Consider the following 345,293-nt stretch of genomic DNA (forward strand, 5'->3'; position numbering starts at 1 on the left):
TCGCGAGGAACAACGGCGCGAGCGACGACACGCGGCGCGGATGCAGGAACGAGAAGCGGCCTTTGAGCGCGCGGCCTTCGAACGCGGCCATCACGGCCGCCGAGAGAATCAGCGGCAGACCGAAATAAATCGCGCGATAAGCGAGGAGCGCGGCGAGCACGTCCGGCGTCGCGACGTTGCGGCCGAGCGCGAAGACCATCGCCGCTTCGAACACGCCGACACCGCCCGGCGTATGGCCGATCATCCCGAGCAGCATCGCCGTCGAGAACACCGTCATGAATTCGCCGAAGCCGACGTGCGCGCCCGGCAGCATCGCCCAGAGCGCGAGTCCCGCGCCGAGCACGTCGACGACGGCGAGCGCCGTCTGCGCGATGAAGTCGCGGCGCGTCGGCACCGTGAACGCGAGCCACGTCCAGCGCGAACGCAGCGTGCGCTGCTCGCTGCCGCAGAAGACGAGCATCGCGACGAACACCGCGAGCAGCGCCGCGCCGAGCACGCGCAGTATCGCGGGCGAGAGATGCAGCATGCTCGCCACCGTGCCCGCCGAGCACAGCATGCCGAGCGCCGCCATGAACGCGAGCGAAAGCGCGAGCGTCACGCCCGTGAAGATCGACAGCCGGCCGACCTGCGCGGGCGTCACTTCCGCCGCGCCGTAGACGCGGCAGCGCACCGCCCCGCCCGTCAGCGCGCCGAAGCCCGTGACGTTGCCGAGCGCCGAGCCGACCGTCGCGCCGACCCACAGCAGGGAACGCGGCACCGCGACGCCGATGTGCCGCAAGCCGACGGCATCGCGGCCGACGAGCGCGGCGAAACTCAGCGCGGTGGCGAACAGCGCCGCGCCCCACGCTTGCAGCGAGAGCGTCCGCAGCGAGCGCACGACCGACTTGTAATCGACCGTATGCGACAGATGCTGGAACACGACGAGGAGCAGCGCGCACACGAGAACAGTGAGCGCGGGCGCGGCGAACCGTTGGAGATCGAGACGCGCGAAGCAAGAGCGTCCGAACGTGCGAATGGCGCGAAGCGAGGTGAACGACTTTCTGCGAGACATGCGTTTTCTGAACTTGCTCGCGCCGCGATCCGGCGATGACACTGCCGGCTGCGGCGCAAATCGTTGTTATCGGGGGCGGCGCATGATGCACAGTGGGCGCGCCGCGTCGGTATTCGCCTGCGGCTCGCCATACAAAACGGTTTGCGCGTAAGAAACGCCTGTATAACGGCTACGGTTGACCCAACTTGACCGATATTCGGGAAAGCGTCGGGAGCGAAGGCTGCTTCAATACGAGCGCGCCGCGCATCATCGGCGAGAAGACTAAGCGGATAACACCACCAAAGGCATCGGAAATATGAGAAAAAGTGTCACAAGCACGTTGGCAGTCTGTTTCGCGCTGGCGCTCAACGGGTGCGTCAGCACCGACGACGCGCTGCTGAAAACCGTGCCGATCGGCTCGGGCGCGTCGACGCTCGCGACGTTGGATTTCACGAAGTGCGTGAAGGCGCGGTGGACGCCCATGGCGCCGCGCGTGCGGGAATATGGCCTCGGCCCCGATTCGCTGGCGGTATCGGTTCCAGGACAGGGCGGTTCATCGGCGATATTGGTCGTCGCGCAGCCGGCGGCGTACGGCACCGGCTACACGATCTACGGCGACAGCGCGGCGGGCAGCCGCTACGTCACGGCGGCGCACGCCTGCGACTGAAGCACGCGGCGTACTTACGACGGCTTGCCGTTGCGCATGTCGACGCCGGCGAGGTGCGTGCCGACGATCCGCCCGATCAGGTATCCGTCCGACGCGCACGCGTTGGTGCGCTCCTTGCCATCCCACTGGATCTTGTACTGATCGTCTTGCGAGTGGATCGCGGACGGGTCGAACTTGCCGAGTTTGGTCTTGAGCGCCTTGCCGCCGTTCTCACGCACGGCCTCGCCGACGAGCCGGTTCCATGTCAGCGCATAGCCGTAGCGCACGCCGTCCGCGAAGGCGGCGTTGTCGCAGACCTGCGCCGGCGGCGTCGTCTTGACGGTCACGCGATACCCGTTCGCCCCGCCGACCACGATGCGCTGTTCCGTCGGCCCCGAAGGCTGCGCGGCGGCCTTCGCCGCTGCGGCTGCCGAGGCCGCTTGCGCGGCTTGCGCCGCCGATGCAGCCGCGGCCGCATCGGCGCTTTTCTGCTGATCGGGAAGCGGCGCGCATGCAGCGAGCGCGACCGCCGTTGCCAGCGCGAATGCCGCGCTGACGCCTTTCGTTCCGTGAGTCATCGACCTGCTCTTCACCTGCGCGTTTCCCATCTCAAAATAAACCGGGCTCTACCTTACCATTCCGGTGCGAATCCTCGGAGTTTTGAGAAAAGGGGACGCGGTGCGCGCGCGACGGCGCCGAGCCGGGAAGAACGGCTCAGGACGCCGACGACGTGTTGCCCATCGGCATTTCGATGCCTCGCCGCGCCATTTCGACGATCAGGAAGGTTCGCCGCGTGACATGAAAGCGCGCGAGCAGGTCGCTCGAATATTCCTTGGCCGTGTTCTCGCTGATGTTCATCTTGCGCGCGATAGCCTTGTTCGACAGCCCTTGCAGCAGATAGCGCAGCGTTTCGGTCAGGCGCGGCGGAAGATCGAGCGATTCGATGGTGACGCCCGCATGCGTCGATACGGGCTTCGGGCTGTGGCCGCCCTTGCCAAGCACGGTGTTCGGCAGATAGACGCGCCCGTTGAGAATGGTCTTCAAGGCTTCGCGAAACACGCTTGCGCCCTGCTCGCTGCCCTTCGAGATGAAACCGCACGCGCCGTTTCGGATGCACTCCAGCACGGTATCGCGGTCGTCCTGAGCGGACAGCATGATGGTCTGAACCTCGCGCTCCTCCTCGCGTATCCAGTTGAGCAGGTCCATGCCGGTGGCCTGGCCGCGCAAGTGATAGTCGAGAAACATGAGATCGTACGAATTCGCCGAGAGCTTCGCTTTCGCCTGCTCGAATCCATCGGCTTCGTCGATCTCGAGCAAGGGCTCGTTCGCGAGGATCAGCGTTTTCATCGCGCTGCGCGTGAGCCCTTCGTCCTCTACCAGCAATACTGTTTTGAAATAGCCGTTTTCCATTGCGAGTCCCCGAGAACGCTTCCGATATTACGCGCGCCCGTCATGGATCGAACCCCTCCATTCGAAGGGATACGTTCGGCAGTCTCCCAGAATCTTCGCCGTTCCCCGCCGCCGCCGGGTGTCGGGCGGCGCGCGGCCGGCCGACACTCGACGCATCCGTCACGAAGAGGAGAACGCGATGCCACCTCGATCATTCGACAACGAAAGCGAATTCGCCCTGTGGCGCATCAAGCGCGCGCGCCCGGGCGACTCCGCGCGGCGCGTGCTGATCGCGCACAAGGACAAGTCCATCGCGGAGTCGCTCGCGGTGCAGCTTCGGCTGAAAGGCTTGCAGGTCATCCACGCGCAGGATCTGGCGTCGGTGCGCGCGCTGCTGCATAGCTGGCAGCCGCAGGCGCTCGTGCTCGATACGGCCCTGGACAGCGATCCCGGCTATGTCTTCATTCGCACGCTGCGCATGGACGCCGACGTGACGGGGCGTTTGCTCGTCGCGATGAGCAACGTGTGGCCTGCCGATCCGGTGCAGAAGCTGAAGGACGCGGGTTTCGACGCGCATTGCAGGCGTCCGTGCTCGACATGGCGCATCGTCGATCTGGTCGATGCGTTCTTTACCGCGCCGCTCGCGCGGTGAGCGGCGGGCCGGTTCAGCGCCCCGGTCTCATGGCGAGCGACGCGGACACTTCGCTTCCCGGCGCGATAACGACGACGCCCGTTCCGCCGATACCTTGCGCGTCGAGATTGAAGCCGTCGCTCACATGCGAGACCGGCTCGACGCACAGATACCTGCCGCCTGCCGGGCAATGCACGACCGCATGTTCCAGCGCGCCGTCCGCTTCGAGCGCGAGCGCGCGGCCATCGGCATAGGAAAGCGTCGCGCGGCCGTCCCAGCCGCTCAGATACCGCGTATAGCCGTCCGACTCTCTTACATGACGGCGCGGCGGATGCTCGTCCGATGGTCCCAGCGCGATCTCGGCTTCATGACGCCAGAGCGTCGCGGCATCCAGTTCCGCTTCGAGCGCCGCGAAGTACGGATGAAAACCGAAGCCCGCCGGCATCGGACGCGGCGAGCGGTTGACGACGCGCATCGACAAATGTGCGCCGTCGGCGGCCGCTTGAATCGTCTGGATCGCGTCGAACGCCCACGGCCAGCCATGCTCGCCCTCGCGATGCGCGTAGTGCAGTTCGATGCAGTCGGCATCGTGACGCTCGACGCGCCATGCCGCGTACTGGCCGAAGCCATGCAGCGCGTGCGCCATGCCAGGGAACGTCGCAAGCGTCACGCGTTCGCCGCCGGGCGCGGGAAACTGCGCATCCCGCACGCGGTTCGAGAACGGCACGAGCGGATAGCTGCCGCCCTTCGGCCACGCGTCGCACGGCCAACTCGACGCGGTGATCGGCACGAGCCAGTCGTGCGCGCCGGCTTCGTCGTGCGTCGTGAAGCGCGTGATGCGCCCGCCTGCGGACGGCGCCACCTCGATCACATGCGGGCCGTTCGCCACGCGAAGGCGCGGCTCGGCGTGTAACTCGACGACTCGTCGCGTCGGCTGCGTAGACGTCATTGCCGTTGTTCCTTCACGCGCGAGACCAGCTGCGTCGGACTCACGAATTGCAGCGCGATCAACACCCAGACGAGCGTGATGGCCATGTAGATCATCGCCATTGCGTCGATGGATTGCGGCGCGCGCACGCCCGTCGAAAACACCGCGTAGTACAGCGCGACGACGAGCGTCTGGGTCGTCGGCCCGGCGGTGAAGAAGGTCAGCTCGAACATGCCGATGGTCCGCACCAGCACCAGCAGCCCCGCCGCGAGCATGCCCGGCACGAGCAGCGGCAACAGCACATAGCGGAAATAGCGCACGGTGTTCGCGCCGAAAATGCGCGCGGCGGATTCCAGATTCGGATCGATCTGCTCGATGAACGGCGTCATCACCAGAATCACGAACGGCAGCGCAGGCACCAGATTCGCGAGAATCACGCCGGTCAGCGTGCCCGCGAGATGGAACTTGTACATGACCGTCGCCATCGGGATGCCGTAAGTCACGGGCGGGACCATCAGCGGCAGCAGGAACACGAGCATCGCGAAGCGCTTGCCGGGAAACTGCACGCGCGCGAGCGCATACGCTGCGGGCACGCCGAGCACGATGGACAGCAGCACCACCGCGCCCACCACTTCGAGCGTCACGAGCAGCACGCTCGACAACTGGAAGTCGCTCCACGCCTGCGCGTACCAGTGCAGCGTGAAACCCTGCGGCAGCAGCGTGCCGAACCAGCGCGTCGCGACGGAATTCACCGCGACCGTCGCGATGAGAAGCAGCACGTTGAGCAGGAAGAAGCCCATCGTGACCCAGACGAACGCCTTCCACACCCTGTCGCGCAGGCTCGCTTGCTGTTTCATGTTCTTGCCGGAGCGTTGAGTCGGCGCGGGGGCCTGCCAGGCGGGCGCCGCGCGGTTGTCGGTTGCCATTATCCCTTCCCTCCGCTCACCGGGCCGGTGTAGAAGAAGCGGCGCGCGCCGAGCATGCCGCCCACGACCAGCAATTGCACGAAGCCCATCACGATCGCGATCGTCGATGCGAGCGAATAGTCGTAGCTTTCGAACGCAGCTTCGGACGCGGCAATCGAGATCACGCGCGTCGGACCTGCGGGCGCGCCGAGCAGCACCGCCGACGGAAACACCGAAAACGCCTGCACGAACGAAAGACACGCGGTCATCGTGAGACCGGGCAGCAACAGCGGCAGATAGATCTGGCGGAACTGCTGCCACGGACTCGCGCCGAGCGTGGCGGCGGCGCGCGCGAGCGTCGGGTCGATGCCCGTCACGTACGAAAGCGTCAGCAGGAACGCGAACGGAAAGCCCGACACGATCAGCGAGATGAGCACGCCCCAGTAGTTATGCGTGAGCCGCACTTCGTCGCCATAAAGATGAAGCGCCTGAACCGCCTGCGGGAACCAGCCGTTCGGGCTGAAGTACGTGAGCATGCCGTCGGCGATCAGCACGGTGCCGAGCGTCACCGGAATGACGAGCAGCGTGGTCACGAACTTCTGATACGGCGACGAGCGCCGCAACGCGAACGCGACCGGCACCGAGATGCCCACGTTGATGATCGTCGCGGGCACGGCGAGCTTCAGCGTGACGATGATCGTCGGCCACATCGACGTATCGGTGAAGAACGACACGTAGTTCGCCCAGGCGCCCCCGCCGTTCATCGGTTTGAACGACAGCATGAGTCCGTACGCGAACGGATAGATGAAGAGCGCGATGATGAAAACGAGCGCCGGCGCGACGAGCCAGCCCTTCGGGTCGCGCTGCGCGGGCAGCGCGATCATTTTTCTTCTCCGTACACGAGCGCCTTCGCCGGCGACACGCGCAGCACGATGCGCTCGCCTTCCGCGCATTCGCCCGCAATGCGCGCCCACAGCTTGCCGAACGCCGTGTTCACTCGGATGAGCGAATCGCGGCCGCCGTATTCGACGGTCTCGACGTGCGCGTCGAACGCGTTCTGGTCGCCGGGCGCGGCGCGTTCCATGTCTTCCGGACGCAGCGCGACGCTCACGTTCTTGCTGTCGAAGCCTTCCATCGGCGTGCCGAAGAGACGCACGCCGTTCGCGCTCACGGCAACCGTGTCGCCCTGCGTGCCTTCGAGCGTGAACGGCGCGACATTGCGAAAGCCCATGAAACGCGCGACATGCAGGTTCTTCGGCCGCGAATAGACTTCTTTCGGCGGCGCGACTTGCTGCACGACGCCCTCCTTCATCACGACGATGCGATCCGCCATCGAGAGCGCTTCGTCCTGATCGTGCGTCACGTAGATGGTCGCGCGCTCCAGCTTGCCGTGAATGCGGCGGATTTCGGCGCGCATCTCGATGCGCAGCTTGGTGTCGAGATTCGAGAGCGGCTCGTCCATCAACACGAGCGGCGGCTCGATGACGATCGCGCGCGCAATCGCCACGCGCTGCTGCTGGCCGCCCGAGAGCTGGCCGGGGAGCTTCGCGTCGTGGCCCGTGAGCTGCACGAGTTGCAGCGCCGCTTTCGCGCGCTTGACCGCTTCCGCTTTCGACACGCCGCGCATCTTCAGTCCGAAGCCGACGTTATCGAGCACCGACATGTGCGGAAAGAGCGCGTAGTTCTGAAACACCATGCCGAAGCCGCGCTTCTCGGGCGGCAGGACGTCGATACGCTTGTCGTCGAGCCAGATGCCGCCGCCCGTCAGCGGCTGCAATCCGGCGATGCAGTTCAGCGCGGTCGACTTGCCGCAGCCGGACGGCCCGAGCAGCGCGATGAACTCGCCGCGCTGGATGTTGAGATCGAGGCCCTTCAACGCGGCGAGCTGATGTCCCTGCGCGTTGGTGAAGCTGCGCGAGACCGAGTCGAGGCGCAACTGCTCAAAAGTGTGCTTCATGGCGATTTCCCGTTGCGCGAGCGGCGACGCCCCCGAAGGAGCGCCGCCGCCCAAAGCCCTGCGAGTGCGATGTGCTTACTTCGTCTTCTGCGCGCCGATTTCGCGGTCCCACTTCTGGAACGCGGCGACCATGGCCTGCGCATTCAGCGGCACGACGTGCGGCCTGTCAGCCAGCAGCTTCGCGTACTCAGGGCGGCCGAACTTCTGAATCACTTCCTGGCTCTTCGCGGGCGCGGCGGAAAGCGGCACGTCCTTGACTGCCGGGCCGGGATAGAAATAGCCGTCGTCGTACGTCAACGCCTGTTGCGCCGGTTCCAGCATGAAGTTCATCAGCTTGTAGAGCACGTCGAGCTTTTCTTTCGGCACGCCCTTCGGAATGACCATGTAGTGAGCGTCGTTCACCCACGTCATGTTGTCGAACGCCTGTACCTTGAATTCGGCAGGCACGATGCCGAGTGCGCGCGGATTGATGTCCCATCCGGTCACCGTGACGGTCATGTCACGCGTGCCTTCGCCCAGTTCCTTCATCACGGCCGACGTGCCGCCCGGGTAGTAGGGAATGCAGTCGTTCAGCTGCTTGAGGAACGCCCAGGTCTTGTCCCAGCCGTTGACCGGGTCCATCGGATTCTTGTCGCCGAGCACGTACGGCAAGCCCATCAGGAACGTGCGCCCCGGACCGGAATTGGCCGGGCGCGCGTAGATCAGCTTGTTCGGATGTGCCTTGCACCACGCGAGCAATTGATCAGGCGTCTTCGGCGGATCGCTGACCTTGGCCGGGTTGTATTCGAGCAGCGGGCCGGCGGGCATGTACGTCACTTCGAGGCCGTAGCCCTGCGCGATGTCCTGCATCTTGCGCGGACCGGGCGCGTACTTGTCCAGCACGCCGGGAAAGACGGCGGCGTGCTCGGGCAGCAGCTTTTCCCACAGGCCTTGCTGGATGCCGGCGGCAAGCGCATCGGTGCCGGTCACCACGAGGTCGATGTCCGAGCGGCCTGCCGCCTGCATCGCCTTGATCTTGCCCGGCAGTTGCGGCGCGGGCGCGTTGGTGAACGTGATGCTGGACACGAGGTCCGGGTACTTCGCCTTGAACGCTTCGAAGCCCTTCTGCGTCAGTTGAAGATTGCCCGCGACGTCCACGATGTTGATCGCCACCGGGTCCGCCGCCTGCGCCGCGCTTGACGCGAACGCCGCGCTGACGGCGACGAAGAGCGCCGCCAGTTTCACTGACAGTCCTGCCTTGAAAGCCATGTTGTCTCCTCACTTCTCTCGCAACCGCTATTGGGACGAGGTCCGGTCGCTTGTCGATTCTGTCGATGAATTCGATCGCCGGCCTGTTCGTGCTTCGTTCTGATCGTGCTCGGTGCGCTGTCTCTTGGTCTGTCGGTCGGCGCCCTCGCGTCGTTATTAGCTCACGAAGCTGAAAAATAGCCAACCGAATCATCGTATGTCAAGCAAATCGGCGGCGGCTTTCCCTGTTTCCTTGCAGCGTAGAAAGGCAGTTTTATGCGTGGTGGCGCGGCGTTGCGGCCGGCTGTCGGGATATACCCGGAGCGCGCCGTTACCCCGCTTGTTTTACTTCTTTTACCCGGCGTTTCCTGCGAGCGTGCGGTCGAATGCCAGCAGCGCCCGCGCCTCCCGCTCGACGGCGGGCAGCGCATGTTCAGGCGTGGCCGACAGGAGCGGCAGGATCGGACCCATGTCCGCGATGCCCGAACGCGTGACCGCGTCGTGCAGCACGCGTATCAGCGAGATGTCGTCCCGCAGTGTTTCGAGCGGAAGAAAGCGGTCGTAGAGACGCTGCGCTTCGTCCACTTTGCCGGACTTCGCGGCCCGCAGCAGCGCCATCACGGCGTGCGGAGCGATGCAACCCGAGCCGGTCGTCCAGGCGGCGAGGCCGAAGTCGCGCGTGTGGACCAGCGCGGGCCGCTCGCCCATACCGGATATCACTTGCGACGCCGGCACGCTGTCGAGCAGCCGCCGCAGGAACGGATCGTCGGACGGGTCGGCACGCACGATCGCATATTTGACGGCAAGCAGCGTGCCATCGGCGACGAGCGCCGCGAGGGTATCGACATCGATGTAGTCCTCGCTCTTGATGTAAAGCGTGAACGGCATGCCGGCGATATCCGTCAGTCGCCTGAGGCCGGTCGCGACGCCCTGCGGCGTCGTGAAACCCGCGAGCGGCAGGACCATCGCGGTGCGGTAGTCGGTCTGCGCGAGCATGCGCGCCTGATCGAGCATCTTGCCGTAGTCGGGGCCTATCGCTGGGATCACGCGCGTTTGCGGCCCGGTGATTCGCGCCAGCATCTCGAGAAGCTCACGGTATTCGCTGACTGCGACGTGATAGAGGTTGGCGTTGCCGCCATACAGCAATGTTCGCACGCCGCCGGCTTCGATATGGGCCACCAGCGCGCGGTTCTGAGCCTCGTCGAGCGAATAGTCGCCCCGCCGCGCAAGGGGCGGCACGGCCATGACGCTTTGGGAGAACTCACTGACGGTGATCGGTTCGACTTTCATGAATGACGCCTCGCTTGGCATGGGCTGACCGTGCGTGGAAGCTAGCAAAGGCGGTATCAAGTTGTCAAACAACTTCACGGATCAAAGCATTAATCAGCGTTTCCCCGCATGCGCCGACGAGAGTCGTATGACATCTAGTTGCCGAACATGCGCTCCAGGGCGCCAGCAAGATGGGACTTCATCGCCTGACCGGCGCGAACGGAGTCGCGTGCGCGAATGGCTTCGAGGATATCGAGGTGTTCTCGCTGCACGAGCCGTTGGCGTTCGAGCGTCTTCACAAGCGACAGATTGCGCGAGAGATTCATGCTGAACACAACCTGCTCTTCGATGAACGATATCGCGCTGATGAAGAACTGGTTCTTCGATGCGCGGGCCACTGCGAGATGAAACGCGAAGTCATCGCTCGCGCCGATGCCCTGCTGCGCTTCGACCACGCGTTCAAGTCGAATCCACGCTTGCTCGATGGCGTGAAGATCGTCGTCATCGGCTTTCTGCGCCGCGAGTTCCGCCGCGCCCGCCTCGGTGACGATGCGAAATTCGTAGCAGCGGCGAATGTCGGAGAGCGTTTCGAGCGGGGCGAAGCGCCGCACGTCCGGATCGGGGCGGCGGCCGACGGTCGTGCCCGAGCCGCGCCGCGTCACGATGATGCCGTCCGCGCGCAGACGCGCCAGCGCTTCGCGCACGGTCGGCCGCGAAGTCGCGAAGCGGTCCGCGAGCGCGTGCTCGGTCATGAGCCGGTCGCCTTCCTTGAACTCGCCTTCGATGATGCTGTTGAGAATGTCGCTGTAGATGCGGTCGGCCAGGCCGGGCGACTTACGCTCGTTCATGTTCACGCTGGACAGCTTGTCAGGGTACACGACGATTGTAAGGCAGATTTTCCGGCAATTGGCTTCCGCGTCGTTGGCATTGAGTCCGGCGAGGCACCCGACGCTCGCGGGCGCCCGCCGTATCTTCAAGCCGTCTCAGCGCGAACCGTTAGAGCGAAAGCAGCCGGCGCGCCTCCTTTGCGCTCGCCACCGGACGCCCGTACTCCGCGCACAACGACGCCACGCGGCTCACCAGTTGCGCGTTGCTTTTCGCGAGCGTGTCTTTGTCCCAGCGGACGTTGTCTTCGAGACCAGTCCGGCAGTGGCCGCCCATCTGTAGCGTCCAATGATTCACTTCGAGCTGATGCCGCCCGATGCCCGCCGCGACCCACGTTGCGTCGGGCAAATGCTTCTTCAGTTGCTCGACTTCGAATTCGAGAATCTCGCGCCGCGCGGGCAGTGCGTTTTTCACGCCCAGCACGAACTGGACGTGGACCGGCCTCTTGAGCAAGCCTTGATTCACCAGATCGACCGTGCTGTACAGCATCGCCAGATCGAAGACTTCGATCTCCGGCTTCACGTTGTGATCGAGCATGAGTTGCGCCAGCGAGCGCACGAAGTCGGGCGGATTCTCATACACGATCGTCGGAAAGTTCACGGAACCGGTGGCAAGCGACGCCATGTCCGGCTTCAGGTCCAGCATCGCGCCGCGCTGCTCGAACGATCGTCCGCGGCCGCCCGTCGAGAACTGAATGATGATGTCCGGGCAATGCTTGCGGATGCCGTCCTGTAGTTCTTCGAAGCGATGCCGGTCCGAACTCGACCGCTCTTCTTCGTCGCGCACATGCAGGTGCACGAGCGTCGCGCCGGCTTCGTACGCCTCGTGGGTGCTTTCGATCTGCTCGGCAATCGTGATGGGGACCGCCGGGTTGTCCTTCTTGCGCGGCACCGACCCCGTAATGGCGACGGAAATGATGCACGGTTCGTTGGTAGTGGCTTGCGTCACGCTTGTCTCCTGTCCGGGGTAGCCCCGATTTCGCCGCGAAAACGTCTAACGCCGCCCGGCCGCGTCGGCAAGCAGCTTGCCGAGCTGTTCGTCCGTCTGCGCCGGCATGATGTCGAGCGTGAACAGATCGGACCATTCGTACGCCCATCGCGCGACCGGCTCGATGTCGTCGCTCTCCGCCACGCCGAAGCCGCGTATCGACCCGATGCCGTGCCAGCGCCCGAGCAATCGGACACCCTCCGGCGGCGCGCCGGCGTTCTGAAGAAACCGCTCCGCTGCCCGCTCGCGGACTTCGGGCAGCGCGGTCCAACTGACGATGAACAACATGGCTAGGCCCTCCTTCTGACGATTGCCACGCGACGAACATCATGCGCCGACGTGGTTCATTCAGTATAGAGGCCGTGGATGCGTCATCGCAGGCTTGAGCGCAAGCATCGGTCCCGCGTCCGCGCGTTCGCATGGCGCGGGCGAAATGCACTATGCTCATTGCATCGCGGTCAACGCACGACAACCATCGGCGCGGCCACGACCGGCTGCGCATACAAGACGCGCACGGGCGGCGCGTAGACGCGCACCGGCGCGCTCACGACCACGACTGGCGGTTTCGGCGGCGGCGGAGGCGGCGCGATAACCGCAACCGGCGGCGCGACCGGCACGGCGACGACCGTGCGTGCGGGCACGTAGTAGTAAGGCGGGGCGGGCGGCGCGTAGTAGTAGACCGGACGCGGCGGCGGCGAATAGACCACGGCCGGCGCGACGTAGGAGACCTGAACGGCCGTTCCCGCCGACGCGCTCTGCGTGCAGGTCAACGTGAAAGCGGCGGCAGCGGAAAGACTGAGCAGACGGATGTTCATCGTGATGTCCTTTCGTATCGATGGTTTGAATCGCTGAAGGCGCGACCCGAGCAACGATAGCCAAAGGAGAAACGAAAGCGTTAGCGGCAACTTGTGTCGCCGTATGTCGGCGCGGCGCATGACTGCGGACCACGACATATCTCGACATGATTCGTAGCACCGCTGTCATTGCCTTCGATGCACGCCTCAATAAAAATCTCTGTCACCGATTACTTCGCTTGCATCTCGACAAGGAGAACGTCGTGCAGAAGATTGCCGCTTCAATTGCTTCATTGGCCACATGCCTCGCCCTTCTTTCCGCTCCCGCGTTCGCGCAGACCGCGACGCAGCCGATGGGTGTCTCGCCGCGCGTCGAACGCGGCATGCAGATGCTGCAAACGCGCTTCGCGCAAGCGAACGTCACGCATGACGGCAAGCTCACGCGCGATCAGGCATCCACCGGCATGCCGATGGTCGCGAAGCACTTCGACGAGATCGACGCGCAGAAAAACGGCTACGTGACGCTGCCGCAGATCGAAGCCTTCATGCGCGAGCACGCCGCGCAACGCTGACCGGGGCCATGTCATGGAAACCGCGCCGAAGATCATCGTGCTCGATGACGAAGCCGAACTGCGCAACATGCTTCAGCGGTTTCTCACGTCGCAAGGGTTCGAGGTGCGCGTCGTGGAAAACGGCAAGCGCCTCGACCGTTATCTTCAGCGCGAACCGTACGACCTGCTCGTGCTCGACTGGATGATGGAACCAGAAGACGGCCTGTCCGTGTGCCGCCGCTTGCGCGCCGAAGGCCATACGCTGCCCATCCTCATGCTCACGGCAAAGGGCGATCCCGTCGACAAAGTGGTCGGACTCGAAACCGGCGCGGACGACTATCTGGCCAAGCCGTTCCTGCCGCAAGAACTCGTCGCCCGCGTGCGCGCGCTGCTGCGCCGGCAGAAAATCGCAGCAGGCGATCCGACGCTGACCACGCAAGTCATTCGCTTCGGCGACTTCCGGCTGGATCTCGGCAAGCAACGCCTGTTTCGCGGCGGCGAACCGTTCGAGATGCACTCGGCGCAGATGCAGTTGCTCAACGCGCTCGGATCGTCGCCGAATCGCGCGGTGAGCCGCGATAACCTCATCGCCCGAACGCGCGGCCGGGAGCACGACGCGCTCGACCGCAGCATCGACGTGCAGGTGCTGCGCCTGCGCCAACTGATCGAAGACGACCCGGCCAAGCCGCGCTTCATCAAGACCGTGTGGGGCGTCGGCTATATGCTGCTCGCGGATATCGAGCCGTGAGCCTCGCGCCGCGCTCGCTTTTCGCGCGCAACGTGCTGCTGCTCGTCGCGCTCGTCGCGGTGAGTCAGGTCTGCGCGCTCGCCGTGCTCCTGCACTTCATTCAGACGCCGCGCATCGAGCGGGCCGCCGCGACGTTCGCCAGTTACATCGAGACGCTCGATACGGTGCTGCGCGACATGCCGGCCGCCACCTCACGTCTCGACGCCCGCGCGGATTTGCCCGCGAACGCCAACGCGGAGCCGCCGCGCTCGTGGCTGCGCTTTTATCGGACGTATCAGCGCGATACGTTCGTCGCAAGCCTGCGCCGTCATCTGCCCGCCGACATGCCCGTGCGCTGGCAAGGCGCCGAAACATCCGCCGATGCGCAGCAGCGCTTGTGGATTCGCGTGCACATCGCAGGTGAGCCGCGCTGGATCGCGCTTCCCGTGCCGGAAGCCGCGCATGACGACGGGCTGACCACGACGCTTTTGCTGTCGCTCGGGCTCGGCGCCCTCGCCATCGCGACGGCGTACGCGATTCAGCGCCACCTGAACCGCCCGCTTGCCGATCTCGCCGATGCCGCGCGGCGCTTGTCCGCGGGCGGCGAGCCGGGCGTGTTGCCGACCGACGGCCCGACCGAGATCGCGCAAGTGAGCGCCGCGTTCAATCGCATGACAGCGGCGCTCGCCGAAGCCGAAGCCACGCGCGCGCTGATGCTCGCCGGCATCTCGCACGACATCCGCACGCCGATGACCAAGCTGCGCCTCGCCATGGCGATGTCCTCGGTGCCGTCGGTGGACGCATCGTTCGCGGCATCGGCGGAAAGCTATCTAGACCAGATCGACACCATCCTCCAGCAGTTCATGGACTACGCGGGCAGCGGCGCGAAAGAATCGCCCGTCGTCGGCGACATCAATGCGCTGGTCGCGAATCTCGCTGCGGATTTCGCGGGCCTCGGCCACGAGTTCGCGCTGTCGCTCGGGGACATACCGCCGTTCGCGTTCCGTCCCATCGGCATGATGCGCATGCTGATGAATCTGATGCAGAACGCGGTGCTGTACGGCGTCGTCGGGCTCGGCGTGCGCACGTGGATGGACGAAAAGACGCGCAGTGTCTGCATCGTCGTGGAAGATCGCGGCAAGGGACTCGGCACGCAGGATGCCGAGTCGCTCAAGCAGCCTTTCAAGCGCGGCGGCGGCGAAGGCCAGCCGAAGGGCACGGGCCTCGGGCTCGCCATTGTGGAGCGCATCGCGCGGCTGCACGGCGGCACGCTCGAACTACGTCCACGCGAAGGCGGCGGCGCACAAGCGCGGATCGTCTTGCCGCTGGCGAATGCCGTTGCCAATTGATGCATTCCCGTTACGCGTGGCGTAGACCATACTGGATGCGTGGAACTTGCAGGAGAACGGGCATGGTCAGCGCCAACGATTCCGACGACGCGCGTCGGCCCGCCGCCCTGCATGTGCACTTCGCGGACACCGACGGCATTGCGTTTCCGACTCGCTCCGTCGTTCGCGGCGATGCGCTCTACTGCGCCGCCGAGCCGCTTCGGAGCCTCTATACGGTGCAGTCGGGCAGCTTCAAGAGCGTGGCCGTCTACCTCCCCGCCGCCGACGACACCGCCCCGCGCACCCAGGTCACCGCTTTTCATTTGGCAGACGAAACGCTCGGGCTCGACGGCATCTGCACCGGCTGTCATCAGAGCGATGCCGTCGCGCTGGAAGACAGCGTCGTGCGCATCATGCCGGTCGGCATTCTCGAACCGTTGTGCCGCGAATATGCGCGGATGCAGCACGCGCTGCTCGCCATCATGAGCGTGGAAATCGTGCGCGCGGCACGGCTCGCTGTGATGCTCGGCACGTTGCCGGCGCGCGAACGCGTCGGCGCATTCCTGCTCGATTTGTCGTCACGACTCGCGCCGGACGATTGCGCCGACATGTTGTTGCCCATGACACGCGCCGATATCGCGAGCCACCTCGGACTGGAACTGGAAACGGTGAGCCGCGCGTTGTCGAAGCTGCAACGCGAGCACGCCATCGAACTCACCGGGCGGCATTTGCATATTGTCGACCGGGCGCGGCTCGCGCACGTCTGACGATCGTTCGTTATGCCGTCTATCTTTCGCGAAGGCCCGATCCCGGGCGCAAACCGGACGCGGTGGTGCACGGCGCACTCGTCTGGCGCTCGTCTGCCAAGCCATATCCACGCGATGATGACGGTTGTCGTCAAAGCGTCAACGGCTGGGACTATGCTTGAAGCACGCGCGCGAGCGTTTCACGACATCGGCACCGGACTTGCTTTTCATCGCTCGTGAACCCAATGTCTCGCGCATAGTCGAACCCGATTCGAAGCTCCAGCGACGCAACTCACAACACGCCGCTAACGCAGTCAGCGTCCGCCCCGTCGAAACTCGTTTCATGGAGGATGTCATGCGTATTACCGTCAAGCTGGATGGTTTCGAGGGCGCGCCACCCGCCGCCTACGCCATCCTGTGGCTCGACAAGGAAACTCGCCGCTGGTCCCGCGAAGGCCATCAGTCGGTGGATGTGCCGGACTGGGGCGGGCTCGGTTCCGCGGCGGACGGCACGCTGATCTGCCATCCGCATGCGCAGCAGCCCGTTTGCAAGCTGGAAGAACTCGATGTGGAAGCGCCCGGCGGCCCGCCCGAAGGCGTCGCTGGGCGCGTGCTGTGGTATGCGGAGGGCGCGTCGAACCCACGCGTCGGCCGCTGGCATGTGCAGTGCGTCGACCGCGCGCAGATCAAGGCCGAGCACAGCGTATTCGCGGGCGACGAATATTTCTGACGCGGCGCACGCGCTGTCGGCTGAAGCGTCAGGCGTGGTCTTCGGGCATCGGCATCAAGAGGACCGCGAATGACGTGACGCCGATCAGAACGGCGAGCGCGCCGTAATCGAGCGCGGCCTGCCTGTCGAAGACAAGGCCGTGCAACGCGACCATGATGCCCGCGAGCGCCACGAAAACCGCGATCGCCGCCGCGACGATGCGCGCTTCGGCTTTGACCATCGCTTATCTCCACGCCGCCTCGTGCGGCTTCTTCATTCTTATGATGGTCGTTTGCGGCGAGCCGCATTTGACCTGAATCAAGTCGTCCGTTGCGCGATCTGGTGTTTTCCCTTGCCCCATTTCGGACACGTATATTGGTAGTATCAGGAGCCGGCCGCTCGTATTAAAACGGCGGCAAACGGCGCACTGCCGCGTGAAGGCGACGGTCATCGAATCGCGCCCGCGCTTGTCCGAATGAACCTGGGAGGCAAGATGAATCAATCAAAATTCAGCGATCCGTTCAGCCAGTTTGCCGCCATGTTCCAGCAGTATCAGCTACCAGGGTTCGACGTCACCGCCATCATGGAATCGCGGCGCAAGGACGTCGAGGCGCTCGCGGCGACCAATCGCGTCGCGTTCGGCGGCATCGAGGCGTTGCGCGACAAGCAGCTCGAAATCCTGCGCCGCACGCTGGGCGATCTGGAGTCCATCGCGAAGCAGATCGCGTCGTCGTCGGGCAAGCCGCCGTTCAATGCGAACGAGGTCGTGCAGCGCGCGCTGCACAACGCGCTCGCCGACATGCAGGACATCGCGCGCACCACGCAGCAGACGCAGGCCGAAGCCTATGCGCTCGTGAGCAAGCGCATGGAGGAAGCGTTGCAGGAACTCAAGGCCGCGGTCGAGAAGCCGCAAAGCTAACGCTCACTTCTTCGGCTGGGTCGTGATCTGAACGATATCGACGGCCACGCGCTCGCGACCGTAACGGGCCGCGAGCGCCGCAAGCCGCTTGTCGACCGCGCGCAGATACTCGGGCTTCGCCTCGCTGTCGGGGCGCGGGGCGTCGAAGAGCGGCGCGGGCGCGACCGTGAGCACGATCATCTCGGCGCCGAACGGCTTGCCGACCACCCAATCACCCATGCTGCCGAGCGTCGCGGTGTAGCCGGGCGGCGCCTGGTTGTCGCGAGCATGTGCGTTCGGCAGCAGATGCACGACGCTGCCGTCGAGCATGAAGTAATCCACATTCACGTACGAATCGAAGCCGGGAGTCATCAGCTCGACGATCAGCGGATCGCCTTCGGTCAGCCGCGTCTGATTGGACCGCGTATGCACGGACGCGGGCCGGCCAGACTGCCGGTTGGTCGTCCAGTACGGACCGAGGACCTTGAGCAGATCGCACTTGTCGTCGGCGACCGGCTGCACACCGAAGTTCGTCGTCCTGACGCCCGGCACGCGCCCGAGCGCGCCCTTCAACTGCGTCAGGCCGTATTGCTCCGACACGAACCCTTGCACGTCCACGGTCTGGTCGTGAACCGACGCAACGAGCGCCGAGCACGGCACGCTCGCAAGGACCGGCGTGACGGCGGCCATCGTGAGCGTCGGCGTCGTGGCGGCGGGAATAGCGGGCGTGATCGCGGGCTTTTCGGGCGTCGGCATGGGTGTCGGCGGAGCGACCGCGACGGCAGGCGGCGCATTCCCGCCCTTCTTGTGCGCGACGACGTAATACGCTGCTCCTCCGATCAGCGCGAGCGCGACCGCGCCGATCACGGCTTTCGGCAAGTGCGCGGGCTTCGCCTTCGGTGATCGCGACGCGGCCGGCGGCTCCTCGCTGATTTCATCGAGAAACTGCGCGACAGTCGGCGTGCGCGCTTCGCGCTCGAACGCAAGCGCCGCCTTGAGCGCCTTCCATTGCTTGTTGCCGAGTTGCTCGGGACGCTGCGGCTTCATGCCGGCGCTCTTGGCTTGCGTCGCCGGAACACGGTCGAACGGATGCTTGCCGGTCAATAGCTCATAGGTGATGCAGGCGAGCGCGTAGATATCGTCGCGCGGGTCGGGCTCGCGATGTTCAAGCATTTCCGGGCTCGCGTACGCGGGCGTGAGCGCGCCGAGGCTGCCGGGATCGAACACGGTGGCTTCGCTTTCCTCGTCCGGGCGCTGGATCGCCCGAGCGATGCCGAAGTCGATGACCTTCACTTCCGACGCGTCGGTCACGAACACGTTCGCGGGCTTGAAGTCGCAATGCACGAAGCCGCGTTCGTGCGCGTAGGCAAGCGCGGTCGCCATGCCCTTGAAGAGCGGAAAGACCTGCGAGAACGGCATGCCCTTATAGTTCGGCGTCCGAAGCATTCTAGACAGCGGCTGGCCGGAGAGATACTCCATCGTCAGATAGACAATGGCGTTGTCGCGGTCGAAGTCGTAGACCGTGACGATATTGCGGTGCGCGAGCTGCTGCGCCTTGCGGGCTTCGCGTTGCAGCGCGATCAGCGACTTCGGGTTGCCGCGAAACTGCAGATTCAGCACCTTGATGGCGACATACGGCCGCCTGTCCGACGCCTCCAGCTTGCGAAGATCGAGCGCCTTATAGACGGTGCCCATCCCGCCTATGCCGAGACACTCTTCGAGTACGAAGCGATTATTGAGCGTGTCCCCGACGCCCTTCACCTGTTCCGTGTCCGCGAGCACTTGCGTCGCCTGGCCCGATGTCGCGCCGCTCGGGTCGCTGCCCGCGCCCGGGGCGTTGGTCACGCGCGGCGGCAACGGAGGCGGAAAGTCGGGCGGCGCGCGCATGCGCGTTTCGTCACGGCCCGGCTCGAACGCGGTGCCGGGTTCGCCTTCGAAGCGCGTGCGCGCCGTATGCTCGATGCGGCGGCGGATGGCGGCATAGATATCCGGCGGCAGCGGATTGGCCGCGTGGGCTTCGTCGAGGATCTGCATGAGCCGCGCGGGCGGGCTGCGCTCGGCGGCCAGTGCGCCGTCGACCCCCGCAAAGAACGCGTCGCGCGACCCGCCTTCGCCCCGGTATGCGCGAAGCGATTCTTGAAAGCTAGTCATCTGTGCGACGCGTTGCGGCTCCGGATGAACGTGGTCGGCCGGCCATGCACTTGTCGTAACAAACGCCGGTGGATCGTTCGATACTAGCCTTCGTATCCGGCTTAAGCAAATGGCGTTTTATCGGATGCGCGGCATCGCGCACATGTCTTTCGCAGACCGACACAATTCATTCGGCTGTTGGGTTCGGCGCGGCATTGAAGAGCCTTCGCCTCTTCGTCTCATGCCCGGCTCATCGACGCGTGAATCTCGCAAAAGCCCATGAAACAAGGCACTTCCAGCGTTTTCTGCCGCGACACACAGCGCTTGGCACACCCTATGCGTTGAACTGGCCCGAGCAGACATGTTGCTCGAATCCGCAACCGAACGCGCCATGCGCACCCAAGGAGAACCGCTATGAAGACGCTGACCATCAAAGACCTGCCTATCGCCGAACAACTCGATCGCCGCGCGATGTCCGCCGTGCGAGGCGGCATGGGCTACTTCGTGCCGAGCTTCGACTTCTCGAAGACGTCGCTCTCGTTCAACACGCAGCAAATGGTGCAGCAAGAGCAGAATACGTCGAGCCAGAACGGCGTGAACGTCGCGTTCGCAAGCGACATCGATGCCAAGATCAAGCCGGTTCAGACCGCCAGCAACTCGAGCAACATCAACATCGGCGGCGGTCTGGGCATGCTGCGCGCCTGACCTACGAATCTCTTCGCGAGGAGCACCATCATGTCGTCCATCGTCGTACGGGACTTGTCCCACAGCAAGGAGCTGGACTGCCGCGCGATGTCCGCCGTTTCCGGCGGGCAAGCCTACGGTCCGTATGCGAACGTCAACGTGAACGTCGGCATTCTGCAGAACATCTCGCAGTTGCAGAACGTGAACGTCAACACGCTCAATGACGTCGGCGTAATCGGCGCGAACTTCGGCGCGCCGTCCATCAACGTGGATCCGAAGCAGTTCGCGCGTCTGAACGCGGCAGTGTTCTGATGCGCCAAATGCATCGCTAACGGCAAGCGCCCCCAAGAGCGTCGGCGGCGAAAGGCTTCGGCCTTTCGTCGCCCGTTGGCTTTTGTTAGACGCAACCACGCGCCCGGTTGTTTTTATACTCAATGGGACGCGGCACTCATCAAGGAGAAGCAGTCATGGCTGTCATCAAGATCAGGGACCTCGCCGACAGCGTCGAGCTGGACCGGCAAGCGATGGCCAGCATCGCCGGTGGCGCGCGCGAGCGCATGCGTTCGTCGTTTCGCATTCTGCATGCAAACCCGCAGCGCGTGGTCGATTACCCCGGCGTGCCCGTGAAAGACGTGCCCGTGCAGCAGCCGGGGCCGTTCGTTCACAAGCTGGTATCGAAGTGATTCAGAGCGATCAGTCGGGAACCGCCATCTGACGCGCGGAAGACGTGCTCAACGACCGCGCGCTTCGCTTGACGAGGGCAAGACGCACGCGCTCGCGCATGGGCGCGTCGGCGTCGCCGAAAACATGCGTCCTGCCCGCGATCACCGCGCCGACCGGCACACCATCCAGATAGAGCACGCGGTTGCCCGCCAGAGCCGGCACTTTGTCGCCCGGAAGCAGCGTTCCGGCGAAGTTCAGCGGATCCACCGCGCTCAACGCGACGAACGCGCCCTCCTTCGGCCGCCTGCGCATCTCGCGCAAAAGCGGCACGGCCTCGGGCAGCGCGAACTGCTCGCCCGCGAGTCCCGCCACGAAGCGCCCGCCGCGTATCTCGCCGCGCGCCTCGAGCCGGTGATAGACGCGCAGCAGTTCGCGCCACGGCGGCAACCATTGCGCCTCGCGTTCGAGCAGTCGCCAGAACACGACGCCGTAGCGCCGAAGCAAGGTGAGCGCGACGTGCTCGGCATCGCCGCCGTCATGATCGGGGCTTGCGCGATGCAGCAGCGCCCAGCGGCCTGCATCGTCCATTCCGCCGATGAAAAGCCCGCCGCCCGGCCTGCGCGTGCGCCGCGATATCGCGTTGCGCTTGGCGGCGGGCGCGAGCAACGCGCGCAGGCCCGCGAAGCTGTCGGCGTTTACGAGACCGAGCGCGACGAGTTCGCCGAGCGCGTCCTCCAGTTCGGTGCGCAGCATGCGCGTGTCGGCGAGCAGTTCGTCGAAGAACATCGCGCCGTGCGCCGACAGTGCATCGAAGACGCGCTCGGCACGGGACGACAGCGTAGGCGCTTCGTCCGGGCGCATCAGCGCATTCCACGCCGCGAGGGCGCGTCGCGGCAGCAGGACGATCGGCGTGCCGCGCACGGGACCGCCCGCAGCGCGCATGCGTCCCGCCGGACGCGACCACGTGATCTTGCCCGCGCGGCAAATCTCGTCGAGCCACATGCCGGAATAATCCGCGATGCGCGCGGGCAGGATCTCGTCCTCCCACGCGACGGCGGGCGCCTCGAAGCCTTCGAGCTGTTCGAGCACGGCGAGCAACGCGTCGCGACCCTCGCCACGCGCATCGGGCGCGACGCGCTGCCACTCGAACAGGAAGCGCATGAAGTCCTGCCGCTCGACCGGCTCAATCTCGCGACGCAGCCGCCGCACCGTATAGCGATGAATGCGCGCGAGCAGATGGCGCTCGCACCATTGCTCATCGACGCCAGATGTGTCCGATGCGTTCGGCGTGAAATGGCCGCGCATCACATAGCCTTCGGATTCGAGGCGCGTCAACGCGACCGCGACGGACGACGCCGGCAGCGCCAGCGGCCGCGCGATCTCCGCCAAGGTCAGCGGGCCGAAGCCCGACAGCCGCGCGCGCACGATTTCCACGAGCGCGTCGTCGGCGGTCCACACCGCGTCGAAGCCGGGCGGCGGCGTCAGGCGCGGGTGCATCGGCGCGCGTTCGTAGACGGCGCGCAGCAGCGACAGGCGCTCGACGGGCGTCCACAAGCCGTCGTGCTCGGCAATCTGCAAGCGCGTCGCGCGGCCGGCGCGGGCCAGCGCGTCGAGCCATGCGGGCCAGCCGTCGCTCGCGGCGGCTTCGGCGTCCGTCACCGCGGCGAGACTCGTCAGCGCCTCGTGCATTTCGTCGGCGCTCGTGACGGTGGGCCACGCTTCGGCCCGCACGCTCGCGATGGCGTCGGCATCGAGCGCGCCGAGATCGTCCGTCGAGTGCGGATCGGTCCAGCGACGCGCGAGCACGGCCTGCGTGCGGCGTTCTTCGAGCGGGGCGTCGTCGAGGAAGGCATACGGCCGCGCCGACAGAATCTCGGCGGCGAGCGGCGATGGCGCAGGCAAGTCGCGCGTGACGAGCCGCACGTCGCCCGCCTCGATGCGCCGCAGGAGCGCGAGCCACGCGTCGCTGTCCATTGCATCGTGCATGCAATCGTCGATGGTCTGCTGGACGAGCGGATGCGCCGGCACGTCGCGCTCGCCGACGACGTTTTCCGCGCACGCGACCTGGTCCGGAAACACGGCCGCGAGCAGATCCTCGCTCTTCATCCGCTGCAATTGCGGCGCGACCTTGCGCCCGCCCGCGTAACGCGGCAGCGCGAGCGCGTTGGTCGCGTTCCACCGCCAGCGCACGCCGAAAAGCGGCGCGTCGAGCAGCGCCTGAATCAGCACATGCTCGGCGGTGGCCGATTTCAGATAGCGCCACACGTCGTCGAGCATGAAGCTATGGCTACCGGTCAGCGACAGCACGATCGCGTCCTCGGTCGCCGCCGCCTGTAGCTCGAAGTTGAACGTGCGGCAGAACCGCTTGCGCAGGGCGAGTCCCCACGCGCGATTCACGCGGCTGCCGAACGGCGCGTGAATGACGAGTTGCGTGCCACCGGATTCGTCGAAGAACCGCTCCATGACGAGCGTGTCCTGCGTCGGCAGAACCGAGAGCGCCGCGCGCGAGCGGGCCAGATACTCGACGATTTGCCGAGCCGCTTCCGTGCCGATGCCCGTTTCGTCGGCAAGCCAGCGGACCGTGGCATCGACGCGCGTTTCGGCATCTTGCATCTTGCATGCAGCATCCAGCGTGCAAGAGACCGCGGGCGCAATCTCGCCCGATGCGAGGCGCGCATCGACGTCCGCGCGCAATCGCGAGATCGCGAACGAAAGCTCATCGCTGCGGCCCGGCGCTTCACCGAGCCAGAACGGAATGTTCGGCGGCTGGCCGTTGGCATTCTCGACGCGCACGCGCCCGCCTTCCGCGCGCAAGATGCGGTACGACGTATTCCCGAGCTGGAAGATGTCGCCGGCAAGGCTTTCGACGGCAAAGTCCTCGTTGACCGTGCCGACCTGCAAGCCTTGCGGCTCAAGCAACACGGCGAAATCCGCGTTATCGGGAATCGCCCCGCCCGACGTCACGGCGGTCAGCTTGCCGCCGCGCCGGCCGCGCAGCGTGCGGCTGACCGCATCGCGATGCACGTAAGCGGCGCGCACGCCTTGGCGCCCCGTGTAGCCTTCGGCGAGCGTGCGCAGCACGGCGTCGTAGCGCGAGCGGTCCAGCGTCGCGTACGGATACGCGCGGCGGATACGCTCGAAGAGCGCATCCTCGCCCCACTCGCGGCACGCGACCTCGGCGGTGATCTGCTGCGCGAGGACGTCGAGCGGCGCGCGAGGAACCGTGAGGGCGTCGAGCTCGCCGCGCCGCACGCAGTCGACGAGCGCGGCGCATTCGATGAGGTCATCGCGCGAAGTCGGAAAAAGCCGGCCTTTCGGCACGCCGCCGACATGGTGCCCCGAGCGCCCGACGCGCTGCAGAAATGCGCCGATGGACCCGGGTGAACCGATCTGGCATACAAGATCCACGTCGCCGATATCGATGCCCAGTTCCAGCGAAGCGGTGGCGATCAGCACGCGCAGTTCACCGCGCTTCAGACGCTGTTCCGCGTCGAGCCGATGCTCCCGCGCAAGGCTGCCGTGATGCGCCGCGACGGCCTCCTTGCCGAGCCGGTCCGTCAGATGCCGCGCCGCGCGCTCGGCCATGCGCCGCGTATTCACGAAGACGAGCGTCGTGCGATGCTGCGCGGACAACTCCGCGAGCCGGTCGTAGACACGCTCCCACATGTCGTTGGACATGATCGCTTCGAGCGGCATCGGCGGCAGTTCGAGCGCGAGATCGCGTGCGCGCGCGTGCCCCACGTCGACGATGTCGCATGAACGGCCTTCCCCCGCGAGAAACTTCGCGACGAGCTCGATGGGCTTCTGAGTCGCCGAGAGCCCGACGCGAACGGGCGCCGCCGCGCCGCGCTCCTCGCACAGTGCATCGAGCCGCTCAAGACTCAGGCTCAGATGCGATCCGCGCTTGCCGCCCGCCACGGCGTGTATTTCGTCGACAATCACAGTGCGCGTGGTCGACAACATGCCGCGGCCGGAGTCGGACGAAAGCAGCACGTAGAGCGATTCCGGCGTCGTCACGAGGATATGCGGCGGGCGCTTCTTCACCGCGTTGCGCTCCTGCTGGGTGGTGTCGCCCGTGCGCACGGCAGCGCGGATCTCCGGCGCGGCCGCGCCCATCTCCCGCAATTCGCGCGCGATGCCGGCGAGCGGCTCTTCGAGGTTCACCCGGATGTCGTTCGACAGAGCCTTGAGCGGCGAGACATAGACGACGCGCGTCTCGTCGGGCAACACGCCGCCGCCCGCGATGCCGTCGCGCACGAGCTCATCGAGCGCGGCGAGAAAGGCGGTGAGCGTCTTGCCCGAACCAGTGGGCGCTGCGACGAGCGTGGAGCGGCGGGCATGAATGAGCGGCCACGCGCGCGCCTGCGCGGCGGTCGGCGCTGCAAAGTGCGCGCGGAACCAGCTGACGACAGCGGGATGAAAGCCCGCGAGAGCGTCGCCGGGCGATGTGGAGTCGGCGGTCATCGACACATTCTAGGGGTGGTTGCGAAACCGCGTTTTGCATTCTGCATGCCGTTTTCGGACAGATCCCAATCGACCGGGCGTTGATTGCGGCCATCCTACGGCCGTCCCGGCGCGCCTTCCGCCGCTTCCCCTTCTTTTGCATATTGCATTCATGATCGTCATCAGCCTGCTTTCCGACCACGCGCCCGGCGCGCTCGCCAATCATCGCCGGTATGCTCGCGCTCACGGTTACCGCCACGTTGAGATCGACATGTCGGAGCTGTCCGGCAGCAGCGCGCACGTGCTCTGGATGTTCAAGTACGAAACGCTGCTGCAATGGCTGAACCAGGCGGAACCCGGCGCCATCATCATGCTGTTGACGCAGAACGCCGCGATCATCGGCGCCATGCCCTTGCCCGAGTTACTCGAAGGCCGCGACTGGCTTCTTACCTGCGAGGACTCGCCGTATCCGCAGACCGATATTCAGGTGTGGCGTAACACCGAAGACGTTCGCCGTAAGCTGTATAAGCTGGTGACGCATTGCCGGTTCAGCGTCGAGCTTCCCGCGAAAGAAGGCATGCTGCTGTGTGATTTCGATGCGCTTCCTTTTCCCACCATCATCGGCGGGGTTCATGCGTCCCTGCCCGCTGCGGTCGCGCTCGAAAGCGTGTGGGCGAAGTGGCCCGCTTTCTCGGTATGCATCCGCGAAGAGCCGCAGCATCGGCGGTTTCGCACGGCGCTGTTCGCGCATATCAACGCATGCACGGCGCGGGGCTCGCCGTTCCTGTCCTTCTTCGGCGCAGACACGGACCAAACGTGCGCACAAAGCGTTTATCAGCCCGGCCAGCCCATCGCCGTGGTCACGCTCTATACGCCGAACGTCGCTCGCTACGGGCGCATTGCAGAGGCCAATTTCAGGCGCTATTGCGCGCGTCATGGCTATACGCTGTATGTTCATCGCGAGATTCCCGCGCATCTGAACGACGGCAACACAGCGGGCAACTGGCTCAAGCCCGCTCTCTTGCGCGAATATCTGCCGCATCACGAATGGGTCTTCTGGGTCGATGCCGACGTGCTGTTCAACGACATGAATCGCCCCCTCCAATCCATCATGCAGGGACAAGACGCGGTGTTCGCCCGCGACGTCGGCACCTGGACGTTCAACTCCGGCATCATGGGCTTTCGCCGCACGCAAACCAACTACGACGCGTTCCATCACATTCTGCATGCGTGCGCGCAACTTGACGACAAATCGAGTGTCTATGCGAATAAGGGCGATCAGCACTTCTTCATTCGCGAATACGAACGGCATGGGGACTTCGACGCGACGCGCATCGCGTCTTTCATCGAGTGGAATACGCCCTGGATCTACCGGCGTCCCGAGAGCTTCATGGTGCATTACATCGGCGTATGGGAAGACAATAAAGCCTTGCTAATGGATTACGATCTCGCGCAGTCCGCCATGCAATGAACCGCGCCTGCGGTTTGTCAAAACTTCGTCGCGAGAACACAAGTATGATGTTGCGCGACGCTTCCATATTCTTCTCGCTTCTCAGGGGCGCGCTCGATACGCCCCTGAAATTCACTGCGATCCATCACACGACTCCGACCTAGCCGAATCACTCGCATCAAGCCGCAAGCCGACGCTCGACCCGAACTTTCACCGCAAGGAGAAGCAATTGAACGACGACGTCCAAGGCAAGACCGCGACGCACACCCCTCTCGCTCCCGACGTGCTGCGTAATATCGACGCCTATTGGCGCGCCTGCAATTACCTCTCGGTCGGCATGATCTACCTGCGCGCCAATCCGTTGCTGCGCGAACCGCTCAAGCCCGATCACATCAAGCGACGTCTGCTCGGCCACTGGGGCTCCGACCCTGGGCAGTCGTTCGTGTGGGTGCATCTGAACCGCCTCATCAAGCGCGACGATATCAACGTCATGTTCGTCTCCGGACCCGGCCACGGCGCGCCCGCGACGCTCGCGAACTCGTATCTCGAAGGACATTACTCGGAGATCTATCCGGACCGAAGCCCTGACGAGCGCGGCATGTTGCGGCTCTTTCGCGCGTTCTCGTCGCCGGGCGGCATCGGCTCGCATTGCACGCCGGAAACGCCGGGTTCCATTCACGAAGGCGGCGAACTCGGCTACAGCCTGTCGCATTCTTTCGGCGCGGCCTTCGACAATCCCGACCTAATCGTTGCGACGATGGTCGGCGATGGCGAAGCGGAAACCGGTCCTCTCGCGACCTCGTGGCATTCGAACAAGTTTCTCAATCCCGCGACCGACGGCGCGGTGCTGCCGATTCTCCATCTGAACGGCTATAAGATCGCCAATCCGACCATCCTCGCGCGCATACCGCACGACGAACTCGAAGCGTTGTTCACGGGCTATGGCTACGCGCCGTATTTCGTCGAAGGCGATGACCCCGAGACGATGCATCAGTTGATGGCCGCGACGCTGGAACGCTGCATCGGCGACATTCGCGCGATACAGCAGCGCGCCCGCGAAAATCCTGCCGATGTGACGCGTCCCCGCTGGCCGATGATCGTGCTGCGCTCGCCGAAAGGCTGGACAGGTCCGAAGGAAGTGAATGGTCACAAGGTCGAAGGCTTCTGGCGTTCGCATCAGGTGCCCGTGCTCGATCCGGCGACGAACTACAAGAGTCTTGCTGTGCTCGAAGACTGGATGCGAAGCTACAAGCCGGAAGAACTCTTTGATGAAGACGGACGCCTCGTCGAGAGCCTGCGCGAACTGGCGCCGGTGGGCGGCCGGCGTATCAGCGCAAATCCGCACGCAAACGGCGGCTTGCTGCGGCAAGCGCTCGATATGCCGGATATCCGCGATTACGCCTTCGAAGTCGAGAGCGCGGCAAGCGTCTATCATTCGCCGACGATGGTCCTCGCAACCTTTCTGCGCGATGTGATTCGTCGCAACATGCAGAGTTTCCGTCTTTTCGGCCCGGACGAAACGGCAAGCAACAAGCTCGACGGCGTGTATGAAGCATCGGGCAAACGCTGGCTCGCGCAAATAAAGCCCGAAGACGCCGACGGCAGCGCGCTCGCAACGGATGGCCGCGTGATGGAGATGCTTTCCGAGCACACGCTCGAAGGCTGGTTCGAAGGCTACGTATTGACGGGGCGTCACGGCCTCTTCGCGACGTACGAAGCGTTCGTGCATGTTATCGATTCGATGTTCAATCAGCACGCGAAATGGCTGGAAAAAGCGAAGAAGGAGCTCTCGTGGCGCGCGCCTGTGCCGTCCATCAATCTGCTCATCACGTCGCTTGTCTGGCGTCAGGACCATAACGGCTTCACGCATCAAGACCCGGGCTTTCTCGACGTCGTCACCAACAAGAGCCCGGAGGTCGTGCGTATCTATCTGCCGCCGGATGCGAACTGCCTCCTGAGCGTGGCGGATCATTGCCTGCGCTCGCACGACTATGTGAACGTGATCGTCGCGGACAAGCAACCGCACTTGCAGTACCTCAACATGCAGGACGCGATGGTGCATTGCGCGAAAGGCATCGGCATATGGAACTGGGCATCGACCGATCAGAATCACGAACCGGATGTGGTCATTGCATCGGCAGGCGATATCGCGACCATGGAAGCGCTTGCCGCCGTCGAGATTCTCAAGACGCAATGCCCTGACCTGAAGATCCGCTTCGTCAATGTGGTGGATCTGTTCAGACTGATGCCCGACACCGATCATCCGCACGGCTTGTCGAATCGCGATTTCGATTCGCTTTTTACGCGCGACAAGCCCGTGATCTTCAACTTCCATTCGTATGCGTCGCTCGTGCACAAGCTCACGTACAACCGCACGAATCACGACAACATGCACGTGCACGGGTACCGCGAACGCGGCAACATCAATACGCCGTTCGAACTCGCCATCATTAACGGCGTCGATCGCTACAGCCTCGCTATCGATGTGATCGACCGCGTGCCGGGTCTTTCGAGCACGGCGGCGCATACGAAGGAAATGCTCAAGAATCAGATCATCGAGAGCATTCGCTATGCGCACGAGGAAGGCATCGATCGGGACGAGATCCGCGAATGGACGTGGAAGGGTTGATGCGATGACACAGGGCATCGTGGTGTTGAATAGCGGTTCGTCGTCGCTGAAGTTCGGCGTGTTCGTGCCACGCGGTAACGACGAACAGGCATGGCTCACGGGCAGCGCGAAAGGCATCGGGCGCGAGAATGGATCGCTTTCCATGCGCTCGGCGGATGGCAGCATCGATATCTCGCAGGATCATCTGATGGAGTCGCAACACGACGCATTGCAGCGCGTCGCCGATGCCCTTCGCGAGCACTTGCACGAGCCGCTTGCGGCGGTGGGGCATCGCGTCGTGCACGGCGGCCCGCGTGTGCGCGCGCATTGCGAACTGACGCCGGAAGTCAAGCAGCGCCTCAGCGAAGCGGTTGCGTTCGCGCCGCTGCATCTGCCGCAGTCGCTTGCGCTGATCGACGAAGCGCAACGCATCTTTTCCGGCATGCCGCATTTTGCATGCTTCGATACGGTGTTCCATCGCACGATGCCGGAACGTGCGACGCGCTTCGCGTTACCGCGTGACTATGCGGAACGCGGCGTCGTGCGTTATGGATTTCACGGGCTGTCCTATGAGTACATCGTGAGCACGCTGGGCGACGCGGTGCCCTCGCGCGTCGTGATCGCTCATCTGGGGTCCGGCGCGAGTCTTTGCGCGCTGAAAAACGGCCGTTCCGTCGATACGTCGATGGGCATGACGCCGACAGGCGGCATCCCGATGGCGACGCGCAGCGGCGATATCGACCCGGGCGTGATGATTCATCTGCTGCGCAACGAATCGCTCGACGCCGACGCGTTGGAAGCGCTCGTCAATCGTTCGAGCGGCCTCAAGGCGCTGTCGAATTCCGACGACGACATGCAGACCCTCCTCGCCCGCCGCGATAAGGGCGATGCAGACGCGGCGCTCGCGATCGACGTGTTCTGTGACGCGATCCGAAAGACCATCGGCGCGTATGCGGCCGTGCTCGGCGGGCTCGACCTGATCGTGTTCAGCGGCGGCATTGGCGAGCACAGCGAGGCGATTCGCGCGCAGATACTCGAAGGACTGGCGTTCCTGGATGCGCCGCATCGCGTCGTGCCTACCGATGAGGAAACGCAGATCTCGCGTCATTGCCGGCGCTTGCTTGCCGGCTGATTCGATAGTCGTTGCATGCTGCGCGCTGCATCTTGCATGCTGCATGCAAGATGCGAAACGCCCGGCAGCAGCGATGCTCGCCGGGCGCTCGCCGTACCGCTTAAGCCTCAACGCGCACTTGCGGCATGGTCTCGCTGCCGCAACGCCTCCGGCAAGCCGAACAGCAACAACAGCGCACAGACGACGCTCATCGCGCCGATTGCATACAGCGCGGGCGTCGTGCTGCCGGTGACATCGCGAATACGGCCGACCATCACCGGGCTCACGATTCCGCCCAGCTGCCCAAGTGTGTTAATGAGCGCGATGCCGCCCGCCGCGCCGGCGCCCGTCAGCAGCTTCGGCGGCAATGCCCAGAATGCGGGAATCGAAGCGATGACGCCCGCGCCCATCACGCCGAGCGCGACGATCAAGAACGTCGTCTGCTGGTCGAATGCGCCTGCCGCGAAGAAACCCGCCGCCGCCATCAAGAGCAGCGCGCAGACGAACTTGCGGCGCTCGCCGGATGTGTCGGACATGCGCCCCACGACGACCATGCACACCGCTCCGCAGATATAGGGAACCGCCGTCAACAAGCCGATGATCGTCGGATTATGCGTACCCGCCGCGCGGATCAGATGCGGCGCCCAGAAGTTGAGGCCGTACGACGCGATCTGGATCAGAAAGTAGATGAGGCCGAGCATCAGAAAGCCGGGTGTCCGGATTGCGCCGAGGAGCGAATGACCCGTCGTCGTCGCCTGACTTTGCGTCGCGATCTGGCTCTTGAGCGTGCTCTTCTCCGCGCTGGTGAGCCACGCGGCATCGTCGATGCGGTCCTTCAACACCTTGAGCACCAGCACGCCCAGCAGCACGCAAGGCAAGCCGCCGAGCAGAAAGAGCCAATGCCATCCCGCGATGCCGAGCACGCCGTTCATATGCCCGAGCACAAGGCCCGACAATGGCGCGCCGACGAGCCCCGAGAACGCGGATGCGAGAAACAGCAAGGACGTGATACGCCCGCGATAGCTCGCCGGAAACCACAAGGTCAGGTAGTACAGCACGCCGGGCGCGAAGCCGGCTTCCATTGCGCCGATGACGAAGCGCAGCGCATAGAACTGCCATTCGGTCTGCACGAAGACCATGAGCGCGGTCGCGATTCCCCACGAAATCATGATGCGCGCGATCCAGCGCCTCGCCCCGACCTTGTACAGCAGCAAATTGCTCGGCACCTCGAATAGGACGTAACCGATCACAAAGAGGCTTGCGCCCAGACCGTAGGCGGTATCGGAAAAGCCGAGCGTGCTTTGCAGCTGAAACTTCGCGAAGCTGATGTTGATGCGGTCGAAGAACGCGAACAGATAACACAGCATGATGAGCGGCATGAGCCGCCATGCCACTTTGCGAACGATGTCGCTCGTATTCCGCAATGCCTGCGGCTTGTCCGCGGCGGATACGCTTAGGTCGCTCATGATTGTCTCCTTGTTTGTCCGTCCGTGATCGGAATTGTTATCGGACCGGCTGCTTCAAATGGCTCACTGTGATGGGGTACTCAATCGGGCACGGGATGCAGGTCGCTATTGCGCCCCGCCTTCGCCACTTGCCCTGGCACCTCATGGCCGACGAGCGCAGGCAGCGTGCGGGACAGCGCGATCAGTCTCTCCAGATCGATGCCCGTCGGAATGCCCATCTCGTCGCACATGTTCACGAGGTCTTCCGTGCAGATGTTGCCGGACGCACCGGGGGCGAACGGGCAACCGCCCAGCCCGCCTAACGCGGCATCGAAGCGTCGCGCGCCGGCGTCGTATGCGGCCAGCACGTTAGCGAGTCCCAGACCGCGGGTGTTATGGAAGTGCAGCGTCAACGCGGCAGCCGGAACATGTTCGAGCACGCGCGATACGACGCGCTCGACCTGACGAGGATTCGCCATTCCCGTCGTATCCGCCAGCGTGATTCCTTCGACGCCCATCTCGCGATAGCTGCGGACAATTGACACGACGCGGTCTTCATCGATGCGGCCTTCGAAAGGACAGCCGAACGCCGTGGCCACCGTGCCATTCAGACGCACATTCGTTGTCCGAACTATCTCCGCGAAGCCTTCGAGCGATGCTTCGCAGCTCATGCGCATATTGGCGCGATTATGCGTCTGGCTTGCCGACATCACGAGGTTCAGTTCATCGGCTCGTGCCGCGACCGCGCGCTGCGCGCCCTTCACGTTCGGCACCAGCGCGACGTACACCACGCCCGGCGCGCGTCGGATGCCGTGGAAGACCGCATCGCCGTCGCGCAGCGCGGGAATCGCCTTGGGCGAGACGAAGGAGCCTGCCTCGATGCGCGTGAAGCCGCACGCCGACAGCCCGTCGATCAGCGCGATCTTGTCTGCGGTCTCGACCCATTTCGCTTCGATTTGCAAGCCGTCGCGCGGCGCGACTTCCTGCACGATCAACTGTTCGCTGTAATCGCGCGTCATTGGATGGCTCCTTCGGCGCGCAGCCGTTGCACGTCGCTTTCGTCGAAGCCGAGAGAAGCGAGCACGCCTGCCGTGTGCTCGCCGAGAGCCGGGCCCTGCCAGCGCACTTCGCCCGGCGAGTCGGAGAGCTTCGGCACGATGCCCGGCATCTTCACCGATACGCCGCCCGGCAAGCTCGCCTGCAACAGCATGTCGCGCGCCTGATAGTGCGCGTCGCCGATGATGTCAGCGACGGAATAGATGCGGCCGGACGGCACGTCCGCGTCTTCGAGCGCGGCCAGCACGTCGTTCATCGCGTGATGCGATGTCCACGCGCCGATTGCTTCATCGAGCATCGCGCTGTGGCGCACGCGGCCATCGTTATGTGCGAGCGCGAGATCGTCGGCGAGATCCGGGCGGCCGATGACCTGCATCAGGCGCTTGTAGATGGGATCGCTGTTGCCCGCAATCACCACGAAGCCGCCGTCTTCCGTGCGGTACGTGTTCGACGGCGCGATACCCGGCAACGCACCGCCGCTACGCTCGCGCACGTGTCCGAGCAAGTCGTACTCGGGAACCAGGCTTTCCATCAGATTGAACACGCTTTCGACGAGCGATACATCGACGACCTGTCCGTCGCCTTGCCCCGTCTTCACGCGCAGCAGCGACATCAACGCGCCGATCACGCCATGAAGCGACGCGAGCGAATCGCCCAGACTAATGCCGACGCGCGCCGGCGTGCCGTCCGCGTCGCCGGTTGTATACCGAATGCCACCCATCGCCTCGCCGATCGCGCCGAAGCCCGGACGATCGCGGTATGGACCTGTCTGTCCATAGCCGGAGATGCGAACCATCGTGAGTTTCGGGTTTATTGCATGCAAAACGTCCCAGCCGAGCCCGAGTTTTTCGAGCGCGCCGGGCCGCATGTTTTCGATGACGATGTCCGCATCGACGGCCAGACGCTTGATGACGTCCGCCCCGTCGGGCGACTTGAGATTCACGCAAACGGACTTCTTGTTGCGCGACTGGAGATACCACCAGAGCGACGTGCCCTCGTGAAGTTTTCGCCATTTGCGAAGCGGATCCCCGCCATTGGGCGCCTCGATTTTGATGACTTCTGCGCCGAACTCGGCCAGCATGCGCGCGGCAAACGGTGCGGCAATCAGCGTGCCGATCTCGATGACGCGAATGCCCGTAAGCGGTCCGCTCATGTTGCTTGTCTCCGTGAATGTATCGTTGAAGACAAGCTTATGGGCGGCGCATGCGCTACGTCCAACCGCATTTCGGCAAGGACCGTTCGTCAAACGCGAACGCTCCGCGGTCAGCGATCAGCGATCAGCGCTGCGCGGCTTCTATCGAGCGAAGATGGTCGTATAGCAGCCGGCTTACCGGGGACAGCGCCGTCGCATCCCGCACGACGATGATGAGACTGCGCGCGGCCCACGCTTCGTCCAGCGGAACGGCGGCGAGTCCGAGTTGCCGCCCCATCGCCTCGAACACTGCGAGCGGCAGCACGCCGACGCCCATGCCGGCCTGCACCATGCGGCACACGGCATCGAAGCCGGGCACGTGAATGCGCAGCCGCAGCGGCTTGCCCGCCTGTCGCGCGGCGAGGTGCGTGCGCGCATTGATGGAACTGGCCGAATGCAGGCCGATGTGATCGAAGGCGAGCGTATCGGCGAAGGACACGCGTTCGCGCATGGCGAGCGGATGATCGCCGGGCGTGACGATAATCAGCCGGTCATGTCGATAATGCGTGCTTTCGAGGCCGCGCGTATCGGCATCGCCCGAACAGATGCCGAGATCCACGAGGCTGTCCAGCACGCCATCCACAATGCCGCCGCTCGGCCGCTCTTCGAGGTCGATCTTGATCTGTCCGTGCGCGGCGGAGAACGCGCGCAAGTCTTCCGGCAAGAACTCCACGATCGCCGAGAGGTTCGCCATCATGCGCACGTAGCCGCGCACGCCGCTCGCATGCTCGGCCAGTTCGATGCCGATGTTCTCGACATCGCGCAGCACGCGGCGGGCGTGATGCAGCAGCGTCTCGCCGGCGGGCGTCAGCGCCATGCCGCGCGCCTTGCGTTCGAAGAGCGCCGCGCCGACGGCCTGCTCCAGTTCCAGCAGCCGCTTGCTGGCCGCCGACACCGCGATGGCCTCGCGATCCGCCGCACGGGTGAGCGTGCCTTCCTCGAAGACCGCGACGAAGAGTTGAAGTGTCGTGAGGTCGAGACGCCGCAGCAGGTTCTTGAGCGCCATGACCGTTCAGCGCGCGTACTTGAAGGTTCCCTGCGCGCTCGCGATCATCAAGCGATCGTCGACCCACGCCTCGCCGCGCGCAAAGTACACGGAGCGTCCCTTACGTTCGAGAAAGCCTTTGGCCACGACCTTATCGCCGATGCCGCGATCGAGGTAATTGACCGTGAGCGAGAGCGTGAAGCCGTGAATGGGAGCAGATGCCGTCGTGAAGAGACCGGTGTAGCCGCAGGCGGCATCCAGCAGCGTGGCGATTGCGCCGCCCTGCAAGATGCGCTGGCGGTTGAGATGGCCCGCATGTATCGGCATCGTGAATTCCGCGTAGCCGTCGCGCCACGCGGTCAGTGTCGCGCCGAGTGCTTCGAGGAAAGGATTGTCGAGATCCAGATTCGCCAACTGTGCGTCTCCCTGCGTCAGAGCTTCTTCGTCGCGTCGACTTTTGAGCTTGGGAGGATTGTGCCATCGCAGGGCCGCGCCTGCGCGCGCCGGCCCCGGCAAGGACGACGCAGGTTCAGCGCAGACGAGGTTTCAGATGAAGCGCGATGAGCGTCAGCGTGGCGAGCTTCGTCAGGCATTCGACCGTCGAGAGAATGGCGAGCCACGGCGCATGCCCGAACTCGCCGGGCAGTTCAGGCGCGATGGCGAGCACGCTCGTGACGCACACGAACAACAGCAGATAGCGCGCAAAGCGCCGCCCGCGCAGCGCAAGCCCCGCGATCAGCATCAGGAGCGCCTTGGCCGTCAGCACGGCGGCGATCTGTTGACTGCGGCTGTCCGCATCGATTTCCCACGGCACTTCGAAGAGCGACCACGCGACCATCACGCACGTCGACGCCGCCAGCGCCCGCCGCAGGCCGTCCGCGTCGTTGCGCGCGTCGATGAACGAGCGTCCGCGCACAGGCGAGTCGATGCGGTGCGCACGGTCGTCGATTTCCGACGAAACAGTGGACAGGGAAGGCGGCAATCGTGGCTCGACTGCCGCGTGTTCATCGACGTGCATCATACGGCGCTCCAGCGACGCGAACGAGACGCGCAAAAAAAAAGGCGCGGTGAGATATATAGGCAGGCACTTTCTGCATACGCCAGCGTAGGCGTTCAGAAAGAAAACGGATTCGAGCGACGCACTGTTTTCTTCTTGCGTCGGCGCAATGCTTTGTAACGATGGAATGTGGCGAACCGACCGCGACGACTGCGCGTCTCTTACGATACGCAGATCCGCCGTTCGGCGCGAATTGCCTTTGGCTATCGATATTCGCTGCGCGCCCATTCTCGAATGCCGAATTGCCGCGCAACGAATCGCAGTGCAAAACGCTTAGTTATATCCGCGAACCACGCAGGACTTTTGTTCCTCTTCTGTTTTTTCTCCCGCGAAACGGCCGCATACGTCGGCAACATATTCCGGTTCGGCGCACACCTGGCTAGAGCGGTGGGAAGCCGTTGCAGTCGAGTCGCCCGGGGCCTGCTGATCGTCCATCCATTCTGCAAAATGCGCGTGTTGCGTATTGGATCGAGCATCCATCTTTGCCTCCTGTTTACACTCGAATAATCGAGACATATTCAGCATGCGCTTCCTCGGGCCAAGTGGCCCTAGTGGATTTCATCGATAGACGCGAGGAAAGACGGTGTCGATCATTTAAAAAGTGCCCGCATAAAGCGTATTCGCGACGTACGAAACAACATTCCCTAAACGACGTTTTTCTCCACAATCGGCCGGCCTTCCATGACACGCGCCCAACCGAGCGGCGCTAGATCGAGTGTCGTATAGCGGCCATTCAGAATCACTTCGCTGACGCCGCGCCCGGTTGCCGGGCCGTGCTGCAGGCCGTGTCCGCTAAAGCCGCTTGCAAAGATGCAATTGTCGATGGCCGGATGAAAGCCGATTATCGCGTTCTGATCCAGCACGTTGTATTCGTAATAGCCGGACCAGCAGCGCTCGACCCGCAACGCCTCGAACTGCGGCACGCGATGCGCGAGCGTCGGCCAGACCACGTCGTCGAAAAGGGCGTGGTCCACTTCGTCGAGCGGAAGGTCGTCGGGGTCGTTATCCGCCGATGGCGACGTCCCGCAAATATACGTGCGCCCTTCCGGGCGGAAATAGACGCCGGTCGGGTCGATCAGGAGCGGACACGCGTCGAGCTTCGCCGGTGACGACACATTGAAGATGCTGCGTCGCCGCGCGTGTACCGGAAGGTCGATGCCGAGCATCGCCGCAATGGCACGCGACCACGCGCCGGCCGCATTCACGACCATATCGCACGAATATGCTTCGCCGTTCGATGCGCGCACGCGCGTCACGCGCCGCCCTTCACGTTCGATGCCGGTCACGTCTGCCGTCACGTAACGCGCGCCGAGCGACTGCGCCTTGCGTCGCAACGCCTGCACGAGGCCGTAGCCATCGAACCAGCCTTCGCCACGCTCGCCGAATGCGCCCGCCGCCAAGTCGTCCGTATTGAGCCACGGAAAGCGCGCCCGCAACGCGGCGGGATCGAGCAGCGTGATGTCGGCGCCGAGCGCGCGTTGCATCGCATGATTCTCGCGCAACGTGTCTTCGCCGCGCGGCGTCGCGAGAAAGAGATAACCGCCTTCGTGCAAGTCGATGGACGGCCGCTCGCCGTTCACTTCGAGCCGCTCGCCGATGTCGCGCAGGAACTCGATGCCGAACAGCGACATGCGCACGGAGAGCGGCGTCGAGAACTGCTGGCGGACCGATGCCGCCGACAACGCAGACGACGAGCGCGCGTAAGTCGGATCGCGCTCGATCACCGTGACCTGCACGCCCGGGTCCGATGCCCGCAAGAAATACGCGACCGAACTCCCGATCACGCCGCCACCGACGATCACTACCTGTTGAGCCACGCCGCCCCCGTCGCAGTCGTTTGCGCTGAACGCTTCAGCCGAGATTGAAGTCGATGCCCTGCGCGAGCGGCAATTCGGACGAGTAGTTGATCGTGTTGGTCGCGCGGCGCATGTAGGCCTTCCACGCGTCCGAGCCCGATTCGCGTCCGCCGCCCGTTTCCTTTTCGCCGCCGAACGCGCCGCCGATTTCCGCGCCGCTCGGCCCGATGTTCACGTTCGCGATGCCGCAGTCGCTGCCCGACGCGGACAGGAATCGCTCGGCTTCGCGCAGGTCCGTGGTGAACGCGCACGACGACAAGCCATGCACGGCCGCGTTGTTCAGCGCGATGGCTTCGTCGAAATCGCGGTAGCGCATCACATAGAGAATCGGCGCGAACGTTTCCTTTAGGACAACTTCGGTTTGCGCGGGCATCTCGACGAGCGCGGGGCGCACGTAGTAGCCGTTCTCGCAGCCTTCGACCGTCACGCGCTCGCCGCCGAAGACCTTGCCGCCCTCGCCCTTCGCCTGTTCCAGCGCGTCCTGCATGCGCGCGAACGACTGCACGTCGATGAGCGGCCCCATCAACACGCCGTCGTTCAACGGATTGCCGATGGGCACTTTCGCGTACAAGTCCTTGAGACGCGCGACGGTTTCATCGTAGATGCTGTCGTGGACGAAGAGACGCCGCAGCGACGTGCACCGCTGGCCCGCCGTGCCGACCGCCGAAAAGAGGATGCCGCGCAGCGCTAGATCGCGATTGGCCGTCTCTGAAACGATGCCCGCGTTATTGCCACCGAGTTCGAGAATCGAGCGGCCGAAGCGGCGCGCGACCTCAACGCCCACCGCGCGGCCCATTTCCGTGCTGCCCGTCGCACTGACGATATCCGAGCGCTTGTCCGCGACGAGCTGCGTGCCGATGTCGCGGTCGCCGATCACCACTGCCGCGAGTCCCGGTGGCGCGCTGCCGAACTCGTCGAGCGCTTCGCGAAAGATGCGATCCACGGCGAGCGCGGTCAGCGGCGTTTTCTCCGACGGCTTCCAGACGACCGCATTGCCGCACACGAGCGCGAGCGCCGCGTTCCACGACCAGACCGCGACCGGAAAATTGAACGCGGAAATGATGGTGCAGACGCCGAACGGATGCCACGTCTCCGCCATGCGATGCCCCGGTCTTTCCGATGCGATCGTCAGACCGTAAAGCTGCCGCGATAGGCCGACGGCGAAGTCGCAGATGTCGATCATCTCCTGCACTTCGCCGAGTCCTTCCTGCAGGATCTTGCCTGCTTCCAGCGAGACGAGCCGCCCGAGCGCGGTCTTCTTCTCGCGCAAGCGATTGCCGAGCAGCCGCACGAGTTCGCCCCGCCGCGGCGCGGGCACGTTGCGCCAGTGAGCGAACGCGGTGCGCGCCTGAGCGAGCGTGGCGTCGACCTCGGCGGCGGTATGGCGCTTCACGCGCCCGATGACCTGCCCCGTGATCGGCGACGTGACGGCGAGGTCGCCGTCCTCGACGAGCCCTGCAATGCCGAGGTCGGAAAGAATCGATTGAGCGTCCACGGTGGAATCCTCTCGTGCTGCTGCGTTGAACGGTGCGCCGACGTGTTTCTGATCAGAAACTTCGCGCGGTTGCGAGAGACTATACGCGCGGATGCGCCGCGCTACAACGTCGCCAATATACGGGTTCTCACGGGGCGAGGCGGCTGGCAAGCGGGGCCTCGGAAGCTCAGCTCAATGCTATTATCGGAAACAAAATTTCCTCGCATCGTGATGACGAACCTTCCCACTCGCCAGTTGCCCGAGCAGTCCGCCGCCGATCTCGGCCGCCGCGTCAGACAGGCGCGCGTGGCGCAGGACATGACGCTCGACACGGCGAGCCGCTTGTGCGGCGTGTCGCGCTCGGCGCTCTCGAAGATCGAGAACGGGCTGATGTCGCCCACTTTCGATGTGCTTCAAAAAATCGTGCGCGGCTTGCGCATCGATCTGGGCGAACTCTTCGGCAACACGAGCGCGTCGAGCGCGAGCGGACGGCGCGCGCTCACGCGCCGCGATCAGGGCCAGCGCCACGCGTATCGCGGCTATCAGATGGAACTGCTCGCCACCGAACTCGCGCACAAGGCAATGCTGCCGTTTCGCATCCGCATCTCCGCGCACACGCTCGACGCCTTCGACGATTGGGGCCGCCACGAAGGCGAGGAGTTTCTGTATGTGATCAGCGGCAGCGTCTGCCTGTACTCGGAACTCTACGCGCCGACGCATCTGCACGCGGGCGACAGCATCTACTTCGACAGCCGCACCGGGCACGCGGCGATCTCCACGAGCGAAGAGGACGCCGAAGTGCTGTGGATGGCCACCGGAGGCGGCGTGCCTGCCGCGCCAAATGCTCAGTGAGACGCGACGGATCTATCGCGCAATTGAAGCCGCATCGGCATTTCGCTCGGCACCATCGTGAAGGCGCAGACTTCGTGGATGTTCGCCGGATCGGTCGCGAGCCGTGCGACGAAGTTCGCCGTCAGCATCGACACGACGAGCCGCATTTCCACCGACGCCAGATGCCGCCCCGGACACACGCGCGGCCCAGCGCCGAATTGCATCCACGCGCGCGGTTCATGCGTCGGCGCATCCGAGTCTCCATCTCGCCGACGATCGCGCAGCCAGCGCTGCGGGTCGTAGCGCGCGGCATCGGCGAAATGGCGCGCATCGAGCATGGCCGGGCGATTCAGCATGAACATCTTGGTGCCCGCCGGCAAGCGCACGCCGGACAACTGCACGTCTTCCAGCGGTTCGAACGACAAATACGGCGCGACCGGATGCAGGCGGCTCGCCTCGGTGCAGACGGCTTCGCACGAATCGAGCGCGCGCATCGCGTCGTAGGTCGGGCACACGGGCGCGTCGCCGAGCGCGCGGCGAGCATCGGCGGCCACGCGCGCCTGAAGCGCATCGTCGGTTCCGAGAAACAGCAGCGCCCAGGCAATCGACGTCGCCGTCGTGTCTTCGCCCGCCACCAGTAGCGTCATCACGTTGGCTGCAACGTCGTCGTCGGTGATGTCGGCGCCGGGCGCGTCGCGCAGGGCGAGCATCGCTTCGAGCAGATTGCGTGGCTCCTCCTGTGGCTGCATGCGTTCGCGCGCACGGGCCATGAGCGCGCGAATATAGCGATGCACTTCGGCCATCGCGTGTTCGAAGCGGCGGTCGCGCGGCATCTTCAGATAGCGCCAGTAAGCGAACGGCGCATTCACGCGCGACATGAGCATCGGCAGAAGAAGCGCGAGGTGCTGCTGGATGAGGTCGCCTTCCCGTTCCAGCGTGTTCGGATCTTCGCCGAAGGCGAGCGCGCTCGTCGCATCGACGGTGAAGCGCTTCAGGTCCGAAATCATGTCGACGACGCTGCCCGAGCGCGCCGCCGCTTCCCAGCGCCGCCGCAGCCGGTCGGTGATGGCCGCGAGCGTCGGATAGAACGCCTTGATGTGCGGAATGGAGAGCGCCTGCATGACGAGGCGGCGTTGCGGCAGCCACGCCGCGCCTTCCACCGAAAACAGCCCGTTGCAGCCGAACTCCTTGAGCACGGCTTCGATCGGCTCGTAGCGCCGGTAGCGATGTGGCCGCTCGCGCATCACGGCATGGCTCAATTCGATGTCCGACCACACCGTGACCGGCGTGCGGCCGAGCCGGAACACGTACGGCGTGCCGAGCTCGGCGGCCCAGCGTTCGAGCGTCACATGATGCGTCGCGGGCGGCAGCTGATGCAGATTGCCGATGAGCGGCAGACCGCGCGGCGACGGCAGGTCGTGCACTTCACGCGCGGGAGCGATGGCGGTCGCGACTGACATGATCGGCCTCGGAAGGGGCTTGATTGGCAAAGGATAGTGCAGGGTCAGCGGATAGAGGGCGTGTGCTGCTCTGCGTTCGCGCGCGTCGTCATCGATCGCGCACTGCGCAGAGGGCGTCAGCGGCTCGGCCGCCTGCCTGCTTTTGCAGACGCGGTTTTCTGCGTGTGTATTCCTCTTTTAACTAAGCGGAGGCGCAGCGGTTCGACCGTTAGTTGCTTCTCACGATGGACTTCATTGAAGCCCTTTTCAATCTCCACTACAGTTCGCCATCCACGCATTTTCACATCGACGCACGCGCTTCCCCGCGCGTCCAACTGAGAGACCCGACGCATGGCGCACGACACTTCCTTTTCCGCATCGCTCGATGCGGGCCTGAGCGGCGCGACCCGCGTGTATTTCATCGTCGGCGATCCGATTGCGCAGGTGCGCTCGCCCTCCGGCGTCACGGCGGCGATGCGCGCGGCCGGTCGCGACGCGATCGTCGTTCCCGCGCACGTCGCGCCGGGCGATCTCGACGCCTTCTTCGCTGGCGTGACGCCGATGCAGAACGTCGACGGCATCATCATCACGGTGCCGCACAAGTTCAGCGCCGCGCGGTACTGCCGCACGCTCACCGACGAGTCGACGTTCCTGGGCGCGACCAACATGCTCCGACGCAATGCCGACGGTGCGTGGCACGGCGGCATGTCCGACGGCGTCGGCATGGTCGCCGCGCTCGCGGACGCAGGCTGCGAGCCGGCTGGCAAGCGCGCGCTGTTGATCGGCGCGGGCGGCGCGGGCTCGGCCATCGGTCACGCGCTGATCGAGGCCGGCGTGGCGTCGCTCGCCATTCGGGATTTCGATGCCCAGCGCACTGGCGCGCTCGTCTCGCGGCTCGCATCGCTGGGACGCGGCGCGGTGAGCATCGCCGATGACGGCGATGCGCCGACACACGACATCGTGGTAAATGCGTCGCCAGCCGGCATGCGCGCGGGCGATCCGCTGCCTTTCGACGTTTCGCGCCTCCCTGCGACGACATTCATCGGCGACGTCGTGACCAAGCCGCCCATCACGCCGTTCATTGAAGCCGCCCGAGCTCGCGGCTGTCCGACCGTCACGGGCACGCAGATGTTCGGCCGCGTCTGCGACGCCATCGTGGACTTCCTGTTGCGCGATTGAATCGGCGGCTGGCGGAATCGGAGGAGTCTGGTTCAAATAGGCACGGCGCTGCTGCACCATACCGCGGCGCGCGCGCCTCCCTCAGCCGCGCATGCCGGCTGCCGTCGATACATCGGCTCGCCGCCCTTGTCGGGCGGCATTTTTTTGTCCGATGCTTCGCGGCTCTTGCGGCACAGACGCTCGACGTCAGAACGGAGGGTTTCCAGAAGTCAATCAAGGCTGCAATGAAAACGTATCAACGCATGGTCAAATGCCCGGCGCTGACTGGCGTCGCCGTCGTCGCATGCGCGCTGCTCGCGGCGTGCGCAAGCGGTCCGGGCGCATCCGGCGCGCTTCCCGCCGACGCCCGGCTCGCCAACGCGCGCATCGCGGACAAGCAGTATCTGACCACGGTGGCAACCGGCGCGGCGTCGTCGTCGAGGCCGGCGGTGAGCGTCGGCGGCGGCGGCGTGCGCGGAAGCGGCTGGAGCGGTATCGGCGCGGGCGCGGGACTCAGCTTCGATCTGACGAGCCTTTTCGACAAGACGCCGGAGCAAACCGCGAAGGTGTATCGCTACGGCGTACAGACCCGCGACGGCGCGAAGCGGGAAATCGACAGCACGCTCGATGTGCAACCCGGCGCCTGCGTCACGACGATCGATTCGGCGCAGCCCGGCTATCCGCGTCTGATGCCGTCGAACGAGTGCTGATTCGCGTCTAACGCAATCAGCTTCGGCGACGGACACCGATAGAAATGCGCGGATCGCCATAATCCCGCCAACGCGAAACTCAGTGCTACCAAATGCCGGTTGAGTCGGCCATCCGGCCTTGCGATACTCACCTGCATCCAGTTGTCTCCTCACGCGTCCGTTCCCCCCATTCGGGACAGTCTCGCAACGGACGCGCTCTCGCCGCCTACCCCGGGCGGCTTTTTTTTGGCCAGCGCAACGAAAACGGGCGGCGTTCAACAAACGCCGCCCGCCTGTCTCGCCGCCGTTTCCGGCGACGCTTACCGCTTACCGCTCATCGCTTATTGCGGCTCATACCACGAGTACGTGGGGAGGGAGCTGACCGGCGAGCCGATCTGGAAAGTGATATCGCGATGCGAGGTCAGCACGATGTCGCGCGGATCGCCGAGGTATCGCCGGACGTCGCCGTTGTCGTTGATATAGACGACGACGTTGCCCTGGACGCCCGCGACGTTCGTCGTCGTCAGCGGCTGGCCCCAGATGTCGAAGAACTGCCCGAGCGTATAGGTCTTCACGTTCGGCGTCTCGATATGGATGATGCCGGTCTGGTCATGCGTGTGCATCTCATAGTTGCAGCTTCCCGGAATGCCGACCTGCTTCGGGAATTGCAGCCACTGACCGTCCTTGATGATCGCGACGTGCGCGTGGACGTGGAACGTCTCCGCCATGCCCGCGCCGCAGACGATGCCGTCGATGGTCGAGCCCGTCGCCGTGCCGCCCACCGGCCAGGCAGCCGTGTCGCCGACGACGCCGCCATACACTAGCGTGACCGGGTTAGTGTTGAACGCGGGCGGATCGATCCACGTGTAGGTGGGGATCTGCGCGGGCGGCGTGCCGATGGCAAGCGTCACTTCGCCGTGCTGCGGCAGGACGAGACTGGCGAGATCGCCCGTGTACTTCTGAAGCGCGCCGCCCGTGTTCACCCACGCGGTGACCGTCCCGGTGAGCCCCGCCACGTTTGTCGACGAAAGCGGCTGCCCCCACACGGCGAAGAACTGGCCGAGCGTGTACGACGCATTGCTCGTTTCGTCCATGCGAATCTTGCCGGTGTTGTCGTCGGTATGCACCGGATAGACGCAGCCCGTCTGCAACGCCAGGCTCGGCGCGACAGTGCCGATACCCGCGGGCAGCGCCAGCTGTTTGCCGTTCTGATAGATGGACAGATGCGAGTAGCTGTACGTATTGCCCGCGACCGCGCAGTTGAGGCTGCTCACCTGCTGGCCCGTGCCGCCGCTCGCGGTCGAGCCGCTTGCCCATTGCGCCGCGCCGATGGCGGTGCCGTCGACCACTTGCGTCGCTGCCGCGAGCGTCGGCGTCACCGTAGTGGAACCGCTCGGCGTACTTGCGCCCGAGCCGCTGCCTGTCGTCGTGGTCGTGCCCGTTCCGTTCGAACTGGTTCCACCGCCACCGCCGCCGCAACCGGCCAGTAAAACTAACGCGGCTGCCGAAGCGAGCGCGCCAATCCAACGAGTATGTTTTCCTTCCATGTCTCAACTCCGCCTATCGTTAAATAAATTCGTTGCGGCATGCGCTTTCAGGCGCACAACGCTCCGCGATGGCATGCGCATGCATGCCTTCTGCGTGAATCGAGCATCAACAAAACGTCGCGCGCGACATGAGACCGGGCGAAACGTGTGTTTCGCTCGGAGGCGCTGGTCTCATGCGCGCAAGTTTTGCCTATATGGCTTTTGCATGCGGTCGAATAAGCCCGACACATGCACTGGCCACAGAATCACGCCTTGAAGGGCGCTATTTGTAGTGGCTCAAGGAATCTGAGCAATAGAAAAACGTCTACCTGCGAATCGGGTAAATCGCTGGTGAAACGAAGCGTAACGTTCAAGCCTATTTGCCGCAAGTGAATTTGTCGGGCTTTTGAACGAGCGTGGTTATCGCGCGGCTATTAATCATTCAAATGACGAGACAAAAAGATTTGGGAAGACAAAACAAAGTATTAATCCGCAATGTCGCGGCTAACGCCAATTGACACTCACTGGCGCCGCGTGAAAGCATCCACGCGCATTGCCTCGCGCAAACCGCGCCGCTCTCTATCGGAGTGCTCACATGATCTTTCACGCGTCCATTCCCGCCCGCGACCCGAAGCACGTCGCGCACGTGCTCGCCGAACTGTGGGACGGCTTCGCCGCGCCCTTCTCGCCGTTTCCCGATGCCTGGATGGCCGTTGCGGGCGACGAGCGCGGCAGCATCATCGAGGTTTATCCGAGCGATCGCGTGATTACGCCCGGCGGGGGACACGAAACCAGCGTGAGTTACGGCGCGGGCACGGTCGAGCGGCCGCAATACAGCGCGTTCCATATGGCTATCGCGACCCAGCGCAGCGCCGCCGAGGTTCTCGCGATCGGCGAGCGCGAAGGCTGGCGCGCCGTGCGTTGCACGCGCGGCGACCATTTCTTCGACGTGATCGAGTTCTGGATCGAGAACGCCACGATGCTCGAATTCCTCACGCCCGAGATGCAGGCCGAGTATCTGGCATTCGCTACGCCCGAAAACTTCAAGGCGATGGCGGCAGCGGCGGCCGCCTGATCGTCAGCGGGCGGCGGCGGGCGCGTTACCGGTCACACGAATGGCGGGAAAGCGGTCGGTCGGTTTCGCGATCTCGTCTTGCGACGCCACGATCTCCAGCTCGTAGCGGCCCGCCTCGTAGGTGGCCTTCACCACGGCGTTGACGGCCGCGAGCGTATGTTCGAGCGCGTTGCGCAGCGAATCGCCGAGCAGCGTGCGCGCGACGAACACCGCGCTCGTGAGATCGCCCACGCCGACCGGCTGCCGCGCGAACGGATAAAGCGGCCGCTGCGCGAACCATGCCTCGTTCGCGCTGACGGCGAGCATGTTGAACGTATCGGCGCGGCTGTTGCGATCCAGCAGATGCTTCACGAGGACGACGCGCGGCCCACGCGCGATGACTTCGCGGCAGGCATCGACCGCTTCTTCCACGGTCTCGATCGTCCGCCCGGTGAGCTTCTGAAGCTCGTTGTGATTGGGCATGATCGCATCGGCGACTTCGGGCATCGTCGTGACGAGGAAATCTTCGATGCCGGGCGCGACCGTGCAGCCGCCCTCCACACCCATCACCGGGTCGCAGAAGTAGAGCGCGCGCGGATTCACGGCCTTCACCATCTTGACGATCTCGACGACCGCGCGGCCCTGCTCCGTCGCGCCGAGATAGCCGGAGAGCACCGCGTTGCAGCGCGCGAGCACGCCGATCGCGCCGATGCCTTCGATCACGCTTTGCAGTTCCTCGGCATCCACGACGCCGCCGGTCCAGCGGCCGTATTGCGTGTGATTGGAGAACTGCACCGTGTTGAGCGGCCAGACGTTGACGCCGAGCCGCCGCATGGGAAAGACCGCCGCGCTGTTGCCCGCATGCCCGAACACGACGTGCGACTGGATACTCAGGACATTGTTCATGTTGTCATTTCCGGGATTGCGTGAGAGCGGTGAGGGTCGATTCGGCGGGACGTTCTGTATTGTGCCGCCCTAACGCACGGCGCGGCATCGCGTGCTCGTTATAAATTGCGGCGCCGCATTTTGTCCAGTCGCGCGCATGCAACAGCGCCGCCGCGTCACACCCCGCGCTTCGCGACACGCGCTCTGGCATGTGCCTTGCTCAGTGCGCTCGACGACCAATGCCTGCCGGCAACAAAAATTCGAACGCCAGCCCCGCAGGATTCGAACGCGCGCCGATAATGCTACGAACATCAACGCGCGCACCGCCCGACGCAGCGGCCGCCAAACCCTCGAGGATCGAAGCACCGCCTAGCATCCACACGACATCAACAGACGCAGGTCAAAATCAGGAGCCGACATGGAGACGCCGTCAAAGAATCGCACCGACTTGCAGAAGTCCACGCTCGCAATCGTCCTCGCGGGCGGTCGCGGCACGCGTCTCGGGCCGCTCACGGACAAGCGGGTCAAACCCGCCGTCCACTTCGGCGGCAAATACCGCATCATCGACTTCGCGCTGTCCAACTGCCTCAATTCGGGCATTCGCCGCATCGCGGTGGTCACGCAGTACAAGGCGCATTCGCTGTTGCGCCATCTTCAGCGCGGCTGGGGTTTCCTGCGCGGCGAATTCAACGAATTCATCGACATCTGGCCGGCGCAGCAGCGCGTCGATTCGAGCTGGTATCGCGGCACCGCCGACGCCGTGTTCCAGAACCTCGACATCATCCGGTCGATCGCGCCGGAATTCATCATCGTGCTCGCGGGCGATCACGTCTACAAGATGGACTACACGCGCATGGTGCTCGACCACGTCGAGAGCGGCGCGGACTGCACGGTCGGCTGCATCGAAGTGCCGCGCATGGAAGCGACGGCCTTCGGCGTGATGCACGTCGACCAGAACCGCCGCGTCACCGCGTTCCTGGAGAAGCCCGCCGATCCGCCCGCCATGCCCGGCAAGCCCGACATCGCGCTCGCAAGCATGGGCATCTACGTGTTCAGCGCGAAGTATCTGTATCAACTGCTCGAAGAGAACATCGCCGCGTCGAGCACGGACCACGATTTCGGCAAGGACATCATTCCGCGCGTCGTGACGAGCGGCCGGGCGATCGCGCATCCGTTCGGCATGTCCTGCGTCACGTCCGACAACGATCCGAACGCGCCCGCCTACTGGCGCGATGTCGGCACCGTCGATGCCTATTGGGCCGCCAATCTCGATCTCGCGTCGACGATTCCGCAACTCGATCTCTACGACCGCAAATGGCCGATCTGGACCAATCAGGAACAGTTGCCGCCCGGCAAGTTCGTGCGCGACCTAAACGGTCAGCAAGGCGCGATCACGAATCTGCTGGTCTGCGGCGGCTGCGTGATTTCCGGCTCGCAGGTGTCGAAGTCGGTGTTTTCGTCGGCGGTGCGCGTGCACTCGTTCTGTAACATCAACGAGGCAGTCTTGTTGCCTCAAGTGACGGTAGGACCGAGTTGCCGCTTGCAGCGCGTGGTGATCGACCGCGGCTGCACGGTGCCCGAGGGTCTCGTGATCGGCGAGGATCCCGAAGAAGACGCCGCGCGGTTCTTCCGCACCGAGTCGGGCGTCACGCTCGTCACGCGCGATGCCCTCGCGCGGCTCGCCGAGCGCTGATCGCGAGTCCAGGCCGGACCGGGGGCGGGCGCGCCGCTCGCCCGATAACGCAGTCAACCATAATCGACGGGAGCGCCGATGACCGTATGCGTGCTGCATGTCGCAGCAGAGATGTTTCCGCTTCTGAAAACCGGCGGCCTCGCCGATGTGGTCGGCGCGCTGCCGCCCGCGCAATCGCAGCTCGGCGCGGACGTGCGCGTCGTGCTGCCCGGCTTTCCGGCCGTGATCGCCGGGCTCTCCGATATCCAGCCGGTGACGAGCCTCGGCGCGGCGTTCGGCGCCGGCGACGTGCGCCTCGAACGCGGCGTGTTACAGCCGCACGGCGTCGTGGTCTATGTGGTGCGGGCCGATCAGTTCTATGATCGGCCGGGCAATCCGTATCTGGACGCGTCGCACAAGCCGTACGCCGACAGCGACCGCCGCTTCGCGCTGCTCGGCTGGAGCGCCGCGCGCATCGCGACGGGCGCCGATCCCGCGTGGCGGCCGCATATCGTCCATGCGCACGACTGGCACGCGGGCCTCGCGCCCGCGTATCTGCGCGCGTTCGAGCGTGGCGGCTCGCCGCGCGTGCCGACCGTCATGACCGTGCACAACCTGGCGTATCAGGGCGTCTTTCCCGCGTCGCAATTCGGCGCGCTGCAATTGCCGGCCGATTTCTTCGCGGTGGAAGGCGTCGAGTTCTACGGCCAGACTTCGTTTCTCAAAGCCGGCCTGTACTACGCGGACCGCATCACGACTGTCAGCCCGACCTACGCCCGCGAAATCCAGACGCAAGCGCAGGGCGCGGGCCTGCACGGCCTGCTGCAGACGCGCACGCACGACATCAGCGGCATTCTGAACGGCGTCGACTATGCGATCTGGAGCCCCGCTATCGACGACGCGATCGCCACCCGCTATACCGCCGCGAAACCCGCCGGCAAGAGCAAGTGCAAGACGGCGCTACAGGAGCGCATGGGACTCAAACGCGACGACGACGCGCTGCTCTTCGGCGTCGTCAGCCGGCTCACCGAGCAGAAAGGCATCGATCTGCTGCTGTCGGCGGTGCCCGAGATCGTGCAGCGCGGCGGGCAGCTCGTCGTGCTCGGCACCGGCGACCCGGCGCTCGAAACTGGACTCAAGAACGCCGCGGCGGCGCATCCGGGCGCGGTGGCGGTCGAGCTGGGCTTCGACGAAACGCTCTCGCATTCGATCATCGCGGGCAGCGACGTCGTGATGGTGCCGTCGCGCTTCGAACCCTGCGGGCTCACGCAGTTGTACGCGCTCGCCTACGGCTCGTTGCCGCTCGTGCATTGCGTGGGCGGCCTGGCGGATACGGTCGTCGATTGCTCGCTCGAAAATCTCGCCGACGACACGGCCACCGGCTTCGTCTTCGACCGATTCCAGCGCGCGGGCATGGTCGCGTCGATTCGCCGTGCGTTTGCGCTGAAGGCGCGGCGCACCGAGTGGAAGACGGTCGTCAAGCGCGCGATGACGCAGAATTTCGGCTGGGAGACGGCGGCGCAACGTTACGCCGAGGTCTACCGGCAACTCGTCGGCGCATGAGAATGCGTCGCATGTCGGGCGCGCACCTTGCTGCGGCTTCACATCGAATCAACCGACATCAGGAAGGCTCATGCAAAAAGCCCTCGCAGGCCAGATTGCGCTCGTGACCGGCGGCAGCTCCGGCATCGGCGCGGGCGTCGCGAAGGCGCTGGCGGACGCCGGCGCGCACGTCGCCATCAACTATCACTCACACGCGGAGCCGGCTGAAAAGCTGGCCGACGAGATTGCCGCGCTCGGCGGCGAGGCGTTCGCCGTCGGCGCGGACGTCTCCGACGAGAACGCCGTCGACAAGATGTTCGACGCCGTCGTAAAGCGCTACGGCACGGTGGATATCGTCGTCGCGAATTCGGGATTGCAGCAGGACGCGAAGTTCGTCGACATGACGCTCGACGAGTGGCGCAAGGTCATCGACACGAATCTGACCGGGCAGTTTCTTACGGCGCAGCGCGCGGTGCGCGAGTTCGTGCGGCGCGGGCCGCGGCCGGTGTCGAAGGCGCTCGGCAAGATCATCTGCATGAGTTCGGTGCACGAAGTCATTCCGTGGGCGGGGCATGTGAACTACGCTTCGTCCAAGGGCGGCATTCAGATGCTGATGAAGTCGCTCGCGCAGGAAGTCGCGCCACAGCGCATTCGCGTCAATTCGATCGCACCGGGCGCGATCCGCACGCCGATCAACCAGGACGCGTGGGATTCGAAGGAAGCGCTCGACCGCCTGCTGACACTCGTGCCGTACGGACGGATCGGCGAGGTGGACGACATCGGCCGCGCCGCCGTCTGGCTCGCGTCCGATGACAGCGATTACGTCGTCGGCACGACGCTCTTCGTCGATGGGGGCATGACGCTGTATCCGGGCTTCGCCGACAACGGCTGATTCGCCTATGAACACGATCGAAGTGGATGTCGCCGTGATCGGCGCGGGCACGGCGGGCATGGCCGCGTTTCGCGCGGCGCGCGATGCGGGCGTGAAGGCAGTGCTGATCGAAAGCGGCGAACTCGGAACGACGTGCGCGCGCGTCGGCTGCATGCCGTCGAAGTTGCTGCTCGCCGCCGCGAACGGCCTGCACGACGCCCGCTCGCTCGCGGCGCGCGGCATCGAAGGCACGCACGCCCTCGATGCCGACTCGGCGCGCGTCATGGAGTACGTGCGCGGGGAGCGCGATCACTTCGTGCGCGGCATCGTCGAGGAAATCGACGCGTTCCCGGACGGCTCATTGCTGCGCGGACAGGCGCGCTTCGAAGCGCCGGGGCGTCTGCGCGTCGGCGAAAGCACGCGGGTCGAGGCGAAAAGCGTCGTCATCGCGACGGGCGCGGCGGCCAGCGTGCCCGACGAGCTCAAAGTCTTCGGCGACAAGCTCATCACGAGCGACGATCTCTTCGAACTGCGCACGCTGCCCAAGCGCATGGCCGTGTTCGGCACCGGGCCGCTCTCGCTGGAATTGGGGCAGGCGCTCGCGAGACTGTCGGTGGAAGTCTTCATGTTCGGCAAGGGCGGCAGCGTGGCGGCGCTCTCCGACACGCCCGTGCGCGAAGCGCTGACGGCTGCGCTCGCCGACGAGTTCTATCTCGATCCGCACGGCCAAATCGAAGATATGTCGCTGCAAGACGGCCGGCCGACGCTGCGCTTCAAATCGCGCGACGGCGCCACGCGCACCGAACAGTTCGACCTCGTGCTCGCCGCCACGGGCCGCGCGCCGAATCTGAAGCCGCTCGCGCTGGAACACGCGGGCATCGAACTAAACGAAAAAGGCGTGCCGCGCTTCGACGAATCCACGATGCAGTGCGGCGACAGCGCGATCTTCCTTGCCGGCGACTGCGACGGCACGCGTCCGTGGCTGCAGGACGCCGCCGACGAAGGAAAGCTCGCCGGCGAAAACGCCGCGCGTTTCCCGGACGTGCAGCCGGTGAAGCGCAAGATTCCGTTCTCGATCGTGTTCTGCGAGCCGCAAGTGGTCATCGTCGGCGCGTCGTACGAATCGCTCGACAAGCAGATGACGGTCACGGGCGCGGTGTCGTTCGAAACGCAGGGACGCAGCCGCGTCATGCGTCAAAATCGCGGCCTCCTGCACATCTATGCCGACGCCAAAACCGGCCGACTGCGCGGCGCGCAAGGCTGCGGCCCGGCGCTCGAGCACGTCGGCCATTTGCTCGCCTGGGCGATCCAGCTCGAACTGACGCTCGACGACGCGCTGAAGCTGCCGTTCTATCACCCGGTCGTCGAGGAAGGCTTGCGCACTGCGTTGCGCGACGCCAGCAACAAGTGGTACGCCGAACGCGCCGCCAAGCCGCCAAACCTCGCGAGCGCGGCGGGCTGCTAGTATGACGTCACTCGCAAAACGAAAAAGGCCGGCGTCAAAGCCGGCCTTCTTTCTGGCGATAACGACTACGCCGATCAGCTTCCGCTCAGCCCATATTGCAGCGCAAGGTCGAAGCCGAGCACGACCATCGAGCAGAACAGCCCGAGCAGCAGATTCGCCAGCCGGTGGCCGACATCTTTATGGCGCGTCAGCACGGCCCCCGCGAGGAACGCGATTTCCACGATGACCTGCATGGCGAACACGGCGATCATCAACGCGAACTCGTAGCCCATCGCATTGAAGTTCATGAAGTTGAAGCCGTTCACCGCAACCCAGGATCCCACTCGCCAGGCTTCGTATGCCAAAAGCAGCAACGGAAAGAAATAGCTGGCTACGTAAGTCGGCATCGTGGCATGCCGGAGTTCCATATTGAAATGACGTGTAACTTGCATCGCGTGCTCCTCATCTGATCGCCCGAAAGACCGGGCTCGTCGCCTGCATCGGAGGCGCGCGCGACACCGTTTCTCCTGGTGTGGAACTGAACGGCACACGCGCGTCGTGCTTTCAGAATAGGACATTTTTTTGGAAAGCGAATCATCGTAATCCCGATGACTCCGCCCAATAAGCCGCAGCGCGAAGCATTGTGCAGTGCAACTTAATAAAGCAGTTATTCCGGCTCTCAGATTCGGCACGCACGTGCGTGCCGAATCCGCTCACTCATGCTTGCCGTATAGCTTGATGATGCCTGAAAAATCGAGTCCGCCGAGACCTTGCTGACTCATCGATTGATAGAGTTGCTGCGCAATTGCGCCCATGAAAACAGGCTGCTTTGCGCCGCGCGCCGCATCCACGGCGAGGCCGAGATCCTTGAGCATCAGGTCTGCGCCGAAGCCGCCGCTATAACTGCGCGATGCCGGCGCTGTCTCGACAATACCCGGATAGGGATTACACGTATCCGAGCTCCAGCAGCGCCCCGTCGACGTGTTGATGATCGCAGCCAGCTTCGAAGGATCGATGCCGAGCGTTTCGCCGAGCTTCATCGCTTCGGCGACGCCGATCATCGAAATGCCGAGCAAGAGGTTGTTGCAGATCTTCGCGATCTGTCCGGTGCCCGTCTCGCCGCAGCGCACCATGTTCTTGCCCATGCCCGAGAGCACCGGCCGCAGCGTTTCGAAGAGCGCCTCGTCCGCGCCGACCATGAACGTGAGCGTGCCCGCCTGCGCGCCGACGACGCCGCCCGACACCGGCGCATCCGCGAACGGATTGCCGTGCGCCGCCGCGGCCTCTCCGATGAGCTTCGCGGTGGCTGGATCGATCGTGCTGCTGTCGATGAGCGGCACGCCCGCGCTGACGCCTGCGAGCACGCCGTCGTCGTTCAGATAGACGGCTTTGACGTGCGGCGCGGCGGGCAGCATCGTGATGACGACTTCCGCGCCTTCGGACGCCCTGCGCGGCGAATTCGCGAGCGCCGCGCCCGCCGCCTCGGCCGCGTCGAGCGCGGGCGGCGACAGATCGAAAGCCGTCACCGCGTGACCCGCCTTCAGCAGATTCGCGGCCATCGGGCCGCCCATGTGACCGAGTCCGATAAAACCGATTCGCATCGCGTGTCTCCTTGTCGTTGTTATCGGAGCGAGATGGTCGTGTTGACGCCGTCGTTCACGGTGGCGTCGTCGAACCAGCGCGCCGTAACTGTCTTCGTCTGCGTGTAGAACTGCACGACCTGCTTGCCGTACGGCCCCAGATCGCCGAGCTTCGAGCCGCGCGACCCAGTGAAGCTGAACGACGGCACCGGCACCGGAATCGGAATGTTGATGCCCACTTGTCCGATGTCGATCTCGCTCTGGAACTTGCGCGCCGCCGCCCCGCTCTGCGTGAAGAGACCGACGCCGTTGCCCATCGGATTGCGGTTGACGAGCGCGATGGCGTCATCGAGCGTGGCCGCTTCCAGCACGCACAGCACCGGCCCGAAAATCTCCGTCTGGTAGATGGCCATGTCGGTGCTCACGTCCGAGAAAATGGTCGGGCCGATGAAGTTGCCGTTCTCGTAGCCGGTCACGGTGATATCGCGGCCGTCGAGCGCGAGCGTCGCGCCCTCTTCCACGCCTTTCGCGATCATGCCGAGAATCCGCTCCTTCGCCGCGCGCGACACGACCGGCCCGAGGTCCGCGCCCGGCTCCGTGCCCGCGTTCACCTTCAGCGACCGCGCCCGTTCGACGAGATCCGGCAGCCAGTCCTTCGACGCGCCCACCAGCACGACCACCGACGTCGCCATGCAACGCTGCCCCGCCGCGCCGAAGCCCGCGCCGGCCAGCGCGTTGAGCGTCTGCTCCTTGTTCGCGTCCGGGAGCACGACGGCGTGGTTCTTCGCGCCCATCATCGACTGGACGCGCTTGCCGTGCTGGCTTGCGAGGTTGTAGACGTGCGTGCCGACCGCCGTCGAGCCGACGAACGACACCGCCTTGATATCCGGATGCGTGCAGAGCGCATCGACCACCTCTTTGCCGCCATGCACGACGTTGAGCACGCCCGGCGGCACGCCCGCTTCCATCGCCAGTTCGACCAGCTCCATCGTCGAAAGCGGGTCTTGTTCGGACGGCTTCAGCACGAAGGTGTTGCCGCACACGATCGCCATCGGGAACATCCAGAGCGGGATCATCGCGGGGAAATTGAACGGCGTGATGCCGGCGCATACGCCGATCGGCTGGCGCAGCGTGTACGTGTCGACGCCGCCCGCGACGTTCTCCGCGAACTCGCCCATTTGCAGCGTGCCGATGCCGCACGCGTGTTCCACCACTTCGAGGCCGCGGAAGATATCGCCTTCCGCGTCCGCGAGCGTCTTGCCCTGCTCGGCGGTCAGCGTCTGCGCGATGCGCTTCATGTTCTGGCGAATCAGGTCCTGAAAGCGAAGCATGAGCCGCATGCGCGTGCCGAGCGGCGTCGTGCGCCACGTCTCGAACGCCTTCTGCGCGGCGGCGACGGCGGCGTTCACCTCGTCCGCCGTCGCGAACGGCACGCGGCCGACTATTTCCTGCGTCGCCGGATTGACGATGTCCCGCCATTCGCCCGTTGTCGATTCGACGAACGCGCCGTCGATCAGCAGTTTGGCGGTGCGCACGGACGCGCCGGGGCGCGCACCCTGCGCCGGATGTTCAGCAACGATATTCACGGATGACTCCTTCGATTGGAACAGTGCGGAGAAAGGAGCGAAGACGCGCGGGCGTGACGCGGACAAAGCGTCGAGGGGAAAGGCATGTCGTCTCCGTTATAGGTCTCGGCCCGCTATTCAGCACTATCCGGCACTATTCGGCAGGCTCGTGCCTTTGAGTATAGTTATGCAAAAGTCCGCCCTGGCACTAGAAAAACACCCGACCGATATGCAAAAAGGCCCGAAGTTCGACGCCGCGAAACTGAACTGGGACGACCTGCGCTATTTCCTTGAAGTAGCGCGCACGCAGCGCGCGAGCGGCGCGGCCAAGCGCCTGGGCGTCGATTACACGACGGTCGCGCGGCGCGTGCGCGCGCTCGAAGACGCGCTCGGCACGCTGCTCTTCGACAAGTCGCGCAGCGGCGGCTTCGTGCTGACCGCGGAGGGCCAGCGATTGCTCGGCTTCGTCGATGCAATGGAAACCACGGTGCAGTCCGCCGCCGAGCAGATCGCCAACACGGGGCACGCGCTGTCGGGCCACGTGCGGGTCGGGTCAACGGAAGGCTTCGGCTGCTTCTTTCTCGCGCCGCATCTCGCGCGGTTTCAGGACGCGCATCCGAACATCTCCATCGACCTGTTGCCGGTGCCGCATTTCGTGAGCCTCTCGAAGCGGGAGGCGGATATCGCGGTGACGCTCGAACGCCCCGAGCAAGGCCAATACGTCTACACCAAGCTCTGCGACTATCGCCTGAAGCTGTACGCGACGCCCGGCTATCTCGACGCCCACGCACCGATTCGCGCGAAGGACGATCTGCGCGAGCACCGCTTCGCGAGCTATATCGACGACCTCGCGTTCAGTCACGAACTGCTGTATCTGGAGCGCGCGGTACCGGGCGCGGTGTCGCGCTGGCGCAGCACGAGCGCGATCGCGCAGTATCACGCCGCGTTGCAGGGACGCGCGCTCGCCATTCTGCCGTGCTTCATGGCGTCGCCCGACGCGCGGCTCGTGCCCGTGCTGCCGGAAGAGATCGTCGTGACGCGCGCGTTCTTTCTGTCGTGTCGCGAAGACTTGCGCCGGCTGAGGCGCATCACCGCCGTCTGGGACTACCTGCGCGCCGCCGCCGAGCTGAACCACGCGTTCCTCATGGGTGACGCGCCCGAGATCGGCTGGGTCGACATCAAGTCATCCTGAACATACTTTCGAGATAGGTTCAACCTTTTTGACGTTGTTCGCGCGCCCAAGTGGTTTAATGGCCGCTTTCCGCCGATGCGTTCACGCATCGGCAATCGGCATCATCCGCCGGATTCGTATTAATTTGATTCGCCATCCCGACGAACTGTCGGCGCGCCGGGCACCGTGCGGCATAATCGCCGGCCCGCTGCCGGCCCGCTTTATCGCGTCGTCCGTCGCGGCGTTGCTATCTCCGTGAATCGATTGAGCTTTCTCCTAATTCAACCCCGTCCGGACGCGCGCGCCGGCTCACTGCACGCCGTTCGCTGATGTCGTTCGTCATCTGGTCAAGACGCTCCGTGTCGAGCCAGCGCGTGCGCTTCGTCGAAGCGCGCACGGCTCGCACCATCGCCGTTATCGGACTGATCGCGCTTCTGATCGCCGCGCTCGCGCTCGGCATCGCCATCGGCACGACGTTCGCGCGTAGTCATCTCGGCGAAGAGCAGGCGTTCGTGTCGCGCCGTTCCTATGAGATCGAGCAGCTCGGGCGCATCGACGCGGACATCGGCGCGCTCGTGCCGCGCGTCGCGGCGCTCGCGGCTCAGGTCGGCGAGTTGCGCGATTTCGATAACCGGCTGAAGGCCGCGCCCGGCGCAAGGACGGCCGCCGGCGTCCACGACGTGCCGCCGCTGCCCGACAGCGAAGGCGCCGCCAGCGCGCTCGACGGCGCGGGCGGTCCGGAACTGCCGCCGCGTCTTTGCAACGCGGAGCGTGCGCAGGATGGCACGCCTTCGCAGCGACTCAAGAACGCTCAGAAGGTCATCGGCTGCCTGAGCGACACGCTCTCGCAGTTGCAAGGCCAGGCGATTGCGCATTACACCGCGTACATGGCGTTTCCCGGCCGCGATCCCGCGCCCGGCTCGCACTTCGGCTCGCCTTACGGCAACCGCATCGATCCGTTCACCGGACACGTGAGCTTCCATCCGGGGCTCGATCTCGTCGCGCCGACCGGCACGCCGATTCTCGCGAGCGCGGGCGGGCGCGTCATTCAGGCGGGCGAGCGCAACGGCTACGGCAACGCGGTGGATATCCGCCACGGCAACGGCACGGTGACGCGCTACGGCCACGCGTCGCGCATTCTCGTGACCGAAGGCCAGTACGTGATGCCGGGCGACGAGATCGCCGAAGTCGGCTCGACGGGACGCTCGACCGGGCCGCATCTGCACTTCGAAGTGATCGTGGGCGGCGCGCAGCTCAATCCGAAGCCTTATCTCATGCTCTTCAGGCAGAAACCCAATGCGCAAGGCTGATTCGAAGCGGGTCTCGCTGAAGCTGACCCAACATTCCTATGCGCTCACGCCCAAGCGCAGCACCGCGTATATCCCCGGCGTGATCGCGGCCATCTGCGCGATCGGCGCGCTCGTCGCGGCCGGCTACGCGCTCAAGACCTCGCACGAACAGGCGCGCAAGCTCGACGTGCTCTGCGCACCGCCCGTCTCCGAGCAAAAGCTGCGCGAAGAACTGGCTCATGCGCAGTTGGCGCTGGAACAGCAGACGGCAGCGCGCGCCGCGCTCGAACAGCGCGCCATGCAAAGCGCCGCGCAGATCGAGCGGCTGCAAACCGATATCGCCTTTTTGAAGAAGCAACGCTGATTCATCCGACCGACCGAGCACGCAATGGCGCGTGATCGTAGGAAGCCACCCTTTACCGCATCGCAAGGAACCGCCATGTTCTCATCGAAGAAAGATTCGCAAGGCGTCAAGCCGGCCAAGCTCTCCACCCTGATCGCGCAGAATGTCCATATTTCGGGCGACCTCGAATTCAGCGAAGGACTGCGCATGGACGGTCAGGTGACCGGCAACGTCACCGGCCGCGCCGGCGACGAATCGCTGCTCGTCGTGAGCGATCAGGGCGCGATTCACGGCAACGTCAGCGCCTACGACGTCATCATCAACGGCCGCGTGGTCGGCGACGTGACGGTCGCGCATTTCGTCGAGCTGCAGTCGAACGCGCATGTGCACGGCAACATCTACTACCAGAAGCTGCGCATGGACGTCGGCGCGACAGTCGAAGGCAAGCTGACCAAGCTCGACGCGATGCAGTCGAACGTACCTGCGCTGCCCGCCGCGGAAGTCGTGCCGCAGCTCGACTATACGGCAAGCTGAACGCCGCGCGCGCGTGCAAATACAGGGCGCGTGGCGCGTCGCGATCCGCTAAGATTTCAGCGATACGGTCCGCGCGCCCGCGCCTGTCGTGCAATCTTGCAAAATGCGCGTGGATGATTACATCGAGATAACAAGGGCGCCCCATGCTGGTCAATTGCGCGGCTTATCAGAACGGCCGAAAGCTCGCAGACGTACAGATCGACGACATCAATACGTACCGGGACCTGCCCGACTCGTTCATCTGGGTCGCGTTGAAGGAGCCCGGCCCGGGCGAGCTCGCGCACATGGCGCATCAGTTCGGCCTGCATGAACTGGCCGTCGAGGACGCGCAACACGGGCATCAGCGGCCGAAGATCGAGGAGTACGGCGATTCGCTTTTCGCGGTGTTCCATACCGTCGAATTCGACGAGGAAGGCGAACTGCTCGTCGGCGAGATCAACGTGTTCGTCGGGCGCAACTACGTGATCTCCGTGCGCAACCGCACCACGCAAGGGTTCCAGGAAGTGCGCAAACGCTGCGAGCGCGAGCCGCAGCTGCTCAAGCACGGCCCGGCGTTCGTGATGTACGCGCTGCTCGATGCCGTCGTCGATCGCTATTTCCCCGTGCTGGAATCGCTCGGCAACGCGCTCGACGAAGTGGAAGAACGCATCTTCGAGCGCAACGGCTCGGCTGCGTCGCGCGAGATTATCGAAGACTTGTACTCGCTCAAGCGCCGCATGACGCTCATGCAGCATCACACGGCGCCGCTGCTGGAAGCCGTGAGCAAGCTCTACGGCGGGCGGCCGCCCGGCGTGTGCGCGGGCATGCAGGAATATTTTCGGGATGTCTACGACCACCTGCTGCGCATCGTGAAGACGATCGAAGGCCGCCGGGAAATGATCGTGACGGCCATTCAGGTGAACCTCGGCCTGATCGCGTTGGCGGAAAGCGAAGTCACGAAGCGCCTCGGCTCGTTCGCCGCCCTTTTCGCGGTCCCGACGATGATCGCCGGCATCTACGGCATGAACTTCCACCGAATACCGGAACTGGACTGGACGTATGGCTATCCGGCATGCATCGGCGCGATGTTGCTGGTCGATATCGTGCTGTACTGGCGCTTCAAGAAGGCAGGTTGGTTATAATACGGGTTCGATGCGAAGTCATCGCAAGAACACAGCATCACTCGCCGGGCATCGCGCAAGGAACTTTTGCGCGGTTTCCTCTGTCTAAACGGACTCTGTCGCGACGCAGACTCAGTGCTTGGTCAGTAGCTTTTCTCAGTAGCTTGTTTTTCGGCTTTCTGACCGCACTTGGAAGTCACAGCAGACTCATTCACCGCATCACACCGCACGTCGGCACTGGCGGCATCGCCCTGAATCTCGGTCGAAGCCTCGCAGGGAGCCGGCGTCGCCGTCCCGGTCATGCCGGCCAGGGCTTGCCGCTCCAAGGCGAGTTCCGTCGTTCCGGCCTATGCCGTCAAGCTCGCCACGAGCCTGAAAGCAAGACGCGGCGCGTTCGTCGTTCGAGCGCGCCGGATCACGCCCGACTTCGCTTCCGACGCGTTGCAGCGGCGATGCGCTCTGCGCACCGTCGCCCGCCGACACTCGCGAATGCCGTTGCGTGGCGTCGAGCGGCGCGGCACCCACTATTACTTGAACAGGAGCTCAAATGGCGAAAGAAGAACTGATCGAACTCGACGGTATCGTTGACGAAGTGCTTCCCGACAGCCGGTATCGCGTGACGCTGGACAATGGCGTCGTCGTCGGCGCGTATGCCTCGGGCCGCATGCGCAAGAACCACATCCGCATTCTGGCCGGCGACCGCGTGACGCTGGAAATGTCGGTGTATGACATGACGAAGGGCCGCATCAACTTCCGTCACAAAGACGAACGTGCGAGCGGCGGCGGCGCAGCCCGCGCGCCGATGCGCCGCCGTTAAACCAGCCATATCACGCTACACGCTACAACCCACGCGCCGACAAGAGCGCGTTAATTCCCACCGCGAAGCCGTCCTCGTCGTTCGTCGACGAGACGAGGCTCGCGCGTCGTTGCACCGCCTCCGACGCCTGTCCCATCGCAATCGACGTCCCCGCGATCTCGAACATCGCGATATCGTTGCTCATGTCGCCGAGCACGGCCACGCGCTCGAGCGGCACGTTCCGGCGCTTCGCCAGTTCGCGCACCGCGTCGCCCTTGTTGGCGAGCAGATGCGTGATGTCGAGGTAATAGCTCTGCGAGCGCGCCGCGTTCGCACGCCCTTCGAGTTGAGTCTGCAACTGCGCTTCGACGCGTTCGAGCAGCGGCGCGTCCGCTGTCGAACCGACGATCTTGTCGACGGCATCGAGATTCACATCGTCGAAACGCTGCACGAGCACGCCGTCATAGCCGACCGTGCGCCGTTCGCGCGGCACATACGCGCCGTCGGGATTGGTCAGATACCACACGTCGCCGACGAACACCCACGCATCCACGCCCGCCGACGCGAGCGCCTCGAGCGACGTCTGCACGGCATCGCGCGGCAGCTTGTGCGCGGCGAGCACTTCCCACGTGCCCGGCTGAACGAGATTGCCGCCGTTATACGACGCATACGGCATGGCGACGCCGAGCGTCTCTACGATATAGCGCATGCCCGCGCCCGGCCGGCTGCTCGCGACGGTGAACTCGACGCCCGCTTGCCGCAGACGCCGCACCGCGTCCTTCGCGGGCTCGCTGATCGATTTGTCGGTGTGAAGCAGCGTCCCGTCGCAGTCCGATACGACGAGCTGAACCTGCGCGAGCGCCTCGAACGCGGCGGCGGCGTCGCCGCTTATGCTGTGCAAACCGAATTGGCCATTGGCATTCATGAAGGCGCTCCTTCGCGCTGATTGAAGTCGGAGAGTTGGCGAGTCTCGCGAACCGAGCGCGGATGCCACAGCTTCGCGCCGCCCTCGATCCCCGCCGCGTTCGATACGACCGCCACGTTCGGCGGCAATTCGAAGTTCAGATGCGTGGCGTTGCCTCCGCCGATCCAGAGCTTGTCGAAATTGACGAGCGTGTCGAGAATGCCGAGCACCTTCTCGACGCGGCGGTTCCAGCGCTTGTTACCCGCTTTCTCGCGCGCGGCGTTGCCAATGTATTCGTCGTAGGTTCGGCTTTTCGACACCGGATGATGCGCGAGTTCCAGATGCGGCATCAGTTCGCCGTCGCGAAAGAGCGCGGTGCCCGCGCCCGTGCCGAGCGTCAGCACGAACTCCAGACCACGACCTTCGATAGCCGCGAGTCCTTGCATTTCGGCATCGTTGATCATGCGCGCCGGCATGCCGCCCAGACGCTGGGAAATCATGTCCGCAAGCGGCACGCGCTGCCAGTATTCGTTGCCGAGATTCGGCGCGGTCAGCACGACGTTATCGCGCACCACGCCGGGAAAGCCGATCGAAATGTGCGTCGGCGGCTCGGTGAGAATCGGCTGCACGAGCGCGACGAGCGTATCGACGACCACGTCGGGCATCGCGGGCTTGGGCGTCGGCACGCGCACGCGCTCGCTCTTCATCTCGCCGTCTTCGGACAGCACCGCGGCCTTAAGCCCTGTCCCGCCGATGTCGATGGCGAGAATGCGGTCAGCCTTCACCGTCCCCTTCGCGGTGCTCACGCGCTTTCTTTGCTTCGTTCGGGTTTCCGTGCTCACGCTGGTCATCGTTGTTATCCAATATTCAGTTCTTCTTGCGGTTGTCGGTCAGCGGACGCCACGCGCGGCCGTCTTCGGCGAGCAGACGGTCGGCTTCTTCCGGCCCGGCGCTGCCCGCCGCGTAGCCATGCACCGGCAGGTCGCTCTCCGGGTGCAGCACGCGATCCACCGCCGCCCACGCCGTCTCGATGCTGTCGGCGCGCTGAAACAGCGTTTCGTCGCCGAGCATGCAGTCGTAGAGCAGCGTTTCATAGCCGACGTTCGCGCGCTCGGCGAAGAAGTCGCCGTAATCGAACGACGAGCGCACCGCGCCCACCTGCATCACAGGACCGGGCACCTTGACGTTGAAGTCGAAGGTCGTGCCGTGCGCCGGGTCGATACGCAGCGTATAGACGTTCGGCGTCAGCTCGTCGACGGGCGTGTCGCGGAACAGCCGGAACGGAACCGCCTTCAGTTGCACCGATATCTCCGTGCGGCGCTCCGTGAGCCGCTTGCCGGTGCGCAGATAGAACGGCACGCCGGCCCAGCGCCAGTTTTCGATGAAGACGCGCGCCGCCGCATACGTTTCGGTGCGGCTGTCCTTCGCGACGCCCGGCTCTTCGCGATAACCCGGTCCCGCCGCGCCGGCCTCATATTGCCCGAACACCACGTCGCGCGCCGAAAGCGGCTTCATCGCGTCGAAGACCTCGGCCTTCTTGTCGCGCACGGCTTCGGCGTCGAAGGAATTGGGCGGTTCCATCGCCACCATGCCGAGCAGCTGGAAGAGATGGTTCGGCACCATGTCGCGGAACGCGCCGGTCTGCTCGTAAAAGCTGCCGCGCCCTTCCACGCCGATGGTCTCCGACGCCGTGATCTGCACGTGATCGATATATTCGCGCCGCCAGACCGGCTCGAACATGGCGTTCGCGAAGCGCACGGCCAGAATGCTCTGCACGGTGTCCTTGCCGAGAAAATGGTCGATGCGATAAATCTGCGATTCCTTCGCATACGCGAGGATGCAGCTGTTGAGCGCCTGCGCGGAAGCGAGGTCGGTGCCGAACGGCTTTTCGATGACGAGCCGCCTGAAGGCGCCGTCTTGCTCCTCCAGAAGCCCGGCGCGCCCGAGATGTTCTGCGATCGGTGCAAAGAACCGCGCGCTAACCGCGAGATAGAACACGACATTGCGGCTCTTCATCTCGGCGAGACGCGCTTTGAGCCGCTCGAAGGTCCCGTCGTCGTCGAACTCGCCCGCGAAGTATTCGAGCTTGTTCGCGACGCGGTTCCACGCGTCTTCGTTCAACTTCGACGTATGGAAAGTGCTGGCCTTGTCGGCGGCGAACTTGCGCAGCGACTCGGTTAGTTCATCGCGCCACGCAGACGTCTCGCGCTCGCCGTGATTCACGCCGATGATCTGCATGTCGTCGTCGAGCAGACCGTCGGCGGACAGGTTGTAGAGCGCGGGCATCAGAAGCCGCCGCGTGAGATCGCCGCCCGCGCCGAAGATCACGAGCGTGCACGCAGGCGCGCGGCGCTTCGCTGCGGGCGACGCTGAAGACGGCTTCGAAGCACTTGCCTGACTGCTATTGTCTGCATCATTCGGCATGACGTGGGTGTCCTCATCCGTTGAGCGAAAATGGAAAGACCTCCGGCGACGCGGCACAGTTCAATCGCGCATCGCTTCTTACGGCGCCTCGTTACGTTCGTAGGCTATCTGTAATTTTCCGCTTCGCGTGTCGTAGAATGCTTGCGCGACTTCGCAGCACGAGGCCAACACCGACATGACTTCACCCGACACGCTCATCGACCTGCCCGCCTACTTCGCACGCATCGGCTTTAACGGCGGCGACCGCCCCGCGCCCACGCTCGACACGCTGCGCGCGCTGCATCTGCTGCATCCGCAGGCGATACCGTTCGAGAATCTCGACGTGCTGCTCGGCCGGCCGGTACGGATCGATCTCGCCTCGATTCAACGCAAGCTCGTCATGAACCGGCGCGGCGGTTACTGCTACGAACACAATCTGCTTTTCCGCAGCGTACTCGAAGCACTGGGTTTTCGCGTGAAAAGCTACGCGGGCCGCGTGCTGTGGGGCCGCGATGCGTCGGTCATGCCGCCGCGCTCGCACATGCTGCTCGTCGTAGAGCTGGACGAAGGCGCCTTCGTCGCGGATGTCGGCTTCGGCGGCATGACGCTTTCCGCGCCGCTCGCGCTGCAAGGCGGTCTGGAGCAGATCACGCCGCACGGCGCGTTCAGGCTGCAACGCATCGACTGGGATGCGGGCCTGCCGAATTATCGGATGGAAGCGCTGATCGACGGAATGTGGACGGCCATCTACCGCTTCGACTTCGATCCGCAATACGACATCGACTATGAGATGTCGAACTACTTCGTCTCCACGTATCCGCAGTCGATCTTCGTGCATCACCTGCTCGCTGCGCGGCTCGCGCCGGGGCGCCGCTACGGTCTCTTCGACCAGCGTCTGTCGCTGCACGACGAACGCGACGGCACCACGCATCGCGAACTGATCGGCGTAGAAGCGCTTCGGCGCGTGCTGAGCGAGGATCTCGGCATTCGTCTGCCCGATGCGGACGGCTCGATCGCTTCGTCCGATCTCGACGCCGCGCTCGCGCGCCTCGCCCAGTCCGATCCCGCCTGACGCATCGTGCCGATGTTCAAGAGCAATAAAACGCGCGGCCGCGAATTCCGCACGCATCATCGCAGCGCCATGCTCGCGCAACGGCTGCCCGCGTGGCGCTCGACGTTGGTGCTCGCGGGCGTCACCGTCGCGTTCCTCGCGCTCGCCGGGCGCGCGCTGTGGGTGCAGGTGGTCGATCACGCGTTCTATATCGGCGAAGGACAGAAGCGCTATCAGCGAACGCTCGCGCTCGACGCCACGCGCGGGCGCATCGTCGACAGAAACGGCGCGATGCTCGCGGTCAGCCTCGCCACGTACGAAGTCTGGGCGAGCCCGAAGCGTTTCGACGCCGCCCGCGCCGACGACATCGCCAAGCTGCTCGACTTTCCGGCGAGCGAACTCAGCCGCCGCATCGGCACGGATCGCAGCTTCGTGTTGCTCAAGCGCCAGGTGGAGGCAGAGACGGCCGAGCGCATCGCGGAGATCGGTCGCGCGGGCATCACGCTCGTGCCGGACACCAAGCGCTTCTATCCCGAAGGCGAATCGGCGGCGCATGTCGTCGGCTTCACGGACAACGAGGATCGCGGCCAGGAAGGCGTGGAGCTTGCCGCCGACGCGCGCCTCGCCGGTTCGGCCGGGCAGCGCGAAGTCATCCGCGACCGGCTCGGGCGCGTGGTATCGCAGATCGGCGAAACGGAGATGCCGCAGAACGGCGAGACCATCCACTTGACGATCGACCGGCGCATCCAGCAACTCGCGCATTCGCAACTCAAGGCGGCCGTCGCGAAGCATCGGGCGCGCGCGGGCAGCGTCGTCGTGCTGGACGCGAAGAACGGCGAAGTGCTGGCGCTCGCCAATTACCCGAGCTTCGATCCCAACGACCGCCGCCGTCTCACGGGCGAGCAGCTTCGCAACCGCGCCCTCACGGATACCTTCGAGCCGGGGTCGACCATCAAGCCGCTCGTGGCCGCGCTCGCCATCGACCTGGGTCACGTGCGGCCGGACACGCGCATCGACACGAACCCCGGCACGCTGAAGATCGGGCCGAACGTGATTCACGACACGTCGAATCATGGCGTCATCACGGTGTCGGAGGCCGTGCAGATGTCGAGCAACGTCGCGCTGACGCAGCTCGCGCTGAAGATCCCCGCGCGGACCATCTGGGACAAGTACCGCGAATACGGCATCGGACAGGCGCCGGAACTGACGTTCCCCGGCGCGGCCACGGGACGGCTGCGCGCGCCGGAGCGCTGGAAGCCGATCGAACAGGCGACGATGGCCTACGGCTACGGCCTGTCGCTCTCGCTCTTGCAGATCGCGCAGATCTACACGGCGTATGCCGGCGACGGGCGCTTTCATACCGCGACGCTCATCCACGGCGAAACGCGCCGCGCGGGCACGCCGGTCGTTAAGCCCGCGACGGCCGCGGCCGTGCGCGACATGCTCGAAGCGGCCACAGGATCGGACGGCACCGGACGCGCCGCCGCGGTCGAAGGTTATCGCGTGGGCGGCAAGACGGGCACCGCGCGCAAGCAAATCGGGCGGTCGTATGCGGCGAACAAATATCGCGCGTCGTTCGTCGGCATGGCGCCGATGAGCGATCCGCGCCTGATCGTCGCCGTGATGATCGACGAGCCATCGGGCGGCGCGTACTACGGCGGGACCGTCGCGGGGCCGGTGTTCTCGGGCATCGTCGGAGGGACGTTGCCGCTGTTGGGCGTGCCGCCGGACGCGTAAAGCGAGGGGTTACGCTTAGACGTTCGGGCGCGGAGGTTGCTGCCATCGACACTGCGCCGAACTGTAAAGACGCTGTGCTCTAATGGAGCGTTCGAATCCACACCCTCATACCGGGAAGATCATGAAGAAACTCGCCGCGGCCCTCGCGCTGCCCCTTCTCATCGCCGCTTGCGGCCGCTTTCATAACGAAGACGCCGGCCAGCCGGAAGTCGAAGCCGCATCGACGCATAACGAAGTTGCGAGCATCGTCCAGTGCATCACCGACGAAGCGAAGAAACACAACGCCACCTACAAGCAGACGGCGATTCCGCAAGGCACCATGCTCGAATTCGGCGACTCGAACGTCGTCAAGGTCCGCTACGACAACGGCGAGACCACCTACCGCTTCTACCCCGGCGAGCGCCACGTGTCGAACATGTGGATCGAAGGCGCGGGCAAGAAGTGCGCGCCGTGAGCGGACGGGCCTAGCATCATGCGCTCGACACGAGCCATCAGCGCCGTCGAACGGCTCAAGACGCGCAGCGGCAATCCGCATTACGCGGCCGTGAGCATGCCGGGCGGCTACTTCTATCTCGTCGAACGCGCGGCCGAAGGTTCGAAGAAGCTGTGCGAACCATTGCCGATGGACGACTTCATCGCGTTCGTCAACGCACGCGAACCCGCGAAACCGCGCAAGGTCAGCAAGCTCGACGAAGCGCTCGAAGCGCAGATCGGGCGCAGCGGCAAGCGCGCGGAGAAGCCTTCCTCCGACGACGCCGACTAAGCTCGCCGCCCGCCTCTGCATGCTCGGCGTGGCGCGGCGCAGCATCGAAAAACGCGCCAGCCCCTTGATCAATGTGCGATGACAGACGGAGGCAACAGGCCTCCGTTGCGTACATTTTTGTCAACGGTCGTACCGTTGGCAGCCGCCGAGCAAGACTGCGGATCACGCCTGCCGGTCACGCCCGAACAAATTCAGAAAATGAGCAAGGGCCGCCCGCGACGTTTCAATAGAAGGCGCGTGGGTGAACGGGGTGCCCGTGCGATGGGAGACGCGAGACAGCGTCACGCCGCGCGGCTGAGAGGAAGACCAACAATGAAGAAGAAGAGCGAGACCAAGGGCAGCCTGCTGCCCTCGGCGATGGCGGACGTCGAGTTGCAGCATATCGAACGCGCCGTGGCGCAGCTTCGCGCGATGAAGAGCCAGTCGTCCGGAACGCTCAACGTCGAATACTGGCGCGAGCGGCTCACAGCCGTCGTCAGCGGCTATGCGCTCGTGCCCGCGCAGAAGCAGCGCATTCAGGCGCTGCGCGCCGCACTCGATGCCGTCCACATTCATCCGCGCGACGGCGGCAGCCGCAAAAGGTCGACCAATAGGCTTTGGGCGAAAGCGGCCTGACCGCCGCTTTCGCCACTCGCGCCACGTGCGCGACGCTCATCGCCCGCACGGTCCGGCCGGCGGGCGCGCAGGCTCGCAGCGAGAGCTTCGGGCCGGCACGGCGGAGGCGCTTCTCAGGCATCGTTCGTGCTCGGCTCTTGGCTCACGAACTGCATGGAGACCTCATGTCCGCATCACGCAAACGAATCGCCGCCACGCTGCTCGCGTGCTTCGCCGCCGCAACCAGCGTGTGCGCCAGCGCGCAGATCACGAAACCGGAAGGCTCGGATCAGCAGGAGAACCGCACGTCCGATTCGACCGCGCGGGCCAATCCGTCCGGCGTCGCCGTGCATGAGACGCAGAAGCCGCAGTCGAAGGACGCGGCGGGCGCATCGCGTGGGAAGACCGTCGGCAAGGAACACTCGACGAACGGCGCCGGCGGCTTCAACAACGGGCTGTACGGCACCGGCGCGGGCAACAACAAGTAACGCGCCGCGCCGCCCGTCGGCTTAGTCCGCTTAGTCCGCGTTCTGCGCCGTGCCGTTAATCTCCGGCGCGATGGCGGCGTGATTCACAATCGCCACGAGCGACACGCCGCCGAGAATATTCCCGATGAGCGTCGGCAGGAGGAACACGAGGAAGTAGTCGGAAAGGCTGGCCGCGCCCGACATCACCCCATAAGCCGCTTCGACGGAGCCCGCGATCACGTGCGAGAGCTTCGCGACCGCGACCGTGTACGTGACGAGCAGAATCGTGAGCAGACGCGCCGATCTCGCGCTCGGCAGCAGCCAGACCATCAACGCGATCAGCCAGCCCGCGAACAACGCCCGCGCCAACGTCACGCCGAAGCTGCCGGCATACGGCGCCTTCGCGACCTTGGCGAGCGCCTCGGTCACCTCCGGCGAGAACACGCCGGGAAGTTGCAGCAGGCCCGCGAAGATCGCCGTGCCGATCAGATTGAACACCAGCACGATGATCCACAGGCGCAAGGTCTTGGCGACCGTCTTCATGTCGCGGCGCGTGAGGACGGGCAGCACCGCCGTCAGCGTGCTTTCCGTGAAAAGCTGCTGCCGCCCCAGAATGACGAACACGAAGCCGATGGTATAGCCGAGGCTCGTGACGAGGTGGCTCCACTGCGACTCGGGCACCGCGCTTTCAAGTATGGACTGCACGAGAAAGGAGAAGCCCATCGACAGGCCGGCGGCGAGCGCGGACCACATCAACGCGGCGAAGGTGCGCTCCATCGCGGCCTCGCCTTCTTCCCGCACGATTTCGTGAATGACGAGCGCGTGTGGCGTGGAATGCTCGGCCGCTTGTTCGCGTTGTGCATCGTCGAGATTCGGTGATTCCGCGCCTGCGGAACCCTCGCGCGAGCCGTCCTGCGTATCTGCCATGGTCTGTTCTCCCTGAGAGCCGTTCGATGCCGGAACCGATGAACGGCAGGCGCTCATCGACAGCAGAAACGATGCCCGCATCAGGAAAACGAAAGCTGGCGCGAAGGCGAACGGCGAAGTTAGCGCGCGATGCCGGAGTCGAGCGCGTCGTCGGCGGCATCGTAGCCGCGCCACTTGTAGAGCAGCGCGGAGGCCAGCCAGCATGCGGCGAAGAGGCCGATGACCGCATAGCCGAGCGCGCCGAAGTGGTCCGAGAGACGCGCGGCGACGTCCCACAGCCCGCCCTTGAGTTGCAGGCGATCCGCGAGCAGCCCGAGCGCCTCGACGCTGCCGACGAACACCGCGATCACGACCGAGGCCAGCGTCACCGTGAGGTTGTAGTAGAGCTTGCGCACCGGCTTCATGAAGGCCCAGCCGTACGCGCCGACCATCAGCAGGCTGTCGGCGGTATCGATCAGAGACATGCCGGCTGCGAACAGCACCGGGAACACGAGGATCGACCATACCGGCATGCCGCGCGCCGCCTCCGATGCGGCAATGCCCATCAGCCCGATCTCAGTCGCCGTATCGAAGCCGAGGCCGAACAGGACGCCGAGCGGATACATATGCCAGCTCTTGCCGATCAGCGCAAAGAGCGGCCGCGCGATGCGCGCGAGCGGGCCGCCTCCGACGACGAGCAGGTCGGCATCGTCGTCGTTCAGCGCGTCGCCGCGGCGCGCGCGCCGGAAGGCGCGCCACACGCCGCGCAGCACGACCAGATTCATCGCGGCGATGGCGAACAGGAAAAACGCGGACACCGACGTGCCGATGAGCGCGCCGATTTCGCGGAACGCCGCAAAGCGCGCCTGCACGGCGAGCGCGGTGGCGGCGATGAGCGCGGTCGCAATCATCACGACGGTCGAATGTCCGAGCGAGAAGAACACGCCGACCGAAAGCGGGCGCTCGCCGTGCTGCATCAGCTTGCGCGTGACGTTGTCGATGGCGGCGATGTGATCGGCATCGACCGCATGGCGAAGCCCGAGCGAATACGCGAGCAGCGACGTGCCCATGAGCAGCGGATAGTGACGAAACGCGATGAGCGCCCAGAGCCACGCGAGCACGTTGAACGCGATGAGTCCGGCGAAAAGACGCGCGGAGCGGGCGGAATCGGTGGATCGGGTCATAGGGGCGCGTGGCGGCGAAGAACCGGGGACAGCGTCAGAGAATACCTTGGTTCGGCTGGCGGCCAATAATCGCTTGCGGGGCACGCGGCCGTGTCGCAGACGTAAATTGATTCGACATCCTATTCATTTGCCGGGAAAAAGAGCGCGAAAAAACCGCCCCAATTCGCTCTGCGCGAAAAACATAGGCGTATTCGTTCGTTGGGCTTGCGGCGGCTCGCGGCTAACATGGCCCTTCGCCTTTCAGAGCCCGCCATGCCACGCTATCTAGACGACGCCCAACGCGATGCAATCCAGGATCGGCGCGCGTCGTGGCGCTGGCGCACCGAATGGCCGACCTGGCTCGTGATCGTCGCGGTGTACGGCGGCTGGTTCGGCGTCGCGACGAGCGCGCGTACGCTCGGCATGCCGCTCGCGCTCGGCTTGCTCGCGGTGCTGTCGTGCTGGTACATGTCGCTTCAGCACGAGTTGTTGCACGGGCACCCGACGCGCTGGCCGCTCGTCAACATGCTCTTCGGACTGGCGCCGCTCGCCGTGTGGTTTCCGTATGCGGTCTATCGCGCGTCGCATCTGCGTCATCACGACGATGCGCATCTGACCGTGCCCGGGCACGATCCCGAAAGCTACTATGTGACGCCCGAACAGTGGGCGAGCGGGGGGGTCGTATTGCGTGGCGCGATCGCCGCGCGCAACACGTTCGTGGGCCGCGTGCTGATCGGGCCGTGGTTCGCGATCGCCGCATCGTGGCGGGAAGCGGCGCAGGCGATTATCGATCGCGACTGGCGGATCGTCGCGAGCTGGGTCGCGCATCTCGCCGCGCTCGTGGCGCTCGCGTGGTGGCTCGACACTCGATGCGGCGTGCCGTGGCGCGCGTTCGCAGGCGTGGGCTATGCGGCGCTCGCGCTTGCTTCGGTGCGATCGTTCCACGAGCATCGCGCGGCGGGCGCGGAACGTGAGCGAACGGTCATCAACGAGGCCGCGTGGCCGTGGCGGGTGCTTTTCCTGAACAACAACTTCCACGCGGTGCACCACGACCTGCCGGGCGTGCCGTGGTTTGCGCTGGCTGCCATCTATCGCGAGCGGCGGGACGCGTATCGGGCGAGCAATGGCGGCTTCGTCGTGGAAGGATACGGCGAGTGGTTCCGGCGGTATGCGTTCGCGCGCGCGGTCGCGCCGGTGCATCCGTTCGCGGGCGCGGGCGAGGACGCAGCAGTGCGAACGTTCGGGCATGCGGAAAGCGCGGAGGCGGCTTCGGGCGGCTTGTGACGCGGGCGACGGCCGGTCCTTTCGGCGGCCTCGACGCTGCATCGCCTGGAGGTTGGACGATAAGCCGTCTGTCACCGCGACGTTTGCCGCGAGAGGTCGTCGACTCGCGCTGAGACCGCAAGAGACTGCGCCGGCCTGATTCGTCAACTATTCCGGGACGCGCCGCTGCGAATACCGCTACGATGCGACATTCCCCGCCATTTCCCGACGATGCACTGGACCGCCGCCCTGCCGATGTACAACGTCACGCCCGCGCTCGCCGCCGACTGGCGCGCGTTGCTCGATGCCGTGCACACCCGCCTCGCCGACACGCTGAAGGCCCGCGGCGATACGCTCGGCATTGCCGACTCGGTTTCTGACCTGACCGGCTTCTGGCTGCGCGACGACCTGCTGCTGTCGCAGACGTGCGGTTATCCGCTGCTGCATGCGCTCGATGATCGGGTACAACTCGTCGCCACGCCCGATTTCGATGCGCCCGGCTGCGAAAGCGGCTGCGAAAGCGGCTCCGAAAGCGGCGGCTATCGCAGCGTGCTCGTCGCGGGCGCGCATGTGAACGCGGCGTCGCTCGCGGACTGCCGCGGGCTGCGCGCGGTCTACAACGACGACGATTCGAATAGCGGCATGAACCTCTTCCGTCATGCCGTGGCGCCGTTCGCGCAGGGCTCGCGCTTCTTCGCTTCCGTGGCGAAGAGCGGCGGACATCTCGCGTCGCTGCATGCGGTCGCGATCGATAAAAGCGCGGATATCGCCGCCATCGACTGTGTGACGCTCGCATTCGTGCGCACGCACCGGCCGGAACTGGCGGCCGGCGTGCGCGAACTGGGCCTGACGGCGAGCGCGCCCGCGCTGCCGTTCATTGCGTCGAAGCGCGTGCCGCGGGATATCGTCGATGCGCTCGCCGCCGCGCTCAGCGATACCGTCGCGCAGGACCCGGCACTCGCCAGCCGGCTGCGGCTCAAAGGCTTCGTGCGCCTCACGCCAGCGGATTACGCGCCGATCCTTCGCTACGAACGCGAAGCGGCGAAGCACGGATATCCGGTGCTGGCCTAACGTCGGCGCAGACTCCGCTCAGAATCCTCGGCTCGCGACCGCTTCGGCAGACTTCGCCGACTTTCGGCACAATCGAATATCCAACGCGTGGCCGCGTCGAGGCCGCTCTGCCCATGCGCATGTCGCGCCGCCACGCCATCACGCTGTAGCACGCCAAACTCGCAATGATCCCCTTCTCGCTGCTGGACCTCTCGCCCATTCCGCTCGGCTCCACCGCCGCCGACGCCTTCGCCCATTCGCTCGATCTCGCGCAGCACGCCGAACGCTGGGGCTACCGGCGCTACTGGCTCGCCGAGCATCACAACATGACGGGCATCGCGAGCGCGGCCACGTCGGTGGTGATCGCGCACATCGCGGCAGGCACCAAGACCATTCGCGTCGGCTCGGGCGGCATTATGCTGCCGAATCACGCGCCGCTCGTGATCGCCGAGCAGTTCGGCACGCTCGCCTCGCTGTTTCCGGGCCGCATCGACCTCGGGCTCGGGCGCGCGCCCGGCACCGACCAGACGACCGCGCGCGCGCTGCGCCGCGACCTGCAAGGCAGCGCCGATTCGTTCCCCGACGACGTCGTGGAGCTTCAGCGCTATTTCGCCGATCCCGTGGAAGGCCAGCGCGTGCGCGCGGTGCCCGGCGCGGGACTGCATGTGCCGACCTGGCTGCTCGGCTCGTCGCTCTTTTCCGCGCAGCTGGCGGCGGCGCTCGGCCTGCCGTTCGCGTTCGCGTCCCATTTCGCGCCGGATTATCTGATGACCGCGTTGCACGTCTATCGTTCGCAATTCCGGCCGTCCGCCACGCTGGACAAGCCTTACGCGATGGTCGGCGTGAACGTCTTCGCCGCCGACACCGCCGACGAAGCGCGCTTCCTGTTCACATCCCTGCAACAGCAGTTCATCAATCTTCGACGTGGCACGCCGGGACAACTGCCGCCGCCCGTCGAATCCATCGCGTGGACGCCGGCCGAGCGCGCGGGCGTCGAGCACTCGCTGTCGTGCTCGGTGATCGGCGATCGCAGCGACGTAGAAGCCGGGCTGCGCTCGGTCATCGACCAGACGCAGGCGGACGAACTCATCGTCACGGCACAGATTTTCGATCACGCGGCGCGCCTGCGTTCGTTCGAGATCACGGCGCAGGTCCGCGACGCCATCGCCGCCAACGCCTGAGGGCGGGAACGGCGGAAGCGGGCGCAAGCGGGCGCAAGCGGGCGCAAGCGGCTGGAAATCTCGCGCGCTGGACGCCCGCGCATTTGACAGGCAATAATGAGATACCGGAGCGCGCTCGCGCAGGCGCCGCGCTTCGCGTCCGCCGTATCCGCCCTGTTTCGTCTTTGGAGCGCGCACGCCATTCGCTGCGCGCGGCTGGGCGATGCAGCGGAACAACAACAAATGCGTCGCAAGACGGGAGGAAGAATGTCGATGCCGAGAAGCGCAGCCACCGGAGCCATGACGCTCCTGACCGAATTTGACGACACCACCGGCCAGGAAGTGCGCTCGTTGAAGCTCGAACCCGCTGCTGACGGCAAGGCCGTGCTGCTGATCGAGATCGATGAACGCAAACCCGGCATTCATCGCGAAGTCCGTTATGAAATAACGCCGGCGGAACTCATTGCCGCGATTCGCGCGCACGGCGCGGAATTACCGGGAGAACAACATTCGCGTTAAAACTTTTTAAACGCTGCCAAGACCGGCATACAATACAAGTGGAGTGAGCCTTTCGGCCGCCGCCTGGTCGCGGCGGCGCGGCATGCCCCTCAGCGGATCGCGGTTTTCGGCGTGACTTCCCGCGCGCACTCTTGTCGTGCGTCCGTCGCGGTGATCCTCGAGCGAGTGAATGGACCGGACCGGCTCTATTCGGCGAATGCGTCAATGAGTCTGGCGGATTAAAACAGCCTCGCGGTAAATACACCAATTGACGAGCGGCACACACTGCGCCACGCTTGGTAATACATATATTTAAGTCATCGAACCGCCCCGGTCCGCGCGGGGCATGGGTTCGTCTTCTGCAAATCAAAAAGCTGAATCAGGAAAGCCGTGGACGAAAGAAAGCGAGATAGCATCATTGCGTACTTGCGCAGCCGAATGGCCGAATTCGGGATTACGGAAACCGCTTTGGCCGAAGCATTAGCCGAAGCGCAGGCCGCGCCTCCCGTACCGCCCACGTTCACCAGGACCAACGGGAACGCGGCGAATGGCGCGCCGAAACCGCATCGCGCGATGCCGAAATTGCCGTCCGTGCCGGTATCGAACGGCGCGGGTCCGGTTTTCCGAAACGCGAGCGGCGACACGTGGGACGGCGTCGGCGACATGCCCGAATGGTTGAAACGCGCGGTACATGCGGGTCAGGATATCGAGTTCTATCGCGTTTGATGTGTCTGCGAGGCTGGGTCTTTCGCGCACGCACTGACGAAATACCGTCCCGTCACTGAGCATCGGCACCTGTCGATACGCGCGTGCGTGCGCCCATAGGCAATTCACGTCGAATATTCAAGCCAAAATATTTTCGGCGACGCGTGTCCATTGCGCCTTAAAACGTTTATTGGTAGCCCACAAGTAGCCGGCCTGGCTTTCGTGGCCGCGCATCCTTTCGCCATTGACCACGCCCGATCGAGTTCCGCAGTCTCCCGACAAGGAGCCACGCATGAACGCATACGGACGCCGTGACGCCGCGCCCGGTCTGAACGCGCCCCGCCCTTGCCCGGCGCCCTCACCGGCGCGCGGCTGCGCCGCCGTGCTGTGCGGCTGACGCACGGCGCAAAGAGCCGCGGACCGCGACCGAGCGACCAGCGCGATGCCGTCCCGCCCCGCCACCCTTCCGAGCGTCGTCCGGCGCATGACCGCCGGGCGCAGACTACTGGAAGGCGCATCGGTGGAGACGGTCGCGGACGAATTGCATCTCTCGGTGCAGACAGTGCGCCGCTACCGGGCCATCGTGTCGGACGGCGGGCTCGACGCGCTTGCGAAAATGGGCGTCGGCGGTCGCACGTCCGTGCTGGACCGGGCAGCGCTCGACTGGATCGCGGCCGCGTTGCAGAATTCCCCGCGCAAACACGGCTTTCCGAGCGACGCGTGGACCAATGCGCGTCTGCGCGAGCTGATCGAGCGGCGCTTCGGCGTGCGCTTCTCGCGCGTGTATGTCTGGCAAATCGCGACGAATCTGGGCCTCGCGCACCGGCTGTCGAAGTCGCGTCGATAGTTAGGGTTGCTTATCGTATGACAATGGCGGAGCGTAGCCGCTCCGCCGCGTCTTTCAGAAATTGAAACGATCGATATTGCTCGCGTCGAACGTGGTCGGCGGCCCGAGAATCACTTCGCCGCTCTTGCCCACCGTACGCTTGCCGAGCTTGCCGGCATCGAACGAATCGCCTTCCTTGCCTGTGATCGTGCCCGACGCAAGGTTCGCCGCAGCAAACGCCGCGAGATAGCCCAACTGGCCCGGGTCCCACAACTGGAACGCCTGGACGGTGCCGTTCTTGATGAACGCCCGCATCTGGTTCGGCGTGCCGAGGCCCGTCACGACGACCTTGCCCTTGGCCGGCGAACTGGAGATATAGCGCGCCGCCGCGGCAATGCCCACCGATGTCGGCGCGACGATGCCCTTCAGATTCGGATACGCCTGCAACAAGCCCTGCGTTTCGACGAACGATTTCTGGTCATCGTCGTTGCCGTACGCGATCTTCACGAGCTTCATCTTCGAATACTCGGGCTTCTTCAACTCCTCCTGCATCCATTTGATCCACGTGTTCTGATTCGTCGCGTTGGGCGTGGCGGAAAGAATCGCGAATTCGCCTTCGCCGCCGATCAGCTTCGAGAGCAGTTGAATCTGCCCGCGCCCGATGGCCTCGGACTCGGCCTGATTCACGAAGATCTGCCGGCCTTCGGGTGCCGTGTCGGAATCGAATGTCACCACCTTGATGCCCTGCGACATCGCTTTCTTGAGGTACGGCACGAGCGCGTTGGCATCGTTGGCCGCGACTACGATGGCGTTCTGGCGCTGCGTGATGAGCGTGTTGATATAGCTGACTTGCGACGACGCCCCCGCGTCCGACGGCCCGACGACCTTGCCATCGCCCTTCATCTCCTTGATCGCGGCCATGCCGCCATCGTCGGCGATCACCTCATACGGGTTGTTGATCTGCTTCGGCACGAACGCGATCTTGAGGCCGCTTTTCACTTCGGCGGCGCTTGCGGTCAACGCCACGGCGACGGCCAGGAAGGCCGCCGCGAGCATCGGGCCGCGTGCGAATCGATAGGTCTTTTTCATGTCGGGATGTCTCCTGTCATTGCGCGCAGCCCCTGAAAAACAGGCTTCGGCGCGGGTTGTCAACGCGGGGTATAACGGTTCGTCATAGGGTCTGCGTCATGAGGTCTGCGTCATCAGGCGTTTCTCTCGTACTGCCCGCCAGCGCGCGACGAGATTCGGTATCAGCACCGACGAAAGCAGCAACGCGCCGGTCACGATGGTGAGCGTTTCGCTCGATACGTCCGCGAGCGTCAACGCATTGCGCAGCACGCCGATGATGACGAGCGACAGCAGCACGCCGATCATCGAGCCGCGTCCGCCGAAGATGCTCACGCCGCCGAACAGCACCGCCGCGATGACGGACAACTCGAAGCCTTCGCCATTGTCGCCGCGCGCGCTCGTGAAGCGCAGCGTATAAACAATGCCCGCGAGCGCCGACATCCCGCCCGACATCATGAAGAGCTTGAGCTTCGTCTTGCCGACGTCGATGCCGGAAAACTGCGCGGCTGTCGGGTTCGCGCCGATGGCATAGAGGCTGCGTCCGAAGGGCGTCGCCTGCAATAGAACCGTGAAGACGATGGCGCCCGCGATCACGAGCAGGAACGGCATCGGCAGGAACGTATCGCCGACCGTATTGATGCCGAACGCCGTGTACGACGCAGGAAAATCCGCGATGGCCTGATCGCCGAGCAACACGTACGCGAGGCCGCGAAAGAGCGCGAGCGTGCCGATGGTCACGGCAAGCGAAGGCAAGCCGAAGCGCACGATGACGAGCCCGTTCAAGAGCCCCGCGAGCGTGCCCGCGACGAGTACGATGGCGATGACGAGCGGCATCGGCAATCCCATATGCCAGAGCACGCCCATCAGCGCGCTCGATGCGCCGAGCACCGACGCCACCGACAAGTCGATCTCGGCCGCCACGATGACGAGCGTCATCGGCAGCGCGATCAACGCGATCTCGGTGAAATCGGCCAGCATGTTCGAGAGATTGGCCGACGACAGAAACATCGGCGCGAGCACGCGCCCCGCCACGAGCGAGACGACGAGCACGATGACGAGCATCGCTTCCCACTGCAAATGACGGCGTTTGGCGATGGACAAAGCGGAATCCGGTTTAGCCATGATCGCGTTTCCTCATCATGCGGCGCGCGACGGAACGCGCGAGCAAGGTGTCCAGCGTGATCGCCGCGACGATCAGCGCGCCTTGTATCGCCTGCTGCCAGAAGGGCGACACGCGCAGCACCACCAGCGCGATGTTGATGACGCCGAGCACCAGCGCGCCAAGCGTCGCGCCCGCCACCGTGCCCACGCCGCCCGTGATCGCTACGCTGCCGACAACCGCCGCCGCGACCACTTGCAGTTCGATGCCTTTCGCCGTGCTGGCATCCACCGTGCCGAAGCGCGCGAGCCACAGCACGCCCGCAAGCCCCGCAATCGCGCCCGACAGCAAGAAGCCGATCATCACGCGACGGTCCACGCGAATGCCTGCAAGCCTTGCCGCTTCGGGATTCGAGCCGATCGCGTAATGCTCGCGTCCGCCGCGGTACTGCTTCAGATACACGGACAGCGCGATGAGCACGACGAGCGCGATCAACACGAGATTCGGCACGCCGAGCAACGAGCCGGTCGCGATTCTCGCGAACGCATCGGGCAGGCTCGTCGCGTTGATCTGTCCGCCGTGGACCCATGCGTAATCCGCGCCGCGCACGATGTATAGCGTCGAAAGCGTGGCAACGAGCGACGGCACGCGGCCGAACGTGACGAGCGCGCCGTTCAATGCACCGATCAGGAGTCCGATGCATATTCCGGCGAGCATCGCGACGGCCACGGACATATGCGGAAACATGACGAACAGGCTGCCGACCGCATACGCGCTCACGCCGACGATCGACGCCACCGACAGGTCGATGTGCCGCATCAACATCACGATGGTCATGCCCGCCGTCAGCAAGCCGATGATCGACACGTTGAGCAATACGTCGCGCAGGTTCTGCAAGTTGAGGAAGTCGGGCTTCACGGCCGCCGTCGCGCCGACGAGCGCGAGCAGCACGACGAAGAGCGTCAACTCGCGGCTCTTCGCGATGGATGCCGCGAAGCCGTCGCGCTTGTCCTGCGCGGCGGGCATGGCGGGCAAGCTGGGAGAGTGTCGTGTCATCATGCCGCGTGACCCAATGTATGCGCAGGCGCGCCCAATGCCGCACCCAACGCCGCGCTCATCACGCGCTCCTCGTTCGCATCGGCGCGGGCGATGTCCGCGCTGATACGGCCTTCGTGCATCACGAGCACGCGGTCCGCCATGCCCAGCACTTCGGGCAGTTCGCTCGATATCATCAACACAGCCATGCCCTCCTTCACGAGTTCCGCGAGCGTGCGATACACCTCGGCCTTCGCGCCCACGTCGATGCCGCGCGTCGGCTCGTCGATGATGAGCACCTTCGGGTTCGTCGCGAGCCACTTGCCGAGCACGACCTTCTGCTGATTGCCACCCGATAGCGTGCCGACGGGCGCATCCAGATCGCTGGCTTTCAGGCGAAGGCGCTTGCCCCAGTCAGCGGCGAGCGAGGCTTCGCTACGCGACGAGATCAGACCGTGCCGCATCAATCGCCCGAGCACGGTCAATGACGCATTGCGCGCGATGGACAACTCCATCGCGAGTCCTTGCGCGCGCCGGTCCTCGGGCACGAGCGCGAGCCCGGCGCGCACGGCAGCAGCCGGTCTGCCGAGTTCGATCTTGTCGCCGCCGACCCTGACTTCGCCGCCGTCGACCGGATCGATGCCGAAGATCGCCCGCGCGACCTCGCTTCTTCCCGCGCCGACGAGACCTGCGAGCGCGACGATCTCGCCCGCGCGCACATCGAACGACACGTTCTTGAAGATGCCTTCTCGCGTCAGATTGCGCACCGAAAGACGCACATCCCCCGGCCAAACATCGGCCTTCGGGTAGAACGTGTCGAGATCGCGGCCCACCATCTTGCTCACGATCGAATCGATGGTCATGTCCGCGGTCAGCGCATCGTGAACCTTCATGCCGTCGCGCATGATCGTCATGCGTTGCGTCAGCGCGAAGACTTCATCGAGCCGATGCGTGATGAACAGCACCGCCGCGTTGCGCTCGCGCAGCCCGCGCACGATCGCGAAGAGCCGCTCCACTTCGGGCAGCGACAGCGCGGCGGTCGGCTCGTCCATGATGAGCACGTTCGCATCGAGCGACAGCGCCTTGGCGATTTCGACGACCTGCTGATCCGCAATGGACAACCCCCGCACCAGCCGTTGCGCGCGCATGTTGACGCCGAGCGAGGCAAGCAACGCATCCACTTCGCGATGCATTTCGTCGTAGCGGATACGCCCCAGCCGGTCGCGCGGCTGGCGTCCCATATAGATGTTCTCCGCGATGGAGAGATCCGCGAAGAGCGTCGGCTCTTGATAGATGACCGCGATGCCGGCATTGCGTGCTTCGGCGGGATTCGCGAAACGCCGCGCCACGCCGTCGACCAGCAGCTCGCCCGAATCCGGCTGATAAACGCCCGCGAGCAGCTTGACGAGCGTGGACTTTCCCGCGCCGTTTTCGCCGAGCAGCGCGTGCACCTCGCCGGGGAAGAGCTGCAAGCTCGCATCGCTGAGCGCGCGCACGCGACCGAATGACCTGCTCGCATGCCGCATTTCAAGCCTTGGTGTCATCGAAACTCCTGCCTAGATGCGGTAAATACGTTCTGCATTCCGAACGAATAATGCTTCCTTCTCGCTCGCGCTGGCGTCCTCGACGATGCGCGCATACGCGTTCCATATCGCCGTGTAAGAGCCGAACAAGCGGTCTACCGGAAAGTTCGACGCGAACATGGCGCGCTCGCTGCCGAAGGTGTCGATGGTTTCGAGCACATAAGGACGGAAGCTCTCGACGGTCCATCGATGGTCGAACATCGCGAGACCGCTGATTTTCACCGCGACGTTCGGGCATGCCGCGAGCGCGCGCATCCCTTCACGCCACGCGCGGTAACCCGCCGGTGACGCCCGATCCACGAACATGCCCGCGTGATTGACGATGAACTGCGTGTCGACATGTTCCCGCGCAAGCTGCGCGGCATCGAGCATCTGCGATGGATAAAGCTGCAAGTCGAACGACAAACCGAAGCGCCTCAGCAACGCGAAATGCTTGCGCCATTGCGGCTCGTGCATGTAGTGGCGGCCTACGTAGTCGTAGAGCGGGTTGTCATGCACGTTCAGTATCTGGCGAATGCCACGCGTATTCGCGAACGCCGCGTGCGCTTCGAGCACGCGAGGCGCGTCGTCGCGCGACAGATCCGCGCCCGCGACGATGCCGTTCGGCATGCCGCGCCCTTCGCCGTCCGCGATGCCTTGCAACCAGCGCGTTTCTTCCACCGGATCGGCGGGATCGTGATTCGCATCGACATGCACGAGCTTGAGCACGTCGATGCCTTCTGCATCACGCAGCAAGTCGGCGAGCAGATAGTCGTGCTGCAACTCGCGCACATCGCCGACGAATGACGTCTGCGGATTGGCGAGCCACGGGTAATGATGCGTGGATAGGTCCCACAGATGAATATGCGGATCGACAACCTGCATGATGGTGTCCTCGCGGCTCGGGCTGATTCACGCAAGATGAAACACGGGCGCAAGCGCAACAGCGACGGGCGCGTTGTCCGCATGCGTCTCCATCAGTTCCGCCATGAAGTCCCACCATTTACGCATGATGGGCAAGTTCGGCAGCGCGTCGGTCGTATGTGTCTCCGCGCGCTTGTATGTCGCGAAGAGATGACCGGTCGCTTCATCCAGAAAGATCCGGTAATCGCGGATGCCGGCCGCATGCAACGCATCGGCCAGTTCGGGCCATAGCTCGCGATGGCGCCGTTCGTACTCCTCGCGCATGCCCGGCTTCAGGGTCATGCGAAAAGCCACTGTCTCCATGGCGGCCGCCTTCTTATGTTCGATGCGCCCTGTCTTTGCGTAGAGGCGCGTTATGGCTGCGACTATAATGCGCCGACCGATAGCACGACAATCCGAAAGCAGGATTGGCCGATCGCAAAACCGTATCAGCGAACATCGTTGCGTTGCATCATGCGGGGCTCTTCAATGAACCAGAACGTCTCACAGCTCGCGCTCGTCAATCGCCTCAAATTCAAGCATCTCGCGCTGCTCGTCGCGCTCGACGACACGCGCAATCTTCATCAGGCCGCGGACAACATCAACGTCGCGCAGCCGAGCGCGAGCCGCATGCTCGCGGATATCGAAGAAGCATTCGGCTTCCAGCTCTTCGATCGCAATGCGCGCGGCATGCATCCGACGCCGCTCGGCACCGCCGCGCTCGCCTACGCGCGCCGCTCGCTTGCGGACCTCACGCGCTTCGCCGACGATCTCGACAACAAGCGGCGCGGCGGTCACGGACAACTGACAGTCGGCGCGATCATGGGCGCGGCGCCCGACGTCCTCGCGATGGCCGTCACCGAACTGAAGTCCGAACGCCCGCTGCTGAACGTGCGCATACTCGGCGAAACGAGCGATCAGGTCGTGCAACTGCTGCATCGCCGCGAAGTGGATCTCGCGCTCGGCCGCCTGACCACGCCGCTACAGCACAACGATTTCGACTTCGAACCGCTTGCTCGCGAAGCGATGCGCCTCGTCGTGCGCGCGAAGCATCCGCTTGCAAGCAAGGCTTCGCTCGCACTGGACACGCTCGTCGGATGGCCCTGGATTCTTCAGCCGATCACGAGTCCCGCGCGCGGTCTCTTCGAAGAAGAACTCGCGCGCGCCGGATTGACTACGCCTGCCGATATTGTCGAATGCGCGTCCATCTTCGCGACGCTGCAACTGCTGCAAAACAGCGACGCCGTCGCGATGCTGCCCGAGTCCGTCGTGCGCGACTATCTGCGCGCGCAATTGCTCGTGGAATTGCCCGTCGAGATCGGCAAAAGCCTGTCTGGCTTCGGCCTTCTGCGCCGCAAGTTCGAAACGCTGAGCGAGCCGGCCGAGTACTTCATCGCGTTACTGCGCAAATACTCGGCCGTCTCGCTCGCCGTCACTGCAAGTTGACGAAGAGCCCGCCATCGACCAAGAGCGACGCGCCCGTTACATAGCGCGCGCGGTCCGACGCGAGAAACACCACGCATTGCGCGACATCGTCCGGCGCGCCGAGACGGCCGAGCGGAATGCGCTTTTCCATGTACGCGCGCTTGTCGGCATCCGACAAGTCTTCGGCGTTCAGGTCCGTCGCGATGGTGCCGGGCATCACTGAATTACACCGGATGCCGTACGGTCCCAGCGCGATGGCGCACGACTGCATGAGCGAATGCACGCCCGCTTTCGTCGGCGTGTAATGCGTCTGCATGCCGCCGCCGACGAGCGCGCTGATCGAACTCGTCGCGACGATCGCGCCGCCCGTGCCTTGCGTCTTCATCTGATTCGCGGCGGCCTGCGTCACATAGAACGCGCCGTTCAGATTCACGGCGACCGTCGTTTCGTACACCGATGACGGCATGTCGAGGAAGGCATGAAACGGACAGATGCCCGCATTGCTCGACAGCACGTCCACGCGTCCGAACGCTTCCACGGTGCGCCGCACCAGTTCGATGCCCGTCTCGCGTTCCGCGACGTTGCCTTCGACGGCAATCGCGCGGCGGCCGAGCGCCTCGATCTCGCCGACGATCGACTCCACCGCCGATGCCTTGCCGTACGACTGATCGTTGTCGCGCCAGTAATTGATCGCGACGTTCGCGCCTTCGCGCGCGCTCGCCAGCGCAATCGCCCGCCCGATGCCGCGCGAGCCGCCCGTCACGATCACGACTTTGTTCTCAAGCAGCATGGGATGCCTCGTCAGTGGGTATAAGGCCGCGCCAGCGCGCATTCGGGATTGAGCCGCACGCCGAAGCCCGGCGTTTCCGGCACCTTCATGCGGCCGTTGACCGGCACGGGCTCGTCGAGCAGCAAGGGCGTGAACATCGGCACGACCTGATCGGCTTGCGGCGCCATCATCAGAAACTCGGCGAACGGCGAGTTGTGCCGCGTCACGACGAAGTGATAGCTGTACACCGACGACCCGTGCGGCACGACGAGCACGTTATGCGCATCCGCCATCGCCGAAATCTTAATCAACTCCGTGATGCCGCCGCACCAGCCCACGTCCGGCTGCACGAGGTCCGCGCAGCCCATCTCGAACAGCATGCGGAAGCCCCAGCGCGTCGCTTCGTGTTCGCCCGTCGTCACCATCATGCCGCGCGGAACGGAGCGGCGCAGTTCGGCGTAGCCCCAATAGTCGTCGGGCGGAAGCGTTTCTTCCAGCCATTTCAGGCCGTATTCGTGCGCGGCCGTGGCGAGCCGCTTCGCGTAGTTGAGATCGAGCGACATCCAGCAGTCGAACATGAGCCAGAAGTCGTCGCCCACTTTCGAGCGCATGTCGGCGAGTTTCGCGATGTTCGCGGCGAGTCCTTCCTCGCCTTCGGCCGGGCCGTGCTGCAACGGCATCTTCCCGCCGATGAAGCCCATCTGCTTCGCGAGGTCCGGCCGCGCGCCCGTCGCGTAGAACTGCAATTCGTCGCGCACCGGGCCGCCGAGCAGCTGAAACACCGGCTCCTTGCGCACCTTCGCGAGCAAATCCCAGAGCGCGAGATCGACGCCCGAAATCGCGTTCAGCACGATGCCCTTGCGCCCGTAGTAGAGCGTCGCGAAGTACATCTGATCCCACATTTTCTCGATGTCCGTCACGCGCTGGCCTTCGATGAAACGCGCGAGATGCTTCTCGACGATGAACGCGCCGATCTCGCCGCCGGTCGTGACCGCGAAGCCGACGGTGCCGTCGCTTGCTTCGATCTCGACGACGAGCGAGCCGAGCACGTTCAGCCCGAACGACTGCCGGCTCTGTCGATACTCGGGGTAGCGCGCCATCGGCGTGGCGATGTGATCGTCGATCCAGTGATCGGCGCCCTGATCGTGATAATCGGCGCCGCCGCCGCGAACCACGAAAGCGCGAACCTGGCGAATAGTGGGCATGGACATGGTTTCGTCTCCGTATGTTGGAATGGTCAGGACGCGTTCGCGGGCTTGGGGCTATCTACGCGAGACTGGGGAGCCGCGCCGCGCGCCGGCACGCGCACGTACATCAAAGAGAAACGGCAGCAGCCGGCGCATCACGCGGGACGTGACAGCGCCTTCCGCCGCGGCGGAATGGTCCATGTCTCTCTCCAGTGAAGCGCGCGGATCAGTAAGTCGCGCGTCCGCCCGACAGGTCGAACACCGCGCCCGTGCTGAATGCGCAGTCCTCGGACGAGAGCCACAGAATGAGCGACGCCGCTTCTTCCGGCATGAGGAAGCGGTTCATCGGGATCTTGGAGAGCATGTAGTCGATGTGCTGCTGCGACATCGAATCGAAGATTTCGGTTTTCGCGGCGGCGGGCGTGACGGCATTCACAAGAATGTTCTTGCCCGCGAGTTCCTTGCCGAGCGATTTCGTCAGCCCGATCAGTCCGGCCTTCGACGCGCTGTAGTGCGAGGCGTTTGGATTGCCTTCCTTGCCCGCGATCGACGCGACATTGACGATGCGGCCGTAGCCGTTCTTCAGCATGTGCGGCACGACGGCGCGGCAGGTCAGATACGGGCCGATCAGATTCACGTCGATCACGCGGCGCCACACGTCGGGCGCCAGTTCCCACGTCGTCCCGTTGCCGCCGGTGATGCCCGCGTTGTTCACGAGCACGTCGATCTTGCCGTGCGCGGCAAGCGTCGATTGCACGGCGGCATCGACGGACGCTTCATCGGTCAGCTCGACGACCGACTCGCTGACGATGCGCTGCTCGTGCTTCGACGCGAGTTCGGCGCGCGTGCGCTGCAGCCGCTCGGCGTCGACATCCCACAGCGCCACGTTCGCGCCCGAAGCCAGCGCCCGCTCGGCGACCGCGAGGCCGATGCCCCGCGCCCCGCCGGTGATGACCACGGTGCGTTCCGCCAGATCGATCTGGTTCATGCGTTGTCTCCTGTTGTGTTGTCGATAGCACTATAGTCGGCCAGCGATAACGGAACAATCCGAATGGGCGATCGTTCGATAACGAAAGCGGATCGGTGGCTTTATGCGTCAGTGGTCGGAGACGGGCCGCTGCGTGGGCTCGAAGCGTATCGGCGCGGGCTTTTGCCGGCTGCCGCGCCGAAACACCTTATCGGCATACAGGGCGAAGGCGAAAAGCGCGGCGACACCGACCGGACAAAGCAACAAGGCAGTAACGAACATGATGAGACTCCTCGAATAAAGTGCGAGGCAGTTTATCCGCGGAACGTCGGCTAACTAACACAAAACTGAAGCATTCGCCGCTTAACATCTCGAAACGCGTTTTCGAAATTCGACGATGGAGCCGGGCATGCACAGATCACGGCGAACAACAGGCACAGACGTTGCTAAATGCTTTGCACCGTCGACCGACCAGGCGCGCGCCGCGCGCACCGACGACCACTTATCCAACAAAAACAGCATGTTCACACCGAAGCCTTGTACCGCTACTTGCGTTCTCGACGGAATGCCCGTCACCCTCACCTACTACCCCGATACCACGCTCTTGCGCATCACCGACGCGACCGGCCGCTGCGTGCGTGAAACGCGCTGGCCCGCGCCGTGGCGCACGCTGCTCGCGACGCTGCGCGAATTCAGCGGCCGCGAGACGGAGAGCCAACTCTCCACGCTGCTCGACGAAATCCCCGCCGAAGCCGCGTTCGCGTGAAGGCGCCTTCAACGATTACTTACCCAAGCGAGATTCGGTCTCGCTCAACGCTGCAGAAGAAGAGGAAATAATGGCAACTGGCACTGTGAAATGGTTCAACGACACGAAGGGCTTCGGGTTCATCAAGCCGGATGACGGCAGCCCTGACGTGTTCGCGCATTTCTCGGAAATCCGGGCGGACGGCTACAAGTCGCTGCAAGAAAATCAGAAGGTGCTGTTCGAAGTGCGCCAGGGTCCCAAGGGCCTGCAAGCCGCGAACATCCAGCCGCAGTAAGCGCGCGTTCCGACGCCAAAGCCGTGAAGCCGTTGCATCGGCTTGGCGGCTTTTTTCTTGGCCCGTCACACGCGTTCCAACAAAGCCGCCGCCGGGCGCATCGCCAGCCAGTAGACCAGGAAGCGCCCCGCGAAGACTCCCGCGACCACGCCCGAAATCAGCGCGCTGAGCACGGCCCACGTTGACTCGATCCCAGCGCCGGTCGCCAGTTCAAAGCCGATGAAGAATTTCGATGCGAACGTCGCGAGGATAAGCAGCATAGGCACGATGGAACCCGGCACGGTGACGGTGCGCCGCACGCGGTCCACGGCGATAGCGCTGTTCTTCGCCAGCATCGCGCCGATGCCGCTGCCTATTGCGCCGCCGATCAGCCACGTCGCTGCCGGTTCCCAGCCGGCGTCCGGCCCCGTGACGACATGCAGCAAGCCCCACGCGGCGAAGATTGCCGGCACGACCGCGAGCTTCGAGAGCGGCGCCGTGCCGCCTTTCATCGCTTTGAGGCCGCGCGAAATGAGCACCGCCAACAACACCCAGACCCATGCCGGCGTGCCGGCCAAGATTGCTTGAAAGGACATGATCGTTCTCCGTTGAACCGTCAGGAAAGTCACAACACGAATCTTTACGATGGAAACATTGTGCTTTCTGAGCATAGTCGCGTCAACAGATTTTTACATTGTAAAGATTGATCAACCGGCCGGTTTTCATTCCTATGCTGAACATTGGCGGCTGTTTCATCGTTTCGGTTTCGAGCACGCCGAGCGCTGCCCTTTACAATGGGCGGTTCGCTGCGCATTCGCAGCTATTTCCGCCCCGCCTGGCAGCATGGTCTCTGAAACCTCTTCACTGGAATCGCTCGCCGTCGCCGAGCGCGTGCGCGAGCTGATGAGCCGTCACGGCATCGGCAAGCGTCAGCAGACGGCCGAACTGTGCCGCATTCTCGATCTGAGCTTTTCGCAAGGGCACCGCAAGCTGCGCGGCAACAGCCCGTGGACGCTCGCGCAGATTCGCCGCGTCGCCGACGCCTTCGACGAGCCCGCGCTCCAGCTCTTCGACAGCATCGATACGCGCCCCGACGAAACCGAAGGCACCGCCCACGACGCCGTGTTGAAGCTCGGCTCGGTCGAGATTCCATGCACCGCGTGGATCGGCGATGCACTGGACGCGGGCAGCCGGCCCGATTTCATTGCGCAGAAAGTGAACGGCCGCTGGATCGTCACGCGCCACGAGGGCGTGCTGTTGCAGCAAGCGAGCGACGTCCACAAGATCGAGATACAGCCGCGCCGCGCGGATACCGAGAAGCCCGTGATCGCGGTCGTCGATGACGATCACGCGTCGGCCGACAATCTGCACGACTATCTGGAAATGACCGGCTTCACCGCGATGGCCTTTTATGGCCTCGACGCGTTTCTGGAGGCGCTGCAGTCGCAAGTCTTCGACGCCGTGGTGATCGACTGGCTGTTCGGCGCGCACACGTCGGCCGGCGCGATACAGGCGGTGCGCGAGTCCGACAACCCGGATGCGCCGATCTTCGTGCTCACCGGCGAGCTCACGACCGGCAAGGCGAGCGAATCGGAAATCAGCCAGATCATTCGCGATTACAACGTCGCGTGCTTCGAGAAGCCGGCGCGGCTCGGCATTCTGGTGGCCGACTTGTCGAAGCGGCTGTTGCGGAACTAAGCCTCAGGCAGCGCGCCGCCGCGCCGTGGCCGCGCGATGCACGGCCGCCTTCAGCACCTCGAAGCGCACCGGCTTCAGCAGATAGTCGAAGAAGAGCACCGTCGCGGTCGGATCGACGAGTTCGGGCACATACGCGCTCACCGCGATGATCGGCACGCTCGCGCCCGGCGCGATCCGCGAGCGGTATTCATTGGCGAACGAGTAGCCGTCCTTGCCCGGCATGTGCAGGTCGAGCAGGATCACGTCGGCGTCGTTGGCGCGCAGCCACGCGAGCGCGCTGTCGACGTCCGGCATGCCCACGGCCCAGTAACCCAGAAGCGTCAGCATCTCGATCAGCGAGTCGCGGATCGACTCGTGATCGTCTATCACCAGCACGCGCGACTTGCGCAAGCCGGAGGCTTCGGCGTCGTCGTCGCGGCGCTCGGGCATCTCGTCGACGGACACCGCGGGCAGGCTCACGCGAAACGCCGCGCCCTGCCCGACCTCGCTCGACACGTCGATGCTGCCGCCGAGCAGATCGACCAAGCCTCGCACGACTGCGAGACCCATCCCCGCGCCGTCGAAACGCCGCGTGCTCGACGAATCGAGCTGCGTGAACTCCTGGAAGATGAGCGGCAGTTGTTCCCGCGCGATGCCGGGCCCCGTGTCGGTCACCGAGATATCGAGACGCGCCTGGTCGCGCACGAAGCGTACGTCGATGGACCCGGCGTCCGTGTACTTGATCGCGTTGGTGACGAGATTCGTGACGATCTGGCGCACACGATGCGGGTCCGATTGGAGCATCCCACGCTCGCCGCTGTATTCGCCGCGCAACTCCAGGCCCTTCGCGGAAGCGGCGGGCAGGTTCGCATCGACGATGGAATCGAGCAGGTCGGCGGGATCGAACGCGGCGAGGCGCAGTTCGAGCTTGCCGGCGCCGAGGCGCGCGTAATCGGTCAGGTCACGCATTTGCGCTTCCAGATGACGCGCGCCGGTTTCCAGCCGCTGAATGATCTTGCGATCCGCCTCGCCGCGCAGATTCAGCCCGAGCAGTTCGATGGAGGAGACGATTGCGTGCAGCGGCGTGCGCAGTTCGTGGCTGATCATGCCGAGGAACGTGTCTTTCGCGACAGCGGTTTCGCGCGCCGCCCGCGTCGCCTGATGCTCGGCTGAGAGCGCGGCGCGTTGCTGCTCGATCAGGCGCGCGCGCCGATACCCGTTGAGCAGAAGCAGCGATGTCGCCGCCGCCGATAGCAAGCCGAGCAAAATGCCGCCATAAAGCAGATAGCGGCGCTTGGCCTCGAAGTCGCGCACGATGTTCTCGCGCTCGGCGGCGTCCATCAGCCGCCTGCCGGTCGCCAGTTCTGCGACGGCGGGCGCGTTTTGCCGCAGCACGCCGATCACCCGCAGCGCGCGGCTTTGCCTGACCGTCAGCCGGTTCACGTCGCCTTCGATGGAATCGAGCGCCGTATGCAACTGGCGCAAGATTTCCTGCTGACGGTTGTGCATAGCGTCGTGGCCTTCGGGCGTGCGCGTGGCGTCTGACACGATGTCGAGCCGCGCCCGCAGCCGGGCATAGGAATCGCGGACCGCGCCGGCATCCTCGTCGATGCCGCTGCGAAACAGCAGCACCTGGCTTTCGAATCGCTCGTAGGCAATCTGGAACTGCGCGGCGTCCCAGTACAAGCCCTCGTACGGCACGACCATGCCGTGCGGCTGCCGGGCCAGCAGGCCGGAATACAGCATGTAGCCGACCGCGCCGAGCGGCGGCGCGACCGCCAGCGTGATCAGCGCCGCATACCAGAGGCGGCGCAGCCACGGACGCCGGTTCTGCATGAATGGCATGAGACGACTGCGGCGCGGCCTAGCGCAACGCTTCCATCGCGTGCGTCGCGCGTTCGGAGGCGACCACGATGAGCTTCATCGTCGCCCGGGTCGCGCCGACGAACACTTTGCGCGCGGCCTGATCGTCGAGCGTGTCGAAGTCGACTTCGGTGAGGATCACGCACGGCGCGGATTGCCCCTTGAAGCGATAGATCGACTCCAGCAGCACGTCGCCCTCGCGATACTCAGGATTGCCGAAGAGATCGTACGTTCCGGTGAACGCGCGCAGCCGGTGCGGCCCAAGATGATCTACGGCCGTGAGCGCCGAACCCTCGCGCCCGCGAAACGACAGCACCGCGATGTCCTGCTTGCGGAAGCCGAGCGACAGCGCATGCGTGATGGCGCGCTTCGTAGCTTCGATGACTTCGTCCGGATGGCCGTCCTCGTAGGTCGAGACGGTGACGTCCGAGCCGTCGAACGGACTGCCCGCATCGAGCCGCACATCCGGCCCGACGATCTTGCGGATAAAGCCGAGCAAGTCGCGCGGACTGCGGTAATTCGTGGTTTCGCGCAGAATCGTCCAGCCAGGCAGAGGCACCGGCTCGCGCAGATAGAGGTTCTGCATCGGATCTTCGAGCCACCACCACGCCGCATCGGGCTTGAGCAGCCGTTCGAGCGCCTCGACCCACGCGGCCTGAAAATCCTGGCCCTCGTCGACGATCAGCACGTCCGTCTTCCAGTGCTCCGGCACGGGCACGGCCGCGAAGCGCTCTTCGAGCGTCGCGAAGACGTTGGGCTGGCTGAAATCCGGCGGGCTGCCGGCATCGCGCGCAACCGCTGCGCTCAGTTGATGATAGTTCGCGATCTTCGCGTCTTTCGGCGCGATGGCGCGAATATGGTCCGCGAGCGGCCGGTTGAAGCAGACGTAGAGCACGCTCTTGCCGGCGGCCAGCGCGTCGCGCATCACGCGCACGGCGAGCTGCGTCTTGCCCGCGCCCGCCGTCGCGATCACGCGCAGACGGAACGGCTCGAATTCGAGGCGCCTCGCCCACGTCGCGAGTCCGCCCGACAGCCGCGTGACGAGCGTGTTCGCCGCGCCGACGAGCGCGTTCGTGTCCGGCGTGAGCGAGAGTTCATCGGCGAGAAAATGGTGGATGCGCGCGGCCGCTTCAAAGCGCGGCTCGTCGGGCGGCAGGATCTCCAGCACGACGCGCGCAAGCTGCGCCTTACGGCTTGCATCGACGATACGGCCCGGCGGCACGCCCGCGATCGCCGCGTCTTTCACCGTGTAGTCGGGGCAATACAGCAGTTCCTCGATGCGATACGTCCCCGCGCCGAACGCCGCCGTGAAGCGCCGGTGCAGGTTTTCCAGCGTGCGCGCAAGCTGGATGGCGACATTGCGCTCCTTCTGCAGATAGACCTTGACGAGCCCTGCGCCTGTTTCGCGCAGGAAGCCGGCCTTCATCTCGATCATCAGTACGCGGCCCGACGGCGCAACCACGACGAAATCCGCCTCGCCGAAAACCGAGAAGCCTTCGTTGATGCGCGTCCAGTGGACGCCGTGATAGACCGTATAGTCGTCGGGCAGCTTTTCGAGTAGCGCGAGCGTCTCCAGTTCGCGCGCCGCGGCGCCGGTCGCTTCGAGGTTCTTCCAGTCGTCGGGAACGATTCGGGCCATGCGTTGCCTTTGAGCGTGAGGGACTTGCGACGAAACGCGCGGCTAGGGAAGCGGCGCTTGGTGCGCCTCATTGTACGCAACGCGCGGCGCTTTCCTGCGCGGGCGCCTAGCCTGCGTAGTCGTAGCGGCCGCCGCGCTCCAGGGCGCGCCGATAAGCCGGCCGCGCGTGAATGCGTTCGAGAAACGCGCGAATATGCGGCCAATCCTTCGCGCCCGCGCGCTGGCTGCCGGCTTCGAGCGGGAAGCTCATTTGAACGTCGGCGGCGCTGAAGGTATCGCCCGCGAACCACGGCGACTTCGCGAGTTCGCTTTCGATATAGCCGAAATGCAGCTTCAGTTGCGGATCGATAAAACCGCGCTGCAACGTCTCGCCGATGCGCCGGGCAATCGGCCTCGCGAAGAACGGCATCTTCGCCTTTCCGATTCGCGACGCCACAAGCTTGAGCAGGAGCGGCGGCATGGCCGAGCCTTCCGCGTAATGCATCCAGTAGTTGTAGCGCACGCGCTCAGGCGACGCCCCGTGCGGCGGCGCAAAGCGCTCTCCGCCGTAGCGGTCCAGCAGATATTCGATGATCGCGCCCGACTCCGCGATGACGAGCGCGCCATCCGTGACGACCGGCGACTTGCCGAGCGGATGCACGGCGCGCAGTTCGGGCGGCGCGAGCATCGTCTGCGGATCGCGCTCGTAGCGCCTGATTTCGTAGGGGACGCCGAGTTCTTCGAGCATCCATAGCACGCGTTGCGAGCGGGAGTTGTTCAGGTGATGGACGGTGAGCATATCTTCGCGTTGGCCGGACGGTACGACTCTTGCAGGCAAAGGATGGCGCGCGGCAGCGCATTGTGCCTATCCTGACTATTCCGACAAGTAAAAGGAGAACCCGATGACTTTGATCATCTATCTCGTGGGCTGGCTCATTCTGATCGGCGGCGTGTCGTGGGCGCTCGTCGCCATGCACGTGGCGCAACACACCATCGCCATCGTGGCCGTGATTCTGCTGGGAATCGCCGTCATCACGGGCGCCACGCGGGCGCGCAACCGCGACCGTTCGTAGCGTCCTGCAAGGCGAGCGCCGCGCAGCATCGCGCGCGGCGCTTCCTGTCTCAGGTCACGACACGCGCGTTGAGCGCGTCCTGAATCAGCGTGACGAGTTCGTCCGGGTGCGCGGGCTTGGTCATGAAGTGCTGAAAGCCCTCCCCGATGCTACGTAATCGGTACTCGTCGCCGTCGTGCCCGGTGAGCGCGATGGCGACCGAAGGCGGCAGATTCCCGCGTATTTCGTGGTCGCGCAAACGTTGGATAAGGTAGAAACCGTCCATTCCAGGAAGGTCGAGATCGCAGATCACCGCATCGGGCAGCACACGGGTCGCGGTTTCCGCGCCGTCTTCGGCGTCGGCCACGGCGACGACTTGCGCGCCTTCTTCTTCCAGCAACATCTGCAGTGATTCCCTGCTTTCGGGATCGTCTTCGATGAGTACGATCCGCGCATGCCCCAGTCTTGCCACTTCGTTCATCATGTTCTTTTCAACTGCCTAAAACGGAATTCTCGCGCACGGTCTCCACGGCTCGCCGCTTCACTACCTTCTGCCGACCGTCGCGCGCTTGCGTGGCGATTGACAGAAAATCGCGGCGGGAATTCCGGACGCACCGTATTTTTCGCCGCGCGTGCGCCGGTGCTGAACGTCTCGCGGTGTCCGGGCACCCGTCGGCGTGAAATGCTGCCCGGCCGCCGTGTCCCAGCAATTCTTATCGAGCAAAAAACGGACCGACGTACGTTTTAGCCCCGTCAGGCGGCGCATCGCGCGTATTTCGGACGTATTTGCCTGCACCGTTACGGCACATTCGCCGGTAATTCCGGCATGCGCCGCGCCCGTTCTACCGTCAGACGTTTGCATACTGTTCGACGCGCGGCGCGCTTGTCTGCACCAAGGCCCGGTATTCCGTCGGCGTGATGCCGACGGTCGCCTTGAACTGGCGCGTGAAGGCGCTGTGGTCCGTGTAGCCGCAGAGCGCGGCGACATCGGTCACTTTGTCGTGCGTCACCAAGAGCGCGGTGGCGGCATCGAGCCGCGTCTTGAGCAGCACTTGCCGCGGCGTCAGATGGAAGACTTTGTGGAAGTACCGCTCGAGCTGCGCGATGGACATGTCGGCCATTCTGGCGAGGTCTCGCATATTGAGCGGCTGCACGTAGTTTTCCTGAATGTGCTGCACGACGGCCGCCAGCCGGCTATACGCCGGGTGCGTGCTTTCGGCCGCCTGCAAGTCGCGCGAAATGCCGGCCAACCCGACGATACGCCCCTCTGCATCGTGCAGCGGCTGCTTGCAGGTCATGCACCAGCCGGGCTCGCGTCCGGGGTAGAGATGCAGTTCCAGCTGATCGATCAGTTGCACGCCCTGCGCGATGATCGCCTGATCCTGCGCCGTGTAGATCCGCCCGAAGCGGCGCGGAAACACGTCTTCGGCGGTCTTGCCGATGAGCGCGGTTTTGTCGTCCTTGTGACCGCAGCGCCGCGCGAGCGTGCTGTTGACCATGGCGTAACGCGCTTCGCGGTCCTTCACGAAGAACACGATATCGGGCATGGCGTCGAACACCGGCGCGAGCAGCGCGAAATGCGCGAGCATGTTCTGCAAGGCGGAGGTACGGGGCGACGCGATGCCCTCGAACGCGCGAGGCGAGGCGCTGCCGGCAAGGGGTGCGGTCGTGTTCATCGGTGCTTCGGGGCGCGCAAGTCGGAATGGCGCCGATTATAGAGGCGCTAAAACGACGCCAATATTGGCGCTCTCCCCACTATGTTTTCGGTGACGCGGGTCATCGGACGATTGGTCGATGCTTCGGTAGGCGCATCGCGCCGGCTTGCCGTCCGAAGCGGCAGGCGACGTTAGCCCAAGTTGACGCTCCTCGCGTGTGCCGAGGACTGCTGATACGAGGTTCGCTCGCGATGCAGGGTGAACGAATCGGAAGGCGGTATCGCGACGAGTCTTCCGAAAGACTGCATGCCAAGGAGCAAGCAGCTCCGTGCCTTCGGCGTACCTCTAGCCGACCTTGTACGAAAGAATTCGCGGCACGCCGTTATCGACTGCGCCGAGCGGTGCTGCTCGGTGTCCTCTGCTTCGCACAGGCTCGTGAGTCGTGTCGGGCGCTCGCGTGGCAACGAGTGCCTTTGCGCCGAGTGGCAAGCGGTCTCGCGGCCTGCGTCGTCGACTGCGATATCGACGATGCACCCGGCACCGCGCGATGCTTAGGGCTCAGCGGCGGCCACCTCGCGATGCCCGCCGCCTTAAAGAGCCCTTATTCCCTTCTTCCGGTCTCCCGCGCCGGCTCTTGGCCCTCGGCCGTCGCATGCTCCGACGGCAACTCTCATCGCCCTCATGAAGTGCTAAACGGCTGAGCGCATTGGGAAATTCCGCTCGCGCGAAGGCTCGTGGACACCCTCAGGCCCACGCTTTGCGAGAAGTCAAGCGTTCTGGTGACTATGTGCGCTAGCAGCCGGTCAGGATCGCCGCGATCCGGCCTAATGACGAAAGCAGCAGGCGCACGGACGGGTCACCGTTCGGCCAGCCTGCCCTCCGGGGAAGGTCCCAAGGTCCGTTGAGAACCAAGCAAAAAGGGATTGCCATGACCAAGCACATCAACAAACATTCCGTACCGCGCCGCGAGGCCTTTCGTTGCAGCGGCCAGCAACTCGACGCCATTATGCGGTTCGCCGAAGAGCGCAAGCTCGACGAACGCCCGCTGCAATGGGTCGTCGCGCAATACTGCCGGGCGCGCGCAAAAGCCGCTTGACGGCCACCATTACTACTGTCCCGATAGCACGCGCTGTTTGAGCACCCAGATGGCCGTCGGCACCGCGTAGTACGCGCTCACGTTGCCCGTGACCAGCTTGCCCGTAAGCTGAACGCGCGCGTTCTCGCCGGGCTCCGCGTCGATGATCTGCACCGCCGACACATTCGACTGCTGCCGTCCGCCCTGCCCGCTGCCCGCGTTGACGACGCACACCGGACTCGCCAGCGAGAGCACCCACGCAGGCTTTGCCCCCGCGTCGGTCTGATGCGTGGCCTGACGCGTCACCGTGCCTTCGAGCGTGACGATATCGCCGTCGGCGTAGCACTGCGCCGCCCACGCCGGACCCGCGCCCGCTGCCGACAGCACGAAGATCCACGCGCACGCTTTCGCCGTCATTCGGGCCTCGCGAGGGGCGCGCCGCTGGCGGCACGCGGAGTCTGAAAGAAGGTAGACACTTTAGGCGATCCGCGTTGGGGTCGCAACCCGGCAAAATTGCCAGTGCGTCGCCGCTCAAAGGTCCACCCGTGCGGGAACGGCCGTTGCTCCATTTGTCTTACGATCAACACACGCGCACGTATCGCCAGGCGCCGTCGTTCGATCCCGGTCAGCGACGCCCGCCCGCGATAACGGCGCGAACAGGCGGCCTGCGCGTGCGCGGGCCGACGGAGGGCGACGATGCATCAGACGGCAAACCAGACGAATCAGGTAATCGTAGGCGTGTTCGACTCGTATCGCGACGGACACGAGGCGCTGCGCGCGCTGCAAACTGCGGGACTGTCGCGAGACGACGCGCATCTGTATCGCGCGGGCCACGGCGACGCGCAACTCAAAGCGCTCGCGATGCCGTCGCATGAAGAAGACGAGGCCGAGTACGTCGCGCATGGCGAACATCAGGGCGTGGTCGGCGCGCACAACCGCTTCGCTGTGCGCGAGCCGCTCGCGCCGCGGCCGCCCGCACCTGCCGCATCCGACGACAGTTGCCGCGAACGCACGCTGCTCATCATCCGTATGACCGACGACATCAAGCCCGGCGCGATCGGCGACATGCTGCACGAGCACGGCGCAGTTGCCGTGAAGGACCCGGCCGGTCACTGGCGCTTTTCTCCTTACCGAAACCGCGCGCGGGCTTAAAGCGCGGCGTTCGTGGCTCTAATGCATGCGCCGGTGCCTGGTCCCGGCGCCAGCCGTGCCCGCTTCGCCGGATGACGTCGAATCGCGCTCGGCCTGATCGGCTTCTTCCTCTTCCGCTTCCTGCTGCGCAAGACGCACCGCCTCCTGTGCCGCCGCCGCGCGCAGCGCTCGACATTGCGCGGAATGCCGCAACGTGGCGAGCAGACGCACCATCTCTCTTGGTCGGGCTCTCATCGTCATCTCCCCGCCGCAGTGTTGAGAAATTACTTTAAGTGTAGCGGTAGTCTGCGGATGGCAAAGCCGTTCGCGCGAACAATTGCGTGCGGCGTTCAGCTTTTCACGAAGGCGCGGACGAACGCAAACTCATTCAGAATGAACCGTCCAGTACATTTTTAGCAAAGTGACCTCGGCACAACAGCCGCTCGCGGAAGCTGACTGTCGCCTTGCCAGGTTTTGTCGATGTACGCAGAATGGAAGCAACGGCTTAAAAGTGCCGTCCTGATCCACGGATGATCAACCGGCGAACACTCGATGGCGACTTTAGAGGGCAAAGCACGGTACGCGGTGGCTGCGGACAACGCCGGCGCCGGCATCGCGGTCATGATTCTCACCACGGCCGCCTTCGCGGCAAGCGATTCCACTGTCAAGCTGATCGGCGCCGCGGTGCCGGTCGTCGCGCTGCTGTGGGTGCGCTATCTGTTTCAGATGATCGTGCTTGGCGTCTGGCAGGCGCGACGCGGCGCGTTCGGCCTCTTTCGCACCTTCCACACCGGCAGTCTTAAACTGCAAATCGTCCGCGCGCTGCTGCTGCTGACGAACTCGGCATGCACGTTTGCCGCCCTGCGCTACTTGCCGCTTCCCGTCACCACGTCCCTCGCGATGCTCGCGCCGCTGATCTCGACGCTGCTCGCCGCGCTCGTCCTGAAGGACCACGTCTCGCGCGGAAAATGGGCGATGGTCGTGCTCGGTTTCGTCGGCATGTTGTTGATCGTGCGGCCGGGTGGCAGCGATTTCACCTGGTCGGTGATCTTGCCGATCGGTTCGGCGACGAGCTTCGCGTGCTTCCAGGTGGTATCGAGCCACCTGTCGCGCGTAGACGACGCCATCACGACGAATTTCCTGACCGCGCTCGTCGCGACGGTCGTGCTGTGCGCGCTGGTCTGGGCCGATCAGGCGCGGCTGCTGCCTGAACTTGCGCACGTCGGCGCCGGCAGTTGGCTTCTCGTCGCGTTCATGGCGACGATGGCAACCGGCGGCCAATTGCTGATGCTTCAGGCCTTGCGGCGCGCGCCCCTCGCGGTGCTCATGCCCTTTTCGTACGCGCAGCTCGCGTTCGCGTCGTGCTTTAGCTGGCTGCTGTTCGGACAAGTGCCCGACGTGTGGATGACGGCCGGCATGTGCGTGATTGCCGCGAGCGGAATCGGCACGGTGCTCATGCACAACCGCAAATAAGCGGCGGACCGACGCCCGCCGGTTCCTAGAAGCAACGTTTCAGGAGACGTGCGTCTGGCCGGTGCAGAGCCAATGCACGTCGACATCGAGCGCATGAGCGATGCGGTTGAATGCGTGAAGCGGCGGCACCGTAATGCCGCGCCGCCAGAACTGCACGTCGTGTTCGCTCGCATCGACCCATTTGGCCGCTTTGGCGGAGCTTACGTTGGCGCGTTGCATCGCGCGGTCGAGTCGCGCGGCCATTGCGCGCCGCAGGGTGTTGTCTTCGTGACTACGTTCAAGGTGTCCGATGGTTTGGGTATGTCGGCCCATGTTGCTTCAACTCTCTCGTTTTATATTTTCGCCGTTCAGCGCCGGCTGATATTCGCGCAGGTCGGAATCATACGAAGTCACGGTGACGGCTCAGTGACAGTGATTCCGCGCTGCGTGTTGCAAAACGCAGGGCCGAATTCTTTCAAGCGGCAAGGGGAAGCGTCAAGTGGGGAAATAACGCATCGGCGCTTGAGCGCCTCGGTGTTTACCCTTCTCCGACCCTAAACGGTTCTCGTCGTTAATACGGACGATCGTGCAATTAAATTGCCTGCGAATTACATCAGCGTTTAATACCGATTAATGTAAGCCGAGTTCACCCGCGCAATTAGGCGATTATCGCGATACCTGAAGATGGGAATTGACAGGCATTATCTTTTCTCTAGAATGAGTCGTTCGCTGCGCTGCACAATCACGTAATTGAAGCAACTTCTAATGGAGTCCAGCATGAGCAGTCTTGCGCCAGAAACCTTTCTCGCGACCCAGCGGGCCGGCTTGGATGCCACCTTCGGATTCGCCACTCAGGCGGTTCAGGGCTTCGAAAAATTGATCGAACTGAACGTTCGCACATTGCGGACCGCTTTCTCGGAGCAGCAGGAATTCATCGGCAAGAGCTTCTCCGTCCGCGATATTCAGGAGTTTTTCGCCGTTCAGAACGCCCGCATGCAAGCGAACGCGCAGCGCGCGCAAGCCTATTGGCAGGACGTGAACGAAATCGCTACTGGCGTGCGCGGCGCCTACATGCAAGCGACGCAGGACCAGCTGGAGAAGTCGCAGCGCAACGCGCAGGCGATCGTCGAAAGCCTCGTCACGAGCGCGCCGCTCGGCAGCGAGGCGGTCGTGTCGGCGTGGAGATCCGTCGTCGATTCCGCCACGCAATCAGCCAACTCGGCCTACGAAGCGGCGCGCACTTCGACGCGCCAGGTCGTGGAGGCCGCGCAGACCGAGGCGAGCGCAACCGCGACCGCCAGCTTGCCGACGCCGCCCGCCGTGCGCGTCGTCTCGAACAAGCCGGCCGGCACGAAGAAGTAAGCATCAACTAAGCATCGCGCGCGAGGCGGACGCGCTCCGCTTCGCGGGCTAGCGTGAAAAGGCGGTGAGCACGAGTTCGTGCGAATGGCCGATCCAGACCGCCGAATCGCGATGGTCGCGCAGATCGTCGCCCGTGTTCGGATGCATGAACACATCCAGTTCGCCGTGATTCAGCGCGAGCCATTCGAGCATCGCCGTCAGTCGCTCGCTGCCGAATCCGAGCTGAAAAGACCATAGCGGATGAGGTCCGACCGGACGTTCGTGAAAGCGGCCGAGCGTCAGCGCGCCGCTTTCGATGTCGCCGGCGAACCGCTCTGCGATCACCTGCCGAAACTGCCATGCGGCGTCGCGGCTCGGGGCGTCGAAATAGACATGCGCATGCCAGCCTGATACCGCGGGCGCGTTGTCGGGTGCCATCGTTCGATCCATCCGTCGCGAGTCGAGAGACGTCCGATTCTAATACGCGCCGCCGCCGCTGCTGCTCCCGCTGGACGAGCGGTTGTACGATGCGCCGCCGCCGTCCGTCTGACAACCGGCAAGTGCGGCCGTCACCAGCGCCAGAGCGACCACGACGATTCTTGCGAACTTCATAGATGCCTCCGTTCGTTGGACGGCGATCTCGATCGACGCCGCATCCACTGAACGCGCCGCCGGAGCCGGTTATTCCGCATGCTAGACTACTGTACATGCGTACAGTTTCCGAGCCCGCCTACACCGTCGCCGTGCGCGCGCTCTGCGAGTTCACCGCGAAGCAAGGCGATCTCGACCTGCGCTTCACACCGACGCCCACGGCGCAAGAAGGCGTGGCGGGCCACGTCACCGTCACGAGCCGCCGCCCGGCGGGTTATCTGAAGGAAATCGCGCTGTCCGAAGACTACGGCCCGCTGCGCGTGGGCGGCCGGGCGGATGGCTACGATCCCGCGCTGAACCGGCTCGAAGAAATCAAGACGCATCGCGGCAAGCTCGATTCCATGCCGCAGAATCATCGGCATCTGCATTGGGCGCAGGCGCGCGTCTACGGCCATCTCATGTGTCGCAAGCTCGGACTCGATAGCATCGAAATCGCGCTCGTGTATTTCGATATCGTCGATCAGACGGAGACCGCGCTCGCGGAGACTGTGACCGCCGAAGCGCTCAAAGAACATTTCAGCGCCCAATGCCAGCGGTTCATCGCGTGGGCGGAGCAAGAAGTGCGGCATCGCGCGGCGCGAGATGCGGCCCTTTCCGGGCTCGTCTTTCCGCACGGCGAGTTCCGGCCCGGACAGCGGGCGCTCGCCGAAGCGGTGTATCGCGCGGCGGTGTCCGGCCGATGCGTCGTCGCGGAAGCGCCGACGGGCATCGGCAAGACGATCGGCACGCTGTTTCCGCTGCTCAAGGCGTGGCCCGCGCAGCAGCTCGACAAGATTTACTTTCTGACCGCGAAAAGCGCGGGCCGTCAGCTGGCGCTCGACGCCCTCTCGACGCTCGCCGCGTCCGCGCCCAAGTCACTGCGCGTGGTCGAACTCGTCGCGCGCGACAAGGCGTGCGAGCATCCGGACCGCTCGTGTCACGGCGAGTCATGCCCGCTGGCGCGCGGCTTCTACGATCGCCTGCCGGCTGCCCGCGCCGCCGCGCTAGAACGGGCGCATCTGGATCGCGCGTCGGTGGCGGATGCGGCGCGCGAGCACGCCGTCTGTCCGTACTACCTGAGTCAGGAATTGACGCGCTGGGCGGACGTGATCGTCGGCGACTACAACTATTACTTCGATACGAGTGCCATGCTTTTTGCGCTCGCGGAGGCAAATCGCTGGCGCGTGGCCGTGCTCGTCGACGAGGCGCATAACCTCGTCGAACGGGCGCGCGGCATGTATTCGGCGTCGCTCGATCAGGCCGCTTTCAACGCCATGCGCCGCAGCGCGCCGCCCTTCTTCAAGCGGATGCTGGCGCGCGTCGGCCGCAGTTTCAGCGACGCGAGCCGCGATCAACTGGCGGCGGGCATCGACTACGCGGCGCACGACGAGCCGCCCGCGGCGCTTTTGAGCGCGCTCGGACACGCGATCTCGGCGCTCACGGAGACGATGGCCGAGCAGCCGGACACTTTCACGCCCGAAGTGCTGCGCTTTTATTTCGACGCGCTGCACTTCACGCGCATCGCCGAGCGTTTCGGCACGCATTCGATCTTCGACATCACGCTGTCCGGCAAAGGCCGCGCGGTGTTCTGCCTGCGCAACGTGATTCCCGGCCCGCATCTCGCGCCGCGCTTCGCCCGCGCCCATAGCGTCGCGCTCTTTTCGGCGACGCTCACGCCCGCGCACTACTACGCCGATACGCTCGGCCTGCCCGCGACGACCGTGCGCATCGACGTCGAATCGCCGTTCACCGCCGATCAACTCGATGTGCGCGCCGTCGCTGACGTATCGACGCGCTTTCGCGACCGCGAACGATCCGTCGACCGCATCGCGGACCTGATCGCCGCTCAGTACGTCCGCGCGCCGGGCAACTATCTGAGCTTCTTCAGCAGCTTCGACTATCTCGCGCAAGTGGCGTCGGCGCTCGAACGGCGCCATCCGTCGATCGTCTGCTGGCAACAGTCCCGTGGCATGAGCGAGGCCGACCAGCACGCGTTCCTCGCCCGCTTCGAACCGGACGGGCGCGGCATCGGCTTCGCGGTGCTCGGCGGCGCGTTCGGCGAGGCGATCGATCTGCCGGGAACGCGGCTCATCGGCGCATTCGTCGCGACGCTGGGGCTGCCGCAACTGAACGTGGTGAACGAGCAACTAAAGGCGCGCATGCACGCGGCATTCGGCGACGGCTACGCCTACACCTATCTTTTTCCCGGCTTGCAGAAGGTCGTGCAGGCAGCCGGCCGCGTAATTCGCGGCCCGCAAGATCGCGGCGTGCTGTATCTGATCGACGACCGTTTCGCCCGCGCCGACGTGCGGCGCCTCCTGCCGGCGTGGTGGGACGTCAAGCTGCTGCGCGAGCGGGACTCAGCGGGCATCGCTCTTGCTGATTGACGGCACCCCATGAGCTGCGGCTGTCCGAAGCCCGGCCACACATAAGGAGAAGCCCGATGTCCACCGCACAAGAACCGCTCGACGCGCTCAAGATTCTCGAAGAAGACCATCGCGCTGTCGAACAGTTGTTCGAAGCCTTCGACCGCGCGCCGAAAGACGACCTCGAACGCAAGTCGACGCTCGTTCAGCGCGCCTGCGAGCTGCTGACCATTCACGCGATCGTCGAAGAAGAACTGCTCTATCCGGCCGCGCGCGAAGCCTTCGGCAGCGACGACGAGAAGATCGATGTCGAGGAAGCCTACGTCGAGCACTTCCTCGTCAAGACGCTGATCGAGAAGTTCACGCAACTGAAGGCCGGCGACGAAGGCTTCGACGCGACCTTCCGCGTGCTGAAGGAAAACGTGATGCATCACGTCGAGGAAGAGGAGTCGGAGCTCTTCAAGGAAATTCGCAAGACGAAGCTGGACGTCGCGGCGCTCGGCCAGAAGATCGAGGCGCGCAAGACGGAGTTGCAGAACCGCATCACCGAAGTCGCGACGCCGCGCTGAATGGCGCAGCAAGACCCGGAGTGTGCGGGCGGCGCGTGAGGCGCACAGTGGGCCCTGGCACACGCACATCCGGAGTAACTGCATGAAGGCGATGGACAGCGCGCTCGCGACCGATGCGAGCGCGGACATTCCCGGGCGCATCGACGCGCTCGACTGGAACGATCTCGGCACGCAACTCGACTGCCAGGGCTCGGCCGTTGCGCCGGGCCTTTTTTCGCGCGACGAATGCGCGGCGCTCGCCGCGCTGTACGACGACGACGCGCGCTTTCGCAGCCGGGTGGTGATGGAACGGCACAGCTTCGGACGCGGCGAGTACAAGTACTTCGGGTATCCGTTGCCCGACGTGCTCCATGCCGTGCGCGGCGCGGCCTACCGGCATCTGGCGCCAATCGCGAATCGCTGGAACGAGGTCATGCGCATCGAGACGCGCTATCCGGACGAACACGCGGCGTTCATCGAGCGATGCCATCGCGCGGGCCAGACGCGCCCGACGCCGCTGCTCCTTCGCTACGTGCCGGGCGACTACAACTGCCTGCATCAGGACCTATACGGCGAGCATGTCTTCCCGATTCAGATGGCGATTCTGCTCTCCGCGCCGGGACGCGACTTCACCGGCGGCGAGTTCGTGATGACGGAACAGCGGCCGCGCATGCAGTCGCGCGTGGAAGTGGTGCCGCTCGCGCAAGGCGACGCGGTGTTCTTCGCCGTGCATCAACGGCCGGTGAACGGTACGCGCGGCGTGTATCGCGTGAACATGCGGCACGGCGTGAGCCGCCTGCGGTCAGGCAAGCGGCACATGCTGGGCGTGATCTTTCACGACGCGCGTTGAGGCGCGAAGGCGAGCGCGAGCGCTCTATTCGTTCTCGTCGAAGTAATGTCCGAAGCGCGCCTGCTTCGTCTTGATGTAGCGCTCGTTCTCTTCGCGCATTGGAATGGCGAGTGCCACGCGCTCGCTCACGGGGATGTCGTGGCGCAGGAGCGTGTCGAACTTCGACGGGTTATTGCTCATCAGCCGCACCGACTTCACGTTCATCGCGCGCAGGATGGCGGCGGCGGAGTCGTACTCGCGGGCGTCGTCGGGAAGGCCTAAGTGCAGGTTGGCATCGACCGTATCCAGCCCCTGCTCCTGCAACGCATACGCGCGAATCTTGTTCGCGAGGCCGATGCCGCGCCCTTCGTGACCGCGCAGATACAGCAAGATGCCGCGGCTTTCAGCGGCGATATAGCGCAGCGCGAGGTCGAGCTGCTCGCCGCAGTCGCAGCGATACGAGCCGAACACGTCGCCGGTCACGCATTCGGAATGCAGGCGCGTGAGCACCGATTCGCCGTTGCTCACGTCGCCCATCACGAACGCGATGTGCTCGACATCCGTCTCCTTCACGCGATAAACGTACGAACCGAAGGTGCCGTAGCGCGTCGGAATGGTGGCGGTCGCGGCCAGTTCGACGTCCGCGCATTCGGCGCATTCGCCGAAGCGGTGATGAGAGTTCTGTACGTCCAGCGAGGGAGAAGCGGTTTTCATAGTCAATCAGCGAGTCCACGATGCCGGGAACGGCGGCAGATGCGCCGCGCAGGCCCGGCATGTCATGGTAAGGCCCATCGGGAAAGTTTGCAGATTGTCGCACGGCGCGCGCCGGCTTTACTCATTTCCCCTATCGGCAACTCACGCCGGATTCTCGAACGTGCCGGGACTGCGGTCCGTCGCGCGCCATTCGGGCTTGCGCACCGGATCGGCCTTCTTCAGCGCCTCGCGCACGCCCGCTGCGTCGAGGTCCGCCGTGTAGACGGGCGTCGCGGGCTGCTGACGCCACGAGTCGTCGATTTCGCCGTTGTCGACCGCATCGAATCCGATCTCGTCGATCAGCTTCATCACGATGGTCTTCGCGCGATGGTCGTCGCCCGATACCGGCAGCGCGATGCGCCCCGGCGTGCCCGCCGGCTTGCCGTTCTTGCGCAGATGCGCCGCGTAGATGTTGTTGAACGCCTTCACCACCGGCCGGCCGATCTGCTGTTCGACCCAGCGGCTTTCCGGCATGCCCTTCTCGATCTCCTCGATGCGCCCGTCGCGCTGCTGCGGATAGTAGTTGCCGGTATCGACCACGACGACGTTCTCTGGAACGCCCGCGAACAGATTCTTCGGCAGATCCGGCACTTTCGACTCCGGAATCGTCACGACGATGAGTTCCGCGCCCTTCACCGCGTCGCGCACCTCGACGGCGGTCGCGCCGGTGGTCCGCTCGACGTCGCGCAGCGAGTCCGGCCCGCGCGAGTTGGCAATGTTCACGTCGTGGCCGCACTTCGTGAAATGCTCGGCCAGAACCTGTCCGATGTTTCCCGCTCCAATGATTCCGATCTTCATGAACACCCCTTGATGGACGATTGAGACAGAACCGCTTCGCAAGCCAGATGCCGCCGGATGCCGCAGGGTGGCAACGGGTGGATCGACACAATAGCCCAGATCAATTAGAATGATAAAATCAATCCACTTCCAAGGATTGATAGTTTTAGTTCATAATCCATTCACTCCTTCAACAACACAGCTAGAGGAATCTGCTAAATGCCGATCATCAACAGCCAAGTCAAGCCGTTCAAGGCCACCGCTTATCACAACGGCGATTTCGTGACCATCACCGACGAAAACCTGAAGGGCAAGTGGTCCGTGTTCGTGTTCTATCCGGCCGACTTCACCTTCGTCTGCCCGACGGAACTCGGCGATCTGGCTGATCGTTACGAAGAATTCAAGAAGCTGGGCGTCGAAATCTACGGCGTTTCGACCGACACGCACTTCACGCACAAGGCATGGCACGACACGTCGGAAACGATCGCCAAGATCCAGTATCCGATGATCGGCGACCCGACGCTCGCGATCTCGCGCAACTTCGACGTGCTGATCGAGGAAGAAGGCCTGGCGCTGCGCGGCACGTTCGTGATCAACCCGGAAGGCGAGATCAAGCTGTGCGAAATCCACGACAACGGCATCGGCCGTGACGCAGGCGAGCTGCTGCGCAAGGTGCAGGCCGCGCAATACGTCGCAGCGCACCCGGGCGAAGTTTGCCCCGCCAAGTGGACGCCGGGCGCTGAAACGCTGACGCCGTCGCTGGACCTCATCGGCAAGATCTAAGCCTCGTCATTCGACGAGCGCATCACGGACCTTGTCGCTGAATCGGCGGCAAGGTTAAAGCTCCAAACACGCTTTCGATGCGGCGCTTCGCGCCGTGTCGGAGCGTGTCCGCAACATCCCAAGAACAACGCCACGGAACGGACAACGCCATGCTGGACGCCAACCTCAAGAATCAGTTGAAAGCCTATCTGGAAAAGGTCACCCGGCCGATCGAGCTCGTCGCCTTCCTCGACGACAGCGACAAGTCGCGTGAGCTGAAGGGCCTGCTCGACGAAATCGCTTCGCTGTCGACGCAGATCAGCGTCGTCGAGAAAGGGGACGCCTCCGCGCGTCGTCCGTCGTTCACCATCGGCGAGCCGGGCAAGGGCGCGGGCATCCAGTTCGCGGGCATTCCGATGGGTCACGAATTCACGTCGCTCGTGCTGGCGCTGCTGCAAACCGGCGGCCACCCGATCAAGCTGGACGACGCGACCATCGAACAGATTCGCAATCTCGACGGCGACTATCGCTTCGAGACGTATTTCTCGCTGTCGTGCCAGAACTGCCCGGAAGTCGTGCAGGCGCTGAACGTGATGGCGATCATCAATCCGCGCATCAAGCACGTCGCGATCGACGGCGCGCTCTTCCAGAACGAAGTCGAAGAGCGTCAGGTCATGGCTGTGCCGACGATGTTCCTGAACGGCGAGAGCTTCGGCCAGGGCCGCAGCGGCGTGAAGGAAATCCTCGCGAAGCTGGATAGCGGCTCGGCCGCCCGTGCCGCGAAGGAACTGGAGAAGAAGCCGGTGTTCGACGTGCTGATCGTCGGCGGCGGGCCGGCTGGCGCGGCGGCTGCGATCTACGCAGCGCGTAAGGGCATCGCGACGGGCGTCGTCGCCGAGCGCTTCGGCGGTCAGGTGCTCGACACCATGGCGATCGAGAACTTCGTCTCGGTGCAGGAAACGGAAGGACCGAAGTTCGCCACGGCGCTCGAACAGCACGTCAAGAGCTACGAAGTCGACGTGATGGACGTGCAGCGCGCCGAGAAGCTGGTGCCGGGCCGCATCCACGAAGTGCAACTGGCGAGCGGCGCGGTGCTGAAGGCGAAGACGATCGTGCTGGCGACCGGCGCGCGCTGGCGCGAAATCAACGTGCCGGGCGAGCGCGAGTATCGCGGACGCGGCGTAGCGTACTGCCCGCACTGCGACGGCCCGCTTTTCAAGGGCAAGCGCGTTGCGGTGATCGGCGGCGGCAATTCGGGCGTCGAGGCGGCGATCGACCTGGCGGGCGTGGTGGCGGCGGTGACGTTGATCGAATTCGGCGCGGAACTGCGCGCTGACGCGGTGCTGCAAAAGAAGCTGCGCAGCCTGCCGAACGTGACCATCGTCACGAGCGCACAGACGACGGAAATCACCGGCGACGGCAAGAAGGTCAACGGCCTGAATTACACGGACCGCGCGACGGGCGTGAGCCATCGCGTGGAGCTGGAAGGCGTGTTCGTGCAGATCGGTCTCGTGCCGAACACCGAGTGGCTCAAGGGCACGGTGGAACTGTCGAAGCACGGCGAGATCGTCGTCGATGCGAAGGGCGCGACCTCGGTTCCGGGCGTGTTCGCCGCCGGCGACGTGACGACGGTGCCGTTCAAGCAGATCGTGATCGCGGTCGGCGAAGGCGCGAAGGCATCGCTCGGGGCGTTCGATCACCTGATCCGCGCATCGGTGGAAGACGAAGCGCCGGCCGAGGAAGCAGTCGCCGCGTAAGTGACCAACTAGGCCGCACGAAAGGCGAACGGAGCGATCCGTTCGCCTTTTTTCATTTTCGTGCGCTCACTCCGCGCTCGTGCTCCTGGGCGTAAGAACCAGCGGAAACGTCACTTCGAACACGCTTCCGTGCCCTTTCGACGAATGGAAGCGCAATTCACCATCCAGCGTGCGCGTCAGTTCCTTGACGATGGCGAGGCCGAGCCCCGTGCCGGGAATATCGTCCCCGGCGGCGCGCTGGAACTCCTCGAACACGCGCTCCTGATCCGCTTCGCTGATGCCGACGCCGGTATCGGCCACGCGCAGCCGCCAGCGGTCCTCGGGCGCGGCGGTGATCGACAACACGATCTCGCCCGACGACGTGTACTTGACCGCGTTGGACAGCAGATTCAGCGCGACCTGTTTGACCTTCAGCCGGTTCGACACCACGGTGCTCAGCGTGGCATCGACATGTCCGGTCAGCTTGAGCCCTTTCGCCTCCGTGGCGACGCGGCTTGACTGCATCAGTTCGTCGAACAGGCTTGCCAGATCGAAGCTGTCGACGGTCAACATGGAATCGTCGCTTAACAGCTTCGAGTATTCGACCATCTCGTCGACGAGCGTCGCCATGTCCACCACCTGCCTGTTCGCGAGTCCGAGCGCGGTATCGCGTCTGCCGGGCGAACGCGCGGCCAGTTGCAGCGCGGTCGAGAACACATTGAGGAAATTGCGCAGATCATGCGCGACGCGCCGCGTGACCTGCATGCGCGACTCGTAAAGATCGCCGATGAGCTGCTGGCGCAGCGTCAGTTCCTGATTCGCGCGCTCCAGCATGCCGGTGTATTCGTCGATCTTCCGGTCGCGCTCGGTCACCGCTTCGCGAACCGATGCCAGCGTGACGAGGCTCACCACTTCGTCGGTCATGAGGCGCGCGTATTCTTCGTCCGCGCGGCTGAAGTCTTCGTGCGACGCCGCGTAATCGCCGATTGCGGACAACAGAACCTGTCTGAAGAGATCGAGCTCGCGCACCAGTTCGTCGATGCGATAGCCTTGCTGCCAGCGCCATTGACCGTGCTGGCGGGCGTCGTGCTCGAGCGCGCCTTCCTGCCCGCTCAGGTTGCGCGTTTCGAGGACGTTGCAGATTTCTTCGAGGATGCTCGGCAGATGATCCGCTAGCTGGCGATACGTGAGCTGGTCCGAATGCTCGACTTCCTGATCGCCGAAGACGAGCTTCATCCATCTCTCGGTCAGCGCGGCCTGCTGCGTGCGCAGCGCGGCCACGAGTCCGTTCATGCCGTCGGCGGGAATGTCGCGCATTGCGATTCTCCGATTTTTGGTGCGCCGGAGACGGCGCTAAAGGAACGCTCGTTGGACCGGAAGTGCGACAGTGCGACAGGGCGGCACATACCTCGGCAGTATAGGCCGCCAGAAATGCGTTTAGCGCAAATCCGACCGGTCTGTTCAACCACTTACGTCAAGCTTTACCTGCAGCGCTCGCCTTCATGCTCGCGCGCGGCTGCGTGATCGTGCAAGATTGCATGGTCACGCGTGACGCACTCATGGAAGGAGAGAAAATGACCTCATCGGGCGGCTGGGAAGCGAAGCAGTACAGTGTCTTCGAAGCGGAGCGCACGCGGCCGGTCCGCGATCTCCTTCACGCGGCGCAGGGCGCGACGGTTCGCGCGGCGGTGGACCTCGGCTGCGGGCCGGGCAACTCGACCGAGACGCTGCTCGCCTATGCGCCGCAGGCAAGCATCGTGGGCATCGACAGTTCCGCCGACATGATCGAGGCCGCCCGCAAACGCCTGCCGCAGTTGCGCTTCGAGCTGGCGGATATCTCGACCTGGAACGAAGCCGGCCCGTACGATCTGATACTCGCGAACGCGTCCTTGCAGTGGGTTCCCGATCACGAGACGCTGCTGCCGCGACTCGTCAGCCTGCTCGCGCCCGGCGGACGGCTCGCGGTGCAGATGCCGGACAATCTCGACGAGCCCTCTCACAGGCTCATGCGCGAGGTGGCGGCGAACGGGCCGTGGCGCGAGCGGCTCGCAGGCACCGAGCGCACGCTCCGCCACGATGCGCACTGGTACTACGCGCGACTCACGCCGAACTGCGAGCGCGTCGATGTGTGGCGCACCATCTACCATCATCCGCTCGCGGGCGGCATCGACGCCGTCATCGAATGGTTCAAGGGCAGCGCGTTGCGACCCATGCTCGCGAAGCTCTCGGCGGATGAACAGACCGCCTTTCTGGACCAGTACCGCGAAGCGCTCAAATCGGCCTATGAGGTTCTCGCCGACGGCACCGTGCTGCTGCCGTTCCCGCGCCTCTTTTTCGTCGCGACACGCTGATGCCGCGTCACTGCGCCCGCCCGTTATCCCGCAGCATCTGCACGAACTGGCGCGCGGCTGGTGAAAGCGCGCCGCCCTTTCGCGTCACGATGCCATACGTCTGCGATTTGAGCTTCATGCGTATCGGCAGCACGCGCAGCATGCCGTGGCGCTCGAACACGCGCGCGACGCTCGCCGGCAGAATCGATACGAGTTCGGGACTCTCCTGCAGCAGCGTCACCGTGACGAACGGCGATGCCGTCGAAATGGGATTGGCGGGCATCGGCAGGCCGGCGAGATCCAGTTCGCGCTCGAGCAGCGCGCTCATCGGCAGATAGCTCGGATACGTAACCCAGCGGCGGTTCGCCAGATCCGCCAGCGCGGCTTCGCGGACCTGCCCGTCGCCGCGCGCGCGTCCCGCCACGATGCACAGCGGTTCGTCCGTCAACGGCTGATAGTGATACTTCGACGGCTGCTCGGACACGCTCGCGCGGCCGATCACGAGATCGACGCGGCCGTCGTCCAGCATCGCGAGCATGTTGGCGCTCGTGTCCTCGACGATCTCGACGGCGAGATCCGGGTGCTTCGCGTGCATCTCGTTGACCATCGGCGCGACGACGCCCGGCACCGCGCCCATAATCGTGCCGACGGTCAGCCGCCCGCCCGTGCCCGCGCGAATCTGCGCGACTTCCTGACAGAGCGCGGATAAATCGGCGGCGAGCACGCGCGCATAGCGCACCACGCAGCGGCCGAACGGATTCGGGATGAGTCCCGTTTTCGCGCGCTCGAAAAGCGGCGCTTCGAGCATCGACTCCAGTTCGGCGAGCGCCTTGCTCGCGGCGGACTGCGTCATCGCCATCGCGCTCGACGCCTTGTGCAGCGACTTGTGATCGTCCAGCGCGATCAAGAGTTGCAGCTGCTTCATGCGCAGCCGCGACATCAGGACATCGAGAGTCGTCTTCATCGTAAGAAATAAAGCGCCGGTGATTCCAAAAAGCGATCAAGCGATGGAAAGCTTTCACTATACAGGCGCGTTCGCCGGGCCGTATAGTCGGCGCAGCACGACGCTCGCCAAGGAAGCGTCGCGACCCTCTATCACGGAAGGACGAGACACCATGGAACTCACAGGCAACCTGCTCATCGGCCAGCAATCGGTGCGCGGCACGAACGGCACCATCAAGGCCGTCAACGCATCGACGGGCGCAGCCATCGAACCGGGATTCGGCGGCGCAACGCTCGACGATCTCGACCGCGCGTGCGCGCTCGCGTGGGCCGCGTTCGACGTCTATCGCGAAACGGCGCCCGAAGCCCGCGCGAAGTTTCTCGAAGCGATCGCGCAGAACATCCTCGATATCGGCGACGACCTGATCGAACGCTGCATGATCGAAAGCGGCCTGCCGCGCGGGCGTCTGGAAGGCGAGCGCGGCCGCACGGTCGGCCAGTTGCGCATGTTCGCGGATGTCGTGCGCAACGGCGATTACCTCGGCGTGCGCATCGACCCGCCGCAGCCCGACCGTAAGCCCATGCCGCGCGTGGATCTGCGCCTGCGTCATATCGGCGTCGGTCCCGTCGCCGTGTTCGGCGCGAGCAACTTCCCGCTGGCGTTTTCCGTCGCGGGCGGCGATACAGCGTCCGCGCTGGCCGCGGGTTGCCCGGTGATCGCGAAGGCGCACTCGGCGCATCCGGGCACGGCGGAACTCGTCGGCCGCGCGGTGCAAAAGGCCGTGAAGGACTGCGGCATGCCGGAAGGCACGTTCTCGCTGCTTTTCGACAGCGGCCGCGACATTGGTCAGGGTCTGGTGAAGGACAATCGCGTGAAGGCGGCCGGTTTCACGGGTTCGCGTGGCGGCGGCACCGCGCTGATGAAGCTCGCGGCCGAACGCGCCGAGCCGATCCCGGTTTACGCGGAAATGAGCAGCATCAACCCGGTTCTGCTGTTCCCGGCAGCGCTCGCGAACCGCACCGAAGCGATCGCGCGTGGTTTCGTGCAGTCGCTCGTGCTGGGCGCGGGCCAGTTCTGCACGAACCCCGGCCTGGTGCTCGCAGTCGACGGCCCGGACCTCGACAAGTTCATCGAAGCGGCATCGGCGGCGCTCAAGGAAACCGCCGCGCAGACGATGCTCACGCCGGGCATCCACAAGGCATACGAAGGCGCGGTCGAGAAGATTGCTTCGCACGATGGCGTCAAGACCGCCGCTCGCGGCCTGCCGGCGCAGGGCGGCAATCAGGGTCAGGCGGCGCTCTTCGTCACGACCGCCGACGCGTTCCGCGAGAACCACGCGCTGCAGGACGAGATTTTCGGCGCGTCATCGCTCGTCGTGCGTTGTCCGGACCTCGCCACGATGCGCGATCTGATCGAATCGCTCGAAGGCCAACTCACCGCAGCGCTGCAAATCGACGAAGCCGATTACGCCGACGCGCGCAGCTTCGTGGCTCCGCTCGAACGCCGCACGGGCCGTATTCTGGTGAACGGCTTCGGCACGGGCGTCGAAGTAGGCCACGCGATGGTCCACGGCGGCCCGTATCCGTCGACCGCCGATGGCCGCTCGACCTCGGTCGGCAGCCTCGCCATCAACCGCTTCTTGCGGCCCGTCAGCTATCAGGATCTGCCGGAAGCGCTGCTGCCCGATCCGGTCAAGTCGGATAATCCGCTCGGCCTGAACCGCCGTATCGACGGCAAGCTGCAACTGGCCAGCTGATCGTTGCCACGGAGCGCCCCTCGGGGCGCTTCCGCTTCACTGTCGATGTTCGCGCCTACGCGGTCGACGCGCCGCCGTCTTCGCGCTGCGGGGCGAACGGATCGGCGGAACCGGCGCGGTCGTGCAGCGTCATCGTGAACATGCCGGCCGCCGCCTGTCGATTGCCGAGATAAGCGCCCGCCAATATGTCTGTGGTCCGTCAATAGTTCGGAATCCTTGTTATCGACCGCCGTAGCATTCGCCGCGCCCGATGCGATGGAAAAACAACACGGCGCGCGCCCCGGAAGAGCTTTCGCATCAGCGGCTTAGCGAGCGGCCGCCGGGCATTGTCGGTTATCGGCTAAAGAATGGCGTCTCGCCACCGCCGCCCCGCGCCCAGAATATCCCGATGAGAGTAGCGAAGCGTGGCGCCGCGCGCGCACCGGAACGGTGTCGCGGCTGCACCGATTGCGCATTCGCATCCGACGAGGGCCATGCGCCGCCGCTTCATCGGCAAGCGCGGCGACACGCAGCACGGAGCAAGCGCGCAGCCGCCGCCACCGGGCGGCCCGAGGTAGGTGCGAAACGCAATTGACGTGCGTCGAGGGTTGACGCCATATTCGGATTTCGTCTTCCGCCGGCGCTTGGCCGGTGTAGGAAACAATACGAAGGATTGCTGCCGCCCGGACGCCCCGGCGTTCATCGCATGGGCCGGGCGCACGGCGGCCACGTTATCGCACATGTCCTTCGAGGGCTTCAGCATGACCACGCGTTTGACGTTTCCCGCATCCATGTTCTCCGTCGTCTGCCAGCGCTGCGGCAGCACGGTGCGCAAGAACGCCGACAGTTGCCCGAACTGCGGCGCCGATCGCAGCGCGGCTTTCGGCCGCAAACGCGGCGGCGCGGCACGTCCGCGCGCCAACATGTTCGAGCAACAGATGTCGAATCCGCCGTTCGTATCGGCGTCCGCTTCCACGCCCGTCGACGACGGCGAACCCGGCATGCATTCCGGCTGGGCCGGCGGCTGGGATCCGAAGCGCGCGAGCGAACGCATCGCGCAGAAGGCCGCCGAGCACCGGGCAAAGCGCGTCGAGGAATCTGCGCGCAACGCTTACGCCGATCCGAGCAACGATCCGGACGCCCTGCCCGGCCCAAGCCGGTGGAACGGCAGCAAAACGCTCATCGCCGGCGCGTGCGCGCTGGCGCTCGTGGCGGGCGGCGTCGCCTATATACGATACAGCGCAGACGACCGCGCGGCTTCAGGCGACCTGAGCGCATCCGGTGCGATCGACGCGAAACTCGGCCCGTTCGGGCGCGGCGCAACCGATGCATCCAATTCGACCGACACGAGCCCTCCCGCCGACGCGCCCGCGCAACAAGCTCCCGGCGCGGCGAAAGCAGGCGCGTTGACGCTCGCTCCGGGCGACCCGCTGCAAGGCACGCGCGCGGCGCTGGACCAGCACGATCTGACGCTGGCGCGCGCCCGGATGAAGGCGCTGCCGGCTCGCGAGCAGGCGCGCCCCGAATTCGACGCGCTGAAAGACGAGCTCGTCAAACGCGAACAGCAACGCGACGCGGCGCTGCAACTGGCGCGCGCCTGCGAACGCACGTCCGCGTGGGCGTGCGTGCAGCAGAATGCCGCCGAGGCGCTGGCGCTCGATGGCGGCAACGCCGAGTCGCAGGCCATGCTGGAGCGCGTGATCACGCATGCCGGCTGGCTCGTCGCGACGCCGCAAGGCGCAAAGAAAGGCACCACGGCCGGCAGTCCCACTGACGTGCCGAACACCGGCACCGCCGTCGCCGGCAGCGTCACGCCGGCGCCCGCTGCGGCAGCGACGCCGCCCGCTGCCGTTGCTGCGCAGGCAAACGTTGCATCGGCTCCGCAGGCGGACAAGACCGACGCGCTCGCCGCGAAGCCCGCGCCCGATAAGCGCAGCGGACAACGTAGCACGAACGCGAACGCGGCGGCGGCCGCCGCTGCCGCTGCCGCTGCCCGGCAGGCCGCGCTCGACGACGCCCGCGCCGCCGAATACACATCGCGCGCCGAAAAGATCGCCCGTGCGCAAGCCGCGACGAACGCGATGGTCGCGGCCACGATTCTCCCGCCGTCGCCCAATGTCGCGGCTGCCACCAAGCCTGCCACACCCGCAGCGACCGAGCCTGTCGCCGCCGCGCCCGCCGCTCCGGCTGCAGCCAAGCCGTCGACCGCCGCGCCGACGCAGGCTCAGGAGTCCGGCAACGGCATGTACGTCGCGACGAGCCCGCCGAACAGCAACGGCATGTATGTCGCGCCGAGCAGCGTGCAGGGCGACATGTATGTCGCCCCCGCCGCGCCGAACGGCATGTATGTCGCGCCTTCAGCTCGGCCCGCGCCCGCTGCCGCGCCGACCCAGCGCGCGACGCCTTCTGGCCCGCAGTCGTCAGTGCCGCCGCTTCTGCCGCAGGCTGCCGCGATCCAGCCGCAAGCCGCGCACGCATTGCCGTCCGGCTCGCAGGCCGTGCGGCCCGCCAGCATGGAGCGTCCGGCGGTCGCCACGACGACCGCCGCGACCGCCACCGCGAGCACGCTGCCCACGACAACCGTCAGCGGCACCGCGCGCACGGCAACATCCTTCGGGGCGTCGAGCGTGACGGCGCGCATGGACGCCGACAAGACCGACGATGTGGAGCGCGCCATCAAACAGTATGGCTGGAGCAGCGGCAACGAAAGGCCCGCGCCCGCGCGCTGACCGGTTCACGCATCGCCTCGGCGCCATCGCATTACCGGCATTACCGCATCACCCGTTTCACGCGACGCCCGCGCGTCGCGTGACTTTCAAAGAACCCGTCCAACTCGACTCAAGGGTCAATCATGGTCTCCAGCCAATTCATGCGGATTGCCGCGCAGAGGGCGTTCGCCCTCTGCGCTTTCATCGGACTCGCCTGCGCCGCGCAAGCCGGCTACGCGGCCGATCCCGTGCCGTACAAAATCACGACCGGGCAGGAACGCGGCACCTATATTCAAATCGGGCAGGATTTGTCGAAGTACGTGGCCGAGCCCGCCGGCATGGACCTCGAAGTGCTGCCGTCGAAAGGATCGGCGGAAAACGTCCAGCGCATGCGCTACGAGCCCGGCGTGAAGTTCGCGCTGGTGCAGTCGGACGTGTATCAGGCTTACCTCGACATGGCGAATTCCGGCAACGCCGAGGCCGGCCGGATCATTCAGCCGCTGCGGCTCATCATGCCGCTCTACGACGAGGAGATTTATTTCGTCGTGCGTTCGGACTCGCCGCTCAAGAACATCAACGAGATCAAGGGCAAGAACATCAGCGTCGGGCCGATCGGCAGCGGCACGGCGCAGTCCGCCGAAACGCTGTACCGGCTGATGTTCGGCGAGCCGATTCCCGAAGTCAACGAGCAGCACTACAACAACGAAGACGCGCTTGCCAAGCTCATCGTGCGCAAGATCGACGTCGCGGTGATCGTTGCCGGCCAGCCCGCCAAGCTTTTTCAGGACATGAACCCCGAGTTGCTCCAGCAGATCAAGCTGCTGCGCCTCGACCCGTCCGCCCCTGAAACGGCTCGCGCGAAGCAGACGTATTTCCCCGCGACCATCCGCACGACGAGCTACCCGAACTGGATTCAGGAAGACACGCCGACGCTGACCGTGAAGGCGTTCCTCGTCACGTACGACTACGGTCTGCGCGGCACGGTCGGCGCGCTGTCGAAGTTCGCGGATTCGCTCTGCGCCAATTTCGATACGCTGCAGGCGAGCGGGCACCCGAAGTGGAAGCAGGTCCACCTCGAACTGCCGCCGCTCACGCGCGGCTGGAAATACTATCCGCCGATGGAAAAGCACTTGCGCGCGTGCATCGCGAAGCGCGCGGCGCTCGCGCAGTCGCAGGGCTCGGCGCAGACCGTGTCGGCGCGCGGCACGGACGCCGCCGCGCAGAAGAAGAAGTCATCCTGCACCGCGCAGGAAAAGCTGCTGCTGCTCTGCGACCAGTAACGCGCGGCGCTAGCCTCGAAGCGACGGCATGAACGCGGACTCGAACGGCGGATCTCTGCGATAAGCCGAGATCGACGTCCATTCGCGTGTCGTCGCGTCGGAGCGGAACTGGCGTTGCGCCGCGAGGCCGCCCTTGCAGGCCGATTTGTGGAGCGCCCGGTGACGCGCCCGCGAACGCGCTTCGAGGCGGCGTTCCAGCGCCGCCGCGCCCGCGAACCAGTGGTCGATGGCGCCGCCGAGCGCCGCGAGGATGCCGACGCCCGCCATCCAGCCGGCCGCCATGCTGTCGAACGCGCAGGTGACACCTGCGCCGCCGCACATCGCCGCGAAGAAGACCAGCATGATCCACGCGAACGGCGGACTTTCCTCGTGCTCCGTGCGGCAAGCGAGCCGCGGGGCGCGTACGGCTGCAGCCTGTCTCATGTCGTAAGTATTCGCTGATCGGTTCATCTTCGTTCTCCATGCGCCGCGGATTCGCGTCCGCAAAAGTTACGCAGATGCAGAGAACAGCGATATAAGACTTCTCCGAACAAAGCGGGCACGCATGGCTAGCGGCTACTTGGCGCCAGCGAACTCCTGCACGTCGGCATCGGCTTCGCCCGCGAGCGGAACGACGCCCGACGGACCCAATGCGCGCGGCTGCAACAACAACGCGACGAGCCCCGTCCAGCCCGTCTGATGCGACGCGCCGACGCCGCGCCCGTTGTCGCCGTGAAAGTACTCGTGAAAGAGCACGAGATCGCGCGAGCGCGGATCGGCCTGCAACAGCGGATACGCCGCCATCACCGGCCGTTCGCCGTTCTTGTCGAGCAAGAACAGCGTGGACACGCGGCGCGCGAGCTCGTCGGCGATTTCGGCGAGCGAGAACGTCTGTCCCGAGCCCGTCGGATACTCCACGCGAAAATCGTCGCCGTAATAGCGGTGGAATTCGAGAATGGATTCGATCAGCAGATAGTTCACCGGCATCCAGACCGGCCCTCGCCAGTTCGAGTTGCCGCCGAACACGCGCGAGGTCGATTCCGCCGGCTGATACTGCACGCAGAAGCTCTCGCCGTTGTGATAGAAGACGAACGGATTGTCGCGATGCACGCGCGACAGCGCCCGCACGCCGTGATCGGACAGAAACTCCGACTCGTCCAGCATGCGCTTCAAAAGCGCCTTCATGCGATGCCCGCGCAGAAGCGACAGCAGCACGCTATTGCCCTGACCCGCGATATTCCAGCGCGAGACGAGCCGCGACAAGTCCAGCCGATGTTCGAGGAACCAGTGCAGGCGCTCGCGCAGTTCCGGCAACGCGCGATAGACGCTCGGCTCCAGCACATGCACCGCGAAAAGCGGAATCAGCCCGACGATCGACCGCACGCGCATCGGCACGCTGGAGCCGTCCGGCAGGCGCAGCTTGTCGTAGAAGAACTCGTCCTCGCTGTCCCACAGGCCCGTGTCGCAGCCGTCCTCGCAGCTGACTGCCTCGGCGATATACAGGAAGTGCTCGAAGAACTTCACCGCGATATCCACGAACACCGGGTTCGCATACGCGAGTTCCAGCGCGATGCGCATGAGGTCGAGCGCATACGCGGCCATCCACGCGGTGCCGTCGGCCTGATCGATATGACCGCCCGTCGGCAGCGGCGCGGAACGATCGAAGATGCCGACGTTATCCAGCCCGAGAAACCCGCCCTGAAAGATGTTGCGGCCGTCCGCGTCCTTGCGGTTCACCCACCACGAGAAGTTGAGCAGCAGCTTGTGAAACACGAGCTCCAGAAAGTCGCGGTCGCCCTTGCCGGTGATCGCCCGGTCGATCTCGTACACGCGCCACGTCGCCCACGCGTGCACGGGCGGATTGGCGTCGCTGAACGCCCATTCGTACGCCGGCAACTGGCCGTTCGGATGCTGATAGCGGTCCTTCACGAGCAACAGCAACTGCCGCTTCGCAAACGCCGGGTCGATGAGCGCGAACGCCGCCGCATGAAACGCGAGGTCCCACGACGCGTACCACGGGTATTCCCACTTGTCCGGCATCGACACGATGTCCGCGTTGCACAGATGCCGCCAGTCCGCGTTGCGCCCGGTGCGGCGCTGTTTCGGCGGCTTCGGCTGAAGCGGATCGCCGTCGAGCCAGCGCGTGACGTCGAACTGGTAGTACTGCTTCGACCACAGCATGCCCGCGAGCGCCTGCCGCTGCACGAGCCGCTGATCCGCGCCCGCGATGTCATGCTGCAACGCGCCGTAGAACTCGTCGGCTTCCGCGATACGGCGCGCGAACAGCGCATCGGCATCGAGCGGGACCGTGTCGGGCGCGGATTCGGGACGCCAGCGCAGAAACACCGTGGCCCTCGCGTGCGCGTCGAGCGTGAGATGCGCGCGGGCCGCGGCGCGCGTGCCGGCATCGCGGCGAACGGCGTCTTCATCACCCGCGACGATATAGTCGTTGAAGCCGTCCTTGAACGGGCCCGCGCCTTCCATGCCGAACAGACGCCGCACGTTGGTCTCGTTCTCGCAGAAAAGCCATTCGATGCCGTCCGTATCCGGCGACCACGCCGTGACGATCATCGGCTCGTGACCGTGATGATCGGCTGCAACCTGCGTGACGCCGCGCTCCGTTCGCAGCTTCAGCGACGGTTTGGCCGGCGTCGGCTTCCACGACCATGTGTTGCGCGCCCAGATTTGCGGCAGAACGTCGAGCGTGGCGGGATAGGCCGCGCGGTTTTCGATGGTCACGCGCATCACGATATCGTCGGGCGTGTGCTTCGCGTATTCCACCTGCACGTCGAAGTAGCGCTCGTCGTCGAACACGCCGGTATCGAGCACTTCGTACTCGGGCACGTCCGCGCCGCGCCGCGCGTTTTCATCGACGAGATCGGCATACGGAAACGCCGCATGCGGATACTTGTACAGCATGCGCATATAGGAATGCGTCGGCGTGCCGTCGAGATAGAAGTACAGCTCCTTTACGTCTTCGCCGTGATTGCCTTGCTGATTCGTGAGGCCGAAGAGGCGCTCCTTCAGAATCGGATCGCGTCCGTTCCAAAGCGCGAGCGACACGCACCAGTTGAGCTTGTCGTCGCCGAAGCCCGCGATGCCGTCCTCGCCCCAGCGATACGCCCGGCTGCGAGCGTGATCGTGCGGAAAGTACTCCCACGCGGTCCCGAACTCGCTGTAGTCCTCGCGCACGGTGCCCCACTGGCGTTCGCTCAGATACGGCCCCCAACGCTGCCACCGCGGACAGTCGCTCGAATGCAGCCGCGAGCCTTCCACGGTGTCGATCTGATTGACGGTGCGCGTCTTCGCCATGGGCGTCTCCTGTTGCGGCCTTCGGTGCAGCGTGCGGGAAACGGCTAATTTAGCGCGTTTTCACGACACGACGCACATTCGACGGCCTTCACGCCGCGCGGAGCAGCGTCTCGACGCGCAGCAGTTCCGCGAGCGACCACGCCTGGAACGGCGCGCCGCCCGGCGCGTGCGGCGCGTCGCCGTCCGCGACTTCGCTGATGTGATCCAGCCCGTAGCGGTCCAGATGCGCATAGAGCGGCGCGAGGAAGCGCTCGCGCACGCCCGCCGCGCCGCGCACGCGCAGCCACGCCTCGACGAACGGCCCCATGAGCCACGGCCAGACGGTGCCCTGATGATAGGCGCCGTCGCGCTCCAGCACGCCGCCTGCGTAATGCGGACGATACGCCGGGTCGGACGGCGCGAGCGTGCGCAGGCCGAGCGGCGTCAGCAGGTGCGCTTCGACCTGATGGACCACCGCGCGGGCGATATCGCCCTCGACGAGCGGAAACGGCAGCCCGCCGACCGCGAAGATCTGGTTCGGGCGAATGGAGCGGTCGATCTTGCCCGGCTCGTGGTCGGCATCGACGACGTCATAGAGCGCGTGCGTGTCCGGATCGACGAAGCGCGCCGCGAAACTCTGGCGGGCGTGCGCGCACAGCGTCTGCCAGCGCGGGTTCCACGCCGACGCGATGGCGAGCGCATTGATCCACAGCGCCTGAACCTCGACCGGCTTGCCGATGCGCGGCGTCACGACCCAGTCGCCGGCTTTCGCGTCCATCCACGTGAGTTGCACGCCGGGCACGCCCGCGCGCAACAGGCCGTCTTCGTCGGCGGCGATTCCATAGCGCGTGCCGCGCGCATAGCCATCAAGAATCGTATCGACCGCGCGTTGCAGGCGGCTCGCCGTGGCCGCGAGCGCATGGCCGGTCGCCAGATAGTCGCGGACGGCGATCACGAACCACAGCGACGCATCCACCGAGTTGTACTCCGGCTGGCCGCCGCTGTCGGGGAAACGGTTCGGCAGCATGCCTTCGGAGAGCGCGTCGGTCCATTCGAGCAGAATCGATTCGGCGTCCTGGTGGCGGCCGCTCGCGATCAGCAAGCCGCGCATCGAAATGAAGGTATCGCGGCCCCAGTCGGTGAACCACGGAAAGCCCGCGATGATGGTGCGCCCCTGCTTCCGGTTGACGACATACGCATCGGCGGAACGGGCGAGGCGTGAGGGAAACGCCGCGCGGCGCTCCGACTCGCGGGCCGCGAGCCGCGACGCGTGCGCGAGCGCATCCGCTTCGCGCGGCACGTTGCTGCCGGTATCGGCGTGCAGGACCATCACGGCTTCGCGGGCGTTCAGATCGAACGTGAAGACGCCCGGCGTCGCCAGATCTTCGATGAAATCGAGCCCGCGCTCACGCTCGCGCGCATAGCAGAAATTGCGATACCAGTCGGGCGCGTGCCGATACGCGCCGTTCGCCGTCGCGCCGATGGCCGGCAGATCGGCGTACGGCCGCCAGTGAACGCGCTCGCCGTCCGTCGTGGCGTCGAAGCAAAACGCCGGATTCTCGCGATGCAGCGCGTGATAGTCGCGCCCCGACAGCAGCGGGCGCACATGCAGCGTCGCGGACGGCGGGCGCGCATCCGCTTCGAGGCGCCAGCGCAGCACGGTCTCGCCGCTCTCCTTCGCGACGAACAGCGCGGCCACGACCGCTTGCGCATCGCCGACGCGATAGCGCCATGTGGGCCACGGCGATGTATCGAAGGAAACGAGACTCGCGGTGGCGTCCGGGTACAGCACGTCGGGCGCGTAGTGCTGCATGGTCAACGGGAAGCGCTCGCCGCCTATCTCGACCCACGCCTCGATGCCGTTCACGAGCACCACGCGCCCCGCAGGCGGCTGCGTCGCGGCAAGCAACAGCGCCTGATAACGGCGAGTTCGCATGGTTCCCACCGTGCCGGACGCGAGGCCGCCGTGCGCGTCCGCTTCGAGCCATTCGTCTTCCAGCCGCGTCGAGTCGATCGCCGTCATGTCGCCGCCCGTTTGCGGTAGTCGGTGAGCGCGCGTCGCGCCTTCGTGCGGATGGCGCTCTGCATGCGCGGCGTCCAGCCGAACAGCCAGCCCGAGACGCCCAGCGCCTGACGGCTCCAGCGCCAGAGGTCGAACGTATCGGTCTGCTCGGCGATCAGGCCGTCGCGGATGGCGAACTTCGTCGCGATCTCGTTGACCACTGCGCGGCCGGTCGCGGAGTACGTGTAGCGCGCGACGGCGTTCGCGCTCGCGGTCTGTCCGAGCGTGCTGATGCCGTCGAAAGTCAGCGTGAAGTCGGCCGCGCGGCCGAGCAGCATGCGCCACATGTCGCCGACTTCGCGGCCATGCAGTAGCCCGAACGCCGGATCCTGAAAGCGGATATCGGACGCGTAGCAGGCCGCCATGGCGTCGGCGTCGGCGCGCTGAAACGCACGGTAGAAGCGTTCGATGAGTTCGGCGTTCGTGTTCGGCATGGTGGTCCTGGCAGAGAGTCGCGCCGCGCGGAAGTGGGCATTTTCGCGCGACTGCGGCCGGACTGCAGCTTTTCCGCTCGATGTTTTGCTGTCGTGAGAGCGTTTGAGAAATCAGCCGCTTGTTTAGATCATCGCACGTCTATTGGCGTTCGTTTATTAAACAAACCAGTTTTCGATTATCAAGAAACCGGTTTCACCACTTCGACTTTAAGACAGTCTTATTATCTGCAAGAAATGTCTTAATAAACTCGCTTTCAAAAACTTCAGATATTAATTGACGCGGAATTATTCTTAAACTAAATTTCTAGAACGGTCGTTCTAATCCTCATCATTCGACTGTTCGCATATCGTTGCGGCGGCTCTCGTGCGTGCACGCTCCGCCATTTGCCATTACTCTTTTTAGCCCGCGCCCCGCTTAGAGGTCGCACGTTGCGCACATGAAAATCAGGCCTCGAATCAGCACGCTTTCATTGGCGTCTGCGGATTATTTCTTGACGGACTTACGCACCGGCATTATCAGCCGCGCGATTCATCCGCAATCGCCGGATATCATTATTTACGTTTTAAGGACCGAAGACGGTTCGGAGTATTGCGCGCAAGTCGATTATCGGGAGTATCCGGTTCGAAATGCGATTCTCATGGCGGCGCTCGAATTAGGCCTGACGGTCACGGTTCGCGCGGATGCCACGCACCACATCACCGACCTCGCCGCGACGCTGCCGAACGTCGCCCCGCTGCCCGCGCTCGGCTACACGTGGCGCCTGCTGGAAGACGTGCGCACGGGCGCGGTCGTGCAAGTCGAGGACGCCAATCTGCTCGGCAGCATGGCGTACATCATCCGCAGCCCGGACGGCTCGCATCATTGCGTGCAGATGTGCCCGAACGAGCACGGCTACCGGAGCGCCCTGCTGATGGCCGCTTTCAGGGCAAAGCTGCCCGTGACCGTCGCCGGCGACGCCGACTACTATCTCAACGCCATTTCCGTCGGATCGAGAGCGTTCGGGCCGAACTTCAACTGCGCGCCCGGCTATATTTCGACGACGCCGCGTTCCGGTCTCATCGACGAGATCATCGACACTGAGGCGGCCGAGACGTTGAGCGTCATCGTCAAGACGCCGGAGGCCACGCGCTATCACGCCCGAATCGACAGGCAGGAGCACGCGAACCGGCACCACCTCGCCATGCTGGCATTGCGCGCGGGCTTGCCCGTCACGCTGAGCGGTAACGAAGAGCATTACATCACGGGCATTGCGGTCGGCGCGCTGTCGTCGGACGCGGCGCCTTCCATGATCCTCTTCGGCCAGAAGTTGACCGGCATGCAGAGCGGAACGCTGGTGCGCATCATCGATTCCGACGCGCTCGACCAGATCCGCTACGTGCTGCGCGCATCCGACGGCGCGCACTTCTGCGCCCAGATGAACACCGCGAAACATTCGAGCCGGCATCAGATGCTGATGACCGCGCTGGCGCTGCATCTTCCGGTGAGCGTGACGGCCGACGCGAATTCGAACATCACGGGCGTGTCGGTCGGACTGCCGCATCGGGGCAGCCCGACGTTCCATTGCCAGGCGACGCGTTTTCCGAAGACCGAGACCGGCAGCATCGTCCGCATGATCGATTCGGACGCGCTCGGCCCCGACACCCGTTACGTGCTTCAAACGCCGGGCGGCGACGAATGGGCCGTGCCGGCGTTCGGGCGCGGGCAACCGGGGCGCGGCCCGCTGCTCGCGCTCGCGCTGACGGGCGGGCTCACCGTGACCGTCAACGGCATCGAGGGCAGACACGCGCCGCTGGAAGCCGGGGGCGTGACCGTCGCCCGCAGCTAGCGTCAGAGCGTGAACGTTGTGACTGCGTGGATGAGCAGCCCGACCGCGCCGCCCACGAGCGTGCCGTTCACGCGAATGAACTGGAGGTCGCGCCCGATGTTCAGCTCGACGTCGCGCACCAGCGTGGCGTCGTCCCATTGCTTGACGGTCGCGGCGATGTGCTTCGCAATGCCTTCGCGCAACTCGGGCGCGAGGGCCTTCAGCGCATCGCGCATATGCTCGTTGATCGAATCGCGCAGCAGCGGATCGCCGCCGAGCGCCTGCGCGAAACCCGCCGCGACGGCCACCACTTTCGAGTGCAGCGCGGAATCCGGGCGCTTCAGGTCAGCGGCGAGCCACGCGGTGAACTCGTCCCACAGGCCGTCCACGTAGCCGCGCAATTCGGGGCGATCGAGCCATTCGCGCTTGTACTCGTCGATGCGCGCCTTGAACGCGGGATCGGACTTCAGGCGCTCGACGAAGCGTTCCACTGCGGCATCGAAGGCTTTGCGGCGTTCGTGCTCCGGGTCGCTCGTCACGTCGTGCAGCCACTGGTTCGCGCCGCGCACGAGGCCCGCCGCGAACTTGTTGCCGAGATCGCCCGCATCGAGCCCGACGAAGCCGAGCATGCCGATGAGCTTCGGATACTCCTCGCCCGCCACCGCGACGATGCGCGTGGCGAGCATCTCCTGCACCTCGGGCTTGTCGAGCCACGCCGCCATTTGCTTGAGGCCCTCGTCGAGCAGCAGTTGATGGCGCCGGTCGGCGGTGAGCGTCGACAGCAGATTGCCGGCGGCGGCGGAAAGATCGAAGGCCTCGGCGCGGCGGCGAATCGCGTCGTGAAGCATGGACTTGATGCGCGTGTCGTCGATGAAAGCCAGCAACTGGCCGACCGCTCCGACCGCGCGATTGCCGAGCAGCTCGGCGTTTTTCGGCTCCGCGAGCCACACCGACAGGCGGCTTGCCGGATCGAACGCATCGACGCGGGCAACGAGCGCATCCGTGCCGAGAAAGCGGTCGCGCACGAAGACGGCGAGGTTATCGGCCACGCGCGCCTTGTTCGCGGGCAGGATGGCCGTATGCGGCACCGGCACGCCGAGCGGATGGCGAAACAGCGCGACGACGGCGAACCAGTCCGCGAGCGCGCCGACCATGGCCGCTTCCGCGAACGCGGACACCCACGCCCACGCGCCGGCGTCGTGCTGGCTCTTCGCGATGGCGAACAGCACGCCCGCGCCGACGAGCAAAGCGGCGGCGAACCACTTCATCCTTTTCAGAGCTACGGCTTTATCCTGCGTTTCCATCTGCTTGTCGGTATAGAAGTGTGGAAGCGCGCAAGCATATCAACGCCCTTGCTGCAACTTCAAGAGCGCATCCATGGCGCGGCCGGCTGCTTCGACCGGCACGAAGATGTGATCGTGATAGGCCGCTGCCATCACATTGCAGCTGATGCCCGCGTCGCCGAGCGCGCGAGCGAACGCGGCGGTCAGCCCGACCGCGTTCAGATCCGAGTGCACCGTCAGCGTGATCCACGCCGCGCGAAAGAGCGGCGTGACGCCAGCGGCAAGGGCCGCGCCTTCTTCCATGACGACAGTCAACCCATCGCGCTCGCGAAACGTCGCGACGATGCCCGCGCCGCCCGGCGCGGCGTCGTGCGGCAGCGACGCGAACACATAGACGCCGGGCTGAAGCTCCGGCTGCATGGACGCCAGCAGCGTCCGCAGGTCGGAAACCGGCGGCGGCGTCATCAGGCGGCATCCTCGGCAGGCCGCGTTCTGCCGAGCACCGGCCGCAGCGCCGTTCCCGTATGGCTGCGCGGATGACTCGCGAGCGTGTCCGGGTCCGCCGCCGCGACGATGGTCCCGCCGTTCACGCCGCCTTCCGGCCCGAGATCCAGCACCCAGTCGGCTTCCGCGATCACGTCGAGATCGTGCTCGATCACGATCACGCTATGGCCGCCGTCCACCAGCCGGTGCAGCACGCGAATCAGCTTCGCCACGTCCGCCATGTGCAAGCCGACGGTCGGTTCGTCCAGCACATAGAGCGTATGCGGCGGCTTTTGGCCGCGCCGCGTGATGTCGTCGCGCACCTTCGACAACTCGGTGACGAGCTTGATGCGCTGCGCCTCGCCGCCCGAGAGCGTCGGCGACGGCTGGCCGAGCGTCAGATAACCGAGGCCCACGTCTTTCATCAATTGCAGCGGATGCGCGATGCTTGGCATCGACGCGAAAAACTCGACGGCCTCGTCGATTTCCATGGTCAGCACTTCGCCGATGTTCTTGCCGCGCCACGGCACCGCGAGCGTCTCGGGATTGAAGCGCTGGCCGTGACACACGTCGCACGGAACCTTGACGTCCGGCAGGAAGTTCATCGCGATGGTGCGCACGCCTTGCCCTTCGCACGCGGGGCAGCGCCCGTTGCCCGTATTGAACGAGAAGCGCGACGGCGTATAGCCGCGCGCCCGCGCTTCGAGCGTGTCCGCGAAGAGCTTGCGGATGGTGTCCCACATGCCGATGTAGGTCGCCGGGCACGAACGCGGCGTCTTGCCGATCGGCGTCTGATCGACTTCCAGCACGCGGTCGATGGACTCGAAACCGGTGACGCCCGAGCAGCCCTGCCATGCGTGGACCACGTCGAACTTCGGGCGCGGCGTTTCGCGGGCGAGCACGCTGGCGCGCGATTTCGCGGCCGGGGCGTCGGCCTGCGCCGCCTTGCGCGCGCGCCGCACCGCCGGCGACGACAGCACCGAGCGGCCGACGGCATCGAGCAGGTTCGTCATGAGCACGTCGCGGGCGAGCGTCGATTTGCCCGAGCCGGATACGCCCGTGATCGCAACGAGCCGGTTCAGCGGCACGCTCGCGGTCACGTTGCGCAGGTTGTGCAGCGTCGCGTTCTCGACCGTGAGCCATTGCTCCGGCACGGCCGGACGCTTGCCGACGGCCGCGCGCACTTCGCGGCGCGGCTGCAACGGATGAACGATCGGGTTCGCGAGCATCTGCCCGGTCAGCGACGCCTTGTGCGCCGCGAGATCCGTCACGCTGCCCTGCGCGACAACCGTGCCGCCGCGCTTGCCCGCGCCCGGCCCGATATCGATGATGTGATCCGCGCGCCGGATCGTGTCCTCGTCGTGCTCCACGACGACGAGCGTGTTGCCCTTGTCGTTCAGCTTCTTGAGCGCGCTCAAGAGGATCAGGTTGTCGCGCGGATGCAGGCCAATGGTCGGTTCATCCAGCACATAGCAGACGCCTTGCAGGTTGCTGCCGAGTTGCGCGGCGAGACGAATGCGCTGCGCTTCGCCGCCCGAAAGCGTCGGCGCGGCGCGGTCGAGGCTGAGATAACCGAGCCCGACTTCCTCCAGAAACTGAAGGCGCCCCTCGATTTCGCTGACCACGTCGCGCGCGATGTCCGCGTCGCGGCCCGTGAGCTTCAGCGTCGAGACCCACTCACGCGTGTCCGTCACGGTCCAGCGGCCCACTTCCGTGATCGGGTAATTGCCGAACGTCACCGCGCGCGCGACGTCGTTGAGGCGCGTGCCTTCGCAGTCCGCGCACGGCTGATCGACGATATCGTCCGGTTCCTGATCCACCGAGCCGATGCTCTGCTCGCGGCCGCGATCATCCTGCGCGAACACCGTATCGTCGAACGCGGCGCGCTGCTCGCGCGTCAGCTTGACGCCCGTGCCGACGCACGTATTGCACCAGCCATGCTTGCTGTTGTACGAGAACATGCGCGGGTCGAGTTCCGGATAGCTCGTGCCGCAGACCGGACACGCGCGCTTGGTCGAAAACACGATGCTCTCTTCCTTGCCGCGCCGCTTGCCGCTGGAGAGCGCGCCGTGCAGTTCGTCGAGCGGCGCGCACAGATGCATGACGCCCTTGCCGATTTCGAGCGTCTCGTCGAGCAGACGCCGCAGGTCCGCTTCGTTCTCCGCCGACACGACGAGATCCGCGACCGGCAGTTCGATGGTGTGTTCGCGGAAGCGGTCGAGCTTCGGCCACGGATCGACCGGCAAAAAGTCGCCGTCCACGCGCAGATGCGTGTTGCCGCGCGCTTTCGCCCACTTCGCGAGATCGGTATAGACGCCCTTGCGGTTCACCACGAGCGGCGCGAGCAAGCCCACATGCTGCCCCTTGAAGTCGCGCAGAATCTGCGCGGCGATCTGCTCGGAGCTTTGCGCCTGAACCGGCGTGCCGTCGTGAATGCAATGCTGGATGCCGAGCTTCACGTACAGGAGGCGCAGGAAGTGCCAGACTTCCGAAGTCGTCGCGACCGTGCTCTTGCGCCCGCCGCGCGACAGCCGCTGCTCGATGGCAACCGTCGGCGGAATGCCGTAGACCGCATCGACCTCGGGACGGCCCGCCGGCTGCACGATGGAGCGCGCATACGCGTTCAGCGACTCCAGATAACGCCGCTGTCCTTCGTGGAACAAAATATCGAACGCGAGCGTGGACTTGCCCGAGCCGGATACGCCCGTCACGACGTTGAACTTGTTGTGCGGGATGTCGACATCGAGCGACTTCAGATTGTGCTCGCGCGCATTGACGATGCGCACCACATCCTCGCCCTGCAATGCGCGCCGCGCGCTCGCCACTTCCGCCGCGAGTTGCAGCGGCACGCCCGCGCGCTTTTCCGCCGCGCCGGGCGTCATGGCTTCTTCGTAGTCGAGGAGCGCGCGGCCCGTGTGCGACTGCTCGCAAGCCGCGACGTCATCCGGCGTGCCGACGCACACCACTTGACCGCCGCCGTCGCCGCCCTCGGGACCGAGGTCGATGATCCAGTCCGCCGCGCGAATCACGTCCAGATTGTGCTCGATGACGATCAGCGAATGGCCGCGCTCGAGCAGCCTGCGCAACGCCTGCATCAGCTTGGCGATGTCGTCGAAATGCAGGCCCGTGGTCGGCTCGTCGAACATGAAAAGCCGCGCTTTCTGGTTCGGCGACGCCGTTTCCGCGAGAAAGCCGGCGAGCTTCAGGCGCTGGGCTTCGCCGCCCGAGAGCGTCGGCACCGGCTGGCCGAGCTTCACGTATTCGAGACCGACATCGACGATAGGCTGTAGCACGCGCAGCACGTCCGCGTCCCCGGCGAAGCACTCGACGGCTTCGCTCACGGTCAGTTCCAGCACGTCCGCGACGCTCAGTTCGCGCCCGCCACGCTCGATCTTCACATCGAGAATCTCCGCGCGATAACGCCGGCCGTCGCAATCGGGACAGCGCAGGTAGACATCGGAGAGAAACTGCATCTCGACATGCTCGAAGCCCGAGCCGCCGCACGTCGGGCAGCGGCCGTCGCCCGAGTTGAAGCTGAACATGCTCGCGCCGTAGCCGCGCTGCGCCGCGAGCGGCGCTTTCGCGAACAGCTTGCGGATTTCGTCGAACGCGCCGACGTAGCTCGCTGGATTTGAGCGCGCCGTGCGGCCGATCGGCGATTGATCGACGAACACGACGTCGCTCAGTTGATCCGCGCCCCTCAGCGCGCGAAACGCGCCGGGCGCTTCGGTGGCCTTGCCGAAGTGGCGCATGAGCGCGGGCGCGAGCACGTCCTGGATCAGCGTCGATTTGCCCGAGCCCGAAACGCCCGTCACGCAGACGAGGCGTTCCAGCGGAATCTCGACGGTCACGTCCTGCAAGTTGTGATCGCTCGCGCCTTCGAGGACCAGACGCGGCGAGTTCGCATCGACCGCGCGGCGCGTCCAGTTCGACGCATGCGCGACGTGCTTGCGGCCGCCGAGATACGCGCCGGTCAACGTATCGCTTGATTGGATATCGTCGGGCGTGCCGTCGTAGACGATCTGCCCGCCGCGCTCGCCCGGCCCCGGTCCCATGTCGATCAGGCGATCCGCCGCGAGCATCACCGAAGGGTCATGCTCCACGACGACGAGCGTATTGCCCGCATCGCGCAGACGGTGCATGGCTTCCACGATGCGGTTCAGATCGCGCGGATGCAGCCCGATGCTCGGCTCGTCCAGCACGAACAGCGTGTTGACGAGCGACGTGCCGAGCGCGGTCGTCAGGTTGATGCGCTGCACTTCACCGCCCGACAGCGTGCGGCTTTGCCGGTCCAGCGTCAGATAGCCGAGGCCGACGTCGCACAGATATTTGAGGCGCGTGCGCACTTCGGCATGCAGCAGCTTGAGCGCCTCGTCCAGCAGCGTGGACGGCAGCGTGAGCGAATCGAAGAAGCGGCGGATGCGCTCGATCGGCATCAGCATCAGGTCGTGCACGGTCAGGCCCGGCAACGCTTCGAGCTGATCGCGCGTCCAGTCGACGCCGTTCGGCAAGAAGCGGTCCGCGGGCGCGAGCACCGCGTCGGCTTGCTCGTTGGTGCCGAGGCGCCACAAGAGCGATTCCGTCTTGAGCCGCGCGCCCGCGCAGGCGGGACACGTCGTATAGCTGCGGTACTTGGAAAGCAGCACGCGGATGTGCATCTTGTACGCCTTCGACTCCAGATAGTCGAAGAAACGCTGCACGCCGTACCACTGGCTGCCCCACTTGCCGGTCCAGTCCGGCGATCCGTGGATGACCCAGTCGCGCTCCTTCTGCGTCAGTTCGCTCCAGGGCACGCCGAGCCGGATGCCCGCCTTCGCGCCGTAGCGCACGAGATCATCCTGATTCTCTTTCCACGCGGGCGTTTGCAGCGTCTTGATCGCGCCTTCGCGCAGCGTCTTCTTCTCGTCCGGGATGACGAGGCCGTAGTCCACGCCGATCACGCGGCCGAAACCGCGACACGTCTCGCACGCGCCGTAAGCCGAGTTGAACGAGAACAGCGCCGGCTGCGGATCGGCATAACGCAAGTCGCTTTCCGGGCTATGCAAGCCGGTCGAAAAGCGCCAGATATCGGGTTCGGTTTCGTCTTTCAGCACATAGACGTTCACGCGCCCGCTGCCGCGCAGCAGCGCGCCTTCGATGGCTTCGAGCGCGCGCGAGCGCTCCGTGCCTTGCAGGCGAAACCGGTCCGCGACGACATCGAGCACTTGCCGCGCGCCCGCTTCCGTCTGTACATGGCGCTTGGCCTGCACGCGGGTGTAGCCGCTCGCGGAAAGCCACTGCGCGACTTCGTCGTCGCTCGTCGTGTCGGGCAGTTCGACCGGAAACGTCACCGCGAGCCGCGGATCGGCATCGCGCGTGCGCTCCAGCAGTTCCGCGTAGATGGTCTCGGGCGTGTCGTGCCGCACGCGATGGGCGGTCTTCCTGTCGAAGAGTTCGGCGGCGCGCGCGTAGAAGAGCTTCAGGTGATCGTTGAGCTCGGTCATCGTGCCGACCGTCGAGCGCGAACTGCGCACCGGGTTCGTCTGGTCGATGGCGATGGCGGGCGGCACGCCGTCCACGCGATCGACCTGCGGCCGGTCCATGCGGTCGAGGAACTGGCGTGCGTACGCGCTGAACGTCTCGACGTAGCGGCGCTGGCCTTCGGCGTACAGCGTGTCGAAGACGAGGCTCGACTTGCCCGAACCGGACGGGCCGGTCACCACCGTCATCTGGCCGGTGTGCAAGTCGATATCGAGATTCTTGAGGTTATGTTGACGGGCGCCGCGAATGCGGATTGCGTTGTTCGATGCCAATTTTTCAACCGGTTCAATGTGATGGACGGCCTGTCAGGCCGTGGGCGGCGCCGCGCGGTGGTCCGGCGGCAGGCGCCTGCCGCAGCGACCGGTACTGTACACCCATACAGTACCGGTCGCAAAAAGCGGGCGAAGCGTTCGCCCGGCACTTGCAAGTAGCTCGCCCGCTCGCCGTCAGCGCAAGTGAGCGATGAGCGCGTCCGCGACGGCATCGGGCGCTTCGCGTGGCGGAAAGTGCCCCGCGCCGTCGATCACGACGCGCCGATAGCCCGCCGTGAAGCAGCCTTCCTGCCCTTCGGACATCGAGACGTCGTCGCAGAAATCCGAGCCGCCCTGAATCATCAGCGCCGGCACGCCGATGCGCTCGATCGTCGCAAGCCGCTCGTACAACGGTTCGAGCGCCGGGTCCGACGGTTGATCGCTGCGCCAGCGGCGGCGATACGCGTTCAGCGTGATCGACACCCAGTCCGGATTCTCGAAGGCGCGCGCCGTGGCGGCGAACTCGGCTTCGTCGAACCAGCCGGGCGGCGACCATGTGTTCCACTGGATGCGCGCGAAGCCTTTCGGATCGGCGGCGATCACGTCCGGCGCGTCGTCGAGCGACATGAACCACTGGTACCAGAAGCGCCGCGCCTGCGCGAAATCCCGCGGCAACGTGAACTTGCCGCGCGGCTGAAACGCCAGCGCGATGGCCGCCAAGCGCCGCACGCGCTCGGGGAACAGCGCGGCGAGCGTGTAGGCGGCGCGCGCGCCCCAGTCGTGACCGACCACATCGAAACGAGCGATGCCGAGCGCATCCGCCAGATCGATTGCGTCTTGCGCCAGCGCGACGCCCGAGCCATCGCGGATGGTGCCCGCGCGCAGGAAGCGCGTGCCGCCCGCGCCGCGCAGTTCCGGAACGATGGTGCGGTAGCCCGCCGCATTGAGCCGCGCCGCGACGTTCGACCAGGCGCGCGCGGCGTCTGGCCAGCCGTGCAGCAGGATCACGGGCGGTCCGTCGGCGGGGCCGGCGTCGGCGTAGGCGATGTCGAGCGTCGGCGTCTCTGCGTGCAGTTCGAAGGTCAGCATGGCTCCTCCATTCGGGAAGCGAAGCGTCAATTCTAGAACCGCGCGCGATTCCCCGCCGGACGGCTGCGGCAATAGTGACACATGATGTCGTATGAGATACGCCGCATGGGTAATCGCTTCCTTACGGGAAAGTCCCGAGCCTATCGCTCATGTGCATGCCTTGACGCACGGCGCGCGACGTCGCTATTGTCACGACAGGAAAACGGTTTCTTACATGGGCGCTTACGCTTGCGGCTGTCATACGACGTCGTTTGAAGCGCCACATCAAAACCGGTCGATACCGGAATGGAGACAAGCATGAAACAGCGCCCCACCGCCCCCGCTTCTGCCCGCCGTCGCTCGCTGCTGAAATTCGCCGGCGCGTCGGCGAGCGCGCCGCTCATCGGCGGACTCGGCAGTCTGAGCGTGCTCGCCGGCTGCGGAGGCGGCCATCACGAGTCGGGCGCCCCGGCCACGCCCGAGGACCCGATCTGGGGTCCGTCCGGTGCCGCGACGCAGATCATCAACGCGCTCAAGAACGTGTCGACGTCGATGGTGCCGAGCCGCCAGTTCCTCGTCACCGACTACGGCGCGAAGCCGTGCACCGTGATTGCCGCGACGAGCCCGTACACCGATCCGTCGAAGTCGCCGCTCAGCACCGGCGCGGACCAGACGCAGGCGCCCGGCTCCTTCGACTCGCGCCCCGCGTTCCTCGCGGCCATCGCGGCGTGCAGCGCGGCGGGCGGCGGACGCGTGGTCGTGCCGGCCGGCAACTGGTATTGCGCGGGGCCGATCATCCTGCAATCCAACGTCGACTTTCACTTGAGCGCGAATTGCGAGATCTTCTTTAGCCCGAATCCGGCGGACTACGCGAAGGACGGCCCGATCGACTGCGGCGCGAACGGCAAGCTCTACTACAGCCGGTGGCAGGCCAACGACTGCCTGAACTACGGCCCGCCCGTCTACGCGCGTAACCAGACGAACATCGCGATCACCGGCGAAGGCGATACATCGGTGCTCAACGGTCAAGCCATGACGCCGTTCGCCGGCAGCGGCAATACGTCGACGTGCTGGTGGACGTGGAAAGGCAATAGCGGCGCCTACGGCTACGCGGGCTCGTCGACGCCCTCGCAGGCCTTCGCCAATCCGAACAACGTCGATCTGAAGACCGCCGTGCCCGGCATTTCGGATGCGCTCTACGCGAAGCTCACCGACCCCGCAACGCCGTGGCAACAGGACCAGAACTATCTGCCCGCGCTGTCGGAAGCGGGCGTGGCGATCGAGAAGCGCATCTTCGGCATCGGACATTATCTGCGGCCGAGCATGGTGGAATTCATCGGGTGTACTAATGTTCTGATGCAGGGCTACCGCACCATCAATACGCCGTTCTGGCAGCATCATCCGACCGATTGCAAGAATGTGGTCATCACCGGCGTGACGGTGGACAGCATCGGCCCGAACAACGACGGCTTCGATCCCGACGCCTGTGACATGGTGCTGTGCGACAGCGTCACGTTCAACACCGGCGACGACTGCATCGCGATCAAGTCGGGCAAGGACCTCGATACGCAATACGGGCCCGCGCAGAACCACGTCATCCAGAACTGCACGATGAACAGCGGCCACGGCGGCATCACGCTCGGCAGCGAAATGGGCGGCGGCGTGCAGAACATCTATGCGCGCAACCTTCAGATGCTGAACAAGTTCTGGGCGACGAACTCGCTCAACATCGCGATTCGTGTGAAGACCAACATGAATCGCGGCGGCTTCGTGAAGAACTTCTACGTCGATAACGTGACGCTGCCCAATGGGGTGAGTCTGACGCCGTCGGGCTACGGCAGCAGCCTGCTCGCGGGCAGCCCGATCAACGCGACGGTGCCGCTCGGCGTGGTCACGGCGAGCGCGGCGAATCCGTCGGCGGCGCAAGGCGGCATCATCACGTTCGATTGCGACTATCAGCCGTCGAAGGACGCCATCCGCACGCGCCCGGCGCTGGTGCAGAACGTCAACATCTCCAACGTCAAGGCCAGCAACGTCACGCTGAACGGCGTCACCGGCTCATGCTTTCAGGCGATCGTCGCGCAAGGCCCCGTTGCGTTCGACTACAACGGACCCGCGCCGACGCCCGCGATTCCCGCCATTGCCGGCGTCACGATCACCAATTGCGATTTCGGTACGCCTGTCGCAGCGGGACCGGCCACGGCGACCACGCCCGGACCGATCTACGCGTACAACGTGCATGACATCGTGCTCAACAATACGGTGATCGCAGGGAAGACGTTGAATCAGACCATCACTGACGCGCGGTAACGCTGAGGCGCGTGCCCGCGGCATTCGCGCCGCGTCACGCGCCGATCAACACGCCGGTTCGGAACGCCGTTGCACCGGTGATTCGCCCGATCGGCGCGCCTGCGTAGACGAAGCGAATGGCGCGTCGCATGTAGAAGACGCCATCGTTCTTCGTGGTGACGGTGGTCACGGCATCCGTCAGCGGATCGATGATGTCGACGACCGCATCGCCCGCCTTCAGCATCGCGCCGATTGCCGCGCGATACACGATGATGCCGCTTACCGGCGCCGTCAGTTGCTCGCTGCCCGCGAGCGGCGTCGCGGCTTGCGCGAGCGGCGGAAGTTCGCGCGCTTTTCCTTCGATCACGCCGCGCGCGATCAGGAAGTCGACGATGGCTTCTGCATCGCGCTCTGCGTGTTCATAGTCCACGTCCCGCTGGCCGCGATGCTCCACCGTCGCCGCGACGTTCGGCGCACCGAGCGGCGTGCTTTCGCCCAGCAACGCACGCACCTCGTTCCACAGCAACGCGTGAATCTCGTCGAACGACTGGCCGCCGGAATCGGTCGCGAGCAGCACGCCGTTCGCGCCGAGATAGCGGGCAAGCGGCTCGATGGCGGGCCAGCTTGCGGGACTGGTGTAGAGATGCAGCGTCGCTTCCCGCGAGCAATGCAGATCGAGCACGATGTCCGCGTCCGATGCGTGCCTGAGCAGCGCGAGCCGCAACGATTCGAACTCGTTGGCGGCGCTCATTTCGCCGAGCATCTCGCGCACCGCCGCGCGCAGAAGCCGCGTGTTCTGCGTGGCATCCGTGGCCGACAAGCGTGGGCGAATGCGTTCGACTAACGCGCTTGCAGGCGGCATGGGGAAATTGCGGTTGAAGTTGTGCCCGCTGTTGCTCTCGAAGCGCCCGAGGAACTGACCGAATACATGCTGCGATAAGCCGATGGGATTAGCCACCGGCACGAGCACGACTTCGCCGCGCACGCGCCCGCTCGCTTCGAGTTCCTTGAGCCGCTGCTTCAGCCGCCACGCCGCGAGCATGGCGGGCGTCTCGTCTGCGTGAAGCGATGCTTGCACGTAGACCTTTTCGTGGGCACCCGGTACGCCGAAGTGAAAGCTGACCAGTTCGCGCGTGGTGCCGAGCGTCGTCGTGACGAGCGGCGTGCGTTCAATGCGCATAGTGAGTGGTTCGTATCGATTGCATTCGCTCGCAGTCGGCGTTGGATCACCGCGACGACCGAGGCCGTGTTCGGCGCGATGCACTGCATCGCGCGCACGGATTATCTCGCGCTCGAACCACTGAGGCTAGCGCTGCATGCCTGATTCCGCAGGCACGCTGGCACCGGCGCAAACGCCGCTTCAACGCGATGCGTGACGCGAAGCCGAATGCGACTTCTTGCCTGCCGCGTTCGCGCGTCGCGTGGCCCAGCCCTTCTTGGCGGCGGCGGAACGGTCGGCGGCCGAGCGGCGGCTTGCACTCGCGTGCGCCTGCTTCGACAGCGACTTGTGCGACGCGGCCTTCGAGCTTTCGCGCTTGAGCACGCGCGTGGACGTGGCGGATCGCTTCGCCTTCGACTCGGTGCTCGGGCTCTTCGTCTTGCGATGCGCGGCCTTGGTATCCTGCGCCGCTTTTTTGCGCGTGCCTTCGGAGGCTTCGCCCTTCTTGGGCGTCTTGAGCTTGACGCCCGCGCGCCGCGCCTCGGACAAGCCGATCGCGATGGCCTGCTTCGCCGACTTCGCGCCGTGCTTGCCTTCGCGTACGTGGTCGATCTGCTCCTTCACGAACGCGCCCGCCTGCGTGCTCGGCGACTTCCCTGCGCGCTTGGCTTTCTCGGCGCGTTCGAGGGTTTTCTTCTCGGGCATGTCGGTGCTCCTTGGGATGTGGAGATGCCGATGCAGCGAGCAACACGCGTGCCCGGCGCCGGCTAGAAGATGCCTGCAATCAAGCGATAGCGCACGCGTTTCGCATACTCGCGATAGGTGTCGTCTTCGGACAAGAGCCGCTCCTCGCGAACGATGCGCGTCACCTGCAACGTCCAGTGCACGGCGAGCACGATCACGTTCTGCAACCCGAAATTGGGCAGCAGGAAGCCGATGTCCTTGATGAGATAGCCGAAGTACATCGGATGGCGAATGAGCTTGTACGGCCCGTGCACGACCACGCCGCGGTTCGCCGGCAAGATGCCGAACGAGCGGCGCAGCGAGAGCTTCGCGCTGATCTGCACCGACATGCCGATCACCTGAAGGCAAACTGCCACCCACTCGGGAATCAGATGGATACCGGGCTTGATATCGAAGGCCAGGAAGTAGAACGTCGCGACGCTCGAGACCATCACGGACAGCACGTTCCAGTCTCGCTTGCCCGGCACGCGCGAGAGCAAGGAAAAGACGATGGTCACCACTTCGGAAAGCACCATCAGCAACACCGTGACGCGCGACGGATCGCGCCAGAACTGCACAAGGGAGCCGTAAAGAAAGAGGCCGAGCGTCGCGACGGTGACGATGCGAATGGCCGCTTCCACCAGAACATCGGCATGCGCCTGAAGCCAGGCTGCCACCGGATTCGCGCGGAGTGCTGCATCTATGTTCATCACGTCACCTGCTGCATGAAGTCCAGGAAAAAGTCACGCCCTTCCTTGTTAACGTCACTGAGTCAGTCGGAGCACACCCAGGTTTCCAGCAATCTGCTGAAAAATCTGGTTGAGCGTCGCGTTGTCCGGCGCGTGGTAATAGTTGCCCGGCGTGGCGCACGACTGCATGGTCTGCTGCGCCTTCACGCTGGTGCTGTCGGTGCCGTACTTGCCGAACGTGATCGCATAGATCGTGATGCCGCTGTTCTTCATCGCCGAGCAGACGCCGAGTTGGAAGGTATTGAGATTGTCGGCACTAGAAGTCACTCCGTTAAGTCCGAGCTGCACCGACTTCAAATTTCGGTCGCCTTGCGAGAGCTGGTTGAAGTACGGCATCGGGAACGTGCCGGAGGTCGTGCCGGGATCGTTGACCCCGTCGGTCAGCACGATCGCCACGCGTTGCAGCCCCTGCGTCGTTTCCGGGCGCGGCAGCGTCGTGTCGCTCGACGAAGTCCAGCCGTTGTTGCTTCCCGCCACCGCAGGCGACCAGTCCGACGACAACATGCGCCAGCCCCACAACAGCCCGGTCGGAATCATCGTCGAGCCGTAGGCCTTCATCGAGTTGATGGCGGAGGTAAGCGTGTTCTGGTTCTTCGTGAGAAACACGACCGGCTGAATCGAGCACGGCAGGAAGTCGCTGGAACTGCCGTTCTGGTCGTACGTGATGTTGGTGCTCGTCGTCGTCTGCGACCAGCTGCTGGTCGGCGAAGTCGCGGTGCCGCCGCTACACAGCGTCGCGGAGCCGTAACTGCCGCGGTAGTACGAAAGCGGCACGCCTTTGATGACCGCAGGATTCGGATTCACGCTGGTCGACGCGTTGCAACTGCTCGTGTAGTACCTGATCGAGAAACCGGAAGGGGGCACGTTGAAGTACCACGGCGTGAAGCCCGGCGAACTTTTCGGCGCATAGGCCTGCGGCTCGATATGGCCACTCGAATCGTGCGGCTCGACCACGCAGCCGCTCCAATTGGAGATGGTCACGCCGGTGGAGTTGTAGAGCCACTTGCTGGAATCCTGCTGCATCCACGAACCGTTGGTGCTCAGCGAACCCTTGACGTTGACCATCGTCGTGAAAGGCACGAGCCCGATATACGAGTCGTTGCCCGAGACGCCGAGAATCTGGCCGATGAGCGTGTTCGCGGCGCTTTGAAGGCCCTGGAGCTTGGTCGACGCGCCTGACGAAGTGGAGGAGCCGTCCGCGGTGTCGGCCATGGAGCCGGTGTTGTCGAGGATCAGCGCGAGTTCCAGCGTGCTCTTCGGCAGACGCAGCGCCGAGTTGCTTGCGCTGATGGTCTGCGTCGTCGGCTGGGTCGTGCCGGAACCGCCGCTGCCGCCGCTCCCCGTCCCGCCGCTGGAACTGCTCGTCGTGCCGAAAATGTACGGCGCGTAGAGCGGCACCGACCCGGAAGCCGAAAGCTGGATAGTCTGCCCCGTCGCTGGCGAGCCGGTCACGGTCGCCGTGAAGTTCGAGTTCGGCATGGTGAGGCCGAGGTAGCCGGTCGGCATGTTGGCGTCGTAATAGGCGCGCGCGTCGGCCTGCCATTGCGCCAGATTCGCGCCGGTCGTCGAACTGAAATGCGCGAGGTCGGCACCCGCCGACAGCGTGGCGACGTCGAGCGCCATCTGCATGCGCGACGAAGAGTTCGCCACGTCGATGGTATCGAGCGCGGTGGCGAGCGTGCCGATCATCACGCTCGCGGTGAGCGCGAACATCACAGTGAGCGCGCCCTCTTCGCCCATGACGAGATTCGCCACCGAGCGCGGCATGCGCGGGCCGCCGAAGTTGGCGAAGAAGGCGGGCTTCGCGTGAGCGCGCGCGCCGGTGCAAGACACGGGCCTGTTTTTCACGATGACGTATTCAGACTAAGCGGCAAACCGTTGCGCGTGCGCACGTAGATGCGTTGATAGATGGTCCGCATGCCGGGCGCGCTGCTCCAGAAGGCGCGCGTCGCGGCCCATGGGTCGTAGTTGTAGAGAATCTCGACGATCACGGCCGAATCGCCCGGACGAAACGGCCAGGTCGTCGGCAGCATGTTGGTCGTGCCGATCTGCGAGACGAGCCCCGAGGCGTTCCAGGGCGCGCCGCGCTGCCAGCTTCTGTATTGCGTGCCCGTCTTCGTGAGATCGGTCTGGTCCGTCGAGCTGACGTCGGACGTTCCCGGCATCTTGCAACCGCTCGTGCCCTTCAGGTCGCACACGGCGGAGATGAACACCGCGCCGTTCGTCTGAAGGTCGGTCGGCGCGGCGAGCAATGCGGCCGCTGCCCACAGCGCGCCGAGATTGTTGGCGTTCGTCGTCGCGTTGCTGTCGAGCACCTGCGTGAACTGGCCGATCGAATCCGCGAGCGTGAAGGCCGTGTGCTCGAGCGTGCTCGCCGCGCGCATGTACAGATATATCTCGGCGAAGCCCGATAGCACGAGACACATGAGCGGCGTGATGATGACGAATTCCACCGTCACGCTTCCGACATTGGAGCGCCACAGGCGGACGGAGAAGCGCGCGAGAAGGCGCAGCAGAGGGCGTGCGAAGCTCATTTCTCGTTCTGCACGATGTAGTTGCGCTGGAACACCAGCTGGTTGATGCCGACGAGCTTGGGAATGCCGGTGAAGGGCGGCATCGTCAGCGTGATGTTGTACGACACGACATCGCCGAAACCGCCGAGGCTGCCGTCCGTCGAATTGCTGGTGCCGATGGCCCCGTACGCGCCGTAGCTCACCGTGTCGATGACGATGGTCGCGCCGATGTTCGTCCAGCCGCCGAGAATGGTGTTGATGATCTTCTTGGCCTGATCCGAGCGCGTGCCGCTCGCCGGGTCGACGGTGGTCAACCCCGTGCGCGAGGCCTGCTGCGCCGCGATCTGCACTGTCGCATCGACGCACATGTCGAGCGCGAGCTCCATCGTCATGAGAACGAGGATGAACGACAGCGGCCCGACGATCGCAAATTCGATGGTCGAAATCCCGCGGTCGTCGCGCAGGCAACGGCGCCAGAACGGACGGCGTGCGGCGCTCATCTCGCGCTCACCGACGTGACGGACGCGTCGCTCATGCCCATGCGCTGACGCTGGATTTCATAGAAGCGCAGGTTGTCCTGCACGGTCGACTTCGGCAGATCGCGGCCGAGAATCTCGGCGGCTGCGTCGTCGTTGCCGAGCAGGCCGTACGCGAGCGCCAGATCCTGACGCGCCTGCGGCGGCGCGGCCGGGAAACGCGTCACATCAAGCAACACGTTTGCGCCGTCGCGCGGCTTGCCCGACATCACGAGCGAAAGGCCGAGGTTGATGGACAGCGACGTGTCACCCGGATTGCGCTTCAACGCTTCGTGCAGCACCGTTTGCGCCTCGTCGTGCTTGCCCTGCAAGTCGAGCGCGGCGCCGAGGCCCGCTGCGGCGAGCGGATCGTCGGGGCTTTCCGCGAGCACGCGCTGGTACGTGGCGATTGCATCGTCGAAGCGGCGCTGGCGGATCGCGACGCGCGCCGCGCCGATCAGCGGCGCCGGCGCGGACTTATCGATCGCGCTCGCCTTGTTGTAATAGACGCCGGCGCGCGTGAAGTCGCCCACTGTGTAGAGCGCATTGCCGAGCCCGGTCAGCGCCTCGACCGAGTTCGGATTGTTTTGCAGGATCTTTTCGTAGAGCGTCGTCGCCATGTCCATGTTGCCCGATTCGAGCGCGGACTGCGCAATGCGCAATTCGCTCATCGCGCTGGGCGAGCCGTTCTTGCTGACCGGCCGCAGGTCGGTGGACGCGTGCGTGGTGGTCGTAGTCGTGCAGCCGCCGGCGATCAAAACAAGCGCGGCGCAACCGGCCAGCAGCGAAACGCGTCGGGCGAAGGATCGGGGAGTCTTCATTTGGTCTTGTCGATGAAAGCGAGCAGCTGAATAACGGACGGTCCGGCGGCGATCGCGATAATGGCGGGCAGAATGAAAAGCATCATCGGCACGACCATCTTCGGCGCGAGTTGCGCGGCCTTTTCTTCAAGCGAGGCGATGTGCTGCACGCGCTCCGTGCGCGACAGCGTGCGAAGCGCCTGCGTGATGGGCGTGCCGTAACGCATGGACTGCGTGAGCGTAGAAATCAGCGCGCGGATGGACGGCAAGTCGATGCGCTCCGCGAGCCCGTTGAGTGCGCGCGTGCTGTCGCCGGAAAGCTTCAACTCGTCGGCGGTGAAGGCAAATTCATCCGACAGCGGCGGGCAGATCGTCTTCAGTTCGTCCGCGACCCGGCGAATGGAAACGCCGAGACTATTGCCCGCGTTCGTGCAGATCACGAGCAGATCGAGCGCATCCGGCAAACAGCTCGCCATCGCGGCGCGGCGGCGGCTCGCCATGAAGCTGACGAGATACTCGGGCACGATCATGCCGACGATGAACGCGAACAGCATCGCCACGCCGCGCACGGCGGGAAAGTGGCCGAGCACCGGAATGCGCGAGCCGAGCATCACGGTGAGCGTCGCGCCGACCAGTCCCACGCAGAACTTCGAAGCGAGCAGCACCGACACCGAGAGGTTGCTGCGGTAGCCGCTTTTGATGAGTTCCTGCTGGAGCTTGAGCCGATACTTCGCGTCGAAGAGCGGCAGCTTGTCGCCGATGCGCGCGAGACGCCGCATCAGGCGCTTGCGAAAGCCGGCATCCTCCTGCTCGTCGGCGTGGCCCGCGCCCGTGCGCAGGCTCGCGCCCGCAAGCCGCGTACGCTCGGCGATGCGGCCGCGCTGGCCGCCGTGGCGCGTCATCCACCAGATAGCAAGGCCCGCGAAGAGCGCGAGCAGCATCAGCAGATTGATGAGTGTCTCGACCTGATTCGGCTTCATCGCGACGTATCCAACTTGGAGATCTTGCTGATGACCATGAGGCCGACCACGATCGAAATCGCACCGAAGGTCATCAGCTTCTTGCCCGCTTCGGTATAGAACAGCACCATCGCGTAATCGCGATTCAAGAAGAACATGCTGGCGATGATGCACACCGGCACCGCCGCAAGAATCTTCGTTGTGATCCGCGCCTCGCCCGTAAGCGCCTTGGCCTTCGTGCGAATTTCGCGGCGCGTTCGCACGATGCCCGCCAGGTTTTCGAGCGTCTCGCCAAGCTGCCCGCCGGTTTCGCGCTGAAGCAGCAGGCACACGCAGAAGAACGAAAAGTCCGCGATCTCGATGCGTTCCATCGCCACGGCGAGCACTTCTTCGAGGTCGAGACCGACTTGCAGCGAATCGCTCATCAGCTTGAATTCGCTCTTGAGCGGCTCGGGGCACTCGTCGGCGGCCGTGCTGATGACATGCGTCACCGGCACGCCCGCACGCACGGCGCGCACGATCAGGTCGATGACATCGGGAAAGCCGTCGAGGAAGCGGCGGCGAAAGCGCGCGACGAGGAACGCGTAGCTCTTCATCGTCGCGAACACCGGCAGGCCGAGCACGAGGACCGGCTTCACCGCACTGGGCAGCGGCAGCAACTGGGACATGACGAGCGCGATGACGAGCCCGAGAACGCCGGCGGCCATCACGATGCGCATGCCGTTCGCGCCCGCCACGGCCTTGAGACGCGAGACCTTCGGTCCGAAGAAGCGTGTGAACGCGTTATCGCGCTTGTTGACCTTGAAGAGCTCCGTGTCGAACTGCCCGGCTCTGCGGTCGCGCGAGCCGATCACCGCGTGATTGACGAACGACGCCTGCATGCGCGCTTGTATGCGTGCGTGCGGCTGACTTTTGCGCATGTCCTGCATGATGATGAACATGACGCCCGCCAGAATCGCGATCACGAACGTGCAGAGGGTGAGCAGGTTGATGTTCATGCCGGCTTCATCGCCTCGAGCAGCGCCTCTTCCAGGCCGTAGTACTGCGCGCGTTGCGAGAACGCCGGCCGCACGGCGGCGGATTCGTACACGCCCTTCACTTCCTCGCTATAGGCGCTCGCGTCATAGCGAAAGGTGAACAGGTCCTGCGTGATGATGACGTCGCCTTCCATGCCCACGAGTTCCGTGATGCGCGTGACGCGCCGCATGCCGTCGCGCATGCGCTCGATCTGCACGATGAGGTGCACCGCGCTCGCAATCTGGCGGCGAATGGACAAGAGCGGCAGGTTGCCGTTGGCCATCATCACCATCGATTCAAGACGCGTGATGCCGTCGCGCGGCGTGTTCGCGTGGATGGTGGTCATGGAGCCGTCGTGGCCCGTGTTCATCGCCTGGAGCACGTCGAAGGCTTCGGGGCCACGCGTTTCGCCAAGAATGATGCGGTCCGGGCGCATCCGCAGCGCGTTGCGCACGAGATCGCGCTGGGTCACCGCGCCGAGCCCTTCGGCGTTCTCCGGGCGCGTTTCAAGACTGACGACGTGCGGCTGCACGAGCTGCAATTCCGCCGCGTCTTCGATCGTCACCGTGCGCTCGCCGTGTCCGATGAAGTGCGACAGCGCATTGAGCAGCGTCGTCTTGCCGGAACCCGTGCCGCCCGAAACGATGACGTTGAGACGGCAAGTGCTCGCCAGTTTCAGCACGGTCGCCATCGCGGGCGACATGTTGCCCTGCTGCGCCATGCGATGCAGCGTGATATTGCGCTTCGAGAACTTACGAATGGAGATCGACGCGCCGTGAATGGCGAGCGGCGGCAACACGACGTTGACCCGGCTGCCGTCCGCAAGACGCGCATCGACCATCGGCGAGCTTTCATCGACACGCCGCCCCACGCCTGCCGCGATGCGCTGCGCCACGTTGATGACGTGCGCGTTGTCGCGGAATTTGCAGTTGGTCAACTCGAGCCGGCCGTGGCGTTCCACGTAGACCTGATCTGGTCCGTTCACCAACACGTCGGTGATGGTCTCATCGGCCAGCAGCGGCTCGATCGGGCCGAGACCGTACATGTCGTTCAGCAGTTCGCCGACAATCTGCACCTGCTCGGAGATCGTGATGTTCAGCCCTTCGCGCTCGGCGACTTCCATCACGAGCGCCTCGATGCCGGGCTTCATCTGCTCGCGCGACTTGCCGACGACCGCCGAAGCGTTCATCGAAGAGAACACGCCGTTGCGGATCGCCCTGAACAGATCGGAACGCACGAGGGTGTCGTTGGCATCGGGTGCGGGCGTCGGCGCCGGCACGGGTGCAGGAGACGGCGCTGCCGCCGGCACCGCCGCCACCGGCAGCGGATGCACGTTCTCGGGTTGCGTCTCGACCGTTTGCGACGGCGTGCGGACGGCCTGCTTCTGGCCAAACATTTCAGCTTCTCCTCAGTCTGAACTTTTGCAGCAGCGAGCGTTCGACCGTCGTCTGCTGCCCGGTGAGGTCGCTGGCAATGCGCACGATGGCCTGATTGAAGCCGTTCGCGGCCTTCTCCTTGGGCGCTTCGCCCAGGTTCTCGGCAGTCGCGAGCGCCTTGTTTTCGAACTGGATCTCGTGCAGCACCGTGCGGCCGACTGCCTGCATGAAATCGGTCACCTGCACCTTGCCCGCGGTCGCCGCATTCGGGTTGTTGAGGAGAAGGGAAGTCGGCGGATTGTTGTCGCGGTCTTCGATGAAACGCAGCAGGCGAATCGTCTCGCGCGTCGCGTGCACGGAACGATCCGTGACGAGATAGACGCGCGACGCCTGATCGAACGCATCCTGGGCGAGCGAATCGCCCGGATTGCCGACATCGATGATCACGTAGTGGAAGCTGTCGCACAGCAGTTCGATGACGCGCTTGAGCGCGCCCGGCGGATGCGCGCGCTGCGTGCCGTATTCGAGATCGGCGGTCAGCAGGAACAGGCGGCCGCCGTTCGCGACGAGCGTGCGTTCCACGTATTGCGGATCGAGCCGGTGCGCGTTCTGCAGGACGTCCACGAGGCCGCCGTTGGTCTGCGCGCCGAGCATGCTGTTGGCCGCGCCGCCCGTCAGGTTCAGATCGACGAACGCCACGCGGCGATGCGTGTCTTCGGCCAGATAACGCGCGAGATTGAGCGCGACCGTCGTCACGCCCACGCCGCCGCGCGTGCCCGCGAACGCGATGGTCTTGCCGGCGCGCGCCAGCGACACCGGGCTCACCTTGCCCTCGGCCACGTTGATGGTGCGCTTGAGCAGTTCCACCGTCAGCGGCTTCACGAGATAGTCGCGCACGCCGATCTTAAGCAGACTGCGGAACAGGCCTACGTCGTTGCGCTCGCCGATGGTGATGACCTGCACCGACGGCTCGCACACTTCGGCGAGGCGGTTGAGGTCGGACAGCGGCATCACGGAGCCTTGCAGGTCCACCAGCAGAAATTGCGGCGAACGCTCGAGACGGCTGACGTACGAAATCGCGTCCTCCAGATTGCCGAGCGCGACATGCGCGTGCGGCATCGCCTGTTCGAGCACGAAGCTCTTCAGGACCTGCTCGGTCTGACGGTCGGAGACGAAGGCAATGAAATCGGCGGCGCGGACCGAACCCTTGCCCTTGATCAGCGTGAATTCTGTTGTGCTCATGGCGTTCGGAGTCGCTCGTTGGTCACTGGTTGACGGTGCGGTTCGCTTACTTGCTGCTGCGGGACGTGGCCGTGTCGAGCGGAATCACGCGGCCGTTCTCGTAGCGGTTGACTGCGCTTGCCGCGACGGCGGCATCGGCCGGGCCGAGCGTCTGCGGATGCACGGCGTCTTCCGGCCGCGCGAGTTGCGCCGCGAGATTCGTGTAGGTGGCGCAGCCCCACTGCATCGCCGGGCGGCGCACGCCAGCATCGGTCAGTAGCGAGGCGCGCTGAAGCTGCTCGCAGTCGGGCGGCACGGCGTTGTGGCCGTCGTAGCCGATCACGCGCGCGTCGGGCATGCCGGCGGGCGGCTTGATGCAGCCCGCGAGCGGCATGGCGAACGCGCAAGCGGCGAGAAGCGAAATGAGACGAAGGTGGTTCATGGCGCGAATCTCAATAGACATAGCCGGCGGCGCCGACCAGACGAGGCTGTCCCGGCCCGGCGCGCGATCCCTCGGCGGCGCCGAATCCGCGGCCGAGCGCGTACTCCACATCGCTTGCGGGTGACACGAGCGATTCGATCGGCGAGCGTAGCTTGGCCGGATCCGTCGGCTCGACGATGTACGGCGTCACCATGATCACGAGCTCGGTTTTGTTGTTCTGGTAGTTCGTCGACGAAAACAGCTTGCCGAGAATCGGCAACGAGCCGATGCCGGGCACCTGCGAAACGACATCACTGGTATTGCTTTGCAGCAGCCCGCCGATCGCGAAGCTCTGACCGCTCGCCAGTTCCACGGTCGTGTCGGCGCGGCGCACGGACAGACCCGGCACGGTCACGCCGCCAGTCGTGACGCTGGCCGTCGTGTCGATCTGGCTCACTTCCGGGCGCACCTTCAGGCTGATGCGGCGGTCGTTCAGCACAGTCGGCGTGAAGTCGAGCTTGACGCCGAACTGCTTGAATTCGACGGAGATCGCGCCGTTCGTCTGCGAGACCGGAATGGGGAACTCGCCGCCCGCGAGAAAGCTCGCCGTCTGTCCGGAGAGCGCGACGAGGTTCGGCTCCGCCAGCACGGTCAGAAGACCTTCCTGATTGAGCGCGTCGATCAGCGCGCGGATATCCGTGTTGTTGGTCCGAAAGCCGGTCAGCAGCGAGAACGCGTTGTTACTCGGGAGGTTTACCGGGTAAGTCACCGAGCCGTTCGAGCCGGTAATGGGGTTGTTATAGTTGTAGATCTGGCGGCCGCTGAAGATACCGCTGTACCAGTTACCCGCGGCATTGCCCATTGCCTGCCAGTTGATACCCCATTGCTGCGTGACGTTGCGATCCACTTCCGTGATACGCACGCGCAGTTGCACCTGGACGGGGCGGGCCACCGTCATGCGGTTGACGAGCACTTCCTTGTCCGCAAGCTGCGAGGACACGGCCTGCATGATCGCGTCGGCATCCATGGAGTTCTGCACTTGACCGGTCAACACGAGCGAGCCTTGCGCTCCGCTCACGTCCACGTCGATAGTCGGAAAGCGCGCCTTCAACATCGCACGGAGCGAAAGCATGTCGCGATTGACGACGACGGTACGCTGGAAGATCGGGCGGTTATTCGCGCCAAGTGCGTACACCGTGGTGGAGCCGGCTTTCTTGCCGAGCACGAACAACGCGCGCGGCGACGGCGCCTGCACGTCGGCGATGGCCGGATCGGCGACGAACACTGACACGGCATCCTCGGGCAAATGCAGCATCGAGCCCTTGCCGGCATCGAGGGCGAGCACGCCCTGAGAACCGTCGGTCGTGACGACGCCGCGCTGCGCGTTGGCGGCACTGCCTGCGCGCGTGGCGACGCGCACCATGCGCGGCGCGGGCCGCGATTGCGACTCCGATGACGGCATCGGCATCGATTGCGGCTCGACGGTCTGGGCGGCCGCTGCGCCGCAAAGCGCCGCGCACGCCAGCGCGCCGAATGCGCCCAATGCACCCGATACGCCCAATGCGCCGCGAGCGACCGGCAGCGCCGGCTTGGCTTTCGCGTTGAACTGCTTCTTCATGACATTCGTTTCCTTGGTCGCCGGCTGCACCGGCCGCTTACGCGATCAGTTGTGCAACACGGGGACAGTCGGCAGCGGCGGCGTGCCGGGGACATTGCCGGCCTGCGCGACGCTCTGGCCATCGCTCTTTTCCGAGCCGCGATAGATGGTCACGGTGCGCGGCATCGGCATCGATGGCGCGACGCTGCCTGCGGACGCGCTCGGTTGCGTTCGGTTGCGCGGCAGGTCACGCACGGCGCGCGAGATGTCGCCCGCCCAGATCGGCGGACGTTCGGCGGCGGTACTGCTTGCGGCGGCGGCAGCCGCCGGATCGCGGGTCGCGGTCGCGAACGAGCGCAACGCGAGCGAGAGGCTGCCCAGCCGCGCGGCAACGGCGACGACTTCGCCCATGCGCGGCGTGACTTCCAGCGTCACGGTGCGCGCTCGGATGCCGGTGTCCGGCGCATCGCTGTTCGCTTTCGGGCGCTTGATTTCGGAGCCGACAGCGAGCACGCGCACGTGCTCGACCACCGTTTCGCTCGATACCGCCATGTCCGGCGAATCCGTGCGGCGGTCCATCTGTTGCGTGAGCAGCAGGTCGACGTAGTCGCCCGGCTGAATCAGGCCGGCGTTGCCGGATACATCGTCGACGGCGACCGACACGGCGCGCATCTCGGGCTTGAGCGTCGCGGCGAGAAAGCCCGGCGCGCTCGGCAGAATCACGTCGTCGGCGATCAGCACCGCGCCCTGGTTCACCGGGTGACGCAGCAGCGCGCCCTTCAGCTCCGGCGCATCCGGCGCGCCCGCGACGATGGCGTTGGCCGGGACGTCGTTGGTCGGCATCGACTTCCAGGTAATGTCTTCATCGCGCAAAAGCAGACCTTGAGGCAGCGCGGCGGCGCTGACCAGCACCTTCTCCGTCGTGATGACGGACGTGGATGGCTTGGATGCGCTGGCGACGACCACGCGCACGATCATGGCGATGAGCAAAGCGCCGACGAGCAGCACGGCGAACTTGATGATGTTGGACATGGGAGCGCCGCCTCAATGCGACAGAATCAATGGCAGCGCGGCCGGCAGCACGATCACGAGACCGCCGCCGAGCGCGAGCGCCACACCGTAAGGCACGCCGCGCGCGCCGGAAAACATGGCCAGCGCGCGCATCGGCGCCGAGCGTTGGTCGGCGTTCATGTTGCGCGTCGCAAGACTGATCACAGACACGAAAGTCCCGATCACAGAAATAAGAGTGAGCGCGGGCAGCGACAGGCTCAGGCCCGACCACAGGAAAATGACCGACGCGAGCTTCGCATCGCCGCCGCCGAGCATCTTCGCGGCGAACAGCGCGGCGCAGACCGCGAACACGACGACCGCGAGCGTCAGATGCGAGATGATCTGATCGAGCGTCATCTTGACGATCCATGCGTCGACAAAGAACAGCGCGCCGATCGCCAGAACGATGCCTGTCGGAAGGCGACGCGCACGCACGTCGATGACCGCGAGCACGCAGAGCGCGCATAGCACGCCGAGGCGGATGGCAAGGGAAGCGAGCTGCACTTTTCGAACCGATTGAATGAGGGTGAACAAGATCCGCGCCGCGCGCGGATCTCGCGTTGCATTAGCCAGCGTTGGTCTTGGCCGTCGTGACCTTACTGTCAAGGTCGCTGAACCAGCCTTGGATGTTTTTAGAGAAGCCGCTGGCGAGAGCGCCGAGTGCAACGGCGACGATGCCGGCCAGAATCGCGTATTCCATCGCGCTCACGCCGCGCTCGTCGCGGACGAACGCCTTAATGAACTTGCGCATTTGAGTTTCCTTAAAGGACGAGTTGAGGTAGGTGTGGGCCCGGCAAAAAAGGAGAACCGGGCAAAGCAGATCGTAGCCAAACGAGCCAGAAATAAGTTCGCCTTTTAGAGGGCGAAAGTGGCCTCAATTTGCGGTTTAAGGAAGTCAAAAAGCCGCTGCTATCGGCAGCGGCGCGAGAAACTTTAGGGAGAGAGATTTTGCTTTTTGAGCGAGAGGCAATGAAAATGCCCCGGCACTTTTGCGCTTTGGCGGCTAATTGAAAGCTGCAGGAAAGCGTCCGCAAACAAGTGAATTAACAGGTGCCAGACGCACAGCGGCGCTACTTTCGAGCGCGCTGAATCGAGTGCGTCAAGATTACACGGACTTACGTACCTTTGTCACGCGGTTTGGAGAGACACGGGTCATGCGTTCGTCGTAACTTCCCATCTATTCGGCCGGCTCACGCTTTGACGGTCGCCCGCACGCACTGTTCAAATCGATCACATCGCTCGAAGACGAAATGCTACCTCGCGCCTCTTCTGCGAGCTTCTCATATCGCTTCCGAAACGCGATCAATTGCTTCTCATCCAACTCCTCCAGATCCAGCAACGCATTATGCGCACGCTCCGTCGCGCGTATGAGTTCATCGAGCTTGATCTGCATGGCCGCCGTGTCGCGGTTCTGCGTGTTCTGAATCAGAAAGACCATCAGAAACGTGACGATGGTCGTCGAGGTATTGATGACGAGTTGCCACGTATCGCTGAAGTGAAAGAGCGGCCCGGAGACTGCCCACGCGATGACCAGCACGACGGCGATGACGAACGTCGACGCCCGGCCCGTGATTTGCGATAGCGCATTGGAGAATCTGAGGAACCAAGACTTTTTCATCGCGCGTCTCCTGTGAGGGTCGTTGATTAGAATGATGCCTGTGAGCCCCAGAATCAAACATCCTTTCATCGACTTCTCCGCCGCATCGGAAGAAGTCGCGCGCCGCCTGATCGGCGCCATCTTCACCGTGGACGGCGTCGGCGGGCGCATCGTCGAAACCGAAGCCTATGACCGCGAAGATCCCGCCTCGCACACGTTCTCCGGCCCCACCCCGCGTAACGCGTCCATGTTCGGGCCGCCCGCGCATGCTTACGTCTATCGGTCGTACGGCATCCACTGGTGCCTGAACTTCGTGTGCCGCGAAGCAGGCCACGGCGCGGGCGTGCTGATTCGCGCGATCGAGCCGCTGACCGGCATCGACGTCATGCGCGAGCGGCGCGGCGTCGAACCGATCAAGCTGCTCTGTTCGGGGCCGGGGCGGCTCGCGCAGGCGCTCGGCATCACGCACAAGGATAACGGCGCGTCGCTGCTCGAAGCGCCGTTCGATATTCAGCCGCCCGACGAGGCATGCGATGTCGTCACCGGTCCGCGCATCGGCATCAGCAAGGCGATGGATGTGCCGTGGCGCTTCGGGCTTGCCGGATCGAAGTTCGTCAGCAAGCCCTTTCCCAAGGCGTGATCAGTCAGCCGGGCGCAGCTTTCGCACTTCTTCGTCCGAGGGCTGGACGCTCGCGCCGTCGATATAGCGGAACGACGTCATCACGCCCTTGCCGTCCTTCCGCGCCGTGACGCCGACATAAGCGCCCATCGTCGATTGGTTGTCCTGCTTGCGATAGACGATCGGACCGAACGGCGTGTTCACCGGCAAGCCCTTGAACGCGGCGGCGAGCTTGTCCGCGTCCGTGCTGCCTGCTTTCCTGAGGCCATTGGCGAGCGACATCATCGCCGTATATCCGACGACCGAGCCCAGGCGCGGATAGTCGTGATACTTCGCTTGATAAGCCGCGACGAACTGCTTGTTAGCCGGGGTGTCGATGGAATACCACGGGTAGCCCGTGACGATCCAGCCGACCGGCGCTTCCGCCCCGAGCGGATCGAGATAATCGGGCTCGCCGGTCAGCAGCGACACCACCGCGCGATCCTTGAAGAGCCCGCGCGTATTGCCCTCGCGAACGAACTTGCCGAGGTCCGCGCTGAAGAGCACATTGAAGATGGCGTCGGGCTTCGCATCGGCCAGCGCCTGCGTGACGGCGCCTGCATCGACACTGCCGAGCGGCGTCGCCTGTTCCGCGACGAACTCGACATCGGGCTGCGCGGCCTTCAGCAAGCGCTTGAATGTCGCCACGGCCGACTGACCGTACTCGTAGTTCGGATAGACGAGCGCCCAGCGCTTCTTCTTGAGCTTCGCCGCTTCGGGGACGAGCATGGCGACCTGCATATACGTCGATGGCCGCAGGCGATACGTGTACTTGTTGCCGTCCTGCCAGACGATCTTGTCGGTGAGCGGCTCGGCGGCGAGGAAGAAAATGCGGCGCTGCTTCGCGTAGTCCGCGAGCGCGAGGCCCGTGTTCGACAAATATCCGCCGAACAGGAGCTTCACCTGTTCCCGCGAGACGAGTTCCTGCGCGACACGCACGGTATCGCCGGGATTGCCGTTGTCGTCGCGTGAAACGACTTCGAGCTTGTTGCCGTTTATGCCGCCTGCCGCGTTGATCTGTTCGAGCGCGAGATTCCAGCCGTTCCTGTAGGGCATGAGAAACGCGGGTTGCGCCTTATAGCTGTTGATCTCGCCGATCTTGATGCTGTCCGCGTGTGCGGCGCACGTCGCGACGGCCGCAAGCGCTGCCACGCTCGCGCGCAGCACTTTTCCTGCTTGATGAATCATCGATGCTTCTCCTCTAACGATATGCTTCGGGCTCAAACGCCCAGATAAGCGCGGCGAGCGGCATCGTCGCGAACGAACGCCTGCATCGCTCCGACATGGCGAACCTGGCCTTTTTCCAGCACGACCACGCGGTCGCTGACGAGTTCGGCGAAGTGCAGGTTCTGCTCCGATAACAGGACAGCGAGCCCTTCGCGCTTCAGTCGCAGAATCATATCGGCCATTTGCTCGACGATGACCGGCGCCACGCCTTCCGATGGCTCGTCGAGCAACACGACACGCGGATTGCCCATCAGCGTGCGCGCCACGGTCAGCATCTGTTGCTCGCCGCCGCTCATGCGGCTCGCGCGACGCTCGCGCATTTCGCCGAGATTCGGAAAGACGCGAAAGAGCGTGTCCGGCGTCCATCGCGGCGCGCCTTCGCGCGGCGGCTGGCGGCCCGTCTCCAGATTCTCCACGACGGTCAGGTCGCCGAAGATGCGGCGATCTTCCGGCACATAACCGAGCCCGCGACGCGCGATGCGATACGGCGCCATGCCCGATATGTCCTCGCCCATGAACATGACTGTGCCGGTCACGCGCGGCAGCAGGCCCATGATGGCTTTCATGGTCGTGGATTTGCCCGCGCCGTTGCGGCCCATCAGCGCGACGACTTCGCCCTGTCCGACTTCTAGCGCGACGTCGAACAGAATCTGCGCGCGGCCATAGAACGCATTCAGCGCATCGACACGTAAGAGCGTCATCGCGCGGCTCCGTCGATCGAAACAGCGCGCGGCGCATACGATGCGCCCGTGCCCAGATAGACCTCGCGCACGCGGGCGTCGTTGCGGATCGCATCGGCGTCGCCTTCCGCGATCAACTGGCCTCGCGCCAGCACCACCAGCTTATCGGCATGTTCGAACACCACATCCATGCTGTGTTCGGTGAAAAGCACGCCCATGTTGCGCTCTTTGGCAAGACGCGCGGTGAGCGTCATCAGCGCGTTGCGTTCCTCGGGCGCCATGCCCGCCGTGGGCTCGTCCATCAGCAGCAGCTTCGGGCGGTTGGATAGCGCCATCGCCAGTTCCACGCGCTTCACGTCGCCGTAAGCGAGCACGGCGCAACTGCGCCGCGCGTGCGCCGCCATGCCGACGAGATCGAGCAAGGCCATGGCTTCGTCTTCATTCGATGACGCCACGCGCGAGAAGAAGCCGAACGCGCGCCGCTCGTGCGAGAGCAACGCCATCTGCATGTTTTCGAGCACTGTCATCGAATTGAAGGTGGCGGCCACCTGAAACGTCCTGCCGACCCCCTGCCGCCAGATATCGCGCGGACGTCTTCCCGTGATGCCGTGGCCGTCCAGATGGATGCTGCCCGACGTGGGCTTGAGTTGCCCGTTGATCATGTTGAAGCACGTCGATTTACCGGCTCCGTTAGGGCCGATCAACGCGAGGAGTTGCCCTGCTTCGACGGAGAACGACACGTCGTCGACGGCCTTCACGCCGTCGAAGGACTTGGACAGTTTGTCGATGCGCAGGAGCGTCATTGCGCCTCCGTGAACCGGTCACGCACGAAGCCTGCGATGCCTTGCGGAAACGCCACGACGAGCACGAGAATGGCGGCCCCGAGCAACGCTTGCCAATAGTCGGTCTGCCGCGCCACCGTGTCTTGCAACCACGTGAACACGGCCGCGCCGACGATGGGGCCCGCGAGCGTCTGAATGCCGCCGAGCAGCACCATCACGAGACCGTCCACGGAGCGCCCGACGCTAATGACTTCCGGCGAGATGTTGCCTTTGGAGAATGCGTACAGCGAGCCGGCGAGCCCGCATACGAGCGCAGCCGCGACGAAAGCGATCCATTGAACGCGAGCGACATCGATGCCGATGGCTTCCGCGCGCAACGGCGAATCGCGGCCCGCGCGCATCGCGAATCCGAGCGGCGCGAAGAGCAGTCGTCGCAAGAGCCATACGCCGGCTATCGCGGCAACGAGCGTGAGGTAGTAGAACGCAACGGGCGATGACAGCCACGGCGACGGCCACATGCCAAGAAGGCCGTTGCTGCCGCCTGTGACCGCATCCCATTGATAGACGATCGACCACACGATCTGCGCGAACGCGAGCGTCAGCATCGCAAGATAGACGCCGGATAGCCGCACGCAGAACCATCCAAAGACGATCGCACCGATGCCCGCGACGAGCGGCCCGAGCGCGAGTGCCGCTTCCATCGGCAAGGCCAGCGCCTTGAGAAAAAGCGCCGCGCCATAAGCGCCCAGCCCGAAATATGCCGCATGTCCGAACGAATGCATGCCGCCCGGCCCCATGATGAAATGCAGGCTCGCGGCGAACAGAACGGCGATCAGGATTTCGACGAGCAATACGGGCAGATACGGAAAAGCGCCGGCCGCCAGAGGCGCGAGCGCGAGCACCAAGACCACGATGGCCCAGCCGAGTTTGACGCGGCGCGTTGCGGGGGAAAGCGGCCTGTCCGCAGGCGCGGCGGTTCGCGCAACGGTCTGTGCGCGCCCGAACAAGCCCCACGGACGAAACACCAATACGACGGCCATCAACGCGAATTCGGCGACGAGCGTGAACTTCGACAGCGAGAACGCGATACCGAAGACCGACACTTGCCCGATGCCGATGCACAGTGCCTTGATCTCCGCGATCAACAATGCCGCGACGAATGCGCCCGGAATCGAGCCCATGCCGCCGACCACGACGACTACGAACGCATTGCCGATGGTGTCGATATCGAGCGAGACATTCGCCGGCATCCTCGGTATCTGCAGCGCGCCGCCGAGGCCGGCGAGGCATGCGCCCGCGAAGAAGACACTGGTGAAGAGCCACGCCTGATTCACGCCTAACGCGCCGAGCATTTCGCGATCGGAACTCGCAGCCCGCACCAGCGTGCCCCACCGCGTTCGAGTGAGCGCGTACCAGAGCAGGCCAAGCACGAGCGGGCCGGCAACGATCAGCACCAGGTCATAGACCGGCAACGCATGCCCGAGCAATGGCACGGCGCCCGCGAGATACGGCGCGCGCGGCCCGAAGAGATCGTCCGGTCCCCATAGGTACAGCGCGGCATCGCGCAATATCAGCACGAGCGCGAACGTCGCGAGTAAATGAAAAAGCTCCGGCGCGCGATAGATGCGCCTCAGCACGCTGACTTCGATGATCGCGCCCAGCGCGCCGACGATCAGCGCCGCGCCGACAATCGACGCCCAGAATCCCATGACGCTCGCCCCGAACCGGCTCGTCAGGCTATAGGCGACATAGACGCCCACCATGTACAGCGAGCCGTGAGCGAAGTTGACGATGCGCGTGACGCCGAAGATCAGCGAGAGTCCCGAGGCGACGAGAAAGAGCGCGCAGGCATCGGCCAGGCCATTGACGAGTTGAACGAGCAGGTTGGCGAACATCGGGCGCGTGACGAGCTTGATTGCTGAAGGGTTGACGGCTAAGGGAGCAAGCGGCGACGAGGCGACATTATCGGCGAATTGCGCGCCCTCTTCCTTGTGCGACAAAATGCTGGCGCCGTGATGACTCCCGCAGTCCCGTCACAAGCCGTTCTCCACCATCGACAAAAGCCGCGCGGCAAGCGGCTCGACCGACTCCGCGCCCAGCCCTTGCAGCGGTCCTTCGATCAGCAGCAGCGCAAAGCCGTGCACCGCGCTCCACGCGAGATATTCCGCGTCGGGCCGACGCCGCGCATCGAGCGCGCCCGCTTGCACCATCTCGTCGAGCGCGCGGCTCAAGAGCTGGAACGGGTCGAGGCCGCTCGGTCCCACTCCGTACGGTTCATCGTGCTCTCTCCACTCCGCCTGCGCCGCAGCGAACGCCGTGCGGAACAACCCCGTTTCCGCCTGAGCGAAGCGTAGATAGCCCGCGCCGATCGCGCGCAGTCCGGCACGGGCGGCATCGGCGCGACGGCGCTTCTTCGGGCGAGCCGCCAGTTCTTCTTCCATCGCTTCGGCCACCGACGACAGCGCCGCCGAGCGCACCGCGGACAACAGCGCGTCCCTGTTCTCGAAGTGCCGGTACGCCGCGTTCGGCACGACGCCCGCACGGCGCGTTGCTTCGCGAAGGACGATCGCATTGGGGCCGCCTTCGCGGGCGAGTTGAATGCCCGCGTCGATCAGCGCGCGCCGAAGGTCGCCGTGTCGGTAAGTGTTTCGCGGCTTGGTTTTTGTCATGGGATTTTTGTTGTCTCGGACGGTGCCGCCTATGTGGACACTGTCCATTATCTCTGCTATTTTTTGTGGACGCTGTACACAAGTCGAATCTATTCGTGGCTGGGAGCGAACATGAACGACGAGAACGATCGTGCGCGTGACGAAGCGCGTATTCGCGAACTGACGGAAGCCTGGCGGCAAGCCGTGCTGGCAAAGGACACAGCCGCGCTCGTCGCGCACTACGCGCCCGATGTCGTGGTGTTCGACGTCGTGCCGCCCGCTTCGATGACCGGCGTCGCGCGTTATCGCGAGAACTGGCAACGCTGGTTCGACAGCATCAGCGGCCCGCTCGCGTTCGAGATCGTGGACATGCGTATCGCCGTCAGCGGCGAGCTGGCCTATGCGCACTCGCTCAACCGCGTGGCGGCGGGCGGGCGCGACGACATCGTGCGCGCGACCGTGTGTTTCCGGAAGATCGACGGCGACTGGCGCGTGGTGCACGAACACGCGTCCGTGCCGCTCATGATGGACATGGACCCCGACGAAGCATCCTGACCGTCCTCACCCAAGGAGCAGACATGACAGTGCAACCGTCTCTGTTTTTCGAAGGCCGCTGCGAAGAAGCCGTGTCGTTTTATCGCGACCATCTGGGCGCGCAGGTGCTGATGACCATGCGTTACCGGGACAATCCCGATGCGGGCAAGCAAGGCGGCAGCGAAGCGGCGAGTGGCTGCAGCATGCCGCCCGGCTCAGAAGACAAGATCATGCATACCGCGTTCACCATCGGCGATTCCACGGTGATGGCGTCCGACGGCATGTGCAGCGGCAAGCCGAATTTTCAGGGCGTTTCACTCTCGCTCACGGCAAACGACGAGCAACAGGCCGAGAAGTACTTCAATGCGCTCGCCAAGGGCGGGCAGGTTCAGATGCCGATGACGCAGACCTTTTTCGCGAAACGCTTCGGCATGGTTCAGGACATGTTCGGCGTGTCGTGGATGGTGCTGGGCGGCGTGGAGCACCAGCCCGCGTGATGGTCGGCGAAAGATGCGGGGCGTAACAGCCTGAAACACCTGACGCGCATAAGGGCATTCGAAAACGTGGAACAATGTCGGCTGATATCCGAACACAGACCGACAGGAGCTTTCATGAGCGCCCCGCACACCCATCATCTCACCGGCTCGGACATGCCCGCTGAATCAGCCGATCGTCCGACGCGCGAGGAAGCCGAAGCCGCCGTGCGCGTGCTCCTGCGCTGGACCGGCGACGATCCGCGCCGCGAGGGTCTTCTCGACACGCCGGCGCGCGTCGTCCGTTCCTACGAGGAATTTTTTGCAGGCTACGCCGAGAACCCGCACGAGATTCTCGCGCGTACGTTTTCCGAAGTGCAGGGCTACGACGAGATGATCGTGCTCAAGGACATTCGCTTCGAGAGCTATTGCGAGCATCACATGGTGCCGATCATCGGCCGGGCGCACGTCGCCTATTTGCCGAACAAGCGCGTCGTCGGCATTTCCAAGCTCGCGCGTCTCGTCGACGCTTTCGCCAAGCGCCTGCAGATTCAGGAGAAGATGACCGCGCAGATAGCCGATACGCTCGAAGAAGTGCTGCAACCACTCGGCGTCGGCGTGATTCTCGAAGCCGCGCATCAGTGCATGTCGACGCGCGGCGTGCATAAGGCGGGCGTCTCGATGGTCACCTCCCGCATGCTCGGCTCGTTCCGCGACGACCCTTCCACGCGGCGCGAGTTTCTCGCCATCGTCGGACAGCAGTCGGGCTTCAGCGTGTCGAATACCTGAAGAGGCTAACGAAAACGCAAAAGGGCCGCGTCGCGGCCCTTTTGCGTTTCATGCGCCGAAGCCGTTGCGCGGCGCATCGGCGCCCGTGCCTTCGCGCACCTTGCCTTGCGACACGTTGCTGCCCGGCGGAACGCTATGCGTCAGCCAGACGTTGCCGCCGATCACCGAACCTTTGCCGATAGTGACGCGCCCGAGAATGGTCGCGCCCGCGTAGATGACGACGTCGTCCTCGACGATAGGATGGCGCGCGTTGCCCTTCACGAGCATGCCGTCGCCACCGGCGGGAAAGCTCTTCGCGCCGAGCGTCACGGCCTGATAGACGCGCACGCGCTCGCCGATGATCGCCGTCTCGCCGATCACCACGCCCGTGCCGTGATCGATGAAGAAGCTCGGGCCGATGGTCGCGCCCGGGTGAATGTCGATGCCCGTCAGCGAATGCGCGATCTCGTTGATGAAGCGCGCGAGCAGCGGCACGCCCAGACGGTGCAGCGCATGCGCGAGCCGATGATGCATCATGGCCCACACGCCGGGATAGCACAGCAGAATCTCGGTGATGTGCTGCGCGGCCGGATCGCCCGAAAACGCGGCCAGTATGTCCGACACGAGCAGCGCCCGGATTGCGGGCAGTTGCGCGCCGAATTCGCGCGCGGTTTCGAACGCCTTCGCGCTCAGTTCGGCATCGCTCGTCTCGCGATGTTCCGGCAGAAAGCGTAGGGCGCGGCGAATCTGCTCGTGCAGCAGGCGCAACGTGGTTTCGAGCGTCTGGCCGACGTAGTAGTCCACGCTTTCGTCGGTGAGATCGGGCGTGCCGTAATGCGTCGGAAAGAGCGCGGAGCGCAGCCCGTTGACGATCTTCACGATGGCGTCGCGCGACGGCAGCTCGCGGATGCCGAGCGGATGCCGCGTGCGATGCAGTTGCTCGCGCGACTCGCGCAACTCCGCCACGATGCGCGACAAGCCCCATTCGCGCGGTGCGGGAGCGGTGACGGCGCCGGATGATTCGGGCGAAGTGCCGGGCGGCACGGATCTGCTGGGCGAAGCCATGTTCTGCGTATCAATCTCTGAGCGATGGTGACAACCGCCGTGGCCGGCGCGGCGGACGAACGCCAAGAGTACCCGGTTTCGACCGACCGTGCCGCAACGCGCGCGCGCCGCGTCCAGCATAGGTTGCGCGCAATCGTTTGCAAGCCATGGGCGCTGCTCCGGGCGCTAGACCGTGACGTGGCTCGCGTCGATCCAGCGCACGGCCCAGTCGCGCGCGTGCGCGATGGCCTCGTCCTCGCTGCGAAAGCGCAGGTCCGCGGGAAAGAAGCGGTTCGCGACCAGTTCGCCGTCACTTGATCGCGAGATCACCACGTAAGGTTGGTACGTGCCTTCTGCCGTCCGGGCGGGCGCGCAGTTCAGCAGATAGCCTCTATGCGAAAAGGCGGCATCGTGTTGCATGAGTCACCCGTCTTAAAGTGCCCTGCTCGTTCGAATGGCATTGCTGTCACGCCGGCAGGTGTCCTGAACGCGCCCTCCTGAATTGCTCGCGTTGCGCCTATTGCGCTTTGCCGGCGACAAGCTACAAATAATACTGGTAGTGAAAGCCCTTAGTCTCGAAAATCGCCCGCGAAATTTTGAGCGGCCGGGACCATGTCCATCGGATGAGGGCGGCCGTTCCGTCGCTAAATAACCGGAACGACTCTTGCCGAAGCCCTTCTTTGTTTGCAGGAGGAACGCGAGATGAACAACGCCGAATCCAACGAGCCGCAAGACAGGCAAACCGGCCGCGCGGCCGACAGTCCCATCAAGACGCCGTCGACGGAGACGGCGCACATCCGCATGAGCGATGCGAAAGCGGCGGAGTCCGGCCGCGACGCGCGCCCGCAAAGTCCGCAAGCCGAGCCGGCAACGGCAACGGTGACGGATGCCGCCCAGCCCCGCCCGCGTGGCATCGATGTGCTCAACGACGACACGCTCGACGACACCGTCGATACCGACGCGAAGAACATTCACGCGAAACGCGAAGCGGAAATGCTCGCGCGCGAACCCGACGCCGTGATCTTTTCGAATGCCACGCTATCGAATCATGTGCCCGAGGCGAGCGGCGTTCTGGCCGGTTTCGATAGCCGCCCGGGGCAAAAGGGGTTCGCGCTCGCGGTGGCGAACGGCTATCGCGTCATCGATCGGGGAATGGTCGCGCCCGCGGTGCCGGACGTCGAGGAACATCTGCGCTTCGTCGCGCGTGATGCGCACGGCCATACGCTGGAGGGGCGCACGCACTATGCGCTGAACCACTTGCGGCCGTCGCGGCTGATCGTGATTGAGCGGTCCTGAACGGCTTCGAAAAACTGGGCGGCCGCGCGGGGCCGCCCTCGCAGCGCTTACTTCTTCTCGTCCTTCTCGTCTTCGGACTCGATGCGCGTCACGCCGCCCGTCGCAGGCGGATCGCTGGCCGGAAACGTGTCTTCCACGGCCTTGTCGACCGTGTCTTCATCGCGCTCGGAAGTCGGGTTCTGCTCTTTCGTGTTGCTCATCGTCGGCTCCTTTTGTCGTGACGTCGACAGCACCGCAGCAAAGATCATTCCGAACCCGGCGCGAGGCAGGCACAACGATTGCGCTATGCCTTCTGCTCTGATACGAGCAAGACGAAAGACAAGAATCCGGGACCGCATACATTCGAATAAAGGGGAAGGCGATGACCACGAGTCAGACTTACGACGGCCTAAACGCCACGGATGACACCGGCAACGACGACGCACTGCGCGAAGCGCGTCCGGCCGCACCCGAGCGCAGCGCGGCGCAACAACGCTTCAAGTCGGCGCTCGCGTGCCTCGGGGCGGCGTATGCGCTGTCGTGGGCGGAACTCGGCCTCGCGCTCGCCATGGGATTCCCGGGCGATGCGGCCAGCCATCCGGTCGCGGCGTCGATCGTGTCGCGCGTGCTCGTCGGCCTGCTGTATCTGTGCGTCGCCTCGCGCTTGCAATGGGCGCGCTGGCTGACCGTCGCCCTTGGCTTCGTGACGGTGGCGCTGGTCGCGCCGACGCTCGCGCTGCAATGGCACGTGTTCCCAGCAGCGGCCGTCGTCTCGGGGCTGACGCTCGCGTGCCGTCTCGCCGCGTCGCTGTTCCTGCTCTCGCCGATGCCCGCGCGCCGGGCCGCCTGACGCCACTTCTCGCCGCGGCTTTTCATCGCGCCTTGGCGCGGGCACAATGCGTTGCCGTTCTTCCACTGCAACGCTTGCGAGGCTGCTGATGAAAATCGCTGTCATCGGTGCGACCGGCACGGTCGGCCGGGCCGTCTGCGCCGAGTTCCAACCGCGTCATGAAGTCATCGAGATCGGCGCGACGCGTGGCGCGCATCGCGTCGATCTGCTCGATCTGGACAGCATCAAGCGTCTTTTCGATGCCATCGGTCCGGTCGGTGCGATTGTCGCCACGGCCGGTCATGTCCACTTCGGCGAGCTCGTTAAGATGACGCCCGCGCAGTTTCGCGTAGGCCTCGACGACAAGCTCATGGGCCAGGTGAACCTCGTGCTCACGGCGCGCGACTATCTCAACGATGGCGGCTCCTTCACGCTCACGAGCGGCATCGTCGGCGCTGAGCCGTTCCGGCAAGGCGCGAGCGCGGCAGCCGTCAACGGCGCGATCGAAGGCTTCGTGCGGGGCGCCGCGATCGAACTGCCGCGCGGCCTGCGCATCAACGCCGTGAGCCCGACCATGCTGGAAGAAGCGCGCGAGAGCTTCGGGCCGTATTTTCGCGGCTTCGAGGCGGCGAGCGGCGCGCGCGTGGCGCTCGCCTATAGCCGCAGCGTGGAAGGCGCGGAAACCGGCCGCGTGTATGCCGTGCATTGAGCGCGTCGGTCGCTCAAGCTCGTCGCTTTCCTAGAAAGGAGCAACGCGATGGAATGGACTCGTGGCGAATGGCGCGTGACGACGGACATCGCTTCGTTCGACTTCGACGTGATTCACCGCTATCTGAGCGAAGTGGCGTACTGGTCGCCGGGCGTCGCGCGGGAAACGGTCGAGCGCGCGGCGCGTCATTCGCTCGCGTTCGGCCTCTTCGAAGGCGCCCGGCAGATCGGCTATGCACGCATGATTACCGATACCGCGACCTTCGCCTATCTGGCGGACGTTTTCGTGCTGCCCGAGCGTCAGGGCGCGGGCCTCGGCAAGTGGATGATCGAATGCGTGATGGCGCATCCCGACTTGCAGGGCTTGCGCCGCATGATGCTCGTCACGTCCGACGCGCATGGCCTCTATTCGCGCTTCGGCTTTCGCGCGAGCGCCCATCCCGAGCGGATCATGGAGAAGACCGGTGCGCGTTCCGCCTAGCCGCCCTTTACGCCCTGCGTGTTGACGTAGAGCGAATAGAGCCCGTGGCTCGCCGCCATAAAGAGCCGGTTGCGATGCCGCCCGCCGAAGCAAACATTCGCGCATCGCTCGGGCAGGTCGATGTGGCCGATCGCCTCGCCTTGCGGCGTGAAGACGCGCACGCCGTCGAGCTCGGCGTCGCCCATGCCCCAGCCGCACCACAGATTGCCGTGAATATCGACGCGAAAGCCATCGGGCGTGCCGGGGCCGGCGTCGATGACTTCGCGGCGCTTGCCGAGCGCGCGGCCGCCGTCGAGCACGTCGAACGCGATGATCTTGCGCGGCGTCGAGCGCGACTCGACCACGTACAGCACCGATTCGTCCGGTGAAAAGGCGAGTCCGTTCGGGCCGATGAAGTCGTCGATCATCACGGTAATCTCGCCGGTCTGGCCGTCGACGCGATACACGCACGGCTTCAGCTCCGAGGGCTGTTTTTCGCCTTCGTAGAAGCCGTCGATGCCAAAGGTCGGATCGCTGAACCAGATGGAGCCGTCCGACTTCACGACGACATCGTTCGGCGAATTCAGCGGCTTGCCGTCATAGCCATCCGCGAGCACGGTGATGGAGCCGTCGTACTCGGTGCGCGTCACGCGCCGCGTGAGATGCTCGCAGGTCACGAGCCGCCCTTCGCGGTCGCGCGTGTTGCCGTTCGCGTTGTTCGACGGCTTGCGAAACACGCCGACCTGCCCGCTTTCCTCGTCCCAGCGCAGGATGCGGTTGTTCGGTATGTCGCTCCACAAAAGATACCGCCCGTCGCCGAACCACACCGGCCCTTCCGACCAGCGCGCGCCTTGATAAAGACACTCGACCGACGCCGATGCAATGCGCAGCGCGTTGAAACGCGGATCGAGCACGCGCACGGCGGGGTCGGGATAGCGGCGGTCGGAAAGGGTCATGAGTTTGCGTTGTCCTTGAACGGTGAACGGGATGTAGCGCGAAGGCGCGGCGGCATCGGGCTCTTGCGCGGCTTCGATTACGCTCGACTACGCCATCGATCGCAAAGCGAGCGCCGCCGCCGCGCCGTGAATCGTCGAGCCGGCGGCGGTGAGAAGTGCCGTAGCAGCAGTGTCAGTTCGGCCCGAGTTCGCCATCGCGCAGGCGCCAGAGATTCAGCGGGTTTTCGTCGGCAAGCGCCTCGGGCAAGAGCGCCGCCGGCAAGTCCTGATAGCACACCGGCCGCAGGAAACGCTCGATCGCCATCGCGCCGACCGATGTCGAGCGGCCATCGGATGTCGCCGGATACGGGCCGCCGTGAACCATCGCGTACGATACCTCGACGCCCGTCGGAAACCCGTTCGCCAGAATCCGCCCGGCCTTGCGTTCGAGCACAGGCAAGAGGCGCCGCGCGAACCCGATATCGTCGTTGTCCATCAGCAGCGTCGCCGTCAGCTGGCCTTCGAGTTGACGCGCCACCGCGATCATCTGGTCTTCGTCCTCGCACGCGACGATCACGGACGTCGGCCCGAAAATCTCGTCGGCGAGATGCGGCGTCGCGAGAAACTGCTCCGCGCTCACGCGATACAGCGCCGGCAGCGCGCCGCTCGCCGCCTCCGTCTCCTTTCCCGTCGCGATGCGCTGCGCGCCCGAATCGTCGCGATGCCGGATGCCGTCCTCGTACGCCGCTGCGATGCCAGCGGTGAGCATCGTCTGCGTTTCCTTCTTTTCGAGCGCGGCTGTCGCGTGATCCACGAAAGCGTCGAGCTTGGCGTCCGCGAGCGCGAACACGAGGCCCGGATTCGTGCAGAACTGTCCGACGCCGAGCGTCACCGAGTCGATGTAGCCCGCCGCAAGCGACTCGCCGCGCGTGGCGAGCGCGCCCGGCAGCGCGAACATCGGGTTGACGCTGCTCATTTCCGCGAAAACTGGAATCGGCTCCGGGCGCTTCGCTGCGATCTCCATGAGCGCCAGCCCGCCGCGCCGCGAGCCCGTGAAACCGACCGCCTTGATCGCCGGATGCGCGACGAGCGCCTCGCCGATGGCATTGCCCGCGCCGACGACGAGCGAGAACACGCCTTCATGCAGGCCCGTCTCGGCGACGGCCTTCTGCACCGCGCGCCCGACCATCTCGGACGTGCCGAGGTGCGCCGGATGCGACTTCACGACGACCGGACAGCCCGCTGCCAGCGCCGCCGCCGTGTCGCCGCCCGCCACCGAGAACGCCAGCGGGAAATTGCTCGCGCCGAACACGGCGACCGGTCCGACAGGGATCTTCTGCAAGCGCAGGTCCGGGCGCGGCGCGGGCTTGCGCTCCGGCTGCGCGGAATCGAGCGTCGCCGCGAGCCAGCGCCCTTCGCGCACGAGCGACGCAAAGAGCCGCAACTGCGCGACGGTGCGGGCGCGTTCGCCTTCGAGCCGCGCCTTCGCCAGCGCGGATTCGGCCTGCGCGCGCTCGATGAGCGCATCGCCCATTCCGAGGATGTTGTCCGCGATCGCTTCCAGCAGTTGCGCGCGCGTCTCCAGCGGCGCCTGGCGGTACGGATCGAACGCGGCGTCGGCCAGTTCGCACGCGCGCGCGACTTCCGCCGCCCCGCCGCCGCCGAACACGGGTTCGAGATCGACGTTGCGCGCCGGGTCGAAGGCGCGCAGCGAGGCGTCCGTGCCCCGCACGGCCGTCGCGCCGATGAGCATTTCTCCGGTGATCATCATGGTGATTTCTCCGTGCTGGTGCTGCCGCCCGTCACGGGCGCCAACGAGTGTGAACGTGCCGCGCACGCATTACGCGTGCCGCTCAGCCCTTGCCTGCCCGCCGGAACGTGATATGCCCGATGCGCCGCACGAGGAGCGCCGCGACGAGCGCGGCCACGCCCGTCAGCATGACGCCGATGTGCACCGACTGCACGAGCGCATCGCGGGCGGCGTCGAAGAGCGCGGGCGCGTCCAGCCCCGCCGCAGTCAGCTCGCGCAGCACGGTGTCGCGCAATGCTTCGTCGACGAGAATACGCGGGTCCGCAAAACGCGGCTGCCACTGCGCCGCCGCGCCCGCGCCGAGCACGCTGATCGTGCGCGTCACGACGTTCGCGTAATGATGCGCGACGATCGTCCCCACGATGCTCGTGCCGAGCATGCCGCCCACCATGCGCGTCGATTGCAGCAGCGCCGTCGTGATGCCGAAGCGCTCGCGGCCCGCTATTTCCTGCCCGAACACGTTCATGTTGTTGAGCACGAAGCCGAGGCCGATGCCGACCGCGGCCATCGGCAACTCGATCCACACGTGCGGCGTCGTGGCGCGCGCGAACGCCAGCGCAATCGACGCCACCAGCAAGAGCGAAAAGCCGATGGTCAGAATCTTCGTCGGCTTGCGCAGATGGATCACGATGCGCGTGTTCACGAAGCTGCCGATGGCGATGCACGCGGCAATCGGCGTCGCGAGCAGACCGGCCTCCTGCGGCGAGAGCCCGAAGCCGCCCTGCAACAAGAGCGGCGCGAAGAAGATCAGCGAGAACATCACGAAGCCCGCGAGAAACGACAGCGTGAACAGCGTGACCAGATGCGGATCGCGGAAGATGTCGAGCGGCAGGATCGGATGCGTCGCGCGCCGTTCGCAGACGAGAAGCGCCGCCGCGCCCGCCACGACCACGCAGCCGAGCGCGATGTTGCCGCCCGAGAGGCCGCTTTTCGGCACGGACTCGATCAGCGACTGAAACCCGCCGAGCACGAGCGCAACGAGCGCCGCGCCGAGCCAGTCGATCTTCACGCCACCTTCGCGCGGCCGATGCAGATTCGGCAGATGCGCCCAGATGAAGTACAGCGCCGCCGCGCCGACCGGCAGATTGACGAGAAACGTCGAACGCCAGCCCCAGTGCTGGCTCATCCAGCCGCCGAGCGACGGCCCCGCCGCCGTGCCGATGCCGTAGGCCGCCGCGAGTACCACTTGCCAGCGCACGCGCGTGCGCGGATCGGGGAACAGATCGGGAATCGCGGCGAACGCGGTGCCGACCATCATGCCGCCGCCGACGCCTTGCAGTCCGCGAGCCAGCGCGAGAAACAGCATGTTCGGCGCGAGCCCGCACAGCACGGACGCCACGGTGAACGTGATCACCGCCGCGATGACGAAGCGCTTGCGCCCGAAGTAGTCGCCGAGCCGCCCGAACACGGGCACCGTGACGACGGAGGCCAGCAGATAGGCACTCGCGATCCACGCGTAATATTCGAACCCGTGCAGTTCCGCGACGATGGACGGCAGCGCCGTGCTGACCACGGTCTGATCCAGCGCGACCAGCATATTGACGAGGCCGATGCCGAGCATCGCGTAAAGAGCCGTGCGGAACGCAAGTGCGTGCGGAGGGGCGTCGGTCATGCGGGCGTCGGTCATGCGGTCGGGTGTTAAGCGGGCGCTTAGTCGGTGGAAAGACGAATTGTACGGCGTTGCATGCGGCGGATCGACTCATCTCAGAAAAGCGCGAGCCATATGCGGAATGCGCGCGCTATCCTGCCCGTGCGTTCGGCCGCGCCCACGCGCCGGGCCGCAGCGAGACGCCGTCTCGCCTTCGACATCGATCTACGGAGCACACGCCATGTTCAAACGCATCCTCGTCGCCATCGACGGCAGCCGCACGTCGCAACGCGCCTTCCAGACGGCGCTCGATCTCGCGGTCAAGCACGAGGCCGTCATGCAGCCGTTTTACGTCGTCGAAAGCGGGCCGCTCTACATGGACGTGCCCGGCTACGATCCGTCGCCGCTGCAGGCGGGGCTCGCCGAGCAAGGCGCGACGCTCGCCCGCGAGGCCGGCTACGCGATGAAAGCGCGCGGCATTGCCGGCAGCGTCGTGACCGCCGACGCCACCGCGAGCGATGACGTCGCCTCGCTGATTCTCTCGGCTGCCAGCACGTTCAATGCCGAACTGCTCGTGATGGGCACGCACGGCCGCAAGGGCATGCAACGGCTGATTCTCGGCAGCGTGGCCGAGCGTTGTCTGCGTCAGGCCACGCTGCCGGTGCTGTTGATTCCCTCGGCGGCAGGCGTTCCAAACGTTCCGGACGCCGCGGATAACCCATGATGTAAGCATTCGGCAAGGCGCCGGGGCGCGGCATTTTTTCGCGGTGTCGGCAACGTCTGCTATGGGACAATCGTTTTGTCATTTATCAAGAAACGAAGTCCGCCATGTCCGATTCGACTTCCATGCGGCGCCGAGCCGCGCATTGTTCGAGCTGCGCCATGCGCCATCTGTGCATGCCCGAAGGGCTGTGCGCGAACGATGTCTCGCGGCTGGAGAACATCATCTCCGTCACGCGCAAGATACGGCGCGGCGAGGCGCTATTCCGCACGGGCGACCCGTTCGATTCGCTCTACGCCGTGCGCTCGGGCTCGCTCAAGACGCTCGTCACGCATGACGTCAGCCGCGACGGCGGCCGCGAGCGCGTCACCGGGCTGTTACTCGCGGGCGACGCGCTGGGCCTCGACGGCATCGGCGACGGGCGGCACACGTGCGACGCGGTGGCGCTGGAAGACAGCACGGTCTGCGTCGTGCCGTACGCGCTTTTCGAGCGCATGTGCCGCGAAACGGACGCGCTTCAGCGGCGCATGCACCGCATGATGAGCCAGGCGATCAACCGCGAATCGGACCATGTCGTGCGACTCGGCATGCTGCGCGCCGACGAACGCGTCGCGCGCCTTTTGCTCGACATGTCGGCGCGGCTCGCGCGGCGCGGGTATGCCGCGACCGAGTTCACCATGCGCATGACGCGCGACGACATCGGCAGTTATCTCGGCATGACGCTCGAAACCGTGAGCCGCACGCTGTCGCGCTTCGACAAGCTCGGGCTGATCGAGGCGCACGGCAAATCCATCCGTATTCGCGATTTCGAGCGCCTGCGCAGTATCTGACCGCTGTTGCTGACAGTTTGCCTGCGGCCCCGCCTGACGCGGCTTCGCGGCGCACTGTTCGCCGCGCCCGAACAAACGCGGGCCATTATCGGCTTGGCACGCGCCTCGCTTCGCATTAGTCTTTTGTGATTTCCAGGGCACAGCCTTGGCCTGCCACGGAGACCGAGCGACATGAATCGCGAACCATCCCTGCGTCATCCGCTGCTCGACCGCCTCGCCGAAGCGCGCCGCGTCACGGACGAACTCTTCGATATCGTCAAGCGCGAGCATCTGTACGACCGGCCGATCGCCGAGCGGCACCGTATCGTGTTCTATATCGGCCATCTCGAGGCCTTCGACCGCAATCTGTTCGACCAGCGCCTCTTCCATCTGCCGAACGCCCAGCCTGCCTACGACCAGCTCTTCGCGTTCGGCATCGACCCGGTGGATGGCGGCCTGCCGACCGACGAACCCGGCGACTGGCCTTCGCTCGACGAAGTGCACGCGTACCGTGCGCAAGTGCGCGCGGACATCGACGCGCGCTTCGATCCCATCACGCTCGTCGCGCACCCCGTTTCCACCGACGACTCGCCCGCGAAGCTGCTGGAAGTCGCGATCGAGCATCGGCTCATGCACGCGGAAACGCTCGCGTACATGTTGCATCAATTACCGGTCGACAGGAAAAAAGCACCGGCCGATGCCGCGTCCGAGCGCACGTCGGACCGCGTCCTTTCGCATGAGACCGTGCACGTGCCGGCCGGCAGCGTGACGCTCGGTCTCTCGCGCGAAAGCCAGCGCTTCGGCTGGGACAACGAATTCGGCGAAATGCGCGTGGACGTGCCTGCATTCGAGATCGACCGCTATATGGTGACGAACGGCGACTATCTGCGCTTCATCGACGCGGGCGGCTACTGGAACCGCGAACTCTGGAACGACGCCGACTGGGCGTGGAAGGAGGCGCAGCGCATCGCGCATCCGGCGTTCTGGGTGCGCGGCGACGAAGGCGCCGACAGCCAGCGCCCAACGGACTCGGGCTGGAAGCTGCGCACGATGTTCGAGGAGATTGCGCTGCCGCTCGACTGGCCGGTCTACGTGAGTTATGCCGAAGCGAATGCCTATGCCCGCTGGGTGGGCAAGCGCCTGCCGACAGAAGCGGAGTGGCAGCGCGCGGCCATCGGCGCGCCGCACGTCGCGGAAGGCAACTTCGACTTCCGCCGCTGGGACCCGACGCCCGTGCAGGCGCATCCGGATAACCGCAGCGACTTCGGCGCGGAAGGGCAATACGGCAACGGCTGGGAGTGGACATCGACGACCTTCGGCCCGCTCGAAGGCTTCGAGCCGTTTCCGTTCTATCTCGGCTATTCCGCCAACTTCTTCGACGGCAAGCACTTCGTCATCAAGGGCGGCTCTCCCCGAACGGCTGCATGCATGCTGCGCCCGAGCTTTCGCAACTGGTTTCAGGGGCACTATCAATATGTCTATGCAGGCTTTCGCTGCGTGAACGCCCGCTGACCTCAACGGGTAAGCGCAGAACATTCGTTCGTTGAACGTATCGTTCCACCGCTTACCCGCTCCATCGACCGACAACGACGACGCTACCCGTCGATTCGTGCGACGAATGAAACGCTTCCTGCGGCCACGCAGTGAGTGCATTTCCATTTTCGATGGTCTACCATCGGCAGGACGAACGACGAGCGAGTGCATGACTGCAACGATGTGACGTGATCCACCGCGTGCATCGCAAGTCAGACGACTGCACTGCGCTCGACGCGACCACATCACCGAGGGTAGCCGATGCGAATTGCATTCATCGTCGACAAGTTGCCGGTTCCTTCCGAAACGTTCGTTCTCCGTCAGATGCAGGGCTTCGCCGAGCGCGGTCACGAGGTGTTCGTGCTGGCGGCGAAGTACGACGACTCCGCGGTGGATCCCACGCGCGGCCATGTGGAGTTGCGTGTATTTCGACAAGACGTCAGCATGCTGCGTCACTCGGTGTCGTGCGCGAAACTCGGCGCGCTCGCTTGCATCGACGACAAGCGGCGCAAGCGGCTGTCCGTCGCCCTGCGCGCGGCGGCGACCGGATGTCGTTCGGCGTTCATCGATATCGTCTCAGGCGGTGACACGGCGGGCATCGACTTCGACGTGGTGATCGCGCACTTCGGCCCGATCGGCGTGCGCGCGATGTATTTGCAGGAAGCCGGGCTGTTGACCGGGCCCATCGTCACCGTCTTTCATGGTTCGGACATGAGCGAACAGGCGGTGGTCGAACGATGGCTGCCGCATTATCGACGCCTCTTTCGCCTAAGCCCGCTGCTGCTGCCGATCAGTAATCTGTGGCGGAACCGGCTCATCGAATGGGGCGCGCCCGAATCGCGAACCAAGGTTCACCATGTGGGCGTGGAAACGCACCGGCTGAAGCCACAGGCGAGCAACCGGCCTTTGCATCGCCCGCTGAAGGTGCTGAGCGTGGCCCGATTCACCGAGAAGAAGGGACTCGCGTACGCGATCGAAGGCGTGCGCAGTTGCCGGCATCCGGTACAGCTGAATCTCATCGGCTTCGGGCCGCTCGAAGACACGCTGCGCCGCGCGGCGTCGTCCAGTACGAACGAGATCAACTTCCTCGGCAAGTGCCCACACGAGCGCGTGTTCGAAGAGCTGAAGAGCGCCGACGTGTTCCTGCTGCCCTCGGTCGTGGCGAGCAACGGCGATATGGAAGGCATTCCGGTCTCGATCATGGAAGCGATGGCAACCGGCGTGCTGGTCGTCGCGACGCGGCATAGCGGCATACCGGAACTCGTGACGCACGGCGTGACCGGCCTGCTCGTGGAGGAGCGCTCCGCAAGCGGCATTGCCGAGGCGCTTTCCGCAATCGTCGAAGGGAAAGTCGATGTGGAGGCGATCCGCACGAACGCCCGTCGCAAAGTGGAGAACGAGTTCAACGGCCAAGCGCTCGATGCGGATCTGGAAAGACTGCTTGTCCGGACGCTCGGATACGCGACTCCCGCCAATGGACAAGACCGCGAATATCACGGCGACGAGGTGGCGGTTGGTTGCAACCGTCCGCCCACCTAGCGCCTGCATGCTCGTTTGACCGTTCGGGCGTCGGGCTCCCCTGTCGAGCTACGTCGCGTCCACAATCCGCAGCTTGTCATCGCGCGTTTCGAACCGGACTCAGCGAGCGTCCGGAGCGACCGCTGATGATGGAGGCAAACGAATGACCGCCAGACAAATGCTCATCCACGGTCTCAAGTATTGCTTGCCCGACAAGGTGTTGTTAAGCCTCTATCATCGTCGCAGGATCGGACGGTTTCCGAATCTGCGCCATCCGGCCACATTCAACGAGAAGGTTCTGCAGCGGTGCCTCGCGCCGGACCCGCGCTATGCCGATCTTTCCGACAAGCTGAAGGTTCGCGCCTATGTGGCGGACAAGATCGGCGACAAGTATCTGATTCCGTTGATCGCTGCGCCGTCCTCCTTCACGCGGCGCGACTTCGACGCGCTTCCTTCCGCCTTCGTGATGAAAGCGAATCACGGTTGCGGGTTCGTGAAGCTCGTCCGCGACAAGCGCGAGACTTCGTTCGAGACGTTGAACGAGCTGGCGCAGCGCTGGTTATCGACGAACTTCTTCACGGTGGCGAGGGAGCGGCATTATCAGGCTATCCAGCGACGCATTCTGTTCGAGAAGCTCCTTCTGGGCCCGGACAACAAGGTGCCGCCCGATATCAAGATCCATGTCTTCAACAGAAACGCCGACAATCCGCAGATTTTCATTCTCGTCATATCGGATCGCTTCGAGGGGCATCCACGCGGGGACATTTACGACGCGCATTGGAACCGGCTCGACATCAAGATGGGGCATTACGCGCGCAGTGACAAGCCCGCTCCGCGTCCAGACAACCTCGACGAAATACTATGGGTAGCGCGCACCCTGGCGAGCGATTTCGACTTCGTGCGCGTGGACCTCTATAACGTGCAGAATCATATTTACTTCGGTGAACTGACGTTCACGCCGGGCGCGGGTCTTTTCCCGTTGACGCCCGATAGCGTCGATTACGAGTGGGGCAGCCTGATGTAAGCGGGATTCAGCCACACCGCCTAGCGCTCACGTCGGGCGGCGACCTCAGGGTCTTCGAGAAAAGCCGCGCACGCTTCTCGACGCGGCAGTACGCATGATCGAATTCGCATGCGACGCGTTAAGACCGTCCAACCACGACGAGCCCATTAACCGGCGACTCGAGCAGGCAAGTAATTAGTTCCGCCTAGGGTCGATCAGGATGAAATAAGACCCGACGCGCATGGTTCGGGCACATTAACGAGATGGTACACTGCCGCCGCCGTGGAGGCCGATGCGCGCCATCGGGTGGTGACGCGGAGACGCTCGTCCAGCTTACGTTCAACGCTCGCGCGCGAGACACGCGGAATCTCCCGTCCGCGACGCTGCATTCGCCGAACTGACAGAAACAACAGCTAGTCTTTCCACTGGCGAAAAAAACTGCATTGAAGTAAGTTCTGGCGGGTAATAGCGACTGGACAAACGTCCGCATCGGTGCTCGCACGCTAAAGAAATCTTCCGCGAGGACGAAAACGAGATTGAGCCACCACGCGCGGTAGCTCACGCCTGCCTAACAAAAAACATGGCCGCTATCTTCGATTATCTGTTGGACAGTCAAATATCCCGGCAATGGCGAGGCATGCTGGCCGCGCTCGCGGATGAGTTCGAGGCGCAGATCGGACATGGCGAGCTGCGCGAGCTGATGCATCGCGTGGGCAGCCGTTTTGCGAAGGCGCATGCGCTGCCGCCCTGCGATTCGACCTCCGCGCTCGCCGACGCGCTCAACGCGCTGTGGCGAGACACCGACTGGGGCTTCGTCGAACTGTCCGACGAGCGCGACCACCTGAGCATCGTGCATTACTGCGCGCCATTGCCGGCTTTCGGCGAGAGCGCCCTCGCGTGGACGCCGGCGTTTCTCGAAGGCGCGTATCAGCAGTGGCTCGCCGGCCTGGGCGCGCAAGGGCTCGCTGTCCGACAGGCAAGCGAATTCGGCGGCGACGCCGCCATCGAGTTCAGGCTCGCGCGCGCCGCAGCCTGAATTCGGCATTTCGAATACCGGTGACCGCCGCCTCGACGCGGCGGCATCGACCGCCCGGTTCGGCGGACCACAACGAGCAGTACCGGCCACGCATCACGTAAGGCACGACGAGGAAGCGGCATCATGAGTACTTCGCGCGATATCCAGAAGCTGTTCGACCATTTCGGCGGCAATGCAGGCGATTACCAGGAAATTGGCCGGGAGAACGAGGCGCAGTCGGCGCGCACCCGCTGGCCGTTGCTCGCGACGCTCGACTTCGCGCAGCCCGCCATCCCCGACATCGCGCCGCGTCGCGAGGCGCCGATGCCTTCGAGCGAGCCGTCCGACGCGCAACCCACGGGCATGCCGATCAATCGCGGCAAGCGCCAGCTCTTCATGCGCGCGCATCGCCGCGCGATTCCGCCGGTCAATCCGCCCGCCGCAGAATTGCTGAGCGCGTCGCGCTTTTCGGCGATGGGCGATTCGGCGTCGCAAGAGACCGAAACGATTCCGCATTCGCCCGTTGCCGCCGTTCCCGCCGCTGCATCGGTTCCGCCGGTCGCCAACGCGGCCGCAGCGCCAAAGCCGGAACCGGCGCGCCGCGTCCCCGCACAAGTGCCTGAAAGCGCCACGAGCGCGCCTGCGCCCCAGTCCATTCTCGGCAAGCTCTTCAGGCCGCAAGCGCAGCCGGCGACGAACGCACCCGCGGATTCCCTCAACGTCCTGTTCGAACGTCTGCGGCACGCCGGCCGCCCGGAGAGCGAACCCACAAACACGCGCGCCGGCCGCCTTCCCCGCTTATGAGAGTCATCACGGTAGTTTCCGCGAAAGGCGGCGTCGGCAAGACGACGCTCGCCGCCAATCTCGCCTCGGTGCTGGCCGCGCGCAACCGCCGCGTCATCGTGCTCGATCTCGATCCGCAGAACGCGCTGCGCCTGCATTTCGGCATTCCGCTCGACAGCATTGACGGCATCTCGCGCGCGACGCTGAGCCGCGAGCCGTGGCAGTCGGTGATGTTCGACGGCGTCGATGGCGTCACCGTGCTGCCCTACGGCGCCGTGACCGAGGACGACCGCCGCCGCTTCGAGGCGCTCGTCGACAGCGATCCGTCGTGGCTCGCGCGCTCGCTCGACGCGCTCGCGCTGGATGCAAACGACATCGTGATCGTCGACACGCCGCCGGGCTCGTCGGTCTACACGCGCACCGCGCTGACGGCCGCGAACTTCGCGCTGAACGTGGTCCTGGCCGACGCCGCCTCTTACGCCGCGATTCCCGGCATGGAGCGCATGGTCGATGCCTATGCCGCGCCGCGACAGGACTTCGCGGGCCAGGGCTACGTCGTCAATCAGGTCGATCAGTCGCGCCAGTTGAGCAAGGACGTGCTCAAGGTGCTGCGCAACATGCTCGACGCGAAGCTGTTCCCGGGCGTGATCCATCAGGACGAAGGCGTCTCCGAATCGCTCGCGTGCGACACCACGCTCATTCACTACGATCCGCTCTCGCAAGCCGCCGCCGATCTGCGCGCGTGCGGCGACTGGCTCCTCGCCGCCATCGATGCGATGGCCGCTTCTTCGAGGAAGCTCGCATGAGTTCGGCCAAGATACCGTCGCCCGAAACGGAAGTGAGCGTCGCGACCTCGCGCCTCGAACGTTTCGTCGATGCAAGCATCTGGGGCAGCCGCATCGTCGTCGTTCTCCTCACGATGTTCGCCGCGTTCGCGCTGTACTTCGTCGTCACGGTGCCGCTCGCGTTCGGCCAGCAGCTCGCGTTCGCGAGCATCTGCTTCGTCTGCGCGCTGGGATTCCGGCGTCTGCAGGGACAATACGCGACGCTCGTGATGATCATGCTCTCGATCGTTGCGTCGGGCCGCTACATGTTCTGGCGGCTCACCGAAACCACGTACTGGGAACGCCCGCTCGACGCCGCCTGGGGCCTGCTGCTGGTCACGGCCGAAGTCTACGCGGCGCTGGTGCTGCTGCTCGGCTACTTCCAGACCGCGTGGCCGCTCAAGCGCAAGCCGCTGCCGCTGCCCGCGGACCGCAGCCAGTGGCCGACCGTCGACATCTTCATTCCGACCTACAACGAGCCGCTCTCGGTCGTGAAGCCGACCATCTACGCCGCGCTCGCGCTCGACTATCCGACCGACAAGCTCGCCATTCACGTCCTCGACGACGGCCGCCGTCCCGAGTTCAAGACGTTCTGCGAGGAAGTCGGCGTCAACTGGACGATCCGCACGCATAACCGCCACGCGAAGGCGGGCAACATTAACGAGGCGCTGAAGGTCACGACGGGCGAATACCTCGCGATCTTCGACTGCGATCACATTCCGACGCGCTCGTTCCTGCAGGTCTGCCTCGGCTGGTTCCTGCGCGACAAGCTGCTTTCGATGCTGCAGACGCCGCACCATTTCTTTTCGCCCGATCCGTTCGAGCGCAATCTCGGCACGTTCCGCAAGGTGCCGAACGAAGGCGAACTGTTCTACGGCCTCGTGCAGGACGGCAACGACCTTTGGAACGCGACGTTCTTCTGCGGCTCGTGCGCGGTGTTGCGCCGCACGATGGTCGAAGAGATCGGCGGCATCGCGGTCGAAACCGTCACGGAAGACGCGCATACGGCGCTCAAGCTGCATCGGCTCGGCTATACGACCGCGTATCTCGCGATCCCGCAGGCGGCCGGGCTCGCCACTGAAAGCCTGTCCGGGCATATCGGGCAGCGCATCCGCTGGGCGCGCGGCATGACGCAGATTTTCCGCATCGACAATCCGCTCACCGGCAAGGGCCTCAAGCTCGGCCAGCGGCTCTGTTATCTCAACGGCATGCTGCACTTCTTCTATGGCGTGCCGCGTCTCGTGTTTCTCACCGCGCCGCTGTCGTATCTCTTCTTCGGCGCGCACGTCATCGAAGCGGCGGCGAGTACCATCGCCATCTTCGCGCTGCCGCATATGATGCACGCGAGCATCACCAATTCGCGCATGCAGCGCAGCTTCCGCCATTCGTTCTGGGCCGAAGTGTACGAGTCGGTGCTCGCGTCGTACATCACCGCGCCGACGCTGCTCGCGGTCATCAACCCGAAGCTCGGCAAGTTCAACGTGACGGCCAAAGGCGGCCAGATCGCGAAGGACTACTTCGACTGGACCATCTCGCGGCCGTATCTGTTCCTGCTGCTCTTGAACCTGCTCGGCTTCGTCGCGGGCATCGTGCATATCGGCATGTACTGGCACGTGCGCAGCGAAGTGAACACGACGCTGCTCAACCTGTGCTGGACGGTCTACAACATGCTGATTCTCGGCGCGTCGGTGGCGGCGGCGAGCGAGCGCAAGCAGGTGCGCGCGACGCATCGCGTGTCGATGAAGATGCCCGTCATGCTCAAGTTCTCGACCGGGCGCACGCTCGCCTGCGAGACCATCGACTATTCGGAAGGCGGCGTGGGCGTCGCGCTGCCGGGCAAGATCGCCGTGCCGATGCACGAGCGCGTCACCGTCTCGCTCTTTCGCGGCGACGAGGAATACGCGTTCCCCGCGACCGTCGGCTATACCGAGCCGGGCCGCGTCGGCCTGCGCTTCTCCGAGCTCACGCGCGAGCAGGAATACGACTTCGTGAAGACGACGTTCGCGCGCGCCGATGCCTGGACCGGCTGGTCCGAAGGACGCCGCCCGGATACGCCGCTGCGCGGCCTGTCGCACGTGCTGCTGGTCGGCACGCGCGGCATCGCGGGATTGTTCGAGCATTTGTACAGTGACCTTCGTACCTGGATGAACAAGCGCCCGGTCGATGTGAACAAGCTGAAAACCAAAGACCGATAATGGGCATGGGTATGTCGAAGTTGCGCGTTGAACAACAAACGGGCGAGCGCGCGCCGCGTTTTTGCGAACGACCTTTGGCGCGTGCATTGGCCGTCTTCGTGGCCTTGCAGACCGCGCTCGCCGCGCCGTTCGCGTCCATCGCGGCGGCGGCAGAGAGCACGCCAGCGGCAAATGGCACGCAGCAGGCGACCGGCGTTGGCGCCGTGCCCGCGCCGGGTCCGGCCGTCGTCTACAACCCCGCCGCGATCCAGCAGCCGGCGCTCGCGATGCCCGTTCCCGCCTTCTCCGGCAAGCCGGACAAGCCGCTCACCTCGCGCATTCCGACGACCGCCGATCCCGGCACGCTGGTGCCCGGCGGCCGCCGCCAGACGCTGACCTTCGCCGATTACGGCGCGCTCGATCCGCTGCAACTGCGCGGCACCGACGGCCAGAACGGCATCGCGTTCTCGGTGCGCGGCGACGAAGTCGTGACCGGCGCGGTGCTGCATCTGATCTACAGCTATTCGCCGTCGCTGTTGCCGTCCATTTCGCAACTGAAGGTGCTCATCAACGGCGAGGTCGCCGCGACGCTGCCCGTGCCGCGCGATCAGGCGGGCACGCTCGTCGCCCGCGACGTGGCGATCGATCCGCGCTTCATCACCGAGTTCAATCACCTCAACGTGCAGTTGATCGGCCATTACACGCAGCAGTGCGAGGACCCGTCCAATTCGACGCTGTGGGCGACCGTCAGCAACGCGAGTTCGCTCGACCTCACGTATGCGTCGATTGCCAGCAAGCCCGACCTCGCCGCGCTGCCGCTGCCCTTCTTCGACCGCCGCGACGTGCGCCGCCTCGAACTGCCGTTCGTATTCGCGGGCAAGCCGAGCCCGCCTGCGCTCGAAGCGGCGGGAACAGTCGCGTCGTATTTCGGCTCGCTCGCGGGCTATCGCGGCGCGGTCTTCCCGGCGCAGACCGACAACGTGCCGCTGTCGGGCAATGCCGTCGTCTTCGCCGTCGGCGATGCGAAAGTCGCGGGCGTCGCTATTCCGCCGGTGTCCGGTCCGACCATCGCGCTCGTCGAACGCGATGCGAACGCGCGCGGGCGTCTGTTGCTCGTGCTGGGCCGCGACGACAACGAACTGAAGACCGCTGCGAAGGCGCTGGGCGTCGGCCGCAACGCGCTGTCGGGCACGAGCGCGACCATCACGCAGTTCAACGACCTGCAACCGCGCCGCCCCTATGACGCGCCGAACTGGCTGCCGGCCGACCGCCCCGTGCGCTTCGGCGAACTGGCCGAAGCGCAGGACCTGACCGCGCACGGCTACGACGCCGACGCGGTGCGCGTGAACCTGCGCGTGCCGCCCGATCTCTTCATGTGGCAGACGAAGGGCGTGCCGGTGGACCTGCGCTATCGCTACACGGTGCGCCCCGCGCCCGACCGTTCGTCGCTCAATATCAGCGTGAACAACGGCTTCGTGCAGTCGCTGCGCATTCCGGCGGTGTCCACCTCGACGTTCGATCTCGGCACGTACTTCAGCCGCGTGCTGCCGGACAAGACGGTCGCCGCGCGCCGCGAGATTTATCTGCCGCCGTTGCTCATCACGCCGCGCGCGCAACTGCGCCTGCACTTCTACTACGACATTCCGAAGACCGGCGAATGTCAGGGCCGCGTGCTGGATAACGTCGTCGGCGCGGTGGATCCGAATTCGACCATCGACCTCTCCGGCTTCCCGCACTACATGGCGCTGCCCGATCTGGCCGCGTTTGCGAACGGCGGCTTTCCGTTCACGCGCATGGCGGACCTTTCAGAGACGGCGGTCGTGCTGCCGAACGAGCCGAATTCGGCGGACTACAGCCTGTATCTGCTGGAAATGGGCCGCATGGGCGCATCGACGGGTTATCCGGTGACGGGCGTGACCGTGACGAGCGCGAACGATGTGGACCGCTTCGCCGACAAGGACCTGCTGATTCTCGGCTCGCCGGGACGCCAGCCCTTGCTGCAACGCTGGGCGAAGCAGATGCCTTTTTCCGGCGATGGGGACGCGCGCACCTTCCAGCTTTCCGATGTGGCGTTCAAGCTCGTCGACTGGTGGCATGGCGAGCAAGGTCCGGAACGCTCGCCTGCGCGCGCGGACCTCTCGCTCGTAAGTTCGAGCGGCGATGCGCTCCTGACCGGCTTCGAGTCGCCGCTCAAGAGCGGACGCAGCGCGGTGGCGCTCATCAGCGCGGCGGGGCAGTCGGACGCCGATCTGTCCGCCGCCCTGCTCGACAATGATCTGCTTCCGTCGATTCAAGGCGCGATGGCCGTGATCCACGGCCGCACGGTGACGGTCACGTCGAACGGCGAAGCGTATTACGTCGGCCATCTCTCGCCGATGCACTACATGCGCTGGGCGCTGTCGTCGCACCCGTTTCTGCTGGTGATCGCGGGCGTGCTCGCCTCGCTCATCATCGCTGCCCTGTTCTATCGCGCGCTGCGTTCCATCGCCGCGCGGCGTCTGAGGGACTGACATGCGGCTATCGACCGCCACACTCTTCGCCGGCGCGATGCTCGCGGCGGCCGCCCCCGGCGCGCACGCCGCCCAGCAATGCGACTGGCCCGCGTATCGCCTTTTCGTCGAGCGTGTCGTGCAGGCCGACGGCCGCGTGATCGACCGCTCGACCGAGACGCAGCAAACCACGTCCGAAGGCCAGTCGTATGCGATGTTCTTCGCGCTCGTCGCGAACGACCGCGCGACCTTCGACCGCGTACTCAACTGGACGCGCACGAACCTCTCGGCCAATCAGTTCGACGCGGCGAGCCTGCGCCTGCCCGCGTGGCTATGGGGCAAGCGGCAGGACGGCTCGTTCGGCGTGATGGACGGGAACTCGGCTTCGGACTCCGATGTGTGGATCGCCTACGACTTGTTTCAGGCCGGGCGTCTCTGGAAAGAGCCGGCGTACACGAAGCTCGCCTACGCGCTCGCGACGCAGATCGTGAAGCAGGAAGTCGCCGATCTGCCGAACCTCGGTCTCATGTTGTTGCCGGGTCCGCAAGGCTTTCGCACCGGCCAGGTCACGCGTCTGAATCCGAGCTATCTGCCGTTGCCGGTCTTGCGCGGCCTCGCGCAGGAGATGCCGGACGGGCCGTGGACGAAGCTCGCGCAGAACGCCGCGAAGATGATCAGGATCACCTCGCCGCGCGGCTACGCGCCCGATTGGGCCGCCTATCAGGCGAGCGCCAACGGCCAGTTCGTCGTCGACCCGAAGAACGGCGATGTCGGCAGCTACGACGCGATCCGCGTCTACTTGTGGGCCGGCATGGCGTCGCCGGGCGATCCGCTCGCGCGTCCATGGCTCGACGCGCTCGGCGGCATGCGCGCGAGCGTCGCGCAAACGGGATTTCCGCCCGAGAAAGTCTCGACCATGAGCGGCGCGGCGAGCGGCGAAGGCCCGCTCTCGTACTGGGGCGCGCTCGCGCCGTACTTCAAGGCGCTGAACGACGAACGCGGCCTCGGCCTCGCGCGCGCGCGTCTCGAAGCACTGGCCGCGCCGCCCGTCGCGGGCCGCGAGCCGGTCTACTACGACCGCGTGCTCGGGCTCTTCGGCGGCGGTTTCATCGACGGGCGTTATCGCTTCGATGACTCGGGCCGCCTCGTGCCGACGTGGAGAAGCGCATGCTGATCCCGACTCGCAAACGCGTGATCGCGGCGCTCTTGTGCGCCGCGCCGGCGATGGCCTGGGCGCAGGCCGCGACGACCGATCCGCTCGCGGTGCTCATCGATCAGGGCAAGTACTGGCAGTCGCACCGGCGCGGCGATCTCGCGGAACAGGCGTGGCAGAAGGTGCTGCGCGTGAATCCGAAGCAGCCGGACGCGCTCTTCGGCATGGGCATGGTGCTCGCCGATCGCAAGGACGGCAGCGGCGCGCAGCAGTATCTCGCGCAGTTGCGTCAGGTCGCGCCGAACTATCCGAATATCGACGAACTCGGCCGGCGTCTCGGCGAGACCAGTTCGCGCGATCAGACCGTGAACGACGCCCGGCGTCTCGCGCAAAGCGGACAGAGCGCGTCGGCGGTGCAGGAATACAAGCGCGCGATCGACGGCAAGCCTGCGACGCCCGCGTTGCAACTCGAGTACTACCAGGCGCTCGCCGCCACGCCGCAAGGCTGGGACGAAGCGCGCCGCGGCCTCGAACAACTGGCGCGACAGAATCCGGACGATCCGCGCTATCAGCTCGCGTTTGCGCAGCATTTGACGTATCGCGATGCCACGCGGCGCGACGGCATCGCGCGGCTCGCGAAGCTGTCGGGCGACAGCGCGGTCGGCGCGGACGCGAAAAAAAGCTGGCGGCAGGCGCTTCTGTGGCTCGGCGCGCGGGCATCGGATGCGCCGCTTTATCAGGCGTATCTGCAAGCCTCGCCGGACGACGCCGCCGTGCAGGCCCGCTTCGATTCGATGGTGCAGCAGGACAAGGCCGCGCGCGAACGCTCGCAGGCCGACGCCGCCGTCGATGCGCGCGGCCGCACCGTCGCGGAAGGTTTCGCCGCGCTGGATCACGGCGATTTGGCGGCGGCGCGCGCGCGCTTTTCGTCGGTGCTCGCCAGCAATCCTAACGACGCGGATGCGCTTGGCGGCATGGGCGTCGCGGCGCTGAAGCAGGAGCGTTTCGCGGAGGCCCGCACGTATCTCGAACGCGCGTCGCGGGCCGGCAACCCGGCACGCTGGAAAGACGCGCTCACGAGCGCGACGTACTGGACTTATACGAGCGATGCCATCGGCGCGCGCAGCAACGGCCAGATTGCGCAGGCGAAGGCGCTTTTCGAACGCGCCATCGCGATCGATCCGTCCGATGTCACGGCGCAAGTGCTGCTCGGCGAAATGCTGCTTGCGAACGGCGATCCGCGCGGCGCGGAAGCGGCGTATCGCATGGCGCTGCGCCGTCAGGCCGACAATCCCGATGCGATACGCGGGCTCGTCGGCGCGTTGGCCGCGCAGGGCCGCGGCGACGAGGCGCTCGCGTTCGCCAACAAGCTCAACACGGAGCAGCAGGCGAAAGCCGGCGGCATCAACACGCTGCGCGGCCAGGCGCAGGCCGCGCAGGCGCGCGCCGCCGAAGCGCGGGGCGATCTCGGCGCGGCGCGCAGTCTCTTCGAAGACGCGCTGCTCAACATGCCGGACGATCCGTGGCTGCGGCTGGACCTCGCGCGCATCTACGTCCGTCAGGGCGCGGTCGGCAATGCGCGCAGCATGATGGACGGTCTGCTCGCCACGCACCCCGACATGACCGACGCGCTGTACGCGAGCGCGCTGCTTTCTGCCGAGACGCAGGACTGGTCCGCCGGTCTCGCGCAACTGGACCGCGTTCCGCAGGCGAAGCGCACGTCCGCGATGACGGCGCTGCAGCATCGCTTGTGGGTGCATCAGCAGGCGGAACTCGCGACGCGCGCCGCCGCTGCCGGCCAGAACCCGCAAGCGTTCGCGATCCTGCGCCGCGCCGAGCCGGTCGCGGCGGGCAACGCGGAACTCATGGGCGCGGTGGCCTCGGCGTATGTGAATGCGGGCGATCCGGCGCGCGCGCTGTCGCTGATTCGCGGCGCGGTCGCGAATGCGCCGAACGATGTCGGCTTGCAACTCCAATACGCGGGCATCTTGTCCGCGACGCATCAGGATGCCGAACTCGGCTCCGTCATGCGGCGTCTTTCCGCGACGCAGCTCACCACGCAGCAGCGTCGCGACTTCGACAATCTGAACGTGGGAATCGTCATCGCGCAGGCGGATGCGGTGCGCAAGCAAGGCGACCTCGCCGCCGCTTACGACGTGATCTCGCCGTGGCTCGCCGCGATGCCCGACAATGCCGACCTGCAGGCGGCGCTCGGCCGCATGTACACCTCGGCGGGCGATGACCGCAACGCGCTGTCGTGTTACCGCGCGGCGCTCTCGCGCCGTCCCGACGACGTGGGCTTGCAGACGGCGGCGATGTCGGCGGCAAGCGGCGTGCGCGATTTCAAGCTGGCCGAATCGCTTGCGAAGCGGGCCTACGAGGCCGCGCCGAACGATCCGGGCGTGCTCGCGGGCATCGGCCGGATGTATCGCGCAGAAGGCAAGCTGGACCTCGCCGCGCAGTTCCTGCAACGCTCGCTCGTCGCCGCGAATACGCCTGCGATGGCGAACGCGTCCGGTCAAGCCAGCCGCGTGCCGCGCGACTGGCAGACCGCGATGCAACGCATCGCTTCGATGCCGCTGCCGGGCACCAATCCGTTCGAAGGCAAGACTGCGGTCGATACGGCTGCGGCGTCGCTTTCGTCGTCGAGTGTGAATAACGCGGGCGCGTATCGGCCCGTCACCCTACCGAACAATCAGCAAGCCGTGCCGTCCTATCCGCCACCAAGTCTGCCTGGCGCAGCGCCTTATTCTGTGCCTTATTCCGCTCCGTCGATCACACCGGGCGCGCCGCGCGCGGCGGCAAGCGGCGGTTATGGCGGTGTGGCGGATGGGACGGGGCAAGTGGGCGGTCGGGGTGTGCGCGGCAGCTATGCTCCCGATGCTTATGAATCGGTGCAGACGGGCGGCTACGGCGGCGCTTCTGACGGCACGGAGCAATCAGGCAGTCGGCGCGAACTTGGCGGCTATGGTGGCGACGCTTTCGGGTCGGCGCAATCGGGCGGTTATGGCGGCGCTGCCGATGCAACGGCGCGAGCCGGCGGTCCGCGCGAGTTCGGCGGCTATGGTGGCGATGCCTATGGGTCGGCGCAATCAGGCAGTCACCTTTCGCCTCGCGCACGAGCCGATGGCGCAGCGCCATCCGTCGCTTACCCCGCGCCGGCTCGTGCCTATAGCTACGGATCGGACAGCTACCGTCCGGCGCAACGCGGCGGTTATGCCGCGCCGCCGGCACCGGCTTACGCCAGCGGCTACGGTCCCGACACCTACGGCGCGGCGCAATCGGGCGCGCCGCTTCAGCCGTATCCCGGGCAGGATGCGAACGGTTATCGCGCGCAGGGCTATCAGCCGTATCCGCAACAGCAGCCGTATGCGCAGCAGGCTCCGGCTTACCCGCCGGCATCCGATGGTTACGACAGCTCGCCCTGGCCGATGTCGCCCGCCGCCCGCGATGCGCAAGCCAACGCCTACGCACCGCAACCCGCGGCGAGCGCGCCGGCCGGCAAACGTACGGCAACGCGCAAGAGCGCAGCGCAGAAGGCGCGTTCGGCTGATTCGTATGCGTACGGGCAGCAGGATTATCAACAGCAGCCGTACCAGCAGCAGTCGTATGCGCAGCAAGGGTACGCACAGCAGCCGTACGCGCAGCAACCGTATCCGCAGCAGCCGTATGCACAGCAGCCGTATGCGCAGCAGGCGTATCCGCAGCAGGCCCATACACAGCAGCCGTATCCGCAGCAGCGGTACCCGCAACAACAATACGCGCCGCAGCCCTACATTCCGCAGCCGCCCGCCGGCTACGCGCAGCCCTACTACTCGACGCAGCCGCAAGGCGCGCAGCGCGCGGCGACGGCGGCATCGATGAGTACATCGGGCTTGCCGGCGCCGGCCGCAAATCCTCAAATCGTTGGCGTCGCGGAAGAACTGGCGGCGATCAACCGCGAGCAGGCCAGCACCATCACGGGCGGCGTGCTGTTTCGCAATCGCGATGGCGAGAACGGCCTGTCGAATCTCACCGACATCGAAGCGCCGATCGAAGGCCGCATCAAGGCGGGCAACGGCCATATCGTGCTGCGCGCCACGCCCGTCACGCTCGATGCCGGCACCGCGAGCGGCACCAACAACACGCTCGCGCGATTCGGCGCGGGCGCGAGCAACAATCCGGCAAGCCTGACCAACGACTTCGGCTCGCAGACGGCGACGGGCGTCGGCCTGTCCGTCGGCTATGAAAACCGCAACATCCAGGCCGATGTCGGCACGACGCCGCTCGGGTTTCGCGAAACCAACGTCGTCGGCGGACTGCAATATCAGAACGCCATCACGGACAAGGTGTCGTACTCGCTCGCCATCGCGCGACGCGCCGTCACCGACAGCCTGCTGTCCTACGCCGGCGCGCGCGATGCAGGCGCGGGCCTCGAATGGGGCGGCGTCACTTCGAGCGGCGCGCGCGCCGCGCTCGGCTGGGACGACAGCACGAACGGCGTCTACGTGAACGCGGCGTACCAGTTCCTCGACGGCAAGCACGTCGCAACGAACAACGCGGTGAAGGGCGGCGGCGGCATTTATACGCGTCTCATCAAGGATGCGGATCAGACGCTCACCGTGGGCGCGAACACCACGCTGATGCACTACGACAAGAACCTCTCGTACTTCACGTACGGCCAGGGCGGTTACTTCAGCCCGCAGCAGTACGTGATCCTGAATTTTCCGGTCGAATACATGGGACGGCTCGGGATGTTCAGCTACGACGTGAAGGGATCGATCGGCGTGCAGCATTACCGGCAGGATGCGTCGAACTACTTCCCGACTGACAGCACGCGTCAGTCCGCAGCCGCGAGTTCCCCGCTCAGTCCGGACGCGGGCGCGGTCTACCCGGGGTCGAGCAAGACGGGCGTTTCATACTCGCTCAACGCGACCGGCGAATACCAACTCGCGCCGCAGCTCGCGTTCGGCGCGACGGCATCGTTCGGCAACGCGTATCAGTATCGCGAATGGCTCGCCGCCGTGTATGTGCGCTATAGCTTCACGCGCCAAGGCAGCGTGCAGGCGGTGTTTCCGCCGCAGGCGTTCAGTTCGCCGTATTTGTCGCTGGCGAATTGAGGCGGTGCAGCGACGCGCGGGAGAGCGGTTGACGCGGGTGCTCCCCGCCCCCGCTATTCCACTTCCCCGTCGTCGCTGTCCGCGGTCTTCGCATCGCGCTCATGGCTCATCGCAGCGTTCGCGAGCGTCGCCGCCACGGCCGGCGCTTTCTCCTTCCGCTCGCTATAGCGGTCCGTCAGGTACTCGGAGCGGTCGCGCACGAGCAGCGTGAACTTGTACAGCTCCTCCATCACATCGACGACGCGGTCATAGTACGACGACGGCTTCATGCGCCCGTTCGCATCGAATTCCTGATACGCCTTCGCCACCGACGACTGGTTCGGGATCGTCACCATGCGCATCCAGCGGCCGAGCACGCGCAGCGCGTTGACCGCATTGAACGACTGCGATCCGCCGCAGACCTGCATCACGGCGAGCGTGCGGCCCTGCGTCGGACGAACGCCGCCGAGTTCGAGCGGCAGCCAGTCGATCTGATTCTTGAACACGGCGGTCAGCGTGCCGTGGCGCTCCGGACTGCACCAGACTTGTCCCTCGGACCACTCCGACAGCTTGCGAAGCTCGACGACCTTCGGATGATCGGCCGGAACGCTGTCGGCGATCGGCAGGTCATGTGGATCGAAGACCTTCGTTTCAGCGCCGAAGTGCCGGAGAATGCGCTCGGCTTCGAGCGTCAACAAGCGGCTGTACGACGTGGGACGCAGCGAGCCATAGAGCAGCAGGATGCGCGGCGCGTGCGTCGAGACGGCGCGCGGCGCGAGCTTGTCGATGTCCGGCGTGTCGAGTAAGGGCAGCGTGACGTTGGGTAGATCGGAAGACATCAGCGCGTGCTCCGGCCGTTATAGTTAGTGGTACTCATCTATTTTTCCTCGGTGTGAGCGCTGCGTTCAATTGTGAAGGCCTGTTCATGCCTTGTCGCGCAGACAGGTGAGCGATGCGTGAGGCAAGCAGTCCGCGCCCGCGCAACAGTTCTCGGTGAGAAAGCCGATGAGGCCGTTCATCGCATCGAAATTGGCGGAGTAGAAAATGAATCTGCCCGACTGTCTCGCCTTGACGAGTTCCGCGTGCGACAGGTCCTTCAGATGGAAAGAAAGGCTCGAAGGCGATAAGCCGAGCTGCTGTGCGATGTCACCCGCCGGCAAGCCTTCGGGCCCGGCCGCGACGAGCGCGCGAAAGATCGCAAGCCGCGATTCATGTGCGAGGGCGCTGAGCGCGCGAACAGCGAGATTCGAATCCATGACCGCGATATTAGGCCCTCCGCGCGGTCATTTCAAGATTCCTTGAAATGACATCATTCAGAGATGCGCTTGAAGCTCGCGTAGTAATCGTCGGTGTAATAGCACTCGCTCGTCTGTCTTCGGGCGCCGCCGCATACGATGCGCCGTTGCCCGCGATCCGTCGAACCCGGCGTGCGGACAGTGTAGGCGTGGTAGTAGCCGCGCGGCTGCTGCGGCAACAACCCCGCGCTATTGCGAAACAGGACGCCGTCGTCCCGATACGGAAAAGGGCCGCCCGCCTTGATTAGACGCAGTGTGTCGGCAGCTTCGCCCGGCAACTGCGCCCGGGCGACGGAAGGTAACGCACCGCGCTCTTGCGCGCCCGAAGCGGCCGAGATACCACTGGCCGCGCTCGCCTGCGCCGGCGTTTGACTCGCGGCTGCGCCCGCTTCCTGATTCGCGTCCTTCGAGCCGCTCTTGTTGCATCCGCAAAGCACCGCGCTCAAGGCGAACAAGCAGGGGTAGATCCATGCGCGCTTGACCAAGCCGTTGTCTCCGGTTGACTTGCATTCGACCATCGCGAACGGTTCAAGCATATCGCGAGCGACGAGGGGCATCAATGCGAGGCGCGGATTTGTTTCAGCGCTCATCGTCCTGCGGAATCGTCGCGGCATACGAAGAAATTCGCGATACGCTGGCACAATCGACGAGACTACAAAGGAGCGAGACGATGCTGTCGAAACAAACCACTTACGAAGCCGCGGTCGATAGCTTTCGCTGGGCCATTCCCGAGCATTACAACATCGGCGTGGACGTCTGCGACAAGTGGGCAACCTCGCGTCCCGACGACACCGCATTGATCCACGAACATCGCGACGGCAGCATCGAACGGATGACCTTCGCGGAGTTGCGAAGCCAGAGCAATCGCGCCGCCAACTGCTTTCGGGCGCATGGCATCGTGCAAGGCAGCCGGCTCGCGATCCTGATCGCGCAATCGCCGCAGACGGCCATCGCGCATATCGCCGCGTTCAAACTGGGCGCGATCTCGGTGCCGCTCTTTGCGCTCTTCGGCGAGGAAGCGCTGGAGTTTCGCCTGCGCGACAGCGGAGCCAGCGTGCTCGTGACCGATGCCGCGGGCGCGCGAAAGATCGCAGGCATCCGTGACCGGTTGCCCGCGCTGCGCACGGTCTTCGTGACAGGCGCGCAGCCCGAAGAGAGCGGCGCAGTCGAAAGCTTCGACACGGCGCTCGCCGCGCAGATCGACACGTTCGAGCCCGTGCCGACAAGAGCCGATGACCCCGCCGTCATCATCTATACATCCGGCACCACCGGCAAGCCGAAGGGCGCGTTGCATGCGCAGCGCGTGCTGCTCGGCCATTTGCCGGGCGTGGAGATGTCGCATGGCGGGTCGATCAGCCAGACCGACACGTTCTGGACGCCCGCGGACTGGGCATGGATCGGCGGTCTGCTCGATGTTCTTCTGCCCGCGCTGCACCACGGCGCGACCGTTGTCTCGCATCGCTTCGACAAGTTCAGTGCAAGGGCGGCATTCGATCTGATGAGCCGTCACAACGTGACGCACGTGTTCCTGCCGCCGACGGCGCTCAAGATGCTGCGCACCGAAAAGTCGCCGCGCGAGCGATGGAATTTGCGGCTACGCTCCGTCGCAAGCGGAGGCGAATCGTTAGGCACTGAGCTCTTGACGTGGGGCCGCGAAGCGCTCGGCATCACCATCAACGAGTTCTACGGTCAGACCGAATGCAACATGGTCGTCTCCTCATGCGGCAACTGGTTTCCCGCGCGGCCCGGCGCAATCGGACGCGCGGCGCCGGGGCACGACGTGCGCGTGGTGAGCGATAACGGCGTCGTGCAGCCGCTCGACGAGATCGGCAACATCGCGATCAAGGCGCCGGACCCCGTCATGTTCCTGGGCTACTGGAACAATTCTGCGGCGACAGCCGAGAAGTTCGCGGGCGACTACCTGCTCACGGGCGATCTTGGCCGCATGGACAGCGATGGTTTCATCCACTATGTGGGCCGTAACGACGACGTCATCACGAGCGCGGGCTATCGCATCGGGCCGGGACCCATCGAAGACTGCCTGCTGGGGCATCCCGCCGTTCGGCTCGTGGCGGTCGTAGGCGTGCCGGATGCCGAGCGCACCGAGATCGTCAAAGCGTGCGTCGTCCTCAGCGACGGCTTCTCGCCCAGCGACGAACTGACTCGCGAACTGCAGGACCAAGTGCGCACGCGTCTCGCGGCGCATGAATATCCGCGCTTGATCGAATATCGTGAATCGCTTCCGATGACGTCGACCGGAAAGCTCATCCGGCGCGAGTTGAGAAGCAGCTAGCGGTTGACGCAACGACGGCGCGATGCATAAGCGTCGGCGCTCTGCTAAGCGCGCCGCTTGCCGCGCGCAGCCGCCTTGGCTTGCGGCGAAAGCCAGGCCGGTTCCGCGAGATGCGCAGCCAGAAAATCGGCCAGCGCCGTCACTCTCGCCGGACGCGCCCGCGCCGATGGCGTGACGAAGTACAGCCCGCCTCGGGTCAGGTGCCAGTCGGTCAGAATCGCTTCCAGCCGCCCGTCGGCGAGGTATTCGCCTGCGATGAACTCGGGCAGTTCCGCAATGGCGAGTCCATCGAGCAAAGTGGGCAGTAGCGCATCCGAATTCGTGACGCGTAAGGGGCCGACCGGCGTGACCGGTTCCTCGTCGCCGGCGTCGTTCACGAAGCGCCAGACTTCGGTGCCCGCGCGGTAGGCATACGAGAGGCACGGCCGGCCGATCAGGTCGCGCGGATGCGTCGGCTGGCCGAATCGTTCGAGGTATTCCGGCGAAGCGACGAGCAACTGCGAGACCGCACACAGCCGCCTTGCGACGAGCGAGGAATCGGGCAACGCGGCGATTCTGAGCGCCGCATCGAAGCCCTGCGCGACGATATCGACCGTCGCATCCGACAAATGCAGGTCCAGCGATATGTCCGGAAACGCGCGCAGGAACTCGGGCAGCAACGGCGCGAGCCAGCGCACGCCGAACGACATGGGCACGGCCACGCGAATGAGCCCGCGCGGCTGCACCGACATCTCTCTCGCGGCGTTCTCGGCCTCCTCGGCTTGCCGATAAATGTCGCCGGCCTTCTCCGCGATGGTGCCGCCGAATTCCGTCAGCGCGAGCTGGCGCGACGTCCGGTTGAAAAGCCGCGCGCCGAGCCGCTCCTCGAGCCTCGCCACGCCGCGCGAGACCGTGGCGACGGACACGCCCATCGCCCGCGCCGCCGCCGCGAACGAGCCCTCCTCGGCCACCTTCGCGAACATCGCCAGCCCTTCGAAATCGGGGAGCTTCGTCATTTCATTCCTGCAATGATGGTTTGCAGGCCAGTCTATTTCGAAACGACGCGGGCGTCGATATTCTCCTCACATCGTTCAACGAAAATGGATAGGGAAAGAATCATGGCACGCAAGCTCGAAGGAAAGATCGCTCTCGTTACCGGCGCAACCAGCGGCATCGGCCTCGCCACCGCCAAACGCTTTGCCGCCGAAGGCGCTCACGTCTATATCACCGGCCGCCGTCAGGCCGAGCTCGAAGCGGCAGTGGCTTCGATCGACAACGCCACGGGCGTTCGCGTCGATTCGTCGAAGCTGGATCAGCTCGACGCACTGTATGAGCAGATTCGCGGCGAAAAAGGCCGGCTCGACGTGCTCTTCGCCAACGCAGGCGGCGGCTCCATGTTGCCGCTCGGCGAGATCACCGAGGAGCACTATCACGACACGTTCGACCGCAACGTGAAGGGCACGCTCTTCACCGTGCAAAAGGCGCTGCCGTTGTTGTCGAAGGGCGCTTCGGTGATTCTGACCGGCTCGACCGCAGGCAGCGAAGGCACGGCGGCATTCAGCGTGTATTCGGCGTCGAAGGCGGCGATCCGCAACTTCGCCCGCAGCTGGATTCTCGACCTGAAGGATCGCGGTATCCGCGTGAACACCATCAGCCCCGGCGCGACGAAGACGCCCGGCCTCGTCGACCTCGCGGGTCCGGATGCCACGCAGCAGCAAGGCTTGCTGGACTATCTGGCGTCGCGCATCCCGATGGGCCGCGTCGGCGACCCGAACGAAATCGCTGCGGCTGCGCTCTTCCTCGCGTCGGACGATGCGAGCTTCGTCAACGGCGCCGAACTCTTTGTCGACGGCGGACAGGCGCAAGTGTGAGTGTAAGCGAGCGCGACGGGGCCGCCGTCGCGCTTCGCTCTCCACGAGTCGCTATCACTTCTCCAGCGCGTGAAGCAGCCGCGTCAGGTTCTGCGGCTGAATGCGTATGATCCCGCCACGAGGACTGTCGATGTCGGCAATCAACGTGAGCGACAAGGAAATGGTCACGGGAAGAATGGTCATCAGCAGCACCGTGCGGCGCTTGCCTTTCGCGCCATAGCCCTGAACGGCGCATCCGAGGAGCGCGATCAGGATCATCAAGACCCATACGCCTAGCGGAATATGATTGATTCTGGCGGCTTCCGAATAGTCTTGCGAGTTCAGCGCGTCGTTCATGCCCGCCACCACGAGCGACCCGATAGGCGTCGGCTGAGCCTTCGCGACCTGCGCTGCCAGTTGCCACAACTCGGACTGAACCGCCGCCGTTTCTGCATCGAGGCGGCTGCGCGCGTCGCGGTCACGCGTCTGGAATTCGGTCAGCCGCAAGCGTGCATAACGGATTAATGCAGCCCTCATCATGGCGCCGATGTGCGGATCGGCCAAATCGGCTCGCACGTATTCAGTGCCGATCGCATTCGCCTCGGCTTCTTCGAGCGTCTTTCGCTGGTCATAGCGGCTGACCGCCATCGACATGCTAAAACCGATCAGCAAGGCCAATAGCGTGAGCGTCGCTCCCTGTACGACATTGAAATCATCGCGTTCATCATCGCGCAGCGGCGCAATGCGGCGAAGAACGAATACACCCAACGCGATCGAGACGATAAATACGGCCAGCAGAACGACAAAGAGTATTGCGGGGTGATCGACGAGTGCCGCCATGCAATCTCTCCGTTCGGTCTTTATCCTGTCACTCGCGATCGCGTGAATATCGCTTGAAAGCTAGTTATAGGCGTGAATTCGCGTGCATGCCAGAAGACGCTCGCGGAGAACGGCGCCCTTTCTATGGTTTGGAATCCGCGTATCGCGAACAGCGCGCGACGTGCGGCGCTGCGGAAACGGTGGCGTTAATCGGCGTCTACAGTCGAACGACGGCATCGCCTGATGAATGAACAAACGCCGGCGTCGCCTCAGGCAATCTGGCGACACCGGCGCATGGAGGCTAATGCCACTTCGCGTTCTTATGACGCCTGCGGCCGACGGCGTCCCATAGCTTCCTGGCCTGCTTCTGCACGGAGCCTGAATGATCCTCGTGATGAGGCTCCGCGTCTCCGGCGTGACCGACCGTGACGCCCCGCCTGGCGCGCCTGAACAGTTCGACGAATTTCATCGCGACCTCCTTTTGCGGTAAAGACACCGCAAATAAAGTGTACTCGGCTGCGAATGGCTTTGAAATGCGTGAACACGCGGTATCGGCCGACCGTGACTTCGAGTCAAAAAGAGCGATGCGCTACTATCACGCGTGGCGCATGACGTTGCGCCTCAGGCTCGCGCATGCAGCGCCCGATGCTGTCCTTTCACGAACGCCCGTACACATTCAGGGGAAGCCAGTCGATGCGACGTGTCGTCTTCAATCAAAAGGGTGGCGTAGGCAAGTCCACTATCGTCTGTAATCTGGCGGCGATCAGCGCGTCGCGCGGTTCGCGCACGCTCGTCGTCGATCTGGATCCGCAAGGCAACGCGAGCCAGTATCTGCTCGGCGCCGCGGCACACGACGCGCATCCGAACCTCGCGAGCTTCTTCGAATCGGCGCTGAGTTACAGCTTTCGCGAGCCCGCGTTCGACTCGTTCATTCATGCGACGCCGTTCGAGAATCTGGATATCGTGCCGTCGCATCCCAGCCTCGACACGCTGCAAAGCAAACTGGAATCGCGCTACAAAATCTACAAGCTGCGCGACGCGCTAAAGAGTCTGTCGAATTACGACGCCGTTTATATCGACACGCCGCCCGCGCTCAATTTCTTCACGCGCTCGGCGCTGATTGCGGTCGAACGCTGTCTCGTTCCGTTCGATTGCGACGACTTCTCGCGTCGCGCGCTGTATTCGGTGCTGGAAAACGTGCAGGAAATTCGCCACGACCACAATCCCGATCTGAAGGTCGAAGGCATCGTCATCAACCAGTTTCAGCCGCGCGCCAGTCTGCCGCAAAAGCTCGTCGATGAACTGCGCGCCGAAGACCTGCCCGTGCTCGCGTCGCACATTTCGTCGTCGGTGAAGATTCGCGAGAGCCATCAGCACGCGCGGCCGATGATCTATCTCGAACCGCGCCACAAGCTCGCGCAGGAATACGTCGCGCTGCACGACGAACTGAATGGCTGACGCGCAAGCGGCAGCCGCAGGCTCACGCGGTATGCGGCACCGCCCCGGCGTCTTGCGTCACGACCGATGCAACATTGCCTTCCGCACCGCTTCCCACGATCGAGAGCCCGAAGATCTGCTCGGGCGCGACCGGCTTGCTCAACAGATAGCCCTGCACGAAGTCGCATTGCGCGTCGCGCAGGAGCCGCAACTGCGGCGGATACTCCACGCCCTCCGCCGTCGCGGTCAGGCCGAGCGCATGCGAAAGCTGAATGATGCCGCGCACGATCTTGAGAATCGCGAAGTCGCTTTCCAGCCGCGCGATGAACGACCGGTCGATCTTGAGCGTATCGGGCGAGAAATCCGCGAGGTAACGCAAGCTCGAATAGCCGGTCCCGAAATCGTCGATGGCGATGCGCACGCCCAGTTCCTTCAGCGCCCGCAGCGTGCGTTGCGCGAGTTCGGGATTCTCCATCAATGCGCTCTCGGTCAGTTCAAGCTGGAGACTCGACGCCGGCAGCCCGTGCCGTCGCAGCGCGGTGTTGACCACATCGACGATCGCCGCGTCGCGCAACTGACGCGCAGACACGTTGACCGACACGCCGAGCCCCTGCGCGCCGCTTTGACGCCACTGCGCAAGCTGTCGCAACGCCTCGTCCATCACCCATGCGCCGACCTCGTTGATAAAGCCGCTTTCTTCGAGGATCGGAATGAACACGTCGGGCGGAACGAGCCCGTGCGCGGGATGCCGCCAGCGGATCAGCGCCTCGACGCTGCACATTTCGAGCGAATGCGGCTGATAAATCGGCTGGTAATGCAGCACGAACTGCTTGGCGGCGAGCGCAGCGGGCACGTCGCGCTCCAGCCTGAAATCGACGATTCGCCCCGTCGCGACCTGATCGGCGAACCGGAAACCGTTGCGCCCGGCTTTCTTGGCCGCATACATCGCAATGTCGGCGCTCGTCAGCAGCGTCTCGTGGTCCGCGCCGTTCTCCGGGAACACCGAAATGCCGATGGATGCCGTAACGAAGGTGCCCGCAGGCGTCGGCTCGCCCGTCTGCCGCAACGCGCCGAGAATGCTTTTCGCGATGCCGGCGAGATGATCCTTGTCCTGCGCGTCGTCGATCAGCACGGCGAACTCATCGCCGCCGAGCCGCGCGAGGAAAGCGCCCGCCGGCAGCGACGCCTGAATGTCCTCGCTCAGCGATTTCAGCAGCCGGTCGGCCGCCGTATGACCGAGCGTATCGTTGAGCACCTTGAAGCGGTCGAGATCCACGAACATCAACGCGAACGTCGTGTCCTGCCGGCAGCGTTCCTCGATGCCGCGCACCAGCGCGCCGCGGTTGGCGAGCCCGGTAAGCGAATCGGTGTAGGCGAGCCGGTCCAGTTCGACGAGCCGCTCCTGCTCCGCCGTCACGTCCTCCGTCACGCCGATCACGCGCGCGACTTTGCCGGCTGCGTCGAGAATCGGATACGCGGTGCTCTGCACCCAGCGGATCGCGCCGCCGTTCGCGCGAATGCGGTACTGCGTGCGCCCGCCGACCGATGTCTCGGCGAGCCGCTGCATCGCCGCCTGAACAATCGGCCGGTCCTCGGGCAGCACGACGTCCATCCAGGCTTCCGGGCGCTCGCGCAGCGTCGACGCCGAGAGGCCGAACACGGACGCGCAGCCCGCGCTGATGTGATGGAAATAGCTGAAGTCCGCGCTGTACGAGTAGAAACAGAGCCCGATATGCGCTTCCATTTCGGACATGAGCGCTTCTTTCGCCCGCAGGTCAGCGGCGAGTTCGGCCTCCTTCGTCACGTCGAGCGATGCGCACAGCACGCCGTAGATGCCCCCGCCGCTCCTTTCGACCGGTATGAGCCGCGATTGCCAGACCTTCGGCTCGCCGGCGGTCGTCGGGCACGTCCCCGTGAACGATGTCCGCGATCCTTGCAGCGCGCCTTCGAAGGCGTCGCGCGCGGCGATTGCCTCGCTGCCGCTCCAGAAGTCGAGCCAATCGGCACCCGCGAGTTGATCGGGGCCGGCCGCGCGCATGAGTTCGGCGCCGTACTCGGAGATGCGGAGCAGGCGGCCATTCGTGTCGAGCAGCTTCAGACATTCGCGATTGGCATCGAGCAGCGCCTTGACGAGCGCCACGGTCGCGTCATGGCGCGCGGTCGCACCGAGCGCGCGGCGCAAGGCAAGCGTGCCGACGACGACGGCGGCCACCGCCCCGACGCACATCGCGCCGAGCGCCGAGACGGACGCAAGCGCCAGATGGACGAGCGCATACGCGCCCACGGCCGCAAGAAGAGGCGCGACGGCGTCACGCCAGGAGACGCCCGCGTGCTTCGCGCAGGCATGCAGGAAGAACGACAGGAAACCCTGGTTCTGCGCGGAACCTTGGTTCGTTCGCGGCGCGCCGGTGGAGCCAGGGGCAGTTTGATGAGACATTGGCGTCACGAAGCGAGGGCGTGAATGTACGAGCGACTGACGAGGGCCGCGATAGAGAGGACTTAGCTCTTGTTTACGTCTGGCCGCGAAAATGCTTTAGCGCGGTGCGCTCCGCTCGTCTTCGGGGCGGGAAGATTTCGAAGCGCCGGGCTTGTGCATCGCGGCGAGGGTCTCTATAATGCGCGGCTCCACAGGCTCGTAGCTCAGCTGGTTAGAGCACCACCTTGACATGGTGGGGGTCGTTGGTTCGAGTCCAATCGAGCCTACCAACGCATCTGCATCAAACGAAAACGCCGCGTTCATCGCGGCGTTTTTGTTTTCTCGCTTCGTTTGATCATTCGTCCGTCAATCGAAACGCTAGTCCCACATGTTCCGGAACGCCACGGCGGCGATCACAGGCACCGTGAGCACGAGCGGAATCGCGAAGTACGGCACTTCCAGATCCACCGTCCAGCTATAAACCAGCCAGCCGACGCCGAGCACGAGCGTGGCAATCCCGACCAGTGCAGACAGCACATTGAGCGATCGCTTTGACAGGCGCCTGCGAGGCGCTTCCTTACTCGAAGTCGGTTCCATGATTCACAGGCTGCTATGCGCGCGAGGCGGGTACTTCTGATTTTATACCGTCCGCGGTCGCGCGGCGGTGGCACGGAACGGCCGCGAAGCGACCGAGCCGGAACGAGGCCTACCCGCCGCAATGGACATCAAGAAGCGGCCGACTGCCCGCGCCCTGCCCGCGCATTGGCTGCGGCCGAATGCCGGCGCGCCGCGCGCTTGCGCATCCAGATGATGAGGCCCGTTGCGCTCAACACCGCCACCGCGATCCCGACCGCGCTGATCGCGATGCGTCCCGCGACGCCGAGGATGCGCCCCGAATGCAGCGGAAACTGCGCCTGCATGAAGATGTCGCCTGCGGAGCCGCGCCCCGGTATCGACGAGCCCGCGAGCGTGCCTGTGTGGCCGTTGTAGTAGAGCCAGGCATTGCCGAGCCCGCCGTCGCCGTGGTCCTGTCCCGGCGCGAAGAAGCCGACACCGTACGCTTCCAGCGTCGGCACGTAGTACAGCGCGCCCATCGGCGCGGCGATGTGCTCGCGCTTCGCGTCGCTCGCGGCGGCGGCCAGAATCTGCTCGCGCGTCGCGGGGGCGCGCCCCGCCGGACCCGCACGCACGAGCGCGGCGTTTTCGGCGAACGACGGCGAGAGCGTCGAGAACAGCGAGACCACCGGACGAACGACAGGATCGCTCAGATTCATCGAAACCGACGTGAGCGCCACCATCACGAGCAGCGCCCAGATCCACACGCCGCCGGAGCGATGCAAATCGAACGTGAGCGCGTAGCCGCCGCGCCCGAAACGAAACGCGAGCGACTTGCGCCACGCCTTCACGCTTGGAAACGACAGCACGAGCGCGATGCCGCTATCGAAGAACCACACGATGCCGACGATGCCGAGCAGCCACGTTCCGATATCGAAGCCGCCCACGACCGGCAAATGCAGCGTGTAGTGCAGCTTGTAGAGGAACGGCATCAGGTCGATGCGCGCCAGCGACACCGCGCCCCACATCCGTCGCCCTTGCACCGCGCCCGTCGCGGGATCGACGGCGATCTGATTGAAGTCGATCGAATACGGCGCACCGGTCGACGGATTCGTGCGTGGCACGACCATCAATTGCGCCGTGCGGCCCGGCTCGACGCCGAGCGGCAGGTACGTCACCTGAATGCGCGGATCGGCGGCCTCGACGCGCCGCACCAGATCGAGCGGCGCAAGCGGCGCGGCCCGACTCTGCGCATGGAAGAAGGAGGGGTTGAGCCAGGCGTCGATTTCGTGATCCCACGCGATGATGGCGCCAGTCAACCCCGACACGAACAGAAACAGCGCAGTCGCCACGCCGAACCAGCGATGCAGCCGCACGAGCACGCGCCTCATGCGGACGGCGCCTTGATGACGGATGAGCGTGCGGCTTGGGGCATGGATCGCGCGTGCGTAAATAGGAATTGTTCGCAATTGTAGCGGCGATGCGATGGCCGGGCAAGCCTTCAGCGTCACGACAGCGCATGACATCTCGCGACACAAGTTGCGCGTGGTTTTTAACGAGGTCCATCGCTACAGTGCGCACATGCCTAACCACCCACGGCGGAAACCATGGAAGCGATCGGAAAGTTATCGGTGTATGTGCTCGTCATCGTGCTTGCGGCGTCGATGATCGAAGCAGTCTGGCTGAGCCGCAAACACAAGGGCACCGACAAGGCATTCGCGTGGCACGAGGTGTGGATCTCGCTCGCGGATCTGGTCGGCCGCAAGCTGCTCGCCTTCGTGCCGCTCTCGCTCGCGACGCCGTTCTTCGCGTTCGCGTGGGAGCACCGCATTCACACGGTCACGAGCAACACGCCGCTGACCGTCTTCCTGCTCTTCATCGGCATGGAGTTCTGCTATTACTGGTATCACCGCGCGTCGCACACGGTGCGCTTCTTTTGGGCGACGCATGCGGTCCATCATTCGCCGAACCAGTTGACGCTTTCATCGGCGTATCGGCTCGGCTGGACCTCGAAGATCACCGGCGCAGCGCTGTTCTTCACGCCGCTCGTGTGGCTCGGCCTCAAGCCGGAAGTGGTGCTCGCCGCGCTCTCGATCAACCTGCTCTACCAGTTCTGGCTGCACGCGACATGGATCCCGAAGCTCGGCTGGCTGGAATACGTGTTCAACACGCCGTCTGCGCACCGCGTGCACCATGCATCGAACGCGGCGTATCTCGATGCGAACTTCGGAGGCGTGCTGGTCATCTTCGACCGGCTGTTCGGCACGTATGCCGAAGAACGCGCCGATGAGCCGTGCCGCTACGGCCTCACGACGCCCACCACGTCGCGCAATCCGGTCGTCGTTCAGATGGAGCACTGGGTGAGCCTCGCGAAAGACGTATTTCACGCGAAGAGCGTGTCTCAGGCGGTCGGCTTTCTGCTTCGCCCGCCCGGCTGGCGTCCCGACGGCGAAGGGGAAACGACCGAAGCATTGCAGAAGCGCGCGAGAAACGCCGGCAAAGCGATGGAGGCATCCTGATTCCGCCACGCTGTGAAAGCACGAAGGCGAATCCACGGCGCGCCTTCGTGCTTCGTGCAATCAGAACGTGACGGTCTGATTGATGACTTGCTGGCCGTTCACCGTGATGACGGACGTGGCCGTGCCGGTCTGCGTGCTGGTGCCGCCGGACGGCAGCGTCGAGCCGCCGGCCGGGCAGGTTGCGCCGCTGCCGCCGGTGCTTTTTGCGGCGCCGCCGGCAAGCTGTGCGTGAGCGAGTGCGTCGCGGTCGATTGTGTACATGTTGGCTATCCTCTTTCGATTGAGATGCACCGGTCACCGTGCGCGAGACGCGAGAAATTTCGCGTGCGTCGATTGCGCCGAGCCGGTGGATGTCATCATATGTCGGCGGAGGTCTTGCGCGCTTCGTCAAACGTCCTAATTATATTTTCCGAAAGGCATCGATTAGTCGAGCACACACTCGTATGAGCGCGATCGCTGACTTCGGGCATGGTTCGCGGCCTGCATCGGGCAGAAGACGCGTTAGGGTCGCACCCAGAGGCATCCGCTTTGCTCCGCCTGCCAGCACACTTGATGAAGGACGACCGCCATGAAACTCCTGCCGATGCTTCCGGCACTTGCCTGCCTGCTCGCGAGCTGCGCCGCCAGCGGCCCGCGGACCAACGCTGCGCATCTGAGTCCGACGCAATGCCGCGACCTCGCCGCGCTTCGGAGCAATGCGCCTCCGAACCGCCAGCGCAACGCAAGCGAACTGACTGCGCTGAGGCAAGCGGGCTACGATCCGTCGAGATGGTACGACCCGTACTATCCGGAGGATCTGCAAGCGGCGCAGCGTCAGGTGGATGCCTGGTTCCGGGCGGACTGCCAGACGAACCCGCAGCAAGCCGAATGACCTGCATCCAGCGATGGCCGAACGCAAGCGCACAGCCGCCGCGATCACCCGGCTGGCGCATGCCCGAGCGAATCGGGGTCCAGCACGAGTTGACGCAGCGGCGCGAGGCGCTTCTCGGCTTCGTCGGCCTGCTCGCGATACGCGGCGGCGTCGAGCGCGGAGCCGGCCCGTTCAGCGAGATCGGCCATCTGGCGCAGCAGCATGATTCTCTCTTCGATCGCGCGCAGCGTGGTCCATAAGCCGCCGTCGATGGCCTCGTCGATCTCCGCGATCAGCGTCTGGATCGAGAACGCGTGGCCCGTGTGGCATCTGAACCGGACAATCGGCCCTTCTTCTATCTGCATGAGCACGCCGTTGCAGTCCGGACATGTGTATCGCGAAATGTTGCCGAGCTTCATGAAACTCGCCTCCCCGCCATCTCCGGTCTCCGAAATTTTGTTCTCGATGGCAGCGTACGCGCGCGCGGACACGCGATGCGTCGGGCTGCCAGCGGGCGTAACCACCGTACTCAGGATCTTGTCCGCCAGTGCGTCGAGGTCGCCGACGAAATCCACCTCGACGTGCGCGATCGCGCTTTCCGGCATCGACGGATGGTCGGCTGTCAGCGGGTCCTGCACGAACGCCAGTCCGCCGTGGTCCTTGACCGCCCAGAGTCCGGCCGTGCCGTCGTCGAGCGCGCCGGTCAGTATCACGCCGATCACGCGCTCGCCGTATGTCACCGCCGCCGAGCGGAACAGCACGTCCACGGCCGGGCGCGCGCGACATTCCTTCGGGCCGCGCGTGATCCGCACGCCCTCTTTCGAGAGCATGAGATGCCGGTCCGTGGTCGCGACGAAGACGGTGCCGTGCGCGAGAGGCGCGTTGTCGGTCGCCGCGACGACCCGCAGGTTCGTCGTGCGCGCCAGAATGGTGTGCAGCGCGCTCGGTCCGTAGGGCGAGATGTGCATGACGATGAGGAGCGTCGCCGGCAACTGTGCCGGCAGGCGGGCCAGCAGTCCGCCGAGCGCGGGCACGCCGCCCGCAGACGCCCCGATGACCACGATGTCCCGCTGAATTCGCGCGTCCATTGTTGTCCCCTGTGACAGGATCGGCAGCCGTCGCGGTTGCGACGAGACGTCGACCATTACGTCCATTCGGTACAGTCTACGCGCTTACGCCGCGCAGCCCGCATCCCGCGCACGGCAACCGCTCGCTCAGCGCTCGAGAACAGCGCCCCAAAGCCTCGCACAACCGTGCATATCCTTAGCGAAAATGATGCGTTCCAGAGCGCCCGACCGCTGGCTATGATGATCGGTCCGACGGTTCGCACCGTTCACATTGAAGGAGCATTGAACTTGACCCGAACCGAAACATCGCGCCGTCCGCTCGTGGTCGGAATCGGCGGCACGACGCGGCCTGCGTCATCGACAGAACGCGCGCTCGCTTTCGCGCTCAAGGGCGCGCAAGAATCCGGCGCGAGCGTGCAGCTGTTCGGCGGCGCGTTCCTGCATAGCTTGCCGCACTATGCGCCCGAATCGCGCGTGCTCACCGACGAGCAGCACGAACTCATCGAAGCCGTGCGCGCCGCCGATGCGCTCGTCATCGCCACGCCCGGCTATCACGGCGGCATTTCGGGGCTGGTCAAGAACGCGCTCGATACGCTCGAAGAACTGCGCTCCGACGAGCGTCCGTATCTCGACGGCCGCGCGGTCGGCAGCATCGTCACCGCGTATGGCTGGCAGGCGGCGGGCACGGTGCTGACGTCGCTGCGCTCCATCGTACATGCGCTGCGCGGCTGGCCGACGCCGTTCGGCGCGGCGGTCAACACGCTGGAGACGCGCTTCGAGTCGGCCGATACCTGCTCGGACCCGAAGGTCGTCGCGCAGCTTCGCACGGTCGGTCAGCAGGCCGCGAGTTTCGCGCACGCGTTCGGCGCGCATCGGCCGGACGCATGGCATGTCGTGGAGAACAAGGTGGCGGTGGCGCAGAGCTAGCGCCACGCTGGGACTCAAGCCGGACGCAGCACGCGCGACAGCACGCGTTCTTCGAGTTCGGCGAACTCTTTGGCGGTCCGCGAACGCGGCCGCGGCAACGACACCGGCGTATCCAGCGTGATACGCCCCTGTTCGATCAGCACGATGCGATCGCCGAGCGAGACGGCTTCCTGCACGTCATGCGTGACGAGCAGCGCGGTGAAACCGTGCTCGCGCCGCAACCGTTCGATCAAGCCCTGCATCTCGATGCGCGTCAACGCGTCGAGCGCGCCGAGCGGTTCATCGAGCAACAGCAAATCCGGGCGATGCACCAGCGCACGCGCCAGCGCCACGCGCTGCCGCTGACCGCCCGAGAGTCGCGTCGGCCACTCCTTCTCGCGTTCGGACAACCCCACTTCGGCGAGCGTCGCGCGGGCTTCTTCGCGCCGATTGCGTCTGCTATGCCTGCTATGCGGCAGGCCGATCATCACGTTGTCGAGCACGCTTTTCCACGGCAAGAGCCGCGCATCCTGAAACATGATGCGAACCTGCAACTCGCCGCCGGGCGTCGCGGCATGGCGCTCGACCACGCCGCCCGAGGCTTCGTCGAGCCCTGCAATGAGCCGCAGCAAGGTGGATTTGCCGCAGCCGCTGCGACCGACGATCGACACGAAACTGCCGCGCTCGATCGAGAAGTCGAGGTCAGCCAGCACGCGACGCTCGCCGAAGCGCTTCTCGACGCCGCGCAGCGACACGGCCACATCGCGGCTCGCAGGCGTTCGGGCGAGCGGCTCCGCGGCGCGCGATGCGGGCCTTTGAAGATCCAGGGTATCGAGAGAAATCAGAGTCACGACTGCGCCTCGTGTTGATAAGCGGGATGCCAGCGCAGGCTGGCGCGTTCGATGGCGCGGGCGGCCATGTCCGCGAGCTTGCCGAGCGCTGCGTACAGCAGAATGCCGAGCACGACCACGTCCGTTTGCATGAACTCGCGCGCGTTCATGGTCATGTAGCCGATGCCCGATTGCGCCGAGATGGTCTCCGCCACGATCAGCATCACCCACATCAGGCCGAGCGCGAAGCGCACGCCGACGAGAATGGACGGCAACGCGCCGGGCAAGATCACATGTCGATACAGCGCGAAGCCCGAGAGGCCATAGCTGCGAGACATTTCGATGAGATCGCGGTCCACGGAACGAATGCCGTGATACGTGTTCACGTACACCGGGAAAAACACGCCGAGCGAGACAAGCACGAGCTTCGCCTCTTCACCGATGCCGAACCAGAGAATCAGGAGCGGGATCATCGCGAGCGCGGGGATGTTGCGGATCATCTGCACGGTCGAATCGAGCAGAATCTCGGCGGGTCGAAAGAGTCCCGTCGCGAGTCCGAGCACGAAGCCGATGCCGCCGCCGACCGCGAAGCCGGCGAACGCGCGCCACGCGCTGATTCTCACGTCGGCCCACAATTCGCCCGACTGCCACACGGACCACGCGGCCTTCGCGACCGCGAGCGGTTCGGGCAACACGCGCGCAGACAGTCCGCCCGAGCGCGCGGCCGCCTCCCACGCGAGCAGAATCAGCAACGGGACGATCCAGGGCAAGACGCGCGCGCCGGCACGCCGTAGCGTTTGGTTTGGCTTCATCGCGGTGTTCAACCTTGCGCGGCCTTCGGCAGCTCCGACGTACCGATCACTTCGCCGAACGGCCCCGACAGCGGCCCTGACGCGGACGCCTTCTGCGTGCGCGGCAGCAGCGGAAACACGAGCTCCGCGAAGCGGTACGACTCCTCCAGATGCGGGTAACCGGACAGGATGAACGTGTCGATCCCGAGTTCGGCATATTGCTTCATCAGCCCGGCGACCTGCTGCGGATTGCCGACGAGCGCGGTGCCCGCGCCGCCGCGCACGAGCCCGACGCCCGCCCACAGATGCGGATACACCTCCAGCTTGTCGCGCTTGCCGCCATGCAGCGCGGCCATGCGCCGCTGCCCTTCGGAGTCCATCTTCGAGAACTGCGCCTGCGCGCGCTGGATGGTCTCGTCGTCGAGCTTGCTGATGAGCTTGTCCGCATCGGCCCAGGCTTCGGCTTCCGTTTCGCGCACGATTACATGCAGGCGAATGCCGAAGCGGATGCTGCGCCCTTCTGCCTCGGCGCGGCGGCGAATGTCGGCGAGCTTCTTCTCGACTTCGGCAGGCGGCTCGCCCCATGTGAGATACGTGTCGATATGCTTCGCCGCGATCTCGTGCGCCGCCGCCGACGATCCGCCGAACCACAACGGCGGATGCGGTCGCTGCACAGGCGGATACAGCACCTTGCCGCCTTCCGTGCGCAAATGCTTGCCCGCGAAGTCGAAACTGCCCTTCTCGTGCGAGCTTTCCAGCAGGCCGCGCCAGATGCTCAAGAACTCATCGGTGATTTCATAGCGCGTGTCGTGGCTTTCGAAGACGCCGTCGCCGGCGAGTTCGTTCGGATCGCCGCCTGTGACGACGTTGATGAGCAGGCGCCCGTTCGAAAGCCGGTCGAAGGTGGACGCCATGCGGGCGGAGAGACCCGGCGAACTGAGGCCCGGCCGGATCGCGACCAGGAACTTGAGGCGGCGCGTCGCGGGAATGAGGCTCGATGCGACCACCCACGCGTCCTCGCACGAGCGGCCCGTCGGCAGGAGCACGCCTTCGTAGCCGAGCGTGTCGGCGGCGACGGCGATCTGGCGGAAGTAATCGTAGTCGGCGGCACGCGCGCCTTGCGACGTGCCCAGATAGCGGCTGTCGCCGTGAGTCGGAATGAACCAGAAGACATTCATGCTTGGACGTTTCTCGTATTGGGAGGTTCGTTAGTACGGCGAATCACATTACGCGACGTTCCAGCGCGCCTCGGTCACGTCGAGCTTCTTCGGGATCAGCCGAAGATTGGTGAACGTATCGGCAATCTGCTGCTGATACGCGAGCGTCGCGGGCGATATGGCTTCGATGCCGTACGCGGTGCGCTGCAACGCGTGCTCGATCGTCGCGGTGTCCAGCCCGACGAGCGGCGACAGTTGCGCCGCGACGGCCGGTACGTTGTCGCGCGCCCAGCGATCGACATGATCGAGTTCTTCCAGCACTGCGCGCACGATCTGCGGCTGGCCGGCGGCGAACTTGCGCGTCGCGACGTAGAACTGGACGTTGCGCACGAGCCCGGTGCCGTCTGCGAGTTGACGCGCGTTCGCCTGGCGCTCGATAGCGGCGAGATACGGGTCCCAGATCACCCACGCATCGACGCTGCCCTGCACGAAGGCCGCGCGCGCATCGGCGGGCGCGAGATAGACCGGCTGAACGTCCGCGTACGAAAGCCCCGCTTTCTTGAGCGCCTCGACGAAGAGGTAATGCACATTCGAGCCCTTGTTCAGCGCGATTTTCTTGCCGCGCAGTTGCGCGACCGAGCGGATGTTCGAATCTTTCGGCACGACGATGGCTTCGGCGCGCGGCGCGGGCGGCTCGCTGCCGACATAGACGAAATCGACGCCTGCTGCCTGCGCGAAAATAGGCGGCGTCTCGCCGACCGTGCCGATATCGACGGCGCCGGCATTGAGTCCTTCCAGCAGTTGCGGCCCGGCCGGAAACTCGAGCCATTGCACCGTGACGCCTTGCGGCGCGAGGCGCTTTTCTAGCGTGCCGCGCGCTCTTAGCACGACGAAGTTGCCGTATTTCTGATATCCGATTCGCAGGGTCTTGCCGGCATCGTCCGCACGAGCGATGTTCGATGCAAGCGCGCTCGCGCCCAGCGCGGCAAGCGTGACGAGCGCGCGTCTGCGAGTCGATGACGGCGGCGCGTTTTCATATGACATTCGTGGTTCCTCGGGCGATGAGCGATGGCATCGTCGATGCCGCATTCCCGGTCATCGTAACAACGCTCGCCGCGCGGCCTAAGCGAGAAATCGTGATAAGCATTGCAGCCTGCGCGCGCAATATGCATAGCGTTCGATATTGTTTGCGGCGACGTATGCGCGCCCCTAGCATCACGTCTCTTTCCACTGACGACGTCGCTTATATGAAGACTTTCACGCCATTCAAATCCGCTCTCTTCTCGGTTCTGCTCGCATGGGGCGTGGCAGGGTTGCAACCGGTTCAGGCTGCTGGCCAGACGGTCCGCGTCGGCATCATGTCGGGCGAGGACGAGGATGTCTGGCGCACGGTCGCGGCCAACGCCGCGAAGCACGGCATCACGGTGAAGGTCACCACCTTCTCCGACTACACGCAGCCCAACGAGGCGCTCGCGCAACACGATCTCGACGCAAACTCGTTTCAGCACAAGCCGTATCTCGATGCGCAGATTCAGGCGCGTCACTATGCGATCGTGCCTGTCGGCTTCACGTATGTGCAGCCCATCGGCCTCTATTCGCGCAAGGTGAAATCAGTCGCGGATCTGCCGCAGAACGCGGCGATCGGCGTACCCAACGATCCGAGTAACGAAGGCCGCGCGCTTCTGCTGTTGCAGGCGAACGGCGTCATCAAGCTGCGCGATAACGTCGGTCTCTTGCCGACCGCTCGCGACATCGCGGAAAACCCGAAGCACGTGCAGATCAAGGAACTCGATGCGGGCATCGTCGGGCGCGCCATCGGCGATCTGGATGCCGCGGTCGTTAACACCGACTGGGCGATCAAGGCGGGCATTCAAATTCCGAAGGAGCGCATTGCGCAGGAGAAAGTGCCGGGCAATCCGTATCGCAACTTTATCGCGGTGAACGCGAAGGACGCTCAGGCGCCGTGGGCCAAGACGCTCGTCGAGAGCTATCAGCAGGCGAATGTCGCGTCGACCATTCTCGCCGTGTATCACGGGGCGACACTGCCGGCATGGGAGGGCGCGCCGCAGCATTGATCGCATGTGCGGCCGCTCCGCCCGCGGCCGCGCATATTAGGGGCCGGCACGGACGTTGCGGGGACTAAGGTTCGTCCAAGCAAAAAGCGACGCAGCCTATCGTGCGTCACCCTGCCTATGGCTTCGCCATCATTATTCGAAGAAATATTCAACACCGCCCCTGTCGGCAGCTACCTGCTCTCTCCCACGCCCGAGGCTATCGTTCTCGCGGTCAACGATGCCTTTCTGAAGGTCTCGACGCTGCGTCGCGAAGACATGGTGGGCAAGAGCCTCTTCGACATCTTTCCTCATAACGAATCCGATCCGAACGATACGGGTGTCGAAGCGTTGCGCCAATCCATCGCGCGTGCAAGAGAAAGCGGCCGCGCCGATCATATGCCGCTACAGCGCTTCCCGCTGTGGGTCAGCGCCGAAGACGGCAGCATGCGCTATGAGGAACGATTCTGGAGCGCGGTCAACACGCCGATCTTCAACGCGGAAGGCACGCTGATCTGCGTCTCGCACACGACCACGGATGTCACGGCCGCGCATCTGACGCAAAAAGCGCTGGCCGCGAGCGAACAACGGTTCCGCACGCTTTTCGATGTGATCAATCAGGGTTTTTGCGTGGTGGAGATGGCATTCGATGATCGCGGCGAACCCGTCGATTACCGGTTTCTCGCGACGAACCCCGCATTCGAAGCGCAGACCAGCGTGGTCAACGCCGTGGGAAGGAGCATGTCGGAACTCGTGCCCGGCCACGACCGGCATTTCTTCGAAATCTACGGTTCGGTTGCGAAGAACGGCGTGCCGATTCACGTTCAGGTGAGGGCGTCGAAGCTGGATCGCTGGTTCGACATCTATGCGTTCCGCCCCGACGCGTCGATGCCGAATCAGGTCGGCGTGCTGTTCTCCAATATTACCGAGCAGCGCAAGAGCGAGGAGCGTCTTCTCGCGAGCGAGCAAAGCGCGCGCGCCGCCGCGCGCAAGGCACTGGACGCCACGCGCCGTCTCGACGCGGTGCTGGAAGCGGCGCCTATCGGCATCGTCGTGTGCGATCAGCATGGCGGCATCGAGCGTGTGAATCGCTCTTTCGTTCAGCTTTGGGGCGAAGCGCATCCGCGCCCCGCGACCATCGACGATTTCGCGCAATGGAAAGGACGCTGGGCCGATCATTCCGACAAGCACGGTCAAACGCTGAACGCGCATGACTGGACGATTGCCCGCGTGCTCAAGGGCATCGGACCGACGACGGACATTGTCTCGATCGAGAGCTTCGACGATCCACCGAACCGGCGCACGCTACTGAGCACCGGCGCGCCGATACGCGACGAGCACGGCGCCGTGGTCGGCGCGGTCGTCGCTCAACTGGACATCACGGACCGCATCAACGCGGAAGAGGAACTGCGCCTTGCAGACAAGCGCAAGGACGAGTTTCTCGCGATGCTGTCGCATGAACTGCGCAATCCGCTTTCGCCGATAGCGAGCGCCGCGCAACTGATGCGCGCCGCGCCCAGCGACGCGCGGCGGGTCAGCAAATCGTGCGAGATCATCTCGCGGCAAGTGAAGCACATGACCGGTCTGATCGACGATCTGCTCGATGTGTCCCGCGTGACGCAAGGGCTTATCAAGCTCGACATGGAAGTGCTCGATGCTAACCGCATCGCGGCTGACGCCATCGAGCAGGTCAGGCCGATCATCGATCGAAAAAAGCATCGGCTGTCGCTGCTCACGTTGCCGTCCGCTGCGCTGGTTCGGGCCGATGAAAAGCGGCTGACGCAGATCTTCGTCAACCTGCTCAACAACGCGGCGAAATACACGCCTGAAAAGGGCGATATCCAGTTCTCGGTCGCGGCCGAAGGCAAGTTCATCAAGGTGACGGTCACGGACAACGGCATCGGCATGACGCCCGACGTCGCCGCGCATGCCTTCGATCTGTTCGCGCAAGCCGAGCGCAGTTCCGACCGCACGCAAGGAGGACTCGGCATAGGGCTCGCGCTCGTTCGAAGCCTGGTCGCGCTTCATGGCGGCACCGTGAGAGCCTATAGCGCGGGACCCGGCAAAGGCAGCACGTTCGTTGTGTGTCTTCCCCATGCCGAGATGACGAAGACGCAGAGAAAGATCGAGCAGGACGACACACGTGAAGCGCCGTTCCTGACGCGGCTGCGCGTTCTGATCGTCGACGACAATACCGATGCCGCCGAGACGCTCGCCATGTTGATGGAGACGCTCGGCAACGAGGTTCGAGTGGCCGCGAGCGGGACCACCGCGTTGCAGGAAACCGAGCAGTGGATACCGCACGTGTGTCTTCTCGATATCGGCTTGCCGGATATGGACGGGTATCAGTTGGCAACGCTATTGAGGAATCAGCCGCGCACGGCCGATGCCATTCTCGTCGCCGTGACCGGATACGGGTTGCAACAGGACAGAGACAAGGCGCTGTCGGCCGGTTTCGATCACCACTTCGTCAAACCGCTCGATGTCGGCAAGCTGTTCTCACTGCTCGGCGAAATCGCGTCGCGGCAGCGACAGGAATGAGTTTCACGTCGGCCCGCGCAGCCCTCGCTGTCGCCGGGCCGGACAGCGCGCGCGGCGGCACCCGTTAGAATGAACCGTACTGACCGCGTTCATGCTTCGAAACCGCCCTTCATGCAAGTTGCTCCCCTGCCCGACGACGAAACCGAACGCCTGCGCGTATTGCGCAGTCTGCACATTCTGGACACGCCCGCCGAAGAAGCGTTCGATCGCGTGACGCGCGTGCTGGCGCGCGTGCTCAGCGTGCCGATCGCGCTCGTGTCGCTCGTCGACGAGCATCGGCAATGGTTCAAGTCGCGGCTCGGAATGGAAGGGTGCGAGACATCGCGCGATGTGTCTTTCTGCTCGCACGCGCTTTTCGAAGCGGACATGCTGGTCGTGGAAGATGCGCGCAACGATTCTCGTTTCGCCGACAACCCGTTCGTCGCGGGTCCGCCGTTCGTGCGTTTTTACGCGGGCGTGCCGCTGCGTTCGAGCGACGGCCATGCCATCGGCACGCTGTGCGCGATCGATACGGTGCCGCGCGTGCTGTCGCCCGAAGATGCCGCGGTCATGCGTGATCTCGCTGCCATCGTCGAGCGCGAACTGCTGTCGCGCGAAAGCACGTATTCGGCGCGCGTGCTGCATCACGCGGACACGCAGGCCATACGCCTCTCGGAAACGCGATTCCGCACGATCTTCGAACAGACGCCGACGGGCGCCGCGATCGTCGCGCCGGATGGGCGCTTCGTCGAAGTGAATGCGCGCCTGTGCGACATGCTCGGCTACAGCGCCGACGAACTCGTGACGCTGACGTTCCAGCAGATCACGTTCGTTGAAGACCTCGAGAGCGATCTGCAGAATCTGCGTGAGCTGCTCGCGGGACACATTCCGACCTACGCGATGGAAAAGCGGTATCTGCGCCGCGACGGTTCGCACCTGTGGGTTCAGCTTCACGTCGCGCTCGTGCGCCAGGCCAACGGCGAGCCGCTCCATTTCATCGCGATCGTGGAGGACATCGCGGCGCGCAAGGAAAACGAGCGGCTGCAGCGCGAGCACCGCGCGGCACTGGAAGAGCAAGTGAACGAGCGCACGGCCGAACTGCGCGCGACCAACATGCGGCTGCGCGGCGAGGTGGCGCGGCGTGAGACGATCGAAGCGACGCTGCGCACGCAGAACGAGCATCTTCAGGCGGTCATCGACAACGCGCAGGACGCGTATGTCGCGGTAGACCGCGAAGGCAACATCACCGAATGGAACGACGCCGCCGAACACATGTTCGGCTGGGGCCGCCACGAAGTCATGGGGCTGCCGATGGCCGAGACCATCGTTCCGCCCGCGTGGCGCACCGCGCACGACGCAGGCATGCGCCGCTTCATTCGCACCGGCGTGGCCACGATTCTTTCGAAAGCCACGGAAGTCACCGCGCAGCGCCGCTCGGGAGAGTTCTTCCCGGCCGAGCTGCGCATTTCGACCGCCGCGACGCCGGACGGCGAGACGCTCTTCGCATTCATCACGGACGTCAGCGAGCGCAAGCGCGTGCAGGCGGAGATCATCGAAAGCCGCGAAGCGATTCAGAAGGTCACGGACAGCTTGCCCGTGCTGATCGCCTACGTCGACCGGGACCTGCGCTATCAGTTCAACAACGACGGCTACCGGCGGCTGCTCGGGCGCGACACCGCGTCCATGCGCGGCAAGCCAGTCGAATCGGCGATGCCCGCTGCCATGTATCGAACGCTTGCGCCTTCGTTTCGGCGCGCGCTCGCGGGCGAGCGGCTACAACACGACGATGTGGAAGATCACGAGGCAAACCCGCGCACGTGGAGCGTGTCGCTTGTGCCCGACATGCGCGGGCGCGAAGTGATCGGTTTCTACATGATGGCGCAGGACGTGACGTCCCGCAGGCAGGCCGAGCGGCAGCTACGGGCGCAAGCGATGCGCGATGCGCTGACCGGGCTGCCAAACCGGCGCGCGTTGCTGCTGCATCTCACGCAGAACATCGCGTCCGACAGCGCGACGCGCCAGGCGCTCGCGTTGTTCTTTCTGGATCTCGACCAGTTCAAGCCCGTGAACGACGCATACGGTCACGAGGCGGGCGACGAGCTGTTGCGGCTGGTCGGCGCTCGGCTCGCGGAGACCGTGCGGCATAGCGATTTCACGAGCCGTCTGGCGGGCGACGAGTTCGTGATCGTCAGTCACGGCGTGGCGGATGAAGCCACCGCGGCGCGCATCGCTGACGCCATTTGCAGCGCCATGAACCGCCCGTTCATGCTGGCCGGCACCGAAGTGAGGATCGCGACGAGCGTGGGCGTCGTCGTCTGCAACGCGCGGGCGCGAACGACGCCCGATGCGCTGCTCGCCGCCGCCGACAGCGCCATGTACGAGGCAAAGCGCGAAGGCAGGAACCGTTACCGGCTGGCGGCGCGCATCGTGGAATAGCGCGTAAAGGCGTGTTAATTGAGCGAGCCGTCCAGCGCCCCGGCGGTCCGGCCGCGCGTGGCGACGCCGAACCACGTCTGCCCGACGCGGTATTCGGCAATCGCTCCGAGCGCGAGCACGGCCGAGCCGAGTTCGAGCAGATGCGCCGGAGACATGGCGCTCGACAGCCACCAGAACGCGAGCAGCGAACCCATGCGCATGACGAGCATCACGAGATCTCGCGCGACGATGCGGTCGACGAGTTCGCCGCGAATGTCGAGCGCGCGTTGATTGAGCACATGCTCGCTCGCGTTGAGAAACGGCCCCGCCGCCGCGCGCAGGATCGAATGGGCGACGAACAGCGCCGGAAGCCACGCGCTGAACCCGAGCAGCACGAACGAAATGGCGACGGCGAGGCACGACCAGCCGAGCCAGCCCGCGCGGTTATGCACGCCGCGGCTCTTGCGCGTCATGTACAGCGCGACCGCGCCCGCCAGTCCCGCGACCGTGGACACCCAGCCGAGGTCGCTCGCCGAACCGAGCGACATGGCGGCGCCGACCGACCCGACCGCGCCGCCGACGCCGAGCAGTCCCGACTCGACGAAAAAGAGCGGCAAACACGCGCGGAATTCCGGTTGCGCGATGACGCCGAGCGGGTTCGTCGCGGGGACCATCGGCGCTTCGGAGACATGGCGCCCGAGCGCAAGACCGGCAATGACGCACACGACGCCATACGCCACGTACAGCACGTGACTGCTGTTGTCCGTCTTCGCAAGGCAGAGCGTGGCGATGAGCGTCGCGATGATGCCGCCCGCAACGGCGAGCGCGCCGGAGCGCGAGGCATAGCTATCGCGCTCGGTGTCGGTCAGCACGCTCATTTCCAGCCAGTAGCGCGCGCTCCACGTGAGTCCGAGGAAGAAGCCGTAGACGGCTGCCATTACCGGAATGGAGTCGCCGCCACAGAGCAGAAGCGCGCCGGGCACGAGAAAACTGAGGCGCATCAGCCGGCGTCCGGTGAGTCCCAGGCGCGGGCCGAGCAGATAGACGAAGAGCGCTGCGCCGCTCGCGTCGCACAGCATGTAGGCGGTAAAACGAAACATGGCGTCGGTATCATCGACACCGACGACGAAATAGCCGATAAAACCGGCCAGCGTCCCGATTGCTCCTTGCAGGGAGACAAAGAGGAGCATTTCCTGCTCGTGCTTCGACATGGTCTTGCGTTGGATGATCGATGTCCGGCACCGCGCATTGCGGTGTGCGGACTGGCACCGGGCCAGACAGTGATGCTCGGTGCATCGTCGCTGTTCGAGGCAACGATTCGATCGTCCTCGGTAAGGAATGCCGATTTCACTTCCATCGCGATGGCCATACCCGGAAATTCCATCGCGGCGAAAGTGTAGTGTTAATCGACGCTTACCTGCAAGACGCAACCATCCGAAAAACCACGGTAAAACATACCTTCCTTAAGGCTGCAAGAATCAGACGGTCGCCACTTCGGCCCGACTCTTGAATCCCTCTGTCGCCGCGATGCGCTCGACCAGACTTAATGCCTGAGCCACGACCTGATCCATGTTGTAGTAGCGGTAGCTTCCGAGCCGGCCCGCGAAGATGACTTCCGGATGCGCCTCCGCGAGCGCCTCGTAGCGTTTGAACAACTCCGCATTCGCGGGCCGCGGAATCGGGTAATAAGGGTCGCCTTCATCGCTCGGATATTCGTAGGTAATGCTCGTTTTCGCGTGCTCCTGCCCCGTCAGATACTTGTACTCGGTGATGCGCGTGAAAGGCACTTTCTCGGCCGGATAATTCACCACCGCCAGCGATTGAAAGTGCTCCTGGTTGAGCGTTTCGTGCCGGAACGCGAGCGAGCGATAAGGCAGTTTCCCGAGACAGTGATCGAAGTACTCGTCGATAGGACCCGTATAAACGAGCTTGCGATAAGTCACCTCGTCGCGGACCTCGCGATAGTCCGTATTGAGCATGACCTTGATGTTCGGATGCGCCAGCATCTTCTGGAACATGCGTGTATATCCTTCAAGCGGCATGCACTGATACTCGTCGTTGAAGTAGCCGTCATCGGCCGTCGTGCGCACCGGCACGCGAGACGTCACCGATCGATCCAGTTCCGACGGGTCCATGCCCCATTGCTTGCGGGTGTATCCGCGAAAGAACTTCTCGTACAGTTCACGGCCGATCTTGCTCACTACCACATCTTCAGACGTCCTTATTTCTGCGAGCGGTTCGGCGCGCGCCGCGAGAAACGCCTCGGCCTGCTGCGGCGAAAGGTCGAGCGAATAAAGGCGATTGAGCGTGGTCAGATTGATCGGCACTGGCACCAGCATGCCGTCGACGGACGCGAGCACGCGATGCCGGTACGGTCGCCACGCCGTGAATCGCGACAAATAATCGAGTACGCGCCGCGCGTTCGTGTGGAAGATATGCGGTCCGTAACGATGAACGAGAATGCCGTCCGCGTTGTACTCGTCGTAGGCATTGCCTGCAATATGCGGGCGCCGGTCGATGAGCAGCACGCGCTGGCCGTACTCGCTCGCGAGCCGCTCGGCCATCACGCTGCCCGCGAAACCCGCGCCGACGATCAGGTAAATCGAAGCCTTTGCGGTGCTGTGCGCGCGCATCGGGCTGTGACGGATGACCGCTCGATCCGGAATTGGACGATCCGTTTGCTGTCGTTTCTACGATGCGCATTTTTTCACCTCGGCGACCATTGCGGCGCACGTGTTGTCCCACGAAGTTCCGGCCAGCACCGCTTCGACGCGGCCGATGAATGCTGCGCGGTCCTGTCCGTCCTCGAGCGCGCTTTCGATGGCTCGCTCGAACGAGACCGCGTCATCGGCGATGCGGACCACGCCGCTCTCGCCGTAGCGCGACACCACGTCCGCAATCGGCGTCGATACCACGGGGCGGCCTGCCGCGAGATATTCCGGCGTCTTTGTCGGGCTGATATAGCGCGTGGCCTCGTTGATCGCGAAAGGCATCAGTGCGACGTCCCAGCCGGCGAGATAGCGTGGCAGGTCGTCGTAGGACTTCTGGCCGAGATAATGAATGTTCGGTGCTTGCGGCAGATCAGCGGGCCGGATTTTCGCCAAAGGACCGAGCATGACGAACTGCCAGTCCGGTCTCGCGGCGGCGAGCGCGCCGATCAGCGCGGCGTCGAAGCGCTCGTCGAGCACGCCATAAAAACCGAGACGCGGGCGCGGTATCGGCGTCTGATCGTCTGGCTCGGAGAGAGGCCCGCGCGCCTTTTCGAAGTGCGCAACATCGACACTGCTCGGAAACGCATGCACGTTATGGTGAAAACGCCGCTTCGACTCATAGAGGCTCTGGCCACCCGTAAAGACGACATCCGCCTTACGCATGAGCCGCGTTTCGCGCTCCGTGAGTTGCCGCGGCGCGTTCTTGAAAGCGGACAGCTCGTCCATGCAGTCATACACGATAAGCCTGGCATCGAGATGATCGGTAAAAGCGAGCGTCATGGGCGAGTAGTACCAGAGACCGAGGTCCCATGTGCGCGTGTCCGCCAGATACGCGTCGAGCAGCGCGCGTTGAGCGCGCTCGTCCTCTTCCTGCGTGAAGCCGGAAGGAAGGCACGGCGTCAGTACCCGAATGCCTTCATCAGTAGTCCGAACGTCAAGCGACGGCGCGGCGTTATCCGTTCGTCGAGGCTCCTCGAAGAAGAGCACTTCCGCCTGCTTCGAGATACGCGACAGCAAGTGCTGCGGTCGCTGATACACGAAGTTCCAGCGAAGGTGCGAGAGGCAAAGGAACGTCCGCGGCAGGCCCGATCGCGCGATGGAGATGCGCGGGCGAACGTGCGTCGACGGACTGTCTGCGGACCCGGCCGCGGTGGCGGCTACGGGTTCTGATCGGGCTTGGGTCTCGCGCAAGGGAGTGCCTCCGGAAGTAACTGCCGAGCGGAGATCCGCCCGGAACATTCATCCATTGCGTCGGTGACATCCGAAGCTCGGCTGCTTTCGCCTCGCGTTGTAGCCGAGTGACGCTACGCATCGCGCACAAGGCGACCCGCGCGCAGAGTCCAGCAAAGCCCCCCCATGCGCGTGTCGTCGCGTTTGCTGACAAATCTGCGACATAAGCGGCAATCGTTGTTCCAGCGCGAGCGTGCTCGGGACAAACACTGATCGCGCAGGGCGACGGCATAGCGAGTGCTTAACTCCGTCGAGGACACGCTCTCACGTCGTACTAATTTTCGGGATGCTGGATATGGATGATCGGCTGGTGCTGTGGGGAGGACTGGAATGCACGGTCAACCGGGTGCGGGATACGTTCTTCAGCCAGTTGGACCGTAACGGTCATGCGACGCGGGAAGACGATCTTCAGCGCTTCGCCTCGCTGGGAATACGGGCGCTGCGCTATCCGGTGCTGTGGGAAAGAACAGCGCCGTCGAGCATCGACGAAGCCGACTGGTCATGGCTCGATGCCCGCTTGCCGACGCTTCGCGCATTGGGCGTCGAGCCGATAGCGGGCCTCTTGCATCACGGAAGCGGGCCGCTGCCCGGCGGACTGCTCGACCCGCAGTTTGCGAAAAGGCTCGCGGAATTCGCACGAGCGGTCGCTGAACGGTATCCGTGGCTTTCGTACTACACGCCGGTCAACGAGCCGAACACCACCGCGCGATTCAGCGGACTCTACGGCGTGTGGCATCCGCACGGCACCGATGACCGCACGTATCTCGAAGCCTTGATCAATCAGTGCAGGGCGACGGTGCATGCCATGCGCGAAGTGCGCAAGGTCAACCCGCACGCGAAGCTCGTTCAGACCGACGATCTCGGCAAGACGCAAGGCACGCCTGCCATGACCGAGCTCGTCAACTTTTACAACGAGCGGCGCTGGCTTTCGTGGGACCTGCTGTGCGGCAAGGTGACGCCCGAGCATGCGCTGTGGCGATACTTCATGGATGCGGGCGTCGCGGAAGAAGACGTGCTGTGGTTCGTCGACAATCCGTGTCCGCCGGATATCGTCGGCATCAACTACTACATCACGAGCGAGCGCTGGCTCGATCACCGGACGCATCAGTATCCGCAGGCTTATCGGTGCGAATGGTACGGTCATCGACTCGCGGACATCGAAGCGGCGCGCGCGCTGGCGCATCCGCCGCCCGGCATACGCGCGCTGATCGACGAAGCGTGGCAGCGGTATCGCTTGCCGCTCGCAGTCACGGAAGCGCATATCGACTCGACGCGTCAGGACCAGTTGCGCTGGCTGCACGAGATATGGACCGCCGCGAGCGAAGCAAGAGAGCAAGGCGCCGACGTGCGCGCCGTGACGGTGTGGGCGCTGCTCGGCTCGTATGACTGGAACTGCCTCGTCACGGAAGAACGCGGCTACTACGAGTCCGGCGCGTTCGACGTACGCGGACACGAGCCGCGCGAAACAGCCGTTGCGGCGCTGATGCGCGATCTCGCGGCTGGCCGGCCGCACGATCATCCCGTGCTGCACGGCACGGGTTGGTGGCGCCGTCCCGGCCGCTTTCTGTGCGAGCCGGTGGTGCTAGACGCGTCAGGCTCAGTCACGGCACCAACGCGTCAGAGCAACCTGACGCACTCGCCTGCTCCGATTCTCATCGTCGGCGACGGCCCGCTGGCGCAACTCTTCGCAACCACCTGCGCGCAACGCGACTTGCGATACGCCGCCGTGTCGCCGGACGACGTGCTGGACAACGATGCGATCAACGCCTTCGAGCCGTGGGCCGTCGTCAATGCAATGGAACATCTGGATGCCGATGAAGCCGAGCGCAGTCCGAGCGATCGCCTGCGAACGATCACGACGACAGCTGCTGCGCTGGCCGAGGCATGCGCCGCAGCCGGGATCGAATATCTCGGCTTCTCGTCCGATTGCGTGTTCGACGGTCGCGCGACACATCCGTATGTCGAAACGGACGACGTCAATCCGCTCGATCGCCTCGGCCGTTGCATGGCCGATACCGAACGCACTGTGTTGAAGCGTTTCCCGGAGGCGCTCGTCGTTCGCACGGGTCCCATCTTCGGCGTGTGGGACAGCGCGGATGTTCTCGACCGGGCTTTGAACGCCCTCGCTGAAGAGCGCTCGTTCGTCGCGGCGAAGGATGTGACCATATCGCCGACCTATGCACCCGACCTCGTGCACGCGTGCCTCGATTTGTTGATCGACCGCGAGTCGGGCATCGTGCATCTCAGCAGTCGCGGCGCTCTCACGTGCTTCGAATTCGCGGTTCAGGCAGCCAGCCTGGCCGGTCTCGATACGAGCCTGATCAAGGCGCGCAACGCCGAGTCGATGCGTCCGGCCGCGCCGCAGCCTCTTTATCGCGCGCTTGCAAGCCGAAGAGCGGCCGTGCTGCCGACGCTTCAGGACGCGCTTCGACGCTGCATCGAGCATTGGCGCGCGCATGTGCGCGAGCGCGAGTCCGGACTCGCCATGCAGACGAGAAGCGACGCATAGCGCTGCATGTCAGCGCGAATACTGCGCGGCGATCGCGAGCAAGATGGCAACGAACTCGTCCATCGCTTGCGAAGTCGTCTCGTCTTTTCGCGTGATGACGCTGTAGTTCGACATGGTGCGCCGTATCGGCACATTGAGATAACCGAGCAGGCCGTGCTTCACGTACTTGTCCATCGCGGCCTGCGGCTGAAGCGAGATCATGTCGGTGGCTTGCAGCAACTCCAGCGTCGAAAAGATAGATGGCGTTTCCACGATGCCCACTGGCGCGACCATGCCGGCCGCCGCGAACGTCTCTTCGAATAGCTGCCGCATGGCGGTGCCTTGCGGATACAGAATCCACGGCCATTGGCCGAGGCTCGTCATCTCCACGCGCCGCTCTTTCAACAACGGATGATGCTGCCCGACGACCGCGCGCACGGGTTCCGCCAATAGATCGACCACATGGAACAGCGCTTCGTGCCGCGCCTCGGTCGGGCGTCCGACCATGACATCGATGCGCCTTTCTTCGAGCCATGCCGCGAGTTGATCGCTGCTCTGCTCCACCAGCTTGATGATGAGCCGCGGGCGTCGGCGCTGTATCTCCTTGATCGCGGCGGTGACGAGTTGCGAGGCCGAAGCGGGAATGAACCCGACCGTGAGATGGCCATAGCCGCCGTTCTTCAAGGTCGCGAACTCGCCCGAGAACTTGCCGAGGTTAGAAAGCGTCGTGCTGGCGTAGCGCACGGAGAGCGTGCCGAGATCGGTCGGCCGCATTTCGCGCGGCAGGCGTTCGAAGAGCGGCGCATCGAACATCGCTTCGAGGTCGCTCAGGATCTTCGTCGCGGCCGGCTGCGTGATGTGCATCTGTTCGGCCGCAATGCGCAGGTTGCGCGTGCGCCCCAGCAGTTCGAGCAACTGGAGATGCCGAAAGCGCAGCTTCGTCAGCACCTGGGCAGCGGAGAGCGTGGAATCTTGCGACATAGGGTAAACGTGCGCCGACTCATAACCGAATGGAATTGATTCTACTCAATTCGCGATTGGACGCTTATCGAAAGCGCATCGGAAAATTTGAGCCTCTTCGCAGCCCACGAACTCTCACCTGACCGAACCCATCACGATGAACACACCAGTCCGATACTCCGCCGATGAACTGCAAGCCTTCGCTCGGCGTCTCCTCACGAGAGCCGGTATGGAAGACGTGAAAGCGCAAGCCGTGGCGCGCACGCTCGTCGACGGCGACTTGATGGGACACGACACGCATGGCCTCGCGTTGCTGCCCGGCTATATCCGCGAGATCGAGAACGGCGCGATGACCTGCGCCGGCGAACCGGAGGTCGTGTCGGACCGCGGCGCCAGCGTGTTGTGGGATGGCCGGCGTCTTCCCGGCCCGTGGCTCGTTCTGAGCGGCATCGACACGCTCGCGCCGAGAGCGAAGGAATATGGCAGCGCGACGCTCGTGATCCGGCGCAGCCACCACATCGCCTGTCTTGCGAGCTATCTGGAGAAAGCCACGGCGGACGGATTCATGATCGTGCTCGCGAGTTCCGATCCGGCGGTGCAGAGCGTCGCGCCTCACGGCGGCACGCGCTCGGTCTTCACGCCGAATCCGATCGCAGCGGGCATTCCCACGTCGGGCACGCCGTTTCTCATCGACATTTCGGCATCCACCGTGACGAACGGCATGACCGCGCGTCGCCATAAAGCAGGCGAACTGTTCGACGAAGCCTGCTTTCTGGATGCGCAAGGACACCCGAGCCGCGATCCCGCCGTGCTTTCAGCCGAGCCGCCGGGGTCGATCCTGCCGGTCGGCGGCATGACGTGGGGGCATAAGGGCTTTGGGCTGGCGCTCTTGATCGAGGCGCTGACGGGCGGTCTCGCCGGTCACGGCCGGGCCGATCCGCCGGATGGCTGGGGCGCGACCGTATTTCTTTCGCTGTACGATCCCGCGGCCTTCGGCGGTCCGGCCGCGTTCGAGCGGCAAATGGACTGGATCGGCGACGCCTGCCGGGAGAATCCGCCGCGCCCGGGAACGTCGAGCGTGCGGATGCCGGGCGATCGCGGATTGAGTTTGAAGCGCGACCAGTTGCGCGACGGCGTGGTGCTGCATCCGACCATCGCGCCGGCGCTGGAAGCCTGCGCCGAGCGCTATGAGATTGCGTTTCCCGCCGCGCTCGCCGGCTAACGAATCATCGAAAGCGGGCGTCGCGGCGGTTCGCTGTTGAATTGCTGTTACGCCCGCTCGTCGAGCGCGGCCGGCGGAATCGGGCCGCGCACCAGCACCCAATAGCCGATCACCGCGACGGCCGCCACGCCGGCTCCGACAAAGAGCGCGGGCTGGAACGAGTGCGACTGCTGCACGATAAAGCCCGTCACCACCGGCGCCAGCGCGCCGCCGAAGTAGCCGCCGAAGTTCTGCATCGCGCCGATCGACGCCGTGCAGTTGGCAGGCGCGGCCACCGAAGCCGTCGCCCAGGCCGCGCTGCTCGACACGTACAGCAGCAGCATCGAGATGGAGATGAACACGACCGCGAGCGTCGCGCTGTGCGTGAGGCCGGTCAGCACCGTGAACACGGCGACGCCGAAGAGCGAAGCCGCCATCGGATATTTGCGGCTATTCACCGCGGATACGCCGCGCCGGGCGAGCACGTCGCAGATCTTGCCGCCGGAGAGCGAGCCGATCACGCCGAAAAGATACGGCACCGCCGCCACCCATCCGGACTTCGAGATGGTCAGATGGAACTCCATCTGCAGATACGTCGGCAACCACGCGTTGTAGAGCCACAAGACGTAGATCGTGCCGAAGAAACCGAGCAGCATGCCCCACGTCGTGCCGAATTCGAAGAGGCGCCGCCATTCGCGCCACGTCGGACGGCTCTGCACTTCGCCATCGACATCCGTGAGGTAGGCGCGCTCGCGTTGCGTCAGTTCGACCTGACGCGGATCGCGATGCACGAGGAAGAAGCACAGCGCCACGACGAGTCCGGCAATGCCCATGATGCCGAACATCCAGCGCCATCCGACGGCCAACATCACCACCGTCAGCAAAGGCGCGGAAATCGCGGTGCCGAGCGTGGACGAACTGTTCCAGATGCCGGTGGCGGCGCCCCGCTCTTTCTTGCCGAACCAGTCGCGCACGACCTTCGCGCTCGTCGGAAACTGCGGCGCCTCGCCGATGCCGAGCACCATGCGCGCGGCGAAGAACTGGCCGAAGCTCGTCACCACGCCGCCGAACGCTTGCGCCACCGACCACGTCGCCAGACTGACCGCCAGCATGATGCGCGCGCCGAAGCGGTCGACGAGCGCGCCGGCCGGCAGTTGCGCGAACGCATACGCCCACAGGAACGCCGAAAGCAGCAGGCCCATTTCGGCGACCGACAGCCCGAGGTCGTGGCGGATCAGCGGATTCGCGATGGATAGCGTGGCGCGGTCGATATAGTTGATGACGCCGCTCAAGAGGAGCAAGGCAAGCGCGGTACGCTGGATGCGCCGGACTCTCGGCGAAGCGCGGTCGTCGGACGCGGCAAACTGGGCGCCGCTCGCGTCCGTTTCCGGCACGCGCGGCGCGGTGGAGGATTGCTCCATGGGTATGTCTCCTGGATATTTGTTCTAGTCGGCGAGGCCGTGTCGATTCCGACGCGCGCAAGGCGGCATTGGACTGAGGCACGATAAGTCGGCCTCCGTCAGAAATCCAATCACAATTCCTCGGGAACCGATTCCATTTGTTTATCGCGCGCTAGGGGCAAACCCGCGCATGGCAAGCGTCTTTGCCGGCGTTTGCGCCGTTACAACGGTGTCAGGCGCACGACGAATTACCGGACTCGTGCCGCTTGTCTAGCGTATCATTGCCGCGCCCCCCTCCTATTCCCCACCAGAAGGACTTCATGCATCCGCCTAAATTGGCCGGTACGCCGCTCGACGCGTATCACGTCTGCGCGTTCTTCAACAGCCGCGACGAAGAGTACGCAACGCTCAATCCTTTCTTCAAGGAGGCGGTCGAAAATGGCGAAAAGGTCATGCATATCATCGATCCCGCTTTGATCGCCGACCATCGCGCGCGGCTCACGGCATCCGGCATCGATGCGGCGCACTGCGAGGCGTGCGGCCAGCTCGAACTCGTGCCCTGGGGCGACGCGTATCTGAACCGCGAAGGCGTGTTCGACAAAGACCGGATGCTCGCCGCCGTCGAGCACATGACGCGTACCGGCAGCGATGCGGGCTTCTCGCGTCTGCGAATCATGGGGAACATGGACTGGATATTCGCGGACATCGAGACTGCGCCGAAGCTGATCGAATACGAAGCCGAGGTCAACGAGGTGCTCGCTCGCAACCGCCAGCCGGGCATCTGCGTCTACGACATAGCGAAACTGTCGGGCGCGATGCTGATGGACCTGCTGCGCACGCACCCGATGACGCTGATCAACGGCGTCGTGCAGGAGAATCCCTTCTTCACGCCGCCTTCGCAGATGATTCGCGAGCTTAAACAGCGTCGCAGCGCCGACGCCGCGCGGCGCGTTCGTCCGGACGCCTCGCTCGAAGAGCATGACCGCTGACAGGGCAACCGATGCGCTGTCGCGGGAAGCCGCGGAGCGCAGCCTGCGTGATCTCATGGGTCTGCTCGCGCTGCCCGCGTTATGGGCAGGGCGAGATGGCCGCACGGTCATCGAGCTGATGACCGAAGCCGTCGAGCGAATCGTGCGCCTCGACATCTGCTACGCGCACGTGCCGTTGCTGCCCGACGCCCCACCCTTCGATAGCCTGCGTCTGTCCGAAGCGCAAGCCACCGCCGATACGCGCCTCGCCTGGGAGCCCGCTATCGAAGCGTGGCGGCGCATGCCCATCGGCCCGCGAGCCGTGCTGCAGGCGACGCCGGCGGGCGCGCAACGGCTCGTGCGCATGAGCATGGGCTACACGGCCGGACAAGGCAGCGTCTGGTTCGGCTCGGCCGATCCGTCGTTTCCCTCGGTGACGGACCTCGCGTTTCTCCGCGCGGCGACCTCGCTCGCGGCCACGGGTTTGCAGGCGGCGCGCGCCGCTCATGAACGCGAGACGGCAAGCCGCGCAAAAGACGAATTTCTCGCCATGCTCGGTCACGAGCTGCGCAATCCGCTCGCCCCGATCACGACCGCGCTCGGCCTCATCCGCAAACATCGCGGCGGAACCTCGGACAAGTATCACGACATCATCGAGCGGCAGGTGTCGCATCTGTCGCGCCTCGTCGAAGATCTGCTCGACGTGAGCCGCATCACGCGCGGCACCATCGAACTGCATCTGGAACCCGTGCGCATCGGGTCGGTGCTGACGCGGGCGATCGAGGCCGCGAGTCCGCTCATCGAGCAGCGCGGCCAAACGTTGTCGCTCTCCGTAACGGACGAAGGCGCGTTGATCTCCGCGGACCTCACGCGGCTCACGCAGGTCTTCGGCAATCTGCTCAACAACGCGGCGAAATACACGGATGCAGGCGGCGCCATCCGCGTCGAAGCCGTGACGCGCGCGACGGAGATCGTCGTGTCCGTGTCCGATAACGGCGCCGGCATCAGCGACGAACTGATGCCCCGCCTCTTTACCATCTTCGAGCAGGGGCGAACCACCATCGACCGCGCGAAAGGCGGATTGGGGATCGGCCTTGCGCTGGTGAGGAATCTCGTCGAACTGCACGGCGGTACGGTGACCGCAACGAGCGAGGGGCCGGCCAAAGGTTCCACCTTCGTCGTGACGCTGCCGACTGCCCCGCATGCGCTCGCGCCGGTAGACCCGTTGCCGTACGGGCAAGCGCTTCCCGACGGCAACGGCGTGCGCGTGCTGCTCGTCGACGACAACGAAGACGGTCTTTTGGCGATGGAAGCGTTTCTCACCGAGATCGGATTCGATGTCGCAACGGCGAGCCTGCCGGAGACGGGGCTCAGAGTGGCGGCGGAGTTTCGCCCGGCGTTCGCCGTGTTGGATATCGGCTTGCCGGGCATGGACGGCTATCAGTTGGCCGGGGCGCTGCAACGGCAACTCGGCGCTCACGCGCCGCGCCTTTTCGCGTTGACCGGCTATGGCCAGCCAGAAGACCGCAAGCGATCCGCGGACGCCGGCTTCGAGCGTCACTTCGTGAAGCCGGTGCAGCTCATGGATCTCGCGGAGGCGCTGCGCGTCATCGACTGACGCACTCGCGGCCCGTTACGCTTCGTTTTCGGGGAAATCCGCGCCCACCGTCGTCTTTTCCCACGTGTCGAAGTCGCGCTTGAGCATGTCGAGCTTCTTGCGCGCCAGTTCCAGCGCGGTCTTGCCGAGCAGCAGACGCAGCGGCGGCGTATCGGCAGTCGCGGCTTCGATGATGGCGTGCGCCGCGCGCACCGGATCGCCCGCCTGATTGCCGCTACGAGCCGCTGTCTGCTTGCGGCGCTCGCCCGCGGTCGCCGCATAGTCGGCGATTTCGGTCGCCGAAGACTTGATCGACGGCCCCGCCCAGTTGGTCCTGAACGGGCCGGGTTCGACGATCATCACGTCGATGCCGAGCGGCTTCAGTTCCGTCGCGAGCGATTCGGATATGCCTTCCACCGCGTACTTCGTGCCGTGGTAGTAGCCTGTCGCGGCGAAGCTGGCGAGCCCGCCGATGGACGACACGTTGATGACGATGCCGCTTTTCTGCGCCCGCATGACGGGCAGAACCGCTTTGGTCATATCGACGAGACCGAACACATTGGTTTCAAACATGTCGCGCACCACGTCGTCTTCGCCTTCTTCGATCGCCGCAAGGTAGCCGTAACCCGCGTTATTCACGAGCGCGTCAATGCGGCCGAAGCGCTGCATCGTCTGCTCGACGGCGTTCTTGATCTGTTCGCGGTTCTGCACGTCGAGCGGCAGGACGATCGCGCGATCTTCATGCCCTTCGACGATGTCCTGCACCTTCGACGGATCACGGGCCGTCACGACCGCGCGCCAGCCGCGTTCGAGCACCGCGTTCGCCAATTCGCGGCCGAAGCCCGTTGAACAGCCGGTAATCAGCCAGACGGGATTGTCCCGGTTCATCATGTCCAGACTCCTTTCAGATGGAAAGTTTCGATGGAAGCGTTCGATGAAGACAGCAGAAGAGTCGAGCATGCGACGGAAGTTCATCGCCGCGCATGTCGGGTAAGAGCCGAATTCATTCTAGCGGCGGTCGCGGATTAACGCAGGGATCATGCCGGGCGGGTAATGTTGTCTGTCTCCATAATCGTTAGTATGTCTATCTATTCGCGGTCAGTCGATCGCTCGCATCGAACCTGAACGAAGTCTTCGATAGATGTATGCTCGATAGGTTGAACTCACGGCTTTGCGCGGAGGCATCCGTCTTGCGATCAAGCCCGCGAGCAGCGCCATCAACCGCCGTGCATGCCGCACGCGGCTTTCGTTAGAATGAATTGAATCCCCTATTTCTGCCAGTGCAGGAGGCAAGCGTGTCAGGTTTACTCCCCGATGTGGACCCCGAGGGACTCCTCGAATATTCAGTCGTTTTCACCGACCGGTCACTCAATCACATGTCGCAGCGCTTTCAGGGCGTCATGCGCGACATCTCGGCCTTGCTCAAACAGGTCTATCACGCGCATTCGGCCGTCGTGGTTCCCGGTAGCGGGACCTTCGGCATGGAAGCCGTCGCGCGTCAGTTCGCGACGAACAAGAAGTGTCTCGTCATTCGCAACGGCTGGTTCAGTTACCGCTGGACGCAGATATTCGACATGGGCAGCATTCCGTCCGAGTCCGTCGTGCTGAAGGCGCGTCCCGTGCAGCAAGGCAGGCAGGTCCCGTATGCGCCGCCGCCTGTCGATGAAGTCGTCGCGGCCATCGCCGAGCACAAGCCGGATCTGGTCTTTGCCCCGCATGTCGAAACGGCATCCGGCGTGATGCTTCCCGACAGTTACTTGCGTGCCGTGTCGGACGCAGTGCATGCCGTCGGAGGCATGTTCGTGCTGGATTGCATCGCCTCCGGCACCGTGTGGGTCGATATGCAGGCAAGCGGCATCGACGTCCTGCTTAGCGCGCCGCAAAAAGGATGGAGTGCGTCGCCGTGCTGCGCGCTCGTGATGCTCAGTCCTCTCGCGCGCGAACGGATCGAAGCGACGACGAGCACCAGCTTCGCCTGCGACCTGCGCAAGTGGTTGCAGATCATGGAAGCCTACGAGAAAGGTGGCTTTGCCTATCACGCCACGATGCCCACGGACAGCCTCGAAACGCTGCGCGACGCGATGAAGGAAGCCGAGTCGTACGGCTTCGACAAGGTACGGGCGGAGCAACTCGAGCTCGGCCAGCGCGTGCGCGCGCTATTGGCCGAGAAGGGCTTCAAGAGCGTGGCGCCGGAAGGTTTCGAGGCTCCGGGGGTCGTCGTCAGCTACACGGACGACGACGGCATCCGCTCCGGGCAGAAGTTCGCGGATGCAGGCTTGCAAGTGGCGGCGGGCGTTCCGCTCATGTGCGACGAACCCGACGATTTCAAGACCTTCCGCATCGGGCTATTCGGACTCGACAAACTGAACGGTATAGATGCTGCCGTGGCCCGAGTGGCCCGCGCGCTGGAACAGATCGTCTGACCTACCTCTGACGTCATTGCGGCGAACTCATGATGCTTCATGGGTTCGCCGCTTTCGTTTACAACTGCGCCTTCGCGCCCCGCATCACACCACGGTGGGCGGCGTCTCGAACGTGTGATACGGCGCGGGACTCGGCACCGTCCATTCGAGGCCCTGCGCCCCATCCCAGGGCGACTCGGCGACGGGCTGCGTACTACTGCTTCGCATATAGGTCGGCAACGCGACGAAGAACAGGAAGTACACCTGCGCCAGTCCGAATGTGAACGCGCCGATGGTCGCGATCTGATTGAAGTCAGTGAATTGCGCCGGATAATCGGCATAGCGACGCGGCATGCCGGCCAGCCCGAGAAAATGCATCGGAAAGAAGGTCACGTTGAAAGAAATCATCGTGACCCAGAAATGAATCTTTCCGCGCGTCTCGTTGTAAAGACGGCCGGTCCATTTGCTCGACCAGTAATACCAGCCGGCAAAGAGCGCGAATAGCGACCCCGCTACCAATACGTAGTGGAAGTGCGCGACGACGTAATACGTGCCGTGCAGCGGGATATCGAGCGGTGCCATAGACAAAATCACACCCGTGAATCCGCCGATCGTAAAGACGAAAATGAATCCGATGGCGAAGAGCATCGGCGTCTCGAACGTAAGCGAGCCGCGCCACATGGTGGCGGTCCAGTTGAACACCTTCACGCCTGTTGGAACCGCAATGATCATGGTCGCGTACATGAAGAACAGCTGGCCGGACACCGGCATGCCTGTCGTGAACATGTGATGCGCCCAGACGAGAAACGACAGCACCGCGATGGACGACCCCGCATAGACCATCGAGCTATAGCCGAATAGCGGCTTGCGCGAGAACGCCGGCACGACTTGCGAGATGATGCCGAAGGCCGGCAAGATCATGATGTACACCTCGGGATGCCCGAAGAACCAGAACAGATGGATGTACATGACAGGATCGCCGCCGCCTGCTGCATTGAAGAACGTGGTCCCGAAGTGCCGGTCGAACAGCACCATCGTGATGACGCCCGCGAGCACCGGCATTACCGCGATCAGCAAGTAGGCAGTGATGAGCCACATCCATGCGAAAAGCGGCATCTTCATTATCGTCATCCCCGGCGCGCGCATGTTCAGGATAGTGACGATGATGTTGATCGCGCCCATGATCGACGACGCGCCCATGATGTGAATCGCGAAGATGGTCAGGTCCATGCCCGCGCTCTGTTGCACCGACAACGGCGCATACATGGTCCACCCCGCCTGCATCGCGCCGCCCGGCAAAAAGTACTGCCCGATCAGCAGCACAGCCGCCACCGGCAGGAGCCAGAACGAGAAGTTGTTCATGCGGGCGAACGCCATGTCGCTTGCGCCGATCTGGAGCGGAATCATCCAGTTCGCGAAGCCGACGAACGCGGGCATGATCGCGCCGAAGATCATCACGAGACCGTGCGAGCTGACCAGCTGATTGAAAAACTCGGGCCGGAAAAATTGCAAGCCAGGCTGAAAGAGCTCGGCGCGAATGGCGAGCGCCATGGTTCCGCCCACCAGAAACATAAAGAACGAGAACGCGAGGTAGAGCGTGCCGATGTCCTTGTGATTCGTGGTGAAGAGCCATCGTCGCAGGCCGTGAGGAACGTGGTGCGAGTCGGAATGCGGAACTGCGGGATCTGCGATCGAGTGATGAATGTCGGTCATGGCGCTCTCCAGTGGCGCTCAGAACGAGCATTCGGCATGCCGTTGCATCGCGTTTTATCGCACTGCATGGGACTGCGGATTGCTTTTCAATCGCCGACATGCCGACATCTCGTGGAGCGCATATGGCCGACACCCAGTCCCCGCGACAATGGCTTCTTTACCGCCGTTCGTCGTGCAGCCCGGCGTCGTTCGCTATCGCGTGCGCGGGCCTTTCTGTTATTCCGGTCGCGTTTGCTTCGACCATGCATGCGTTGAACGGATGTGTTCTCTTCTACGGCGCCGCGCTCGTTCACGCTTGCGCGATCTGGTGCTGCTTTTTCGTCTATGCGCGGCATGCGGTGGATGGCGAACTCGTGACCTTGCTGGACGATGTACTGGTCGTCGAATCGATATGTGGCAAGCGTAAGCGCACGCATCAGTTCAACACGCAGTGGGTGACGTTGCTTGTCGCGCAGAACGGCGCAGGCGTACGACTGTTCGTTCGCAGCGCGGGCGAGACCGTGGAATTAGGCCGCTACGCAACGCAGGGCCACCGCTTGCAATTCGCGTCGGAGTTTCAGCGCATCGCGCGATGCGAGCGCCATGCGCATCCATGATCAGACGGCAATGCGTGGCACTCGCGTGCGTGTGGCCACGTCAAAGAGCGGCCACACGCGCTAACACAACGCGTCATTCGCCTTTCACGGACGCCGCGCCGTCTTCGTTACTGCCACCTTCCCGACGCTGCACGCCGGCACCTTCGGTCCCGCCTATCGTGTCTTCCTTGCTGGACAATTCGACGAGCCCTTCTTCCTCTGTGATGTCCGACGTCTCGACGGCTCTCGGGTTGCCGGGTCCCGACGGGCTATTCGCGTGTCTGGCCATGACTGACTCCGTTTGGTTGATGGCAGGGCCGCCGCCTGGCAAAGCGCCCTCCTTCGCTATTTCAAAGTAGTAATCGCGCAGGCGGCCAACGAGCTCGCAATGCCTATGCCCAGCTTCTGGCGATCACGGCTTCGACGGGCATGACGCATGCGGCGCTATTACTCTCAATCAACGGAGCGTGACGATGAACGAGCAAACTTCTGGAGAGCAGAAAAAGCAGCCAAGCGAGACCGAGCGCGAACGAGCGCGCGAAGAACGACAGCAGACCGAAGTGGACGGGGCGTCGGATAGAAGCGGAAGCGGCAACACGCTCGGCGATGGCAGCAGCAATAAGCAGGGACAAGCATAGTCGCTTGCGACGGCGCGGGACGAACGATAGGTCACTCGCACGTTCTCGCGCAAGTCGCAACCGCGGGTGAGAGTGAATACAACGCGTCTCTTACTGCGTCTTCGCAGCGTCACTCGCTGCGCAAGTGTCGACGCCTTCGAGCCCTTGCGCGCGCTTCTTCGCCGCGAGCCGGGCCTGCGCGAGTTGCAGGTTACGCGGGTAATAGAAGTCTTCTTCCCACGGCTGATAGCCGACGCTCTCCAATTCCCGAAGCTCGCACTGCGCCCGCGCGCGAGTCATGGGCGCTTGCTGAGTCGGCGTTTGCGCCAATGTAGTAATAGACAACGCGATCGTTAAGCCTCCAGCGAACGCTTGTAAGCCAGTCAAGAAACGCTTCATCGTACTGCTCCGGCATGAGTGTCCTCGTCGAGCAATAGACGGACCGCGTCGGCTGCGCCCCTAGCGCTGCGATGTCAGCGGGTACGAACGTTGCGCGCCCTCGAAGTCTGCGCCCATGCGCGTCCTTCACTTGTTCAGAGACAGGGAAACGAACCATGCCTCATATGTGCGATGTATGCGGCGCCCGACCGGCGACCGTTCGATTGGCGGTCCTGCGCGATGGCCGCCGGCACGTCCTGAATGTCTGCGACTTTCACTATGCACAACTGACGCGACATCAGCGCGCGTTATCACCCTTCGAAGCCCTCTTCATGAGCGACACGCCCGGCCAAGCCGAGGCGGCGCCGCAGCACATATCGCCCGAGCGCGAGACGAGCGCGGAAGGCGTCGGCATCGAGCGCTATCTGAGCGACAGCGCGAAAGAAATGCTCATGCGCGCCGCTGAACGCGCCGTGCAGTTCGGGCGTACGGAAGTCGATACGGAGCACCTTCTCTACGAGCTCGCCGATAACGCGGTCGTGCAATCGATGCTGAAGAACATCGGCATCGACGCGAACGAAGTGCGCCGATTCATCGACGCCAACGTGCAGCGCCGGGAAGGCGTGCCGCCGCCCGCTGGCGGCGCGATAGGCGTATCGCCCCGCCTAAAGAGCGCGTTGGACCGCGCGTTCGTTGCCTCGCGTCAGTTGAGGCACAGCTACATCGGGCCTGAGCACTTGTTGATCGGCCTGTCCGAAGTGCCGGACAGCTTCGCCGGTCAATTGCTCGGCAAGATGAGCGTCGATGCGCAGGCGCTGCGCCGGCTGACGACGCAAACGGTCGGCGCGGGCGGTCCGCCGAACAAGGATGGTCCACCTTCCCGCACGCCGAATCTCGACAAGTTCAGCCGCGACCTGACCGCGCTCGCACGCGAAGGTCATCTCGATCCCGTGATCGGCAGAGCAAGCGAAATCGAAACCATGGTGGAAGTTCTCGCCCGTCGGCGCAAGAACAACCCAGTGCTGATCGGCGAGCCGGGCGTCGGCAAAACCGCGGTCGTCGAAGGTCTCGCGCAACGCATGATCGGCGGGGATGTGCCCGAGTCGGTGCGCGATAAGCGACTCATCGAGCTGAATGTGAATTCGATGGTCGCGGGCGCCAAGTATCGCGGCGAGTTCGAAGAGCGCGTGAAGCAGGTCATCGACGAAATCACGGCTAACCGCGAGACCCTGCTGCTGTTCGTGGACGAGGTGCATACGCTCGTCGGGGCGGGACAGGGCGGCGGCGAAGGCGGACTCGATATCGCCAACGTGTTCAAGCCCGCGATGGCGCGCGGTGAACTGAACCTGATCGGCGCAACGACGCTCGCCGAGTATCAAAAGCACATCGAGAAAGACGCAGCGCTTGAACGACGCTTTCAACCCGTGCTGATTCCCGAGCCGAGCGTCGCGCAGACCATCAACATTCTTCGCGGCTTGCGCGACCGCCTCGAAGCGCATCACAAGGTCACGATTCAGGACGACGCCATCGTCGCCGCAGCGGAGTTGTCGGATCGCTATATCAGCGGGCGCTTTCTGCCGGACAAGGCGATCGATCTCGTCGATCAGGCGGCGGCGCGCGTGAATCTATCGGCCACGTCGCGGCCCGCTGCCATTCTCGAACTCGAGTCCGAACTTGCTCAACTGCGCCGCGAACAGGATTACGCGGCGTCGCGCAAGCAGTATGACCGTGCGCACGCGCTCGATGCCGAGATCGCCGGCAAGCAGAAAGCCTTCAACGATGCGACGGACGAATGGAAGAAGCGCATCGGCACGAACACATCCAATGTGACGGTGACGCAGATCGCCGAGATCGTCGCGACGCTCACGGGCATTCCCGTCACCCAGTTGACCGAGCAGGAGCGCGAGCGGCTGCTGAATATGGAGGCGCGCCTGCACGAGCGCGTGATCGGCCAGGAGGAAGCCGTGCGCGCGGTCAGCGACGCGGTGCGCCGTGCGCGAACGGGTCTTCAGGGACGCAACCGGCCGATCGCCGTCTTCCTCTTTCTCGGCTCGACGGGCGTGGGCAAGACCGAACTCGCGAAGGCGCTGGCAGAAGTGGTATTTGGCGATGAAGACGCCATGCTGCGTGTCGACATGAGCGAGTACATGGAGCGTCACGCGGTGTCGCGGCTGATCGGTTCGCCACCGGGCTACGTAGGCTATGAGGAAGGCGGGCAACTGACCGAGCGCGTGCGACGGCGCCCGTATAGCGTGATTCTTCTCGACGAAATAGAGAAGGCGCACGCCGATGTCTATAACGTGCTGCTGCAAGTCTTCGACGACGGACGACTCACGGACGGCAAAGGACGGGTCGTCGATTTCAGCAACACGTTGATCATTGCGACCAGCAACCTCGCGTCGGACGTGATCGGGGGACAAAGGCGCGCGACGCTCGGCTTCACGAGCTCGGACAGCGACGCGGACGACTCCGTGCGAAGCGGCGTGATGAACGTACTGCGCCAGCATTTCCGGCCTGAGTTCCTGAACCGCATCGACGACATCATCCTGTTCAAGTCGCTCGGGCGCGAGGAAATCCGGCAGATCGTGCAATTGCAACTGGAGCACGTCAAGCGCATGGCGCACAGTCAGGACATCGACCTGGAGTTCGACGCATCGGTTGTCGAATACCTCGGCGAAGCCGGATACCGGCCGGAATTCGGCGCCCGAGAATTGCGCCGGCAGATTCGCCAATTGATCGAGAATGAATTGGCGAAAGAGATGCTGAAGGGCGATATCGTCGAAGGTGCGCGCGTGCGATGCGCGTACGATCGTGAAGCGCGACGCATTGTGTTCGATGCCGAGCGCAAGACCGCCGCCGACCTCGGCACACCGCCGACGCCGTGAGTAAGCTGGAGGTGGGTGAGCAATCGCGCCAACGATATGAAACCCGCTCACGGCCCCTTGCCTTATGGGCGGAATTCGTCGCGCTGTATGTGGGCTTGCCCATCTTCGTCCGGATCACGCGACGAACTGCGATACTGCTTGCCGTGATCTGGCTCGCGCCCGTTTTCATTCACTACTTCGAGCGCCGCCGGAAGCCGTCGGTCTACGAGAACGACTGGAACTGGCGCGGCCTACGTGCGGGACTACGAGCCGTGCTGCTGCGCTTCGCCGTGCTTGCGTGTCTTGTCGTGCTCGCCGTGTGGCACTTCACGCCACATGCATTGCTGTCTTTGCCGCGCGAACATCCCGGTACCTGGCTGCTAGTGATTCTGCTATATCCCGTCTTGTCCGTGTTGCCGCAAGAGATGATTTTCCGCAGCTTCCTGCTGCACCGCTACGCGCCGCTATTCGGCGTCGATCGAGGCTATATCGCCGCGTCCGCGTTGGCTTTCGGCTATGCGCATCTGATCTTCCTGAACTGGGTCGCGCCCGCGATGACGGCTATCGGCGGCGCATTATTCGCCGCGACGTATCGAGACCGCCGCTCGCTCGCACTGTCCTGCTTCGAACATGCGCTGTACGGCTGTCTCGTGTTCACTGTCGGTCTGGGTCAGTACTTCTACTCGGGTTCCGCTTCGCAACACTAATCAGGTGTCCGAACGACATCGCGTCGGGTCAAACCGGGTTGGCCGCAACAAAATTCTTGAACACGGCGTATGCCGGATTCCTCGTCACCCCGTCCTCCTGAATGAGACCGTAGTCCGAGTCGATCACGGCGTACATCATGATGGACTGAATGTTGTACTTGTCCTTGATCGAATGATATTGCGCCAGTGCACGGCCGGTATAGGCGGCGGCTTGCTCGGGCGTGTCGTTCGCACCGGACCAGCCCCACTCCGTGAGCCAGATAGGCACATTGAACGAGTCTTTCAGCACTTGCAGCACGTCCACGCACGCGTGATAGCGGCCGCCGCATTGAATGTCGCCGGAGCTCTCGTACCAATGATAGGTCGTGAAGTCCCACCGCAACGAAGCCGCGCCGCTCACGCCCTGCGCCGAACCGTCGGGGGAGATGCCGTTCCACAGCATTTGCAGCGCGCGATAAGCCATCGGAATGCCGACGTTGACGCCGCACTGAATGGATGGGTCCACCGAGCGCACGCCGTCGACCATGCCACGCAGCACGCCGCGAAACGAAGGCCAGCACGCCGGGTTCCAGTCCGCCGAAGAACTGCCATCGCCGCCGATCTTCAACGGCACGTCGAGCTCGTTGCCGCATTCGATGTACTTCACGAGCCCTTTGAGCGGCTTTGTGCAACGCACGGCCATGTCATAGCCGAGCGAGTACGCAGCCGCTTCCGTGCTGTGCGGGTCCCACTGCGCGGAAAGCGGATTCAGCACTGGCAGGATCGACACGCCGCTATTGGCAAACGGCCCTTGCAACGCGTCGGCGAGCGTGGTCGCCATACCGCCGCCCGCGATGTCGCAGCGGTAGTTCGTCACGCCCAAGTCTTGCAGAATGGCGAGTTGCGCCGCGGGCGACATCGTGTGATAGATGCCGGTGCCATAAGCCATATGCCCGTTGATGCCGTAGAAAAGGCCATTGGACGCGGACGTAGCGGAGCGCGTGGCCGGGCTGCTGGTCGAATCGACGCCAGAAGCACTGGCGGTCGGTGCCGATGCGGACGGGTTCGTCGCCGCGCCCGCGGTGCCGGCGACCGGTGAATTGCTGGGGCCGCCTCCGCCGCCGCAGCCGGCGAGCACGGCGCTGCCGGCCGAAGCCAGCATCATCGCGAGAAACGAGCGGCGACCGAGCGTGCGAGCGGATGCCTGCGAGTTGTGGGAAGGCGCAAAGCGCGTAGCGTCGTCGTGAGCGGGCATGGCCGTAAAAGGTGGCGTTGATGCCCGCGTTTACGGCGACGGCGAGTGTGCTCTTTAGTGGACTTTTGCGCTTCGCGCAGAGAGAGTTCGACGACGCATGGCGGTTTTACCGACGCATCGCTGTCTGAATGGGACCATCGTCATTCGTCACGCTCCACCCACCGCCCAGCGAGCGATACATCGCCACCGCCGCAAGCGCGTGTTCGCGGCGCGACTGATTGAGCGCGTCCGCATCGCGCAGATAGGCTTGCTGCGCGTCGAGGACATCGAGAAAACTCGCCGCGCCGCCTTTATACAGCTGCGTGGAAAGCGCGAGCGATTTTCCGGACGCGGCGAGCGCATCGCTCAGACGCGCCGTCTGATCGCTGCTGCTGACAAGGTCGCTGCGCGTGTCTTCAACGTCCTTCAACGCCTGAAGCAGCGTCTGACGCAGGTTCAGTTCGGACTCGCGCATCCGGCTTTCGTTTTGCTCGATCTCTGCGGTAATGCGGCCCGCGTTGAAAATCGGGCTCGTTGCGCTCAGCGCCGCCGAGAACAGGTTGTCGGTGAGCGTCGGCAAGCCGAGATACGATGATGCGAGCAAGCCGTCCGTCAGCCGCAGCGAGAATCTCGGATAACGCTCCGCGCGCGCGACGCCCACTTCGGCGGCGCGCTGCTGAACCTGCGCATAGGCGATGAGCACATCCGGACGATGCAGAAGCGCATCCGATGGCAGCATCTGCGGCGCGCCTTCCGCAGGCACCGGTATCGCGGGCGTGGGCCCTGCATCGGCGAGCAACAACGTATCGACGGATTCCGGCGTGCGCCCCGCATAAAGGGCGATCAAGCTCAACTGATGCTGAATGGTCGCGTTCGTGCGCGGAATGCGCGCTTGCAGATCGCTCAACTGATTCTGCGCGCGTGCGACATCGAGTTGCGTCGAGAGACCGTATTGCAAGCGGCGCTGCGTGAGTTTCAACGCGCGTTCGCGGATGACCAGGTTATCCTGAAGTATCTTCAGCTCCGCTTGCGCCCACCGCAGGTCCACGTAAGCGGATGCCGTATCCGCCGCAAGCGCGAGCCTGATTTGATCGGCCGCATGCTCTCGCCCGACAAGTTGGGCCTGCGATGCAAGCAGCTCGAGCCGCTCGCCGCCGAACACATCGGGCGTCCAACTCAGTGCGAGACCGAATCCCGCCTGGCGAACGTAGCCCAACGGCGGCGGTGTGTTCTGCCGCGCATCCGAAGCGCCCGCGTTGGCATCTAACTGCGGCAGGAGCGCGGCGCGACGCTGGGTCGTCAACGCTTGCGCCTGCTTCACGCGCTCGACGGCGGCTTGCACATTCAAATTGCTGTCGAGCACGGATGCGACGAGTTCGTGCATGACGGGGTCGTTGAACTGAGTCCACCACGTCGCGGCATCCGTGTCGGCCTTCGGCACGTTCACGCTCCAGTCGGCCGGCGCGGTAGTTCGCACCGTGGCGGGCAAGTCGGCGTGGGTGGCGGGCTGCACCGCGCAGGCGGCGAGCGCGACCGTCATTAGTATCGCTAAATATCTGCTTTTCATAATTGCCTCAATGCGCTTCCGATGACGGCGGTGCGCTGCCGATAGGTCGCGCGAACAGGACGCTGACGATCCCCACGAGAAAGCACAGCGCGAGCACGTAAAAGCAGTCGGCGAACGTCAGCACGAGCGCCTCGCGCAACACGATCGCGTTGAGCGATGCGAGACCGGCCTGCGTCGCGTCCAGAGCATCGCCTGCAACGGCCGCGAGATGCGCGGAACTGCGCGCGAGCACGTCTTCGATGGCGGGCCGGCCGATGGTCACGTTTTCGGCCAGTCGCAGGTAATGCAGATTCAGCCGGTCGTTGAGCATGGTCGCGCTCACCGCGATACCGATCGCGCCGCCGAGATTGCGCATGAGATTGAACAAGCCGCTAGCCGACTTGAGACGCGATGGCGGCAGCGAACCGAGCGCCATCGTCACGATGGGCGGCACCGCGAATTGCTGGCCGATGCCTCGCAAGGCCTGAGGCAGGAGCAGTTGCTGCCAGCCCCAATCGTTCGTCAGCGGGGTATAGAAGTAGCATCCCAGCCCGAAACAGATCAGGCCAAAAACGAGCAGCACGCGCATGTCGATGATTCGCGATGCGTAGCCGTACACGCCAATCGACGCCAACTGGAAGCATCCGACCGACAACAAGGCAATGCCGATCTGCAATGAATCGAAGCCGCGCACGCGACCGAGAAACACCGGCGTAAGAAAGACCGAAGTAAAGATGCCGATGCCGGTCACGAACGAAAGCAGACTGCCGATACCGAAGTTGCGCACGGACAGCGCCCGCAAATCGACAATCGCATCCTTCGCCGTCAACGCATGGACGATGAAGAGGAACCCGCAGATCGCCGAAATCCATGCGCACACGATGATGGCGCCATCGCCGAACCAGTTCTTGCGCGGTCCTTCTTCGAGCACGTATTCGAGGCATCCGAGAAACCCTGACATGAGAAGGATGCCTAAATAGTCGCCCTTCTTCAGCAGAGAAAGGTCGGGCTTGTCGATATGCACGTATTTCGGCACGAGCACGGCGACGACCAGACCCGGCACGAGATTGAGATAGAAAAGCCAGTGCCAGGACCACTGGTCGGTAATCCATCCGCCGATGACCGGACCGATGGCGGGCGCCAAAGAAGCGAGCGCGCCGATGGTCGTCGACGCAATGATCCGCTGCTTTCCGGGAAAAAGGACGAACGCGGTCGTGAACACAGTCGGAATCATTGCTGCGCCGAGCGCGCCTTGCAGGCCGCGAAAGAGGATCATCGAGTCGATGTCCCATGCGAGGCCGCACAGCATGCTCGTCACGGTGAAGCCGATGGCCGACGCCGCGAAGAGCCACCGCGTCGAAAACACTTTCGAGAGCCAGCCGGACATGGGAATGACGAGGATCTCCGCGATCAGATACGACGTCTGAACCCACGACAGTTCGTCCTGGCTGGCGGACAGTCCGCCGCCGATATCCTTTAGCGATGACGCGACGATCTGGATATCCAGCGTCGCCATGAAAAAGCCGAGGCACATGAGCGCGAATGCAAAGACGCGCTCCCTTACCGGCGCTTCGGCGGGATTGTCGAGCACATGTCGATTCATGGTGCGCGCCTTAACCGTTGTGCTTGCGAAGGTGGACTTTCACCGTCGCGGACAAGCCGGGGCGGAGCACCGACTCTGCGCCCTTCGGCACGTCGAGCCGAATGCGCACGGGCACACGCTGGACGATCTTCGTGAAGTTGCCCGTCGCGTTCTCGGCGGGCAACACGCTAAAGGTGGCTCCGGTCGCGGGCGCAAGACTTTCGACGTGGCCAGTGAACGGAATGTTCGATGCATCCAGTTCCACATCGGCGTCGTCACCGGCACGCATCTTCTTGAGCTGGTCTTCCTTGAAGTTCGCATCGACCCAGAGGCCGGTCGCGGGCACGATGGTGAGTAACGATGTGCCGACATTCGCCAGCACGCCGACGCGCGCCGTGCGATTGCCGACATAACCGTCCACGGGCGAGCGGATGGTCGTGTAATCGACGTTCAGTTGCGCCACGCGCCGCGCGGCTTCGGCGGTCGCCACGCGGGCCTCTGCATCGGCGATCTGCGCGTCGATCACGGACAATTGACGCTTGGCTGCGACGAGCGATGCCCCGCTCTTGTCGACCGACGCCTGCGCCTTGCTGTAGTCGGCATCGGCGCGTTCGACAAGCTGATTCGACACGGCGTCATCCTTCACGAGTGCACGATAACGCACGCGGTCCTGTCCGCTACGCGTGAGTTCGGCCGTCGACGCGCGAACTTCCGCCTGAGCCTGACTGATCAAAGCGGCCTGCAACGCATCCTTTGCGCGCAGTTCCTCGACGGCTGCGCGGGCACTCGATACTTCCGCATTCGCCTGCGCGAGACGTGCGTCGTAATCGCGGGCATCGAGACGGACGAGGACCTGGCCCGCGCTCACGCGTTGGTTGTCCTGCACGAGAACGTCGGTCACGAAGCCGTTGACCTTCGGCGCGAGCACCGTGACATCGCCGCCGACGTAGGCGTCGTCGGTCGTTTGCAGGAAACGCAGAACGAGGACCCAGTACGTGAGCGCCGCGACGAGTACGGCCGCGACCACACCGAGCGCGAGCAGCATCCAGGGAATACGTCGCGCGGGCCGGTCGAGCGCCGGCGCGGTCGTCGATGGGAGTTGAGTGGAAGGCGTCGTCATATCGCTTTTAGTGCATATGCACTGAATGTCGGACAAAATGGCAGCGGTCGCTGCTTCGATAGCCCAGGAGCGTATCTGTGCATATACACGATGTCAAGCCGCACTTGCGGCACGAGACAAATGTCAAGGCGACAATAATGATGCGCGGCGCTTTCCAAAAAGAGCCAAGGTGATTGAATGGTTCTCAATCTCCGACGCGGCTAGCGGGACTCGCAGCCCTCTAAAGTTTCGGCTTCCGGAGCCGATAACTGACGTTGACCGACGCAAGTGGACAGTGTCTCTTCGGTAGCACGTGGAGAGACTCACCGCCACTTGCTGTCGAGACGGCTACCTCGCCCACGCTTGTCTGCGCTTGCAAGCCGCAAGGCTTCAAAGCGGCAACATCACGCACAGAAAACCCACTTCATTCGCGCACCGACAAGCCCATCATGCCCACGTTCGACTTACGTACCGTCCTGCTGATGGCATCCGTGATGCCTGGGCTCATGGCTCTGGTGATGTTCTCTATCGGCAGAACGTTCCCCAGAACGATTCTGGGGGTTGCACATTGGGCGCAAGGCTCATTGCTTTTTTCTGCCGCCGCTTTCGTGATGGCATTGCGCGGTGCGTTGCCGGACTGGCTGTCCGTCGTCGTCGGCAATGCATGTATCGTCGGGAGCATCGGACTTTGGCTGATCGGTACCCAGCGCTACCTGGGTCGTCCACCCTTCATCCGCACCATTGCAGCGTTGGCATTCGTGGACGCAGTCAGTCTCAGCTGGATGACGTGGGTGCACTTCACGCCTTACGGGCGGGCCCTGTTTACCAACGTGATTCTCACGCTGCTTTTCGCGCGCCTCGCCTATGAGTTGCTGCGATTCGGCCGGGACGATAGCGGAGCGAAGGTCGTCGGCACGTTGTTCGCATTCGAGACCGTCATCGCGTCGGCGAGAGTGCTCACGTCGCTGCAACCGGGCGCGTCGCACGAGGGACTGTATGCGCACGACCGCATGCAGATGGTCTATTTGAGCAGTGGCGCATTCATGTCGTTGAGCATTACCGTCGGTTTCATGCTCACAGCCGTGAACCGCCTCAGGGTGCATCTCGAGGAATTGTCGCGCATCGACCCTCTTACTGGCCTACTGAATCGTCGCGCTCTGCTGGGCGCTCACACGATGTCGCGAGAAGCACCGCGCAAGGTCAGGCGATACCTGTCGCTCTTGCTGATCGATCTGGACCACTTCAAGAAAATCAACGACACCTACGGTCATTCGATGGGTGACGACATCCTCGTGGATTTCGCGCGACGCGCAAGTCTTTCGCTTCCGCCAGAGGCACAGTTCGCACGCTGGGGCGGAGAGGAGTTCGCCGTGCTCTTTCCGTGCGACAGCCTTCACGAGCCATTGCGCCTTGGACACGCATTGCAGGAGCGAATCGCAGGCGCGAGTGAATCGGCCTTGCCTTCCTATACGTGCAGCATCGGAATCGCTTATCTGGGCGCTGCCGACGCGAGCATCGAGCAGTTGCTCAAGCAAGCCGACGAGGCGCTGTATCGCGCCAAAGACAATGGCCGCAATCGCGTTGAACTCGCGCGGGAAGTTCTTCCGGTTAGCGGCTCCCGCATGCTCGATGCAGTAAAGCCGTAACTGTCGCGGTCACACCAAAGGCAACCACTCGTGATGCGTTGAGCGCGCCTGTGGACCGCGCTTTGCTGCGCTGACTGTCACTACCGCTAAACCCAAACGGAGGGCGCGATGTGTCAGGAATCTACAGCGCCAGAGCAACTGGCATTTCACCGCGATATGGATGCGAACGCGTGCGTGAGTAAGCCGCATCTGACGATATCGCGGCCACACAGTCGGGGGATTCTTGCGACCCTCGTTTGCGCGACTGCGTTCTCAGCCGCGGGCTGCCGTCTAATGCAGTCGGACGCCCAAGTCAGCACCGCCGACCAACAGTTCATGCTGACCGCCGCGAGCGTCGGCAAAGCCGAGATCGATCTCGGCAAGCTGGCGTCCGAGCGAGGCGGTTCACCGGAAGTTCGCGAGTTCGGGCAGAAAATGGTCGCCGAGCATACGCGCATCAACGGCGAGTTGTCCCAGATCGCGGACGAGAAACACGTGCGCTTGTTACAGGCGATGGACCCGGCAAACCGCACGCTCTACGACGAACTCGGAACCATGACGGGACCCGCCTTCGACCGCGAATATGCGATTGCGCAGGTGCATATCCATCAAATGGGCAATGCGCTTTATGCGAGCGAGGCGCAGCATGGCGAAGACGCGCAAGTGAGAGCCTTTGCGGCGCGAGGCGTGCCGATCGGAGAAAATCATCTGCAACATGCTTCTCACCTGCTGCAAGGCTTGCCGACATCGTCGGCGCAGTAGTCGGTGCATCACGGCGTGGAGAACTTGCATGGCTCATAAAGAGAGCTCACTTGGCCGGGCCGGTTTGCTACCGGGCTGGCACTGCTTTCGCAAACGCGCGACGGCTGGCTTCGCTGTCGTCTGCACTCTGACGCTCGGTCTGCTAACGCCTCTGAACGTACGCGCCGCTTCGCCGGCCGACTCGAAAGATTCCACGCGCGAGCAAGTCCGCTCGGATCTCGACCGCTATCGATGCGCAGGGTACAACCCGATCGCCGACGAGATCACCTACCCCAACGATATCGATGCGGCGCGGGCGCGATTGCAGGATCCCGGCTGCTTCAATCCCGACGCCGCCTCCAAAACGGCGCCGCCCTCGAACAAGCAATCGAAGTAGCAGGCGCGACCATGCGACCTTGCATATGCATAGGACCTTTGGCTGACGGCCGCGCTCGCGACTGCTTGACGTCTCTCGCTCTTCTTGCGCGAGTAGGGTTTTCGCTAGAACGAAAGTGCGGGACGCACGGGCGCTTCACACCGAGCAGCGGCTGAGACTCATAGCTTCACTTCTATGAAAGCCGCGATTGCGTTTCCCGCTTGTCAGTTGCGTTGAGAAAGCACCGTTCTCACACGACACCTCAGCGACCCAGCGATGCGGTCATTCAGAACGCCCAAAACAAAAAAGGGCCCGGAGGCCCTTTTCGATTTACTTCGGGTGCGTTGCGATGAAGCTCTTGACCGCCGTGAAAGCCGGCTTCTGCGTCTTGCCGTCGCTCTGCATCAAGCCATACGCGCCTTCGCTGTCGTCATACATCTCGAAAGCCTGAATCGACTGGATGTTGTACTTGGCCGCGTTGTTGTAGAACTGCTGCATCATCAGGTTGCCGGTCATGTACGACGCAATCGACGAGTAGGTGCCGTAGGTCGGGCGAACGCCGTACTCGTTGATCCAGATCGGCTTACCCATCGACTGAAGCACGCCCAGGACGTCGTGGCAACCGGTGTTGCCGCAGGCATGGGTCATGTCGCCTTGGTCGGAGTACCAGTGCCACGCCGTGATGTCCCAGCTGACGGTCGGGTGACCATGCGTGCCGTCCGGCTGCGAGCCATCCGCCAGCATCTGGAAGAACGCGGTGTGCTTCCACGTCCCGTCGACGATGATCTTCGCCGAGCTGTTGACCGACTTCACGCCGGCGATCATGCCGCGGATCGCGCCGCGCGCAATAGTGAACGGCTGATTGCTGTACTGATTCCAGACATTGCCGTCGTAATTGCCGGCGAGCGTGTGGGCTTCCATTTCGTTACCCACTTCGTAGTACGTATAGTTGTACGTTTGCGCCGTCTGCTGGCCGAGCGTGTAACCGGCGTTGTAGGCCGCCTGCTCGCTGTTGTAGTTCAGGCCGAGCATGATCACCGGATAAACCTGAATACCGCCTGCGGCGAACGTCTTGGCAACCGTCGCGACGACCTTCGCGGAAGCCTGGCTGTAGACGTCGTTGCGGTAGATCTTCACGCCGAGGCTCTGAAGCTGCGCGAGCTGCGTTGCGTAAGCGGTGCTGTCGTATGCGCCGCCGTTCGTGATGTGACCGTTCACCCCGTAGAAAATCGAGCCCGTGGTCGCGGCCTTATCGGTTGCCTCCGGCACATCGGCGGACTTGTTCGTTGCGGCGTCGACAGCAGCTTCTCCACCGCCGCCGCAGGCCGCGAGCAGCGCGCTCAGGACGACCGCGGTTGCCAACGTTGCAGCCTTCGACTTAGCGAGGAAACTCAGGGATTGCGTAGCTTGATTGTTGTTCATGATCACTTGGCAGTACTAAGGAGCGAGCATTCGCTCGCAGAGTTGAAGTAGGTTGCCGGCAACACATGCCGACGACCAAGAACGTATTTCGCTTACTGGGGAACCGGTTCGGTCGCACTGCGTTGAACCGGCCGTCGAGCTATGCCTGGTTCCTATCGCGCTGGCGTTGACGCCAGCAAACGATTGCCTGCCGAGGAAGGCCGATGACCGCGCCACTCGTGGTCACCGATGCAAACTGGTCCAAGGGTATTACTTACCGACTGCTTCTGCGTGCCGCTTCGTTTAAGGCATCCTTTTCCGAATCGGTCAGCACGGAAGCAAGGTTATCGTCTAATGAGATGGCTGTAAACACACATTTCAGAAAAAAATTCGTCTGAAATCATTCAGCAGGAAGAAACTTCCGAAACGCGTATTTCTGACACGCCGACACACGCTCGTCGCAATCGAAGCCTTCGCACATGCGTTATTTCGCGGCGCAAGCGGTGACTATTAGGGTAATTGAGTATTCTTATGACGAACAGAAGGCCGTAGCAGACCTAAAGGAGCGCATTAGACGGATCGCCGATACCCTAAAGCGCTTTGTGTAAAGCAATCGCCAGCAGTCGCGGCTCATCGAACATCGTTGCGAGTTCGAAGAAGAAAAGGAAAGCGAGCATAGCTGCTGTGCCCGGTCGTCGATAGATCAGGCTCACGATACGCGGCGCGAAGCGTCTTCTCACGGTGGCCCGGGTCACGAAGATGACGACAGCCGTGCCGATTAGCGCGCCCGCCACCACATCGGTCGGATAGTGCAGACCCAGGTACACGCGAGGCAAACAGATCAACAGAAGGCACTGCACAATCGCCAGTACACCGACCCATCGCCAGACGAGAAAGATGCCGACCGCGACCGACATCCACAGTGCGGCATGGTCGCTAGGGAATGAACTCCACAGTCGCAGATGATTGCTCGCCTGGCTCGCGCCGGGAAAGCTGGAAGCTAGACTCGGGCTATACATCGGCCGAAGTCTGAACGGCAAGACGAGCGCAAGAAGGCGTCCGACGACGAAGGCCAGCAGCGCAGACATCACGATTGCGACCACCATTTCTCGACGGTAGCTCAACGTACTGCCCTGCTTGAACCAGAGTGCCCACAGAATGGCGAGCGGAACGAGTCCCTTGAACAGATAGAATTCGGCCACGACGCCGACCGCGTGAGCGAATAAGCCCGAGGAAGGCAGAGCATGAAGCAGCCAAAGTTGAATTGACGAGTCGAGAGCGTTCACGCGATTCTGTCTCCGTATGTTCTATTTTTTTCGACACGAGTGGCAATGCATGCTCCGACGCTTGAGCTCATGAATCGCCTAAGGCGGCCCAGGCATAGGCGGCGCGAACTCTGTGTCTTATGCGTTGATTTACCCCGCGCCCCTCCGTTGCGCCGGCCTTGATCAACTGCGCACGCAGTTCTTCACCACCGATCGCAGTTCGTTGATGTCGAATGGTTTCGCAAGGATAACAACATCGGCATCCGATGCGCGCCTCAATTCCTGCGCATAGCCGGTCATGAGCGCGATCATCTGGTCCGGCCAACGGTCTCGAACGTATTCGGCAAGGTCAAGGCCATCGCGCTTACCCGGCATTTGTACGTCCGAAAGCACGAGGTCAGCGCGGTATCCGCTTTCCAGCAGGGCGATCGCACTATCTGCCGTCAACTCATGGCGCACGCTGCAACCCAAGACGTCGAGCACGGCGGCAATGCCATCCGCTACGCTCTGGTTATCTTCGACGAGAAGCACGCTCACGCCGGAAGCGAGCACGTCTGCGGCCTCCTCCGGCAGCGGCTCCGCAGCAGGCTCAGCGCAACCCTCTTGGCCCTCGATACGCGGAAGGTAGACGCTGATGGTTGTCCCGCGGCCCGGCTCGCTTTCTATGCGTGCCGTGCCGCCCGACTGCTCGCATGTCGCCATGACTTGCGCAAGCCCCAGCCCGGTACCGGCGCCCTTCGCCTTCGTAGTGAAGAGCGGCTCGAACGCGCGGCGCAGCACGGCATCGGTCATGCCTTTGCCGGTATCGGTAAAGCGAAGAAGAACATAGTCGCCGGGCAGCAAGTCGAAGGTTCGTTCCGTAAGTGTGATGGATTCGCATCGCACCGTGAACTTGCCACCGTCGGGCATGGCGTCTTTCGCGTTGACGCAAAGATTGATGACGGCCGCTTCGAGTTCCACGGGATCGACCATGACGCTGCTAAGTCGACCAGTCAGTTGGAGATCCAGTACCAGCTGCTCGCCTAGCGACGTCTCGATGAGATCGCGCATGCTTTCGATCCATTCGCAGACGTTCACGCATTCGAGTTTCACCGGCTGCTTGCGCGCCACGCTCATCAGCCGACGCGCGAGTCCTTGCGCGCCTTTCGCCGCATGCTGAACCGCCAACACTTCCTTCTCGAGATCCGTATAGTGCTTGCGTCGCGCCAGTTCCACGTTGGCGTTCACGACCATCAAGAGATTATTGAAGTCATGCGCGACGTTGGCCACGAGATTGCCGAGCGCGCCCGTGCGACGCAGTTGTCGGTTCGATTCTTCGGCGGACACGCGTCGGCTGACTTCGGCATGCCAGTTGCGCCACGCGACTTCCTCTTCACCGAGCCTTCGCAACGACATCCAGAGCAGTACCCATACGACGACGCATGGAACGAGCAATATGGTCGTGATGGCGATCAGATTCGCGCGCCATTTAGCGGCGATGAAAGCGGTCTCGATGCCTGCCGTGACATAGAGCGGATAACCGCGCACCCGCCGGTACGCAAGCACCCTATCGCGGCCATCAACCGGTGAAACTGAAAGCAGATGCCCGAACCGCGCGTTTGCTTCAATCGCATGCTTGACTCCGGAGTCCGCCGCCGAAGTCGTATGAGGCCGCGAGTTCGGGAAGCGCGCCAGGATTCCACCATCAGCGCGATACAGGCCGATGAGAACGAACGGCTCGTCGCCAGTGAGTTCCCGATAGAAGTCCAGAAAGTACTGTTGCCGCAGCGCGATTGCGAAAACGCCGAGCGACCTGCCCGCTTTATCTACCCATGAAGTGCTTACGGTGAATACGTTGCTACCGGTAAGGAAGCCGGGTTGCGCTAGCGAGACATGAGGTTCGCCGTGTGCGTTCGACGCCGCCTGTAGCGTCTCGCTGCCGCTGATCGACACGTTCGGAACCGGATAGAAGCGGCTACTCGCGAGCAATTGCCCCGTTGCGCTATAGACCGCGGCGCTCGCTATCTGCGGAAAGCGGCCGACAATCGCGTTGAGCGATTCATGAATGGTGTGTTCTTGACGGGCGATCCAGTCAGGTCGCTGCTCGCCCATGAGTTCGGCGATGCGGTCGAGCACCTCTGCGTTGAGTTCCTGCACGGTCGCAGCCTGCTCTTCCGCGACTCGCGTGAGGCGATCCACTTCGTCGAATGCTTCGGATAGTCTGCGATGGTAGTCGAACCAGGCGTACCCGCAGACGCAGAGAAAAGGACCGAGTACTGAAATGACCGCGAGAAGGACGATAATCGCACGCGTCGCCGCAAAGTTTCGATGCGGCGGCGGCAGCTCCAGAGAGACTTCGTCTTCTTCGTCCATTGTGCAATCCGTCCTTGCACAGACGCGCGTGAGTTCGGCTCACGCTCCAACGAAATATCGTCGAGCGCGAACACCTCGATATTCCGACTATATAGCGATTTGAGCAGTCAGACGATACTTGCGAGCAACGACGAAGCAGCGGCGCACCTCTGCCGCTTGTCGAGCGTTGTATCGCGGGGAAGGAAGGAAGTGAAGGCGTCGAGGGGACAAACGCAACGCGAACGGCGGCCGTTTCTCTCTGCCGACCCCCCGACCGCGGTTGCGTTATTTGTAGCCGATAACCATGGAATCGGGCCCGACGAGATGCTCGACGCGTATGTTGCTAAAGCCGGTCTGTTCCATCCATTTGCGGCATTGCGCGCCGGTGTAATCGAAACCGCCCGGCGTCTCGATCAGCATGTTCAGGCTCATCAGCAAGCCGAACGCATTCTCGCGGCGCTCGTCGTCGATGACCGCGTCGTAGACGATAAGCGCGCCGCCCGGCGGCAACGCCGCATGGCATTTGGCGAGAAGATCGAGTTTTTGCGGCAGCGCCCAGTCGTGCAGGATGTGCCCCATCACGAGCACATCCGCCGACGGACATTCGTCCTTGAAGAAGTCGCCCGGATAGAAGCGCAGCCGGTCGCTCAGGCCATGTGCAGCGACGTACTCCTCGTATACCGGGCCGACGGCCGGCAAGTCGAAGCCTCCGCCCGTCAGATGCGGATGCGCCATCGCCACTTGCACGGGCAGCGCGCCCTGCGCCGCGCCGATATCGATAAACGTGGTGTAATCGCCCCACGGAAACTTCTGGGCAATGGCGCGAGCCGTACCGAGACTCACGCCCGTCATGCCCTGAAGGAAACCGCGCAACGACGCCTGATCGCGATAGATCGCGTCGAACGGGTTGCCGCCGTGCTTCGCTTCGTTTTGCGGCAGACCGGTCATGAGCGCTTCGGTCAGCGCGCCCCAGAAGGGATAGAGTCGCGCGTTCGCCATCTCCAGCAATCCGCCGACATAACAAGGCTTCGACCTGTCGAGAAAGAGATCGGTGTCGGCCTTATTGCTGTAGACGGTGCCATCACGGTCGAGCAAGCCTAGCGCGACGAGCGCATCGAGGAAGTCGCTCGCTGCCCGTGGATGCAGCCCGAGGGCTTCGGCCAGCTCCGCCCCTTCTCGCGGACCGGACGCCAGCTGTGTGAAGACGCCGAGTTCGACCGCAGACAGCAGCGCCTTTGACGCCCAGAAGCCCATGCCTATTTGTAGAAGCCTCTCGGGAGAGGGCTGATCGGTGGAGACGGGCGACGGCGCCTTGTTCATATCGCATCCTTCGTTCGATGAGAAATAACGTAAGGGGTGCTAAGGCCGGCTGAAAGCACAGCGTCCACTGTAGGCGCTGCGCCGTTGGTGATCAAGCGATGTATGTGTGCCGCCGCGCAGAGCGCACAGGCATCGCGGCCGAACTGGCCCGTGCCGCCCGCAATGGATTGTCTCTGTTCAGACAGGTACGGTCTGCGGAAAACTCGACCGGACCGACCAGAGGAATCCGCCATGACCGCACAGACCTTCTTCGACGCCAACCTGCTGCTCGCCTGGTCGGCTTATTTCGTGGGAACGGCCAGCCCCGGGCCGAGCAATCTGGCGATCATGTCGATTGCGAGCACATCCGGCAGGCGCGCGGCCCTGGCGTTCGCGGCGGGCGTCATGTCCGGCTCGTTGACGTGGGCCGTGCTCGCCGCGCTGGGCCTGTCGGCCGCGCTTGCCGCGTATTCCGGCTTTCTCGTGGCTGTGAAGTTGTGCGGCGGGGCGTATCTGCTGTGGCTCGCGGCGAAGTCGGCTCGCGCCGCGTGGCGCCCGCCCCTGCGCCCCGCTTCACGACATGCTCCGGCACCGGACGCGCGCCGGCTCTATGCGCGCGGCGCGCTTTTGCATCTCACGAATCCGAAAGCCATTCTCGTGTGGATGTCGATCGCCGCGCTCGGCTCATCCACCGCAACGCCGCCGATGCACACGTTGACTGTGGTCGCGGGGTGCCTGTGCATCGGCATGAGCGTCTTCGGCGGGTATGCGGTCTTGTTCTCGATGGCAGCGCCGCGCCGCCTGTACGCGCGCATGCAGCGCTATCTCAATGCGTGCCTCGCGTTGCTCTTCGGCGCAGCGGGCATCCGCTTGCTGATGTCGCGCGTCTGAACTCCCGCCAGCTCACGCGCCCCTGTTCCAGCGATCGAGCCGCCTACGCGTAACCAGAGCAATGCGGTTCGATGCAAGCGCCGCCAGATTGACGAGGCGCCGCTTCTGCGTAGCGTCCATGACGCGTGGCTGCCGGTCGATGCCGCAGAGCGCGCCGAGCGCGTTGCCTTCTGCGTCGCGCAACGGTACGCCAGCATAGAAGCGAATGCGCGGCTCGTCGGTGACGAGCGGATTAGCCTCGAAGCGCGGATCGGCCGCCGCGTCTTCCACCACGAACGCATCGTTCTGCATGACCGTGTAGTTGCAGAACGCCCACGAGCGCGGCGTCTCGTGCGCGTTAAGCCCCCAGCGCGCCTTGAACCATTGCCGGTCGGGCGTGAGCAGCGTCATCAGGCAAATCGGCACGCGCAGCGTCTCCGCTGTGAGCTGCACGACCTCGTCGAACTCGGGATCGCTCGCCGAATCGACGAGTCCCGTGCGCTCGACCGCCCGTAGGCGCGCGGCTTCATTCGCCGCGACGGGATACGGCGAAGTGTCCGCATTGTCCGGGGGCGCGAGCGATAGACACGCGACGAGCGCAGCAGCGAAAGCGGGCTTGTCAGCGGGCGCTGGCAGCACCGCAATGCGCGACAAGGCGCCCAGCTCCGCTTCGAGTTGCGCGGCGGGCATGTCGGTGACGAGCAGCATGCGCATGTGCGCCAGATCGCGCGAATGCAGCAGCCGCCGGCACATCGACAGGCGCTCCCAGTCCCCGCGCATCAGTTCGACGGCGATCACGGCGGGCATGGCGAGGCCCGCGTCCAACATTGCGTTGAGCGGGTCGCTCTGCCCGATGGCGCGCAGCCCCGCAGCCGCGGCCGCTTCCACGTACGACGGCAATGCGGCTTCCGATGCCACGACGAGCGCCACGGAGCTTTCGGCATGAACCGGTGCCGGCCGCCGGTTGCCGAGTTGGTCGCGCAACGCGTCGACCGCGCTCGCGCGAACGCGCCTATGCCCGCCCGGCGTTTTCCACGATTCGATTTGTCCCTGCTCGATCCACGTTTGCGCTGTCTTCACCGAAACGCCGAGCCGGGCCGCGACGTCGCGCGTGGTGAGAATGGGATCGTCTTCCTTTGTCATGCGTTCCTTACGGTAAAGCGCGAACGAGGCGCAAACGATAGCTACCTTCAGATGAAAGCACAATCGCCGAAATTGATAGAAATGGAAGTTTTCGCTTGCACGATTTGTCGGTTAAATCTACGCTTAATACGCCATTTCGCTGTCTTTTTCGGTCTTCGGTCGCAATTACCACGCCTTTCTTCTTCACATGGTAATTATGGCTGGCATCGTTGGCTTTGACAAGACGTCGACATTTGGTAAAAAAGGAAGTCTCTATAAACGACGTAGGCGCACAACGCCCGCGGCGCCGAAGACCACGGCGAACACATAAAACACGCTATGAACCTCAAAACCATGTCGGTCAAGGCAAAACTGGCCTTGTCATTCTCGCTGCTAACGGCTGTCGTCCTGATCGTATCAGCGGTGTCCATCACCGCGCTCGGCGACGCGAATCAACGCTTCTTCGGCTTTGTCGAAGGCATCAACACCCGCGCGGCGCTGGCCGAACAGGTGCGTCAGGCAGTGGACCGGCGCGCGATCGCCGCGCGCAACATGGCGCTCGTGACGACGCCCGCCGACTTCGAGTTGGAGAAGGCCGCCGAAGCGCAGGCGCAAGCCGATGTCTCCCAACGCCTCGCCAAACTCGACGCGATGATCGCCTCCGCGACCGACACGACCGAGAAGGCGCGCTCGCTCGTCGCCGAGATCAATCGCATCGAAGCGCTGTATGCGCCGGTCGCCCAGGCGATCGTCAACCTCGCGACCGAGCACCGTCAAGAGGAAGCCGTGCGCAAGATCAACGAAGACTGCCGCCCGTTGCTGGCCGCGCTCGTGAGCGCCACCAACGCCTATTCCGCTTACACGCACGAGCGCGCCGAGACGCTTGTGGCCGAGGCTCATGAACACTTCGCGACGCAGCGGGCCATCCTCATCGCCATTTGCCTCGCGGCGGTAGCGGCTGCGGTGGCAGCGGGCGTCATCATCACGCGCGGCCTGACGCGCGCGCTCGGCACCGAGCCGGCGACGCTCAAGGAAATCACACAGCGCGTGGCGTCGGGCGATCTCAGCCCCGTCACCATGACTCGCGCGGTCCCGCAAGGCAGCGTGCTTTCGTCGATGGACGCGATGCAAAAGAGCCTCGTCACGTTGATTGCCGAAGTGCGCACGGCGGCCGACAGCATCGCGACCGGTTCCATGCAGATTGCCTCGGGCAACGCAGACTTGTCGGCGCGCACAGACGAGCAGGCGTCGTCGCTGCAGGAGACGGCGGCCAGCATGGAAGAGCTGACCTCGACGGTCCGCCAGAACGCCGACAACGCGCAGCAGGCGAGCACGCTGTCGAGCAACGCGTCGCATGTGGCACAACAAGGCAATGCCGTGGTGACGCGCGTCGTCGAAACCATGACGGCGATCAGCGAGAGCTCGACGAAGATCGCGGACATCATCGGCATCATCGAAGGCATTGCGTTTCAGACCAACATTCTTGCGCTGAACGCGGCAGTCGAGGCCGCGCGCGCGGGCGAACAGGGGCGCGGCTTTGCAGTGGTCGCATCGGAAGTGCGCTCGCTCGCGCAACGCTCGTCGCATGCGGCGAAGGAGATCAAGGAACTGATCGGCGCGTCGGTGGCGAAGGTGGAAGCGGGCTTCGCGCTGGCGCAGGACGCAGGCACGACGATGAGCGACGTGATGACCGCGGTGCGCCGCGTGTCGGACATCATGGACGAGATCGCGGCGGCGACGGGCGAACAGAGCCGCGGCATCGAGCAGGTCAATCAGGCGATCTCGCAGATGGACCGCGTCACGCAGCAGAACGCCGCGCTCGTCGAGCAAGCGGCTGCGGCATCGCAGGCGCTGGATCATCAGGGGCGTCATCTTTCGCAGACGGTGTCGCAGTTCCGCATCGAACACGCTGCCGCATGACCAACGCGCGGCGCGCGGATACAGCCACTGAGAGGAAGTCGTGCACCATGAGATGAAGACGTTGCCCGGCGTCGCCACCGCGCAGTTCCGGTCGTTCGCAGCGAAGATTCCGCCGTTCTACGCATCGCTCGTCGTCACGATGTTGTCGTTCATGGTCGTGTTCGGGCAGCGCGCGCCCGCATGGCTCGCGCTCGGCATGCCGTCGGTCTTCATCGTGCTGCTCGTCTGGCGGGGCTGCTGGTGGGTCGTGCATCGCCATGACGACGTGACCGACGCCGAAGCGCGCCGCCATCTCGCCCGCGCGACGACCGTGCTGATCGTGAGCGCGGTCTTCGCAATGGGCGTGGACGTGATGCTATTCAAGTACGCCGACGTTCACGCGAAATACTTCATCCTGATGCAGATCGTGGCATCCACGATGGCGGGTTTCTTCTGCCTGATGCATCTGCGCACGGCGGCGGCGCTCGTCGCCTTCGCGATGATGCTGCCGTTCCTCGGCTCCATGTTGAGCATGAACGATATCGGCGCGACGGCATCGGCGGTCGATATCGCGATCACCGTCGCGCTGATGAGCTATGTGATGTTCGGCTATCAGCGCGACTTCGCGAATCTCATTCGTTCGGAAGCCGAAACAGCTGCATTGAGCAAGGAGAACGTGTGGCTCGCGAACCTCGACATGCTCACCGGTCTGCCGAACCGCCGGCAGTTTTTCGAGCAGTTGCAGTCGTCCATTGCGAATGCCGCCGCGACGAAGCGCACGGTGGCGGTAGGCGTCGTGGATCTCGACGGCTTCAAGCCCGTCAACGACACGCACGGGCACCGCGTCGGCGACCACGTGCTCGCGGAAATCGCGCGGCGCATCGAACGCATGACGACCCATGCCGCGTTGCTGGCGCGCGTGGGCGGCGACGAGTTCGCGTTCATCGTCGTGGATGCGGACGAAGCCTCGCTGCAGGCATCCGCCGATGCGATCATTCAGGCGGTGAGCAGGCCCATCGCCGTGGGCAGCCTTGTGACATCGGTCGGATGCTCGATCGGCTTCGCGATGTATCCGCGCGCCGCGGCGACGGCCGATCTGCTCTACGAACGCGCGGACTACGCGCTCTATCATGCCAAGCGTTCGGGCCGTTCGCGCTCGGTCATGTTCTCGCTGGAACACGAGCGACTGTTGAAAGAGCAAGGCGCGGTCGAGCAGGCGTTGCGCAGCGCCAACCTTGCCGACGAGTTCTATCCCGTGTTTCAGCCTATCGTCGATGCATCGACGAACCGCACGCTCGCGCTCGAAAGCCTCGCGCGCTGGCAGAGTCCCGTGCTGGGCGCGGTGCCGCCGGGCACGTTCATTTCGGTGGCGGAGCAGGCGGGCATCATTGCGGATCTCACGCCCATTCTGTTGCAGAAGTCGCTTGCCGCAGCCGAGCTTTGGCCGGAGGACGTGGACCTTTCCTTCAACGTTTCGCCGTACGATATCGCGAGCGAACCGCGTACGCGCCGGCTCATCGAAATCATTCAGGCAAGCCGCGTGTCGCCGCAACGCATCGCGATCGAACTGACGGAGACCGCACTGATGCACAGCTTCGCGCAGACGAACGCGAACATGGCGCTGCTTCAGGACGTCGGCGTGCGCATCTCGCTCGACGACTTCGGCACCGGCTATTCGAGCCTCAGCTATGTGCACGCATTGCCCATCAACAAGCTGAAGATCGACAAGAGCTTTATCAGCGATATCGGGGCGAATCCGCGAAGCAGAAACATCGTGCGATCGCTCATCACGTTGTGTCACGACCTCGGCGTGACGTGCATCATCGAAGGCGTCGAGACGACGGACCAGTTGCGGATCGTGCGCGAACTGGGCGGCGCGGCCATTCAGGGCTATTACTTCGCCAAGCCGATGCCGGCGGCCAGCGTGAATGCGTATTTGCGCGATTGCACCGCCGTTTAATGTGGTGGTCGCGCCGACGTCGCTTCCGCGCCAAGCACGCCGGACGCCTCCCCTTCCCTCTTGCGGTACGACGGTTGCTCAGGTCAAGTGGACGAACGATCGACAGGAGGTACCGCGATGCTCAGTCAAGAGACGAAGGACATCGTCAAGGCGACCGCGCCTGTGCTCGCCGAACACGGACTGCCCATCATCAAACGCTTCTATATCCGGCTATTCGAAGCGCACCCGGAACTGAAGAACGTTTTCAACATGGCGCATCAGGAACAAGGCGAACAGCAGACGGCGCTGGCGCGCGCCGTCTATGCGTATGCCGAGAACATCGAGAATCCTGAAAGCCTTGCGGCCGTGCTCCGCAACATATCGAACAAGCATGCAAGCCTCGACGTGCGGCCCGAGCATTACCCGATCGTCGGCGAACATCTGCTCGGCGCGATCAAGGAGGTGTTGGGCGACGCCGCGACCGACCAGATCATCGGGGCGTGGGCACAGGCTTACCAGAACCTTGCCGATGTGTTGATCGCCATGGAGAAGGCGCTGCGCGAAAAGTCGTCCGAGGCCGCGGGCGGCTGGACAGGCTGGCGGCCGTTCATTGTGAAAGAGAAACGCCCCGACAGCAGCGCGATTACTTCATTCGTTCTCGAACCCGCCGACGGGCAGCCCGTCATGAACTTCGAGCCGGGGCAATATGTCAGCGTCGCGGTCGACGTGCCCGCGCTCAAGCTGCGTCAGATACGCCAGTACAGTCTCTCGGACATGCCGAACGGGCGGACGTATCGCATTTCCGTGAAGCGCGAAGACGGCGACGCCGCGCGGCCACCGGGCTATGTGTCGTCGCTGCTGCATCATCATGTCGAAGTGGGCGACGAGATATTGATCGCCGCGCCATACGGCACGTTCCATATCGACGTCGATGCCACGACGCCGATCGTGCTGATCAGCGGCGGCGTAGGTCTCACGCCGATGGTCAGCATGCTCAAGCGTGCCATTCAAAACCCGCACAGGCAAGTGGTATTCGTGCACGGCGCGCGCAATAGCGCGGTGCATGCCATGCGCGACCGGCTGAAGCAAACGGCTGCGACCCAGCCGAACTTCAAGGCAGTGATCTATTACGACGACCCCTTGCCTACCGATGTCGAAGGCGAAGACTATGACCGCCGCGGTTTCATCGACCTAAATGGCCTGAAGGACGAGATCCTGCTTCCCGAAACCGATTACTACATCTGCGGCCCAATTCCGTTCATGCGCTTGCAGCATGACGCGCTGCGCAAGCTGGGCATCGACGAGGCGCGAATCCACTATGAGGTCTTCGGCCCCGATCTATTTGCGGAGTGACGCGCTTCAACGCACGAGGCAAGGCCGCTTGTTGTCGAACTTCCAGTTCGGGATGAGATATTGCATGGCGATGCCGTCATCGCGCGCGCCGAGGCCGTGCTGATGATACAGCGCGTGGGCCTTCTCGATCTCGTCCATATCCAGTTCGACGCCGAGACCCGGCGTGCTCGGCACCTTCACCTTGCCGCCGACGATTTGCAGCGGATCGCGCGTGAGACGCTGGCCGTCCTGCCAGATCCAGTGTGTGTCGATCGCCGTGATCTTGCCCGGCGCGGCGGCCGCGACATGCGTGAACATCGCGAGCGACACGTCGAAGTGATTGTTCGAATGCGAGCCCCATGTGAGACCCCAGTCGTTGCACATCTGCGCCACGCGCACGGAGCCTTGCATCGTCCAGAAGTGCGGATCGGCGAGCGGAATATCCACCGATTGCAGTTGAATGGCGTGGCCCATCTGACGCCAGTCGGTGGCGATCATGTTCGTCGCGGTCGGCAGGCCCGTCGCGCGGCGGAACTCGGCCATCACTTCGCGGCCCGAATAGCCGTTCTCCGCGCCGCACGGGTCTTCCGCGTAGGCCAGCACGTCGTGCTTGTCGCGGCACAGGCGAATGGCTTCCGCGAGCGACCACGCGCCGTTCGGATCGAGCGTCACGCGCGCATCCGGGAAACGTTCGGCGAGCGCGGTCACGGCCTCGATCTCCGCATCGCCGGCGAGCACGCCGCCTTTCAGCTTGAAGTCGTTGAAGCCGTAACGCGCCTGCGCCGCTTCCGCGAGGCGCACCACCGCTTCCGGCGTCAGCGCGACTTCGGTGCGCAGGCGCTCCCAGTCGTCCTTGCCGTTCTCGCCGGATGCGTACGGCAGATCGGTGCGATTGCGATCGCCGATATAGAACAGATAGCCGAGCATCTCTACTTCGTCGCGTTGCTGGCCTTCGCCGAGCAGCGCCGCGACCGGCACGCCGAGATGCTGGCCGAGCAGATCGAGCAATGCCGCTTCCAGCGCGGTGACGGCGTGAATGGTCGTGCGAAGATCGAAGGTTTGCAGGCCGCGGCCGCCCGCATCACGGTCGGCGAACTGCGTGCGCACGCGATTGAGCACTGCCTGCATGTTGCCGATGGACTGGCCCACGACAAGCGCACGCGCGTCGTCGATGGTCTTGCGGATATTCTCGCCGCCCGGCACTTCGCCGACGCCCGTATTGCCCGCGCTGTCCGTGAGAATCACGATATTGCGCGTGAAGAACGGCGCATGCGCGCCCGACAGGTTCATCAGCATGCTGTCGCGCCCCGCAACGGGAATCACGCGCAATTCGGTAACGGTGGGCGTCGCGTTGACGCGAGTCGAAGTCATGGACATATGCAAAATTCCATCGGTTGATTTGAACACTGCGCGCGCCGTGTGAATCCGACGGCGACTTGCTTCGGTTTCCCAACTTTATGCTTATTGCATGCGTTCATTCGGCCAGCCGAAAGCGTTCGATCTTGCCGACGACGAACACGTAGCAAACGATCGCAATCAACGCGTTCGCGCTCACGAAGACGAGCGCCGCCGCGAACGAGCCGGTTCCCTGCACGAGATAGCCAATGACGATCGGCGTCGTGATGCCCGCCGTATTGCCGAACGTGTTGAAGAGCGCCGCGCACAGGCCGCTCGCCTGCTTCGGCGCGGTGTCGGATACGACGGCCCAGCCGAGCGCGCCGATGCCCTTGCCGAAAAACGCCGCCGCCATGATGCCGATGACGAGCCACTGGTTATCGACATAGTTGCACGCGATCATGCAAGTCGAGAGCAGCAGGCCGACGACGATCGGCACCTTGCGCGCGGTGCTCGTCGAGAAGCCGTGCTTCATCAGCCGGTCCGACACGACGCCGCCCAGCAGACCGCCGAGAAAACCGGCGATAGCCGGAATGGATGCGACCACGCCCGCTTTTAGAATCGACATATGCCGTTCCTGCACGAGATAGATCGGGAACCAGGTCAGGAAGAAATACGTGAGCGTGGTGATGCAGTACTGCGCGATGAACACGCCGAGCATCATGCGGCTCTTCAGCAATTGCGCGAGCGCGTGACGGCCATGCGTGCTGCCGTTCTGCGTATGCCTAGGGCTCTGCGCGGCGCGGCGTTCCTTCGCCACCTGCCGGTCTTCGAGATCGACCATCGCGCCGTTGTCGGCGATATAGCGAAGCTCGGCCTCGTTCGCGAGCGGATGCTGACGCGGCGCGTAGATGGTCTTCAACCAGAGGCCTGCAACGAGTATGCCGAGCGCGCCCATCGCATAGAAGACATGCGGCCAGCCGTAAGCGTGCGTGATCCAGCCCATGATGGGCGAGAACAGCACGGTCGCGAAGTACTGAGCCGAATTGAACATGGCCGATGCCGTGCCGCGCTCGGCCGTCGGGAACCACGTCGCCGTCAGGCGCGCGTTGCCCGGAAACGCGGGCGCTTCCGCCGCGCCGACGAGAAAGCGCATCAGGAAAAGCGTGGCGAACGCGACGCCGACCGGCAATGCGGCCACGAACCCCTGCACCGCGGTGAGCAACGACCAGAAGAAAATGCTAAATGCGTAGACGCGCTTGGACCCGAAGCGGTCCAGCAGCCAGCCGCTCGGAATCTGCGCGATCACATAGGCCCACGCGAACGACGAGAAGATATAGCCCATCTCGACCGGCGAGATGTGCAGCGCTTTCTGGATGGACGAACCCGTGATGGAGATGGTCGCGCGGTCCGCGTAATTGATCGTCGTGACGAGAAAGAGCATGAAGACGATCAGGAACCGCGCCTTGCTGCGTCCCGCGTAGCTCGAAGCTTGGCCGTCCGCACTGGCCGCTCGTTCGCCCAGTTCGTCCGCGGCCATCGAAGTCGCAGTCCGTTGTATGCCTCGCTCCATCGTCGTCCCCGGCTAAGTTGTGCGATGTCTCATCGTTAGCGAAGCATATGTTAGCGCAAACATCGCTGAAATCCGGGTTTTCCCGCTGCGTAGAGATACGACGTCTTATTTCGAAGATCGTTCGGACGTGAGTCTCTGAGGCTACAATCGAGCGAAACCAGGGGACTCGAATGGAAGAGAGTTACGCGCCGGCGAAGCTCGGTTCGACAGAAGCCAACGACAGCGTGACGCTGGAAGACGTCGCGCGTCTGGCGGGCGTCACCGCAATGACCGTCTCGCGCACGCTCAAGCGCCCCGAACTCGTTCGCGAGGAAACGCGCCAGCGCGTGATGGATGCCGTGCGCGCCACCGGCTACGTGCCGAACCTGCTGGCGGGCGCGCTCGCGACGAACAAGAGCCATTTGATCGCCCTGCTCCTGCCGACCATCGCCACGTCGATTTTCACGGACATGGTTCAGAGCTTGATGGCGACGCTCGCGCCTGCCGGCTATCAAACGTTGCTCGGCCTCACCGACTATCTTCCGGAGCGCGAGGAGCAGCTTGTCGAAACCCTGCTCGGGCGACGGCCCGACGCCATCGTTCTAACCGGCACCGAGCATTCGCCGCTCACGCGAGAACGGCTGCGCAGGACGAAGGTGCCGATCATCGAGATCTGGGACCTGACCGACGACCCTATCGACATGCTGATCGGCTTCTCGCACGAGGCAGTCGGCGTCGAAGTCGCGCGCCATCTGCTCGCGAAGGGGTATCGGCGGTTCGCGGTGTTGTCGGCCGACGACCCGCGCGGCGTGCGGCGAAGCCTGAGCCTGTTCGATGAACTGAAGCGCCACGGAACCAGCGACGTACCGATCGAAGTACTGCCCGCTCCGGCCACGCTTCAGACCGGGCGCGAAGGGTTCGCTCGACTGCTGGACCGCGGCTTGCCCGAGGTCATCGTGTGCAGCACGGACACGCTCGCGCAGGGGATTCTCGCCGAGGCGGCGAAGCGCGGCATCGCCATTCCTCGCGACGTAGCCGTGATGGGCTTCGGCGATCTGAGCACCGCGGCGCATGTCCATCCTTCGCTGTCGACGGTGCGCATCGACGGCGCGTCGATCGGCAGACTGGCGGCCGACGCGCTCGTGAACAGGCTGGACGGAAGGCACCCCGCGCAACCGGCACTGAGGGTCGACACGGGGTTCACGATCATCGACCGCGAGAGCGCTTGACGTTCGGGCCGCAAGCACTCATCGGCGAACCGGCCAGCGTCACGCCTCGACCGATGCGCGGCTTCGCTGCACGATCTGATTGTCCTTGCCGTGGACCAGCGGCGTCAGCCTGAAGTCGAAGTCGATTTCCTTATAGTCGTCGGCCTTCAAGCCCAGCTCTTTACCGCCCGTCTTGTCGACGACATGCGGAATCAGGTCTTCTCGCGTGGCATAGGCGAAGTCGTCCCATATCAACGGATCGCCTTCGATATTGATCTGAGTCGTCAGCTTGCGGCAGTTGTCCGCAGTCACGAAGAAGTGAACATGCGCGGGGCGATTGCCATGCCGGCCGAGCGCGTTGAGCAAATGCTGCGTCGAACCTTGCGGCGGGCAGCCATAACCCACCGGCATCAGCGTGCGGAATTCGTATTTGCCCTCGCCATTCGTCTTCACCGCGCCACGCAGATTGAAGTCGCTCTGTGCGCCAGTCGGATCGAAGTGCGAATAAAAGCCCTTCGAATTGGCATGCCAGCATTCGACGAGCGCGTTCGCGAGCGGCTTGCCATCCGGTCCCGTGACCGTGCCGCGAATGACGAGCGGACCTGCGTTCTCATCCGCGTCGAGGTCGATCTTCGCCACGCCATCGCGCACCGGCGCGCCGGCCACGTACAGCGGACCTTCGATGGTGCGCGGCGTGCCGCCGTTCAGCTCCGCCTCGCGGTCTTCGGCATCCATGCGAATGTCGAGGTACTTCTCGAGTCCGAGGCCCGCCGCGAGCAACGCCGCCTCGCCGTCCTGACCGAGCTTGTTCAGATAATTAACGCCGGCCCAGATTTCATCGGGCGTCATGTCGAGATCGTCGATCGCCTTGAACAAATCGCTCAGCAAGCGATGCGTGATTTGCTTTGCACGCGCATTGCCGCCATCGCCCGCGAGATTCGCCGCCGCCTTCAGCAAGCCTTGCACTTCCTCGCTCTGGAATACCTTGACGCTCATGATTCATGTCTCCGTTCGTATGGGAATTTGAATTTGGCTTTGATGCTCAAGCGTCGTCGTCTCTCACGGACGACGGATGGCGACACAACGGCGTCACCGAAATCTTCATGTAGGGGAAAAGCGGCAATGCAGTGAGAATGTCGTGCAGCTCGGCATTGCTTTCGACATCGAAGATGCTGAAGTTGGCGTACTCTCCGGCAAGACGCCAGATGTGCCGCCACTTGCCGCTGCGCTGAAGCCCCTGCGAATAGGCCTTTTCTCGCGCCTTGATCTCGTCGGCGACATGAGCGGGCATGTCAGCCGGGATATTCACATCCATTCGAACATGGAACAGCATCGCTCTTGTCCTCTCAACGGGTGACTTTCATGAGGCCATCGCGCGTGAAGCGCTCGACCACGGCTTTGTTCAGTTGCATTTTGAGGCCCGTTTCCATGCTCTTACCGTTCGTCATCCTAATCCCTGTTCGAATCCACTCACGCATTGAGCAACGCACGCAGTGAAACAGCGGTGTCGCGCAGGGCATCGATGTCGAGCCGCATGCCTGCCGCGAGCAGCCGCTTGCACGCGCCCATGTCGCGGCCCGCGTTGACGGCGGCGACGGCGGCAAGGGCGCCCGCCTCGTCCAGCGCAAGCACGCAGAACGAACCCGCCGACGGATCGCCGCGCAGAATCATCGTATGCGTCGCATCGAAGATGCCGAGCGTCTGTACGTTGCAGTCGTATTGATCCGACCAGAGCCACGGCGTTTCCGCGTAACGCTCCTGTGCGCCGAGCATGTTGGCCGCCGCGATGGCGGGCTGATTCTCTGCGACCTGCCACGATTCGACGCGCACATGCCGCTTCAATAGCGGGTTGAAATGCCTCGTGACCTCACCCGCCGCGAAGATCGAAGGATCATCGGTCCGGCATTGCTCGTCCACGACGATACCGTTGTTGACCGCGAGCCCCGCCGCTTGCGCGAGTTCCACGTTCGGCACCACGCCGATACCCACCACCACGATATCCGCATCGATATCGCCGCGATCGGTCTCGACGATTGCATGCTCTGCGCCGCGTCTTACGGCCACAGGCTTCGTGCGCAGCCGCATGTCCACGCCTTTCGTGCGATGCAGCGTATGCAGGAAGTCGGCGACTTCGCCCGGCATCGAGCGCATCAGCAAGCGCTCCGCAGGTTCGACGAGCGTGACCGCGCAACCGGCCTTGATCGCAGAAGCCGCGACTTCGAGCCCGATAAAGCCGCCACCGAGCACCGCCACGCGTGCGCCCGGCCGCAACGCCGCCCGCAACGCGCGGGCATCATCGACGGTGCGAACGTAGTGCAACTTGACGCCCTCATCGACATGACCGGGAAACGGCCGCACGCGCGAGCCCGTCGCCAGCAGCAAGCGCTCGTATTCGATGCGCGCGCCATCGCTCAGAACGACGCATTTATTCGCTCCATCAATGGCCTCGACACGCATGCCGAGCCGCATATCGACGCGTTGCGCGTCGTACCATGCTGCATCGCGAATGAAGATACGGCGCTCGCCTTCTTCCGACAGCAGCGCGGCCTTCGAGAGTTCCGGGCGGTCATAGGGCAAGGCACGCTCATCGCCGATCATCACGATGTGCGCATCCGCATCCCGCGCCCGTAGGGTTTCGGCCGCACGGCGCGCGGCGTGTCCGCCGCCGACGATCACATAAGGCTTACTCGACATGGATCTCGACCTGTCCATCGACGATGCGAATGGGATAGCTGCGCACGGCTTCGGTAACCGGCGCGCAGCGTGGCGCGCCGCTGCGGATATCGAATAGTCCCTGATGCAGCGGACATTCCACGCAACCATCTTCGACGAAGCCTTCCGACAGCCGCGCGTGACCATGCGTGCAGAGGTCGTGCAGCGCGAAGACTTCATCGCCGATCCGGAAGACGGCCACCGGCTTGTCGTTCGCGACGACCGCGGCGGGCTCGCCTTCGGTGAAGTCGTCGAGCTTGCCGATGGCGTGCCATGCATTCGTCAGTTGTTCCATGTTCCGCTCTCAAATCGGCGTGGCGAGCAGCGTCTGCACGCGCGACGTGTCGTAGATCACGCGCTTGGCCCGATAGCGCAGACCCTCCGCCGTGCGCACGACCTTGTCGAAATACCGGCCCGCCTGATAAACGTTCGACTCGCCGTTGCTGCGCGTCTGAATCACCACGTAGTTGCTTTCCGTTTCGATCACGCCGTCTTCGTCGCGCGTGACGGTAAGCCCCGACGTCATATGCCGGTAGCTATGCTCCTCGTAGATATTCGCGTGACGCAGCGACACCACGCGGTCGCGCAGCATCCTCTGATTCGTGCAATGGATGATGCCCACGGGCAAGCCCATGTCCGCGTTCTCTTTCGGCACGATCTCGTACAGACAGTCCTCCGTGAAGAGCGTGGGCCACGCTTCGAGCCTGTCGTTATCGAGCGCGTTGATGTATTGGTCCTGCAACATGTGCAGTTCGAACCACAGCTTCATCTGTTCCATGCGTCGCCTCGCCGCTCAATAGCCCATGAGTTTCTGATAACCGACCCAGAACTTGCGGATCAGGCTTTCGGTAATGACCGTGTCTTGCTGATCGGGATTGCCGCGCGACATCTCGATGACCGACGTCGCATCCGCATCGCGCACGGTGCCGCGCTGCACGAGCTCGGTCGCTTCGGTGTCTTCCATCGAGATATAGCCGGCAGGCCCCACGAGATTGGCCTGCTTGATACGCAGCGCGCGCAGCTCGGGCGTGTCGTCCGTATAACCGAAGAAGTGGAAGATCAGCTCGAAGCTGTTCGGCCCCTTCGGCAGCAACTGGCGCGCGACCAGCGTGTTGTGAATCTGCTGGATGACGAGTTGCGGGAAGATCGGCTGAATGTGGTTCGTCGTGTCTTCTTCGTATTCGGAGACGAGGCCGAGAATGGAATCGTCTTCGAGCGCGAAGCCTTCATCGAAAGAGCGGATGTTCTGCTGCTTGTATGCCGAGGACGTGTCCTCGCCGGTCTTCGTCACGGTGATGATGCTATGCAGGCCATGCGTCGCGTCCGGAATCGAACGCGCCTTCATGCCGACGCGGAAGATGTTGAACGTGGTATGAAACAGATGCAGCATGCTCGCGTGATACGGGTCCTTCACGTTCTCGAAGTACAGCTTCCAGTTCGACTTCGAATACTGACGCGTGCAGCCGAGATACTCGATCGGCTTATGAAAGATGCGGTCGATCCACGGGCGCATTTCCGCGCCGAGATAGTCGGGCAGCGGCGCGACGTCGTTGCTGAACGAGGCGAAGACGAGGCCCTTGTAGCTGTCGACGCGCAGTTTGCGCAGGCTGTGGTTCTTCGGGTCGAAGTCGGCGGGCATGCCCGTCATGCCCTTCTGGCCCCGCCTGAACGGCACGCCGAGCAAGTTGCCGCTGTTGTCGAAGCTCCACTGGTGATAGACGCAGGTGTGCGATGTCGCGTTGCCGCGCGCTTTGCGGCACACGGACGCGCCGCGATGCGCGCAGCGGTTGACCCATGCGGCAAGGCCGCCGTCTTCGAGCCGCGTCACGACAACGGGCGTATCGCCGACGAACGTGCTCTTGTAGTCGCCTGCATTGGGGATCTCGGCTTCCAGCGCCACGAAGTTCCAGGTCGGACCGCGGAAGATGCGCTCCTGCTCGCGGTCGTACACCGCTTGGGAACTGAAGACCTTGTAGGGCACGCGCGAGCCGTCGTCGTGCGGAAAGTGAACGTGGTCCGATTCGGTCGGACCTTGAGGGCGAAATACCAGTTCAGCCGTTTCCACGGATGTTCTCCTGTGCGGGGGCGCCGTAATCGATACGTCACGGTGTCAGCGCATTTTTGGAGAGACAAAATGGCGGGTCTATCCACCAATGCCGCCGCTCTTTCACGTACTATCCAAAAACGGCGGTTTTATTCACCGGGCCTCGCAAGACGCGAACGCCCCGGTGCGAACGTGCGTTTACCCGTATTCCATGACCCCGACTCGTTTTGCGCCCGACGCCTTACGCAGCTATCGGCTCTTTGAATCGAGCGATCTCGATGAGACGCGCGATCTCATCTCACGCGTGATGCAGCCACATGTGCTGGTGCCATCGGGAAAGGATCGCGGGCCCGCGTACATGGATTTCGTGAAGCTGGGGCGGCTCGGGCTCGGCGCCATCTCCTTCGGCGCGTCCATGCACGTGGATGTGGAATCCGTCGACGGCTACTATCTTCTGATGTTCTGCCTCCGCGGCCATGCGCAAGTGCGCACGCTGAACGCGACGCTCGACGTCGATCATCACAATGCGGTGCTGTGCGCGCCGGGTCAGCCGTTCGACGCATGGTTGTCGCCCGATTGCGAGCAGTTCGTGCTTCGCATGGATGCCGACGTGTTCGAGAAAGCGAGTCACGATGCCGGCGCGCTGTTGTCGCCGCGCCTGTCCATCGACAGTCCAGCGTTGCGGGGATGGATGCAGCAGTTGCGCGCGCTCACGGGGTCATCGGCGCTGCTCGAGAGCGCGCGTTCGAACGGGCAGATCGCCGGACATATGGAAGCGCTGCTCATCGATCTGCTGACGTGCTCGTTGCCGAGTGCGACGGTTGCTCCGGTTACGCATTCGTCGCTCGCGCCCGCCTTCGTGAAGCGTGCTGAAGAGTTCGTCTGCGCACATGCAGGCGAGCCGTTGCAGCTGGAAGACATCGCGAGAGCGGCGGGCGTGTCGCCGCGGACGTTGCGGGAGCGGTTCCAGATTGCGCGCGGGATGAGCCCAATGCAGTTCCTGCGTAAGGTCCGCATGGAACATGCGCGGGCTGCGTTGCTGGCGGCCGGCCCTCGCGCGCGGATCGCGGATATTGCGCTCGCGTGCGGCTTTCTTCATCTGGGCCGCTTTTCGATTGCGTATGCGGAAACTTTCGGCGAGTCGCCCTCGGAGACGCTGCGCAAACGCGCTCCTCGTTGAGAGCCACGATTGATCGGTCGCTGAGGATGACGACCGAATCTTCGCGTGTGAGATCGCGCTTTAGGCCCCGTCGTCGCCCCGTGCAAGCGGCAGCAAGCGAAGCTGGACACCGCCGCCCCCAAGTCGCTATCCTCGCTGCATGATCGATAAAAAACGCAAAGAACTCGACTGGCAGGACATGCGGATGTTTCTGGCTTTGGGACGCTACCGCAGCTTGTCATCCGCTGCCAGAGCACTGCGGGTCAACCACGCCACCGTGGCAAGACGCATTCAGGCGCTCGAAGACAGTCTGGGCGAAAGCCTCGTCGAGCGCAGGCCCGACGGTTATGTACTCACGCCGGCGGGGGAAAGCGCGCTGGCAGTGGCAGCGGAAATGGAAGCCGCAGCGCAGACGTTGACGCGCCCCGCCCCGAGCGACGGCGAGAGCAGCATACGAGGTCTCGTGCGCATCAATGCGCCGCCTGCGCTGTCGCAGGGCTTCCTGATCGCGCGGCTGACCGAGATCACCGCACGGCATCCGGGCCTCGACATCGACCTCGCGACCGACCTTCGTTCGATCAGTCTCAATCGCCACAAGGCGGACATTGCAGTGCGCGTCGGACGACTGACCGATGCTGACCTCATCGCCAAGCCGGTGGGGAGCATGGCTTTCGGTTTATGGGGAACGCAGGTGCAGTGCGAGCGGGCCGAGCGCGGCGAGTCGCCGACCTTCGTGAGCTTCAATGAGGAAAGCGCGGACATGCCCAATCTGGTGTGGCTGCGAGAGCACTTTCCGCGCTCACGTATCGCTTTTCGCGCGGAGAATCACATCTTCCAGGCAATCGCCGCGCGCGACGGCATCGGCCTGGCCTTGCTTCCGCACTATCTTGGCCGCAGCTTGCCAGGGCTCAGGCTCTGCGCGTTCGGGCCGGTGCCTCCGCCTCGCGATATGTGGCTGCTCATCCGCAGGCAGGATCGGAACGACGCGACCATACGAGCGGTCACGCAGCATCTGACCGATGCGTTCAAGGCGAGCGAACAGCTTTTTGCGGCGTAGCTCGAAGACCTGCGAATGAAAGAACCGAATGCCGCATCGCTCCTGCGCGTAGCATCGCGTCAACGGTCAACGCAGCGTCAACTCCGCGGCACCAGTCCGAGCGGCTTCGCTTCGCCGGGCGCGTCGGACGTCAACGGCTCCGGTGCCTTCTTGCGCTTCAGTCCTTCGCCGAGCGTGGTGCCGTTCGATTTGCGACGCGCCGCGTGCCGCTCGATCACGCGTTGCAGCAAGCAGAACGCGCAGAGCAACGCGCCGATGACAATGCGCGTCCACCAGGAACTGAGCGTGCCATCGAACGTGATCAGCGTCTGAATGGTGCCGAGAATGCCGACGCCGAACACCGAGCCGATCACGTAACCCACGCCGCCCGTGAGCAGCGTCCCGCCGATCACCGTCGCGGCGATGGCGTCGAGCTCCATGCCCTGCCCTTGCAGCCCGTATCCAGAAAGCACATAGAGCGTGAAGACCACGCCGCCGAGCGCCGAACAGAAACCGCTCAGCGCATACACGCCGACCTTGGTGCGCGCGACCGGCAAGCCCATCAGCAACGCCGAGCGTTCGTTGCCGCCGACCGCATACACGTTACGGCCGAAGCGCGTGAAGTGCGCGACGAAGATCGCGACCAGCAGCGTCGCGACCGCGACGAGCGCGCCCGCCGTGACCGACGCCCCGCCGACATCTACATGAAAACCGGAGAGCGCGTGGAAAGTGGGATCGTTGATCGTGATGGATTGCGTCGTGATAAGAAAGCAGGCGCCGCGCGCGAGGAACATGCCCGCCAGTGTCACGATGAACGGCTGCAACTTGAAGAAGTGAATGAGCGCGCCCATGGCGGCCCCGTAGAGCGCGCCCGCCGCGAGCACCAGCGGCACGATCACCCACACCGGCCAATGCAGCTTCTCGGCGAAGACAGCGCACAGAATGGTCGTCAGCGCGACGACGGAGCCGACCGACAGATCGATGCCGCCAGACACGATGACGAACGTCATGCCGATGGCGACGATCAGCAAAAACGCGTTGTCGATCAAAAGGCCGAGCAAGACTTGCAGTGAGAAGAAGCCGGTGTACATCACCGAACCGAAGCCGAAAAGCGCGGCGAACAGCACGATGGTGATGACGATGGGCAATACGCGCGGGTCCGTCACGCGGTCGAACACATTTCTCATTTCGATGACTCCGCGAGCGGCTGTTTCGATGCGACCGGGAACACGCGCTTCAACTGACGCATCAGCACCGTGCGCGCAGTGGCCGATTGAATGACGCTCACCACCAGCACGACCGCCGCCTTCACGACGAGCGTCGCTTCGGGCGGCACGCCGATGGAATACGTCGTGTAAGTGAGCGTCTGGATGATGAGCGCCCCCAACACGGTGCCAGCGAGACTGAAGCGCCCGCCAAGCAGCGACGTGCCGCCGAGCGTGACGGCGAGGATCGCATCCAGTTCGAGCAGCAGGCCGGCGTTGTTGCCGTCGGCGCTGCGCACGTTCGAACTGGCGAGCACGCCTGCCATCGCGGCGGCAAGCCCCGAGAACGCATACACGCCGAACACGATCATGCTCGATCGCAAGCCGACGAGCCTCGTCGCGACCGGATTGACGCCGATAGCCCGGATGAACAAGCCGAGCGCCGTGCGGTTGACCAGCAGCGCAGTCAGCACCAGCGCGCCGCACGCGACCCACACGGAACACGGCACGCTCGCGAGATAGCCGCCACCGACGAGCAGATAGCCCTTTGCGCCGATGGGGATGATCTGTCCGCCCGTTAGCAACTGCGCGACGCCGCGTCCCGCGACCATCAGAATGAGCGTTGCGATGATCGGCTGCATGCCGATGAACGCCACTAGCAAGCCGTTCCACATGCCGCCGAGCACGCCGACTCCGAGCGCCGCCGCGATGGCGAGCGGCACGCGCGATGGATCATCGGCGAGAATCGTGGCAGCGGTCGCGCCCGCAATGGCGACGATCGCGCCTACGGAGATGTCGATGCCGCGCGTCGCGATCACGAGCGTCATGCCGAGCGACACGAGCACGAGCGGCGCCGCGCGATTCAGGATGTCGATCGGCGCGCCGAACAAGTGGCCGTCGAGCATCGTGATGGACAGGAAGTTCGCGTTGTGCGAGAGATCGAGCACACACAGCGCGATCAGCGTCAGGCACGGCCACACGAGCGGATGCTGAGATATTGCCTTGATCGTGTTCATTCCGAGCCTCCCGCGATGAGCCGGTACACGTCATCTTCGGACGCGGTATGGCCTGCCACTTCGGCGACCTTGCGTCGATCACGCAGCACCGCGATCCGGTGACTCACGCGCACGACCTCGCTCACTTCCGATGAGATGAAGAGAATGGAGAGGCCCTTTGCGCAGAGCGCGAGCACGCGGTCCATGATCTCGAACTTCGCGGCCACGTCGATGCCGCGCGTCGGCTCGTCGAGGATCAGCATCTTCGGTTCGGTCGCGAGCCAGCGCGCAAGCAGCACCTTCTGTTGATTGCCGCCCGATAACAGGCCGATGGGCTGCTCCGCGTCGCGCGCCTTGATGCCAAACTGCTGGATATAGCGGTTCGCAATCTCGCGCTGCTTCGCCTTGCCGATGCAGCGCCACAGTCCGCGCCGCGCCTGCACTGCGAGGATGATGTTCTCGCGTATGGAAAGATCCGCGACGATGCCTTCCTTCTTGCGGTCTTCGGGACAGTAACCCATGCCGTGACGCACCGCATCGCGCGGTGAATGCAGCTTCACCGTCTTGCCGCCGATACGCGTCGCGCCCGCATCCGACCGTTCCGCGCCGAATAGCAGGCGCGCCGTTTCGGTGCGGCCCGAGCCAAGCAGACCCGCGAGCCCGAGTATCTGTCCGGGCTGCACGTCGATATCGACGGGATTCATCACGCCTCGCCGGGCCACGCCGCGCATCTCCAGAAACGGCGGCACGCTGCTCTGCTCAGCGGGCGCTTCCGTCGCCGCGCGTTCCAGGCGCTCGGTCATGCGCTCATGGCCGACCATCTTCGAGACGAGCAGTTCGACGGGCAGATCCTTGGCGAGATACTCCCCTTCGCGCTCGCCGTTGCGCATGACCGTGATGCGGTCGGATATCGCGTAGGTCTGTTCGAGAAAGTGCGTGACGAAGAGAATCGCGAGGCCGGAATCGCGCAGTTTGCGCAGCACATCGAAGAGCCGCGTGACTTCGCCGTCGTCGAGGCTGGATGTGGGTTCGTCGAGAATGAGCACGCGTGCATCGACCGATAGCGCCCGCGCGATCGCCACCATCTGCTGCACGGCGATGGGATACGTATCGAGCGACTTGGTGACGTCCACCGTGACGTTGAGTTCGGCGAGCGCCGCTTGCGCGCGCGCGTGGATCGTTCGCCAGTCGATTGCGCCGCGCCGCTTCGGTTGTCGGCCCGCGAACATGTTCTCGGCCACCGACAAGTTCGGGCACAGATTCACTTCCTGATACAGCGTCTGAATTCCGGCCGCTTCCGCTTCGAGCGGCGCGGTGAAATGCACGGGTTGGCCGCCGAGCCGGATCTCGCCGGCGTCGGGCTCGTGCACGCCGGTGAGCACGTTGATGAGCGTCGATTTGCCGGCGCCGTTCTGCCCCATGAGCGTGTGAACCTCGCCGGGAAACAAACGGAAGCGGACGTCATGCAACGCGCGCACGCCGGGAAAAGACTTCGACAGGCCGATCGTTTCGAGCACGGGAGCGTCGGTCATGGAGAGCGCCGGCTAGAGGGAAGGATGGTCCATCGCGCGGCCGAACGCCTGCGCGATGGACGCGCACGCATTCAGTACTTGCGCTGCGGCAGAGTCTGCGCGGCCACGCTCATCGGGAAGATGGTTTCTTCCGTCACGATGCGCTTGGGCAATTGCTTGCCCGCGACGATATCCTTCACGGCGGTCATCAACTGCGGCCCGAGCAGCGGACTGCATTCGACGTCCACATTGATCTTGCCGGCGATCATCGCCTCGAAGCCGCCCTTGGTGGCGTCGAACGAAACGACGGTCACGTCCTTGCCGGGCTTCATGCCGGCCTCTTCCATCGCCTGAATCGCGCCGAGCGCCATGTCGTCGTTATGCGCGTAGACCACGTTGATCTGCTTGCCGTAGGTCTTCACGAACGCTTCCATGACCTGCTTGCCGCCCGCGAGCGTGAAGTCGCCGCTTTGCGAAGCGATGACCTTGAATTTCGGGTCGTTCTTGATGACTTCGAGCAGACCTGCGCGCCGGTCATTGGCCGGCGCCGACCCGACCGTGCCCTGCAATTCCACGATATTGATCGGCCCTTTCTCGTTCTTATAGTGATCTTCCAGCCACTTGCCGCCACGACGACCCTCTTCGAGGAAGTCCGAGCCGATCATCGTCACATAGAGCGACTTGTCTTTCACATCGATATTGCGGTCGGTGAGAATGACCGGGATCTTCGCGTTCTTCGCTTCGACGAGAATGGGCTCCCATCCGGATTCGACGACCGGAGAGAACGCGATGACATCCACTTTCTGGGCGATATAAGAGCGGATCGCCTTGATCTGATTTTCCTGCTTCTGCTGGGCGTCGGAGAACTTGAGGTTGATGCCCGCGTCCTTGGCGGCCGTTTTCACGGAGACGGTATTCGCGGTCCGCCACGCGCTTTCCGCGCCGACCTGCGCGAAGCCCAGCGTGATCTTCTTGTCCTCGGCGTGCGCACTCATGCCCGCGGCAAACAACAGGACCGAACCAAGCATTGCGCTCAGCACCGTGCGTCGGGTCTGTTTCATTATCGTCTCCTGATGGATCATTTTTGCCGCGGCTCTAGGTCCGGGGTCCTGGACTCAGGATTGAGTCCTGCGCAAGATTAGTCTGACGACGCATGCGGGTCCAATCACTTATTGGGCGTCGAGGATACCAAGACTGATATCAGGGAAAACACGGTTGATGCGCTGCGCGGATTGCTTAGTCACTGCGTCATCTAATTAAATACTGAGTTCGTCATTGCGGCGACGCGAGTTGCGTCCCACGTTTTGGAACTTGCTATTTGCCTGCGCCCGTCGAAGGAACACACGTGAGTACGACGACGCCGTCGCTCTGTCCGACGGCGCTCACCGATGCCTCGTGAATTTCCCCATTCCCGCATGACCATCTGACGACGAAATCGCCTTTGCAATCGCTTCTTTCTCGAAGGGGCGCGGGCAATGCCACAGGGTACTGGCAAGTTCTGTCGAGTTGCAGCAAGAAGCAAGGTCGGAGGTCGAGTCCAAAGCTCGGATGCCACAGGTTCCTATATATGAGCCGGATTCGATCTGCATCGGCGCCGCCACCGAACTCGTGCTTGCCGCGAGTAACAGGCAAAGCGGAACCTATGTGCTTTTTGCTTGCATCATTGGGGCTCGGACTAGCACGAGGAGTCTCGGTCCTAATGACTCTAGGCGACGAATGGACGCCGACAAAGGCAACGCGGGCGCAGTCAGTCGAAAGCAGACTCGGTGTTTGCATGACTTCCGCTCCACCACCGTGTTAAATGACACCTGGTTCGACTGAGTAGATGGCGAAATGTCCAAAGTACTAGCCTGCTTCAATGTGCCGGTTAGCTGCGACGCTTGGTCGCGCGCGTGCTTCGTGACTTAGCGCAGGTGAGCAACCGAGATCGAGTGCGCGAACGTGTTCCGTCATGTAGTCAACGAACACGCGAATGCGCGCGGGCAAGTGCTTTCGACTGAGATAGCACAGGTAATGTCCGCGATCGCTCGGCGAAAATTCCGTCAGGCAGGATACGAGGCGGCGATCGCGTAATGCTTCGCATACCTGATAACCTGCAAGCTGTGCCAAACCCTGCCCCGCATGCACGGCTTGCAGAGCCAGTTCGGCGCAGTTGAACGTGTGCCGGCCCGCGGGCACGAGCTTCTGAGTACGCCCCTCGACACTGAATTCCCATTCCGCGATACGGCCCGACGCCGTTCGCAAGTTGATGCAGCGATGCGCGTGCAGTTCCGCTATATCGCGCGGCAAGCCATGCATGCGCGCATAAGCGGGCGATGCGCAGACGAGCAATTGCATCGGTATCAGTTGCCTGGCGATAACCTGACTGTCCTCCACGCGCCCATCGCGGAAGGATACATCGATGCGGTCCGAGGTGAAGTTTGCCGGATGATCGCTCAACAGCAGTTCGACCGTGATTTCGGGGAACGCTTCGTTGAAGCCGCGCATGAGCGGCGCGACGATCGCGCGACCGAAGCTCGTCGTCGAACCGATGCGCAGGTGCCCGCGCGGTGGTCCGTCGCGCAGGTCGCGCATGTCCTCGAATGCCTGCACGATACGTTGCACGCCGGGATGACAGTTCTGATAGAAGAGTTCGCCTTCGCGAGTCAGCGATGTGCTGCGCGTCGTACGCAGAAAAAGCCTGGCATTGAGTTGCGCCTCGAGCTTCTGCACGTTGCGGCTGACGGCCGACCGGCCGATACCGAGCCGGTCGCTGGCTCGTGCGAAGCTGCCTTCGCTGACCACCGCGAGGAAAGCGACGACGCCTGCATAGCTCTTGGCGAAGCTGCTGGCAAGCGAGTCTTCGCCGCCGGGACGAAAAGGGGTTTGCGTGTCGGACATGATGGCTCGCGTCGAGTTGATACATGCTGATAAGACGTTCTACGCGAACACATTGTGACGCGGCCGCTGCACTTTCCGCAGTCAAGGCCGCGCGTAGGACCCATGCATTATTTCACTGGGCGAGGTGCCTACTACAGCTGGCATTGCGGCCGACAGAATGGACGTCGTTCAATCACGAGAGGTTCGCCTTCTCAAGCCCGAACGCCGCGTCCGACGATCCCGGCACAGTGCGGAAAGCGACATTCACGCGATTCCAGCCGTTGATCGCCATGACATGAAACGTCAGGTTCGACAACTCCTGGTCTGTGAACTGCGTTTTCACTTGCTCGAAGACATCGTCCGGCACGCCGTCCGCCGGCAGCTTTGTGAGGATTTCGGTCCATGCGAGCGCGGCGCGTTCACGCGGCGAGAATAGCGTCGACTCCCGCCAGATGGCCACGTGATGCAGCCGCAGTTCGCGCTCGCCATGAATCCTTGCTTCCTTCACGTGCATGTCGACGCAGAACGCGCAGCCATTGATTTGCGATGCCCGCAGCGATGTCAGTTCGCAGATCGACGCCTCGATACCGCTTTCCTTCACCGCCAGACCAAACGAAACAAAGCGCTTGAATAGCTCGGGTGATTGTTGAACGTAGTTGATGCGTTGAGTCATGCTTGCTCCAGCGAGGTTAGCTGCGCGTGCGCCGCGCGGGCGGGGCGGCGAGATGCCGTACACGACGATGTTAGTTATCGCCTCGCGGTGCCGGAAGCTACGCATCGCGGCTCACTGCGTTGATCCCGTGACACCAATGCGGTGTCGCGAGTGCGCGAGAGCCGTCAGCAGCCGCCAAAAGCGTTGGCGAGCCTCACCAGCTTGTCGGGATTGCGCTGCACGAGAATGCGCACGATGCGCTCGCCGTCAGTTTCATACGACTGCGCCGATTCGAGCTTTCCCTCGATGAATCGCAAGAGCGCCCATTGCCCGTTAAGTACGGCCAGTTCCATGCGCAGATTTGTCTTGAAGCGTAGCTGCGATGCATAGAAGAGCTGCGCGATGCGCCTGCCGCCCTCCATCGGCTTCGGAAAGCTCGGCACGCGGCCCCCGCCGTCTCCGACAAGCACCGCATCCTCAGCAAGCAGCCCTTGGATGGCTGCGAAATCGCCATGTTCGAGCGCCCGCGCGAATTGCGTCAGCAAGCGCAGATGAATCTCGCGCGGCACCGTGATGCGGGCACGGCCTTCGCGCAGCTGCGTCTTTGCGCGACTAACCAGTTGACGGCACGCCGCCTCGGACTTGTCCAGCGTCTTGGCGACTTCGCCGTAATCGACATCGAATACTTCACGGAGCAGAAACGCCGCGCGCGCGTCGGGACTCAGCCGTTCCAGCAGCATCAGGAAAGCAACCGAAACGTCGTCGGCGCGCTCTTTAATTTCTTCAGGCGTAACGGGCTCATCGAGCGCATCAGGCTCTGGCAGCCAGATCCCCGCATAACGCTCGCGCTGCAGCTTCGCCGCCCTCAACCTGTCGATCGACAAGCGCGTGGCAACCGCGACGAGCCATGCCTCCGGATTCTCGATGTCCGCGCGCGACGCGGCATTCCAGCGTAGCCACGCATCCTGCACGACGTCTTCGGCTTCAGCGACCGATGCAAGCATGCGATAGGCGATCCCGTACAGCCGTTTGCGCAACGCGTTGAACGAACGCGTGGCGTCGTCGGTATCGTCGGGAGCCGGGCCGGCTGAAACCGCCTTGTTCATGGCTGTCCTCGTCTATTCCACTGGTTCGGTCTTGTCAGAGCGCGATCATCTCCGGTTCGACGTGCCTGACCGTCTCGCCGAGCATCGCGCGAAGATCGCTCTCCAGGGCCGCGCATAACGTCGAGATAGGCACATCGTTCGCGCTGCCTTCGAACGGATTCTCCGTGCTTTCGCCGACCTGTGCCAGCGACGTGTACATCCACGACACGATCACGCTGAACGGCACGGCGAGCCAGACCATATTGCCGTGCATCGGCCCGCTCACGACGTCGTTGAGTCTGTCGAACTCCTGCAACAAGCCGAACGGAAACAACAAACAGAAAAACCGCACGAACAGCGCGCTGATTGTTGCGTACTGACGGGGGTAAGGATAGTTCTTCAGCCGTTCAGCGTTCGCCTGCAGTTCGATGAATTCGCCGATTCCGCGCTGTAGCTCGAGATAGAACGACACATTAAGCCGGCCGGCATCATGCAGCCCCTTCAGGTAATGACTCTGCATGCTGATGATCGCGGCCGTTGATGATGACGACGCAAGCGCGCAGGCCGTTTCCGACGGAGATAGATATCGTGCCAGTACCTCGTCGAGCGCTTGTTCCCATTCGGGCACATGATATCGGCGCCGGTACTCCAGATTGAAGGCTCGGCTCATGCTTTCCCACATTCGGGGACTGCGCAGTTGATAGCGCAACGCGGTGAGCCAGGCGAGATGCCGGAAAATGAGATCCCTGCCGACATCTCGCTCATTCGGAAGCGTGCATGCTATTTGGCCCCACCGGCGGCTCGCTCCCACGATGCTCGTCCAGACCATCTGCGCATCCTGCGCGCGGTTATATGTCTGCACGTTCTTGAAGCCGACGATAAATGACGTCGCTGTTCCCAACAGCACGACTATGGTGAGCGGCACCGACAGCCACGTCATCGACGCATACTTGTAGAGAATCACCGGCAGCGAGCCGCACACGAGCAGCGCATATATCTGCCTGCGCGTCCAGAAGAGGAACTCCGATAGCCGATAGGATCTGCCTAGATGCATAGCGCGTGCTTTCGTAGGGCTCGTATGAGTCATCGGTCAAAGACCGTGTTGTCCCCTCTAAGACGTGCGACGACCGCCATATGTGACACGGACGATAGATTTTTTTCGTCGCACGAAACCGCCGCCTGTCCTTCAACGAAGGAGCGATGCGCCGAATGGCGGGATGTCGAAGAGCGACGTCTCGCCACTTTCGCGCTTACTCAGGCGATCGGCGATAGCGCGCCACATAGTGCGCCTGGCCGATGACTTTGCCGTGCATCTGATAGGCGACGAGTGCCGGACTGGACTTCGCGTCGACATCGAGGCTGGACACCGCCAAGGCAGACGCCGTCACGATGTAGCGATGCGATTCGCCTTGCGGCGGGCACGGGCCGCCATAAGCGGAGGCACCGAAATCGGTCAGCGTCTCGACGGCGCCTGCCGGAAGCAAATCGACATGGCCCGAAGCACCCTTCTCGATCGATGTTTGCGAAGGCGCGATGTTCACGACCTGCCAGTGTCTCCAGCCGAGGCCGCCCGTGGGCGCGTCCGGGTCGTGTAGCGTGATGACGATGCTCTTCGTTCCAGGCGGAACATGAGTCCACGAGATACGGGGCGACACGTTTTCACCGTGACAGCCGAATCCACCGTACACCTGTTCGTTTTCGAACCGGCCGCGTTCGAGGCCATCGACGCGAACAGCGAACGGAGCCGCCGCCGCGACGGCGGGCAGCATAGCCAACAGCGACATGCAGCAGACGGCTCGCAGGAGAGCGTTGAGTTTCATATCGAATCCATCGTGTAGAACCGGAGGAGCAGACGCTCGTTACGAGCGCCCGAAGGTCTCGTCGTCGTTCAGCCTCAATAGTCCCACTGAACGGGCACGAAACGGAAACCGTCATTGGTTTTGGCAACGTGACCGATGGAGGGGAATGCGACATGGGCCGCTGCCAGCAGCGCGCCACTCTCGGCGGCTTCGTTGAACAGCGCGAGCCGCACATCGACGGCCGCCTCGGGATCGTGCTCGAAGCCGTTTTGCCAATCGGGATTGTCGAAATTGACTTCGAACACGGCATCGCCCACGAACGTCAGCTTCTCCCCATTCGATGCGACATCCACCATGCAATGTCCCGGCGTATGGCCACCGGTGACGCGTGCGGAGACGCCGGTTGCGACTTCCACCTCTCGGTCGAACTTCACGATGTTGTCTCCGTAAAGCTCCATGAACGTCGCTGCTGCCTTGCGCAGCGCGGGAGGCACCGCTTCGGGCATCACGGTCTTACTGAAGTCGGGGTTTTTCCAAAACGCCACTTCGGCGGCTGACACGTGAATGCGCACGTCGCGGCGCAGCTTGGCCTTCACTCCATCCACGTTCAGCCCGCCGACGTGATCCATGTGCATGTGCGTGATGACGATATCCGTTATAGCGGCCAGGTCGATGCCCGCCGACTCCAGACGCATGACCGACTTACCGGCACGCGAGAAGTACTCGAAACCGTCGCCGACGCCCGAGTCGATGAGGATCAATCGTTCGCCGCTGCGCACGAGCGCGATGTTGAGCGCCCAATCGAACATGTCGCGCTGCAGGAAACGTCCGTCGAACCATTCGTTGCGCTGCGCTTCGCTCACATTGGTCGACATGGTCGATGTCGGCAGGGGCAAGACGCCGTCGCTGATCAGCACGACGTCGACATCGCCCACGCGCACGGCGTAACGGGAAGGCACGAGCTCACCGGAACCTCTCTTGCCGATCGCTTGAGTAACGGGCTGCACGTTGCGGATTATTGCGCTCATCTTGGATGTCCTGGTGATTGAGAGAGATTGAGCCGCGCGAAGCGGCGCGGTTCGTTAGCACCATCACGATGCCGCACGCTTCGTTCTGCTTTCGTTTTGACGACGCGTCTCGCGGATTGTAGTCAGGGCTCGAGGACACCAGTAGCGTCGCGGAGGCGTACACCGTGTTGTCTGTCTGGCGACACTCGGCGATGCAGAAGGGAAGGAAATGGATGAGCGAAAACTCAGTCGAACGTGATTGGAATAGCCGATGTCTTCACGTAACGAGTCAGCTCGCCCGCCACCAACCGAGTCGAATCGCGCATACGTGGCGCGGCTCTGTCTTGTTTGGATTGATCGCGCGGCTGTTGAATTGCTGCCTCGGCGTATGAGGACAGAGAGCGCAAGCAAATTGAGCGGCTGTTCAGAAGCGGAAGGTAATCGTTCTGTATGTGGAATGCCGGACGGCCTCGGCAAACTCATACCGCTCTCGCCGAAAATGGTTTGCGACGTATCGCCGGCACGAGGCGCTTAGCGATACATCTTCAATGCCGATCAAGAGTCCAACGCACCAGCCCGAAGGCGGCGATCGCGATACTCGGACAGCGGCAGTCTGCCTTGTCCAATGTCATCGATCTTTGCCGATCTTGTTAGAAAGCAGGTCGGCGATCCCTTTGTACACGGCCGCCTTCTGTTTGCGAGTCGTGCGCTCTGCGCCGGGAGTGGTGCCCTCACGGGTCACTAGGATGTTCACGATCGGCATACGGTGCTCTCCTGATAAGGGAGGCGCCTCACGCGCCTCCTCGCAACTCAACGCCCGGCAATGAGGCCGCCATCGACGTGAAGAATTTCGCCCGTCGAAAACACAGCGTCCTCCAGATAGAGCACCGCGCGAACAATGTCCTCCACCTCGCCCAGCTTGTTCATGGGATGGAACGCCGCTAGCTTTTCCACCATATCCGGATCGTGCATGGGCGTCCGGATGACGCCCGGAGCCACTGCGTTCACGCGGATACCGCGGGCGGCGTACTCAATCGCCATGCTCTTGGTTGCAGAGTTCATCCCGCCCTTCGTCAGCATGGCGATGAACGCTGGAGAACGCGAGCTGGCGAACTCCGCCGTAGAGGCCGTGATCTGGATAACGTGTCCGCTGCCCTGCTTCAGCATGACTGGAATGACCTGCTGTGTAGTAAAGAAGAAGCCGTCGAGGTTCGTCTTCATCTTGAGCCGATAGTCCTCTTCGGTATAGTCGGTGAACGGCTTGCCGATGAAGATGCCCGCGTTATTCACCAGCGTGTCGATGCGACCGAACTTGTCGAGGGCTGCGGCGACGAGACGCTTGCCTGTCTCCGGGTCGCCGATATCGCCGGCGATGGTCAGAACGTCCGGATCGGCTGACGGCTGAATGGAGCGCGACGTGGCAACAACGCCATAGCCCCGAGCGCGAAAACCGTTGACGATGCCCTCTCCCATGCCCTGCGAAGCGCCGGTGACAATTGCGACCTTTCTTTGACTCATGACATCTCTCCTGGCTATTGGTTGCGCCCGAGTGCCGTTGGCATCTCGTGGCATGGACAACAGGTTATCGTTGGAGAGTGGGAAAGAGGAGTCGCTTTCCTTGCACAGCGGCTGATGAAAAATGCACAGAGCGCGACTGATAGCAGATGCGGGTCTGTTCACCCGCGGCCGCCTTCTTAGCTTGCTCGGGAAAGGAACGCGCAACGACTCATCGGTCGGTTCGCCGCTGTCCTTGGGAGCGATCGAGCAGACGAAGGGCCCGCTCGCGGGCGGCAGCCGCTCGTCTCGAGCAGGGGCAAACTGCAAAGCGTCGAGCGGCTGCCGCAGTGCGGTTAAGCACGAACGCCAATGCCTGATCGAGCAGTATGAGCGAGGCTCGCCTTAACCGTCGTCACTGCCGCTTTTCGCAGCCTGGTCCCGGACCCTGATAAACGTCGACAGCAGACGTCTCGTCGAATAGCTTAACCTTCTGTTCGCCCTGCACAACGCCCAAGCGGACGTTATCGCTTCTGAGCCGTTCCCGTATATATCGCAACGTCACGTTGGCGCCGGGCAGAGCAGGCAGCTTCTTCGAAAGCGGGACGAAAAAGTTGTCCCAGTGTACCGGGATAACGAGCGAGGGCCGCGTGCAACCGATCACGTTGTCGTAGTAGCGCTGGTGATAGTCGATGCTTCGCGTGCCGATAGCCCCGATGGAGAGAAACACGACCTCGGCGTGAACGCAATGTAGCGCACCTCGCTCATAGTTCGCCGATGGCACCACTAAAATGCGATGGCCGCGATGTGTGATCAGAAGGTTATACGTTCCTCCTTCGACATACGCTCTTTCTCGCTGCGGTTGCGGTAGAGGCGCGCAGATCTTCTCGCCTAGGTTGTCATTCACGAACGGAAATGGCGGAGAATGCTTAGAAGGAATAGGCGTCACTTCGAATTCGCCCAGCTTGACCGGTTGCCGCGGTGCGAAGAGCTTGATCTGGTCGTCCCGAAGCTTCGCACCGAGGCCGATATAGCGCGTACTTTCCGTGCCGTAAAGCGGCGCTTTGGTCCACTGCGCGATGACGCCCGCGTCGAACGCATGGTCGTAGTGCGAGTGCGTGACGAAAATACCTTTGACGCGGTCGGCCCTCACTTCTTTCAGAATACGAATGACTTCCTTGCGGTCCGTCTTGATCCGCGCGAACCTCACTTTTGTGATCGGCAGTCGCGAAAGAAAGGCATCCACGAGAATCTGCGTAGTGCCGTCGTCGAAAAGTAGAGTCGTGGTGCCGAGATAGGTGACGGTGATCGTGCCGGGCGGGGTATCGCCAGCGAACATCGGAAGACGCTCATTCTCAAAAGCGCCGAGCGATATCGCTTGCGCACCCGCGCAATAGATCACGGACGCGAACACTCCGGTCATCAGCGGAAACTTCATCGGCGCCTCCAAGACCGTCGTCGCCAGGTCCTGTCGACGTCCTGCCGCAAGAATCGCTGTCTACATCCGCGGCGCGTGGAACTCTCGTCTAAGGCCTGGCCACCAATCCAGAAAAAGCGTAGGCACTCCCGAGAGCCCACACAAGCGTTCCTTAAGCGTAGTAGATCTATCTAAAAGTACACGCTTCGCGTTTCTACTGATTGCGAGCGGAATGCCCGGCTCTCTCTTCAGAGGTTTCATTCGATGAACGCGATGTTGAACGGGCTCTCCAGAAACTCCGCGGAATGTGGGGTATCGCACGCTTGAGCCTTTTGCCCGAGTGTCGACCATAGCGCTTAGGGGTTGAAACCAGGCTTTCCGCCTCCTATGATCTAGCAGATCACAGCGCGAGGTATCGCTGATGTCGAAAGGCCCGTCATCTGCATCCGCGTCCCAATGCGTCGGACTGCATAAGGAGTTGACATGTCGCGGTCACTACAGCATTCCTCGTTCTGCACCCTCCTCGCCATGCGATGGGTCCGCAAGCTGCGTCTGCGACAGTTCTCCCTCCCCGCCTGACTTGATCTAGCCCGGCGCCTCTCGCGCCAGCTGATTCGTTTCGACCCATTCCTCGTCTGCGAGCGGCCTCGCCGCGCGCCTCGGCGTCGACATCGACATTGAATTGGGATTCCGATGGGAGGCGCACATGTTCGTCAAGCCGCGTCACGAGGAAAGGCCGAAGCGCGAATTCGATGCGCCGAAAGCGCTCGCGCACTGGATCAGCAAATCGCCGCGCGATCCGCTGGATGTAGTCGCATCAAAGGTCCGGGGCGCCAAGGTTCGCCACTCGAAAGCCAGGTCCGGGTTCCGGCTTCGTTATTTGTTCGTCGAATTCAGCGAAAAAATGCAACTGCGCGACGGCTGCGTGTACATCGGCAGGGGCTATGCGTTAGCCTCGAAACGGCGAGTCACCGAATTCGTCCGGCACTGCTACAAAGATGATTATCAGTCGCACCTCATCCGCGCACTGAGCAATTGGGATGCGCTTAAAGACTCAAAGACGCCAGGCGCGGCAGATCAGTTCACGGTGACGGAAACCGAATTCGGTTCTTTCCTCGAAGTTCACCTCCAGCGACTGGAGAGGTGCGTGAAGACTTGGTTCCGCCCACGCCGCAACGCACCTGGCATACAGACCAACCCCAAGATCTCGGTGTATGCAGGCCTGCCCGACGACATCAAGCTAATCGTCCTGTACCTCGCCTTTCGTCTCCAGCCGAGCTACTGGCGCGGACTGCGAGATCTGGTGTGCACGCTGGACTGGCAACATTTTGCCCGCGTGCTTAGAAATCCCGCGCACGTCCCCGCGTGCCGCCCCAACGAGAAACGCACGGTAGACGAGTTGCGGCAGGTGCTCGCACGGCCAGTTCGTATTCACGTCTGCAGATTCTTTCAGCAACAGCCGATGGTGGCACACCGCGCGCTTGCGCAGGAGTACGAATACATCACGGGCTGTAAGCTCGGCCTGAAGCCATCCGGCTCTATTCAGGATAAGATGCTGGGCCACAAGGACGGGACGGGCTCAGGCCTGAGCGCGATCTGTCTGTCCGGCGGCGGCATCCGAAGCGCATCGTTCTGTCTGGGCGCCATTCAGGCACTTTGCTGCAAAGAAAAGTTTGGCAGTTTCCATTACATGTCGACGGTATCGGGCGGTGGTTATATCGGCACCGCGCTGATCCGCTGGATGGCCGCCAAAGTGCGTGACGATGGGACGACCCCTCAACGCGCAGTGGACTTCGCGCAGACGGAACTTGCGAACCTGCGCTGTGCGGACTACGTCCAGCACCGCATGACCGGGATCGACTTCGAGCAGGAAGGCCCGCTCACATGGCTTCGCATGAACAGCAACTATCTGGCGCGCCAGCTTTCGCTCTTTTCCGCCGATGCTTGGACGGTCGTGGCCACGTACCTCAGAAACCTCGTCATTGTTTGGACAATCTTCTTCCCGTGGATCGCTGTCTACGTCATGCTGCCCTGGACGGCGGTATGGCTCGGGCAGTTTCAATTGATTCAGTTCGGCCCCGTCCCTGTTGCGATTGGCGTGGTTGGCAGCGTACTAGGCGTTCTCGGCGCGAGCTATTTCTTTCAAGGGGAACCTGGCGCCGTAGAGAAAATCTACGCCAACCATATTCCCTTCCCTCGCCGCAGCGGCGATGCGCGTGCCGCCTGGGGCGCGCTACTGCTTGTCATGGCGTGCTACAGCCTATCCGTCACCTTATGGTCCGAAACCGACACGCTGAGCGAAGCGGAACGGTCGGCTGCCTGGCCCTCGCTGATGAGGTACGGGTACGTGGTTACAGCCATCGTAGTCACGCAGATGACTCTGGCCGAACGCAACATCGACCACAAACGATGGAGCGGACGCGTCATGTTAGGTGCCGCGCTTGTCGGGAGCGTCGTGCAGATAGCGCTTATCGTGTGGATCCGCTGGGGCCTGCATCGCTGGCCGCCGATCATTGCGGAGAAGGAGCTCGGCACGCTCATCGATTTGCCCTTATCGGCCATGAGGTGGCACGCCGAGCGAACCGACGGTTCCTTGCCCAGCCATCTCCTGACACTCGGCTCGACCATACGCGCGCTCGTCACGCCGCCCTTGCTGCTCGTCGCCCTGCTGCTAGGTGAAGGCATGAAAGCGGCGGTCCGCTCGTTCACTGAAACCCCCGACCGGCGTGAGCACCAGGCGCGTGCGCATGCGTTTTCCTTCATGCTGGCGACCGCATGGATCGCTGGATCGATGCTCGTGATCGGGGTGCCGGCGCTGCTTACCTACTTCGGACCATCGACGCCGGCGGTGACAGCCGCCGGCAGCGCGGTGTCCGTTGCGGCGAGCGCGTGGTTCGGCTATCGCAAGTCGAGTCCCGGCAAGCCCGAAGCGCGCACCCCGATCAGCCTCAGTCTTGTGGGTGCGGCGAGTCTGACACTGCTTGCGATCTTCGTGTCCATCGGCGCGTGGAAAGTCTTCGAGTTCGTCTCGACCGACAAGGATTGGACCCATCCGGTCCGATGCGAATGCGCGAAACTCGATGCGACGTACAGGCTTGCCCAGACGCCGACGCGAATCAATCGCCCGGGCTTCAGCACGCCGGTCGACGAAAGCATGTGTGCGTTGACGGCCAATCAATGCATTGACCGCACCTTTACCTCGTATTTCGATGACTTTATCAGTGCGTTCAAGTGGACGCGCGTATTGAAAGTGCTTGCAAGTCTCGCGGCAGCGGGCGCGGCGCTGTACGGGCTGAGCTTCATCATCCGCATGAACGAATTCAGCCTGCACGGCTTCTATCGCGACCGATTGATACGCGCCTTTTACGGCGGATTCCGCGCATTCAAGATGCCCCGCGCGCCCGCTCTCTTTACCGGCTTCGACCCGAACGACGACCTGTCTTTCTATAAGGCGCGAGTACTCTATCCGGCATCGTCCAAGAAGATGGCGGGCACCAGTCCGGCGAAACCGCCGTTCCTCGTCGTCAACACCGCACTTAATCTCGTCAAGGGCAACGAGCTCGCCTGGCAGGAGCGCAAAGCGGACAGTTTCACGCTGACCGCCCTTCACGGCGGCAACTACCGGCTGGGCTATCGCCGGATACGCTGTTTCGCGGGCGGCGTGAAGCTCGGCACCGCGATGGCCATTTCGGGGGCGGCCTTCAATCCCAACATGGGCTACAACACCAGCGCGCCCATGGCGTTCCTCATGTCCGTGCTCAACGTCCGCCTGGGGTGGTGGCTCGGCAATCCCAAGTTCAAGGAGTGGCAGAAGAAGGATCCCTCGTGCTCGAGTTGGCGGCTCCTTCAGGAAGCCGCCGGAGAGACCACCGACACGAGCGACTGGATCCATCTCTCCGATGGCGGCCACTTCGACAACCTGGGTCTCTGGGAAATGGTGCATCGGCGCTGCCGCCGGATCCTGGTTCTCGATGCTAGCCAGGATGGACGCTTCACCATGGAAGACTTCTATTCCGCCATTCGCAAGATTCGCATCGACATGGGTATCGTGATCGAAGAGGGTGACGCCCCGGTTCTGCTCTTCCCGCGCTCGGCTCGCGCGAGCGGCATGTACTACGCGCGCTTCGTCATCCGGTATTCGCGAGCGAATTGCGGCGCGTCCAGCGCTGAACTGGACGGCGAACTTGTCTATATGAAGCCTTGCATCTACGGCAACGAGCCGCTCGACATCCGCCAATACGCGGAGAAGCATCCGGACTTTCCGCACGAATCGACAGCCGATCAGTTCTTCAACGAGTCGCAGTTCGAGAGCTACCGCAAGCTCGGCGAATGGGAAATGAAGAAACTGCTGGGCGAATGCCCCGACATCTGGAGCGCCCCCCAAGTCGTGAAGAAAACATGAGCGCTGTTCGTCGCTGCGCGGCCGGCATGCTGTTGCGCTTGCTGATGCTGCCACTTTCAATCGTCAGCGGTGCGGCGTGGGCGCAGGCGGCCTCCGATGTCGGCGCGACCCTGCGCTGGCCCCCTGCGTCGTCGCCTAGATGGATCTGCTGGGCCGATCCGCAAGGCCACTGGACGGACTCCGACTGCAAGCGCCGCGGTGATTGCAGGGCGCATTGCACGAGAATCGGATACTGCCGATCGCAGCCCGTTAGTACTGCGATCGAACGATGCGCGAACGGCAAGATGCCGTGCACGCCGCTCATGCTGCATCGCCGACTGAGCAGGCTAGGATGCAATTTTGATCTCGACGCGTTCTGGGTCGGCGACGACGCGAAGCCAGTGCTTGCTTCGCCCAGCGACAACTTTGCCCATACTGCCGAGCCGCTCCCGCCCGGCAGGGCGCCGCTGTCGTGGTCGACGCCCACATGCCGCTTGCACGAGCGCGATGGTATCGAGGACGAGGTCAACAATCTCCCCGGGCACGTCCAGTCGCTGAACGCCCGCCATGCTGCCTATGCGGCCTTGCTCGCGCGTGGCTGCAATGTCGATCCGCGAAGGATGGGGCTCGACGGCACGTACGACCGCGTAACGTTCTATTGGCCGGATAAGCCGACACAGGTCGACGAATTCGGCGTGGCGAAGCAGCCTCTGCTGACGATCGCGTTTGTGGGAGGAGAGACGGTTCCGCCCTCGGGGTCCCCACCTGTCGCACCTGTCCCACCTGTCAAACCGTTAAGCGGCGAATGGCCGGCCTGCTCGGCGCTTGCACAGCTGCGCGACGCGAAGCTGCTTGCACTTTGCATCAATGAAAACGCGGGCGGCAATGTGCGCTTTCGTTTCACCGATCCTCGCGTCGAGTCGGACCCGCCCACTCAACGCGTGCTTCTGCTCACGACGGACAACGACGGTCAGCCGCCCCCGGCCCCCGGGCCCGCCGGCCCCCCTGCGCCACCGGAGCCGCCCGCGCCGGCTCTTTCCGTTCCCGCCACGGTCGGATCGGTTGGCTTCGGCGCCTTCCTCGCAGCGTTCGCAAAGTGGCTGCTCAGCCGCTTCGCCAAACGGTCGCAAGACGGCTCGGAGGCGGAGTTCGCCGCCCACGAAACGCAGGACGTGCATGTGTCCGTCGGATTCCTCGAACGCCCCAGAGTGCGCCGCCGGTCGCAGCGCCGAGACTGAACATTGGGAGAACAGGACCATGATCACGACGAAGAGTGCCCAAACCCCCGTTCTGCCGCGTCTGATTCCGCCTGAGCCGACGGTGGCGTGGTTCCTGGGTGATCTGATTCCGGACAGGCTGTGGGCGGATTTCGACATTGGCAGCGTGAAAAGCCAGCCGGTCTCCGCGATTCAGACAGCCTTGTTCGCGCACGGCGGCCGGGCCGCGTGGCTCCGCTTCATAGAAGAGACACGTGCCGCCCTGCCTCGACTCTTTCAGGTGTCGCTGTTCGACATGATCTCGCATGCTGTCTACGGAGACACCATATGGCCAAGCGAAATCATGCTGCACTGCCGCCCGGTTGTGGCCGTTCATGCGGGCGGCCGGCCGCTGCAACCTGCCATCGTGCTGAACTGCCACGCGCGCCTGTTATTCGTTTGCTCCGGCCAGACAATCAAGTCGACGAGCGGTTACGTGCTGGCAGACGCCGAATTCGTGCTTCGCCATGAACGTCGCCGCGTGATCGACATGCCGGGCAGACGCTACTACGTGCCCGTGCCGTTCGCGCATGGCCACGGCACTGCGATGCCGCGAGACGCGTTCGCGAGATTTGGCGCGCCGCGCCCCCGGCCACCCGCCGCCCAGCACGCCGCACCGCAAGCTCCAGGCTCGGCCTGAGCACGGCCGAACGCAGTAGCCTCGTGCAGACGTGCATTCTTGCATCGCGTTGAGCCGGGCCATCGAGCCCAATAAGACTGTCCAACATTCAAGCCCAAGGAGAAGTGCGATGACGCCGTCCCGCTACATACTGCTTTTGGCGCTCTTGACGCTCGGCGCCTGTAGATCCGTGGTCGGACCGCAGACCTTTCATGACACCGCAGGCGACACTCAGCTCACCGGTGCAACGGCGGACGTGCGGTTCATTCTCGCGCACCCAGGGAGCAACGTTGATCCGCAGCATGCGAACTCCGACCACGGCCCGAACGGCGGCCATTACAACGTCTGCGCCGAGCCGAGCCCGGACGTCGCCAAGGCCATTTCACAAGCCATATCCGAGAACGCCCAAGCCACCATCCAGGGCCTGAAGACGTTGGGCGATTCGGCATCGATCACGGGCAAGCAAGCGTTTTCGCTGCAACAAAACTCCGCTGTCGCGGAACTTGGTCGACGGCTCGCAACCACGCAATTGTTGCGCGACGGACTGTATCGGCTGTGCGAAGCCTTCTCGAACGGGGCGATGAACAAGTACGAATACGCTCTGGTCTTGAGCCGCTACGGCGACACAATGGTGACTTTGCTGTCGATCGAAGCCCTTTCCGGGATTTCGGCCAATCAGACCGCGGCGAAGCTAGACTGGAATCCTAATCCGCTCGTCAAGGACGGAACGCCGCCGGCCAGCGACACGGCGCCACCGGCAAAAGACGCCGCCAAAAACAGCGCCGGCGATGCGCCGAAGACGAACGCGCACGACGCGACAGATACGGTCGTTGGGAGCAAGCACGTCGGCGGACGCGCGCCGATGTGGCCTCCCGCCGATCGGTTCGCAGGCGGAGTCATGAAAGTCGCCGATCACACCGTTGTTCAGGCCGACGGCAAGCGAGCCGCGCCCGGTCAAGGCTCAAAAGCGAACACCACGGCCGGCGCGACGGCGAGCCGCTCCAACGACGGACCCGATTCGTTGAAGGACGATGCTGCCAAGGCTGTCGTGATGATCCAGCAACGGTACCTGGAACAATCGAGATTTGCGCCGTTTCTCGTGGTCTGCACGGCGGCGCTCAGTGATGCGCAGATGATGGCGATACCGGCGGATTCACAGCGTCCTTCGACCATTGCAGAAGTATGCTCCAGGAACATGGACGCATTGCTGCGGGTCGTTCTTCAGCCCCCCTCGATGTCCGGCACCGCTCGCTGAGGGGTTCAATGGTGCCCTTAGAGGGATTGACGGCCACTCGCTTGCGCTCTTGCCCCAACTCGACCATCTGGCTTTAGGGGCGGCCGAGTCCGCCCCGAGTCGACTGAATTGAGCTCTGGCGTTCAGTTGCTCTGCTTCTTCTGCACTGCTTCGATCGGCGTCAGGAAAGACTTCGAACGGACGTGGATCTTAAGCCGTCCTTCGCAGGCAGAGACGACGGCACATAATGCGCGTCGATGAATCGCGACATCTGCACGATTGCTTCTATTAAGCGCGATCCGTGTTTGAATTTCTTCGCGTCGAGAAAGGCCAGAATCATCGGCGTGCTAATGTCGGCAAACTTCTCTCCGTCGGCCGTGTTCCTCATTATGTCTCTCGCTCGACGTTCAAGCGCCGAACGCAGCAGGATCGCGCGTCGAAGCCGGAGGATTTTGTGGTCGATCACGCGGTTGAATCAACCGATTCGCGCGCCTGCGCATTCGGCGGTACCGGGCTGTTGACGTCGAGTGATTCGACGTTTCTAGCGGCGCCCTCGCCTGAGTTGCCCTAGCCTATTTCATTCACACCCGCCACGTCCAGGTGCCCGCGCAACCGGCTAATGAAATCGGAGAGCTTGGCGCCTTTGGCCTCTTTCATGAACCAAGCTGCATGCACGCGGCATGCAGGCTATCGAGCCGTCGCGCGGCATCCGCGACATACGGATTCGTCTCGTCCCACGCATACCCCGCCAGCACGGCGCTGACCGTGCGTCTAATCACGGGCGTCTGATTCGGCGCGAAGATGATGTCCTGCAACTTGCCCGAGTACCAGCGTTCAACGAATGCGCGAAACGTGTCGATGCCACGGCGCAACGGCACGTCATATTGCGCGTGCCAGTCGATGGCTTCGCCGTTCAGTTGACGGTTCAGAGCGTGGACGGCGAGATGCGCCGAACGCAGCGCAATGGTGACGCCCGAAGAAAACACCGGATCGAGGAATTCACCGGCGTTGCCGAGCAGCGCATACCCCTCGCCGTACAGCGCTTCGACGTTCGCGGAATAGCCGCCGATATGCCGCACCGGCATCAGGAAAGGCGCATTGCCGATCAAGCGGTTCAGCGTCGGTTCGCTCTGGATCAGCGAACGCAGCTTCTGCTCGCGCTCGGCTTCATCGATGTCGAGAAACGCCGCTTCGGCCACGCAACCCACCGACGACCGCCCATTCGCGAGCGGGATCATCCAGTACCACACGTCGCGATGCTCGGGATGCACGGCCACGGTGATCTTGTTGCGATCGTGCGCCTCGACCGGAATGCCGTCGCGGACATGCGTGAAGATGGCCGCGCGCGTGGCAAGGCGCGTCGGCGCTTCGAGGTTGAGAAGCCGTGGCAGCACGCGTCCGAAGCCGCTTGCGTCAAGCACGAAGCGCGCGTGCACTTGATATTGCGTACCGGCTTCGTCGACGACATCGAGCACCGGCGCATCGCCCGTCTTCATGGCCAGCACCGTGTGACCAAAGCGCACGTCGGCGCCCTGCTCCATCGCACAGCGGATGAGCAAGTCGTCGAATACCGCTCGTTCCACCTGATACGTCGTGCCCCATCCGTCGGAATGCTTGTCGCGGAAGTCATAAGCCGCCGCCTGATCGCGATACACGAATTGCGCGCCGTTCTTGTACTGAAAGCCCGCTTCGACGACCGCGCGCAGCATGCCCGCCTGCTCGAGATACGCCATGCTTTGCGGCAATAGACTTTCGCCGATCGAGAAGCGCGGGAAATGCTGGCGTTCAAGTACCAGCACGGATCGACCGGCTTTACGCAGCAGCGCGGCAGCGACCGCGCCCGACGGTCCCGCGCCGATGATGGCGACATCGACTACAGCGTTCATCGAACTTTCTTTGTTCATCTTCTACTTCCTTTCGTCGCACGCGGCAACGTATTGCAAACACGACACATGTCCCGCGCACCACCGATTACAATCACGCGCGGACCATCCTTCAATAACACCAAACACTTCTTTACCGGATTCAATCGTGCAGTTGACCGAAACATCAAATGTGCCATTCGTTCCCGAGACTTCTTTCGGCGTCTGGTTTCTGCGCACGCATACGTGGGAGCATCACGTGCTGCGCGTCGCCATCAACGACCTCAAGCGCCTCATCGACTTTCCGTTGCCGGCGGCGCCCGTGATCGTCGATGTCGGCTGCGGTCAGGGCTTGTCGTTCCGTCTGCTTGCGCAGGCGTTCAAACCGCAGCGCATCGTCGGCATTGACTTCCACAAGCCGTCGCTGGCGCTTGCGGCCCAATCCGCGCAAGTGTGCGCGCAGCGCCCCGATACCGCCGCGACGGAAATCGAGTTGCTTCATGGCGATTGCGCGAATCTTCCGCTGCAGGACGCGAGCGCCGATATCGTCTTCTGTCACCAGACGTTTCATCACCTCGTCGAACAAGAACGCGCGCTCGCCGAATTCCGTCGCGTACTCAAGCCAGGCGGCGTGCTGATGTTCGCCGAATCGACCGATGCCTATATCAAGTCCTGGGTCATCCGGCTGCTCTTTCGTCATCCGATGCAAGTACAGAAAAGCGCCGACGGCTATCTCCACATGATCCGCAACGGAGGCTTTAGCTTCGAACCGCACAACGTTTCGCTGCCGTATCTGTGGTGGAGCCGCGCGAAAGACTTTGGCCTGCTCGAACGCATCGGCCTCTACACGCCGAAGCCCGGCAAGCGGCGCGAAACCCTTGTCAACGTCGTCGCAAGAAAGACCACTGATTGACGACATGACGAGCGAGCGGCGCATACATCGAGGCACGCGCCGCTTCTCGCTTTCGCCTCAGTTCTTCAGCTTGACCACTTCGCCCTTCAACGCGACGCCTGCAATCACCGCGCCCGCGCCGCATGTGAACTCCGTCGCGCTCTCGCGCTCCACGTTCTCGTAGTTGCTCTTGATATTGATGACCGCGTCGCCGCCTTCCTTGCGGGCGCGCTCCTGCAACTCCATCACGGCCGAAAGAAATACGTGCTGGCAAGCGTCCTTGTCGCTCTTGCCGAACGCGTTGGTCTTCTTGTTGGTCGCGAACACACCGAGCGATTTCACCACCGCCGGATGCCCTTGCCCCGCGAAATAGAGCGGAATGTCCTTGCCGACCTTGTCGGGTTCGCTGACCAGCGCCGGTGCGACGGGATAGATCCGGATCGTGTTGCGCGCGAACGCTTGGGACGAAAGCAGCATCGTGGCGAGTGCCGCGAAAACGAAGAGACGCTTCATGTTTTCCAAGTTATTGATGATGGCTTATTCGACGTCCAGCTTCACGAGATCGCCGCGCACGGCGAGCGTCGAGCCGTTATTACTCGAGCCGCAAATGAACGCGGTCGCAGACGTGGTCTCCGTGTGCTGAAAGCGCGTTTTCACGTTGATCACTGCGTCCGCGTGTTGCTCGCGCGCATAGTCGCGCAACTGATCGAGCGCCTTGGCGAGCGCGATATTGCAGGTCGCATCCTGGCCATCCATCGTGCGGGCCACGCGCACCGCGACTTCCTTCTTGCCGAGCATCGTCTTGACGTTCGCATGCTTCTGATCGCCGAAATACAACGTGACGTCCTTCGCGCTTTGCGTCTGCGCCGCTTGCGGCATCGGCAGCGAGCGGACTTGCGTCGTACAGCCTGCTTGCGTGATCAACGCGCCAGCCATCATCGTCAGAACGATTATTCTTTTCATAGTGCGGTTTCGTTTTTGTGTGGTTATGAATGAGTGCCCGTTATGCGCCGACGGGCAGCGGCTGGAATCTATCGAACACGAGGCTCGCGGAACTGCCGCCGAAACCGAAGGAGACCGACATCGCGCGCTCGATGCGCGCCTCGCATGTCTCGCGCACGAGCGGCATGCCAAGCGCGAGCGGTTCAGGCGAGCCGGCCGTTCGCGTGCCCGCGATGAAACCGTCGCGCATCATCAGCAACGTGTAGATCGCCTCATGCACGCCGCTTGCGCCGAGCGGATGCCCCGTCAGTCCCTTCGTCGACGAGAAACGCGGAACATCGGCGCCGAAGACCGTCTGCAATGCGCGCAGTTCTTCGGTGTCGCCGAGCGGCGTGGAAGGCGCGTGCGTGTTGATGTAGTCGGGCGATGCCCCCGCTTGATGCAGCGCCATGCGTATCGCCCGCGCGATGCCGTGCGAGTGCGGCGACACCATGCCCGCGCCGTCCGTGCTCTCGCCGAAGCCTGTCAGTTCCGCGTAGATGCGCGCGCCGCGCGCAAGCGCGTGGTCGAGCGCTTCGAGCACCAGCACGCCGGCGCCCGAGCCGATCACGAAGCCGTCGCGCGCGCTGTCGTAAGGGCGCGAGGCTTGCCAAGGCGTCTCGTTGAAGCCGCGCGACAACGCGTGCATCGCGTCGAACATCAGCGTCATGTTGTCATGCAGCGCCTCGCTGCCGCCCGCGAGCACGACCTGCTGACGTCCGGTCTGGATCAACTGCATGGCCTGTCCGATGGCGAGCGCGGACGTCGTGCACGCCGACGAAGGCGAATACGCGACGCCCTCGATCCCGAACGCCTGCGCGACATTCGCGGATGCGGTGCTGCTCATCGCCTTCGGGACCGTGTACGGCGGCGTCCTTTCGATGCCGCGCGTCACCGCGATATTGAGCGCCGCGTCGTACTCGGCCATCGCGCCGACGCCTGAGCCGATCACCGCGCCGACGCTCGGCGAACGCAGCACGGCGTGATCGAGCCGCGCGTCGTCGATGGCTTTGCGCGCGGCGTGGCACGCGAAGCGCGCCGTCTCGCCCATGAAGCGTTCGAGCTTGCGATCGAAGGGCGGCTCATCTGCCACCGACGCCACCGCCGCCACCTGCGAGCCAAAGCCTCGCTCGCGCCACGCATCGATGCGCGTGATGCCGGAACGCCCTTCCCTCAAGGCGGCGCTGACCGTGTCGAGCGCATTGCCCAGACACGATACGATGCCCATGCCCGTCACGACGACGCGCTGCATGCCTCGCGCCCGGTTCATCGAACGCGCCGGAAAATGAGCGACGTATTGATGCCGCCGAACGCGAAGTTGTTGCTCATCACGTATTCGGCGTCGATCGTGCGCGCCTCGCCCGCGATGTAATCGAGCGGCGCGCAGGCGGGATCGACTTCGGTCAGATTGAGTGTCGGCGCGTACCAGTTGCGCTTCATCATCTCGATGGTCCACCACGCTTCCAGCGCACCGCACGCGCCGAGCGTGTGTCCGACGTAGCTCTTGAGCGAACTAATCGGCATGCGCTCGCCGAAGGTCTGCGCGGTCGCATGACTTTCCGCGACGTCGCCGCGATCGGTGGACGTGCCATGCGCGTTCACGTAAGCAATGGCCTGCGGATCGAGCCGCGCGTCGTGCAACGCGAGCTGCATGGCGCGCGCCATCGTGCTGGCAGTCGGCTGCGTCATGTGCGCGCCATCCGAGTTGCAGCCGAAGCCGACGATCTCCGCATGAATGGTCGCGCCGCGCGCCACGGCGTGCTCGTAGTCTTCGAGCACGAGCGTCGCCGCGCCCTCGCCGACAACCAGTCCGTCGCGTTTCGCATCGAACGGACGCGGCGTGAGATGCGGCTCGTCGTTGCGCGTGCTCGTCGCGTAGAGCGTGTCGAACACGGCGACGGCCGGACCCGACAGCTCTTCCGCGCCGCCGGCGAGCATCATCGTCTGCTTGCCCGTGGCGATGGCTTCATACGCGAAGCCGATCGCCTGACTGCCCGACGCACACGCCGACGATGTCGGCAGAATGCGGCCTTTCAGGTCCCAGAAGAGGCCGACGTTCACGGCCGTCGTGTGCGGCATCATCTGCACGTAGCTGTTCGACGTGACATCGGTCATCGAGCCGGTTCGCAGCATGGTGCCGAACGCGCGAATAGGCTCGACCGATCCCGAGGACGATCCGTATGCGACGCCCATGCGTCCGTCGCTGATCGACGCATCGCCGTCGAGGCCCGCATCCGCCAGCGCCAGTTCGCTCGCGCGCACCGCGTACATCGAGACGATGCCCATCGACCGCGTCTTCTTGCGCGGCCAGGCCGACGGCTGCTCGAACGCGGGCAGCGGACACGCGAGGCGCGTATGCAGCCCTTCGAAGAAGTCCCACTCGGGCATGCGGCGCACCGCATTGCGGCCAGTCTTCAGCGCGGCTTCAATTTCATTCCACGAACTGCCGAGCGCGGTGACGCCGCCCATGCCCGTAACAACGACGCGCTTCATCAGATCATCCCGCCATTCACGCCGATCACCTGGCGCGTCACATAAGAAGCCGCATCCGACATGAGGAAGCCGACGACAGAGGCCACTTCGTTCGGCTGCCCGACGCGATTCATCGGCACCGTCTTCAGCGCATGTTCGACGGGAACGTCGTCGAGCATGCCCGTATCGATCAGTCCCGGCGCGACGCAGTTCGCCGTGATGTTGCGCGATGCCAGTTCGACCGCGAGCGCCTTAGTCGCGCCGATGAGACCGGCTTTCGCCGCGCTGTAATTCACCTGTCCGCGATTGCCCATCACGCCGGACACCGACGCGATCGTCACGATGCGGCCGCCCTGTTTCGCGCGCACCATCGGCATGGTGAGCGGATGGATCACGTTGTAGAAGGCGTCGAGGCCCGTTTCGATCACGACGTCCCAGTCCTCGTCGCTGAGCGCCGGAAACGCCGCATCGCGCGTCACGCCCGCGCTGCACACGATGCCGTAATACGCACCGTGCGCGGCGACGTCCGCTTCGAGCGTTTCACGGCACGCGGCGCGGTCGCGCACGTCGAACTGCACGACGCGCGCCGTGCCACCCTGCGCGACGATGCCCGCGGTCACCGCTTCTGCTTCGGCGCGTCCGCTGCGGCAATGCACGGTGACGGCAAACCCGTCAGCGGCCAGTTGATACGCAATCGCCCGGCCGATGCCGCGGCTTGCGCCCGTTACGAGAACTCGCCGGCTCATGAACTGAGGCTCCCTTCGATGAATGTCTGGAAATCGTGTGGTTGAAAGACCTTGATGACGGCTTCTGCGCAACGCTCGCCGTCATGGTCGATCGTGCATTCGTACGCGCCGTGGCCCTCTTCGCTGCGCAGCACTTCTTCCGCGCGAATAGCGAGCCGCGCATCGCGCGAGAAGGCGCTGACATGCGCGCGATAGCTACGCGTGCCGAGCAGCACGCCGGGACGCGCGCGGCCGCCCGCGCGCATCGCGACGAGCGCGACATGCGCAGCGACAGCCTGCGCCATGAGTTCGATGCCGATCCATGCGGGCATCGCGCCGTGTTCGTCTGCATACCAGGCGTCGGCGCGCACGGTGGCGAGCGCGGTGAGCGCGGCGTCGCTGCACGTAATCACCTCGTCCACGAGCAGCATCGTGCCGCGATGAGGAATGATCGTTTCTATCGGCGGAAACGGGCCGCCGTGTCCGTTCATTGAGATGTGTCCGGTCATCGTCAACCTGCGAGAACGAGGCTGACATTGCTGCCGCCAAACGCGAAAGAGTTACTCATGACATGGCGCGTGCCCGCTTCGCGCGAGAGGAAGCGCGTTTCCTGTACGAGATCGAGCGCGGGCAGATCCGCGTCCGCCTCGCCATCCCATCGATGCAGTGGCAAGGGCAAACCGGGGCGCGCGAGCGTGAGCCACGCGAAGCCGAGTTCCGTCGCGCCGGCCGCGCCGAGCAGATGCCCCGTCAGCGGCTTCGTGCCGCTCGTCGGCACGCCTTGCGGAAAGACGCGCGCCATCAAATGCGCTTCCATCTCGTCGTTCTTGCGCGTGGCCGTCGCGTGCAGGTTCACGTAGCCGATATCGGCGGCCGCGACGCCGGCATCCGCGAGCGCCGCGCGCAACGCGAGTTCGCCTCCGACGCCGCGCGGGTCGGGCGCGGAAACATGATGCGCGTCGCTGGATTCCCCCACGCCCGCAAGACGCACGGCGCCTTCGTCGCGCGTCATCAGAAACACGGCCGCACCTTCGCCGATGTTGATGCCTTTGCGGTTGTGGCTCATGGGATTGGTGCGCTCAATACTGGTGGATTCGAGTGATTCGAAGCCTTGCAACGTGAGCTCGCACAACGTATCGACACCGCCGACGACCACGGCATCGCAAAGTCCGAGCTGCAACAGTCTGCGCGCCGCGGCAAACGCCTTCGCGCTCGACGTGCATGCCGTGGAAATAGTGAACGCCGGGCCTTGCACGTCGAGCGCGGCGGCGGCGAACGGCGCGGCCGTACCGATCTCCATCTGCCGATAGTCGAAGCGCTCGGGCAGGCACCCCTTATTTGCGCGATGCAGGAACGCCTCTTCCGCCGCCGATATTCCCGACGTGCTCGTCCCCAACACGACGCCGATTCGCGCGGAGCCGTAGCGCTCGCGCGCCGCTTCGATCTCGGCGCGGATCTGTTCAAGCGCCGCGAGCAGCAGGCGGTTGTTGCGGCAGTCGAAGCGCGCAAGCGGCCCCGTCGGCGCAATGTCGAGCGAAGTCAGCACGCGGCCGACGAACGCATCGCCGCGGCGCGTGCGCATCGGTCCCATGCCCGGCGATTGCGCCGAGGACATCGCGGACGCGATCGAATCGACGTCGCCGCCGAGCGCATTGACCATTCCGAGCGCATGCAAATAGACGGATGGCAGCGTCATGCGTGGTTTCTCCTTTCGTGCGGCATGCTCATCGGCGCGAGCAGCACCGCGACCAGAATGCCGAGCGCAAGCGTCGCGCCGAAGCTCTTCAACGCTGGCATCGCGCTCATGCCGAGCAGGCCGAACGACAACAGCGTCGTCGATGCGGAGAGCAGCACGCCCGCCCAGACCGCGCCGAGATCGGCGTCGCTGCGCAGGCATCCTTCGCGCAGGAACACGGCGTAGTTCGCGCCGACGCCGAGCACGAGCATCAGCGCGAGGCAGTTGAACAGATTGAACGGCACGCGGGCGTAGCCGAACGCCGCGAGCGTCACGCCGACGGCGAGCAGCACGGGCAGCGTCGTCGCAATGCCCCCGCGTGGCCCATAGCGCATCATCAGCAGCGCGTGCACGAGCACCAGCGCGCCGCCGAGCCACATGCCGCTATCGACGCGATACGCGCCGAAGAGCTTTGAGACGCTCGCCGCCTTGTCGACGAACGTGACGCCCTCGATTGCGCGCGCAACCTTGATGAGCGCGGGCTCGTTTTTCTGCGTCACGCGGCGCGGCATCACGATGGCAGCGTAACCGCGCTGACCGGCCGCATCGTATGGACCGAGCCACAGATGCCGAAACGGCTGCGACCACGGCGCGGCGAGCCAGCGCCCGACCGACAGCGGCTCGGCATTCGCATGGCCGAACGAAGCGATCCACGCGTCGGCGATGTCATCGCGGAAGCCGGCGCGCGAAAGCGTCGCGCGCAACGCGGCCGGATCGGCAAACACGTGTTGCGCGATGAGCGCGCGCGCTTGCGCCTGAGCCCGGGCGGACGGCACGAATTGCGTGACCGAGCGCCAGCCGTCGACCGATTGGTCGCTCGTCAGCGCATCGAGCCTTTCGCCGAGCGCTTCCGCGCGTTCCAGGACGGCTTGCTCGGACACACCCCGCACCACGAAGAACTGCGCGGTGTCTTCGACGCCGACTGCCGTGCGCACTTCGTTCTCCTGCGCGACAAGCACGGGATCGCGTTGTATCAGCAGATGGATGTCGTCGTCGCTGGTCAGACGCAGCCAGCCCGGCAGGGCGATCGCCACGAGAACGGCCGCGACGAGCCCCGCGCGCTTGCCACCGATCGCGCCGCGCCACCGTGCAAGCAGCGTCGCGGAGGACGAAAATAGGCGTCGCCGCGCGGCTTTCGGTCCCCGCACGAGCAGCGCGGGCAGCAGCGACATCACGGACGCGAACGCAACGCCGATGCCGGCCATCGCGAAACACGCGATCTGTTTGAGCGCGGGAAACGGCACCCAAGCGAGTATGGCGTAACCGAGCAGACTGGTAGCGAGCGCCACGGAGAGCGCGGGCCGCACCGATCGCGCGCCCTTTCGTGCATCCCATTCGCGTTGCGCGCCAAGATAAACCACGAAATACTGAATCGAATAATCGACGGCTTCGCCGATCAAGCTCGCGCCGAACACGAGCGTCAGCAAATGAAGCTTGCCGAACACGAGCATGGCGAACGCGAGCGCGCACACGATACCGAGCGCCGTCGACAAAAAGCCGAGCAGCAAGAGCCGCGGCGAGCGGAAGACCCACAGCATGAGAAGCGCGATGCCGCATGCCGAGGCGACGCCGATCAGATGCACTTCGCGTTCCGACGCGCTGCGCGCCGCCTGCGCGTAAAACACGGCGCCGGCTCGCGCGACCGTGGCGTCGGGCCATGCCGCCGTCACCGCTGCCTGCGCCTGCGCCGCCGCCGACAACACAGCGCGCTGCGTGCGCGATTCATAGGCCGAGCCGTGCAGCGTCGTGACGACGAGTACGCTCGTCATGTCGCCGCGATGCGCGACGAGCAGCTTGTCTTCAAGTTCCAGGCCAGATGTGGCGAGCGGCAAGTCATTGAGCCAGTGTTCGAGCCAGCCGAAGGGATCGTCGGCGAGTTGCGTCGCGAGCGGTCCGTGCACCGGGTTATAGATGCGCTGCATCAGGGCGTCAGACAGCGCCTGCACGCCGTTCGTCGCGTTGGCGAGCGCGTCGCGGTCATCGCGGGTCAGAAGCCCGAATCGATACGGCGCATATAGCGCTGCAATCTGCGCGACGTCGAACGGCGGGAGCTCCGCCGTCACGGACGCGAATGCGCCGCTTTCCCGCAGCGCGGCGCCGTAGCGCTTCGCCGCCGCCTTCGCATGGTCCGCATTGCGGCTCGAAATCAGAAACACGGTGCGATCGCCGAGCGCATTGGCGAGTCGATCCACCGCTTGCTCTGCGACCGGATCGGCTTCTGTCGCAGGCAGCAGCGCGAGCAGGTTCGTCTCCAGCGGCGACGGCCCCTGAAAGCGATAGACGCAATACCACGCAGCAACGAGTGCGAGCACGAACCACGCGGCCCGTATGGCGAAAAGCGTCACGCCGCTGCGATGCCGTTCCATCCGCATCACTGCGCTCCCAGCAAGGCACGCTCGGCGGCAGGTAGCCCGTCGAGCGTTTCGTTGTTCGTGAAGTCGATCTGCGTGACGTCCCCGCTTGCCAGATCGATCCTCAAACTTTGCAGGAACGCGCCGCCCTTCATTTGCAGCCCTTTGACGGCCTGCGCGAGTTGCGGCTGATTTGGCTTGAGATCGAGCGTCCACTGCGACGGCGAGCCTTGCGCGTCCACATCGAATTGCGAGTACAGCGCGGACAGGTCGCCGCCGAGCATGGCGCGCATCATCTTCGACACTTGCGCGACGCCTTGCACGCCTCGGGCGCTCTTGCTGCCGATGCGCTTGCCGTTCGCATCGACTTCGGCGACGCCTGCGTCCGTGATGACGAACGTGGCCTTGTAAGGCGTCAGCACGCGCCAGATCACGCCGCGTTCGCGATAGAACACGAACGTGCCCGTGCTCACGAGCGGTTGCTTCATGGCCGAAAGCGTCTGCGTCTGCGTGAATTGAGCGCGCACGCCCTTGATCTGGCCGAGCCGCGAAGCGACTTGCGAGACCAGCGCCGCATTCTGGCTTGCGCTTTGCGCGGGCGTGGCTGCGTGAAGCGCGCCTGCGTTCGCTGTCAGCAGCAAGGCGATGAGCGTGGCACGCGCACAGCGGAGTTTCATCGACGCGACCATACGCGCTCCAACTTCTCGAACACGACGGGCGGCGACACGAACTGCAACTCCTGCGTGGCGGCGTCGACGGCGACCTGAATCGTATAGCCCTTGGTCAGCCGATCGCCCGTCACGCAATCCACCAGTTCATACGCGATCTTCAGGCGGTTCTCGTATTCGAGCAGCTCCGTGCGCACGTCGATGCGCTGCCCGTATCGCGCCGGACGCACGTACTTCAGATGCGCCTCGACGATTGGCCACGCATAGCCTGACGCCAGCATGTCGCCGTAGTCGTATTCGAATGCGCGCAGCAACGCCGCACGCCCCACTTCGAAATACTTCAGGTAGTGGCCGTGCCAGCACACGTGCATTGCGTCGACATCATGAAACGGCACTTCGACCATCGCGCTCGCGGTGAGCGTCTTCTTGTTATTCAGCTGATCCATGACGCCTGCTTTCGGTGAAACTGGACCCGGGCATCGGTGCGACTTTGCCGGCACGCGCCCAGAAATCGAAGAAATTGAACCATTGATACGGCGCCTTGCGGCAATAGTGTTCGAGTCGCGACGCATAGCGCTGCGCCCACGCCGCGATGTGTTGCGCGCGCTCGCGACGCGGCAACTCGATTCGATCGGCAAATCGTTCGAGGTACATACGATACCGGCCCGCTTTCTCTTTCAGACAAAAGAAGAGATACACGGGACACCCGAGCGCGTGCGCGAGCACATACGGCCCTTGCGCGAACGGAGCAGGCGCGCCGAGAAAACGCGCCTCGGTCGTGCGGCCGGACTCGTGCGCCGGCACGCGATCGCCGACGATCACCAGCAGTTCGCCCGCGTCGATGCGCGCCTGCATCATCATCGCGGTATCGGGGCCGAAATCGCTCACGTGGATCAGATGCTTCGCGAAGTCGCCATTCGCTGACGACAAGACGCTGTTGAAGCGCCTCGCGTGCTCCGTATAGACGATGGCCGTCACCTTCGCGCGGCCATTGCGGGCGGCGAGCGCGCGCGTCATCTCGAGGTTGCCGAGATGCGCGCCAAGGACGAGCGCGCCACGCCCGCTCGCAATGAGCGCTTCAAAAGGCGCGGGGTCGTCGAAAACGGCGTCGTGATCGGCTATCCGGCCCGACCATGCCGCGAGCTTGTCGAGCCCCGACTGCGCAAACGCGAGCATCTGGCGATACGCAGAGCGCCAGCCGGCACGCGGCGTGCGTTCGCCCGGCGCTGCTTCGGCAAGACGCGTGAAATACCGGTGCGAAGCCGCGCGCGCATCGCGTCCCGTCAGCAGAAAATAGCCGACGACAGGATGAAGCCACAGCCCCGTAAATCGCATGCCGAACACGCGGCAACTGAGCGCGAACAAGGACATGCCGATGCGGCTGCCGCGCTCCGCGACGCGCCACCAGCCCGGCCCGGCGTGGTCCGCAGTGGTGATGCGCGGCATTAGCTTGTGCGCGAGCAGCATCGGCGAGCGCAGCACCATGCCGCACGCGAGCCGCGTATGGCTCGCGCTGATGCGCACGTTGTCCCACAGCACGTCGAAGTGCGATACGCCGTCGGTCGCATAGACGACGCGCGTCGGAATCGAGCGAAACGCAAGGCGTCGCCAGTAGAGACGCACGAGGATCTCGATGTCGAAGTCCATGCGCGTGCCGAGCCGCACGCTGTCGATCAGCGCGCAGGCGGCGTCGAGCGGATACAGGCGAAAGCCGCACATCGAATCGCGGATGGTGAACGACAGCGTCTCGATCCACACCCAGACATGCGTCAGATAGCGGCCGTACAAGCGCGATTTCGGGACGCTTTCGTCATAGACCGGGCGGCCCAGAATGACCGCGCCCGGCTCGGCGCGCGCCGCGTCGAGAAAGAGCGGCACGTCGTTCGCGTCGTGCTGGCCGTCGGCGTCGATCTGCAACGCGTGCGTGAAGCCCGCGCGTTTCGCCGCGCGCAGGCCCGCCATCACGGCAGCGCCCTTGCCGCCGTTCACCGGCAGACGCACGAGCGTCATCTCCTTGCGATACCGGCACGCGAGCTTGACGAGCACGGCTTGCGTGGCGGCGTCGCTGCCGTCGTCGACGACGAACATCGGCAAGCCGTGAACGCTCAGGCGCGCGACCGTATCGCCGATCGCGTCCTTGTGGTTATAGATCGGGATGACGATGCACGCCGCGATATTCGCACCGCTCATGCGTTCTCCCGATACACGATCGCGCCGGATGCGCATTCGCGTCCGTTCATGCGATAAGCGAACTGCACGCGCCGCCGCGTGGCATCGTGCGCGAGCCGCAGTTCGAGCACCGCGCCGGGCGGCACGGGCGCCATGAACTTCAGGCGATCGACGCTCTCCATTGCACGCGCCGCCGCGATATGTTCGGACGCGACGCGGATCGCCCAGTCGACCTGCACGACGCCGGGCAAAATCGGCAGGCCCGGAAAGTGGCCGGCGAAATGATCGAGCGAAGGCGGCACGCGGAGTTCATAGCGCAACGTATCGCCATCGCGCGATTCCGCGAGCAACTCGAAGCCTTCTGCGCGCGGACCGAAGGCCGCCGCGACCGCCTTGACCGGCAGCTTGCCGCGCGCATCGAACGGCAACGCGATGCGAAAGCGCCAGAAACGCGGCAATAGCACGACGTCGAAATACGCGGCGAGATGACGGCGCAGGATTTTCGCGAGCGCCACGCGACCGACGTCATCGAGCGCGGCGCGGCCTGCGTCGGTTAGCGCGATCACCGCGCCGATGCGCTCACGCGTCGCACCCGCGAGCGGGACCACGCTCGCCGCTGCCACATAGGCATGCAGCGTGAGGCGGGCTTCGAGCTCGGGCAGCGAGACGCGCTTGCCGTCGAGCTTCACGACGCGATCGAGCCGGCCTTCCAGCGTGAAGCGGCCGTTGGCGTCCAAGGCGATAGCGTCGTCCGTGCGATGCCAGTCATCGTGGCCTAGATGCGGCGAGCGCACTTCGAGCGCGCCGTCATCTGCCCGCCGCACCGTCACGCCGCTGACAGGACGCCATGCCGGCGTCTCACTCTGCCTGCGCCATGCGATGCCGCCTGTCTCCGTGCTCCCGTAGATCTCGACAGGCGCGTGGCCGAACACGGCAGCGTATTGGAGCGCGGTGTCCGTTGCGAGCGGCCCGCCCGACGAGAAGAACGCACGCGGCACAGGCGTGAGCGATGCGAAACCGGCGAGCTCGGTCCAACGCGCGAGTTGCGCCGGCGACGAGACCATGACCGTCGCGCCGCATCGCTCGATGCGCGTCTGGATGTGCTGCGGCTCGACGCAAAGCGCGCGGTCGAAAGCGCGGCCCGCCGCGAGCGGCCACAAGATGCGAAACAGAAGACCGTAGATATGACGATGCGGCACGCTCGCAAGCATCGTCGCATCGCCGATCAGCGCGCCCCAGTCGCGCTCGAGCGTATGAACTTCGGCGTCGAACTGAGCGAGGGTCTTGTGGATCGGCTTCGGCACGCCGCTGCTGCCCGACGTGTAGAGCGTGAGCGGGGCATGCGGGTCCACCCGCAGCGCAAGTGCGTCGAGTCCGCGCGTGTCGACCGTTGCAGCGGCTATGTCGGCATCGGTCAGGACGGCGTCGTAGGCGTCGGCGAGATCGGCCAGATAGCCAAGAGCGGAACTCGCGGGAATCACCGGCGTCTTGCCGCATGCGAGGAGCGCGAACAGTGCGCAGGCGAAATCGAACAGATCGTCGATCAAGAGCGCATAACGGCGCGCCGTCTCTTCGCGCGATTTCAGCGCGAGCGACGCCACCCGCGCGCGAAATGCGGCATGCGTGATGACCGCGTCGGTCGTGTCGTCGCGAGAGACGGGCGTTCGTGCATCGCGTCTTGTCGAGAACAGTTCGTGCAGCGGGATCATGACGCCTCCGCTTCCATGCGCCGCGCGCGCGGAAGAATCACGAGATAACGCCACGCGATCTCAGCTACGAGCAGCACGCCGATCAAGCCATAGGCGATCGCGCCGTTGTAGAGCGACCACGCCTCGCGCGACCAACACAGTGCCGTGTAGAGCGAGAACAAACCGTTGGCCGCGAAAAACGCGCACCAGATCTGCGTGACGCGGCGCGTGTGGCGCACGGCTGGTTCGCTCAGATCGGGCGTGCGGATGCGCGCGAATTTTTCGATCATCGACGGACCGCGCACGAGCGTCGAAGCAAATGCAATCAGTAAGCCGAGATTCACGAGAGACGGATAGATATGGAGCAACTGCTCGCTGTCGGTCCAGACGATCGCGGCCGATGCGGCGCTCAACATGAACCCGACCGCCCATTCGACGCGCGTGAGTGTGCGCAGCGAGGCGCCCAGAACGCCGGTGCCCGCGCAGCGCTGCAGCCAGACCAGCGCGAACAGCAGGCAGCCGAGATAGCGCGGCGCGTTCCAGAACCAGCCGCACAGAATAGCGGCGGGATACGCGAGCTTGAACGCGACGTTCAGCGCAAGGCCGATATGGCCGCGATGCTCGTCGTCGCCAGTCCGGGCGGTCTGCGGCTGCATCAGTCCTGCGCTGCCAGAAGCGACTCGACAGCGGCGATCACATCGCCCACCGTGCGCACGGACTTGAACTCTTCGGGCTTGATGCGGCGGCCCGTCATCTCCTGCAGCTTGATCGCGAGATCGACGGCATCAATGCTGTCCAGGTCGAGTTCTTCGAACAAATGCGCGGTCGGCGTCACGCGCTCGGGCGCGATGCCGAAGTTCTCTTTGAAGATCGCGCGGATGCGCTCAAGGATTTCGGTGTCGGTCACAATCATTCCCCTCTTGTTGCAGTGTCGTCCGATGCGCGCGCAGTCTCGCGCTGGCTTGCGACCAGTTCGGCGAGCGTGTCGATCGAGCGGAAGTGCTCGCGCGTGCGCTCGTCGTTGGCGGCGATCGTCAATTGATAGTGTTTGCGCAGCACGATGCCGATCTCGAGCGCGTCGATGGAGTCGAGACCGACGCCATCGGTGGAAAAGAGCGGCGCATCGTCGGCGATATCGTCGGGCGTCAGGTCTTCGAGATCGAGTGCTTCAATCAGAAGCCGTTTGATTTCAAACTTTAAAGAATCCATGGTCGATCAGATGCCGGGTAATGTGGGCTTGCAGCGTGTTCGTGAGGGTGCGGGCGGCGAGCGCGGGCGGTTCGTCGCGAGTGACGAGCGTGTCGGCTCCAAGCGGGTCGAGCACGCTCACGCGCATATGGAACGCGCGCTCCGGCACGTCGTGCCAGCGCATGTTTTTGGTGAACGCGGGAGGGTCGCAGTCGATCAGGACGGGCAGGATCGGCGCGCGCGATTGGAGCGCCATGTGCGCGAAACCGCGCGAAAACTCATGCAGCCGATTGCGCGCGGGACTGCGCGTGCCTTCCGGAAAAACGATCATCGTGTAGCCACGCGCGAGTTGCCGCGCGCCTTCTTCCACGAGTTCGATGGGATCCGCGTTGCTCACGTAGTCCGCCGCCCGCATGACGCCCCAGAAGAACGGATTGCTCCAGTGCGCGCTTTTGACGACGCAGCATGCGCGCGGCGTGAGCGACAAGAGCACCATGACGTCGAGCCACGTCGGATGGTTGGCGATCACGATCGCGGCGCCCTTCTCTTTGCGATTGAGCGCGTGCGCGCCGCTCACGTCGAGCTTCATCACGCGCACGCCGACGAGCACGGCGACGAGCGCGCGAAAGAACGCGTGAATGATCGCGGCGATGATGCGCTGCTTCGACGCGCGATGCGGCCACACCGAAGCAATCGGAAAAATGATCAGTGAGAAACCGAGTCCGCAGATGCCGAAGGTCGTGAACGCAAGTGCCGTCGCGACGAGGCGCCAGCAATAGTCACACGCCTTCATGCCAGTTCCATTGCCATGTCGACGTCGCGCCGCGCCATTGAACGGGCGCTTTCGCGTCCAGACACTGCCTGACCGCTTCGCTTTGCGTGACGTATTGGGCGCTCGCGAACGCGTTGCTCCGGTCATCTGTGAACCCAGTGCGCACGCATTCGAGCCGCCCGGTTTGCGCGGACGCATCGAGCAAGATCGCGAGCGCGCCGCCCTCCACTTCGTCTTCAATCGTTCCATAGGCCGCGTCGGCGGGCTCGTCGGCGTAGACGAGCAGCACCGGCGACGAGGCATCTGTCGCATATTGCGCGTGGGCTTCCAGCAACGCGTAGCCGAGCGTCTGCGCGCCCGCCGACACCGCACTCGCCGGCGCGCGGTCGCCGCGCTCGATGCCGAATACGCCGGTCATCGCGTTCAGAACGGACAGGCTGAAGCAAGTCGGCGAGACGGGTTCGCCTGCGCTGATATCGCACAGAATGCCCGTCGTGCGCCGCAGTTCGCCGTGACGCGACGCGAATACGACACGCACCGTCGGCAGCGCCGATGCGCAATCGAAGGCAACCTTGAGCGCGGCCCGCGATAGCGCACTGAGCCGGCGCCGCGCCATCGGCGCGACAAAGCTCACGTCAGGAGCGACGGTCGCGTTGGCAGGCCAAAAGGACCAGCGCGCAACCGGAATGGTCCAGTGCAAATCGGGCATATCGGTATTTGCGCGTTGAGAACAATCAGCATCGGGGCGAAATAGCCGACCGATCATTCCTTAGTAAGCAAGTGATGTAATTAAGTGGTTCGTCCAATTAACGGCACGACGCAGCGACTATTTAGCGTCTCGACGCAGAAATCTTGCGGGCGCGCGCGGTATCGCTGGCGTGGGGCGCAAATGATACCGACGTTATGGTCGACGGGAAAAGGGAAAGTGCGCAGTTCTTGCCGGTTCGTCTCTTCGACGCGACGGACATGCGCGAGACTTGCACCGCGCGCGACACATCTATCTTTCAGGGGCGGTAAAGGATGCTTTTGCCCGGCGATCTGTCGACCATTTCTCGAATTGGCGCGTCACCAAGTGCTCGCGCGCGTGATATCGTTCGCCGCTTGACTGAATTTGACACCTCGGCCAGACGTACCTCTGACCGACGTGCCGCAGGCTGCATACAAGATGAGGCAAATGATTTCGCGGCCGCCCGCCGGCGCGCCGAGACGCTGGCCGCGCACAGGCTACCCACCGATGTACGTCGCGACCTGCGCCTGGCACGGCGTCGCGCTAGTTGGATGGCTGCTGCGTCCTTCGGCGTGGCTGTGGTGGCTCGCGAGTGTCTTCGCGAGTCACATGATCGTGGTCTCGATAGGATTGTGGCCGCGCTCGACTCTTTTGGGCCAGAACTGGACCCGCCTGCCCGACACGCCCTCCAACGCAGATGCCGTCGCCCTCACGATCGACGACGGTCCCGATCCGGTCGTGACGCCGAAGATTCTGGACATCCTGGATCGGCATCACGTGCGCGCGACGTTTTTCTGCATTGGAGAACGCGCTGCGGAGCATCCGGCGCTGGTACGGGAAATCGTCGCGCGAGGTCACGCCGTCGAGAATCACACGCACAGGCACGTGCACACGTTCTCGGTCACATTGCCGTTCTGGCTCACGAAGGAAATCGCCGCCGCGCAACGGACGCTCGAAGCGCTGACAGGCGAGCGGCCCATGTTCTTTCGCGCGCCAGCCGGGTTACGAAATCTCTTTCTCGACCCGGTGCTGCAACGGCTGGACCTTCAGCTCGCGGCGTGGACGCGGCGAGGGTTCGATACGCGGGAATGTGACGCTGATCGCGTGCTCGAACGACTCGTGAATGGACTCGCCGCCCGAGACATTCTCCTGATTCACGACGCGGGCGCGGCATTGACATCGACGGGCGAACCGGTGGTGCTCACGGTGCTGCCTCGGCTCATCGACAGGGTTCGGTCGTCGGGATTGCGTTTCGTGACCTTGCGCGATGCGCGCGACGAACGGGCACCGTCTTCCTCCGGGGGTCGAACGCTCAGTGGGCATCACGACGGCGTTTGACTGGTCGTCATGCAGCATGGCAGACCGTGTCGACAACTGCATAGATGTCGGCTTGACTCGCAACGCCTGCATCTCTACCCGCCACGCTTGAAACAGAAGGGATAAGATGAGCCGCCCACTGCTCTTAATTGGGTTTGAGCCGGCTCGACTGATCGAGCGCCTCCCAGAACAACTGGTCGGCCCATCGGCAAACGCCATACCGGACCGATCAACCGACGCGCTCGAGAAGTGATGACTCCGCCGGTTATGTAGATGTTGTCCTGGACCACCGCGGCATATGCCCCGACGCGAACGGTCGTCGATGCGTCGACTGATACGCGGCATCCAGCACCTGCGCCTGCGGTTACTGCAGGTCGCAGCACTACTGCATGAGCATGCTACGAAGCTGCGCGAGCTTGGCCTCGCTCACGTTCGCGATCAACATCGCTCGTTTCAGGAAGCCTAAGGTGTTCGACCTTGCGGAGATACGACGTGTGGGTACGATCGACGATGCACCAAGCAACCCGTGCCCGGATCTCTTGCAGCGGTAGAGCAGAATCTCCACCCATACACCGATCGCAGATCGCAGCGAGCGAGGTTGCATTGCCGCTAGAGCGCTAGGCTGCGAAGACACAAGCACGTCGCTTCGCCAAGTCAGCCTGCCATGGCAGCATTCTAGCTAACCTCGCTAAATTGGACGTCAACGTAGGCGTCGCCGCCTGAATGGACTACCTGATCGCAGAACTGACGAGCCGGTGCCCGGTGCAAGGCTAACTCGCGTTTCACCAGGCTCGACGTGTGAAGGAAAGATTGCATGAACCAATCGATCGATGAACTCGAAAAATTTGTCTGATGCGTATCCCGCAATGAATGCAATGGCGAGAGGAGAAATGTCGGTTCCCGCCTGCAGGAGATTGCTGAACAAGCCTATGGAAATCCCAACGATAACCGCTGTGGTCACATGCGATCGATTGTCAACTTTCGAATATTCAGGATGAAACAGAGAGGCCGTTGTATCTGCTCTCAGCCGACGCAGAATGGACGCGCATGCGCCAAGCCATGCATAAAGAATGGGAAGAATAAAGCCAGTAACGGAAGCAACCGTCACGAGAATGATATCCCTGGCATATGTCGCCATTGCCCTCACATCTTGGGATACGGCGATTTTCTGGAAACCATGGTTGATTGCGTCCTGCGGGATCATCTTTTTTTTGTTCGCCGTTTCCCCTAGAGCGAAGATCGGCAGATCAATCTCTAACGCGTGACGGATTGAGACTGCCGAGCATTGCCAGCCTCCTGAAGGCGGTAGAGCGAAGCCGTATGTGGGGCTTACGAATTGGACCCCAACCGCCCGCACCGGCCGTTCCACCATCTGCACCGGCAGTCCGGCCGTCTGCACCGGCACTTCACTCGCTGGACAATTCTCGCCGTAGCGACTATCGACACCGCCCCAGTCTTCGCCCCAATGTTTCCCAAGCAATAAACGTCCGACGCCGTTCGGTATGCGGAAAATGAAATGTGTGATCGCTCGCGTTCTCGTGACATCGGAAAACAGTTGGCGGTTGTTTGTCGCGAAAGTTTGCAGGCTTTCTTTGATTACGACAGCGTCCGGGGAATTTTGCATTTGGACCAAGGCATCCACAGTGGCGGTCTCGTTAGCCTTGTCGATCGCCGCCGCGTAGATCTGAAGCTGATTATGCATCGACACGGCCAGAGGATCGTTTCTTTTTATCACTTCAGAAATGTCGTCTGATATCTGCTTAATGATGAACATCAAGCAGGAAACGAGCAATACGGCGAATGTCAGAACCAAGGCAGCGATTGAATAGTTGCGGATCGCAATCCTCGCTCCTTGTCTTGCTTCCGAGCTTGCTGTCTCGGCTGCTACGGGTGCAACGGACTTGGAGATTCTTGCCATTGAATCATAAAAGCGAGTTTCGACGCCATGGTGCCACTCGAGCGTGCGCTGGGCAGCCCGGGCCTGTGTGAAAGCCTCCAGGTCGCTCTTGTCTAGCGTCTTACCCGTCCGGGCAGCATGCGACACCACCTCCGAACATAGCTGAACGTCGTTGGACACCCGCTGACTTGGGTAGGGAACGACCGACACGATCCTCGCCATCGCGCAATAAAACTCGGCTTGCGCTGCCACCGTCAACCGTCCGGCCCTGAGTTGACTCTGTACATTCTGTATGGCCTGCAAGTCGCCGGCAGCTAGCTCGATTCCGGCACTTGCTCCTAGAGATATTAGTTGCTCGCACTTAGCAAAGTCTTTTTCGACACGTGAGGAATCCCTTACAATCTTCCCCTCGTCGCCGCTTGCGTCTTCAGGGTTTCCCTCGCCATCGTTCGTTTCAACGTTCACGATCGCTCTCCACGTCTTATCCGTACACCGGTTAAGGTGCATCGCACCAACTGCGACCAGTTGGAGCCTTCCAAGCGTTTCGGGGACCTATTGAATTAAGAGAAGCATAGGGGGGTTGCAAAAAATCGCAAGCCATTTCACAGCGGCGCCCTGCCGGCAGGGCATCACCCGGACCCTTCGCTTATCGGCGATCTCTCCGTGCGGCGTTGGAATTTGCAAAACTCGCTTTCCCCAGAGCAGGGAATTGATTCAGCATGATGGGCGCACGCCTTGGGGCACCCGTGCTTGCGCGCACGCTTGGCATACCCATTGAACTTCTGCGGACTGCCACAGCCTGTGGCCGACCATTTTTTTGCGGGACCCGGCGCTCGTTTCACGAGCCCGATGAAGTCGGAAGTTCCCCATGCTGGGCAGATTCACAGCAATTGGCGGAAGGCAGCAGGAGTCGAACCTACATGGGAGTGTCTGACACCCCCAACTGGGTTTGAAGCCCAGCCGCACCACCGGATACGAATGCCTTCCCCGGCTGACAGAAACGAAGGCCACGATTATAGCGGCGGAACGAAAAACGCACGCGTCAGCGCGCATCGTCGCCGGACTGCCCCGGCGTGCGTCTTCGCAGCAGACGATACGCGCAGTACAGCAACGCGACGAGCGCAAGCAGATCGATGACGGTCGCGCCATGCATCTGCAATTCCACCAGCGCGACGTGCAATTGCCGCTGGAACAACGCGCCGCCCAGCACCCAGAACGCGGACCACGCGACAATGCCCGCCGCATCCCAGAGAAGGAAAACGAGCGCGGCAATGCGCGTCGTGCCCATCAGCGGCGGCGTGACGAGTCCGAGCCCCGGCACGAACTTCGATACCGCGATGATCGGCGCGCCGTACCGCTCGAAAAGCTCGCTCGTCGTGCGCATGCCGGAATCGATCGCGTACGAGCGGCGCGCGAGCGCGGCCACGAGCCGCCGTCCGTAGATGCGCCCCGCCGAAAACCACGCGCTGTCGCCGAGCAGCGCGCCGCAAACCGCCGCGATCAGCACATGCGTGAGCGACAGCCGCCCGCTCGCGATCATCGATCCTGCGAAGACGAGCAGCGGCGCCGACGGCAGCGGCACGCCCAGCCGCGTCAGCAGCACATTGCCGAAGACCGCGGCCGCGCCCCACTGCGCTATCGCCGACGGCGGAATCTGGATCAACTGCCACCTCCGCGGCGCGCGCGCCGGCATTCGCATCGAAAAATCATTGAGTCCTCGACTGGACCAGCATCACCGGCACGCTGCCGCACCCGGCGCTGTTCGCAATTTCGATGCCGTGCCATGACGACGCATCGCCACGGTCCAGCGCCATCGCGTCGACGCGCCGGTCCGGGCGCAGCACGTTGAACGGCCACGACGGTCGGCGCAGCCGCTCATGGACGATCGAGCCGAGCCAGATAGGCGTCGGCGTGGCATCGGCGCGTTCCTTCAGCACATAGCGCGTCGGCCAGAAGCGCAGCACGTCGCGCTCGTCGGCGCCGCGACGCGAGCGCGTGAACATGAGTTTCGACGGCTCGCCGTTGTTCAGGCGCGGCAGCACAGGCAGCGCGGTCGCAGCCGCGTTCGGCGACACGACCGACATCACGCTCTTCATCGTCAGTCCGGTCGCTTGCGTCCAGCCGCGGCTCGACAGCTGCGCGCGGATCTCCGCGGGCGTCGCGGCCCATTGCACGGTGATCGGCTCGCGCCGGTCGCCGTCCATGCTCGACCGGTAGCATGAAAACGTGCGCCAGACGGTGTCCATCCACTGGATCGGCGTAATGACGACAGTCGGCGGCGCGGCGCTGTGCGCCTGCGTGTCGTCGCTCAATTGCAGGCCGACGCTCGCGCAGATCACGGCGAGGATCGCGAACGGCATCAGCGGACGGCGTCTGGGCTTGCCCGGATGCCGCCACACGGCCGTCAGCGCGATGAGAAACACCCACATGGCCGCGAGCGCCGCGCTGCCGAGCGCGTCCGAGATGGTGAAGCGTCCGAAGTAGAGGCCTGCGAGCGCGATGGCCGTCACGATGCCCGACGTCGCCGTGGCGATGCACACGCCGGTCAGCATGCCCACGCGGCGCAGCAGCAAGAACGCCAGAAAGCCGTAGATGATGACCGCCGCCGCGAGATGCGGGCTCGGAAACGTGTGCTCCACCGGCGCGAACGACAACGGCAAGCGGTGATGCGCCGTCACGCGAATCGCGGCGACGAGCAGTTGCGAAAACACGACCGCGACGACCCAGTACGCGACCGTGCGCCAGCGCCGCTCGACAATCATCCAGACGATGACGGTCGCCGCGACCGCAAGCAAGGTCGGCGTGCTGCCGAGCGCGGCGGCGCCGTCGAGGATCGAATCGGCCCACGTCGAGCGGAACGACTGCAACAGGCGGTACGTCGAGACATCCACCTGCACGAGCGACGAGCCGCGCGCCACGTTCGACATCACGTAGAAAAACGCCATCGCCGATGCGAGCAGCAACACGGAAATGGCAACGATGAGCGAAGTCGCGGGATTCGCCGGATCGAGGGCGCGCGACACGACTCGCGCCGGCGCGCCGTCGTTGCGCTGCGCCCACGCGAGCAGCCTGGCGCGCGAGGCGACCGTCCAGCCCTTCGCATGTCCGACGATCACGCGCGCCAGATTGAAGACGAGCCAGCCGATCGCCGTCACGGCCACGAGTATGACGACGAGCCGGATCGACACCGCGCCCGCCAGTTCGATGGACGCGCCGAACACCACGCCCGGCAGGATATGCAGCGGCGCCCAGATGAGCGCGCTCAGGACGTTGACCGCCAGAAAGCGCGCGGGCGTCATGCCCGACAAGCCCGCGACGACCGGCACCACGGCGCGCATCGGCGCCACGAAGCGCGCGAGCACCACGCTCTTCGCGCCGTGCGCGTGGAAGTACCGCTTGCCGGCGGCGAGCGCGCCCGGATGGCGGCGGAACGGCCACATCTGCGCGATGACATCGGCATAGCGCGCGCCGAAGCAGAAGCTCGCGGCGTCGCCGGCAATCGCGCCCGCGATCGCGCAGACGAATACCCAGCCGAGATTCAGCGCGCCCGCGCCGACGAGCGCGCCCGCGATGAACATCGCGGTGCTGCCGGGCACGAAGGTGCCGATGAATGCAACCGATTCGAGAAACGACGCGAGCAGCACGACCGCGAGCGTCCATTCGGGATGGCCCGACAGCAGATGCAGCAGCGCGTAGTAGGAATGCTCCATCGGTTCGCCTGGCGCAAAAAGCGCAGAGGGCGTGGCGGGAGCCGGTCAGACCGGCTCGTGCCAGCGGCTGTCGGTGCGCAACAGGTGCAGGTCGCGATGAAAGCGAGTGTAACCAACCCGGTCGAAGAACTCCAAAACCTGAATCGCGCGTTTGCGGCCGAGACCGCTTGCATCGCGAAACTCCGCTGCGCCTATGCCGCTCGCCGCACCATTGCGCGTGCGGGCGTGTTCGGCCGCAAGCCGCGCGAGTTCAGCGATGGCGACGCGCGAATAGAAGAGATCGCGCACGACCTGCAATACGTCGCCGCGCCGCGCGAGCTTGCGCAAAAGGCGACGCATGTCGTCTTCCTGCGCGCCGTGTTCACGCGCGAGGTCGCGCACCCACGGCGGATCGAAACGTCCGCGTTCGATCGACGCGAGCACCGCCTGCGCGAGCGATTCTTCCGCCGCATCGAGCGCCACGGCATGCGACGGAAGATGCAGCCACGGCCCGCTCCGCGCGACGGTCCCGCGCGCCACGGCGTCGTCGATCAGGGCGCGCCACAGCGCATCGGATGCGAGCGGCGCGGCCATGCGGCGCAGACGCGCGGCGTCGGGGCCCTGCTCGTCGGGAAAGCGTTCGTGGAAAGCGGCGAGCGCGTTCGTGAGACGCGCGGCAAGCGCGTCCCAATGCGCGGCGGCGATGAAAAGCGCGTCGTCGGACAAGGGCACGCGGCGCAAGCCGTCCGGCAGCGCGACCGATGCCGCCGGACGGCCGCACAGATGCTCGACGAGCGAGCGCGGCAAGCCGTACGGCGACTCATCGAAAAGCGCATCGGCACGATGCGTGTCGAGCCAGGCGGCCAGCGCGTCGAGCCACGCGCGGCGCTGCGGCGTGCGGCGCTTGCGGGCGGGCGCGAACGGATCGAGCACGCGGCCGCCGCCTACCGTGCGGCTCGCCTGCGCATTGCGCACGATGAAGCGGTCGCCCGGCAGCGCGCACACCGGTTGATCGAAGACGAGCTGCACGCGCGCCGATTGTCCCGCCGCGAGCGTGTCCGCCTCCAGCAACGCGACGTGCGCCACGCGATGCGTCGTGCCCAGATGCACATGCAGCGGCGTCCAGTGCGCGAGCGTGAGCCCGGCATCGGCGAGCAGCGTCAGTTCGACGTCGAGCCGCTCCGACGCCTTCGCGATGCGCGCATCGACGATCCAGTCGCCGCGTGCGAGCGCATCTCTCTCGATGCCGGCGAGATTGAGCGCGCAACGCTCGCCCGCGTGGCCCGCCTCGGCTGGCCGATTCTGTGCGTGAATGCTGCGCACGCGCACTTCGTTCGCCGATTCGCGCGGCGCGAGCGCGAGCACGTCGCCGACGCTCACGCGCCCCGCGAACGCCGTGCCCGTGGCGATGGTGCCTTGCCCCGACAGCGTGAACACGCGATCGACCGCGAGGCGGAAGAAGCCATCGTCGCGGCGCGCGCGCCAGTGCGCGGCGGCATCGCGCAAATGCACGTTGAGCGCGGCCAGGCCGGGATCGTCGGCGGCGGTGGCGTTGGTGTCGAAGATCGGCGCGTCGCAGAGCGGCGTGGGCGCGAGCAGCGTTCTGATCTGCGCTTGCGCTTCGCGCACGCGGCTTTCGTCGACGCGATCGGTCTTGGTGAGCGCCACCGCGCCCGTCGTCACGCCGAGCAGTTCGAGAATCGCGAGATGCTCGCGCGTCTGCGGCATCACGCCGTCATCGGCCGCGATCACAACGAGCGCGAAGTCGATGCCGCTCGCCCCCGCCGCCATCGTATGCACGAGCTTTTCGTGGCCCGGCACGTCGATGAAGCCGAGCATGCCGCCATCCGCGAGCGGCACATACGCGTAGCCGAGTTCGATGGAAATGCCGCGCGCCTTCTCTTCCTTCAGGCGGTCGGTATCGACGCCCGACAGCGCGCGCACGAGCGTGGTCTTGCCGTGGTCGATATGCCCCGCCGTGCCGACGATCATGCGTCTTCGCTCCGGCCCTGGCCGTCGAGTTGCGCGATGAATGCAGCTTCATCGGCCTCTTCGAGGCAACGCAGATCGAGCCAGAGCGCGCCGTCTGCGATGCGCCCGATCACCGGGCGCGGCAACGCGCGCAGCTTGCGCTCGATGCGGTTCAGTTGCCCGCCGCCGCGCTTGCCGCTCGCGAGCCGCACGGCGAGGCCGTAGCTCGGCAGCACGTCCACCGGCAATGCGCCGCTGCCGATCTGGCTGAACATCGGCTCGGTCGTCACGGCGAACGCGTCGCCTGTCAGGCGCTGCAACGCGGGCTGAATGCGCTCGGCGGCGAGGCGCATGGCGTCGGCGGGACGCGTGAGCAGGCGCAGCGTCGTGAGGCGCGCTTGCAGCGTCTCGGGCGTGCGATAGAGGCGCAGCACCGCTTCGAGCGCCGCGAGCGTGAGCTTGCCGACGCGCAGCGCGCGCTTGAGCGGATGCTTCTTGATCTTCGCGATCAGATCCTTGGCGCCGACGATGAGGCCCGCTTGCGGTCCGCCGAGCAACTTGTCTCCGCTAAACGTGACGAGATCCGCGCCCGCTTCCACCGTCTCGCGCACGGTCGCCTCGCGCGGCAGGCCCCATTGCGTGAGATCGACGAGCGTGCCGCTGCCGAGATCGACGACGACCGGCAAGCCGCGTTCATGCGCGAGCGGCGCGAGTTCGGCTGTCGTCACTTCCTTCGTGAAGCCGGTCACCGCGTAATTGCTGCAATGCACCTTCATCAGAAGCGCGGTCTTCGCGTTGATCGCTTCCTCGTAGTCCTTCAGATGCGTGCGGTTGGTCGTGCCGACTTCGCGCAGCTTCGCGCCCGCGCGGCTCATGATGTCCGGAATGCGAAACGCGCCGCCGATTTCGACCAACTCGCCGCGCGACACGATCACTTCTTTCCTCGGCGCCAGCGCCGACAACGTGAGCAGCACGGCCGCCGCGTTGTTGTTCACGACAGTCGCGGCTTCCGCGCCCGTCAGTTCGCAGATGAGCCCGTTGATCAGGTCGTCGCGGTCGCCGCGCGCGCCGGTATCCAGATCGAATTCGAGATTCGCGGGACGCGTGAGCACGTCAGCGACGGCGCGCACCGCTTCATCGGGCAGCAGCGCGCGGCCGAGATTCGTGTGCAGCACCGTGCCCGTCAGGTTGTACACGGTTCGCACGCGGCTTTGCGCGCGGCTCGCGAGCCGCAGACTCACGGCGTGGCCGAGCATCGTTTCCGTGAGCGCTTCGACGGATGCGCGGCCCGCCTGCGCGTCGGCGCGCCATGCGTCGAGCGTCGCGCGTAAGGCGGCGAGCGTCTGCGTGCGGCCGTATTCGTCGATGAGCGGCTCGAACAGCGCCGATGCGAGCACGCGCTCCACCGACGGCACGCGGGCCATCAGCGCGCGCAGTTCGCTGCCGTCGCCGCCGGTCACATCGCTCATCGTGCTTCGTCCGATTCGTCCGCTTGGCTTGCTTCGTCCGATGCGCTCTGTTCAGGCCACAGCCACGGATTCGGCGCGGGGCGCCGGAAGCCCGCATCGCCCATCAGGAGATCGAGCGTCAGGCTCGCGAGATCGTCCGCGAACGGCTCGAAGTCGTACGCTTTCTCCTGATAGCCGATCTTGCGATACGTGCCGCATTCGTCGCACGACTCCGCTTTCAGCGGTGCGTTGCGCGCGCGTTCGGCCCGGGCTTGCTCGTCTTCAGCGGTCTGAGCGGTGCTGGCTTCGGCGCCGTCCATTGCGTGATACGCGATGCCCTTGGTCGAATCGCAATTCGAGCACTTCGCGCGCACGACGTGCCACTCCGTCGAGCACAGGCCGCACTGCACGTAGCGATAGCCTTCGTGGACGCCGCCCACGCGCACGATGCTCGCCACCGGCATCGTGCCGCAGACGGGGCACACGCCGGACGTGTCCATATACGGCACTTCCGCGCTGCCGATGCGGCTCGCGATGTCCGTCCACACCACTTGCAGCGCCGCGACGATGAACGGCGCGGCGGCGGGCTCGATCTCCGCGAAACGCAAAGCGAGAATGGCGTCGGCCTGCGCGTCGAGCGCGTCGGCGGGCATCGATCGCAGATGCGCGACGAGTTGCGCGAGCGGCGGCGTCAGCGCGCCCGCGGCCTCGATGCGATCGAGCAGCATGAAGAGCACATCGCGCCATGCGGGATCGCGCTCGTTCGCGCCCAGCGCGGGCACGATAGGCATCGAATGCTGCTGGTTCAGCGCGATGGATTCGCGCGATGGCATCGGCGCGGTGAAGTCCGCGAGCACGTGTTGTTGCGCGTCGGCGAGCGCGGCCATGAGGCGCAAATAGCCCGCGATGGGATGGCTCGCGTCCGCAAGCTGGCGCAAGCGCGCGGCGCGCGCGCTGAAGACCGTTGCGCGTTCAGGCATGCGCAGCCGTGGAATGGCCGACTGATCGAGTGCTTCGATCGATGCAGCGGATTCGAGTATGCGTTGGACCACTTGAGTTCGTCCTTGGAATGCTTCGGTGCTTTGAGTGCGGCGCAAAAGCGTCGCATTGAAAAGAAGAATAACAGCTTGTCGGATAGCGTTCAGACGGCGCACGTCTGCGTGCGCTGCGTCGCGCGGATCGTGCTGCGCAAAGAAGAACCGCCCGGCCTAACGAGGCACGAGCGGTTCGGATCACTGCCGGCGTTTCGCGAGAAAGCCGCGACGCCTACTTGCCGATGATTTCCTTGAACCAGCGCGGATGGTGCTTGCGCGCCCATCCATACGTCACGGTTCCGCGCACCATCGCGCTAATCGATCCCTTGATCCACAGTCCCGCATAGATGTGGATGATGATCGACATGATCAACACGAAAGCCGTCGCCGCGTGCACAACCGCAGCCAGCCGGATGACCGTGATCGGAAAGTAGAACGCGAAGTACGCGCGCCAGATCACCACGCCGGATGCGAGCAGCAACAGCAGGCTCGCCACCATGACGTAGAACACGAGCTTCTGACCGGCGTTGTATTTGCCGATCTCGGGCAGGCGGTCTTCGCGGTTGGCGAGCACGTCGTCGATCTGCTTCATCCACTGGATGTCGCTCTTGTCCAGATGGTTGTGATGCCACACGCGCAGCGCGAGGACCATGAACGACAGGAACATCACGCAGCCGACGAACGGATGCAGGATGCGAGTCCATTGCCCCCCGCCGAAGATCGCGTAGAGCCACGACATCGACGGATGAAACATCGCGAGCCCGGACAGCGCGAGCAGCACGAAGCTGATCGCGGTGATCCAGTGGTTCGTGCGCTCGTTCGGCGTGTAGCGCACGATCAGGCGGTTGCCTCGCACGTCGCGCAATTCGCTATCGTGTTTCATTCGAACGCTCCCTTTCGTTGCGTGCGGCTTCGACCTCGCGCTGCGCCTCGGCTTCCTCTTCCGCGCTCACTTCGTTCGGACCGACACGCGTGTAGTGGAAGAATCCGGCGAGCGCGGCGAGCGCCATGCCCGCGACCGCGAGCGGCTTCGTGACGCCCTTCCAGACCGACACGAGCGGACTGATGCGAGGATTTTCCGCGAGCCCGTGATACAGCCCCGGCTGATCCGCGTGATGCAGCACGTACATGACGTGCGTGCCGCCCACGCCGGCCGGGTTGTACAGACCGGCGTTCTCGAAACCGCGCTCCTTCAGGTCTTCCACGCGATCTTCCGCCTGCTGGATCATGTCGGTCTTGGTGCCGAACATGATCGCGCCGGTCGGACACGTCTTCACGCACGCCGGTTCCTGCCCGACCGCGACGCGATCGGAACAGAGCGTGCACTTGTACGCGCGGTTGTCTTCCTTCGAGATGCGCGGAATGTTGAACGGGCAGCCCGTCACGCAATAGCCGCAGCCGATGCAGTTTTCCTCGTGAAAATCCACGATGCCGTTCGTGTACTGAACGATCGCGCCCGGCGACGGACACGCCTTCAGACAGCCCGGGTCCTCGCAGTGCATGCAGCCGTCCTTGCGGATCAGCCATTCGAGGTCGCCCTTCGGGTTCTCGTATTCCGTGAAGCGCATCACCGTCCACGAATGTTCGGTGAGATCGCGCGGGTTGTCGTAGACGCCGGTCGTGTGTCCCACGTCGTCGCGCAGGTCGTTCCACTCCATGCACGCCGTCTGGCAGGCTTTGCAGCCGATGCACTTGGACACGTCGATGAGCTTCGCGACGGTGCCCGTGACCGGCTCGCGGACTTGCGGCGGCGGCGTGGTGGTGGCGGAAACGCGCTTGATATCGAGCGATTGCAGAGCCATTCTCGTCTCCTTATGCCTTTTCGACCTTGACGAGGAACGACTTGAACTCCGGTGTCTGCGAGTTCCCGTCGCCCACGGAAGGCGTCAGCGTGTTGACGAGATAGCCCGGCTGCGTCAGGCCCTTGAAGCCCCAGTGCAGCGGCAGGCCGACGGTTTGCACCTTCTTGCCCTCCACGGTCAGCGGTTTGATGCGTTTGGTGACGAGCGCCACCGCGATGATGTGTCCGCGATTGCTCGACACCTTCACGCGATCGCCCGCGACGACGCCCACTTCCTTCGCCAGATCCTCGCCGATTTCCACGAACTGCTGCGGCTGCACGATCGCGTTGAGCTTCACGTGCTTCGTCCAGTAGTGGAAGTGCTCGGTCAGGCGATAGGTCGTCGCCGTATGCGGGAACTGATCGGCGGTGCCGAAGGCCGCGCGGTCGTCCGGGAACACGCGCGCCGCAGGATTGCTCGTGACGTTCTTCTCATTCGGGAAGAACGGGTTGTAGCCGAGCGGCGTCTCGAACGGTTCGTAGTGAACGGGGAACGGACCTTCGTTCATGCCGTCGCGAGCGAAGAAACGCGCCACGCCTTCCGGGTTCATGATGAACGGATTCATGCCGTTTTCCGGCGGTTCGTCCGCCTTGAAGTCCGGAATGTCCGCGCCGGTCCAGGCCTTACCGTTCCAGCCGATCAGCTTGCGCGACGGATCGAACGGCTTGCCGCTCACATCGCACGATGCGCGGTTGTACAGCACGCGGCGATTCACCGGCCACGCCCACGCCCAGTTCAGCGTCTGGCCGATGCCGGTCGGATCGCTGTTGTCGCGGCGGCCCATCTGGTTGCCTGCTTGTGTCCACGCGCCGCAGTAGATCCAGCATCCGCTCGCCGTGGAACCGTCGTCGCGCAGCAAGGCGAAGCTCGAGAGCTGTTCGCCCTTCTTCGCGAGCACCTTGGTCTTGTCGGTCGGATCGGTGACGTCGGCGAGCGCGCGGCCGTTGAACTCCATCGCGAGCTCTTCGGGCGTCGGGCTTTCCGGGTCCGCGTACGGCCACGACATCTTCAGGATCGGGTCGGGATACTTGCCGCCCTGCTCCTGATACGCCTTGCGAATACGCAGCCACAGCCCCGACATGATCTCGATGTCGCTCCTCGCCTCGCCCGGCGGCTGCGCGCCCTGCCAGTGCCATTGCAGCACGCGCGACGAAGACACGAGCGAGCCGCGCTCTTCCGCGAAGCAGGTGGTTGGCAGACGGAACACTTCGGTCTGGATCTTCGACGAATCCACGTCGTTGAACTCGCCGTGGTTCTTCCAGAACTCCGACGTTTCGGTCGCGAGCGGGTCCATGATGGCGAGCCACTTCAGCTTGGACAAACCGAGGCCGATCTTCGCCTTGTTGGGCGCGGCGGCGAGCGGATTGAAGCCCTGCGCGATGTAGCCGTTCATCTTGCCCTGTGCCATCAGCTCGAAGACCTGCAGCATGTCGTAGGACTTGTCGAGCTTCGGCAGATAGTCGAAGCCGAAGTTGTTCTCGGCGGTGGCGTTGTCGCCCCACCACGACTTCATGAAGCTCACGTGGAACGCGCGATAGTTCTTCCAGTAGCTCAGCTGGTTAGGCCGCAGCGGCTGCGTCGCGCGCTTCGTGATGTATTGCTCGTAGTCCTGCTCGCCTTCCATCGGCAGGGTCATGTAGCCCGGCAGAAGGTTGGACATCAGGCCGAGGTCGGTCAGCCCCTGGATGTTCGAGTGACCGCGCAGCGCGTTCATGCCGCCGCCCGCAATGCCGATGTTGCCGAGCAGAAGCTGCACCATCGCGCCGGTGCGGATCATCTGCGCGCCGACGGAGTGATGCGTCCAGCCGAGCGCATACAGAATGGTGCCCGCGCGGTTCGTCGCCGCCGTCGACGCGAGCATCTCGCAGACCTTCAGGAACTTGTCGGTCGGCGTGCCGCACACCTTCGTCACCATTTCGGGCGTGTAGGCGGCGTAATGCTGCTTCATCAGGTTGTAGACGCAGCGCGGATGCTGCAGCGTCGGGTCGACCTTCACGAAGCCATCTTCGCCGCGCTCGTAGTCCCAGCTCGTCTTGTCGTACTTGCGATGCTCGGCGTCATAGCCCGAGAACGTGCCGTCCTTGAACGCGAAGTCTTCGCGCACGATGAACGACATGTCCGTGTAGTTCTTCACGTACTCGTGCTGGATCTTGTCGTGCGTCAACAGATAGTTGATGACGCCGCCAAGGAAGGCGATGTCCGTGCCCGTGCGAATCGGCGCGTAGAAATCCGCAACCGATGCCGTGCGCGTGAAGCGCGGATCGACCACGATCAGGCGCGCCTTTCTGTGCGCCTTCGCCTCGGTCACCCATTTGAAACCGCACGGGTGTGCCTCGGCCGAGTTGCCGCCCATCACCAGAATTACGTCCGCGTTCTTGATGTCGACCCAATGGTTCGTCATCGCTCCACGGCCAAACGTCGGGGCAAGACCTGCCACCGTCGGGCCATGTCAGACACGCGCCTGATTGTCGAATGCGAGCATGCCAAGACTGCGGATAGTCTTGTGCGTCAGATAGCCGACTTCGTTGCTACCCGCCGACGCCGCGAGCATGCCCGTCGTGAGCCAGCGGTTGACCTTCTTGCCGTCCGCCGTCGTCTCGACGAAGTTCGCGTCGCGGTCTTCCTTCATCAGCTTCGCGATGCGGTCGAGCGCGTCGTCCCACGAGATGCGCTTCCATTCCGACGAACCCGGCGCGCGATACTCCGGATACATCAGGCGGCTCGGGCTATGGATGAAGTCGATGAGCGATGCGCCCTTCGGGCACAGCGTGCCGCGATTGACCGGATGGTCGGGATCGCCTTCGATATGGATGATGCTGGCCTTCGCGTTCTTGGCGTTGTCGCCGAGACCGTACATCAGAATGCCGCACCCGACCGAGCAGTACGGACAGGTGTTGCGCGTTTCAGTGGTGCGCGACAGTTTGTATTGTCGGACTTCGGCGAGTGCGGGTGCCGGAGAGAAGCCCAGTGCAGCCAGGCTCGATCCGGCGAGCGTGCTCGCGGAAACCTTGAGGAACTGTCGCCGTGACATTTGAAGCATGATGTCCTCGGCGCGTCGTGAAGTGGGGTGCTCTAAAAGTATAGAAGCGCGCGTTCGGCTTAAGGTCCTGCCGCTCGCACACAGCGTCGATTTTTCGAACCGCCGGCGCTGCAGCCGCCGTGGCTGGCGCGCGATGTAGCGGTTGCGCCGCGCGAAACGAACGAGCGTCCCGTCGCGGCAGGCGCGATCATAGCAATGTTCTTATATATGCGCTTCGCCCGTTCGCGCGTGTCTTGGAACGGAACCTGCTCGATCGGTTGCATTTACCGCCCGCGGGCCCGCGCAACGCGCTCAGAGCCCGCGCCGCCACTGTTTGATCGCACCGAGAGATTCGTCATGAGCTCCGTTTCCACGCAAAAAATAGGTTCCGTGGTCAAAAAAGATGCGTCGTGGGCGCTCGGCGCGCTCAAGCAGTTCTCGGAAAACCGCTGCGCCGCGATGGCCGCGAGCATCGCGTTCTATTCGGCTTTCTCGCTCGCGCCGACGCTCGTCATGGTGATCGCTGTCGCGGGCTGGGTGTTCGGCCCGGAAGCGGCGCGCGGCCAGCTGTTCCATCAGGTCAACGGGCTGATCGGCGACCAGGCGGCGGCGGGCGTGCAGAGCATCGTGGAGAATGCGCATCGCAGCGGCGGAACCGGGATCGCCGCGATCATCTCCTTCGTGCTGCTGGCCGTGGGCGCGTCGGCGACGTTCTCCTCGCTCAACACGGCGCTCAATATCGTGTGGCCGCTCTCGGGCGAGCAGCGTTCCAGCGTGCTCGCGATGGTGCGCGTGCGGCTCGTGTCGTTCGGGCTCGTGCTGGGCGTCGCGTTTCTGCTCATCGTCTCGCTCGTGCTCGATACCGCGATTCAGGCGGTCGGCCTGTGGCTGTGGGGCAATTCGCCGTTCGTCGTCATCGGCGACGTCGTGCAACTGGTGGCCGGGCTCGCGATTCTCTCCGTCGCGTTCGGCGCGCTCCTCAAGTTTCTGCCCGATGCGCCGGTGCAATGGCGCGATGCGCTCGTCGGCGGCGTCGTGGCGGCGATCTTCTTCTCCGTCGGGAAGAAGCTGTTCGCGTTCTATCTGACGCACGCGGGCACCGCGAACGCATTCGGCGCGGCCGGATCGCTCGCGGTGCTGCTGATGTGGCTGTACTTCTCCGCGGCGGTGCTCCTACTGGGCGCGGAATTCTCGGCGGCGCGCGCGCGCATGCACGATCCGCGCGGCGCGTGGGGCGTGCAGGACAACGGCAGCGTGCCGCCGGGAAGTCGCGCCAAGATCGGTTCGATGCTCGCGGCGTCCACGCGCGTCGACATGGCGGCGGATATTGAACCTGTCGCGCAGCCGCCGATCGATGTCCGAAGCGCGCGCCCGCAAGCCGCGCGGATCTCCAACGGCGGCCGCACGCGCCAGGCCGCGCTCGCGCTCAAGCGGACGATCGAACTCTCGCGCAAGGTGGCGCGCGCCGAATCGACGGCTACGCGCGCCACCGCCGTCGCCATGGTCGGCGCCGGGCGCAAGGCGTCGCAGGCGAACGCCGCCGTGAAGCGCCACCCGTGGCGCGCGGTGCTCGTCGCGGCGACGGCGGGCGTGGCCGTGGCGCTGCTTTCGCGGCGCGACGGCGGCGGTTCTTCGCGCGACGTCTGAACGACCGACTGCGGCTGCTTGCGCAAAACGAAAATCCGGTTTCTTATCCGCTCGAGCATTAATCGTTATTAGCCCGCGAGTTACGCTGCGTGCGTCAGACTGCGCGCGGAACTTTTGCGGCGCGAGTTTGTCACGTCTCAGATTTCACAACAGACAGCCGCAAACCGAGTATGGACGGGCTTCTCGTGGCACTGTGTCTTTTTGGAGACAGTCATTTTTTTTCGTTTCTAACGTAACGAAACGTTGCGCTATTCTCTGCGCCGGTAACAACGATTTTAATCATTCGCGTGGAGAATTCGATGAAACGATTCGCACTGACGTCCCTCTCGCTGGCCCTGCTCGGCGCAGCTGGCGCGGCACAGGCACAAACGAGCGTGACGCTGTATGGCGTGATCGATACGGGCCTTGCCTATGTCAGCCATGCAAACTCGGCGGGCGACCATCTGTTCGGCATGGTCAACGGCACGCTGTCCGGCCCGCGTTGGGGCTTGAAGGGTCAGGAAGACCTCGGCGGCGGTCTGAAGGCACTGTTCCAGTTGGAAAGCGGCTTCGATCCGGGCACCGGTCGTCTGAACCAGGGTGGGCGCGAGTTCGGTCGTCAGGCATTCGTCGGTTTGAGCGGCAACCAGTGGGGTACGGTCACGCTGGGGCGTCAATATGACCCGTCGGTCGACATGGTCCAGGGCCTCACGGCCGACAACTACTGGGGCGCAGCGTTCGCCACGCCGGGTGACGTCGACAACTACGACAACAGCCTGCGCGTCAGCAACGCGGTCAAGTACGTTTCGCCGGTGTTCTCGGGCTTCCAGTTCGAAGGCATCTACGGCTTCAGCAACCTGGCGGGCGCGACCGGCCAGGGCCAGACCTGGGGCGGCGCGGCGACCTACGCCAACGGTCCGTTCTCCATCGCAGCCAGCTACCTGTCGGTGAACAACCCGAGCGCAGGCCGCGCGCCGTTGACCACGACGAACACCGGCTGGAACAGCCCGTCGTCGGATTCGCTGTTCAACAGCGTCATCAACGGCGGCTACTCGACGGCTCACTCCATCAACATCGCACGCGGCGCAGGCCAGTACGTGTTCGGTCCGTTCACGGTCGGCGCGTCGTACAGCTTCGCGCAGTACAAGAACGACGGCAACTCGCTGTTCCCGCAGCAAGAGAAGTTCAACGTCGGCAACGGCTATGTGAACTTCCAGCTGACGCCGGCTACGCTGCTCGGCCTGGGCTACACGTACACGCACGGCAGCGGCGACACGTCGGCGACGTATCACCAGGCTTCGATCGGTGCGGATTACTCGCTGTCGAAGCGCACGGACGTCTACGCAGTCGGCGCATATCAGCACGCAAGCGGCACGCAACGTGTGAACAATCCGGACGGCGTGTCGACCTCGACGACCAACGCAACCGCTTCGATCAGCGACTTCGGTTTCGACAGCGGCCGCAGCCACCAGGAACTGGTCCTGATCGGCCTGCGTCACAAGTTCTAAGAACAACCGATTGGCGTGGCACGCGAGTGCCGCGTCTGCGGAGAAGCGGTATCTCGAACAGCCATCGGTTTTCCGATGGCTGTTTTTTTATGCGCCGCTAGATGGCGTTCTCGATACCGCTGCTACGGAGTCCATTCGATGCTCGCCCTTTTCCGCCGAATCGCTCTCGCTTCGCTATTTGCGGGCGGCATCGCGCATGCGTTTGCGGACGAGCCGCCCGCGCTGCCGATAATCGTCGCGCATCGCGCCGGCACGGCCGACTTCCCGGAGAACACGCTGCTCGCCATCGCGGGCGCGCTGGCGCATCGCGCGGATGCCATTTGGCTTTCGGTACAACTCACGCGTGACGGCGTGCCGGTGCTGTATCGACCGGCGGACTTGTCCGCGAATACCGACGGCAAAGGCGCCGTCGCCAGCCTGAACCTCACCGCGCTGCAACGCCTGAACGCAGGCTGGAACTTCGCGCACGCCGATGCGCGCGGCGCCAGGACGTATCCGTATCGCGCGCATCCGCTGCGCATTCCGACGCTCGAAGACGCGCTCTCCGCGACTCCGGCGTCCGTGCCCGTTATGCTCGACATGAAAGCGTTGCCCGCCGAGCCGCAGGCCGCGGCCGTCGCCCGCGTGCTCGACCGCGCGAATGCGTGGTCGCGCGTGCTCATCTATTCCACCGACGCGGCCTATCAGAGCGCGTTCGCCGCGTACCCGCAGGCGCGGCTTTTCGAATCGCGCGATGCGACGCGTGGACGGCTCGCGGGCGTCGCGTTGGGGCGCACATGCGCCGAGCCGCCGCAGCCCGGCACGTGGGCCGCATTCGAGTGGAAAAGGCAGATGGAAGTGGTCGAGACCTTCACGCTCGGCGAAGCGCGCTCGCCCGTGGAGGCCAAGATGTGGACGCGCGAGTCGCTCGCGTGCTTCCGGGCGCGGGGCTACGCGCATGTGCTCGCCATCGGCATCGACAGCGCCGAGGATTATCGCGCCGCCGCGTGTCTCGGCATCGACGCCGTGCTGGCGGATTCACCGCGCAAAATGCAGGCGATCAAGGCGAGCCTCGCGATGCCGCTGCAATGCGCGGCCGACGCCCGTTAAAGGCTCATTCCGGCGGCAGGTTGCCGCCGCCGTCGACGTCCTCCGCGAGCGTCTGCGCAGGCGCATCCGAACCGGCGGGCAGATCCCCGATCACGAGGCGCGGCACCGTGTTGTCCGCTTCGCGCCGGCGCAGCGGCACGTCGGCGAGATCGGTCCACGTCGGGTTCGGAATCTCGCCGAACAACTGCCGCAGCCGCTCGCCCCACGTGCGGTTGATCATCTGGTAATACGCGCTGTTGTTGTCGAGCGTGGCAAAGCGCGTGACGCGCAGCGCGTCCTTTTCGTAGACCAGCAGATCGAGCGGCAGACCGACCGAAAGATTCGAGCGCAGCGTCGAATCCATCGAAATGAGCGCGCACTTCGCGGCTTCGTCGAGCGGCGACGCCGGCGTAATCACGCGGTCGATGATCGGCTTGCCGTACTTCGATTCGCCGATCTGAAAGTACGGCGACACGCGCGTCGATTCAATGAAATTGCCGGCCGCGTACACCATGAAAAGGCGCGGACCCTGCCCGTGAATCTGGCCGCCGAGAATGAAGCTGCAATTGAAGTCGACGCTGAATTCCGCGAGCGACAGCGCATCGCGCCGATGCACTTCGCGCACCGCATCGCCCACGATGCGCGCGGCCTCCGCCATCGTGGTGCAGCTATAGAGCGTCGGCGCGTGATGATCGGCGGGCTCGGCGAGCAGTTGCGTCACCGCCTGCGTGAGCGCCAGGTTGCCGGCCGCGAGCAGCACGATCACGCGCTCGCCCGGCTGCTCGAAAACAGCCATCTTGCGAGCGGCGCTGACGTGGTCGACGCCAGCGTTGGTGCGCGTGTCGGACAAGAAGACGAGACCCTCGTCCACGCACATGCCCACGCAGTAAGTCATGTCGAAATTTCCGAAAACAAAAAACCAAACCACTATTGTACTGATCTGTCTGCGCATCGCATGGCGCATGCACGTTTTTGCTTAACGGCAACGGTGCGCCGTGGCTTGAGCGTGAATGCGGATGTGCTTTTCGCGATAGACTCGGCGCACTGCGCCTCCTTTCGTCCCCGTTGCCTTCATGCAAGAAGATTCCCTCGCCGATGCCCTCCTCGCCGGGCTTGCGCGTCCCATCGTGTTCGTCGATCTCGAAACCACGGGCAGCGATGCGACCGCGGACCGCATCACCGAAATCGGCGTCGTCGAGGCGAGCACGGCGGGCATCGAGCGATGGAGCGTGCTCGTCGATCCGGGCGTGCCGGTGCCGCCGTTCATCTCGCGCCTCACGGGTATCGACGACGCCATGCTGCGCGGCCAGCCGACGTTCGAATCGCTCGCGCCGGCGCTGGCCGAGCGGCTGCACGGCAAGCTCTTCGTCGCGCACAACGCGCGCTTCGACTACGGCTTCCTGAAGAACGAATTCCGTCGCGCGGGCATCGCGTTTCGCGCCGATACGCTGTGCACCGTGCGGCTGTCGCGCGCGCTCTTTCCATCGGTCGAGCGGCATGGTCTCGATGCGCTCATCGCGCGGCTCGATCTCGCGCCGCAAGGACGCCACCGCGCGCTCGCCGATGCCGACCTGCTCTGGCAGTTCTGGCTGAAGATTCACGCGCTCTATTCGCAAGACCTCGTGGATGCGGCCATCAAGACGCTCGTGAAGCGCGCGAGTCTGCCCGCTGCGCTGCCCGAAGGCGCGCTCGATGCGCTGCCTTCCACGCCCGGCGTCTATCTCTTTCACGGCGACGACGACGTGACGCTCTACGTCGGCAAGAGCATCAACCTGAAGCAGCGCGTGACGGCGCATTTTTCGGGCGATCATCGGCTCGCGAAGGACTTGTCCATCTCGCAGGCGATACGGCGTATCGAACATCGCGAGACTGTCGGCGAGCTCGGCGCGCTACTGCTCGAAGCGAAGCTCGTGAAAGACTTGCGGCCCATTCACAATCGCCTGCTCAAGCGCGTGTCGCCGGCATGTGCGTGGCAATGGCTGCCGGGCGCGCCCGCGCCGGTGCTGCTGCGCGCCGACAAACGCGATCTCTCGCGCGAGCCGCATCTCTTCGGCGTATTTGCGTCGCGCGGCAAGGCGCATGCGTTCATGCGTCATCTCGCCGATGAACACAATCTGTGCGCGACGACGCTCGGTCTGGAAAAAGCGCCGCCCGGACGAATGCGCGGCTGCTTCGGCTTTCAGGTGAAGCGCTGCCTCGGCGCGTGCGCGGGCGTCGAATCGCTCGCGGATCATGCGGCGCGCGCGCTCGCCGCACTCGATGCGTCGCGCATCGTGCGCTGGCCTCACGACGGCGCCGTCGCGATCGCGGAGCGCGACGAGCAGACCGCGAGCGAAGCCTGGCACGTGATCGATCGCTGGTGCTATGTGGGCACGTGCGCGTCGCGGGACGCCATCCCCGCGCTGCTCGCGAGCGCGCCGGAGCTTCGCCCGTTCGATGCCGACGTGTACAGCCTGATCGCGAAACGCCTCGCATCGGGACAACTCGAATGGATCGCGTGCGACGCGCGTCCCGCATTCAGCCTCGTCATGCAGCAAGCACTGGCGTTGCCGGCCGTATCGCACGACAAGCGGACGGCGCCGCGCCGCCGCGCCCTCACTTCACCGACTGGCAGCGCGGGGCAACTCGCGTTGTCTGTCTAGGCGACGCCGCCGTTCGCGCGCAGCACTTGCCCGTTGACCCAGCCCGCATCCTCGCCGACGAGAAACGCCACGACCGACGCGATATCGTCCGGCTGACCGAGACGTTCCAGCGGCGGCATCTTCGCGAAGTTCGCAACCTGCTCGTCGGTCTTGCCGTCGAGAAAGAGCGCAGTGGCAACCGGTCCCGGCGCGACCGCGTTCACCGTGATGCGCCGCCCGCGCAACTCCTTCGCGAAGACATGCGTGAACGCTTCGACGGCCGCCTTCGTCGCGTTATAGACGGCGTAGCCCGGCATGTTGAGCGCGAGCGTCGTGCTCGAAAAGTTCACGATGCGCCCGCCGTCGTTCAAGCGCGAGGCCGCTTCGCGCAGCGTATTGAAGGTGCCGCGCACGTTGATGTCGAACGTGTGGTCGTAGAGCGCGTCGCTCGTATCGGCGAGCGGCGTCGGCTTCAGCACGCCCGCGTTATTGATGAGCGCATCGACCTTGCCGAGTTCGGCTTCGACCGTGTCGAACATGCGCCGCACGTCATCGGCCGATACAACGTTCGCCTTCACCGCGATGGCCGCGCCGCCCGCCGCGCGAATTTCATCGACGAGCGCATTCGCTTCTGCCGCACTCGATGCATAGTTCACCGCGACCGCGAAGCCCTCGCCCGCGAGCCTTCGCGCAATCGCCGCGCCGATGCCGCGCGACGCACCCGTGACGATCACCACACGTTTTGCTTGTGCCTGACTCATGATTCGCTCCTTGAAAGTGGCTGCTGAATGCGATGCATCATGAATCATTCGGCATGAGCGATCATCGGGCGGGGCTTAGTATCATCGTTCCAGTTGCTTCAACAATTCAACGCACAACAAAAGGCCCGGAAACATGGATCGCTTTCAGGAGATGCAGGTGTTCGTGCGCATTGCGGAGCGCCACAGCTTCACGCAAGCCGCCGACGATTTGCAGATGCCGCGCGCCACCGTCACGAATCTGATGAAGCGTCTCGAAGAACGCCTCGGCGCGCGTCTGCTCGAACGCACGACGCGCACCGTGCGCCTCACGCCCGATGGCGAAGCGCATTACCGGCGCTGCGTGCGCCTCATACAAGATCTGGAAGAAGCGGAGGGTTCCTTTCGGCATGCTGAACCGAAGGGCCTGTTGCGCGTGAATCTGCAAGGCACGCTCGCGCGACGCTTCATCGTGCCGGCGCTGCCCGCGTTTCTCGAACGCTATCCGCAGATCGAACTGCATGTCGGCGAAGACGACCGGCTCGTGGATCTCGTGCGCGAAGGCGTCGATTGCGTGCTGCGCGCGGGCACGCTACAGGATTCGTCGATGATCGCGCGGCGCGTCGCGTTGCTGGAACAAGTGACGGTAGCGAGTCCGGCGTACCTCGCGCAACACGGCGCGCCTGATGATTTGCGCGCGCTCGAATCGCATCGCGCGGTCAACTACATATCGAGCGCGACGGGCCGCGCCGTGCCGCTGGAATTCGATGTCGATGGAACCATCGAATCGGTCGAGCTTCGATCCGCTATCTCCGTGACCGGCGTCGAGCTTTACACGCAGGCGGCGCTCGCGGGCCTCGGTATCGTGCAAGTGCCGCGTTATCACATCGACGATGCGCTCGCGGAAGGCCGCCTGCAATGCGTGCTGCCTGCGTTTCCGCCACCGCCGATGCCGGTGTCGCTGCTCTATCCGCATAGCCGTCAACTGTCGGCGCGCGTCAGGGTTTTCGTGGATTGGGTCGCGTCCGTCTTCGACGAAGCCAACGCACGCGAGAGCTAAAGGACCATGCAAAAGAGGCCAGCTTTCCGCGAGGAAAGCTGGCCTCTTCAGGCACCGACGGATACATCGAGCGCGATTCTGGAACTTAGGCTGCTGCGTCCTTCAGCTTCTTCAGCGCGCGTGCCTTGATGCGCACGCTTGCGGGCTTGGCCGGGAACCAGCGCTCTTCGCCGGTGAACGGGTCTTTGCCGAAGCGCTTCTTCTTCGCCGGAACGGCTTGCGCGGAAATCTTCAAGAGGCCCGACAGTGTGAATTCGCCCGAACCCTTCTTGTGAACGGAACCGAGAATGGTGTCTTCCAGCGCGACCAGCACGGCCTTGACTGCCTTCACATCCACTTCGGCGCGCTCTGCCAGATGCGCGGCCAGCGATGCCTTCGTGAACGTGTCCTTGACCGGTGCGAAGGTGCCCGGCGTCTTCTTGGCGGCAACCGTCTTGCTGGCTACTTTCTTCGCGGCAACCTTCGTGGCTGCTTTCTTGGCCGGTGCGGCGGTCTTTGCCGTGGCCTTCTTGGCCGTGGCTTTCTTAGCAGCGGTTTTAGCGGAAGTCGGCATGTTTCTCCTACCTGTTTGGTCGTTGATATCGAATACGTCCGCACCGATGCGTGCGTATCACGCCGGATTCTACATACGCCAGACGCGTTCGTGCGAGTCTTTTGCGTTTTTATATCGTTTTTTCAGGGCTTTTCGTGACATGCGTGGCTTGCTGCTGACACGTACATGCATCGCAGAAGCATCGCTTCCGCTTGCACATGCATCAGCCGCCGTTCGACGAAGCGTTCGCGATATGCGCGATGAGCGGATAGTGATCCGATGCGATGCGCGAAAGCCGCGTGCGATGCACATCGACGCGCATGAGCCGCTCGCCGGGATGCACCCAGATGCGATCGAGCGCGAAGAGCGGCCAGCGCGTCGGAAATGTGCGCAGCGCGCTCGCACGATGAAAGTGCGTGACGAGGCGCCGCAGCGTGCGGCCATAGACGAACCATTCGTTCAGATCGCCGAGCAGGATCACGGGAAGCGCGGGCGTATCGAAGCTCTGAAGCACCTGTTCGACCTGCGCGCGACGCTCGCTCGATGCGAGTCCCAGATGCGTCGCCACGACGCGCCATGTTTCGCCGCCGCAGTCGATGTCCGCATCGAGCGCGCCGCGCGGCTCGCGGCTGCCGAACGAAAGATCGAGCGTACGTACCGCCTGCACCGGATATCGCGTGAGTACGGCGTTGCCATAGCGGCGCTCGGGGGTATCGAGCGTCGGGCCCGGCACCGCATGCAGGTTCGTCATGCGTTGCAGCAAGTCCAGCACGTTCGGCGAACTGCGGCCGCCTAGCGGCACTTCCTGAAGCGCGAAGATGTCCGCGTCGATCTCGGCGATCACTTCGCCGATGCGTTCCGGCGCGAACTTGCCGTCGATGCCCACGGCGCCATGCACGTTGTACGTCGCGATGCGCAGTTCCTTGGCGCGCGCCGCGGTCGCGCTTTCGATGTCGATTCCGGCGTCGTGCATCAACGTCATGAGCTGACCTCGTCGTGGCTTCGGGGCGTCGCATTCGCCGATGCATTCGGCGCCGCATCGCGCGGCATCGCGTTGCGATCGCGCAGGACGCTTGCACGCGCCGCCTCCTCGCTTGCGCGCGCTCTGTCTTCGTCGCTCGGCGCGCCTTCGTGCACGACCTCTTCCTTCGGATCGGCGCGGCCCAGAAAGCGTTGCAGCAGGATCGACACGGCGATCAACACCGCGCCGATGCCGATCAGCACCGCGAACGAGCCGACTGTCGGATGCCGCAGCGAAGCGATGAGCTGATGCGCGAACGCGACCGTCAGCACAATGCCCGGTCCCATGCCGAGCAGCGTGCCGATGAGAAAGTCCCGCATGCGAATATGCGACGCGCCCGCCACCATGTTCACGATGGAAAACGGCGCAACAGGCAGCAGCCTCAACACGACCACCGCGACGATGCCGCGCTTGGCGACGCGTTCGGAGAGCCGGTTCACGCGCGCGCCCGCGAGCTTGCGCACCGCATCGCGGCCGAGCCATAGACCGAGCAGATACGAGACGGCGGCCGACGCCATGGTGCCTGCGAATGCGTACACGCAGCCCCATCCCGCGCCGAACACGAGGCCGGTCGTCGCAATGAGCAGCGTAACGGGCACCGAAACGACGGCCGCCGCCGCGAAACACAACACGATCCATAGCGGCGCGAGCGGCAACGCGTCGATGCGCCGCGTCGCGCTCGTGAGCGACTTGAGGTTCACGTACTCGCCGAGCGGCGTCCAGTGCCATGCAGCCGCCACGCCGACCGCCAGCAGCGCGAGCACGCCGAGCAGCGCGAAGCGGCCGATGAGCGGCCGCGTCTTTTCGGCGGGCACGAACTGATCGACGAGTTCATCGGCGGCAATGGGCGTTTCGGGATCGATGAGCGCGTCGGGCGGAATGAGCTGATCGAGTTCGCGCGACACCACGGGATCGAGCGGCACCAGCGTGCGGTGTTCGTCGCGATCGCGCGAAAGAGCCGTGATCGCCGCATTCAGGCCGCCGCGTGCTTCGCGCTCCCGGACGACATCCTCGACTTCGCAGCCGAGATGTTCGGCGAGCAGCGTGTCGCGCATCTTCGCAATCGCGCGGCGGATGCGCGCGTCGGCGCCCGCATCGATCGATACGTTGCATTCGCTGTCGAGCACCATCGAGCGATTGTTCAGATTCGCCGAGCCGACGATGAGCAGGTCGTCGTCGACGATCATCAGCTTGCTGTGCACGTTGACGATCTGCTCGCCGAGATCGGGCACCGTCGGGCACAACAGACGATAGCGGCCGTGCCGGTCCGCCTGCTTCAGAAGCGCGTGCAAACGGGCGCGCAGCACGCCCATCGTGACTTCCTGAAGCCAGCCGCTCTGATTGCGCGGCACCACGATGGCGAGATCGGGACCGTCCTCGCGCGCGAGCGAATCGGAGAGCGCCGCGCCGATGGAGCCCGACGTGAAGTACTGGTTCTCGATATAGATGCTGCGCCGCGCACGCGCGATGGCGTCGAGGTATTGCGTGCGGATCTGCTGCACGGCGGGGCGTCCGAGATACGCGGGTTCGGTGAGCGAGAGCGCGATCTGCACATCGTCGATGTCCACCGCGCGCGAAGGCGGCCAGGGATCGCCTTGCGACGCCGCGCGATGCGCACGGATCGCAAGCCGCCTGCCGCATGCGCGCGACCAGCGCTCGCGCGCAAGCAGGCCGACTTCTCGCGCGGCGTCGCCATCGAACATGGAGTGGACATCGTGAAACGGCTGATACGCGGTACCGTTCGCGTCGCGCCGATGCGGGTCCGCCGGCGCATGCGCGGGCGTGTCCCAGCGCGAGCGCGTCAGGTCGAGGCCGCCCACGAACGCGAGCCGGTCGTCGATCACGACGACCTTCTGATGCTGCGAGCCGCCGAGCGGATGCTTGCCGTCCATCTGGAACGCGACGCGCCGATGCGTGCGCCAACCCATCTTGTAGACGGGCAGCCATTCGCGCTCGAAGGCGTACAGCATCGCGAAGTCCCACGCGAGGATGTAGATGCGCAGCCGGCGCTTCTCCGCCGCGATGGCATGCAGGAAGTCGCCGAGCGCTTCGGGATAGCCGTCGTTCGCGCCTTCGGGCGTGAGCTTCATGCGGCTGTCGATGTCCCAGCCGAGAATGAACACGGTGCGTTCGGCGCGCGTGATCGCCTCGCGCAACACGCGAAAATAATCCGACCCGTCGATGAGCAGGCTGAAGCGGTCCGCATGACGCACGCTTGCGCAGTTGCGTCCGGGCTCGAAGAAGGATGCGCCGAGGTCGTCGGTCGTCGTGGCGTTCGCACGGGAAACGCCCGTGGATGTGTCGTTCAAATGCTCTCCGTATCAGAAGGCATGCGCAAGGGGTCTCGCGTCAGCAGTTTGCAAGCCGCATGCCCGCGAACCGCAGCGGCCACAGTCGCCGCTGCGCGCGAACGGCGCTTGCGGTAGTCTCGTCAATCGACGTTATCGACGTTATCGGCGTTCACTGCAACGCGTGAACGACATCCTTCTTCAACGCAGAGTTCAACGACAAGGACACGCAATGGAATATCGACACTTAGGCGCTTCCGGCTTCAAGGTTCCGGTGCTGAGCTTCGGCACCGGAACGTTCGGCGGCAAAGGCGAATTCTTTCAGGCCTGGGGCGAGACCGACGTGAGCCAAGCGCGCCAGCTCGTCGACATTTGCCTCGATGCGGGCGTCACCATGTTCGACTCCGCCGACATCTATTCGCACGGCTCGTCGGAATCCATTCTCGGCGAAGCGCTCAAAGGCCGGCGCGACAAGGTGCTCATCTCGACCAAAGCCACCTTTCGTTTCGATGCGGACAATCCCAACAGCGTCGGGTCCTCGCGCTTTCATCTCATCAACGCGGTCAACGATGCATTGAAGCGCCTCCAAACGGACTACATCGACCTGTTCCAGCTGCATGGTTTCGACGCGAAAACGCCGGTGGAAGAGACGCTTTCCACGCTCGACGATCTCGTGCGCGCGGGCAAGATCCGCTATACGGGCGTATCCAACTTCTCGGGCTGGCATCTGCAGAAATCGCTCGATGTCGCGGACCGTTATGGGTATCCGCGCTATGTCGCTAACCAGACGTATTACTCGCTGATCGGCCGTGACTACGAATGGGAACTCATGCCGCTCGGTCTCGATCAGGGTGTCGGCGCTGTCGTCTGGAGTCCGCTCGGCTGGGGGCGTCTGACGGGCAAGATCCGGCGCGGACAGCCGCTGCCCGAATCGAGCCGGCTGCACAAGACGGCCGACATGGGCCCGCCCGTGCCCGACGAGTATCTGTACCGCGTCGTCGATGCGCTCGACGCGATCGCCGCGGAAACCGGCAAGACCGTGCCGCAGATCGCGCTCAACTGGCTGTTGCAGCGTCCGACGGTGGCCACCGTGCTGATCGGCGCGCGCAACGAGGAACAGCTGAGGCAGAACCTCGGCGCGGTCGGCTGGAACCTGACGGCCGAACAAGTCAAGCGGCTCGACGAGGCGAGCAAGGTGCGCCCTGCGTATCCGTACTGGCATCAGGAAGGCTTCTCGGAGCGTAATCCTTCACCGGTGTAACGGCCGGCGCGCGCCGTACCGGGATTCATATGCGCATCTGTACCGGTACTGTACAGATGCGCGCTCGTACACTGACAGCAATCGACCTTCCATTCGGATTGCGCCATGTCCTCTACTCTCCTCAGCGCCCTGCCCGCTGCCGCGCTTTTCGCGCTCGTCATGAGCATCACGCCCGGCCCGAACAACACGATGCTGCTCGCCTCGGGCGTCAACTTCGGTCTGCGGCGCACGGTGCCGCATGTGCTTGGGATCAGCGCGGGCGTGGCGCTCCTGATGCTGGCCGCAGGCTTCGGTCTTGCCGAGGCGTTCGGCCATCTGCCGTGGCTTTATACGGTGCTGGAAACCGCGAGCGTCGCCTACTTGCTGTATCTCGCGTGGAAGATCGGCACGTCGTCGTCCGTGCAGACGCGCGACGGCGAGCGTCGCCCGATGCGCTTTCACGAAGCCGTCGCGTTCCAGTGGGTCAATCCGAAAGCGTGGATGATGGTGCTGACTGCCGCGACCACCATTCATCTGCACGCGAGCCTTTCGCTGAATGCGGCGTTCATGGCGCTCGTGTTCATCGTGATCGGCCTGCCGTGCATCACGGCGTGGGCAGCGTTCGGCGTGTCGCTGCGGCGCTTTCTCGCCAATCCGCGACTGTTGCGCCTCTTCAACCTGACGATGGCCGCGTTGCTTGTGCTGTCGCTGTATCCGATCGTCGCGCATTTCTTCGAATGACGCTCGTCTTGAAACGCGAGCCCCGGCGGCAATAAAGCGCTTTGCCGCGACGCAGGACCGGCGCATACTCGGCGTACGCGCCGGCCAGGCAAAACTTGCCGTCCCGCTTGCAAGAATGGGACGGCATTTTTCTATCCGCGTCTCTGTCAGACTGCCAAGACGATCGCGCGCAACGTCCCGTAAGCGATCCTTTAAGGCAGCTTGACCTGCCGCTTCATAGCCGATGCGGCATGCCGGTCTGCTCGTTCTTCGCGCCATATGCGATGGCGCGGCCTCGCAATCCGTTCAAGGAGTACGCCATGTCTGGAGCCAACCGCCCATCCGGTCCCGCCACGCGCAAAGCCCTCGACCTCGCCGATCAGATCGAGCGCGACGAATTGGAGAACCACTTGCTGGATGCGCAAAGCCGCGTCGACGACGACGACGAAGACGACGAGGAAACCGACTCCGATCGCACGCCGGGACGTTAGCCCGCTGACGAGCGCGCCCGACGCCGCAATGCCCTTTCGCACGGGGCGTTGCGGCGTTTTCGTTTCTGCGGCCGGCACATCCGCCGAATTAGGCACAGCGGTTGCTTTGACCCTCGTGCCGCCAAACCCTGAACAAAAGCGCGGCACGACCGATGAGCGAAGGCGGCAACGGTTTCAGTCCGCATGCAAATCGAACTACCAACCGAACCCCGTAGGAGGCCTCATGCTCCGTTACGCTGCAATTTTTTTCATCATCGCGATCATCGCGGCCGTTTTCGGCTTCGGCGGTATCGCAACGGGCGCGGCGGAAATCGCCAAGATCCTGTTCTTCATCTTCATCGTGATTTTCCTCGCGACTCTGCTGCTCGGCGTGTTCAGGCGATGACGATTGGTTCATCGCATGCGTTGCAATCGGAACGCGCGGGCCGGATGGCCCGCGCGTTTTGCAAAGTGCCTATTGCTACGGTGTGCTTACGGATTTCTGCGCGACCGGCGCATCGAGACGAAGCGTTTGTCCATGCATGAGTACCGTGAAAGCGTCGGCGGGCAGACGTGCTTTTCGAACCGCTTCTGCGAGACGACGCGGCGGCTCGTCCAGCGGTTCGTCGGTAAGTTCGAATGTGCCCCAGTGGACGCCGATGGCCCGCTTCGCATGAATGTCCTCGAAGATGCGCACGGCCTCTTCGGGATCGACGTGCTGCGCATGCATAAACCAGCGCGGGTCGTAGGCGCCGACGGGAATCAATGCGAGATCGAAGCGGCCGAAGCGCGCGCCTATGTCTCGAAAGTCCGGCGAATAGCCGGTGTCGCCCGCGAAGAAGAACGAATAAGGACGCGCCGATCCCGGCGGTGTCTTGACGACCCAACTGCCCCATAAGGTCTCGGCGCGATCGAACGGCGTGCGAGCCGACCAGTGTTGCGCGGGCGCGAACCAGATATCGAGGCCGGCGGCGTGTGTTTCATCGCCCCAATCCAGCTCTTCGGCGTTCGTAATGCCGACGCTCGTCATCCACGCTTTTACGCCCATTGGAACGAGAAAACGCGGCGCGCCTCCCGCTTGACGGTTCAGCGCCTCGACGCTCGCTTTGTCGAGATGGTCGTAGTGATTGTGCGAAATCAGCACGACATCGATATGCGGAAGCTCATCGAGCGTGAGTCCGGGCGGCGTCTTGCGCTTCGGCCCGATGAATGTGAACGGCGAAGCGCGCTCGGAAAACACAGGGTCGGTCAGCACGTTGACGCCGTTTATCTGCACGAGTGCAGTCGAATGACCGATCCAGGTGAGCGTATCGACGCTTCGGTTGGACTTGAGGAACGCAACGTCCGGACGCGCAACAGGAAAGCGATAACCCTTTGCGGGCGGCTTCGGCAATCCCTGCGTGAAGCGTTGCCATTGCCACTTCCAGAATGATTCGCGCGGCAGATGGCCGTAGTTGTTTTCGAAGCCCGACGACGTGTGCTTCGCGTGATGCAGCGGCTGCGGTTCGTTGGACGTTGGCTTCGCTTCGTCACCCGCGGCATGTCCTCCGGCGGCGCAGCCAGTCATGAGCGCAAGCGTACAGACAGCCATACGCACGTATGGCTTGACGAAACTGGCAGCAGCATAGGCGAAGCGCATGTCGTGATCTTGAGATGAGATTTCCGCATTGCTCATTCGTTCATACGGAATGTAGAAAGGGAGGCGATGCCGCAGTTGGCAACGCGTCCACGCGAACGACACGGTAGACGCCAGCCCCATGAACAAAGGCTCAGGAGCAATATGCGCGCCCTCGGCCCGCTTCTTGCCTATGTCTGCGGCGCTGATCTCAGCGACTCAAAGAACCAACAGCGGCGCGCATGCAGGATCGCGCAGTACGCCAGCAATACACGGGGGCCCCATGGGCAGCAGCAAATACAGAAGTCTCGCGTCACGCACGTTCAACCCACAACTTCACCCGATGCACGCGATGCTGGTTTCGCGCAGCGCGTCGCATATTGCAAGCGCGTTCACGGAAACCGGACGCGACGAAGCCCTTGCAGAAGGCATCGCCGCTGTCATCGCGCATTGCGGACACGCAGGGCTCGGGCTCTTTCTCGCGGCCGTCTGGCACTGGCTCGACGAGCGCGATTACTACGACGCAGCGGACGCGGTGCAGGACTACATCGAGAAGGGCAAGATGCCGAAGCTCAAGGCCAAGCCACAGACCGCGCGCCCGCGTGACGCGCGTCTGTGACCTGACTGCTCAGTGCGAATGCCGCGGATTGCCGCGCGTTTCGATGACCTTCAGGTAGAGCGTCGCGGGCTCGAGACATCCGCCCGTCGATAGCTGACCCACGGTCTGCCGATAAAGCTCCTGCCACGGCGTTTGCGCGACCGGCACGGCAAACGCCGCGTCCTTGCTGCGGCTTTGCAGTTCCGCTTCATCGATCAACACGTTGACGGAGCGCGCGTTCAGATCGACGCGTATGCGGTCGTTGGTGCGCAACAGCGCGAGGCCGCCGCCGACCGCTGCTTCCGGCGACATGTTGAGAATCGACGGACTCGCCGACGTGCCGCTTTGCCGGCCATCGCCCATGCACGGCAGGGAATCGACGCCTCGCTTGATCAGCTCCGCAGGCGGCGCCATGTTGACCACTTCCGCGCTTCCCGGATAACCCACCGTGCCGCAGCCGCGAATGACGAGAATGCAGTGCTCGTCGATTTCGAGCGACGGGTCGTTGATGCGGGCGTGATAGTCCTCGGGGCCATCGAAGACAATGGCACGCGCTTCGAACACGTTCTCGGCGCCCGGCTCGCTCAGATAGGTCTTCCGGAATGCCTCGCCGACCACCGACATCTTCATGATCGCGCTGTCGAAGAAGTTGCCCGACAGGACCATGAAGCCCGCGCCGTGCATCAGCGGTTCGTCGGCGGTACGGATCACGTCCTGATCGGCGACGGGCGCTTCATCGGCGATCTCGCCGATCTTGCGGCCGGAAACGGTAAGGCAATCGCGACGCAAAAGCCCCGCTGCATCCAGTTGACGCAGCACGGCAGGCACTCCGCCCGCGCGATGGAAGCTTTCGCCCAGATATTCGCCCGCAGGCATGCAGTTGACGATGAGCGGAATCTCTTCGCCGTAACGCTGCCAGTCTTCAAGACTCAGTTCGATGCCCATGTGCCGCGCGATCGCGATCAGATGCGGCGGACAGTTGGTCGATGCGCCGAGCGCGGACGCCACGACGATCGCGTTGATGAACGCATCGCGCGTCATGATCTTCGACGGGCGCACGTCCTCTCGCACCATGTCGACGATGCGCTTGCCCGTTGCGTACGCCATCTGTCCGCGCTCGCGATACGCGGCGGGAATGCTCGCGCACGTCGGCAAGGACATGCCGAGCGCTTCGGCAAGGCTGTTCATCGAGAGCGCGGTGCCCATCGTGTTGCAGTGCCCGATGGAAGGCGACGAAGCCGTCGTCAGGCGCATGAAGCCTTCGTAGTCAATCTCGCCGGCCGCGAGCAAATTGCGCGCATGCCAGATGACCGTGCCGGAGCCGACGCGCTTGCCTTCATACCAGCCGTCGAGCATCGGGCCGCCGGAGAGCACGATCGACGGCATGTCGACCGTTGCCGCCGCCATCAGGCAGGCGGGCGTGGTCTTGTCGCAACCGGTCGTCAGCACGACGCCATCCAGCGGAAAGCCATGCATGATCTCGACGAGACCGAGATAAGCGAGATTGCGATCCAGCGCGGCGGTCGGGCGGCGGCTCTGCTCGGCGAGCGGATGCACGGGGAATTCCATCGGAATGCCGCCCGCATCGCGAATGCCGGCTTTCGTGCGCACCGCAAGCTCGATGTGATGCCGATTGCACGGCGCAAGGTCGCTGCCGGTCTGCGCAATGCCGATGATCGGCCGCCCGGATTGCAACTCTTCGCGCGTGAGACCGTAGTTCATGAATCGCTCGACGTACAGCGCGGTCATGTCGGCATGCGAAGGGTCGTCGAACCATTCCTGACTGCGCAGGCGGCGGGGTGTCTGTTGGGACATGGCGTCTCTCTCCGTGGGGTTTGCTCTCGCGCTCTCGCGTTCTCGGCGCGCAAGCCCGGTATAGTTACCGGTAACATCGAAGCATGTTAGCACGCATTCGCGCGACGTCTAAGGCTCAGGCGCTCTCTCGCGCCAGCACCTGATACGCGATCCGCACCCGCTTGCTCGCGTGCTTGACGGCGCCCTGTTCGCGTTCTTCGAGCGCGGCCAGCAATACTTCGCCCGTGCGTAAGCCGATGCCATACGCATCGACGGATACGGTCGTGATCGAAGGCGTGCAACATGCCGCGACCTCGAAGTTGCCGAAGCCGGCCACCGCGATGTCGCGGGGCACCGAAAGCCCACGCCGGTGACACTCCATTATCGCGCCAAAGGCCGACATGTCGCTGACGCACATCACGGCCTGCGTGTCCGGCCACGCGGCGAGCAGCGACGCGATGGCGGGTCCGCCGTGGCTCATCGTAATCGGCGATTCCCCGAGACGCACGACGCGTTCAGCCTCGAGACCGAGCGCCTTCATCTCCATGCGAAAGCCCTTGAGGCGGTCGAGGCCGCGTCGATCGAGTTCGCTCGCCCCGCCCACGAAGCCGATGCGCTGATGGCCGCGCTCGGCGAGATAGCGCACCATCTCGCGCGCGGCGTTGACGTTGGAAAAGCCGACCGCGGCATCGATGGGATCGCCCGGGAAGTCCCACATCTCGACGACAGGCACGCCTGAGCGGCGCAGCAAGGTGCGCGTCGCATCCGTATGACGCGAGCCGGTCAGCGCGATGCAGCGCGGCTGGTGCCGCAGCATCGAGCGAATCAGGCTCTCTTCGCGGTCGAGGTGATAGTCGGTGTCGCCGATCAACAATTGCAGGCCGTGCGGCTCCAGCGCGGCGGCGAGGCCGCGGACGGTATCGGAAAAGTTGGAACTGGCAAGCGACGGCACCATGACCGCGACGAACTCGGAGCGCCCGGAGGAGAGCGCGCCTGCGGCGGCATCGGCCACGTAGCCGAGTTCGTCGATGGCCTGCTGTACGCGTTCACGCGTCGCCGATGCAACGCTATGACCCGCCAGCACGCGCGACACCGTCATCTTCGACACGCCCGCAAGCCGCGCGACGTCCGACATGCGCGGCGGGACGCGAGGGAAATCTTCGGTAGGAGCAGATACGTTGCTCAATCGACCCTCACCCAGCCGTCCGGACGCTGCTCGAGCGTGACGTGCAGCTTCGTTTCGCCGGCTTCGCGGTCGGCGGCGGTGAGGTCGGAAAACGCGCGCTTGATGTCGCGGTCGTCGGCCCACGGCGCGACGTTGTCGAGCTTGTACGTGTAAGTGACGTCGGAACGATGCGTGGTCGGGTCGGGCTCCGTCCACGCGGTCACCTTGTCCAGCTTGACGCGCGCGTAACAAATCATCGAGACGCGGGATTCCGCTGTGGCGTTGGGATCGCCCGCCTGGCGCACGGTTTCCGTCGCATACTTCTGGCCCTCGCCCGTCAAGCTGTAGGTGACGCCGTCCTGCTTTGCATTGGCGTTGGCGGGCGCCGCGGCAGCAGTGCGCGCGATCAAGCCGCTCTTTTCCAGCGCCGCCAGTTGCTCGCGCAAGGCCGCGGCGGAATATTCGTTGAGATCGCGATTGCTATAGGTAGACGGAAACGTGAAGGGACCCCGGCCGCTGCGATTCAGGCATAGCAGGCCGCGGTTGGTCTTCATGTCAGCGGAAATAGCATCGCCCAAGGTGGACTCGCTCGCATCGTTCTTTTTGCCACAGGCCGCAGCCAACAGCACGACGCTGACAGCGGCGATCAACAGGCTCGTTCTCATGTGCGCTCCGGTGGTATCGGCGTAGTAGTACACCTGCCGATGCCATTCTACCGACAGAATTGTCGCCTCCGGGAAGCGTCGGCGTCGGGACTTTTGCTAAATCGTCCGCCCCAAACGCAAAAACCCCACCTTTGCGGGGTGGGGTTTTTGTTTTGAGCAAGGGGGAGCCTGACGATTACCTACTTTCACACGGGCAATCCGCACTATCATCGGCGTGGAGTCGTTTCACGGTCCTGTTCGGGATGGGAAGGGGTGGGACCGACTCGCTATGGTCATCAGGCTTTAAGGGGATGTTGTCTCGCCTGTGGGGCGCTACAACCAATCGGGGAAGAAGTAGTTGTTTGGGTGGCGATTGTGGGCACAGTCGCTACTCAACCGGTGGCGCACCCGCTTCGGGGTGGCTTAAAACACACCAGTTATAGGATCAAGCCTTACGGGCAATTAGTATCAGTTAGCTCAATGCATTACTGCACTTACACACCTGACCTATCAACGTCCTGGTCTGGAACGACCCTTCAAGGGGCTCGAAGCCCCGGGGACATCTCATCTTAAGGCGAGTTTCCCGCTTAGATGCTTTCAGCGGTTATCTCTTCCGAACATAGCTACCCGGCGATGCCACTGGCGTGACAACCGGTACACCAG

The 345,293-nt window shown here is 64.2% G+C and carries 312 protein-coding genes, 2 tRNA genes, 2 rRNA genes and 1 pseudogene (1 of these 317 cut by a window edge); 125 read left to right on the forward strand and 192 right to left on the reverse strand.

The features are described from left to right. Window positions 1-1,051: the beginning of a bifunctional lysylphosphatidylglycerol flippase/synthetase MprF gene (gene mprF / locus HWX53_RS14115; protein ID WP_175941775.1), read on the reverse strand. 1,547 nt of this gene lie to the left of the window's left edge; only the first 1,051 of its 2,598 coding nucleotides appear in the window; the start codon lies at window positions 1,049-1,051; the stop codon falls past the left edge of the window. A gap of 319 nt (window positions 1,052-1,370) precedes the next feature. On the opposite strand from mprF, the gene HWX53_RS14120 reads away from it, so the two are divergent. Further along, complete coding sequence (locus HWX53_RS14120) at window positions 1,371-1,697, forward strand: hypothetical protein (RefSeq protein WP_244140112.1); 327 nt, start codon at window positions 1,371-1,373, stop codon at window positions 1,695-1,697. A gap of 14 nt (window positions 1,698-1,711) precedes the next feature. On the opposite strand, the gene HWX53_RS14125 is transcribed toward HWX53_RS14120, so the two are convergent. Together HWX53_RS14125 and HWX53_RS14130 are read right to left on the reverse strand one after the other, a co-directional pair. Next, window positions 1,712-2,254, reverse strand: coding sequence for a hypothetical protein (locus HWX53_RS14125; protein WP_175941779.1), 543 nt, complete (start codon window positions 2,252-2,254; stop codon window positions 1,712-1,714). Window positions 2,255-2,390: 136 nt separating this feature from the next. After that, window positions 2,391-3,086, reverse strand: coding sequence for a response regulator transcription factor (locus HWX53_RS14130; RefSeq protein WP_175941781.1), 696 nt, complete (start codon window positions 3,084-3,086; stop codon window positions 2,391-2,393). A 178-nt stretch (window positions 3,087-3,264) separates the two neighbouring features. Here HWX53_RS14130 and HWX53_RS14135 point away from each other — a divergent pair, with 178 nt between their 5' ends. Continuing rightward, window positions 3,265-3,717 carry a histidine kinase gene (locus tag HWX53_RS14135; protein ID WP_175941783.1) on the forward strand — a complete coding sequence of 151 codons (453 nt, stop codon included), beginning with the start codon at window positions 3,265-3,267 and terminating at the stop codon, window positions 3,715-3,717. Between the two features lie 13 nt (window positions 3,718-3,730). Here HWX53_RS14135 and HWX53_RS14140 read toward each other — a convergent pair whose 3' ends face one another. From HWX53_RS14140 to HWX53_RS14185, 10 genes are all read right to left on the reverse strand, one after another. Beyond that, on the reverse strand, window positions 3,731-4,645 hold the full coding sequence (locus tag HWX53_RS14140) for an aldose epimerase (RefSeq protein ID WP_175941785.1): 915 nt from the start codon (window positions 4,643-4,645) through the stop codon (window positions 3,731-3,733). Beyond that, complete coding sequence (locus tag HWX53_RS14145; protein WP_175941787.1) at window positions 4,642-5,550, reverse strand: ABC transporter permease; 909 nt, start codon at window positions 5,548-5,550, stop codon at window positions 4,642-4,644. The genes HWX53_RS14140 and HWX53_RS14145 overlap by 4 nt, the downstream gene beginning before the upstream one ends. After that, complete coding sequence (locus HWX53_RS14150) at window positions 5,550-6,413, reverse strand: sugar ABC transporter permease (RefSeq protein ID WP_175941789.1); 864 nt, start codon at window positions 6,411-6,413, stop codon at window positions 5,550-5,552. The genes HWX53_RS14145 and HWX53_RS14150 overlap by 1 nt, the downstream gene beginning before the upstream one ends. Beyond that, a complete protein-coding gene (locus tag HWX53_RS14155; RefSeq protein ID WP_175941791.1) occupies window positions 6,410-7,486 on the reverse strand; it encodes an ABC transporter ATP-binding protein in 1,077 nt (358 codons plus the stop codon). Before HWX53_RS14155 ends, HWX53_RS14150 begins: the two co-directional genes overlap by 4 nt. A 75-nt stretch (window positions 7,487-7,561) precedes the next feature. Next, on the reverse strand, window positions 7,562-8,734 hold the full coding sequence (locus tag HWX53_RS14160; RefSeq protein WP_175941793.1) for an extracellular solute-binding protein: 1,173 nt from the start codon (window positions 8,732-8,734) through the stop codon (window positions 7,562-7,564). Window positions 8,735-9,067: 333 nt separating this feature from the next. Beyond that, entirely contained in the window at window positions 9,068-10,003 is a 936-nt protein-coding gene (locus HWX53_RS14165) for a dihydrodipicolinate synthase family protein (RefSeq protein ID WP_175941795.1), read from the reverse strand. Between the two features lie 134 nt (window positions 10,004-10,137). Beyond that, the gene (locus HWX53_RS14170; protein ID WP_175941797.1) at window positions 10,138-10,830 is read right to left on the reverse strand and encodes a FadR/GntR family transcriptional regulator; all 693 of its coding nucleotides are present in this window, start codon (window positions 10,828-10,830) and stop codon (window positions 10,138-10,140) included. A gap of 148 nt (window positions 10,831-10,978) precedes the next feature. Next, a complete protein-coding gene (locus HWX53_RS14175; protein ID WP_175941799.1) occupies window positions 10,979-11,815 on the reverse strand; it encodes a 3-keto-5-aminohexanoate cleavage protein in 837 nt (278 codons plus the stop codon). A gap of 45 nt (window positions 11,816-11,860) precedes the next feature. Further along, complete coding sequence (locus HWX53_RS14180) at window positions 11,861-12,142, reverse strand: DUF3303 family protein (protein WP_175941801.1); 282 nt, start codon at window positions 12,140-12,142, stop codon at window positions 11,861-11,863. Between the two features lie 170 nt (window positions 12,143-12,312). Next, window positions 12,313-12,669, reverse strand: a complete 357-nt coding sequence (locus HWX53_RS14185; RefSeq protein WP_175941803.1) for a hypothetical protein — start codon at window positions 12,667-12,669, stop codon at window positions 12,313-12,315. A 251-nt stretch (window positions 12,670-12,920) separates the two neighbouring features. Between HWX53_RS14185 and HWX53_RS14190 the strand changes: the two genes are divergently transcribed. From HWX53_RS14190 to HWX53_RS14210, 5 genes are all read left to right on the forward strand, one after another. Further along, on the forward strand, window positions 12,921-13,220 hold the full coding sequence (locus tag HWX53_RS14190; protein ID WP_175942446.1) for an EF-hand domain-containing protein: 300 nt from the start codon (window positions 12,921-12,923) through the stop codon (window positions 13,218-13,220). A 13-nt stretch (window positions 13,221-13,233) separates the two neighbouring features. Continuing rightward, entirely contained in the window at window positions 13,234-13,947 is a 714-nt protein-coding gene (locus tag HWX53_RS14195) for a response regulator (protein WP_175941805.1), read from the forward strand. After that, window positions 13,944-15,275, forward strand: coding sequence for an ATP-binding protein (locus HWX53_RS14200; protein ID WP_175941807.1), 1,332 nt, complete (start codon window positions 13,944-13,946; stop codon window positions 15,273-15,275). The genes HWX53_RS14195 and HWX53_RS14200 overlap by 4 nt, the downstream gene beginning before the upstream one ends. A gap of 62 nt (window positions 15,276-15,337) precedes the next feature. Beyond that, window positions 15,338-16,021: a helix-turn-helix domain-containing protein gene (locus tag HWX53_RS14205; protein ID WP_175941809.1), complete on the forward strand. Its 684-nt coding sequence runs from the start codon at window positions 15,338-15,340 to the stop codon at window positions 16,019-16,021. A gap of 334 nt (window positions 16,022-16,355) precedes the next feature. Beyond that, window positions 16,356-16,730 (forward strand): DUF3564 family protein, encoded by a 375-nt coding sequence (locus HWX53_RS14210; RefSeq protein ID WP_175941811.1) that lies wholly within the window; start codon window positions 16,356-16,358, stop codon window positions 16,728-16,730. 28 nt (window positions 16,731-16,758) lie between these two features. Here the strand turns inward: HWX53_RS14210 and HWX53_RS14215 are convergent, their stop codons facing one another. After that, complete coding sequence (locus HWX53_RS14215; RefSeq protein ID WP_175941813.1) at window positions 16,759-16,950, reverse strand: DUF2964 family protein; 192 nt, start codon at window positions 16,948-16,950, stop codon at window positions 16,759-16,761. A 252-nt stretch (window positions 16,951-17,202) separates the two neighbouring features. Between HWX53_RS14215 and HWX53_RS14220 the strand changes: the two genes are divergently transcribed. Next, window positions 17,203-17,628 (forward strand): phasin family protein, encoded by a 426-nt coding sequence (locus tag HWX53_RS14220; protein WP_175941815.1) that lies wholly within the window; start codon window positions 17,203-17,205, stop codon window positions 17,626-17,628. Window positions 17,629-17,631: 3 nt separating this feature from the next. Here HWX53_RS14220 and HWX53_RS14225 read toward each other — a convergent pair whose 3' ends face one another. Then, window positions 17,632-19,758 carry a serine/threonine-protein kinase gene (locus tag HWX53_RS14225; protein ID WP_175941817.1) on the reverse strand — a complete coding sequence of 709 codons (2,127 nt, stop codon included), beginning with the start codon at window positions 19,756-19,758 and terminating at the stop codon, window positions 17,632-17,634. A 393-nt stretch (window positions 19,759-20,151) separates the two neighbouring features. Here HWX53_RS14225 and HWX53_RS14230 point away from each other — a divergent pair, with 393 nt between their 5' ends. From HWX53_RS14230 to HWX53_RS14240, 3 genes are all read left to right on the forward strand, one after another. Further along, entirely contained in the window at window positions 20,152-20,442 is a 291-nt protein-coding gene (locus HWX53_RS14230) for a hypothetical protein (RefSeq protein ID WP_175941819.1), read from the forward strand. Between the two features lie 30 nt (window positions 20,443-20,472). Next, complete coding sequence (locus HWX53_RS14235) at window positions 20,473-20,733, forward strand: hypothetical protein (protein WP_175941821.1); 261 nt, start codon at window positions 20,473-20,475, stop codon at window positions 20,731-20,733. 155 nt (window positions 20,734-20,888) lie between these two features. Further along, window positions 20,889-21,104: a hypothetical protein gene (locus HWX53_RS14240; protein ID WP_175941823.1), complete on the forward strand. Its 216-nt coding sequence runs from the start codon at window positions 20,889-20,891 to the stop codon at window positions 21,102-21,104. Window positions 21,105-21,114: 10 nt separating this feature from the next. Here the strand turns inward: HWX53_RS14240 and HWX53_RS14245 are convergent, their stop codons facing one another. Continuing rightward, entirely contained in the window at window positions 21,115-25,548 is a 4,434-nt protein-coding gene (locus HWX53_RS14245) for a DEAD/DEAH box helicase (RefSeq protein WP_175941825.1), read from the reverse strand. Window positions 25,549-25,699: 151 nt separating this feature from the next. Between HWX53_RS14245 and HWX53_RS14250 the strand changes: the two genes are divergently transcribed. The 3 genes from HWX53_RS14250 to HWX53_RS14260 all read left to right on the forward strand — a co-directional run bounded on the left by HWX53_RS14250 (window position 25,700) and on the right by HWX53_RS14260 (window position 30,717). Further along, window positions 25,700-26,998 (forward strand): hypothetical protein, encoded by a 1,299-nt coding sequence (locus tag HWX53_RS14250; protein ID WP_175941827.1) that lies wholly within the window; start codon window positions 25,700-25,702, stop codon window positions 26,996-26,998. Between the two features lie 208 nt (window positions 26,999-27,206). After that, complete coding sequence (locus HWX53_RS14255; RefSeq protein WP_175941829.1) at window positions 27,207-29,606, forward strand: phosphoketolase family protein; 2,400 nt, start codon at window positions 27,207-27,209, stop codon at window positions 29,604-29,606. Between the two features lie 4 nt (window positions 29,607-29,610). After that, window positions 29,611-30,717 carry an acetate/propionate family kinase gene (locus HWX53_RS14260; protein WP_175941831.1) on the forward strand — a complete coding sequence of 369 codons (1,107 nt, stop codon included), beginning with the start codon at window positions 29,611-29,613 and terminating at the stop codon, window positions 30,715-30,717. Between the two features lie 107 nt (window positions 30,718-30,824). Here the strand turns inward: HWX53_RS14260 and HWX53_RS14265 are convergent, their stop codons facing one another. The 9 genes from HWX53_RS14265 to HWX53_RS14305 form a co-directional block, all read right to left on the reverse strand. After that, on the reverse strand, window positions 30,825-32,162 hold the full coding sequence (locus HWX53_RS14265) for an MFS transporter (protein WP_175941833.1): 1,338 nt from the start codon (window positions 32,160-32,162) through the stop codon (window positions 30,825-30,827). 80 nt (window positions 32,163-32,242) lie between these two features. Continuing rightward, complete coding sequence (locus tag HWX53_RS14270) at window positions 32,243-33,160, reverse strand: hydroxymethylglutaryl-CoA lyase (RefSeq protein WP_175941835.1); 918 nt, start codon at window positions 33,158-33,160, stop codon at window positions 32,243-32,245. Beyond that, the gene (locus HWX53_RS14275; RefSeq protein WP_175941837.1) at window positions 33,157-34,350 is read right to left on the reverse strand and encodes a CaiB/BaiF CoA-transferase family protein; all 1,194 of its coding nucleotides are present in this window, start codon (window positions 34,348-34,350) and stop codon (window positions 33,157-33,159) included. Before HWX53_RS14275 ends, HWX53_RS14270 begins: the two co-directional genes overlap by 4 nt. 124 nt (window positions 34,351-34,474) lie before the next feature. After that, on the reverse strand, window positions 34,475-35,395 hold the full coding sequence (locus tag HWX53_RS14280; RefSeq protein WP_175941839.1) for a LysR family transcriptional regulator: 921 nt from the start codon (window positions 35,393-35,395) through the stop codon (window positions 34,475-34,477). Window positions 35,396-35,401: 6 nt separating this feature from the next. Then, a complete protein-coding gene (locus HWX53_RS14285; RefSeq protein ID WP_175941841.1) occupies window positions 35,402-35,788 on the reverse strand; it encodes a PaaI family thioesterase in 387 nt (128 codons plus the stop codon). A gap of 115 nt (window positions 35,789-35,903) precedes the next feature. Continuing rightward, on the reverse strand, window positions 35,904-36,395 hold the full coding sequence (locus HWX53_RS14290; protein WP_175941843.1) for a hypothetical protein: 492 nt from the start codon (window positions 36,393-36,395) through the stop codon (window positions 35,904-35,906). Window positions 36,396-36,704: 309 nt separating this feature from the next. Further along, window positions 36,705-36,911: a hypothetical protein gene (locus HWX53_RS14295; RefSeq protein WP_175940671.1), complete on the reverse strand. Its 207-nt coding sequence runs from the start codon at window positions 36,909-36,911 to the stop codon at window positions 36,705-36,707. Window positions 36,912-37,075: 164 nt separating this feature from the next. Further along, window positions 37,076-38,248 (reverse strand): FAD-binding oxidoreductase, encoded by a 1,173-nt coding sequence (locus HWX53_RS14300; RefSeq protein WP_175941845.1) that lies wholly within the window; start codon window positions 38,246-38,248, stop codon window positions 37,076-37,078. Between the two features lie 34 nt (window positions 38,249-38,282). Beyond that, window positions 38,283-39,782: an aldehyde dehydrogenase family protein gene (locus HWX53_RS14305; protein WP_175941847.1), complete on the reverse strand. Its 1,500-nt coding sequence runs from the start codon at window positions 39,780-39,782 to the stop codon at window positions 38,283-38,285. Between the two features lie 210 nt (window positions 39,783-39,992). On the opposite strand from HWX53_RS14305, the gene HWX53_RS14310 reads away from it, so the two are divergent. Next, window positions 39,993-40,613 carry an XRE family transcriptional regulator gene (locus HWX53_RS14310; RefSeq protein WP_175941849.1) on the forward strand — a complete coding sequence of 207 codons (621 nt, stop codon included), beginning with the start codon at window positions 39,993-39,995 and terminating at the stop codon, window positions 40,611-40,613. On the opposite strand, the gene HWX53_RS14315 is transcribed toward HWX53_RS14310, so the two are convergent. Continuing rightward, window positions 40,607-42,052 carry a cytochrome P450 gene (locus tag HWX53_RS14315; protein WP_175941852.1) on the reverse strand — a complete coding sequence of 482 codons (1,446 nt, stop codon included), beginning with the start codon at window positions 42,050-42,052 and terminating at the stop codon, window positions 40,607-40,609. The genes HWX53_RS14310 and HWX53_RS14315 overlap by 7 nt on opposite strands. 330 nt (window positions 42,053-42,382) lie before the next feature. Here HWX53_RS14315 and HWX53_RS14320 point away from each other — a divergent pair, with 330 nt between their 5' ends. Beyond that, on the forward strand, window positions 42,383-43,210 hold the full coding sequence (locus HWX53_RS14320; RefSeq protein WP_175941854.1) for a shikimate dehydrogenase: 828 nt from the start codon (window positions 42,383-42,385) through the stop codon (window positions 43,208-43,210). Between the two features lie 224 nt (window positions 43,211-43,434). Continuing rightward, on the forward strand, window positions 43,435-43,899 hold the full coding sequence (locus tag HWX53_RS14325; RefSeq protein ID WP_175941855.1) for a hypothetical protein: 465 nt from the start codon (window positions 43,435-43,437) through the stop codon (window positions 43,897-43,899). A gap of 320 nt (window positions 43,900-44,219) precedes the next feature. Here HWX53_RS14325 and HWX53_RS14330 read toward each other — a convergent pair whose 3' ends face one another. Further along, window positions 44,220-45,425, reverse strand: a complete 1,206-nt coding sequence (locus HWX53_RS14330) for a hypothetical protein (RefSeq protein WP_175941857.1) — start codon at window positions 45,423-45,425, stop codon at window positions 44,220-44,222. Window positions 45,426-45,999: 574 nt separating this feature from the next. On the opposite strand from HWX53_RS14330, the gene HWX53_RS14335 reads away from it, so the two are divergent. Continuing rightward, window positions 46,000-46,479, forward strand: coding sequence for a hypothetical protein (locus HWX53_RS14335; RefSeq protein WP_175941859.1), 480 nt, complete (start codon window positions 46,000-46,002; stop codon window positions 46,477-46,479). Between the two features lie 3 nt (window positions 46,480-46,482). On the opposite strand, the gene pdxY is transcribed toward HWX53_RS14335, so the two are convergent. Then, window positions 46,483-47,364, reverse strand: a complete 882-nt coding sequence (pdxY, locus tag HWX53_RS14340) for a pyridoxal kinase PdxY (RefSeq protein ID WP_175941861.1) — start codon at window positions 47,362-47,364, stop codon at window positions 46,483-46,485. A gap of 397 nt (window positions 47,365-47,761) precedes the next feature. Between pdxY and glgC the strand changes: the two genes are divergently transcribed. From glgC to HWX53_RS14360, 4 genes are all read left to right on the forward strand, one after another. Beyond that, a complete protein-coding gene (gene glgC / locus HWX53_RS14345) occupies window positions 47,762-49,036 on the forward strand; it encodes a glucose-1-phosphate adenylyltransferase (RefSeq protein ID WP_175941863.1) in 1,275 nt (424 codons plus the stop codon). A 78-nt stretch (window positions 49,037-49,114) separates the two neighbouring features. Then, window positions 49,115-50,578 carry a glycogen synthase GlgA gene (gene glgA, locus HWX53_RS14350; protein ID WP_175941865.1) on the forward strand — a complete coding sequence of 488 codons (1,464 nt, stop codon included), beginning with the start codon at window positions 49,115-49,117 and terminating at the stop codon, window positions 50,576-50,578. Between the two features lie 70 nt (window positions 50,579-50,648). Further along, window positions 50,649-51,449: an SDR family oxidoreductase gene (locus HWX53_RS14355; RefSeq protein WP_175941867.1), complete on the forward strand. Its 801-nt coding sequence runs from the start codon at window positions 50,649-50,651 to the stop codon at window positions 51,447-51,449. Window positions 51,450-51,456: 7 nt separating this feature from the next. Beyond that, on the forward strand, window positions 51,457-52,893 hold the full coding sequence (locus HWX53_RS14360) for a dihydrolipoyl dehydrogenase (protein WP_175941869.1): 1,437 nt from the start codon (window positions 51,457-51,459) through the stop codon (window positions 52,891-52,893). A gap of 74 nt (window positions 52,894-52,967) precedes the next feature. On the opposite strand, the gene HWX53_RS14365 is transcribed toward HWX53_RS14360, so the two are convergent. The 3 genes from HWX53_RS14365 to HWX53_RS14375 all read right to left on the reverse strand — a co-directional run bounded on the left by HWX53_RS14365 (window position 52,968) and on the right by HWX53_RS14375 (window position 56,038). Further along, window positions 52,968-53,324, reverse strand: coding sequence for a hypothetical protein (locus HWX53_RS14365; protein ID WP_175941871.1), 357 nt, complete (start codon window positions 53,322-53,324; stop codon window positions 52,968-52,970). Window positions 53,325-53,585: 261 nt separating this feature from the next. Then, window positions 53,586-54,473, reverse strand: a complete 888-nt coding sequence (gene mmsB, locus HWX53_RS14370; protein WP_175941873.1) for a 3-hydroxyisobutyrate dehydrogenase — start codon at window positions 54,471-54,473, stop codon at window positions 53,586-53,588. A 20-nt stretch (window positions 54,474-54,493) separates the two neighbouring features. Further along, on the reverse strand, window positions 54,494-56,038 hold the full coding sequence (locus HWX53_RS14375; protein WP_175941875.1) for a CoA-acylating methylmalonate-semialdehyde dehydrogenase: 1,545 nt from the start codon (window positions 56,036-56,038) through the stop codon (window positions 54,494-54,496). 208 nt (window positions 56,039-56,246) lie between these two features. On the opposite strand from HWX53_RS14375, the gene HWX53_RS14380 reads away from it, so the two are divergent. The 5 genes from HWX53_RS14380 (at window position 56,247) to corA (ending at window position 60,475) form a co-directional block, all read left to right on the forward strand. Next, window positions 56,247-57,209: a LysR family transcriptional regulator gene (locus HWX53_RS14380; protein WP_175941877.1), complete on the forward strand. Its 963-nt coding sequence runs from the start codon at window positions 56,247-56,249 to the stop codon at window positions 57,207-57,209. Between the two features lie 308 nt (window positions 57,210-57,517). Next, a complete protein-coding gene (locus tag HWX53_RS14385; protein ID WP_175941879.1) occupies window positions 57,518-58,498 on the forward strand; it encodes a M23 family metallopeptidase in 981 nt (326 codons plus the stop codon). Beyond that, window positions 58,485-58,841, forward strand: a complete 357-nt coding sequence (locus HWX53_RS14390; RefSeq protein ID WP_175941881.1) for a hypothetical protein — start codon at window positions 58,485-58,487, stop codon at window positions 58,839-58,841. The genes HWX53_RS14385 and HWX53_RS14390 overlap by 14 nt, the downstream gene beginning before the upstream one ends. A 75-nt stretch (window positions 58,842-58,916) precedes the next feature. Next, window positions 58,917-59,354, forward strand: a complete 438-nt coding sequence (locus tag HWX53_RS14395; RefSeq protein ID WP_175941883.1) for a polymer-forming cytoskeletal protein — start codon at window positions 58,917-58,919, stop codon at window positions 59,352-59,354. Window positions 59,355-59,497: 143 nt separating this feature from the next. Beyond that, entirely contained in the window at window positions 59,498-60,475 is a 978-nt protein-coding gene (gene corA, locus HWX53_RS14400; protein WP_175941885.1) for a magnesium/cobalt transporter CorA, read from the forward strand. A gap of 122 nt (window positions 60,476-60,597) precedes the next feature. Here corA and HWX53_RS14405 read toward each other — a convergent pair whose 3' ends face one another. After that, window positions 60,598-60,780: a hypothetical protein gene (locus tag HWX53_RS14405; protein ID WP_175941887.1), complete on the reverse strand. Its 183-nt coding sequence runs from the start codon at window positions 60,778-60,780 to the stop codon at window positions 60,598-60,600. A 221-nt stretch (window positions 60,781-61,001) separates the two neighbouring features. Here HWX53_RS14405 and infA point away from each other — a divergent pair, with 221 nt between their 5' ends. After that, the gene (gene infA, locus HWX53_RS14410; protein WP_175941889.1) at window positions 61,002-61,271 is read left to right on the forward strand and encodes a translation initiation factor IF-1; all 270 of its coding nucleotides are present in this window, start codon (window positions 61,002-61,004) and stop codon (window positions 61,269-61,271) included. 22 nt (window positions 61,272-61,293) lie between these two features. On the opposite strand, the gene HWX53_RS14415 is transcribed toward infA, so the two are convergent. Genes HWX53_RS14415 through zwf form a run of 3 tightly spaced genes read right to left on the reverse strand, consistent with a single transcriptional unit; the run spans window position 61,294 to window position 64,578 of the window. Continuing rightward, a complete protein-coding gene (locus tag HWX53_RS14415) occupies window positions 61,294-62,175 on the reverse strand; it encodes an HAD family hydrolase (protein ID WP_175941890.1) in 882 nt (293 codons plus the stop codon). Then, the gene (locus HWX53_RS14420; protein ID WP_244140113.1) at window positions 62,172-62,996 is read right to left on the reverse strand and encodes an ROK family protein; all 825 of its coding nucleotides are present in this window, start codon (window positions 62,994-62,996) and stop codon (window positions 62,172-62,174) included. Before HWX53_RS14420 ends, HWX53_RS14415 begins: the two co-directional genes overlap by 4 nt. Window positions 62,997-63,021: 25 nt before the next feature. Then, window positions 63,022-64,578 (reverse strand): glucose-6-phosphate dehydrogenase, encoded by a 1,557-nt coding sequence (gene zwf, locus HWX53_RS14425; RefSeq protein ID WP_175941894.1) that lies wholly within the window; start codon window positions 64,576-64,578, stop codon window positions 63,022-63,024. Window positions 64,579-64,753: 175 nt separating this feature from the next. Between zwf and HWX53_RS14430 the strand changes: the two genes are divergently transcribed. The 6 genes from HWX53_RS14430 to HWX53_RS14455 all read left to right on the forward strand — a co-directional run bounded on the left by HWX53_RS14430 (window position 64,754) and on the right by HWX53_RS14455 (window position 69,190). After that, the gene (locus tag HWX53_RS14430; RefSeq protein ID WP_175941896.1) at window positions 64,754-65,629 is read left to right on the forward strand and encodes an arylamine N-acetyltransferase; all 876 of its coding nucleotides are present in this window, start codon (window positions 64,754-64,756) and stop codon (window positions 65,627-65,629) included. 12 nt (window positions 65,630-65,641) lie between these two features. After that, window positions 65,642-67,345, forward strand: coding sequence for a penicillin-binding protein 2 (locus tag HWX53_RS14435; protein WP_175941898.1), 1,704 nt, complete (start codon window positions 65,642-65,644; stop codon window positions 67,343-67,345). Window positions 67,346-67,466: 121 nt separating this feature from the next. After that, window positions 67,467-67,799 carry a hypothetical protein gene (locus HWX53_RS14440; RefSeq protein WP_175941900.1) on the forward strand — a complete coding sequence of 111 codons (333 nt, stop codon included), beginning with the start codon at window positions 67,467-67,469 and terminating at the stop codon, window positions 67,797-67,799. An 18-nt stretch (window positions 67,800-67,817) separates the two neighbouring features. Then, the gene (locus HWX53_RS14445) at window positions 67,818-68,108 is read left to right on the forward strand and encodes a hypothetical protein (RefSeq protein ID WP_175941902.1); all 291 of its coding nucleotides are present in this window, start codon (window positions 67,818-67,820) and stop codon (window positions 68,106-68,108) included. 312 nt (window positions 68,109-68,420) lie between these two features. After that, window positions 68,421-68,723 carry a hypothetical protein gene (locus HWX53_RS14450; RefSeq protein WP_175941904.1) on the forward strand — a complete coding sequence of 101 codons (303 nt, stop codon included), beginning with the start codon at window positions 68,421-68,423 and terminating at the stop codon, window positions 68,721-68,723. Window positions 68,724-68,887: 164 nt separating this feature from the next. Then, entirely contained in the window at window positions 68,888-69,190 is a 303-nt protein-coding gene (locus tag HWX53_RS14455) for a beta-xylosidase (protein ID WP_175941906.1), read from the forward strand. A 30-nt stretch (window positions 69,191-69,220) separates the two neighbouring features. On the opposite strand, the gene HWX53_RS14460 is transcribed toward HWX53_RS14455, so the two are convergent. Then, window positions 69,221-70,096, reverse strand: coding sequence for a formate/nitrite transporter family protein (locus tag HWX53_RS14460; protein ID WP_175941908.1), 876 nt, complete (start codon window positions 70,094-70,096; stop codon window positions 69,221-69,223). A 119-nt stretch (window positions 70,097-70,215) separates the two neighbouring features. Beyond that, window positions 70,216-71,259: a HoxN/HupN/NixA family nickel/cobalt transporter gene (locus tag HWX53_RS14465; protein ID WP_175941909.1), complete on the reverse strand. Its 1,044-nt coding sequence runs from the start codon at window positions 71,257-71,259 to the stop codon at window positions 70,216-70,218. A 252-nt stretch (window positions 71,260-71,511) separates the two neighbouring features. On the opposite strand from HWX53_RS14465, the gene HWX53_RS14470 reads away from it, so the two are divergent. The 6 genes from HWX53_RS14470 (at window position 71,512) to HWX53_RS14495 (ending at window position 76,761) form a co-directional block, all read left to right on the forward strand. Beyond that, complete coding sequence (locus HWX53_RS14470) at window positions 71,512-72,522, forward strand: fatty acid desaturase (RefSeq protein WP_175941911.1); 1,011 nt, start codon at window positions 71,512-71,514, stop codon at window positions 72,520-72,522. Window positions 72,523-72,732: 210 nt separating this feature from the next. Further along, window positions 72,733-73,572 (forward strand): PhnD/SsuA/transferrin family substrate-binding protein, encoded by an 840-nt coding sequence (locus HWX53_RS14475; RefSeq protein WP_175941913.1) that lies wholly within the window; start codon window positions 72,733-72,735, stop codon window positions 73,570-73,572. Between the two features lie 164 nt (window positions 73,573-73,736). Continuing rightward, complete coding sequence (locus HWX53_RS14480; RefSeq protein WP_175941915.1) at window positions 73,737-74,732, forward strand: luciferase-like monooxygenase; 996 nt, start codon at window positions 73,737-73,739, stop codon at window positions 74,730-74,732. A gap of 252 nt (window positions 74,733-74,984) precedes the next feature. Beyond that, on the forward strand, window positions 74,985-75,230 hold the full coding sequence (locus HWX53_RS14485) for a hypothetical protein (RefSeq protein WP_175941917.1): 246 nt from the start codon (window positions 74,985-74,987) through the stop codon (window positions 75,228-75,230). A 417-nt stretch (window positions 75,231-75,647) separates the two neighbouring features. Then, window positions 75,648-75,935 carry a hypothetical protein gene (locus tag HWX53_RS14490; RefSeq protein ID WP_244140114.1) on the forward strand — a complete coding sequence of 96 codons (288 nt, stop codon included), beginning with the start codon at window positions 75,648-75,650 and terminating at the stop codon, window positions 75,933-75,935. A 421-nt stretch (window positions 75,936-76,356) separates the two neighbouring features. Continuing rightward, window positions 76,357-76,761: a helix-turn-helix domain-containing protein gene (locus HWX53_RS14495; RefSeq protein WP_175941921.1), complete on the forward strand. Its 405-nt coding sequence runs from the start codon at window positions 76,357-76,359 to the stop codon at window positions 76,759-76,761. Window positions 76,762-76,815: 54 nt separating this feature from the next. Here HWX53_RS14495 and rhaS read toward each other — a convergent pair whose 3' ends face one another. The 6 genes from rhaS to rhaM all read right to left on the reverse strand — a co-directional run bounded on the left by rhaS (window position 76,816) and on the right by rhaM (window position 82,731). Further along, window positions 76,816-77,829 (reverse strand): rhamnose ABC transporter substrate-binding protein, encoded by a 1,014-nt coding sequence (gene rhaS, locus HWX53_RS14500; protein ID WP_175941923.1) that lies wholly within the window; start codon window positions 77,827-77,829, stop codon window positions 76,816-76,818. Between the two features lie 96 nt (window positions 77,830-77,925). Next, the gene (locus HWX53_RS14505) at window positions 77,926-78,930 is read right to left on the reverse strand and encodes an ABC transporter permease (protein WP_175941925.1); all 1,005 of its coding nucleotides are present in this window, start codon (window positions 78,928-78,930) and stop codon (window positions 77,926-77,928) included. Beyond that, window positions 78,923-79,933: an ABC transporter permease gene (locus tag HWX53_RS14510; RefSeq protein WP_241270009.1), complete on the reverse strand. Its 1,011-nt coding sequence runs from the start codon at window positions 79,931-79,933 to the stop codon at window positions 78,923-78,925. Before HWX53_RS14510 ends, HWX53_RS14505 begins: the two co-directional genes overlap by 8 nt. A gap of 29 nt (window positions 79,934-79,962) precedes the next feature. After that, window positions 79,963-81,486 carry a sugar ABC transporter ATP-binding protein gene (locus tag HWX53_RS14515; protein WP_175941928.1) on the reverse strand — a complete coding sequence of 508 codons (1,524 nt, stop codon included), beginning with the start codon at window positions 81,484-81,486 and terminating at the stop codon, window positions 79,963-79,965. A gap of 12 nt (window positions 81,487-81,498) precedes the next feature. Next, on the reverse strand, window positions 81,499-82,389 hold the full coding sequence (locus tag HWX53_RS14520) for an amidohydrolase family protein (RefSeq protein WP_175941930.1): 891 nt from the start codon (window positions 82,387-82,389) through the stop codon (window positions 81,499-81,501). 27 nt (window positions 82,390-82,416) lie between these two features. Continuing rightward, the gene (gene rhaM, locus HWX53_RS14525; RefSeq protein ID WP_175941932.1) at window positions 82,417-82,731 is read right to left on the reverse strand and encodes an L-rhamnose mutarotase; all 315 of its coding nucleotides are present in this window, start codon (window positions 82,729-82,731) and stop codon (window positions 82,417-82,419) included. A gap of 165 nt (window positions 82,732-82,896) precedes the next feature. Here rhaM and HWX53_RS14530 point away from each other — a divergent pair, with 165 nt between their 5' ends. Next, window positions 82,897-83,853, forward strand: a complete 957-nt coding sequence (locus HWX53_RS14530; RefSeq protein WP_175941934.1) for a LysR family transcriptional regulator — start codon at window positions 82,897-82,899, stop codon at window positions 83,851-83,853. On the opposite strand, the gene HWX53_RS14535 is transcribed toward HWX53_RS14530, so the two are convergent. From HWX53_RS14535 to HWX53_RS14550, 4 genes are all read right to left on the reverse strand, one after another. Then, complete coding sequence (locus tag HWX53_RS14535) at window positions 83,840-84,622, reverse strand: SDR family NAD(P)-dependent oxidoreductase (protein ID WP_175941936.1); 783 nt, start codon at window positions 84,620-84,622, stop codon at window positions 83,840-83,842. The two genes, HWX53_RS14530 and HWX53_RS14535, sit on opposite strands and share 14 nt — an antisense overlap. A gap of 11 nt (window positions 84,623-84,633) precedes the next feature. Continuing rightward, a complete protein-coding gene (rhmD, locus tag HWX53_RS14540) occupies window positions 84,634-85,812 on the reverse strand; it encodes an L-rhamnonate dehydratase (protein ID WP_175941938.1) in 1,179 nt (392 codons plus the stop codon). 202 nt (window positions 85,813-86,014) lie between these two features. After that, window positions 86,015-86,776 carry an SDR family NAD(P)-dependent oxidoreductase gene (locus tag HWX53_RS14545; protein ID WP_175941940.1) on the reverse strand — a complete coding sequence of 254 codons (762 nt, stop codon included), beginning with the start codon at window positions 86,774-86,776 and terminating at the stop codon, window positions 86,015-86,017. Between the two features lie 108 nt (window positions 86,777-86,884). Then, window positions 86,885-87,037 carry a hypothetical protein gene (locus HWX53_RS14550; protein ID WP_175941942.1) on the reverse strand — a complete coding sequence of 51 codons (153 nt, stop codon included), beginning with the start codon at window positions 87,035-87,037 and terminating at the stop codon, window positions 86,885-86,887. Between the two features lie 238 nt (window positions 87,038-87,275). On the opposite strand from HWX53_RS14550, the gene HWX53_RS14555 reads away from it, so the two are divergent. Together HWX53_RS14555 and HWX53_RS14560 are read left to right on the forward strand one after the other, a co-directional pair. After that, the gene (locus HWX53_RS14555) at window positions 87,276-87,521 is read left to right on the forward strand and encodes a hypothetical protein (RefSeq protein ID WP_241269933.1); all 246 of its coding nucleotides are present in this window, start codon (window positions 87,276-87,278) and stop codon (window positions 87,519-87,521) included. A gap of 70 nt (window positions 87,522-87,591) precedes the next feature. Continuing rightward, window positions 87,592-87,795 carry a cold-shock protein gene (locus tag HWX53_RS14560; RefSeq protein ID WP_175941946.1) on the forward strand — a complete coding sequence of 68 codons (204 nt, stop codon included), beginning with the start codon at window positions 87,592-87,594 and terminating at the stop codon, window positions 87,793-87,795. 65 nt (window positions 87,796-87,860) lie between these two features. On the opposite strand, the gene HWX53_RS14565 is transcribed toward HWX53_RS14560, so the two are convergent. Then, window positions 87,861-88,445 carry a DUF6622 family protein gene (locus HWX53_RS14565; RefSeq protein WP_347879159.1) on the reverse strand — a complete coding sequence of 195 codons (585 nt, stop codon included), beginning with the start codon at window positions 88,443-88,445 and terminating at the stop codon, window positions 87,861-87,863. Between the two features lie 172 nt (window positions 88,446-88,617). Here HWX53_RS14565 and HWX53_RS14570 point away from each other — a divergent pair, with 172 nt between their 5' ends. Beyond that, the gene (locus HWX53_RS14570) at window positions 88,618-89,472 is read left to right on the forward strand and encodes a helix-turn-helix domain-containing protein (protein WP_175941949.1); all 855 of its coding nucleotides are present in this window, start codon (window positions 88,618-88,620) and stop codon (window positions 89,470-89,472) included. A gap of 3 nt (window positions 89,473-89,475) precedes the next feature. Here the strand turns inward: HWX53_RS14570 and HWX53_RS14575 are convergent, their stop codons facing one another. The 3 genes from HWX53_RS14575 to HWX53_RS14585 form a co-directional block, all read right to left on the reverse strand. After that, window positions 89,476-91,296, reverse strand: a complete 1,821-nt coding sequence (locus HWX53_RS14575; protein WP_244140115.1) for an ATP-binding protein — start codon at window positions 91,294-91,296, stop codon at window positions 89,476-89,478. 19 nt (window positions 91,297-91,315) lie between these two features. Continuing rightward, window positions 91,316-92,953 carry an ATP-binding domain-containing protein gene (locus HWX53_RS14580; protein ID WP_175941951.1) on the reverse strand — a complete coding sequence of 546 codons (1,638 nt, stop codon included), beginning with the start codon at window positions 92,951-92,953 and terminating at the stop codon, window positions 91,316-91,318. A gap of 106 nt (window positions 92,954-93,059) precedes the next feature. Beyond that, window positions 93,060-93,731 carry a glutathione S-transferase gene (locus HWX53_RS14585; protein WP_175941953.1) on the reverse strand — a complete coding sequence of 224 codons (672 nt, stop codon included), beginning with the start codon at window positions 93,729-93,731 and terminating at the stop codon, window positions 93,060-93,062. A gap of 103 nt (window positions 93,732-93,834) precedes the next feature. Between HWX53_RS14585 and HWX53_RS14590 the strand changes: the two genes are divergently transcribed. Next, entirely contained in the window at window positions 93,835-94,005 is a 171-nt protein-coding gene (locus HWX53_RS14590; RefSeq protein WP_175941955.1) for a hypothetical protein, read from the forward strand. Between the two features lie 49 nt (window positions 94,006-94,054). Here HWX53_RS14590 and HWX53_RS14595 read toward each other — a convergent pair whose 3' ends face one another. Beyond that, on the reverse strand, window positions 94,055-94,468 hold the full coding sequence (locus HWX53_RS14595) for a response regulator (protein WP_175941956.1): 414 nt from the start codon (window positions 94,466-94,468) through the stop codon (window positions 94,055-94,057). 364 nt (window positions 94,469-94,832) lie between these two features. Then, window positions 94,833-95,573, reverse strand: a complete 741-nt coding sequence (locus tag HWX53_RS14600) for an AraC family transcriptional regulator (RefSeq protein ID WP_175942449.1) — start codon at window positions 95,571-95,573, stop codon at window positions 94,833-94,835. A 994-nt stretch (window positions 95,574-96,567) separates the two neighbouring features. Here HWX53_RS14600 and HWX53_RS14605 point away from each other — a divergent pair. After that, on the forward strand, window positions 96,568-96,735 hold the full coding sequence (locus HWX53_RS14605; RefSeq protein ID WP_175941958.1) for a hypothetical protein: 168 nt from the start codon (window positions 96,568-96,570) through the stop codon (window positions 96,733-96,735). Window positions 96,736-96,747: 12 nt separating this feature from the next. On the opposite strand, the gene HWX53_RS14610 is transcribed toward HWX53_RS14605, so the two are convergent. After that, entirely contained in the window at window positions 96,748-97,131 is a 384-nt protein-coding gene (locus tag HWX53_RS14610; RefSeq protein ID WP_175941959.1) for a hypothetical protein, read from the reverse strand. Between the two features lie 279 nt (window positions 97,132-97,410). Here HWX53_RS14610 and HWX53_RS14615 point away from each other — a divergent pair, with 279 nt between their 5' ends. Beyond that, complete coding sequence (locus HWX53_RS14615; protein ID WP_175941961.1) at window positions 97,411-97,866, forward strand: hypothetical protein; 456 nt, start codon at window positions 97,411-97,413, stop codon at window positions 97,864-97,866. A gap of 18 nt (window positions 97,867-97,884) precedes the next feature. Here the strand turns inward: HWX53_RS14615 and HWX53_RS14620 are convergent, their stop codons facing one another. Beyond that, entirely contained in the window at window positions 97,885-98,100 is a 216-nt protein-coding gene (locus HWX53_RS14620; protein ID WP_175941963.1) for a hypothetical protein, read from the reverse strand. Between the two features lie 297 nt (window positions 98,101-98,397). Between HWX53_RS14620 and HWX53_RS14625 the strand changes: the two genes are divergently transcribed. Continuing rightward, window positions 98,398-99,318: a DMT family transporter gene (locus HWX53_RS14625; protein WP_175941964.1), complete on the forward strand. Its 921-nt coding sequence runs from the start codon at window positions 98,398-98,400 to the stop codon at window positions 99,316-99,318. Window positions 99,319-99,357: 39 nt separating this feature from the next. Here HWX53_RS14625 and HWX53_RS14630 read toward each other — a convergent pair whose 3' ends face one another. Continuing rightward, window positions 99,358-99,630 carry an XRE family transcriptional regulator gene (locus HWX53_RS14630; protein WP_175941966.1) on the reverse strand — a complete coding sequence of 91 codons (273 nt, stop codon included), beginning with the start codon at window positions 99,628-99,630 and terminating at the stop codon, window positions 99,358-99,360. A 444-nt stretch (window positions 99,631-100,074) separates the two neighbouring features. Between HWX53_RS14630 and HWX53_RS14635 the strand changes: the two genes are divergently transcribed. Further along, window positions 100,075-100,659, forward strand: a complete 585-nt coding sequence (locus HWX53_RS14635) for a phasin family protein (RefSeq protein WP_244140116.1) — start codon at window positions 100,075-100,077, stop codon at window positions 100,657-100,659. 48 nt (window positions 100,660-100,707) lie between these two features. Here the strand turns inward: HWX53_RS14635 and HWX53_RS14640 are convergent, their stop codons facing one another. Both HWX53_RS14640 and HWX53_RS27915 read right to left on the reverse strand, forming a co-directional pair. Then, a complete protein-coding gene (locus HWX53_RS14640; RefSeq protein WP_175941969.1) occupies window positions 100,708-101,076 on the reverse strand; it encodes a DOPA 4,5-dioxygenase family protein in 369 nt (122 codons plus the stop codon). Between the two features lie 39 nt (window positions 101,077-101,115). Continuing rightward, window positions 101,116-101,250, reverse strand: coding sequence for a hypothetical protein (locus HWX53_RS27915; RefSeq protein WP_279612495.1), 135 nt, complete (start codon window positions 101,248-101,250; stop codon window positions 101,116-101,118). Window positions 101,251-101,345: 95 nt separating this feature from the next. Here HWX53_RS27915 and HWX53_RS14645 point away from each other — a divergent pair, with 95 nt between their 5' ends. From HWX53_RS14645 to HWX53_RS14655, 3 genes are all read left to right on the forward strand, one after another. Next, window positions 101,346-103,655 carry an ATP-dependent DNA helicase gene (locus HWX53_RS14645; protein WP_175941972.1) on the forward strand — a complete coding sequence of 770 codons (2,310 nt, stop codon included), beginning with the start codon at window positions 101,346-101,348 and terminating at the stop codon, window positions 103,653-103,655. 56 nt (window positions 103,656-103,711) lie between these two features. Next, on the forward strand, window positions 103,712-104,203 hold the full coding sequence (locus tag HWX53_RS14650) for a hemerythrin domain-containing protein (protein ID WP_175941974.1): 492 nt from the start codon (window positions 103,712-103,714) through the stop codon (window positions 104,201-104,203). A gap of 82 nt (window positions 104,204-104,285) precedes the next feature. After that, a complete protein-coding gene (locus HWX53_RS14655; RefSeq protein ID WP_175941976.1) occupies window positions 104,286-105,032 on the forward strand; it encodes a 2OG-Fe(II) oxygenase in 747 nt (248 codons plus the stop codon). A 24-nt stretch (window positions 105,033-105,056) separates the two neighbouring features. On the opposite strand, the gene ribA is transcribed toward HWX53_RS14655, so the two are convergent. Both ribA and HWX53_RS14665 read right to left on the reverse strand, forming a co-directional pair. Further along, complete coding sequence (ribA, locus tag HWX53_RS14660; protein ID WP_241269937.1) at window positions 105,057-105,725, reverse strand: GTP cyclohydrolase II; 669 nt, start codon at window positions 105,723-105,725, stop codon at window positions 105,057-105,059. 141 nt (window positions 105,726-105,866) lie between these two features. Beyond that, window positions 105,867-106,562, reverse strand: coding sequence for an NAD(P)-binding domain-containing protein (locus tag HWX53_RS14665; protein ID WP_175941978.1), 696 nt, complete (start codon window positions 106,560-106,562; stop codon window positions 105,867-105,869). 198 nt (window positions 106,563-106,760) lie between these two features. On the opposite strand from HWX53_RS14665, the gene ahpC reads away from it, so the two are divergent. Further along, the gene (gene ahpC, locus HWX53_RS14670) at window positions 106,761-107,324 is read left to right on the forward strand and encodes an alkyl hydroperoxide reductase subunit C (protein WP_175941980.1); all 564 of its coding nucleotides are present in this window, start codon (window positions 106,761-106,763) and stop codon (window positions 107,322-107,324) included. A gap of 149 nt (window positions 107,325-107,473) precedes the next feature. Beyond that, window positions 107,474-109,060: an alkyl hydroperoxide reductase subunit F gene (gene ahpF / locus HWX53_RS14675; protein WP_175941982.1), complete on the forward strand. Its 1,587-nt coding sequence runs from the start codon at window positions 107,474-107,476 to the stop codon at window positions 109,058-109,060. A 66-nt stretch (window positions 109,061-109,126) separates the two neighbouring features. Here the strand turns inward: ahpF and HWX53_RS14680 are convergent, their stop codons facing one another. Continuing rightward, window positions 109,127-110,356 carry a sensor histidine kinase gene (locus tag HWX53_RS14680; protein ID WP_175941984.1) on the reverse strand — a complete coding sequence of 410 codons (1,230 nt, stop codon included), beginning with the start codon at window positions 110,354-110,356 and terminating at the stop codon, window positions 109,127-109,129. Window positions 110,357-110,613: 257 nt separating this feature from the next. Here HWX53_RS14680 and tam point away from each other — a divergent pair, with 257 nt between their 5' ends. Next, window positions 110,614-111,390: a trans-aconitate 2-methyltransferase gene (gene tam, locus HWX53_RS14685; RefSeq protein ID WP_175941986.1), complete on the forward strand. Its 777-nt coding sequence runs from the start codon at window positions 110,614-110,616 to the stop codon at window positions 111,388-111,390. A gap of 7 nt (window positions 111,391-111,397) precedes the next feature. Here the strand turns inward: tam and HWX53_RS14690 are convergent, their stop codons facing one another. After that, entirely contained in the window at window positions 111,398-112,333 is a 936-nt protein-coding gene (locus HWX53_RS14690; RefSeq protein ID WP_175941989.1) for a LysR family transcriptional regulator, read from the reverse strand. Between the two features lie 151 nt (window positions 112,334-112,484). Here HWX53_RS14690 and HWX53_RS14695 point away from each other — a divergent pair, with 151 nt between their 5' ends. Beyond that, window positions 112,485-114,068 carry an aldehyde dehydrogenase (NADP(+)) gene (locus tag HWX53_RS14695; RefSeq protein ID WP_175941991.1) on the forward strand — a complete coding sequence of 528 codons (1,584 nt, stop codon included), beginning with the start codon at window positions 112,485-112,487 and terminating at the stop codon, window positions 114,066-114,068. Window positions 114,069-114,123: 55 nt separating this feature from the next. On the opposite strand, the gene HWX53_RS27920 is transcribed toward HWX53_RS14695, so the two are convergent. Next, window positions 114,124-114,252, reverse strand: coding sequence for a hypothetical protein (locus tag HWX53_RS27920; RefSeq protein ID WP_279612496.1), 129 nt, complete (start codon window positions 114,250-114,252; stop codon window positions 114,124-114,126). Between the two features lie 156 nt (window positions 114,253-114,408). Next, complete coding sequence (locus tag HWX53_RS14700) at window positions 114,409-115,023, reverse strand: hypothetical protein (protein ID WP_244140117.1); 615 nt, start codon at window positions 115,021-115,023, stop codon at window positions 114,409-114,411. On the opposite strand from HWX53_RS14700, the gene HWX53_RS14705 reads away from it, so the two are divergent. Together HWX53_RS14705 and HWX53_RS14710 are read left to right on the forward strand one after the other, a co-directional pair. Further along, window positions 114,986-116,776: a zinc ribbon domain-containing protein gene (locus HWX53_RS14705; RefSeq protein WP_244140118.1), complete on the forward strand. Its 1,791-nt coding sequence runs from the start codon at window positions 114,986-114,988 to the stop codon at window positions 116,774-116,776. The two genes, HWX53_RS14700 and HWX53_RS14705, sit on opposite strands and share 38 nt — an antisense overlap. A gap of 122 nt (window positions 116,777-116,898) precedes the next feature. Beyond that, window positions 116,899-118,035, forward strand: a complete 1,137-nt coding sequence (locus tag HWX53_RS14710) for a TAXI family TRAP transporter solute-binding subunit (RefSeq protein ID WP_175941996.1) — start codon at window positions 116,899-116,901, stop codon at window positions 118,033-118,035. Window positions 118,036-118,044: 9 nt separating this feature from the next. Here the strand turns inward: HWX53_RS14710 and HWX53_RS14715 are convergent, their stop codons facing one another. From HWX53_RS14715 to HWX53_RS14730, 4 genes are all read right to left on the reverse strand, one after another. Continuing rightward, entirely contained in the window at window positions 118,045-118,485 is a 441-nt protein-coding gene (locus HWX53_RS14715) for a hypothetical protein (RefSeq protein ID WP_175941997.1), read from the reverse strand. Between the two features lie 105 nt (window positions 118,486-118,590). After that, window positions 118,591-121,326: a glucosidase gene (locus tag HWX53_RS14720; protein WP_175941998.1), complete on the reverse strand. Its 2,736-nt coding sequence runs from the start codon at window positions 121,324-121,326 to the stop codon at window positions 118,591-118,593. 88 nt (window positions 121,327-121,414) lie between these two features. Continuing rightward, window positions 121,415-123,328: an amylo-alpha-1,6-glucosidase gene (locus tag HWX53_RS14725; protein ID WP_175941999.1), complete on the reverse strand. Its 1,914-nt coding sequence runs from the start codon at window positions 123,326-123,328 to the stop codon at window positions 121,415-121,417. Then, window positions 123,325-123,801, reverse strand: coding sequence for a nuclear transport factor 2 family protein (locus tag HWX53_RS14730; RefSeq protein WP_175942000.1), 477 nt, complete (start codon window positions 123,799-123,801; stop codon window positions 123,325-123,327). The genes HWX53_RS14725 and HWX53_RS14730 overlap by 4 nt, the downstream gene beginning before the upstream one ends. 491 nt (window positions 123,802-124,292) lie before the next feature. On the opposite strand from HWX53_RS14730, the gene HWX53_RS14735 reads away from it, so the two are divergent. Beyond that, on the forward strand, window positions 124,293-125,627 hold the full coding sequence (locus HWX53_RS14735) for a hypothetical protein (RefSeq protein WP_175942001.1): 1,335 nt from the start codon (window positions 124,293-124,295) through the stop codon (window positions 125,625-125,627). Window positions 125,628-125,629: 2 nt separating this feature from the next. Here the strand turns inward: HWX53_RS14735 and HWX53_RS14740 are convergent, their stop codons facing one another. The 4 genes from HWX53_RS14740 to HWX53_RS14755 all read right to left on the reverse strand — a co-directional run bounded on the left by HWX53_RS14740 (window position 125,630) and on the right by HWX53_RS14755 (window position 134,232). Then, the gene (locus HWX53_RS14740) at window positions 125,630-126,910 is read right to left on the reverse strand and encodes a DUF445 domain-containing protein (protein WP_175942003.1); all 1,281 of its coding nucleotides are present in this window, start codon (window positions 126,908-126,910) and stop codon (window positions 125,630-125,632) included. Window positions 126,911-126,949: 39 nt separating this feature from the next. Next, entirely contained in the window at window positions 126,950-127,354 is a 405-nt protein-coding gene (locus HWX53_RS14745; RefSeq protein WP_175942005.1) for an ACT domain-containing protein, read from the reverse strand. Further along, on the reverse strand, window positions 127,354-133,164 hold the full coding sequence (uvrA, locus tag HWX53_RS14750) for an excinuclease ABC subunit UvrA (RefSeq protein ID WP_175942007.1): 5,811 nt from the start codon (window positions 133,162-133,164) through the stop codon (window positions 127,354-127,356). Before uvrA ends, HWX53_RS14745 begins: the two co-directional genes overlap by 1 nt. A gap of 174 nt (window positions 133,165-133,338) precedes the next feature. Further along, window positions 133,339-134,232: an alpha/beta hydrolase gene (locus HWX53_RS14755; RefSeq protein ID WP_175942009.1), complete on the reverse strand. Its 894-nt coding sequence runs from the start codon at window positions 134,230-134,232 to the stop codon at window positions 133,339-133,341. 297 nt (window positions 134,233-134,529) lie between these two features. On the opposite strand from HWX53_RS14755, the gene HWX53_RS14760 reads away from it, so the two are divergent. Further along, window positions 134,530-136,521 (forward strand): glycoside hydrolase family 28 protein, encoded by a 1,992-nt coding sequence (locus HWX53_RS14760; protein ID WP_175942011.1) that lies wholly within the window; start codon window positions 134,530-134,532, stop codon window positions 136,519-136,521. Between the two features lie 34 nt (window positions 136,522-136,555). On the opposite strand, the gene HWX53_RS14765 is transcribed toward HWX53_RS14760, so the two are convergent. From HWX53_RS14765 to HWX53_RS14845, 17 genes are all read right to left on the reverse strand, one after another. After that, window positions 136,556-137,680 carry a succinylglutamate desuccinylase/aspartoacylase family protein gene (locus tag HWX53_RS14765; protein WP_175942013.1) on the reverse strand — a complete coding sequence of 375 codons (1,125 nt, stop codon included), beginning with the start codon at window positions 137,678-137,680 and terminating at the stop codon, window positions 136,556-136,558. 180 nt (window positions 137,681-137,860) lie between these two features. Beyond that, complete coding sequence (locus tag HWX53_RS14770; RefSeq protein WP_175942015.1) at window positions 137,861-138,364, reverse strand: DUF6496 domain-containing protein; 504 nt, start codon at window positions 138,362-138,364, stop codon at window positions 137,861-137,863. Between the two features lie 62 nt (window positions 138,365-138,426). After that, on the reverse strand, window positions 138,427-139,092 hold the full coding sequence (locus HWX53_RS14775; protein WP_175942017.1) for an isoprenylcysteine carboxylmethyltransferase family protein: 666 nt from the start codon (window positions 139,090-139,092) through the stop codon (window positions 138,427-138,429). Window positions 139,093-139,146: 54 nt separating this feature from the next. Then, window positions 139,147-140,979: a VWA domain-containing protein gene (locus HWX53_RS14780; protein ID WP_244140119.1), complete on the reverse strand. Its 1,833-nt coding sequence runs from the start codon at window positions 140,977-140,979 to the stop codon at window positions 139,147-139,149. After that, window positions 140,976-141,665: a TadE/TadG family type IV pilus assembly protein gene (locus HWX53_RS14785; RefSeq protein ID WP_175942019.1), complete on the reverse strand. Its 690-nt coding sequence runs from the start codon at window positions 141,663-141,665 to the stop codon at window positions 140,976-140,978. Before HWX53_RS14785 ends, HWX53_RS14780 begins: the two co-directional genes overlap by 4 nt. Beyond that, window positions 141,662-142,144, reverse strand: coding sequence for a TadE/TadG family type IV pilus assembly protein (locus HWX53_RS14790; RefSeq protein ID WP_175942021.1), 483 nt, complete (start codon window positions 142,142-142,144; stop codon window positions 141,662-141,664). Before HWX53_RS14790 ends, HWX53_RS14785 begins: the two co-directional genes overlap by 4 nt. After that, window positions 142,141-142,980, reverse strand: a complete 840-nt coding sequence (locus HWX53_RS14795) for a tetratricopeptide repeat protein (protein WP_175942023.1) — start codon at window positions 142,978-142,980, stop codon at window positions 142,141-142,143. The genes HWX53_RS14790 and HWX53_RS14795 overlap by 4 nt, the downstream gene beginning before the upstream one ends. Beyond that, complete coding sequence (locus HWX53_RS14800) at window positions 142,977-143,939, reverse strand: type II secretion system F family protein (RefSeq protein ID WP_175942024.1); 963 nt, start codon at window positions 143,937-143,939, stop codon at window positions 142,977-142,979. The genes HWX53_RS14795 and HWX53_RS14800 overlap by 4 nt, the downstream gene beginning before the upstream one ends. Continuing rightward, the gene (locus HWX53_RS14805) at window positions 143,936-144,916 is read right to left on the reverse strand and encodes a type II secretion system F family protein (RefSeq protein ID WP_175942027.1); all 981 of its coding nucleotides are present in this window, start codon (window positions 144,914-144,916) and stop codon (window positions 143,936-143,938) included. The genes HWX53_RS14800 and HWX53_RS14805 overlap by 4 nt, the downstream gene beginning before the upstream one ends. Further along, a complete protein-coding gene (locus HWX53_RS14810) occupies window positions 144,913-146,331 on the reverse strand; it encodes a CpaF family protein (RefSeq protein WP_175942029.1) in 1,419 nt (472 codons plus the stop codon). The genes HWX53_RS14805 and HWX53_RS14810 overlap by 4 nt, the downstream gene beginning before the upstream one ends. Before the next feature lies 1 nt (window position 146,332). Further along, complete coding sequence (locus HWX53_RS14815) at window positions 146,333-147,553, reverse strand: AAA family ATPase (RefSeq protein ID WP_175942030.1); 1,221 nt, start codon at window positions 147,551-147,553, stop codon at window positions 146,333-146,335. Window positions 147,554-147,599: 46 nt separating this feature from the next. Then, complete coding sequence (locus tag HWX53_RS14820; RefSeq protein ID WP_175942031.1) at window positions 147,600-147,974, reverse strand: CpaD family pilus assembly lipoprotein; 375 nt, start codon at window positions 147,972-147,974, stop codon at window positions 147,600-147,602. A gap of 10 nt (window positions 147,975-147,984) precedes the next feature. Further along, entirely contained in the window at window positions 147,985-149,571 is a 1,587-nt protein-coding gene (locus HWX53_RS14825; protein WP_244140120.1) for a type II and III secretion system protein family protein, read from the reverse strand. A 45-nt stretch (window positions 149,572-149,616) separates the two neighbouring features. Beyond that, on the reverse strand, window positions 149,617-150,582 hold the full coding sequence (cpaB, locus tag HWX53_RS14830; RefSeq protein ID WP_175942032.1) for a Flp pilus assembly protein CpaB: 966 nt from the start codon (window positions 150,580-150,582) through the stop codon (window positions 149,617-149,619). A 12-nt stretch (window positions 150,583-150,594) separates the two neighbouring features. Then, window positions 150,595-151,134 (reverse strand): prepilin peptidase, encoded by a 540-nt coding sequence (locus tag HWX53_RS14835; RefSeq protein ID WP_244140121.1) that lies wholly within the window; start codon window positions 151,132-151,134, stop codon window positions 150,595-150,597. A 31-nt stretch (window positions 151,135-151,165) separates the two neighbouring features. Further along, on the reverse strand, window positions 151,166-151,351 hold the full coding sequence (locus HWX53_RS14840) for a Flp family type IVb pilin (protein WP_175942033.1): 186 nt from the start codon (window positions 151,349-151,351) through the stop codon (window positions 151,166-151,168). Between the two features lie 426 nt (window positions 151,352-151,777). Then, complete coding sequence (locus HWX53_RS14845; protein WP_175942034.1) at window positions 151,778-152,218, reverse strand: low affinity iron permease family protein; 441 nt, start codon at window positions 152,216-152,218, stop codon at window positions 151,778-151,780. Window positions 152,219-152,252: 34 nt separating this feature from the next. On the opposite strand from HWX53_RS14845, the gene HWX53_RS14850 reads away from it, so the two are divergent. Further along, window positions 152,253-152,837, forward strand: coding sequence for a DNA-3-methyladenine glycosylase (locus tag HWX53_RS14850; protein WP_175942459.1), 585 nt, complete (start codon window positions 152,253-152,255; stop codon window positions 152,835-152,837). On the opposite strand, the gene HWX53_RS14855 is transcribed toward HWX53_RS14850, so the two are convergent. The 5 genes from HWX53_RS14855 to HWX53_RS14875 form a co-directional block, all read right to left on the reverse strand. Next, entirely contained in the window at window positions 152,838-154,043 is a 1,206-nt protein-coding gene (locus tag HWX53_RS14855) for an ABC transporter substrate-binding protein (RefSeq protein ID WP_175942035.1), read from the reverse strand. 32 nt (window positions 154,044-154,075) lie between these two features. Then, entirely contained in the window at window positions 154,076-154,783 is a 708-nt protein-coding gene (locus tag HWX53_RS14860; RefSeq protein ID WP_175942036.1) for an ABC transporter ATP-binding protein, read from the reverse strand. Beyond that, window positions 154,780-155,565 carry an ABC transporter ATP-binding protein gene (locus tag HWX53_RS14865; RefSeq protein ID WP_175942037.1) on the reverse strand — a complete coding sequence of 262 codons (786 nt, stop codon included), beginning with the start codon at window positions 155,563-155,565 and terminating at the stop codon, window positions 154,780-154,782. The genes HWX53_RS14860 and HWX53_RS14865 overlap by 4 nt, the downstream gene beginning before the upstream one ends. After that, window positions 155,562-157,439, reverse strand: coding sequence for an ABC transporter permease (locus tag HWX53_RS14870; protein WP_175942038.1), 1,878 nt, complete (start codon window positions 157,437-157,439; stop codon window positions 155,562-155,564). The genes HWX53_RS14865 and HWX53_RS14870 overlap by 4 nt, the downstream gene beginning before the upstream one ends. 138 nt (window positions 157,440-157,577) lie before the next feature. Beyond that, entirely contained in the window at window positions 157,578-158,213 is a 636-nt protein-coding gene (locus tag HWX53_RS14875) for a TetR-like C-terminal domain-containing protein (protein ID WP_175942039.1), read from the reverse strand. 111 nt (window positions 158,214-158,324) lie between these two features. Here HWX53_RS14875 and HWX53_RS14880 point away from each other — a divergent pair, with 111 nt between their 5' ends. The 3 genes from HWX53_RS14880 (at window position 158,325) to folE (ending at window position 159,988) form a co-directional block, all read left to right on the forward strand. Then, window positions 158,325-158,747: a nuclear transport factor 2 family protein gene (locus tag HWX53_RS14880; protein ID WP_175942041.1), complete on the forward strand. Its 423-nt coding sequence runs from the start codon at window positions 158,325-158,327 to the stop codon at window positions 158,745-158,747. Between the two features lie 23 nt (window positions 158,748-158,770). Beyond that, the gene (locus tag HWX53_RS14885) at window positions 158,771-159,223 is read left to right on the forward strand and encodes a VOC family protein (protein ID WP_175942042.1); all 453 of its coding nucleotides are present in this window, start codon (window positions 158,771-158,773) and stop codon (window positions 159,221-159,223) included. A 114-nt stretch (window positions 159,224-159,337) separates the two neighbouring features. Further along, a complete protein-coding gene (gene folE / locus HWX53_RS14890) occupies window positions 159,338-159,988 on the forward strand; it encodes a GTP cyclohydrolase I FolE (protein WP_175942043.1) in 651 nt (216 codons plus the stop codon). A 48-nt stretch (window positions 159,989-160,036) separates the two neighbouring features. Here the strand turns inward: folE and epsC are convergent, their stop codons facing one another. Together epsC and HWX53_RS14900 are read right to left on the reverse strand one after the other, a co-directional pair. Continuing rightward, a complete protein-coding gene (epsC, locus tag HWX53_RS14895; RefSeq protein ID WP_241269940.1) occupies window positions 160,037-161,032 on the reverse strand; it encodes a serine O-acetyltransferase EpsC in 996 nt (331 codons plus the stop codon). Between the two features lie 165 nt (window positions 161,033-161,197). Next, window positions 161,198-161,431 (reverse strand): hypothetical protein, encoded by a 234-nt coding sequence (locus tag HWX53_RS14900; protein ID WP_175942044.1) that lies wholly within the window; start codon window positions 161,429-161,431, stop codon window positions 161,198-161,200. A gap of 282 nt (window positions 161,432-161,713) precedes the next feature. On the opposite strand from HWX53_RS14900, the gene HWX53_RS14905 reads away from it, so the two are divergent. Next, the gene (locus HWX53_RS14905; protein WP_175942045.1) at window positions 161,714-162,307 is read left to right on the forward strand and encodes a DUF3005 domain-containing protein; all 594 of its coding nucleotides are present in this window, start codon (window positions 161,714-161,716) and stop codon (window positions 162,305-162,307) included. Window positions 162,308-162,354: 47 nt separating this feature from the next. On the opposite strand, the gene HWX53_RS14910 is transcribed toward HWX53_RS14905, so the two are convergent. Continuing rightward, entirely contained in the window at window positions 162,355-162,507 is a 153-nt protein-coding gene (locus HWX53_RS14910) for a hypothetical protein (RefSeq protein ID WP_175942046.1), read from the reverse strand. 161 nt (window positions 162,508-162,668) lie between these two features. On the opposite strand from HWX53_RS14910, the gene HWX53_RS14915 reads away from it, so the two are divergent. The 3 genes from HWX53_RS14915 to HWX53_RS14925 all read left to right on the forward strand — a co-directional run bounded on the left by HWX53_RS14915 (window position 162,669) and on the right by HWX53_RS14925 (window position 164,304). Next, entirely contained in the window at window positions 162,669-163,136 is a 468-nt protein-coding gene (locus HWX53_RS14915) for a hypothetical protein (RefSeq protein WP_244140122.1), read from the forward strand. Window positions 163,137-163,221: 85 nt separating this feature from the next. Continuing rightward, complete coding sequence (locus HWX53_RS14920) at window positions 163,222-163,824, forward strand: short chain dehydrogenase (RefSeq protein ID WP_175942463.1); 603 nt, start codon at window positions 163,222-163,224, stop codon at window positions 163,822-163,824. Window positions 163,825-163,872: 48 nt separating this feature from the next. Continuing rightward, window positions 163,873-164,304 carry a GNAT family N-acetyltransferase gene (locus tag HWX53_RS14925; protein ID WP_175942047.1) on the forward strand — a complete coding sequence of 144 codons (432 nt, stop codon included), beginning with the start codon at window positions 163,873-163,875 and terminating at the stop codon, window positions 164,302-164,304. Here the strand turns inward: HWX53_RS14925 and HWX53_RS14930 are convergent. From HWX53_RS14930 to HWX53_RS14940, 3 genes are all read right to left on the reverse strand, one after another. After that, complete coding sequence (locus HWX53_RS14930; RefSeq protein WP_175942048.1) at window positions 164,301-165,239, reverse strand: SMP-30/gluconolactonase/LRE family protein; 939 nt, start codon at window positions 165,237-165,239, stop codon at window positions 164,301-164,303. The genes HWX53_RS14925 and HWX53_RS14930 overlap by 4 nt on opposite strands. 172 nt (window positions 165,240-165,411) lie before the next feature. Further along, complete coding sequence (locus HWX53_RS14935) at window positions 165,412-166,989, reverse strand: aldehyde dehydrogenase (NADP(+)) (RefSeq protein WP_175942049.1); 1,578 nt, start codon at window positions 166,987-166,989, stop codon at window positions 165,412-165,414. Window positions 166,990-167,071: 82 nt separating this feature from the next. Then, complete coding sequence (locus tag HWX53_RS14940) at window positions 167,072-168,589, reverse strand: MFS transporter (RefSeq protein ID WP_175942464.1); 1,518 nt, start codon at window positions 168,587-168,589, stop codon at window positions 167,072-167,074. A 268-nt stretch (window positions 168,590-168,857) separates the two neighbouring features. Between HWX53_RS14940 and HWX53_RS14945 the strand changes: the two genes are divergently transcribed. From HWX53_RS14945 to HWX53_RS15000, 12 genes are all read left to right on the forward strand, one after another. Then, window positions 168,858-169,340 (forward strand): universal stress protein, encoded by a 483-nt coding sequence (locus HWX53_RS14945; protein WP_175942050.1) that lies wholly within the window; start codon window positions 168,858-168,860, stop codon window positions 169,338-169,340. 104 nt (window positions 169,341-169,444) lie between these two features. Next, window positions 169,445-170,167 (forward strand): helix-turn-helix domain-containing protein, encoded by a 723-nt coding sequence (locus HWX53_RS14950; RefSeq protein WP_175942052.1) that lies wholly within the window; start codon window positions 169,445-169,447, stop codon window positions 170,165-170,167. 171 nt (window positions 170,168-170,338) lie between these two features. Continuing rightward, window positions 170,339-171,658: an SUMF1/EgtB/PvdO family nonheme iron enzyme gene (locus HWX53_RS14955; protein WP_175942054.1), complete on the forward strand. Its 1,320-nt coding sequence runs from the start codon at window positions 170,339-170,341 to the stop codon at window positions 171,656-171,658. 282 nt (window positions 171,659-171,940) lie between these two features. Continuing rightward, window positions 171,941-173,218, forward strand: a complete 1,278-nt coding sequence (locus HWX53_RS14960) for a glycosyltransferase (protein ID WP_175942056.1) — start codon at window positions 171,941-171,943, stop codon at window positions 173,216-173,218. Between the two features lie 142 nt (window positions 173,219-173,360). Then, on the forward strand, window positions 173,361-174,221 hold the full coding sequence (locus tag HWX53_RS14965) for an ATP-grasp fold amidoligase family protein (RefSeq protein WP_175942058.1): 861 nt from the start codon (window positions 173,361-173,363) through the stop codon (window positions 174,219-174,221). A 559-nt stretch (window positions 174,222-174,780) separates the two neighbouring features. Further along, window positions 174,781-175,236, forward strand: a complete 456-nt coding sequence (gene bcsD / locus HWX53_RS14970; RefSeq protein ID WP_175942060.1) for a cellulose biosynthesis protein BcsD — start codon at window positions 174,781-174,783, stop codon at window positions 175,234-175,236. Between the two features lie 123 nt (window positions 175,237-175,359). Beyond that, a complete protein-coding gene (gene bcsP / locus HWX53_RS14975; RefSeq protein WP_175942062.1) occupies window positions 175,360-176,019 on the forward strand; it encodes a cellulose biosynthesis protein BcsP in 660 nt (219 codons plus the stop codon). Then, the gene (gene bcsQ, locus HWX53_RS14980; RefSeq protein ID WP_175942064.1) at window positions 176,016-176,804 is read left to right on the forward strand and encodes a cellulose biosynthesis protein BcsQ; all 789 of its coding nucleotides are present in this window, start codon (window positions 176,016-176,018) and stop codon (window positions 176,802-176,804) included. The genes bcsP and bcsQ overlap by 4 nt, the downstream gene beginning before the upstream one ends. Continuing rightward, complete coding sequence (bcsA, locus tag HWX53_RS14985) at window positions 176,801-179,017, forward strand: UDP-forming cellulose synthase catalytic subunit (RefSeq protein WP_175942066.1); 2,217 nt, start codon at window positions 176,801-176,803, stop codon at window positions 179,015-179,017. Before bcsQ ends, bcsA begins: the two co-directional genes overlap by 4 nt. Beyond that, complete coding sequence (gene bcsB, locus HWX53_RS14990) at window positions 179,017-181,506, forward strand: cellulose biosynthesis cyclic di-GMP-binding regulatory protein BcsB (RefSeq protein ID WP_175942068.1); 2,490 nt, start codon at window positions 179,017-179,019, stop codon at window positions 181,504-181,506. Before bcsA ends, bcsB begins: the two co-directional genes overlap by 1 nt. A gap of 1 nt (window position 181,507) precedes the next feature. After that, window positions 181,508-182,659 (forward strand): cellulose synthase complex periplasmic endoglucanase BcsZ, encoded by a 1,152-nt coding sequence (bcsZ, locus tag HWX53_RS14995; protein ID WP_175942070.1) that lies wholly within the window; start codon window positions 181,508-181,510, stop codon window positions 182,657-182,659. Then, window positions 182,653-187,737 (forward strand): cellulose synthase subunit BcsC-related outer membrane protein, encoded by a 5,085-nt coding sequence (locus HWX53_RS15000; protein WP_175942072.1) that lies wholly within the window; start codon window positions 182,653-182,655, stop codon window positions 187,735-187,737. The genes bcsZ and HWX53_RS15000 overlap by 7 nt, the downstream gene beginning before the upstream one ends. A 53-nt stretch (window positions 187,738-187,790) precedes the next feature. Here HWX53_RS15000 and arsH read toward each other — a convergent pair whose 3' ends face one another. The 3 genes from arsH to HWX53_RS15015 all read right to left on the reverse strand — a co-directional run bounded on the left by arsH (window position 187,791) and on the right by HWX53_RS15015 (window position 189,529). Next, a complete protein-coding gene (arsH, locus tag HWX53_RS15005; RefSeq protein WP_175942074.1) occupies window positions 187,791-188,555 on the reverse strand; it encodes an arsenical resistance protein ArsH in 765 nt (254 codons plus the stop codon). Window positions 188,556-188,639: 84 nt separating this feature from the next. Next, entirely contained in the window at window positions 188,640-188,972 is a 333-nt protein-coding gene (locus HWX53_RS15010; protein ID WP_175942076.1) for a metalloregulator ArsR/SmtB family transcription factor, read from the reverse strand. A 53-nt stretch (window positions 188,973-189,025) separates the two neighbouring features. Beyond that, window positions 189,026-189,529 (reverse strand): ribonuclease, encoded by a 504-nt coding sequence (locus HWX53_RS15015; protein ID WP_175942466.1) that lies wholly within the window; start codon window positions 189,527-189,529, stop codon window positions 189,026-189,028. Window positions 189,530-189,681: 152 nt separating this feature from the next. Between HWX53_RS15015 and HWX53_RS15020 the strand changes: the two genes are divergently transcribed. Then, window positions 189,682-191,304, forward strand: coding sequence for an acyl-CoA synthetase (locus HWX53_RS15020; RefSeq protein WP_175942078.1), 1,623 nt, complete (start codon window positions 189,682-189,684; stop codon window positions 191,302-191,304). Between the two features lie 44 nt (window positions 191,305-191,348). Here the strand turns inward: HWX53_RS15020 and HWX53_RS15025 are convergent, their stop codons facing one another. Further along, window positions 191,349-192,299 carry a LysR family transcriptional regulator gene (locus HWX53_RS15025; RefSeq protein ID WP_175942080.1) on the reverse strand — a complete coding sequence of 317 codons (951 nt, stop codon included), beginning with the start codon at window positions 192,297-192,299 and terminating at the stop codon, window positions 191,349-191,351. Window positions 192,300-192,401: 102 nt separating this feature from the next. On the opposite strand from HWX53_RS15025, the gene HWX53_RS15030 reads away from it, so the two are divergent. Continuing rightward, window positions 192,402-193,154, forward strand: a complete 753-nt coding sequence (locus HWX53_RS15030; protein WP_175942082.1) for an SDR family oxidoreductase — start codon at window positions 192,402-192,404, stop codon at window positions 193,152-193,154. Between the two features lie 54 nt (window positions 193,155-193,208). On the opposite strand, the gene HWX53_RS15035 is transcribed toward HWX53_RS15030, so the two are convergent. Continuing rightward, window positions 193,209-193,973, reverse strand: a complete 765-nt coding sequence (locus HWX53_RS15035; RefSeq protein WP_175942084.1) for a hypothetical protein — start codon at window positions 193,971-193,973, stop codon at window positions 193,209-193,211. Between the two features lie 672 nt (window positions 193,974-194,645). On the opposite strand from HWX53_RS15035, the gene HWX53_RS15040 reads away from it, so the two are divergent. Further along, window positions 194,646-195,410 (forward strand): ParA family protein, encoded by a 765-nt coding sequence (locus HWX53_RS15040; RefSeq protein ID WP_175942468.1) that lies wholly within the window; start codon window positions 194,646-194,648, stop codon window positions 195,408-195,410. A 22-nt stretch (window positions 195,411-195,432) separates the two neighbouring features. On the opposite strand, the gene HWX53_RS15045 is transcribed toward HWX53_RS15040, so the two are convergent. Further along, entirely contained in the window at window positions 195,433-197,826 is a 2,394-nt protein-coding gene (locus tag HWX53_RS15045; protein ID WP_175942086.1) for an EAL domain-containing protein, read from the reverse strand. 192 nt (window positions 197,827-198,018) lie between these two features. On the opposite strand from HWX53_RS15045, the gene HWX53_RS15050 reads away from it, so the two are divergent. After that, window positions 198,019-198,095: transfer RNA gene (locus HWX53_RS15050), tRNA-Val, on the forward strand. 88 nt (window positions 198,096-198,183) lie between these two features. Here HWX53_RS15050 and HWX53_RS15055 read toward each other — a convergent pair. After that, the gene (locus HWX53_RS15055; protein WP_347879160.1) at window positions 198,184-198,342 is read right to left on the reverse strand and encodes a hypothetical protein; all 159 of its coding nucleotides are present in this window, start codon (window positions 198,340-198,342) and stop codon (window positions 198,184-198,186) included. 188 nt (window positions 198,343-198,530) lie between these two features. Further along, window positions 198,531-199,751 (reverse strand): PepSY-associated TM helix domain-containing protein, encoded by a 1,221-nt coding sequence (locus HWX53_RS15060; protein ID WP_175942090.1) that lies wholly within the window; start codon window positions 199,749-199,751, stop codon window positions 198,531-198,533. A 216-nt stretch (window positions 199,752-199,967) separates the two neighbouring features. On the opposite strand from HWX53_RS15060, the gene HWX53_RS15065 reads away from it, so the two are divergent. Then, window positions 199,968-200,879: a sterol desaturase family protein gene (locus HWX53_RS15065; protein ID WP_175942092.1), complete on the forward strand. Its 912-nt coding sequence runs from the start codon at window positions 199,968-199,970 to the stop codon at window positions 200,877-200,879. Between the two features lie 60 nt (window positions 200,880-200,939). Here the strand turns inward: HWX53_RS15065 and HWX53_RS15070 are convergent, their stop codons facing one another. Then, window positions 200,940-201,140 carry a hypothetical protein gene (locus HWX53_RS15070; protein WP_175942094.1) on the reverse strand — a complete coding sequence of 67 codons (201 nt, stop codon included), beginning with the start codon at window positions 201,138-201,140 and terminating at the stop codon, window positions 200,940-200,942. A 307-nt stretch (window positions 201,141-201,447) separates the two neighbouring features. Between HWX53_RS15070 and HWX53_RS15075 the strand changes: the two genes are divergently transcribed. Further along, window positions 201,448-201,750, forward strand: a complete 303-nt coding sequence (locus HWX53_RS15075; protein ID WP_175942096.1) for a DUF4148 domain-containing protein — start codon at window positions 201,448-201,450, stop codon at window positions 201,748-201,750. Between the two features lie 44 nt (window positions 201,751-201,794). Here the strand turns inward: HWX53_RS15075 and HWX53_RS15080 are convergent, their stop codons facing one another. Then, window positions 201,795-202,817, reverse strand: a complete 1,023-nt coding sequence (locus HWX53_RS15080; RefSeq protein WP_175942097.1) for a chemotaxis protein CheB — start codon at window positions 202,815-202,817, stop codon at window positions 201,795-201,797. A 267-nt stretch (window positions 202,818-203,084) separates the two neighbouring features. On the opposite strand from HWX53_RS15080, the gene HWX53_RS15085 reads away from it, so the two are divergent. Further along, window positions 203,085-203,723, forward strand: coding sequence for an NAD(P)H-dependent oxidoreductase (locus HWX53_RS15085; RefSeq protein ID WP_241269943.1), 639 nt, complete (start codon window positions 203,085-203,087; stop codon window positions 203,721-203,723). A 14-nt stretch (window positions 203,724-203,737) separates the two neighbouring features. Here HWX53_RS15085 and HWX53_RS15090 read toward each other — a convergent pair whose 3' ends face one another. From HWX53_RS15090 to HWX53_RS15105, 4 genes are read right to left on the reverse strand one after another with little or no spacing between them, the layout of a single operon-like run. After that, window positions 203,738-204,547: an ATP-binding cassette domain-containing protein gene (locus HWX53_RS15090; RefSeq protein ID WP_175942472.1), complete on the reverse strand. Its 810-nt coding sequence runs from the start codon at window positions 204,545-204,547 to the stop codon at window positions 203,738-203,740. 2 nt (window positions 204,548-204,549) lie between these two features. Further along, window positions 204,550-205,344, reverse strand: a complete 795-nt coding sequence (ssuC, locus tag HWX53_RS15095; RefSeq protein ID WP_175942099.1) for an aliphatic sulfonate ABC transporter permease SsuC — start codon at window positions 205,342-205,344, stop codon at window positions 204,550-204,552. Window positions 205,345-205,352: 8 nt separating this feature from the next. Next, window positions 205,353-206,501 (reverse strand): FMNH2-dependent alkanesulfonate monooxygenase, encoded by a 1,149-nt coding sequence (ssuD, locus tag HWX53_RS15100; protein WP_175942101.1) that lies wholly within the window; start codon window positions 206,499-206,501, stop codon window positions 205,353-205,355. Window positions 206,502-206,549: 48 nt separating this feature from the next. Next, on the reverse strand, window positions 206,550-207,524 hold the full coding sequence (locus tag HWX53_RS15105) for a sulfonate ABC transporter substrate-binding protein (protein ID WP_175942103.1): 975 nt from the start codon (window positions 207,522-207,524) through the stop codon (window positions 206,550-206,552). A 203-nt stretch (window positions 207,525-207,727) separates the two neighbouring features. On the opposite strand from HWX53_RS15105, the gene HWX53_RS15110 reads away from it, so the two are divergent. The 3 genes from HWX53_RS15110 (at window position 207,728) to HWX53_RS15120 (ending at window position 213,487) form a co-directional block, all read left to right on the forward strand. Further along, entirely contained in the window at window positions 207,728-208,555 is an 828-nt protein-coding gene (locus HWX53_RS15110; protein WP_175942105.1) for a MetQ/NlpA family lipoprotein, read from the forward strand. Between the two features lie 117 nt (window positions 208,556-208,672). Beyond that, window positions 208,673-211,072, forward strand: coding sequence for an ATP-binding protein (locus tag HWX53_RS15115; protein ID WP_175942107.1), 2,400 nt, complete (start codon window positions 208,673-208,675; stop codon window positions 211,070-211,072). Between the two features lie 111 nt (window positions 211,073-211,183). Continuing rightward, window positions 211,184-213,487 carry a PAS domain S-box protein gene (locus HWX53_RS15120; protein ID WP_175942109.1) on the forward strand — a complete coding sequence of 768 codons (2,304 nt, stop codon included), beginning with the start codon at window positions 211,184-211,186 and terminating at the stop codon, window positions 213,485-213,487. Between the two features lie 14 nt (window positions 213,488-213,501). On the opposite strand, the gene HWX53_RS15125 is transcribed toward HWX53_RS15120, so the two are convergent. From HWX53_RS15125 to HWX53_RS15135, 3 genes are all read right to left on the reverse strand, one after another. Then, entirely contained in the window at window positions 213,502-214,677 is a 1,176-nt protein-coding gene (locus HWX53_RS15125) for a hypothetical protein (protein WP_175942111.1), read from the reverse strand. Between the two features lie 267 nt (window positions 214,678-214,944). After that, window positions 214,945-216,099 carry a UDP-galactopyranose mutase gene (gene glf, locus HWX53_RS15130; protein ID WP_175942113.1) on the reverse strand — a complete coding sequence of 385 codons (1,155 nt, stop codon included), beginning with the start codon at window positions 216,097-216,099 and terminating at the stop codon, window positions 214,945-214,947. A gap of 57 nt (window positions 216,100-216,156) precedes the next feature. After that, entirely contained in the window at window positions 216,157-217,215 is a 1,059-nt protein-coding gene (locus tag HWX53_RS15135; RefSeq protein WP_208454787.1) for a glycosyltransferase family 1 protein, read from the reverse strand. 487 nt (window positions 217,216-217,702) lie between these two features. Between HWX53_RS15135 and HWX53_RS15140 the strand changes: the two genes are divergently transcribed. Continuing rightward, a complete protein-coding gene (locus tag HWX53_RS15140) occupies window positions 217,703-219,916 on the forward strand; it encodes a family 1 glycosylhydrolase (RefSeq protein ID WP_244140123.1) in 2,214 nt (737 codons plus the stop codon). A 9-nt stretch (window positions 219,917-219,925) separates the two neighbouring features. On the opposite strand, the gene HWX53_RS15145 is transcribed toward HWX53_RS15140, so the two are convergent. Then, the gene (locus HWX53_RS15145) at window positions 219,926-220,876 is read right to left on the reverse strand and encodes a LysR family transcriptional regulator (RefSeq protein ID WP_175942119.1); all 951 of its coding nucleotides are present in this window, start codon (window positions 220,874-220,876) and stop codon (window positions 219,926-219,928) included. Window positions 220,877-221,012: 136 nt separating this feature from the next. On the opposite strand from HWX53_RS15145, the gene HWX53_RS15150 reads away from it, so the two are divergent. Continuing rightward, window positions 221,013-222,077 (forward strand): Ldh family oxidoreductase, encoded by a 1,065-nt coding sequence (locus tag HWX53_RS15150; protein ID WP_175942121.1) that lies wholly within the window; start codon window positions 221,013-221,015, stop codon window positions 222,075-222,077. A gap of 47 nt (window positions 222,078-222,124) precedes the next feature. Here the strand turns inward: HWX53_RS15150 and HWX53_RS15155 are convergent, their stop codons facing one another. Beyond that, complete coding sequence (locus tag HWX53_RS15155) at window positions 222,125-223,477, reverse strand: MFS transporter (protein ID WP_175942123.1); 1,353 nt, start codon at window positions 223,475-223,477, stop codon at window positions 222,125-222,127. Window positions 223,478-223,776: 299 nt separating this feature from the next. Between HWX53_RS15155 and HWX53_RS15160 the strand changes: the two genes are divergently transcribed. Next, entirely contained in the window at window positions 223,777-224,445 is a 669-nt protein-coding gene (locus HWX53_RS15160) for an MEDS domain-containing protein (protein ID WP_175942125.1), read from the forward strand. Then, on the forward strand, window positions 224,435-226,042 hold the full coding sequence (locus tag HWX53_RS15165) for a hybrid sensor histidine kinase/response regulator (protein WP_175942127.1): 1,608 nt from the start codon (window positions 224,435-224,437) through the stop codon (window positions 226,040-226,042). Before HWX53_RS15160 ends, HWX53_RS15165 begins: the two co-directional genes overlap by 11 nt. Window positions 226,043-226,057: 15 nt before the next feature. Here HWX53_RS15165 and HWX53_RS15170 read toward each other — a convergent pair whose 3' ends face one another. After that, the gene (locus HWX53_RS15170) at window positions 226,058-226,912 is read right to left on the reverse strand and encodes an oxidoreductase (RefSeq protein WP_175942129.1); all 855 of its coding nucleotides are present in this window, start codon (window positions 226,910-226,912) and stop codon (window positions 226,058-226,060) included. Between the two features lie 404 nt (window positions 226,913-227,316). On the opposite strand from HWX53_RS15170, the gene HWX53_RS15175 reads away from it, so the two are divergent. Next, window positions 227,317-228,444: an aminotransferase class V-fold PLP-dependent enzyme gene (locus HWX53_RS15175; protein ID WP_175942131.1), complete on the forward strand. Its 1,128-nt coding sequence runs from the start codon at window positions 227,317-227,319 to the stop codon at window positions 228,442-228,444. Window positions 228,445-228,528: 84 nt separating this feature from the next. Here the strand turns inward: HWX53_RS15175 and ctaD are convergent, their stop codons facing one another. After that, window positions 228,529-230,136, reverse strand: a complete 1,608-nt coding sequence (gene ctaD / locus HWX53_RS15180) for a cytochrome c oxidase subunit I (RefSeq protein WP_175942133.1) — start codon at window positions 230,134-230,136, stop codon at window positions 228,529-228,531. Between the two features lie 122 nt (window positions 230,137-230,258). Between ctaD and HWX53_RS15185 the strand changes: the two genes are divergently transcribed. Then, window positions 230,259-230,732 carry a DUF2244 domain-containing protein gene (locus tag HWX53_RS15185; protein ID WP_175942135.1) on the forward strand — a complete coding sequence of 158 codons (474 nt, stop codon included), beginning with the start codon at window positions 230,259-230,261 and terminating at the stop codon, window positions 230,730-230,732. Window positions 230,733-230,805: 73 nt separating this feature from the next. On the opposite strand, the gene HWX53_RS15190 is transcribed toward HWX53_RS15185, so the two are convergent. Further along, complete coding sequence (locus HWX53_RS15190) at window positions 230,806-231,000, reverse strand: hypothetical protein (protein ID WP_175942137.1); 195 nt, start codon at window positions 230,998-231,000, stop codon at window positions 230,806-230,808. Between the two features lie 184 nt (window positions 231,001-231,184). Between HWX53_RS15190 and HWX53_RS15195 the strand changes: the two genes are divergently transcribed. Beyond that, on the forward strand, window positions 231,185-231,349 hold the full coding sequence (locus tag HWX53_RS15195; protein ID WP_175942139.1) for a hypothetical protein: 165 nt from the start codon (window positions 231,185-231,187) through the stop codon (window positions 231,347-231,349). Window positions 231,350-231,439: 90 nt separating this feature from the next. Here the strand turns inward: HWX53_RS15195 and HWX53_RS15200 are convergent, their stop codons facing one another. After that, a complete protein-coding gene (locus HWX53_RS15200; RefSeq protein ID WP_206468693.1) occupies window positions 231,440-231,727 on the reverse strand; it encodes a DUF4148 domain-containing protein in 288 nt (95 codons plus the stop codon). A 155-nt stretch (window positions 231,728-231,882) separates the two neighbouring features. Between HWX53_RS15200 and HWX53_RS15205 the strand changes: the two genes are divergently transcribed. Further along, window positions 231,883-234,591 carry an ATP-dependent Clp protease ATP-binding subunit gene (locus HWX53_RS15205; protein WP_175942142.1) on the forward strand — a complete coding sequence of 903 codons (2,709 nt, stop codon included), beginning with the start codon at window positions 231,883-231,885 and terminating at the stop codon, window positions 234,589-234,591. Beyond that, complete coding sequence (locus HWX53_RS15210; RefSeq protein WP_208454788.1) at window positions 234,588-235,277, forward strand: type II CAAX endopeptidase family protein; 690 nt, start codon at window positions 234,588-234,590, stop codon at window positions 235,275-235,277. The genes HWX53_RS15205 and HWX53_RS15210 overlap by 4 nt, the downstream gene beginning before the upstream one ends. 28 nt (window positions 235,278-235,305) lie before the next feature. Here the strand turns inward: HWX53_RS15210 and HWX53_RS15215 are convergent, their stop codons facing one another. The 4 genes from HWX53_RS15215 to HWX53_RS15230 form a co-directional block, all read right to left on the reverse strand. Continuing rightward, window positions 235,306-236,511, reverse strand: a complete 1,206-nt coding sequence (locus HWX53_RS15215; protein ID WP_175942144.1) for a glycosyl hydrolase — start codon at window positions 236,509-236,511, stop codon at window positions 235,306-235,308. A gap of 106 nt (window positions 236,512-236,617) precedes the next feature. Then, entirely contained in the window at window positions 236,618-238,057 is a 1,440-nt protein-coding gene (locus HWX53_RS15220; RefSeq protein WP_175942146.1) for an efflux transporter outer membrane subunit, read from the reverse strand. Between the two features lie 7 nt (window positions 238,058-238,064). After that, window positions 238,065-239,639: a DHA2 family efflux MFS transporter permease subunit gene (locus HWX53_RS15225; RefSeq protein WP_175942148.1), complete on the reverse strand. Its 1,575-nt coding sequence runs from the start codon at window positions 239,637-239,639 to the stop codon at window positions 238,065-238,067. Window positions 239,640-239,649: 10 nt separating this feature from the next. Then, window positions 239,650-240,738, reverse strand: coding sequence for an HlyD family secretion protein (locus HWX53_RS15230; RefSeq protein ID WP_175942150.1), 1,089 nt, complete (start codon window positions 240,736-240,738; stop codon window positions 239,650-239,652). 254 nt (window positions 240,739-240,992) lie between these two features. Between HWX53_RS15230 and HWX53_RS15235 the strand changes: the two genes are divergently transcribed. The 3 genes from HWX53_RS15235 (at window position 240,993) to HWX53_RS15245 (ending at window position 243,480) form a co-directional block, all read left to right on the forward strand. Next, window positions 240,993-242,363, forward strand: a complete 1,371-nt coding sequence (locus HWX53_RS15235) for a GGDEF domain-containing protein (RefSeq protein WP_244140124.1) — start codon at window positions 240,993-240,995, stop codon at window positions 242,361-242,363. Between the two features lie 273 nt (window positions 242,364-242,636). Next, window positions 242,637-243,104 carry a DUF4142 domain-containing protein gene (locus HWX53_RS15240; RefSeq protein ID WP_175942152.1) on the forward strand — a complete coding sequence of 156 codons (468 nt, stop codon included), beginning with the start codon at window positions 242,637-242,639 and terminating at the stop codon, window positions 243,102-243,104. Between the two features lie 28 nt (window positions 243,105-243,132). Next, a complete protein-coding gene (locus HWX53_RS15245; RefSeq protein WP_175942154.1) occupies window positions 243,133-243,480 on the forward strand; it encodes a DUF4148 domain-containing protein in 348 nt (115 codons plus the stop codon). Window positions 243,481-243,789: 309 nt separating this feature from the next. Here the strand turns inward: HWX53_RS15245 and HWX53_RS15250 are convergent, their stop codons facing one another. The 4 genes from HWX53_RS15250 to HWX53_RS15265 form a co-directional block, all read right to left on the reverse strand. Beyond that, window positions 243,790-244,881 carry a lipopolysaccharide biosynthesis protein gene (locus HWX53_RS15250; RefSeq protein ID WP_175942156.1) on the reverse strand — a complete coding sequence of 364 codons (1,092 nt, stop codon included), beginning with the start codon at window positions 244,879-244,881 and terminating at the stop codon, window positions 243,790-243,792. A 569-nt stretch (window positions 244,882-245,450) separates the two neighbouring features. Then, window positions 245,451-246,146, reverse strand: coding sequence for a phosphatase PAP2 family protein (locus HWX53_RS15255; protein WP_175942158.1), 696 nt, complete (start codon window positions 246,144-246,146; stop codon window positions 245,451-245,453). A 162-nt stretch (window positions 246,147-246,308) separates the two neighbouring features. Continuing rightward, complete coding sequence (locus tag HWX53_RS15260) at window positions 246,309-248,477, reverse strand: hybrid sensor histidine kinase/response regulator (protein ID WP_175942160.1); 2,169 nt, start codon at window positions 248,475-248,477, stop codon at window positions 246,309-246,311. Window positions 248,478-248,741: 264 nt separating this feature from the next. Continuing rightward, entirely contained in the window at window positions 248,742-249,776 is a 1,035-nt protein-coding gene (locus tag HWX53_RS15265) for a methyltransferase (protein WP_175942163.1), read from the reverse strand. 231 nt (window positions 249,777-250,007) lie between these two features. On the opposite strand from HWX53_RS15265, the gene HWX53_RS15270 reads away from it, so the two are divergent. After that, a complete protein-coding gene (locus HWX53_RS15270) occupies window positions 250,008-250,646 on the forward strand; it encodes a LysE family translocator (protein WP_175942164.1) in 639 nt (212 codons plus the stop codon). A gap of 12 nt (window positions 250,647-250,658) precedes the next feature. On the opposite strand, the gene HWX53_RS15275 is transcribed toward HWX53_RS15270, so the two are convergent. Beyond that, window positions 250,659-251,768: a GAF domain-containing protein gene (locus tag HWX53_RS15275; RefSeq protein ID WP_175942166.1), complete on the reverse strand. Its 1,110-nt coding sequence runs from the start codon at window positions 251,766-251,768 to the stop codon at window positions 250,659-250,661. A 318-nt stretch (window positions 251,769-252,086) separates the two neighbouring features. Here HWX53_RS15275 and HWX53_RS15280 point away from each other — a divergent pair. The 3 genes and pseudogenes from HWX53_RS15280 to hmpA all read left to right on the forward strand — a co-directional run. After that, window positions 252,087-253,646: pseudogene (locus tag HWX53_RS15280) on the forward strand (methyl-accepting chemotaxis protein); the annotation flags it as partial. A 73-nt stretch (window positions 253,647-253,719) separates the two neighbouring features. Continuing rightward, the gene (locus HWX53_RS15285) at window positions 253,720-255,606 is read left to right on the forward strand and encodes an EAL domain-containing protein (RefSeq protein ID WP_175942170.1); all 1,887 of its coding nucleotides are present in this window, start codon (window positions 253,720-253,722) and stop codon (window positions 255,604-255,606) included. 117 nt (window positions 255,607-255,723) lie between these two features. After that, window positions 255,724-256,938 carry an NO-inducible flavohemoprotein gene (hmpA, locus tag HWX53_RS15290; protein WP_175942172.1) on the forward strand — a complete coding sequence of 405 codons (1,215 nt, stop codon included), beginning with the start codon at window positions 255,724-255,726 and terminating at the stop codon, window positions 256,936-256,938. Between the two features lie 6 nt (window positions 256,939-256,944). Here the strand turns inward: hmpA and gudD are convergent, their stop codons facing one another. After that, the gene (gene gudD, locus HWX53_RS15295; RefSeq protein WP_175942174.1) at window positions 256,945-258,294 is read right to left on the reverse strand and encodes a glucarate dehydratase; all 1,350 of its coding nucleotides are present in this window, start codon (window positions 258,292-258,294) and stop codon (window positions 256,945-256,947) included. A 97-nt stretch (window positions 258,295-258,391) separates the two neighbouring features. Next, window positions 258,392-259,696 carry an MFS transporter gene (locus HWX53_RS15300; protein ID WP_244140142.1) on the reverse strand — a complete coding sequence of 435 codons (1,305 nt, stop codon included), beginning with the start codon at window positions 259,694-259,696 and terminating at the stop codon, window positions 258,392-258,394. A gap of 299 nt (window positions 259,697-259,995) precedes the next feature. On the opposite strand from HWX53_RS15300, the gene HWX53_RS15305 reads away from it, so the two are divergent. Beyond that, window positions 259,996-261,033 (forward strand): LacI family DNA-binding transcriptional regulator, encoded by a 1,038-nt coding sequence (locus HWX53_RS15305; RefSeq protein WP_175942178.1) that lies wholly within the window; start codon window positions 259,996-259,998, stop codon window positions 261,031-261,033. Between the two features lie 39 nt (window positions 261,034-261,072). Here HWX53_RS15305 and catA read toward each other — a convergent pair whose 3' ends face one another. The 6 genes from catA to andAc all read right to left on the reverse strand — a co-directional run bounded on the left by catA (window position 261,073) and on the right by andAc (window position 265,789). Continuing rightward, window positions 261,073-262,008 carry a catechol 1,2-dioxygenase gene (gene catA, locus HWX53_RS15310; protein ID WP_175942179.1) on the reverse strand — a complete coding sequence of 312 codons (936 nt, stop codon included), beginning with the start codon at window positions 262,006-262,008 and terminating at the stop codon, window positions 261,073-261,075. Window positions 262,009-262,054: 46 nt separating this feature from the next. Further along, on the reverse strand, window positions 262,055-262,345 hold the full coding sequence (gene catC, locus HWX53_RS15315) for a muconolactone Delta-isomerase (protein ID WP_175942180.1): 291 nt from the start codon (window positions 262,343-262,345) through the stop codon (window positions 262,055-262,057). Window positions 262,346-262,482: 137 nt separating this feature from the next. Continuing rightward, on the reverse strand, window positions 262,483-263,706 hold the full coding sequence (gene andAa / locus HWX53_RS15320; protein ID WP_175942181.1) for an anthranilate 1,2-dioxygenase system ferredoxin--NAD(+) reductase: 1,224 nt from the start codon (window positions 263,704-263,706) through the stop codon (window positions 262,483-262,485). After that, entirely contained in the window at window positions 263,696-264,019 is a 324-nt protein-coding gene (gene andAb / locus HWX53_RS15325; RefSeq protein ID WP_175942182.1) for an anthranilate 1,2-dioxygenase ferredoxin subunit AndAb, read from the reverse strand. Before andAb ends, andAa begins: the two co-directional genes overlap by 11 nt. A gap of 9 nt (window positions 264,020-264,028) precedes the next feature. After that, window positions 264,029-264,502, reverse strand: a complete 474-nt coding sequence (gene andAd, locus HWX53_RS15330) for an anthranilate 1,2-dioxygenase small subunit AndAd (protein WP_175942183.1) — start codon at window positions 264,500-264,502, stop codon at window positions 264,029-264,031. A 15-nt stretch (window positions 264,503-264,517) separates the two neighbouring features. Then, entirely contained in the window at window positions 264,518-265,789 is a 1,272-nt protein-coding gene (gene andAc / locus HWX53_RS15335) for an anthranilate 1,2-dioxygenase large subunit AndAc (protein WP_175942184.1), read from the reverse strand. A 190-nt stretch (window positions 265,790-265,979) separates the two neighbouring features. Between andAc and andR the strand changes: the two genes are divergently transcribed. After that, window positions 265,980-266,948 (forward strand): anthranilate 1,2-dioxygenase regulatory protein AndR, encoded by a 969-nt coding sequence (andR, locus tag HWX53_RS15340; RefSeq protein WP_175942185.1) that lies wholly within the window; start codon window positions 265,980-265,982, stop codon window positions 266,946-266,948. A gap of 139 nt (window positions 266,949-267,087) precedes the next feature. Then, window positions 267,088-267,984 (forward strand): LysR family transcriptional regulator, encoded by an 897-nt coding sequence (locus HWX53_RS15345; protein ID WP_175942186.1) that lies wholly within the window; start codon window positions 267,088-267,090, stop codon window positions 267,982-267,984. A gap of 77 nt (window positions 267,985-268,061) precedes the next feature. Here the strand turns inward: HWX53_RS15345 and yjfF are convergent, their stop codons facing one another. The 13 genes from yjfF to HWX53_RS15410 form a co-directional block, all read right to left on the reverse strand. After that, window positions 268,062-269,150, reverse strand: coding sequence for a galactofuranose ABC transporter, permease protein YjfF (gene yjfF, locus HWX53_RS15350; protein ID WP_175942187.1), 1,089 nt, complete (start codon window positions 269,148-269,150; stop codon window positions 268,062-268,064). Next, window positions 269,147-270,184: an ABC transporter permease gene (locus tag HWX53_RS15355; RefSeq protein ID WP_175942189.1), complete on the reverse strand. Its 1,038-nt coding sequence runs from the start codon at window positions 270,182-270,184 to the stop codon at window positions 269,147-269,149. Before HWX53_RS15355 ends, yjfF begins: the two co-directional genes overlap by 4 nt. After that, the gene (locus HWX53_RS15360) at window positions 270,181-271,695 is read right to left on the reverse strand and encodes a sugar ABC transporter ATP-binding protein (RefSeq protein ID WP_175942190.1); all 1,515 of its coding nucleotides are present in this window, start codon (window positions 271,693-271,695) and stop codon (window positions 270,181-270,183) included. Before HWX53_RS15360 ends, HWX53_RS15355 begins: the two co-directional genes overlap by 4 nt. Window positions 271,696-271,766: 71 nt before the next feature. Next, window positions 271,767-272,702: an ABC transporter substrate-binding protein gene (locus HWX53_RS15365; protein ID WP_241270014.1), complete on the reverse strand. Its 936-nt coding sequence runs from the start codon at window positions 272,700-272,702 to the stop codon at window positions 271,767-271,769. Between the two features lie 817 nt (window positions 272,703-273,519). Continuing rightward, complete coding sequence (locus HWX53_RS15370; protein WP_175942194.1) at window positions 273,520-274,554, reverse strand: LysR family transcriptional regulator; 1,035 nt, start codon at window positions 274,552-274,554, stop codon at window positions 273,520-273,522. A gap of 172 nt (window positions 274,555-274,726) precedes the next feature. Beyond that, on the reverse strand, window positions 274,727-275,206 hold the full coding sequence (locus HWX53_RS15375; protein ID WP_175942195.1) for a carboxymuconolactone decarboxylase family protein: 480 nt from the start codon (window positions 275,204-275,206) through the stop codon (window positions 274,727-274,729). A gap of 164 nt (window positions 275,207-275,370) precedes the next feature. Further along, on the reverse strand, window positions 275,371-276,291 hold the full coding sequence (locus tag HWX53_RS15380) for an RNA polymerase sigma-70 factor (protein ID WP_175942196.1): 921 nt from the start codon (window positions 276,289-276,291) through the stop codon (window positions 275,371-275,373). A gap of 34 nt (window positions 276,292-276,325) precedes the next feature. Next, a complete protein-coding gene (locus HWX53_RS15385) occupies window positions 276,326-277,324 on the reverse strand; it encodes a bestrophin family ion channel (protein WP_175942197.1) in 999 nt (332 codons plus the stop codon). 196 nt (window positions 277,325-277,520) lie between these two features. After that, window positions 277,521-278,090 (reverse strand): YbhB/YbcL family Raf kinase inhibitor-like protein, encoded by a 570-nt coding sequence (locus HWX53_RS15390; protein WP_175942198.1) that lies wholly within the window; start codon window positions 278,088-278,090, stop codon window positions 277,521-277,523. Window positions 278,091-278,164: 74 nt separating this feature from the next. After that, a complete protein-coding gene (locus HWX53_RS15395) occupies window positions 278,165-279,097 on the reverse strand; it encodes an MBL fold metallo-hydrolase (protein ID WP_175942199.1) in 933 nt (310 codons plus the stop codon). Between the two features lie 607 nt (window positions 279,098-279,704). Beyond that, entirely contained in the window at window positions 279,705-279,839 is a 135-nt protein-coding gene (locus HWX53_RS27925; RefSeq protein WP_279612497.1) for a hypothetical protein, read from the reverse strand. 47 nt (window positions 279,840-279,886) lie between these two features. Next, window positions 279,887-280,594, reverse strand: coding sequence for an SDR family oxidoreductase (locus tag HWX53_RS15405; protein WP_175942200.1), 708 nt, complete (start codon window positions 280,592-280,594; stop codon window positions 279,887-279,889). A gap of 391 nt (window positions 280,595-280,985) precedes the next feature. Next, window positions 280,986-282,008, reverse strand: a complete 1,023-nt coding sequence (locus tag HWX53_RS15410; RefSeq protein WP_175942201.1) for an MBL fold metallo-hydrolase — start codon at window positions 282,006-282,008, stop codon at window positions 280,986-280,988. Window positions 282,009-282,693: 685 nt separating this feature from the next. Between HWX53_RS15410 and HWX53_RS15415 the strand changes: the two genes are divergently transcribed. The 4 genes from HWX53_RS15415 to HWX53_RS15430 all read left to right on the forward strand — a co-directional run bounded on the left by HWX53_RS15415 (window position 282,694) and on the right by HWX53_RS15430 (window position 289,498). Next, the gene (locus HWX53_RS15415) at window positions 282,694-286,389 is read left to right on the forward strand and encodes a patatin-like phospholipase family protein (protein ID WP_244140125.1); all 3,696 of its coding nucleotides are present in this window, start codon (window positions 282,694-282,696) and stop codon (window positions 286,387-286,389) included. Beyond that, the gene (locus HWX53_RS15420; protein WP_175942202.1) at window positions 286,386-287,606 is read left to right on the forward strand and encodes a hypothetical protein; all 1,221 of its coding nucleotides are present in this window, start codon (window positions 286,386-286,388) and stop codon (window positions 287,604-287,606) included. The genes HWX53_RS15415 and HWX53_RS15420 overlap by 4 nt, the downstream gene beginning before the upstream one ends. 19 nt (window positions 287,607-287,625) lie before the next feature. Then, window positions 287,626-288,264 (forward strand): hypothetical protein, encoded by a 639-nt coding sequence (locus tag HWX53_RS15425; protein ID WP_175942203.1) that lies wholly within the window; start codon window positions 287,626-287,628, stop codon window positions 288,262-288,264. A gap of 109 nt (window positions 288,265-288,373) precedes the next feature. After that, entirely contained in the window at window positions 288,374-289,498 is a 1,125-nt protein-coding gene (locus tag HWX53_RS15430) for a hypothetical protein (RefSeq protein ID WP_175942204.1), read from the forward strand. A gap of 632 nt (window positions 289,499-290,130) precedes the next feature. Here the strand turns inward: HWX53_RS15430 and HWX53_RS15435 are convergent. After that, window positions 290,131-291,381, reverse strand: a complete 1,251-nt coding sequence (locus HWX53_RS15435) for an NAD(P)/FAD-dependent oxidoreductase (RefSeq protein ID WP_175942206.1) — start codon at window positions 291,379-291,381, stop codon at window positions 290,131-290,133. 127 nt (window positions 291,382-291,508) lie between these two features. Between HWX53_RS15435 and HWX53_RS15440 the strand changes: the two genes are divergently transcribed. Continuing rightward, window positions 291,509-292,252 (forward strand): class I SAM-dependent methyltransferase, encoded by a 744-nt coding sequence (locus HWX53_RS15440; protein WP_175942207.1) that lies wholly within the window; start codon window positions 291,509-291,511, stop codon window positions 292,250-292,252. A gap of 57 nt (window positions 292,253-292,309) precedes the next feature. Here HWX53_RS15440 and HWX53_RS15445 read toward each other — a convergent pair whose 3' ends face one another. Genes HWX53_RS15445 through HWX53_RS15525 form a run of 17 tightly spaced genes read right to left on the reverse strand, consistent with a single transcriptional unit; the run spans window position 292,310 to window position 307,689 of the window. Then, window positions 292,310-292,744, reverse strand: coding sequence for an excinuclease ABC subunit A (locus HWX53_RS15445; protein WP_175942209.1), 435 nt, complete (start codon window positions 292,742-292,744; stop codon window positions 292,310-292,312). A gap of 24 nt (window positions 292,745-292,768) precedes the next feature. Beyond that, window positions 292,769-293,194, reverse strand: a complete 426-nt coding sequence (locus tag HWX53_RS15450) for a hypothetical protein (protein ID WP_175942211.1) — start codon at window positions 293,192-293,194, stop codon at window positions 292,769-292,771. A 40-nt stretch (window positions 293,195-293,234) separates the two neighbouring features. Next, window positions 293,235-294,482, reverse strand: coding sequence for a beta-ketoacyl synthase N-terminal-like domain-containing protein (locus tag HWX53_RS15455; protein ID WP_175942213.1), 1,248 nt, complete (start codon window positions 294,480-294,482; stop codon window positions 293,235-293,237). After that, window positions 294,479-295,705, reverse strand: coding sequence for a beta-ketoacyl-ACP synthase (locus HWX53_RS15460; protein ID WP_175942215.1), 1,227 nt, complete (start codon window positions 295,703-295,705; stop codon window positions 294,479-294,481). Before HWX53_RS15460 ends, HWX53_RS15455 begins: the two co-directional genes overlap by 4 nt. After that, window positions 295,705-296,430: a 3-ketoacyl-ACP reductase FabG2 gene (locus HWX53_RS15465; RefSeq protein ID WP_175942217.1), complete on the reverse strand. Its 726-nt coding sequence runs from the start codon at window positions 296,428-296,430 to the stop codon at window positions 295,705-295,707. The genes HWX53_RS15460 and HWX53_RS15465 overlap by 1 nt, the downstream gene beginning before the upstream one ends. Further along, window positions 296,427-296,900, reverse strand: coding sequence for a beta-hydroxyacyl-ACP dehydratase (locus tag HWX53_RS15470; RefSeq protein WP_175942219.1), 474 nt, complete (start codon window positions 296,898-296,900; stop codon window positions 296,427-296,429). The genes HWX53_RS15465 and HWX53_RS15470 overlap by 4 nt, the downstream gene beginning before the upstream one ends. A 20-nt stretch (window positions 296,901-296,920) precedes the next feature. Further along, complete coding sequence (locus tag HWX53_RS15475) at window positions 296,921-298,105, reverse strand: beta-ketoacyl-[acyl-carrier-protein] synthase family protein (RefSeq protein WP_175942221.1); 1,185 nt, start codon at window positions 298,103-298,105, stop codon at window positions 296,921-296,923. After that, window positions 298,102-300,516 carry an MMPL family transporter gene (locus HWX53_RS15480; protein ID WP_175942222.1) on the reverse strand — a complete coding sequence of 805 codons (2,415 nt, stop codon included), beginning with the start codon at window positions 300,514-300,516 and terminating at the stop codon, window positions 298,102-298,104. The genes HWX53_RS15475 and HWX53_RS15480 overlap by 4 nt, the downstream gene beginning before the upstream one ends. Next, complete coding sequence (locus HWX53_RS15485; protein WP_175942225.1) at window positions 300,516-301,172, reverse strand: outer membrane lipoprotein carrier protein LolA; 657 nt, start codon at window positions 301,170-301,172, stop codon at window positions 300,516-300,518. Before HWX53_RS15485 ends, HWX53_RS15480 begins: the two co-directional genes overlap by 1 nt. Beyond that, window positions 301,169-301,609 (reverse strand): thioesterase family protein, encoded by a 441-nt coding sequence (locus HWX53_RS15490; protein WP_175942227.1) that lies wholly within the window; start codon window positions 301,607-301,609, stop codon window positions 301,169-301,171. Before HWX53_RS15490 ends, HWX53_RS15485 begins: the two co-directional genes overlap by 4 nt. Next, a complete protein-coding gene (locus HWX53_RS15495) occupies window positions 301,593-303,353 on the reverse strand; it encodes a glycosyltransferase family 2 protein (protein ID WP_175942229.1) in 1,761 nt (586 codons plus the stop codon). The genes HWX53_RS15490 and HWX53_RS15495 overlap by 17 nt, the downstream gene beginning before the upstream one ends. Next, window positions 303,350-305,041 (reverse strand): AMP-binding protein, encoded by a 1,692-nt coding sequence (locus tag HWX53_RS15500; protein WP_175942231.1) that lies wholly within the window; start codon window positions 305,039-305,041, stop codon window positions 303,350-303,352. Before HWX53_RS15500 ends, HWX53_RS15495 begins: the two co-directional genes overlap by 4 nt. Continuing rightward, window positions 305,038-305,676, reverse strand: coding sequence for a hypothetical protein (locus HWX53_RS15505; RefSeq protein WP_175942233.1), 639 nt, complete (start codon window positions 305,674-305,676; stop codon window positions 305,038-305,040). Before HWX53_RS15505 ends, HWX53_RS15500 begins: the two co-directional genes overlap by 4 nt. Then, window positions 305,676-305,927 (reverse strand): acyl carrier protein, encoded by a 252-nt coding sequence (locus tag HWX53_RS15510; RefSeq protein ID WP_175942480.1) that lies wholly within the window; start codon window positions 305,925-305,927, stop codon window positions 305,676-305,678. The genes HWX53_RS15505 and HWX53_RS15510 overlap by 1 nt, the downstream gene beginning before the upstream one ends. 2 nt (window positions 305,928-305,929) lie before the next feature. Then, complete coding sequence (locus tag HWX53_RS15515; RefSeq protein ID WP_175942235.1) at window positions 305,930-306,229, reverse strand: phosphopantetheine-binding protein; 300 nt, start codon at window positions 306,227-306,229, stop codon at window positions 305,930-305,932. Further along, entirely contained in the window at window positions 306,210-307,001 is a 792-nt protein-coding gene (locus tag HWX53_RS15520; protein ID WP_175942237.1) for a lysophospholipid acyltransferase family protein, read from the reverse strand. Before HWX53_RS15520 ends, HWX53_RS15515 begins: the two co-directional genes overlap by 20 nt. Continuing rightward, entirely contained in the window at window positions 306,988-307,689 is a 702-nt protein-coding gene (locus HWX53_RS15525) for a beta-ketoacyl synthase chain length factor (protein WP_175942238.1), read from the reverse strand. The genes HWX53_RS15520 and HWX53_RS15525 overlap by 14 nt, the downstream gene beginning before the upstream one ends. Window positions 307,690-308,145: 456 nt before the next feature. On the opposite strand from HWX53_RS15525, the gene HWX53_RS15530 reads away from it, so the two are divergent. After that, a complete protein-coding gene (locus HWX53_RS15530; protein ID WP_175942240.1) occupies window positions 308,146-309,045 on the forward strand; it encodes a polysaccharide deacetylase family protein in 900 nt (299 codons plus the stop codon). A gap of 679 nt (window positions 309,046-309,724) precedes the next feature. Here HWX53_RS15530 and HWX53_RS15535 read toward each other — a convergent pair. The 10 genes from HWX53_RS15535 to fdnG all read right to left on the reverse strand — a co-directional run bounded on the left by HWX53_RS15535 (window position 309,725) and on the right by fdnG (window position 323,944). Next, window positions 309,725-311,386, reverse strand: coding sequence for a hypothetical protein (locus HWX53_RS15535; protein ID WP_175942242.1), 1,662 nt, complete (start codon window positions 311,384-311,386; stop codon window positions 309,725-309,727). Window positions 311,387-311,812: 426 nt separating this feature from the next. Further along, window positions 311,813-311,908, reverse strand: a tRNA-Sec gene (locus HWX53_RS15540). Between the two features lie 55 nt (window positions 311,909-311,963). Then, the gene (locus HWX53_RS15545) at window positions 311,964-312,584 is read right to left on the reverse strand and encodes a DedA family protein (protein ID WP_175942244.1); all 621 of its coding nucleotides are present in this window, start codon (window positions 312,582-312,584) and stop codon (window positions 311,964-311,966) included. A gap of 43 nt (window positions 312,585-312,627) precedes the next feature. After that, a complete protein-coding gene (locus tag HWX53_RS15550) occupies window positions 312,628-314,631 on the reverse strand; it encodes a VTT domain-containing protein (RefSeq protein ID WP_175942245.1) in 2,004 nt (667 codons plus the stop codon). A gap of 45 nt (window positions 314,632-314,676) precedes the next feature. Continuing rightward, window positions 314,677-316,602 (reverse strand): selenocysteine-specific translation elongation factor, encoded by a 1,926-nt coding sequence (gene selB / locus HWX53_RS15555; RefSeq protein WP_175942247.1) that lies wholly within the window; start codon window positions 316,600-316,602, stop codon window positions 314,677-314,679. Continuing rightward, window positions 316,599-318,050 (reverse strand): L-seryl-tRNA(Sec) selenium transferase, encoded by a 1,452-nt coding sequence (selA, locus tag HWX53_RS15560; RefSeq protein WP_175942249.1) that lies wholly within the window; start codon window positions 318,048-318,050, stop codon window positions 316,599-316,601. The genes selB and selA overlap by 4 nt, the downstream gene beginning before the upstream one ends. Further along, window positions 318,047-319,081 (reverse strand): formate dehydrogenase accessory protein FdhE, encoded by a 1,035-nt coding sequence (fdhE, locus tag HWX53_RS15565; RefSeq protein WP_175942251.1) that lies wholly within the window; start codon window positions 319,079-319,081, stop codon window positions 318,047-318,049. Before fdhE ends, selA begins: the two co-directional genes overlap by 4 nt. Window positions 319,082-319,295: 214 nt before the next feature. Beyond that, complete coding sequence (locus HWX53_RS15570; protein WP_175942253.1) at window positions 319,296-319,946, reverse strand: formate dehydrogenase subunit gamma; 651 nt, start codon at window positions 319,944-319,946, stop codon at window positions 319,296-319,298. Next, a complete protein-coding gene (gene fdxH, locus HWX53_RS15575) occupies window positions 319,933-320,865 on the reverse strand; it encodes a formate dehydrogenase subunit beta (protein WP_175942255.1) in 933 nt (310 codons plus the stop codon). Before fdxH ends, HWX53_RS15570 begins: the two co-directional genes overlap by 14 nt. Window positions 320,866-320,875: 10 nt before the next feature. After that, window positions 320,876-323,944: a formate dehydrogenase-N subunit alpha gene (fdnG, locus tag HWX53_RS15580; RefSeq protein ID WP_175942257.1), complete on the reverse strand. Its 3,069-nt coding sequence runs from the start codon at window positions 323,942-323,944 to the stop codon at window positions 320,876-320,878. 336 nt (window positions 323,945-324,280) lie between these two features. Here fdnG and HWX53_RS15585 point away from each other — a divergent pair, with 336 nt between their 5' ends. The 3 genes from HWX53_RS15585 (at window position 324,281) to HWX53_RS15595 (ending at window position 328,146) form a co-directional block, all read left to right on the forward strand. After that, entirely contained in the window at window positions 324,281-325,570 is a 1,290-nt protein-coding gene (locus HWX53_RS15585) for a YihY/virulence factor BrkB family protein (protein ID WP_175942259.1), read from the forward strand. A gap of 299 nt (window positions 325,571-325,869) precedes the next feature. Further along, window positions 325,870-327,057 (forward strand): porin, encoded by a 1,188-nt coding sequence (locus HWX53_RS15590; protein ID WP_175942261.1) that lies wholly within the window; start codon window positions 325,870-325,872, stop codon window positions 327,055-327,057. 138 nt (window positions 327,058-327,195) lie between these two features. After that, entirely contained in the window at window positions 327,196-328,146 is a 951-nt protein-coding gene (locus HWX53_RS15595) for a glycerophosphodiester phosphodiesterase family protein (protein ID WP_175942263.1), read from the forward strand. Between the two features lie 4 nt (window positions 328,147-328,150). On the opposite strand, the gene HWX53_RS15600 is transcribed toward HWX53_RS15595, so the two are convergent. Beyond that, window positions 328,151-329,020 carry a proteasome-type protease gene (locus HWX53_RS15600; RefSeq protein WP_175942265.1) on the reverse strand — a complete coding sequence of 290 codons (870 nt, stop codon included), beginning with the start codon at window positions 329,018-329,020 and terminating at the stop codon, window positions 328,151-328,153. A gap of 178 nt (window positions 329,021-329,198) precedes the next feature. On the opposite strand from HWX53_RS15600, the gene HWX53_RS15605 reads away from it, so the two are divergent. Continuing rightward, a complete protein-coding gene (locus tag HWX53_RS15605) occupies window positions 329,199-330,767 on the forward strand; it encodes a 3'-5' exonuclease family protein (protein WP_175942267.1) in 1,569 nt (522 codons plus the stop codon). Here the strand turns inward: HWX53_RS15605 and HWX53_RS15610 are convergent. Then, window positions 330,764-331,507, reverse strand: a complete 744-nt coding sequence (locus tag HWX53_RS15610) for an SDR family oxidoreductase (protein ID WP_175942269.1) — start codon at window positions 331,505-331,507, stop codon at window positions 330,764-330,766. The genes HWX53_RS15605 and HWX53_RS15610 overlap by 4 nt on opposite strands. A 133-nt stretch (window positions 331,508-331,640) precedes the next feature. Between HWX53_RS15610 and HWX53_RS15615 the strand changes: the two genes are divergently transcribed. Beyond that, complete coding sequence (locus tag HWX53_RS15615; RefSeq protein ID WP_175942271.1) at window positions 331,641-332,543, forward strand: LysR family transcriptional regulator; 903 nt, start codon at window positions 331,641-331,643, stop codon at window positions 332,541-332,543. An 85-nt stretch (window positions 332,544-332,628) separates the two neighbouring features. Here HWX53_RS15615 and HWX53_RS15620 read toward each other — a convergent pair whose 3' ends face one another. The 3 genes from HWX53_RS15620 to HWX53_RS15630 form a co-directional block, all read right to left on the reverse strand. Further along, window positions 332,629-333,096 carry an HU family DNA-binding protein gene (locus tag HWX53_RS15620; RefSeq protein ID WP_175942273.1) on the reverse strand — a complete coding sequence of 156 codons (468 nt, stop codon included), beginning with the start codon at window positions 333,094-333,096 and terminating at the stop codon, window positions 332,629-332,631. A gap of 202 nt (window positions 333,097-333,298) precedes the next feature. Beyond that, window positions 333,299-334,057 (reverse strand): endonuclease/exonuclease/phosphatase family protein, encoded by a 759-nt coding sequence (locus HWX53_RS15625; RefSeq protein ID WP_175942275.1) that lies wholly within the window; start codon window positions 334,055-334,057, stop codon window positions 333,299-333,301. Continuing rightward, window positions 334,054-336,309 carry a VTT domain-containing protein gene (locus HWX53_RS15630; RefSeq protein WP_244140143.1) on the reverse strand — a complete coding sequence of 752 codons (2,256 nt, stop codon included), beginning with the start codon at window positions 336,307-336,309 and terminating at the stop codon, window positions 334,054-334,056. Before HWX53_RS15630 ends, HWX53_RS15625 begins: the two co-directional genes overlap by 4 nt. A gap of 307 nt (window positions 336,310-336,616) precedes the next feature. Here HWX53_RS15630 and HWX53_RS15635 point away from each other — a divergent pair, with 307 nt between their 5' ends. The 4 genes from HWX53_RS15635 (at window position 336,617) to HWX53_RS15650 (ending at window position 339,220) form a co-directional block, all read left to right on the forward strand. Next, window positions 336,617-337,645, forward strand: coding sequence for an aldo/keto reductase (locus HWX53_RS15635; protein WP_175942279.1), 1,029 nt, complete (start codon window positions 336,617-336,619; stop codon window positions 337,643-337,645). 105 nt (window positions 337,646-337,750) lie between these two features. After that, on the forward strand, window positions 337,751-338,365 hold the full coding sequence (locus HWX53_RS15640; RefSeq protein ID WP_175942281.1) for a LysE family translocator: 615 nt from the start codon (window positions 337,751-337,753) through the stop codon (window positions 338,363-338,365). A 299-nt stretch (window positions 338,366-338,664) separates the two neighbouring features. Beyond that, window positions 338,665-338,835 carry a hypothetical protein gene (locus HWX53_RS15645; protein ID WP_175942283.1) on the forward strand — a complete coding sequence of 57 codons (171 nt, stop codon included), beginning with the start codon at window positions 338,665-338,667 and terminating at the stop codon, window positions 338,833-338,835. 223 nt (window positions 338,836-339,058) lie between these two features. Next, window positions 339,059-339,220, forward strand: a complete 162-nt coding sequence (locus HWX53_RS15650) for a DUF1328 family protein (protein WP_044042785.1) — start codon at window positions 339,059-339,061, stop codon at window positions 339,218-339,220. A gap of 75 nt (window positions 339,221-339,295) precedes the next feature. Here the strand turns inward: HWX53_RS15650 and HWX53_RS15655 are convergent, their stop codons facing one another. Next, a complete protein-coding gene (locus HWX53_RS15655; RefSeq protein WP_175942285.1) occupies window positions 339,296-340,381 on the reverse strand; it encodes an MBL fold metallo-hydrolase in 1,086 nt (361 codons plus the stop codon). Window positions 340,382-340,781: 400 nt separating this feature from the next. Here HWX53_RS15655 and HWX53_RS15660 point away from each other — a divergent pair, with 400 nt between their 5' ends. Continuing rightward, on the forward strand, window positions 340,782-341,048 hold the full coding sequence (locus tag HWX53_RS15660) for a hypothetical protein (protein WP_244140126.1): 267 nt from the start codon (window positions 340,782-340,784) through the stop codon (window positions 341,046-341,048). Between the two features lie 9 nt (window positions 341,049-341,057). Here the strand turns inward: HWX53_RS15660 and HWX53_RS15665 are convergent, their stop codons facing one another. From HWX53_RS15665 to HWX53_RS15685, 5 genes are all read right to left on the reverse strand, one after another. Beyond that, window positions 341,058-342,842 (reverse strand): IlvD/Edd family dehydratase, encoded by a 1,785-nt coding sequence (locus tag HWX53_RS15665; RefSeq protein ID WP_175942288.1) that lies wholly within the window; start codon window positions 342,840-342,842, stop codon window positions 341,058-341,060. A gap of 115 nt (window positions 342,843-342,957) precedes the next feature. Further along, on the reverse strand, window positions 342,958-343,956 hold the full coding sequence (locus HWX53_RS15670) for a LacI family DNA-binding transcriptional regulator (RefSeq protein WP_175942290.1): 999 nt from the start codon (window positions 343,954-343,956) through the stop codon (window positions 342,958-342,960). A gap of 47 nt (window positions 343,957-344,003) precedes the next feature. Beyond that, window positions 344,004-344,651, reverse strand: a complete 648-nt coding sequence (locus tag HWX53_RS15675; protein ID WP_175942293.1) for a hypothetical protein — start codon at window positions 344,649-344,651, stop codon at window positions 344,004-344,006. 166 nt (window positions 344,652-344,817) lie between these two features. After that, window positions 344,818-344,931 (reverse strand): 5S ribosomal RNA (gene rrf / locus HWX53_RS15680). A 140-nt stretch (window positions 344,932-345,071) separates the two neighbouring features. Next, window positions 345,072-345,293 (reverse strand): 23S ribosomal RNA (locus HWX53_RS15685); the annotation flags it as partial.

Source organism: Caballeronia sp. BCC1704, assembly GCF_902833455.1.
Taxonomy (GTDB): domain Bacteria; phylum Pseudomonadota; class Gammaproteobacteria; order Burkholderiales; family Burkholderiaceae; genus Caballeronia.

What these genes read in the sequence shown, in the direction of transcription:
- HWX53_RS14440 (WP_175941900.1), top strand. Translation starts at nt 67,467, where the DNA reads ATGAAGAAACTCGCCGCGGCCCTCGCGCTGCCCCTTCTCATCGCCGCT.
- HWX53_RS15270 (WP_175942164.1), top strand. Translation starts at nt 250,008, where the DNA reads ATGACCGCACAGACCTTCTTCGACGCCAACCTGCTGCTCGCCTGGTCG.
- HWX53_RS14695 (WP_175941991.1), top strand. Translation starts at nt 112,485, where the DNA reads ATGGAACTCACAGGCAACCTGCTCATCGGCCAGCAATCGGTGCGCGGC.
- ssuC (WP_175942099.1), bottom strand. Translation starts at nt 205,344, where the DNA reads ATGAAGCCAAACCAAACGCTACGGCGTGCCGGCGCGCGCGTCTTGCCC.
- HWX53_RS14150 (WP_175941789.1), bottom strand. Translation starts at nt 6,413, where the DNA reads ATGATCGCGCTGCCCGCGCAGCGCGACCCGAAGGGCTGGCTCGTCGCG.
- ribA (WP_241269937.1), bottom strand. Translation starts at nt 105,725, where the DNA reads ATGAAAACCGCTTCTCCCTCGCTGGACGTACAGAACTCTCATCACCGC.
- HWX53_RS14380 (WP_175941877.1), top strand. Translation starts at nt 56,247, where the DNA reads ATGCAAAAAGGCCCGAAGTTCGACGCCGCGAAACTGAACTGGGACGAC.
- infA (WP_175941889.1), top strand. Translation starts at nt 61,002, where the DNA reads ATGGCGAAAGAAGAACTGATCGAACTCGACGGTATCGTTGACGAAGTG.
- HWX53_RS14185 (WP_175941803.1), bottom strand. Translation starts at nt 12,669, where the DNA reads ATGAACATCCGTCTGCTCAGTCTTTCCGCTGCCGCCGCTTTCACGTTG.
- HWX53_RS14880 (WP_175942041.1), top strand. Translation starts at nt 158,325, where the DNA reads ATGAACGACGAGAACGATCGTGCGCGTGACGAAGCGCGTATTCGCGAA.
- HWX53_RS15360 (WP_175942190.1), bottom strand. Translation starts at nt 271,695, where the DNA reads ATGACCGACGCTCCCGTGCTCGAAACGATCGGCCTGTCGAAGTCTTTT.
- HWX53_RS14210 (WP_175941811.1), top strand. Translation starts at nt 16,356, where the DNA reads ATGCGTATTACCGTCAAGCTGGATGGTTTCGAGGGCGCGCCACCCGCC.
- HWX53_RS15675 (WP_175942293.1), bottom strand. Translation starts at nt 344,651, where the DNA reads ATGAGAACGAGCCTGTTGATCGCCGCTGTCAGCGTCGTGCTGTTGGCT.
- HWX53_RS14355 (WP_175941867.1), top strand. Translation starts at nt 50,649, where the DNA reads ATGCAAAAAGCCCTCGCAGGCCAGATTGCGCTCGTGACCGGCGGCAGC.
- HWX53_RS14630 (WP_175941966.1), bottom strand. Translation starts at nt 99,630, where the DNA reads ATGGGCCGACATACCCAAACCATCGGACACCTTGAACGTAGTCACGAA.
- HWX53_RS14865 (WP_175942037.1), bottom strand. Translation starts at nt 155,565, where the DNA reads ATGACGCTCCTGCGCATCGACAAACTGTCCAAGTCCTTCGACGGCGTG.
- HWX53_RS14860 (WP_175942036.1), bottom strand. Translation starts at nt 154,783, where the DNA reads ATGACGCTCTTACGTGTCGATGCGCTGAATGCGTTCTATGGCCGCGCG.
- HWX53_RS15260 (WP_175942160.1), bottom strand. Translation starts at nt 248,477, where the DNA reads ATGGACGAAGAAGACGAAGTCTCTCTGGAGCTGCCGCCGCCGCATCGA.
- HWX53_RS14620 (WP_175941963.1), bottom strand. Translation starts at nt 98,100, where the DNA reads ATGAGAGCCCGACCAAGAGAGATGGTGCGTCTGCTCGCCACGTTGCGG.
- HWX53_RS14925 (WP_175942047.1), top strand. Translation starts at nt 163,873, where the DNA reads ATGGAATGGACTCGTGGCGAATGGCGCGTGACGACGGACATCGCTTCG.
- HWX53_RS14965 (WP_175942058.1), top strand. Translation starts at nt 173,361, where the DNA reads ATGACCGCCAGACAAATGCTCATCCACGGTCTCAAGTATTGCTTGCCC.
- tam (WP_175941986.1), top strand. Translation starts at nt 110,614, where the DNA reads ATGACCTCATCGGGCGGCTGGGAAGCGAAGCAGTACAGTGTCTTCGAA.
- HWX53_RS14840 (WP_175942033.1), bottom strand. Translation starts at nt 151,351, where the DNA reads ATGCGCAAGTTCATTAAGGCGTTCGTCCGCGACGAGCGCGGCGTGAGC.
- HWX53_RS15230 (WP_175942150.1), bottom strand. Translation starts at nt 240,738, where the DNA reads ATGACGACGCCTTCCACTCAACTCCCATCGACGACCGCGCCGGCGCTC.
- HWX53_RS14165 (WP_175941795.1), bottom strand. Translation starts at nt 10,003, where the DNA reads ATGAAAGTCGAACCGATCACCGTCAGTGAGTTCTCCCAAAGCGTCATG.
- HWX53_RS14385 (WP_175941879.1), top strand. Translation starts at nt 57,518, where the DNA reads ATGTCGTTCGTCATCTGGTCAAGACGCTCCGTGTCGAGCCAGCGCGTG.
- HWX53_RS14655 (WP_175941976.1), top strand. Translation starts at nt 104,286, where the DNA reads ATGAAGGCGATGGACAGCGCGCTCGCGACCGATGCGAGCGCGGACATT.
- HWX53_RS15450 (WP_175942211.1), bottom strand. Translation starts at nt 293,194, where the DNA reads ATGAAAAGAATAATCGTTCTGACGATGATGGCTGGCGCGTTGATCACG.
- HWX53_RS14560 (WP_175941946.1), top strand. Translation starts at nt 87,592, where the DNA reads ATGGCAACTGGCACTGTGAAATGGTTCAACGACACGAAGGGCTTCGGG.
- HWX53_RS15300 (WP_244140142.1), bottom strand. Translation starts at nt 259,696, where the DNA reads ATGCTCTTTCTCGTCACGACGATCAATTACGCGGACCGCGCGACCATC.
- HWX53_RS14240 (WP_175941823.1), top strand. Translation starts at nt 20,889, where the DNA reads ATGGCTGTCATCAAGATCAGGGACCTCGCCGACAGCGTCGAGCTGGAC.
- andAd (WP_175942183.1), bottom strand. Translation starts at nt 264,502, where the DNA reads ATGGAACAGATGAAGCTGTGGTTCGAACTGCACATGTTGCAGGACCAA.
- HWX53_RS15345 (WP_175942186.1), top strand. Translation starts at nt 267,088, where the DNA reads ATGATCGATAAAAAACGCAAAGAACTCGACTGGCAGGACATGCGGATG.
- HWX53_RS15390 (WP_175942198.1), bottom strand. Translation starts at nt 278,090, where the DNA reads ATGAAACTCAACGCTCTCCTGCGAGCCGTCTGCTGCATGTCGCTGTTG.
- arsH (WP_175942074.1), bottom strand. Translation starts at nt 188,555, where the DNA reads ATGTCTTCCGATCTACCCAACGTCACGCTGCCCTTACTCGACACGCCG.
- HWX53_RS15460 (WP_175942215.1), bottom strand. Translation starts at nt 295,705, where the DNA reads ATGAAGCGCGTCGTTGTTACGGGCATGGGCGGCGTCACCGCGCTCGGC.
- HWX53_RS14290 (WP_175941843.1), bottom strand. Translation starts at nt 36,395, where the DNA reads ATGATGCACGTCGATGAACACGCGGCAGTCGAGCCACGATTGCCGCCT.
- HWX53_RS15515 (WP_175942235.1), bottom strand. Translation starts at nt 306,229, where the DNA reads ATGGATTCTTTAAAGTTTGAAATCAAACGGCTTCTGATTGAAGCACTC.
- pdxY (WP_175941861.1), bottom strand. Translation starts at nt 47,364, where the DNA reads ATGAACAATGTCCTGAGTATCCAGTCGCACGTCGTGTTCGGGCATGCG.
- HWX53_RS15525 (WP_175942238.1), bottom strand. Translation starts at nt 307,689, where the DNA reads ATGCCCGATTTGCACTGGACCATTCCGGTTGCGCGCTGGTCCTTTTGG.
- HWX53_RS14935 (WP_175942049.1), bottom strand. Translation starts at nt 166,989, where the DNA reads ATGATGATCACCGGAGAAATGCTCATCGGCGCGACGGCCGTGCGGGGC.
- HWX53_RS14320 (WP_175941854.1), top strand. Translation starts at nt 42,383, where the DNA reads ATGGCGCACGACACTTCCTTTTCCGCATCGCTCGATGCGGGCCTGAGC.
- bcsD (WP_175942060.1), top strand. Translation starts at nt 174,781, where the DNA reads ATGGCCGCTATCTTCGATTATCTGTTGGACAGTCAAATATCCCGGCAA.
- HWX53_RS14530 (WP_175941934.1), top strand. Translation starts at nt 82,897, where the DNA reads ATGAACCAGAACGTCTCACAGCTCGCGCTCGTCAATCGCCTCAAATTC.
- HWX53_RS14415 (WP_175941890.1), bottom strand. Translation starts at nt 62,175, where the DNA reads ATGAATGCCAATGGCCAATTCGGTTTGCACAGCATAAGCGGCGACGCC.
- HWX53_RS15125 (WP_175942111.1), bottom strand. Translation starts at nt 214,677, where the DNA reads ATGTCGAAGCACGAGCAGGAAATGCTCCTCTTTGTCTCCCTGCAAGGA.
- HWX53_RS15590 (WP_175942261.1), top strand. Translation starts at nt 325,870, where the DNA reads ATGAAACGATTCGCACTGACGTCCCTCTCGCTGGCCCTGCTCGGCGCA.
- HWX53_RS14665 (WP_175941978.1), bottom strand. Translation starts at nt 106,562, where the DNA reads ATGAAGATCGGAATCATTGGAGCGGGAAACATCGGACAGGTTCTGGCC.
- HWX53_RS14140 (WP_175941785.1), bottom strand. Translation starts at nt 4,645, where the DNA reads ATGACGTCTACGCAGCCGACGCGACGAGTCGTCGAGTTACACGCCGAG.
- HWX53_RS14610 (WP_175941959.1), bottom strand. Translation starts at nt 97,131, where the DNA reads ATGACGGCGAAAGCGTGCGCGTGGATCTTCGTGCTGTCGGCAGCGGGC.
- HWX53_RS15595 (WP_175942263.1), top strand. Translation starts at nt 327,196, where the DNA reads ATGCTCGCCCTTTTCCGCCGAATCGCTCTCGCTTCGCTATTTGCGGGC.
- HWX53_RS14845 (WP_175942034.1), bottom strand. Translation starts at nt 152,218, where the DNA reads ATGAAAAAGTCTTGGTTCCTCAGATTCTCCAATGCGCTATCGCAAATC.
- HWX53_RS14230 (WP_175941819.1), top strand. Translation starts at nt 20,152, where the DNA reads ATGAAGACGCTGACCATCAAAGACCTGCCTATCGCCGAACAACTCGAT.
- HWX53_RS15455 (WP_175942213.1), bottom strand. Translation starts at nt 294,482, where the DNA reads ATGAACCGGGCGCGAGGCATGCAGCGCGTCGTCGTGACGGGCATGGGC.
- HWX53_RS14930 (WP_175942048.1), bottom strand. Translation starts at nt 165,239, where the DNA reads ATGACCCTTTCCGACCGCCGCTATCCCGACCCCGCCGTGCGCGTGCTC.
- HWX53_RS14790 (WP_175942021.1), bottom strand. Translation starts at nt 142,144, where the DNA reads ATGAGCGCCGCACGCCGTCCGTTCTGGCGCCGTTGCCTGCGCGACGAC.
- HWX53_RS14330 (WP_175941857.1), bottom strand. Translation starts at nt 45,425, where the DNA reads ATGGAAGGAAAACATACTCGTTGGATTGGCGCGCTCGCTTCGGCAGCC.
- HWX53_RS15610 (WP_175942269.1), bottom strand. Translation starts at nt 331,507, where the DNA reads ATGAGTCAGGCACAAGCAAAACGTGTGGTGATCGTCACGGGTGCGTCG.
- HWX53_RS15190 (WP_175942137.1), bottom strand. Translation starts at nt 231,000, where the DNA reads ATGGCCAGACACGCGAATAGCCCGTCGGGACCCGGCAACCCGAGAGCC.
- yjfF (WP_175942187.1), bottom strand. Translation starts at nt 269,150, where the DNA reads ATGAGAAATGTGTTCGACCGCGTGACGGACCCGCGCGTATTGCCCATC.
- HWX53_RS15435 (WP_175942206.1), bottom strand. Translation starts at nt 291,381, where the DNA reads ATGAACAAAGAAAGTTCGATGAACGCTGTAGTCGATGTCGCCATCATC.
- HWX53_RS14395 (WP_175941883.1), top strand. Translation starts at nt 58,917, where the DNA reads ATGTTCTCATCGAAGAAAGATTCGCAAGGCGTCAAGCCGGCCAAGCTC.
- HWX53_RS15150 (WP_175942121.1), top strand. Translation starts at nt 221,013, where the DNA reads ATGAACACACCAGTCCGATACTCCGCCGATGAACTGCAAGCCTTCGCT.
- HWX53_RS14740 (WP_175942003.1), bottom strand. Translation starts at nt 126,910, where the DNA reads ATGGAAACGCAGGATAAAGCCGTAGCTCTGAAAAGGATGAAGTGGTTC.
- folE (WP_175942043.1), top strand. Translation starts at nt 159,338, where the DNA reads ATGAGCGCCCCGCACACCCATCATCTCACCGGCTCGGACATGCCCGCT.
- HWX53_RS15470 (WP_175942219.1), bottom strand. Translation starts at nt 296,900, where the DNA reads ATGAACGGACACGGCGGCCCGTTTCCGCCGATAGAAACGATCATTCCT.
- HWX53_RS15245 (WP_175942154.1), top strand. Translation starts at nt 243,133, where the DNA reads ATGGCTCATAAAGAGAGCTCACTTGGCCGGGCCGGTTTGCTACCGGGC.
- HWX53_RS14945 (WP_175942050.1), top strand. Translation starts at nt 168,858, where the DNA reads ATGTTCAAACGCATCCTCGTCGCCATCGACGGCAGCCGCACGTCGCAA.
- HWX53_RS14575 (WP_244140115.1), bottom strand. Translation starts at nt 91,296, where the DNA reads ATGCCATTCATGCAGAACCGGCGTCCGTGGCTGCGCCGCCTCTGGTAT.
- bcsQ (WP_175942064.1), top strand. Translation starts at nt 176,016, where the DNA reads ATGAGAGTCATCACGGTAGTTTCCGCGAAAGGCGGCGTCGGCAAGACG.
- HWX53_RS15030 (WP_175942082.1), top strand. Translation starts at nt 192,402, where the DNA reads ATGGCACGCAAGCTCGAAGGAAAGATCGCTCTCGTTACCGGCGCAACC.
- HWX53_RS15010 (WP_175942076.1), bottom strand. Translation starts at nt 188,972, where the DNA reads ATGGATTCGAATCTCGCTGTTCGCGCGCTCAGCGCCCTCGCACATGAA.
- HWX53_RS14130 (WP_175941781.1), bottom strand. Translation starts at nt 3,086, where the DNA reads ATGGAAAACGGCTATTTCAAAACAGTATTGCTGGTAGAGGACGAAGGG.
- HWX53_RS14315 (WP_175941852.1), bottom strand. Translation starts at nt 42,052, where the DNA reads ATGTCAGTCGCGACCGCCATCGCTCCCGCGCGTGAAGTGCACGACCTG.
- andAa (WP_175942181.1), bottom strand. Translation starts at nt 263,706, where the DNA reads ATGTCGAGTAAGCCTTATGTGATCGTCGGCGGCGGACACGCCGCGCGC.
- HWX53_RS14850 (WP_175942459.1), top strand. Translation starts at nt 152,253, where the DNA reads ATGCCTGTGAGCCCCAGAATCAAACATCCTTTCATCGACTTCTCCGCC.
- HWX53_RS14745 (WP_175942005.1), bottom strand. Translation starts at nt 127,354, where the DNA reads ATGACGCCGCCGCCGGTTTCCGACCTGCGGACGCTGCTGGCGTCCATG.
- HWX53_RS14615 (WP_175941961.1), top strand. Translation starts at nt 97,411, where the DNA reads ATGCATCAGACGGCAAACCAGACGAATCAGGTAATCGTAGGCGTGTTC.
- HWX53_RS14885 (WP_175942042.1), top strand. Translation starts at nt 158,771, where the DNA reads ATGACAGTGCAACCGTCTCTGTTTTTCGAAGGCCGCTGCGAAGAAGCC.
- HWX53_RS14265 (WP_175941833.1), bottom strand. Translation starts at nt 32,162, where the DNA reads ATGAGCGACCTAAGCGTATCCGCCGCGGACAAGCCGCAGGCATTGCGG.
- HWX53_RS15220 (WP_175942146.1), bottom strand. Translation starts at nt 238,057, where the DNA reads ATGAAAAGCAGATATTTAGCGATACTAATGACGGTCGCGCTCGCCGCC.
- HWX53_RS15370 (WP_175942194.1), bottom strand. Translation starts at nt 274,554, where the DNA reads ATGTCCGACACGCAAACCCCTTTTCGTCCCGGCGGCGAAGACTCGCTT.
- HWX53_RS15670 (WP_175942290.1), bottom strand. Translation starts at nt 343,956, where the DNA reads ATGTCGGACGTCGCGCGGCTTGCGGGCGTGTCGAAGATGACGGTGTCG.
- HWX53_RS15380 (WP_175942196.1), bottom strand. Translation starts at nt 276,291, where the DNA reads ATGAACAAGGCGGTTTCAGCCGGCCCGGCTCCCGACGATACCGACGAC.
- andR (WP_175942185.1), top strand. Translation starts at nt 265,980, where the DNA reads ATGACCCCGACTCGTTTTGCGCCCGACGCCTTACGCAGCTATCGGCTC.
- HWX53_RS14875 (WP_175942039.1), bottom strand. Translation starts at nt 158,213, where the DNA reads ATGACAAAAACCAAGCCGCGAAACACTTACCGACACGGCGACCTTCGG.
- HWX53_RS14445 (WP_175941902.1), top strand. Translation starts at nt 67,818, where the DNA reads ATGCGCTCGACACGAGCCATCAGCGCCGTCGAACGGCTCAAGACGCGC.
- HWX53_RS15420 (WP_175942202.1), top strand. Translation starts at nt 286,386, where the DNA reads ATGAGCGCTGTTCGTCGCTGCGCGGCCGGCATGCTGTTGCGCTTGCTG.
- HWX53_RS15495 (WP_175942229.1), bottom strand. Translation starts at nt 303,353, where the DNA reads ATGAGCGGTGCGAATATCGCGGCGTGCATCGTCATCCCGATCTATAAC.
- HWX53_RS14520 (WP_175941930.1), bottom strand. Translation starts at nt 82,389, where the DNA reads ATGCAGGTTGTCGATCCGCATATTCATCTGTGGGACCTATCCACGCAT.
- HWX53_RS14515 (WP_175941928.1), bottom strand. Translation starts at nt 81,486, where the DNA reads ATGACACCAAGGCTTGAAATGCGGCATGCGAGCAGGTCATTCGGTCGC.
- rhaS (WP_175941923.1), bottom strand. Translation starts at nt 77,829, where the DNA reads ATGAAAAAGACCTATCGATTCGCACGCGGCCCGATGCTCGCGGCGGCC.
- HWX53_RS15410 (WP_175942201.1), bottom strand. Translation starts at nt 282,008, where the DNA reads ATGAAGTTTCCGCTGATGACCGGAGTGTTCGCGTCCGTGATCTATTGC.
- HWX53_RS15585 (WP_175942259.1), top strand. Translation starts at nt 324,281, where the DNA reads ATGAGCTCCGTTTCCACGCAAAAAATAGGTTCCGTGGTCAAAAAAGAT.
- HWX53_RS15505 (WP_175942233.1), bottom strand. Translation starts at nt 305,676, where the DNA reads ATGCAGCCGCAGACCGCCCGGACTGGCGACGACGAGCATCGCGGCCAT.
- HWX53_RS15225 (WP_175942148.1), bottom strand. Translation starts at nt 239,639, where the DNA reads ATGAATCGACATGTGCTCGACAATCCCGCCGAAGCGCCGGTAAGGGAG.
- HWX53_RS15115 (WP_175942107.1), top strand. Translation starts at nt 208,673, where the DNA reads ATGGCTTCGCCATCATTATTCGAAGAAATATTCAACACCGCCCCTGTC.
- HWX53_RS14280 (WP_175941839.1), bottom strand. Translation starts at nt 35,395, where the DNA reads ATGGCGCTCAAGAACCTGCTGCGGCGTCTCGACCTCACGACACTTCAA.
- catA (WP_175942179.1), bottom strand. Translation starts at nt 262,008, where the DNA reads ATGAGCGTCAAGGTATTCCAGAGCGAGGAAGTGCAAGGCTTGCTGAAG.
- HWX53_RS14960 (WP_175942056.1), top strand. Translation starts at nt 171,941, where the DNA reads ATGCGAATTGCATTCATCGTCGACAAGTTGCCGGTTCCTTCCGAAACG.
- HWX53_RS15530 (WP_175942240.1), top strand. Translation starts at nt 308,146, where the DNA reads ATGAGGCAAATGATTTCGCGGCCGCCCGCCGGCGCGCCGAGACGCTGG.
- rhaM (WP_175941932.1), bottom strand. Translation starts at nt 82,731, where the DNA reads ATGGAGACAGTGGCTTTTCGCATGACCCTGAAGCCGGGCATGCGCGAG.
- HWX53_RS15445 (WP_175942209.1), bottom strand. Translation starts at nt 292,744, where the DNA reads ATGAAGCGTCTCTTCGTTTTCGCGGCACTCGCCACGATGCTGCTTTCG.
- HWX53_RS14215 (WP_175941813.1), bottom strand. Translation starts at nt 16,950, where the DNA reads ATGGTCAAAGCCGAAGCGCGCATCGTCGCGGCGGCGATCGCGGTTTTC.
- HWX53_RS15275 (WP_175942166.1), bottom strand. Translation starts at nt 251,768, where the DNA reads ATGACAAAGGAAGACGATCCCATTCTCACCACGCGCGACGTCGCGGCC.
- bcsP (WP_175942062.1), top strand. Translation starts at nt 175,360, where the DNA reads ATGAGTACTTCGCGCGATATCCAGAAGCTGTTCGACCATTTCGGCGGC.
- HWX53_RS14680 (WP_175941984.1), bottom strand. Translation starts at nt 110,356, where the DNA reads ATGCGCGACATTCCCGCCGACGGCATGAACGGACTCGTGGCCGCGCTG.
- HWX53_RS15070 (WP_175942094.1), bottom strand. Translation starts at nt 201,140, where the DNA reads ATGTACACAATCGACCGCGACGCACTCGCTCACGCACAGCTTGCCGGC.
- HWX53_RS15250 (WP_175942156.1), bottom strand. Translation starts at nt 244,881, where the DNA reads ATGAACAACAATCAAGCTACGCAATCCCTGAGTTTCCTCGCTAAGTCG.
- HWX53_RS27915 (WP_279612495.1), bottom strand. Translation starts at nt 101,250, where the DNA reads ATGAAGTTCGCAAGAATCGTCGTGGTCGCTCTGGCGCTGGTGACGGCC.
- HWX53_RS14785 (WP_175942019.1), bottom strand. Translation starts at nt 141,665, where the DNA reads ATGAGCTTCGCACGCCCTCTGCTGCGCCTTCTCGCGCGCTTCTCCGTC.
- HWX53_RS15040 (WP_175942468.1), top strand. Translation starts at nt 194,646, where the DNA reads ATGCGACGTGTCGTCTTCAATCAAAAGGGTGGCGTAGGCAAGTCCACT.
- HWX53_RS15045 (WP_175942086.1), bottom strand. Translation starts at nt 197,826, where the DNA reads ATGTCTCATCAAACTGCCCCTGGCTCCACCGGCGCGCCGCGAACGAAC.
- HWX53_RS14430 (WP_175941896.1), top strand. Translation starts at nt 64,754, where the DNA reads ATGACTTCACCCGACACGCTCATCGACCTGCCCGCCTACTTCGCACGC.
- HWX53_RS14170 (WP_175941797.1), bottom strand. Translation starts at nt 10,830, where the DNA reads ATGAACGAGCGTAAGTCGCCCGGCCTGGCCGACCGCATCTACAGCGAC.
- HWX53_RS14650 (WP_175941974.1), top strand. Translation starts at nt 103,712, where the DNA reads ATGTCCACCGCACAAGAACCGCTCGACGCGCTCAAGATTCTCGAAGAA.
- HWX53_RS15285 (WP_175942170.1), top strand. Translation starts at nt 253,720, where the DNA reads ATGAAGACGTTGCCCGGCGTCGCCACCGCGCAGTTCCGGTCGTTCGCA.
- mmsB (WP_175941873.1), bottom strand. Translation starts at nt 54,473, where the DNA reads ATGCGAATCGGTTTTATCGGACTCGGTCACATGGGCGGCCCGATGGCC.
- fdxH (WP_175942255.1), bottom strand. Translation starts at nt 320,865, where the DNA reads ATGGCTCTGCAATCGCTCGATATCAAGCGCGTTTCCGCCACCACCACG.
- HWX53_RS14770 (WP_175942015.1), bottom strand. Translation starts at nt 138,364, where the DNA reads ATGCCCGAGAAGAAAACCCTCGAACGCGCCGAGAAAGCCAAGCGCGCA.
- HWX53_RS14595 (WP_175941956.1), bottom strand. Translation starts at nt 94,468, where the DNA reads ATGATGAACGAAGTGGCAAGACTGGGGCATGCGCGGATCGTACTCATC.
- HWX53_RS14195 (WP_175941805.1), top strand. Translation starts at nt 13,234, where the DNA reads ATGGAAACCGCGCCGAAGATCATCGTGCTCGATGACGAAGCCGAACTG.
- HWX53_RS15430 (WP_175942204.1), top strand. Translation starts at nt 288,374, where the DNA reads ATGACGCCGTCCCGCTACATACTGCTTTTGGCGCTCTTGACGCTCGGC.
- HWX53_RS15465 (WP_175942217.1), bottom strand. Translation starts at nt 296,430, where the DNA reads ATGAGCCGGCGAGTTCTCGTAACGGGCGCAAGCCGCGGCATCGGCCGG.
- HWX53_RS15020 (WP_175942078.1), top strand. Translation starts at nt 189,682, where the DNA reads ATGCTGTCGAAACAAACCACTTACGAAGCCGCGGTCGATAGCTTTCGC.
- glf (WP_175942113.1), bottom strand. Translation starts at nt 216,099, where the DNA reads ATGCGCGCGCACAGCACCGCAAAGGCTTCGATTTACCTGATCGTCGGC.
- HWX53_RS15385 (WP_175942197.1), bottom strand. Translation starts at nt 277,324, where the DNA reads ATGCATCTAGGCAGATCCTATCGGCTATCGGAGTTCCTCTTCTGGACG.
- HWX53_RS14470 (WP_175941911.1), top strand. Translation starts at nt 71,512, where the DNA reads ATGCCACGCTATCTAGACGACGCCCAACGCGATGCAATCCAGGATCGG.
- HWX53_RS15140 (WP_244140123.1), top strand. Translation starts at nt 217,703, where the DNA reads ATGGATGATCGGCTGGTGCTGTGGGGAGGACTGGAATGCACGGTCAAC.
- HWX53_RS14940 (WP_175942464.1), bottom strand. Translation starts at nt 168,589, where the DNA reads ATGCTCGGCATCGGCCTCGTCAATATGCTGGTCGCGCTGGATCAGACC.
- HWX53_RS14600 (WP_175942449.1), bottom strand. Translation starts at nt 95,573, where the DNA reads ATGCTCGCGCATTTCGCGCTGCTCGCGCCGGTGTTCGACGCCATGCCC.
- HWX53_RS14435 (WP_175941898.1), top strand. Translation starts at nt 65,642, where the DNA reads ATGTTCAAGAGCAATAAAACGCGCGGCCGCGAATTCCGCACGCATCAT.
- HWX53_RS15655 (WP_175942285.1), bottom strand. Translation starts at nt 340,381, where the DNA reads ATGACTGGCTGCGCCGCCGGAGGACATGCCGCGGGTGACGAAGCGAAG.
- HWX53_RS14365 (WP_175941871.1), bottom strand. Translation starts at nt 53,324, where the DNA reads ATGCAAGTTACACGTCATTTCAATATGGAACTCCGGCATGCCACGATG.
- HWX53_RS14915 (WP_244140122.1), top strand. Translation starts at nt 162,669, where the DNA reads ATGACCACGAGTCAGACTTACGACGGCCTAAACGCCACGGATGACACC.
- HWX53_RS15415 (WP_244140125.1), top strand. Translation starts at nt 282,694, where the DNA reads ATGTTCGTCAAGCCGCGTCACGAGGAAAGGCCGAAGCGCGAATTCGAT.
- HWX53_RS15615 (WP_175942271.1), top strand. Translation starts at nt 331,641, where the DNA reads ATGGATCGCTTTCAGGAGATGCAGGTGTTCGTGCGCATTGCGGAGCGC.
- HWX53_RS14585 (WP_175941953.1), bottom strand. Translation starts at nt 93,731, where the DNA reads ATGCTCACCGTCCATCACCTGAACAACTCCCGCTCGCAACGCGTGCTA.
- bcsB (WP_175942068.1), top strand. Translation starts at nt 179,017, where the DNA reads ATGGGCATGGGTATGTCGAAGTTGCGCGTTGAACAACAAACGGGCGAG.
- HWX53_RS14155 (WP_175941791.1), bottom strand. Translation starts at nt 7,486, where the DNA reads ATGAAGCACACTTTTGAGCAGTTGCGCCTCGACTCGGTCTCGCGCAGC.
- HWX53_RS14705 (WP_244140118.1), top strand. Translation starts at nt 114,986, where the DNA reads ATGTCGAATCCGCCGTTCGTATCGGCGTCCGCTTCCACGCCCGTCGAC.
- HWX53_RS14135 (WP_175941783.1), top strand. Translation starts at nt 3,265, where the DNA reads ATGCCACCTCGATCATTCGACAACGAAAGCGAATTCGCCCTGTGGCGC.
- HWX53_RS15205 (WP_175942142.1), top strand. Translation starts at nt 231,883, where the DNA reads ATGCCTCATATGTGCGATGTATGCGGCGCCCGACCGGCGACCGTTCGA.
- HWX53_RS14800 (WP_175942024.1), bottom strand. Translation starts at nt 143,939, where the DNA reads ATGAAGCCGAATCAGGTCGAGACACTCATCAATCTGCTGATGCTGCTC.
- HWX53_RS14900 (WP_175942044.1), bottom strand. Translation starts at nt 161,431, where the DNA reads ATGCAACACGATGCCGCCTTTTCGCATAGAGGCTATCTGCTGAACTGC.
- HWX53_RS15080 (WP_175942097.1), bottom strand. Translation starts at nt 202,817, where the DNA reads ATGGACGCGCGAATTCAGCGGGACATCGTGGTCATCGGGGCGTCTGCG.
- HWX53_RS14205 (WP_175941809.1), top strand. Translation starts at nt 15,338, where the DNA reads ATGGTCAGCGCCAACGATTCCGACGACGCGCGTCGGCCCGCCGCCCTG.
- ahpF (WP_175941982.1), top strand. Translation starts at nt 107,474, where the DNA reads ATGCTGGACGCCAACCTCAAGAATCAGTTGAAAGCCTATCTGGAAAAG.
- HWX53_RS15650 (WP_044042785.1), top strand. Translation starts at nt 339,059, where the DNA reads ATGCTCCGTTACGCTGCAATTTTTTTCATCATCGCGATCATCGCGGCC.
- HWX53_RS14180 (WP_175941801.1), bottom strand. Translation starts at nt 12,142, where the DNA reads ATGTTGTTCATCGTCAGTTGGACCGCGCTGCCCGAAGTCCGCGAGCGG.
- HWX53_RS14715 (WP_175941997.1), bottom strand. Translation starts at nt 118,485, where the DNA reads ATGAACCGATCAGCGAATACTTACGACATGAGACAGGCTGCAGCCGTA.
- HWX53_RS14625 (WP_175941964.1), top strand. Translation starts at nt 98,398, where the DNA reads ATGGCGACTTTAGAGGGCAAAGCACGGTACGCGGTGGCTGCGGACAAC.
- HWX53_RS14335 (WP_175941859.1), top strand. Translation starts at nt 46,000, where the DNA reads ATGATCTTTCACGCGTCCATTCCCGCCCGCGACCCGAAGCACGTCGCG.
- HWX53_RS14605 (WP_175941958.1), top strand. Translation starts at nt 96,568, where the DNA reads ATGACCAAGCACATCAACAAACATTCCGTACCGCGCCGCGAGGCCTTT.
- HWX53_RS14645 (WP_175941972.1), top strand. Translation starts at nt 101,346, where the DNA reads ATGCGTACAGTTTCCGAGCCCGCCTACACCGTCGCCGTGCGCGCGCTC.
- HWX53_RS14250 (WP_175941827.1), top strand. Translation starts at nt 25,700, where the DNA reads ATGATCGTCATCAGCCTGCTTTCCGACCACGCGCCCGGCGCGCTCGCC.
- HWX53_RS14260 (WP_175941831.1), top strand. Translation starts at nt 29,611, where the DNA reads ATGACACAGGGCATCGTGGTGTTGAATAGCGGTTCGTCGTCGCTGAAG.
- HWX53_RS15480 (WP_175942222.1), bottom strand. Translation starts at nt 300,516, where the DNA reads ATGCGGATGGAACGGCATCGCAGCGGCGTGACGCTTTTCGCCATACGG.
- HWX53_RS14545 (WP_175941940.1), bottom strand. Translation starts at nt 86,776, where the DNA reads ATGAACCAGATCGATCTGGCGGAACGCACCGTGGTCATCACCGGCGGG.
- HWX53_RS15645 (WP_175942283.1), top strand. Translation starts at nt 338,665, where the DNA reads ATGTCTGGAGCCAACCGCCCATCCGGTCCCGCCACGCGCAAAGCCCTC.
- HWX53_RS15035 (WP_175942084.1), bottom strand. Translation starts at nt 193,973, where the DNA reads ATGGCGGCACTCGTCGATCACCCCGCAATACTCTTTGTCGTTCTGCTG.
- HWX53_RS14640 (WP_175941969.1), bottom strand. Translation starts at nt 101,076, where the DNA reads ATGGCACCCGACAACGCGCCCGCGGTATCAGGCTGGCATGCGCATGTC.
- bcsZ (WP_175942070.1), top strand. Translation starts at nt 181,508, where the DNA reads ATGCGGCTATCGACCGCCACACTCTTCGCCGGCGCGATGCTCGCGGCG.
- HWX53_RS15475 (WP_175942221.1), bottom strand. Translation starts at nt 298,105, where the DNA reads ATGACGCTGCCATCCGTCTATTTGCATGCGCTCGGAATGGTCAATGCG.
- HWX53_RS14855 (WP_175942035.1), bottom strand. Translation starts at nt 154,043, where the DNA reads ATGATTCATCAAGCAGGAAAAGTGCTGCGCGCGAGCGTGGCAGCGCTT.
- HWX53_RS15355 (WP_175942189.1), bottom strand. Translation starts at nt 270,184, where the DNA reads ATGAACACGATCAAGGCAATATCTCAGCATCCGCTCGTGTGGCCGTGC.
- HWX53_RS15640 (WP_175942281.1), top strand. Translation starts at nt 337,751, where the DNA reads ATGTCCTCTACTCTCCTCAGCGCCCTGCCCGCTGCCGCGCTTTTCGCG.
- HWX53_RS14310 (WP_175941849.1), top strand. Translation starts at nt 39,993, where the DNA reads ATGACGAACCTTCCCACTCGCCAGTTGCCCGAGCAGTCCGCCGCCGAT.
- rhmD (WP_175941938.1), bottom strand. Translation starts at nt 85,812, where the DNA reads ATGTCCATGCCCACTATTCGCCAGGTTCGCGCTTTCGTGGTTCGCGGC.
- HWX53_RS14505 (WP_175941925.1), bottom strand. Translation starts at nt 78,930, where the DNA reads ATGGCTAAACCGGATTCCGCTTTGTCCATCGCCAAACGCCGTCATTTG.
- HWX53_RS14590 (WP_175941955.1), top strand. Translation starts at nt 93,835, where the DNA reads ATGACTTTGATCATCTATCTCGTGGGCTGGCTCATTCTGATCGGCGGC.
- HWX53_RS15485 (WP_175942225.1), bottom strand. Translation starts at nt 301,172, where the DNA reads ATGAAACTCCGCTGTGCGCGTGCCACGCTCATCGCCTTGCTGCTGACA.
- glgC (WP_175941863.1), top strand. Translation starts at nt 47,762, where the DNA reads ATGGAGACGCCGTCAAAGAATCGCACCGACTTGCAGAAGTCCACGCTC.
- HWX53_RS15625 (WP_175942275.1), bottom strand. Translation starts at nt 334,057, where the DNA reads ATGACGTTGATGCACGACGCCGGAATCGACATCGAAAGCGCGACCGCG.
- corA (WP_175941885.1), top strand. Translation starts at nt 59,498, where the DNA reads ATGCTGGTCAATTGCGCGGCTTATCAGAACGGCCGAAAGCTCGCAGAC.
- HWX53_RS15145 (WP_175942119.1), bottom strand. Translation starts at nt 220,876, where the DNA reads ATGTCGCAAGATTCCACGCTCTCCGCTGCCCAGGTGCTGACGAAGCTG.
- HWX53_RS14160 (WP_175941793.1), bottom strand. Translation starts at nt 8,734, where the DNA reads ATGGCTTTCAAGGCAGGACTGTCAGTGAAACTGGCGGCGCTCTTCGTC.
- HWX53_RS15570 (WP_175942253.1), bottom strand. Translation starts at nt 319,946, where the DNA reads ATGAAACACGATAGCGAATTGCGCGACGTGCGAGGCAACCGCCTGATC.
- HWX53_RS14465 (WP_175941909.1), bottom strand. Translation starts at nt 71,259, where the DNA reads ATGACCCGATCCACCGATTCCGCCCGCTCCGCGCGTCTTTTCGCCGGA.
- HWX53_RS14905 (WP_175942045.1), top strand. Translation starts at nt 161,714, where the DNA reads ATGAACAACGCCGAATCCAACGAGCCGCAAGACAGGCAAACCGGCCGC.
- HWX53_RS14495 (WP_175941921.1), top strand. Translation starts at nt 76,357, where the DNA reads ATGCCGTCCCGCCCCGCCACCCTTCCGAGCGTCGTCCGGCGCATGACC.
- HWX53_RS15240 (WP_175942152.1), top strand. Translation starts at nt 242,637, where the DNA reads ATGCAGTCGGACGCCCAAGTCAGCACCGCCGACCAACAGTTCATGCTG.
- HWX53_RS14825 (WP_244140120.1), bottom strand. Translation starts at nt 149,571, where the DNA reads ATGAAGAAGCAGTTCAACGCGAAAGCCAAGCCGGCGCTGCCGGTCGCT.
- glgA (WP_175941865.1), top strand. Translation starts at nt 49,115, where the DNA reads ATGACCGTATGCGTGCTGCATGTCGCAGCAGAGATGTTTCCGCTTCTG.
- HWX53_RS14690 (WP_175941989.1), bottom strand. Translation starts at nt 112,333, where the DNA reads ATGAAGACGACTCTCGATGTCCTGATGTCGCGGCTGCGCATGAAGCAG.
- ctaD (WP_175942133.1), bottom strand. Translation starts at nt 230,136, where the DNA reads ATGACCGACATTCATCACTCGATCGCAGATCCCGCAGTTCCGCATTCC.
- HWX53_RS15120 (WP_175942109.1), top strand. Translation starts at nt 211,184, where the DNA reads ATGCAAGTTGCTCCCCTGCCCGACGACGAAACCGAACGCCTGCGCGTA.
- HWX53_RS14870 (WP_175942038.1), bottom strand. Translation starts at nt 157,439, where the DNA reads ATGTTCGCCAACCTGCTCGTTCAACTCGTCAATGGCCTGGCCGATGCC.
- HWX53_RS15200 (WP_206468693.1), bottom strand. Translation starts at nt 231,727, where the DNA reads ATGAAGCGTTTCTTGACTGGCTTACAAGCGTTCGCTGGAGGCTTAACG.
- HWX53_RS15665 (WP_175942288.1), bottom strand. Translation starts at nt 342,842, where the DNA reads ATGTCCCAACAGACACCCCGCCGCCTGCGCAGTCAGGAATGGTTCGAC.
- ahpC (WP_175941980.1), top strand. Translation starts at nt 106,761, where the DNA reads ATGCCGATCATCAACAGCCAAGTCAAGCCGTTCAAGGCCACCGCTTAT.
- HWX53_RS15170 (WP_175942129.1), bottom strand. Translation starts at nt 226,912, where the DNA reads ATGATGAACCGGGACAATCCCGTCTGGCTGATTACCGGCTGTTCAACG.
- HWX53_RS14490 (WP_244140114.1), top strand. Translation starts at nt 75,648, where the DNA reads ATGGCCGAATTCGGGATTACGGAAACCGCTTTGGCCGAAGCATTAGCC.
- HWX53_RS15185 (WP_175942135.1), top strand. Translation starts at nt 230,259, where the DNA reads ATGGCCGACACCCAGTCCCCGCGACAATGGCTTCTTTACCGCCGTTCG.
- cpaB (WP_175942032.1), bottom strand. Translation starts at nt 150,582, where the DNA reads ATGTCCAACATCATCAAGTTCGCCGTGCTGCTCGTCGGCGCTTTGCTC.
- HWX53_RS14270 (WP_175941835.1), bottom strand. Translation starts at nt 33,160, where the DNA reads ATGACGCGCGATTACAGCGAACAGTTGATCGTGCAGGAAGTCGCGCCG.
- HWX53_RS15305 (WP_175942178.1), top strand. Translation starts at nt 259,996, where the DNA reads ATGGAAGAGAGTTACGCGCCGGCGAAGCTCGGTTCGACAGAAGCCAAC.
- HWX53_RS14475 (WP_175941913.1), top strand. Translation starts at nt 72,733, where the DNA reads ATGCACTGGACCGCCGCCCTGCCGATGTACAACGTCACGCCCGCGCTC.
- HWX53_RS15520 (WP_175942237.1), bottom strand. Translation starts at nt 307,001, where the DNA reads ATGAAGGCGTGTGACTATTGCTGGCGCCTCGTCGCGACGGCACTTGCG.
- HWX53_RS14225 (WP_175941817.1), bottom strand. Translation starts at nt 19,758, where the DNA reads ATGACTAGCTTTCAAGAATCGCTTCGCGCATACCGGGGCGAAGGCGGG.
- HWX53_RS15405 (WP_175942200.1), bottom strand. Translation starts at nt 280,594, where the DNA reads ATGAGTCAAAGAAAGGTCGCAATTGTCACCGGCGCTTCGCAGGGCATG.
- HWX53_RS14325 (WP_175941855.1), top strand. Translation starts at nt 43,435, where the DNA reads ATGAAAACGTATCAACGCATGGTCAAATGCCCGGCGCTGACTGGCGTC.
- HWX53_RS14760 (WP_175942011.1), top strand. Translation starts at nt 134,530, where the DNA reads ATGAAACAGCGCCCCACCGCCCCCGCTTCTGCCCGCCGTCGCTCGCTG.
- HWX53_RS14775 (WP_175942017.1), bottom strand. Translation starts at nt 139,092, where the DNA reads ATGAACATAGATGCAGCACTCCGCGCGAATCCGGTGGCAGCCTGGCTT.
- HWX53_RS15605 (WP_175942267.1), top strand. Translation starts at nt 329,199, where the DNA reads ATGCAAGAAGATTCCCTCGCCGATGCCCTCCTCGCCGGGCTTGCGCGT.
- HWX53_RS15365 (WP_241270014.1), bottom strand. Translation starts at nt 272,702, where the DNA reads ATGCTTGGTTCGGTCCTGTTGTTTGCCGCGGGCATGAGTGCGCACGCC.
- HWX53_RS15600 (WP_175942265.1), bottom strand. Translation starts at nt 329,020, where the DNA reads ATGACTTACTGCGTGGGCATGTGCGTGGACGAGGGTCTCGTCTTCTTG.
- HWX53_RS14390 (WP_175941881.1), top strand. Translation starts at nt 58,485, where the DNA reads ATGCGCAAGGCTGATTCGAAGCGGGTCTCGCTGAAGCTGACCCAACAT.
- HWX53_RS14510 (WP_241270009.1), bottom strand. Translation starts at nt 79,933, where the DNA reads ATGCCCGCCGCGCAGGACAAGCGCGACGGCTTCGCGGCATCCATCGCG.
- HWX53_RS15065 (WP_175942092.1), top strand. Translation starts at nt 199,968, where the DNA reads ATGGAAGCGATCGGAAAGTTATCGGTGTATGTGCTCGTCATCGTGCTT.
- HWX53_RS15395 (WP_175942199.1), bottom strand. Translation starts at nt 279,097, where the DNA reads ATGAGCGCAATAATCCGCAACGTGCAGCCCGTTACTCAAGCGATCGGC.
- HWX53_RS15015 (WP_175942466.1), bottom strand. Translation starts at nt 189,529, where the DNA reads ATGGTCGAATGCAAGTCAACCGGAGACAACGGCTTGGTCAAGCGCGCA.
- HWX53_RS14955 (WP_175942054.1), top strand. Translation starts at nt 170,339, where the DNA reads ATGAATCGCGAACCATCCCTGCGTCATCCGCTGCTCGACCGCCTCGCC.
- HWX53_RS14730 (WP_175942000.1), bottom strand. Translation starts at nt 123,801, where the DNA reads ATGCCGAACACGAACGCCGAACTCATCGAACGCTTCTACCGTGCGTTT.
- HWX53_RS14805 (WP_175942027.1), bottom strand. Translation starts at nt 144,916, where the DNA reads ATGAACATCAACCTGCTCACCCTCTGCACGTTCGTGATCGCGATTCTG.
- HWX53_RS14125 (WP_175941779.1), bottom strand. Translation starts at nt 2,254, where the DNA reads ATGACTCACGGAACGAAAGGCGTCAGCGCGGCATTCGCGCTGGCAACG.
- HWX53_RS27925 (WP_279612497.1), bottom strand. Translation starts at nt 279,839, where the DNA reads ATGCCGATCGTGAACATCCTAGTGACCCGTGAGGGCACCACTCCCGGC.
- HWX53_RS14455 (WP_175941906.1), top strand. Translation starts at nt 68,888, where the DNA reads ATGTCCGCATCACGCAAACGAATCGCCGCCACGCTGCTCGCGTGCTTC.
- HWX53_RS14275 (WP_175941837.1), bottom strand. Translation starts at nt 34,350, where the DNA reads ATGAGCGGACCGCTTACGGGCATTCGCGTCATCGAGATCGGCACGCTG.
- HWX53_RS15000 (WP_175942072.1), top strand. Translation starts at nt 182,653, where the DNA reads ATGCTGATCCCGACTCGCAAACGCGTGATCGCGGCGCTCTTGTGCGCC.
- HWX53_RS14570 (WP_175941949.1), top strand. Translation starts at nt 88,618, where the DNA reads ATGGTCTCTGAAACCTCTTCACTGGAATCGCTCGCCGTCGCCGAGCGC.
- HWX53_RS14765 (WP_175942013.1), bottom strand. Translation starts at nt 137,680, where the DNA reads ATGCGCATTGAACGCACGCCGCTCGTCACGACGACGCTCGGCACCACG.
- HWX53_RS14565 (WP_347879159.1), bottom strand. Translation starts at nt 88,445, where the DNA reads ATGCTCAGAAAGCACAATGTTTCCATCGTAAAGATTCGTGTTGTGACT.
- HWX53_RS15620 (WP_175942273.1), bottom strand. Translation starts at nt 333,096, where the DNA reads ATGCCGACTTCCGCTAAAACCGCTGCTAAGAAAGCCACGGCCAAGAAG.
- HWX53_RS15060 (WP_175942090.1), bottom strand. Translation starts at nt 199,751, where the DNA reads ATGAGGCGCGTGCTCGTGCGGCTGCATCGCTGGTTCGGCGTGGCGACT.
- HWX53_RS14220 (WP_175941815.1), top strand. Translation starts at nt 17,203, where the DNA reads ATGAATCAATCAAAATTCAGCGATCCGTTCAGCCAGTTTGCCGCCATG.
- HWX53_RS14710 (WP_175941996.1), top strand. Translation starts at nt 116,899, where the DNA reads ATGGTCTCCAGCCAATTCATGCGGATTGCCGCGCAGAGGGCGTTCGCC.
- HWX53_RS14460 (WP_175941908.1), bottom strand. Translation starts at nt 70,096, where the DNA reads ATGGCAGATACGCAGGACGGCTCGCGCGAGGGTTCCGCAGGCGCGGAA.
- HWX53_RS14555 (WP_241269933.1), top strand. Translation starts at nt 87,276, where the DNA reads ATGTTCACACCGAAGCCTTGTACCGCTACTTGCGTTCTCGACGGAATG.
- HWX53_RS15660 (WP_244140126.1), top strand. Translation starts at nt 340,782, where the DNA reads ATGCTGGTTTCGCGCAGCGCGTCGCATATTGCAAGCGCGTTCACGGAA.
- gudD (WP_175942174.1), bottom strand. Translation starts at nt 258,294, where the DNA reads ATGTCCATGACTTCGACTCGCGTCAACGCGACGCCCACCGTTACCGAA.
- HWX53_RS15375 (WP_175942195.1), bottom strand. Translation starts at nt 275,206, where the DNA reads ATGACTCAACGCATCAACTACGTTCAACAATCACCCGAGCTATTCAAG.
- HWX53_RS15075 (WP_175942096.1), top strand. Translation starts at nt 201,448, where the DNA reads ATGAAACTCCTGCCGATGCTTCCGGCACTTGCCTGCCTGCTCGCGAGC.
- HWX53_RS14235 (WP_175941821.1), top strand. Translation starts at nt 20,473, where the DNA reads ATGTCGTCCATCGTCGTACGGGACTTGTCCCACAGCAAGGAGCTGGAC.
- selB (WP_175942247.1), bottom strand. Translation starts at nt 316,602, where the DNA reads ATGATCGTCGGCACGGCGGGGCATATCGACCACGGCAAGACCACGCTC.
- epsC (WP_241269940.1), bottom strand. Translation starts at nt 161,032, where the DNA reads ATGGCTTCGCCCAGCAGATCCGTGCCGCCCGGCACTTCGCCCGAATCA.
- HWX53_RS15165 (WP_175942127.1), top strand. Translation starts at nt 224,435, where the DNA reads ATGACCGCTGACAGGGCAACCGATGCGCTGTCGCGGGAAGCCGCGGAG.
- ssuD (WP_175942101.1), bottom strand. Translation starts at nt 206,501, where the DNA reads ATGAATGTCTTCTGGTTCATTCCGACTCACGGCGACAGCCGCTATCTG.
- andAb (WP_175942182.1), bottom strand. Translation starts at nt 264,019, where the DNA reads ATGGAACAACTGACGAATGCATGGCACGCCATCGGCAAGCTCGACGAC.
- HWX53_RS15195 (WP_175942139.1), top strand. Translation starts at nt 231,185, where the DNA reads ATGAACGAGCAAACTTCTGGAGAGCAGAAAAAGCAGCCAAGCGAGACC.
- HWX53_RS15110 (WP_175942105.1), top strand. Translation starts at nt 207,728, where the DNA reads ATGAAGACTTTCACGCCATTCAAATCCGCTCTCTTCTCGGTTCTGCTC.
- HWX53_RS14910 (WP_175942046.1), bottom strand. Translation starts at nt 162,507, where the DNA reads ATGAGCAACACGAAAGAGCAGAACCCGACTTCCGAGCGCGATGAAGAC.
- HWX53_RS15160 (WP_175942125.1), top strand. Translation starts at nt 223,777, where the DNA reads ATGCATCCGCCTAAATTGGCCGGTACGCCGCTCGACGCGTATCACGTC.
- bcsA (WP_175942066.1), top strand. Translation starts at nt 176,801, where the DNA reads ATGAGTTCGGCCAAGATACCGTCGCCCGAAACGGAAGTGAGCGTCGCG.
- HWX53_RS14245 (WP_175941825.1), bottom strand. Translation starts at nt 25,548, where the DNA reads ATGACCGCCGACTCCACATCGCCCGGCGACGCTCTCGCGGGCTTTCAT.
- HWX53_RS14550 (WP_175941942.1), bottom strand. Translation starts at nt 87,037, where the DNA reads ATGTTCGTTACTGCCTTGTTGCTTTGTCCGGTCGGTGTCGCCGCGCTT.
- HWX53_RS14815 (WP_175942030.1), bottom strand. Translation starts at nt 147,553, where the DNA reads ATGAGCACAACAGAATTCACGCTGATCAAGGGCAAGGGTTCGGTCCGC.
- HWX53_RS14480 (WP_175941915.1), top strand. Translation starts at nt 73,737, where the DNA reads ATGATCCCCTTCTCGCTGCTGGACCTCTCGCCCATTCCGCTCGGCTCC.
- HWX53_RS14635 (WP_244140116.1), top strand. Translation starts at nt 100,075, where the DNA reads ATGAGCAGTCTTGCGCCAGAAACCTTTCTCGCGACCCAGCGGGCCGGC.
- HWX53_RS14755 (WP_175942009.1), bottom strand. Translation starts at nt 134,232, where the DNA reads ATGCTGACCTTCGAACTGCACGCAGAGACGCCGACGCTCGACATCGCC.
- catC (WP_175942180.1), bottom strand. Translation starts at nt 262,345, where the DNA reads ATGCTGTTCCATGTTCGAATGGATGTGAATATCCCGGCTGACATGCCC.
- HWX53_RS15265 (WP_175942163.1), bottom strand. Translation starts at nt 249,776, where the DNA reads ATGAACAAGGCGCCGTCGCCCGTCTCCACCGATCAGCCCTCTCCCGAG.
- HWX53_RS14580 (WP_175941951.1), bottom strand. Translation starts at nt 92,953, where the DNA reads ATGGCCCGAATCGTTCCCGACGACTGGAAGAACCTCGAAGCGACCGGC.
- HWX53_RS15105 (WP_175942103.1), bottom strand. Translation starts at nt 207,524, where the DNA reads ATGTCATATGAAAACGCGCCGCCGTCATCGACTCGCAGACGCGCGCTC.
- HWX53_RS14360 (WP_175941869.1), top strand. Translation starts at nt 51,457, where the DNA reads ATGAACACGATCGAAGTGGATGTCGCCGTGATCGGCGCGGGCACGGCG.
- HWX53_RS14725 (WP_175941999.1), bottom strand. Translation starts at nt 123,328, where the DNA reads ATGACGGCGATCGACTCGACGCGGCTGGAAGACGAATGGCTCGAAGCG.
- HWX53_RS14720 (WP_175941998.1), bottom strand. Translation starts at nt 121,326, where the DNA reads ATGGCGAAGACGCGCACCGTCAATCAGATCGACACCGTGGAAGGCTCG.
- HWX53_RS15635 (WP_175942279.1), top strand. Translation starts at nt 336,617, where the DNA reads ATGGAATATCGACACTTAGGCGCTTCCGGCTTCAAGGTTCCGGTGCTG.
- HWX53_RS14295 (WP_175940671.1), bottom strand. Translation starts at nt 36,911, where the DNA reads ATGGATGCTCGATCCAATACGCAACACGCGCATTTTGCAGAATGGATG.
- zwf (WP_175941894.1), bottom strand. Translation starts at nt 64,578, where the DNA reads ATGCCGAATGATGCAGACAATAGCAGTCAGGCAAGTGCTTCGAAGCCG.
- hmpA (WP_175942172.1), top strand. Translation starts at nt 255,724, where the DNA reads ATGCTCAGTCAAGAGACGAAGGACATCGTCAAGGCGACCGCGCCTGTG.
- HWX53_RS15500 (WP_175942231.1), bottom strand. Translation starts at nt 305,041, where the DNA reads ATGATCCCGCTGCACGAACTGTTCTCGACAAGACGCGATGCACGAACG.
- HWX53_RS15425 (WP_175942203.1), top strand. Translation starts at nt 287,626, where the DNA reads ATGATCACGACGAAGAGTGCCCAAACCCCCGTTCTGCCGCGTCTGATT.
- HWX53_RS14950 (WP_175942052.1), top strand. Translation starts at nt 169,445, where the DNA reads ATGTCCGATTCGACTTCCATGCGGCGCCGAGCCGCGCATTGTTCGAGC.
- HWX53_RS14450 (WP_175941904.1), top strand. Translation starts at nt 68,421, where the DNA reads ATGAAGAAGAAGAGCGAGACCAAGGGCAGCCTGCTGCCCTCGGCGATG.
- HWX53_RS15155 (WP_175942123.1), bottom strand. Translation starts at nt 223,477, where the DNA reads ATGGAGCAATCCTCCACCGCGCCGCGCGTGCCGGAAACGGACGCGAGC.
- HWX53_RS14810 (WP_175942029.1), bottom strand. Translation starts at nt 146,331, where the DNA reads ATGTTTGGCCAGAAGCAGGCCGTCCGCACGCCGTCGCAAACGGTCGAG.
- HWX53_RS15215 (WP_175942144.1), bottom strand. Translation starts at nt 236,511, where the DNA reads ATGCCCGCTCACGACGACGCTACGCGCTTTGCGCCTTCCCACAACTCG.
- HWX53_RS14485 (WP_175941917.1), top strand. Translation starts at nt 74,985, where the DNA reads ATGCCGAGAAGCGCAGCCACCGGAGCCATGACGCTCCTGACCGAATTT.
- HWX53_RS14820 (WP_175942031.1), bottom strand. Translation starts at nt 147,974, where the DNA reads ATGAACCACCTTCGTCTCATTTCGCTTCTCGCCGCTTGCGCGTTCGCC.
- HWX53_RS15550 (WP_175942245.1), bottom strand. Translation starts at nt 314,631, where the DNA reads ATGGAGCATTCCTACTACGCGCTGCTGCATCTGCTGTCGGGCCATCCC.
- HWX53_RS15490 (WP_175942227.1), bottom strand. Translation starts at nt 301,609, where the DNA reads ATGGATCAGCTGAATAACAAGAAGACGCTCACCGCGAGCGCGATGGTC.
- selA (WP_175942249.1), bottom strand. Translation starts at nt 318,050, where the DNA reads ATGAGCGATGTGACCGGCGGCGACGGCAGCGAACTGCGCGCGCTGATG.
- HWX53_RS14795 (WP_175942023.1), bottom strand. Translation starts at nt 142,980, where the DNA reads ATGAAGACTCCCCGATCCTTCGCCCGACGCGTTTCGCTGCTGGCCGGT.
- HWX53_RS14535 (WP_175941936.1), bottom strand. Translation starts at nt 84,622, where the DNA reads ATGCTGCTTGAGAACAAAGTCGTGATCGTGACGGGCGGCTCGCGCGGC.
- HWX53_RS14145 (WP_175941787.1), bottom strand. Translation starts at nt 5,550, where the DNA reads ATGGCAACCGACAACCGCGCGGCGCCCGCCTGGCAGGCCCCCGCGCCG.
- HWX53_RS15025 (WP_175942080.1), bottom strand. Translation starts at nt 192,299, where the DNA reads ATGACGAAGCTCCCCGATTTCGAAGGGCTGGCGATGTTCGCGAAGGTG.